General features: G+C 61.3%; 376 protein-coding genes, 5 tRNA genes, 1 pseudogene and 1 riboswitch (1 of these 383 running past the window's edge). Of the genes and pseudogenes, 158 read left to right on the top strand and 224 right to left on the bottom strand.

The window, feature by feature from the left end:
- The first annotated feature begins 318 nt into the window (after window positions 1–318).
- Window positions 319–807, top strand: a complete 489-nt coding sequence (locus JF539_RS04980; RefSeq protein WP_207139227.1) for a hypothetical protein — start codon at window positions 319–321, stop codon at window positions 805–807.
- Window positions 808–900: 93 nt separating this feature from the next.
- A complete protein-coding gene (locus tag JF539_RS04975) occupies window positions 901–1,653 on the top strand; it encodes an SDR family NAD(P)-dependent oxidoreductase (RefSeq protein WP_207139226.1) in 753 nt (250 codons plus the stop codon).
- Between the two features lie 139 nt (window positions 1,654–1,792).
- Here the strand turns inward: JF539_RS04975 and JF539_RS04970 are convergent, their stop codons facing one another.
- Window positions 1,793–2,218: a secondary thiamine-phosphate synthase enzyme YjbQ gene (locus JF539_RS04970; RefSeq protein ID WP_207139225.1), complete on the bottom strand. Its 426-nt coding sequence runs from the start codon at window positions 2,216–2,218 to the stop codon at window positions 1,793–1,795.
- A 128-nt stretch (window positions 2,219–2,346) separates the two neighbouring features.
- Here JF539_RS04970 and JF539_RS04965 point away from each other — a divergent pair, with 128 nt between their 5' ends.
- Window positions 2,347–3,651: a glycosyltransferase gene (locus tag JF539_RS04965; RefSeq protein ID WP_207139224.1), complete on the top strand. Its 1,305-nt coding sequence runs from the start codon at window positions 2,347–2,349 to the stop codon at window positions 3,649–3,651.
- A gap of 18 nt (window positions 3,652–3,669) precedes the next feature.
- Here the strand turns inward: JF539_RS04965 and JF539_RS04960 are convergent, their stop codons facing one another.
- The gene (locus JF539_RS04960) at window positions 3,670–4,551 is read right to left on the bottom strand and encodes a LysR family transcriptional regulator (RefSeq protein WP_207139223.1); all 882 of its coding nucleotides are present in this window, start codon (window positions 4,549–4,551) and stop codon (window positions 3,670–3,672) included.
- A 114-nt stretch (window positions 4,552–4,665) separates the two neighbouring features.
- On the opposite strand from JF539_RS04960, the gene JF539_RS04955 reads away from it, so the two are divergent.
- Together JF539_RS04955 and JF539_RS04950 are read left to right on the top strand one after the other, a co-directional pair.
- Window positions 4,666–5,037 (top strand): VOC family protein, encoded by a 372-nt coding sequence (locus JF539_RS04955; RefSeq protein ID WP_207139222.1) that lies wholly within the window; start codon window positions 4,666–4,668, stop codon window positions 5,035–5,037.
- A gap of 187 nt (window positions 5,038–5,224) precedes the next feature.
- Complete coding sequence (locus tag JF539_RS04950) at window positions 5,225–6,871, top strand: FMN-binding glutamate synthase family protein (RefSeq protein WP_207139221.1); 1,647 nt, start codon at window positions 5,225–5,227, stop codon at window positions 6,869–6,871.
- A gap of 60 nt (window positions 6,872–6,931) precedes the next feature.
- Here the strand turns inward: JF539_RS04950 and JF539_RS04945 are convergent, their stop codons facing one another.
- The 9 genes from JF539_RS04945 to JF539_RS04905 all read right to left on the bottom strand — a co-directional run bounded on the left by JF539_RS04945 (window position 6,932) and on the right by JF539_RS04905 (window position 18,107).
- Window positions 6,932–8,803: a flotillin family protein gene (locus tag JF539_RS04945; protein WP_209017000.1), complete on the bottom strand. Its 1,872-nt coding sequence runs from the start codon at window positions 8,801–8,803 to the stop codon at window positions 6,932–6,934.
- A gap of 52 nt (window positions 8,804–8,855) precedes the next feature.
- Window positions 8,856–9,614 (bottom strand): YqiJ family protein, encoded by a 759-nt coding sequence (locus JF539_RS04940; protein WP_207139220.1) that lies wholly within the window; start codon window positions 9,612–9,614, stop codon window positions 8,856–8,858.
- A 2-nt stretch (window positions 9,615–9,616) separates the two neighbouring features.
- Entirely contained in the window at window positions 9,617–10,300 is a 684-nt protein-coding gene (locus JF539_RS04935; RefSeq protein ID WP_207139219.1) for a PspA/IM30 family protein, read from the bottom strand.
- 78 nt (window positions 10,301–10,378) lie between these two features.
- Window positions 10,379–10,903, bottom strand: a complete 525-nt coding sequence (locus JF539_RS04930; protein WP_207139218.1) for a hypothetical protein — start codon at window positions 10,901–10,903, stop codon at window positions 10,379–10,381.
- 427 nt (window positions 10,904–11,330) lie between these two features.
- Window positions 11,331–12,185, bottom strand: a complete 855-nt coding sequence (locus JF539_RS04925) for a helix-turn-helix domain-containing protein (protein ID WP_207139217.1) — start codon at window positions 12,183–12,185, stop codon at window positions 11,331–11,333.
- A gap of 45 nt (window positions 12,186–12,230) precedes the next feature.
- Complete coding sequence (locus JF539_RS04920; protein ID WP_207139216.1) at window positions 12,231–13,751, bottom strand: pyruvate kinase; 1,521 nt, start codon at window positions 13,749–13,751, stop codon at window positions 12,231–12,233.
- Between the two features lie 166 nt (window positions 13,752–13,917).
- A complete protein-coding gene (locus JF539_RS04915) occupies window positions 13,918–15,801 on the bottom strand; it encodes an ABC transporter ATP-binding protein (protein ID WP_207139215.1) in 1,884 nt (627 codons plus the stop codon).
- A gap of 56 nt (window positions 15,802–15,857) precedes the next feature.
- Window positions 15,858–16,484, bottom strand: coding sequence for a helix-turn-helix transcriptional regulator (locus JF539_RS04910; RefSeq protein WP_207139214.1), 627 nt, complete (start codon window positions 16,482–16,484; stop codon window positions 15,858–15,860).
- Window positions 16,485–16,577: 93 nt separating this feature from the next.
- On the bottom strand, window positions 16,578–18,107 hold the full coding sequence (locus tag JF539_RS04905; RefSeq protein ID WP_207139213.1) for a hypothetical protein: 1,530 nt from the start codon (window positions 18,105–18,107) through the stop codon (window positions 16,578–16,580).
- A gap of 523 nt (window positions 18,108–18,630) precedes the next feature.
- On the opposite strand from JF539_RS04905, the gene JF539_RS04900 reads away from it, so the two are divergent.
- Both JF539_RS04900 and JF539_RS04895 read left to right on the top strand, forming a co-directional pair.
- Window positions 18,631–20,628 (top strand): putative bifunctional diguanylate cyclase/phosphodiesterase, encoded by a 1,998-nt coding sequence (locus JF539_RS04900; protein WP_207139212.1) that lies wholly within the window; start codon window positions 18,631–18,633, stop codon window positions 20,626–20,628.
- A gap of 33 nt (window positions 20,629–20,661) precedes the next feature.
- Entirely contained in the window at window positions 20,662–20,952 is a 291-nt protein-coding gene (locus JF539_RS04895) for a DUF2293 domain-containing protein (RefSeq protein ID WP_236042345.1), read from the top strand.
- Window positions 20,953–20,959: 7 nt separating this feature from the next.
- Here JF539_RS04895 and JF539_RS04890 read toward each other — a convergent pair whose 3' ends face one another.
- Complete coding sequence (locus tag JF539_RS04890; RefSeq protein WP_207139210.1) at window positions 20,960–21,352, bottom strand: RidA family protein; 393 nt, start codon at window positions 21,350–21,352, stop codon at window positions 20,960–20,962.
- Between the two features lie 43 nt (window positions 21,353–21,395).
- Window positions 21,396–22,010, bottom strand: coding sequence for an MOSC domain-containing protein (locus tag JF539_RS04885; protein WP_207139209.1), 615 nt, complete (start codon window positions 22,008–22,010; stop codon window positions 21,396–21,398).
- A gap of 261 nt (window positions 22,011–22,271) precedes the next feature.
- Between JF539_RS04885 and JF539_RS04880 the strand changes: the two genes are divergently transcribed.
- Window positions 22,272–22,961 (top strand): type IV pili methyl-accepting chemotaxis transducer N-terminal domain-containing protein, encoded by a 690-nt coding sequence (locus JF539_RS04880; protein ID WP_207139208.1) that lies wholly within the window; start codon window positions 22,272–22,274, stop codon window positions 22,959–22,961.
- A 57-nt stretch (window positions 22,962–23,018) separates the two neighbouring features.
- Here the strand turns inward: JF539_RS04880 and JF539_RS04875 are convergent, their stop codons facing one another.
- The 6 genes from JF539_RS04875 to JF539_RS04850 form a co-directional block, all read right to left on the bottom strand.
- On the bottom strand, window positions 23,019–23,912 hold the full coding sequence (locus JF539_RS04875; RefSeq protein ID WP_207139207.1) for a hypothetical protein: 894 nt from the start codon (window positions 23,910–23,912) through the stop codon (window positions 23,019–23,021).
- A gap of 212 nt (window positions 23,913–24,124) precedes the next feature.
- Window positions 24,125–25,666 (bottom strand): peroxidase family protein, encoded by a 1,542-nt coding sequence (locus JF539_RS04870; RefSeq protein WP_207139206.1) that lies wholly within the window; start codon window positions 25,664–25,666, stop codon window positions 24,125–24,127.
- A 611-nt stretch (window positions 25,667–26,277) separates the two neighbouring features.
- Window positions 26,278–28,338 (bottom strand): FUSC family protein, encoded by a 2,061-nt coding sequence (locus JF539_RS04865; protein WP_207139205.1) that lies wholly within the window; start codon window positions 28,336–28,338, stop codon window positions 26,278–26,280.
- A 526-nt stretch (window positions 28,339–28,864) separates the two neighbouring features.
- On the bottom strand, window positions 28,865–30,514 hold the full coding sequence (gene ettA / locus JF539_RS04860; protein WP_207139204.1) for an energy-dependent translational throttle protein EttA: 1,650 nt from the start codon (window positions 30,512–30,514) through the stop codon (window positions 28,865–28,867).
- Window positions 30,515–30,715: 201 nt separating this feature from the next.
- Entirely contained in the window at window positions 30,716–31,684 is a 969-nt protein-coding gene (locus JF539_RS04855; protein WP_207139203.1) for a hypothetical protein, read from the bottom strand.
- Between the two features lie 324 nt (window positions 31,685–32,008).
- Window positions 32,009–32,884, bottom strand: a complete 876-nt coding sequence (locus tag JF539_RS04850; RefSeq protein ID WP_236042344.1) for an acyl-CoA desaturase — start codon at window positions 32,882–32,884, stop codon at window positions 32,009–32,011.
- 355 nt (window positions 32,885–33,239) lie between these two features.
- Here JF539_RS04850 and JF539_RS04845 point away from each other — a divergent pair, with 355 nt between their 5' ends.
- Together JF539_RS04845 and JF539_RS04840 are read left to right on the top strand one after the other, a co-directional pair.
- Entirely contained in the window at window positions 33,240–33,605 is a 366-nt protein-coding gene (locus JF539_RS04845) for a metalloregulator ArsR/SmtB family transcription factor (RefSeq protein ID WP_236042343.1), read from the top strand.
- A gap of 100 nt (window positions 33,606–33,705) precedes the next feature.
- Window positions 33,706–34,656 (top strand): 2-hydroxyacid dehydrogenase, encoded by a 951-nt coding sequence (locus tag JF539_RS04840; protein WP_207139201.1) that lies wholly within the window; start codon window positions 33,706–33,708, stop codon window positions 34,654–34,656.
- A gap of 6 nt (window positions 34,657–34,662) precedes the next feature.
- Here JF539_RS04840 and mnmD read toward each other — a convergent pair whose 3' ends face one another.
- Window positions 34,663–35,388 carry a tRNA (5-methylaminomethyl-2-thiouridine)(34)-methyltransferase MnmD gene (mnmD, locus tag JF539_RS04835; protein ID WP_207139200.1) on the bottom strand — a complete coding sequence of 242 codons (726 nt, stop codon included), beginning with the start codon at window positions 35,386–35,388 and terminating at the stop codon, window positions 34,663–34,665.
- 115 nt (window positions 35,389–35,503) lie between these two features.
- On the opposite strand from mnmD, the gene JF539_RS04830 reads away from it, so the two are divergent.
- Window positions 35,504–36,664: an NAD(P)/FAD-dependent oxidoreductase gene (locus tag JF539_RS04830; protein ID WP_207139199.1), complete on the top strand. Its 1,161-nt coding sequence runs from the start codon at window positions 35,504–35,506 to the stop codon at window positions 36,662–36,664.
- Window positions 36,665–36,823: 159 nt separating this feature from the next.
- Here JF539_RS04830 and JF539_RS04825 read toward each other — a convergent pair whose 3' ends face one another.
- Window positions 36,824–37,012: a hypothetical protein gene (locus tag JF539_RS04825; RefSeq protein ID WP_207139198.1), complete on the bottom strand. Its 189-nt coding sequence runs from the start codon at window positions 37,010–37,012 to the stop codon at window positions 36,824–36,826.
- Between the two features lie 256 nt (window positions 37,013–37,268).
- Here JF539_RS04825 and JF539_RS04820 point away from each other — a divergent pair, with 256 nt between their 5' ends.
- Window positions 37,269–37,745, top strand: a complete 477-nt coding sequence (locus JF539_RS04820) for a YbaK/EbsC family protein (protein WP_207139197.1) — start codon at window positions 37,269–37,271, stop codon at window positions 37,743–37,745.
- A gap of 99 nt (window positions 37,746–37,844) precedes the next feature.
- Here the strand turns inward: JF539_RS04820 and JF539_RS04815 are convergent, their stop codons facing one another.
- Window positions 37,845–38,321: a hypothetical protein gene (locus tag JF539_RS04815; protein WP_207139196.1), complete on the bottom strand. Its 477-nt coding sequence runs from the start codon at window positions 38,319–38,321 to the stop codon at window positions 37,845–37,847.
- A 149-nt stretch (window positions 38,322–38,470) separates the two neighbouring features.
- Window positions 38,471–39,484: a GDP-mannose 4,6-dehydratase gene (locus JF539_RS04810; protein WP_207139195.1), complete on the bottom strand. Its 1,014-nt coding sequence runs from the start codon at window positions 39,482–39,484 to the stop codon at window positions 38,471–38,473.
- A 276-nt stretch (window positions 39,485–39,760) separates the two neighbouring features.
- Between JF539_RS04810 and galE the strand changes: the two genes are divergently transcribed.
- Window positions 39,761–40,750: a UDP-glucose 4-epimerase GalE gene (gene galE, locus JF539_RS04805; RefSeq protein ID WP_207139194.1), complete on the top strand. Its 990-nt coding sequence runs from the start codon at window positions 39,761–39,763 to the stop codon at window positions 40,748–40,750.
- A gap of 36 nt (window positions 40,751–40,786) precedes the next feature.
- Here galE and JF539_RS04800 read toward each other — a convergent pair whose 3' ends face one another.
- From JF539_RS04800 to JF539_RS04785, 4 genes are read right to left on the bottom strand one after another with little or no spacing between them, the layout of a single operon-like run.
- Entirely contained in the window at window positions 40,787–41,707 is a 921-nt protein-coding gene (locus tag JF539_RS04800) for an ABC transporter permease (RefSeq protein WP_207139193.1), read from the bottom strand.
- A complete protein-coding gene (locus JF539_RS04795) occupies window positions 41,704–42,765 on the bottom strand; it encodes an ABC transporter permease (protein WP_207139192.1) in 1,062 nt (353 codons plus the stop codon). The genes JF539_RS04800 and JF539_RS04795 overlap by 4 nt, the downstream gene beginning before the upstream one ends.
- The gene (locus JF539_RS04790) at window positions 42,758–44,311 is read right to left on the bottom strand and encodes an ABC transporter ATP-binding protein (protein ID WP_207139191.1); all 1,554 of its coding nucleotides are present in this window, start codon (window positions 44,309–44,311) and stop codon (window positions 42,758–42,760) included. The genes JF539_RS04795 and JF539_RS04790 overlap by 8 nt, the downstream gene beginning before the upstream one ends.
- Entirely contained in the window at window positions 44,308–45,402 is a 1,095-nt protein-coding gene (locus JF539_RS04785) for a BMP family ABC transporter substrate-binding protein (RefSeq protein ID WP_207139190.1), read from the bottom strand. The genes JF539_RS04790 and JF539_RS04785 overlap by 4 nt, the downstream gene beginning before the upstream one ends.
- A gap of 165 nt (window positions 45,403–45,567) precedes the next feature.
- Between JF539_RS04785 and JF539_RS04780 the strand changes: the two genes are divergently transcribed.
- The gene (locus JF539_RS04780; RefSeq protein ID WP_207139189.1) at window positions 45,568–46,548 is read left to right on the top strand and encodes a LysR family transcriptional regulator; all 981 of its coding nucleotides are present in this window, start codon (window positions 45,568–45,570) and stop codon (window positions 46,546–46,548) included.
- A gap of 11 nt (window positions 46,549–46,559) precedes the next feature.
- On the top strand, window positions 46,560–47,600 hold the full coding sequence (locus JF539_RS04775; protein ID WP_207139188.1) for an isopenicillin N synthase family dioxygenase: 1,041 nt from the start codon (window positions 46,560–46,562) through the stop codon (window positions 47,598–47,600).
- Between the two features lie 140 nt (window positions 47,601–47,740).
- Here the strand turns inward: JF539_RS04775 and cysN are convergent, their stop codons facing one another.
- The 3 genes from cysN to cysQ form a co-directional block, all read right to left on the bottom strand.
- On the bottom strand, window positions 47,741–49,675 hold the full coding sequence (cysN, locus tag JF539_RS04770; protein WP_207139187.1) for a sulfate adenylyltransferase subunit CysN: 1,935 nt from the start codon (window positions 49,673–49,675) through the stop codon (window positions 47,741–47,743).
- 1 nt (window position 49,676) lies between these two features.
- Window positions 49,677–50,606 (bottom strand): sulfate adenylyltransferase subunit CysD, encoded by a 930-nt coding sequence (gene cysD, locus JF539_RS04765; protein WP_419247661.1) that lies wholly within the window; start codon window positions 50,604–50,606, stop codon window positions 49,677–49,679.
- 74 nt (window positions 50,607–50,680) lie between these two features.
- The gene (cysQ, locus tag JF539_RS04760) at window positions 50,681–51,502 is read right to left on the bottom strand and encodes a 3'(2'),5'-bisphosphate nucleotidase CysQ (protein ID WP_207139186.1); all 822 of its coding nucleotides are present in this window, start codon (window positions 51,500–51,502) and stop codon (window positions 50,681–50,683) included.
- Window positions 51,503–51,826: 324 nt separating this feature from the next.
- Here cysQ and JF539_RS04755 point away from each other — a divergent pair, with 324 nt between their 5' ends.
- From JF539_RS04755 to JF539_RS04720, 8 genes are all read left to right on the top strand, one after another.
- Window positions 51,827–52,429 carry a PilZ domain-containing protein gene (locus JF539_RS04755; protein ID WP_328809197.1) on the top strand — a complete coding sequence of 201 codons (603 nt, stop codon included), beginning with the start codon at window positions 51,827–51,829 and terminating at the stop codon, window positions 52,427–52,429.
- A 130-nt stretch (window positions 52,430–52,559) separates the two neighbouring features.
- Entirely contained in the window at window positions 52,560–53,054 is a 495-nt protein-coding gene (locus JF539_RS04750; RefSeq protein ID WP_207139184.1) for a PilZ domain-containing protein, read from the top strand.
- A 474-nt stretch (window positions 53,055–53,528) separates the two neighbouring features.
- A complete protein-coding gene (locus JF539_RS04745; protein WP_207139183.1) occupies window positions 53,529–54,944 on the top strand; it encodes a YfcC family protein in 1,416 nt (471 codons plus the stop codon).
- Window positions 54,945–55,011: 67 nt separating this feature from the next.
- The gene (locus tag JF539_RS04740) at window positions 55,012–56,364 is read left to right on the top strand and encodes an amino acid permease (protein ID WP_207139182.1); all 1,353 of its coding nucleotides are present in this window, start codon (window positions 55,012–55,014) and stop codon (window positions 56,362–56,364) included.
- Window positions 56,365–56,375: 11 nt separating this feature from the next.
- A complete protein-coding gene (arcA, locus tag JF539_RS04735; RefSeq protein WP_207139181.1) occupies window positions 56,376–57,608 on the top strand; it encodes an arginine deiminase in 1,233 nt (410 codons plus the stop codon).
- Between the two features lie 58 nt (window positions 57,609–57,666).
- A complete protein-coding gene (locus JF539_RS04730) occupies window positions 57,667–58,668 on the top strand; it encodes an ornithine carbamoyltransferase (RefSeq protein ID WP_207139180.1) in 1,002 nt (333 codons plus the stop codon).
- Window positions 58,669–58,672: 4 nt separating this feature from the next.
- On the top strand, window positions 58,673–59,605 hold the full coding sequence (gene arcC / locus JF539_RS04725; protein ID WP_207139179.1) for a carbamate kinase: 933 nt from the start codon (window positions 58,673–58,675) through the stop codon (window positions 59,603–59,605).
- Between the two features lie 445 nt (window positions 59,606–60,050).
- Window positions 60,051–61,532 (top strand): methyl-accepting chemotaxis protein, encoded by a 1,482-nt coding sequence (locus tag JF539_RS04720; protein WP_207139178.1) that lies wholly within the window; start codon window positions 60,051–60,053, stop codon window positions 61,530–61,532.
- Between the two features lie 105 nt (window positions 61,533–61,637).
- On the opposite strand, the gene JF539_RS04715 is transcribed toward JF539_RS04720, so the two are convergent.
- The 3 genes from JF539_RS04715 to JF539_RS04705 form a co-directional block, all read right to left on the bottom strand.
- Entirely contained in the window at window positions 61,638–63,173 is a 1,536-nt protein-coding gene (locus JF539_RS04715) for an acetyl-CoA hydrolase/transferase family protein (RefSeq protein ID WP_207139177.1), read from the bottom strand.
- An 851-nt stretch (window positions 63,174–64,024) separates the two neighbouring features.
- Window positions 64,025–64,525: a PEGA domain-containing protein gene (locus tag JF539_RS04710; RefSeq protein ID WP_236042341.1), complete on the bottom strand. Its 501-nt coding sequence runs from the start codon at window positions 64,523–64,525 to the stop codon at window positions 64,025–64,027.
- A 148-nt stretch (window positions 64,526–64,673) separates the two neighbouring features.
- Window positions 64,674–64,748 (bottom strand) — tRNA-Gln (locus tag JF539_RS04705).
- Between the two features lie 336 nt (window positions 64,749–65,084).
- On the opposite strand from JF539_RS04705, the gene JF539_RS04700 reads away from it, so the two are divergent.
- Window positions 65,085–65,161: transfer RNA gene (locus JF539_RS04700), tRNA-Pro, on the top strand.
- Window positions 65,162–65,353: 192 nt separating this feature from the next.
- Here the strand turns inward: JF539_RS04700 and JF539_RS04695 are convergent.
- From JF539_RS04695 to JF539_RS04680, 4 genes are read right to left on the bottom strand one after another with little or no spacing between them, the layout of a single operon-like run.
- Complete coding sequence (locus tag JF539_RS04695; protein ID WP_236042340.1) at window positions 65,354–66,400, bottom strand: LacI family DNA-binding transcriptional regulator; 1,047 nt, start codon at window positions 66,398–66,400, stop codon at window positions 65,354–65,356.
- A gap of 44 nt (window positions 66,401–66,444) precedes the next feature.
- Window positions 66,445–67,935: a tripartite tricarboxylate transporter permease gene (locus tag JF539_RS04690; protein WP_207139176.1), complete on the bottom strand. Its 1,491-nt coding sequence runs from the start codon at window positions 67,933–67,935 to the stop codon at window positions 66,445–66,447.
- Between the two features lie 8 nt (window positions 67,936–67,943).
- A complete protein-coding gene (locus tag JF539_RS04685; RefSeq protein ID WP_207139175.1) occupies window positions 67,944–68,363 on the bottom strand; it encodes a tripartite tricarboxylate transporter TctB family protein in 420 nt (139 codons plus the stop codon).
- Window positions 68,364–68,421: 58 nt separating this feature from the next.
- On the bottom strand, window positions 68,422–69,471 hold the full coding sequence (locus JF539_RS04680; protein WP_207139174.1) for a hypothetical protein: 1,050 nt from the start codon (window positions 69,469–69,471) through the stop codon (window positions 68,422–68,424).
- Between the two features lie 228 nt (window positions 69,472–69,699).
- On the opposite strand from JF539_RS04680, the gene araD (JF539_RS04675) reads away from it, so the two are divergent.
- The 10 genes from araD (JF539_RS04675) to JF539_RS04630 all read left to right on the top strand — a co-directional run bounded on the left by araD (JF539_RS04675) (window position 69,700) and on the right by JF539_RS04630 (window position 80,175).
- Window positions 69,700–71,436, top strand: coding sequence for an L-arabinonate dehydratase (gene araD / locus JF539_RS04675; protein ID WP_419247675.1), 1,737 nt, complete (start codon window positions 69,700–69,702; stop codon window positions 71,434–71,436).
- Window positions 71,437–71,493: 57 nt separating this feature from the next.
- A complete protein-coding gene (locus JF539_RS04670) occupies window positions 71,494–72,393 on the top strand; it encodes a dihydrodipicolinate synthase family protein (protein ID WP_207139172.1) in 900 nt (299 codons plus the stop codon).
- Window positions 72,394–72,408: 15 nt separating this feature from the next.
- Complete coding sequence (locus JF539_RS04665) at window positions 72,409–73,923, top strand: aldehyde dehydrogenase (NADP(+)) (RefSeq protein ID WP_207139171.1); 1,515 nt, start codon at window positions 72,409–72,411, stop codon at window positions 73,921–73,923.
- A 12-nt stretch (window positions 73,924–73,935) separates the two neighbouring features.
- On the top strand, window positions 73,936–74,646 hold the full coding sequence (locus JF539_RS04660; RefSeq protein WP_207139170.1) for a ribonuclease activity regulator RraA: 711 nt from the start codon (window positions 73,936–73,938) through the stop codon (window positions 74,644–74,646).
- Window positions 74,647–75,250: 604 nt separating this feature from the next.
- On the top strand, window positions 75,251–76,012 hold the full coding sequence (locus tag JF539_RS04655) for an MliC family protein (protein WP_207139169.1): 762 nt from the start codon (window positions 75,251–75,253) through the stop codon (window positions 76,010–76,012).
- 60 nt (window positions 76,013–76,072) lie between these two features.
- On the top strand, window positions 76,073–76,669 hold the full coding sequence (locus JF539_RS04650) for an SAM-dependent methyltransferase (protein WP_207139168.1): 597 nt from the start codon (window positions 76,073–76,075) through the stop codon (window positions 76,667–76,669).
- Window positions 76,670–76,923: 254 nt separating this feature from the next.
- Window positions 76,924–77,922, top strand: a complete 999-nt coding sequence (locus JF539_RS04645; protein ID WP_207139167.1) for a DUF3089 domain-containing protein — start codon at window positions 76,924–76,926, stop codon at window positions 77,920–77,922.
- Between the two features lie 96 nt (window positions 77,923–78,018).
- Window positions 78,019–78,675: a ParA family protein gene (locus JF539_RS04640; RefSeq protein ID WP_207139166.1), complete on the top strand. Its 657-nt coding sequence runs from the start codon at window positions 78,019–78,021 to the stop codon at window positions 78,673–78,675.
- A complete protein-coding gene (locus tag JF539_RS04635) occupies window positions 78,672–79,370 on the top strand; it encodes a YcjF family protein (protein WP_207139165.1) in 699 nt (232 codons plus the stop codon). The genes JF539_RS04640 and JF539_RS04635 overlap by 4 nt, the downstream gene beginning before the upstream one ends.
- 214 nt (window positions 79,371–79,584) lie before the next feature.
- Window positions 79,585–80,175 (top strand): YcjF family protein, encoded by a 591-nt coding sequence (locus tag JF539_RS04630; RefSeq protein ID WP_207139164.1) that lies wholly within the window; start codon window positions 79,585–79,587, stop codon window positions 80,173–80,175.
- A 108-nt stretch (window positions 80,176–80,283) separates the two neighbouring features.
- Here the strand turns inward: JF539_RS04630 and JF539_RS04625 are convergent, their stop codons facing one another.
- The 9 genes from JF539_RS04625 to JF539_RS04585 form a co-directional block, all read right to left on the bottom strand.
- On the bottom strand, window positions 80,284–80,490 hold the full coding sequence (locus JF539_RS04625; RefSeq protein ID WP_207139163.1) for a hypothetical protein: 207 nt from the start codon (window positions 80,488–80,490) through the stop codon (window positions 80,284–80,286).
- Complete coding sequence (locus JF539_RS04620; RefSeq protein WP_207139162.1) at window positions 80,487–81,881, bottom strand: ABC transporter substrate-binding protein; 1,395 nt, start codon at window positions 81,879–81,881, stop codon at window positions 80,487–80,489. Before JF539_RS04620 ends, JF539_RS04625 begins: the two co-directional genes overlap by 4 nt.
- Before the next feature lie 4 nt (window positions 81,882–81,885).
- Entirely contained in the window at window positions 81,886–82,752 is an 867-nt protein-coding gene (locus JF539_RS04615) for a prohibitin family protein (RefSeq protein ID WP_207139161.1), read from the bottom strand.
- 129 nt (window positions 82,753–82,881) lie between these two features.
- Window positions 82,882–103,368 (bottom strand): non-ribosomal peptide synthetase, encoded by a 20,487-nt coding sequence (locus JF539_RS04610; protein ID WP_207139160.1) that lies wholly within the window; start codon window positions 103,366–103,368, stop codon window positions 82,882–82,884.
- A complete protein-coding gene (locus JF539_RS04605; protein ID WP_207139159.1) occupies window positions 103,365–104,699 on the bottom strand; it encodes a flavin-containing monooxygenase in 1,335 nt (444 codons plus the stop codon). Before JF539_RS04605 ends, JF539_RS04610 begins: the two co-directional genes overlap by 4 nt.
- Window positions 104,696–125,446, bottom strand: a complete 20,751-nt coding sequence (locus tag JF539_RS04600) for an SDR family NAD(P)-dependent oxidoreductase (protein ID WP_207139158.1) — start codon at window positions 125,444–125,446, stop codon at window positions 104,696–104,698. Before JF539_RS04600 ends, JF539_RS04605 begins: the two co-directional genes overlap by 4 nt.
- A 13-nt stretch (window positions 125,447–125,459) precedes the next feature.
- Window positions 125,460–127,796 (bottom strand): ACP S-malonyltransferase, encoded by a 2,337-nt coding sequence (fabD, locus tag JF539_RS04595; protein WP_207139157.1) that lies wholly within the window; start codon window positions 127,794–127,796, stop codon window positions 125,460–125,462.
- Window positions 127,793–129,442, bottom strand: a complete 1,650-nt coding sequence (locus JF539_RS04590; protein WP_207139156.1) for a cyclic peptide export ABC transporter — start codon at window positions 129,440–129,442, stop codon at window positions 127,793–127,795. Before JF539_RS04590 ends, fabD begins: the two co-directional genes overlap by 4 nt.
- A 3-nt stretch (window positions 129,443–129,445) precedes the next feature.
- Window positions 129,446–131,080 carry a cyclic peptide export ABC transporter gene (locus JF539_RS04585; protein ID WP_207139155.1) on the bottom strand — a complete coding sequence of 545 codons (1,635 nt, stop codon included), beginning with the start codon at window positions 131,078–131,080 and terminating at the stop codon, window positions 129,446–129,448.
- A gap of 433 nt (window positions 131,081–131,513) precedes the next feature.
- On the opposite strand from JF539_RS04585, the gene JF539_RS04580 reads away from it, so the two are divergent.
- Window positions 131,514–131,762, top strand: coding sequence for an acyl carrier protein (locus tag JF539_RS04580; protein ID WP_207139154.1), 249 nt, complete (start codon window positions 131,514–131,516; stop codon window positions 131,760–131,762).
- A 21-nt stretch (window positions 131,763–131,783) separates the two neighbouring features.
- On the top strand, window positions 131,784–133,766 hold the full coding sequence (gene asnB, locus JF539_RS04575) for an asparagine synthase (glutamine-hydrolyzing) (RefSeq protein WP_207139153.1): 1,983 nt from the start codon (window positions 131,784–131,786) through the stop codon (window positions 133,764–133,766).
- Here asnB and JF539_RS04570 read toward each other — a convergent pair.
- Genes JF539_RS04570 through JF539_RS04550 form a run of 5 tightly spaced genes read right to left on the bottom strand, consistent with a single transcriptional unit; the run spans window position 133,744 to window position 138,576 of the window.
- Window positions 133,744–134,514 (bottom strand): enoyl-CoA hydratase/isomerase, encoded by a 771-nt coding sequence (locus JF539_RS04570; RefSeq protein WP_207139152.1) that lies wholly within the window; start codon window positions 134,512–134,514, stop codon window positions 133,744–133,746. The two genes, asnB and JF539_RS04570, sit on opposite strands and share 23 nt — an antisense overlap.
- A complete protein-coding gene (locus JF539_RS04565) occupies window positions 134,511–135,737 on the bottom strand; it encodes a beta-ketoacyl synthase N-terminal-like domain-containing protein (RefSeq protein ID WP_207139151.1) in 1,227 nt (408 codons plus the stop codon). The genes JF539_RS04570 and JF539_RS04565 overlap by 4 nt, the downstream gene beginning before the upstream one ends.
- 4 nt (window positions 135,738–135,741) lie before the next feature.
- A complete protein-coding gene (locus JF539_RS04560; protein ID WP_207139150.1) occupies window positions 135,742–135,987 on the bottom strand; it encodes an acyl carrier protein in 246 nt (81 codons plus the stop codon).
- Window positions 135,988–136,033: 46 nt separating this feature from the next.
- Entirely contained in the window at window positions 136,034–137,290 is a 1,257-nt protein-coding gene (locus tag JF539_RS04555; protein ID WP_207139149.1) for a hydroxymethylglutaryl-CoA synthase family protein, read from the bottom strand.
- On the bottom strand, window positions 137,287–138,576 hold the full coding sequence (locus tag JF539_RS04550; RefSeq protein WP_207139148.1) for a cytochrome P450: 1,290 nt from the start codon (window positions 138,574–138,576) through the stop codon (window positions 137,287–137,289). Before JF539_RS04550 ends, JF539_RS04555 begins: the two co-directional genes overlap by 4 nt.
- 120 nt (window positions 138,577–138,696) lie before the next feature.
- Here JF539_RS04550 and JF539_RS04545 point away from each other — a divergent pair, with 120 nt between their 5' ends.
- Window positions 138,697–139,518 (top strand): metallophosphoesterase family protein, encoded by an 822-nt coding sequence (locus tag JF539_RS04545; protein WP_207139147.1) that lies wholly within the window; start codon window positions 138,697–138,699, stop codon window positions 139,516–139,518.
- A 32-nt stretch (window positions 139,519–139,550) separates the two neighbouring features.
- On the opposite strand, the gene JF539_RS04540 is transcribed toward JF539_RS04545, so the two are convergent.
- Entirely contained in the window at window positions 139,551–140,360 is an 810-nt protein-coding gene (locus JF539_RS04540) for a 4'-phosphopantetheinyl transferase family protein (RefSeq protein WP_207139146.1), read from the bottom strand.
- Here JF539_RS04540 and JF539_RS04535 point away from each other — a divergent pair.
- The gene (locus tag JF539_RS04535; RefSeq protein WP_207139145.1) at window positions 140,359–141,327 is read left to right on the top strand and encodes an acyltransferase domain-containing protein; all 969 of its coding nucleotides are present in this window, start codon (window positions 140,359–140,361) and stop codon (window positions 141,325–141,327) included. The genes JF539_RS04540 and JF539_RS04535 overlap by 2 nt on opposite strands.
- A gap of 174 nt (window positions 141,328–141,501) precedes the next feature.
- Here the strand turns inward: JF539_RS04535 and JF539_RS04530 are convergent, their stop codons facing one another.
- The 13 genes from JF539_RS04530 to JF539_RS04475 all read right to left on the bottom strand — a co-directional run bounded on the left by JF539_RS04530 (window position 141,502) and on the right by JF539_RS04475 (window position 155,108).
- Window positions 141,502–142,737 (bottom strand): cytochrome P450, encoded by a 1,236-nt coding sequence (locus JF539_RS04530; protein WP_207139144.1) that lies wholly within the window; start codon window positions 142,735–142,737, stop codon window positions 141,502–141,504.
- Window positions 142,734–144,014, bottom strand: a complete 1,281-nt coding sequence (locus tag JF539_RS04525; RefSeq protein WP_207139143.1) for a cytochrome P450 — start codon at window positions 144,012–144,014, stop codon at window positions 142,734–142,736. The genes JF539_RS04530 and JF539_RS04525 overlap by 4 nt, the downstream gene beginning before the upstream one ends.
- Before the next feature lie 28 nt (window positions 144,015–144,042).
- Window positions 144,043–145,344: a cytochrome P450 gene (locus JF539_RS04520; RefSeq protein ID WP_207139142.1), complete on the bottom strand. Its 1,302-nt coding sequence runs from the start codon at window positions 145,342–145,344 to the stop codon at window positions 144,043–144,045.
- A 222-nt stretch (window positions 145,345–145,566) separates the two neighbouring features.
- Window positions 145,567–146,379 carry an FkbM family methyltransferase gene (locus JF539_RS04515; protein ID WP_207139141.1) on the bottom strand — a complete coding sequence of 271 codons (813 nt, stop codon included), beginning with the start codon at window positions 146,377–146,379 and terminating at the stop codon, window positions 145,567–145,569.
- Between the two features lie 420 nt (window positions 146,380–146,799).
- The gene (locus JF539_RS04510) at window positions 146,800–148,227 is read right to left on the bottom strand and encodes a gamma-aminobutyraldehyde dehydrogenase (RefSeq protein WP_207139140.1); all 1,428 of its coding nucleotides are present in this window, start codon (window positions 148,225–148,227) and stop codon (window positions 146,800–146,802) included.
- A 21-nt stretch (window positions 148,228–148,248) separates the two neighbouring features.
- Window positions 148,249–149,064, bottom strand: a complete 816-nt coding sequence (locus tag JF539_RS04505) for an ABC transporter permease (protein ID WP_207139139.1) — start codon at window positions 149,062–149,064, stop codon at window positions 148,249–148,251.
- Window positions 149,054–149,995, bottom strand: a complete 942-nt coding sequence (locus JF539_RS04500; protein WP_207140841.1) for an ABC transporter permease — start codon at window positions 149,993–149,995, stop codon at window positions 149,054–149,056. The genes JF539_RS04505 and JF539_RS04500 overlap by 11 nt, the downstream gene beginning before the upstream one ends.
- Before the next feature lie 11 nt (window positions 149,996–150,006).
- Window positions 150,007–150,996 carry an ABC transporter ATP-binding protein gene (locus tag JF539_RS04495; protein ID WP_207139138.1) on the bottom strand — a complete coding sequence of 330 codons (990 nt, stop codon included), beginning with the start codon at window positions 150,994–150,996 and terminating at the stop codon, window positions 150,007–150,009.
- 76 nt (window positions 150,997–151,072) lie between these two features.
- The gene (locus tag JF539_RS04490) at window positions 151,073–152,230 is read right to left on the bottom strand and encodes an ABC transporter substrate-binding protein (protein WP_207139137.1); all 1,158 of its coding nucleotides are present in this window, start codon (window positions 152,228–152,230) and stop codon (window positions 151,073–151,075) included.
- Window positions 152,231–152,245: 15 nt separating this feature from the next.
- On the bottom strand, window positions 152,246–152,380 hold the full coding sequence (locus JF539_RS27835) for a hypothetical protein (RefSeq protein WP_268957519.1): 135 nt from the start codon (window positions 152,378–152,380) through the stop codon (window positions 152,246–152,248).
- Between the two features lie 61 nt (window positions 152,381–152,441).
- Window positions 152,442–153,350 (bottom strand): LysR family transcriptional regulator, encoded by a 909-nt coding sequence (locus JF539_RS04485; protein ID WP_207139136.1) that lies wholly within the window; start codon window positions 153,348–153,350, stop codon window positions 152,442–152,444.
- Window positions 153,351–153,493: 143 nt separating this feature from the next.
- On the bottom strand, window positions 153,494–153,961 hold the full coding sequence (locus JF539_RS04480) for a GyrI-like domain-containing protein (RefSeq protein ID WP_207139135.1): 468 nt from the start codon (window positions 153,959–153,961) through the stop codon (window positions 153,494–153,496).
- Between the two features lie 142 nt (window positions 153,962–154,103).
- Entirely contained in the window at window positions 154,104–155,108 is a 1,005-nt protein-coding gene (locus JF539_RS04475) for a LacI family DNA-binding transcriptional regulator (RefSeq protein ID WP_419247660.1), read from the bottom strand.
- A 121-nt stretch (window positions 155,109–155,229) separates the two neighbouring features.
- On the opposite strand from JF539_RS04475, the gene JF539_RS04470 reads away from it, so the two are divergent.
- The 4 genes from JF539_RS04470 to JF539_RS04455 all read left to right on the top strand — a co-directional run bounded on the left by JF539_RS04470 (window position 155,230) and on the right by JF539_RS04455 (window position 158,790).
- Window positions 155,230–155,799 (top strand): gluconokinase, encoded by a 570-nt coding sequence (locus JF539_RS04470; RefSeq protein WP_236042339.1) that lies wholly within the window; start codon window positions 155,230–155,232, stop codon window positions 155,797–155,799.
- A 32-nt stretch (window positions 155,800–155,831) separates the two neighbouring features.
- Window positions 155,832–156,854 carry a TRAP transporter substrate-binding protein gene (locus JF539_RS04465; RefSeq protein ID WP_207139133.1) on the top strand — a complete coding sequence of 341 codons (1,023 nt, stop codon included), beginning with the start codon at window positions 155,832–155,834 and terminating at the stop codon, window positions 156,852–156,854.
- 68 nt (window positions 156,855–156,922) lie between these two features.
- Window positions 156,923–157,474 (top strand): TRAP transporter small permease subunit, encoded by a 552-nt coding sequence (locus tag JF539_RS04460; RefSeq protein ID WP_209016998.1) that lies wholly within the window; start codon window positions 156,923–156,925, stop codon window positions 157,472–157,474.
- A gap of 53 nt (window positions 157,475–157,527) precedes the next feature.
- Window positions 157,528–158,790, top strand: coding sequence for a TRAP transporter large permease (locus JF539_RS04455; RefSeq protein ID WP_207140839.1), 1,263 nt, complete (start codon window positions 157,528–157,530; stop codon window positions 158,788–158,790).
- A gap of 27 nt (window positions 158,791–158,817) precedes the next feature.
- On the opposite strand, the gene JF539_RS04450 is transcribed toward JF539_RS04455, so the two are convergent.
- The 8 genes from JF539_RS04450 to hmgA form a co-directional block, all read right to left on the bottom strand.
- Window positions 158,818–161,967 (bottom strand): efflux RND transporter permease subunit, encoded by a 3,150-nt coding sequence (locus JF539_RS04450; protein ID WP_207139131.1) that lies wholly within the window; start codon window positions 161,965–161,967, stop codon window positions 158,818–158,820.
- Window positions 161,968–161,989: 22 nt separating this feature from the next.
- A complete protein-coding gene (locus JF539_RS04445) occupies window positions 161,990–163,171 on the bottom strand; it encodes an efflux RND transporter periplasmic adaptor subunit (RefSeq protein WP_207139130.1) in 1,182 nt (393 codons plus the stop codon).
- 461 nt (window positions 163,172–163,632) lie between these two features.
- Entirely contained in the window at window positions 163,633–163,824 is a 192-nt protein-coding gene (locus JF539_RS04440) for a DUF2783 domain-containing protein (RefSeq protein ID WP_207139129.1), read from the bottom strand.
- Entirely contained in the window at window positions 163,821–165,440 is a 1,620-nt protein-coding gene (locus JF539_RS04435; RefSeq protein ID WP_207139128.1) for an FAD-dependent oxidoreductase, read from the bottom strand. The genes JF539_RS04440 and JF539_RS04435 overlap by 4 nt, the downstream gene beginning before the upstream one ends.
- A gap of 23 nt (window positions 165,441–165,463) precedes the next feature.
- A complete protein-coding gene (locus JF539_RS04430; RefSeq protein WP_207139127.1) occupies window positions 165,464–165,988 on the bottom strand; it encodes a DinB family protein in 525 nt (174 codons plus the stop codon).
- A gap of 3 nt (window positions 165,989–165,991) precedes the next feature.
- Window positions 165,992–166,942: an MBL fold metallo-hydrolase gene (locus tag JF539_RS04425; protein ID WP_207139126.1), complete on the bottom strand. Its 951-nt coding sequence runs from the start codon at window positions 166,940–166,942 to the stop codon at window positions 165,992–165,994.
- A 154-nt stretch (window positions 166,943–167,096) separates the two neighbouring features.
- Complete coding sequence (locus JF539_RS04420; protein WP_207139125.1) at window positions 167,097–168,104, bottom strand: fumarylacetoacetate hydrolase family protein; 1,008 nt, start codon at window positions 168,102–168,104, stop codon at window positions 167,097–167,099.
- A 337-nt stretch (window positions 168,105–168,441) separates the two neighbouring features.
- Complete coding sequence (hmgA, locus tag JF539_RS04415) at window positions 168,442–169,815, bottom strand: homogentisate 1,2-dioxygenase (protein ID WP_207139124.1); 1,374 nt, start codon at window positions 169,813–169,815, stop codon at window positions 168,442–168,444.
- Between the two features lie 248 nt (window positions 169,816–170,063).
- On the opposite strand from hmgA, the gene JF539_RS04410 reads away from it, so the two are divergent.
- Window positions 170,064–170,378 carry a hypothetical protein gene (locus JF539_RS04410; protein ID WP_207139123.1) on the top strand — a complete coding sequence of 105 codons (315 nt, stop codon included), beginning with the start codon at window positions 170,064–170,066 and terminating at the stop codon, window positions 170,376–170,378.
- Between the two features lie 38 nt (window positions 170,379–170,416).
- Here the strand turns inward: JF539_RS04410 and JF539_RS04405 are convergent, their stop codons facing one another.
- On the bottom strand, window positions 170,417–171,892 hold the full coding sequence (locus JF539_RS04405; RefSeq protein WP_207139122.1) for an ATP-binding protein: 1,476 nt from the start codon (window positions 171,890–171,892) through the stop codon (window positions 170,417–170,419).
- Window positions 171,893–172,130: 238 nt separating this feature from the next.
- On the opposite strand from JF539_RS04405, the gene JF539_RS04400 reads away from it, so the two are divergent.
- Window positions 172,131–172,787, top strand: a complete 657-nt coding sequence (locus JF539_RS04400) for a cupin domain-containing protein (protein ID WP_207139121.1) — start codon at window positions 172,131–172,133, stop codon at window positions 172,785–172,787.
- 47 nt (window positions 172,788–172,834) lie between these two features.
- Here JF539_RS04400 and JF539_RS04395 read toward each other — a convergent pair whose 3' ends face one another.
- Both JF539_RS04395 and JF539_RS04390 read right to left on the bottom strand, forming a co-directional pair.
- Window positions 172,835–173,419: a nitroreductase family protein gene (locus JF539_RS04395; protein ID WP_209016997.1), complete on the bottom strand. Its 585-nt coding sequence runs from the start codon at window positions 173,417–173,419 to the stop codon at window positions 172,835–172,837.
- A 100-nt stretch (window positions 173,420–173,519) separates the two neighbouring features.
- Entirely contained in the window at window positions 173,520–174,431 is a 912-nt protein-coding gene (locus tag JF539_RS04390) for a DMT family transporter (protein ID WP_207139120.1), read from the bottom strand.
- A 77-nt stretch (window positions 174,432–174,508) separates the two neighbouring features.
- On the opposite strand from JF539_RS04390, the gene JF539_RS04385 reads away from it, so the two are divergent.
- Entirely contained in the window at window positions 174,509–175,450 is a 942-nt protein-coding gene (locus tag JF539_RS04385) for a LysR family transcriptional regulator (protein WP_207139119.1), read from the top strand.
- 111 nt (window positions 175,451–175,561) lie between these two features.
- Here the strand turns inward: JF539_RS04385 and JF539_RS04380 are convergent, their stop codons facing one another.
- Both JF539_RS04380 and JF539_RS04375 read right to left on the bottom strand, forming a co-directional pair.
- Window positions 175,562–177,583, bottom strand: coding sequence for a tetratricopeptide repeat protein (locus tag JF539_RS04380; RefSeq protein ID WP_207139118.1), 2,022 nt, complete (start codon window positions 177,581–177,583; stop codon window positions 175,562–175,564).
- A gap of 161 nt (window positions 177,584–177,744) precedes the next feature.
- Window positions 177,745–178,629 carry a VWA domain-containing protein gene (locus JF539_RS04375; protein WP_207139117.1) on the bottom strand — a complete coding sequence of 295 codons (885 nt, stop codon included), beginning with the start codon at window positions 178,627–178,629 and terminating at the stop codon, window positions 177,745–177,747.
- A gap of 1,022 nt (window positions 178,630–179,651) precedes the next feature.
- Here JF539_RS04375 and trhA point away from each other — a divergent pair.
- Window positions 179,652–180,308: a PAQR family membrane homeostasis protein TrhA gene (gene trhA / locus JF539_RS04370; protein ID WP_207139116.1), complete on the top strand. Its 657-nt coding sequence runs from the start codon at window positions 179,652–179,654 to the stop codon at window positions 180,306–180,308.
- Between the two features lie 9 nt (window positions 180,309–180,317).
- Here trhA and JF539_RS04365 read toward each other — a convergent pair whose 3' ends face one another.
- Complete coding sequence (locus JF539_RS04365) at window positions 180,318–181,001, bottom strand: L,D-transpeptidase (RefSeq protein ID WP_207139115.1); 684 nt, start codon at window positions 180,999–181,001, stop codon at window positions 180,318–180,320.
- Window positions 181,002–181,216: 215 nt separating this feature from the next.
- On the opposite strand from JF539_RS04365, the gene JF539_RS04360 reads away from it, so the two are divergent.
- Together JF539_RS04360 and JF539_RS04355 are read left to right on the top strand one after the other, a co-directional pair.
- Entirely contained in the window at window positions 181,217–182,284 is a 1,068-nt protein-coding gene (locus JF539_RS04360; RefSeq protein WP_207139114.1) for a dipeptidase, read from the top strand.
- 392 nt (window positions 182,285–182,676) lie between these two features.
- Window positions 182,677–183,453, top strand: coding sequence for a GntR family transcriptional regulator (locus tag JF539_RS04355; RefSeq protein ID WP_207139113.1), 777 nt, complete (start codon window positions 182,677–182,679; stop codon window positions 183,451–183,453).
- Window positions 183,454–183,456: 3 nt separating this feature from the next.
- Here the strand turns inward: JF539_RS04355 and JF539_RS04350 are convergent, their stop codons facing one another.
- The 5 genes from JF539_RS04350 to JF539_RS27585 form a co-directional block, all read right to left on the bottom strand.
- Window positions 183,457–185,082: an ABC transporter ATP-binding protein gene (locus tag JF539_RS04350; RefSeq protein ID WP_207139112.1), complete on the bottom strand. Its 1,626-nt coding sequence runs from the start codon at window positions 185,080–185,082 to the stop codon at window positions 183,457–183,459.
- An 8-nt stretch (window positions 185,083–185,090) separates the two neighbouring features.
- On the bottom strand, window positions 185,091–186,209 hold the full coding sequence (locus tag JF539_RS04345) for an ABC transporter permease subunit (protein ID WP_207140837.1): 1,119 nt from the start codon (window positions 186,207–186,209) through the stop codon (window positions 185,091–185,093).
- Between the two features lie 17 nt (window positions 186,210–186,226).
- Window positions 186,227–187,150: an oligopeptide ABC transporter permease OppB gene (gene oppB, locus JF539_RS04340; RefSeq protein WP_207139111.1), complete on the bottom strand. Its 924-nt coding sequence runs from the start codon at window positions 187,148–187,150 to the stop codon at window positions 186,227–186,229.
- 89 nt (window positions 187,151–187,239) lie between these two features.
- Window positions 187,240–188,826, bottom strand: coding sequence for a peptide ABC transporter substrate-binding protein (locus JF539_RS04335; RefSeq protein ID WP_207139110.1), 1,587 nt, complete (start codon window positions 188,824–188,826; stop codon window positions 187,240–187,242).
- A 220-nt stretch (window positions 188,827–189,046) separates the two neighbouring features.
- The gene (locus tag JF539_RS27585; protein WP_207139109.1) at window positions 189,047–189,547 is read right to left on the bottom strand and encodes a BA14K family protein; all 501 of its coding nucleotides are present in this window, start codon (window positions 189,545–189,547) and stop codon (window positions 189,047–189,049) included.
- Between the two features lie 206 nt (window positions 189,548–189,753).
- Here JF539_RS27585 and JF539_RS04325 point away from each other — a divergent pair, with 206 nt between their 5' ends.
- Window positions 189,754–191,562, top strand: a complete 1,809-nt coding sequence (locus tag JF539_RS04325; RefSeq protein ID WP_207139108.1) for an ATP-binding cassette domain-containing protein — start codon at window positions 189,754–189,756, stop codon at window positions 191,560–191,562.
- Between the two features lie 405 nt (window positions 191,563–191,967).
- Window positions 191,968–192,630 carry an FAD-binding oxidoreductase gene (locus JF539_RS04320; RefSeq protein ID WP_207139107.1) on the top strand — a complete coding sequence of 221 codons (663 nt, stop codon included), beginning with the start codon at window positions 191,968–191,970 and terminating at the stop codon, window positions 192,628–192,630.
- A gap of 230 nt (window positions 192,631–192,860) precedes the next feature.
- On the opposite strand, the gene JF539_RS04315 is transcribed toward JF539_RS04320, so the two are convergent.
- The 4 genes from JF539_RS04315 to JF539_RS04300 form a co-directional block, all read right to left on the bottom strand.
- The gene (locus JF539_RS04315) at window positions 192,861–193,427 is read right to left on the bottom strand and encodes a GNAT family N-acetyltransferase (RefSeq protein WP_207139106.1); all 567 of its coding nucleotides are present in this window, start codon (window positions 193,425–193,427) and stop codon (window positions 192,861–192,863) included.
- Window positions 193,424–193,981: a helix-turn-helix domain-containing protein gene (locus JF539_RS04310; RefSeq protein ID WP_207139105.1), complete on the bottom strand. Its 558-nt coding sequence runs from the start codon at window positions 193,979–193,981 to the stop codon at window positions 193,424–193,426. The genes JF539_RS04315 and JF539_RS04310 overlap by 4 nt, the downstream gene beginning before the upstream one ends.
- 75 nt (window positions 193,982–194,056) lie before the next feature.
- On the bottom strand, window positions 194,057–195,319 hold the full coding sequence (gene fabF, locus JF539_RS04305) for a beta-ketoacyl-ACP synthase II (RefSeq protein WP_207139104.1): 1,263 nt from the start codon (window positions 195,317–195,319) through the stop codon (window positions 194,057–194,059).
- Window positions 195,320–195,511: 192 nt separating this feature from the next.
- Window positions 195,512–195,931, bottom strand: a complete 420-nt coding sequence (locus tag JF539_RS04300) for a MarR family winged helix-turn-helix transcriptional regulator (RefSeq protein ID WP_207139103.1) — start codon at window positions 195,929–195,931, stop codon at window positions 195,512–195,514.
- A gap of 124 nt (window positions 195,932–196,055) precedes the next feature.
- Between JF539_RS04300 and JF539_RS04295 the strand changes: the two genes are divergently transcribed.
- Together JF539_RS04295 and JF539_RS04290 are read left to right on the top strand one after the other, a co-directional pair.
- Window positions 196,056–196,619 carry an HdeD family acid-resistance protein gene (locus tag JF539_RS04295; RefSeq protein ID WP_209016996.1) on the top strand — a complete coding sequence of 188 codons (564 nt, stop codon included), beginning with the start codon at window positions 196,056–196,058 and terminating at the stop codon, window positions 196,617–196,619.
- A gap of 254 nt (window positions 196,620–196,873) precedes the next feature.
- Window positions 196,874–197,992, top strand: coding sequence for a TauD/TfdA family dioxygenase (locus tag JF539_RS04290; protein ID WP_207139102.1), 1,119 nt, complete (start codon window positions 196,874–196,876; stop codon window positions 197,990–197,992).
- 292 nt (window positions 197,993–198,284) lie between these two features.
- On the opposite strand, the gene JF539_RS04285 is transcribed toward JF539_RS04290, so the two are convergent.
- From JF539_RS04285 to JF539_RS04245, 9 genes are all read right to left on the bottom strand, one after another.
- Entirely contained in the window at window positions 198,285–198,563 is a 279-nt protein-coding gene (locus tag JF539_RS04285; protein ID WP_207139101.1) for a GIY-YIG nuclease family protein, read from the bottom strand.
- Window positions 198,564–198,784: 221 nt separating this feature from the next.
- On the bottom strand, window positions 198,785–199,486 hold the full coding sequence (locus tag JF539_RS04280) for a pseudouridine synthase (RefSeq protein ID WP_207139100.1): 702 nt from the start codon (window positions 199,484–199,486) through the stop codon (window positions 198,785–198,787).
- A gap of 290 nt (window positions 199,487–199,776) precedes the next feature.
- On the bottom strand, window positions 199,777–200,820 hold the full coding sequence (locus JF539_RS04275) for a class I SAM-dependent methyltransferase (RefSeq protein WP_207139099.1): 1,044 nt from the start codon (window positions 200,818–200,820) through the stop codon (window positions 199,777–199,779).
- 57 nt (window positions 200,821–200,877) lie between these two features.
- The gene (locus tag JF539_RS04270) at window positions 200,878–201,456 is read right to left on the bottom strand and encodes a GDYXXLXY domain-containing protein (RefSeq protein ID WP_207139098.1); all 579 of its coding nucleotides are present in this window, start codon (window positions 201,454–201,456) and stop codon (window positions 200,878–200,880) included.
- Window positions 201,453–202,823 (bottom strand): DUF2157 domain-containing protein, encoded by a 1,371-nt coding sequence (locus JF539_RS04265; protein ID WP_207139097.1) that lies wholly within the window; start codon window positions 202,821–202,823, stop codon window positions 201,453–201,455. The genes JF539_RS04270 and JF539_RS04265 overlap by 4 nt, the downstream gene beginning before the upstream one ends.
- A gap of 485 nt (window positions 202,824–203,308) precedes the next feature.
- The gene (locus tag JF539_RS04260; protein ID WP_207139096.1) at window positions 203,309–205,921 is read right to left on the bottom strand and encodes a DUF3141 domain-containing protein; all 2,613 of its coding nucleotides are present in this window, start codon (window positions 205,919–205,921) and stop codon (window positions 203,309–203,311) included.
- Between the two features lie 9 nt (window positions 205,922–205,930).
- Window positions 205,931–206,695, bottom strand: a complete 765-nt coding sequence (fabI, locus tag JF539_RS04255) for an enoyl-ACP reductase FabI (RefSeq protein WP_207139095.1) — start codon at window positions 206,693–206,695, stop codon at window positions 205,931–205,933.
- A 254-nt stretch (window positions 206,696–206,949) separates the two neighbouring features.
- The gene (locus JF539_RS04250) at window positions 206,950–208,116 is read right to left on the bottom strand and encodes an MFS transporter (protein WP_207139094.1); all 1,167 of its coding nucleotides are present in this window, start codon (window positions 208,114–208,116) and stop codon (window positions 206,950–206,952) included.
- A 132-nt stretch (window positions 208,117–208,248) separates the two neighbouring features.
- A complete protein-coding gene (locus JF539_RS04245; protein ID WP_207139093.1) occupies window positions 208,249–208,932 on the bottom strand; it encodes a class I SAM-dependent methyltransferase in 684 nt (227 codons plus the stop codon).
- Between the two features lie 175 nt (window positions 208,933–209,107).
- Here JF539_RS04245 and JF539_RS04240 point away from each other — a divergent pair, with 175 nt between their 5' ends.
- A complete protein-coding gene (locus JF539_RS04240; RefSeq protein ID WP_207139092.1) occupies window positions 209,108–210,025 on the top strand; it encodes a LysR family transcriptional regulator in 918 nt (305 codons plus the stop codon).
- An 8-nt stretch (window positions 210,026–210,033) separates the two neighbouring features.
- Here the strand turns inward: JF539_RS04240 and JF539_RS04235 are convergent, their stop codons facing one another.
- Entirely contained in the window at window positions 210,034–210,933 is a 900-nt protein-coding gene (locus JF539_RS04235; RefSeq protein WP_209016995.1) for an alpha/beta hydrolase, read from the bottom strand.
- 380 nt (window positions 210,934–211,313) lie between these two features.
- Here JF539_RS04235 and JF539_RS04230 point away from each other — a divergent pair, with 380 nt between their 5' ends.
- The 4 genes from JF539_RS04230 to JF539_RS04215 all read left to right on the top strand — a co-directional run bounded on the left by JF539_RS04230 (window position 211,314) and on the right by JF539_RS04215 (window position 215,192).
- On the top strand, window positions 211,314–212,018 hold the full coding sequence (locus JF539_RS04230) for a ParA family protein (RefSeq protein WP_207139091.1): 705 nt from the start codon (window positions 211,314–211,316) through the stop codon (window positions 212,016–212,018).
- Window positions 212,019–212,155: 137 nt separating this feature from the next.
- The gene (locus JF539_RS04225; protein ID WP_207139090.1) at window positions 212,156–213,112 is read left to right on the top strand and encodes an HlyD family secretion protein; all 957 of its coding nucleotides are present in this window, start codon (window positions 212,156–212,158) and stop codon (window positions 213,110–213,112) included.
- A complete protein-coding gene (locus tag JF539_RS04220) occupies window positions 213,109–214,047 on the top strand; it encodes an ABC transporter ATP-binding protein (RefSeq protein WP_207139089.1) in 939 nt (312 codons plus the stop codon). The genes JF539_RS04225 and JF539_RS04220 overlap by 4 nt, the downstream gene beginning before the upstream one ends.
- Window positions 214,044–215,192: an ABC transporter permease gene (locus tag JF539_RS04215; protein WP_207139087.1), complete on the top strand. Its 1,149-nt coding sequence runs from the start codon at window positions 214,044–214,046 to the stop codon at window positions 215,190–215,192. The genes JF539_RS04220 and JF539_RS04215 overlap by 4 nt, the downstream gene beginning before the upstream one ends.
- An 11-nt stretch (window positions 215,193–215,203) precedes the next feature.
- On the opposite strand, the gene JF539_RS04210 is transcribed toward JF539_RS04215, so the two are convergent.
- From JF539_RS04210 to phnD, 5 genes are all read right to left on the bottom strand, one after another.
- Window positions 215,204–216,124 carry a DMT family transporter gene (locus tag JF539_RS04210; protein ID WP_207139086.1) on the bottom strand — a complete coding sequence of 307 codons (921 nt, stop codon included), beginning with the start codon at window positions 216,122–216,124 and terminating at the stop codon, window positions 215,204–215,206.
- 297 nt (window positions 216,125–216,421) lie between these two features.
- The gene (gene phnE / locus JF539_RS04205; RefSeq protein ID WP_207139085.1) at window positions 216,422–217,219 is read right to left on the bottom strand and encodes a phosphonate ABC transporter, permease protein PhnE; all 798 of its coding nucleotides are present in this window, start codon (window positions 217,217–217,219) and stop codon (window positions 216,422–216,424) included.
- On the bottom strand, window positions 217,219–218,013 hold the full coding sequence (gene phnE / locus JF539_RS04200; RefSeq protein ID WP_207139084.1) for a phosphonate ABC transporter, permease protein PhnE: 795 nt from the start codon (window positions 218,011–218,013) through the stop codon (window positions 217,219–217,221). Before phnE (JF539_RS04200) ends, phnE (JF539_RS04205) begins: the two co-directional genes overlap by 1 nt.
- The gene (gene phnC / locus JF539_RS04195; RefSeq protein ID WP_207139083.1) at window positions 218,010–218,783 is read right to left on the bottom strand and encodes a phosphonate ABC transporter ATP-binding protein; all 774 of its coding nucleotides are present in this window, start codon (window positions 218,781–218,783) and stop codon (window positions 218,010–218,012) included. The genes phnE (JF539_RS04200) and phnC overlap by 4 nt, the downstream gene beginning before the upstream one ends.
- Before the next feature lie 137 nt (window positions 218,784–218,920).
- Complete coding sequence (gene phnD / locus JF539_RS04190) at window positions 218,921–219,889, bottom strand: phosphate/phosphite/phosphonate ABC transporter substrate-binding protein (protein WP_236042402.1); 969 nt, start codon at window positions 219,887–219,889, stop codon at window positions 218,921–218,923.
- 263 nt (window positions 219,890–220,152) lie between these two features.
- Here phnD and JF539_RS04185 point away from each other — a divergent pair, with 263 nt between their 5' ends.
- Window positions 220,153–220,878 (top strand): response regulator, encoded by a 726-nt coding sequence (locus tag JF539_RS04185; protein ID WP_207139081.1) that lies wholly within the window; start codon window positions 220,153–220,155, stop codon window positions 220,876–220,878.
- 2 nt (window positions 220,879–220,880) lie between these two features.
- A complete protein-coding gene (locus JF539_RS04180; protein WP_207139080.1) occupies window positions 220,881–223,382 on the top strand; it encodes an ATP-binding protein in 2,502 nt (833 codons plus the stop codon).
- A gap of 62 nt (window positions 223,383–223,444) precedes the next feature.
- Here the strand turns inward: JF539_RS04180 and JF539_RS04175 are convergent, their stop codons facing one another.
- Window positions 223,445–223,777, bottom strand: coding sequence for a hypothetical protein (locus tag JF539_RS04175; RefSeq protein WP_207139079.1), 333 nt, complete (start codon window positions 223,775–223,777; stop codon window positions 223,445–223,447).
- Between the two features lie 341 nt (window positions 223,778–224,118).
- Between JF539_RS04175 and minC the strand changes: the two genes are divergently transcribed.
- Genes minC through minE form a run of 3 tightly spaced genes read left to right on the top strand, consistent with a single transcriptional unit; the run spans window position 224,119 to window position 226,018 of the window.
- On the top strand, window positions 224,119–224,883 hold the full coding sequence (gene minC, locus JF539_RS04170; RefSeq protein ID WP_207139077.1) for a septum site-determining protein MinC: 765 nt from the start codon (window positions 224,119–224,121) through the stop codon (window positions 224,881–224,883).
- 53 nt (window positions 224,884–224,936) lie between these two features.
- Window positions 224,937–225,758 carry a septum site-determining protein MinD gene (gene minD / locus JF539_RS04165; protein ID WP_207139076.1) on the top strand — a complete coding sequence of 274 codons (822 nt, stop codon included), beginning with the start codon at window positions 224,937–224,939 and terminating at the stop codon, window positions 225,756–225,758.
- Window positions 225,755–226,018 (top strand): cell division topological specificity factor MinE, encoded by a 264-nt coding sequence (gene minE, locus JF539_RS04160; RefSeq protein ID WP_207139075.1) that lies wholly within the window; start codon window positions 225,755–225,757, stop codon window positions 226,016–226,018. The genes minD and minE overlap by 4 nt, the downstream gene beginning before the upstream one ends.
- Before the next feature lie 51 nt (window positions 226,019–226,069).
- On the opposite strand, the gene JF539_RS04155 is transcribed toward minE, so the two are convergent.
- Entirely contained in the window at window positions 226,070–227,461 is a 1,392-nt protein-coding gene (locus JF539_RS04155) for a diguanylate cyclase domain-containing protein (protein WP_207139074.1), read from the bottom strand.
- Window positions 227,462–227,806: 345 nt separating this feature from the next.
- Window positions 227,807–228,523, bottom strand: a complete 717-nt coding sequence (locus JF539_RS04150) for an MgtC/SapB family protein (protein ID WP_207139073.1) — start codon at window positions 228,521–228,523, stop codon at window positions 227,807–227,809.
- A 276-nt stretch (window positions 228,524–228,799) separates the two neighbouring features.
- On the opposite strand from JF539_RS04150, the gene JF539_RS27965 reads away from it, so the two are divergent.
- Window positions 228,800–232,393 carry a P-loop NTPase fold protein gene (locus JF539_RS27965; RefSeq protein WP_207139072.1) on the top strand — a complete coding sequence of 1,198 codons (3,594 nt, stop codon included), beginning with the start codon at window positions 228,800–228,802 and terminating at the stop codon, window positions 232,391–232,393.
- A gap of 232 nt (window positions 232,394–232,625) precedes the next feature.
- Here the strand turns inward: JF539_RS27965 and JF539_RS04140 are convergent, their stop codons facing one another.
- Window positions 232,626–234,227: a peptide chain release factor 3 gene (locus JF539_RS04140; protein WP_207139071.1), complete on the bottom strand. Its 1,602-nt coding sequence runs from the start codon at window positions 234,225–234,227 to the stop codon at window positions 232,626–232,628.
- 178 nt (window positions 234,228–234,405) lie between these two features.
- On the opposite strand from JF539_RS04140, the gene JF539_RS04135 reads away from it, so the two are divergent.
- Window positions 234,406–234,960 (top strand): DUF2585 domain-containing protein, encoded by a 555-nt coding sequence (locus JF539_RS04135; RefSeq protein ID WP_207139070.1) that lies wholly within the window; start codon window positions 234,406–234,408, stop codon window positions 234,958–234,960.
- A gap of 91 nt (window positions 234,961–235,051) precedes the next feature.
- On the opposite strand, the gene JF539_RS04130 is transcribed toward JF539_RS04135, so the two are convergent.
- A complete protein-coding gene (locus JF539_RS04130) occupies window positions 235,052–236,089 on the bottom strand; it encodes a LacI family DNA-binding transcriptional regulator (protein ID WP_207139069.1) in 1,038 nt (345 codons plus the stop codon).
- Window positions 236,090–236,292: 203 nt separating this feature from the next.
- On the opposite strand from JF539_RS04130, the gene JF539_RS04125 reads away from it, so the two are divergent.
- The 5 genes from JF539_RS04125 to JF539_RS04105 all read left to right on the top strand — a co-directional run bounded on the left by JF539_RS04125 (window position 236,293) and on the right by JF539_RS04105 (window position 242,487).
- A complete protein-coding gene (locus JF539_RS04125) occupies window positions 236,293–237,816 on the top strand; it encodes a sugar ABC transporter ATP-binding protein (RefSeq protein WP_207139068.1) in 1,524 nt (507 codons plus the stop codon).
- A gap of 2 nt (window positions 237,817–237,818) precedes the next feature.
- Window positions 237,819–238,841 (top strand): ABC transporter permease, encoded by a 1,023-nt coding sequence (locus JF539_RS04120; protein WP_207140835.1) that lies wholly within the window; start codon window positions 237,819–237,821, stop codon window positions 238,839–238,841.
- A gap of 104 nt (window positions 238,842–238,945) precedes the next feature.
- Entirely contained in the window at window positions 238,946–239,896 is a 951-nt protein-coding gene (locus tag JF539_RS04115; RefSeq protein ID WP_209017160.1) for a substrate-binding domain-containing protein, read from the top strand.
- A 117-nt stretch (window positions 239,897–240,013) separates the two neighbouring features.
- Window positions 240,014–241,069: a sugar phosphate isomerase/epimerase family protein gene (locus JF539_RS04110; protein ID WP_207139066.1), complete on the top strand. Its 1,056-nt coding sequence runs from the start codon at window positions 240,014–240,016 to the stop codon at window positions 241,067–241,069.
- Window positions 241,070–241,326: 257 nt separating this feature from the next.
- Window positions 241,327–242,487 (top strand): Gfo/Idh/MocA family protein, encoded by a 1,161-nt coding sequence (locus JF539_RS04105; protein WP_207139065.1) that lies wholly within the window; start codon window positions 241,327–241,329, stop codon window positions 242,485–242,487.
- 617 nt (window positions 242,488–243,104) lie between these two features.
- Here JF539_RS04105 and JF539_RS04100 read toward each other — a convergent pair.
- The 7 genes from JF539_RS04100 to chvE form a co-directional block, all read right to left on the bottom strand.
- Complete coding sequence (locus JF539_RS04100) at window positions 243,105–244,613, bottom strand: aldehyde dehydrogenase (NADP(+)) (RefSeq protein WP_207139064.1); 1,509 nt, start codon at window positions 244,611–244,613, stop codon at window positions 243,105–243,107.
- A gap of 27 nt (window positions 244,614–244,640) precedes the next feature.
- Window positions 244,641–245,576 carry a Gfo/Idh/MocA family protein gene (locus JF539_RS04095; RefSeq protein WP_207139063.1) on the bottom strand — a complete coding sequence of 312 codons (936 nt, stop codon included), beginning with the start codon at window positions 245,574–245,576 and terminating at the stop codon, window positions 244,641–244,643.
- A complete protein-coding gene (gene araD / locus JF539_RS04090; RefSeq protein WP_207139062.1) occupies window positions 245,576–247,318 on the bottom strand; it encodes an L-arabinonate dehydratase in 1,743 nt (580 codons plus the stop codon). The genes JF539_RS04095 and araD (JF539_RS04090) overlap by 1 nt, the downstream gene beginning before the upstream one ends.
- 4 nt (window positions 247,319–247,322) lie before the next feature.
- On the bottom strand, window positions 247,323–248,318 hold the full coding sequence (araD1, locus tag JF539_RS04085; RefSeq protein ID WP_207139061.1) for an AraD1 family protein: 996 nt from the start codon (window positions 248,316–248,318) through the stop codon (window positions 247,323–247,325).
- A 4-nt stretch (window positions 248,319–248,322) separates the two neighbouring features.
- Window positions 248,323–249,582 carry a multiple monosaccharide ABC transporter permease gene (mmsB, locus tag JF539_RS04080; RefSeq protein WP_209016993.1) on the bottom strand — a complete coding sequence of 420 codons (1,260 nt, stop codon included), beginning with the start codon at window positions 249,580–249,582 and terminating at the stop codon, window positions 248,323–248,325.
- Between the two features lie 13 nt (window positions 249,583–249,595).
- Window positions 249,596–251,110 (bottom strand): multiple monosaccharide ABC transporter ATP-binding protein, encoded by a 1,515-nt coding sequence (mmsA, locus tag JF539_RS04075; RefSeq protein WP_207139060.1) that lies wholly within the window; start codon window positions 251,108–251,110, stop codon window positions 249,596–249,598.
- Between the two features lie 103 nt (window positions 251,111–251,213).
- Complete coding sequence (gene chvE, locus JF539_RS04070) at window positions 251,214–252,293, bottom strand: multiple monosaccharide ABC transporter substrate-binding protein (protein WP_209016992.1); 1,080 nt, start codon at window positions 252,291–252,293, stop codon at window positions 251,214–251,216.
- Window positions 252,294–252,455: 162 nt separating this feature from the next.
- Between chvE and JF539_RS04065 the strand changes: the two genes are divergently transcribed.
- From JF539_RS04065 to JF539_RS04045, 5 genes are all read left to right on the top strand, one after another.
- Window positions 252,456–253,412, top strand: coding sequence for a LysR substrate-binding domain-containing protein (locus tag JF539_RS04065; RefSeq protein WP_207139058.1), 957 nt, complete (start codon window positions 252,456–252,458; stop codon window positions 253,410–253,412).
- A 361-nt stretch (window positions 253,413–253,773) separates the two neighbouring features.
- Window positions 253,774–254,742, top strand: a complete 969-nt coding sequence (locus JF539_RS04060) for a beta-ketoacyl-ACP synthase III (protein ID WP_209016991.1) — start codon at window positions 253,774–253,776, stop codon at window positions 254,740–254,742.
- A 265-nt stretch (window positions 254,743–255,007) separates the two neighbouring features.
- The gene (locus JF539_RS04055; RefSeq protein WP_268957517.1) at window positions 255,008–256,234 is read left to right on the top strand and encodes an FAD-dependent oxidoreductase; all 1,227 of its coding nucleotides are present in this window, start codon (window positions 255,008–255,010) and stop codon (window positions 256,232–256,234) included.
- The gene (locus tag JF539_RS04050) at window positions 256,221–256,583 is read left to right on the top strand and encodes a DUF3817 domain-containing protein (RefSeq protein ID WP_207139056.1); all 363 of its coding nucleotides are present in this window, start codon (window positions 256,221–256,223) and stop codon (window positions 256,581–256,583) included. The genes JF539_RS04055 and JF539_RS04050 overlap by 14 nt, the downstream gene beginning before the upstream one ends.
- 2 nt (window positions 256,584–256,585) lie before the next feature.
- On the top strand, window positions 256,586–256,942 hold the full coding sequence (locus JF539_RS04045) for a YbaN family protein (RefSeq protein ID WP_207139055.1): 357 nt from the start codon (window positions 256,586–256,588) through the stop codon (window positions 256,940–256,942).
- 219 nt (window positions 256,943–257,161) lie between these two features.
- Here JF539_RS04045 and JF539_RS04040 read toward each other — a convergent pair.
- From JF539_RS04040 to JF539_RS03990, 11 genes are all read right to left on the bottom strand, one after another.
- Window positions 257,162–257,237, bottom strand: a tRNA-Phe gene (locus JF539_RS04040).
- Between the two features lie 376 nt (window positions 257,238–257,613).
- The gene (locus JF539_RS04035) at window positions 257,614–260,559 is read right to left on the bottom strand and encodes a FecR domain-containing protein (RefSeq protein WP_207139054.1); all 2,946 of its coding nucleotides are present in this window, start codon (window positions 260,557–260,559) and stop codon (window positions 257,614–257,616) included.
- Window positions 260,560–260,675: 116 nt separating this feature from the next.
- Window positions 260,676–262,025, bottom strand: a complete 1,350-nt coding sequence (locus tag JF539_RS04030) for a tetratricopeptide repeat protein (RefSeq protein ID WP_207139053.1) — start codon at window positions 262,023–262,025, stop codon at window positions 260,676–260,678.
- Window positions 262,026–262,535: 510 nt separating this feature from the next.
- On the bottom strand, window positions 262,536–264,143 hold the full coding sequence (locus tag JF539_RS04025; protein WP_207139052.1) for a bifunctional metallophosphatase/5'-nucleotidase: 1,608 nt from the start codon (window positions 264,141–264,143) through the stop codon (window positions 262,536–262,538).
- Between the two features lie 271 nt (window positions 264,144–264,414).
- Complete coding sequence (gene yacG / locus JF539_RS04020) at window positions 264,415–264,615, bottom strand: DNA gyrase inhibitor YacG (RefSeq protein WP_207139051.1); 201 nt, start codon at window positions 264,613–264,615, stop codon at window positions 264,415–264,417.
- Window positions 264,616–264,670: 55 nt separating this feature from the next.
- A complete protein-coding gene (locus JF539_RS04015; RefSeq protein ID WP_207139050.1) occupies window positions 264,671–265,297 on the bottom strand; it encodes a Maf-like protein in 627 nt (208 codons plus the stop codon).
- Between the two features lie 41 nt (window positions 265,298–265,338).
- Entirely contained in the window at window positions 265,339–265,557 is a 219-nt protein-coding gene (gene infA / locus JF539_RS04010; RefSeq protein WP_006939340.1) for a translation initiation factor IF-1, read from the bottom strand.
- Between the two features lie 124 nt (window positions 265,558–265,681).
- Window positions 265,682–266,134 (bottom strand): low molecular weight phosphatase family protein, encoded by a 453-nt coding sequence (locus tag JF539_RS04005; protein ID WP_207140832.1) that lies wholly within the window; start codon window positions 266,132–266,134, stop codon window positions 265,682–265,684.
- 5 nt (window positions 266,135–266,139) lie between these two features.
- Window positions 266,140–266,643: a UPF0262 family protein gene (locus JF539_RS04000; RefSeq protein ID WP_207139049.1), complete on the bottom strand. Its 504-nt coding sequence runs from the start codon at window positions 266,641–266,643 to the stop codon at window positions 266,140–266,142.
- 21 nt (window positions 266,644–266,664) lie between these two features.
- Window positions 266,665–267,975, bottom strand: a complete 1,311-nt coding sequence (hisD, locus tag JF539_RS03995) for a histidinol dehydrogenase (RefSeq protein WP_209016989.1) — start codon at window positions 267,973–267,975, stop codon at window positions 266,665–266,667.
- 49 nt (window positions 267,976–268,024) lie between these two features.
- Window positions 268,025–268,462, bottom strand: a complete 438-nt coding sequence (locus JF539_RS03990; RefSeq protein ID WP_207139048.1) for a DUF2948 family protein — start codon at window positions 268,460–268,462, stop codon at window positions 268,025–268,027.
- Window positions 268,463–268,710: 248 nt separating this feature from the next.
- On the opposite strand from JF539_RS03990, the gene JF539_RS03985 reads away from it, so the two are divergent.
- Window positions 268,711–269,184: a DUF3124 domain-containing protein gene (locus JF539_RS03985; protein WP_236042399.1), complete on the top strand. Its 474-nt coding sequence runs from the start codon at window positions 268,711–268,713 to the stop codon at window positions 269,182–269,184.
- Between the two features lie 378 nt (window positions 269,185–269,562).
- On the opposite strand, the gene murA is transcribed toward JF539_RS03985, so the two are convergent.
- A complete protein-coding gene (gene murA, locus JF539_RS03980; protein ID WP_207139047.1) occupies window positions 269,563–270,852 on the bottom strand; it encodes a UDP-N-acetylglucosamine 1-carboxyvinyltransferase in 1,290 nt (429 codons plus the stop codon).
- Between the two features lie 168 nt (window positions 270,853–271,020).
- The gene (locus tag JF539_RS03975; RefSeq protein WP_207139046.1) at window positions 271,021–271,200 is read right to left on the bottom strand and encodes a hypothetical protein; all 180 of its coding nucleotides are present in this window, start codon (window positions 271,198–271,200) and stop codon (window positions 271,021–271,023) included.
- A 464-nt stretch (window positions 271,201–271,664) separates the two neighbouring features.
- On the opposite strand from JF539_RS03975, the gene JF539_RS03970 reads away from it, so the two are divergent.
- Window positions 271,665–271,739: transfer RNA gene (locus JF539_RS03970), tRNA-Thr, on the top strand.
- Between the two features lie 192 nt (window positions 271,740–271,931).
- Here JF539_RS03970 and JF539_RS03965 read toward each other — a convergent pair.
- The gene (locus JF539_RS03965) at window positions 271,932–272,180 is read right to left on the bottom strand and encodes a hypothetical protein (protein WP_207139045.1); all 249 of its coding nucleotides are present in this window, start codon (window positions 272,178–272,180) and stop codon (window positions 271,932–271,934) included.
- Between the two features lie 347 nt (window positions 272,181–272,527).
- Here JF539_RS03965 and JF539_RS03960 point away from each other — a divergent pair, with 347 nt between their 5' ends.
- From JF539_RS03960 to JF539_RS03950, 3 genes are read left to right on the top strand one after another with little or no spacing between them, the layout of a single operon-like run.
- On the top strand, window positions 272,528–273,217 hold the full coding sequence (locus JF539_RS03960; RefSeq protein ID WP_207139044.1) for a hypothetical protein: 690 nt from the start codon (window positions 272,528–272,530) through the stop codon (window positions 273,215–273,217).
- A gap of 53 nt (window positions 273,218–273,270) precedes the next feature.
- Entirely contained in the window at window positions 273,271–274,272 is a 1,002-nt protein-coding gene (locus JF539_RS27960; RefSeq protein ID WP_207139043.1) for an ImmA/IrrE family metallo-endopeptidase, read from the top strand.
- On the top strand, window positions 274,262–274,891 hold the full coding sequence (locus JF539_RS03950) for a hypothetical protein (RefSeq protein ID WP_207139042.1): 630 nt from the start codon (window positions 274,262–274,264) through the stop codon (window positions 274,889–274,891). Before JF539_RS27960 ends, JF539_RS03950 begins: the two co-directional genes overlap by 11 nt.
- Before the next feature lie 2 nt (window positions 274,892–274,893).
- Here the strand turns inward: JF539_RS03950 and JF539_RS03945 are convergent, their stop codons facing one another.
- From JF539_RS03945 to dctP, 7 genes are all read right to left on the bottom strand, one after another.
- Window positions 274,894–275,478, bottom strand: coding sequence for a hypothetical protein (locus JF539_RS03945; RefSeq protein ID WP_207139041.1), 585 nt, complete (start codon window positions 275,476–275,478; stop codon window positions 274,894–274,896).
- Complete coding sequence (locus JF539_RS03940) at window positions 275,471–276,340, bottom strand: bis-aminopropyl spermidine synthase family protein (RefSeq protein ID WP_207139040.1); 870 nt, start codon at window positions 276,338–276,340, stop codon at window positions 275,471–275,473. The genes JF539_RS03945 and JF539_RS03940 overlap by 8 nt, the downstream gene beginning before the upstream one ends.
- Before the next feature lie 59 nt (window positions 276,341–276,399).
- Window positions 276,400–276,972, bottom strand: a complete 573-nt coding sequence (locus JF539_RS03935; protein WP_207139039.1) for an ATP-binding protein — start codon at window positions 276,970–276,972, stop codon at window positions 276,400–276,402.
- Between the two features lie 591 nt (window positions 276,973–277,563).
- Window positions 277,564–278,463: an isocitrate lyase/PEP mutase family protein gene (locus JF539_RS03930; RefSeq protein ID WP_209016987.1), complete on the bottom strand. Its 900-nt coding sequence runs from the start codon at window positions 278,461–278,463 to the stop codon at window positions 277,564–277,566.
- Entirely contained in the window at window positions 278,442–279,716 is a 1,275-nt protein-coding gene (locus JF539_RS03925) for a TRAP transporter large permease (RefSeq protein ID WP_207139038.1), read from the bottom strand. The genes JF539_RS03930 and JF539_RS03925 overlap by 22 nt, the downstream gene beginning before the upstream one ends.
- Before the next feature lie 42 nt (window positions 279,717–279,758).
- The gene (locus JF539_RS03920) at window positions 279,759–280,274 is read right to left on the bottom strand and encodes a TRAP transporter small permease subunit (protein ID WP_207139037.1); all 516 of its coding nucleotides are present in this window, start codon (window positions 280,272–280,274) and stop codon (window positions 279,759–279,761) included.
- Between the two features lie 15 nt (window positions 280,275–280,289).
- Window positions 280,290–281,282 (bottom strand): TRAP transporter substrate-binding protein DctP, encoded by a 993-nt coding sequence (gene dctP / locus JF539_RS03915; protein ID WP_207139036.1) that lies wholly within the window; start codon window positions 281,280–281,282, stop codon window positions 280,290–280,292.
- A 262-nt stretch (window positions 281,283–281,544) separates the two neighbouring features.
- Between dctP and JF539_RS03910 the strand changes: the two genes are divergently transcribed.
- A complete protein-coding gene (locus JF539_RS03910) occupies window positions 281,545–282,222 on the top strand; it encodes a GntR family transcriptional regulator (protein WP_207139035.1) in 678 nt (225 codons plus the stop codon).
- A gap of 188 nt (window positions 282,223–282,410) precedes the next feature.
- Here the strand turns inward: JF539_RS03910 and JF539_RS03905 are convergent, their stop codons facing one another.
- The 19 genes from JF539_RS03905 to JF539_RS03815 all read right to left on the bottom strand — a co-directional run bounded on the left by JF539_RS03905 (window position 282,411) and on the right by JF539_RS03815 (window position 302,317).
- Window positions 282,411–283,172: a hydroxypyruvate isomerase family protein gene (locus JF539_RS03905; RefSeq protein ID WP_207139034.1), complete on the bottom strand. Its 762-nt coding sequence runs from the start codon at window positions 283,170–283,172 to the stop codon at window positions 282,411–282,413.
- Window positions 283,169–283,819 (bottom strand): 3-oxo-tetronate 4-phosphate decarboxylase, encoded by a 651-nt coding sequence (gene otnC / locus JF539_RS03900; RefSeq protein ID WP_207139033.1) that lies wholly within the window; start codon window positions 283,817–283,819, stop codon window positions 283,169–283,171. Before otnC ends, JF539_RS03905 begins: the two co-directional genes overlap by 4 nt.
- Window positions 283,816–285,057: a 3-oxo-tetronate kinase gene (gene otnK, locus JF539_RS03895; protein WP_207139032.1), complete on the bottom strand. Its 1,242-nt coding sequence runs from the start codon at window positions 285,055–285,057 to the stop codon at window positions 283,816–283,818. Before otnK ends, otnC begins: the two co-directional genes overlap by 4 nt.
- A gap of 81 nt (window positions 285,058–285,138) precedes the next feature.
- The gene (locus tag JF539_RS03890; protein ID WP_207139031.1) at window positions 285,139–285,900 is read right to left on the bottom strand and encodes an SDR family NAD(P)-dependent oxidoreductase; all 762 of its coding nucleotides are present in this window, start codon (window positions 285,898–285,900) and stop codon (window positions 285,139–285,141) included.
- Window positions 285,897–287,228 carry a histidinol dehydrogenase gene (hisD, locus tag JF539_RS03885; RefSeq protein ID WP_207139030.1) on the bottom strand — a complete coding sequence of 444 codons (1,332 nt, stop codon included), beginning with the start codon at window positions 287,226–287,228 and terminating at the stop codon, window positions 285,897–285,899. Before hisD (JF539_RS03885) ends, JF539_RS03890 begins: the two co-directional genes overlap by 4 nt.
- A 60-nt stretch (window positions 287,229–287,288) precedes the next feature.
- Window positions 287,289–288,230 carry a 3-hydroxyacyl-CoA dehydrogenase gene (locus tag JF539_RS03880; protein WP_207139029.1) on the bottom strand — a complete coding sequence of 314 codons (942 nt, stop codon included), beginning with the start codon at window positions 288,228–288,230 and terminating at the stop codon, window positions 287,289–287,291.
- The gene (locus tag JF539_RS03875; protein WP_207139028.1) at window positions 288,230–289,120 is read right to left on the bottom strand and encodes an N-acyl homoserine lactonase family protein; all 891 of its coding nucleotides are present in this window, start codon (window positions 289,118–289,120) and stop codon (window positions 288,230–288,232) included. Before JF539_RS03875 ends, JF539_RS03880 begins: the two co-directional genes overlap by 1 nt.
- A gap of 35 nt (window positions 289,121–289,155) precedes the next feature.
- Window positions 289,156–289,704 carry a hypothetical protein gene (locus JF539_RS03870; RefSeq protein WP_207139027.1) on the bottom strand — a complete coding sequence of 183 codons (549 nt, stop codon included), beginning with the start codon at window positions 289,702–289,704 and terminating at the stop codon, window positions 289,156–289,158.
- Window positions 289,691–290,815 carry a LacI family DNA-binding transcriptional regulator gene (locus JF539_RS03865; RefSeq protein WP_268957539.1) on the bottom strand — a complete coding sequence of 375 codons (1,125 nt, stop codon included), beginning with the start codon at window positions 290,813–290,815 and terminating at the stop codon, window positions 289,691–289,693. The genes JF539_RS03870 and JF539_RS03865 overlap by 14 nt, the downstream gene beginning before the upstream one ends.
- 106 nt (window positions 290,816–290,921) lie before the next feature.
- Window positions 290,922–292,139, bottom strand: a complete 1,218-nt coding sequence (locus JF539_RS03860; RefSeq protein WP_207139026.1) for a sugar ABC transporter substrate-binding protein — start codon at window positions 292,137–292,139, stop codon at window positions 290,922–290,924.
- A 44-nt stretch (window positions 292,140–292,183) separates the two neighbouring features.
- The gene (locus JF539_RS03855; RefSeq protein WP_207139025.1) at window positions 292,184–293,209 is read right to left on the bottom strand and encodes an ABC transporter permease; all 1,026 of its coding nucleotides are present in this window, start codon (window positions 293,207–293,209) and stop codon (window positions 292,184–292,186) included.
- A complete protein-coding gene (locus JF539_RS03850; RefSeq protein WP_207139024.1) occupies window positions 293,206–294,204 on the bottom strand; it encodes an ABC transporter permease in 999 nt (332 codons plus the stop codon). Before JF539_RS03850 ends, JF539_RS03855 begins: the two co-directional genes overlap by 4 nt.
- Window positions 294,201–295,766: a sugar ABC transporter ATP-binding protein gene (locus JF539_RS03845; RefSeq protein WP_207139023.1), complete on the bottom strand. Its 1,566-nt coding sequence runs from the start codon at window positions 295,764–295,766 to the stop codon at window positions 294,201–294,203. The genes JF539_RS03850 and JF539_RS03845 overlap by 4 nt, the downstream gene beginning before the upstream one ends.
- Before the next feature lie 694 nt (window positions 295,767–296,460).
- Entirely contained in the window at window positions 296,461–297,681 is a 1,221-nt protein-coding gene (gene nqrF / locus JF539_RS03840) for an NADH:ubiquinone reductase (Na(+)-transporting) subunit F (protein ID WP_207139022.1), read from the bottom strand.
- A 12-nt stretch (window positions 297,682–297,693) separates the two neighbouring features.
- Window positions 297,694–298,302 (bottom strand): NADH:ubiquinone reductase (Na(+)-transporting) subunit E, encoded by a 609-nt coding sequence (nqrE, locus tag JF539_RS03835; protein ID WP_207139021.1) that lies wholly within the window; start codon window positions 298,300–298,302, stop codon window positions 297,694–297,696.
- Entirely contained in the window at window positions 298,302–298,955 is a 654-nt protein-coding gene (locus JF539_RS03830) for an NADH:ubiquinone reductase (Na(+)-transporting) subunit D (RefSeq protein WP_207139020.1), read from the bottom strand. Before JF539_RS03830 ends, nqrE begins: the two co-directional genes overlap by 1 nt.
- Window positions 298,955–299,779, bottom strand: a complete 825-nt coding sequence (locus JF539_RS03825; protein WP_207139019.1) for a Na(+)-translocating NADH-quinone reductase subunit C — start codon at window positions 299,777–299,779, stop codon at window positions 298,955–298,957. Before JF539_RS03825 ends, JF539_RS03830 begins: the two co-directional genes overlap by 1 nt.
- Entirely contained in the window at window positions 299,772–300,971 is a 1,200-nt protein-coding gene (locus JF539_RS03820; RefSeq protein ID WP_207139018.1) for an NADH:ubiquinone reductase (Na(+)-transporting) subunit B, read from the bottom strand. Before JF539_RS03820 ends, JF539_RS03825 begins: the two co-directional genes overlap by 8 nt.
- A 2-nt stretch (window positions 300,972–300,973) precedes the next feature.
- Complete coding sequence (locus tag JF539_RS03815; RefSeq protein ID WP_207139017.1) at window positions 300,974–302,317, bottom strand: Na(+)-translocating NADH-quinone reductase subunit A; 1,344 nt, start codon at window positions 302,315–302,317, stop codon at window positions 300,974–300,976.
- A 171-nt stretch (window positions 302,318–302,488) separates the two neighbouring features.
- Between JF539_RS03815 and JF539_RS03810 the strand changes: the two genes are divergently transcribed.
- Together JF539_RS03810 and nqrM are read left to right on the top strand one after the other, a co-directional pair.
- Window positions 302,489–303,523, top strand: coding sequence for an FAD:protein FMN transferase (locus JF539_RS03810; protein ID WP_236042336.1), 1,035 nt, complete (start codon window positions 302,489–302,491; stop codon window positions 303,521–303,523).
- Window positions 303,524–303,543: 20 nt separating this feature from the next.
- Complete coding sequence (gene nqrM / locus JF539_RS03805) at window positions 303,544–303,792, top strand: (Na+)-NQR maturation NqrM (protein ID WP_207139016.1); 249 nt, start codon at window positions 303,544–303,546, stop codon at window positions 303,790–303,792.
- A 13-nt stretch (window positions 303,793–303,805) separates the two neighbouring features.
- Here the strand turns inward: nqrM and JF539_RS03800 are convergent, their stop codons facing one another.
- Window positions 303,806–303,991 carry a hypothetical protein gene (locus tag JF539_RS03800; RefSeq protein WP_207139015.1) on the bottom strand — a complete coding sequence of 62 codons (186 nt, stop codon included), beginning with the start codon at window positions 303,989–303,991 and terminating at the stop codon, window positions 303,806–303,808.
- A gap of 179 nt (window positions 303,992–304,170) precedes the next feature.
- Between JF539_RS03800 and JF539_RS03795 the strand changes: the two genes are divergently transcribed.
- Entirely contained in the window at window positions 304,171–304,692 is a 522-nt protein-coding gene (locus JF539_RS03795) for a CBS domain-containing protein (protein WP_207139014.1), read from the top strand.
- A gap of 502 nt (window positions 304,693–305,194) precedes the next feature.
- Here the strand turns inward: JF539_RS03795 and JF539_RS03790 are convergent.
- A complete protein-coding gene (locus JF539_RS03790; protein WP_207139013.1) occupies window positions 305,195–306,568 on the bottom strand; it encodes a peptidoglycan-binding protein in 1,374 nt (457 codons plus the stop codon).
- 131 nt (window positions 306,569–306,699) lie between these two features.
- Complete coding sequence (locus tag JF539_RS03785; RefSeq protein WP_207139012.1) at window positions 306,700–307,716, bottom strand: LacI family DNA-binding transcriptional regulator; 1,017 nt, start codon at window positions 307,714–307,716, stop codon at window positions 306,700–306,702.
- Window positions 307,717–307,954: 238 nt separating this feature from the next.
- Here JF539_RS03785 and JF539_RS03780 point away from each other — a divergent pair, with 238 nt between their 5' ends.
- The 9 genes from JF539_RS03780 (at window position 307,955) to JF539_RS03740 (ending at window position 316,376) form a co-directional block, all read left to right on the top strand.
- Complete coding sequence (locus JF539_RS03780; protein WP_207139011.1) at window positions 307,955–309,280, top strand: ABC transporter substrate-binding protein; 1,326 nt, start codon at window positions 307,955–307,957, stop codon at window positions 309,278–309,280.
- Window positions 309,281–309,367: 87 nt separating this feature from the next.
- A complete protein-coding gene (locus JF539_RS03775; RefSeq protein ID WP_207139010.1) occupies window positions 309,368–310,315 on the top strand; it encodes a carbohydrate ABC transporter permease in 948 nt (315 codons plus the stop codon).
- Window positions 310,312–311,247: a carbohydrate ABC transporter permease gene (locus JF539_RS03770; protein ID WP_207139009.1), complete on the top strand. Its 936-nt coding sequence runs from the start codon at window positions 310,312–310,314 to the stop codon at window positions 311,245–311,247. Before JF539_RS03775 ends, JF539_RS03770 begins: the two co-directional genes overlap by 4 nt.
- The gene (locus tag JF539_RS03765; protein WP_207139008.1) at window positions 311,244–311,432 is read left to right on the top strand and encodes a hypothetical protein; all 189 of its coding nucleotides are present in this window, start codon (window positions 311,244–311,246) and stop codon (window positions 311,430–311,432) included. Before JF539_RS03770 ends, JF539_RS03765 begins: the two co-directional genes overlap by 4 nt.
- Before the next feature lie 3 nt (window positions 311,433–311,435).
- Window positions 311,436–312,533 (top strand): ABC transporter ATP-binding protein, encoded by a 1,098-nt coding sequence (locus tag JF539_RS03760; protein WP_207139007.1) that lies wholly within the window; start codon window positions 311,436–311,438, stop codon window positions 312,531–312,533.
- Window positions 312,526–313,521 (top strand): ABC transporter ATP-binding protein, encoded by a 996-nt coding sequence (locus JF539_RS03755; protein WP_207139006.1) that lies wholly within the window; start codon window positions 312,526–312,528, stop codon window positions 313,519–313,521. Before JF539_RS03760 ends, JF539_RS03755 begins: the two co-directional genes overlap by 8 nt.
- Before the next feature lie 11 nt (window positions 313,522–313,532).
- Window positions 313,533–315,155 (top strand): dihydroxyacetone kinase subunit DhaK, encoded by a 1,623-nt coding sequence (locus tag JF539_RS03750; RefSeq protein ID WP_207139005.1) that lies wholly within the window; start codon window positions 313,533–313,535, stop codon window positions 315,153–315,155.
- Window positions 315,156–315,333: 178 nt separating this feature from the next.
- Complete coding sequence (locus JF539_RS03745; RefSeq protein WP_207139004.1) at window positions 315,334–315,711, top strand: peptidoglycan-binding domain-containing protein; 378 nt, start codon at window positions 315,334–315,336, stop codon at window positions 315,709–315,711.
- Complete coding sequence (locus JF539_RS03740) at window positions 315,708–316,376, top strand: hypothetical protein (RefSeq protein ID WP_207139003.1); 669 nt, start codon at window positions 315,708–315,710, stop codon at window positions 316,374–316,376. The genes JF539_RS03745 and JF539_RS03740 overlap by 4 nt, the downstream gene beginning before the upstream one ends.
- Before the next feature lie 53 nt (window positions 316,377–316,429).
- Here JF539_RS03740 and JF539_RS03735 read toward each other — a convergent pair whose 3' ends face one another.
- Window positions 316,430–317,317: a hydrogen peroxide-inducible genes activator gene (locus JF539_RS03735; protein ID WP_207139002.1), complete on the bottom strand. Its 888-nt coding sequence runs from the start codon at window positions 317,315–317,317 to the stop codon at window positions 316,430–316,432.
- 204 nt (window positions 317,318–317,521) lie between these two features.
- Between JF539_RS03735 and katG the strand changes: the two genes are divergently transcribed.
- The 8 genes from katG to JF539_RS03695 all read left to right on the top strand — a co-directional run bounded on the left by katG (window position 317,522) and on the right by JF539_RS03695 (window position 326,033).
- Window positions 317,522–319,690, top strand: coding sequence for a catalase/peroxidase HPI (gene katG, locus JF539_RS03730; protein WP_209017156.1), 2,169 nt, complete (start codon window positions 317,522–317,524; stop codon window positions 319,688–319,690).
- A 211-nt stretch (window positions 319,691–319,901) separates the two neighbouring features.
- Window positions 319,902–320,840 carry an ABC transporter permease gene (locus JF539_RS03725; protein WP_207139000.1) on the top strand — a complete coding sequence of 313 codons (939 nt, stop codon included), beginning with the start codon at window positions 319,902–319,904 and terminating at the stop codon, window positions 320,838–320,840.
- Window positions 320,840–321,703, top strand: coding sequence for an ABC transporter permease (locus JF539_RS03720; protein WP_207138999.1), 864 nt, complete (start codon window positions 320,840–320,842; stop codon window positions 321,701–321,703). Before JF539_RS03725 ends, JF539_RS03720 begins: the two co-directional genes overlap by 1 nt.
- 4 nt (window positions 321,704–321,707) lie before the next feature.
- Window positions 321,708–323,249 carry an ABC transporter substrate-binding protein gene (locus JF539_RS03715; protein ID WP_207138998.1) on the top strand — a complete coding sequence of 514 codons (1,542 nt, stop codon included), beginning with the start codon at window positions 321,708–321,710 and terminating at the stop codon, window positions 323,247–323,249.
- Between the two features lie 60 nt (window positions 323,250–323,309).
- Window positions 323,310–323,921 carry a hypothetical protein gene (locus JF539_RS03710; protein ID WP_207138997.1) on the top strand — a complete coding sequence of 204 codons (612 nt, stop codon included), beginning with the start codon at window positions 323,310–323,312 and terminating at the stop codon, window positions 323,919–323,921.
- The gene (locus JF539_RS03705) at window positions 323,918–324,541 is read left to right on the top strand and encodes a hypothetical protein (RefSeq protein ID WP_207138996.1); all 624 of its coding nucleotides are present in this window, start codon (window positions 323,918–323,920) and stop codon (window positions 324,539–324,541) included. The genes JF539_RS03710 and JF539_RS03705 overlap by 4 nt, the downstream gene beginning before the upstream one ends.
- Window positions 324,542–324,916: 375 nt before the next feature.
- Complete coding sequence (locus JF539_RS03700; RefSeq protein WP_236042335.1) at window positions 324,917–325,411, top strand: PadR family transcriptional regulator; 495 nt, start codon at window positions 324,917–324,919, stop codon at window positions 325,409–325,411.
- Between the two features lie 19 nt (window positions 325,412–325,430).
- Complete coding sequence (locus tag JF539_RS03695; RefSeq protein WP_207138994.1) at window positions 325,431–326,033, top strand: O-methyltransferase; 603 nt, start codon at window positions 325,431–325,433, stop codon at window positions 326,031–326,033.
- A 25-nt stretch (window positions 326,034–326,058) separates the two neighbouring features.
- Here the strand turns inward: JF539_RS03695 and JF539_RS03690 are convergent, their stop codons facing one another.
- Both JF539_RS03690 and JF539_RS03685 read right to left on the bottom strand, forming a co-directional pair.
- Window positions 326,059–326,757 carry a gamma-glutamyl-gamma-aminobutyrate hydrolase family protein gene (locus JF539_RS03690; protein ID WP_207138993.1) on the bottom strand — a complete coding sequence of 233 codons (699 nt, stop codon included), beginning with the start codon at window positions 326,755–326,757 and terminating at the stop codon, window positions 326,059–326,061.
- Window positions 326,754–327,728: an amidoligase family protein gene (locus JF539_RS03685; RefSeq protein WP_236042334.1), complete on the bottom strand. Its 975-nt coding sequence runs from the start codon at window positions 327,726–327,728 to the stop codon at window positions 326,754–326,756. Before JF539_RS03685 ends, JF539_RS03690 begins: the two co-directional genes overlap by 4 nt.
- Window positions 327,729–327,906: 178 nt before the next feature.
- On the opposite strand from JF539_RS03685, the gene JF539_RS03680 reads away from it, so the two are divergent.
- Window positions 327,907–328,641, top strand: a complete 735-nt coding sequence (locus JF539_RS03680) for a Crp/Fnr family transcriptional regulator (protein ID WP_236042333.1) — start codon at window positions 327,907–327,909, stop codon at window positions 328,639–328,641.
- 22 nt (window positions 328,642–328,663) lie between these two features.
- Here JF539_RS03680 and JF539_RS03675 read toward each other — a convergent pair whose 3' ends face one another.
- Window positions 328,664–329,032, bottom strand: a complete 369-nt coding sequence (locus JF539_RS03675; RefSeq protein WP_207138990.1) for a response regulator — start codon at window positions 329,030–329,032, stop codon at window positions 328,664–328,666.
- Between the two features lie 170 nt (window positions 329,033–329,202).
- Between JF539_RS03675 and JF539_RS03670 the strand changes: the two genes are divergently transcribed.
- Window positions 329,203–329,505, top strand: coding sequence for a hypothetical protein (locus tag JF539_RS03670; RefSeq protein WP_207138989.1), 303 nt, complete (start codon window positions 329,203–329,205; stop codon window positions 329,503–329,505).
- Window positions 329,506–329,636: 131 nt separating this feature from the next.
- On the opposite strand, the gene JF539_RS03665 is transcribed toward JF539_RS03670, so the two are convergent.
- The 3 genes from JF539_RS03665 to JF539_RS03655 all read right to left on the bottom strand — a co-directional run bounded on the left by JF539_RS03665 (window position 329,637) and on the right by JF539_RS03655 (window position 331,559).
- Complete coding sequence (locus JF539_RS03665; RefSeq protein WP_207138988.1) at window positions 329,637–330,710, bottom strand: AI-2E family transporter; 1,074 nt, start codon at window positions 330,708–330,710, stop codon at window positions 329,637–329,639.
- Window positions 330,711–330,786: 76 nt separating this feature from the next.
- Window positions 330,787–331,215, bottom strand: coding sequence for a hypothetical protein (locus JF539_RS03660; RefSeq protein WP_207138987.1), 429 nt, complete (start codon window positions 331,213–331,215; stop codon window positions 330,787–330,789).
- Window positions 331,212–331,559 carry a DUF883 family protein gene (locus JF539_RS03655; RefSeq protein WP_207138986.1) on the bottom strand — a complete coding sequence of 116 codons (348 nt, stop codon included), beginning with the start codon at window positions 331,557–331,559 and terminating at the stop codon, window positions 331,212–331,214. Before JF539_RS03655 ends, JF539_RS03660 begins: the two co-directional genes overlap by 4 nt.
- A 529-nt stretch (window positions 331,560–332,088) precedes the next feature.
- On the opposite strand from JF539_RS03655, the gene JF539_RS03650 reads away from it, so the two are divergent.
- Entirely contained in the window at window positions 332,089–332,595 is a 507-nt protein-coding gene (locus JF539_RS03650) for a Dps family protein (RefSeq protein ID WP_207138985.1), read from the top strand.
- A 112-nt stretch (window positions 332,596–332,707) separates the two neighbouring features.
- Complete coding sequence (locus JF539_RS03645) at window positions 332,708–332,935, top strand: hypothetical protein (RefSeq protein ID WP_207138984.1); 228 nt, start codon at window positions 332,708–332,710, stop codon at window positions 332,933–332,935.
- Window positions 332,936–333,033: 98 nt separating this feature from the next.
- Here JF539_RS03645 and JF539_RS03640 read toward each other — a convergent pair whose 3' ends face one another.
- Complete coding sequence (locus tag JF539_RS03640; protein WP_207138983.1) at window positions 333,034–334,854, bottom strand: sensor histidine kinase; 1,821 nt, start codon at window positions 334,852–334,854, stop codon at window positions 333,034–333,036.
- Window positions 334,855–335,024: 170 nt separating this feature from the next.
- Here JF539_RS03640 and JF539_RS03635 point away from each other — a divergent pair, with 170 nt between their 5' ends.
- Complete coding sequence (locus tag JF539_RS03635) at window positions 335,025–335,222, top strand: CsbD family protein (protein ID WP_207138982.1); 198 nt, start codon at window positions 335,025–335,027, stop codon at window positions 335,220–335,222.
- A 167-nt stretch (window positions 335,223–335,389) separates the two neighbouring features.
- Here the strand turns inward: JF539_RS03635 and JF539_RS03630 are convergent, their stop codons facing one another.
- Window positions 335,390–336,187, bottom strand: a complete 798-nt coding sequence (locus JF539_RS03630) for a response regulator (RefSeq protein WP_207140826.1) — start codon at window positions 336,185–336,187, stop codon at window positions 335,390–335,392.
- A 201-nt stretch (window positions 336,188–336,388) separates the two neighbouring features.
- Between JF539_RS03630 and JF539_RS03625 the strand changes: the two genes are divergently transcribed.
- The 4 genes from JF539_RS03625 to JF539_RS03610 all read left to right on the top strand — a co-directional run bounded on the left by JF539_RS03625 (window position 336,389) and on the right by JF539_RS03610 (window position 339,542).
- Complete coding sequence (locus JF539_RS03625; protein ID WP_207138981.1) at window positions 336,389–336,622, top strand: NepR family anti-sigma factor; 234 nt, start codon at window positions 336,389–336,391, stop codon at window positions 336,620–336,622.
- Window positions 336,619–337,173 carry a sigma-70 family RNA polymerase sigma factor gene (locus JF539_RS03620; RefSeq protein WP_207138980.1) on the top strand — a complete coding sequence of 185 codons (555 nt, stop codon included), beginning with the start codon at window positions 336,619–336,621 and terminating at the stop codon, window positions 337,171–337,173. The genes JF539_RS03625 and JF539_RS03620 overlap by 4 nt, the downstream gene beginning before the upstream one ends.
- Before the next feature lie 110 nt (window positions 337,174–337,283).
- The gene (locus tag JF539_RS03615) at window positions 337,284–338,168 is read left to right on the top strand and encodes a formate/nitrite transporter family protein (protein WP_207138979.1); all 885 of its coding nucleotides are present in this window, start codon (window positions 337,284–337,286) and stop codon (window positions 338,166–338,168) included.
- A gap of 69 nt (window positions 338,169–338,237) precedes the next feature.
- Window positions 338,238–339,542, top strand: coding sequence for a DUF2254 domain-containing protein (locus JF539_RS03610; RefSeq protein WP_207138978.1), 1,305 nt, complete (start codon window positions 338,238–338,240; stop codon window positions 339,540–339,542).
- A 32-nt stretch (window positions 339,543–339,574) separates the two neighbouring features.
- Here JF539_RS03610 and JF539_RS03605 read toward each other — a convergent pair whose 3' ends face one another.
- Window positions 339,575–339,745 carry a DUF1328 domain-containing protein gene (locus tag JF539_RS03605; RefSeq protein ID WP_207138977.1) on the bottom strand — a complete coding sequence of 57 codons (171 nt, stop codon included), beginning with the start codon at window positions 339,743–339,745 and terminating at the stop codon, window positions 339,575–339,577.
- 188 nt (window positions 339,746–339,933) lie between these two features.
- Between JF539_RS03605 and JF539_RS03600 the strand changes: the two genes are divergently transcribed.
- Both JF539_RS03600 and JF539_RS03595 read left to right on the top strand, forming a co-directional pair.
- Complete coding sequence (locus tag JF539_RS03600; protein WP_207138976.1) at window positions 339,934–340,119, top strand: PLD nuclease N-terminal domain-containing protein; 186 nt, start codon at window positions 339,934–339,936, stop codon at window positions 340,117–340,119.
- A 133-nt stretch (window positions 340,120–340,252) separates the two neighbouring features.
- Window positions 340,253–341,185 carry a PRC-barrel domain-containing protein gene (locus JF539_RS03595; protein WP_207138975.1) on the top strand — a complete coding sequence of 311 codons (933 nt, stop codon included), beginning with the start codon at window positions 340,253–340,255 and terminating at the stop codon, window positions 341,183–341,185.
- A 20-nt stretch (window positions 341,186–341,205) separates the two neighbouring features.
- On the opposite strand, the gene JF539_RS03590 is transcribed toward JF539_RS03595, so the two are convergent.
- Together JF539_RS03590 and JF539_RS03585 are read right to left on the bottom strand one after the other, a co-directional pair.
- A complete protein-coding gene (locus JF539_RS03590) occupies window positions 341,206–341,715 on the bottom strand; it encodes an exopolysaccharide biosynthesis protein (protein WP_207138974.1) in 510 nt (169 codons plus the stop codon).
- A gap of 495 nt (window positions 341,716–342,210) precedes the next feature.
- Window positions 342,211–342,699 (bottom strand): DUF992 domain-containing protein, encoded by a 489-nt coding sequence (locus tag JF539_RS03585; RefSeq protein ID WP_207138973.1) that lies wholly within the window; start codon window positions 342,697–342,699, stop codon window positions 342,211–342,213.
- Between the two features lie 171 nt (window positions 342,700–342,870).
- On the opposite strand from JF539_RS03585, the gene JF539_RS03580 reads away from it, so the two are divergent.
- A complete protein-coding gene (locus JF539_RS03580; RefSeq protein WP_207138972.1) occupies window positions 342,871–343,848 on the top strand; it encodes a YihY/virulence factor BrkB family protein in 978 nt (325 codons plus the stop codon).
- A 20-nt stretch (window positions 343,849–343,868) separates the two neighbouring features.
- Here the strand turns inward: JF539_RS03580 and JF539_RS03575 are convergent, their stop codons facing one another.
- From JF539_RS03575 to JF539_RS03555, 5 genes are read right to left on the bottom strand one after another with little or no spacing between them, the layout of a single operon-like run.
- Entirely contained in the window at window positions 343,869–344,933 is a 1,065-nt protein-coding gene (locus JF539_RS03575; RefSeq protein WP_207138971.1) for a 4-oxalomesaconate tautomerase, read from the bottom strand.
- Entirely contained in the window at window positions 344,926–345,597 is a 672-nt protein-coding gene (locus JF539_RS03570) for a 4-carboxy-4-hydroxy-2-oxoadipate aldolase/oxaloacetate decarboxylase (protein WP_207138970.1), read from the bottom strand. Before JF539_RS03570 ends, JF539_RS03575 begins: the two co-directional genes overlap by 8 nt.
- A gap of 1 nt (window position 345,598) precedes the next feature.
- On the bottom strand, window positions 345,599–346,567 hold the full coding sequence (locus JF539_RS03565) for a VOC family protein (protein ID WP_207138969.1): 969 nt from the start codon (window positions 346,565–346,567) through the stop codon (window positions 345,599–345,601).
- A 10-nt stretch (window positions 346,568–346,577) separates the two neighbouring features.
- The gene (locus JF539_RS03560) at window positions 346,578–347,024 is read right to left on the bottom strand and encodes a DoxX family protein (RefSeq protein ID WP_328809195.1); all 447 of its coding nucleotides are present in this window, start codon (window positions 347,022–347,024) and stop codon (window positions 346,578–346,580) included.
- A gap of 18 nt (window positions 347,025–347,042) precedes the next feature.
- Window positions 347,043–347,777, bottom strand: a complete 735-nt coding sequence (locus tag JF539_RS03555; RefSeq protein WP_207138968.1) for a PIG-L deacetylase family protein — start codon at window positions 347,775–347,777, stop codon at window positions 347,043–347,045.
- 155 nt (window positions 347,778–347,932) lie between these two features.
- Between JF539_RS03555 and JF539_RS03550 the strand changes: the two genes are divergently transcribed.
- The 7 genes from JF539_RS03550 to JF539_RS03520 all read left to right on the top strand — a co-directional run bounded on the left by JF539_RS03550 (window position 347,933) and on the right by JF539_RS03520 (window position 354,607).
- Window positions 347,933–349,186 carry a LysR family transcriptional regulator gene (locus JF539_RS03550; RefSeq protein WP_236042332.1) on the top strand — a complete coding sequence of 418 codons (1,254 nt, stop codon included), beginning with the start codon at window positions 347,933–347,935 and terminating at the stop codon, window positions 349,184–349,186.
- Window positions 349,187–349,291: 105 nt separating this feature from the next.
- A complete protein-coding gene (locus tag JF539_RS03545; protein ID WP_207138966.1) occupies window positions 349,292–350,323 on the top strand; it encodes a TRAP transporter substrate-binding protein in 1,032 nt (343 codons plus the stop codon).
- An 89-nt stretch (window positions 350,324–350,412) separates the two neighbouring features.
- A complete protein-coding gene (locus tag JF539_RS03540) occupies window positions 350,413–350,910 on the top strand; it encodes a TRAP transporter small permease (protein ID WP_207138965.1) in 498 nt (165 codons plus the stop codon).
- Entirely contained in the window at window positions 350,903–352,297 is a 1,395-nt protein-coding gene (locus JF539_RS03535; RefSeq protein ID WP_207138964.1) for a TRAP transporter large permease, read from the top strand. Before JF539_RS03540 ends, JF539_RS03535 begins: the two co-directional genes overlap by 8 nt.
- Before the next feature lie 118 nt (window positions 352,298–352,415).
- Window positions 352,416–353,360 (top strand): UDP-glucuronic acid decarboxylase family protein, encoded by a 945-nt coding sequence (locus JF539_RS03530; RefSeq protein WP_207138963.1) that lies wholly within the window; start codon window positions 352,416–352,418, stop codon window positions 353,358–353,360.
- A gap of 18 nt (window positions 353,361–353,378) precedes the next feature.
- Window positions 353,379–353,591, top strand: a complete 213-nt coding sequence (locus JF539_RS03525) for a hypothetical protein (RefSeq protein ID WP_207138962.1) — start codon at window positions 353,379–353,381, stop codon at window positions 353,589–353,591.
- 32 nt (window positions 353,592–353,623) lie between these two features.
- Window positions 353,624–354,607: a glycosyltransferase gene (locus tag JF539_RS03520; RefSeq protein WP_207138961.1), complete on the top strand. Its 984-nt coding sequence runs from the start codon at window positions 353,624–353,626 to the stop codon at window positions 354,605–354,607.
- Between the two features lie 13 nt (window positions 354,608–354,620).
- Here the strand turns inward: JF539_RS03520 and JF539_RS03515 are convergent, their stop codons facing one another.
- The 6 genes from JF539_RS03515 to JF539_RS03490 form a co-directional block, all read right to left on the bottom strand.
- Window positions 354,621–355,481 carry a metal ABC transporter permease gene (locus JF539_RS03515; protein ID WP_207138960.1) on the bottom strand — a complete coding sequence of 287 codons (861 nt, stop codon included), beginning with the start codon at window positions 355,479–355,481 and terminating at the stop codon, window positions 354,621–354,623.
- Window positions 355,481–356,398: a metal ABC transporter permease gene (locus tag JF539_RS03510; RefSeq protein WP_207138959.1), complete on the bottom strand. Its 918-nt coding sequence runs from the start codon at window positions 356,396–356,398 to the stop codon at window positions 355,481–355,483. The genes JF539_RS03515 and JF539_RS03510 overlap by 1 nt, the downstream gene beginning before the upstream one ends.
- Window positions 356,398–357,297 carry a manganese/iron ABC transporter ATP-binding protein gene (locus JF539_RS03505; RefSeq protein WP_419247659.1) on the bottom strand — a complete coding sequence of 300 codons (900 nt, stop codon included), beginning with the start codon at window positions 357,295–357,297 and terminating at the stop codon, window positions 356,398–356,400. The genes JF539_RS03510 and JF539_RS03505 overlap by 1 nt, the downstream gene beginning before the upstream one ends.
- Before the next feature lie 107 nt (window positions 357,298–357,404).
- Window positions 357,405–358,304 carry a metal ABC transporter substrate-binding protein gene (locus tag JF539_RS03500; protein WP_207138958.1) on the bottom strand — a complete coding sequence of 300 codons (900 nt, stop codon included), beginning with the start codon at window positions 358,302–358,304 and terminating at the stop codon, window positions 357,405–357,407.
- A gap of 880 nt (window positions 358,305–359,184) precedes the next feature.
- Window positions 359,185–360,099: a response regulator transcription factor gene (locus tag JF539_RS03495; protein WP_207138957.1), complete on the bottom strand. Its 915-nt coding sequence runs from the start codon at window positions 360,097–360,099 to the stop codon at window positions 359,185–359,187.
- Window positions 360,089–363,478, bottom strand: a complete 3,390-nt coding sequence (locus tag JF539_RS03490; protein WP_207138956.1) for an ATP-binding protein — start codon at window positions 363,476–363,478, stop codon at window positions 360,089–360,091. Before JF539_RS03490 ends, JF539_RS03495 begins: the two co-directional genes overlap by 11 nt.
- Window positions 363,479–363,833: 355 nt before the next feature.
- On the opposite strand from JF539_RS03490, the gene urtA reads away from it, so the two are divergent.
- The 8 genes from urtA to JF539_RS03450 all read left to right on the top strand — a co-directional run bounded on the left by urtA (window position 363,834) and on the right by JF539_RS03450 (window position 373,996).
- Window positions 363,834–365,120 (top strand): urea ABC transporter substrate-binding protein, encoded by a 1,287-nt coding sequence (urtA, locus tag JF539_RS03485; RefSeq protein ID WP_207138955.1) that lies wholly within the window; start codon window positions 363,834–363,836, stop codon window positions 365,118–365,120.
- A 253-nt stretch (window positions 365,121–365,373) separates the two neighbouring features.
- Window positions 365,374–366,993: an urea ABC transporter permease subunit UrtB gene (gene urtB, locus JF539_RS03480; protein WP_207138954.1), complete on the top strand. Its 1,620-nt coding sequence runs from the start codon at window positions 365,374–365,376 to the stop codon at window positions 366,991–366,993.
- Entirely contained in the window at window positions 366,990–368,192 is a 1,203-nt protein-coding gene (gene urtC, locus JF539_RS03475) for an urea ABC transporter permease subunit UrtC (protein WP_207138953.1), read from the top strand. The genes urtB and urtC overlap by 4 nt, the downstream gene beginning before the upstream one ends.
- A gap of 4 nt (window positions 368,193–368,196) precedes the next feature.
- On the top strand, window positions 368,197–368,943 hold the full coding sequence (gene urtD, locus JF539_RS03470) for an urea ABC transporter ATP-binding protein UrtD (RefSeq protein WP_207138952.1): 747 nt from the start codon (window positions 368,197–368,199) through the stop codon (window positions 368,941–368,943).
- Between the two features lie 154 nt (window positions 368,944–369,097).
- A complete protein-coding gene (gene urtE, locus JF539_RS03465) occupies window positions 369,098–369,793 on the top strand; it encodes an urea ABC transporter ATP-binding subunit UrtE (protein ID WP_207138951.1) in 696 nt (231 codons plus the stop codon).
- A 193-nt stretch (window positions 369,794–369,986) separates the two neighbouring features.
- A complete protein-coding gene (locus JF539_RS03460) occupies window positions 369,987–371,276 on the top strand; it encodes an ArgE/DapE family deacylase (protein ID WP_207138950.1) in 1,290 nt (429 codons plus the stop codon).
- Window positions 371,277–371,414: 138 nt separating this feature from the next.
- On the top strand, window positions 371,415–372,722 hold the full coding sequence (locus JF539_RS03455) for a UDP-glucose dehydrogenase family protein (protein WP_207138949.1): 1,308 nt from the start codon (window positions 371,415–371,417) through the stop codon (window positions 372,720–372,722).
- 584 nt (window positions 372,723–373,306) lie between these two features.
- Window positions 373,307–373,996: a sugar transferase gene (locus JF539_RS03450; protein WP_328809194.1), complete on the top strand. Its 690-nt coding sequence runs from the start codon at window positions 373,307–373,309 to the stop codon at window positions 373,994–373,996.
- A 200-nt stretch (window positions 373,997–374,196) separates the two neighbouring features.
- Here JF539_RS03450 and aroQ read toward each other — a convergent pair whose 3' ends face one another.
- Entirely contained in the window at window positions 374,197–374,640 is a 444-nt protein-coding gene (gene aroQ, locus JF539_RS03445; RefSeq protein WP_207138948.1) for a type II 3-dehydroquinate dehydratase, read from the bottom strand.
- Between the two features lie 342 nt (window positions 374,641–374,982).
- Here aroQ and JF539_RS03440 point away from each other — a divergent pair, with 342 nt between their 5' ends.
- The gene (locus JF539_RS03440) at window positions 374,983–375,198 is read left to right on the top strand and encodes a hypothetical protein (protein ID WP_207138947.1); all 216 of its coding nucleotides are present in this window, start codon (window positions 374,983–374,985) and stop codon (window positions 375,196–375,198) included.
- 173 nt (window positions 375,199–375,371) lie between these two features.
- Here JF539_RS03440 and JF539_RS03435 read toward each other — a convergent pair whose 3' ends face one another.
- On the bottom strand, window positions 375,372–375,902 hold the full coding sequence (locus JF539_RS03435) for a response regulator (protein ID WP_207138946.1): 531 nt from the start codon (window positions 375,900–375,902) through the stop codon (window positions 375,372–375,374).
- 276 nt (window positions 375,903–376,178) lie between these two features.
- On the opposite strand from JF539_RS03435, the gene JF539_RS03430 reads away from it, so the two are divergent.
- The gene (locus tag JF539_RS03430) at window positions 376,179–376,364 is read left to right on the top strand and encodes a hypothetical protein (protein WP_207138945.1); all 186 of its coding nucleotides are present in this window, start codon (window positions 376,179–376,181) and stop codon (window positions 376,362–376,364) included.
- Here the strand turns inward: JF539_RS03430 and ccoS are convergent.
- The 10 genes from ccoS to JF539_RS03380 all read right to left on the bottom strand — a co-directional run bounded on the left by ccoS (window position 376,361) and on the right by JF539_RS03380 (window position 386,705).
- Window positions 376,361–376,519 (bottom strand): cbb3-type cytochrome oxidase assembly protein CcoS, encoded by a 159-nt coding sequence (gene ccoS / locus JF539_RS03425; protein ID WP_207138944.1) that lies wholly within the window; start codon window positions 376,517–376,519, stop codon window positions 376,361–376,363. The genes JF539_RS03430 and ccoS overlap by 4 nt on opposite strands.
- Before the next feature lie 4 nt (window positions 376,520–376,523).
- Window positions 376,524–378,773 carry a cation-translocating P-type ATPase gene (locus JF539_RS03420; protein ID WP_207138943.1) on the bottom strand — a complete coding sequence of 750 codons (2,250 nt, stop codon included), beginning with the start codon at window positions 378,771–378,773 and terminating at the stop codon, window positions 376,524–376,526.
- A 10-nt stretch (window positions 378,774–378,783) separates the two neighbouring features.
- On the bottom strand, window positions 378,784–379,296 hold the full coding sequence (locus JF539_RS03415) for a FixH family protein (protein WP_207138942.1): 513 nt from the start codon (window positions 379,294–379,296) through the stop codon (window positions 378,784–378,786).
- A gap of 10 nt (window positions 379,297–379,306) precedes the next feature.
- Complete coding sequence (gene ccoG / locus JF539_RS03410) at window positions 379,307–380,770, bottom strand: cytochrome c oxidase accessory protein CcoG (RefSeq protein ID WP_207138941.1); 1,464 nt, start codon at window positions 380,768–380,770, stop codon at window positions 379,307–379,309.
- 163 nt (window positions 380,771–380,933) lie between these two features.
- Window positions 380,934–381,812, bottom strand: a complete 879-nt coding sequence (gene ccoP / locus JF539_RS03405) for a cytochrome-c oxidase, cbb3-type subunit III (protein ID WP_207138940.1) — start codon at window positions 381,810–381,812, stop codon at window positions 380,934–380,936.
- A 3-nt stretch (window positions 381,813–381,815) separates the two neighbouring features.
- A complete protein-coding gene (locus tag JF539_RS03400; protein WP_207138939.1) occupies window positions 381,816–381,971 on the bottom strand; it encodes a cbb3-type cytochrome c oxidase subunit 3 in 156 nt (51 codons plus the stop codon).
- 5 nt (window positions 381,972–381,976) lie between these two features.
- Entirely contained in the window at window positions 381,977–382,711 is a 735-nt protein-coding gene (gene ccoO, locus JF539_RS03395; protein ID WP_207138938.1) for a cytochrome-c oxidase, cbb3-type subunit II, read from the bottom strand.
- 14 nt (window positions 382,712–382,725) lie between these two features.
- Window positions 382,726–384,381: a cytochrome-c oxidase, cbb3-type subunit I gene (gene ccoN / locus JF539_RS03390; protein ID WP_207138937.1), complete on the bottom strand. Its 1,656-nt coding sequence runs from the start codon at window positions 384,379–384,381 to the stop codon at window positions 382,726–382,728.
- Window positions 384,382–384,754: 373 nt separating this feature from the next.
- Window positions 384,755–385,786: an AbrB family transcriptional regulator gene (locus JF539_RS03385; RefSeq protein ID WP_209016985.1), complete on the bottom strand. Its 1,032-nt coding sequence runs from the start codon at window positions 385,784–385,786 to the stop codon at window positions 384,755–384,757.
- A 181-nt stretch (window positions 385,787–385,967) separates the two neighbouring features.
- A complete protein-coding gene (locus JF539_RS03380; RefSeq protein WP_209016984.1) occupies window positions 385,968–386,705 on the bottom strand; it encodes a glutathione S-transferase family protein in 738 nt (245 codons plus the stop codon).
- 78 nt (window positions 386,706–386,783) lie between these two features.
- Here JF539_RS03380 and hemN point away from each other — a divergent pair, with 78 nt between their 5' ends.
- On the top strand, window positions 386,784–388,142 hold the full coding sequence (hemN, locus tag JF539_RS03375) for an oxygen-independent coproporphyrinogen III oxidase (RefSeq protein ID WP_207138934.1): 1,359 nt from the start codon (window positions 386,784–386,786) through the stop codon (window positions 388,140–388,142).
- A 67-nt stretch (window positions 388,143–388,209) separates the two neighbouring features.
- On the opposite strand, the gene JF539_RS03370 is transcribed toward hemN, so the two are convergent.
- The 5 genes from JF539_RS03370 to JF539_RS03350 all read right to left on the bottom strand — a co-directional run bounded on the left by JF539_RS03370 (window position 388,210) and on the right by JF539_RS03350 (window position 392,926).
- Window positions 388,210–388,926, bottom strand: coding sequence for a helix-turn-helix domain-containing protein (locus JF539_RS03370; protein WP_207138933.1), 717 nt, complete (start codon window positions 388,924–388,926; stop codon window positions 388,210–388,212).
- A 327-nt stretch (window positions 388,927–389,253) separates the two neighbouring features.
- Window positions 389,254–389,613, bottom strand: a complete 360-nt coding sequence (locus JF539_RS03365; protein WP_207138932.1) for a response regulator — start codon at window positions 389,611–389,613, stop codon at window positions 389,254–389,256.
- Between the two features lie 254 nt (window positions 389,614–389,867).
- Window positions 389,868–390,479, bottom strand: coding sequence for a response regulator transcription factor (locus JF539_RS03360; RefSeq protein WP_207138931.1), 612 nt, complete (start codon window positions 390,477–390,479; stop codon window positions 389,868–389,870).
- 6 nt (window positions 390,480–390,485) lie between these two features.
- Complete coding sequence (locus JF539_RS03355; protein ID WP_207138930.1) at window positions 390,486–391,682, bottom strand: two-component system sensor histidine kinase NtrB; 1,197 nt, start codon at window positions 391,680–391,682, stop codon at window positions 390,486–390,488.
- A gap of 71 nt (window positions 391,683–391,753) precedes the next feature.
- Window positions 391,754–392,926 (bottom strand): pyridoxal phosphate-dependent aminotransferase, encoded by a 1,173-nt coding sequence (locus tag JF539_RS03350; RefSeq protein ID WP_207138929.1) that lies wholly within the window; start codon window positions 392,924–392,926, stop codon window positions 391,754–391,756.
- 285 nt (window positions 392,927–393,211) lie between these two features.
- On the opposite strand from JF539_RS03350, the gene JF539_RS03345 reads away from it, so the two are divergent.
- A complete protein-coding gene (locus JF539_RS03345) occupies window positions 393,212–396,733 on the top strand; it encodes a PAS domain-containing hybrid sensor histidine kinase/response regulator (protein WP_207138928.1) in 3,522 nt (1,173 codons plus the stop codon).
- A 57-nt stretch (window positions 396,734–396,790) separates the two neighbouring features.
- On the opposite strand, the gene JF539_RS03340 is transcribed toward JF539_RS03345, so the two are convergent.
- Together JF539_RS03340 and JF539_RS03335 are read right to left on the bottom strand one after the other, a co-directional pair.
- Window positions 396,791–399,283 carry a putative bifunctional diguanylate cyclase/phosphodiesterase gene (locus JF539_RS03340; RefSeq protein WP_207138927.1) on the bottom strand — a complete coding sequence of 831 codons (2,493 nt, stop codon included), beginning with the start codon at window positions 399,281–399,283 and terminating at the stop codon, window positions 396,791–396,793.
- 268 nt (window positions 399,284–399,551) lie between these two features.
- Window positions 399,552–400,235 (bottom strand): response regulator, encoded by a 684-nt coding sequence (locus JF539_RS03335; RefSeq protein WP_207138926.1) that lies wholly within the window; start codon window positions 400,233–400,235, stop codon window positions 399,552–399,554.
- A gap of 676 nt (window positions 400,236–400,911) precedes the next feature.
- Between JF539_RS03335 and JF539_RS03330 the strand changes: the two genes are divergently transcribed.
- Complete coding sequence (locus JF539_RS03330) at window positions 400,912–401,781, top strand: acyl-CoA thioesterase (RefSeq protein ID WP_207138925.1); 870 nt, start codon at window positions 400,912–400,914, stop codon at window positions 401,779–401,781.
- Window positions 401,782–401,914: 133 nt separating this feature from the next.
- On the opposite strand, the gene JF539_RS03325 is transcribed toward JF539_RS03330, so the two are convergent.
- The 3 genes from JF539_RS03325 to JF539_RS03315 form a co-directional block, all read right to left on the bottom strand.
- Window positions 401,915–402,475: a hypothetical protein gene (locus JF539_RS03325; protein WP_207138924.1), complete on the bottom strand. Its 561-nt coding sequence runs from the start codon at window positions 402,473–402,475 to the stop codon at window positions 401,915–401,917.
- A gap of 140 nt (window positions 402,476–402,615) precedes the next feature.
- Complete coding sequence (locus JF539_RS03320; RefSeq protein ID WP_207140822.1) at window positions 402,616–404,259, bottom strand: cisplatin damage response ATP-dependent DNA ligase; 1,644 nt, start codon at window positions 404,257–404,259, stop codon at window positions 402,616–402,618.
- A 95-nt stretch (window positions 404,260–404,354) separates the two neighbouring features.
- A complete protein-coding gene (locus JF539_RS03315; RefSeq protein ID WP_268957515.1) occupies window positions 404,355–406,478 on the bottom strand; it encodes a methyl-accepting chemotaxis protein in 2,124 nt (707 codons plus the stop codon).
- A 302-nt stretch (window positions 406,479–406,780) separates the two neighbouring features.
- Between JF539_RS03315 and JF539_RS03310 the strand changes: the two genes are divergently transcribed.
- Window positions 406,781–408,844, top strand: coding sequence for a DEAD/DEAH box helicase (locus JF539_RS03310; RefSeq protein ID WP_207138922.1), 2,064 nt, complete (start codon window positions 406,781–406,783; stop codon window positions 408,842–408,844).
- A gap of 238 nt (window positions 408,845–409,082) precedes the next feature.
- On the opposite strand, the gene JF539_RS03305 is transcribed toward JF539_RS03310, so the two are convergent.
- Complete coding sequence (locus JF539_RS03305; RefSeq protein ID WP_207138921.1) at window positions 409,083–409,502, bottom strand: hypothetical protein; 420 nt, start codon at window positions 409,500–409,502, stop codon at window positions 409,083–409,085.
- Between the two features lie 228 nt (window positions 409,503–409,730).
- Here JF539_RS03305 and JF539_RS03300 point away from each other — a divergent pair, with 228 nt between their 5' ends.
- Window positions 409,731–411,269 (top strand): diguanylate cyclase, encoded by a 1,539-nt coding sequence (locus JF539_RS03300; RefSeq protein WP_328809193.1) that lies wholly within the window; start codon window positions 409,731–409,733, stop codon window positions 411,267–411,269.
- 232 nt (window positions 411,270–411,501) lie between these two features.
- Here JF539_RS03300 and JF539_RS03295 read toward each other — a convergent pair whose 3' ends face one another.
- The 3 genes from JF539_RS03295 to JF539_RS03285 form a co-directional block, all read right to left on the bottom strand.
- Window positions 411,502–412,188 (bottom strand): OmpW/AlkL family protein, encoded by a 687-nt coding sequence (locus JF539_RS03295; RefSeq protein WP_207138919.1) that lies wholly within the window; start codon window positions 412,186–412,188, stop codon window positions 411,502–411,504.
- 344 nt (window positions 412,189–412,532) lie between these two features.
- Window positions 412,533–412,976, bottom strand: coding sequence for a nuclear transport factor 2 family protein (locus JF539_RS03290; protein WP_207138918.1), 444 nt, complete (start codon window positions 412,974–412,976; stop codon window positions 412,533–412,535).
- Window positions 412,966–414,033 (bottom strand): ligase-associated DNA damage response exonuclease, encoded by a 1,068-nt coding sequence (locus JF539_RS03285; RefSeq protein WP_207138917.1) that lies wholly within the window; start codon window positions 414,031–414,033, stop codon window positions 412,966–412,968. Before JF539_RS03285 ends, JF539_RS03290 begins: the two co-directional genes overlap by 11 nt.
- Before the next feature lie 285 nt (window positions 414,034–414,318).
- Between JF539_RS03285 and JF539_RS03280 the strand changes: the two genes are divergently transcribed.
- Both JF539_RS03280 and pdeM read left to right on the top strand, forming a co-directional pair.
- Window positions 414,319–416,823 carry a ligase-associated DNA damage response DEXH box helicase gene (locus JF539_RS03280; protein ID WP_207138916.1) on the top strand — a complete coding sequence of 835 codons (2,505 nt, stop codon included), beginning with the start codon at window positions 414,319–414,321 and terminating at the stop codon, window positions 416,821–416,823.
- Window positions 416,820–417,557: a ligase-associated DNA damage response endonuclease PdeM gene (gene pdeM / locus JF539_RS03275; RefSeq protein ID WP_207138915.1), complete on the top strand. Its 738-nt coding sequence runs from the start codon at window positions 416,820–416,822 to the stop codon at window positions 417,555–417,557. Before JF539_RS03280 ends, pdeM begins: the two co-directional genes overlap by 4 nt.
- Here the strand turns inward: pdeM and JF539_RS03270 are convergent.
- The 5 genes and pseudogenes from JF539_RS03270 to JF539_RS03250 form a co-directional block, all read right to left on the bottom strand.
- Window positions 417,461–417,769 (bottom strand): annotated as a pseudogene (locus JF539_RS03270) (endonuclease domain-containing protein); the annotation flags it as partial. The gene pdeM and the pseudogene JF539_RS03270 overlap by 97 nt on opposite strands.
- Window positions 417,770–417,887: 118 nt before the next feature.
- Window positions 417,888–418,988, bottom strand: coding sequence for an AI-2E family transporter (locus JF539_RS03265; protein WP_207138913.1), 1,101 nt, complete (start codon window positions 418,986–418,988; stop codon window positions 417,888–417,890).
- Window positions 418,989–419,130: 142 nt separating this feature from the next.
- A complete protein-coding gene (locus JF539_RS03260; protein WP_207138912.1) occupies window positions 419,131–419,916 on the bottom strand; it encodes a TIGR02186 family protein in 786 nt (261 codons plus the stop codon).
- Complete coding sequence (locus tag JF539_RS03255) at window positions 419,913–420,842, bottom strand: sulfite exporter TauE/SafE family protein (RefSeq protein WP_207138911.1); 930 nt, start codon at window positions 420,840–420,842, stop codon at window positions 419,913–419,915. Before JF539_RS03255 ends, JF539_RS03260 begins: the two co-directional genes overlap by 4 nt.
- A 184-nt stretch (window positions 420,843–421,026) precedes the next feature.
- On the bottom strand, window positions 421,027–425,130 hold the full coding sequence (locus JF539_RS03250; protein WP_207138910.1) for a peptidoglycan-binding protein: 4,104 nt from the start codon (window positions 425,128–425,130) through the stop codon (window positions 421,027–421,029).
- A 424-nt stretch (window positions 425,131–425,554) separates the two neighbouring features.
- Here JF539_RS03250 and JF539_RS03245 point away from each other — a divergent pair, with 424 nt between their 5' ends.
- The 8 genes from JF539_RS03245 to JF539_RS03210 all read left to right on the top strand — a co-directional run bounded on the left by JF539_RS03245 (window position 425,555) and on the right by JF539_RS03210 (window position 435,175).
- Window positions 425,555–426,016 (top strand): MerR family transcriptional regulator, encoded by a 462-nt coding sequence (locus JF539_RS03245; protein WP_207138909.1) that lies wholly within the window; start codon window positions 425,555–425,557, stop codon window positions 426,014–426,016.
- Between the two features lie 315 nt (window positions 426,017–426,331).
- Entirely contained in the window at window positions 426,332–428,128 is a 1,797-nt protein-coding gene (locus JF539_RS03240; RefSeq protein ID WP_207138908.1) for an acyl-CoA dehydrogenase C-terminal domain-containing protein, read from the top strand.
- Between the two features lie 132 nt (window positions 428,129–428,260).
- Window positions 428,261–428,899, top strand: coding sequence for a glutathione S-transferase family protein (locus JF539_RS03235; protein ID WP_207138907.1), 639 nt, complete (start codon window positions 428,261–428,263; stop codon window positions 428,897–428,899).
- Window positions 428,900–428,926: 27 nt separating this feature from the next.
- Window positions 428,927–430,135, top strand: a complete 1,209-nt coding sequence (locus JF539_RS03230) for an acetyl-CoA C-acetyltransferase (protein ID WP_207138906.1) — start codon at window positions 428,927–428,929, stop codon at window positions 430,133–430,135.
- Window positions 430,136–430,138: 3 nt separating this feature from the next.
- Complete coding sequence (locus JF539_RS03225) at window positions 430,139–430,522, top strand: cupin domain-containing protein (RefSeq protein ID WP_207138905.1); 384 nt, start codon at window positions 430,139–430,141, stop codon at window positions 430,520–430,522.
- 19 nt (window positions 430,523–430,541) lie between these two features.
- On the top strand, window positions 430,542–432,752 hold the full coding sequence (locus tag JF539_RS03220; protein WP_207138904.1) for a 3-hydroxyacyl-CoA dehydrogenase NAD-binding domain-containing protein: 2,211 nt from the start codon (window positions 430,542–430,544) through the stop codon (window positions 432,750–432,752).
- Window positions 432,753–433,192: 440 nt separating this feature from the next.
- A complete protein-coding gene (locus tag JF539_RS03215) occupies window positions 433,193–434,260 on the top strand; it encodes an AraC family transcriptional regulator (protein WP_207138903.1) in 1,068 nt (355 codons plus the stop codon).
- Between the two features lie 636 nt (window positions 434,261–434,896).
- Complete coding sequence (locus JF539_RS03210; protein ID WP_207138902.1) at window positions 434,897–435,175, top strand: DUF6460 domain-containing protein; 279 nt, start codon at window positions 434,897–434,899, stop codon at window positions 435,173–435,175.
- Here the strand turns inward: JF539_RS03210 and JF539_RS03205 are convergent.
- A complete protein-coding gene (locus JF539_RS03205; RefSeq protein ID WP_207138901.1) occupies window positions 435,138–436,100 on the bottom strand; it encodes a histone deacetylase in 963 nt (320 codons plus the stop codon). The two genes, JF539_RS03210 and JF539_RS03205, sit on opposite strands and share 38 nt — an antisense overlap.
- A gap of 70 nt (window positions 436,101–436,170) precedes the next feature.
- On the bottom strand, window positions 436,171–436,902 hold the full coding sequence (locus tag JF539_RS03200; RefSeq protein ID WP_207138900.1) for a hypothetical protein: 732 nt from the start codon (window positions 436,900–436,902) through the stop codon (window positions 436,171–436,173).
- An 88-nt stretch (window positions 436,903–436,990) separates the two neighbouring features.
- Here JF539_RS03200 and JF539_RS03195 point away from each other — a divergent pair, with 88 nt between their 5' ends.
- Window positions 436,991–437,332, top strand: coding sequence for a winged helix-turn-helix transcriptional regulator (locus JF539_RS03195; RefSeq protein ID WP_207138899.1), 342 nt, complete (start codon window positions 436,991–436,993; stop codon window positions 437,330–437,332).
- A gap of 49 nt (window positions 437,333–437,381) precedes the next feature.
- On the top strand, window positions 437,382–438,731 hold the full coding sequence (locus JF539_RS03190; RefSeq protein ID WP_207138898.1) for an MATE family efflux transporter: 1,350 nt from the start codon (window positions 437,382–437,384) through the stop codon (window positions 438,729–438,731).
- 41 nt (window positions 438,732–438,772) lie between these two features.
- On the opposite strand, the gene JF539_RS03185 is transcribed toward JF539_RS03190, so the two are convergent.
- Window positions 438,773–439,867 carry a quinone-dependent dihydroorotate dehydrogenase gene (locus JF539_RS03185; protein ID WP_207138897.1) on the bottom strand — a complete coding sequence of 365 codons (1,095 nt, stop codon included), beginning with the start codon at window positions 439,865–439,867 and terminating at the stop codon, window positions 438,773–438,775.
- Window positions 439,864–440,208 (bottom strand): DUF952 domain-containing protein, encoded by a 345-nt coding sequence (locus tag JF539_RS03180; protein ID WP_207138896.1) that lies wholly within the window; start codon window positions 440,206–440,208, stop codon window positions 439,864–439,866. The genes JF539_RS03185 and JF539_RS03180 overlap by 4 nt, the downstream gene beginning before the upstream one ends.
- 227 nt (window positions 440,209–440,435) lie before the next feature.
- On the opposite strand from JF539_RS03180, the gene JF539_RS03175 reads away from it, so the two are divergent.
- The 3 genes from JF539_RS03175 (at window position 440,436) to JF539_RS03165 (ending at window position 444,452) form a co-directional block, all read left to right on the top strand.
- On the top strand, window positions 440,436–441,338 hold the full coding sequence (locus JF539_RS03175; protein ID WP_207138895.1) for a thermonuclease family protein: 903 nt from the start codon (window positions 440,436–440,438) through the stop codon (window positions 441,336–441,338).
- A 178-nt stretch (window positions 441,339–441,516) separates the two neighbouring features.
- A complete protein-coding gene (locus JF539_RS03170; protein ID WP_328809192.1) occupies window positions 441,517–443,541 on the top strand; it encodes a methyl-accepting chemotaxis protein in 2,025 nt (674 codons plus the stop codon).
- A 107-nt stretch (window positions 443,542–443,648) separates the two neighbouring features.
- Entirely contained in the window at window positions 443,649–444,452 is an 804-nt protein-coding gene (locus tag JF539_RS03165; RefSeq protein ID WP_207138893.1) for a pyrroline-5-carboxylate reductase family protein, read from the top strand.
- A 68-nt stretch (window positions 444,453–444,520) separates the two neighbouring features.
- Here the strand turns inward: JF539_RS03165 and JF539_RS03160 are convergent, their stop codons facing one another.
- Window positions 444,521–446,179 (bottom strand): lysine--tRNA ligase, encoded by a 1,659-nt coding sequence (locus JF539_RS03160; RefSeq protein ID WP_207138892.1) that lies wholly within the window; start codon window positions 446,177–446,179, stop codon window positions 444,521–444,523.
- 286 nt (window positions 446,180–446,465) lie between these two features.
- Between JF539_RS03160 and JF539_RS03155 the strand changes: the two genes are divergently transcribed.
- Window positions 446,466–446,879, top strand: a complete 414-nt coding sequence (locus tag JF539_RS03155) for a tellurite resistance TerB family protein (RefSeq protein WP_207140821.1) — start codon at window positions 446,466–446,468, stop codon at window positions 446,877–446,879.
- A gap of 30 nt (window positions 446,880–446,909) precedes the next feature.
- Here the strand turns inward: JF539_RS03155 and apaG are convergent, their stop codons facing one another.
- On the bottom strand, window positions 446,910–447,311 hold the full coding sequence (gene apaG / locus JF539_RS03150) for a Co2+/Mg2+ efflux protein ApaG (protein WP_207138891.1): 402 nt from the start codon (window positions 447,309–447,311) through the stop codon (window positions 446,910–446,912).
- A 142-nt stretch (window positions 447,312–447,453) separates the two neighbouring features.
- Between apaG and JF539_RS03145 the strand changes: the two genes are divergently transcribed.
- Window positions 447,454–448,062, top strand: coding sequence for a CDP-alcohol phosphatidyltransferase family protein (locus JF539_RS03145; protein WP_207138890.1), 609 nt, complete (start codon window positions 447,454–447,456; stop codon window positions 448,060–448,062).
- Here JF539_RS03145 and JF539_RS03140 read toward each other — a convergent pair.
- Window positions 448,059–448,823 (bottom strand): Stf0 family sulfotransferase, encoded by a 765-nt coding sequence (locus JF539_RS03140; RefSeq protein ID WP_328809191.1) that lies wholly within the window; start codon window positions 448,821–448,823, stop codon window positions 448,059–448,061. The two genes, JF539_RS03145 and JF539_RS03140, sit on opposite strands and share 4 nt — an antisense overlap.
- 73 nt (window positions 448,824–448,896) lie before the next feature.
- Window positions 448,897–450,096, bottom strand: coding sequence for an O-succinylhomoserine sulfhydrylase (locus JF539_RS03135; protein ID WP_207138889.1), 1,200 nt, complete (start codon window positions 450,094–450,096; stop codon window positions 448,897–448,899).
- A 46-nt stretch (window positions 450,097–450,142) separates the two neighbouring features.
- Window positions 450,143–450,222, bottom strand: a riboswitch (SAM riboswitch).
- Window positions 450,223–450,362: 140 nt separating this feature from the next.
- On the opposite strand from JF539_RS03135, the gene JF539_RS03130 reads away from it, so the two are divergent.
- Together JF539_RS03130 and JF539_RS03125 are read left to right on the top strand one after the other, a co-directional pair.
- Window positions 450,363–451,499, top strand: a complete 1,137-nt coding sequence (locus JF539_RS03130) for a 2'-deoxycytidine 5'-triphosphate deaminase (RefSeq protein ID WP_207138888.1) — start codon at window positions 450,363–450,365, stop codon at window positions 451,497–451,499.
- Window positions 451,500–451,505: 6 nt separating this feature from the next.
- Complete coding sequence (locus JF539_RS03125) at window positions 451,506–452,054, top strand: YigZ family protein (RefSeq protein ID WP_207138887.1); 549 nt, start codon at window positions 451,506–451,508, stop codon at window positions 452,052–452,054.
- A gap of 27 nt (window positions 452,055–452,081) precedes the next feature.
- Here the strand turns inward: JF539_RS03125 and JF539_RS03120 are convergent, their stop codons facing one another.
- Window positions 452,082–452,294, bottom strand: a complete 213-nt coding sequence (locus tag JF539_RS03120) for a DUF1127 domain-containing protein (RefSeq protein WP_207138886.1) — start codon at window positions 452,292–452,294, stop codon at window positions 452,082–452,084.
- Window positions 452,295–452,450: 156 nt separating this feature from the next.
- On the opposite strand from JF539_RS03120, the gene JF539_RS03115 reads away from it, so the two are divergent.
- Window positions 452,451–452,915 (top strand): Lrp/AsnC family transcriptional regulator, encoded by a 465-nt coding sequence (locus JF539_RS03115; protein WP_207138885.1) that lies wholly within the window; start codon window positions 452,451–452,453, stop codon window positions 452,913–452,915.
- 332 nt (window positions 452,916–453,247) lie between these two features.
- On the opposite strand, the gene JF539_RS03110 is transcribed toward JF539_RS03115, so the two are convergent.
- Window positions 453,248–454,054 (bottom strand): ion transporter, encoded by an 807-nt coding sequence (locus JF539_RS03110; RefSeq protein ID WP_207138884.1) that lies wholly within the window; start codon window positions 454,052–454,054, stop codon window positions 453,248–453,250.
- Window positions 454,055–454,228: 174 nt separating this feature from the next.
- Between JF539_RS03110 and JF539_RS03105 the strand changes: the two genes are divergently transcribed.
- A tRNA-Gly gene (locus tag JF539_RS03105) sits at window positions 454,229–454,302 on the top strand.
- Between the two features lie 502 nt (window positions 454,303–454,804).
- On the opposite strand, the gene JF539_RS03100 is transcribed toward JF539_RS03105, so the two are convergent.
- Together JF539_RS03100 and JF539_RS03095 are read right to left on the bottom strand one after the other, a co-directional pair.
- Window positions 454,805–455,326 (bottom strand): hypothetical protein, encoded by a 522-nt coding sequence (locus JF539_RS03100; RefSeq protein ID WP_207138883.1) that lies wholly within the window; start codon window positions 455,324–455,326, stop codon window positions 454,805–454,807.
- A 164-nt stretch (window positions 455,327–455,490) separates the two neighbouring features.
- Window positions 455,491–456,855: an MBL fold metallo-hydrolase gene (locus JF539_RS03095; protein ID WP_207138882.1), complete on the bottom strand. Its 1,365-nt coding sequence runs from the start codon at window positions 456,853–456,855 to the stop codon at window positions 455,491–455,493.
- A gap of 400 nt (window positions 456,856–457,255) precedes the next feature.
- Here JF539_RS03095 and JF539_RS03090 point away from each other — a divergent pair, with 400 nt between their 5' ends.
- From JF539_RS03090 to JF539_RS03080, 3 genes are all read left to right on the top strand, one after another.
- Complete coding sequence (locus JF539_RS03090) at window positions 457,256–457,651, top strand: hypothetical protein (protein ID WP_207138881.1); 396 nt, start codon at window positions 457,256–457,258, stop codon at window positions 457,649–457,651.
- A 38-nt stretch (window positions 457,652–457,689) separates the two neighbouring features.
- Entirely contained in the window at window positions 457,690–459,504 is a 1,815-nt protein-coding gene (locus JF539_RS03085; RefSeq protein WP_328809190.1) for a PHA/PHB synthase family protein, read from the top strand.
- Between the two features lie 331 nt (window positions 459,505–459,835).
- On the top strand, window positions 459,836–461,373 hold the 5' portion of the coding sequence (locus tag JF539_RS03080; protein WP_207138880.1) for a cation-translocating P-type ATPase. It continues 1,243 nt past the right edge of the window; the window shows 1,538 of its 2,781 coding nt (coding positions 1–1,538); it begins with the start codon at window positions 459,836–459,838; the stop codon falls past the right edge of the window.

The following is a 461,373-nucleotide window of genomic DNA, read 5'->3' as shown; positions in this document are numbered from 1 at the left end:
GCCCGCGCCGTCCCCGTCCGACGGCGCGGGCCGCCCCCGCGCCGAACGACTGCTCGATTCAATGAAGAGCATTCGGCGCAGACTTCTATTTTCAACACAAGCGACATATGGCAAGCCACAAAAATTTTGCACCGCGGATGAAATCATAAAAAAATGCGCCGCGTTTTCAGGAAAACCGGCGCAAGTCTGGGGAGGAACGACCCTCATCGTTCACCAGAAGATGTGGGTCCACTCGTCAATAATTACAAGTCAACCGTGCGCGAGCCTTGCGTGAGGCGCCTGTCTCGGAACCGTTATACCGCTTGACGCGATCAGAGTATGGCGTTCAACTTCGATGGTCTTTCAGTCGAACGTCTTACGGTGACCATGCGGTTTCTGTTCCTTGTTGTCTGCCTTTTCGGTTTTGGCCCGAGCCTCGCGCAAGCCGCGGATCACTGTATCGACGTGCAGTCCAAGCAGGGCTGGCAGAGATTGTCCCTGCCCAACGGCAAGATCCGGAAGGTCAGCTATCGCGGCGGCTGGAGCGTGATCGCCGGAACGTTCAAGCCTGTGGGACCGCGCGGTTATTCCGGTCAGGACGCCGCAAAGCTCGGTCCCCTCTATGGATACAAATTCGATCAGTCCTACGCTTTCGGAGAGCTGCTGGTCCGCGACCAGGCCGGCCGTATCGTTCCCTTCGCGGAATTCGCGGCTCTCGCGGTGAACACCCCCAATCCCGCCGGGGTCTACGCCTTCAGAATCAACGACAAGAACATCGCCCTTTGGGACAACGCCGGCGCCATCCAGGTGTGCATTTCCATGCGCTGACGCAAGGGACTGATGCAACAAGGCGTTTTGCTTTGCCTTTTTGCCGGGAATCCTGCCAGATGGTTTGAATAATCGAAGTTCCAGGGAGGAATCATGGCCAACAAAGTTGCTCTGGTCACCGGGGCGGCCCGGGGAATCGGACTTGCGACCGTCAATCTGATGCTTGCCCGTGGGTGGCAGGTCGCGATGCTGGACCGCGACGCCCCCGAACTGGACAAGGCCGCCCGCGGTCTGGACGACGCCATGCCTTTCTTCTGTGACGTGTCGTCGGAGGAGCAGGTGGCGGAGACAATACCCGCCATTCTCGGACGCTTCGGCAGGCTCGACGCGGTGGTCAACAATGCGGGCGTCGCGGAGTTCGGCCCGATCGAGCAGACGGATTTCGCCATGTGGCGCCGGGTGATGGACACCAATCTTGACGGTGTCTTCCTTGTCACCCAAGCCGCGATTCCGGCGTTGAAGGACACTCGCGGGTCCATCGTGAACATCGCTTCCATCTCGGGGCTACGTGCCTCGACGCTCCGGGTGGCCTACGGCACCTCGAAGGCGGCCGTCATCCAGCTGACCCGGCAGCAGGCCGCGGAACTCGGCGAATACGGCATACGCGCCAACTGCGTCTGTCCGGGTCCGGTCCGCACCAAGCTCGCCATGGCGGTTCACACGCAGGAAATCATCGACGCCTACCACGATGCCATTCCGCTCAACCGCTACGGCTCGGAAATCGAGATCGCGGAAGTGATCGCATTCCTGTGCTCGGATCAGGCCAGCTATGTCACCGGCCAGATCATCGCCTCCGACGGCGGTTTCGAAAGCACCGGGGTCGGCCTGCCCGCCTTGAGAAGCTAGAGCCCTCTCCGGCAACGGCCGAACCGGTTTCAAAAAGTGTGATGCAGCGTCACACTTTTCGAAAATCTCTCTGATGCTCAGATACTTAAACTGCCGACTTCTCTGTCGGGGGCTTTTTTTCGTTGAACGGTCATGAGGTTCACCGGTCGCTCAGGAAATGCGCCGCCACCTGTCTTTGGTGCGGTCTGACGCGATGTTCGACGAGATAGATCCCCTGCCAGGTGCCAAGCGCCATACGTCCGCCGGAGACCGGTATGGAGAGGGAGACAGGCAAAAGCGCGGACTTGATGTGCGCGGGCATGTCGTCGGGCCCCTCCAGCGTGTGGGTCAGATAGCGCATGGACGCATGATCGGCCGGTGGCACCAGGCGTTCAAAAAAGGCTTTCAGATCCACCTGTACATCCGGATCGGCGTTTTCCTGAACAAGCAGGGAACAGGAGGTGTGGCGGACGAAGAGCGTCAGAAGTCCGTTGCCACAGCTCTCCCCGGATAGCCAGCCGGCGATGGAGCGGGTGAATTCGTAGAGGCCCTGGCCTTCGGTTCGAAGCGTGAAAGTCGTTTGCATGAGGTTCCTTGAAACATGAGCCCTGCGTTAGCCGCGACTGTAGAGCGATCTTCCGGACGGTTGCAATCAGGCGCGCGGACAGCCATTTGAGGCGGTGCGCCAACCCTCCTTTCGAATCGGCTATTGTCATGTCCGCACCCAAGCCAAAAATAATGATCGCCTCGCTCGGCACGCGTGGCGACGTCCAGCCCTATGCCGCCCTTGCCCGGGAGCTGACCGATCTCGGCGCAGAAGTCGTGCTAAGCACCGGCGAAGGGTTCGAGGACATGATCGAAAGGGCCGGCGCCAGGGCCAGGCCGGTTCCAGTCAACTACCAGACGCTGCTGCAAATGCCTGAAGTCAGGCAGGCACTGTTTTCCTTTCGCGGCAAGATCGCGGCGGCGCGTCACAGTCTCCGGCTGCAGAAGGAAACCGCGCGGGTGCTTTGGGAGACCGGCCTGGAGGAAAAACCCGATCTCATTCTGTTCAATCTGAAGGCTGCGGTGATGACGCTCGTTGGCAGACGTCTCAATGTCCCTGCCCTGCCAACGGTCTTGCAACCAGTAACAACCCCAACCGGAGACTTTCCGGTTCCGCTGTTCGCTCTGCCGGATTTCGGTTCCTATCTGAACCGTAAGAGCTACGGTGCGGCCCGCAAGCTGATCAAGGTGGGGCTCGCTCCGCTGATGAGCGCCGTCAAGTCCCACGCTCCGGCGGAGTTCGCCATGGCGGGCGACCTGATAGACGGTCACACGCCGGAGGGCGGCCGGACGCTCGGTCTTCAGGCCTTTTCCCGTGCTCTCGTGCCTGAGCCCGAGGACTGGCCGGCAGACGACTGGATCTGCGGTTACTGGTTCACCCGTCCCGAGCCGGACTACCGTCCACCCGCGGACCTGTCGGCCTTTCTCGAAGCCGGACCGGCTCCGATCTATATCGGCTTCGGCTCCATGCCGAGTGAGGCCCCCAAAGACCTGAAACAAACAATCCTTGTGGCGCTTAAGGAGACCGGACAGCGCGCGGTTCTCGCCACAGGCTGGGGCGGCCTAGAGAGCGACGACTTGTATGGAGCACTCTCCGGCAATGTCTTCCTTCTCGACAAAGCGCCTCACAGCTGGCTTTTCCCAAAGTGCCGCGCTGTCGTTCATCACGGCGGCGCGGGCACCACACACGAGGGGCTGCGCTGGGGCAAACCGACCCTTGTCTGCCCCTTTTTCGCCGATCAGCCGTTCTGGGGAGAGCGGATCAACAGGGTTGGAGCCGGCCCAGCTCCAATTCCGCGAAAGCGCCTGACGGCGGACAGTCTGGCCGAAGCACTGAAAGACCTTGAAGACAAGACGTTTCAAGACGGGGCCCGGTGCGCGGCGGAAATCATGGCCGGGGAACCCGGCGTCTCGGGAACGGCGGAACGCCTCCTGGCCCTTGCCGGACCAATCGGCAAATCTTCCGTTTCCTGACGCCAGGCTTTCCCTTTTTCAAACGGGCGACACCAACCGCTCATCTTTTTTCAACACGTCTCCCAGATGGCGCATTACCTGTCGAACCCTTTCGACATGCCGCAAATCCGGATGTGTCAGCAGCCAAAGCTGATTTGGAGGCAGAAGGGCCGGACGAAAAGCCAGCTCCAGCCCCTCCGCCGCGACATCCCCGGGCAGGAGCGCCAGTCCCTGCCCATGACGGGCAAAGGCGGCCATGGCCATGAGATCGTCGCATCTGGAAACAATTCGCTCTCTGAACATCTTGTCGAGATACGCAAAGCCCTGCCGCCGCGCGAGCCCTCCCGTCGCCCCGATAAGAAGATGCCGATCGAGTTCTTCCAGGCTTTCCGGAACACCGTGGAGACGGAAGTAATCCTCGCTTCCGTAAATGCCCCAGGGAATGTCGGCGATCTTTCGTCCGATCAGATGCTCGGGCGGCTCCGGCGTCACCCTGAGCGCGATCTCGGAGGCCCGGCTCGACATGTTGACTTCTTCATTCGAAGACAGAAGTTCCACGGTGATCCTGGGAAATGCGTTTCGGAGACCGGACAGAAGTTGCGGCAGGAAATGGCAGGAAAAACTCGCAGGCGCGGTGAGCCTGACCCTTCCTTTCAGCGCGATGTCCGAGCCTGTAATTTTCCGATCGATGTCCTCGACCGAAACCGCCACCGTCCGGACGAGATCGACAATGTCCGATCCCGCCTCGGTCAACCTGTAACGGCCCCTGACCTTTTCGAAGAGCCGGGATCCCAGATCGGTCTCGAACGCCTTGATGTGCCGGAATGCCGTTGCGTGCGAAATCCCGAGCCGGTCTGCCGCTGCCGTCAGGCTGCCTGTCTCGGCGACGGCATGAAAGGTTCGAAGATAGTTCCAGTCCACGCATACTCTCCAAATTTGCAAATTAGAGAAGCAAAAATGCGCATTCCAATCAAATTTGCAAAAACCTAAATCTCTCCTACCGGAAACGGTCCTTTTAAACAATGGAGCAGCAACATGATTGGATATACCTCTGTCGGCACCAACGACCTCAAAAAGTCTTCGGATTTTTACGACAGCCTCTTTTCGGTCCTTCAGGCAAAGCGGATCATGGAATTCGACGATTTCGTCGTCTGGGGAACACGGCCGGGCGCTCCGGCCTTTTCAGTTCATGTCCCCTTTGACGGCCTGCCGGCATCCGTCGGCAACGGGGTCATGATCGCTCTTGCCGCCGAAAGCCGTGACGAGGTCGACAAGGTCTATGACAAGGCCCTCTCTCTTGGTGCGCGAGATGAGGGAAAACCGGGACAAAGAGCCGACAACGGCTTTTACGCCGCCTATTTCCGGGATCCGGACGGCAACAAACTCAACGTTCATCATCTGGGATGATCTCAGAGCTTCAGGACTGGGACCCACTTCGAGCCCGCGTTGGCTTGAGGTGAGTCCCATCTCAGGTTCTCTACTGTTTCCCTTGCAAAGCTGAAACCGCCCACAGTCAACACTACGGTCACCCTTTCTTTTTATCGTGCGGCCTGACACAACTACCGGCGACGCCCACGAGAGGAGAGCTCTGGCCGTGTTTCTCAACCGCTATACCGTTTTTTTCCTTTGCATTGCCCTGGCCCTGATCAGTTTTGTCCTGATCTTTTCCTTCAACTGGCATTTCATCTGGCCGTTTCTGATTTTTGCGGCATTGAGCGTGACCGGTGTCTTCGACCTCAACCAGACAAGCCATTCCATCCTGCGCAACTATCCGGTTATCGGCCATTTCCGGTTCATTTTTGAAGCGATCCGGCCGGAAATGCGTCAGTATTTCTTCGAGAGCAACCAGGATGGACGGCCGTTTTCCCGTGAGCGCCGCTCGATGGCCTACGACCGTGCCAAGAACATCGAAGACGTGCTGGCCTTCGGAACGGAGCTGGATGTTTACGGTCCCACTTACGGCTGGGTGAACCATTCGATGCGCCCGAAGCCGGAAAGCGACGAGGAACTGCGCGTCACGATCGGCGGTCCCGAGTGCAAACACCCCTATTCCGCTTCGCTCTACAACATTTCTGCCATGAGTTTCGGCTCGCTCTCCGCCAACGCCATCCTGGCGCTGAACACGGGTGCGAAGATGGGGCATTTCTATCACGACACCGGCGAAGGCAGCATCTCGCGCTATCACCGGCAGGGCGGCGGCGATCTGGTCTGGGAACTCGGCAGTGGCTATTTCGGCTGCCGGACCGACGACGGCAGGTTCGACCCGGAAAAATTCAAGTCCCAGGCCAGCGACCCTCAGGTCAAGATGATCGAGATCAAGCTCAGTCAGGGTGCGAAACCCGGCCATGGCGGCGTTCTGCCCGGAGCGAAAGTGACGGAGGAAATCGCCGAGGCGCGCGGCATACCGGTTGGCAAGGAGTGTGTCTCGCCCGCTTCGCACAAGGCGTTTTCAACACCCGTTGAATTGCTGGAATTCATTCAGTCCCTTCGGGACCTCTCCGACGGAAAGCCGGTCGGTTTCAAGCTCTGCGTCGGCCACCGCTGGGAATTCATGGCCATCGTCAAGGCGATGCTCGAGACCGGGATCAAGCCGGACTTCATCGTCGTCGACGGCGCGGAAGGCGGTACGGGTGCGGCTCCGGTGGAATTCGCCAACCGTCTCGGCACGCCGCTGCGCCAGGGCCTTTCCTTCGTGCACAACTGCCTGGTCGGCACCTCGATCCGCGAGGACATCAAGCTTGGCGCGAGCGGCAAGCTGATCAGCGCCTTCGACATTGCCAGCACGATGGCGATCGGCGCGGACTGGATGAACGCCGCGCGCGGCTTCATGTTCGCCGTCGGCTGTATCCAGTCCCAGAGCTGCCACACCAACCGCTGCCCGACCGGCGTCGCAACCCAGGATCCGCAACGGCAAAAGGCGCTGATCGTTCCCGACAAGGCCCAGCGGGTCGCCAACTTTCACCGAAACACCTTAAGGGCCCTGGAAGCCTTCACCGCCGCGGCCGGCCTCAGCCACCCGAGCGAATTCAAGCCGGAGCATTTCTTCATCCGCGAAGGTCTGCGCGAGACCCAACCGGCAAGTGCCGCCCTCACCTGGCTGAAGAAAGGCGCACTGCTCGATGAGATCCACGACATTCCAGGTTATTCGACCTACTGGAACATGGCCGTCGCGGAGAGTTTCGAGCCCGCAAGATCCGTCGAAACCGCCCGGGCGCTGAGGCATCATCGCCCGCATCACTAACAAGGAAGCCCGGCGGCTGGCCGGGCTTAGATTTTTCATTTAACTCAAACGCTTAGCGGTCTATGTTACCGGATCTTCAGTCGCGGGTTTCGGAGCTTCGTTGTTCATCGCCTTGACCACATGTCCGGCTGAGCCACTTTGCGTTGAACTTTCCGGTTCCCCTTTTTTATCGATGACATCGCCTTGATCATCCGGGCTGCCGTTCGGCGCAACGTTCAGATTTGCGGTCAGCCCTGACAGGTTGGAGCCATCCAGACCGACTTCCTTCATCATGGCGTCGAGGAGCGGTGCCTGCGATCGATACTTCAACGCGGACGACACCATCTGGTCGGCGAGGTTTCCGCCCCCACCATTACCGCCGGTTCCATTGACCGCTGCTGTCGCGCCGCCGGTCATGCCGTCGACCTGAATGATCTTGATGCCGTCGATCTGTTCAAGAGGCTTGACGCTTTCGGCAATGATCTGCGGCAACTGCTCGAGAAGCTTGACGCGAACCTGCATCGCGATCTGGTCCGCGGACAACAGGTTGGCCGCCTCATTGATGGCACGTTGACCGGCTGCTTCGACCTCGTAGACCGCCTTTTGCGCTTCCGCACGGAGTTTCTCGGCTTCCGCGTCACCTTGCGCCTCGATGCGCGACTTGGCGGCCTCCGCCTCGGCGGCAATCCTGACCGCCTCCGCCTGGTCGGCCGCGGCCTGCTTTTGTGCCTCGGCGCTGACGGTGATCGCAACGGCGTCCATTTCGGCGGCCTTGCGCGCCTCGATCAGCTCGATCTGCTTGTCGCGTTCCGCGATCTCGGTTTCTCGCGCGGTCGACACCTGTTCGGCGGCGCGTGCGGCGATCGCCCGCGCCTCGTCGGCCAGTGCTTCGGCTTCCGATTTCTCGCGTGACTTGGCTGCAACCGCAATATCGCGATCCTGCTCCGCAAGTTCGATCAGCTTGAGCTTTTCGACGTTGGCGGCCTCAACACTGCGTTCCTTTGCGATCTCGCGCTCGCGGACCTGCTGATCCATGGAGATCTGACGCTCCGTCACGGCCTGGTCGGATTCAATCCCGGCATGGCGGACCTTCTGATGGGCGATGATCTTCGCTTCTTCCGCCTCACGCTCGCGCTCCGCCTGCTGCTTGGCGATCAACGAGGCCTGTTCGGCCCGGCGCACCTCGACTTCACGCTGCTGCTCCAGTTGCGCGAACTGGTTATCCCGGTCGATCTGCAGACGCTCCTGTTGCGCCTCCAGATTCTTGCGCTGGACCTGGACCTCGGTTTCCTGCTCGATGTCGTTGCGCTTTTTCCGGCGCTCTTCGATCGCCTGGGTGAGCTTGGTCAGGCCTTCGGCGTCAAAGGCGTTTTCCGGGTTGAAATACTCCCTGTTTGTCTGGTCGAGACCGGTCAGAGAGACCGATTCCAGTTCCAAACCGTTCTTGAGAATGTCCTCGGAGACGGCAGCCTGCACCTTCTGGACGAAGTTCACCCGCTGCTCGTGAAGCTCTTCCATCGCCATTTCCGCGGCAACCGCGCGCAGGGCATCAACGAACTTGCCTTCGACGAGTTCGCGCAGCGCTTCCGGTTTCATCGTGCGCTGGCCGAGGGTCTGGGCGGCATTGGCAATGGATTCGATCGTGGGCTGAACACGCACGTAGAACTCCGCCAGCACGTCGACGCGCATGCGATCCTTGGTGATCAACGCCTGTTCGTTCGACCGGCGAACTTCGAGGCGCAGCGTGTTCATATTGACGGGAATGATGTCGTGCAGAACCGGAAGCACGAGTGTACCGCCGTTCATGACGACGCGCTGCCCGCCGAAACCGGTCCGGACGAACGACACTTCCTTGGACGACCGGCGATAAAGGCGAGAGAGGATCAGGCCAATGGCAAGCAGGGCGACAAAGCCCACACCGACAAGGATTAGGATACCTATCATCTGTTCCATAACATTGATCTCCCACAGTCACTTACAAGAAATTTCAGTTTTCCGGCGGCCATCAATCGTGGCTGCCGGACAAAGTTTCATTGGTATTTCTGATCGCGTTGAAATGCGCGCCGGCCTGACGGACGATAATGACCTCGGTGCCCTGCTCCAGAACTTCATCTTCGATATCAGGCTCCACGAACACGTAATGACTTTGTCCCCTGGCATCTTTCAGCCGGGCCTGCGCTGGAAGCCCCTTCCTGGCGTGTCCCTGTACGATCAGGGCCGGCTTGCCGACAAATGTCGCGCGCGACACGGCGTCGCTTTCCTCTTTGGGCATGACTTTCGACAGGCCGAGTGCGGTCACTCTCGTGAGGGGCAAGGCTCCAGCGAAGGCGGCGGCCGACGCGACGACGCCCGGCAGCAGCCATCCGCTGACGGATTGAACAAGGCTCTGCAGGACATAGCCCGCCAATCCAAACCCGGTGAAAAAGATTACCAGGATAATCAGCGCCGGCACACGTCCGAAGCACAGCCAGGCAAGCATCTGGCTGAAGACGCCCTGCCCGGCCGCGGATGCACCGGTGGTTGTCGATGCGACCTCCAGATCGCCCTGAAGCGCCCCTGCCGAAACGTCCCCGTCGAATTCCGGGCCATCGAGATCCGGCACGTCCATGTCAGGCAGATCGAAATCGGGAAGCAGGCTGTCGATCATGCTCGACAGCCCCAGTCCCATGAGCGTCCCCACGCCCTCGGCAAGCGCTATCGCGATCATGAGCCCGAGAGCGACTGCGAAAGGAGTGTTCTGTTGCGCCAGAATGAAGTCAAACATGTTCAACCGTCTTTCGCGGCAGCCTTAAGGGTGGCCAGCCGTTCGGAAATCCTGTTTTTTCTGGCCAGATCCTCAAGCTCAGCCATCTTCGACGCTGAAGCCTTGTCCGTTGCAAGCCCGCCCGGAAGGCCTGTCGCGGTCTTCATGACACGTTCAAAGGCTTCTTCTGCCTTGCGGGCTTTTCCTTCGACCGTGTCCTTCGGGGCGGCGACGCCTGCTGCTGCACTGTCCGTCGCAGACTGCTGCCGGGCTTTCCGGTAAGTCTCGAGTTCCGCCTCCATTTCGCGCTTTCGCGCCTGGAGCGCACCAATATAGCCTTCCAGCTCCTTCTCTTCCCTGCTGGCATCGGCGACGGCGCTCTCCAGCACGGGGATCTGAACCTCCAGATCGAGCTGGCGCGCGATTGCGGCTTCCGCGAGATCGTCCCGGCCTTCCTTGACGGCCAGGGCAATCTGTCCCTGCAGCTCTTCATGGCGCGACGTGGTCTCGCCAAGGCGTCTGTTTGCAAGGTGCTTGTTGGCCAGGACCGATGCAAGTTCATCGCGGACCTGATCGACTGCCCGGTCGATTTCCCGAACAGCTTCCGACATCACCGTATCGGGGGACGTGTTCTCGATGGTGTCGACCAGCTGGTTTACACCACCGGAAACCAGACGTTTGACACGTGTTACAAGACCCTCTGCCATTTTCGTTCCTTTCCGATTAAGTGACGTTGCCGTCTGTTCGACGACCCTGGAGTACCACGCACCAGATAGGGGAATACGTTACTCCCGATGTCTTCCCGATGACCGGGACTGCAGCTTTTGCTCCAGCAAGCGTGCGATCTCGAGTATGGGTGCAAGCCGCTTGTCCATGAGCTCCGGATCGTAGGTTCTGCTTGGTTTCGTCAGACCAAGATCGAAAACCTCTTCCACCAGCGAAAACAGCTCCGCCGACAAATCCGCCTCAAACCGAACCAGGTCCTTCGCTTCCTTGCCAGTTCCCGGTGCGGAAGCGACAAGCTCCGAAAGCATTTCAGGCAAGCGCTCATAGAGCTTCATCACAAAGTCCGAACGGATACCGGTCTCTCTCTGCAATTGCCGAAGCCCCTTCTCCGCGGGGCGCGCCATCGCACGCAGCAGCTCCTCGCACGCGGCGACATCCTGGGTGCCTTCCTCTCGCTCTCTCGCGCTACGGAGGATTTCCCGCAATTTGTCGCTCGGGGTCCGCGCGCCTTGCACCTCATAACTTGCCAGGAACGCGACATCATCATCGCTCAACCGAACGCTGATCGGAATACTTTTCGGCATCGGCAAACCGCCTGCTGTCATCCATCATCTATGTTTACATATGTATACGTTTGTTTTCATTTGTCAAGAAATTTCGACCTCTAGAGCCTTTCACGGTTAGATTGAAGCATTCTGCCGGAGCAGATTTGGTTCAAGGCCAAGGGCTTTGACGAAGGCTGTGCTGGCTGCACGGTCGAGGCAAAGCCCGACGGCATTGGGCCAAATCGGCCCGGCCCTTCGGGTTCGCGTCCGGCGGCCGCCTGCTTTGTCGCGCCGCTTGCCCATAGCCCGCTATGGGCTTCACGTCCCTCCGCGCAGCTCGACTCGCCGGACGACAAACAGAATGCTTCAATCTAGCCGTGAAAGGCTCTAGGTGCAGGAAGGCGAAGAACCACACGCCTAAAGGGATCCTGGGTGTAGCCTGCTTAGACCGAAAAGCGTGGGATGCTCAGACGTCCGGAATGCTCTGTGCGAGCCCGAAAGCAAAGTCGCCCGCCTCATGCGAACGGATGACGGCATGGCGGACCAGGTCGTCGAAATGGCTAGAAAAAAGCTGAACGTGGCGTGTGTTGGAAAAGGCCAGATACCGCTGACCGAGATAAAGAGCCGCCCATTTCTGGCCGAAGACCGTGAAGGGCGCGGAAAACCGGTCGTTCGCCCCGAAAAGATGCAGCCGAAGGCCCGGATAGAGGTCATTGAGGGTCCGGCTCATCACCTCAAGCTGTTCCCGGCGCGCCTGAGGCGTCAATCCCGACCACATGCCCTCGCCGCGCGCGAAGCCTTCCAGGGCCTCCTTGGAAAGCGCAATTTCCATGTCGGACTCCGCCCTGCCGAGAAGCTCCCGTTGATCCCGGGTTCCGGTAATGGCCTGATCCGCGGTTCTGAGGGTTTCGCCGGCATATTCGTATTCCAGCACCATGTCGGTCTTCAGGACATCCGGCAGATTGGCCGGAACGTGCCGGATTTTGACGCCGACCGCGTCGCGGTACCAGGCAAGCAGGTGCTCGTCCACCGGATGGCGCTCGGTCTCCGCCACCTGAACCGCCTGGTCGAGGATTTCAGCCGCCGCGCCCCGGTGGGTCGAAAGCCCCAGAAGCCAGTCGGAGGAAACGCTCAAGGAGGTGGCGATCGCCGCCAGAGCCTGTCCGTTCGGCAATCGAGGCGCATCCTCGGACAGAAGCTGGGAGACGGTCGAGCGGTCCAGCCCCGCCGCCCGCGCGAGATCGCTCCGGTTCATGTCCCGGTCGCGCAAGGCTTCCGACAGGCGTTCGCGAAACAGCTCTGCGCGATCTCTCTTGTCCATCGGTGAGTATTGTCACCCGGATTTCGGAAAATCAACCGGCCCGCTTCACCAGGAATGCAGCGCCCGCAAGGTCGGCGTTTTCTTGGCCATGTGACCTTCCATGCGGCTTACCAGCCGGTCCAGCAATTCCACCGCCTCGACCACGGCCGGCCCCTTGTTCAGCATGACGCATTCGGCCCGCGCGGCCATGGCCGCGTCTGTCATGTCTCCCCGGGAGGGACTGCCGAACTTCACCAGGCTTTCCAGAACCTGGGTCGCCCAGATCACCGGTGTGCTCGCCGCCTCGCAGATCCACAGAATCTCCTCCTGCATTTCCGCAAGCCGCTCAAAGCCAATTTCCGAGGCGAGGTCGCCGCGCGCGATCATCACGGCCAGCGACCGCCGCCCGCTGGCGCGCGCGATCAGGGCGGGCAGGTTCCTGACCGCTTCCGGCCGTTCGATCTTGGCGACGATACCGAGCGGATGGTCTCCGGCGCCGATGCACTGAAGCGCCTCCTCCAGCAAATCGATATCCTCCGGCTGGCTGACGAAGGAATAGCCCACCATATCGGCGCAGGCGATCACGGTCTTCAGATCCTGCTGGTCCTTGGCCGTCAGCGGCGAAACCCCCAGGGCGGTATCGGGCAGGTTGATGCCTTTATGCGGCTTGATCTTCGCACCGCCGCTCTTCGGCTGCTTCACAAGGATGACCGCCTCGCCTTCCGAAACGCTCTCGACCACCCCTTCCAGCTTGCTGTCGTCATAGAGCACGCGGTCGCCGACCCTGAGGCGTTCGACCATCTGCGGCAAAGACACGCTAGCGGTCACGGCAATTTCAGGATGGACGTCGAGCCTTGAGTCCAGAACCAGCCTGAACCGGTCACCTTCCTGAAGCCTGGGCGACTTGTCGGCGCTCAAGACGGTCTCCGTGCGGATTTTCGGTCCGGCAATATCCATCAGAACCCGCACATCCCGGCCTTCCTTTTTCGCCGCCGCCCTGACGTTGGCGGCCATCGCCATCCAGACGTCCGGATCGTCGTGCGCGCAATTGATGCGGGCCACATTCATGCCCTTGCGCACGAGTTTCCTGACGAACTTGGGCTCCTCGGCCGCCTCGCTCGGGAACGTCACCATGATGCGGCCGCGGCGATTCTCCGGCTTCGGTCCCAAAAGAACCGCGGTTGCCTCCTCAAGCCGGCGCTCACCGGAGAAAAAGCTTTCGTTGGAAGTGAAGTCAGCTCCCGGCTTCCGGCCCATCATGGCCGCCAGGGCGGCAAGAACCGCGTCGAGGGTCGGCAGAACCCGGCTTTCCAGCCGGCCCATGGACGACAACCCATGCCGCATCAGCCGCCTTTGCAGGGCCCTGATGTCGTGCCGCCTCAGGCTGACGTAATGCGCCAGATTGACGATCTCCGGCAAGGGCCGATCCAGGCCGTAGCCCTTGAGCAGAAGATCCGCGTCGCGCTCGATGTCCGACTTCAGCGCCAGCAGGTCCTGGAGCATCCTCTCCAGTTCCGTTGCCGCCTCCGGCGTCGGCCAACCGTCCGTGGCGCCGCCGGTTTTGCCGTCATCGTTCAGAAGCTCCATCTTGCGTCTCCGGGAAGATTATTGCTCAAACGCGCCGGCCGAAAATTGCCGACGACAAGGATCCGACATTTAAGATCGGAACGATTTTAGATTTATGACGCGTGTCGAATGGTCGCTCGGGCCACCGGACGATGCGCTGCAATCGACAGCGGCTGGCAGAAAGGAGCTATTCCGCAGCACTCAGCGCCAGAAAACCACCGGACTGACGCTCCCAGAGTTTCGCGTAAAGGCCTCCGCGGGACAAAAGGTCGCGGTGGCTGCCCTCCTCGACGATCCTGCCCCGGTCCATCACGACAAGCCGGTCCATGGCGGCGATCGTCGACAGGCGGTGAGCCACGGCAAGCGTCGTGCGGTCCTCCATCATGCGGGCAAGATTCTCCTGAATGGCAAGCTCCGCTTCGCTGTCGAGCGCCGACGTCGCCTCGTCCAGTATCAGGATCGGTGCGTTTTTCAGAAGAACCCGCGCGATCGTGATGCGCTGGCGCTGACCGCCGGACAGTTTCACGCCCCGGTCGCCCACATGGGCGTCGAGACCCGTCCGCCCCTTGCTGTCCACGAGTTCGCCGATAAAGCCCAGCGCTTCCGCCGCCTTCGCGGCGTCCCGGATTTCGTCGTCGGTCGCATCCGGCTTGCCATAGCGGATATTGTCGCGGATGGAGCGATTGAGGAGGGAGATGTCCTGGGTGACCACGCCGATTCCGGTGCGCAGCGAGGCCTGGGTCACCTCGCGAATGTCCTGTCCGTCGATGGAAATGGAACCACCGGACACGTCCCGTAGCCGCATCAGCAAGGAGATGACAGTCGATTTTCCTGCACCCGAAAGTCCGACCAGACCGACCCGTTCTCCCGGACGGATCGTGAGGTTGAACTCCTCAAGAACCGCCTTTCTGTCGCCGCCGTAGGAAAACCTCACGTCCTGAAAGCGTATACGGCCGCTCGTCACCTGAAGTCCGGTGGCGTCTTCCCGGTCGGTGATCTCCGGCCGGCTGGTCATGATCGGCATTGCGTCCTTGATGGTGCCGAGCGTGCTGGTGATCGCCTGGCCAACGCCGATGAAACTGGAGGACGCAGCGGAGAGCGAACGCGTCACCGTAAGGCCGGCGACGAAATCGCCAATGGTGACCCATCCCTGGGCCATGCCCCAGAAGCCGATGGCGACAACCGCCAGGATCAGAAGCACGTTGAGGAAATAGACGCTGCTGTCGGTCAGAATGTAGGACCGGTTTTCGGAGTGCCGCGTGTCGATCGTTTCGCCGATGACCTTTCGGATGGCACCCGCCTCGGAATCCTCGGCGGCGAACAGTTTCACCATGGCGATGTTGGAATAGACATCGGTCATGGCGCCGTTCGCCCGGGAGTTGGCTGCCGCCACCTTGGCCGCCCTGCGCATGTAGGTGGGGATGGCGAGCCAGGCGACGAGGATATTCGCGCAGATCCAGAAAAACACCGGGATGGCGAGCGGCCAGGCCATGGCCATCAACAGGACGAAGGAACCGCCGAACTGGATGACCAGATAGGGGATGGTTTCGATCGCCAGCATCATCTGGCGGTGAACCGACATGGCGACCTGTGCGATCCGGGAGGCCACCTGACCTGCGAAGGTATCCTCGAAGAAAGCAAGGTCCTGCCCTTCCACCGCCTTATGCGCCTGCCAGCGCATGGCCGCGGGCAGGAGAATACGCACCGTTTGAAAGGCAAACGTCTGGCGCAGAAGAAAGACCAGGGGATCCAGGACGACGAAGAGGAAAAAGAAACTGGCGAGCACCCAGCCGTTGCCGCCGAGAAACGTTGCAACGCTCTGGTCCGTCACTCCGTCGACAACGTACGCGATCGCCCAGATCGCCGCCAGCCCAAGGCCGGACGACGCCATCGCCAGAACCGAGACGATGACAAGCTGCCAGCGAAACATCCCGGCGAAATGCCAGACAAGACGAAGCGGCCCCCTGTCCGGCAAGGGCGTGACGGGAAGCTCAAGCGGCTTGAAATGCGATTCGAACGGGTGGAAGTAGCGGTCGATCAAGCGCGACAGAACCCGCCTGGAGACAATCACCGGCTTCCCTCCTGGACTTCGCCTTTCCTCATGCTACCGGCCTCATGTCACCAGCCTCATGTCAGCGGTTCGATCCTGTAGACGCAGCGGCGGTCGCCGCTTAACTGATGTTCCGTCCGTTCGACCGTCACCTTCGGTCCCAGGACCTCCTTGAAAAGGTCGAGTTCGGACCGGCAGAAACCCTGACACGCAGTGGCCGCGGCACATATCGAGCAATGGTTTTCTATCAGAAGAAGGGAAGCCCCGTCCTCGACGACCTCGGCCATGTATCCTTCCAGATTGCGCATTTCCGCAAGGACTTCCACCTTTTCCAAAAGGCCGGTGGTGCCGCTCATCGCGTCCAGATAGAGTTTGCGGGACTGGGCCTCCCTGTGCGCAATCAGCCTGTTCACGCCCTCTTCGCCATAAAGATCGTTCAATCCGCCCAGCAATCCGACGATGAGGTTGGAGTGGTTGTCTGGAAACCGTCCGTGACCGGTCGCCGTCAGCGTCCAGACCCGCTTGGGCCGTCCGACCGAGCCCTTTAGGTCCTCGAACTCCACCAGGTCTTCCTGCAGCAATCCGTCCAGATGCTGACGGACGGCCACTGGTGTCACCTTCAGGCCCTCGGCAAGATCCGTCGCCGTCTGGGGACCGGAGGACTTGAGAGCGTTTAACAGCCGGGTTCGGGTTCGATCTGCCATGCGGACCTATATAGCGCATTTTCGAGATAAAAAAATCATCTCCTTTTCTTATTCTGCGGAGACGCAAGCGCTCGCAGCGTCTTGAAGGAGACGTCAGCGGGCTTCCATATAGCGTTTACTCGCCCATCCGGCGAACATGTCGTCAGACCGAAAGACCTTGCACCATCCCCTGTCACATTCGGTGATGTAAAAATCGGACTGTCCCGGAGAAAGCGACCCAACCTTCTTGCATTTGGACGCTCCACATGAGCGGATCCAGAGCACGTCGTTTGCCTCGACGCGAACTATGCGCTGCCAATTGCGTATGTCGCGTTTCGGCGCCGGTGCAGAAACCGCCCGTTCGCCAGGCCTGCACAGGCCGGCCTCCGCGCAGTCGCGTAAGCCGAGAGCCGATAGCATCCGGGGAAGGTCAGGCGACGTCATGACCCTTGCGCGGCTCTCTTGCGAAAGATGCGGGAGTTCCCGGAGGGCGGTTTCCAGAGGAAAGACGGCGAATGAAGGCAGCTTGCCCATGAGAAGCCCCAAGACCTCGGCGTCGTTGCTGCCTGTCATGTCGAAGGTTTCCGGGGCAAAAGGCCCTGAGAGCAGGCAGAAATCGTTACCGGGATAATTCTCAGCTCCGGACCAGGAACCGCCGCAGCCGGACATTTGCGGTCCTTCACCCCAATTGACAACACCGATACGGCAACCGGCTCTCACTATATCCCAATAAGCTGCGTATACCTCGTAGTGGAAGCCGCTGTAGCCATCGTGCGCGGAATGAGCGTGGAAAGTTGTGACGCCGTCTGCCAAGTCGTCATGGGAGTAATTTTCGTAAAGGTAGGCCGTCTCGTCCCCGGCGGACCTGCTGACAGAGAACATGTTGTGACATGCTCGCGCGGCAGCCGTTGAATCGACCAGAACCGGTTTTTCATAGCCCAAGAGGTCGATCTGCCAGCGCAGCGCCTTTCCGACCGTGTCGACAAAGAAAAATTCCTGCCCTTTATGCTCGAGCATGTTCTGCATTAGGTCGGATTGCACGAATACGCCGTCCGTTAAACCCAGCGGCGTATTGGCCAAGGCCATGAAACGGTAAATCGCCTCGTTTGCGAGGTCGAAGGCCTTTGAGAGCTGTTCACCGGAATAGCCGGCTCCGTCTGGAGCATCGACCGAGGGACGATGCAGGCCGAGCGTTGCGTTGACATGCAGCTTGCGATTCAAGCCTTTACCCAGATCGCCATCCGTGTTCCCCATCAGGAAGATGATCGAACAGGCTGACAGGCAACTGTCACCGTCGTCGACAACCGTTCCGATCCAGTTCTCAAGCAGGAATGCGGCAATCCGCGTTGCTTCCGTCAGCGAGCCGCCCGGAGAATTCAGGCAGACCGAAAACGGCGAGATGGCCAACGGATCGTCCAACTGATCTCGATCGACGCGGTCAAGCGCCGTTTGCAGATATTCGATTATGCGTTCGCCGTCACCGCGGCCAATCTGGCCATCGATGCGATGAGCGCAATACTCAGAGCGATCCGATTGAATGTCCGCGGCTTGAACCGGGCTCACCGCCATGACTCGTGCGAAGACGAGCAAAATGCAAAACAGGATTCCCGCTGGAATTGTGAAAGGTCTTCCGGTCAATTTCATCCGCCTTGTTAAAAAGTGAGAAATCAATTTGGCCCTGGTTCTGAATGACTATGAGGCATAGACTGCCATCTGGCGCGCTTTACCTCCCTCACCTTTCTTCGGTCCGCAGGTCCCTCAACTTCGTCAATCCGAACTCAAGCACAAACATAATCGTCAGAGGCGAAGGCAAATTTCCGCAGCACGATTTCATGAACCTTCTTGAAGTCACTTTGCATTCCCGCCTAACAAGCAACATGATCTACCGGAAAGTCCTTGAAATAGTCTGACCGCGCCGGCTGTCTCTGAGAATTGACGAATTCCCAACGCACAATCCAGGCGCAAGACCGCAACAAGCCTGAAACCACTCGCAATATTGACGTTAGCGCTTTTGAAATTACACTGTGATTAAATACACAGATTAAGGAAAATACCGCGTCATGAAGGGTGTAAAGCCGCGTATTTTCAGCAGAATATTTAGAGTGAAGACAGTCCTGGTTTTATTCTTTTTTAGACTTCCGTTTGGGAAAGAATTTCGGAGGTGAAGATGGAAAACATCCGCGCATTTATCAGATGGATGATGATCGACCCCCGACATCCCGACATCGCCCAGGCTCAATACAACGAACTGAAAACACAGATTCCCTCACTTTATGCCCTGTTGATGGTCAATTCCGTCGCGGTCGCCTACACACACTTCGATTCCGCGCCCTTTTATCTGACCGTCGGCATGCTCGTTCCGATGCTTCTGGTGACCGGCAGCCGTCTTTATGCCTGGATTGCGGCCCGCAACATCGTCCTGGGACCGGAACAGGCCATCCGGAAGATGCGTCAGACCGTCGTGCTCGGCAGCCTTGTTTCGGTGATCTTCATCGTCTGGTCGCTCAGTCTCGACCAGTTTGGCGGCCCGGCGGAGCGCGGACATGTGGCCCTGTTTATCGGCATCACCGTGATTGGCTGCATCTTCTGCCTCATGCACCTGCCGCAGGCCGCGCTGGCGGTCATGTTCATCGTCACCGTGCCGTATCTGATTTATTACGGGCAACAGGGGCAGGACGTTTACGTGGCGATCTCGCTCAACATCTTTCTCGTTTGCCTGGTCATCCTTCAGGTCCTGCTCAACGGTTACCGGGGCTTTTGCAAGCTTGTCAGGTCGCAGGCCGCCCTGGCCGCAAAACAGGAGGAAACCCAGCGGCTCAATGCGGAAAACGAACGCCTTGCCCAGACCGACGCGCTGACCGACCTGCCCAACCGGCGCTATTTCTTCAACAAGCTCGAGGCCCTCGTCGAAGATATCGAGGGAAAGGGTCTGGAATTTGCGGTCGGCATCGTGGATCTCGATCGCTTCAAGCCGATCAACGACACCTACGGCCATCAATCGGGAGACCTGCTGCTCACGGAAATAGGCCAGCGCCTGAAGTCACTCGATCTTGCGGATGTCGATGTCTGCCGGCTGGGTGGCGACGAGTTCGGTTTTTTCTATCTGGGAGACCTCAGCCGGGCGGCCGGGATCGGACAGACGATCTGCGACCGGATCAGCGAGCCCTACAGGATCGGCGACCTGGAAATGACCGTGGGCGCGTCCTGCGGCATGGCCTTTTTTCCGGAAGCGGGCACCACCGCCCACAGCCTTTTCGACCGGTCCGACTACGCGCTTTACAACGCGAAAGCGGAGAGGCGCGGCCAAACGACGGTTTATTCCGCCAGCCACGAAGCCCGCATTCGCTCGGAGCGCGCAATCGAAAACGCCCTGCAGAAGGCGGATCTGGACGACGAGTTCCAGATCCATTTCCAGCCGCTCGTTTCCCTGCCCGATCGCACCGTCATCGGTTTCGAGGCTCTCGCCCGCTGGCATAGTCCGGAGCTGAACAACGTCTCGCCGGACAAGTTCATTCCCATCGCGGAACGCAGCGGCCAGATCCATCGGCTGACCATCGCCCTCTTCAAGAAGGCGATACGGCAAATCCAGTCGCTTCCGGGGCGGCTGCTGCTGTCGTTTAACCTGTCGGCGCACGACATAACCTCCCAGGCCACGGTGGAAACACTGCTCGACATCATCAAGCGGGAGAAGATCGACCCGACGCTCATCACCTTCGAAATCACCGAAACGTCGGTCATCGGCAGCTACGAGGCTGCCGAGAAATGCCTTCATACCCTGCGCTCCGCCGGTGTCGATCTTGCTTTGGACGATTTCGGCACCGGCTATTCCAGCCTGGGGTACCTTCACCGGCTGCCGATCGACTGTGTGAAGGTCGACCGAAATTTCATCAAGGGGTTCCAGGATCCGATGGCGATCGGCGTCATCACCTCGATTCTCAACCTGTGCCGGTCCATGCAGATGCGCTGTGTCGTGGAAGGCGTGGAAGACGAGAGCCAGCTCGCGCTTCTGGAAGATTTGAACTGCGAGCTTATTCAGGGGTTCTTCTTCTCGCCGGCTCTCTCCTTCGACGAAGTCGCGCAAAGCGTGCGTACCGGGAGGCAAGTCGCCGGGCTGCCGCTCGCCGGCGCGGCACAGTCACCGGCGCTGCAGACCGGGGCGCACTAGACTTTGACAGGTGGCACGAAACGGCAGAAGGAAATGCGCAAGGCCTTGCGCGCGCTGCTGCCGCGCGTGCCGATGCACGATGCGGAAGCCGTCTTGTCCGTCGCTCTTGCCGGCCATCTGCGGCACCTGCCCCCTTCGATTGCCTTGTGGCAGGCCGTCACGAGCCACGTCCGGCACGACCTGACCGACTATGACCGGCTTCTGGACGAAGGATACGACCGCGACGCGGCGCGTTACTTCGTTGTTGAAGAGATGAACGACGTGCTGCGCGGCTGGGGCTGCAACCGGGCCGTCGAGATGGAAGACGGCCCGGAGAACGGATAGCAACCGGTCAGGGCCGCCGCGCGATGAGATCGATTTCGACCAGCGCGCCGACCGCCAGCCCGGAGACGCCGACACAGGTTCTGCCGGGCAGCTTGTCCGCCGGAAAAAACGTCCGGTAGGTTTCGTTCATCGCCTGGTAGTCCCGGTCGAACTCCGTCAGATAGACCCGGACGAAGGTCACATTCTCCAGCCCGAGGTCCAGGCCCGCCAGCACCAGCCTGAGATTTTCCATGACCCGGACCGTCTGGGCCTCGATCCCGACCGGCAGGGGCGCTTCCGGCGCCTGCGGGTCTGTCGGCATCTGACCGGTTACGAAGATCCAGCCATCCGCTTCGACCGCGTGAGAAAACGGCGCGACGGGCTGCGGCGCCCGGTCGACCATGTGATGGATTGGCAGCATGCATGCTCCTGAGTCAGCTGGTTTTCAGTCGGAACCCGCCTTCTCAGGCCCTGGGATAAATCCACTGTTCCGGGACATGGGCCGTCATGGCCTCGCCTGCCCCGATCGTTCCGGGAACTTCGACGAATCCCACCAGGCCGCGCAGGCGCCGGGCTTTTTGCGGAAAGGCGAGGTCCAGTCCCTCCCGCTCCGGAAAATGGGCGGCGATACCGGCCCCGGCGATCCGGCAGGGTGCGTTGTCGCCGTCGACCCGGATGACGGCGCCGCCTTCGAAAACGAGCCGCGTGCGCGGCGGGATCAGTGACAGGCGGGGAATGCCGGAGACGACGATATTGGCGCCGATCCACTCCGGCTCAAGGGACGGAATTTCCATGCGGGCGGCGATTTCCCGGAGTTCCTCCGCCGACAGAATGGATATCTGGCGCTCGTTGCACATGTCCGTGCCGCGCGGATAATACGGCTCGCGGCCGCCGGATTTGCGGGTAAAGCCGCCATGACGGTCTCCGGGGATACCTTCGAAGGTCACTTCCAGCGCCTTTATGGCCTCGGTCGCGAAATCGTCTGCCGCCACGGTCCTGTAAACACCGTCCACCGTTCCGCTTGTCCTGAAAGCCGGCGAGACCTTCAGGTCTTCGGGCAACAAGTCGAGCTGGTCCATCCTTGACATCTCCAATCCGTTGATCGCATCGGCAGGGACCGGCGCATCGTCATTTAAACCTAAGTCAAGCGCGGCCGGTAAACCAACAAATGTAATTGATCTTGCCATAAGTGACTGGGATATATTCGCTTTATTTTGAAACCTGCTGGAGAAGCCAAAGTTTATGCAATTTGCTCAAGCTTTACGCTTCTTTTTCAGGTCAACCTCTTCATTATTTTTCCGTGAGCAATTGATTCTCCGACGTAATTGACGATATCGCAGATGGAACTGAGCGAAGACATTTACGGGAAGCTGATCAACATTGCTGGACGCCAGCGGATGCTGTCGCAGCGCATCGGCTTCCTGTTTCTGACACTGTCCAGCCAGGCGGAAAAGCGCACGCCGGTCAACGGCCCGATCTGGAAAATGCTTGAAAAAGCACTGGAAGACTTCGAGCACGGCTACCGGATCCTCCTGAACGGAGACGACGCAGCCGGTCTGCCGCAACTTTCCTCTGCCCGAATTGCAACCGTCCTGGATGCCGGAACCATTGGATCTGGCCGTTGGCGGATCGACCGGTTCCTTACGGAAGCCCATGCGCTGATGGAAGCACTTTCCGGCGACACGGCCCCCGAACGTGCCGCGTTCGATGCCTTCTCTCAATTCGTGCTCGTCGAGCTGCTGCAGACGCTGCAGGCCATCGTCAATGCGCTGGAGGAAGACTTCGCCGAAGAGATGCAGCGGCGCAGGGACAAGCGTCACGAAGATTCGGAACGTGTCCTGAAAGCATTGCAAGAGATCCAGAAGGCCTCGAAATTTTCGCGCATGATCGCGCTGAACGCCAAGATATCGGCCGATCGCGCCGGTCCTTACGGCAAGGAATTCGGTGCCCTCACCGAAGAGTTGAAGAATATCTCGAGCGCGATCACTGACAGCTCCGAGGACATAATGCGACACCTTGAAAGCATCTGACCCGCAACGGCCCGTACCTGGAGCGCGGACCGTTCCGGTTTTTTCACTCTGATCCCGTTACTGCAGCGGAACCGAGCACACCATTTGTGTGTGCTGCGCGTTTATCCAGCAATTCGCCGGCAGGGGACCGCTCGGAATCGGATAATAGTAATAGGTCGGCTGGCTGGCGGCGGCACCCGCAATCGCGGCTCCCGCCGCGACCCCGGCCGCATAGGCTGCTCCGGGATGATAATACGGACCGTACGGATGATAGGGGGGCGGGTACGGCGGATAGTAGGGGTGGCGAGGACGGTGCCACGCCTGGCAGCGCGGATCCTGCGGCGCGTGATAGCAATAAGGTCCGTAAGGCTCGAAACCGGCCGGATGGTGCGGTGGCGGTGGTGGCGGATAGCCTCCTCCATGATGTGGAGGCGAATAACCGCCGCCATGCGGCGGGTGTCCTCCATGATGTGGCGCTCCCCTGTGCGGCGGGACCGCCCGGCGGGGCCGAGGCCGGGGACCGTGGTCGACAAACAGCGCGACGCCGGAGGCGCTTTCGGGCAGTTCACCGCGCAACACCTTGACGTCATAAACCATGCTGGCCCCTTCGGTCTTCGCGGCCGTCAGCTCCACCAGCGCCGGAGCCTTTCCGGTCTCGCTCAGGACGCTGACCACCGCGTTGGGCGGGTCGCCCTTGAAGCCTTCGTCCAGGTCCCAGTATGCGGCGAACTCCGCATTCGGGATCTGGCCGCCGATCCGGTAGGGGCGGTCGCTGAAGAAGAGGACACCCGAGTTGGCGTCCGTCAGGGTGAGCCGGTTTCCGTCAAAGGTCATGCCCCCGGCCTGTTGCACGAAATCGTATTCCGGCGGCGGCGTGGGGTCAGCCTTGACCGGCTGCGTCTCCTCGGCGGTGGCGAACGTTCCCGCCAGGCCGGCCAAAACTCCGGCGACCGCCAAATTCCAAAACCTCATGACGAACTCCTTCCTGCGAGCCAAGTGCGTTTCCCGGGTGCGGATCATCAAAACCTACACAGCGATCTATTGCAAATTGTAACAGGATGGCGCTCGACATCTGCAATTGCAGCCGAAGGGGCTTCCCGGGACCGGCCGCCTCCAAGACAAAACCGGGCGGCCTGAGGCCGCCCGGTTTCTTTCGGGTCACGTCACGCCGACAGACCGGAAACTCAGCTTCCCTTGGCCTGACGCGCTTCCCATTCTTCCTGGGACGGTCCGCAGAAGAGACTGTCCCTGTCCTTCACGTGATCGCGGTGCTCCTCGACGAACTGCATGATGTTGCCAAACGAGCACTTCGGTCCGAAGCCCGCCCACGGCTCGAAGCCCGGCGTATTGAGGACACTTTCAGGGTCGAGCTTCAAAAGGCGGGTAAGCACCCCGGCGACGACGGTGCCGCCTACCCCCGTCAGGCGGCCCTTGCCGCGTTCCTCGGCTTCCTGAAGCGAATAGAACCACAAGGGTGTCTTGGTGATATGCCGGTCCCTGAGGACCTTCGGCGCGGCGAGCTCGGGAATGCGCCAGAGACGCGCCAGCTGCTGGCCGGAGGCAATCCGCAACGAAGTGCGGTCGCGCAGGATGTTGCGCAGGCCGAGCTTGCGCGCCTGGCTCACCGTGATCGGGAAACCGTCCCAGTCCTCGCCGCCGCCGACGATGTTTTCCGGCAGTTCGAACAGGCTGGCAGCCATTTTGGTGCCGACCGGCAGCGCCTTTTGCGCACGCGTGCCGGCCACGTCGAACATCTGCGCCATTTCAAGATCCCACTGGGGACCGCGCGGCGAGAAGCCGAGCATGTCGAACAGCGCGATCGGGTCCTCGCCCTTGCGCAACCGGTAGCTGGGCTGCACGGTCGCGTGACCGAAGCGGTAACATGCAACGGAAAACTCCGCCGGCATGATCGGCGCATGCTTGCGGAACGGGTCTTCCGCCAGAACCTTTTCAATCACTTCCGGATCGACAAAGGCCGGCAGGAACTCGTTCAGGACGATCCACTGGTAATGGAGGCGGACAAAGCGGCGCACCTGTTCGAAGCCCATCAGGTTCGGAGGGATGACCTTGGTCCAGACATCCGAACGGATGCCCATCTGCGCGCAGCCGCTGATATGCTTTTCCTCGTCCTTTCCCTTGGCGTAGAGGCTCATCAGGATGTTGTGGAGCATGATGAAGGCGCCCTGAACCTGGCTGACGATGATGTTTTCGTCATTGCGCGGGTCGCCGATCAAGGCGCGGCCGTGAGAATTGCGCGGCAGATCGTAAGGACTTCCCTCCCGCCCCATCAGCATGAAGCCTTCGGTCTCCTCGTGCTGGGAATAAAGATGCGGGGACGCTTCGGGGCCATCGCCGTAGACGCAATCCAGATCGAGGCTTGGCGTGCGCACGTTGCGAATGTTGCGCGGGTCGATCTTGGTGCCGATCGTGCTTTGCGCGTCGAGGGTGATGTCGTGATCGATGAACTGACCGAGAAAGGTCATGCCCGCATCGGCCTTGCCGGATTCCACGTCTTCCACGCGCATGGAATCGACCAGGGCTTCGAAGGAATCGACGATATGCTTTTTCGTCAGGTTCCCGGTAATCTCGTTGGCGCCCTCCGCACGCAGGTAGCCAAAAATCTGCGGCAGGACCTTTCCTTCGGCATGAGTGTTGAGAGCATTGTCCTCCAGACACTCCTTCACAAGCCTGTCGTATCTCGACAGGCCATGAGCCAGCTTAGCCATTTTCCTCTCCTTCATAAAAGAAACACTTCATAAAATTACCCTGCGTCACTCACTGAAATAGACGCACTCAACGGGCACGTAATCATAATATTCTTACGTAAGGAGAGCAATCGCAAAAGAAGAATACACGCACAATCAAAACCCCTGGTTGACGTTTTCAAATCTTAAAATACAGACCTTTGCTTTCAAACAATAAATTCTCTTTGAGTGAACGTCGCAAAGCCAAACAAAAACGGCAGATCATCGGACCCGCCTCGATGTCGTTCGGTATTTTAATTTTACCGTGTTTGCTGCTTGTACTTGATCCGGTTCGGATCGGTCGCATCTGCCTCAAGGTGGCAAGCCTTGTCCTTTTCATCGTCCTTTGAGGAAATCCTGCGAAAAGCGCCCTCCCCCTGCCCGATGCGCTGAATGCCGGTGTGCCCCTGAGATCTCCTGGAAAAAACTTGAGCCGATCTGTCAATCGGTTCTCCCGCGGCGGTCAGACTGCGATGCTGCGGCGGGACCGTTCCGCAGGCCAACGAAGCTCATTGAAGCGTTGAAAACCGCCGTTCATCTCTTGGCCGCGCCAAAAATTTGAGCGGCGCACATCAGTTTTCAAAAAGGAAATGTCAGGCCGGCGCGGACAGAAGCTTCTCGGCCCGCAATCCGTCCAGGCACCTGAGAATCTTGCGGGCGTGATAGAGCATGGCGACCCAGGCGGTCATCACAGCGAGATCGCCGGATCCGCCTTCCGGCATCGCCGCCATCCAGTCGTCTTCGAGACCTGGAACGGTCTGTTTTTCGCGCCCCTCCAGGACCGCATCGAACTCGTCTTCCAGGCGCTTGTTCATGCGGCCGATCAGCGCTTCGATGTCCGGGGCGTTCGAAACTCCCGCCGTCGCCCGAAGAACGTCGGCGCGGGCTTCACGGTAGAGCACGACGTATTGGGCCAGCACGATCACCTGGACGTTCAAATCGCTAGACGCGCGGGTGAAGGACGACCAGGGCGCCTGCTCGATCCTGTAGGATCTGGCCGTGGCGATCAGTGTGCTCGCCGCCGTTCTGAGGCGGGCAAGATCCTGGAGATCCTTTTCCGGCTCTCCCCCTTCCCCTTTCAGGCAGTCCCGGCAGGCCGAAAGATAATCGGAGGCCAGGGCAACATAGCCGGCACCGGTCCGGTTCGGGAAGAGAAGCCATGCCGCAGCGAGGCCGACACCCGCGCCGATCATCGTGTCGTAGAGGCGCGACCAGAGTTCACCGATCGGCAGGCCTTCGAGGGTCTGCAGGCCCATCACCACCAGGAAGCTGATGATGCCGGAGGCGATGGCGTAGTTGCGGTCGATGAAAACGATCACGGCCGGAATGGCGATGACGACTAAAACAAGCCGGACGGCCGGAAAATCCGCCAGTGCCGGATCGACGAGCATCGCCAGCACGACACCGCCCGCCGTGCCGCCAATCCGCTGTGCGGTTCTAAGCAGAGTGGCCCCGAGGCTGTTCGACAGGACAATGATGACGGTGAGTGTCACCCAGTAGGCGTGGTTGAGATCGAACGCGAAACCGAGGGCAAAGCCAATTGCCGCGGCCACGCCGGCCTGAAGCGACAAGCGCCAGGAAAGCTGCCGCCACCAGGTGTTCGGAGCGCGTTTTTCATCCGGCTCGAGGCCTTGATGAACCGGCGTGTCCCTTGCAGCCAGGATCCAGAGCCGCTCGAACGCCTGGGCCATGCGCAGCTCCTGGAACCGGTCCTCTGTCGTTATGTTCCTGCCGGTCTCTACCCAGCTTACCGAAGGGACAGCCCCTCCCTCCCCCGTCCGCAAACGGTTCGCAAGGGCCTCCAGCGAAGCCCGGAAGCCGGGATCCCGCGCAAGCCTTTCGCGGCCGTCTTCGGACAGCTGTCCGCGGGCATCCCGCACCACTTCAAGGGCGAGCTCCACCATGGTCGCCGCTTCCGGAGACATGCCCTTGAGATCGAGGTCGGGCTGGAGCAGGTCTGCACAGACCTGAAGTTCCGTGCGCAGCTGTGCGAGATCCCTGATGGTGACAGGCGCGGGAGATGCCGTGTCCGCGACGTCTTCGGCGGCCTGCCGCAGATACCCGGCCATCGCCCGCCGGTTGGCGGCTTCCACCCTCAGGTAGGTCCCGCGTGTGGACGGCCGCCAGGGGCCGGTCCGCACGACCAGCGCGACCAGGGCTCCCAGAATGGCCATGACCGGCAGCCAGATGCCGGGCGACCCGCCGAGCGTGCTCAGGATCACGAACAGCCAGCAGACCGCCATGATCCGACCCGCGCGCTGCCAGAAGGCCCCAAGCCCCTGAAGCGCAAATCCGGTCATGATCGTGCCGATCCAGAGACCCTGCAGAACGCTGGACGCGTTCTTTCCCGAAAGCGCAGCGGCAACGGCCCCGAGCGCAAAGAGGCCCGTTACCAGACCTCCAAGCTTCAGGATACCGAGGATCTCCGCCCGCCGGGTTGAGACCGGCGTGAACATCAGGCAGTGCCCGCCGGCGGCCGCTGCCAGAACGGCCAGCTTGAAGGCGGACTGGCCCGGGACGAGACCCGCCGCGACGTTTGCCAGGAAGACCGCGCCAAGCACGGTCAGCATCAGGTGCACGCCGCGCATGAGCCGAAGTCCGCCCGGGTCCGTGCGCAGGAGTTTCGTCTTTATGGTCGCGGCGGCCTGAAGCATTGGTTTAGGTTTAACCCGTGGTGCCAAGGTACGGAGACTGAATCATTTTTTCGAATTGCACACCACGGTCCACACGATGATTTGAGACGCCGGCGATTACACGCCATGCGCGGTGTGAAATTGGTAAAGACGCACCGAAAGAACCTTGGCGGAGCGGCCTAAGAAAAGGCGGCCCGAAGGACCGCCTGAGGTTTCTGGCAAACCTCTTACCGTCATTCCGGCCAGCGTGCCGCGAAGCGGCATCGCGTGAGCCGGAATCCAGCAATCAGCGCGAGCGTCAGCGAGCACCAAACCTCATATCTTTTTGTATTCATTTAGCTATTGAGCGCCTTAGGCGCAAAATACACCTGGATTCCGGATCGGCGCACAGCTCCGCTGCACTTGTCCGGAATGACACCGTGAGGTTTGTCAGCCGTGTGAGGCAGCCCGAGGGACCGCCTCTTTCGATGCTCGGTGTAGCTTATACCATCCGCAACCAACAGGAACGTGCCATCAGATGGGTTTCTGTTAGCTACGGTTGGTATTATTACCGCGTCAGCGGCTTGTACTTGATCCGGCGCGGGTCGGCGGCGTGGGCGCCGAGGCGGCGGACCTTGTCCTTTTCGTAGTCCTCGAAGTTGCCCTCGAACCATTCCACGTGGCTGTCGCCCTCGAAGGCGAGCATGTGGGTGGCAAGGCGGTCGAGGAACATACGATCGTGCGAGATGACCACGGCGCAGCCGGCGTAGTTTTCCAGAGCGTCCTCGAGAGCCGCCAGGGTTTCCGTGTCGAGGTCGTTGGTCGGCTCATCGAGCAGCAGCACGTTGGCGCCCTGCTTCAGGACCTTGGCGAGGTGCACGCGGTTGCGCTGACCGCCGGAGAGGTCGCCGACCTTGGCCTGCTGGGCCGGGCCCTTGAAGTTGAAGGACGAGCAATAGGCGCGGGAGTTGATTTCCTTGTCATCGAGGTAGATCACCTCGGCGCCGCCGGAAATCTCTTCCCATACCGTGTTGTTCGGGTTGAGCGCGTCGCGGGACTGGTCGACATAGCCCAGATGCACGCTTTCGCCGATGGTCACGGAACCGCTGTCCGGCTTTTCCTGGCCGGTGAGCATCTTGAAGAGCGTCGACTTGCCGGCGCCGTTCGGGCCGATGACGCCGACGATGCCGCCGCGCGGCAGCTTGAAGGTGAGGTTGTCGATCAGCAGACGGTCCTCGAAGCCCTTGGAAACGCCTTCCACGTCGATGACGTTGGCGCCGAGGCGCTCACCCACCGGAATGAGGATCTGCTCGATGGACGGCATGCGTTCTTCCTGCATGGCCACGAGGTCCTGATAGGCCCGGATACGGGCCTTCGACTTGGTCTGACGGCCTTTCGGGCTCATGCCCATCCACTCGCGCTCGCGGGCGATCGCCTTGGAGCGGGCCATGTTCTCGCGGCCTTCCTGCTCCATGCGCTTGGTCTTCTTCTCCAGATAGACCGAGTAGTTGCCTTCGTAGGGGATGCCCTGGCCGCGGTCGAGCTCCAGGATCCAGCCGGTGACGTTGTCGAGGAAGTAGCGGTCGTGGGTGATGATCAGCACGGAACCCTTGAACTCTCGCAGGTGACGTTCCAGCCAGTGGACGGTTTCCGCGTCCAGATGGTTGGTCGGTTCGTCGAGAAGCAGGAGGTCGGGCTCGGACAGGAGCAACTGGCAGAGCGCCACGCGGCGGCGTTCCCCGCCGGAGAGATTGTCGACAGCGGCGTCGGACGGCGGGCAGCGCAGGGCTTCCATCGCCATTTCCACCTGGCTTTCCAGGTTCCACAGGTCCTGGGCGTCGATCTCGTCCTGAAGAGCTGCGGCTTCCTCGGCGGTCTCGTCCGAGTAGTTCATCATCAGCTCGTTGTAGCGGTCGATCTTCGCCTGCTTGTGGGCGACACCTTCCATGACGTTTTCCATCACGGTCTTGGTCTCGTCCAGCTTCGGCTCCTGCGGCAGGTAACCGACCTTCGCGCCCTCGGCCGCCCAGGCCTCGCCGGTGTATTCCTTGTCGAGGCCGGCCATGATCTTCAAGAGCGTCGACTTACCGGCCCCGTTCGGCCCCAGGATGCCGATCTTGGCGTCCGGGTAGAAGGAGAGGTTGACGTTGTCGAGGACTTTCTTGTCGTTATAGGCCTTGGAGAGACCATGCATGTGATAGATGAACTGGCGCGCCATGGGGCTCCGCTTCTCCACTTGAAAAACTGACGGGATCTTTTGGAATTCTGCCGGGTCTTTTAGGGGAAATGGACGCTTGGGGCAATGGGGGAATATGGGCGAGAAGCGCTCCGTCGAAAGAGCACTCCAGAATTCCAGGCCCGCCTGGATCTCGATATGAATGCCTGCGGGATGTCGGCCTGCGATGATTGAGGCTTGGCTCTAGTCTTCTTCAAAAAGTGCATCGAATTGCGGTTCGACAGTTTTTTTACAGATCCGTTCGGCTTCCCTTATTCTCTCGCGATCCTGTTTGATAGCTGCAAGTGTCGTTTCATCGAACGGGCTGATCCTGACTTTTTTACCACCAGAAATACCGGTCCCATATCCCACCAAATGCGCCCCGGTGGCATCGAACACTTTTTTCTCAAGTTCTGAGAATTCGCCTTGATGGTAGCAGTGGAAATTTCCGGCTGCGCAAACGCACTTGGTCACCACTCCCGAATTCACGCCCAGGAGGTTCTTGCTGTGAACGATCGGCACATCGTTTTCAAGACCCAATACACGCGTCCCCGGTGCATATGAGGCGATGACGACAGCAGCAATTCCAGGATCGTTGTGCAAAGTCCAGTCAACGGCTTCGTGTGTATCCAGCCAGATCACCTTACCCTTTGCAAATGCCTCAAGGTCCACTTCCACCGATTGGTCTTTTGAATGACTCGCGTAGATGCCTAAATAAATAGCTTCGCTGATGGGCTCCTCGAAACTGTCAAGAAAATACTTCAGCTGGCTCTCGCTAAATTTCTCGAATACTTCCTGTATCGTAAACTTGAAATCGACTACGTGCCATCTGTTTAGATGAAAAACTTCCAGTGAGTGTTCACCGGGCGAAAATTCATGCACGAAATCGGCAAAGTCGCTTCCCTCGAATACCGTCTCACCGTCGATTACAACCTTGGTGTCGGCGTGCCCCTGACTGATTTGAATCTGCTTCTTTTCTCTTTTTTCGAATTTCAGAGTTCCAGTCCAGTTGGCCGCAAAATTCGCAGGATCTATCCTTGGAAACCAATCGTCCTGAGAATATTTGATCCCGATCTCGGCGACTTTTCTGCTGACAGACGTTGCATCCTTGTCTCTACGGTCGAAATAGACGGCTTCGAACCTGGTCGACTCCACACTGTCGAGCGAAGTCACGTAAATTACTCCGGCGAGTATCAAAAAGAAAATCGAAATAACAAAAACAAAAACTCTCTTCATCCTGCTCCAGCCCGATCATTTCATATTTAGACGCAAGCCATTGAAAATCTGCAAACGCCGCGCAATAATTGCACTATAAATTGACACACTTAATAATTGCTTAGACTGATGCGTTAATTTCAAGATGTCTGCCTGACGAAACGAACTTGCGGAGAAGCGTTCCTCTCCCGTCGGCATCCAGCCGCCACGAGACGTGGCGACACAAAGAATGCATGGACATGCCGGCAATACGGGCTCACCAACAAGATCCCGAGCGTGGTATCATTCTGCGGCTGAACCGCGCCAACGAACAGGCAACGATCGCAACCACCCCGGGGCGCCATCCAATGATTGGATCCCCTGAACGCTTACAGTCAATCCAGTGCGCGCCTCAAGCGTCTCAGGTGTATTCACGTCCCAGGCGAGCCCAAGCCGCTCCAGTCCCATCACCAGCCACCAGCCCGGGTCGGTCTGGCCAGACAGGAATCCCAGCCTGGCGGATTTCGGAAAGGCGTGGTGGTTTTCATGAAAGGCCTCGCCGAAGGTGATTACGCCGAATTTCGGAAGATTGTAGCCTTGAACGCTGGCGCCTTCGACGTAAAGTAGATTGTCTTTCGGCTGATGGGCGTAATAGCCAACCAACCAGTGACCGATCAGCGACACGGAAACCCGGCAACAGATCCCCCAGACCACGAAAGGCAGGCCGCCGAGCAGATAGAGCGGAACGGCCACAACAAGTTGCTGCACCATCCATGTCTTTTCGACAAGCCGGTAAAAGCGGTCGTTCGCCACGTTGTCCTCGATCCTGAAGATCGGCTCCCTATCCAGGACAATGCCGCAGCAGAGTTGCCAGTAAGCATCCTTCCAGAATCCGGAGCGATGGGAAAAGAACTCGTGACAATCGGACTGGCGTTGTCCCCAATCGCGAAAATCGTGTAGCCGGATCATTCCGAAAGGCCCTGCCATGCCGACAAGCACGCCGAGCCAGACGAGAAACCTCTCGACCCAGGGAACCGTCCTGAAGGAACGGTGTATCAGCAGTCGGTGCATACCGACCGAGTGCCCACCGCAAATCGTGATTGCCGTGAGAACGAGGAATAAGGCAAAGGCCTGCCACGAGAAGGTCAGCGGCCCGGCGATAAGTGCCGTGGCGGTCATGCCCACGATCCAGATGGCCTTGGCCGGCTTCAAAGAAACTCTTCCATCAACCGGGCTTGCGCCGTTTTCCGAGTGCACACGTTCCGTGGAGATGCTTTTCGAACTGCTGCAAACTTGTTCTGACATCATATTTTCCCCTCATCGCCTTCGACCGGGCGTGTTGCGTCGACCTCCGGAATGACTTCCAGAAGCAGCGTCGGCGTGTTGACAAATGATCCGCCAATACCGGCGGGCTCTTGCCTTCAGAAGGGACGTCCACTATTTAGGCAATAAGCTAATTACCATTCATTATATAATTAGGCAATTACCTAATTACAATTTTGGTAAATCGAGAGTCCTGTGATGCGAGATCAGAATGAACGACCAGACAGAAAACTTCGCCGAGGTTGAAACGGGAGGCATGCAAAAGATCTTCGAGGCCCTCGCCTCGGCCGCTCGCAGGAAGATCCTTGCCTATCTCGCACACGGTTCGCTGACAGCCGGCGAAATCGCCGAGCGCTTCGACATGTCAAAGCCTTCCATTTCCCAGCACCTCGGGGTGCTGGAAAGCGCAGGTCTCGTGCGCAAGGCCAAGAAGGGTCAGTATGTTCACTACTCACTCGTTCAGGAGAGCCTGGCCAACACTCTGAACAGATATGTTCAGGAAGTCTGCCCCGTGTCGCGTCCTTTGAAAAAGGAAAGCGCCGCCCGCCAGAAGGCAATGAGCGGAGAAAAAGATTAAGCCGACGGGAGCCAATCGGATCTTTTCAGGTCTTCCCGTTGCATCTAAGGTTTCGGAAGCTATCCAGTTTCAAACCTCCCCTTCCCAGCGGACCCGCTCCATGACCGTCGACATCCTCATGCCCCGCCCGATGCTGCTTTCCGTGCAGGAGAAGCTCGACGCGGCTTTTACCGTGCACCGGCTTTACGACGCCGACGATCCGGAGGCGATGCTGGCGGAAATCGGCGATAAAATCCGGGGCGTGGCACTGTCCTGGTCGAAGATCGATACGGCATTCCTTGAAAAAGTCCCCAACGCGGAAATCATCGCCAGCTTCGGGGTCGGCTACGATCACGTCGACACGGACGACTGCCTGGCCGCCGATGTCATGGTGACCCATACGCCGGACGTTCTGACCGACGAGGTCGCCGACACCGCAATCGGTCTGATGATCATGGCGATCCGCGAACTGGGCCAAGCCGAGCAATGGCTCAGGGACGGCAACTGGACCGGCAAAGGCCCCTACCCGCTGACGCCGGCCACGCTGCGCGGGCGCACGCTCGGGATTTTCGGGCTGGGCCGGATCGGCAAGGCGATCGCCAAACGGGCCGAGGCCTTCGGACTGGAGGTCCATTATCACGGCCGCAGCAGGCAGGACGGCATCGAGTATCCCTATCACGCCAGCCTGACGGATCTGGCGGCCGCCTGCGACACGCTGATGGTCGTCGCTCCCGGCGGCGCGGAGACGAAGCACGCGGTCAACCGGGAGGTCCTGGACGCGCTCGGGCCGCAGGGCTTTCTGATCAATATCGGCCGGGGCTCGGTGGTCGACGAGACAGCGCTGATCGCGGCGCTCGAGGCGGGCGCCATCATGGGCGCGGGTCTGGATGTGTTCGAATACGAACCGGAGGTTCCCGAAAAGCTTCTGCAGCTTCCCCGGGTCACCGTCCTGCCCCATGTCGGCTCGGCTTCCCAGGCGACCCGCGACGCCATGGGCCAGCTTGTGGTCGACAATCTGAAAAGCTGGTTCGAGACCGGCAAGGCGGTCACGCCGGTGCCGGAGATGGGCTGAACCTGTCTAGGGTACGGACTGTGCATTCTTCCGTCCGACCACCATCTCCCGCTTGCCCGCGAAGCCGCCGGTCTTCTCGATGTCAAAACCCGCCGCCTGAAGATTGCGGCGGACCCAGCCGGCGGCGGTGTAGGTCGCCAGCGTTCCTTCCGGAGCGGTCAGGCTTGCCGCGGCTTTCAGAAGGTCCGGATCCCAGAGTTCGGGGTTTTTCGCCGGGCTGAAGCCGTCCAGATACCAGGCATCGACCGGCGGGACCGGCGGCGCAGCGGCGTCTTTCGACGTCAGACCGCCGATGAGCACACGGGCATCGCCGATCCCGAGAACCAGGTCCGCTCCAGACACCTTCAGGCGGTTCCAGCCTGGCTCCGGCCGCCAATTGGAGATCAATTCCACTGCCAGATCCGCCAGCTCCGGAAACGCAGCCAGCGCCTTTTCAAGCTGCGAGACCGTCAGAGGGTAAAGCTCGAAGGAAAGGAAAGTCAGCTCAGGCGGCTCCTGCAAAGCCTTAAGGGCCTTGAGCGTGGTCAGGAAATTGAGCCCGGTACCGAAACCGAATTCGGCGATCGTGAAGACCTCGCCCCCCTTGAAGCGATCCGGCAGTCCGTTGCCGGCCAGAAAGACGTGGCGCGTTTCGGCCAGACCGCCGGCCTTGGAGAAATAGGTGTCGCCAAACCGGCCGGCGCGGGGCACGCCGCCGTCCAGCCACTCCAGATCCGGTGGGTCGATGGTCATGATCGCAGGTTTTCTTTTTCCAGGTTCAATTGAACGCACGGGACCTTTTGCCAAATGCGCTCAAGTCTCATAAGAGAGCCGGCAACAGCATTCAATCCGAAGGAAGTCTTTCCGCATGGCGTCCTCTTCCGCCGCTCCTTACGACCTTGCCATCGCCGGCGCCGGCATTTTCGGGCTTTCGGTCGCCCATCGGGCGATCCGGGAGGGTCTTAACGTGGTCGTTCTGGAAGCGGACCGTATCGGCGCCGGGTCGAGTGGCGGGCTTCTCGGAGCGCTGATGCCGCACATGCCGGCGCGCTGGAACCCGAAGAAGGAATTCCAGTTTCAGGCGCTTCTCTCCCTGGAGCGGCATATCCGGGAGCTTGAAGAGGAAACCGGCCTGACATGCGGCTACCGGCGCTGCGGCCGCATTCTGCCGCTGACAACCACCGACAAGCTGGAGCATCACCTGGAACGGGCGGAGGAAAGCCGGGACCGCTGGCATGGGCAGGAAACCGGCTTCTCCTATGCCGTGGAGCCAAAGGGAAGCCGGTCCGACTGGCTGAACGCCGAGGCGGCGCCCTTCGGTATTGTCTATGAGACGCTGGCCGCCCGCGCTTCTCCGCGCGACTACCTGAAAGCCCTCGCAACTTACGTGCGCACACATGGCAAGCTCATCGAGGGCGCCAGGGTCACCGGCTTCGATGAGGCAACCGGGACGGTGTGTCTGGACGGCGACGCAAACGGCATCCGGGCCCGGCGGCTGGTGCTCTCCGGCGGGTTCGCCGCTTTCGAGCTGATCGAGAAGCTGACCGGGGAACGCGTCGGACGCGGCGAAAAGGGCCAGGCGCTGATCCTCGATGGCAAGGGACTTGAAGACCGACCGGCGATCTATTGCGACGGGCTTTATGTGGTGCCGCATGCAAACGGCACCGTCGCCATCGGCAGCACCTCGGACCGGACCTTCGAAAACGCCAGCCCCTCGCCGGGGCGTACGGCGGAGCTGCTGGCGCGGGCGACCGCCTTCTGTCCGTCGCTTTCCGGGCGGACGCTTTTGGCCGAGTGGGCCGGCATCCGGCCGCGCTGTCACAAGCGGGACCCTCTTGTCGGCAGGCTGCCGGGTTTCGAGACTGTTTATGCCGCCACAGGCGGTTTCAAGATTTCCTTCGGGATCGCCCACCTGATCGCGGAGGGCCTATTGGCGGACATAACGGGCCGCGTGCCGAATCACCCCTTGCCGGAAACCTTTTTGCCGGATCATCATTTTGGCGAAAACAGGCTTAAAGCGGACGGTTAGCGACCGCTCAAGCCAAAACGCTTCATTTATCCGGCGGCCTGCCGGGGCCGGAATTTGACAGCTGAATTGGAAGGCTGAGCTACGAGGAGGAACCGTATTCGCGCCGGACCGGCCGTGCGGTCTCCCAAGGTCCCGCCATGCTCGAAGCAGGCCGGACGATCAAAGAGCAGCGACGATTGCGTAAAGAACGTAGAGACTTAGGGAAATCGATCCCCAGAACATCAGGTTCTTCACCAGGAGAAACGCCAAACCCGTACCCGCCTCATCCTGGCCGGAATACGCGTCGTGCTTATGCGCCCGCCCCTTGGGGTTGCAAACGTTCGATGCGGCTGTCATGGCTCTTGCCATTGCGGTCATCCTCAAGACGTCGTTCGGCGGGCAACTGGAAACACAAACCCGCCACGCACAAGAATAGCGTATAAGTGCTAAGGAGTTAAAACCCGCTTAAGAAAAGCATGAACGAATTGTTAATTTTCGTCAGGAAGAAAGCAAAGATATGCACAGGTAGGTCTTGAATATACACAGCCAAGGCAGTGACCGTATTTTTTAGCATAACACCTGTAAACGAATTCCCTTCCCGCTCCGCAAAAGGAAACTGCCTGTCATGAGCCTAGAAAGTGTTCGAGACCACCTTGCCGCTGCTGCGCCCGACATTGAAATCCTCGTAACCGCCGACAGCAGCGCCACCGTAGAGCTTGCCGCGAAGGCCCATGGCGTCACCCCGGGACAAATCGCCAAGACCCTCTCCTTTCAGATCAAGGACAAGATCTTCCTCGTCGTCGCGCGCGGAGACGCCCGTCTCGACAACAAGAAGGCGAAGGCCGCCTTCGGCGGCAGGGTCAAGATGCTGGGGCGGGAGGAAGTCGAAAGGCTGACGGGGCACCCTGTCGGCGGTGTTTGCCCCTTCGGCCTCGCCCAGCCGCTTCCCGTCTACTGCGATGTCTCGTTGAAGGACTACGACATCGTCATTCCCGCTGCCGGGGCCACCAATGCGGCGGTCGAAATTTCACCGTCGCGCATGGTGGAGATCACGAATGCCGAATGGGTCGACGTCTGCCAGCCGCCGCAAACCGGCGACTGAAGCCTAGCCGGGAGCGGAGAGCCACTCCCCTCAGCGTTTTCAGTGCCTACCCGGATGATGCTCTTGGCTCCCTGGCCCGGAAAGTCCTTCGAACAGTCCTCACAAGCTCGACATCTCCCTTGCCGCCAACGTGCTCTTGCGCCGCCTGTGTCCGGCTGTCAGACGCCGTCCGTCGCGGATATTCAGTCCAAGAAGGGTGAGGTTCACCGCACCGGCGACTAGCTCAACCGCCTGAAGCACGTAGAAGCTTGTGTCGAAGTCGCCGGCCTGTGCCTTGGCAGCCAGATAAAGCGCCGCCGGAATCAGGACCAGGACACCGTTGGCCGCGAGGAACGGCATGCGCTTGCGTTTCGCGCCGACAACGCCGCCCCCCTTGCCTCTCGCCAGTTTGAACCCCGTCCCCCCGGCCGCGGCAAGCGCCGGAATGAGTATAAGAAAACCGTAGGGTATCAGGGTCTTGACCCAGACGACCGCGACGGGTCCGAGGAAAAGCTCCGACACCGCGGTCGCAACCCAGAACGATGTGATCAGGCCCGTCGCCAATGCGGCGGAAACCTTGTGAACGATACTTAGCATGATAAGCCTCCAGAAACATTGCCTGCTATATAATTATATAGCTTGCTATGTTTTTCAAGGTCCGAATTTGCGGTTCTTGTTCGCTTCAGGCCGCGGACATCGGGCCTTGACCAATTGGCGTTAAAGTTTGGCGTCAGCTAACACCGGGATCAGACACCGTAATACTCCCGGTACCACTCCACGAACCGGGTGACGCCATCGGTCACAGAGGTCTTCGGACGGTAGCCGGTCAGCGACTGCAGCAGCGACGCATTCGCCCAGGTCGCCGGGACGTCGCCGGGCTGGATCGGCATCAGGTTGCGTTCCGCTTTCTCTCCGGTGGCCGTCTCGATGGCCTCGATGAAATCGGTCAGCCTGACGCTCGTCGAATTGCCGATGTTGACCACACGCCAGGGGGCGACCGGGGACAGGCTGTCGCCCTCGGGCACCCCTTCCCCTTCGGCGGGGCGCTGCGGCACAGCGTCCATCAGGAGGCGGATACCTTCGACCAGGTCCTCCACATAGGTGAAGTCCCGTTTCATGTCGCCGTAATTGTAAACGTCGATCGGGCGGTCCTCGAGTATCGCCTTGGTAAACTTGAACAGCGCCATGTCAGGCCGGCCCCACGGACCGTATACGGTAAAGAAGCGGAACATGGTGACAGGCAGGCCGAACAAATGCGCGTAGGAATGCGCCATCGATTCGGTCGCCTTCTTGGTGGCGGCGTAAAACGACATCTGGTGGTCGGCCTTGTCCGTCTCCGTGTAGGGCATTTCGGTATTGGCACCATAGGCGGAGGAGGTCGACGCCAGCAGCATGTGCTCGGGCGGAAAGGCACGGGCGGCTTCCAGAAGCTCGAAGGTGCCGCACAGATTGCTTTCCAGATAGGAGCGCGGCTCCTCGATGGAATAGCGCACCCCGGCCTGGGCGGCGAGGTGAATGACGAAATCCGGCGTTTCAAGGCGGAACAGCGACATCAGCACATCGGGCGCCTCGATCCGCTCGTTGACCGCCTGAAAGTTTTCGTGCTGCAGCAGCATCTGCTGGCGCCGTTCCTTGAGCCGGACATCGTAATAATCGGTCATGGCATCCAGGCCGATGACCCGAAAGCCGTCCTTCAAAAGCCGCGTGCACAGGAAATAGCCGATGAACCCTGCCGAGCCCGTGACCAGAACGGTTTTCATGTCCAAACAAAGCCTTTCGAAGAAAAAAACGAATGCCGGACCGTCTTAAAAGGGTTCCGATAAGGGAGCAACGGGAAAGTCCGGCACCTGCCGAAACGACACGTGGTCCGGGCCCCGGGAATCGCGTATCAATGTGCCGTTTTGATCCGGGGATACGGAATGGCGCAGCTCGGAAGACATCTTTCTTGGCGTGTCACCCCGGGTCTCTCTTCGCTCGCCCGGGGTGACACTTTGGGGTTGTCTCGACAACCAGCCAGAACCTGAGAGGTCTGAAACTTGACGGTATTGATCACAGGCGGCGCCGGATACATCGGCAGCCATACCGTCCTGGACTTTCTGGACGCCGGAGAGGTTCCGGTCGTGATCGACAACCTGAGCACCGGCTTCGACTGGCTGGTTCCGGAAAATGTTTCCCTTTACATCGAGGACATCGCCAACCGGGACAACGTCGCCGAAATTCTGCGCAAGCACGAGATCGATACGATCATCCATTTCGCCGGTTCGATCATCCTGCCGGAATCCATCGAGAACCCGCTCAAATATTACCGCAACAACACGGTCAATTCCCTCGGGCTGATGGAAGAAGCCGTGGCCAACGGGGTCAAGCATTTCGTGTTTTCCTCAACGGCCGCCGTCTATGGCCTGCCGGACAGCGTGCCGGTTCCCGAAACGGCCCCGCTCAGGCCTCAGGCCCCCTACGGCACGTCCAAGCTGATGACGGAACAGATGCTGTCCGACGTCGCCCGCGCCCACGACCTGACCTTCACCGCGCTGCGCTATTTCAACGTGGCCGGCGCGGATCCGCGCGGACGGGCCGGTCAGGCGACCCTGAACGCCACGAACCTGATCAAGGTCGCCTGCGAGACCGCCGTCGGAAAACGCGAGGCGATCACCGTTTTCGGCGAGGATTACGACACGCCCGACGGCACCGCGATCCGCGATTTCATCCATGTGACGGACCTGGCAACGGCCCACCGTCTGGCGGTCGAGCGCCTGCGCCGGGGCGGCGGGTCTCTGATCGCCAACTGCGGTTATGGCCGGGGCTTTTCCGTGCTCGATGTCATCCGGTCGGTGAAATCGGCTTCAGGAAAGGACTTCCAGGTGCATATGGGACCACGTCGTCCGGGTGACTGCCCGGAAGTCGTCGCCGACAATCGCCTCGCCCTGGCGGAACTGAACTGGAAGCCCGAACTTGACGATCTCGACCAGATCGTCGGCGACGCCTATCGCTGGGAAGACAGCCTCAGCCGCAGAAACCGGATCTGATTTTCCAAAGCGCTGGACCAGCTAAAAGGCGGCGCCTCAGTGCTTGTCCTGCCGCAGATAGGCCTTGCCCAGAGCCGCCGGGCCGGCATTTTCCCCGCGACGGCGGGCACAGGCGATGCAGAACACCAGCAAGGTCAGTGCGTAGGGCAGCATGGCCCCGAGATAAATCGGAAAGTCCAGACCGAGGGTCTGGAGCCGGAGCATGGCGGCCTCGGCGCCCCCGAAAAGACCGGCCCCCAGAAGAACGCCCCAGGGGCGCCAGCCGGCAAAGATGACGATGGCGACGGCGACCCAACCCCGACCCGCCACCATGCCCTCGACCCAGACATGGGCAGCGGCGACGCTCAGATACGCGCCGGCAAGCCCCGCCAGTACACCGCTGGCAAGAACAGCTCCAAGCTGTGTCAGCTGGATATCGATGCCAACGACATCCGCCGCCGCCGGATCCTCTCCGACCGCCCGCAGACGCAGGCCGGAGTGTGTTCGAAACAGCCAGCCCCAGACGGCCAGAAGCAGCAGCACGGTCAAGGGCAGCAGGATGTTCTGCTGACCGACCAGCCTCGGCAGATCCGCGCCCCAGACCGTATCCGACAGGCGCGGCAGGCCGTCGAACGGCTTCTGCACATAGGGCCGCCCTACGACGCCGGTTATTCCGAGCCCGAGCGCGACCGTGGCCAGACCCGCAAGCGTATGATCCGCCCGAAACACCACGGTGGCGACGCCGAAGACCAGCGACAATGCAGCACCCGCCAGCGCTCCGCATGCTACAGCCAGCAGCGGATCGTATCCGGCCAGCGCCATCAGGGCGCCGGTCATGGCGCCAACCGCCATCAGACCTTCCGTGCAAAGGTTCAGCACACCGGCCCTTTCGGAAATTACAAGGCCGAGGCTCGCAAGCAAAAGAGGCACGGTGTAGCCCGGAAACACCGTCAGCCAGGCGAGAACCAGATCCGTCATCCGGATTTCCTTTCCGTCAGCCGGTAGTCCGCGAAGAGCTGCGCCGCCAGCACCGAGAGCAGCACCAGGCCCTGCACCAGCAGGACAACCGCCTCCGAGATGCCGTAAAATACCTTGAGAACACCACCGGCGGTGGTGATCCCGCCAAGGACGAAAGCGACCGCCAGGACCGCCAGGGGATTGGCCCGCGCCAGAAACGCAATCACGATGCCGCTGAAAAGATAACCCGCACCGATGGACTGGCTCAGGCGGTACTCGGTTCCCGCCGCGATGACCGCTCCGGCCAGTCCGCACAGGGCTCCCGACCCCAGTACGAACAGGGATACGGCCGCGATCACCGGCAAGCCTGTTGCCCGGGCGGCGCGGGGGTTCGCTCCGATCGCCTTGGCCAGCAGGCCGAAACGGCTGACACCGGTCAGCCAGGTACAGACCACGACGGCGGCCAGCGCGATCCAGATACCGGAATGAACCTGCTCCCAACCCAGGAGAACGAGCCTTTCGGCGGGATCGAAACTGGGCGATGTGGCGAAACCGGTCACGGTATCCCGCCACGCACCGAACAGCATGTGCTGCACCCAGAAGAAGGCGATCGACCCCAGAAGCAGCGTGGAGATCACCTCGCTGACGGACCAGAAAAGCTTCAAGGCAAGCCCGATCCCGATCCAGGCCGCCCCCGCCGCCATCGCCGCAAGCATCATCAGCAGGAGCCGGAGCGGCTCCGGACCGACGTCATGGATGGAAATCCAGGTCGCCGCCATGGCGCCGCACCAGAGTTGTCCTTCAATGCCGATATTCCAGAAGCGGACCCGCATGGCCAGCGACATCCCCAGACCAACGAGGATCAGCGGCACGGTTGCCGTGACGGTCTGCCCCAGACCTTGCGAGGTCAGGAAGGTCTGGACCACAAATTCCTGATAGAGGTTCTCCAGGGAAATTCCCATGGACACCAGAAGTATGGCCGAAAGCCCCAGGCCGAAGCACAGGCCGCCCGCATAACACGACGCGCCAAGCCACCCGGGCACCGCCTGGCGGCGTATCAAGAGGGTCCCGTCAAGCATGGCCGACCATCAGCTCTCCGAGACGCGCCGGGTTGAGATCCGCGCCGGAGAGCGGCGGGCTCAACCGGCCCCTGTTGAGGACCGCCGCCGAACCGCACATGCGCAGGATCTCATCGAGATCCTCGCTGATCAGCAGACAGGCCGCGCCCTGTCTGGCCGAAGCAACCAGCAGGTTCAGGACGGCTCGTGCGGACCGCAGATCGAGACCGCGCACGGGCGAATGCGCGACCACGACCCGTGTTCCCGCAGCCAGCTCACGGGCCAGAAGCACCTTTTGCGCGTTGCCGCCGGACAGGACGGACGCCCGGGTCTCCGGGCCGCCGCCCAGAACATTGAATTCCTTCAGGCTGTTTTCGGCGTTTCGTTTCATGCTCCGGCGCGACAGGCCCCACCAGGGGCCGAACCGTCCACTCTCCAGTCCGGTCAGGGCGAGGTTTTCCGACAGGGTCATGTCGCGAACCAGTGCGCTGTCGAAACGATCCGCCGGGACCACGCGCAAGCCCGCCTTGCGCCGCTTCGCCGGTGAAGCGGCGGTCAGATCCTCATCCGCCAGAAAAATCTTTCCGTCGAGCGGACGCAGCAAACCGTTCAGGCAGGCGACCAGTTCCGACTGGCCGTTCCCTCCAACGCCGGCGATCCCGAGGATCTCTCCCGCGCGCAGCGACAGGTTCAGCCCGTCCAGCGTGACGGCGCCATGACGAACCCGCAGGTTTTCCAGCCTCAGCAGTTCACCGCCAAGCGTGCCGGGCTGGACCGGCTCTTGTTCCTTGACCTCGCCGAAGGCCTTCCGGGTGACTTGCGCCAGCGACGTCTGCGCCATCGGCGCTGCGTCGAGAACCGTCCTGCCCTGGGCCATGACGGTGATCCGGTCGCAATGATCGGCCACTTCCTGCAGCTTGTGGGTGATGAGAACCACCGCATGCCCGGCCTGAGCCAGGCGCCGCGCCATTGACAAGAGGGCCTCTGCCTCCTGCTGCGTCAGCACTGCGGTCGGCTCGTCCAGGATCATGATCCCGGCTCCCAGCAGCAGAACCTTGATGATCTCCGCTCTTTGCTGTTCGGCAACGGAGATGCGCTCGACACGGGCCTCCGGGTCCAGTGCAAAGCCAAGTTCTGCCGACTTCCGCTTGACCAGTTGCGCGGCTTTTCCGATGCCGATCCGGCGACCGATGCCACCGAGGGCCAGAGCCACATTCTCCGCGACGGTGAACCGCCCGACCAGGCGGAAGTGCTGATGCACCATGCCGATCCCGGCCGCGACGGCATCCACTGGACTGCGCAAGGGAACATCGCGGCCATCGACGATCACCTCGCCATGATCGGGCGCATACACCCCGGTCGCGACGTTCATGATCGTCGATTTGCCTGCCCCGTTCTCGCCGACCAGAGCATGAACCTCTCCCCAGTCCAGCCGAAAGCTCGCGCCGGACAGAGCCGTCTTGCCGTCAAACGCCTTGTCGATATCCCGCAAAAGCAGGGCAGGCGCCTGTCCGGCCTTCTTTTGAGGGCCGGACGGCGTTTGCGACCGCGTCGCGCCTTGCGTCATTGGCTTGCAGGCATGGTTCCGGTGATACCTTCGACAAAGAAATCCATGGACCACAGGTCCTCATCGGGCAAAACTTCGCCTGCGGCCACCTTTGTCTCACCCGTGCTCGACTTCAAGGGGCCTGCGAAAAGTTTCAGGTCGCCGGAAATGATGGCCGCTTTCGCTTTCTCCACATCTGCCTTGACCTCGTCGGAGACGTTCGGTCCGAACGGCGCCAATCCGACAACTCCGGAGCCGATACCCTCGAACCAGCCCCATTCGGACGGTTCCCAGGAGCCGTCGATCACCGACTTGATGCGGGGGACAAGGTATTTGTCCCAGTGAAATACCACGGAGGTCACAATTCCTTCGGGAGCGGCGGCGGACATGTCGATCTGATAGCCGATCGCCCTGGCCCCGCGATCCTCGGCGGCTTTCAGCGCGGATGCCGCCGAAAGGTCCGTCGCGATGACGTCGGCCCCCTGATCGAGAAGTGCCTCGGAGACCTGGCCTTCCTTCACCGGATCCCACCAGCTGTTTGTATAGATCGCGAAGGTTTCCACGTCCGGCTTGACCGATTGCGCGCCCGTCGCGAACCCGTTGATGTCCCAGTTGACCACACCGACGGGAAATCCGGCCAGGATGCCGATCTTGCCTTCCTTGGAGCTTTCCGCGGCCGCGATACCCGCGAGATACCAGGCCTCGTAGGTTCTGGCGTAGAAGCTTTCCATATTGTCGCTGTTGTGAACGCCGGAGGCATTGAAGAACGCCACGTCCGGATAGGCTTCAGCCGCCTCGCTCATCGCTTCGGAATAGCCATAGGTGGTGCCGACAATGATGTTGTAGCCGCGCTTCACGTAGAGGTCGATGGCCGCGCGCAGGCGGGTGGCTTCTTCCGGGATGTTTTCGGCCACGGCCACGTCCAGCCCCAGTTCCGCTTCAAGCGCTTCGCGTCCGTAATCGATGGCCTCGTTCCAGCCGCCGTCCCTCGCGGTGGCCGCATAAATGAAGGCGATTTTCGGTTCTCCCTTGAGCTCGAAAGCGTCCGCCGCCTGGACGGTGAACACCGCGCTCGCGGACAAGGTGGCAGCCAGCAAAAAACGTTTCGTCATCGAAAATCCCCATAGGTAGACGGCCCTTCCCACGACGCCGGACTGCGGGAGGAAACCTTGGTTTATGTCCTTGTGAATTGAAATAGATCACCGTACTATCGTCCAATCAAGGTGCATTTTTTTGCATTTAATGCAGCCTATCGTCTATTATTATGGACACTTGATATGGACTTCCAGTCACTTGAAGCTTTTGTAAAAATTGCAGAATCTCGGTCTTTGTCGGCCGCGGCAAGGCTTTATGACTTACCCAAGTCGACGATCAGCCTGCGATTGAGGCAACTTGAGGAGCAGATTGGCGCGGAATTGTTCACACGCCAGGGCAAGTCCCTGGAACTGACGGACGCCGGCCGGGTCCTTCTTGAGCGCGCGCGCCACATTCTCGCGCTTTGCGACGATGCGCGCACGGCGGTCAGTTCGGTGCAGGAAGACGCGGCAGGCGTGATCAAGATCGGTGCAACGGGCGAGTTCGGCACCGCGCTCAACGCGCAGATGCTCAGCGCTTTCCGGCAAACCTATCCCAAGATACAGCTCGACCTGGTCTTCTTCTCTCCGTCGATGTTTCTCGACCTGTCGCGCCAGCGCACGTTCGACGCCGTTCTTTCCTTCAATGAAGACGGACGCGCGGACCGCCACGCCGAGGTGCTCACCACGGTCACGCATGGTCTCTATGCAAGCCCGCATTACCTTGACGCGTTCGGCACGCCGGCCGATACGGCAGCGCTTTCCGCTCATCGGGGCGTTCTTTACAGGACACCGGACGGGATTCAGTCCTGGAAGCTGAAACGCAAGAACCGCTCCGTGGAAGTGCTTCCCCCCGGCGATATCGTCGCCAACGATTACTGGACGCTGAAATACTTCGCTGTCGCGCGCGCCGGCATCGCGCTGCTGCCCCAGTTTTTCACAGAGCTCGAATGCCAGCACAACCATCTGGTTCCCGTCCTGCCCGAATGGCGAACGGAGCCCCGGCCGATCTGCATCCGGGTTCCCGACCAGCGCTATGTCGCCCCAAAGACAAGGGCATTCATCGATTTCTGCAAAACCTATTTCCAGCCCGGCTTCGCCTTCGCCGGGCCCCGCTATTACGTGGAGGCCCTGCAGGTTCCCGCCGGTATTTCCTCCAAACTCTCCCAAGACGTGACAGACTAAAGGAGTCTCCTGTGGCTACACTCATCACCGGCAACGGAATTCGCCAGCTCAAGGACGGCGGTCTCGACGCCGCACCCGTTCCCTTCGACAGCCTGCCTGTAATCGATCTCGCACCGATCTTCGGTCAGGACCTGGAAGCCAAAGCAAGGCTCGCGGAAGATCTGCGCCGGGCCTGCACCGAAGTCGGTTTCTTCTACATCAAGAACCACAACGTGCCGCAGGCCGTGATCGACGGCGCTTTTGAAACCGCCAAACGCTTCTTCGCCGAGAGCCAGGAAGACAAGATGGCGATCCATGTCGCCAAATCCAAAAACAACCGCGGCTACGCGGCCCTTCTGGAGGAAAACACCGATCCGACGGCCCGCGGCGATCTCCATGAAAGTTTCGACATTGCCCTTGAAGTGCCCACCGACGATCCGGATGTGCTTGCGGGCAAGGTCCTCTACGGTCCGAACCAGTGGCCTGAAAACGATGCGGCTTTCCGGAACAGCGTGGAAGCCTATTACTCGGAAATGATCAAGCTCAGCCACCACCTGCTTCATGCCTTCGCGCTGGCACTGGAGCTGGAAGAAGGTCATTTCGACGCCCTGGTCGACAAACCGCTGGCGACCATGCGCCTGCTCTACTACCCGCCGCAATTCGGCGAGATCGACGACCGGCAGATCGGCATCGGCGCGCACTCCGACTATGAGTGCTTCACCATCTTGTGCCAGGACCAGATCAATGCGCTCCAGGCCCTGAACACAAACGGCGACTGGATCTCGGCGCCTCCTTTGCCCGGTCACTTCGTGGTGAATGTCGGGGACCAGATGGCCCGCTGGACCAACGATCTGTTCACCTCCACAATTCACCGTGCGATCAACCGGTCGGGACAGGAGCGCTATTCGATCCCGTTCTTCTTCGGACCGAACTACGATACGCTGATCGAACCGCTTGAAAGCTGCGTGGACGAGACCCACCCGCCGAAATACGACCCCATCACCTCCGGCGCCTACATCAACGGACGCTTCGCCGAAACGCTGGCGCACTACGATCCCACCAAGGGCGATTGACCGGGCGTATGCACGCCCATCACAGGGCATGTGCAAGTAGAAACCGACCGCTAAACAAAAACGGCACGCTGACGATCAGCGTGCCGTTTTTTCCGTTGGGAGTCCGCGAAACACGGGTTCTTGAAAACCCCTTTGCGTTACTAGGACCCTTCGCCGTTCGTTCCGCCGCCATTGAGAATGCCGCGCTCGCGCAGGTAGGCGATGACCTCCTCCGCGACGTCCTGCGGGTCCTTGCCGACGTTCTTCACGTGAATTTCCGGGGTCTCCGGCGCTTCATAAGGACTGTCGATGCCGGTGAAGTTCTTGATCTCGCCACGGTCCGCCTTGGCGTAGAGCCCTTTCGGGTCGCGCTTGCGGCATTCCTCGATGGGCGTGTCGACGAACACCTCGATGAACTCGCCATCCTCCATAAGATCCCTCGCCATGCGGCGCTCGGACTTGAACGGGGAAATGAAGGACACCAACGTGATCATGCCCGCATCGGTGAAGAGCTTGGCAACCTCGCCCACCCGGCGGATGTTCTCCACCCGGTCGGCGTCGGTGAAGCCGAGATCCTTGTTGAGACCATGGCGGACATTGTCGCCGTCGAGCGTATAGGTGTGCTTGCCTTCGATATGGAGTTTCTTCTCCACGATCGAGGCGATGGTTGACTTGCCCGAGCCGGACAGCCCGGTGAACCAGAGCACGGCCGGCTTCTGATTGAGTTTCTCCGAGCGCGCCTGCTTGTCCACATCGAGCGCCTGCCAGTGAATGTTGCTTGCCCGGCGGAGCGCGAACCAGATCATTCCCGCGCCGACCGTCGCGTTGGACAGCCGGTCGATCAGGATGAACGACCCGGTCGTCCGGTTTTCCTCATAGGGATCGAACGGCACCGAGGTGGACAAGGCAAAGTTACAGAACGCGATCTCATTCAGCTCCAGCGTCTTGCCGGCCACGTGTTCGAATGTGTTGACATTGATCTTGTGCTTGATTTCGGAAACCGTCGCCGTGACCGTGCGCGTCCCGATCTTCAGGAGATAGGGCCGGCCCGGCAGGAGCGGCTCGTCGGACATCCAGATGACGTGGGCCGCGAACTGGTCCGCAACTTCGGGTCGGTGCGCCGTCGACGACAGCAGATCGCCGCGCGAGATGTCGATCTCGTCTTCAAGACTGATGGTGACCGCTTCGCCGGCCGCCGCGGCGGACACTTCCCCGCCTGCCCCGACAATGCTCTTCACCTTGGAGATCTTCGCCGGTCCCGCGACCACCAGGTCGTCGCCGACCGCGACCCGGCCGCTGGCGATGGTGCCGGAATAGCCCCGGAAATCGAGATTGGGCCGGTTCACCCACTGAACCGGGAAACGGAACGGCGCCTCAAGCGCGTGCTCGCCGACCTCGATGCCTTCCAGGTGCTCCAGGAGCGTCGGCCCGGAATACCAGGCCATGTGCTCGCTCTTGATGGTAACGTTGTCGCCGTATCGGGCCGACATCGGGATCGCCTGCAGGGTTTCGAAATCGAATCCGTTGGCGAAAGTCTCGAATTCCTTGCGGATCTCGTTGAAGCGCTCTTCTGAAAAGCCGACCAGGTCGATCTTGTTGACCGCGAGCACGACGTGGCGGATGCCGAGAAGCGAGGCAATGAAGGCATGGCGGCGGGTCTGCACCATCAGGCCGTTGCGCGCATCCACAAGCAGAACCGCGAGGTCGGCGGTCGAGGCGCCGGTCGCCATGTTGCGGGTGTACTGCTCGTGTCCAGGCGTGTCGGCGACGATGAACTTGCGTTTTTCCGTGGCGAAGAAGCGATACGCCACGTCGATGGTGATGCCCTGCTCGCGCTCGGCCTCAAGACCGTCGACCAGAAGCGCCAGGTCGATCTCCTCGCCGACGGTGCCGTGCTTCTTGGAGTCGCGTTCCAGAGCGGCGAGTTGATCCTCGAAGATCAGCTTGGTGTCGTAAAGGAGACGCCCGATCAGGGTCGACTTGCCGTCGTCGACGGAGCCGCAGGTGAGAAAACGGAGCTGGTCCTTGGATTCCTGCGCGAGGATATAGTCGTTGACCGCAGCTTCGGCGGCGTTCTGGATGTCTGTGTTTGCCATCTTAGAAATACCCTTCCCGCTTTTTCTTTTCCATCGACGCGCTTTCATCCTTGTCGATCAGACGGCCCTGGCGCTCGGACGTGCGGGCAATCAGCATTTCGCGGACGATCGCGGGCAACGTGTCGGCGTCCGATTCAATCGCACCGGTCAGCGGATAACAGCCAAGCGTCCGGAAGCGGACCATTTTTTCCACGACCGTTTCACCCGGAAGCAGCTTCATGCGCTCGTCGTCGACCATGATCAGCATGCCGTCGCGCTCCACCACCGGGCGCTGGGCGGCGAAATAAAGCGGCACCATCGGGATGTTTTCCGTCAGGATGTACTGCCAGATATCGAGCTCGGTCCAGTTGGACAGCGGGAAGGCCCGGATGCTCTCCCCCTTGGAAATGCGGGCATTGTAGAGGCTCCAGAGTTCCGGACGCTGGTTCTTGGGGTCCCAACCGTGGTTGGTGTTGCGGAAGGAGAACACCCGTTCCTTTGCGCGGGACTTTTCCTCGTCCCGGCGCGCGCCGCCGAAAGCCGCGTCGAAGCCGTATTTGTTCAAGGCCTGCTTGAGAGCCTCGGTCTTCATAATGTGCGTATGCACCGAAGAGCCATGCTCGAACGGGCTGATGTTCTTCTCAATCCCTTCCGGGTTGGTGTGGACGATGAGGTCCATGCCGAGGCGTTTGGCCGTTTCGTCTCGGAAGGTGATCATGTCCCGGAATTTCCAGGTGGTATCCACATGAAGCAGCGGAAACGGCGGCTTTGAAGGATAAAAAGCCTTCATGGCCAGGTGCAGCATGACGCCCGAATCCTTGCCGATGGAATAAAGCATCACCGGATTGGAGAACTCGGCCGCCACTTCGCGGATAATATGGATGCTTTCCGCCTCGAGACGCTTCAGATTGCTGAGGCGCTCGGGCGTCATGCCGTGAGATTGCATGTTCATTATCGCTTTCCCGTTGGACCGGCAAACCGGCCTTTCCATTCGTTAAACTGAGTTCGGTTCCCTTCGGCGGCGCCTCACGCGGCCGACGCGAGGTCTGGCAGCAGCGCCTTGCTGCTGACGGCGATGAAATGCGGGTTGCGCAAGTCGTCCTTGCCGGCGTTGTCCGCGACCCGGTAGACGAAATCTTCTCCGGTCTCGGCAAAAACGACGCTGCCGCCGGCCGCGCGCACCACGGCATCGCCCGCCGCGATATCCCATTGCATGGTCGGCGCCAGGCGCGGATAAAGATCCGCCTTGCCAGCCGCAACCCAGCAGAGCTTGAGCGAAGACCCCACGGAAAGCGTCTCTGCCACATTCAGCCTGCCGATGAGCTCCGCGGTTTCCGCGGACATGTGGGACCGGCTGGCGAGAACGCTAAGGCCGGTTTCCGGCGCCGCTCTGACCGCGATAGCCTCGATGTCGGTCACGGCCCCGTTGTCGATCCGTCCCTTGAAGGCCGATGCCGACGCACCGACCCAGTAAATTTCGCCGAGCGCCGGAGCTGCCACAACGCCGAAGACGGGCGCTCCTTCCTCGACAAGAGCGATATTGACCGTGAATTCGCCGTTCTTCTTCAGGAACTCCTTCGTGCCGTCGAGCGGATCGACCAGGAAATAGCTGCTGCCGACACGCGGAAGCTGACCGGCTTCAACCGCCTCTTCCGCGACCACGGGCACATCGGGGAACCGTTCGGCCAATCCCTTCAGGATAATCTTTTCCGCTGCGGCATCCGCCACCGTGACAGGTGAGCCGTCCGCCTTGTTCTCAACCTCAAACGGTTCCGCGTAGATCTTCAGGATCTCCTCTCCGGCCCGGATGGAAAGCTGGATCAAATAGGATATCTGTTCTTCGGTCATCAGCGCCTCAACTCACGCGTTAATCTTCCGACCTACCTCCTCTCAACTTGGGAACGAGGAGAAAATCGATCTAGTTTTCAAATAATTTAGAGCACCCAACGTCTATCCGACGGAAGGATGCTCCGAGTACAGCACATTGTCAGCCCGTTTTATTCTGCGACCTATAAAAAAAGACTAATTGTGTCAATTCAAGGAATAGCATTCCACGATTAGTGCCAAAAAGAAAATTTCGCCAAGCCATCGCGAGATCACCCGGGGTTTTGTTTCGTTTTTCGGAGAAACAAGTTCGAATTTTAGAAAAACTCACCTAAACTTCTGCTTGTCATGGTGAGGATTCACGGATTGGCAAGGCATTTGTGTCCAAATACAAGAAAAACAATCATATGTCGCCCCAGAGACAGACACAGATGTGAGTCAAGGATGCCGGAACTTAGTTCAGCGCCGCCGACAATACCAGCGAATGGAGACGATGACCGCGAACTGGTCCCACGCGCACGGCGGGCGCGCGTGTTCAAGAAAGGCAAGATGGTCTTTCAGAACGGTTTGAGGTCCCTTCCCTGCACCGTCCGGAACATTTCCGACGGCGGAGCGATGCTCCAGTTCGATCAGGCTTATCTGCTTCCCAAGGAATTCGAGCTGCATATCGATCTGGAAGATTACGAGGTCACCTGCGAAAGACGCTGGGAAGAAGGGCTGCGATGCGGCGTGCAGTTCATCAGCGAGAAACGTCCGGTTCACCAGCAGCGCGCCCAGGTACTCAAAAGCTCGGACGAGGCACTCAAAAACGACATTGACGAGCGCCACGACAGCCCGGACAACTTCTTCACCAGGAAGCACTATTACGCCCAACAGGAAACCGCGCCCGAACCGGCACAGAATGTCCGGCCGGCCGGTGGCGGAAAGCCGGGTTTCGGAAAAAGACGGTAGCTGCGCTTCGTGCCGGGCAGGATCTCCCGCTCCTTCACGAATTGACAATGTCTTTGTTGCTAGTCTCGTGAGACGGGACGGCCGGTGGCGGCCGGACGCCCCTCAACGACGTGACCTGGACTGACCGACTATGGAAACACGCGCCTCTCAAGGACCGGCAGACGAGGACGGCGATTACAAGGAACGCGCCCCAAGGCCCCGCTCCCTGAAAAGGGGAAAGCTGGTCTTTCAGCGCGGCCTGCGGTCCGTTCCCTGCATCGTGCGCAACCTTTCCGAAAACGGCGCCAAGCTGGAATTCGAGCAAGCCTTTCTTTTGCCTCCGGAATTCGTTTTGCAGATCGACCTCGAAGATTTCGAGGTCACCTGTGAAAAACGCTGGGCGGACGGCCTGCGCTGCGGGGTCGAGTTCATCAGCGCAAAACGCCGGGTGGGCAAGTTGCGCTCCCAGGTGCTGCGGGCCTCCGAACAAGCAGTGGCCGAAGCGCACGACGACCGGCAGGTCTCACCGGACGATTTCTTCGCCCGCAAACGCAACAGCGAAAAACAAGTGCCGGCCCCGTCCGAGCCCGTTCGGGTTTCCAGACCGTCAGGTGCCGGCAAATCCGGATTCGGCATGAGACGCTAACCGTCCGGGAGAGAGCCAAAGGTCTTCCACCGGACTGCGGCTGCCTCTGTCCGGAGGCACCAGAAGTCTTGGCCAATGGCACTTGGCATTAAATTTCGATGCGCTTGCAGAATTCCAGCAGCTTCAGAGCCCAAAGCCAGAACTCGCAAAAGTTTTACTCTCACAATACACAATCTTATTATTTCTATAAATATAGACCTTAAGTCAAACACATAAAACCGCCGCAAAACAACTAAATTGCAGATAAAATTCCTGTCATCCAATTTAATTACTTGAATCTCCCTTCGCAAAAATTTACCGCACCGCAGCAATCAAGCGTCTTCACAGCGTCACACGCTTCATTTTTACTTTTCACATTCCAAAATTTGCGCGACGCATTCTAAAAACTACGTATACTACCGGAGTTGTTATCAATTTCCCTGTGCAGCAGGCTTAGAGCCTCTCACGGATTTCACACCGTCAACGGGTCTGAAAATGTCCAAGTTCCAATTCCCGACAGCTTTCACGATTCTCTTCGCACTGATCGTCCTGGTGGCGGCGGCCACCTGGATCGTTCCGGCCGGTCAATACGACCGGGTGGAAAACGAGGCTTTGGGACGCGCCGTGCCGGTGCCAGGCACCTACCACACGGTTGAAGGGGATCCGCAGGGTGTTGTCGACGTCTTCATGGCCCCCATCAGAGGCCTCTACGATCCGGATACAAACCAGGCCAACGCGATCGATGTGGCGGTCTTTGTGCTCGTCATCGGCGGTTTTTTGATGGTCGTCACCCGCACCGGAGCGATTGATGCGGGAATCGGCAAGGTGATGGTAGCCCTGAAGGGACAGGAACGATGGATGATTCCGATCCTGATGGCCTTCTTTGCCGCCGGCGGCACGATCTACGGCATGGCGGAAGAGTCCCTCGCCTTCTATGCGCTAATCATACCGGTGATGATGCGCGCGGGATACGACACGGTCACGGGCGTGGCCATCATCATGCTGGGCGCGGGGATCGGCACGCTCGGCTCCACGATCAACCCCTTTGCGACCGTGATTGCCGCCAACGCCGCGGGCATTCCCTTCACCGACGGCATTTTCGCGCGCGTCATCATTCTCGTGCTCGGCTGGCTCGCCTGTGTCATCTGGGTGATGCGCTATGCCGAAAAGGTCAAGGCGGATCCGTCCAAATCGCTCGTCTACGATATGAAAGCCGACAACGAGGCGCATTTCTTCAAGGGAACAGCGGCTCGGACAGACGATGAAGACAAGGGTACGGAGTTCACGCTGACGCACAAGATCGTGCTGACAATCTTCGTGCTGAGCTTCGCACTTCTGATTTACGGCGTTTCGGTGCTCGGCTGGTGGATGGGCGAGATGTCGGCCCTGTTCCTGGCCGCGGCCATTCTTGTGGGGGTCGTCGCCCGCATGGGGGAACATGAATTCGTCGACACCTTCATAGACGGTGCGCGCGATCTTCTCGGGGTCGCGCTGATCATCGGCGTCGCCCGCGGCATTGTCGTCGTCATGGACGCCGGCAAGATCACCGACACCATCCTTTACTGGTCTGAACAGGCGGTGAGCGGTCTGGGCACAACCGCCTTTATCAACGTCATGTTCTGGCTCGAGGTCGCCCTGTCCTTCTTCGTGCCGTCGTCATCGGGCCTTGCGGTTCTGACCATGCCGATCATGGCGCCGCTCGCCGATTTCTCTTCGGTCAGCCGCGACGCGGTGGTCACCGCCTACCAATCGGCCAACGGGCTGGTGAACCTGATCAACCCGACCTTCGCCGTCGTCATGGGCGGGCTGGCCATCGGACGCGTCTCCTACGACAGGTGGCTGCGGTTCACATGGCCACTTCTTGTCATTCTGGCGGTCCTGATCACGGTGGTGCTCAGCGTGTCCGTCTGACCGTTGCGACCGTTCGACGGCTGCCATGCAGCCGTCCTTGTTTCAACACTCGAGCGACTGATCGAACATGGCGGACGTTTCCACTCCCGAAACCGCGAAAGATCTGGGGCTGATTGCGTGCACCGCTCTCGTGGTCGGAAACATGATCGGCTCGGGCGTTTTCCTGCTGCCTGCCTCGCTCGCCGGATTCGGCGCCATCTCGCTCTACGGATGGACCCTGACATCTCTCGGCGCCATAACGCTCGCCCTTGTCTTCGGGCGGCTCGCCCGGCTGACGGCGAAACCCGGCGGCCCCTATACCTACACACGCGAAGGATTCGGAGACTTCGCGGGATTTCTGATTGCCTGGGGGTACTGGATCGCGCTCTGGTCGGGCAATGCGGCCGTTGCTGTCGCATTCGTCGGATATCTGGCCTTCCTGTTCCCCGCCATCGGCGAAAACAGCCTGTACGGGCTGGGCACGGCCCTGACCGCGATCTGGGTCCTGACCATGGTCAACATCCGCGGTGTGAAGGAGGCCGGGTTCGTTCAGGTGCTTACCACCGTCTTGAAGGTACTGCCGCTGCTCGCCATCGGTCTGTTCGGCTGGTTCTGGTTGCAGCCGGAGCATTTCACGCCGATGAACGTTTCCGGAAAATCGGACATTGCGGCAATCTCGGCAACCGCCGCACTGACTTTGTGGGCGTATCTCGGTCTGGAGTCGGCCACCGTGCCGGCCGGCAACGTGTACCGGCCCGAAGTCACCATTCCCAGGGCGACCATTATCGGCGTGGTCTTTGCCGCAGCCATCTATATTTCGGTAACGGCCGTCGCCATCGGGGTCCTTCCGGGAGCAAGGCTCGCGGCCTCAGCCGCTCCCCTCGCCGACGTCGCCTCCAGCATGTGGGGCGTCACGGGCGGAGTTCTGGTGGCAGCCGGCGCCGTTGTCTCCACGTTCGGAACGCTCAACGGCTTTACCCTGCTGTCGGGCCAAGTGCCCTATGGCGCCGCGCTCGACCGGGTCTTTCCGGATATCTTCGCCAAGGTGACCGCTTCCGGCACACCGGCCAACGCTCTGGTCATTTCGAACCTTTTGGCCAGCATCCTGATCGTCATGAACTTTTCCAAGGGGCTCGTCGAAGCCTTCACCTTCATCATCCTTCTGGCCACCATGGCGAGTCTCGTGCCCTACGCCTTTTGCGCAGCGGCGGAAATCGTCATCCGACTCAAGCGCGGCGAAACACTGAAAGACCGATCGCTGATCGGCATCGGCGGTCTCGGACTGCTCGGTTTCGTCTACTCCCTGTGGGCTGTCTACGGCTCGGGGGAAGACGTGGTCTTCTTTGGCTTCCTTTTGCTGCTGGCGGGCATACCGGTCTACGTACTGATCCGGTTGCGGCAGGCGGGACAGCCGACCGACGGCTCTCTACAAATCGACTAATGGAGGAAAGCATGGCGACGTTGGGTGTGCATTCGGAGATCGGAAAGCTTCGAAAGGTAATGGTGGCACGGCCGTCGGTGGCGCATGAGCGACTGACCCCGGGCAATTGCCACGACCTGTTGTTTGACGATGTGCTTTGGGTCCATCAGGCCCGGGTCGATCATGACGACTTCCGCCTGAAGATGAAGGCGCATGACGTTGAGGTTGTCGACCTTCAGGATCTCCTGGCGGAAATGCTCGATCAGGTGCCGGAAGGGCGCAAATTCGTGCTCGATCGCCGGATCACCGCCAATCTGGTCGGACCTGGCTTCGCCCGGTTCATGCGCCCGTGGCTGGACGAACTGGACGGCGCCAAGCTGGCCAGACTGCTGATGGGCGGCATCACGATCCATGATCTGCCGCAGGAGATGGTGACCCCGCTGGTGCGCTCGATAGTCGACCCTACGGAATTCCTGCTCAACCCGATCCCGAATTCGCTGTTCCAACGCGATCCCTCCTGCTGGATCTACGGCGGCGTGACGGTCAATCCGATGTTCTGGCCGGCCCGCAAGCCGGAGACCCTCTATCAGCGGGCGGTTTACAAGTTCCATCCGATGTTCACTCAGGAAGAGTTCGACATCTGGTGGGGTGACAGCGACGAGGATTTCGCAAGCGCCAGCATGGAAGGCGGCGACGTAATGCCGATCGGCAAGGGCGTCGTGCTGATCGGCATGGGTGAACGCACCACCCGGCAAGCCGTCCAGCAGGTCGCCGAGCGCCTGTTTGCGAAGGAGGCGGCCGAGCGCGTTATTGCCTGCGCGATGCCGAAAAGCCGTGCCGCAATGCACCTTGACACGGTGTTCTCCTGTCTCGACCACGACAAGGTCACAGCCTTCCGGGAAGTGGTCGACGAGATCACCTGTTTCAGCATTCGGCCCGGGGACGGCGTCCAGATCATCGATGTGCGCAAGGAAGACGCGCATCTCTTCGACGTCTACAAGGACGCCCTCGGCCTCAAGGACCTCACGGTCATCGGAACCGGCGGCAATGATTTCCAGGCGGAACGGGAACAGTGGGACGACGGCAACAACGTGGTCGCGCTCGCGCCCGGCGTCGTCGTCGGCTACGACCGCAATACCCATACCAACACGCTTCTGCGCAAGGCCGGCATCGAGGTGATCACCATCCACGGCTCCGAACTCGGACGCGGACGCGGCGGCGGTCACTGCATGACCTGCCCGATCCTGCGCGATCCGGCTTACTGAGCGTGACACCTTCGCGGCACCACCGCGGAACGATCAATGAAAACATGGGAGACGTGACATGGCATTTAACCTTCGCGGCCGCAGCTACCTGAAAATCGCCGACTTCAGCCAGCGCGAAATGCTCTATCTTCTGGACCTCGCCCGGGACCTGAAGCGGGCAAAATACGCCCGTTCCGAACAAAAGGCTCTGGCGGACAAGAACATCTGCCTGATCTTCGAGAAGACGTCGACGCGCACCCGCTGCGCCTTCGAAGTCGCGGCCCACGACCAGGGCGCGCATATCACCTATCTGGACCCGTCCGGCTCACAGATCGGTCACAAGGAATCCATGAAGGACACCGCCCGGGTTCTGGGGCGCATGTTCGACGCCATCGAGTTTCGCGGCGCCGGCCAGAAAATGGTCGAGGAACTCGCCCAATACGCGGGCGTGCCGGTCTATAACGGCCTGACGGACGACTGGCACCCGACCCAGATGCTCGCCGACATGCTGACCATGGTGGAGAATTGCGACAAGCCGCGCAGCCAGATTTCCTATGCGTTCTGCGGCGACGCCCGCAACAACATGGGCAACTCGCTTCTGATGCTCGGGGCCATCATGGGTATGGACGTGCGGATGGTCGCGCCGAAGGCAAACCAGAACCACGATGACGTCATCGAAGCTGCGAAAGCCCGTGCGGCGGAGACCGGCGCGCGCATTACCATCACCGACGATGTCTCCCAAGGCGTCAAGGGCGTCGACTTCGTGCACACCGATGTCTGGGTCTCCATGGGTGAACCGGCCGATGTCTGGGAAAGCCGCATCAAGCTGCTCACGCCCTATCAGGTCAACATGGACCTGATGAAAAAGACCGAAAACCCCCGGGTGAAGTTCATGCATTGCCTGCCGGCCTTCCACAACACGGAAACCAAGGTCGGCAAGGACATCCACGACAAGTTCGGCATTTCCGAAATGGAGGTGACCGAAGAGGTTTTCGAAAGCCCGATGAACATCGCCTTCGAGCAGGCGGAAAACCGCATGCACACGATCAAGGCGATCCTGGTCGCAACGCTTGGAGCATGATGCCATGAGAGTCGTTGTCGCGCTCGGTGGCAACGCTCTTCTCCGCCGGGGAGAAGAGATGACCGCCGAAAACCAGAGGGCCAACGCCCGCATCGCCGCCAAGGCCCTCGCTCCGATCGCGGCGGAACACGAGATCGTGGTCACCCACGGCAACGGTCCCCAGGTCGGCCTTCTGGCGTTGCAGGAAGCGGCTTACGAGGAGGTGGAAGAATATCCGCTCGACGTTCTGGGAGCCGAGACCGAAGGCATGATCGGCTACATGATCGAACAGGAGCTGGGCAACCTTCTGCCGTTCGAAAAGCCGCTTGCGACCATCCTGACCATGGTCGAGGTCGACCCCGACGACCCGGCCTTTCAGGACCCGACCAAATTCATTGGCCCGGTCTACTCAAAAGAAGAGGCGGAAAAGAACGCCGCTGAAAAAGGCTGGTCGATCAAGGCCGACGGCGACAAGTGGCGCCGGGTTGTCCCCTCGCCCCAGCCGAAACGCATCTTCCAGCTTCGCCCGATCAAGTGGATGCTGGACAAGGGCGTGGTGGTGATCGCCGCCGGCGGCGGCGGCATTCCAACCATGTACGGCGCGGACAGCAAGCTGACGGGGGTCGAATGCGTCATCGACAAGGACCGATGCTCGGCGCTTCTTGCCAAGGACATCGAGGCGGATGCCTTCGTCGTCGCCACCGATGCCGACGCGGTCTATCTCGACTGGGGCAAGCCCGGCCAGAAAGCGATCCGCCTGGCAGGTCCGGACGCCATGGACCAGTTCGACTTTCCCGCGGGCTCCATGGGCCCCAAGGTGGAAGCCGCCCAGGACTTCGTCCGCGCCACCGGCAAGAAGGCGGTGATCTGCACTCTTGCCGACGTGCCTGCCGCCCTTGCGGGGGAAAAGGGAACCACCATTTCCGCGGACGCCGGAGAGGCAGTCTACGACAGTTGAACGGCCCCGCCCGGGGACGGCCCGTCTTGCCTGACGCGCGTGCCGGACGGGCCGGACAACGGCTTGTCTGCCGGCCTCTGCTCAGGACGAGGTGCGGGGCGCTCCGGCGCGTCAGAGGCTCATGACCGGCGGCTGCGGCCGCCCCTCGTCGCCGCCTGCTTCCACCTCCACTCCCCCAGAAGAATTCGTAAGTAATTTCCCGAATCAACCTATCCGCACTTTTCCGGATAAAACTCAACCAAAGATTTATTTTTGCAATGCAAAATAAGCAATTATTTATTTCGCTAAACTTTTAGTATTATTGACCCCCTATTCGTTTACCTAAATTTTTTTTAATATTTTTTGCTTGCTCTGACGCAGGTGAAACTCAACTTAGATAGAATTTTATTTACTTTTTCGACTTAACTTAAGCTTCAACTCGTGTTTTTTGAGCTGGAGACAGTCAATGCAGTTTTTAACCGGATCCTCCTGGAAAGCGATCGTAGAGGCCTTCAGCCGGTCCCAGGCCATGATCGAATTCACTCCGGACGGAACGATCCTGACAGCAAACCAGAACTTCCTGGATGCGCTCGGCTATTCGCTTGAGGAAATCCGGGGGCGGCACCACAGCATGTTCGTCGGATCCGACTACGCTCAAAGCGCTGAATACAAGACCTTCTGGCGCGACCTCGCGAACGGCGCATTCAATGCGGCCGAGTTCCAGCGCTTCGGCAAGGGAGGCAAGGAAATCTGGATCCAGGCCTCCTACAATCCGGTGTTGAATGCGTCGGGCAAGGTCATCAAGGTCGTCAAGATCGCCTCCGATATCACCGCGCGGAAATTTGAAGTGGCGGACATGGAAGGCCAGATCAAGGCGATCAACCGGGCGCAGGCAGTGATCCATTTCGAACTGGACGGCACGATACTGGATGCGAACGAGAACTTCCTCGGCGCGATGGGTTACGGTCTCGACGAAATCAAGGGCAAACACCACAGGATGTTCGTCGACAGTAACTTCTCGGAAGGTGCCGAATATCAGCAATTCTGGAAGGACCTGGCGGCCGGCGAATTCAAGACGGGGGAGTTCAAGCGCGTTGCGAAAGGCGGCCGGGAGATCTGGATCCAGGCCTCCTACAACCCGATCTTCGACGCGGCAGGCCGGCCGTTCAAGGTCGTGAAATTCGCAACCGACGTCACGCAACAGGTTCAGGAACGTCACCGCAAGGCGGATATCCAGAAGAAGATCGACGCGGACCTGTCCGAGATCGCAAGCTCGGTCGCCTCGACGACGGATCGGGCGGCGGAGTCCGCAAGCGCGTCCGAAAAGACATCTTCCAGCGTTCAGACCGTCGCGGCTGCCGCGGAGGAACTGTCCGCCTCCATTCAGGAGATCAGCCGGCAGGTGCAAACGGCCATGGAAGTCTCGCGGAACGCCATCGGCGAGGCGGAACGGTCCAGCCAGATCATGTCCGGCCTTTCGGAAGACGCCAAGACGATCGGCTCGGTGATCGAACTGATCGACGGCATCGCAAACCAGACCAATCTTCTGGCGCTGAACGCGACCATCGAGGCCGCACGCGCCGGCGAGGCCGGCAAGGGCTTTGCGGTGGTTGCATCCGAGGTCAAGAGCCTCGCGTCGCAGACCAGCAAGGCGACGGAGGAAATCTCCTCTCAGGTCGGCTCGGTCCAGTCGACCACGGAAAGCGCCGTTGAGGCCATTCAAACCATCATGAAGGTGATCAACGACATCGCGGACATTGCGACCGGAATATCCTCCGCAGTGGAGGAACAAACCGCCGTCACCCAGGAAATTTCCTCGAACATGCAGTACGCGTCTCAGGGCGTGGAGCAGATCACGACCAATATCCAGTCGATCTCCGCCACGACCTCGCAAATCAATGCCGCGACGCAAAGCGTCCGAGAAGCCTCGCAGGCGATCTCGGCGTAACATCACGCAAAGCGTCATGGGCCGAGACGCCTCTTAGACGGTCAAAACAGCGGTCTCCCGGGGAGCCGCCGGCGCTGCGTCCGGGATGCCTCGCCGGGGCCCGGCTCAACAGCCTGCGTGAGCATCGCCTGGCTGCATCGAGCCGGTCTCGACGTAACGCTGATGCCAGGAGAGCGCCTCGCCCAGGATGTTCGGCGCATGCCGGCCGAAGGAGGTCTCGCTGGCGCGGCGGTAATAGTCCTGCAACATCGGTCGGTAGACCGGATGGGCGCAGTTGGCGATGATGACCTCCGCCCGCTGCTTCGGGCTGAGACCCCTGAGGTCGGCGAGCCCCTGCTCGGTGACAATCACCTGCACATCCTGACTTGTGTGGTCCACATGGGCGGCCTGGGGCACGATGGCGGAGATCTTGCCACCCTTGGCGATCGACGGCGTCATGAAGATCGAAACAAAGGCGTTGCGCGCGAAATCGCCGGACCCGCCAATACCGTTCTGGATGCGCGACCCCATGACATGGGTGGAGTTGACATTGCCGTAGATGTCCGCCTCGATCAGGCCGTTCATGGCGATACAGCCGAGCCGGCGGACCAGTTCGGGATGGTTGGAGATTTCCTGCGGCCGCAGGATCAGCTTTCCGGTGAAGCGGGCCGCATCCCGGTTGAAGCGCTCCGCCGCGTTGGGGCTCAGGGAAAAAGCCGTCGCCGACGCCATGCGCAGCTTGCCTTCTTCCAGAAGGTCGAGCATGCCGTCCTGGATCACTTCCGTATAGGCGGTCATGTTGCCGAAGGGCGCGTCCATCAGGCCGGCCAGCACCGCGTTGGTGACATTGCCGACACCGGATTGCAGCGGCAGAAGCTCCTGAGGCAGCCGGCCGACCTTCACCTCATGGGCCAGGAACTCCAGCAGATGTCCAGCGATCGCATTGGCCACGTCATCGGGTTCGGCAAAGGGCAGATTGCGGTCCGGCGCGTCCGTTTCGACGATGGCAACAATCTTGTCCGGATCGACGCTGAAATGGGTCCTACCGATACGGTCGTCCGGACGCACCAGCGGGATCGGCTTGCGGTTGGGCGGCAGCGCGGTGCCGTAATAGATGTCGTGCATGCCGTCGAGCGCCTCGCTCTGCCAGCCGTTCACTTCCAGGATGATCTGGCTGGCCTGGTCGAGCCAGGTCTTGTTGTTGCCGATGGAGGAAGACGGGATCAGCGTCTTGTCGGGCGTGATGCCGGAAACCTCGACGATCGCCGTATCGAGGGGGCCGAGAAAGCCCTGCCAGGCCATCGGCGCGACCTGGCTCAGATGCATGTCGAAATAGTGCATTTCCCCGGCATTGATCCGCTCGCGCGCGACCGGGTCGGAATTGTAAGGCAGTCGGAACTCGATGCCGTTCACCTTGGCGAGCGCGCCGTCGAGTTCCGGCCCCGTCGAGGCGCCGGTCCAGACCTTCACCTTGAACGGGTTGCCGGCCGCATGTTCTTCCTCGATCCGCCGCGCCAGGGCCATCGGTACCGATTTCGGATAGCCGGACCCGGTGAAGCCGCTCATGCCCACAGTCGTGGAGGGCCGAATGAGGGACGCGGCGTCATCGGCGCTCATGATCTTGTCGCGCAACGACGCATTCTGGATTCGACTGCCGGTCATGGAGGTCCTGCCCTTGAAATTATTGTAGAAAACGGCGCTCGAACCGGCGCCAATTCAGGAACATAAGCCTCCAGGACAGGCCAAAACAGGTAAGAAGCCGGTGGAAAAACGCATGGCAGATGTCAGCGTTTCGCATGCCAGAGGACGGGGAGACGGTCAAACGACCTTCAGAAAGGGCGCTGAAATGCATTGCGCCGCTTGCCGGTTTTAAAGTTTTTTCGGCCTCGCATTCCGCAGCCCGCCTACCCCCATGATCGGGCTTTTCAAATCCGGCTCCGTCACCGCCTTGGCGGCCCGGTGCGTGGCTCGTGCGGGAACCCTTCTGGAGAACCGGGCTCAGGCAATATCGGCCTTGCCCGGTGCTCGCGCACAGGCGGCAGGCTGTTTTCCAGCTTTTCCGGTGGAACCGGTTGCCCTACCGGTTCTGCCGTTCTTTTCCAGGACTCCCGCAAACACCAAAAAGAAACAAGCTCAGAAGCGTTTTGCCTCCACCTGCGCGCCCCATCGACCAAACTCGATGCCCGCCTTCCAAGCCAGGTGTCCAGATTGTTGCCCCCCTCGGATTGTCATTCCGGACAAGTAAGGCGTCAGCCGAACGCAGATCCGGAACCCAGACATATGCCGCGCCGAAGGCGCTCAATACTGTAAATTTAACAGATAGATACAAGAATTGGTGCTCGTGACCGCTCGCGCTGATTGCTGGATTCCGGCTCACGCGATGCCGCTTCACGCCAAGCTGGCCGGAATGACGGCATGAGGTTTATCAGCAGTCTGGATGCCCGGCTCCCGCGCCGGGCATTTTCCTTTCGGTACGATGTCGAAGACGCGGGAAAGGTTGCCGGAAAGAACGCTCAGACGCCGCCCCTGCTCCGCATCGCGGCCTCTTCCTGCGCGCGCCGCTTGGCTGCGATCTCGTCGCGAACCTCCGAAAGATCGCCTTTCGGTGTGTCCGGGTCTTTCGGGTTCAGCGGAACGAGCTCCACCAGAACGGGATTCGGCTTGTGATCGAGCGTTGCGCCCGATGCCGCATCGATGCCCACGCCGATCACGCCACCGACCAGGACATTTCCCGCGATTCCGGCCACACCACCCGGCGCGACCGCCGTCGTCACACGCACCGTCTGCGTGTTGTAGCCTTCCTTTGAAACGATCACCGAAAACTCGGTCTTTCGCAACACTTCCAGCGAACATGGTGACGTGGTGCAGGTCAGACCGATATTGGTTGCGATCTGAGCGCCTTCGGGCGACGCGTAGATCTTGACGGTTTCGGTTGTCCCGCGCGTTACGCTGGCACATGCGGAAAGACCCGCGCTAGCGGCAAGCACCGCTACGGTCAAAAGAAATTTTTTCAAGAACAGGCCCCCCAGCCACTGGCATTTCGAGGGATCTCATAGGCGAAAAACGACGGTACAGGCAACGGCTTTCTGTATCAGCCGCAATCGCACACCGCTCTGCCCATTCGCAGCGCGCGAAACATCGTCTTTGGATCTTGAGAAAAACTGGCTGGGGTGGAAGGATTCGAACCTTCGCATGGCGGTACCAAAAACCGCTGCCTTACCGCTTGGCTACACCCCAAGGCCGTGGGAGAGCTGTATAGCGATGCCCGTGACGAAACGCAAGCCTTGGCAGGCGCGAAGAATTCATCGCACAGGCGGGTTTTCCCCAGGCGGTTATCACGCTCTTAAAAAAACGGCCTGCCCCACTTTGCCTCCCTGTGCCCAGGCGTCTCCTCCGCGCGCGAAACCACCGGGCCGGCCGCTATCTTGCTCAGAACATTGAGGCTTTCAAAAATTTTCCGATTGCCGCCGGAAGCCCCTTGCGGGACGGGGTCAGCTTTGCTAAATGAGCCTCCACGCAGCGCGGCCTTGCCCCGCTGTTCCCGTTGGGTTTACTCTTAAATCCAAATTCTGTCGGAGTGTAGCGCAGCCTGGTAGCGCACCTCGTTCGGGACGAGGGGGTCGGAGGTTCGAATCCTCTCACTCCGACCATTTTCTTCTCTTGCATAGCATTGGCTACAAAGCTGTTTTCGATCGACCGAGATCAACGCCAAATTGACAGTTGTCAAACGGGTGAACGTTTCGGCGTGTTTTCCGGAACGGGTCTTTTTTCACCCGGCTTCCGTTTTCCGCCATGCCTCGACCGATCGACAGCCTCAGTTCAGACGGCAATACCCGCATAAATCAGCAGGATTTGCGTCGGACGATTTCAAAGCCGATGTCAGTGAACGGTTGCAGGGGCGTCTGTCCCGAGAAGCGCTTCAGCATGGCCTTGGCCGCCTCCCGGCCAAGCGCCTCGCGATCCACACGCACCGTGGTGATCGCGGGATCGGTGTGCGCGGCAAAATCCTGATCGCCAAATCCGATCACCGCAACATCTTCCGGAACGCTCAAGCCGCGGGCGCGGGCTTCGACCATGATGCCGAGCGCCAGGATGTCGGAGCTGCAAAAGATGACGCCATTTTTGAACCCCTGCTGATCAATCAGTTCGGCCAAGCCAGCGCGCCCGTTTGCAAGGCTGGCCTGGGCCTCGAAGTTGACCTCGGCCACATCAGTGCCGGAGCGCCTGGCGAACCGCTCGGCAAAGGCGGTTTTGCGCCTCAGGGCGCGTTCATCGCCCGCAGACACGCTACCGGCACGCTCATAACCTGAGTCGATGACGAAATCGGCAACCGCCCTGCCGGCTTCGGAATGGGAGAAGCCGACACATTGATCGATCGGTGTCTCGGTCACATCCCATACTTCGACAATCGGAATGGATGCTCCCAGCAGGGCCCGCCTGGCCGCGCCCGTGTGTCGTATGCCGGTCAGCAGCATTGCATCAGGGCGCCGGGACAGGTGAGCGGCGATCAGCTTTTCCTCGTCCTCAAGGTCGAACCCGGTCTCCGACAGAAGTACCTCGTAGCCGTTTTCACGCATCACCGCGTTGAACGGGCTGATCATCGAGGTGTAGGTGATGTTGGTGATCGACGGCACCAGAACCGAGACCAGCATGCTTTTCTGGGACGCCAGAGCGCCGGCAATGGCATTTGGCACAAATCCGGTCGCATCGATCGCATCCCGGATCTTCTTCAGCGTTTCCTGCGAGACCTTGGAAGGGTCTGAAAGGGCGCGAGACACGGTCACCTGCGAGACGCCGGCCATTCGGCCGACCGTTGCCATTGTCACCCCTCGGGACACCTTCTTGCGGGGCCCCGAAGTCATTTCGGCAGTCGTTTCGATCTTTGTCATTGGCGGAATATTCCATTGCCCTCTGCAGGAGTGCAAGGGTCATGTCATGTGTCCGTAGCCTCGCCGTGCTTCTTCGACAGGATGATCGAACCTGCGATCGAAGCGGCAATTAGAACCCACAGCACCACTGCGATCCAGCTCTTGGTGAAGAAGATGGTCACATCGCCGAAGGATTCCAGACTCTTGACGAAATAGACCTCCGCTGACGGCCCCAGAATGAAGCCGATGATGAAGGGGGCCACCTCGAGCCTTAGCTTGGTTGCCAGCCAGCCGAAAAGGCCGAAGATCAGCAAGGTCCAGACGTCGAACATGATGCCGTAATTGATTGTATAGGCCCCGATCACGCACATCATCAAAATGACAGGGAAGAGGATGTGTTTCGGGATCGTCACCACCAGGGCGAAATAGCGGATCGCCACATACATCATCGCGAACATCGCCAGGTTCGCGACCAGCATCGCGAAGATCATGGCGTTCCATGTGTCCGGATTGTTGCCGATGAACAGCGGCCCGACCTGAATTCCCTGCAGCGTGAAAGCACCGATCAGGAGCGCTGTCGTTGAATCGCCCGGGATCCCGAGCGACAATAGCGGTACCAGCGCGCCGCCTGTCAGACCGTTGTTGCCAGCTTCCGAGGCCATGATCCCTGCCGGTTCGCCCTCGCCGAAACGCTCCGGATTACGCGAAAAGGTCTTGGCGTTCGAATAGGCCAGAATGGAGGCGGCCGACCCGCCGACACCGGGCAGGATGCCGACAAAGGTGCCGATGCCGGATGAGCGTAGCAGATTGATCAGCTGGCCCTTGAAGATTCCAATTGAGAACGTCGATTTCTTACCGACCTTGATATCCTTGATGCCATGGCCTTTCGGCATGCCGATTTCCGCTTGTTCCAGGATCGCGGCCAAACCAAACAGCCCGATCAGCACCGGCAATAGCGAGAAGCCTCCTTCAAGCCAATACTCCGTTCCCTCAGGGACCAAACGCAGCTCCCCGTTACCACCCTTGGAGATGTCATAGGTGCCGATCAGGGAAACGAAAATGCCCAGGATGCCGGAAAAAATGCCGATCAGCATATCCGAGGAAAGAGCTGCCATGACGGTCAGGGCGAAAAAGATGATCAGGAACTTCTCGACATAGGAGAACTTGATGGCGAAGTCCGCCAGGGTCGGGGCGAAGAGAAAGAGGATCAACAGGCTGATCAGGCCGCCGACGAGGGACGCGCAAATACCGATCCGCAGTGCCTTTTCGCCTTCCCCCTTCTTTGACATGGGATAGCCGTCGAAGGTGGTCGTGATCGAACTGGGGGTGCCGGGAATACCAAGGAGAATGGCCGGCACCAGGCCACCGGAGATACCACCGACGTAAAGCCCCAGAAGGAGCGCCAGGCCATTTTCCAGTCCCAGAGAGTAGGTAATCGGCAGACAGATGGCGACCGCCATGGTCGCCGTCATCCCTGGAATCGCGCCAAAGATAATGCCGACCAGGGTTCCACCGACAATGAGCGACAGGAACAGGGGCGTAACAAGCTCAAACATCTGGAAACCTAGGGAAGCGTCAGGAACAACGGATAGGTGAAGAGCCACCAGACAAAGGTCGGTCCGGTCAGCGAAATGGCCGCGATCGGCAACAGGCTTTTCAGGTCACGGTCATGGGAAAGCAGACTGCCGGTGGCGAAAACAAAGGGCACCGAGCAGATTAGAAAGCCCAGCCCCGTGTTCGGCCAGAAATCTCCGATCGGAACCATCAGCGAAAAATAGACAAGGGTCAGACCCAACGTACCGAGGAAGCGCATCTTGTCCATGCGAGCGAGAACGCCTCGCCAGTAGGCGGCGCTACCGGCTATCCTGCGGCGGTCCCGGATCAGGATTGCAAGCCCGAGCAGAGCAAGGACACCTGAGACAATTGTTGGAAACAGCAGATGTGACGTATCGAAATCGATCGTCACCCTTGTGAACGTGCCCAAATACCCCTCCCCTGGCGTATGGCAAAACGGCCCGGCTGGGATACCGGGCCGCAGGTACTCACTTGCTGCCGGAGATTTCGGCAATCACATTGCGATAGGTGTCGCGTTTGGCTTCAAGATGTGCCTTGGCTTCCTTTGATGGAAGGAAGTTGGGAATGAAGAAAGAGCCTTTCTGGCGCTTCTGGATGTCGCCCTTCTCAAAGATCTCGGCCAGAGCGGTATCGATCTGATCGATGATGGCCGGATCCATGTCCGGATTGAACAGGAAGAAAAACTCCTTGTCGAAGGTGAAATCCTGTTCCCCGTCAAGCGTTACGCTGGTTGCCGGAGATGCGAACTTCAGGAGCTGATCGCGGGTCGTGTTGCCCATGCCCTCGGCCGGCGCCTGCTGAAGCGTCGCGTCCCGCGCTGTAATCCAGACAAACTTCATACCCTTGGCATCGCCGTCTCCCAGCTGGGTGAATTGCTCATTGGCCTGGATAGAACCGTTGATGACATCGGCAAGGTTGTCCCACATGGCCTGGTTCTTGTCGGACTGGGATCCGGTGTTGACCGCGACAATGTTTTCTTCCGAGCCCGGTGCGCGTACACGCGCGGCGTTTTTCATGGCCGAGAAACCGATCTCCGATACGCCGCCTGGCTGGATTGCCACACGAACACGCTCTCCGGCCTCGGCTGCCTTGAGAATGTCTTCCATCGACTCATGGGGAGAATTCGCCGGAACCAGATAAGCGTTCCCCGGATTGATGGCAACTGTCGGCCCTATCGCATAATTGGCAAAAGGATCCTCATAGCCACGACGGCCATAGAGATGACCAAGATACGACTGGTCGTGGAAAATCATGAGTGTCGTTCCGCGGCTGTCCCGCTTCAGCGCCTTGAATGCCTCAGAAGCCCCTACAGCATCCACCTTGATGTTGATACCGAGATGATCAGCCAAGGCTTCGGCCACGATTGCCGAGTTCTGGTAGGTGTCGCCACCCGTTGATGTCGAGCCAATAACGAGGCGCACGTTACGCGGCAATTCCTGGGCTGCAGACATCATAGGCTGCGCAATAAATGCAGCAAGACTTGCTGCTGCAAGAATAGTCCTGCGTGTCAGTTTCATTATGTCCTCCCAATGGCCGAGTCGCTCGGCCGAATAGTTACATCCTCCGGGCGCGAACCTCCCGCCCAAGCGCATCATGTATGCGCATACATTCTGTTCCTACAGCACCTGTCAAGTGAGTCAAGCCCAAAATTTGTTATCTAAATGGAACGAATAATCCTATTGACGAATATTTATGAATGCGCATACATCACAAGCATCGAATTTCGCGGGAGGACCTGAATGGCCATGAATGCACGTTTGAAACCTGAGCAGCTGAGGAGCGCACGCTGGTTCGCGCCCGATGACTTGCGCAGTTTCGGCCATCGCTCCCGCATGATGCAGCTCGGTTATTCGGAAGAGGAATTCGTCGGCAGACCGATCGTCGGTATCATGAACACCTGGTCGGAACTCAACGCTTGCCACGGCCATTTTCCGGAAAGGGTCAAGGACGTCAAACGCGGCGTTTCCCAAGCAGGCGGGTTTGCGGTCGAGATGCCTTCTCTCTCTGTAGACGAGAGCTTCACCAAGCCGACATCCATGCTCTACCGCAACATGCTGGCCATGGAAGTGGAGGAAATGATCCGCTCCCACCCGCTCGATGGTGTCGTGCTGATGGGCGGCTGCGACAAGACAACCCCGGGCCTTGTCATGGGCGCCCTGACCGCAGGCGTTCCGATGATCTACCTGCCGGCGGGGCCAATGCTGCGCGGACACTACGCCGGCAAGATCCTCGGATCAGGTTCAGATGCCTGGAAATACTGGGATGAACGCCGCGCCGGCCAGATCACCGACGAGGAATGGATCGGAATCCAGGGGGGCATTGCCCGTTCGGTCGGCACCTGCATGACCATGGGTACCGCATCGACCATGACCGCCATCACCGACGCCCTCGGCCTGACCCTTCCCGGTGCCTCCTCCATTCCGGCAGCAGATTCCGGCCATCAGCGCATGTCGTCAGACTGCGGACGGCGGATCGTCGACATGGTCTGGGAAGACTTGACGCCAGAGAAGATCGTCACGGAAGCGGCTGTCCGCAATGCCGCGACTGTCGCCATGGCCACTGGCTGCTCCACCAACGCCGTGGTCCACCTGATCGCCATCGCCCGCCGTGCGGGTGTGGATCTCACCCTCGATGACATGGACGCGCTGGGCCGCACCACGCCGCTGATTGCCAATATCCGCCCAGCAGGAAAAGACTATCTGATGGAGGATTTCTTTTACGCCGGCGGCCTGCGCGCGCTTATGAAACAACTGGAAGAGCGGCTGGACACAACCTGCGTCACGGTCACCGGCAAATCGATGTCCGCCGGATTGGATGGCGCAAAAGTCTACAATGAAGACGTCATTCGGCCCCTGTCCAACCCGGTTTATCATGAAGGCTCGCTCGCGGTTCTGCGCGGCAACCTTTGCCCCGACGGCGCGGTCATCAAACCTGCAGCCTGCGATCCGAAGTATCATAGCCATGAAGGACCGGCACTGGTCTTCGACAGCTACCCAGACATGAAAGCGGCTATTGACGATGAGGACCTCGACGTCACGCCGGACCATGTTCTGGTGTTGCGAAATGCCGGCCCGCAAGGCGGCCCGGGCTTTCCCGAATGGGGCATGCTTCCGATCCCCAAAGCACTCATCAGACAGGGGCATCGTGACATGCTCCGCATTTCCGATGCGCGAATGTCCGGCACCTCATACGGCGCTTGCGTCCTGCATGTTGCCCCTGAGTCCCATATTGGCGGCCCCCTTGCCTTGCTCGAAACCGGAGACACCATCCGGCTGGACTTGCCCAACCGGCGCCTGGACATGCTGGTCGACGAAGCCGAGCTGGAGAAACGGCGGGCAGCATGGCGGCCTCCGAAACCCAAATTTCAGCGCGGCTACGGCTGGATGTTTGCCCGTCATGTGACCCAGGCCGACAAGGGCTGCGACTTTGATTACCTGGAGGCCGGATTTGGTCCGGCGGCCGGTGAACCGGACATCTACTGAGATTGATAGCGATAAAGACCAACAGCGACTTTCAGACAAACCGAGCGACTTCTTTCAATGACACATGATCTCGACACGGCCCTGACAGGCATTTCAGGCATTCTGGTAACGCCCTATGGCGAAGATGGCGACATCGCCCCTTCCAAACTGGAACCCATCGTTACCCGGGTTCTGGATGCCGGTATCCACATACCGGTGGTCAACGGCAACACTGGCGAATTCTATGCGCTGACCACCGAGGAAGCCTGCACCATGGTGCGGGAAGTGAGCACTATGGTTGATGGCCGTGCACCGGTTCTGGCTGGAGTCGGACGCGGTCTGCGCGATGCCTGCACACTTGCCAAGGCATCGGCAGATGCAGGTGCAACGGCACTGATGATCCATCAGCCACCCGACCCATTCGTCGCACCGCGTGGAACCGTGGACTACATCAAGGCCATTTCGGATGCTTCCGGCGGCTTGCCGATGATGCTTTATCTCCGCAACGACGCCATCGGCACCGGGGCAATTGCCGATCTGTGTGCCCTACCCGGTGTCAAGGGCGTCAAATGGGCGACCCCGAACCCGCAGAAACTGGCGGCTGCGAAAGCTGCCTGCGATCCTTCCATCGTCTGGGTGGGCGGTCTCGCAGAAGTTTGGGCTCCGGCCTTCTATGCCGTCGGCGCGCGCGGGTTCACTTCCGGACTGATCAACGTCTGGCCGGAACGCTCGCTCGCCATTCATGCTGCCCTGGAAGCCTCCAACTACCACAAGGCAAACGCCTTAATCGCCGAAATGCGCGCTTTTGAAGACATACGCGCAGAGGAAATGAACGGCACAAACGTCACTGGCGTAAAAGCCGCCCTGCAGTTGCTTGGCAATGACTGTGGCCCGACCCGGCCGCCGTCTGCCTGGCCGCTCACACCGGATCAGCAGCAGAAACTTGAAGGTTTCCTGACCTCCAACAACCTCATCTGACAGGCGTTTCAAACCATGACTTTTGCACCACACGGCAAACACCTGATCGCCGGTCAATGGGTTGCGACCAGCGCGCAGTTCAAATCGGAACCTGCCCATGGCTCCCCCCATGCCTTTTGCGTCGGCACACCGGACCTTGTCGATGAAGCCTGCAAGCAGGCCGAGGAGGCTTTCTGGAGCTTTGGCGCTTCCAGCCGTGAAGACCGTGCCCGGTTCCTCGACACCATTGCCGAGGAAATCGAAAAGCGCGCCGAAGCCATCACCGAAATAGGAACCCGGGAAACCGGGCTGCCGGAGGCTCGACTGAACGGTGAGCGCAGCCGCACGACCGGCCAGTTGAAATTGTTTGCGGCCCATATTCGAAGCGGCGCCCATCTCGATATCCGCAAAGACGAGGCTTTGCCGGATCGCCAGCCGCTGCCGCGTCCGGAATTGCGCATGATGCAGAGACCGATTGGACCAGTCGCTGTTTTCGGCGCGTCCAATTTCCCGCTGGCCTTTTCGACCGCCGGTGGTGACACTGCTGCCGCGCTCGCCGCCGGATGTCCGGTTGTCGTCAAGGGGCATTCCGCCCATCCCGGCACCGGCGAGATCATCGCGGAGGCCGTCCACGCGGCACTCAAGTCTTGTGGTATACATCCGGGCGTCTTCAGCCTGATCCAGGGCGGCAAGCGCGATGTCGGCCAGGCTCTCGTCCAGCACCCGCTGATCAAGGCCGTCGGCTTCACCGGATCGCTGGTGGGTGGCCGTGCTCTCTTCGACCTCTGCGCCGCTCGCCCAGAGCCCATTCCGTTCTTCGGCGAACTCGGCTCCGTAAACCCGATGTTCGTCCTGCCTGAAGCGCTCGCCGCACGCGGCGCCGAGATCGGCACCGGCTGGGCAGGATCGCTCATCATGGGCGCGGGCCAATTCTGCACCAATCCGGGAATTACCGTCGTTACCAAGGGCGCTCAAGGCGATGCACTTGTCACTGCGGCCAAGGCGGCACTTGAAGCGGCTGCCCCCCAGACCATGCTGACCGAAGGCATCGCAAGCGCCTATCGTGAAGGCAAGGCCCGTTTTGACGGCTGCGCAGGTGTTTCGGCACTTCTGACGACGGACAGCAAAGAGCGCTCCGCCCTGCCGAACCTTTACGAGACCGAGCTCGACACGTTCCTTGGAAATCATTCCCTTGGCGAAGAGGTTTTCGGTCCGCTTGGCCTTGTTGTGCGTGTCAGCGGACTTGAGGACATGCTGCACCTTGCCAAAACACTGGAAGGCCAGCTGACTGCAACGCTTCATATGGATTCAGGGGATCGCGATGCCGCGAAATTCCTGTTGCCTGTACTTGAGCGCAAGGCCGGGCGGGTGCTCGCCAACGGCTTTCCTACAGGAGTTGAGGTGTGCGACGCCATGGTTCACGGCGGCCCCTACCCCGCTTCGACCAATTTCGGCGCGACATCAGTCGGAACCCTTTCGATCCGGCGGTTCCTGCGCCCGGTTTGCTACCAGAACATTCCCGAGGGCGTCCTGCCCGCAGATTTCGCCTGAGGAGGAGGCACCATGAACGAGGAAACCCGGCAAAAGCTCATGGGCGTTTCCGTCGCCACCCTGGCGACGGCGCTTTACAAACGCGGCCTGCGGAACCAGGTGATCCAGGGCGTTCACCCGGTTGCCCGGAAAGGCAAGAACATGGTCGGACCAGCCTTCACGCTTCGCTATATGCCGGCACGCGAAGACCGGAACCAGCTGAGTGAATTTCGCAATCCGGAGCACCCGCAGCGGGTTGCAATCGAAACATGTCCGGAAGGTCACGTGCTCGTCATGGACAGCCGCAAGAGCGCAACCGCAGCATCGGCGGGGGATATTCTAATCACGCGCCTCATGATGCGTGGCGGCGGCGGTGTAGTTACCGACGGAGGGTTTAGAGACGCGGCAACAATCGGCGACCTTGATATTCCCGCCTATCACACGAGGCCCTCCAGCCCAACCAACCTGACGACCAATGAGGCAATCGAGCTAAATTGTCCAATCGGTTGCGGCGATGCGCCTGTATTCCCAGGCGACATTATCGTCGGAGACGACGACTGTGTCATTGTCATCCCGGCACATATCGCTGATGAAGTTGCTGACGAGGCTATCGAAATGACTGCCTATGAGGACTTTGTCGTGGAAAGAGTGAAACAGGGAGAAAGCATCATCGGGCTTTACCCTTGCACCAAGGACGCCCACCAGAAAAACTTCCAGGAATGGCGCCGGAAAAACGATCGCTGATCCGGCAACTCCATCCTGTAATGCAAAACCGCGTCTGCACCTGTTTCCTTGACCAGGAAAACAGGTGCGACAGACTGAAGTCCTTCCTCCACTTTGGACACCTCTTGCCACGGCATCGACACCTCCCGAAGAACGGCAAGAGTTACCCATGTGTCCGGAGCGTTTCGTCCCCTGCGTCTTAGGTGAGGCCTCTTTTCTCCGCATCAATTACAAGCGTCTTTTGCACGGTCTCCTGGCGACCCGGAAGTTAACGGTTTTCGGACGACTGACTGGTCTGGCGGTTCAGGCGAGCTCCAGGGTCTGGCCAGGTTTCATCGAACAGGGCTCTCCCCCAAACAGGGTAACCGGTTCAACCACCCGGATCTCACGGTGCCATCAGAACCATCCCTCCGACAGCGGCAGAGGAGCAGCAGCAAGTCGGACTGGATCAAACGGTCGTGGCCGCTTAACTTGAACGGAAAGCCGCCGGCGATCCCGGCGCGGTTCGATTTTCCGGCGGCGACGGCTTCCGGTGGGAATGCATCATCTGCAGGTCGCCGGGTGTGGCACTCGCAGGAACTTATGTGGAGTGCACGCATTGATCCGAGAGCACACGAAGAAACTCATGAATATCGCCGTCCTTGCAGCAACGCTTTGCGGACCGGCCTTGCCGGCCGTAGCACAATCCGCCGACGGCGCCCAATGGCAACAATCGGGATACGATGACGAAAATGGCGGGAGGTCATATACATTGACCTATGGAATTCCCGAGACCGACGCCTGGGCGCTGAACGCGTTTTGTGAGGCGCGCGCCAAGGGACCGGGCATTCCGCTGATGCTGGCGCTGAACTTCGGCGCGCGCAACAATGGTGACGTTGTCGAGGTCATCTTCTCGACAGGCGCCTATCAGACGGTCTTTTCCGGTACCGTCTCGATCCAGAGCGATGAATATGCAGGCGTGGAGGTGATGATCGGCGTGGAGGACCCGTTCTGGAACGCACTTGGCCAGGGCGATGCGCTCCTGTACGGGCTGCCCGGCGAGGAAATGCGTTCCGTTCCACTGCGCGGCGCAAACGCACCGGTCCGCAGCTTTCTCGACCATTGCCAACAGACTTTTGCAGCAACCGATGCCGCCACACCACCCGCTCCGGAAGGCCCGTTCACCTACAACTGCGACGACGGCTCCCACTTCTATCTGACCTTCGACAATTCGCAGTCCACGTCCGTGGCGACCATCTCCCTGGGAAGCAATTCGGCGACCCTGGTTCAAGCCCCCAGCGCAAGCGGGACGCTTTACAAGTTCGGCGCCCTGGAGATGCACACGAAAGGAGACGAGGCGATGATTGTCACGCCGCAGGACACCGTTCGCTGCATGCGTCAGCGGTAACCTTTTCAGCCGGGCCTGCGCTAACCGCCGGAGCCCCAGGACCTTCGAGGAACAACTTGGATGTGGGATGAACGCTATGCAACGGATGCCTATGTCTTCGGAACGGCGCCAAGTGCGTTTTTGGAGCGGAATGCCGACTTGCTGAAACCGGGCGAGAAGGCGCTCGCCGTCGCCGATGGCGAGGGGCGCAATTCGGTTTTCATGGCGCAAAGAGGTCTGCGGGTCACGGCGATGGACAATTCCGCCAGGGGGCTTGAGAAGGCGCGCCGCCTCGCTGAGGACAAGGCCGTCGAGGTGGACTTCCGGCTGGCCGACGTAACCACCTGGGAGTGGACGGCGTCGGCCTACGATGTCGTCGCCGCGATCTTCATTCAGTTCGCTCCGCCGGACCTACGCTCCGCCATCTTCGACGGAATTGAACAAACACTGAAACCCGGCGGGCTGTTGCTCCTGCATGGCTACACGCCAAAGCAGCTGGACTATAAAACCGGCGGGCCGTCGGCGGAGGCAAACCTCTATACAAAGGACTTGCTGACGGACCGTTTCGCCGACTGGGACATCCTTCGCCTCGAAGAGTACGAGGAGGAGCTCAGCGAAGGCGCCGGCCATTCGGGGCGCTCCGCCCTGATCGACCTGATCGCGCGACGTCCCGCTTGAGGAACTGAGAGGAGTGCGAGCTCTTCCGGGGATGCGGAGATCGCCCCCGACCGGGCCTTAGAACAGCGCCTTTTCCCTGTCCGTTCCGTTTCTGCCGTTGAAAGCTGCGGCAGCCCGTCCGGTGTCCCTTGATAGGCGGTGTTCACCCATGCTCAATATCGGGTAATGAGACCTGACCGATTGTCGGCGGGCGAGACCCTTGGAGTCGTTTGATGCTGACCTGCGCCCGAAAATGTTCTCCACGTCCAAAAGCAATGCGGATTGCAGTCTTCCTCGCCGCCCTTCTTTCCGTTTTCCTCCAGGAAGCACCGGCGGCGGACGGCAAGTCGAAGCTGCCGCCCTTCAACAAGGCGGATGTGCCGCCCGCTCCCGACTACGCGCAGGCGGCAAGCTGGCTTGACAAGCCGGACGATCCGGACCGCTTCGGCGTCGACATCTTCTGGGTCTATCCGACGGTTCTCTACGATACATCCGCCTGGCTGATGAATATCGAGCGCAAGGACCTGATTGAGGGAGCGGCCATGAGCGTCGCGTCGGAAGCGCATGCTTTTTCCGGTCAGGCCAACCTTTACGCTCCCCTCTACCGGCAGATGAACCTCGCCGGTTTCAATCTTCCGGAGGCCGAGCGCGATGCGATTGTCGCCTATGGCGAGGAGGACGTCCGCAGGGCCTTTGCCTACTACCTGGAGAATCACAACAACGGCCGGCCCGTCATTCTGGCCGCGCACAGCCAGGGATCGTACGTTCTGACCCAGCTCCTGGTGCATCACTGGGGCAAGATCGGCGTGGAGGACCGGGTGATCGCCGGCTATGTCGTCGGCTGGTCGCTGACGGAACAGGACCTGAAGGACAATCCGGCTATCGAGATCTGTGACCTCCCCCACCAGACCGGCTGTTTCGTCAGCTACAATTCCGTCGCCCCCGGGAAACAGAGCCTGTCTCCGCTCATCCAGCCGGGCGCCATCGTCGTCAATCCGCTGACCTGGACCCGCGATACGGCGCTCGCGCCCGCCAGTCTCAACCTCGGTTCGACCTTCTTCAACGAAGACGGCAGCTCCGAAACCCTGCCTGGTTTCGCCTCCGCCCAGATCGCCGACGGCGGACTGGCCGTCGTTGCGAAGGATCCGAAGCGGCTGGAGAGCCGTTTCTTTGCCAAAGGCGTCTATCACAGTTTCGACTACCCGCTGTTTTTCGAAAACATCTCGGCAAACGTGGCGCAGCGCACTCAAGCCTTTCTTACAGGCGGGAAATAGCTCCTGCCAGCGGTTGCTCGTCTTGTCTTCCATGGCTTTCCAGTCAGAATTTGTTAAAATTTACATGATCTGGCGGGGAATCAGCGGGGTGCAGCCATGAGTGGATCTGTCGTGACCATTGCCTCCTTGAAGGGGGGGAGCGGCAAGTCGACACTGGCCAGCAGTCTCGCCATTCACTGGAAATCGAAGGGTTTCAATCCTCTGCTCGTCGACGCCGATCCGCAGCGCTCGATCATGCGGCTGGCCGAGCGGGAACTGGCTCTTGGCGGCGTGGATGTTCTGGAGCAGGCCGACAAATCCGTGTGGACCGCGATCCAGCAGCAAAGTCCCATGCACTCCGTCACGATAGTCGACACGCCCGGCTTCGACAGCGATATCACGGTGGCCGCGCTCGCCGTCGCGGATCTGGTCCTGATCCCGGTCAAGGCATCGCCGCTCGATGTCGACCGGATGATGGACACGGTCAAGACCCTCATGAGCGGGGTCAAGGGCTGGGCCCCGACCTTCCGCTGTGTCCTGACGCAAACGATCCGGGGCAGCGTGATTTCCCGCCACATCCGGGCGGAACTCGAGGAAGGCGGCTTCCCGCTGCTTGCCAGCGAAATGCCGAACCGGGTCGCCTATGCGGAAGCCGGTTTGTTCGGCGCGACACCTACCCTGACCATGCCGGACGGCCCGGCAGCGCGGGACATTGCGGCCATCGCCGACGAGGCGGAAGCGCTGCTTGCGACCAAGAAGGCCTTGAGCGCATGAGCAAGAGACTGCCCCGGACGTCCCAGAAGACCCTGGACGACCTTCGCAAGGCAGCGAGTGCCGCGCTCGACGCCGAGAAAAAGACGCTCCGAACCGTTCCGCCTGAAAGCTTCGACAGTTCTTCGAAAAACTCTTCAGCGATGCCCCCTGAGGATGGCGGAGTGACGCCCATGACCGAAGAGACCCGGAACAGGACGGCTGAAAAAGCGGACGAAACGCAATCGCCCTCCTCCATGGCACCCGACCCTCAAGTGGCCCGCCGGACGGCAGGACCCAACCTTCCGACCAGGGCCGCCTTCCGAAAGGCCAGCGGACGGCTGATCGTGGAACGGCATGCCAATTTCGCGGCCGTCGCGGGACTGGTCCCCATGCCCCTGGTCGATCTGGCGGCGATCGCGGTCGTCGTGGAGCGGATGCTGCGCAAGCTCTCCCGGCTCTACGGCGAGCCGCTCGACCGCCACCGCAGCAAACAGCTGGCGGCGGCCATGCTGGTCGGCATGGCGGCGCCCGGCATCGCCAGTTTCACAACCTCGGCGGTGTTGAACATGGCGCCGGGACCGCAATTGCTCGGCATGGTGATCACGTCCGTCTCCGCCGCGGTGCTCGTGCGGACCGTCGGCGAGGTCTACCTGTCGCATCTTGCCGGGGAAAGCGGCGGCGGTGAGTTTTACGGCGCCACGCCTCAGCAACCGTAAACACAACACATGGCTGCAAGAGTAGAGCCGGATCCGATTGCTCGATAAATCTTAAACGCCACAAAATAGAGGCGTTTATACACAGTTACCCTTTTCATTTACCATCAGAAATAGTACCGTGTGGCTTGAGCGAAATGCCGTTCAGGAATGTAGGCCACCTTCACGCCGGCCGGACAGGCAGTCGACCAGTCCGCACGGACCCCAGGAGATTTCTATGGCGAGCAGAACGACCGCGAGCAAAGCGGAAGACCCCATTGAAGCGGATACCGATGCGGCCGGTACCGAAACCGACGTGGAATTCGATGTCACCCGTGAGCTGACGGGCGACAACCTCATCAAGGACTATGTAATCGCATCCGTCGCCGCGAGCATCGTTCCGGTGGCCTTCTTCGATATCGCGGCCGTTGTCGCGATCCAGCTCCGGATGATCCAGAAGCTGTCGAACCTTTACGGCAAACCCTTCTCCGAGCGCCTCGGCCGCAAGGTAATCTATGCCCTGGCGGGTGGTGTTCTCGGCTATGGCGCCGGCTATGTCGTCGCCGCCAGCGCGACCAAGATGATCCCGGGTATCGGCTGGATGGTCGGCATGGTTTCCCTTCCCGTGGTGGCGGGCGGATCGACTTACGCGGTCGGCCGGTCGATCATGAAGCACTACGAGGAAGGTGGCACCTTGATGGACTTCAACGCGAGCAAGATGCGCGAGTTCTACAAGGAGCAGTTCGAGAAGGGCAAGGATCTTGCCCGCAAGGCCAAGGACAAGGTCAAGGGCGAAGCCAAGGAAGTCGCCGAAGAGGCTGCTTCCTGAGCCTTGCCGCTACGGATTTGAAAAGTTACGCCGCCTCGCCCCCCGGTCGAGGCGGCGTTTTCTTTTCTCCGGCGTCTGCAGAGCGCCTTTGGGTTTACTTCCGGAACTTTAACCGGCCTGCCGTTTTTTCCGGCTCCCGGGACGGCGGGTGCGCTCGGCCGCGAGCAGAACGATGACGCCGACGAGCGGACTGAACACGAAGGCAATCAGGAAATTACCGACAAAGCCGAAGCGGGTGTCTCTGCCCAGGACGCCGATGATCCAGGAAGCCAGTACCCACAACAGAAAGACCCAGGGGTTCACGAGTATGGTCATTGGCCTATTGTCTCCATTACCGAGGGAAGCGCGCCTGTCGTGGGCTTTTTGGCTTCGGTGTCTTTCGAACTGTCTCCATCCGGTGCCGGATCGGTGTTTATAGGAACAGAGAACGTGGCAACCGTATGAAATTCCTCGCCGTTATGACGGACGACAAAGATCTGGGTGTCGGTGATCGCGCCCTTCCGATCGAAGACGAGCGGGCCCGTCACGCCTTCAAACGGTTTCTTGTAGCGCGCGACCTTCAATGTATCCGAAACACGGCTTGAATCCAACGAACCGGCCCGGTCGACCGCGTCGCGGATGAGATTAACCGCATCGTAGCCCAGAGCGGAGTTCAGGTCCGGCAGGTGGCCGAACTTGTCCTGATAGGACTTGATGAATTCCTGCCCCCGATCGGAAATGTTGTCCCGGTCATAGAGCGAGACGCCGATCGTGTCTTTCATGGCGGGCTTGCCGACCTTGGCCTCGATGGCCGCCGAAAACAATGTCTCCATCCCCAGAACCGGCACATCCAACCCCAGGTATCTCGCTCTTTCGATGAACTCGGCGGTCTGTTCGATGGACGAGGACACGATGAAAAAGGCGTCGAAATCGTTTCGCGTAAACAGTTCGTTGTCCAGAACGAACATGAGCAGATCGTCGACCGACCTTCTGGCTCCGGACAAATATCCGCGGTAAATGATCGTCGCTCCCGCGTTGGTGACCGCTTCGGAGAAAAAATTCGCGCTTTCCTTGCCGTAGTCGCTCTTGTCGGAGAGGACGATGACCCGTTTCAGATTTTGGGAGAGAGCATAAGACGCGATCACATAGGCATTGGTGGCGTTGTCCGGCTGCATCGCGAAAACCGTTTCGAAGCCGTGGTTGGTCAGCGACGTCGCCGTGGCATGCGTTGCCAGATAAAGGATCTTGTTGCGCGCGTATATAGAACTGGCGGTTACGGCACTGTCGGACCATTCATGACCGATCACCCCGAGCAGACGATGTGTCCGCGCCACCTTGTCGGAGAGCCTCATCGTCTTCCGGACCGTGGTTTCCAGAGCGCTCGACGGTGAGACGCCGGCTTCCTCCGTCCGCTCCAGAATCAGCTTTTGACCAAGAATCCGGTTCTCGCTCGCATTGATCGCTTCGATGGCCATACGCACGCCGTTGACAAAGCTTTGTTCCTCCTTGTCTTCCGAGTAGACCGCGACCAGCCGGTAGCTTTCGATATCCTGATTCAAGAGCTTGGCAATCGTGGCTTCGAAGGGCGGCCGTCCGCTCGCCCAGTAATAGCCGAGGCCGGTCAGGCAGGAGACAGCGACGAGCAGGAGCAGCAGCAGGCCCAGGGTTCTAAGCCCGGCCTTGCTTTTGGTTTTCCGTCCACCGTCCCCGACGCTCTCCTTCGCCATGGCCCTATCTGTCGCCACCCAATATCAGCGGCATGCCGTCCTTGCCGGCGCCGATCACCACCGTCTTCGAGTTGGACGAGGAGGCGAGATCCTTTGTCGCCTGAACGCCCTGCCAGCGGAGCAGGTCCTCCGTGAGGCTCTTCTTGATGATGTCCTGGTACTTGCGGATTCCCTCGGCCTCGATGGCCTTTCGCTCCGCTTCCTTCTGTTCGATTTCGATCCGGTAGGTGTAGGCTTTCTGCTGTTCCGACAGGGTGAGCTTGTTCTCGATGGCCAGACGGACGGCTTCCGGCAGTTCCACGTTTCGAACGAGGACGTCGTCGACGATCACATAGCGGTCCTCGACGCTGGTCAGGCTGCTGATGACAATGGATTCGAGGAAGCCCCGCTTGCTGGTATAGACCTGCTCGGGCGTGTATTGACCGACGGCCCGGCGCAGGACCGCCTCGGTCTCGGGAAAAACGATCTTTTCCAGATACTCGGGGCCGACGGTGACATGAAGCAGCGGCAGCAGACGCAAATCAGGCTGATACCGGACAGCGATCTGGAGATCGACCGGCAAGCCGTCCTTGGTCAGCATCGTGTAATTTCGTTCCTTGGTCTGGAGCCGGACGTTGTAGATATACATGTGGTTCCACGGCCAGATCAGATGCAAACCCTCGCCGTAGATCTGGTTCATTTCCGTGCCCGATACCCAGCGGTAAAGCACGCCCGCCTCACCGGATTGAACCGTGATGACAATGCGGTTCCAAAGCAGGGCCAAAGCAACCCCGAAGGCCACCAGAACAATGAGAAAGTAAAGCTGCAGGCGCCGGCGGCGGTCGCTTCTCAGCTCCTCTTCGTAGTCGTCGAATTCGTCTTCATAAGCCATTCGGCCGACTCACCCCATCACAACCTCGGCGGATCTGGACTATACGGTCAGCTCGGTCCGCATTCCAGTTCGGAATACCATCCCTCACCGGCCACGTTCCCCTGGTGAACGCCCTTGCCGGCCCGCCCTTCACCGCGAACCGCCGGACAATTTCTGGCACATCGCGGGCAGCCATTCATTCAGAGCGGGCGTCTTGAGCACAGAAAAATGATCCGCGGCAACGCGATGAAGTGTCAAGGGTTTCGCGGAAAGCGCTTCCCAGCCGTCGGAATGGTTGTCGCCCTCCGCCCCGGCGGTTGCCCGGATCAATACCATCGGGACGTCGCAGCGTTGCGGCTCGTAACCGAGGAATAGTCTGTGGTTGGCGTCGAAGACCTCATAGAGACGCCTGAACTCGTCTTCCCGCCCGCCTGGCAACACTGTCTCGAACTGCGGGGTGCCGCGCGCGATTTCATAGAGATCCCGGTCGTCCGAGATTTCGGCCTCAATACCGAACAGATCCCTGAGAAAGGCCTGTTTGCAGCCGATAACCGGATCGGCACCTGCTGGCTCAAGCCCGGCAAGGTCCTGCGGCAGATAGCTGTCGATCAGCACCAGACCAGAGACCTCCGCGCCCGCCCGTTCCAGTTGGCGAGCCATCTCGAAGGCGAGAACGCCTCCGAACGACCAACCGCAGAGCCGATACGGTCCCGTCGGCTGCCTGTCGCGGATCTGTCGGCAATATCGCGCGGCCAGGTCCTCGAGGCTGCCGGCCTGCGGCTCTTCGCCGGGCTCGAGCCCCTCCGCCCGCACGCCGTAGACGGGCGCCTCAATCGTCAAATCCTCAACCATCTGCCGGTAACAGCTCAGGGTTCCCCCTACCGGATGGATCAGGAACAGAGGTTTTTCGCTCTCGCTTCCCGGCTCCGGCTGGCGGAGCGGGACAAGGAGAGACAGATCCGCTCGTGGCTCCTGTTTCCCGGTTTCCCCGGGCGGCGTACCGGAGAGACCTCGCCGACGCAGCAAACGGGCCTGCTCGACGATTGTGCCGGCGGCGGCAAGATCGGAAACCGACAGGTCAACTCCAAGCATTTTCTCAATCCGGCTCAGCAGCCTGACGGAGAGCAGACTGTGGCCTCCGGCCGCCTCGAATTCCACGTCGGTCCCAGGGAAGGTCTCGCCTGAAGGTATCCCGAGCACGTCTTTCCAGATTTCCAGAAGCTGTTCTTCCAGACGGTCCTGGGGCAACTGGACAGTCCCGCTTTCCCGGCTGCCGACTTCCTGCCCGCGTGACAGGGATAGTCTGTCGATCTTGCCGCCGGCGGTTTTCGGCAGGCTGCCGAGGCAAACCCAGACGGTGGGAAGCATATGCGCCGGAAGGGTTTCCGAGAGGCGTTTTCGCAGCTCCAGCTTCCGGACGGTCTTTTCGTCCTCGCCGAGATAAGCGGCCAGCACAGATTCGCCGGCCTTGTTTCTTTCCAGAAGAACCGCGACCTCGGCGACACCGCACGCGGCAATCGCGGCCTCCACTTCACCGAGCTCGATCCGGTGACCGCGAAGCTTGACCTGACCGTCGACACGGCCATGGAATTCGACGATACCGCCGCTGTTGGCCCGGAAGCAGGCGAGATCGCCGGTGCTGTAGAGACGGATCGTTCGTCCGCCGATGCGATGAAGACGGAACTTCTCTTTCGTCAGGTCCGCACGATTGCGATAGCCTTCCGCGAGCCGGTCTCCACCGATGTGGAGCTCGCCGACCACAGTGTCGGGCACCGGATTGCCGTCCCGGTCGAGGATGTAGATTTCCGTTCCGGGCAAAGGCCTTCCGATGGGAATGCTGCGCTCCCGCGCGGACGGCTTCACGGTGTGTACCAACGCGGTGATGGTCGCTTCCGTCGGACCATAGGCATTGAGCAACTGCCGGTCCGCCAGTCCGCTTCGTCCCCAGAGGTCCACGACCTCGGATGTCAGGGCCTCTCCTCCGACGATGGTCAGCCGGAGAGCCAGGCCCGAGAGGTCCGTCTTCTGGCTTTCCCAGGCGCGCAGCAGTTCATGCAGATAGACCGGCGGCAGATCGGCAACGGTAACTCTCCGCTCTTCCAGCATCGAACGGAAGGCTTCCGGCGTCTGAAGACCTTCGGGCCGTAGCTCCAGCCGTCCGCCGACCGTCAGAATCGGGAGAATCTGTTCGATCGCGGTATCGACCGAGGCCGGCGCGAATTGCAGCACGATATCCTTCGCCGAAAGACCGTATTCCCCGGCGATGATCTCGCAATGGCCGGACAAGGCGCCGTGGGAAACCACCACCCCTTTCGGCCTGCCGGTCGAGCCCGAGGTGTAGATCATGTAGGCGGGATCTTCGGCATGGATTGTCGTCGTCGGGAAGCGGGTGAAGCGATCCCGCAAGCCTCTGCCCTCCCGGCTCAGGTCCACAACGTGGGGCGGAACGTCTTGAACGGCCTGAAGGCGCTTCAAGTTCCGTTCGCCGGTCAGAACGGCGGCGGCTCCGGTGTCCTTCAGGATAAAGGCAAGGCGCTCGTCCGGAAATTCCGGATCAAGCGGCACCCAGACGGCGCCGATGCCGACAACGCCGATCAGCGCGGCAATGGCGTCCGGTTCGCGGCCCAGAAGCACGGCGACCCGGTCGCCACGCCCGACGCCGCGCTTTTGTAGCGTCTGCGCGATCCTGGCGCTTCGCGCGACGAGCTGCCGGTAAGTCGATCTCCGGCCTTCGGCGGAAACGGCGATCGCGGAAGGCGACCGCTTCGCCTGCTCGAGGATCCGTTCGTGAACGGGTATTCCGGAAACTTCCGCACGCCGTGACCTGCTCCAGTGATGCAAGGCACGGTCTTCTTCCGCCCTGGTCAGCATGGGCAAGGTGGAAACCGTTGCATCCCCCCGGTTCACCAGCGCTTCCAGCAGCCGCCGGTAATGCTGCAGCAGGCGCTCCATGGTTGGACGGTCAAAGGAATTGCCATCGTAATTGGCCAGTAGAAGCGCGCCTTCCGGCTCGTTGCGGACTTCGATTCCGAGCCTTGTGTCACCGACCTGACGGATTTCGGGAAGCAGGCGCACATCGCCGGTCGCGAAGCTTTCCTGCGCAGCGAGCGCCTGTCCGAAACTCTGATAAGCGAATGTTACCCGATAAGGCGTGTCTCCGGTTGCCGTTCCGCCAAGATCCCGGGCGATGGCGGCAAAGGGGTAGTCGCTGTGCGCGAGCCCTTCGCGAAGCTCCGCGTGCACTTTCTCCGCGAGGCTCGCCGCACCGAGATCCGCCGCCACATTCAGCCGCAGCGCGATCACATTGGCGCAAAAGCCGAGGGTTTCCGCGAAGCGTCGCGAAGGACGTCGCACGGTCGGAACGCCGATCACCAGATCCCGATCGCCCGAATACCGGTAAAGGAGCAGGGCGAAAGCCGTCAGATAGAGGGATGCCGCGCCGATCTGCCGACGTCTCGCGGTTTCCGCGAGCGCCTCGCTCAACTCTTTCGGCAAGCGCAGGTCCAGGCTTTCCCCGGCTACACTCCCCTCTCCCTTAAAGCCACCGGCAACCGGCAGTCTCGGGTCCGGCAACGGACCGGACAGCCTGTCCAACCAGTAACGCTTCTGGGCCTGCCCCTCGTCGGAGCGCAAGAAGGCGCTTTCCCAGGTCACGAATTCCGAATAGTCGGCACCACCGACCCGCCCGCTTTCCGCCAAGGGCGCGGCGCCGGTAAAATGCGCGTAAGCTTTCCAGAAATCCCTGGTCATCACCTCGGAAGAAACACCGTCGGTGACTAGGTGATGCGTGACGAGGAGAACCACGCTTTCACTGCCGTCCAGTTTGCCACCGGAAATGACCTCGGCCCGGAAAACGCCCTCGTTCAGATCCAACGGACTGACTGCGCGTTGCCGTAAAAACGCTTCCGTTTCCAATTCCTTGGGGAGGGAAACGGATCGAAATTCGACCCGCTCCGGTCGTGTTGTCAGAACAGGATCGTCATTCTCCAGTTCAATCCGCGTGGCAAGGACAGGATAAGCGCTGACAAGCCGGTCGAGTGCCTTGTCCAGTGCCGTCGCGTCCACGGACTTGCAGACAAAGGCAAGCGGAACGTTATAGTCGCCGCTTTCCGGATAAAGCGACTGGTGCACCCAAAGGCCCTTCTGCGCCTCGCCGAGCGGCAGGCGGTAGGGGCCGGTTGCCGTCCCGGTTACCTCAGTCGGCATTTCGGCCGGACCGAGGTTTTCCAGGAAGGCGGCCAGACGACCGGGGGTCGGGTGCGCTTCCACATCCCCAGGGGTCAGCACCGCGCCATAGGCCCCTTCGACGGCATAGGAAAGCCGCATGAGAGCCATGGAATCGACCCCCATGTCTCCAAAGCCGGCGTCCGCGCCTATGGTCTCCACCGGGCGCCCCAATTCCGCTGCCAGCGTCTCGCGGATCAGGCGAAGTGCCGGTTGATGCGAGACTGTCGGGAGTTCGGTTTCCGTAAGATCTTTCCCGGCAGACGCGGCCCCTTTTGGCGTCAGCCAATGTCTTTCCCTCTTGAAGGGATATCCGGGCAGCACCAGCATGGGACCTCGCCGGCCAACGGAACCGCGCTCGACTGAGTCAACTGCCGTCTCATCTTCCTGAAAGCCGGGATCTTCGAGTTTCCGGAGAAGCTCCTCCTGGCTCGCGGCCACGAAAACCACCGCGCAATCGAGGGTTTCCCGGCCAAAGCGAAGGGTTCGTGAGAGCGCGTCCAGCGAAACCTCGCCCGACGTGCGCAGATAGCCGGCCAGATGATTGCGCACCAAGCCCAATTGCTCTTCTGTTCGGGCCGACAGCGGGAAAAGCAACGGCTTGCCGGTCTCTGACGTGGCGCCGGGCCTGCTTACCCACGGGGCTTCTTCCAGAATGAGATGCACGTTCGAGCCGCCCGCTCCGAAGGAACTGATGGCCGCCCGCCGCGACAGCTGAGATCTATTCTTCAGAGACGCCGGCCAGGGCGCCAGCTCGGTTTGCGGGGAAAACGGCGTTCCCTCGAACATGCGCGGCGCCTCGCCCGTGACGAAGGACGGGAACAGTTCGCCGCGCTCGAATTGCAGCAGGACCTTTGTCAATTGCGCCAGGCCGGACGCGGCTTCCGCGTGGCCGAGATTTGTCTTCACCGACCCTAGGGAAATGCCGCCTCCCGAAAGCGCCGGCTTTGAAAAGACGGTCGAAAGCGCGCGCAGTTCCACGGCGTCGCCCACCTGAGCCCCGGTCGCGGCCGCCTCGACATAGCCGACGGTCACGGGATCGATGCCCGCGCGCTGGAAGGAGTCCTCGAGCAGATGAACCTGCGCATCCACATTCGGCACGGCGTAACCTGCGGAATGGCCGGCGTGGTTAGCAAGGCTTCCCTTGATCACGGCAAGGATCCGGTCATCATCGGCCAGGGCATCGCTCAAGGGCTTCAGCAGAACGGCTCCGACGCCCTCTGCAGGCAAGTAGCCGTCACCGCCGGCAAAGGCGCGGCTTCGCGACGAACTGCCGACCAGCCCGACCCGGCTCAGCCCCTCGAGTTTTGCAGGATGAATGGTCAGATTGACGCCGCCCGCGACCGCAAGCCGGCACTCCCCGGACATCAGGCTCTGGCACGCCTGATGGACCGCCTGAAGGCCGGAGGAGCACATGCTGTCGACGGCGACGCTCGGGCCTTGCAGATCGAAGATGAAGGACGTGCGGTTGGCGATGCCCGAATAGGACGACAGGCTCAAAAGCGCCTGCGCGTCGGGATCGTGGGCAAGGCCCGGGTATTGGTGATACATGGAGCCGACGAAGACCCCGACGCGCTTGCCATAATGCTCCGCCAGGTAGTCCCGCGTGTGTCCCGCCCGCTCGAACAGGTGCCACGCGGTTTCCAGGAACAGCCGTTCCTGAGGGTCGGCAAGGTCGGCCAGCCGGGAGGAATAGCCAAAGAAATCCGCGTCGAACCGGTCGACCCCGGAGAGGAACGCGCCCCATTTGCAGTAGCTGGCTCCGGGCTCGCCCTTGCGCTCCGAATAGCGCGGCAAAAGCTCAAGCCGGTCGGCCGGGATCTCGGTAACGCAGTCGCGGCCCTCGCGGAGCAGGTTTCCAAAGGCCTCTATGGTGTCCGCACCGGGATATCGTCCGGCGACGGCGATGATCGCGATGTCCCGCGCACCGGCAGCCGTTTCCTGATTGGAGCGGACCGCAGGTAACGGCTCGCTGACCGGAGGCCTTGCCGTCCCGGCTTCGGGCGATTGCCCTTCTCCCTGCCGTTGCACGAGCTCGTCCGCCAGCCGGTTGATCGTCTGGAATTCGAACAGGATCGTCTGCGGCAGCGAGCCGAATTCCGCTTCCAGCGCCTCGACGATTTCCAGCGCCGTCACCGAATCCACCCCGAACCGGTCGATCGTGTCGTTAAGCCCCAGCCGGTCTTCCGGGATGCCCAGGCACCTGGAGAAAAAAGACTTGATCGCCGCGACCACCTTGTCCCGGTCGCCGGATGCGACGGCGGGCTCAGAGCGTTTGACCGCGACGGGCTCCGCATCCGCGCGGACAGGTGCGGCACGTGCCCGTTCATCACCGGGGGTCATCAGGCTCCGGAGACGGTCATGGTCGCCGTCCAGCACCAGAACCTGATCTTCCTCCGTCGCGGTGAGCACCGCCTTCAAGGCGGCAAGCGCGGGTCCCGTCTCCAGGGGTCTCACACCGCTGACCTTTTCCATGGCCGCGATGGTGTGCTCGTCCATATGCATGCCGCCATCGCGCCAATAGGGCCAGTCGATGGATACGGTCCGGCCCTGCCGCGATCCGCCTTCAACCTGCGCATTTCGCCAGGCGGCGAAACTGTCCTGAAACGCGTTGGCGGTTGCATAGTCGGACTGGCCGGGATTGCCGAGCGCACCGGAAGCGGACGCGAACACCGCCAGGAAATCGATCGGCCTGCCGCCGATGACCTCGTCCAGGACCCGCAGGCCCGTGACCTTCGGTGCCAGAACCTCCCGGAAGGTCTCTTCAGACTTGCGGGTCAGAAGGCTGTCGCGGGTCAATCCCGCGCCGTGGAACACGCCGTTCAGACGGCCGTCCGTTTCATCGATCTCGCTCAGGAGCCGGGCAACGCTTGCGGGATCGGTCACATCCACCGGCCGGTATCGAACACAGGCTCCAGAAGCTTCCAGGCCCTTCAGCCGCCTCTCGATGTCCGGCTTCAGGGCGGAGGAACGTCCCGTAAGCCAGAGCGAGGGCCGGCAGCCGCTTGCGGCGATCGCCTCGGCAAGGTGAAGTCCAATACCACCGGCGCCGCCGGTCAGCAGATAGACACCGCCTTCCGTCCAGGGGCTGATGTCTCTTTCGCCGCGCAAACCCAGCTCGCGCCAGTCTCTTACGAAACGGTGCCCCTGCCGGTACCGGATTTCGGTTCGCTGCGCCGCTTCGGCGATATCCTGCGCGAGGCGGATGGCCAGACCGCCGACGGCGCCGTCGACGGCGACCAGTTGACAGTTCAAGCCCCGGACTTCCATTGCCGCGCTGCGCAAGAGCCCCGACAGGCCTTCGAGAAGCCTGTCATCGCCCGAAAACGGCACCACGACCTGAACATGTTTGTCGCAACCCTTTCGGGCCAGATCCTTCAGGACGGAGAACAGGCGAAGCGCATGAAAGCCGTAGCGTTCGTCAACCGGGCCGTCGGGCGCTTCCAGAACCGTCACCTCCGCACCGGATTTCTTCAGCTCCAGGGCCAGGGCGGGATAGACGGACGCGATCCCGCAGAGAACATGCAGGCGATCCCGGGCGTGTGTTTCCCCGCTGTTTCCGGCCGACTTTTCCCGCCAGACCGGCGAAAACAGCAGCGGCGGGTCTACGTCCGGCGCACGGTCAGGGCGTTTCTCGGTGGTCTGGACAGCAATCTCGGGCAGCCAGCAATAGTCTTCAGCAAACGGATAGGTCGGCAGGCTGACCGGCCTGGGCTTCGGTCCCTGCCGCATCGCCTCCCAGTCGACCCTGGCACCCTTTGTCCAGCCAGCGGCGATTTCATGAAGACCGGTCGAGGACGATAACACGCTTTGCGAGGCGGACGCCCGGCCCCGGAAGACACCTTCCGTTTCGCCCGCTCCGGCCAGGGCTCGGTCCAGTTTCACCGCAAGATCGGTCTTGTCATCCGCGACGATCGCCAGCCGGTCCTCGAAAGCCTCCCGCCCCTCCTGGAGGGTAAAGGCCACGGATGGCATCTCCTTGTCCTCAAGCGTGTCCAGGCGCGCCCGGAAAGTCTGAAGCAGCGCCTTCAACCGCTCCGGATCGCGCGCCGAGAACGGATAGACCGCCGGGCCGCCAGGCAGCGCCGGGCGTTCCTCTTCCAGATATTCGGCCACGACGAAATGTGCATTCGAGCCGCCGGCGCCGAAGGAGGACAGACCAGCCATGCGCGGCAGGATCTGGCCGTGCTCTTCGATCCGTTGCCAGGGCGCCAGCGCGCGCTGCACCCGGAAGGGCGAGGCCTTGAAGTCGATATTGGGATTGAGCCGCTCCGCGTGCAGCGAGGGAACCAGCTCTCCATGCTTGAGCTGCAGCAACAGCTTGGTCAGGCCGGCCATGCCTGCGGCACTTTCGGCATGGCCGATGTTCGACTTGACCGAGCCGATGGCGCAGGTCCGCCCGGTTTCGTTTCGCGATCCGAAAACCTTGGTGAGCGCGGCGATCTCGATAGGGTCGCCAAGGCTGGTGCCCGTTCCGTGCGCCTCGACATAGCCGATGGCCTCGGGCGACACGCCGGCCTTCACCAGAGCCTTTTCGATCACCGCCGTCTGCGCCGCCGGATTGGGAACCGTATAACCGTTGGTCTTGCCGCCGTGATTGAGCGCGGAGCCCAGGATCACGCCATGAATCCGGTCGCCGTCGGCCTCGGCCCGGCTCAGCGGCTTGAGCAGGACCGCGCCGACGCCCTCCGCCGGAACGTAGCCGTCGCCCCCCTCGCCGAAGCTTTCGCAGCGTCCCCTGCTGGACAGGAACCGGCCCTGGGAGAGGGTGATAAATTTGCTCGGATGGGGCGTCAGATTGACGCCGCCGGCCAATGCGACGGCGCAGCTTCCGGAGCGCAGGCTGTCGCACGCCAGATGGATCGCCGTCAGGGACGAGGAACACATGCTGTCGAGGGCCAGGCTCGGCCCATGGAAATTCAGGAAATAGGACACGCGATTGGCAATCGAGGCCGCGCTGCCGGAAAGCGTTGCCGGTTTGCCGGCGGCCGTCAGTTCGGGACCGTAAAGCTGATATTCCTCCCACATGACCCCGACGAAGACCCCGGCGTCGCCGCCCGGTGCCACGGTGTCCCGCGTGTAGCCGGCATCTTCCAGCGTTTCCCAGGCGCATTCCAGGAACAGGCGTTCCTGGGGGTCCAGATATTCCGCCTCGCGCGGCGAAATGTTGAAGAACATCGGGTCGAAACGGTCATGACCGTCGATGAAACCGCCCCATTTGCAAGTGGTCTTGCCGGGCTGGCGCACCGGGTCGAAGTACCGGGAATAGTCCCAGCGGCCGGCCGGCACTTCCGTGACGCAATCGCGCCCGTCCGCGAGGTTTTGCCAGAACTCCTCAAGCGTGCGCGCGCCGGGGTAGCGCCCCGCCAGCCCGATAATGGCGATCGGGTCATTCGTCTCCACAGGCCCGCGCTTCACGGCGACTAGTGTAGCCAGCGGCATCGTGGGGCCGGATGTCGGAGCTGCTGTCCCGGTGACCTCGGCAAGACGCGGCCCGTGGTTTTCCCGGAAATAACCGATCAGCGCGGCGAGCGTCTGGTATTCGAAGAACAGAGTCTTCGGCAGGTTCCCGAAATCGCGCTCCAGTATGTCGGTGAGCTGCAGGATCAGCACGCTGTCGATGCCGTAGTCCTCGAGCGGCGCGGTGAGCGAGATGGCCGAAGCCTCCACCTCGGTTTCCCGTGCGATCAGATCGATGAAATACCGCTCCACCGCGGACCGATCCGTGCCGTCGGAACCGCTTTGACCGGTGGAGGCTCTCTGCCTTCCCCCGGCCGGATCCGGAACCAGACGCAGGGAAAAGCCTTCGATCCGCGCTGTCAGGCCACCGTCTTCGTCGGCAAGATCGATATCGAGCTTGCGGATGCCCTCACCCGAGGGCCGGACGCGCAGGTGCGCCCACACAATCCGCGCCGTCGGGCGCAACACCTGGAAACGGTCGACGCCGAAGGGAAGCGCCAGCACGGCGCTATCTTCGCCAGCAAAGGCGATCAGGGCCGCATGAAACGCGGCGTCGACGAGGCTCGGATGCAGGAGGAAACTTTCTCCGTCCCCTTCGGCCGCCGCCGGAACTTCCAGGCGTGCCAGGACGTCCGTGCCGCCCGAGCGCAATTCCCTGATGGCGCGGAAGGACGGGCCGTAGTCGATCCCGAGCGCGGAATAGCAGGCATAGAGCCAATCCGGATCGTGCTCCTTGCCGCATGTCGCTCGCAGGCTGTCGATGTCGAGCCCTGGAAGCCGCCCGACCCTTGTCCCGGCCTCGATCTGGCCGCGCATGTACTCGGTGTCCCGACCATCCACGAACGTCAGACGGAAGCGGGATTTGCCATCACCGCCATCCGTGAAGCGCACGCCGAGCGCGATCTCATCACCTTCCGGTTCCACGGGCCTTCGCCAGCTGACATCGGACAGGATCAGGGGGAGCGGAACCGCGACCTCTTCTTCCAGCGCCGCCTTGCAGACGATCTCAAGGCTCATAGCGCCGGGCAGAATGCACTTGCCCCGCACCTGATGGTCTTTCAGATAGAAGGCATCGGCCTTCAAGAGGGTCTTGAAGCCGTTTGGAACCGCTTGGGAATTTGCACCTTGCGGAACGGTTTTTCCGGCCCTGTAGACATCGCGGGCGAAAGGATAGGTCGGCAGTCGCAAGCGGCGGTGAGGCCCGGGATTGAGGCCTTGCCAGTCGACCTTTCCGCCCAGGACCCAGTGTCGCGCGATTTCATCAGGGGATGCAGCCGGTGACAAGGTTTCCGGTTGCTGTGCCTCTTCGCCGGCGCTTCCGAGGAAGAAGCCTTTTGCGGTGCCATCGTCGAGGAAGGTCGTCAGGCGCGCGCTGAGCTCGCCGATGCTCGAGGCGACAACGGCCAGGCGCTCCGCCATTTCGGATCGGCCGATCTGCAGCGTGAAGGCGAGATCGCCCAAATCTCCGTCGTCAAAGCGGCCGGATTGCAGAGCCTTGACCAGATTGCCGGCACTGTCCTTCAAACGCGATGTGTCGCGTGCGGACAGCACCACGATCACCGGGCCGTCCCGCTCCGGTCGAAAGGTCTCGCGACGTTCCGGAGAACGATATTCGTCCAGGATGGCATGGGCGTTGACCCCGCCGAAGCCGAAGCTGCTGACACCCGCGCGCAGCGGCAGCGGGGCACCGTTTTGGTCGCGGACCGGCTGCCAGTCCCTTGCCTCGCGCACGATCTGAAACGGGCTGCCGCTCAGGTCGATATAAGGGTTGATCTCATCGCAATGCAGGCTCGGAGCGAGCTTCTTGTGCTCGAACTGCTTGAGCACCTTGATGACACCGGCAACCCCGGCGGCGAGTTCCAGATGGCCGATATTGGTCTTGACCGAACCAAGACCGCAGCCGGTCTCCTCAAACCGGTCCCCGGTCTTCGGCAAAGAGCGGAAGGCCGATTTCAGCGCATTGATCTCGACCGGATCGCCGAGCGCGGTTCCGGTTCCATGGGCCTCGACATAGCCGACCGTGCGCGGGTCGATGTCCGCATTGGCATAGGCCGTCTTCAGCAGGTCGGCCTGGGCCTGGGTGTTCGGCGCCGTCAGGGAATTGGCGTGGCCGCCGTGATTGATGGCCGTGCCCCGCACCACCGCCTGGATAGGGTCGCCGTCGCGTTCCGCGTCTGAAAGCCTCCGGACAAAGAGCATGCCGGCGCCCTCGCCACGCACGTAGCCATTGGCTTGCGCGGAAAACGTCTTGCAGCGGCCGTCGGCCGAAAGCATGCCCGCCTTGGCGAAATTGATATGCGCTTCCGGCGTGATGATCGTGTTGACGCCGCCGACCAGCGCCATGTCGCAGTCCCCGGCCCTGATCGCCTGCACCGCCCGGTGCAGGGCGACCAGCGAACTGGAACAGGCGGTTTCGACAGGCTCGCTCGGTCCGTGCAGATCGAGAAGGTAGCTGATCCGGTTCGGCCCGACGGAGGGAACCGCGCCGGTGGCGACATAGCCTTCGCCGCCGCTGTCCTCGCCGATCATTTCCCGGTAGCCGCTCGACGAGGTTCCGGCAAAGACACCGACCTTCTTGCCCGCGAGGCTTTGCGGCGAATGGCCCGCGTCCTCGATGGCCTTCCAGGCATGGGTCAGCATCAGGCGCTGCTGCGGGTCCATCAGCCGGGCTTCGCGCGGCGAAATGCCGAAGAACAGCGGGTCGAAGTCGAAAACGCCGTCGATGAAACCACCCCAATGGATATTGGTCTTGTTGGGCTCCTGCCTCGGGTCGCCGTCAAGCTCCTGCCAGGACCAGCGGTCTTCGGGAATGCGGCTGATGCAATCGCGACCGGTGACCAGATTGGACCAGAAGGCGTCGGCATCCTCCGCCATCGGAAAGCGGCAGCTCAGGCCGACGAGCGCAATCGGGTCGTCGTCCAGCGAGGCCGAGTGAGCGCGCGGAGCGGCCGGAACCGGCTGCTCTGGAGCGACGGAGAGCGTCTCGCCGTCGGTTGGAGGCGAGCGGTCCTGAGAGGAAAACCCCAACTGTTCGTCACTCAGGTCGCCCGAAACATGCTCCGCAAGGCGGGCCAGCGTCGCGAATTCGAAGAAATCCGCGGGCGTCAGCGCGAGGCCAAGCTCCGAATTGATCCGCGAGGCGAAGGCCGTCATGCTGACGGAGTCGAAGCCGAAATCGCCGAGTTCGGTGTCCGCGTCCAGGGTGGTTGGATCGACTTCCAGCGTTCGCGCAGCGACACCTGTAACCACGGCAAGCGTCCGTTCCAGCCGCTCCGCCTCACTCACTTGCACGACCGGAGGCCTGTCTTCTTTCGAAGCACGGGCAGGTGCCGGCACCCGGCGAACCGTGAAATCCTCAAAACGGACGACCACGTTCCCCAGATCATCGGTCAGATCGATGGCCGTGCCTCTGTCACCGGTGCGCACGACGGCCCACATTTGGGCAGCCGTTGCGCCGTAAACGGCAACCCTGCGCGCGGAATAGGGCAACGCCGGTTCGGCCGCTTCGCCTGAAGGCAGACCGAAGACCGCCTGCAGAGCGCCGTCGAGGATCGAGGGATGGAGCTTCAGCCCGGTGTCCGCCTCCACCGGAAGCTCCAGCCGGGCCAGAGCCAGCCCCTGCCCCCGCCACAGACCCGTTATCGCCCGTTGCGCCGGGCCGTAGCCAAGTCCCAGGTCCTCAAAACCGCGATAGAGCGTCGCGGCGTCAATCCCGGTCTTCGTAGCGCTCCTCACAGCCTCAAGGTCGATTTTCGGTGCCTGGCTATCCTTTAGGCGCCGCGCGACGCCTTCGGCGTGCCGGATGGTCCCTCCCCCTTCTGTCGTCTCGATGGCGTAGCGAAGGTCTTCGCCCGCTCCCTTTTTCAGCGAGATCTGAAGCTGCCGGGGCCCTGTTTCGACGGACACCGCGCCGGTCCAGGTGTGGCCGGCGAGCTCGAAGGCACCCGATCCGAAATCCGTGCCTTCCAGCGCCCGGCGCAAGAGTTCGAAGGACATCACCCCCGGCAGCACCTTGACGCCATTGACCTTATGATCGCGCAGGTAGCTCTCCGACCCGTCGACCTGAACGGTCAGGACCGCATCGCTTCCGCTTGCCTTTTCGGTTGATGCCGGCGGTACCGCTCCAACCCAGTAATGCGTTTTGGCAAAGGGATAGCCAGGCAGCGGGATGCGCTTGCCTGTACGTCCTTTGCGTACGGAAGTCCAGTCGACGCTCAGGCCACCGGTCCAGAGCGCCAGCAGGTCGTCCGCTCGGCCCCGCTCCACAAGTCCGGCTGCCGCCTCGCGCAAGGGACCGTCGCTTTCCAGCACCGAAATCGCCTTGCGGCCGGACTTGACGGTGCCCGACTGGATGCCGGGACCGTTGGCACCTGTGTGGTAGGCCTTGAGCCGGTCCGAGAGTTCCGCGATGGAGCGCGCCGGAAACGCCAGACGGTGTTCCATCGGCGCACGGGCGGTCTGAAGCGTGAAGGCGATATCCGCGAGATCCGCGTCAAGATCGGGCCTCGACAGGTAGCTTTCCAGCCGCGCTGCCATTTCCTTGAGCTGGGCTTCCGACTTCGCGGAGAGCACGATCAGTTCGAGATCGTCATGGGGCGGAGATTGCGCGACCGAAGGGTCCGGCGAAAGATATTCCTGCAGAACCACATGCGCGTTGGTTCCGCCGAAGCCGAAGCTGCTGACCCCGGCGCGGCGCGGCAGAAGAGTGCCTTGCGCGTCGGTTGCGCGGTTCCATGTCTCCGCCTTTTGCGCGACGTGGAACGGACTGCCCTTCAGTTTCAGGTAGGGGTTGAGATCCTCGCTGAAGAGCGAGCGGGCGATCTCGCCATGTCGTATCTGGAGCAGAACCTTGATCAGCCCGGCAATGCCGGCGGCGAGTTCCAGATGGCCGATGTTCGACTTTACAGAGCCGATGGCACAGCTTTGCGCGGGCGCCGGTCCGAGGGTCGATTGGGCCTCGCGATCAAGATCGGCAAAGGCGGCGGTCAGCGCCTCGATCTCTATCGGATCTCCTAGCGGCGTTCCCGTCCCATGCGCCTCGATATAGCCGACCGTGCGTGGATCGATACCCGAGCGCTCATAGGCAGTGCGGATCAGATCGGCCTGGGCCTTCGGGTTGGGTGCTGTCAGCGAGGCGGCATGGCCGCCGTGGTTCTCGGCGCTCCCCCGGATCACCGCCAGAATGGTGTCGCCATCCCGCTCCGCGTCGGCCAATAGCTTCAGGAAGACAAGACCGACACCTTCGCCGCGCGCGTAGCCGTCCGCCTTTGACGAGAACGGCTTGCAGCGTCCTTCCGGCGACAGCATGCCGGCCTTGGAAAAGCCGACAAAGGCCTCGGGCAACAGCAACGCGTTGATGCCGCCGGCAATCGCCGCCGTGCAGTGCCCGGAACGGATTGCCTCGACCGCCCGGTGAACCGCGATAAGTGCACTGGAGCAGGCCGTCTCGACGGCGACGCTCGGGCCATGGAAGTCGTAGAAATAGCTGATCCGGTTGGGCCCGAGCGACGGTGCCAGGCCGGTCATCGAATAGCCCTCGACCTTGACACCCGCCTCGGCGATCAGCCGGCTGTAACCCGTATCCGCCGTGCCGATGAAGACACCGGTCTTCGAGCCCGCAAGCGCCGACGGCGCGTAGCCGGCATCCTCCATCACCCGCCAGGCTTCGGTGAGGAGCAACCGCTGCTGCGGGTCCATCATCCTCGCCTCTGGAGCGGACACTCCGAAGAAAGGGGCATCGAAGGCTTCGATGTCCTCGATGAAACCGCCCCATTTGACATTGCCCTTGCCGGGTTCCGACAGGGGATCGCCCCAGTAATCCCGCCAGTCCCAGCGCTCCGGCGGTACTTCCGAAATGGTGTTCCGGCCTTCTTTCAGAACATCCCAGAACGCCTCAACGTCCGGCGCGCCGGGAAACTGTCCGCTCATGCCAACGATGGCGACGAGGTCGTTTCGAGGCCCCGAAGCCTCAGTCACGCCTTGCGGCTCCGCGAACGCTTGGCTCTTCGGCGGTTCGGCCAGAGGAAACGTATATTGCGGCGGGCCTGCTTCGAGCGAAGCTTCTTCGGTTTCCGGCTCGCCGCCCAGAGCCGCGATCATCGCGGCATTTTCCGCCTCGCTAAGGTATCCGGCCAGACCCTCGAGCGTCGGATATTCGAAAAACAGCGTGGGCGTCAGTTCCAGTCCGAAGAGATCGTTCAGGCGGTTGGCGAATTGGGTGAAGCCGATGGAATCGAACCCGTATTCCGTGAGTTCCACATCCGGATCGAGATCGTCGCCGGAGACCTTGAGCTGAGCGCTCGCCGCCTCGACCAGGCTTGCCAAAACACGGCGCTGCAGGTTGGCGGATCGCGCGGTATCCGGCTGTACAGTGGTGGATAGCTGGGGACTGCCGGGGGCTTCTGTCCGCTCAAAAACGCCACCGACGAAGCGGCGGATGCGGTCTGCGTTGCCGCTTGTAATCAGAACCCGCGCAGCGTCTCCGGCAAGGGCTGTGTAAAGAGCATTGATGCCCGTGCGGGTGTCCATCGGCACAAGGCCGGTCGTCCGGCGCATCAGGTCTTCCTGCGCGCCGTCGAGCGCCATGCCGCCGTCTTTCCAGAACGGCCAGGCGATGGAGACGGTCCGGCCGTGACACAGACCGCCGCGCCGCCGGGCCTCGCGGGCTTCGGCAAAGCCGTCGAGGAAACTGTTGGCAGCCGCGTAATCGGCCTGGCCCGTGTTGCCGGTCACGCCGGAAATCGAGGAATAGAACACGAAAAAATCGAGCGGTGCGTCACCGATAGCCTTGTCCAGGGCGACCGCTCCGGAAACCTTGGGCGCGAGCACGGCGGCAAGCTGCTCCGATGTCTTGCGGACGAAGGCTTCGTCCCGTGTCACCCCGGCGGCATGGATGACGCCGTCCAGCTTGCCGTGCTCCCGGCGGATCTCCTCAACCAGCCGGACAACGGCGTCTTTGTCCGACAGGTCGGCGGTCTGATGATGCAGATCGGGTGTCGCCGCGATCCAATCTGAACCGGGCGCATCCGGCGCGGTCCGGCTCGCCAGAACGACGGTGGCGCCGGGCGTCGTCCCAAGGATTTCGCCCGCGAGCAGCCGTCCAAGGGCACCCGTGCCCCCGGTGATGAGATAGACACCGCCGGACTTCCAGGGCTTTGAGGCCTGGACCGGTTGGGACATTGAAGGGTCCCAGACCTCCATCAGGAGATCGTTTCCGTCCGGTTTCAGACAGGCCCCGGAGGGCGCGGCGTCCGCCTTGCGCAAGTGATCCGCCAAATCCGCAGCACCGGTCCCCGAGGCAAAGGAAAGAACCTGACCGCCGATTTTCGGATGCTCGCGGGAAATGCTCCGGAACATGGCGCAGAGCCCCGCAAGAGGAGTCCTTCCCGGTTCGCCCTCAAGTACCAACTGGATCGAAACCGGCCCGGACGAGAGTTCGGCTTGAGCGAGTTCCATGACCTGACCGGCGAGGCTCAGATACCGCCGGTCGAGCGGCGCGTTGCTGTCATCCTCAAGCACGCGGATATCGTGCTCCGGAAGGACTTGCCGCAGATCATCCGCTGCCACCGTTCCGTCAGTCAGACAGACGATCTTGCGGCCTGGCTTTTCAGGAGTACCAGCACTCTTCAGAGGCCTCCATTCGGGTTGGAACCGCAGGATATCCGCTTCGCCGGCCTGCTCAAACGCCCGCGTTGTGAAGCCCCGCAGCGTGACCCGGATGCTGCCGTCGCCGGCGATCAGATCGATATCCATCCTGCGCATGCCGGGACCGGCCGCCTCGCCAGCCCGGACATGGGCCCACAGGCATTGCTCACATGGCCCCAGAATTTCGACAGCCTCGATGGAAAACGGCAGGGCTGCGGTTTGCGGTGCCCTGCCTTCCGCATCGAGGGCCAGACCGATGGCGGACTGCAAGGCCCCGTCGAGCAGGCTCGGGTGCAGGCTGAAGCCTTGGAGCGTGGCCTCCAGGAAGTGCGGCAGATCCAGCCGGGCCAGAACCTCCGGGCCTCCGGCGCCGGACTTTACAGCAAGGTCCGAAATAACCCGATGTCCCGGACCGTAGACCAGCCCCATACCGTCGAAGACCGAATAGATCGCGGGGCTTGCGAAATGACGCGCGGGAGCTTCTTGCAGAGCCGCCAGATCGACGCTTCCGCGGTTCCGGTCACCCTGTTCAGCGATCCGCATTTGCGCGTGTAACAAGCGCTCGCCATTGTCCCTGAGCGTAAAGATTTCGGCGCGCGCACCGCCGTCATCTAGACGGCTTAGGTCGCAGGCGACTTCGACAGGCCGCTCGACCTTCAGCGGGGCCATCCAGACGACCTGGCGGATCAAGGGGTTCGCGATACCCTCCTGTTCCGCCGCCGCGCGGACCAGTTCCAGATAGGCGACGCCGGGCAGAACCGGCGCTCCGGCGACCTTGTGGTCAGCCAGAAAGACTTCATCCCCGGTGAGGGGCAGACGGTATGTCCCGGGGTGCTCCTGCCGAGGCGACAGCGAGCCAGCCTGAGGAGCGGAAGCGGTCTCCGTTTCGGGCAACCAGTAGCGCTTCCGCTGGAACGCGTAGCCCGGCAAAGCAATGCGCCGGGGTTGGTCGTCTCCATAGAGTGCAGCCCAATCAACATCTCCGCCGGAGGTCCAGTGGTTTGCCAGATCCGCCGCTTCCCGGCCGGTCGGGTCGAGTGGATCAGACCTTTCCTTGCGTCCGGGCGGAACGGCCCCCGTCATTGCCGCGCTGCCGTCACCGGCAAGAAAGGCGTCCATGCGTCCGATCAGGTCTTCACGATCCGCCGTGACGAAGGCAGCGCGGAAGCGCATGGCGTCCCGGCCGGTCTGGAGCGTGCAGGCCATTTCGGCGAGATCGGCGGTTTCCACAGCCTGCCTTAGCTGCGCCACGGCTTCGCTCAAGGCCTTTTCGTTTTTCGCGGAGACCGGAACCACGACGGGGGAACGCACCACCGATGAGGGTTTCCTCTCCGCAGAACTGTATTCCTCGATCACCAGATGCACGTTGGCGCCGCCCGCGCCGAACGAACTCAAGCCCGCCCGCAGCGGCTGGTCTCTGCCGTCGATCTGCCGCCGTTTCCAGGGGGCGGACTGCTGCAGCAGATAGAAGGGGCTTGCCGAAAGCTCCAGAAGCGGATTGGGCTCTTCGCAGTGAAGCGTCCGGTAAAGCGTCCCGCTTTTCATGGCGAGCAGGACCTTGATCAGACCGGCGACACCGGCGGCCGTTTCCGCATGACCGATATTGGATTTCACCGAACCGAGGCCGATGGCGGGTTCTTCCGGCGGATTAAGCTTCCAGTCCCGATAAAGCTCCTGAAACGCCAGTTTCAGGCCTTCGATCTCGATCGGATCGCCGAGCGGCGTTCCGGTGCCGTGGCACTCGATCAACCCGATCGAGCGCGGATCCACACCGGCCTGCCGGTGCGCCTCGACGATCAGGCGAGCCTGAGCCTTGGGGTTCGGCGCCGTCAGCGAGGTCGCGCCGCCGCCGTGATGCTCCACCGAGCCCTTGATGACCCCCAGGATCGGATCGCCGTCGCGCTCGGCGAGATCGAGCCGCTTGAGGAGCACGGCGCCCACACCGTCGGCGCGGGCATAGCCGTTGGCCTCCTTCGAGAAGGTCTTGCAGCGCCCGTCCGGTGTGATCATGCCAACCTTGGAGAACATGATGTGCTGCGTGGGCGACAGCATCAGGTTCGAGCCGCCGGCGATCGCCATCTCGCAGCCTTCGTGGCGGATGCTCATCACGCCGCGATGGATCGCCACCAGCGAACTGGAACAGGCCGTGTCCACCACCTCGCTCGGTCCGTGAATATCAAGGAGGAAGGACAAACGGTTCGGGCAGAAAGCGTGCCCGAGACCGGTCAGCTGCTGGGCATCCATGATCCCGGCGCGATTGACCATGTCGGTGTAGTCGAGCAGGTTGATACCTAAAAAGAGACCGATTTTCCTGCCGGCCAGGGATCCCGGCGCGTAGCCGCCTTTTTCGATCAGGTGCCAGACGCATTCCATAAACAGCCGGTGCTGCGGGTCCATCAGTTCCGCTTCGCGCGGCGAAATGTTGAAAAAGCCCGCATCGAACCGGTCGGCGCCCGGTACGAAACCGCCATATTTGACGTCCGTGAAGGCACCTTTCTTTGGATCGCCAAAGACCTTGCGCCAATCCCAGCGCTCCGGCGGGATCTCCTCGATGCAATCGTCACCCCCGGCCAGATGCGCCTCGAACGCCTCCAGATCCGGACTTTGCGGGAACATGCCCTCCATCGACACGATGGCGATGGGGGCAGCCTCGTCCCGTTTGTCCTGATGTTGAGGCTTTCCCGCTCCTTGAGGCTGAGCAGGCGGGCTCTTCCGAGCTGCCGATTTAGCCGCTGTCTCGGCCTTGAATGTGGGTCTGGCGGAGGCAGCCCGATGGCGGCGCATCCAGCTTTCTTCCCGGCTCACCTCTTCGGGCTGAACGGGATCGTCCCTGACCGGTACGATCTCATCCGGGGCCATCGGCTCAGGGTCCGGCCGCACCTCCGCCTGAGTGTCTTTCGCGGCATAATGCGCCTCGATCGGCGAGCCGTAGCGCTCCAGAAGAATCGTACTCAGATCGTCGAGGTGTTTCGCCTCGAAAAAGGTCGTCGGTGCGACCGAGATTCCATAGTGCCGCGAGATCTGCACCATGATCTCGGTAATCGCGATGGAATCGACCCCCAGATTGGCGAGGTTTTCCTGCGGATCCAGTTGGTCCTCCGGCATGCGAAGCGCGGCGGCTGCGATCCGCCAGACGTCCCTCGCAAGACGGTCCCCGATGCCGAATTCCGGCTCGCTTTCCGGTATGGGCGTCTCCATCTCGCCGTCCCCGGCCCTCACGCCCGCGCGCGCGCTTGCCCGCTCGACCAGTTCCCGGTCGAGAAGTTGCGCCATGCGGGCGCGCAAGCTGTCGCCGGGGCCCGAGGTCATTCGGCAGCCTCCTCCACGCCGGACTCACTCCCCTCGGCCAGCATGTCCCGGTAGCGGCGCATATGGCCAAGAAGCTTCCAGAGATCGGCTTCCCACTGGTGCCGGTAGCTGTCGATGAAATAGGTTTCGCCAAGATCCGGATGGTCGGCCTTCTTGGCGGCAAGGAAATTCCGCAGCCCGGCGGTGTTGCCGAAGAGCGCCCTGGCATAATTCAGGACGTACAGCCCCTGGGTCTTCAGACCGTCGCCGAGCCCGCCGGCCGCATTGATGAAGCCCATGAATAGGATGTTGTCGTGGTTGCGCGGCGTGGAATGCAGGAAGAGGTCGGGAATGTCGCCTTTCCATTCCAGGAGCGAGCTGTCGAGAAACGGGAAGTCGCGGCTGTAGCCGGTCGCATAGAGGATCGTGTCGATTTCCTCGGAACTGCCGTCGACAAAGCAGACGGTCGAGCCATCGAAGCCCTCGATATCGCCCTTCGGCGTCACGTCGCCATGGCCGATATGGTAGAGCAGCAGGGAGTTCATCACCGGATGCGCGCCGTCGAGGGGATAGTCCGGAGCCGGCAGGCCGTAATCCGTTCCGTCATAACCGGCGAGCTTGAAGACCTCCTCGATATAGGCGAGCGTTTCCTCCTTGGTGGCGAACTTGTTGCCGAGTTCCATCATCCATTGTGGGGTCGGTTTGCCGTAGATGAATTTCGGCTGATAGTAGTAGCCCCGCCTAGTGCTGTGGAAGACCGCTTCGGCCGTGCGAATTGCATCGACGGCGATATCGCAGCCGGAATTGCCCCCGCCCACCACGAGCACGCGCTTGCCCTTGAGCCGGTCGGCCGACTTATAGTCGCAGGCATGCATGATCTCGCCGGAAAACCAGCCTGGCAGCGCCTCGGCAGGGTAGCGCGGCACCCGTTGTAGGCCGTTGCAGACGACGACCAGCGGATAGACTTCGCTGTGCCCGGCGCAGGTCTCAAGCCGCCAGCCGTCGCCTTCAGGCGTCAGGCTTTCGACCGCCGCGTTGAAATGCGCGCGCTCGTAGACCCCAAAGGCCTTCGCATAGGAGCGGATATAGGCGAGCATCTGGCGGTGGTTTGGATAGGGCGGGTAGTCCTCCGGCATTGGAAAGTCGGCGACCTGGGTGTTGAATTTCGGCGATATCAGATGCAGTGACTCGTAGGTCCGCCCGCAAGGCGCCTCCGCATTCCAGACGCCGCCGAAATCGGCTTCCGCTTCATAGAGGTCAACCTCGATGCCGCCCTCGATCAGCTCGCGGGCAACCCCGATGCCCGTCGGACCGCCGCCGATGATCGCAACCTTGTTCGGCAAGCCGTTCATGAGCGGATATCCTCCTCCATCCGGATTTCCCGGCTCCGTTCCAGCACCGTCAGCCGGACACCTTGAAGGCGCAGGCATTCGAAACCAGCCGTATCGTAAAGCTCGACCGTAACGCCCGCAGGACCATTCGTATCCGATCCACCGAATATTTTTACATGGACCTCTTCACCCAGGGGCGCGAAACCGGTCACAGCCTCAATGCTCAACGGGAATGGCAGGGCATTCGCCAGCCCCGCGTCCTCGACGCACCCGACCGCGCGAAACGCCAGTAGGCGCCAGACCGCATCGAGTGCGAACGGGTCAAACAGAAGGCCCTGGCGTTCTGCGCCCGATCCCCTCGGGAAGATCAGTCTTGCCGTCAGCACGTCGCCAGCCTGTCTGACCTCGCCAACGCGCGCCATTTCGGGCGTCGGCGGGCCGGAGTGGATCGAACAGCGCTCCGCAAAGGCGCGGAACGTCTCGGTTACATCCGAACCTTCAAGAGCGCTTCCGGCCGCGATGGACTTTCGGGCCTTGCCGTCATCCGTCCCCGCGGCTCCCGAGCCCAGATGCCAGGGCCGTCCCTCCTCGCCATCCGCTTCCACACGGTAGAGCAGGCCTTCGGCATCCGACATCACTGTAAGCGTCAGATCACGCGGCCTGCCGTTGATCGTGACCGGCCGTCCCCAGAGCAGGTGAGTCAGGCCGGAAACGGGCTGGCCGGAGAGCCGCTCCAGCGCGCTGCGCGCCATTTCAGGCAGGAACAGGCCGGTCATCAGGCGCTGGCCATTCACATGGGTCGTCAGGAAAGGCTCATCTCCCTCGATGCGGATTGTTACCCGGCCGATTTCGCCCTCGACCGGCGCGCGGCCGAACAAGGGGGCCGGACCGGACACGACAGGTGCGCTCCCGACCGGTTCCAACTCCGAAGCCGGCTCCACCCAGTAGCGGGTTCGCGCGAATGGGTAGCCTGGGACATGCAGCCGACGGCCCGGCGCGCGCGGCCAGTCGATGTCCCCGCCCCTGGCCCAAAACTCCGCCAGCTTGTCGAGTTGATGTCTTTCGCCGGAGGAAAGCCATGTCTCAGCCAGAGCCTTTGCGTCATCGTCCGCAACAGTCGCGGTATCGCCCGCCGAGAAATGGATGCCATCAAGCGCCCTGTCCCCGGCAACGGACGCAAGCTTGCGCAGGAGATCGTCGCGGTTTTCGAATGTGAAGGCCAGACGCTCACGGAAAACGGTCCGGCCGGTCTGAAGGGTCAGGGCAAGCGCGTCGAGATCCAGATCCGGACGGCCGGACACGTAGCGCTCCAGGACCCCGGCATAGTCGATCAGACGCTCCCGGGTCCGGGCCGAAAGCACGAAGACCGGCGGCACGACCTTCCCCTGGCTTTCCGCTGCCGGATCATGCTCTTCCAGGACAAGATGCGCATTGGTGCCGCTGAAGCCGAAGGAACTGACCGCGGCCCGCCTTGGAACCGGGCCCGATGGCTTCTCCCACTCCGTCAGAGCGCGGCTTACCTCGAACGGCGTGCGCTCGAACGGTATGTGACTGTTGAGGGTATCCAGATTGATCGAGGGCGGGATCTGCCGGTTTTCCAGAGCCAGCATGGCTTTCAGGGCTCCGGCGATGCCGGCGGATGCCAGAAGATGACCGACATTGCTTTTCAGCGACCCGATGGCGCAGCGGACGTCGCTCGCCGCACCTTCGAAAGCGTCGGTCAGGCCTTCCACCTCGATCGGATCGCCGAGGGGCGTACCGGTGCCGTGGCATTCCACGAGACCGATGGTCGCCGGGTCGATGTCGAAACGCTCGTAGACCGACTTCAGAAGCGCCGTCTGGGCCTTCGGGTTCGGCGCGGTGATGCCGTTGGTTTTTCCGTCCTGATTGACACCCCAGCCCCGGATCACGGCATGGATCGGATCGCCGTCGCGTTCCGCGTGCGACAGGCGTTTCAGGACCACGGCGCCGACGCCTTCGCCGGGCACGAAGCCGTTCGCCCGCTCGTCGAAGGAGAAACAGCGGCCGTCCGCCGACAACATGCTGACCTTGGCCGTGTCGATGAACATCTCGGGGCCGATCATCACGCAGGCTCCGCCCGCGAGCGCCATGTCGCAGGTACCGGAGACGAGCGCCTCGCAGGCCTGGGCCATCGCCACGAGCGAACTGGAGCAGGCCGTGTCGATGGACAGGCACGGTCCGCGCAGATCGAGCAGATAGGATATCCGCGCCGCCAGGATGGAGCCGGAACTGCCGAGAAGACTGTAGCTGTTGCGCTCCTTGATCAGATCGCCGTAACCGCTCGGACCGGAGGAAACGTAAACCCCGCATGACTTGCCCGACAGACTGGACGGATCGATGGCCGCGTCCTCGATGGCGTGCCAGGCGGTTTCCAGAAACAGGCGCTGCTGCGGGTCCATGAGTTCGGCTTCGCGCGGTGTGATGTTGAAGAAACCCGCGTCGAAGGCCTCGATATCGTCCAGCGCGCCCATCCACTTGCAATAGGTCTTGCCGGGCGCCTGAGGGTCCGGATCGTAGTAGCGCTCGATGTCCCAGCGGGATGGCGGCACTTCATCGATGCAATCGCGCCCTGTGGCGATGTTGTGCCAGAATCCTGCAAGGTCGCCGGCCTTGGGAAACCTGCCTGACGCGCCGACAATGGCAACGGCCTCCTGCCGCGTCTCGGTTTCGGGAGCCGCGACAAGAGGGGCCGCGATTGGTTGCGCGGGTGCCGGTTCGACCGGCGCTGCGGCGGGTTCAGCCGGGACTTCCGGAAGCTGAGCGGGCTCGGTTGGAGGGACCCCGGTGGCCGGAACGAGCCCGGCGATATGCCCGATCAGTGCGCCCACCGTCGGGTGGGCATAGACCGCCGTTGCCGGCAGCTCGATGCCGTAGCGCCTGTTGAGGTTGCGGATCCAGGTGACGGCCAGAATAGAGTCGAGCCCGAGATCCAGGAAACCGGCGCTGTCGGTAATCTCCGCCGGATCGAGCATCAGGTCCTCGGCGAGCGAGGCCACGATTTCCGTGCGTAATCCGTTGTCGGGGGAAATATCGGCCGGCACGGGTTGTGAAGGTTTCGCCAACTCAGGTTCCGGAGACTCCGGAATACCCGGTTCCTGCCGAGTGTCCTGCCTGGCCCCGACCAGTTCCGCCACACGATCCGTCAACGCCTTGACGGTCGGATGGGCGTAGACGGCGGTTGCCGGCAAATCGATCTCGAAGCGCTTGTTGAGACCGCGTATCCAGGTGACCGCCAGGATCGAGTCCAGCCCGAGGTCGAGGAAACTGTCGCCGTCGCGGATATCCGCGACATCGATCATCAGATCGTCCGCCAGAGAGCGGACGAGATCGTCCCGCAATTCGGCAGCGCTGGTGGAGGGTTGCTCTTCGGCTTCGGGGACGGCGACCGGTTGGATGGTCTCGCCGAATTTCTCCGCGATCCGCGCGCGGACGGTCTCGTTGCCGATGAAGGTCTTGTCATGCATCGCCAGTTCCCGCTCCAGCACGGTTTCAAGGCGCCCCCGCAACAGCGTGGCGGTCTCGTCCTTCCTGGCAACGAGCGTTTCGAGCGGCATCCGGGCGAGCTTGTGCGCCGCGTCGAGCGCGCTTTTCAAGACCTCGCGGGCGGGACGGACGGTCACGCACGGCGACCTTTCGCCGAGTTCCCTGCCCCGGTACTGACAGGCGGTGAACAGGACCTCGCGGCCGAGATCGTCGCCGAGCCGGTAGGGGAAGATCAGCGTGGCGCCTGCACCCGGCGTGAAACCGTACCAGAGATAGTTGCTGTGATAGAGGCCCTCGGCGGCGAAGATCGCGTGGTCGCAATACATGCCGAGCGACCAGCCGGCGCCGATGCCGTGGCCCTGCATGGCCGCAATCACCGGCAGCTCGCATTCCAGCGGCAGCGAATAGATCCGCCGGTCGGTGAACCGGCTACCGCCCTGTTGCAGGTCCGTCAGGCCGTCCCTCGTTCCGCCACAGGCGAAATAACTGTCGTGCCCGGTCAGGACAACGACCCTGGCTTCGGAGAGTTCGGCGATCCGAGCGAAAGCCTCCTCGAAGCCGTCCATGAAGGCGGGGGTGAACATGTTGCGGCCCTGCCGCTCGTTCATCGTGAGCAGAACGACGCCGTCGTCGAAAAGCTCCAGGGACATGACGTCAGTCTTGAGCGGCACCGTACTGCACGACTGCGGCGCAGTTTCTGCACCGTCCGGGAATTCGTAAGGTTCCGGGAGCTCGGGCAGATCGGCCAGAAGCGACGGCAGGTCGCGGCGCATGTGGCTCTTCAGCAGGCAAAGCGCATCCTTCGGCCCCTGCGCGATGTTCCGGGCCAGGGCGAAGGCCCATTCGTTCCCTAGTCCCGACGGCGCGAGGAGGCCGCACGTGTCCGGACGTCGGTCGCGCAGATGTTGCGCGATTTTACTTTCCGGTTCGGGCACATTCGCGAAGGCAGCAAGGCTCTCCGAGACCAGGAAATCGCACAACAGCACCATTGCGGCAGCCTGCCCGCTCGCCGTGCCCTGAACCGACGCGATAACCGGGACGGCGCATTTCACGACGCATTCCGGGTCGAAACCGGCGACCGGATCAGGCCCGGCCATCCAGGCCGTGTCGCCGGTCAGAACGATCACGCGGACCGTTTCGTCCGAACCCGCCAGGTCCAGTTCCTGCACAAGCCTGTTTGTCAGAGCCTCTCCCCAGGGTCCGGTGAGGTCCAGGACCCGGACACCATCCGCGTCATCCTTCCGACGAACGTCTCCGGCGTCCTCTCGCCGGACCGGAGTAGATGAAAGCGGCGGCAGGACAATTTTTTCCGAACGCTGGACTTCACTAGGGCCAACGGAAGCGGCCATGGCAGCAGGCGGTGCAAGCCGAAAGCGTTGACCGGTTTCTGGAGCCAAAACCTTTGCCGTCTCGTTTGCTTCGGGGGATTGAACGACAATCGGAGCTTTTCTTTGAGTTTTGGTTCTTTCCTCGCTCACCCAATAGCTCTTTCCCGCGAATGGATAAGCCGGCAGCGGAACGCGGCGGCGCGATTTCCGGAACAGGTCGGCCGCATCCAGACGGCCGCCCGACAGGAATGTCCGGCCAAGAGCCGTCAGATCCGCGATCCTCTTCTCCCCATCCTCATCGGCCAGTCGAAGCTTGGATTTCGCTGGTTCACCTTCATGCCCGGTCACCACGCCGACCTCAACAGTCGACGCCGGATGACCTGCGAGCCAGCCTCTCAGGGCCTCAACGGCGGAGCCGGGACTGTCCGCGACAAGGGCAAGGCGATGGTCGAAGACGCGCCGGCCTGCGAGCAGCGTGAAGGCAACGTCTTCGCCAAGAAGGTCCGGATGAGCCTCGAGATGGGTTGAAAGTTTTTCCGCCTGCGACTTCAACTGGTCCGGCGTGCGCGCCGACAGGACGAAGAGCTGGCTTCGTGCCGGTTCCCTCTCGGTCTTCGTTACCGGGGCCTCCTCGATGACCACATGGGCATTGGTGCCGCTGAAGCCGAAGGAGCTGATCGCCGCGCGGCGTTTGCGTTCCTCGCGGGTGGGCCAGGGCACCGGAACGCTGTTGACGCGGAAAGGCCCGCTGGAAAAATCGATGGCCGGATTGCCGCCCGCGAAATGCAGCGTCGGCGGGATGGTCGACTCACGCAGGCTCAGGAGAACCTTAATCAGCCCCGCGATCCCTGCTGCGGTGGTGGCGTGGCCGATGTTGGATTTCACCGATCCGAGGCGGATCTTGCGCCCCGCGACCCCGTCATAGGCCCGGACGAGCGCCGCATGTTCGATGGGATCACCGAGAAAGGTGCCGGTGCCATGAGCCTCGACATAATCGATGGTCGCGGGATCGATGTGATGATCCTCGCAAACCTGCCGGATCAGGCGTTCCTGCGAGGACGCGCTCGGCGCCGTAATGCCGTTGGTCGTGCCGTCCTGATTGGTGCCGGACGCGACGATAACGCCGAGGATCGTGTCGCCGTCGTCCAGGGCATCGTTGAGAGGACGGAGAAGGACAGCGCCCACAGCCTCGCCCGGCACGATACCGTCGGCGCCGGCACCAAAGGCCGCGCAACGTCCTGAGGGCGACAGCATGTTGGCTGCGTTCGCATAACGGAAGAAGCGCGGCGAGCACTGAACGAACACGCCGCCGGCCAGCGCCATGTCGCATTCGCCGTTGCGGATGCTCTGGCAAGCCGTATGGAGCGCAACGAGAGAACTCGAGCAGGCCGTATCGATGGCGACCGCCGGCCCTTTGAGATCCAGCCAGTAGGAGATCCGCGCCGGGATCAGCGACGTGGTGTTGCCCCAGAAGGCCTGTCCGGGCGGCTGTTCGGTAAAGAGATCCTGATAATCGCCATGGGCACAGCCCACGAAGACGCCGCAGCGGCGGCCGGTCGTGTCCTCGCCCGCATGCCCCGCATTTTCCAGCGTTTTCCAGGCCTCCTCCAGGAAAAGCCGCTGCTGCGGGTCCATGTAGGTGGCCTCGACCCCGGATATTCCGAAGAAGACCGGGTCGAACCGGTCGATCCCGTCCAGGAAACTGCCGTGCTTGCCATAGCTGCCGGGCTCGGCATCGCGGTAGAATGGTGACAGATCGAACCGGCTGACCGGCTCGACGAGATCGTCGCCCGCCTCCAGATGCCGCCAAAGTGCATCAATGGTCTCGGATTTGGCGAACCGGCCGCTGGCGCCGACAATGGCGATCGGGACATTCCCGTCGGTCCGGGATTCGGAAATCTGCCGCGCCGGTTCCGCACCTAAAGATGGCGAGTTCGTAGCAACGGCGGCTTGCGCGGAAGCAGGTGCCGGCACTTTTGCCGCAAGCTCCGGATGCTTCGTCAGAAGATGCCTTTCCAGCCGTGCCACATTGGCGAAATCGTAGAGTTCGGTCTGGTCGAAGTCGATGCTCAGGGCCTTGCGCAGCCGGTGCACGAATTCGGTCCCCAGGATGGAATCGAGACCGTAGTCCGCGAAACTGCTCTCCTGGCCGATCCGCTCGGGCGCCATATTGAGCGTTTCGCTTAGGGCCGCCAGGATCCGGTCGCACACCGAAACGCCATTGGCCCGCGGCTTGTCCGCAGGCGAAACAGCAAGCGACTCTTGCGCCTCAGCCCCGGTCGCGGAGGCAATGACGATCTGCTGGCCAAGCGCCTGTTCCGGTTCCGTAGACCCCGCCCGCCACTCAAAGCCTGTCGCTTCCAGCGCCTTGCGCCAGTTTGCCTGGGTCAGCGACGGGGTGCCGGGAATGCGCCACTCGGGATCGGTGAACCGCCACCAGCCATCAAGCAGACCGAAGGTCACATGGGTGAAGAAGGTCGCCCGGCTGGTCTCGTTCAAAAGCAGGACCCCGTCCGGTGCCAGGGTCTTGCGCACACGGGCGAGCGTTGCGTGGATATCGGCGGTTGCGTGGAGCACATTGGCCGCAATCACCAGATCGTAGGCGCCCGTCTCGATCTTCTGGCCTTCGAGCGGCTTTTCGATGTCGAGCAGCGCGGTTTCAAGGCCCGTTATGCGGGCTTTATAGCTCCGTTCCGCATGGATCAGAAAGGCCCGGGAGATGTCGGTATAAAGGTATTGCCCGATCCTGCTGGCAAAGGGCGCAAGCGCCTCGAAAACCGGCTCGCTGGTGCCGCCGGTCCCGGCACCTATTTCAAGGATGCGCAGCTTGCGCTCCGGCTTGTCCCAGGCGCGTGCGACCCGCGCGGCCGCCTCGGCCAGGGTCCGGCTGAAGCGCGCGGCAACCCGGTTTTCCTTGTAAACCGCCTCGACCAGCGTCTGGCGTCCGTCAGGGAAGAGGGCGTCAGTCGCCCGGCGACGGCCGGTCAGGATTTCCGGCAGAGCCTGCAAGGCGGCTTCGGCGAGCGCTCTCTGCGCGGTGGCTTCACCCGACGTTTTGTCAGCCTCCCAGGACGCCCAGGCCTCGGTTGAGGAGAGAGTTTCTTCGAGGGGCGTGTCCTCAAGGAGCGCAGCCGCCGCCTCGAACCAGGCCCGGTAGGCCGGGACGATTTCGGCTTCGGGAACCTCGTGCAGGACCGCGCGGAGAACCTGGGCCACCGCCGTCTCCAGCCTTTCCTGGTCCGCCAACAGGGTGGCATCGCCGTTCCAGCCTGCAAGAACTTGCTGCAAGGACAGATGTTCCGTCTGCTTTTGAACCGTGGTGGGTTCGATGCCCGCCAGCCTTTCGGCCGGGATCCAGTAGCGCGTTCTCTCGAACGGATAGGTCGGCAGGCTGACGATGCGGCCCTGAGCATCCTTGCGCAGTTCCGCCCAGTCGATGTCGACGCCTTCGACCCAGAGCCGCATCAGGGTTTCGAGACGTCGCGTTTCCCAGGCTCTTGCGGCGACCTCGCGGATCACCTCGTCATCGGCGAGAGACGCGAGCGCGCCCCGTTTGCCGTGGGACTGGCTGACGGCAACCGGCACTCCCGGTTCCGCCCCCTCCAACCAGGTTTCCAAAGCCACAACAAGGTCGCCTGCGTCCGATGCCAGGACAGCGAGCCGGCACTCCATCGCCTCACGGCCGACCTGCAGCGTATAGGCGATGTCCGAAAGCTCCGAAGCCCCTTCCCCTCCCGCGGTCCTGGTGGCATTGCCGCTCAGGATTGCCGCCAGACCGTTTACCGAACCGCCCGCGTCCAGGTCGGACGGGCTCAACCGGTAGCCGAAAGCGGCTTCGCACCAGTTTCGCAAGGCGGGGATATGGGACGCTTCCAGACCGAGTGTGTCCAAGGTCTCGTCCGGATCGATATCCTGCGGATCGACGTCCAGCAGGCCGCCAAGCCCGGCACGCAATGTTCCAACGATGTCAGATGGTTCAGATCGGCCCGGCTCCCCATTTCGTCCGGATGTCCGTAGCCAGGTCAGCAACCGGCCGGCCTGCTCCCTCAGGCGCTCGTCGCTTCGTGCCGACAGAAGAACGATTTCCCTGTCTTCGCAGGGCTGAGGACCCGCCTGCGCCTGTTGCGGCTCGCACCATTCCTCCAGGATCACATGGGCATTGGCGCCACCCGCTCCGAAGGAGCTGACACCGGCAAGACGTGGACCGCCAGCTTCCCAGCGTCCCGCTTCCCGCTGCAGCCGGAAGGGCGTTGTCGAAAGGTCTATGTTTGGATTGGTCCGCTCCGCGTGCAGGCTCGGCACCAGCGTGCGGTTCTTCATCTGCAGGACCGCCTTGGTCAGTCCGGCAATCCCGGCGGCGGCCTCCAGATGGCCGATGGCCGATTTCACCGAGCCGAGGGAGCAGAAAGCTCTGGCCTCAGTGTCGGTTCCAAAGGCCCGGGTCAGGCCGTCGACCTCGATCGGGTCGCCGAGATCCGTGCCCGTGCCGTGGGCTTCGATGAGGCCGATGGAGCGCGCGTTCAGCCCCGCTTTTTGAAGAGCGCTCCGCACGACGTCCCGCTGGGCGTCCGGATTGGGCACCGTGTAGCCGTTCGTGCGGCCGCCGTGATTGACCGCGCTCGCGCGGATCAGCGCGTGGATGCGGTCGCCATCGGCGCGCGCCCGGGAAAGCGGTTTCAGCAGGACACAGCCAACGCCCTCGCCCGGCACGAAACCGTCGGCGCCCTCGCCGAAGCTGCGGCACTGTCCGGAAGGGCTGAGCATATGGGCGGCACTCAGTTCCACATAGGACGACGGATGCAGGTAGAGATTGACACCGCCGGCAATCGCCATGGCGCAGCCGCCGGCACGCAGATGCTCGCAGGCCTCGTGGATCGCCGTCAGCGAGGAGGAACACATCGTGTCGACCGGCAGGCTGGGACCGGCAAGGTCGAAGAGATGGGACACCCGGTTGGCGATGCTGGAAAAGGATGTCGTCGGCCGGACCGTCGCGCCGCCCTCGGTCGCGAACGGTCCGTGCAGCGCGTAGCCCGTCTTGGTGACGCCGGCGAAGACACCAACACGCGCGCCGCCATGCCCGCACCCGGCCACCTGTTTCAGCCGGTGTCTCGTGTAGCCCGCGTCCTCCAGCGCCTGCCAGGCACTCATCAGGAACAGGCGCTCCTGCGGGTCCATGGCGGCAGCGTCGCGGGGCGACAGCTTGAAAAACAGGGGATCGAAATCCGCGAAACCATCGAGGAACGCCCCCCACTTGGAGTAGCTTTTCCCTTCGGCCGCCGCCTTGTCCGGATCCGGTTCGTAGAACCCGTCCATCGACCAGCGGTCCTTCGGGATCTCTCCCACGGCGTCATGTCCGGCCAGCAGGTTCTCCCAGAAAGTGTCGAGATCCGGTGCGTCCGGGTAGGTGCCGCTCATGCCGATGATAGCAATTGGTTCGTCCGGTGCATGAGACGGCGCGGCGTCGGCGGGTTGAATGCTCACCGGAACCGGTTCCCTTGCCGGTGCCGGTGCGGTTTCCACCTCGCCGGTCCAGAGCCGGCAGGAGGCCGGCTGCGCTTCGACAAGATAGTCCGCCACCGCCGCGAGCGTCCGGAAGCGGAAGAACAATGTCTTCGGCAGGTCCTTGAAGATATCGCCAAGCTCATTGTTGAGCTTCGTGATCATCAGGGAGTCGATACCGTAGTCTTCCAAGGGCGTCTGCGGGTCGATGGCGTCCGCCGGGTTGCCGCTCACGCGTGCGAAAAGCCCTCCGAGCTTCGACCGGACTTTCGCGGGAAGATCCGCCATGGCGGGCGCTTCCCGGATGTCCTGGCCTCGGGGGCTTTCCATTTCCGCAATGCGCTGCCGCATGCCGAAAAAGGCGCGGATCCGTTCTTCGTCGCCGCCGACTACGGCAACTTGCGCCGAGGCTCCGGCGAGACACGCTTGCAATGCCTGCAGGCCGGCACCGGTTTCGAGCGGCCGCTGGCCCATCCTGCGGAAGAGCATCTCTCTTGTCGGCCCGTCGACGGTCATGCCGCCATCCCGCCAGAGCGGCCAGTTGACCGACTTGATCGCCCCGCCCGAAGCGCTTGCCAGAGCGTCCAGAAAGCCGTTCGCCGCCGCATAATCCGCCTGCCCCGGATTACCGAACGGACCCGCGAGCGATGAAAACAGCACGAAGGCGTCGAGTCCCAGCCCGGCACAGGCATCGCGCAGGGCGAGCGCGCCGTCGACCTTGGGCGCCAGGACGGCCTCAAGATCGTCTTCAGACTTCGTGGTGACAAAACCGTCGCGCAGAACACCAGCCGTGTGGACCACGCCGTTCAGGCAGCCATGGACCTCGATGATATGACCGACAAGGTCTTGAACCGCACTTTTGTCCGAGAGATCGACCTGCCGGTAGGCGGTCACGGCGCCCGTCTCGCGCAGCTTGTCCAGGAACGCGGCGCGCTCCTCATCCATCGGCTTGGAACCGCTCAGAACCAGGACGGAATCTTTCGCCGTCCGGGCGATGTGCTCGGCCAGAAGCCGGCCAAGGCCACCCATGCCGCCGGCGATCAGATAAACGCCGCCGTCCCGCCAGCGCCCCTCCTGACCGGTTACAGCGAGTTCCTTCCAGGTGCGGACGTGGCGCTGTCCGTCGACATGACGTATGTGGCTTTCGTGGATCGCTCCGGCATCTTCCCGCAGCCACCGGGCAATTTCCGCCGGAGACATGTCCTCCGGAACCTCGACGACCTGGATCCTGATGCGCGGATCTTCCTGCGACGCAGTCTGGAGCATGCCGCCGAGACCGCTGTAGAGCGCGCCGTCGCCCGAGGCCGGAACGGCAAGCTGGATCAGAACCGGCTCATGGCTCGAGGACGCCATTTCCCGGCGCAAAAGGCCAAGAACCTGCCATGCGGCATCCTTGTATTTTGCGGCGATGCACTCGCCGGTCGGCACCAGATCGACCCGGCCGGTGCCCTGTTCCGAGGCGATCCGGACGCCGCAACCGACGACCAACCGGCGGCCGGCAAAAGACGGTCCAACCGCCTGAGAAACCTGCCAGTCGGCGGCAAAGAGCATCGTGTCACGCTCTTCGTTTCCAGTCGCCATCGTGGGCAGCCAGAAGCGGGTTGAGGCGAAGGAACGCGGCGCCAGGGGCTGCCGGACAGATCCATTCGGCTTGTCGTAGCTTTCCAGAATGAGATGCGCGTTCGCGCCGCCGAAGCCGAAACTGCTTACGCCTGCCCGTCTCGGCTGACCCGAGCTGCCCACCGGCCAGGGTTCACGTGTCGTCACGACCCGGAACGGACCGTCCGACCAATCGATGTGCGGATTGATCGGGTTACAGTGGAGCGTTGGCGGCAGCTTGTTCCGGCGCATGGCCATCAGGACCTTGACGACCCCGGCAATCCCGGCGGCGGCTTCCAGATGACCGATATTGGACTTGACGGTGCCAAGGCCAATGCCGGATCCCGGCAGGGACGTTGTGCTGGCGAGTTCCGCATAGGCCCGATTCAGACCGTTGACTTCCACCGGATCGCCGAGTTCCGTGCCGGTGCCATGGGCTTCGATGTAGCTCACGGTCCCCGGATCGATCCCGTGCATGGCGTCCACTATCAGGCGTGCCTGTGCCTTGACGTTCGGGGCGGTCAGGGCGCCCGACCTGCCACCGTGATTTTCCGCTCCGCCCGCGATGACCCCAAGGATGCGGTCGCCGTCGCGTTCCGCATCGCCCAGCCGCTTCAGGAGAAGCGTCGCCACACCTTCGCCCCGCGCGTAGCCGTCGGCGGCCCTGCCGAAGCTGTGGCAATGGCCCGTCGGCGACAGCATGCCCGCCTGATGCGGGCCCTCGAAACCTTCCAGCGACAGACAAAGATTGACGCCACCGGCAATGGCTGCAGAGCACTGACCGGACAGCAGCGCGTCACGGGCGCGCAGGATCGCGATCAGGGAACTGGAACACGCGGTGTCGATGGCCTGGCTCGGACCGCTCAGATTGAACTGATGGGACAGCCGGTTGGCGGCCATGGCCAGGGAATTTCCGGTCGCGACATAGCCGTCCATGCCCAGGCCTTCCGACCGCCAAAGCTCCGCGTAATCGAGAGATGTGATGCCGATGAAGACGCCGGTTGCGCGCGGCAGCTCCTCCGGTGTGTAGCCGGCATCCTCCAAGGTCCGCCAAGCGGTTTCCAGCATCAGCCGCTGCTGCGGGTCCATGCGTTCCGCCTCGAGCGGAGAAACCTTGAAGAAGCCCGCGTCGAACCGGTCGATATCGTCCAGAAACCCGCCGTGTTTTGCAAACTGCGCCCTGTCGAGACGCTCCGCATAAGACGGAGAATACCGGGCTATCGGCATGTCGGACGTCAGGTCGTGCCCGGCCAGGAGATGATCGAAGAAGGTTTCGACGTCCGGGCTTTGCGGGAACCGGCCGGCCATGCCGATTATGGCGATCCGGGTATCGGTCAGACCCGAGCCCTCAGCGGATTTCGTCGCTGCGGGAGCCGTGTCCGGCGTCGAGACGACCATTTCTTCGGGCCGTTGGGCCGCCATCGCACGGAAAGGAGCCGGTTTCGCGGTTTCCTCGGGGACCTTCACACTGTAGCGGCTGATCAGGTGGTCGGCGAGCGCCTCGATGTGCTCGCATTCGAAGAAAACCGCCGGGGACAGATCGATGCCGAAAGCCTCGCTGATGTCGTTGGCGTAGCGGGTCAGCGAAATGGAATCGAAGCCGAGATCGTGGAATGCTTCTCGAGGGCTCAGATCGGCGGCTGCGAATTTCAGGATCGCGGCGGCTTTCCCGCGCAGATCCTCCTGAAGCTGCCGCGCCGCCGGAACGGCCTCAGCGGCGCTAGCCGCTTCCGTCTGCCTCTCGTCCGTGACACCGACCATCGCTCCAAGAAGCTTTACGCCGGACAGGGTTCCGAGAATGCGGCCATTGGCGTCGAGGAACTGGACATTGAAACATCCGGGCGAGCCCGGCCGGCACAGCACATGCGCAAGTTCCCCGGCGGCACAGTCCGCACTTTCCATTTCGCCGAGGGAAATTCCGGCAGCGTCCGGGTTGGCGAGGAAAAGCGCCTCCAAGGCCGCGCCAAGGGCGGGTGCCGGGAAGAACACGTTTTTCTTGAAGAAGTCCTGCTGCGGCTGGTCTTCGCGCAGACTGCACAGGAGGCCGAAATCGGGCAAACGCCACAGATGCCCGATGCTTTCCAGATAAGGCCCGAAGGACAGGCGCCGGTCTTTCAGGTCCGAATAGACGGCCTTGGCATCGAGGGTTTCGACGGCCGTCCGGCGCAGCGCCTCAAGATCAATTGTTTGGTCTGCGGAACCATCCGCATTGCCGACGTCGGCCCGGACCCAGCCGATGGGGTCACCGTTTTCCATCAGGCAATCGATCCGCACGGAACCGCCACTCGCCCCGGCGCCCGGTTCCACCGAAATCTCAAGTTCCCTGACCTCGCCCCAGACAGGACTGGCCTCGAAACGAAGACCCGTGACACTCGGATGCTCGGCCACGCCGGCAATCCTGGTGGCAGCGGCCACGACATCGGCCGCCACAGTCGGCAAGACGGTTTCGCGGCCGCCGTCCAGATAAGTGTAGTCGCGCAGCTCCTTGAGGTGGATCGCGGTACGATACCGCAAACCTGTCACATCCGAGCAGTTCCGGCCGATGAAGGGATGGAGCTTGAACCGGGATCCGAGCGGATTGACCACCGACGGGGCATCCGGCTCCTGACGGTACCAGCAGCGGATCTTTTCAAACGGATAGGCCGGCAGCGAAATTCGCCTGACATTGCGGCCCCGGTTGAGCTGATCCCAGTCGATGGAGGCCCCATGGCACCAGGCGGAAGCAACCTGCTCCAGACGGCGCGCGGCGCAGTCGGCGGCCACGGCGTCCTTGTCCTCCGGCGGGTCGGCCTCCAGGATTGAGGGCACATGGACCATGCCCGAGGAGAGTGCCCCGGTCGAGATGTATGTCTCAATGGCCGCGAGCGCCTCGTCCTTGTCGTGAGCAATCAGAGCCAGCCGGGACGTCAACTCGTTCCGGCCTTCCTGAAGCGTGAAGGCGGCATCGGCCAGGTTTTCTTGGGGATCTTGACGCAGGAAACCGGCAAAGCGTTCCAGCACCGCCTTCAACCGGTCCGGCGTCAGCGCCGAGAACACCAGAAGCTCCGCCTCTCGCGGCGCGGCGGACCGTGCGGGCGCGCGGTATTCCTCGATGACGATATGGGAGTTTATGCCCCCTGCACCGATAGAGGTTACACCCGCTCTGCGCGGCAACTCGGCGCCCGTTTGATCCGTCAGCCGTTGCCAGGGAGAGAGATCGCGCTGGACGTAGAAGGGCGAGGTTTCGAAGGGAATATCCGGGTTGAGCGTTTCGGCGTGAAGCGAGGGCGCGAGCTGGCCGTGCTTCAGCTGAGCCAGCACCTTGACGATGCCCGCGAGACCCGAGGCACCCAGAAGATGCGCGACATTGCTCTTCACCGTGCCGATGGGAACGCTCTGAACCGCGTCCGTATGCTTGCGGAACACCTGGGTCAGCGCCTTGACCTCGATCGGATCGCCAAGCGCGGTCCCCGAGCCGTGGCCCTCGATATAGCCGATGGTCTCCGCACCGATGCCCGCATCCTCCAGCGCCTTCTCGATGGCCACCGCCTGCTGGTTGGGATTGGGCACGGTGAACCCGTTGCGGACCCCGGCGTTGCTGATGCCAGAGCCCTTGATCACGCCGTAGACGTGATCGCCGTCGCGCTCCGCCTCCACCAAAGACTTCAGCACCAGGGCGCCGACGCCTTCGCCGAGGATCGTGCCTTCCGCGCCCAGCCCGTAGCCGCGAATGACGTCCGCCGACTTGGTGGTGAAATGCTCCTGGGAGGTTGCGATCAGCTTTTGCGGATGTAAGAGCAGGCTGACCCCGCCGGCGAGCGCCATCTTGCAGCGGCCCGCCCGGAGCATATGCACCGCCTCGTGGATACAGGTCGAGGCGGCGGAACACATGGTGTCGAGAAAGTAGGACGGCCCGGTGAAGCCGTAGTAGTAGGACACCATGTTCGGCACGGTGCCGGTATAGCTGCCGCTTGCCAGGGAGCCGCGCATCAGCATGTTCTGGAAGCCGTAGAGATCGTATTCGTTGGTCATCGACCCGACAATCACAGCGACGTCGCCACCGAAACGCCGCGCCATGGTCTCACGGGAATAGCCGGCATCCTCGAAGGCCTCGACGCTCGCCTGCAAGAACAGCCGGACCTCCGGCGACATCAGTTCGGCTTCGGCCTGGGAAATGCGGAAATAGCGCGGATCGAACTTGTCGATATCCGGCAGGAACGCGCCGGTCCGGACAACCGTCTTGCCGAGCACGTCGCGCTCGCCGTGGTGGAGCGCGCCGTTGTCCCAGCGCTCTTTCGGCACCGGTTCGAAACCGTCGATTCCCTCCGACAGCATTTTCCAGAAGGCGTCCTGGGTATCGGCGTTGGAGACACGTAGCGACAGACCGACAATGGCGATGTCGTGCCGGTCGTCTCTGCCGTCTTCCGAAGACCTCCGCCCCCGCTCCTCAGGAACAGGCGGGGAAACCCTGACCTCGGAGATCTCCGCCTCGGCCGCGACCGCCTTTTGCTCCTCGGCCGCAGGTCCGGTGTCCTCCTGAAGATCCTCCGCGAACACCGATCGGAGCGCGCCGCCGTGGCCCTCCACCAGATGCTTCGCGACGCCCAACAGATCGACAAATTCGAAGAACAGGGTCTTCGACAGCGGCCCGAGCGCCTCTTCCAGCCGGTTGGTGGCCTCGACGATCGCGATGGAATCGAGACCGTATTCCTCTAGCTTGCGGTTGGCCCGGATGCGGCTCGCGTCCATTTCCAGGACATCCGCCAGAGTGCCGCGAACGAAATCGACCGTCTTGCGTTCGAGCGTCGCATCGTCCAGTCCCGATGCCTCAGCGGACGCGGTGACTTGCGGCTCCGGCCCTTCCGATTCCGGTTCAACGAGGCCCTGGCCATAGTCCGCGAGCACCTCGTCGATCCGCTCCAGATCGCCGTAAAGCACCGTGTTGCGCGACGTGCCACTTGTCGAAAGGATCGTTTCCAGAGCCGCCAGTCCGGCGTCGCGCGGCAGCGGTGTCAGCCCGAGGCGGCGCCTCATCCCCTCAAGCGTTGCCTTGTCAACGGACATGCCGCCATCTGCCCAGAGCGGCCAGGCAATGGCAACAGTCCGGCCGTTGCGCTCGCCGGCGGCCACGTCCTGCGCCCTCGTTTCGGCGAAGGCATCCAGAAAGGCGTTGGCGGCGGCATAAACGGCCTGCCCCGCGTTGCCGAAAACGGACGCGATGGAAGAGCAGAGCACGAAGAAATCAAGCGGCAGATGGCGGGTCGCCTCGTCCAGATTGACGGTTCCCGCCAGTTTGGGGGCGAACACGACGGCTGCGCTCGCCGGGCCCTGGGTCAGTATATAGCCGTCATCCAGTATCCCGGCCGCATGAATGATGCCTTTGAGCGGACGCTGTTCGCCTTCGATCCGCGCCACAAGTTTTTCGACATCGGACGGGTCCGCAACATCGCAGGCGCGGTAGACCACGGCGGCTCCCGCTGCCTGAAGTCCAGACAGCCATGCCAGGGCTTCCTTGCCCGGCTCCGGGCTTCGGCCGGTCAGAACCAGCCTGCGGGCGCCCTTGGAGATCAGCCATTCCGCGAAGATACGGCCAAGACCGCCCAAGCCGCCGGTGACCCAATAGGCTCCGGCCGGGTCGATGCCGACATCTGCCGCCTCGCCCCTACACATCTCGGACAACGGCAGCCATGCATGGCGCTGGCCGCCCGAGTCGTAGCGCAGTTCGACAAGCGTATCCCCTGCCCGCGTTTCGGCCAAGGCGATGGATTTCAGACGGTCTTTGGAGATTTCGCCTGAAATGAAAACCACCCGTCCGGAAACCTTGGGGCTCTCGATCGCGGCGGTTTTGAGGAGACCGGCAAGCGGGGTGATCACGGGGGCCGGAACACCGTCAGCCGCAAGAACGAGGACCGTAACCGGCTCTGCCGGGCGCGAGCGCATGATCTCCCGAACGGCGCCGGAGGCAGCGGCGAAGACGATCTCCGCGGCCTCGGCGTGCCCAAGTCCGGCGACATCGGGAAGCATCTCAACGCTCCAGCCGGTTTGTCGGGCCAGATCCTCCGCCGTCCGCTCGTCCGTCCCTGCAAGCAGGACCCGGGTCTGGTGCTTTTTATCGTCCGCACGCAGCTGAAGCGGCATGGGCCGCCAGCCGCCGTCGGTGACGATCAGCGGCATTTGTGCGCCGGATGCCTTTTCCGCCGGAGTTTCCCGCTTCAGGACCCGAAGCGTCAGGTCCCTGAAGGCGATCCTGCGTTCCCCGGTCTTGTCGAGAAGATCGATGTCGAGCTTGCGCACCGGCGCATCCGGAGCCTGACCGGGTTTCAACCGCACATGGGCCCACATGACCGGTTCGCAAGGACCGGAAACTTCAATGCTTCCGCAGGCGAAGGGGACCGCCGCTCCCTTGGGCGCTGCGCTGCCAGTCGCGATCCAGGCCTGAATGGCGGCATCCAGTATGACCGGATGGAGCGGCATGGTCTCGAGAGACGACTGCAAGCGGCGCGGTAGCCGGATCTGCGCCAGAACCTCGCCCTCACCCCGGCTTACTTTCGTCAGCGCTCTGAAGGCGGGTCCATGGTCCACACCGCTCGCACGCAGCCAGTCGTAGCAGGTTCCGGGCTCGACAGGCTCGGAAATCCGGCTTTTCAGGGCCTCGAGATCGACGGTTTCCGGCGTAAAGACCACGAGCGGACGAAGGGTGCCTGTCGCGTTGGGAACATCCGCAAGCGGTGTGGTCTTGCCGTTGGCGGCATCCAGCGTCCGGATCGAGAAGCCGATCTCGCCGGTTTCCGGCCGTTCCAGCCGCGTTTCGACCGTGATCGCGCGCCGATCTTCCACCAGCACCGGCTTTGTCCAGACTGCGTTCTCGATAACCAGGCCCGCATCCGGCAGACCGCCGGCCAGGTCCGTTGCCGCCCGCACCATTTCAAGGCAGGCGACACCCGGCAGCACCTGCCGTCCATCGACATGGTGATCGGCCAGAATGAATTCGTCGCCCGTCAGCCGGGTCTCGAAGCTGCTCCTGTCGAAGCCGGAGGTGTTCCGGTGCAGGAGCGGGTGCGGGACCGGCTTCTGATCCTTCGCGCCAGGGGAGAGATCCATCCAGTGCCGCCGCCGTTCGAACGGATAGGCCGGCAGATGGATCCGTCGCCCGCCATTTGCCCCGGCGAGTGTCCAGTCGACATCATCTCCGCTGGTCCATCTCTGGGCCAAGGCGACGATCTCCGACGCCTCTTCCGATGCCGTGTCGACGGATGCCCCGGTCCGAATACCGTTTTCGCTGGTTTCCTCGATCAAATAGCCGCGCAGTGCTGTGGCGAGCTCGACCGGGTTGCGTGCGAGGAAGACCTGGCGGGCCTCCATCGGCTCGCGCGCTGTCTGGAACGTGCAGGCAATATCGGCAAGGGACATGTCTTGCCAGTCCGCCTTTTCGACGAACCGCAGTAGTTCGGCGGTGTATTGGGTGAGACGGCCGTGGTTTTGAGCCGAAAGCGGAATTACAAGGATCGGGGCTTCGGTTTCAGGAATTTCCTGCGAGCGGAACGGTGCTTCCTCCAGAAGCACGTGACCGTTGCTCCCGCCAAAGCCGAACGAACTGACGCAGGCACGCCTCGGCGCCCCCTCTTGCCTTGGCCAGGCGGTCAGCTCCTTCTGGATCCGGAACGGCGAACCGGAAAGATCGATCAGCCGGTTCTGGTCCTTGAACCCGACATTCGCGGGCAGGCGCCCGTGGTTCAGCGATGCCAGCACCTTTACGATCCCGGCGACACCGGCGGCTCCTTCCAGGTGACCGATGTTCGTCTTCACCGAACCGATCCCGCAGCTTTCCGGGACAAAACTAACGCCGTTTTCTTCGGCCAGGGCCGAGAAAGCCTGCTTGAGACCGGAGATTTCGATCGGATCGCCAAGCGGCGTTCCCGGACCGTGAGCCTCGATGTAAGAGACTTTGTCCGGGCTGACACCGACCTCGCGGTGGACCTGCTTGATTAGCTCCGCCTGGGCTGCCGGGTTGGTGACGGTCAGCGAATTCGTCCTGCCGCCATGGTTGATACCTATGCCTTTAATAACCGCGTGGATCGGATCGTTGTCCTCCAGCGCCTTTTTCAAGGGCTTGAGCAAAAGAACCGCACCACCCTCGCCCCGGACATAACCGTCCGCCGCCTCATCAAACGCCTTGCTGCGGCCTTCCCTGGAGAGCATCCCTGCCTTGGAAAAGGCGACGAAATGGTTCGGCGACCAGATGAGATTGACACCGCCGGCCAGCGCCAGCTCGCAGGTGCCGTCCTGGATCGCCCGCACCGCCTCGAAGAGCGACGTCATCGAGGCGGCGCAGGCGGTGTCGTTGGTGATGCTGGGGCCCTGAAAATCGAAGAAATGGGACACCCGGTTGGCAATGATCGAAAACGCTATTCCCGTCGGCGTATAGGCGTCGACAGTGGAAAGATGCTTTTCCAGAAGCTCCGCGTAGTCCCAGTGGCAGACGCCCATGTAGACACCGGTCCGGCTGCCGGCCAGATCCGAGGCCCGATAGCCGGCGTCCTCGATCGCATGCCAGGCCATCTCCAGCGCGAAGCGCTGCTGGGGGTCCATCCAGGCGGCTTCGCGCGGTGAAATCCCGAAGAATTCCGCGTCGAAGCAATCCGCATGCTCGATGAAACCACCCCAGACGCTGCTGGTCTTGTTGCCCTTTGACGGATCCCCCTTCAGGTCGTCGGCGCTCCAGCGCTCGGCGGGCACCTTGGAAATAAGAGAGCGTTCGGCGGCGAGATGGTCCCAGAACCCGTTCAGGCTATCGGCTCCAGGCAGACGTAATCCGACCCCGATGATGGCAACCGGCTCGCGGGGGACCTGGTTTTCCATGGCCAACCTCCCCCTATCCCACCAGAACCGACAGACGGCGGTTCAGGAGATCCACCGTCTGCTCAAGCATGTGCAGGCCGATGGTGTCGGCATGACGGTTTCGCCAGGAGGCCAGATCCGTTCCGGCGACCCATTGGTTGAAGGCGCCCTGCGCCGGGCCGCAATGGACCTGGAAGTCGACCTTGCGGGCCATGTCGCCTTTCAGTGCCCAATCGGTGGTGTCCCGGTAGTAGCGCTTGAATACGAGCGCCATCTTGTGCTTGGGCATTTTTTCGGCGCGCTCGATCTCCGCAGCCGGATAAGAGCGCGCGACTTCTTCGAAGACGTCTTCGAAACTCCGGCCGAAATAGCGATCCTCGATCTGACCGCGAAGCCTGGGGTCGATGGCCTCCAGGCTCTCGCTCTGACGGTAGAGCGCGACCAGCTTTTCCGCACGCGCCGGAAAGAAGACGCCTTTCTTCAGAACCTGGATCTTCGAGCCGAGCTCGAACATCTCGCCCGAGGGGGCATAGGCGGTGTCGTAGACGTTGATTCCCTCAAGCATGTCCTTGACGGCGTCGCTGGTTCCCGCCTCGACCGTGCACTGGTTGATCGACCCGGTCACGATGAAGTCCGCGCCCAGCACCAGAACCGCGGCGACGGCCTCCGGGGTGCCGATACCACCAGCCGCACCGACAAAAAGCTTGCCGAAATCCTTGAACCTCTGTTCCGCCTCGTCCCTCAGTTTCAGGATCGGCGGGATCAGGGCAAACGGCATGCCCTGGTCCGTATGACCGCCGGAATCGGATTCAACGCAGATGGCGTCAGCCATTGGAACCTTGCGCAGAAGATCGACTTCCTCTGCCGTGATCAGTCCTTCCTTCAGCAGTTTTTCGACGAGCGGTTCCGGCGCGGCGCTGAGAAACTGCGCAGCGACATCGGGGCGGGAGACCTTTGCGATAATCTTGTTGCCAGCAAGGACCTTTCCGTTTTCCGCCCGCAGCCCCTTCGCCCGGTAGCGGACCAGGGCCTGGGTCACTTCCATGAAGGCCGAGGCCTCGACAATCCCGACACCTTCCTCAAGAAGAAGATCCGTCAGGTCGTCCTCCAGATAAGGCCGGTTGAGATGGGCGATGAAATTGACGCCGAAAGGGGCGTCGGCTGGCACTTGCGCGCGGATTTCCCGAATGGCGGTTCCGATCGCGGAGGTCGGAAGACCGGCGGCGCCGAAAAATCCGAGCAGACCGGCCTTGCCCATTCGGACCACCATCGCGGCGGAAGCGATCCCCTGGTACATGGCGCCGCTGACATAAGGGTATCGTACGCCGAACGCATCGCAAAAGGCGCGGGAGCCGATGTTTTCCATGGTGACTTGGCCAAAGGAGAAATTGGCGCCGTTCAGTTTCTTCGGTGGTTCGGTTCCCGTTTCAACCGCCGGATTTTCGGAGTGAACCTCTTCCGAAGCTTTCGCCGCAGCCTCTTCGGCGGCAAGGTCTCCGGCATCGAGCGGACCCGCTTCAAGCTCCGTCCGTTTGAACATCGGTCTCACGACCGGCGGCCCGTCCGGACCGATTTCCACGGTGTCGGCGAAGGCGACCCCTTTCGCGAGCAGATAGCGCAGGCTCTCGCTCCAGCGCACGGGTGCCGTAATCTGCTCGATCATGCGCGTCTTGATGTCCGCGTCCCTGTGCGGACGGGCTGTGACATTGGAGATCACAGAAACCTTTTGCGTGCCGAATTCGAAAGTCTCGAAGAACCCTGCAAATTGAGCGCGGGCGCCTTCCATGAAGGGCGTGTGAAAGGCACCGCTGACGGGCAGAACCTTGTAGTGAGAAGCCCCCGCCTTCAGGAACAGCTCCTCCGCGTCGACGATGGCCTCCCGCCTGCCGGACAGGACAATCTGCCTGGGCGTGTTGAAGTTCGCGGCGAACACATCCCCGACGCCCTCGTTGCGCAGAATGTCCTCGATGGCTCCGGCCTCGAGGCCAAGGACAGCGGCCATGCCGCCTCCCCGGGCTTGCGACATCAGCGCGCCGCGCTTCGCCACCAGTTTCAGACCGGATGCGAAATCAAGAACACCGGATGCGTAAAGCGCCACATATTCCGAGACGCTATGCCCCAGAAGGTAGCCGGGCGTCTCTTCCTCGTCTTCCATCTGCTTCAGCCAGGCAAGGCTGTTCACGACATAGAGCGCCGGCTGGGTATATTCGGTCTGGCTCAGCTTCTCGATCGGACCGTCCTGGCAAAGCGTGGAAATACGGTAACCGAGGATATCGTCCGCCTGCTCGACCCGATCCTTGAACCGGATGAACGTGTCATGACCCATTCCGAGACGCTGTGCGCCCTGACCGGGGAACATAAAGACCTTCATTGCTCCTCCAACTCGGCCTTCGTCCTGACCCACTCTATGGTCCCCAGGTCCAGTTTGACCACCCGGTCGGCGACATTCCAGTATTTTTCGTCGTGGGTCGTCGCAATGACCGTTTTGCCCTCTTCCCGAAGCCTGGGAATAATCTCGTTGTAGAAGCTGTCGCGGAAGTGAACGTCCTGCTCGGCCGACCACTCATCGAAGACATAGGCCGGGCGGTCCTCGACAATCGCCGCGATCAGCGCGAGCCGCTTTCTCTGACCGGTTGACAGGTGAAGCTGGTTGAAGCGGCCGTTCTCAAAGGTGACCTTCTCGGCGAGCCCCATTTCCGCGATCAGCCGGTTGACCCGACTCGGATCGATATCCTCCAGGCCGTACAGCCGGTCGAACAGGTGAAAATCGACGAATACGGAGGAAAACAGTTCCCGGTATCCCGCAATCGCCTTGCCGGAGACCGTTGCCTCGTCGACCCCGATCCAGCCCGACTGCACCGGATAAAGTCCGGTCATCATGCGCAAGGCCGTCGATTTACCACTGCCGTTGCCGCCGACCAGGAAAATCACCTCGCCCCGGGAAACGGTCAGGTTGAGCGGGCCGACGACATAGGCCTCCGGGTCCTTTGGATCGTAGCTGAAGCGGATGCCGTTGAAGTCAATTGTCGAAAAATCGATGAATGAGCGGGCGAAGTGGCGCGCCTCGTCGGGCGATATGCTCGCCCCCTCGGAAAGCTCCCGGTCGACGGTCAGGATCGACTGCAGCCCGACCTCCGCCCGCATGAACATTGGGGACTGGGTCACCGTCTTGCCGAGCGTTCCCATGCAGAAGAGAAGCACCGGCACCAGCTGAAAGATCGTCGTCTTGTGACCGGCGACCAGATTCGGGAAAACGAACACAACGACGCCCAGCATCGTGAACATCGCGATGCTTCCCAGCATGATCAGCGAAACCCAGTGCTCAACCGAGCGCACCAGCAGGCGTTCAAGGATATTCGATCTCTTCCGGTAGGCCGCCGCGACCGCATCGCTGCGCCGGGTGTTCAGACGCAATTCCTTGCTGCCGTTGATGATATCGAGAATGGCGTCGAGCATTTCCGCCTGCATGCGCTCCACCAGCCGCAGAATGTTGCGGTAGCGGTTGTCGATGACCTTGTAGCCGAGGACGCCTGCCCCGATGGTCGCCAGAAGAACGAAGAACGCGGCGGGCGACAGATAAAGCAGATAGAAGGTCGCGACCAGGAGCAGGATGACTTGCTGAATGGCATCGACGATCAGGGGAAAGGTGACCGAAAGGTGGTTGGTCTCCTTGGCCACCAGATTGTAGAGCTGGCCCCGGTCCAGCCGATCGACCACAAGAAGTTCCGATTTGCGCAACTTGTCGGCGATCTCGAGCCTGATCCGGTTCAGGAGTTCCTCGATGATTGCCATGGCCCGGGTGAGCGCGAACTGGTTGGCGAGGTAATAGAGGCCGAACGCCCCCAGAAAGGCGAGCCAACCGGGCAAACTGGGCCGGCCCGCATTGGCGACGGTTTCGGCAACATTGGTGATGACCACGATCAGGGCCGCGTTGGCGCAGCCGGCGATCAACGTCAGGACCCACATCCAGCGGAGCTGGCGCGGGTCCGCGCGTTTTATGAAGTCGAACAGCGCCATGCCCTATCCTTCTCCCTCGAGAAGGATCGTGCCGAGATCCAGCGAGAGACGGCGGTCGCAGCAGGACCAGTAGCGGTCGTCATGTGTCACCGCCAGGACGGTCTTGCCCCGGGCTTTGAAGTCGGGAAGCATCTCCGTGTAGTAGACTTCGCGGAAATGGGCATCCTGATCCGCCGCCCATTCGTCGAAGATATAGACCTCCCGGTCTTCGAGCAGGCTCACGATCATCGCCAGCCGCTTGCGCTGCCCCGTCGACAGCTCCCGGGTCGTGAACCGTCCGTTCTCGAAGCCCACCTTGTCGCTCAGCTCCATGCGCGCGATGAGCCTTTCGACATCCTCCCGGTCCGCGTCGGCGATACCGTAAAGCCTGTCGAAAAGATGGAAATCGGTGAAGATGCAGGAGAAGATCTCGCGGTATTCCTGCCGGTTGTCGTCGCCGATCTCTATCCCGTCGCACAGGATCCGCCCCTCTGCGGGCTTGTAAAGTCCGCAGAGGAGTTTCAGGGCGGTGGACTTGCCCGAGCCGTTGCCGCCGGTCAGGAAGATCGTCTCTCCCCGCTGCAGCGAAAGATCCAGAGGCCCGGCCTGAAAGGTGATATTGCCGTCGGCGTCGATATACTTGAATGCAACGCCGTCCAGTTCGATGGTGGAAAAATCCCGGAAGGGCGAGCGCTCCCGCGGTGAAGGTCCGACCGGACGAGGCGCTCCCCGATCGAGACGCCGCTCCAGGTCGTAGACATGCCCCAGTCCCGCTTCCGCCCGCCCGACGAGGCGGACGACGGAAATGATCGCGGCAATCGGGCCGAGCGAGAACACCGCTGCCGCGGTGATCTTGTAGATCGTGTCGGTGTAGCCGGAGAAGAATATCGGAAGCACGAAGACCACGACACCGACAAGCATGAAGATGAAGGCGTTCGAGAACTGCAGGAGGGTAACCCATCTCCCGCCCAGCCGGATCACGACCTCCTTGAGGCGGCCGGTCACAGCCGAAAAATGCGCGAACAGCGCGTCGTTCTTGTCCGCGTTCAGCCGGATTTCCTGAAAGCCGAGCGTGAAATGCATCAGGCTGTCGAGCATCTCCGCCTCCCGGTGGTGCACCTCTCCTAGCGACACCGTCAGGGCCTTTTGCCGCGACAGGAAAAAACGCACTCCGAGCGCGGTGAAGGTCGCGATCACAAGGAAGGACACAAAGGACAGAGCGGCGATGTAGAAAAACAGGAACAGCACCAAAAGCGCGCTTTGGGCCGCCCCGATCAGCAACGGCAGGGTCTGGGACAGGTGATCCGTTTCCTGGGCGACGGTCACATAGACATCGCCCTTCCCGAGCCGTTCCAGCGTCCTGAGATCGGCCTTCCGGATCTTGTTGACGATCCTGCGGCGTGTCGCCTCCAGCCGCGACTGGACGAAGCGGTTCGCCTGATGCAGAGCGGAGCGGTTGGAAAGAAGGAAGAAAAGCAAGGCCAGAACATAGGCCACGAGAAGCCTCGGCTCCACGGTCATTCCGACCAGAGACCGTTCCGCGGCATCGTTGACGAGGCCGACAAGGCCCGCATTGCCGAATCCGGACAGAGTGGCCAGAACGAGGATCATCCGGCGGCTGGCGGGCGGGCCGTCCCTGAGCAGGCGGAGGATATTCATGCCAGACCTGCCATTACCGGTTTTCGTCCCCCAAATCCGGTTTTTCCGGGTCTATCAGCTACTTCCTTGCCAGACGGACACCGCATGAAGCGTCGTCAGATCAACGGATGATCCACCTGCGTAATGCTATGCTGTGGACATGGCGCACGCAAGCGGGTTCAAAGGCGGTTTCATCATAAATCGAAAGAACTCCGGGGAAAAATCGACGCCTTTCCATGAAGCGAAATTCTCAAGCGTTCCAAGCACCTATGATAAAACTGCCAAGATCGGATTTTCCAAAGAATTTTCTTGAAAGCGCCCTATTTCCCGCCCCCGGGGACTGTCCCTCCGGGAGCCTATTGGCTAACCTGAAAGCTGCGCGAACTGATCGAGGACCCAATGAAGAAGGGCCCCAGTTCACACCCGGTGGCCCCATTCAGAGCGTTCGACCCTTATGAGCAAAATTCGAGACTTTGTCGAAGAACAGTTTCTGATCGAGTTCGACGAAAGCTTCCCGGAGAGCTCCGATCTCTTCAAGGAGGGCGTGATGGATTCCTTCGGCTACATTCAGCTGATCCGCTTTCTGGAACAGGAGTTCGGTATCAAGTTCACCGAGGAGGAGATGACCGGCGGCGTCATGGTGAGCCTGAGCCAAATCGAGCAAACGGTGGCGCGGAAAGTCGCGGACCGGACCGAAAGCTGATCCTGGACAGGAGGAAAGCCAATGTGCGGCATAGCCGGTATCCTCAATCCAGCTTCACCTTCCGACGCTCTTGGCGGCAACATCCGGGCCATGCTCGCCCAAATCGGTCATCGCGGCCCCGACGGTGCCGGCTATGTGGTCGATGACGGCTTCGCCATGGGTACCGTCCGCCTGGCAATCCTCGATCCGAAAGCCGGTGCCCAGCCGTTCGGCGACCCGAGCGGCCGTTACTGGCTCTGCTACAACGGCGAGATCTACAATTACCTTGAATTGCACCGTGAACTGGAAGCGCTTGGCTGCCGGTTCTCAACCAATTGCGACACCGAGGTCGTTCTGAATGCCTGGATAACCTGGGGTCCGGATTGCCTGCGCCGTTTCAACGGCGGCTTCGCCTTCGCCCTCTACGACAGCCAGACGGGCGACGTTTTCCTCGCCCGCGACCGTTTCGGCAAGCGGCCGATGTTTTATGCGCGCCACGGCGGCGGCCTGCTGTTCGCCTCGGAAATGAAGGCCTTTCTGGCGCTTCCGGGTTTCGCGTTCGAGCAGGACCCAGAGCAACTCACCTCGATCCTCGGACAATGGACCCCGCTGCCGCATCAGTCCGGTTTTCGCGGCATCGAAAGCCTGCCCATGGGCCAGTGGCTTTCCTTCCGAAGCGGCGCCTTGAAAACGGAAACCTATGCAAGTCTCCGGTTCGACGAGGGGCCCGAAGTCTTGACGGAGGACGACGCTCTCACCCTGATACGGGAGCGCCTGACCCGCAGCGTCGAACTGCGCCTGCGCAGCGATGTCGAAGTGGGCGTCTACCTGAGCGGCGGCGTGGACTCCGCGATTGTGGCGGCACTCGCCAAGGATTTCTCCACCAAACCGCTCTCCACCTTTTCCGTCGAGTTCGAAGACGCGGAATTCGATGAGTCCTCGGACCAGCAACTGGTTTCAAGCCATCTTGGAACAAGGCACTGCGCCCAGCGCATCACCCATGCCGATATCGCGGACACAACACCCGCCGCGGTCTATCACGCCGAAGTTCCCGCGTTCCGGAGCGCCTTCGTGCCGATGTATATCCTGTCCAGGCGGACGAAGGACGAAGGCATCAAGGTTATCCTGAGCGGCGAAGGCGCGGACGAAGCCTTCCTCGGTTACGACCTTTTCAAGGAAACCCTGTTGCGCGCCGAATGGGACCGGCTGCCGGACGACGTGCGCCGCTCGCGGCTGGAACAGCTTTATCCGCATCTCAGCCATTACGGGCCGAAGGATATCGCGGCGGTCACCGGGCTCTACCATCAGTTCTCGCAAGAAAAGATGCCGGGGCTCTTTTCCCATGAACTCAGATTTCAAAACGGTCAGTTCTCCGCCCGCCTTCTGAAAGACGCCGGATCGCCGTTCGCGGCGATAACCGATTTCGTCGCCGCGCAGGACGATTACGCCGGGCTGTCGCCGGTCGAAAAGGCCCAGTGGCTGGAATACAAGACCCTGCTTCCGGGCTATCTGCTGTCGACGCAGGGCGAGCGCATGAGCCTTGCGCACGGGGTCGAGAACCGCTGTCCCTTCCTGGACCCGGATGTCTTTGCGCTCGCCACATCGGTCAATCTGAAATTCGACGACGGCTTCACCGAAAAGCGCCTCTTGCGCGAGGCTTTTCGGTCCCGCTTGCCGGAGCGGATCGTCGACAAGCGCAAGTTCCCCTACCGCGCACCGGATGCCGCCGCCTTCGCCGCCCAGCGCCCCGGTTACCTGGACCTGGTCCTCAGCGAGACCGAACTTGCGAAACTGCCATACCTGAACGCCAAATTCGCCCAGCGCCTCGCAACCAAGGTGCTGACCAAACCGGCCGGCGAGGTCAGCACGAAGGAAAACCAGACCTTCCTCTATCTCCTGTCGATGTCGCTGCTCGAGCGCGCCTTCGTCCGGCGCGAGGGATTGCCGCAAGCCAACCTGCCGCCGCTGCAAAAGGTCATCGACCTTACCGAGACTAAGAAATCTATTCTTCCCACGGGAACTTGAGATCGGTCACGTAACGCCGAATTCCGGCCAGAACAACAGGGTCGGAAAACACCGCGCGATTGGCTTCAAGCGCAGCGGAGCGATCCTGGACCGGATCGCCGGAGCAGCCCGCCAGATAGGCCTTGTAGCGTGCAATCGCGGGGCGTCCAAGGTGCCGCAACCGCGCCAGATGCTGGCGCAGAGCGGCCTCCGCGTCGTCAGCCGTCACATCGACAAGTCCGGAAGCCAGGGCATCCGCGGCGGTCACCGGCTTCGTCATCAAAGTCATGTAGTGGGCGCGCTGTTTGCCGATCCGCGCGATCAGGAACGGCAGAACGCAGGCCGGGAACAGGCCGAACAGCAATTCGGACAGTGAAAAGCTTGCGGTCTTGCCGGCGATCACGATATCCGACGCCGCGACGAAACCGACGCCACCGGCGTTGACGCGGCCCTTGACCAGCGCCACCGTAACGAAGGGGCCCTGCGCCAGTTTCAGCCAGAGATCGTAAAGCGGCGCCGGGTCGCCGGCCGAACCGTTCTCGGTCACGGCCTCGAAATCGCCGCCCGCGCAAAACACCTCCTCGCCACCTTCGATAACGACCACCGTGACCGGCTTGCCGTCCTGCCCCTCCGCACCCGCGCAAACCTCCAGGACGTGCCCGAGTTCCCGGATCATCGGCGCATTGATCGCGTTGCCGACATCCGGACGATCGAACGCGATCCGGCAGAGGCTATCCTTGAAACTCACCTTGAGGGTTTCGTAACTCATCGAGCTCTTGCCCCCGTGCCTGGAGCGCCGATCACCAGCGCGGTATCGATCCCGCCAAATCCGAAGGAAAATTTCAGCGCGTGCCGGATTTCATGGCCCACAGCTTCGCCGCCCACCCAATCGAAACTCGGGTCCAGCGGGTTCTCCAGGTTCCGGGTCGGGTGCAGACGGCCTTCCCGTATCTGCAAGAGCACGGCAGCCACCTCGATGGCGCCAGCCGCACTCAGCCCGTGACCGAGGATCGACTTGGTCGCGTTGATCCGCGCGTGCTGCAGGTCCAAGGTCCGGTAGGTCTCGCATTCCGCGTCATCGCCAGCCGGCGTGCCCGTGGCGTGGCCGTTGACATAATCGATATCGGCAAGCCCCAGCCCGGCATCGGACAGAGCCATTTTCGCCGCCCGGACCTGACCGGCCGAGCTGGGTTCGGGACCGCGCGATCCGTCGGCGACATGGCCGGCGCCGAGTAACTCGCCGTAGATCTTGTGCTTCGAGGTCAAGCCTTGCCGGCACAGAACCACGGCCGCGCAGGCCTCGCCATAGATGAAGCCGTCCCGATCGGCGTCCATCGGCCGGCAGGCCTTTCCGGGTTTATCCGCGAACCGTGCCGAGCCCATCGCGCCGAGAGAGCGCATCGCATGAAGATCGTAGGCGGAGAGATCCTGCAGGGCCCCCATCGCGATGCAGACATCCACCCGGCCGGACCGGATGGCCTCCATCGCCTGGATAACGGCAACAGACCCACTCGCCGAAGCTCCTCCGATCGTCATGGAAAAGCCGCGGATCGGATAGCTGGAGGTACACAGACCGCAGATATCCGTATCGAGGAACATGTGACCATGGCGCGGCGGCAAATAGGAAAGCCTGCCCGCGTAATCCCTCGCCGCGAGGGCCTGCTCCCGGGACATCAGATTGCTTCCCCCGACGACCAGCCCGATCCGCTCCGGATCGACAGCGTCGAGGTCCGCTTCCAGCCAGGCTTCCTTCAGGACCGTCAGGGCGACGCGGCCGCTCAAGGTCGCCGACCGGGCCAGGCGCGTGGGCAGGACTTCGGGGAGCTCGGGCATTTCCACGCCGAGGAACGACGCTTCACCCTCTGCCGGCTCCCGGCCCTCGCGTTTCAGCTCTGAAAAGAGATCAGGGGCTTCGAACAGTCCCGCCCGGAAAGCGGCCTTGCCATGCCCCAGGCCGCAGGCAACGCCGATCCCGGTGACAACGGCCGCCACATTCCTACCCCGCGCTTTTCGCCAGCAAAAGCTCGGCCAGCCCGCCGATATTCCTGGCGCCGTGCAACTGCACCATCGGGATCTTCAGGCCCAGCTTTTCCATCGCCGCAAGAATGACTTCGCTGCGCTCGATGGAATCGACCCCGAGCTCCGCCATGGAATCCTGCGCCGTGATCGGCTGCCCGGCCAGTTCCGGCACGGTTTCGCGGATTTCTGCGATGATGATCTCTGCGATTTGATTGCTGTCCAACGCAGCCTCCCTGAAGCCCGCCTAAGAACCGTTTTTCGACTCGCGGTCAGATCCAAATATAGTTGCGGTGGTAACCCACGACCGTATCGAGAACAAGCCGGTCGCCATGTCCCGTTTCCGGCCAGGCACCCGGAACGACCTGATGGTTGAGTTCCGCGTCCTTCGTTCCGAAACGCACGGTTTCCCTACCCGACAGCAGGTGTTCGTATTCGGCGATGGAGAGGCGATAGCGCTTGTCCAGTTCCGCCGAAATTCCCATCGATCCAAGACGTTTCCTGCTTTCGGGGGAAATCACACCGCTGAAGAATTCCGAACAGCACCCCGAGCCGTAGGAGAACAGGCCGATGCGGACCGGTTGGTCCAGGTCAACTGTATCGATGGTCCCGGCCAGCGCCACAAAGACGGAACCGCCTGCCGTATTGCCAACCCTTTGTCCATAAGCGAGGCTCGGCCCGAGCCGGTTGTCGAAATCGGCGGCGATCTCCGCCGGCGGGGTCTTGTAGAGCTTGCGCATCAGGTGCCGATGCGCGCCCTTGACCATGCCGCCGAAGGGCGTGTGAAAACAAAGCTGGGCGAAGCTTTCCTTGAAATCCACCCCTTCCACGCGACTGGTGTAGTCGTCAAAGGCCCCGGCGCAGCAATCGAGATAGGCCATCAGCGACAGATCGGCATCTCCGGCCTCCGTATCGGGCCCGGGACGGCAGGTGTCCATGACCTCGAAGGCGTGGTTGCCATAGGCACCAGCATCGATCTGGAACACATGCGGCGTGTCGGAAACCAGCATGGCTACGGCGCCCGCGCCTGAGCTCGGCTCGGAATAGGCCCATTCCTGGATTGCGTTGGCATCGGCGAGCGCGAACCTGGAAATATCGGTCGTGACCACCAGCGCCTTCGCTCCGGGCGAGGTCTGCGAGAGAACGAAATTGACCGCCATCTGCAGTCCGGCGGCCCCGGAGTAACAGGCCTGCTTGATCTCGAACAGCCGGCAGTTCGGCGAAAGGTTCAGGTACTTGTGCAGGTAGGTGCTGATCGACTTGCCGAAATCGATGCCGGACTCCGTGCAGGTCACCACCATCTCGATCCGGCCGCGCTCTTCCGCCGTCAATCCGTCGACGACGGGCCGGGCGGCATTCACCGCGAAGGTAACCGGGTCCTCGTACGGCAGGGCGACCGTTTTTTCCCGCATCAGCAGGTTCTCGAAACGGGGCATGTCGAGGCCGCGGTGATCGCACAGCTCGCGCACATCCAGAGAGGCCATGCCGCCAAAGACATTCATGACTTCGATACCGACCGTGGAACTCATGCGGCGGTCCTGACACGCAGCGGCAGATGACCGAGGCCGCGGGCGTTCATGCGGTCAAGCCGCCACTCGGGCTCGCCGGCCAGTTCAATATGCGGGAATCTTTCAAGCACGGAGGCAAAGGCAATCTGAGCCTCCAGACGCGCGAGCGGCGCGCCAATGCAGAAATGCGCACCGCCGCCAAAGGTGAACTGCGCATTGGCCGGACGCGCGAGGTCCAGGTCGTCCGCCCGCTCGAAGCGCGCGGGATCGCGGTTGATGGCGCCGATCAGGCCGATCACCGGCGCGCCTTTCGGGATGACTGTTCCCTCAACCTCGAAATCCTCCCGCGCCACCCGCAGGATCATGTTGCCGCCCGGCTCCATGCGCAGAAACTCCTCAATAGCGGTCCGTATCAGCCCGCTGTCGTTTCTCAGGCGCGCCAGCTCCTCGGGATGGCGCAACAACAGAAGCATGCCGTTGCCGATCAGCGTGACCGTGGTCTCGTGTCCGGCGACAAGCATGGACACCAGGTTGGTCAGCGTTTCTTCCTCGTTGAGTGTGCCGTCCCTGTTCGCCTGAATGGCAAGGCCCATGAGATTGTCTTCCTGCCTGCCCTCCCGGGACTGGATCTGCTCGCGCAGGAAGTCCTTGAACTCGGACAAGGCATCCAGGGCCTCCTGCTTCTGGTCCGGCGTCATCAGGATGTCGCCGATGCGGATCAGCGACGCGCTCCAGCGGCCGATTGTTTCATCCAGGCTTTCGGGGATATCGAAGAGTTCGCACAAAACGCGCAACGGCAAGGGACCGGCGAAGGCTTCGATGAAATCGACCTCCCCTTCCTCTGGCATGGCATCCAGCAGCCTTGCGGCCTGTTGCTCGATCAGCGGCGCCATGGAGGTCATCGCCTGGGCGCGGAAGGCCGGTTCGTAGACCTTGCGCATGCGCTTGTGCTCTTCGCCGTCGCTGTTGATCATCTGCGGCTGGAATTCGCTGAAGAGCTTGAAACCGACCGGATCATACTGGCGGTAATCGTCCGAATTCCAGCCTCCGGCCCAGTTTCTCGTATCCCGTCCCATCTCCGAAGACTTCGACACACGTGCAAAGGCCTTGTGGCCGAGAATGAAATAGATGCCGTTGCGCTCATCGAAATGCACAGGTCCCAGCGCCTGAAGGCGGCGCAATTCGGGATAAGGATTTTCAAGAAAGTCCCGATCGGACAGGATCGACCACCAGTCAATCGCGTTTTCATCTTCGGGTTTGTCCCCGGTCACCGGAGCGGTCCCCTCGGTTTGGCAGTCATCGGCCATACATGCTCTTCATCGGGGTGGATCGGGATCGATTTATGTGTGCTTTATGCGAAGTGTTTCCTATGTGTAGGTCAGCGTCAAGGAAGGAGGATGTGAACCCACAAATGAAGACGGAATGGAATGAAACTTAAAGCCATCAGCGATCTCCATCTGGCCAGCCAGGCAAATCGGGACGCCCTTCTGGAAATGCCCGACTACGGCCCGGACTGGCTGATCGTTGCCGGCGACGTCGGCGAACGGTTCGCCCATGTGCGGTTCGCGTTCGAGGTTTTCACACGCAAATTCGCCAAGGTTTTCTGGGTTCCGGGAAATCACGACCTGTGGGCGATCCCGGAGGAAAGGGATCAACCCGCGCTGATCGGCGAGGGCCGGTATCGCGCGCTTGTGAACGTCGCGCGCGATTATGGCGTTCTCACACCCGAAGACCCTTACGAAATCTGGCCCGGCGCAGGTGGCGCACATGCTGTCGCGCCGCTCTTTCTCCTTTACGACTACAGCTTCCGCCCCGACCACGTCGACCGCGAAACGGTCGTTTCATGGGCCCGCGAAAAAGGGTCGGTCTGCGCCGACGAGATGTTCCTCAATCCGTCCCCCTTCGAAAGCCGGGAGGACTGGTGCGCCAGACGCTGCGAGGAGACCGAACGGCGTCTTTTGGAACTCCCGGAGGACATGCCGACGATTCTCGTCAATCACTATCCGCTGCGCCGGGATCTGATCCATATCCCGCGTGTGCCGCGGTTCACGCCCTGGTGCGGTACGCGTAAGACCGAGGACTGGCACAGGCGATTCAATGCCCGTGTCGTCGTCTCGGGCCACCTGCACACGCGCCGGACGGACTGGCGGGACGGCACCCGGTTCGAAGAGGTTTCGCTTGGCTATCCGCCCCAGTGGGATCAAAGCCTCGGCATCGCGCCCTACTTGCGCGACATCCTGCCAGCGTAGGGTACGGACCGGAAGATTGCGGCTTTCAGGCGTCAGGAGCCGGCAAGATCCAGCAGATACCCGAGCGGCGCCTGCCGCGTGTCGACGCTCAAGCGCTCCTTCGCCGGATGGCGCACCGCCAGAGCCATCAGATGTTTCGGTCCGAGGCGATATCTCTCGAAATGCCAGTTGGCCGGATCGTCGGCCATATGGTCCCGGAAGGTGATCCGCGTTTCCTCAAGATCGAATGCAAAGGCGTCAAGCGGTTGCGACAGGCCCTTGCCGATGGCCTTCACATAGGCTTCCTTGAGGGTCCAGTAGCTCAGAAAAACGTCGAGTTTTTCAACCTCCGAAGTCGCCACGACCGCACGGTATTCACTGTCGGCGAACATCCGCTTCGCCAGGGCGTCCGCCTCGGCGGTTCGCTGCAGCCACTCCACGTCGACCCCGATGTCATGATCCTGCGTCAAGGCGACGGCGGCGCAGCCTTTTGTGTGGGAAATATTGACCCTGAACCTCGGCTCCCCCGACGGGCAGATCAGTTCCGGCTTGCCGTGGTCCTCGACCGAAAACCGGAAGCTTTCGGGGGGGGGCCCGAGACAATAGCTGAGAAGGCCCCTGCAGGCGGCATGGGCGGCCGTGTAGATCTCCCTGTCGCGCTCGAAATGAAAGCGCGCTGACCTGACGCGCTCCTCCTCGGACAGGAGCGAACCAAGCCGCGGCCAATCCTCCTCCCCGATCAGTTCCATCGGCAACCACCAGAGCGCGACGCGATCCCGGTCGACGAGTGTCTTGCCGCCGGTCGCGGGCCCGTGCGACAAGAAGCCGTCATCCGCTGGACTATCCTGCAAGGTCTTTTGCATGCTCTCGAATTCCCCGTCCCTGCCCACCGCCTTCTTTTTCGCCGGGCAAGGGTCTCAGTACTATCACATGGCGGCGGATCTCATGCACGCCGAGCCGGTTTTCCGGCAATGGATGGAGATCGGTGACCGGATCGTGCGGTCCGCGCAAGGCTTTTCTCCGCTGGAGACTATCTATTCCGCGCAGCGGAGCAAGACCGAGCCGTTCGACCATCTCGAACACTCCCATCCCGCCCTCTTCATGACCCAGTTCGCCGCGGCCAAACTGCTCCAGGACAGGGGCGTCCGGCCTGATCTCCTGATCGGGGTAAGCCTCGGCGAGTTTGTTGCCATGAGCGTCGCCGGCATGCTGCCTTTCGAGACCGCGCTCAGGGCCATCGCCCGGCAACCCTCCGTCTTTCGCAAGTCCACTCCTCCCGGCGCGCTGATCGCGATGCTCGGCCCCGAAACTCTCCTGCAAGACTCCCACGTGCTCAGGGACACGGCCGTCATCGCCGGCGTCAATGCCGAAAGCCACTGCGTGATCGCCTGCCTGGAGACCGATTCGGAGCGCGTGACATCCGAGCTGCGCCGTCTGGATGTCGCCTTTCAGAAACTGCCGGTGCCTTTCGCCTTTCATTCGCACTTCGTCGAAACGGCAAGGGACGATTACCTGGCGACCGTCGCCGGCCTTGCCTTCGAAACACCGTTCTGGCCGGTCTGGTCCGCCTGCCTCGCCGCGCCGCTGGACACCGTCGACGGCGGCCTGCTCTGGCGGATTGTGCGCGAACCGATGCGGCTGCGCTCCACCCTCGCCGCGATCGAGGCGAAGGGTGGAGCCCATTATATCGACCTCAGCCCGACCGGCACCCTCGCCGCCGTCCTGCGGCAGAAGCTGACGGCCCCCTCGCCCTCGAAAGTGAGCCCGCTGATGTCGCCGTTTGGTGGGGATCTGAAGCGGCTGGAGAAGCTTGTCGAGGCAGGTGTTTGAGTGGGAGAGATTCTTGGGAAAGTCTCTCCATCCTGCTGCCGTCATCCCGGCCAAGCGAAGCGCGAGCCGGGACCGGGGAGCCATACACCCATATGGTGATTTCGCATTTCAGTTCATAAGCCCCGGTTCTCCGCTTCGCTGCGTCCAGGATGACGGCCGGAGTCTTTTCCTTTTCTACCTCGTAAACCTGACCGGCAGGCTCTGCAGCCCCCGCTGATTGGTGCGGTCCGTCCACCAGACCGGATCGCCGGTGAGTTCGATCCTCGAAAAACGCTCCAGCAGAACTGAAAGCGCGACCTCGACCTCGAGGCGGGCCAGGGCGGCCCCAATGCAGACGTGCGGGCCACCGCCGAAAATGTACTGGGCATTGGGCCTGCGAGCGATGTCGAAGCTCTCCGCTTCACTGAAACGCTCCGGATCGCGATTGATCGCGCAGATCAGCCCGAGCGCCAGCGAGCCCTTGGGGATCGACGTGCCGCAACAGTCGAAATCCTCGATGGCCACGCGCAGGATGAAGTTGATCGCGGGCTCGTAGCGCAGGATCTCCTCGATCGCCGTACGCATGAGCGCCGGCTCCGAACGCAGCTTTTGCATCGCGTCCGGATGGTTGACCAAGGTCAGGAGACCATTACCGAGAACGTTGACCGTCGTCTCGTTGCCGGACACGAGGCCCTTCAGATTGTTCAGGGTCTCATCCTCGTCCATGATGCCGTTGTCCAGGGCCTCGATCGCCAGCCCGATCAGCCGGTTATCAGGATTGCCCCGGCAGGCTTCCAGATGGCCGCGCAGGAAATCCTTGTAGGCGCGCAAGGCCTCAAGCGCTTCCCGCTTCTGCTCCTGGGACATCATGATATCGCCGATCTTGACCAGGGCCGCGTTCCACTCGGCAAGCTTCGGATCCATGTCCGGCGATATCTGGAAGAGATTGCGCACGACCCGAAGCGGCAGGTGGTTGGCGAAGGCCGTCATGAATTCGACCGGCGTGCCATCAGGAAGGTCTTCCGCCAGTTTGCGGGCTTCAGCCTCGATCATCGGACGCAGCGGCGGAATGTCGGCCGGGCGGAACGCCTTTTCATAGACGTCGCGCATGCGGCGATGGTCCGGCTGGTCGGAATTCACCATCTGGCGCTGGAACTCGCTGAAAAGCTCATAGCTTAATGGATCGCGCTGCTTGCTTTCCGGCCGACTCCAGCCGTTGGTCCAAAGGCGTGTGTCCCGGCCCATCTGCGGCGCCCGGACCATGGAACTGAACGCCTCATGTCCGAGGACGAAATAGATGTCCGACGCGGGATCGTAATGAACCTGCCCCTTTTCCCGGATACGCTTCAGATGCGGGTGCGGGTCGGTCAGATAGTCCGGATCGGTGAGAAGGGTCCACCAGTCGAGTTCGGGGGAGGCAATCTCGTTCATCGCGCGTTTCCTAACTTGACCGGCAAGGTATGAAGGCCGTGCTGATCGCTCCTGTGCGTCCACCAGACCGGATCTCCGGCAAGATCTATCCGCTCGAACCGGTCCATGAGCGTTTCGAAGAGGGCCATAGCCGTCATCCGGACGAGCGCCTTGCCGATGCAGATATGGGCTCCCGCCCCGAACACGATATGCGGATTGGCCTTTCTGGCAATTTCGAAGCGGTCCGGTTGCTCGAAGGTTCGCGGGTCTCTGCCGGTTGCCGCCACCAGACCGATTGCCAGCGATCCCGCGGGAATCAGAACCTCGCCACAGCGATAGTCCTCTATCGCCACTCGTAGAATGAAACTCCCGCCCGGCTCGTAACGGAGCATTTCCTCAATGGCCGGACGCAGCAGCTCCCTGTGTTGCCTGAGCTTTTCGAACTGATCCGGATGGCGCAATAGCGCGAGCAAACCGTTGCCGACGAGTGTGGCGATGGCGATCCCGCCGGATATCAGCGTCACAAGATTGTTGAGACCTTCGTCTTCGTCCATGACACCGTCGGCGAGAGCCGTCATTGTCAGTCCGACAAAACCGTCTCCCGGATCGTCGATCCCAGTGGCGATCCGCTCTCGCAGGTAGCACCTGAATTCGGTGAGCGCCGTCAGGGCATCCCGCTTCTGGTCCGCCGACATCATGATGTTGCCGACGAGGCTCAGCGCGGCCACCCATCGCGTCAGGTCCTCGTCCAGCTCCACCGGAATCTGGAACGCCTTGCGCGACACATTGCGGGCAAGCGGGTTCGCCACCGCCTCCATGAAGTCAAGGGGCGTGTCACCCGGTACGGCCTCAGCAAGCGCCCGGCATTCCTCCTCGATCATGGGCCGAAAAACCTGAAGATCGGTTTGCCGGAACGCCTTTTCGTAGACATCCCGCATGCGGCGGTGATCCGGCGGATTCGCGTTGGTCATCTGCGGCTGGAACGTGGAAAAGAGCTCGTAGCTCAGGGGATCGTTCCGGCTGTTTTCAGGACTGCTCCAGCCGTTGGACCAAAGCCGCGTGTCCCGTCCCATTTCAGGCGCGGTCGCCATCCGGCGAAACTCGGGATGTCCCAGGACAAAATAGACGCCGGATACCGGGTCTTTTTGAATGGGGGCGATCTCCCGGATACGGTTCAATTCCGCATAGGGACTGGCCAGAAACTTCGGATCGGTGAACATGGTCCACCAATCGATCTTTGAAGAGGATGCGGAAGAATGGAGCACAGGTTCGCTGTCCTTCCGTTTTGATTCTGGCATCTGAACGAGCCGGGCTTCCGGGTTTTCGTCAGGCCGGTGTCAGCTTTAACGGCAACGTCGACAGTCCCCGCTGATCGCTGCGGTCCGTCCACCATTCGGCTTCGCCAGCCAGTTCGATGCCGCTGAACCGATCCATGAGCGCGTTGAAGGCGACTTCCGTGGTCATGCGGGCCAGCGCCTTGCCGATACAGATATGCGGGCCGCCTCCGAAGGCGGAATGGTGGTTGGGCTTGCGGGTGATGTCAAAGGTATCGGGATCGTCGAAGCGCGCCGGGTCCCGGTTGATCGCGCCGACAAGACCGATGGCCAGGGAGCCCGCCGGGATCGTGACATCGCCGCACTGGAAATCCTCGACACCGGCGCGCGGGATGATGGCGCTGCCGGATTCAAAACGCAGCATTTCCTCGATCGCGCGCGGCATCAGGCTGCGGTCCGCCCGCAGCTTTTCGAACTGGTCCGGATGCTTCAGGAGCGTCAGCAGCCCGTTGCCTAAAAGGGTCAGCGACGTCTTGCTGCCGGCGATCAGCATGACCACGTTGTTGAGGGTTTCCTCCTCGTCCATGGTGCCGTCCTGGGCCGCCGCCAGCGCCATGCCGATAAAGCCGTCGCCCGGGTTCGCCCTGAGGCGTTCCAGATGTTCCTTGACGAACTGCTTGAATTCCAGGTTCGACTGCTTGGCGTTGCGCTTCTGCTCGGGTGTCATGACGATGTTGCCGAGCCAGCTCAGATCCGTGATCCACTTGCCGATGGGCGCTTCCATCTCCTCGGGAATGTCGAAGAGTTTCAGCGAGATCCGGTTGGGAAGCGGATTGCCGAAGGCGTCCATGTAGTTGAACGGAGTTCCTACCGGCAGGGTTTCCACCAGCTTGCGGCACTCGTCCTCGATCATCGGTAGGTAGCGCATCATGTCGCGCGGACGGAACGCCTTGTCGAATACCCCGCGCATTCGACGGTGGTCCGGCGGATTGGCGTTGATCATCTGCGGCTGGAAGTCGACGAACAGTTCGTAGGTCTCGGGATCGTTCGCCTTGTTTTCTTCGCTGCTCCAGCCATTGGCCCAGTAGGTCGTGTCCCGGCCCATGGACGCGGTCTTGGCCATGAGCCCGAATTCCTTGTGTCCAAGGACGAAATAGATGCCGGATCCCGGATCGAAATGCACCGGAGCGAGTTCCCTGATCCGCTTTAGCTCCGGATAGGGATTCTTGAGGAATTCCGGATCCATGAGCGTCGTCCACCAATCGATATCGAAGGTGGGCGGCACGGCTGCCGCCTCTCGCGGCGGAGCAACGGTTTCAGTGGACGGGGCGTTTTCCATCTGGGCGTCAGACATTTCTGCTCTCCCGGAGCCGGCTCGACAACAAGCGACTTCAACTTCAAATTGCCAACACGCCCGTGACTTCACCCAGGCGCCTGGATATCGATATTGCCCACCGGACCAGAACCGCGCAAGACCGTGCCACCATGTCGATCCGCCGATCCCCGATTGTTTTTCCGGCCCGATCCTCAGGCGACAAGGACGGCGACGCAGGCCATCGCGACCCGGGCCGGGTTATCAGGGACGGTGCGCGTAGATATGGAAGACGGGCGCGCCGCCCTGGGCCATCGGATGGTCTTCGGTCACCGTTTCGAAGCCGCGCTCCTCAAGCTCCGCACGGATCATTTCAAGCTCCTCCCTGCCCCGGTGCACCTCGACAAGCAGTTGGCGGATCTTCGGCCAGAGGGCGTCGCCGATGCCGTCGAGGACCGGACGCTCCTGCCCTTCGGTATCGATCTTCAGAAGGTCGATCGCGTCGATCCCGTAACGGGCGACCACATTGTCGAGGCTGTCGACATCCACGGTCACGGTTTCGCTTTGAAACAGCCGGTCGACGAAGGCGTCGTCATCGAGCCGGTCGTGGGCGCCCGTGCTGTCGATGATGGCACGAATATCCTCGCTGGCGCCCTCGCCAAACAGCAGGTTGCGCAGCCCGTCAGCCAGCTGCTGCCCCACGGCGGAATCGCCGGTGGAGAGCGCGGAAAGGGCCGGATAGTGGTCGAATTCCGCCTGCCCCGCCCCGGCACCCAGCGCCAGGCGGCAGGCCTCGACGGCCCCGCCCATTGCTTTGGTGTTGTTTTCAAGGGCCTCATAGGCGGCGGGCATCGGCTCGAACGCATAGATGCGCGCCTCGGGGCAAAGATCGCGCAGCCGGAGGCAGAAAAGGCCGATATTGGCGCCGACATCCAGGTAGGTGCCGTCCGGAGGAAGGTCCAAGCCGCGTTCCGTCAGGTCGTCGGAGACGATCTCGTGCCAGCCGAAACCGACTTCATAGGCATTCACGCAATGAATCTCGCGCCCGTCCGGAAGCGTTGTCGTCGCCACGCTCATGACCTAATTCTCCCTGTCTTTAAACCGGCCTTCTACGGATAACCGATTCCGCGCCGGAGTTTTCAAAAAATCCAGCGCAAGGCGAGACAGCCGTCCTGGTCGACGGCTTGTGCCCAAGACAAAACGGGCGCCGAAGCGCCCGCCAGATTGTTGACAAACCCTCGGATCGTCATTCCGGACAAGTGCAGCAAAGCTGCGCGCAGATCCGGAACCCAGACATATTCCGCGCCGAAGGCGCTCAATACTCTAATTTTAACAGACAGATATGAGACTGGTGCTCGCTGCCGCTCGCGCTGATTGCTGGATTCCGGCTCACGCGATGCCGCTTCGCGGCACGCTGACCGGAATGACAGCATGAGGTTTGTCAGCAGGCTCACCGGCGCCGAAGCGCGCGCTTCCTGGAAAGCTCGTCTGTTCCGGTCAGCCGTGGGCGATCATCACGTGGCGGACCGCCGTGTAGTCCTCCAGCGCATAGTGGGACATGTCCTTGCCGTAGCCGGACTGCTTCAGGCCGCCGTGGGGCATTTCGTTGACCAGCATGAAATGCGTGTTCACCCAAGTGCAGCCGTATCGCAGGCGCGCGGAGGCCTGCATGGCCCGGGAGACGTCCTTCGTCCAAACGGAAGATGCCAGGCCGTAGTCGCTGTCATTTGCCCAGGAAACCGCTTCGTCCACGTCCGAGAAGCGGGTGACCGACACCACGGGACCAAAAACTTCCCTGCGTACGATCTCGTCGGATTGCAGGGCGCCGGCGATGACCGTCGGCTGATAATAGAAGCCGTTGCCGCCATGCACCTTGCCGCCGGCGGTCGCCTCCATGTGCGGCTGTTCCAGGGCCCGTTCCACGAAGCTTGAAACACGGTCGCGCTGACGCGTGGAAATGAGCGGGCCGATTTCGTTTTCCGTGTCGTCCTCAAGACCGTATTTGATCGTCGAGACGGCGGAAGAGAGATCGGCCACCAGTTTGTCGTAGATTTTCGCCCCCGCATAGATGCGGCAGGCCGCCGTACAATCCTGGCCCGCATTGTAGTAGCCGAAGGCCTTCAGCCCCTCGACCACCGCATCGACATCCGCGTCGTCGAAGACGATGACCGGGGCCTTGCCGCCCAGCTCAAGATGGGTGCGTTTGACCGTCTTGGAGGCTGCCTGCAGGATTTTCTTGCCGGTGGCCACGTCCCCGGTGATGGAGATCATGTTGACCTTCGGATGACTGATCAGGGCGTTGCCGACGCTCTCGCCTCTGCCCAGGATCACGTTGACGACACCCTCCGGCAGTTCCTCGGCGAGGATCTTTGCCAGCTTCAGCGCGGTCAGGGGCGTCTGCTCGGACGGTTTGAAGATGACCGTGTTGCCCCCGCCGATCGCAGGAGCCAGTTTCCAGGCCATCATCATCAGCGGATAGTTCCAGGGGGCGATGGACGCGACGATACCGATGGGATCGCGGCGGATCATGGACGTGTGGCCTTCCATGTATTCGCCCGCCGCCGAGGCCGGAACGCAGCGCACGGCGCCGGCGAAGAAGCGGTAACAGTCGACAATCGCCGGGATTTCGTCGTTCCGGGCCGCATTGATCGGCTTGCCGCAGTTCAGCGCTTCCAGGGCCGCGAACCCGTCGGCTTCCGCCTCGATCCGGTCGGCGATCTTCAAAAGGTAGCCGGCCCGCTCCGCCGGTGTGGTCCGCGACCAGGTCTCGAACGCCTTTTCGGCTGCCGCAACGGCCCGCTCCACCTGATCGAACGAGGCTTCCGGGATCGAAATGACGGTTTCCCCGGTGCGCGGATTGAAGATGGCTTCTTCCGTTTCCGTTCCCGCCTCGAAGGCGCCGCCGATCAGCATTTGCGTGTCCATGATTACCCTCCGTTGTCGGTGTTATTTTCCATGACCGGCGGTCTTGTCGCCGTCACGGGTGAGATAGTAGGCGCCGAGGATCGGCAGGAACGTCACCAGGACCACAACCACGGCAACCACATTGGTCACCGGGCGCTGCCGGGGCCGGACCAGTTCTTCCAGCATCCAGATCGGCAGGGTCGCCTCCTGGCCGGCGGTGAAGGTGGTGACGATGACTTCGTCGAAGGACAGCGCGAAGGCGAGCATTCCGCCGGCCAGCAACGCCGTTCCAATATTGGGCAGGATGACGTGGCGAAGGGTCTGGAACCCGTTGGCTCCAAGATCCATGGAGGCTTCGATCAGCGAGCTCGAGGTCCGCCGGAAACGCGCCACCGCGTTGTTGTAGACGACCACCACGCAGAAGGTGGCATGGCCCAGAATGATGGTCCACATGGAATAGGGGATATCCGCCAGGTGAAAGGCGGAGCGCAGGGCGATGCCGGTGATGATGCCCGGCAGGGCAATCGGCAGGATCACCATAAGCGACACCACCTCTCGGCCGAAAAAGCGGGACTTTGCAACGGCCGCCGCACACAGGCTCCCCAGCAGGATGGCAATCAGCGTCGAAACCGCCGCCACTTGCAGAGACAGATACAGCGCTTCCCAGACGTCGGGCCGGTTCCAGGTCACAGCGAACCACTTCAGTGTCAGTCCGGGCGGCGGCCATCGGTAGCTCTTTTCCTCCGTGGTGAAGGCATAGACAAAGATGAGCAAAATCGGCAGGTGCAGAAAGGCGAGCCCGCCGGCTGCCGCGATCTTGAGTCCCATAGGCGCTTTTGAGCTGCGATCAGAGGGCATCGAAGGCTCCCAGACGCTTGGCGCCCCACAGGTAAAAGCCCATGATCACGATGGGCACGACCGTGAAGGCGGCGGCGAGCGGAATGTTGCCGGCCGTGCCCTGATGGGCATAGACCGCCTGGCCAATGAACAGCCGGGAGGAGCCGACAATCTGCGGAATGATGTAGTCGCCGAGTGTCAGCGAGAAGGTGAAGATCGATCCGGCGACGACGCCGGGCAGCGCCAGGGGCAAAAGCACGTGGCGCAGCGTCTGGACCGGCTCCGCCCCCTGGTCGGCGGAGGCCTCCAGCAGGCTGACGGGGACCCGTTCCATGGCCGCCTGCATCGGCAGGATCATGAAAGGCAGCCAGACGTAGAGAAAAACCAGGAACGTGCCGATATAGCTGACGGAGAGCGAGTTGCCGCCGATCACGGGGATCGAAAGGATCGCTTCGAGCAGCGGCATCAGACCGATTTTCGACAGCCCCCAGGTGAGGATGCCTTCCTTGGCCAGGATAAGCTTCCAGGCATAGACCTTGACCAGATAGCTGGACCAGAGCGGCAGCATGATGCCGAGATAGAACAGGGCCTTCCAGCGGCCGCGCGCATAGCGGGCCGCATAATAGGCGACCGGGAAACCCACGACGACGGCTGCCAGGGTCACGCTGGCCGCCATGGCGACCGTGCGCAGGATAATATCCAGATTGACCGGCTGTAGGAGCTCGCCATACGTCTTGAGCGTGAACCTGTATTGAATCAGGCCGGTAAACTCGTCGATGGAAAAGAAACTCTGGATCAGGAGCGCGAACAGCGACCCGAGATAGACCACCCCGAGCCAAAGGACGGGCGGGCCCAGAAGCACCGCGAGAAGCACCGACGGGCGGCGCCACAACAGGTCCGAGAACCGGGCCAGAAATCCCGGTTTCGGCGCGAGAATGGCCGGGTTCTCCATAACGCTCAAGCTCATGAGCCGCGTTCCATGAGGTGAAGCGCCTCGCGGTCCCAACCAATGGAGACGGTCTCACCGGTTTCCGGAACAGCGACTCCGGCGGGAACAAGGGCGGAAAGCTGCATCTGCCGGAAATTCAACGACACTCTGGTGACGGCCCCGATGTAACTCGCCCCGGCGACGGTCGCGGCATGTTTTTCCTCCGCACCGATGCGGATCGCTTCCGGCCTCAGGCTGGCGGCCGCATGGTGCCCGGTCAGTTCCAGCACCATGTCGGCCGGCAGAACGTTGGAAGACCCAACGAAATCCGCAACGAAAGGCGTATCCGGCCGCTGGTAGATGTCCTGCGGCGTTCCCACCTGCTGGATCTTTCCGTGGTCGAAAACCGCGACACGGTCGGCCATGGAGAGCGCCTCGCCCTGGTCGTGGGTCACGAAGATGAAGGTGATGCCGAGGCTTTTCTGCAGGCTCTTCAGCTCTTCCTGCATCTGTTCGCGCAGCTTCAGGTCAAGCGCGCCGAGCGGCTCGTCGAGAAGCAGTACCTTGGGCTCGTTGACCAGGGCCCGCGCCAGCGCCACGCGCTGGCGCTGACCGCCGGACAGCGCTGCGGGCGCCCTGTCGCCATAGCCTGGAAGACGCACCAGCTCCAACGCCTCTTCCGCCTTCGCGTAACGCGCTTTCCTGCCCATGCCGGCGATCATCAGGCCGTAGGCGACGTTGTCACGGACGCTCATGTGCGGAAAAAGCGCATAGTCCTGAAAAACCGTATTCACGTTGCGCCGGTAGGGCGGCACGCCTTCGGCGGTCTCGCCGAAGATCTCGATATGCCCGGACGTCGGCTGTTCGAAGCCCGCGATCAGGCGCAGGCTGGTCGTCTTGCCGGAACCGGACGGGCCAAGCATGGCGAAGAATTCACCAGCCCTGACCTCCAGATCGACGGCATGGACGGCGCGCACCTCGCCGTAATGGCGGGATACGTTCTTGAAAAGGACGGCAGATTGCATGATCGTTCCTGTCTGCACCTGCCGGCGACGGGCCGGCAGGTGCACAACCGTTTTCCAGTTGAAAGTCCGGCCCGGCTCAGCGGCCGCCGATCACGCCGATATAGTCGGAGACCCAGCGGTAGTAAGGCACGCAGGCCTCCTGGCTCTCGCATTTGGAAACCGGCGTCGTCCAGAACTTGATCTTCTCGAAATCGTCCATGCCGTTGACGGTGCAGCCTTCGGCGGTCTGCATGCCGCGGCCGTCGGTGCAGGCGGCCGGCACGGAGGGATTGGCTCCGAACCAAACGGAAAGGTCGCTCTGCAGGTTGGAGGACAGCGTGTGCTCCATCCACATATAGGCGCAGTTGGGATGCTCGGCCTCGGCATGCATCATGGTGGTGTCGGCCCAGCCGGTCGCGCCTTCTTTCGGAATGACCGAGGCGATCGGCAGATTGTCCGCCTTCAGAAGGTTGACCTGGAACGGCCAGGACCCGGAGGCGACCATGCCTTCGTTCTTGAAATCGTCGATCTGGATGAAGGCATCGTGCCAGTAACGGGAGACCAGGTCTCTTTGCTGGCGCAACAGGTCGAGCGCCGCGTCATACTGGTCCTGGTTGAGCTCATAGGGGCTCTTGATACCCAGTTCCGGTTTGTGGAACATCAGGTAGTTGGCGGCGTCCGCGATGTGGATCGGGCCGTCATAAGCCTGGACGCGTCCCTTGTTGGACTTGCCGTCCGACAGGGTCGTTTCCTCGAAGACCACGTTCCAGCTGTCTGGCGCTTCGGAGAACGCCTCCGTGCTGTACATCAGGACGTTCGGGCCCCACATGTAGGGCACGCCGTAATGAACGTTGTCAACGGTGTGCCAGGGGGCATCCTTCAGACGATCGTCCACGGTCGACCAGCTCGGAACGAGGTCGACATTGACCGGCTGGACCCGCTTGCCGGCGATCAGGCGCAGCGAGGCATCGCCGGAGGCGGTCACGAGGTCGAAACCACCTTCGTTCATGAGCGCGACCATTTCGTCCGAAGTGTTGGCCGTCTTGACGCTCACCTTGCAGCTCGTCTTTTCTTCAAAGGCCGTGACCCAGTCGAATTGCTTGTCGGTTTCGCCACGTTCGATGTAGCCCGGCCAGGCAACAATGACGACCTCGCCTTCGCCCTCACCCAGTTCGGTGAGCATTTCGGCATGGGCAGCGGAAACCTGCCCCGCCAGCAGCGAGACAAGCGAACAACAACTCAGAAATCTTTTCATGAGCAGACCTTCCCCTCAGAATAGAATGCGGTTTTTGGAGGTGATTTTTCCAGCTTTTTTCTTGTGCGGGAAAGCTTGCGCCGTTCCTGCTGCATTCGCAAATTCAAAATAAAGAAACGTTCTATCGGTTTTTCCGATATCAAATTTCATCGCACTGCCACTCCCGGAGAAGCGTCGCGGAGAAGGAAATCCCGGCCTGAAAACCGCCGCCCTACCGGTTGCGCAGCATGCGCTGCGCCTTTGCGAGTTCGATGAAATTGGCCGTTGTCGGCTTGGGGACGGACCCCCGGCGCCAGACAATCCCGACCTGAACGACGGGCAGAGTGCCGCCGATATCCCTGGATTCGATCCGGTCCCCTTCCAGGGACCAGGGGCGGTAGACAAGGTCGGGAAGAATGGCAACGCCGGCGCCGGTGGCAACCAGGGAACGCACCGCTTCCACGGAGCGCGTCCGGAAGGCGACAGGCGGCCTCGACCCCAGAACACCGAGAAGCTTGCCCGTCGCCTCCTCGATCTCGTCCACGGTCAGCATGATCAAGGGTTCGCCCTTGAGGTCGGCGAGCGCGACGCTGTCGGGCGTTTCCAGCCGGTGACCGATCGGCAACCAGAGCCGATACGGGGAGACTTCAAGGATTTCCGACTGTAAGGCCATCGTGTCGCGAAGATTGGACACCACCATCACCGCGACATCGAGTTCACCCCCGATCAGAAGGTGTTCCAGATACTCGCCGCTGTCCTCGATGGCCGAGACCTCCACACCCGGATAGGCGCGCCGGTATCTGGCCAGGATATCGGACAGAACATAGCCCGCGACCAGCGAGGTCACGCCGAGATGAAGCCGGCCCGGAGCCGCATCGGGTGGCTCCGCGAAGGCGCGCCGTGCGTTGGAAACACTTGCCAGGATCGAAGTGGCGTGCCGCAGGAACTGATGTCCCTTGTGGGTGATCGTCAGCCCGCGCGAATGACGCTCGAACAAGGGGACACCGAGGTCGCTCTCAAGTTCCTTGATGGCCTCTGTGACCGAGGACTGGGAAATATTGAAGGATTGGGCAGCCTTCGAAATCGAACTCCGCTCCGCCGCTGCGACGAAATACTGGAGTTGCCTGATCGTGAAGGACATTTGTAGCCGGCCGGAGAGGATTGAGAGTCCGGCCAACCTCAATTCCAAGCGGCTGGAATGTCAACCTCAAATGAAGGTGGTGGGCCCGGCGTGTTTCCACGGCGCCGGAGAAGCCTGGCCAGGCCACGTCTTTCGGCCGGCCGTTATTTGAGGACCGAATAGACCTCCGTCAAAAGCTCTTCTTCCGGGACCCGGGTGGGGTCGTTCAGGTAGACTTCCCAGGTCGGCGCCGAAATCTCGCGCCCGATTTCCACAATGTGGGCCATCATGAGACCGTAGTCGTCGCGCAACGTGCTGTAGGGACCCTTGTGGACGAAATGCAGCACTTCGCCGGCCGGAGTGACATCGGCTTCGACGCCCGCCCTCGCCTTTGCCATATCCTCGCGGCTGACCGTAAAGCCCGCGCGGAAGGTGATTTGGGCGGGATCATAGGTGTCATAGACCGACAGCGCGCCGCCGGCAGGCGCAATCCCCTCCGCCTGCATGAAGTCCCAAACCTGCTGCAGGGCCTTCCCCATTGCAGACGCGATTTCTCCCGGCGCCGTGGAACTGGTTGCGGCGACAAAAAGATAAGGCGTTTCGGAAACATCGATCAGTTTGAAATCGGGCATGGCGCGTCGGTCCGGTGCTGGTGAAGGGCAAGAAAAAAGCGGTGCGGTTAGGGGCCTGCCCCGGTCAAAAGACCTGTGGTTTTGGAAAAAGCGTATCACACATGAATGCAAGCGCGTGTGAACGGCCCCTGGCGGTCGCAGCCTATCCGTTCCGCGCGGTACTCCGGCGCGGCATGACCTCGTAGCCGAGGTCGACGATCGGCCGGTCAGGTTCGACGCCGGCAAGCGCTTCCGTCAGCATACGCAGAGCCTCTCGGCCCATATCGAGACGGAACGTACGAACGCTGGAAATCGGCGGATTGGCGACCGCCATCATCTCCAGGTCGTTAAAGCCGCAAATTCCGATGTCCTCCGGGACACGCAGGCCGCGCCGCTGACATTCGAACAAGGCCCCGAGGGCCAGGTCGTCATTGTTGCAAAGGACCGCGTCCGTGTCCGGCGCCTTGGAGAGCAAGTCCGCAACCAATTCGCAGCCGAGCGTCACTGTTGAAGGCCTTGGGGTGGTGACGATCCGGCCGGGCTCGAACACGCCCGCCTTTTCCGCCGCCTTCCGGAAACCGGCAAGGCGCCGCTGGCTGCGCGGGTCGAGCCGGGCCGCGATGTAACCTGGCTTCCGGTAGCCGGCCGACACCAGATGGCGGGTGGCCGCCGCCGAGCCTTCGACATGAGAAAAACCGATCATCAAGTCATATGGATCCGGCCCGCATTCCATGATCTGGACAATGCGGCAATCCGCGGACCTCAATAGTCTTGATGTCTCGTTCGACTGATCGAGCCCGGAAAGAATGAGACCCGCGGGACGCTGGCTCAGGAACGTGCGGACGAGGTTTTCCTCTTCCAGCGGCGAATAGCGGGAATTGCCTAGCTGGATCTGCCAGATCGACCCCTCCGCCACCTCATAGATACCGCGCATCACGTCCGAAAACACGTTGTTGGTGACCGACGGCACGATCACTCCGATGACATTGGTCTTGCCGGTCGCCAGCGCACTCGCCGCCGGATCCGGCACATAACCGAGCCTGTCGACCACCGCGCGGATCTTTGCCCGAGTTTTTTCCGAGACCTTGTCAGGATCGCGCAAAGCGCGTGAGACGGTCATAGCGCTAACACCCGCCTCCCGGGCAACATCGGCAATTGTTACTCTCAAATTATCCTTCCAGGACAAAAGGTTAAACAATTTCAATCTCGGACGAAAATGATAGGCCAGAAAAAATGATTTGACAAAATGTTAGCGCTACCATTTTTTATGGTTCAACAAGATGAAAGAAATGGGGACGGAAATGCAGGGTGAGCCGACATCGGCCGCAAGCGATGCCGCAATCGTCGTGATGGGAGTGTGCGGTGCCGGCAAAAGCCTGCTGGCCGACCGGCTTTCACAACGGCTCGGCATCGGCATGGTCGAAGCGGACGACTTTCACAGCCCCGAAAACAAACGCAAGATGGCCGCTGGCGAAGCGCTTTCCGACGCCGACCGCATGCCCTGGCTGGACGCGGTCACTCTGGCTGCCAAATTGATGATCTATTGCGAAGGCGGCGCGGTGATCGCCTGTTCCAGCCTGAAGCGCACTTATCGCGACAGGCTGCGCGCCGCCTTGCCCTCTTGCCGTTTCATCCACCTGACCGGTCCGCGCGCGTTAATCGCCGAGCGGCTCGCGGGACGGCAGGGACATTTTGTCGGAGAACCGCTGCTGGACAGCCAACTGGCGACACTGGAACCGCTTGAAGCCGGAGAAGCCGGCATAACCCTTGAGATTTCAAGGCCGATCGACCGGCTGGTCGACAGCGCCCTGGAAGAACTGGGGCGCATTGCGCCGCCCCAAGCAACCATCGCCTCGTGACGGGAGGCGATTTCCATATCCGGGAGGAACCCATGCTGAAACACCTGACCAGAACCGCCCTCGCCGCCGCAGCGGCGGGCGCGCTCGCGACCACCGCAATGGCAGCGGACTTCTCGTTCCGCTTCCAGTCTTCCGACCCAGCCGGAAACCCGAATTTCGAACTGCAGCAGGGCTGGGCCGAAAAGGTCAAGGAAAAGACCGGCGGCCGAGTCGAAATCGAGCTGCTGCCGGTGGAATCGATTGTTGCACACAATGAAACCCAGGATGCGATTTCCGCCGGAATTCTCGACGGCCATGTCACGGATACATCCTATTTCGCCGGCAAGGATCCGGCCTTCGGCCTGATCGCCAACCCGGTTGGCGCCTGGTCGTCACCGGACGAAATGTTCGCCTTCATGGCCAAAGGCGGTGGCAAGGAACTGATGAACGAGCTGGTCGAGCCCTACGGGCTGCATTTCATCGGCGCCACGACGCCGGGCCTCGAGGCGTTCGTTTCCAAGGTGCCGCTCAACGGCGTGGACGACCTGAAAGGCCTGAAGATGCGCGCCCCGGAAGGTCTTGTGCAGCAGGTCTTCGCCGCGGCTGGCGCCGCTCCGGTCAACCTACCCGGGTCCGAAGTCTTTACCAGTCTGGACAAGGGTGTCATCGACGCCGCCGACTACACCGTGTTTTCGACCAATCATGCGCAGGGAATGCATGGCGTCGCGCCCTACCCGGTCTATCCGGGTTTCCATTCCATGCCGCTGGTTGAAATCTCGATAAACAAGGACAAGTGGGACGCCCTTCCGGCCGAACTGCAATCCGCACTTGAGGAAAGCGTCGTGGAATTCGCCAAGTCCCAGGTCGCCGCCCTGGCGGAGCGTGACCTCCAGGCCGTCGAGGAAGCCAAGGCGGGCGGCAAGGTGACCGTTATCGACTGGCCTCAGGAGGAGCGCGCCAAGTTCCGCACCATCGCGACCGGAGAATGGGCCAAGGTTGCCGAGCGCTCCGAAAACGCCCAGAAGGTTTACGATGTCCTGACCGGCTACCTCAAAGAAAACGGCATGATGCAGTAAGCCCCTGCACCGGTCACAGTCGGACGGGCGCCTTCGGGCGCCCGTTTTCAAAGTTAAGGGAGGAAAACGTGGCGGAACCGAAGGAAGCGCCCAAGCAGGACCAGGACGCCGGTGCCATAGCGGAAGCCGGGCGGCTTGGCAGGTGGATCGACAAGACCGGCCTGCTCTTTGCCGGCGGCATAGTCGTTTCGATGCTGATTCTGCTGAACGAGGTGCTGCTGCGTTATCTTTTCAACGCTCCGACAATCTGGGCGCACGAAACGACCATATTCCTGTGCGGCGCCGCCTTCCTCTACGGCGGGCTCTACTGCACGGCGCGGGACCGGCATATCCGTGTGGTCCTGATATACGACGCCCTGCCGGCAAGGCTCCGGCGCGGGCTCGATATCGTCATCTCACTGATCTGCGCACTGGCCAGCGGCATTTTCGCCTGGGCCGCCTGGCTCATGGTGCAGAAGGCCGCCTTCCGCCCGGACGGCAGCTTCCGGCTTGAACGTTCCGGCAGTGCCTGGGACCCGGTCTATCCCGGCCTGATCAAGGTCTTCCTGCTGGCCGTGATGGCCGTGATGGCGGTCCAGTTTCTCCTTCTCGCCTTCAATTACGCCAGGGGGCGCAAGTGATCGAGTTCTTCGGTTCCTTCCAGTCGCTCGGCATCGAGTTCGGCACGCTGCTCATGTTCGCGATGCTTCTGGGCCTCCTGGTCTCCGGCATCCCGCTGGCCTTTGTCACCCTGCTGGTCGCTCTCATTTTCGCGCTCGGCTGGTTCGGTCCCATGGTCGTTCCTCTGATCACGAGCCGGGTCTATTCCTTTGTTTCGTCTTTCGTCTTCGTTTCGGTGCCGATGTTCGTGCTGATGGCGGCGATCCTGGACCGCTCCGGAATTGCCCGGGACCTGTTCGACGCCATGAAGCTGGTCGGCGGCCGCCTGCGCGGCGGGGTCGCCATCCAGACGATTGTGGTGGCGGTGATCCTGGCGGCCATGAGCGGCATCATCGGGGGGGAAGTCGTCCTGCTCGGACTGGTCGCCCTTCCACAGATGCTGCGGCTCGGTTACGACAAGCATCTGGCTATCGGCGTTGTCTGCGCCGGGGGAGCGCTCGGCACCATGGTGCCGCCATCGATCGTCCTGATCATCTACGGCCTGACGGCGAATGTCTCGGTCGGCGACCTGTTCACCGCGGCCTTCGTTCCAGGGCTGATGCTGGCCGGTTTCTACGTCGCGTATGTGCTGATCCGGGCCTATCTCAACCCGGAGGCCGCACCGGTTCCGGACGGCGAGAGTGTGCCTCTTCCGGAAAAACTCCGCCTGCTCAAGGGCCTGGTCCTGCCTCTTGCCGTGGTAGCCGGCGTGCTCGGTTCGATTTACGGCGGTATCGCCAGTGTGACCGAAGCCTCCGCGGTTGGCGTGGCGGGTGTGCTTCTGTCGACGGTCGTGCGTGGCGAGTTCTCGCTCGACCTTCTGAAAGGCGCGGCCCTTCAGACGCTTCAGACCGTCGGCATGATCGTCTGGATCGGCATCGGCGCCAGCGCCCTGGTTGGCGTCTTCAACCTGATGGGCGGCATCAAGTTCGTTTCCGCGCTGATTTCCGGCATTTCGAACGACCCGACCATCGTCCTCCTGTTCATGATGCTGATCCTGTTCGTGCTCGGGATGTTCCTCGACTGGGTCGGCATCGCCTTGCTGACCATGCCGATCTTCGTTCCGATCATCAAGGATCTCGGATATGATCCGGTCTGGTTCGGGGTATTGTTTTGCATGAACATGCAGGTGTCGTTCCTGTCGCCGCCCTTCGGCCCGGCCGCCTTCTACCTCAAGAGCGTCGCGCCACCGGACATTTCCCTGGCAACGATCTTCCGCTCCCTGCTGCCGTTCATCGCTTTGCAGGTGCTGGCGGTTGCGATCCTGATCGTCGCCCCGTGGATTACCGGTCGATAGGAAACACGCCTCTCTAGGTTACGGACCTTATTCTCCCGGAACCTGCGCTTCCCCGTTCCCGAGAGACTCCGCTTCTTCCATCTCCCGGTGGAGACGCTGTTCCTCCTGAACGGCGGGGGTGATGAAGCGGCCGAGAAGCAGGTAGGCGACCGGGGTGAGGAACAGGGTGGAGACGGTTGCAAGGCCGAGACCGCCGACGATGACGAAGCCGAGCGCGATGCGCGCCTCGGCGCCGGCGCCCGAAGCCATGATCAGCGGCACGCCGCCGACAATGGTACAGATCATTGTCATCATCACCGGGCGCAGGCGGATCGTGGCGGCGTTTTCGATCGCCTCGCGCACGCCCTGCCCCCGGTCGCGGAGCTGGTTGGCGAATTCCACGATCAGGATCCCGTTCTTGGCCATGATGCCGACCAGAAGCACCAGTCCGATCTGGGAATAGACGTTCAGCGTCGTGCCGGTCAGGAGCATGGCGAAGACGGCGCAGGCGAGCCCGAGAGGCACGGTTGCCATGATGATGATCGCACTGATGAAGCTTTCGAACTGGGCGGCCAGCACCAGCAGGATAATGACGATGGCGAAGCCGAAGACGGCGGCCATGCTTTCCGACTGTTCGCCGAGGGTCGCCGTTTCGGCGAGCGGTATGATGCGCGCGCCCGGCGGCAGCAGCGGTTCTGCGATCTTCAGCACTTCCTCGTAGGCGTTGCCGAGTGCGAAGTCGGGCGCGAGCGCCGAGGTAATGGCAACGGAACGCAGTTGCTGTTCGCGGGTCAGCGCGGGGGGAACAGCGATTTCCTCAAGTGTTGCAATGGTCGAAACAGGCACGAACCGGCCGTCGCCGGTCTTCATGAAGATGTTCTCCATGTCCGTCGGGTCGTTGATCGGGTTCGTCGTGGAAACGAATTTCACGTCGTAGGCCTGGTCCTCGATGAACACCTGGCCGATCTTGCGCCCGTCCAGCATGGCCTGGACGGCGTTGCCGAGACCGGCGATGTCGATACCGAGATCGGACGCCCGTTCGCGGTCGACGGTCACCTTCAACTGCGGCTGGGTGGCCTGATTGGACAGGCGCGCCTGGCGGAAACGGAGATCCTTTTCCATTTCCGCGATGATCTTTTCGGCCGTCTCCCCCAGGAGCGCGTAACTGACGCTGCCGGAAACGGCGAATTGAAGGCCCGATCCCGCGCCCCGGATGCCGAGGCTGTTGGGCTGGAAGGCAAAGGTGCGCACGCCCGGCACGTCGCGCACGAGCCCGGAGATTTCCGAAACGATGTCCTGCTGGGAGCGGGCCCGTTGGTCCCAGGGCGCCAGACGCATCACCATGAACCCCTTGTTCTTGGTACCGCCCCGGCCGGCGACGGAAAAGGTGCTGACCATTTCGCCGCTGTCCAGGTAAGGCTGGAGCAATTGCTCGATCTTGCGCATTTCCTGGGACAGGTAATCCAGGCTGACGCCTTCGGGGGCCGAGATGCTCATGAAGGCGATGGATCTGTCTTCCGAAGGTGTCAGTTCCGACTTGATTGTCCCGAACAAGATGCCCGCCGTTCCGGCAAAGACGACAGATACTGCCAGCACCACGATTGGCGCATTCAGGCAGGCGGTCAGGCACTTGCTGTAAAACCCGCCCAAAAGACGGCCGAGCGAACCGACCGGGCCACTGTGGCCGCCGGATTTTTCACTCGCCTTTGCATCGGAACCGCCTTTCAGGAGCCGTGAGGCCAGCATCGGACACAACGACAGGGCAACGATTGACGACAGGAAGACGGCGATGGCAAGCACGAAGCCGAATTCTCGGAACAGGCCGCCGGTCTGCCCGGGCAGGAAGGACAGGGGCACGAAGACGGCGATCAGCGTGGCGGTGGTCGCCAGAACCGCGAAGAACACCTCCTCGGTTCCAAGCACGGCGGCCGCGCGCGGGCCGATGCCCTCGTTGCGCCGCCGGACGATGTTTTCAAGAACGACGATGGCGTCGTCCACGACGAGACCGGTCGCCAGAACCAGGGCGAGCAGGGTCAGGATATTGATCGAGAACCCAGCGAGGTAGATCGCCGCCAGGGTCCCGATCAGGGCGACGGGCAGGGAAACGCCCGGAATAAGCGTCGCGCGCCAGTCCCACAGGAAGATGTAGATGATCAGGAGAACGACGCTGACGGAAATGATCAGGGCGATTTCGACTTCGTGAATGGCCCCGTTGATGAAGGTCGCATCGTCGCTGGTGACCTCCAGCGTCGTGCCTTCGGGCAGGTTCTCCTGAAGCCTGTCGACGGCTTCGCGCACACCCTGGGAAATCTCCAGCGTATTCGACTGGGCCGAGCGGATGATGCCCATGCCGATGCCCGACTTACCGTTGGCGCGGAGCTGGGTCTGGCCGAGATCGGGACCGAGCGTCACGGTTACGAAGTCCCTCAACCGGGCGCGCCGGTTGATGATGATGTTCTCGAAGGCTTCCGGCGTGTTGATGGTCGCGGATGCCCGTACCGTCAGATCCTGGTTCTGGCTGGTCAGGGAACCGGCCGGCGTGTCGAACGCCATCGATGACAGCGCATTGGCGACATCGGCGAGCGTCAGGTTGAGGCTCGCCATCTTGGCCTGGTCGATGTCGATCCGGAAGATCTTGTCCCGGTCGCCATAGACCTGAACGTCCGCGACGCCCGGGACGGCGGCGAGCGTGTCCTCGATTTCCTCCTGTACGAGAACGGTCATATCCTCGACCGACAGGCGATCGGACGTCACACCGAGACGCAAGACCGGCTGGGCGTTTGAGTCCGCTTTCACGATTCGGGACGCATCCGCGTCTTCCGGCATGTCGTTGGCGATGCGGCCGAGCGCGTCGCGCATATCGGAAGCGGCGACGTCCAGATCGACATCGTCGGCAAATTCCACTGTAACGCGGCTGCGGCCGAAGGAGGACGTGGAAGAGATCGACTTCACTCCGGAGACCCGCGCAACCGCGCCCTCGATGATCCCGGTCACTTCCCTGTCGATGGTTTCCGCGGCAGCGGAATCGTAGTCGGTCCTGACCGAAATGACCGGCCGGTCGACATCGGGCAATTCCCGGATCTCTATGCCGAACATCGCAGCGAGCCCCGCCACCACAATCAGCATGTTGATCACGAAGGCAAAGACCGGCCGGCGGACAAACAGGCTGGTGAAACCAAAGTTCTTCAGGCTTTTCATGCTTGCCGCCTCCGTTTCAGGGTCAGGACCCGCTCGCGGTCTTCGTGTCGTCGGGCGGTGCCGAAGAGGCCGGCGCCTGCTTGCGTTCTGCGATCGTCAGTTCCGCCCCGTCGCGCACGAGATGAATGCCTTCGGTGACCACTTCGTCCTCGGTCGTCAGCGGAGCGTGGACAAGAACACTGTCCGTGTTGCGCTGGATAATGTCGATCGGCACGCGTGCGCCCTTCCCGTCCCGCACCGCCCAGACAAAGGCTCCGTCCGAGCCCCATTGCACGGCAAGCGGATCGACCGCCGGAAACGTGTCGCCGGGAAAGGTCATGGACACCTGGAAGGACATGCCCGCGCGCAGCGTGTCGTTCTCGTTCGGGAAGCGGGCCCGGACCTGGAGTGTCCGGCTGTCGGTGTCAATGCGGTTGTCGACAGCGCTGATCTCGCCCTTGAAGGTTTCGCCCGGCCTGGCGACCGAGGTCGCGGTCAAAGGAGCACCGACCCTCATGGTTGCTGCGAAGCGTTCCGGCACCCAGAAATCGACCAGGATCTCGCTGCGATCGTCGATCCGTGCGATCACCGACTGAGACGTGACATAGTTGCCCGCCGTGATCGGCAGGATGCCGACAATGCCGCTGATCGGCGTCTCGATGGACCGCCTTGCAAGCGCCAGTTCGGCCGCCTTCAGTTCCAGACGGGCGTTCTGCACTTCCAGCTCGGCGTCGGTTTCCTGCACCGCCGTCGCGGTATTGGTCTTGCGCAGCACCCTGATACGCTCAAGCCGCGCTTCGGCGTCCTTCAGCGCGTTGCCAGCGCGGGAAACGGCAATCTCCTCCGCATCGGAGTCCAGCCTTGCAATCACCTCGCCGCGTTCCACAGTGGCGCCGGAACGGACCAGAATTTCGGTCAGGCGGCCGCTGCTGAACGGCATCACGGCAACGGTCTGTAATGCGGTGCTGGTGCCGATGGCCGACAGGCGGTCGTTGATCTTGACCTCGACCACGGGCGTCGCCACGACCGCGCCTTGCGGCGTCCCGCGGGAGCGCCCGCCCGCGCCTGACTTTTCCTGCACGGCCTCGGCGACCTCGAAAGGCACCCAGTCCCGGATCCCCCAAGCGGTCAGGTAATCGCCCGCTCCAGGATAAAACCGTGCCCAGAGCCCGGCCGCGACGGCCAGTAGAATCACCGTGACAATAAGCTGTTTCAGAACGGACAACGGACACTCCAGTCAGCGCGGGGAACCAATGCCGCAGATGGTTGTCTTTAGGGCTTTTTCACAAGCTTTCAATTCTCTACGGCAAAGGCCCAGGGGCCTCAAACGATTTAGTGTACCAAATTGTCGTGATATTTCGGTTTGTGAACCGGCTTCATCGGATTGGTCCACCGATAACGCCGGATGTACGTGCCGATCGAAGTGCAATCGAGTTTCCAGGAGCCCTGTCGGCGGAAGCGAGCCTGACTATCGCGGCGCGTCACGTTCCATTAATCGTCCCTGCGAAGGCAGGGACCCGGCACATTTCTGAATTCGCTTTGTTTTCCGTTCGCTTGTTACACGGCGTACAGGATCCCGGCGTGACGCCAGACCGTCAAACCGGGACAACGATCGGGCATCATGACCAAATTTCTTCAAGGTGAGACCATGGGCGTTCTGACGCTTTGGAGCACCCCACACCAGGCTCACTTCCTCCTGGCGGTCTCCAGAAGCATCTGCAAGCTTTCCCTGTCGCCGATGTGGTTGGCCATCAGGAGGATCAGCCGGGCGTTGTAGGCGTCGCTTTCCGCCTTGCTGAGGCCTTCGTGAGCGGCGAGCAGGTCGGCATAGAAATCGTCCGGCCGGGTAAGGTTTGTCTTGTCGAGGATTGCCGTCATTGTACCGTCCCTTCCCTGGCGAGCAATTTGACCAGCGCGGCATCGATCTCCTGCCAGTCCAGATCGGTCCAGCGGGCGGCGACGTGCTGATCCGGGCGCATGAGGTAGATGGCCTGTTCGGCATCGCCGAGATACCGGTCCTTCAACTGCGCGCTGATCTCCCCGCTCGAGACGGTCAGGCCGGACAGGCAAACGCCCTGACGTTCCATCCGCTCCGGCACCTCGCAACCGAACCCGGCAACGCAGATGTCGCCGCCAAGCTTGTCGAGCAGCCAGCCGTTTCCGACCGGCGCATCCACCGCCGGGCTGCCCGGACGCGTACGCGCCGGCAAGCCTGCCGCGTCGGGCCCGTTCAGGGGGGACCCGTCATAGGTGGACGGAACCGACAGGCGACCGGAATTCACCAGCGGCCGGGCAAAGGCATGATGTTCGGACAGGTCCAGAACCGCGTCCCGAAAGATCCGGCTCATTTCGGATTTCGGCGTGATGAAGTCGGTCGACCGGCTGCTGTTCAGGATATTCTCATCGGTCGCAAGTTCCCGCTCGACGCCGTAGCTGTCCAGAAGCGCCTCGTCCGCCTTTCCGTCGAGAACCAGCTTCAGTTTCCAGGCGAGATTGTCCGTATCCTGAAAACCCGAATTCGCACCGCGCGCGCCGAAGGGCGAGACCTGGTGCGCGCTGTCGCCGGCAAAGATCACCCGCCCGTGACGGAACTGCTCCATCCGGCGGCACTGGAAGGTGTAGATCGAGACCCATTCCAGATCGAAGTCGATTTCCTCGCCCAGCATCTGCTTCAACCGCGGGATGACGTTTTCCGGTTTCTTTTCCTCTTCCTTGTCGATGTCCCAGCCAAGCTGAAGGTCGATCCGCCAGACGCCGTCCGGCTGCTTGTGCAGGAGCGCGGACTGGTCCCTGTTGAAGGGCGGATCGAACCAGAACCAGCGCTCGGTGGGAAAATCCGCCTTCATGATCACGTCGGCGATCAGGAAATTATCCTCAAAGACGCGGCCGACGAAATCGAGTTCCAGCATCTTGCGGACGGGCGAGCCGGCACCGTCGCAGGCGATCAGCCAGTCGGCCTGAAGATTGTAGGCGCCTTCCGGGGTCTCGACGGTGACCAGCGTGTGGTCGCCCTCGCGCACGAGGTTCTCCACCCGGTTCCGGCCCCGAATCTCGACCGGCTTGCCTTCGGCCTGCAGGGCGCGGACACGCTCCACCAGGTAAAGCTCGCAATAATACTGCTGCAGATTGATGAAGGCCGGACGCTTGTGGCCCTCTTCCGGCAACAGATCGAACTCATAGATCTTCCGCTCGCCGAAAAAAACCTTGCCGGTGTTCCAGACGACGCCCTTGTCGACCATCTCGTCGCCGCAGCCGAGCCGATCGAAGATTTCAAGCGAGCGTTTGGAAAAGCAGATCGCCCGGGAACCGACGCTGACCTTGTCGTTGTCGTCGAGAACAACGACCGGCACATCGCCCTGGGCGAGGTCGATCGCAAGCGCGAGACCGACAGGCCCGGCGCCGACGATGACGACCGGGTGGCGGACCGGCGTGGGCGCGTCCTGGTCCGGCGAGTACCGGTAAGGATATAGCGGCACTTCAAAGAGTTTGGTCACAGGTTTTCCTCCCGGTTCCCGTGTCACATGTATTTTTCAGCCGCCGGATGGCGGTCGAACTCGAGAAAGAACTCGTCCAGTTGCGGTGGCGCGACGCCGGTTCCCGACAGCATCGCGTGCACCTGTCCGCGGTGATGGATCTGGTGCTGAAAGAGATGCAGGAGCGTGTTGCCGACGGTCTCCTGAAACACTCCGGCCTCCCCCCGGTCCTGTGCGATCCGACGCTCGATATCGGCTTCGCCGAGGCCGTCGCAAAAGCGGATGAGCTTGTCGTCTTCCCGTTTCTGCGCGGTTCTCAGCTCTTCAGCCGTTTCCAACGGCGGTGTCCGGTACACCGAACGCCCACTGCCTTCCTCGCACAGGGCGTCGACGTAGTAGCGGTCGACGGCCCAGATGTGATTGAGCGTCGCCAGGATCGACGGAAAGAAGCCGGCGCGCTCGGCCTCGAATTCCTCCTGGCTCAGCTTGCAGCAAGCCTCGTGGAGCAACTCGTTGGCGTAGGCGTTGTTGCGCGCCATCAGCCTCAAGTGATCCAGAACCGCGCTCATGGCTCAGCCCTGCAGATCCGCCCACATCTTCGCGTCCCGTTCGGCGGTCCAGATGCGTGGCGTGTCGATGTCGAGCGCTTCGTCATAGGCCCGGGCGACGTTAAACGGCAGGCAGTGTTCGTAGATCGCGTAGTCGGAGAATTTCGGATCGCATTCCGCCCGGCAGGCATCCCAGGCTTCTTTCAGGGACCCGCCGCGCAGCGCGACGCGGGCGACCGGCTTGTAGGTCGAGCGGACGAAATCCTTCGTGGAGTCCAGTGCGGCGTTGACCGTGTCCGCCCCGACAAGCGCGTCGCCGCGCCCCGGCGCGATAGCGTCGAGATTGAAGTTGCGGATGCGCTCCAGCGTGCCCGGCCAGTCGTGGAAATGACCATCGCCGCAATAGCAGGCCGAGTGATATTCGACGATATCGCCGGTGAACATGACGTTTTCGTCCGGCACATAGGCAACGATATCGCCGGCGGTGTGCGCCCGGCCCAGGAACATCAGATCGACCCGGCGCTTGCCGAGATAGACAGTCATGCGGTCATTGAAGGTCACCGTCGGCCAGGTCAGGCCGGGAATGCTTTCGTGGCCCTGGAACAGACGCGGGAAGCGGGCAAACTCGGAATCCCAGTCTTCCTGGCCACGCTCGACGACCATGGAGCGAGCCTTCTCGCTCATGATGACGGCCTGGGCGCCATAGGCGGACGCGCCGAGCACACGAACGGCATGGTAGTGGGTCAAAACCAGATGGGTGATCGGCTTGTCGGTGACGGAGCGCACCTTCTCGATCACCTTGTTGGCCAGACGCGGCGTCGCCTGGGCTTCGATGATCATGACGCTGTCGTCACCGATGATGACGCCGGAATTCGGATCGCCCTCGGCGGTGAACGCCCACAGATCGCGGCCGATCTCGGTGAAGGAAATCTCTTTTTCGGCCATATCGCCGGCGGATGCGAATTGCTTGCTCATATGCTCTCCAGGCCAATTTGTTGGCGTTGTTGAATTTTCTAATGGCTTCACAAAGCAGAGAGGGCGGCGTCATTCCGGACGCACGGCGCGCAACTCCGCTGCAGTTGTCCGGAATGGCACGGTGGACGTGTAACGACCATGTAAACGCTGCCTCTCAAGCCTTTTCCACCCTCTGCTCGATCGCGCCGAAGATCGAATGGCCATCATCGTCCAGCATTTCGATCCTGACCGTATCACCGAACCTCAGGAACGGGGTCTTGGCCTCGCCTTGAAGCAGGGTCTCGACCACGCGCTGTTCGGCGATGCAGGAGTAGCCGGCGCCGCCCTCTCTCAAAGGCTTGCCCGGACCGTCGTTCAATTTGTTGGAGACGGTCCCGGAGCCGACGATCGTGCCGGCGGAGAGGGTCCGCGTTCTGGCGGCATGGGCAATCAACCGGCCGAAATCGAAGGTCATGTCGATGCCGGCATTGGCCCGGCCGAAGGGGGCACCGTTGAGGTCGACATGAAGCGGCAGGTGCAGCTTGCCGTCCCGCCACGCCTCGCCAAGCGCGTCCGGCGTGACGGCGACGGGTGAAAACGCCGAGGACGGTTTGGACTGGAAGAAACCGAAGCCCTTGGCGAGTTCGCCGGGGATGAGCCCCCGGAGCGACACGTCGTTGACGAGAAGGACAAGGCGGATCTTGTCCAGCGCGTCCTCAGGCGAAATCCCGGCCGGTACATCGCCGGTGACGACGGCAATCTCGCCCTCCATGTCGATGCCCCAGGCTTCGTCCGCCATCGTTATCGGATCTCGGGGGCCGATGAACGTGTCGGACCCGCCCTGATACATCAGCGGGTCGGTCCAGAAACTCTCCGGCATCTTGGCGCCGCGTGCCTTGCGCACCAGCTCGACGTGATTGACGTAGGCCGAGCCGTCCGCCCACTGATAGGCGCGCGGCAGCGGCGACAGGGCGTCATGCTCGTGAAACCGCAGCGTCGGCACGGCCTCATGCGAAAGGCTTTCGGCGAGAAGCTCCAGTTTGGGCGCAAGGTGCTCCCAATCGTCCAGCACGGCTTGAAGTGTGGGCGCGATGTGGGTCGCGTCCGTGCAGTAAGTCAGCCGGTCATTGACCACCACCAGCCTGCCGTCCCGGCTGCCGTCCTTGAGCGATGCCAGTTTCATGGTCTGCGGTTCCCTGGAATAGCATGAGAGGGCTGTAATTTTTCGGCAGCAAGAAAGCCGAATTTCATGATTGGATTGCGGTCAGGAAACCTCCGAGCCGTGCTGCTTGCTCCGGTCTCCCCCCTTGAGGGGGAGATGTCGGCGCACGCCGACAGAGGGGGGGACACCCCTTCCGCGAAACCGACCAATTTTATAGTGCTCCGAGAGGCTGTTTCCCCCCTCTGTCCCCAAAAGGGACATCTCCCCCTCAAGGGGGGAGAAGGGAGCAAGTGTCTTTCGAGGAACTTCAAAGTCGACTTCCTTCGCAATGAGACGGACTTTATCGTTAAAGCTGAACTCATTTCTTGTCCCAGGTGCCTTCCGGCGTGCCGTCGAATTTCTTTTCCAGGGTCTCCCAGCAGTCGATGTAATCGTCCTGAAGCGGGGCATCCTTGGCGGCGAATTCCGTGAGGTGCTGCGGGAAGCGGGTCTCGAACATGAAGGACATGGTGTTCTCGAGCTTTTCCGCCTTGAGGTCGGCATTTGATGCGCCCTCGAAGGCATTGTTGTCCGGCCCATGCGGCAGCATCATGTTGTGCAGGCTCATGCCGCCAGGAACGAAGCCCTGGGGCTTGGCGTCGTACTGGCCGTAGATGTTGCCCATGAGCTCCGACATGATGTTCTTGTGGTACCAGGGCGGCCGGAACGTGTTTTCGGCCACCATCCAGCGTTCGCGGAAGAGGACGAAGTCGATATTGGCCGTGCCCGGCACGCCGGACGGCGCCGTCAGAACCGTGAAGATCGACGGGTCCGGATGGTCGAACAGGATCGCGCCGACAGGGCAATAGGTCCGCAGATCGTATTTTACCGGCGCGTAGTTGCCGTGCCAGGCAACCACGTCGAGCGGCGAATGACCGATGTCGGTTTCGTGGAACTGACCGCACCATTTCACGGTCAGTGTGGACGGCACCTCGCGATCCTCGAAATGGGCGACCGGGGTCTTGAAGTCGCGCCGGTTGGCCATGCAGTTGGCGCCGATGGGCCCCCTGCCCGGCAGTTCGAATTTCTGGCCGTAGTTCTCGCAGACGAAGCCGCGCGCCGGACCGCTGACCAGCTCGACCCGGTAGACAAGGCCGCGCGGCAGGATGGCGATTTCCTTGGGCTCCAGCTCAATCACGCCAAGCTCGGTCCAGAACCGCAGGACCCCTTCCTGCGGCACCACCAGAAGCTCGCTGTCGGCGGAGAAGAAATATTCGTCCTCCATCGAGCGTGTCACCAGATAGATGTGGCTGGCCATGCCGACCTGGGTGTTCACGTCCCCGGCGGTCGTCATGGTGCGCATGCCGGACAGCCAGGTCAGGTCGTCGCCGGAATGGGGGACCGGATCCCAGCGGTACTGGCCGAGCGAGATCACGTCCTCGCAGACATTCGGCGCACTCTTCCAGAAAGGCAGATCGATCTTGCGGAACCGGCTGGTGTGCTTGACCGACGGACGGATACGGTAACACCAGGTGCGCTCGTTCTGATGGCTCGGCGCCGTGAAGGCGGTTCCGGATAGCTGCTCGCCGTACAAGCCGTAGGCGCATTTCTGGGGGCTGTTCATGCCTTGCGGCAGAGAGCCCGGCAGGGCTTCCGTCTCGAAGTCGTTGCCGAAACCCGGCATGTAGTCCAGGTCCGGAACGTTCCTGCCGGATTTTGCGAAATTCTGGGTGCTGTCCGTTCTCTGATCCATGACGTCCTCCCGGTCCAGAGATGAAATTAGTTACAGATGTAACTTTTTCCATTCAAGGCGTCAAGGCGAACTCCGGAACACGGACTTCTTTCGCGGACACCACAGACGTAGCGCTTTGTAAAACAACGTTTTTCAAAAAGCCGCCCGGCCTTTACGGAGCACTTCCGGCCTTTCCTCCGGATTCAACTTGCCCCCTGAGGCATATGCTGATATCAAATAGAACATAACATGAACATTTGAGGTGAACGATGCGTCTGGCCGACCCTTGCCTTGAGCCGTCTTCCGTTGCGATGCCCGCTGTTTCCTCGCTGTCGGATGTGGCTGTCACGGATGTCTCGCCTGAGGAAGTCCGGAGCATGATGCTTTATCTGCGCAAGGCGCGCGACCGCGCGATTCTCATCCGGGAAAGATCGCCGGCCGGCAGCTATCTGGAGAGCGTCTTGAGCCGGACGATCGACGGCATCGCCCTGGAGCTGTCGCATCTGGAGTATCTGTTGGCGCTGAAGCCGGCGAGCGAGGCGGCGTCCACCAAAACGGCGCGCCGGATGCGTCCGACGATCTAACAAAACTCTAGGAAAGCCTGGAGCCTTGGACGTTTATCTCAGGCTGCCGCCTCGTCGCCCGGCGCCGTCTGCCAGCCGAGATCGGTCAGGGTGACGATGCGGTTGCCGCGCAGGTCGGTGGCGCACACAAGGAATCCCCGTTCTTCCATGTGGCTGAGAAGCCAGCGGGCCCGGCCCGGGGAGCGGGTACCGTAGGCGGTCGCGATTTCAAGATTGCCGGGGCACGGCGCCTTGGCGAGCGCCGCCTTGGCCAGAAGCAGATAGACCCCGCGCATGTCGTCGGGCAGTTCGGCGGCGATCAGCTCGGCCTGAGCCCAGGCGCCGTCATCCAGTTCACCCTTTTCGACACCGGCGCGCGCGACAGAGAGCTTTTCCCGGAAGGTCTGAAGATCCGGTGCGCCACCCGGCAGTTTCTCGATCCGGCAGCGGACCTGGAAATCCTGGTAAAGCGTCGCGATCGGCTGAAAGGCGGCCTCCTCGTCCTCCAGAATACCCGCGATGATCTCCCCGATCTTCTCTTCGCGTTCGCCGAACTCGAGCAGGCTTTCGGCCTGAGGCACGTCCCTTGCCCCCGCCTCGCCGGCATGGCTCAGCCGGTCCAGAACCTCGCCCGTGGATACGACCGGCTCAACGAAACGCTGGCGCACCGGCTGCACCTCGTCGGCGCCCGGAGTGAAGATCAGGTCCTTGGCTTCCGCCTTGGGCTGCTCGGGCAGCGGCATCAGCTTCGGGCTTCCGCCACGACCCATGGTTTCCACCGGGCCGATCTTGACCGGCACAGGGCGCCGGGACAGCGCCGGGCCGAGGGCAATGAAATGGCCCCGGTCCAGGTTGCGGAAAGCCTCCGCCTGACGGCGTTCCATGCCGAGCAGATCCGCGGCGCGGGCCATGTCGATATCGAGAAAGGTCCGGCCCATGAGGAAATTGGAGGCCTCGGCGGCCACGTTCTTGGCGAGCTTCGCCAGACGCTGGGTGGCGATAATTCCGGCAAGACCGCGCTTGCGCCCCCGGCACATCAGGTTGGTCATCGCCCCGAGCGACCGGCGGCGGGCTTCTTCCGTGACCTCGCCGGCAGCGGCGGGGGCAAAAAGCTGCGCTTCGTCGACAACCACCAGCATCGGGTACCAGAGGTCCCGGTCCGCGTCGAACAATCCGTCCAGGAACGTTGCGGCCGCCTTCATCTGCCGGTCCGCGTCGAGGCCTTCGAGGTTCAGGATGACAGAGACCCGGTGCTGGCGCACGCGGCCGGCAATCATCTGAAGGTCTTTTTCGGTTCCCACGGCGTCCACCACCACGTGGCCGAACTTGTCGGCCAGCGACACGAAATCGCCCTCGGGGTCGATGATCGCCTGCTGAACCCAGTTCGCGGACTGCTCCAGCAGTCTCCTCAGAAGGTGTGACTTTCCGGAGCCGGAATTGCCCTGCACCAAAAGACGCGTCGCCAGAAGCTCTTCCAGATCGAGCCCGGCGGAACCTCCGCCTTTCATTTCCCCGATATCGATTTGAATCGTCATGCGACACAGTCAAGCGCGAACACCGACACGCTTCGCCCACCCCATTCTCGAGATTTCATGCAGTGCGGTAGTGAGCACGATTCCGGGCCTTATGCAAAGCCGGTTGGGAGGGAAGCCCGAGTTTTCCCGGAATTCCACCGTTAATATCGAATGTCCTTGACGGCGGCCCCTCTCCTCCCGCGCGAAAAATCGACTATATTCGATACAAACTAGAAGAACATCGAGAGGGAGTGACTTGATGAAAATCCATGCCGATCTGACAAAACGGGCTGTCGTCGACAGCGCGAGCCTCGACTGGGTGCCATCGCCGATGGGAGGTGTCGAGCGGCGGATGCTTGAGCGGGACGGCGAGGAGGTCGCCCGCGCCACCAGTGTCGTGCGATTTGCGCCGGGATCCTCCTTTTCCGCGCATCGTCATGATCTTGGTGAGGAATTCCTCGTTCTGGACGGTGTCTTTTCCGACGAGAGCGGCGACTTTCCAAAGGGGTCCTACGTCCGCAATCCGCCAGGCTCCTGCCACGTGCCGTCGAGCGAACCGGGGGCGGTGATCCTCGTCAAACTGCGCCAGATGCAAAACGACGACGATGCCTACGTGCGGGTCGATTCTCTGGATCCGGCCGGCTGGCAGGCCGGGCGGCCGGGAGAGCATATCCTGCCGCTTTTCGTCCGCCCGGACGAGGAAGTGGTCATGCTACACTGGAACAAGGGCGCGCGCTTCGACGTACAGTTCTTTCCTGGCGGCGCGGAGTATTTCGTGATCGAAGGCAGCTTCGAGGACGAGAACGGCCGCTATGATCAGGGCACATGGCTCAGGTTGCCAGCCGGAAGCCGCCAGACGATCCGCGCCTCGCAGGATGCGCGCGTATGGCGCAAGACCGGGCATCTGTCGCGCTAAGGCCGGGGGACGCAGAGCATGCCCCCGGCATCAGCCGCCAGCAATCGTCATGACCAGGTCCCGGCAAATGCGATTTCGCCGAGCGATTTGCGGTGGCTGGGAATTTCCCGCTCACGTAGGTCTTCAGACAATTGAGAACCATCGCCAAGCCGGCCGATCGCAATTGCGATTTCCGGCTTGAACCGTTCCGGCACGCCGAGTTGTTCCGAAATCTCCTCCATCAGAATGCCGGCCATGGCATGCGCGTGATAGCCAAGCGCGGTGGCCTGCAGCGCCGCATGGGCCCATGCCGACCCGGCATCGAAGGAATGGGTACCGCTCGGCCGGTTGGGCTTGCCGTCCCTGCCGTCGACTTCCGTGTCCGAAAACAGGTAGACAAGCGCGGAGGCATGCTGCGCCCAATCGCGGTTGAACGGGTTGAGCAGATCCACGAGCTTTTGCCAGTCGCGGTCGGAGCGCCGCGCATGGACGAAGCGCCAGGGCTGGATGTTGAATGCCGAGGGCGCCCAGCGCGCGGCCTCCAGAACGGTCATGAGATCCGCTTCCGGCATTTGCGAACCGTCAAAGGCGCGCGGCGACCAGCGGTCGACAAACAAAGTTTCGATTGGATGATCGGGTTTCCGGTCCGTCATGAGCAGTGTCTCCTTGAGCGTGTCGGGATAGAAGTCTTCCGGTCGCCCAGGAGATAGGCCTCTTTAATCTTAATATCAAGATACTTTTTAAAAAGATAGTTTAGTCCGGCTTCGCACTGCCTCCCGGCCGGGTCGCGATCCCGGGCGCCACAAGGATTGCCGACAGCACGAGACAGGCGGAAACAAGCTCTCGAAATCCGACAGTCTCACCGAATGCATACCAGCCGAGAGCGAACATGACCGGCAACTCGACACTTCCCGCAGCGGCGGAACGCACCGGGCCGACAGCCTGACAGGCAAAGGTATAGAGCAGTTGCGGTCCGAGGGCGGTGACCAGTCCCATCAGGACGATCAGCGTCCACTCCCGCGTCGAGGCCGGCAGAATGGCGCCCTCGCCTTCGATGATGGCCAGAGGCAGCAATCCGAGCACGGATCCCGTCAGCGCGCAGGCTGCTCGCTCCAGACTTGTAAGGTTGCCCGACAAGCCGCTCAAAACCACGATCGCGAACCCCATGGCGACCGGCATCGGAACGGCCCACAGCAGAACCTTGAAAACCTCGGGCGACAGAGACGACGGATCGAGCAACAACGCCGCTGCAGCCAGAACCAGACCGGCGGCCAGGAGAGAGCGCCCCGTGAACCGCTGGCGCAACAGGAGCCAGGCAAACAGGACTGCGAATACCGGATAGGTCATGTAGACAACGCCGGCGGCCGCGACCGAAGCCGCTTTGATGGCATCCAGGTATCCGATCAGACTGAGACCAAGAACGATTCCGGCGCCCGTCAGAAGCAGCGCACTGTTCAGCTTGTGTCTGTTGAGAGGCAGGAACGGAGCGAGAAACAGAGCCGAGAACCCGAACCGGTACAGCGCGATTTTCGATGCCCCCAGCCCTTCACCCTGAAGCTCCCGGACAAACAGGGGCATCAGGCCGAAACAGATAGCGGAGGCGACGATCATGAGCGTCGCGCTTGTCTCTCCCGGTGCGGGCCGTGGGATTGCAGCGTGGGTCATACCCCTCGCTAGCGCGCAATCGGACACAAATAAAATTCTTAGTTTTCATTTCTTTCATGAACTGATTTCATGACCATATGATACCGAAGCTCGCTATTCATCACCTGACCCTGCTTTCGGCGCTTGCCGATACCGGCAGCATGACGGCCTCCGCATCGCGCCTGGGCATAACCCAGTCCGCCGCTTCACACAGATTGAGGGAAGCCGAGCGCCGGATCGGTCTCCCCCTCGTCAAGCGCGCCGAGACCGGGCTGCACCTGACCTCCGGCGGCGAACGGCTGAAGCGCCTGGGTGAAAGCTTTCTGGCGGAGCTTTTTCGCCTGGAGCAGGAACTGGAAGCCTCCGCCAGAGATGCAGTGCGGCTTGTGCGTCTCGGACAGTCAACCTACAGCCGTTACCACTGGTTTCCGGCTTTTCTCGATTTTCTGGAAGCTCGATGTCCGGACCTCGCTGTCGACCTTTCGGGACGGGCGACGGCTCATCCGCTCACCTCCCTGCTTGACGGCTCGGTGGATGTGTCCCTGATCTTCGGACGGGAACCCAATCCGGGCAGGTTCCGTTCGGTCAAACTCAGCGCCGACCCGGTCGTGGCGGTCATGTCCAGACACCATCCCCTCGCCTCGGAACCGGTGGTCAACAGCCTCAACATGGGCGATGCGCGTTTTTTCATCTATCCGTTAACCGCCGAGCCCGGTTTGGACTGGACCACGCTGCTCGGGGATCCCGTCCAGCCGTTCCGGCGCCTGTCCTCCATGCCGACACCAGAAGCCGTAATCGACCTCGTCAGGGCCAATTACGGCGTCGCGCTCTTCAGCAAATGGGCCATCGAGCCGGAACTTGCCGACGGAACGCTTGTCGCAAGGCCGATCAGCGAGGAAGGCCTTTACCTGGACTGGTGGTGCGTGACGCGCACCTCAGATCCGCAGAGCAGTCCGGCGGCCCGGCTGGCCGCCGCCTTGCTGGACTGGAGCGCGCAGAGCGACCGGTCGCTTTCGACCCTCGCCTTCGACACCCGATGACCGCCGCCCCCTTAGCGGGACAAGCGATGCGCTCGGTGCCACACCGTTCTCGCGCGCGCGTCAAAACTCGACCAGTCCGCGAGCGAGAAAGTCAGACGCGGAAAGGGATCGTCAATCGGTCAGGTCCAACCCGGCCTCTTTGGCCAATGCACTAATCTGGCTTTCAAGCGGGCTGTTGTCCTTATCGGAATACAGCGGACGCAAGGCCGCGCGAGCCTTGTCGTCCTGGCCGGCTTTCAACGAGACCTCCACAAGGTGCAGAACGATTTCAGGCGATTTGCCCTGAGCCGCAGCGACCGCCTCATCAAGCTTCTCCAGTGCGGCGTCCAAATCGCCCCGCTTGTAGGCAATCCAGCCCAGCGTATCCAGGATCGCAGCGTTACCCGGCTTGAGTTCAAGGGCTTTGGACGCCAGGCGCTCGCCTTCGTCCAGAGCATCGCCCCCCCCTCGCCGGCTGACCAGAAACCAGCCTAACTGGTTCAAGGCCACGTAGCTGTCCGGAGCGCGGTCCACGAAATCCCGCAACGAGGCTTCCGCCGCATCGAGATCACCGAGCTGTTCGGCCAGCAAGCCGGCCCGCAGAAGCGTCTGCGGTTCGGGAGAAATTTCCGACGCAATCCGATACGCGTTTAACGCGGTCGCGAGATCGCCACTGCGCAATGCCAGATCCGCGCGCATCAGGTGAGCCGCCAGGAATTGGCCGGATCGGGCAAGCGCCGCTTCCAGGGCGTTCAACGCGACTGCAACATCGCCGTTTTCGGAGACTATCGCATCCGCCAGGAAAAACTTGATAAGCGCAGACGTGGGGTATTTTTCCGACAACGCGGTCAACATTACCGCGTTTCGCCCCCTGGTCGAAGTCATTTCCAGGAAAACGGGCACGGCCAGTTCGCGTGCGGCTTCCGCAGGCAGGTCCCTCACAAGATCGTCCTGCGTCAGGCCATCGACCCGAAATCGCTTGATTGCACCCTGTCCCGCCACAAATGCGGCTCTTGTCTCGGCGGGATCCGGCGAACCGTTTGAAATCAGCTCAAGCGCCCTGAATATTGCCTCGGCATCCGCAACCTCTTCGCCGGCAACCGCAGGAGCGGCCGCGGTGCCGCCGGCAAGCGCCATGGCGCGCAAGCCTGCGCTGGCGACCGGATCTTGCGGCGCAAGGTCCAGTGCTGCCTCAAAGGCGGAGCGGGCCTCCGACCACAGTCCGAGCGCCAGTTTCAGCCTGCCCAGGGCTGCCTGGACCTGAGGGCTGTCCTGGTCCTGAACCAGGGAGATATCTTTTTGTGCTTGCGCCAGAGCCCCCTCGCGCAATGCGATTTCGACCGAAAAAAGGGCGGCGTTTTCAACCTGCTCGCGGTAGAGCTCAAGCGTTTGGCGGGCGTTGACGAGGTCTCCGGCCTGGACCAGCGCAGACACCAGGCCCGTTGCCGCGTCTGATCTGTCCGGCTCGGTCTCCAGGCAGGCCGTATAGCGTTCCGCCGCAGCCCGGGGGTCTCCGTCCTCGAGTTCCAGCGCTGCCAGAGCAAGGAGCGTGGAGCAGGTCTCCGGGCTGAGAGCAACCGCATGCGAGAGCGCCCTGCGCCCCGTCTCGCGCCGCCCGCCGTCGATAAGCACGGCCGCCAGATTTGACCAGTATGTTGCGCCTTCCGGGCCTGCGTCGGCAGCTGCGGTGAAATAAGGAAGCGCGGCTTTGGCTCCTTCCAGGCGATAAGCGATCGTGCCTCTCAGGTTCTGCGCATAGGCATTGTCCGGGTCTTGCGCGAGCAGCATGTCGATAACCGAGGCCGCTTCCGCGAATTTGCCCTCCCCCCGCAGGATCAACGCCCGGGCAATTCTTTTCTCGCCGCCGGAAAGTTCGCCATCGCCGGAAGCGGCAAGCGCCGCTTCCGCGCCGACAAGATCGCCATCGATCGCGCGCTTGATGGCCACGAGTGCCGCAGCCAACGGCCCCTCATCCGCGCTCAGACCATCCAGCACGCCGATTTCCGCCTGATCGCGAAGCAACCTGCTGGCGGTCGGCACGTCGACGGCTGGTTTTCCACCCCTGTTTCCATTGCCGTCGTCGGGTTTCCAGTTCTGGACCGAAGGCAGGAAGGTCGCAGCGCCGGCTGGATTTGTCAGGCACAAGGCCGACATAACAAGAAGAACTGGTTTTATTTTCCGGCCTAACGAGAAGCTCCCGAACATCTTTAAAATCCCGAATCCAATTTTTAAAAAACAAAGCCCGGGGAAAATCCCCGAGCTTACTATTATACGAGATCGCGCCACATTCCCAAGAGATGTGCGAAGCGATCAGATCAGGCCTTTTTGCGACGAAGGCGCATTGCTCCCAGGCCACCCACGGCGGCAAAGAGAAGCAGGCCGGAGGCCGGGAGCGGAACGGCCGTGGTCGAAGTTCCGTACAGTGTCAACGACGCGCTTGCGGTCGAACCGTCCGTGAAGCTTGCAAGTGCCGTCCAGGTGTTGGCACCGGCATTCAGGCTGAACCCGGGAACGGTGAAGTTTCCGAGAGCGTCGACAATCGCCGCAAAGGAGTTGCCATCCGGATCGGTGATCTGCACGCCGGACACACCGACGAGCACACCGCCGCCTGAACCGCTGAAGATATCGACGATGTCTTGCGGGTTGGACGAGAAATTAACGAACGTTCCACCGCCGGCAATCGCCACTGCCTCCATGGTCGAGGTGCTGGCACCTGGAAACGAGACCGTGTTGACAGTATAGCCGTCCGCAGCGGCGGCAGCGGCCGCATTTTCGGCCGCTGTCTGCGATGACCCGCCATCAGAGATGACCAGGATCTGCTTGGACGTGCCCGAACGGCCGTTTGCGTCAAGTTCTCCGTCAGCAGCGGCGATGCCGGCCGCGATATTCGTGCCGCCGGAAGCATTAATGTTGCTGATCGCAGTCGTAACGCTGCCCAGCCCTGTCGGAAGTTCAGTCAGGCCCTGCGTCACAGAAGCGGACGAGTCGAAATCCACGATGCTGACCGCGGACCCTGAAGGCAAGCTGTTCACGAGGGCCGTTGCGGCATCCTGTTGAACCTGTCGCCGCGACGGATTGCCGGAAATCGGCACCGTGCTTCCCATGGAACCCGAAGAATCCATGACAATAACCAGGTCGAGGCCGCCGCCGATCGTTCCCGATGCGTTGGCCTGTCCGGCCGGAGATACGGTGGTCCCCACCGGATACGAACTTCCGTTCGCAGGGCTCAGCCAGCCCACGGAGCCTGCGGCATTCGCAGCGGAAGCCCACATAACGGCTCCAGCGGCGACAACCCCGGCCCTTGCTAATTTCGATATACCAATCATTGGGTCAATTCCCCCTTCACAACACATATTACCAAACGGCAATATAATAGTTTATCCACATTTTTACGCAACCATCAAACGATATATTAATTGTATTTTAATCGGTTAATAGGTTTGAGGCTTTCTTTCTCTACGTTCGTATGTGTCAAATATCTACAACTGCCGCATATAGACAATCTCTAAGGCAACCAAAAATTGTGCATTTAGAAGTTACTTTTGCTACGAAATATAACTATCTGACTCTTCGTCACTTTTTCGAATAATTTGAAATTTGGAACGCATTCTACGGTCCGGGAAACGGGACCCGGCCGTCTTTTTGAGTGACACCACGAACACGCCTGGATGATGCTTTCCGTTTGCCAGATTCAAACCGCCGCATGGTGAACGGATCGCTGGGCCGCCGCTGGAAGCGCGCTCGTTGGAACGCTCAAATACCGCTGAGGACCGTTCTTTACGCGAAGCTTCTGCCGCGCGCCGATGCCAAGGCTGCTGAAAATCGCCTCGCCGTTGGTTTTTTGACCGTTTTCCCCGTTTGAATGGCCACCAATCCGGCAAGCCGTCACTCTCGAGCCGGAAACCGGCGTATAATACCATCCGCAACTAACAGAAACCCATCTGATGGCACGTTCCGATTTTCCGGCAAGGTGCGTTGGCGGGACGGCCTGGTTGGCCGTTCAAGCAGCGCAACGCCGTCCGGCGAGCCGGAACGAGCCACCGGAGGTCGAGTTTGGCGCCTGTTTGGCGCCGTCGCGCGCCTTGGACGATAACCCGTATCGCCCTGCGGCACGCTGCCAACCAAACAGGTTCCAAACTCGGTCAGATGCGTTCCTGTTAGTTACGAATGGTATAAATGCCTTGAGACCTGAAAGAACCGGCAAACCTGCGAGGCGAACAGAATGGCGACGATCAGACCGCAAACGCTCGCGGAATTTATCGCCGATGGCGCGATTCACGTTGTCGGGATCTGCCTCGGCCTGACGGCCTCGGTTATCCTGGCGGTTGCGCTCTGGAACGCGGAAGATCCGGCACGCCAACTCCTGGTCACGATCTACGCCGCCTGCCTGATGACCATGCTGATCTGCTCCGCGCTCTACAACATGCTTGCCAGGGACCACAAGACCGGCATCCTGCGGCGGCTGGACCATGCCGCGATCTTCCTCATGATCGCGGGAACCTACACGCCGCTGGCCGGCATCATCATAGGTGGCTGGACAGGCGGCATCCTGCTGGCCGTGGTCTGGACCGGCGCCCTCACCGGTGCGATCGTCAAGCTTGCCCACCTGCAAGGGCTCGAACGGCTGACTGTACCGATCTATCTGGGGCTTGGCTGGCTCGTGGTCTTCGCCGTCAATCCGCTGATCGAAAACACGTCCAGTTTCGGCTTTTTCATGATCCTTGCCGGCGGCCTTCTCTACACGGTCGGCACCGTGTTTTATGCATGGAAGCGCCTGCCGTTCCAAAACGCCATCTGGCATGCCTTCGTTCTGGCCGCGGCCGTCTGCCACTTCGGCGCCGTCTTTCACGACGTGGCGCTCGCCAGGGGCCTGTCGTAGGTCGAGGCCCTAAGACTGCGTCCCCCCGTTCGGATCCTTTTCGAGGACGATCACCTTGGTCCGCAACGGCACGCGGTTGAACAGGTCGATCACGTCCTGCTGCCACATGCGGATACAGCCGGACGAAACGTTCTTGCCGATGGACGTAGGCTGATTGGTGCCGTGAATGCGGAACAGCGTGTCCGTCGAGCCTTGCCACAAATCCATAGCCCGCGCCCCGAGCGGGTTCTTCAAGCCGGGCGGGTAGCCTTTTTCCCAGTAGCGGGCAAGGGAGGGTTTGCGCGCGATCATTTCCTGCGGGGGGCGCCAGATCGGGTGCTCGCGCTTCACACGGATCAGCGCTTCGCCTGACCAGGCGAAGCCCGCGCGGCCCACACCGATTCCGTAGCGCAGCGCCTTCTTGTTGCCGAGCGTCCAATAGAGGAAGTTGTTGTAGGGATCGACGATGATCGTACCGGGGCGCTCACGGGTCTTGTATTCAACCACCTGGCGCCAATATTGCCGGTCGAAGTTTTGATAGTTGATCGCCGGCCATGTGAAATCGCCGTCCGGCAGCGCCGCATAGGCCGCGGCGTAGTCGAACTCCGCGTCCGGCAGCTCCGCCTGGTCGGGCAGACCGACAACAGTCTGGCACCCCGCCAGAGCCGCAGTGGTCACGACCAATCCACCGGAAAGCAGAGCCCGGCGGCTCATCAAACTTCGATCCTCAAGGGACCCCTTCTTCAGAAACGAATTTCGGCGCGTCATGAAGCCTCCAGAATGTGCGGCCTTTTCTTGAGGCAGCTTTGCGTCCGTTGCAAGTCACATTCGGCGGACAGGCCTTACATTCTTTGCGCGAAGCATTAAATTGTGACCGGCGTGCCTCGCTGAATCCCGCCTCTCCTTCCGATTCCCCCCAAGGATCTTCCGTGCAAAATTCGACCGCCAAATCTCCCTATCCCGTTTTCGACGGCCACAACGACACCCTTCTGAGGCTGGAAATCGAAGCGATCAAAGGCCGAGAGCGCAGCTTTTTCGACCGCTCCCGGATCGGCCATCTCGACATGGTCCGTGCCCGGGAAGCGGGATTTGCCGGCGGACTGTTCGCCATGTTCGTCCCCTCCGATCCGGAGCAGGATTTCTCCAGGCCGTTCAATCCGAAGGATCCGGCCAATTTCGCCCCTGTCGAACAGCCCCTGGCACTCTCCTTCACCAACCGCCTTCTGGAGCGCGCCGAGCGGATCGTTGACGAGTCGGAAGGCAGTGTCGTGGTGTGCCGATCGCCGGAGGAGATCTCCGCGGCCATCGATGCCGACCGCCTGGCGGTCAGCCTCCATATCGAGGGCGCGGAAGCCATCGACACGGAATTCTATGCCCTGGAGGACTATTACAAGCGCGGTCTTCGGTCACTAGGCCTTGTGTGGAGCCGAGAAAACGCCTTCGGCTACGGTGTGCCCATGGAACTTCCCGCATCGCCTGATATCGGACCGGGTCTGTCCGGGGCAGGCCGAGATCTGGTCAGGGCCTGCAACCAGCTCGGTGTTCTCGTGGATGTTTCACATCTGAACGAGAAAGGCTTCTGGGACGTGGCCCGCATCACCGACCGGCCGATTGTCGCCAGTCACTCGAATGCCCATTCGATCAGTCCCAGCCGCCGCAACCTGACCGACAAGCAGCTCGATGCGATCAAGGAAAGCGGCGGTCTGGTCGGCCTCAATTTCCATGTGCCGTTTCTCAGGCCGGACGGGGCTTTTACCCGCGACACGCCGCTCAGCCTGATTGCCGATCACGCGGCCTACCTGGTTGACCGGGTCGGCGAAGACTGTGTTGCCCTGGGATCGGACTTCGACGGCTGCACACCACCGAAGGATCTTGGCGATGTGACAGGCCTGTCCCGTCTCATGGAGGCTCTGCACGACCGCGGCTTCAATGAAACGGTGCTTGAAAAGATCGCCTTCAGAAACTGGATCGCCGCTTTGGAGAAGTCGGCGCGTTAGAGAACGGCCGGTCCCGGTTTGAGGCCGTATTCTTTCCCGCACGGAATGAACGACCTCTCATATTTGTTACTAAAGATTTCGGTTTTGCGATTGCAATTCACAATCGCGCGAAGAAAAATATGTCCGTAGTTTTCTGCAGCCGCCAATCGGCGCTTCCGGAGAATAAAAAACCGCGCTCACCAAATCGCAGACTGCTGTTTGGTAGATGACGCGGCCGGTAGCTCAGACCCCGCCTGGCAGGTTGCGTGCAAAGACAGTGTCCCATCGGCCCCTCTTCCGAACCATCGGATAATCGGGCGAGTTAACTTGAATGGCTCCAAAACGGGACCGGGTCCCGCAGCGGGCGGGATAAGTGCGACCGATACGAACCTATCCGGTTGGGGGAGAACGACGTGAAATTACAACTTGCCGCGGAGAACAGCGGGCAGAAGGCCTATTGCCGGGACGGAAAACGCGGCCGCAAGTCGGACTCAGTCTACCAGGATCTCAAGCGGAAAATTGTCACAGGAGAGCTAACCTCCAACTGCCCGATCACCGAACAGGCCCTCGCCCAGGAATACGGCTGCTCCCAGAGCACCATCAGGGAAGCCCTGATGCAATTGCAGCTGAACGGGCTGGTTGTCCGGAGAGGCTATCAGGGAACCTTTGTAACCGACCCAAGCGTTCTGGAAGCCAAGCTGCTTTTAAAGCTCCGTATCGACATTGAAACCGCGGGGATCCCCGGCGCGGTCAGATCCATGACACGGGATTGTTTGGAAGAGCTGCGCGATCTCGACCGTCAGATGGACGACTGCCAGGCACGTCAGGATTTTTTCGGTTGCTCGGAGCTTGACCGGGAATTTCACCTGAAGCTCTTCAGAAGCTCCGGCCTGTCCGTTCTGGAGCCCATCCTGGTCAAAACGTCGTTGGTCCTTCACCGGATCATGATCCCGAAAGCGCAACTCGATTCCATCTGGAACCTTCCAGGTGTGCCACCGCATTCCAGCATTCTGGACGCGCTGCAACAGCGCGATGTTCAGGCTGCGGCGGAGACGCTGAAAAACCATATCCTCATGATCGCGGCCCAATCGGCACCCGACATTTACGGCGACGTAGCCGGAGAGCATCACGGAAATTTCCAGACCGGTCCCGCACGGATCCTGGACAGCGGCAGCTTCCGGTCTCAATAAAAATCAGGCTGTTTCCATCATCTGCCGTTTCGTCAGCATGGCCGCCCCGATCAGTTCCTTCGTGTAGTCGCAGCGCGGCGCTTCGAAAATCTCGTCGGCTGTGCCGGCCTCGATCACCTTGCCTCTCTGCATGACCATCACCGTGTCGGACAGGGCCCGGACGACGGCAAGATCGTGGCTGATGAACAGGTAGGTCAGCTCATTGGCTTTCTGAAGCTCTTTCAGAAGCTCGACCACCTGTTTCTGGATGGTCCTGTCGAGCGCGGAGGTGGGCTCGTCGAGAACGACCAGTTCCGGCTTCAGAACCATGGTGCGCGCGATCGCGATCCGCTGGCGCTGCCCCCCTGAAAACTCGTGCGGATACCGATTGCGCAGAGCCGGATCGAGCGAGACTTCCTCCAGCGCCTGGCAGGCGCGCAGGTCGCGTTCCCTGGCGCTCAATGCGGGTTCGTGGACCTGAAGTCCTTCGGAGACAATCTGGCCGACCGTCAGCCTGGGGCTCAGTGAGCCGAACGGGTCCTGAAAGACAAGCTGCATGTCCTTGCGCAAGCCGCGCATGGCGGCCCGGCTCAGGCCGGAAATCGGCTGCCCCTGAAAGACCACGCGTCCGGTGCAGGGAAGCAGGTTCAAGAGCGCACGCCCCAGGGTCGATTTCCCCGAACCGCTTTCGCCGACAATCCCCAATGTCTGGCCCTTGCGCAGCGAGAAGCTGACATCGTCAACCGCGCGCAGGATGAGGCCGGGTGCAAGCAAACCGGAAGAGAGCTCGAACTCCACCGCGACCTTCTGTGCCTCCAGCAGAACCGGCGCCGTGTCGGGGACCTGGAGCTTGTGGCCTGAGGGTTCAGCGTCCAGCAGCATTTTCGTGTATGAATGCGCAGGCTGCGAAAAGATCCTGGCCGTCTCGCCGTTCTCCACGACCCTTCCCATCTTCATCACATAAACCCGGTCGGCAATCCGGCGGACGATGCCGAGATCGTGGGTAATGAAGATCACCGCCATGCCGAGGCGCTTCTGAAGATCGGCGAGCAGGTCCAGGATCTGGGCCTGCGTGGTCACATCCAGCGCCGTGGTCGGCTCGTCGGCAACCAGAACATCCGGGTCGTTGGCAAGTGCCATGGCAATCATGACGCGCTGGCGCTGACCGCCGGACAGCTCGTAGGGAAAGGCCCTGATCTTGCGCTCGGGCTCCGGGATGTTCACCAGCTTCAGAAGCTCCAGCGCCTTTTTGCGCGCAGCCTTCCACGACAGGCCGCCGTGAACCACCATCGGTTCGGCAAGCTGCCTTCCGACAGTGTAAAGCGGATCGAGCGAGGTCATGGGTTCCTGGAAAATCATGGTGATCTTCCGGCCGCGCACGCGGTTCAGCTCCTTGAGCGGAAGACCGAGAATGTTGCGGCCTTGATAGACGACCTCACCCGCGGTTTGCCCATTGGAGGCCAGAAGGCCCATGGCCGCCATCACGGTCTGGCTCTTGCCGGACCCGCTTTCGCCCACGATCGCGACCGTCTCTCCCCTGTTCACATGGATATCGACGCCGCGCACGGCGTTGACGGTACCGGTCGCGGTTTGAAAATCGACCTTCAGATCCTTGATGGAGAGGACGGTTTTTCCGGTTTGATCCGTCATGCTGCCCCCTATCTGTCCTTCGGGTCGAGCGCGTCGCGCAACCCGTCGCCGATGAAGTTCAAGGCAAACAGCGTCGAAGTCAGGAAGATCGACGGGAAGATCAGCATCCAGGCCGCGCCCTGCAGGTTGCGCGCGCCCTCGGAAATCAAGACGCCCCAGCTCGTCATCGGCTCCTGTATACCCAGCCCCAGAAACGACAGGAAGCTTTCCAGCAAGATGACCTTGGGCACCAGAAGGGTCATGTAGACAACCACGGGTCCAAGCGTGTTCGGAATGATGTGGCGGCGGACGATGCCGCTGTCGGACACCCCCATGGCTTCCGCCGCCTGCACGTATTCCTGGCGTTTGATGGACAGGGTCTGGCCACGCACAATCCGGGCCATGTCCAGCCATTCCACAGCTCCGACGGCGATGAACATCAGGACAAAGTTCCGGCCGAAGAAGACCACCAGCATGATGACGAAGAAAATGAAGGGCAGCGAATAGAGCACATCGACAACCCGCATCATCATCTGATCCGTCCGGCCGCCCAGATAGCCGGAGGTCGCGCCGTAAAGGACACCGATGGAGATCGCGACGATTGTCGCCAGCAGTCCGATGGTAAGCGACACCCGTCCGGCGATGAAGGTCCTTGCCATCATATCCCGGCCATTGGAATCGGTGCCGAAATAAAAATGCATGTGGTCAATATCGGCCTTCATGACCGCGGATTTGCCGTCTGCGGAGATGTCGGACAGCTGCGCGTTCCTGAAGAGGTTGCTCCGGTCGACGTATCGAACCGCGCGCGGGTCGATTTCCCGTCTGGAGGAAACCGACGCAACAACGCTGTCGCCGTCACGCCGGTAACTCTCGACACTCAACCGCGCCCGTTTGAGGGCGGCGAGAAATCCCGGCTCCACCTGCTCCGCGCGCGGATAGGCCTGAAGACTTGCCCGGACCTTCACATAGTCCCGGTACACGGTGTCGAAATCGTGGGGGGACAGCATCGGACCGAACACGGAAAGCAGCGCGATCGCCACAAGGACAAACAGGGAGGTAACGGCGGCGCGGTTGGCCATCAGCCGGTCCCGCGCATCGTCCCAGAGCGACCGCCCTTTCGCGGGCACTTCGGGGGCTGTAACAGTCATGGTCATTGGGTATGGCCTCAGTCGTAGCGCACGCGCGGATCGAGCAGCGCATAAAGCAGATCCACGATGAGGTTGAAGAGGATGACGAAACAGGCGACCACCACGACGGTTCCCATCACCAGGGTATAGTCGCGGTTGAGCGCCCCTTGCACGAAATAGCGGCCGATGCCGGGGATGCCGAAAATGGTCTCGATCACCACCGAGCCGGTCAGAAGAGCGGCCGCGGCCGGCCCGAGATAGGAGACCACGGGCAGAATGGCGCCCCGAAGCGCATGCACCACGATGACCATGTAACCGGTCAGGCCATAGGCCCTTGCCGTGCGCACGTGGTTGGAGCGCAGCGCCTCGATCATCGAGCCGCGGGTCAACCGGGCGACAACCGCGATTTGCGGCAGGGCCAGGGTGACAATGGGTAGGATCTTGTTGACGAAGGCTCCGCCGCCCCAGCCTCCGACCGGCAGCCAGCCGAGCCATACGCCGAGCATCAGCGTCAGAACCGGCGCGACCACGAAATTCGGCACGGTGACGCCGAGGGTCGCGGCCGCCATTACGGTATAGTCCACGGGCTGGTTCTGCCTCAGGGCCGCGACCACCCCGAGCATCCCCCCCACGACAAGGGCGAGGCAGAGAGCGGAAAGGCCGAGCTGAATTGAAATCGGCAGGCTCTGGGCGAACAGTTCATTGATGGTGAAGTCGCGGAAATAGAAGCTCGGGCCGAAATCCAGCCGCGCGATGCTCTGCAGATAAATCAGGTACTGGTTCCAGAGCGGCTCGTCCAGGTGATAGATCTTGTTCAGGTTCTCCATCACCTTGGCCTCAAGCGGACGTTCCAGGTCGAACGGGCCGCCGGGCGCGATGCGGATCAGGAAGAACGAGAGTGTGACGATCAGAAAAAGGGTCGGGACTGCCCCGAGCAATCGAGCGAGCACATAGCGGTGCATAGGCTTTGCCCCTGTCGTTCAAACGGCGGTCTCGTGCCGCGCTTGCGGACACCGGCGAGGCACAGGCCTTGCCGGTGTCCGGGTTTCGATTATCCGGAGATGCCGATCCAGCGGGTCGGATGAATGTTGAGGAGATTGTCCTCAAATCCCGAGACCTTGTCGGAGACCAGATTCAGGGAACCGTAGTACATCAGCGGAATGAACGGCAGGTCGCGCATGAACACCTCTTCGGCGTTTTTCAGGATCGCCGCGCGCTTTTCCAGGTCGACGGTCGCCGCCGCCTCGTCCATAAGCGCGTCGTATTCCGGATTGTCGTAGCGGGCATAGTTGAAGCCGTCGTTGTCGCTTTCCACCATGAAGAGGAAATTCTGCGGATCTGAATAGTCGCCGATCCAGCCGGCACGGGCGACGTCGAAGTCCTGACGGTCGCGCAGCATGGCATAATGGGTCTTTGTGTCGGTGTTGATCATCGAGACTTCCACACCGAGCGGCGCCCACATGTCGGCGATCGCAACCGCCGTGTTCTTGTGGTTTTCCGAGGTGTTGTAGTTGATGGTCAGCTTGACCGGATTGTCCTCTCCGTAGCCGGCGGCCTCCAGGAGCTCGGCCGCCTTTTCCTCGCGGTCGATCTGGGACATGTCCTTGTAGTCGGCATAGGCCGGCTCGCCGTAGTTGCCGATGCCCGGCGGCACGAAGGAATAGCCGGCGACCATGGTCGACCCCCAGATTTCGTCCGCCAGGAACTCCCGGTCGATGGCCATGGAGAGCGCCTGGCGCACCTCCGGTTTGGACAGCGCCTCGTCCTCGTGGTTCAGGGCGTAGTAATAGGTGCCGAGGTAGGGCGCCACGCGGAACTGATCTCCCAATTCCTCCCGCATGAAGGCGACCTGTTCGGTCGGCGCGTCGTTGTTGGTGTGCAGTTCTCCCGCCTGGAACCGGCGCAGAGCCGCGCCCCGGTCCTCGGTCGGATAATAAAAGACGGTGTCGACCTTCACATTGGCCGCGTCATGAAAGTTCTCGTTCTTGACCGCCTTGACGTGGGCGTTCGGTATGAACTCGGCGAGTGTGAAGGCGCCGTTGCTGACGATGTTTTCCGGCTTCACGAAGTCGGTGCCATGGGCCTCGACGGTCGCCGGATGCACCGGCAGGCCGGTCTGATGTCCAAGCAGATCGATGAAATAGGGCGTCGGCGATTCAAGCGCTATTTCCAGCGTCGCGTCGTCGACCGCCTTGACGCCCAGCTCGCCAGGCTCAAGCTCTCCCTTGTTGATCTTTTCCGCATTCTTGATCGGATAGAGAACGGTCGCGTATTTCGCGCCCGTTTCCGGATTCATGATGCGCTTCAGGGAGTATTCGAAATCACCGGCGACCACCGGATCGCCGTTGGACCATTTGGCGTCGTCGCGCAGCGTGAAAGTGTAGACCAGGCCATCGTCGGAAACAGTCCACTCCTCCGCCACGCCCGGGATGATCTTGCCGTTGACGTCATAGGCAACCAGCCCCTCGTACAGATCCCGCAGGATATGCGACTCATAGACCGTGGAGGTCTTGTGCTGGTCCAGGGTTTCCGGATCCGCCGTGTTGCCGCGGTGATAAACCACTTCCGCGACCGCCGCTAAAGATGTTGCGGCCATCAGAGCCGCCGCAAGCGCCGTAACATGCATGGACTTGAACATATCGCTCTCCCCTCTGGGTTTTTCATTGAAATTCAGGAACGATGTGCCAAAAGATTCCACGCTCTTTACGAGCAATCAAGCATCTCCTAACGGAATGTTCCAACCCCAAGCACAATTAGGCGATGTTTTTGCGATAACTTCGATAATTCAGAAAATTTTTACCGCAAAAATCCGAGGTTCGGGACATTTTCATACGCCCTTGCGAAACAAAATTATACATCTACCGGCAGAAACGGTATTTTCCGCTGTAGGCCAGATAGGTGCCCGTATTCGGGTTGAAAGACTTGTATTTCCGCGAACAATAGCGCACCCATGCCGGGGTGAAAGGGGCCAGTCCGGTCTTCGTGTACGGCACACGCTGCGGTTGTCCGTAGTATCGGCGAGCGGGCGCCCTGTAGCGCGGTGGCGCCACATACACGCGCGACCGGTAAGGATAGGCGCGCATGTCGTAGGGGTGGTAGTAATAGGGTGCCCCATAGGGCCGGTAGGGAGGTCCGTAATAGCCGGCACGGCCCCAGTAGAACGATCCCCTGTATCCCCTGCTGCCAACGCCGACAGCGAAGCCCGGCCCGCCGATATAGATGCCGTCCGCGCGGGCTTTTTCCGCACCCGAGACAAGGACGAGTCCCCCGGCGGCGCACAGGAGCGCTGCCGCGATGCCGGATCTGAAGACCCTGACGGCGCGCCGGATGTTTGAGGACCGCAAAAGCCAGTTTGCCATAATACACACTCCCGCAGGCCACATAGGCCGTGCCCGGTATCAGCCCCCTGTCCACTTGCAGGCAGGATAGCGCAGTTTTCGGGAAAAATCCTGCTGCGCCTGTTCAAATATGCCTTGGCCCTACCGCTTCCTCGCTTGCGCGGGTCCGGCAAGGCCAGTAAACCGGGCGCCGATCATCAATTTCCGACCGGATTTCCAACGCCCTCATGGCCCCGCCTCTCCTGACACTTCGTGACGTTCACCTGACCTTCGGCGGCACGCCGCTTCTGACCGGCGCGGAGCTTTCCGTCGGAGAAGGCGAACGGCTCTGCCTTGTGGGGCGCAACGGCTCCGGCAAGTCGACGCTTTTGAAGATCGCGGCCGGCTTCGTTGAGATGGATTCCGGCGAGCGGTTCTTCCAACCGGGCCGCACCCTGCGCTACCTGCCGCAGGACCCGGATCTCAGCGCCTATGCCTCGACGCTCGATTACGTCAACGAGGGGCTGACGGAGGGCGACGATCCCTATCGGGGCGCCTATCTGCTGGAAGTGCTCGGTCTCAAGGGAACGGAAGACCCGAAGGCGCTCTCCGGTGGCGAGGCGCGGCGCGCGGCCCTCGCCCGCACGCTGGCGCCCGAACCGGACGTGCTTCTTCTCGACGAGCCGACCAACCATCTGGACCTGCCGGCGATCGAGTGGCTTGAAGACGAGTTGAAAGGCCTGAAATCCGCGCTGGTGCTGATTTCCCACGACCGGCGCTTCCTGGAAAACCTGTCGCGTTCCACGGTCTGGATCGACCGGGGTATCTCGAGGCGACTGGACAAGGGCTTCGCCCATTTCGAGGCCTGGCGGGACGAGGTCTTCGAACAGGAGGAGATCGACCAGCAGAAACTTGCCCAGAAGATCAAGCGCGAAGAGCACTGGATGACCTACGGGGTCACCGCGCGGCGCAAGCGCAACATGCGCCGGGTGCGCGAGCTCGCCGATCTACGAAAGCAGAAACGCGAACACCGGGGCCCGCAGGGCACCGCCAAGCTCAGCGCCACGGAGGCCGAGGTCTCCGGCAAGCTGGTGATCGAGGCCAGGACCATTTCCAAGACCTATGGCGAGCGGACCATCGTCAAGGACTTCTCCAGCCGCATCCAGCGCGGCGACCGGGTCGGCTTCGTCGGACCGAACGGCGCTGGCAAGACGACGCTCCTCAAGATGCTGACCGGAGAGCTTCAACCCGACACCGGCTCCACCCGGCTCGGCACCAATCTGGAGATGGTCACCCTCGACCAGAAGCGCGAGAACCTCGACCTCACCGACACGCTTGCCTCGGTTTTGACCGGCGGGCGCGGCGACATGGTGGTCATCGGCGACGAGACCAAGCATGTGATGTCCTACATGAAGGACTTTCTGTTCTCGCCCGAACAGGCCCGGACGCCTGTCGGGGTGCTTTCCGGCGGCGAGCGCGCCCGCGCGATGCTGGCAAGGGCGCTCGCCAACAAGTCCAACCTGATGGTGCTCGACGAGCCGACCAACGACCTGGATCTCGAGACCCTTGACCTCCTGCAGGAGCTGCTCGCCGACTATCCGGGCACCGCTCTTATCGTCTCCCACGACCGCGACTTCCTCGACCGCGTCGCCACCTCCGTGATCGTGTCGGAAGGCGATGGCGTCTGGCGCGAATACGCTGGCGGCTATAGCGACATGCTTGCCCAGCGCGGCGAAGGCGTGACCGCACGCAAGGTGGAAAAGGCAGCTCCGGCAAAGAAGGAAAAACCTTCAGGCCCAGCAGTTTCATCGGAAAAACCGCAAAAGAAATCGAAGCTCTCCTTCACCCAGCAGCACCTTCTTAAGACACTGCCTGAGGAAATCGAGAAGCTTGAGGCAAAGCTTGAGGCCCTTCAGGCGGAGATGAACGACCCGCAGCTCTACGTCAAGAACCCTGACAAATTTGCCAAGATATCCGCGCAGATCACTGAATTGACTGAAAAAAAGGATTCCGCGGAAGAACAGTGGCTGGAGTTAGAGATGCTGAACGAGGGGTGAGGAGCGATTTGCCTCCGGCAAATGAAACGCCAACGATTTGGCGTTTCAAGCGACGAACGCCCGGCGCCCTGGCGAAGGGCCGGGACGACCTCGCCACATCCTCCACAGTCGTCCCATAGCTCGACCATGGGATCCGTGCCGATACGTCGCCGCCCCAAGCGATGCGCTCTCCCTCGTTGCTCCGACACGGCATGGATTGCCGGATCAAGTCCGGCAATGACCGTCGGGTAATCGGTCGTACCTTCCCATGCAAACGGATAGGGTTCCGGGCTAATGGCCGAACGGCAATTGTGGCTGACTCTGCACGGCGTGACTCGAAGCTTTCCCTGCGCCCTCCCGGAACCATACCCCGCCCGCCGCGTTTTCTCCTCAGCCACGGTCAAAATTCCCGAAAGGAGAAAACCGATGCACAAGACGCAGATCCTGGAAATCGAGAGGGTAACCCACGACGTGAAGCGGTTCGTGATCGCCGAGCCCGACGGGTACGATTACACGGTCGGCGACGCCACCGAGATCGCGCTCGACAAGGACGGCTGGCGCGAGGAAACGCGGCCCTTCACCATGACGTCGCTGCCGGAAGAGCGCGCGCTGGAGTTCACCATCAAGGCCTATCCGGACCATGACGGCGTGACGGAGAAGCTGCATGCCCTGAGGGAGGGTGATCCAATCCTGATCGCCGATCCGTTCAAGACCTTCCGCTACGAGGAGCCTGGCGTCTTCATCGCCGGTGGCGCGGGCATTACGCCGTTTCTGGCGATCTTTCGCAAGCTGGAGGAAAAGGACAAGCTGAAGGGCAACCAGCTGATCTTCGCCAACAAGACGGAAGCCGACATCATCTGCCGCAAGGAACTGGAGACGATGGACGGGCTGAAAGTCGATCACGTCCTGTCGGATGAAGATGTCACAGGAACCCGTCACGGCGAGGTCGATGTGGACCTGATCCAGGACCTCGTGCCTGATCTCGACAGGCGGTTTTATCTCTGCGGTCCGCCGCCGATGATGGACGCGGTGCGCAAGGCTCTGAAAACGCTCGGGGTCGAGCCGGACTCCGTCGATCTCAGCGAATAACTTGAAGTCTTTCGTTATGAAACTGGTGTCACACCGGGCTCGCGGCAGCGAGACCCGGGGCCTACTCTCTGACCCGCAAGCCACAGCGTTACCGCGTCATGCCGCACATTATCAACAGCGCTCTGCAAGCGAGTAGGTCCCGGGTCTCGCGTTGCTCGCCCGGGATGACGGTTTTCGGAGGGAGCACCGCAAGCGCCCTTCGCGGAATGCTCGAAAAACCTCCAGCCTTCTTACCGCAGATCCTTGTAAAACACCGTCGTCGCATCGAGCGTGCCGTGGCTGTCGTAGGCATAGTCCGGGATGACGCCTGCCTTCTTGTAGCCGCAGGTGGGGTAAAGCTTTTCGGCGCGGTCGCCGGTGACGGTGTCGAGCACCAGAAGCCAGCGGTCCAGCGACAGGGCGAGACCGTCGATGGCGGTCATGAGTTTGCGTGCCAGGCCCTTGCGGCGGTGATCCGGATGCACCATCAGCTTGGCGACCTCCGCCCGGTGCGGGCCGTTGTCCTGGGTGGCGAGCATCAACATCACCACACCGGCGATATTGTCCCCGTCTTTTGCCACCATCACGAAAGCACTTCCGTCCTCGACACCCGCGAGCTTGTCCTTCCAGAAGGCCTCCGCCTTTTCCTCAGACAGCGGCAGGATGAAGCCTATCCCCGCGCCATCCTCCACGCAGGACTTCAGCAGCCGGGAGAGATCCGGCACGGCGGCGCGGGCTTCGGCTGCGGACAGCAGGAAGACCGGCGGTTCGGGAACGAAGGCGTCGGCCGGACGGCCTGAACGGTCGGTCTCTGTCATGGGGTAATCACCGTCAGAAGATAGCGGGCCGGGTCGGGACCGGGCGCATGGTAGCTGTTGGGAGAATTCAGACGGAACCTCAGGCAGTCGCCCGGCAACAAAGCGTGCTGACTGTCACCGAGGGTCATCATCAGCGCGCCTTCCAGAAGGACCAGATGATGTTCCAGGTCCGGCAGGGGCGGCAGGGAATAGGTGATCGTCTGTCCGGCCGGCAATTCGCCCTCGATGACGCTGCCGCGAAACCCCGCGGCCGACGGCGAAACGCTTCTACGGCGAAAGCCCGTTTCCGGATCCAGCCAGACCGACTGGTCGTCGCGCTTCACCCGCGCGTTCAGCAGCGGCGCTCCGAAGCCGAAGAGATCGGCCATTGAAAGCCCGAAGGCCCGGGCCAGTTGTCCGAGCACGACGGCCGTCGGGCTGGTGTCTCCGCGCTCGATCCGCGAGAGGGTCGCCCGGCTGACACCGGCTTTTTCCGCCAGGAGTTCAAGCGGCCACTCCCTGCTCTTGCGCAGATCGGCGATCCGTCTGCCAATGTCTTTGTCGAGTTCCGTCATGAAGATTCCCATATTTGAGAACTATCTCATATATGGGAATTTCCTTCTTGCCAACCGGTCTTGTCGGATCGCGGTTCAAACCTTCGACAGCACCGCGCTGGCGTTGACGCCGCCGAAGCCGAAGCCGTTGGTCAGGACGTGGGAGACTTCCCTGGCCACCGCCTTGCCCGGCACCATCTCGAAATGGGCGATGGCATCGTCCGGATTGTCGAGATTGCGCGACGGCGGCAGCAGGCCGGTTTCCAGCGCCTTGACACAGGCCACCGCCTCGACGGCGCCGGCGGCCCCCAGAAGATGGCCGAACAAGGACTTGGACGACGATACGGCCAGATCCTTGCCACGGCCCTCGAAAAGCGTGTTCAGGGCCGCGATTTCCGCGCTGTCGCCGACCGGGGTCGAGGTGGAGTGGGCGTTGACATAGCCGATATCCGCCGGCGTCAGACCGGCGCCGGCGAGGGCCTGACGCATGGCGCGCAAACCGCCTTCCCCGTCCGGCGGAGACGCGGTGACATGATGGGCGTCGGCAGCTGTGGCGTAGCTGGAGAGTTCCGCAAGGATGGTCGCGCCACGCGCCCTGGCGTGCTCGTAGTCTTCGAGGATCAGGATCCCGGCGCCCTCCCCCATGATAAAGCCGTCCCGGTCCTTGTCGAACGGGCGCGAGGCATGGGAGGGGTCGTCGTTGCGCCTCGAGGACATGGCCTTGGCCGCGCAAAAGCCGGCGTAAGACACCCGGTCGATACAGGCTTCCGCGCCCCCCGCCACCATGACGTCGGCCTCGCCGCAGCGGATCAGGCGCGCCGCGTCGCCGAGCGCCTGCAGGCTGGCCGCGCAGGCGGTCACCGGTGCGCCGATCGGCCCCTTGAGGCCGTGGCGGATGGAGACCTGGCCCGCCGCCAGATTGGCGAGGAAGGACGGTACCAGGAACGGCGACGCCCTTCGCGGGCCCTTCTCGTCCACCAGCCGCGTGCCCGCGGTCATTTCCGGAAAGCCGCCGACACCCGTCGCGATGATCGTGCCGGTGCGCTGCTTTTCCGCTTCGGTCTTCGGCTCGATGCCGGCCTGATTGATCGCTTCCTGGGCCGCCGCGATGGCGAAATGAATGAACCGGCCGGTTCGGCGCTGCTCCTTGACGTCCAGAAACGCATCAATGTCGAACCCGTGCGGGTCCTCGGATCTGTCCACAACCTCGCCTGCGATCCGGCAGGCCAGATCGCCGGTCTCGAAACGGGTAATGCCGCGAATGCCGTTCGCCCCCTCTTTGACCCGGTTCCAGAACGGTTCCACACCGGTTCCCAAAGGCGAAACGACACCCAATCCCGTTATCACCACTCGCCGCATTTCCTACCTCTTGATTGTTCGCCCGACCCCTTGATCGCACGGCGTCGCTTTTTCAGATCCTCCTTGCGTCGAAATGGGCGGTGTCCGCTCCAAGACGCTGGAGTTGCTTGCTAATTTCCCGGAACCGCACAGAAGGCCGACAGTCCCGCAAGGTCTCAAGCCCTTCAAAAAGCACTTGAAGAGCCGCTCGTATCAGAGCTTCGAAAGCTTCTTCAACATATTGACAAGACTAAAGAATTCCTCCTTCCCCAGATGGGTCTGCACACCGTCTTGCGCCTCGCGCCACAATGGCAAGGCCTCTTTCAGCAATTTCTCTCCCCTTTCCGTCACACGGTAGCACTTGCCCCTCCCTTCCGGAGACGGCGACGACACGGCCAGACCGTCACGTTCCAGAAGCTTGATGTTGCGGACCAGCGTGGTCCGGTCCATTGAGAGCCGCTCCGCCAGATCGCCGGTCGTCTTCTCCGGCGCGCACCGGATCACCAGAAGAACGGAGAACTGGCCCGCCGTCATGCCAACCGTACGGGCCAGCCGGTCGTAATGCCGGCTCACCGCGCGCGCCGCCTTGCGGACATTGTCCAGAACGCAAAGGGAAAAATCGTCTTCATCCATGCCTTAAAGTGTGTATATACACAGCCGATGTCAACAGCTTTCCCCTGATGAAATTGTCATCAGCATTTTGCGTTTGTCTGCGAAGCGGATAACGTGAATTCAGCCATATCGTCAGGAGGTTGAGATGACAGATGCGGTTCAGACAATCGAAGACATGAAAAAGAAGATCCAGGATAACTGGGGCTGGTTTCTTTTGCTGGGCATCGCCCTGGTGATCGGCGGCCTTATCCTGATTGCGGCGCCGCTGGCGACGTCCGTCGCGGTGACAATTCTCATTGCCGCAGTGCTGTTCGTTGGCGGTCTGGTGCAGATCTACAATGCGTTCAAGACGCAAGGCACGGCCCACTTCATCTGGAACCTCCTCACCGGTGTCATCGCCGTGATCGGCGGTCTCGTGATCTATTTCAACCCGTTGGCCGGCACCTTCGCGCTGACCCTTGTGATCGCGGCCATCTTCGCGGCGCAAGGCATCAGCCAGATCCTGCTCGCCTTCAAGCTGAAGCCGCACGAAGGCTGGCTTTGGGTCCTGATCGCCGGCATCGTATCGCTCGCCGCCGGAATCATGATCTGGCTGGACCTGCCCTCCTCCGCTGCCTGGGCGCTCGGCCTGATCGCCGGGATTTCCGTTCTGGTCAACGGCTGGAGCTATATAGCGATCGCTCTCGCCGCCCGCGCGTCCAAGGGCTGACCTTAAGGTCTTTTTACTGTTGATCCCCGGTAAACCTGTTTGCCGGGAAAGTTTTCGACTTATCTTTTGTTTTATGTTCTACTGAGACAGATGTCTTCTCACAGGTCTTTGCTGGATGTTTGCAATTCTCGGGCGCAATCCCGGCAATCCGCATAACAAGGCCTACTGGTGGTGGCCGCCCCCCGCCAGCCGTTGATACACGCGCCCGTTTCCGGTGCGCACCTGATCCCCAAACACATCGACGGATTTTCAAGATGACGACAGTCTTCCTGCGCGGCGGCAGCCGCATGCTTCATGTCGCCTGGCCCAATGGGACCAGCGCGGACTTCCCCTTTCTCTGGCTCAGGGACAATTGCCCGAGCGGGTTTCATCCTCAGACCAACGAGCGGCAATTCGACCTGACCGGCGTTTCCCCTGACATCGCTATTACAAGCGCCGATGTCGACGGCGGCGATATCGAGCTCATCTGGAACGAGGACGGCCATGTCAGCCGCTACGATGCCGGCTGGCTGTTCGATCACCGACCCGGGGTCGGACTGGCCGATCCGGCCGCGATCGCGCCCATTCTGTGGCGGGGCGACTATCCGGCCACTGACCTTCCCCGCGGCTCGGCCCGCTCGCTGATGACGGACGACGACGCCCTGCTCGACTTTCTGACCGCGGCCAAGAAAACCGGTCTGGCGCTTGTCGACGGCATGGCGGACGACAAGGATGCCGGCATGGCGATCGCCCGCCGGATCGGCTTTCTGCGCGAGACGAATTTCGGTACAACCTTCGAGGTGATGTCGAAGCCCAATCCCAACAACCTGGCGTATACCTCCCACGCCCTGCCGCTTCATACGGATCTGGCGAACCAGGAACTTCCGCCCGGGTTCCAGTTCCTGCATTGCCTGGCCAACGACGCGGAAGGCGGCGGCTCCACGTTCTGCGACGGTTTCGCCATCGCGACGGATCTCAGGGACGAGGATCCAGATGCCTTCGAGCTGTTGTCGACAACGCCGGTCCCTTTCCGGTTTCACGACGCGGATTACGACATCCGCCGCCATCATACGGTGATCGACCTGGATCTTTTCGGGAACCTGCAGGAGCTGCATTTTAACGCCCATCTTGCGGGGATCTTCGACCTGCCGGCGGACCGCATGGAGGCCTACTACCGCGCCTACCGGAGGATCATGGAAATGACCCGCTCGGACGACTACGTTATCTCGACGAGGCTGACGGGCGGGGAAATGGTGATCTTCGACAATCGCCGGATCCTTCACGGCCGCTCGGCCTTCAACCCGAACACCGGCTTCCGCCACCTGCGCGGCTGCTACGTGGACCGCGGCGAATTCGACAGCCGCATTCGCGTGCTGAGCCGGGGGAAAAGATAACAAGACCCGGGCATTCGAAATCGGCTCGAAAACTCCCCTAAAACACCAGTGTCACCCCGGGCGAGCATCGCGAGACCCGGGGCTCACTCATTCGCAGAGCCTCTCTTTTCGTTCCGATGCAGTCGGTCAATCTCAGCGGCAGACCTAGCCATAATGCGAGTAGGCCCCGGCTCTGCGCTACGCTTGGCCGGGGTGACACCGAAGGAGTAGGTGATCCCGAGGTCTTGACGCTTCTGAAATCCATGGCATGCGAGCGCAATATCGTCTCTTGAGCGTTTCGCGAGACCCGGGGTTACGGCGTCAAAAGGTCGTGCCAGTCCGGATTGCCCTTTTCGATCAGCTGTATCTTCCAGGCTCGGTGCCATTTCTTGAGGCGCTTTTCCGTGGCGATTGCCGCTTCAATCTCTTCGAACGGCTCTGCATAGACAAGCCTGTGCACATGGTTTTGACGGGTAAACCGGCTGGCAATACCGTTGCGGTGTTCTTCAACCCGTCTGGCAAGATTGTTCGTCACCCCGACGTAAAGAGTGCCGTGCATTCGGCTTGCCAGAATATAGACGTAATAGGTCAAAGACACACCTCAACGTTGAGCTTCAGCCTAATTAACCTCAACCTCCGTGTCACCCCGGGCGAGCATCGCGAGACCCGGGGCCCACTCATTCGCAGAGCCTCTCTTTTTCATTCCGATGCAGTCGGTCAATCTCAGCGGCAGACCTAGCCATAATGCGAGTAGGCCCCGGCTCTGCGCTACGCTTGGCCGGGGTGACACCGGGGGAGATGGTGCGCACCCATTCACCCCTGAAAAATCAGGGCCTTCTCGTCTTCAGAAAGGGCCTTCCAGGCGCCTTCGTCAAGACCGTCCAGGCCGAGCGCGCCGATGCGGATGCGTTTCAGCTCGGTGACGTGGTTGCCGGTGGCAGCGAACATGCGGCGGGCCTGGTGATAGCGGCCCTCGTGCAGGATCAGACGAGCGCGGGTTTCGTCGAGCACCTCCAGTTCGGCCGGTTTCAAAGGCTTTTCCTCGCTCTCCAGCATCATTTCGCCGGAGGCGAACAATGCAGCTTCGTCGCCCCTGAGCGGTCGGTCGAGTGTCGCCTCGTAAACCTTCGGCACCTCGGATTTCGGCGAGATCACCTTGTGCAGGAAGGTTCCGTCGTCTGTGAACAGAAGCGCGCCGGACGTCTCCTTGTCGAGGCGCCCGACCGTGGAAAGCGCCGGCTTGCGCATCCGGAACCGGTCCGGCAGGAGATCGTAGACCAGCCGCCCCTGGTCCTTGGTGGAGCAGGTGTAGCCGGTGGGTTTGTTCAGCAATAGAACGACGCCCTGGGCCGGATCGAGCGGCTCGTCGTCGAACAGGATTTCCTCATGGGCGGTCTTCGCGTCGGCTTTCAGCCGGTTGCCCTGCCGGTCGGTCACCCAGCCGTGGCGGATCGCCTGCTGCATTTCCTTGCGGCTGCCATAACCGAGATTGGCGAGAAGCTTCACCAGCCGCATGTCAGCACCCTCCTGACGACAGACGACCAAAGCGTTTGGGGTCAATTCCGCCGCGCCCCTGCGCCTTGCACCCTTCTCCCCCCTTGCGGGGGAGATGTCCGCCGAAACGGACAGAGGGGGGGCTTGGGCGGTTCCGCCAATCGCAAACTTTGGTTTCCTGGACAGGCCGGAGCCCCCCCTCTGTCTCCTGCCGGAGACATCTCCCCCTCAAGGGGGGAGACGGGCGTTCGCCAGAACGCCTTGAAAAAAGAACATCAGCAGGCAACAGATTTCCGGCAACTGACAACAACTTACCGCCCTCCCTTGCCCTTCACGGCCCGGATGACCTTGTAGCCGCCCTCGTCGGCAAGCTGGTCCACCTTCGCGAAGACCTGGGTGAGCGTCTGCTCGTACGGCAGGTGCCGGTTCGCAACCATGTAGAATTCGCCGCCAGGCCTGAGACCGCCTGCAGCCGCGCGGATGAAGCCCTGGCCGACGTCCGCACGGTCCGCCTTGCCGGCCTGGTGGAAGGGCGGGTTACTGACGATGAAGTCGTAAGGGCCTTCGATCCCCTTCGTGACATCGGACCAGATACCGTTCAGCGTCTTCTTGCCCCTGAAGGCCTCTAGGTTGCGTTCGGCAAGGTCGAGCGCCCGCTTCTCCGCTTCGTAGAGATCGAGTGCGGCAACCTTGGGCGCCTTTTCCAGAACGGCCCGGCTCAAATATCCGAAACCCGCGCCGAGATCCGCGCCGCGTCCCTTGAGACTGTCCGGCAGCAGACCGGCGAGCAGTCTCGACGCCGGGTCGATCCGGTCCCAGGCGAAAATACCGGGCCTGCTCAGATAGGCGCCGTCAAGAATTGGACGAACCGCATCGAGCGCGAGCCATTCGGCGAGGAGCTCCTTGTTCACACTCTCCGGACGCAGCGTTTCCCAGACCACCCGGCACTTGTGCTTGGAGAGCTTCTGCGCGCCGCCCAGGAGATCCGCGAGATCGCTTTCCAGGGTTTTCGCCCCTTCCGCGTTCGGCGCGCAGGCAATCACGACTCCACCCGGCCGGGCCTTCGCCACGCCTCGTGCAAGTTGCGCCCGCGCTTCCTGGCGCTGGCGTCCGGGAAGCATCAGCACCGCGTCGAACCCCTCCGCCGCCGTCTCCGGCTCCACCTTGAGGCCAGCCTTCTGCAGGGCGTCCCGGTCCGGCGCGAAGCTTTGCTCACACAGGAGGTCATGCGCCTTGAACGCGTTCAGCTCCCGTCCGGCGCGGGCGCGCAGGAACAGGATCCGCGCATCGTCGGAAATCTCGACCGCTTCCGTCTCAAGAGGTAGAAAAAGGGTTTCGAGCGCGGAATCGGACATGGAGGACCTGTTTGTTAAAGTTTCACACCGCGCTCATAGCGCCGCTTCGGCCGCGCGTCAAAACAGGCCATCGGACCTGAACTCCTGTCCGTCGACCAGGAGTGCCAGGGGCAGAGACCGGCCGTCCTCCGAAATCGCGACAGTCAGCTTAAGACGCCTGGTGTCCAGTCGTTCGATCACCTTGCCCAGGCCTTCCGGGAGAAAGAATGCGTCGATGCCGTAGTCGATCCGCAGATGATCGCCGGCCTCATAGCGAACGATCCCGGCAATGGCGGTCTCGCCGGCTTTGGCTCGATCCTTCGAGACGACAATCGGCCGCGCCGGCCCGTTGCCGTCCGTGGAGAGCCCGACATAGACCCTGTCTCCCCTGCCGACCGTGCTGCTGCCCGGCACCTCGATGCCGATTTCGCCGATCGCGAGGTTGATCACCACATAGTCGCCGCGCAAAAGATCCCTCGGGTCAACCGGCACGAGTTCCAGCGCCACGACCTCGCCTGTCGTTTGGACCTGAAGCCGCTCAACGAGCGGAAAAGCGACCAGGGCAAGCTGGATCAGGGCAATCAAGCCCCAGATCAGCCAGGGCGCCCGCGGCGCGGATGTCGATGGGGAGACGGACGTTTCCGGAGACCGTGTCATGAATGGCTCTCCGTCGGTGCGGGCAATTCTTCGGTCGCTGGCTCGGGCGGTGTCTGACGTTTCCGCAATGCCCGGGCCAGCCAGAGCGCCATCGCCAGGAGCACCGCACCGGCGACCAGAAAGAACAGCGACTGGCCAAGCAGCGAGCCGATGGTGACCTGCAGCAACCAGAGAGCCACGGCGGTCAGGCCGACATAGGCGTAAAGCATCCAGGACCGATTGTTGTACCAGGTCCCAAGCGCGCACAGACCTACGAGCGCCGCGAGGCTCAGGCTTGCCAGAATGAGGATATTCCCCGTCGCGACGGGGATGACAATGGAGGCAAGCGCCAGCCCGACCGCCGCGAAGAGCGCCCGCGCCTTCGCCGTCTTGTAGGACAGGACAAAACCGACGACCGTCAGAAGCACGGCGATCACCAGCGGTAAAAACGCCTGGATCAGCAGCAGGCCCGAGGCGGAAAGATCGTCCGAGATTTCCGGGACCACGATCAGCGCCAGGACAAGCATGACACACAGGATTAGCATTCCCGCATCCTGCATGGACCGGGACATGAGCCACCTGCCGTGGCCGCGAGAGGGCCTCTCGCTCGACCATTTGACGACGAGGTCCGCGAGCGTATCGAGCTGGACCAGCACGGCGGCCAGCCCACCGAAACCGGCCAGCCCCATTGCCAGAACCATTTCATCCGGCAAGCCCATCTCGGCCCTGTCGAAGAACCACCGGCCATATGTCACCCACAAGACGCAGATCCCAGCCCATCTGGAAACGCGCGCGGGGAAAAAGACGGGATGCAAAAAGACCGCAGCAAGCAGAACGAGGCCGGTCAGGTTCTCGAAAACGCCCGGCGCGGCATCGGTCGAGCGGCCGACCTGCCAGGTCATGACCGCGACGGCGGCCGCGATCAGGGACGTTTTCGACCCCGTCAGCCAGGCGGCGGCCAATGCGCCGATCGAGACCAGAAATGCGCCACTCGCCCAGTCGGCGGGCAAATGAAAGATCTGGCCGACCAGGGCCAATCCGCCCACGAACACCAGGGTGGCGAACCCGGTCATGAGGTCGGCAACTCCCTTCCGTCCTCTTGCCGAAGCGTAGGCCGCGAGAGCGTTGCTCAAAACGATCAGAAAGGCAATTCCGGCAAGTTTCAGGAATTTCGGAATGACATCCCAGTTCGCGGCGATAAAGGCGAACAGCGCCAAGGCGACGCACACCATGCCGATGCCAGCAAGCGCCATGGGAAGACGGGACCGGCCATCTTCCTGGTCCTGTTCCTTCAGGATGGCCGCAGCTCCTTCGGAGCTGACCCATCCTTTCACGACCCAGGCTTCCAGGTCGTCTTTCAGGCGTCTTTTATAGGCCCAGTCGAACATGTCCCATCGCCAATGACAGACAGATCCCGTTTCTTTCAAGAGCCGCCGAGCGACGGCGACCTCTGACGGGACGGCTGATTTCCGTCGCCGATATGGGCATCCCTGTCAATGCGAAATCGGTATTTTCACCCTCGTGGCAGCCGCAACCGCAAGCGAAGGGCGCGTTGCCGGCTGGCGAACCGGCTCATGAACGGGATCCGGGTCTGCGATCTTTTCGCACGATCTTTTTCGCAATTGACTTGAAACGTTCCGAAAGCCTGCGCTTTTCAGCCAGAAACGACCACAAGGGACTTGCTGCGTCGGCAGTTCATGCTATGGTTGCAGACGGAAACAGCCTCAGTAAAAATACCGATAAGTATTTAATACGCTACGTTAATTCGCATTAGCCAGCCAAGTACAGCCATTTTCGGAATCAGAGCCAAACTCCACATACAATCCAGGGGGGCTCTGAGGGGCGTCCGAGAGGCCCGGACGCCCCTACTTATTCAGTCAGCCGACGTTTCCGGTGTCTTCCTGGTGCTGCGCGGTTTACGCGCCGCGGCCGGTTTCTTCGTGGTTGTTTTGCGGGCAGCCGGTTTGCGCGGAGAAGCCTTCTTCGGCTCAGCTGCGGCCGAAGCGGCGCGGACCGGTGTTTTTTCAGCTTTCGCCGGAGCGGTCCTGGCTTCCACCGGCTTCGTTGTCGCGTCTGCCGTGGCCATGCCGTCCGCCAGGGGGTCTTCCGTGATGTCTTCGGACACCGGCGGCAAACCGAGAACCTGATGGAATTTCTGCAGGGTTTCCAGCGTGTGCGGCGCCATTTCGTCGATGGCGCCCGGGACATAGCGGACCACCTTGGTCGCCAGTTCGCGCTCTTCCCTGGTCTTCAGGAGGTACGGCAGGGTCTCGATGGCCCTTTCCGGCGCGAATTCCACGATCAGGGTCTGTTCTTCCAGAATGAAGCTGCGCTCGTCCGGCTTCAGGGACTTGAACGGTTCGTCCTGCGTGAGGACGCGCGCGGAGCGTTCCAGACGGTCGCGGCGGACGCTGCCCCGGCTGCCGGCGAGCAGGATCAGCATGCGGATGACCGCCTCGCAGAAGCCGCCTTCCTCGATATGCATGAGCGCGGCCTGTACCGGAGGCAGCGTCCGCAGTTCCTCGACCCGCTTCAGGGTCCGGCGCGGCTGATGGGTCCGGCCAAACCATCGCATCAGCGGCGTTCCCCAGATGGAGAAGAAGAGGTTCTCGTACATGGTGTCGCGCACGTCCCGGTAAAGATCCATGGACTGCTCGATCAGGGCGGCGTTGATGTGTTCCAGCTCCGAGAACGGGTTGTCGCCGGCAGCGGGCGCGCGTTCCTGCCGGGTGCGCTCGGCCCATCCGGGCAACATGTTCAAAAACGGATTCAGGCTGGACAGCATGGCGCGCTGGGTTCTCAACGGATGGGTCTTGCGGCGCAGGTCCGCCGTCATTTCCGTTACACCGGCCTGGACAAATGGACGCACGAAGACGTCGTAGAATTCCGCCTGCTGTTCCGACGCGCGGGCCACGGCGGCGAACGCCACCTCGTCGTCCCGACCGTCATCGATCTTCTTCAGGTCTTCCATCTTTCTTTCATGGAAGCTGACCGTGAACGAACGGTCCAGAAGATCGCCTTCATAGTCGTCGATGGTCATCTCGTAGAGACCCGGCGCGAGCGCCTCGATGGTCTTCAGGGTCGATGTGACCTCGGTGTGTTCCTTCTTCGCGATCTTGGAAGAAACGAAGATGCCCAGGTGACCGACCTGATCGTGGACCATGTAAATGATCCGCTGCCCGCGAATGGCGATCTCGCGTTCGTCCGCATAGGTGTCGGCGATCCAGTTGAGCGCCTGCTGCGGCGGCGTGATATTGTCGCCCCAGCTTGCGAAAACGATGATCGGCGCCCGAATGTTCTTGATGTCGATGTTGCGGCCCGGCTCCAGCTGGGCCTCGTTCTTCGCCAGCTTGTTGCCGACGAAAAGCTGCTCGACGATCCACTTCATTTCCGCTTCGTTCAGCAGAAAGTAACCGCCCCACCAGCGTTCGAACTCCAGGAACCGCTCCGGTTCCGTATCGACCTTGGCGTAAAGATCGTAGTACTTGCCGAAATAGTTGCGCGCCGGATTGAGCAGCTCGAAGTTCTGAACGATATCGGCACCGTCGAAAACACCGTGTCCCAGGTCGGAATAATACATTGCATTGCAGGTTCCGCCCAGGATGCCGCCATTGTAGCGCATCGGGTTTTCGCCGACGCGGCCCGACCAGGGGCACACGGGGGCACCGTTGAGCACGATCGGCCCGGTCAGGTCCGGATTTGTGGCCGCAAGAAGAAGCGTGGCCCAGCCGCCCTGGCAGTTTCCGGTTACGATCGGATGCGGCGCATCCGGATGCAGTTCCATCACCTTGCGCACGAAAGCCGCCTCGGCATGGGTGACATCGGCCAGCGTCTGGCCTTTTTCCGGCATGCGCTTGAAGGCGACAAAGTAGACCGGATGGCCGTCCGCGAGGGCTACACCGACCTGGCTGTCCGGCTTGAACCCGCCGATGCCGGCACCGTGTCCAGCTCGCGGGTCGATGATGATGTAGGGACGCTTCCAGGACTGGACCTCTTTGTAGTTGTCGTCGTCCGGCGTCAGGATTTTCAGGAGCATGTAGCAGCTCGGCCGCGGCAGGTCGGCGCCGTCCATGACCACTTCGTAGTCGTAGATCAGAACCGGCGGGCAGCCGGCCTCCTCGTGCTCCAGGAAAATATCGCCGCGTCGGCGCAGCGTATCCATGGTGAGCACCATGCGCTGTCCGGCGTCCTTGACGTATTCCTGCCAGGAGTCGAACAGGGTGCCGACCGATTCCGCCTGCTGCATTTGCTCCAGGGTGTCGCCGAGCGCCGTCGTGCTCTTCTGCCAGCGGTCCTTGTGAACATGGGTCATCTTGGTCAGATGCTCGCTCAGACCGCGGCCCATCAGCTCGGTGAGATTGGACAGTTCGGTGGCCTGCGCCTGCATCGAAGTGAAACGCTGGGATGGCGTCCAGGCGGTGGCGTCCGTGAGTTTGTTCAGAAACTCGTTCTGGCCTTTTTCGAAAGCGTCAAAAATGTCCTTCATCAGGACCTCCTATCCAATGATGCTGTAGCCGCCGTCTATCGGGTGCACACCGCCGGTTACGTTGAAGGCTTCGGAACTCGCCAGGAAAGCGGCATAGGCGCCAACGTCCTCGATCGTGGCAAGTTGATGCGTGGGCGCACGCTCCGACGCATCGTTGAGCAAGGCGTCGAATTCCGCAATTCCGGAGGCGGCGCGTGTTTTAAGAGGACCGGGCGACAACGCATGGACCGAAATCCCCTTCTCCCCCAATTCGGCGGCCGCGTAACGGGTCGCAGCCTCCAGGGCGGCCTTGACCGGCCCCATGACACCGTAGTTATCGATCACCTTCTGCGCTCCCATGAAGGAGACCGTCATGCAGGTGCCGCCGTGGGGCATCAGGGGCTCGGCCTTGTTGATCAGGCGAAGAAACGAGTGGACCGAGATATCCATGGCAAGGCTGAAACCATCGGCGGAGCAATCGACGACCCGGCCATGCAGGTCTTCTTTCTTGGAAAAGGCGATCGAATGCAGCAGCGTGTCGAGCTTGCCCCATTTTGCCGCGATATCCTCGAACAAGGCATCGATCTGAGCCGGATCGCGCACGTCCAGCGGAGCGATAATGTCCGCCCCAAGTTTTTCGGCGAGCGGGCGCACATGGGGTTCGGCTTTTTCGTTCAGGTAGGTGATCGCGAGATTCGCTCCCTGCTGCCTGAACGCCTTGGCACAGCCGTATGCGATCGACTGGTCGTTCGCCACGCCCACCACAAGGGCATTGTGACCCGTTAAATCAAACATGGACATGCAGCTCCTACGAGACAAGATCTGCGGTTTTCAACCCATATGGCCGGCGCAGCACGACTGACTGTTTCGACCTTCGCCGAGAAACACGATGCACTGCAACATGAACCCGATGACGGAACAATGAATTTGTTAAAAAATAGCTGTCGATCCGGGCGGAAATCCAAAGTCGTTTCTCGCCGCGACAGCTGCGGCACCGCACAAACCACAAATTTTCGATTGCACTCGAGAGGCCTTATACCTCAAGCTGCTCAACGTACCCTTACGGTTGCTATCCCCAACAGAATCGCCACCAAACCAAGGCAAACGAGCACGCTCCGCGCATCGTCCCCTGCGGCAAATAGCGCCACAACAAGTCCCGACAACGGCTGCGAAAGATTGTTCAGACAGATAATCACACCGGTCGTCTTACCGAACTCCTCGCCCGGAATGATCTCCTTCCGCAGGGTTCTCAGGTAGATATTGAACATCTTGTCGAAGCCCGCGATCAAGAGGAAACCCGACGCGTAGATCAGCGGATGTGCCGCGATCCCGGTCAAAAGCGCGCCCAGAGCAATCAGCGCGTATGCCGTCCGCCCCAGGACGGTCAGCGTCAGATGCACATGTGCGGTCAGGGTCAGAACACCAAGCGTCGCCAGCGCACCGCCCACCTGCAGCCAGGCATAGACCTGTTCGCTCTGCGCGAAGTGACCGGTCATCATGGCGGCGGCTGTTGCCAGCGTGGCGCCGATTATGAGATTGACGCCGCAAGCCTGAAGAATCGCGCGCGAAAGACCCGGCAACGTCCAGACGAGCCGTAGCGCATGGACAAGATCCGCAACCGGATGACGCGGTTTTGAACCCGGCCCGGCCTCCGTCAGTCTGGAGCGGCCCGGCCAAAGGTTGAAGGCCGCGTCCGACAGCAGGAACAGAACCGTCGCCACGACGACTACGGCCTGCCAGGGCCAGACGGCCATCAGATAGGCCGCCACCAGAGGGCCCAGAACCACGCCCATTTGCGATGCAAGCTGGCTGTAGCTGACCACCTTTTCAAACCGCTGGTCCGCGAAAGCCCGGACGAGCACCATCTCCAGTGCCAGCAGCCCCTGTGTCGTCAGGACGCCGGCGACGGCCGACAGCGCGATCAGCCACCAGACCCCTCCGAACGCAATCTGACCGGCGATGCCGGTGAGACACGCCACCGCTCTGAAAACCCGGCTCAGGCGCAAGAGCAGGACCGGAGACATCCGATCGCACAGGATACCGGCAACCGGAAAGGTCAGGTAGCGCGGCAGGGTTTCGAAGAAGAAGGCAAGCCCGGACCAGGCGACGTCGCCCGTGATCCGGAAAACGACCAGCGGCACCAGAAACAGGAGTATCTGGTCGGCGAGTACCGTCAGAAACAGGGACGCGAAAAAGGCGCGGTCGCGGACGAGCATTGCGTGCTTTCGGGGAAGGAACAGAGCCACTCAGCCCTATCACCTCCCCCGCGGTGTCAGCAACCCAGGGAAAAGAAGCGTTTCAATCGATTGAGGCTAACCGCCCCAAGGGCGTGCGTCTTTCAGGGGAACTCATCGCCCGCCGGGTTTCCTCGCGACGACGAACCGGCTGAAGGGGGCGGGATAGGTGCCGGTTTCGACGATCTCGAACCCGGCATGCTCGATCATCTCCTCAAGCGCGCGGAACGACAGCATCCGCACAAAGGGTGCCTTGCCGAGAAGCTGCAGGATCTTGACCAGGGGCGCGAACAGCCACGCCCGTTTCTTCAGGCAGGCGGATTTGGAAATGAACAGACCGCCAGGCTTCAAAAGGCCGTTGACGCGCGCCAGAAGATTGTCCGGGTCTTCGACCAGATGAAGGAAATTGAAGGCCAGGATGGCATCGTAGCCGCCCGCTCCCTCACCTGCCGATGCGATTTGCTCGTCGTGGATGTCGGCAACCGCGAAGCGCAGTCCTTCGGGAGCCGTTCCCTTGTTCTTTTCGTCGGCAAGCTTTTCCTCGGCAATCCGGATCATTCCCGGAGCGAAATCCGTGGCCAGATAGGCAGATACGTTGCCCGCAAGAAGCAGCGCCGTCGTACCCGTGCCGCAGCCGAGTTCCAGAACGGCATCGTCCGGTCCCAGGTGCTCGAGCGTCAGGGCAAGGGTCTTTTCATAAGCCTCCTGGTTCCGGACCGGTGCGGCCGCGTATTTGCGGGCAATCCTGTCCCAGAAGGTCTGTGACGGCGTCGCGCCGTTCGTCCAGGTGGTTGTCATGATGCTCTTTCCGCTTCCCGCAGCGGGACCCCGGGTGGGCTCACCGCCCCCGAAGTCCCCCAATCCGTTCGTTTGCAACCGCGCCGCCGGCGCCGTTCCGTCTTTCTGGCCTTCATAACCCCAACAAAAAAGAATATAAATTGCCAAAATACGCCTATGCAATATACAAATTTGCATGAACTGGAATTCGATCACCTTCGACTGGAACCAGGCCCGGGCCTTTCTGGTCACGGCGGAAGAAGGCTCCCTGTCGGCGGCCGCGCGCGCGCTCGGCCTGACTCAGCCGACGCTCAGCCGACAGGTCGCCGCCCTGGAAGCAGCCCTGGGCGTGACCCTGTTCGAGCGGGTCTCAAAAAGTCTGGTCCTGACGAGGGCCGGCGTTGAGCTCGCCGAGCATGTCCGTGCCATGGGGGAAGCCGCAAGCCGGATCTCGCTTGCCGCTTCCGGTCAATCTCAGCAGGTCGAGGGGCTTGTCACGATCTCGGCGACCGATCTGATGGCGGCCTACGTCCTGCCTGACATCCTGAACTCACTTCGCGAAAAAGCGCCGGGGATCGAGATCAAGGTCCTGTGCACCAACAGCCTGAGCGACCTCAGGCGGCGCGAGGCCGATATCGCGATCCGCCATGTGGAACCGGACCATCCGGACCTTTTTGCCCGCAAGCTGCGCGAAGCGCCCGCCCGGATATTCGGCGCAAGCGCCTATCTGCGGACGTTCGACAGACCGCTCACCGCCAAGGACGCGCCGGATCTGGATTTCATCGGCTTCGACAACAACGAGGAGCTGATCGGTTACCTGCGCGCTTTCGGGCTGGATGTGAGCGAGGCCAACATCCGGTTGAGTTCACCAAGCGGCATCGTCGCCTGGGAGTATGTCCGCCGGGGGTTCGGCCTCAGCATCATGGCCGACGAGATCGCCGCCCGCAGCCCGGACATCGAACCGGCCTTCTCGGATGTCGAGCCGATCCGCTTCCCGATCTGGCTGGTCACCCATCGGGAGCTGCACACCAGCCGGCGTATCCGGACGGTCTTCGATCATCTCGCGGAGGGGCTGCTTTCCAGCGAGCCCGGGAAAATTCCAGGCCGGGACTGACTTTCAGGTCACCCGAGCATCCAGTTGAGCACCAGCCGCCAGTCGGTCATGCGGATCGGCGTGCCGTGGGTGCCGGTATCGAAGAGGGTGAACTTGATCGGATAGCCGGGGGCGGCCGATTTGATCTGCTTGAAGAAATTCGCCTGGGTTTCCCAGTTGTAGACCCGGTCCAGCGTTCCCTGCCCCATGTAGATCGGCACATTGCGCGACAGGGCGCCGGAGGAGAGGAAGCCCGGATCCTTGGGCGATCCGAGCAGAAGAATGCCGCTCAGGAGGCGGGAATAGTTGGCGTTCTTCAGAAGGTTCCAGCAAATGATCCCCCCCATGGAGCCGCAGGCGACCACAACCTTGGCGCCGGGGGAAAGCTGCTTCTGATACTGGATCAGAGCGGCCACGTCCGCCGTGCCCCTTCCATCGAAATCCTTGATGTCGACGGTGAGATAGGCGCCGCCGTTGCGCACCATCAGGTTCTGCACCCGGTTGAAGTTGCCGCCGAAGGAGACATCGTTCATGCCCTGGAACCGGTTGCCGCCCTGGCCGTGAATATAGATGACGATCGCCTTGGCCCCGCCTTTCCACTTGCCTGTTCCCATGTATTCGACCGTGCGGCCGTTGGCCTTGAGGTCGCCGCCGCCTCGGCTGCGCTTCGGCCGGTAGGACACGTAATTCCCGTAGACCCGGCGTTCGTCGACTTCGTCCCGGTCGCGAAGATCCCTTTGCTTGGAGTATTCCACGACGAGGAAATCGCCGTCATAGAGCGTCTCCGTCACCTTCTTGTAGCGGAACAGGCGATCCTTGTAGGGTTTCAACGCTTCGGCCTGAGCCGGTCCGGCCGCCGCTCCGAAAGCGACAGCGATCCCCAGGAGAATGACCCGGACCGGGTGGAAAGCAGAATTCCGGTGAAGCATGATGCGCCCTTTATAGAAGCAAATCCGGCACCACCCTACGCGGCGGTCCGAGCCCTTGCAATCGGGCAGCCGTTCAAAAGTTCATCTTCGCCCGGCGGTTCGGCAAGCAGTACTGAGTGCACATGCCTTAAACGAGAAGTTTTACCCGACGCTCAACTTGACGATAGGTAATTCTAGACAACTATTCACCACCGTCATTGGCAATTATACGCAGCCAGAAGAAGCGTAACACTCCCCGCTCCTGTGCAATTCTGAATATCGGTCTCCCGATTTGCGAAATTTAAGATTTTGGTAACCATAAACTCCAACACTGACGGCAAGATGGGCGCGCGAAAGGGCCCAGTCTTAAAGACAATGCACGGCAGTTCAGGAGAACCCACATGCCAGTCATTTCCTTCGCGAACGCCAAAGGTGGCGCCGGCAAAACCACCGCCGCCCTGCTGCTGGCGACAGAAGTCGCCGCAAGAGGCAAACGCGTGACCATCTTCGACGCGGACCCGCAGAAATGGATATCGAAATGGCATGAACTGCCGCGGCACTGCCCGGGCATCTCCGTGGTCAGCGAAATCTCTCCGGCCTCCATCACCGAGCAGATCACCTTCGCCTCTGAACAATCCGACTTCGTGATCGTCGACCTGGAAGGAACGGAAAACCTGATCGTTGCCAATGCGCTGTCGGTCTCCGACCTTGTGGTCGTGCCGATCCAGGGCTCTTCAATGGACGCGCGCGGCGGCGCGAAGATCCTGACCCTGATCCGGAAACTGGAAAAGATCGTCCGCCAGGACATCCGCCACTGCGTGGTTCTGACCCGGACGAACGCCGCGGTGACGACACGCGCCATGAAAGCCGTGCAGGACTTCCTCGCGGCACAGAACATCGACGTCCTGATGACCCCGATCGTCGAACGTGCCGCGTTCCGCGATCTGTTCGAATTCGGCGGCGGCCTGTCGGATCTCGATCCGGCGATTGTCTCCGGTGTCGGCAAGGCGAAGGAAAACGCTTCGCTTTACGCCGCCGAAATCCTGGAGCGAGCAATCGCCGTGCCGAAGAAGAAGTGGTACAACATCTTCAAGCGGGCAAGCTGAGACAGCGGCCTTCAACCAGGTTGACCGGGCTGATCCCGGCACGGATTCTTCATTCGATATAGTCCTCCCGTCCAGGGCGCGCTAGGCTATGCTTGGCTGGTTGAGCCTGCGCGATTCTTTTCCCGTTGGAGGACCCGATGCTTGCGACCTTGTTCCGGACTGCGCGGATCGGAGCGGCCAGCCTGATGCTGGCTTCGTGTTTCGATGAGACCGGCGGCGTGGCTCTCGGATCGCTCGAACGCGACCGGGTCGCCCTGTCCGCCACGGCGGCGGAGGTCCTGATCGACCTGCCCGTGCCGCAGGGCACCTTCGTCGAAAAAGGTACCGTCCTGGCGCGGCTCGACCCGGCCGAGCAACAGGCCGTGGTCAACCAGGCCCGCGCGGAAGTGCAGAAAGCCCAGGCCAATCTGTTGAAACTCGAAAACGGCGCGCGCGAGGAAGAAATCGCCACGGCCCGGGCGAACGTCGCCGGCGCGAAGGCCGAACTTGCGGAAGCCGAAGCCACATTCACGCGTTACAGCGACCTGACGGGACGCGGCACGACAAGCCAGGCCCAGCTTGACAGCGCAAGAGCCGCCCGCGATGCGAAGGACGCCTCCCTGAAAAGCGCCGAACAGCAGTTGAAGGAGCTGGTCACCGGCACCAGACCGGAAGATCTGGAGATCGCAAAAGCCGAACTGGCCGCGGCGAAAGCCAGTCTGGAGAGCCAGGAGAAAATTCTCTCCGATCTGACGATTACCGCGTCGCGCGACGGCGTGCTCGACAACCTGCCCTGGAACCTCGGCGAGCGGGTATCGGTCGGCAGCCCCGTCGCCATCATGCTGGCCGGCGATGCGCCCTATGCCCGCGTCTATGTGCCCGAGCCCTACAGGGTCAGGGTCAAGGAAGGCGACAGGCTCGAGGTCAGGATCGACGGACTGGCCGATCCGATCGAGGGGACGGTGCGCTGGATCAGTTCCGAGCCCTCCTTCACGCCCTATTACGCACTCAACCAGACCGACCGGTCCCGGCTCATGTATGTGGCCGAGGTCCAGCTTCCCGACAGCGCCTCCGACCTGCCCAACGGGGTGCCGGCGCAGGTGCTTCTGCCGTGAGCGGCGAAGCGCCGGAAGTCGTCGTTAAAGCCAGCGGACTGGTGAAACGGTTCAAGGATTTCGCGGCCGTCGACGGTCTGGACCTGACCATCGAACGCGGCACGATCTACGGCTTCCTGGGCCCCAACGGCAGCGGCAAGACCACAGCGATACGCATGCTGACCGGCCTTCTGACTCCCACGGAAGGACAAGCGGAGGTTCTCGGTCTCCAGGTGCCCAGGGACGCCGAAACCTTGAAATACAGGATCGGCTACATGACCCAGACCTTCTCGCTTTATGGCGACCTGACGGTTCTGGAAAACCTGAACTTCATGGCGAAAATCTATGGCCTGCCCGGCAAGACGCGCAGCCGGCGCGTTTCGGAAGTGCTCGAACGCTACGACCTGACCGCCTTGAAACACCGTTTCGCGGGCAAGATGAGCGGTGGTCAGCGGCAACGCCTGGCGCTCGCCACAGCGGTCCTTCACGAACCGCAGCTCCTGTTTCTGGACGAGCCGACCTCCGCGGTCGACCCGGAATCGCGCCGTAATTTCTGGGAACAGCTGTTCGACCTTGTCGACGGCGGCACGTCCATCGTGGTCACCACCCATTTCATGGACGAGGCGGAACGCTGCCACAAGATCGCGATCATGGAAGCGGGTAAGAAGCGCGCCGACGGCGCACCCAAGGACCTGATGGCGGCGATGGGGGCAAATGTGGCGGAAATCGAGGGGCTGAACCTGCGCGACATCCGCCGCCGGCTCCTGGACAGGAAGGAGATTGTCTCCGCAGCCCAGCTCGGCGCCCGATTGCGCGTGCTCGTCAAGGAGGAAATCGCCGATCCCGTGGGGTTCCTCAAGGCCGCCCCGGAAACCGAAGGCGCGGCGCTCATCGAGCAGGTCCGTCCCAATCTGGAAGACGTCTTCGTCACGGCGACAGGAGACGGCCGGCAATGATCCCGGGGATAAACCGCACCTCCGCCATCTTCTTCAAGGAAATGGCCCAATTGCGACGGGACCGCATGACCTTCGGCATGGCGATCATGATCCCGCTGATCCAGCTGATCCTGTTCGGCTACGCCATCAACACCAATGTCCGCGACATCCCCGTCGCGGTGGTCGACCAGAGCCAGACGGGGATCAGCCGGGTTCTTATTCAGATGGTCGAGGCGACGCGGGTCGTCAAAGTCACGGAACGGTACGCCACCGTTCCGGAAGCCGAGGCGGCCATCAAGTCGGCGCGGGTCCGCGCCGCCTTCGTTCTGCCGGGCGATCTGGCAAGCCGCGTCGCCCGCTCCCCTGCCCTTGGGCTCGGGACGCCCGCGTCCACGGACGAGGAGACCAGCCGGCCCGTGGCGCAATGGATCGTCGACGGTTCGGATACCATGATCGCGGGGTCCATCAAGGCCTTGCGCAACATGCCGCTTGACGAGTTGTTCCGCCAGGCCCCGAACCGGTCCACGCCAACCTTCGAGGTCGCCCTGTTCTTCAATCCGGAGCAGCGCACCGCGATCAATATCGTGCCCGGTCTTGTCGGCATCATCCTGTCCATGACCATGATCATGTTCACCTCCTCGGCGATCGTGCGCGAACGCGAGCGGGGCAACATGGAAATGCTGATCAACACGCCGGTCAGGCCGATCGAGCTGATGATCGGCAAGATCATCCCCTATATCTTCATCGGACTGGTCCAGACCGCCATCATTCTCGGGCTTGGACATCTCCTGTTCAAAGTCCCCTTCGGCGACAAGCTTCTCGATCTGTTTTTCGGCACGCTGCTCTTCATCGGCGCGAGCCTGTCCCTCGGCCTGGTGCTGTCGACCATCGCCCAGAGCCAGCTTCAGGCGACGCAGATGACGATTTTCGTCCTGCTGCCGTCCATTCTGCTGTCCGGCTTCATGTTTCCCTACGAGGGTATGCCGGTGATCGCGCAATATGTCGCGGAGGCGTTTCCGGCGACCCATTTCATGCGCATGATCCGCGGTTTCGTTCTGCGGGACGCAGGACTTGCCGACCTCTACCGGGACGTCTTGTGGATGTGCGGTTTCTTCGTTCTCGGCCTGATCGCCGCGGCCTTCCGCTTCAAAAAACGGCTGGACTGACCGGGGCTCGGTTATTTCGGCTGCGGGCCGGTATCGACACGCGGATTGGCGGTCTTGAGCACGGGGGTCATGTCCGAGACATTCTTCTGGCTTTCGCGCCAGACGACGAAGAGACCCGACAGGATGATGATGGCGGAACCGATTGCCACGTAGAGATCCGGCGTCTCGTTGAAAAACATCGCTCCGAAAAACGTCGCCCAAAGGATCTGGCTGTATTGCATCGGCGCGATGAGAGCCGCCGGAGCCGAACGATAGGCAACGATCGTGCTATACTGCGCCATCACGGAGAGAAACCCGACAACCGCCATCAGGCCGAGATCTGAGAGCGCCACGGGGACATAGGCCACCGGAAGCGTCATCGACATCACCAGCATCGACAAAAGAAGCGGATAGAGGATCAGGACCGCGGGACGCTCCTTGCCGCCGAGCTTGCGCACCAGGATGGAGGCAAGGGCGCTGGAGCAGGACGCGACCAGGGCGGAGACGTGACCAAGTGTCAGGGCCGAAACGCCGGGGCGCAACACGATCAGCACGCCGACCAGGCCGACGAAGACCGCGGCCCAGCGTTGCATCCTCACGGTCTCCCCGAGAAGCGGCACCGAGAGGGCCGTCACCAGGAGCGGCGTCGCGAACAGCAATGCGTAGACCTCGGCCAGGGGCAGGACGGTAAAAGCATAAAATGCGCAGGACATGGAACTGATCGTCAGCGCCGAACGCAGCAGAACCAGCCACGGATGGCGGGGACGGAAATTGTCGATCGCCTTGTCGGCCAGCATCATCGTCGACATCGGCACGAAGGCGAACAGCATCGAAAAGAAGATGATCTGGAAGACGGAATAGGTACCGCCGAGCGCCTTGATGATGGCATCGTGAGAGGAAAAGAAGGCAAAGGCGAACAGGGCGGCGGCAAATCCCTTGAGTGTTGCGGACATCGGCGCTGCCTTCGTGTGATCTAGTGGTCGTCGTCCCCGCAACCGCACGGGCGGGAACGTGAAAGAACCGGACAGGCCGGAGAGACCTGTTTTCCGGGCAACGGCGGCGGATCGAAATCTGTCGCCGTGGCCGCACCGATCATCGCTGAACAGATCAAAAGTGCAAGATGACGCCGCGCTGTCAGACCGATTTCCCGAGTTTATATTGCACGGGCCCTCGAAAAAGCGACGGCGGGATCCGATCCCGCCGTCTGCCGCCTGCAATGACCCGGCAACTGCTGCCGTCTACCCGTTCGGCTAAAGTATCCTGCGTCTCAAGTAGGACGAGACGACTTCTCCAACAACGACAAGCGCGATAATCGCGAGCAGAACCATCGACACTTCCTGCCAGTTGAAGGTGTCGATCGCTCCCTGAAGTATGACACCGATGCCTCCCGCTCCGACGAGGCCAAGCACGGTGGACTCCCGCAGATTGATGTCCCAGCGCAGGATGCTGACGGCAAAGAACGTCGGCATCACCTGGGGCACAATGGCATAGAGTACGACCTTGAAGTGGGACGCGCCGCAGGCTTGCAGCGCCTCCACCGGCTTCGGATCGATCTCCTCGATCGCCTCGCCCAGCAGTTTGCCGAGGAAACCGATCGAACGGAACATGATCGCCACGATTCCGGCCACGATCCCGGGACCGAAGATCGCGACAAACAGAAGCGCCCAGATGATGGTGTTCACCGAACGGGACGACACCAGGATGAACCTGCCAATCCAGAGCGTGACGGCGTTGGGCGTCGTGTTCTGGGCCGCGATATAGGCGACCGGAAGGGCAAGAACCACGGCAAGCGCCGTTGCGATGGTCGCAAGGTTCACCGTATCCCAGAGCGCTTCCAGAATCGCTCCGAGGTGCGTCGGATCGGGAGGCACCATGCGCCTGAAGAGATCCCCCATCTGGGCAGGTGCGTCCCACACCCAGGCCCAGATGATGTCGACGCTTCCAAGAGCCCAGGATACGACCAGCGCGGCCAGGGCGAACCAGGCGTAGCGCGTGAACCGCTGCTGCGGCGTATACCGCGACCACTCTTGCAGACAAGCCTGTTCCATTACGCGATCCGCTTTCTGATGGCGCCGCTGACGGCTTCCGAGATCAGGATGACGCCGACGATCACCATGGTGATGGCAAGCGCGAAGTCGTAGTCATAGCGTCCGAAGGCATTGGCCAGCGTCGCCCCGATACCGCCCGCCCCGACGATGCCGACCACGGCGGAGGCCCTGAGGTTGCTGTCGAGCTGGTAGATGCTGAGCCCGATCTGACGCTGCATGATCTGTGGGAAGACCGCGTAGAACAGCGTCGGCAGAAAGGATGCTCCGGCGGCCTTCATGGCTTCCACCGGGCCCGGATCGATCTCCTCTATCCGCTCGGCGAGAAGCTTGGCGACAAAGCCGATGGAATAGACGACAAGCGTCAGGATGCCCGCGAACGGACCGAAGCCCACGGCCTTGACGAAGATGATCGCGACGATGACCGGATGGAAGCTGCGCGCAACCACGATAATGGCCCGTCCCAGGTAGTAGACCGGCAACGCCGCGATGTTCCTGGCCGCCATGAAGGCGATGGGAACCGAGAGGAGAACCCCGCCGACGGTCGCGAGAATTGCGATCTTCAGACTTTCCATGAAGCCGTCGATAAGGAGTCCGCTGCGCTCGAAGCTCGGCGGAAACGCACCTCCGAAGATCCGTCCGGCCCGCGTCAGGCCCTGCGAGACGCGAGCCCAGTCGATGGGCAGTGTCGACAGGGTGACGACGATGTAGACCAGCACGGCCGCATAAAGGCCGTAGCGCAGAACCGGATTGGCGATGAACGGCGGTTTGCGCCAGTGGTCGGTTGCCGTCGTCATGCCGCCTCACCTTCGACCTGCCGATCCGCGTGGGGAATCCCGGAATAGATTTCATGCATGGCATCGTCGGTCAGCGCGGCGGGCAGATCATCGAAAATGATCCGGCCGTACCGCATGCCGACGATCCTGTCGCTGAACTGCCGGGCTTCGTTGACGTTGTGGATGTTGATGATGACCGGCAGCTTCAGTTCCCTCGCGAGGTCACGCAAGAGGGTCATGATCTGCTCCGAGGTCTTGGGGTCGAGCGAGGCCGTCGGTTCGTCGGCGAGCAGGATCTCGGGCTGCTGCATGAGCGCCCGGATGACCCCGACACGCTGACGCTCTCCGCCGGAGAGTTCATCGGCCCGCTTGTCGGCGTAATGGGCAATGCCGACGCGCTCCATGAGCTCGAAGGCCCGCTGGATGTCCTGCTTCGGATACCGCCGCGTCAGCGCAGCCCAGGTGGAAATGTAGCCAAGCCGCCCGCTCTGGACGTTTTCCATCACCGTCAGGCGGTCCACGAGGTTGAAGCTCTGGAACACCATGCCGATGCGGCGCCGGCCGATGCGCAGGTCGCGTTTGCCGAGTGCCGTGAAATCCGTTCCGTTGAGGGTAATTGTCCCAGAAGTCGGTTCCACAAGCCTGTTGATGCAGCGGAGCAGCGTGCTCTTGCCCGCCCCCGAGGACCCGATGACGGAGACCACCTCTTCGCCCGGAACTTCGAGCTCCAGGTCCTTCAGCACCGGATCCCCGGCCCCGTATCTTTTCACAAGGCCCTTGATTGTAAGCATGACTTTTTCCGTTTGAAGCAAATGGCGGATCGTACCGAACCGGACAGGCGTGCGGGCCCGCTGGTCGCAGCGGCGCTCGTGCACCTGAAAGGGCCCGCCGTATCCGCGATGGACGGTGGGCCCTGAAGCCGGCCAGATTACTTGGCGAGGCCCTGGGGCGTGTATTCCACACCGTTGTGCGCCTGGATCTGCCGGATCACCGCCCACTGATCCTTGTAGGTGATCGGAACGAAGCGGCTGACACCTGCAAATTCCTCACCGAGCTTGTTGCCCGTGAAGTCGAAGCTGAAGAAAGCGTCCTTGATCTTTTCGACCAATTCGGGGTCGAGATCGTGTGCATAGTTGAAGGACGTGGTTGGAAACGGCTCGCTTTCCCAGACGAGGCGGACATCCTCCGGATCGTAAAGGCCGCGATCTGCCATGCGCTCCACGACTTCCGAAGCGACCGGCGCCGCATCGTAGTCGCCCGCGACGACACCGAGCATGGACTGATCGTGCGAGCCGGAATAGATCACTTCATAGTCCTTTTCCGGAACGACGCCGAGGTCCGGGAAAAGAGCGCGAGGCGCCTGATTGCCCGAATTCGAGGTCGGCGAGGTGTGCGCGACGCGCTTTCCCGCAAGGTCGGCAGGCGTCTTGATATCGGAATCGGCCTGGGTAAAGAGCTGCAGGCGGTATCCGAACTTGCCGCTGTCGCTGCCCATGATCGCGAACGGAACCGCGCCGGCAAGGTTCACGGCGAATGGTGTCGGACCGGTCGAAAAGCCCGCGATGTGCAGGCGGCCGGAGCGCATTGCCTCGACTTCGGCGGAGTTTGACTGGACGGCGAAAAACTGGACGTCCTTTCCGGTCACTTCTTCAAGATGGTCGATGAAGGGTTGCCAGATGTCGGCATAGACGGCCGGATCCTCGACCGGCGTATAGGCAAAGACCAGAGTGTCCGGGTTGCTGAGCTTGGCCGGATCGGACGGAGCGTCGGCGACGAGATCGCCGTTGGCGTCGCAATAAACGGTGTCGAGAGCGCCGCGGTTCGGGCAGTCGGCCGCCTGGGCGGCGGAAAGCGCAAAACCGGTGACGAAAGCCACGGAACCAAGCCGGGCCAGCAAATTTCTCATATTTTCCTCCCAATTTCAGATCCGTCCGGCACAGCAACGCTCTGCTGCGTCTCCTCGAAGGACCAAGCGCAGCCTAGCGGCGGCGCCCCGGCGAACACGAGCGCGGAAGTGTTAACAGAACAGGCCCGGCACGGCTTTTTTGTTAACAGTGTTACAGACACCGGTGAACGGCTGAAACAATTGCAACGAGTTTTCCGCCTCCCTGCCAATGGTCTTCATGATAGACACTTAAGAAAAACGAAAACGAGCAAGAGATGGATGGGAACGCCAGCAGACCGGTGATTGCAATCATCGACGACGATCCGGACGTGCGCGAGACATTAACTGCACTGATGGAGACGAGCGGTTTTGCGCCGGTCGCCTTCAAGGACAGCGCCGGTTTCAAGGCTTCCGGCGATCCGGGCGACTTCGACCTTGCACTGATCGATCTGCGCCTCAGGGGCGAATCCGGCCTGTCGCTGGCCATCCACATTCGCGAGTTTCATGAACTGCCCATTGTCATGCTGACGGGCGTCGGTGACGAGATCGACAAGATCATCGGACTGGAAACCGGTGCCGACGACTATCTGATGAAACCGTTCAATCCGCGCGAACTCGTTGCCCGGATCCGCGCGGTGCTGCGGCGCTACGGCCATGGGACAGGGTCCGGCCCCCGAAGTACCAGGGATCAGGAAATCGTCTTCGGCGACAAGCGGGTCAATCTGAAGCGGAGGGAACTCCTGGACCGGAACGGCGGCGAGATTCCGCTGACAAACGCGGAATACGTCCTGCTGGAGTATTTCGCCAGGAATCCGGACCGCATCATCCCGCGAACAGAACTGATGCGGGAAATAGGCAGCGACATGCAGCGCTACGTCGACCGGACAATCGATGTTCTGATCCTGCGGCTGAGGCGCAAGATCGAGGATGTCCCGTCCAAACCTGTTCATCTGCAGACGCGCAGGGCGCAGGGCTATATCTTCGTTCTTCAGGCGGCCTGAAGATGGGGGCGCCGCGTCTCCGCACTCCGGGCATCCGCACGCTGCTCCTGTCGGCGCTCGGCCTACTCCTGACGGTCATCCTTGTGATCGGTGCCATCGCCCTTTTCACGCTGAACAGCGCGGAAAACCGGCTTGCCACCTTTCACGACCAGACCTTGAGCGAAGTCTCGGACGCGCTCGAACTCTCGCGCAGCGCGTCAAAACTGGCGACGTCCGCCCCCTTCCTGATGACACTGAGTCCGAGTTTCCAGCTTGAGAGCGAGGCCGAAGACGTTCTTGATACCCTTCGCCAAATCGAAACGCTCGGCGATGGCGACCCCGAACTGACAATGCCTCTTGCCCGGATCCGGGCCGCGATCGCGGATCTGGTCCGGGTCATGGCGCCACAAGCCGGGAATGCGGCGACGCTGGCTTTGATCGAACAGGATCTCGACCGGCTGCAACGGCGTTTCCGGAAACTGGCGCAAACTCCAGGGCAAGCTCCAGGCGATCGCCAGGGATGGTCATCGCTGCAGCAGCTCGCAATGGCCGCCACCGGCGCCTTGCGCAGCCAGGATCTCATCAAGGTCGGCGAACGGCAGAGCCAGTATCGCCAGATCCGCACCGAACTGGACGAGAACCTGCCCGATTATCTGAGCGCCGCTCTGGGAGAAGTCGAGCAGGTGGTGCGCAAGAGGGGCGATCTCTTTTCGATACGCTTTTCCGAACTGGCCGCAAGGCTGGATGCGGAAAATGCGCTGTTCCGGATCCGCACGGAAGTCGCCCAGGTCAATGCCTATGCCTTGCGCAAGGTCACGGATGCGCGGCTCCGGCTTCAGGTATCGCGCGACCGGACCAGCACGAGCCTCACCTTCGCGAAGGCGGTGATCCTCGCGCTGACCGCACTCAGTCTGATCGTGGCGCTCTTGGCAGCCTTGTTCGTCTCGCGCTACGTCGTTGGAAATCTGCACCGGATCACCGATGTCATGCGGCGTCTCGCCTTGGGGGACCTCAAGGCGAAATTGCCCAGGAAATCCGGAACGTCGGATGAAATCGGGCAACTGTCCGAAGCCTTCCGGAAATTCCGCTCCAACGCACTGCGTCTTGAACGAAAGACGCGGGAGGTCTGGCGGCGGAACGAGTTGTTCATTACGGTTTTTGAGAATATCAGCGACGGCGTCGCGGTCCTGTCGCCGAGCGGCAGCATTCTTGCGGAAAATGCCCGTGTCCGGGAGTTGCTTCGCCTGAAACCGGCTGGAGACGACTCGCGCTTCACGCTCCCCGAACTGCTTCAAAAATCTCTCTTCGAACGCCGGTCGAGCGAAAACGAGCGGGCCGGTTTCGCGGAATATGCCGATCCGTCAGGACGCATCATTGAAGTGCGCCAGTCTCCCCTTCCCGACGGTGGTTCGGTTTGGCTATTTGCCGAAACGACGGAACGCAAGCGCATCGACGAACGGCTTGAGGAAATCCGGCGCGTCGAAAGCCTTGGCAAGGTCACGGGCGAGGTTGCGCACGACTTTGGCAATATCCTCTCCACCATCTCCGGCAATCTGCACATGCTGGAAGGCGAACTTTCGCCGAAGGCCTCGGTACTGCAGGCCCGCATCAACGACGCGGTCGAAATCGGCGTTTCCATGATAGAGCGGTTGCTCGCCTTCGCCCGCAAGCAGCATCTGGCCCCCCAGGAAACAGACATAGCCGCTATCGCGGTCGGCATGGAAGACCTGCTTTCCATGGCCCTGCCGGAAAGCGTTTCCTTGACCATCAGCTGCGCCGAAGGTCCACTGCTGGCGCGGATCGACCCGGGCCAGCTCGAAAGCGCCATCTTGAACCTGTGCGTCAATGCCGGACAAGCTATCGCGGGTGCGGGTCAAATCGAAATCGCGGTAAACCGGCAGGCAGAGGGCACCATCGAGCTCTCGGTCTCGGACGACGGTTGCGGAATGGACGCCGACACGCTTCGGCAGGCGGCGGAGCCTTTCTTCACGGCGCGTCCGGACGGCGAAGGCACCGGCCTCGGACTGTCCATGGTTCACGGGTTCGTACACCAGTCCGGCGGAACGATCCGGATCACCTCGATCCCCGGCCGGGGAACCTGCGTGACGCTGGCGTTCCCGGAGCAGGAGAGCATGGCAGCCAAGGCCCCTTCCCCCGCTTTCACCGGCAACGCCCTAGTGGTGGACGACGACAGCCGGTCGGCTCAAGCGCTGGCTGGACACTTGACGCGATTGGGCTTTGAGGTGGATGAGGCGCATTCGTTCGATGCGGCAAAAACCCGTCTCCGTTCGGGCAAGCCTCTTGCCGCCCTCGTGACGGATCTTCAATTGGACGACGGAAACTCAGGCTGGGCTTTGGTGCGCGAAGCGTTCGAATGCCATCCGCGCTGCAGGACGATCGCAGTCTCGGGACGCCTGCCGAACAAGCCCCCGCCAGACCTTGCTTCAAAACCGGGTTTCACGATGCTGCCCAAGCCTGTCAGTCCGGACGCCCTAGCCGAACAACTCACATCCGCCTCCGCCTGAAAGCAGCGGATAGAGGCCGGCTTTAGGCTTCTGTCGGCGGGACCAGTTTCATGCGGGAACGCTTAGACGAAAACCCTTGCAATGGCGGCCACGGCCAAGGCGGTCGCGGCTCTTTTGGGGCCCGCGAAGTCTGACGCTGGCTGACCCGGCACCATGAGGTTGATCCGGTTCAGGTCTGTCGCGTCCAGCTGGTCCAGATCGGCGGACTTCGCCGCCTCTTCCGCACTGATACGGATCTCGTCAAGCATCCGGACCAGGCTTTGCCAGATATGTATGGGAGGCGCTTCATTCGTATCGCACCAGCGAACAATTTCAGCTTCCGACACTTTCAAGGCCGCTGCGGCCTCGTCGGGAGAAAGCCCGATATATCCCATTACATCGCTGAAGTTACTCATTAAATTCCCCCAGACGCTAAATCTTCCGTAACGCCCTTGAGGATATTCTGCACTGCAATATGGCAAATTTAAAGAGCTTCACTCAATTTTAGTTAACTCGTACACCGGCAAAGCAATTCGGCTGGTGCGGCATGGACCGATTCTGTGAAGCTTTCTCGGCATTTCTTGCAGGGGTGGAGTGGCCGATTCCGACACCTCAAGAGGCGGATTGGTCAATTATCTGAAATATCAAAAGAAATTTGATATCGGTGGAAAACGCCTGGCGGCCCGATTGTCTGGTTCGGTTAATGATAGGTTTATCCAAACAAATCAACCTGATCCAACGTCACCGGACCTCTTTGATGAAGTTCAAGGGAAAATCCTTCATTGCGATCGTTTTATCGCCAGAGCAGCCCTTCGAGGCCTGGTTTCAGGAATTAGACCGTATCACGGCCCGCTCGCCGGGTTTTTTCATCGACCGGCCGATCATTCTGGACGTACGCGGCAGCAAGATCCCGATAGAAGACCTTGAAGACCTCCTTGCCGGCCTGTCGGAGCGCTCCATCCGGGTGATGGGGATCGACGGGGTTGCCGGCACCCGGCTGAAACCGGGCATGCCGCCGAGCTTTTCCGGCGGGCGTCTGACCGCGGACGTGGAAGTGCCCACTCCCGCCTCCGCCGAAGCGCAGTCGGAAGCAGCCGAGAGTGACGCGCAGGCGGACAAGCCCAAGGCGCAGGCCCCTGCAGCGGCCTGCGAACCGGTCAGGGAGAGCGACGGCGGCGAGGCCTCTTTCGAAGGGGCTTCCATCGTGATTTCAGAGCCCGTGCGCTCCGGCCAGAGCATCATGTTTCCGGAAGGCGACGTGACGGTGATCGGTTCGGTCAGTTCGGGCGCGGAGATCATTGCCGGGGGATCCATTCATGTCTACGGCGCCTTGCGCGGCCGGGCGCTGGCGGGCGTGGCCGGAAAGGACACGGCGCGCATCTTCTGCAGCAAGCTGGATGCGGAACTTGTCTCCATCAACGGGCTCTACAAGGTCGCGGACGATTTCGACGGAAGTTTGCGCAACGCGCCGGCGCAAATCCGGTTCGAAAACGAAACACTGGTCTTTGAACAACTGAATTAACGACGGTCGCGGTCCTGTGACTGGCCGCTCCGATAACAAACGGGACGAACACCATGAGCAACGCCACGGTCGTTGTAGTTACGTCGGGCAAGGGTGGCGTGGGCAAGACCACGTCCGCCGCCGCCATTGCCTCGGCGCTGGCGAAGGAAGGTTACCAGGTTTGCGCCATCGACTTCGATGTCGGCCTGCGCAACCTGGATCTCATCATGGGAGCCGAGCGGCGGGTCGTGTTCGACCTGGTAAACGTCGTGCGCGGCGAGGCCTCGATCAAGCAGGCGCTCGTGCGCGACAAGAAGCTCAACAATCTTTACCTGCTGCCGGCATCCCAGACCCGGGACAAGGATGCGTTGACCGATGAAGGCGTCGCTAGCGTGATTGAAGAATTGCGCATGTATTTTGACTGGGTGATCTGTGACAGCCCGGCCGGAATCGAACGCGGCGCGACCCTCGCCATGCGCTACGCGGACGAAGCCATCATCGTCTCCAATCCGGAGGTCTCCTCGGTGCGCGACTGCGACCGGATCATCGGCCTTCTGGACGCCAAGACAAAGGTTGCCGAGGAAGGCGGGCGGATGCCGAAGCATCTGCTGATCACCCGCTACGACACGGAGCGCGCGAAGACCGGGGACATGCTGGCGACGGACGATGTGGTCGACATTCTCTCCGTTCCGCTGATCGGCGTCGTTCCGGAAAGCAAGGACGTCTTGAAGGCCTCCAACGTTGGCCTGCCGGTCACCTTGTCGGATGAAACCTCGACGGCGGCACGCGCCTATACGGAAGCGACCCGGCGGCTGCTTGGCGAAAACATTCCCGTTACCATTCCCGAGGAGAAAAGAGGACTGCTTGGCAAGTTCTTCAAGGGGAGGGCCGCATGAATATCCTGAGCCTCTTTGGCAGAAGAGGCGAAAGCGCCTCCGTTGCCAAGAACCGGCTGCAAATTCTTCTGGCGCATGAGCGGGCGGACGACGGTTCCGACGCGGTTCTGATTTCCAGTCTGCGGGAGGATATCCTTGCCGTGGTCGCAAAGCGGGTCAACATCGATCCGGATTCGGTTCGCCTTGAAATGGACCGGTCCGGCGAAGTCACCACGCTTGGCATCGATATCGAATTGCCGCCCACGGCACGGGCGTCCTGACCCCTTCCGCGATTTCAAGTTGACGGGCGCCGGAACCTTCCGGCGTCCGGGTCAGCCTGCCTGCCGCTTCTTTTCGCCCGCCAAATCCCCGCTGTAATTCATCATGTTGGCGGAAAAGACCACATATTGCCCCCCGCCCCGGCGCTTGGCCGAATAGAGCGCCATATCCGCCTGTCTCAACAGCGCATCCGGATTGTTTGAGAACGCAACGCCGACACTTGCTCCAAAAACACAACAGGCGCCATTGATCTCCACCGGTTCGCTGAACTGGCCGATGATCGTCCGGGCAACCGTCAAGGTTCGGTCCCGCTCGGATTTCCCGAGAAAGACGATGAACTCGTCGCCGCCAAGGCGGAACACTTTTTCATTGGACCCTTTCAGCGACCGCAGGGAATCCGCGACATGCTGCAGCACGAGATCACCGGTTTCGTGGCCGTAGCTGTCGTTTATATCCTTGAAGTTGTCCAGATCGATATAAAGCAGCGCATGAAGGCCGCGATAGCCCTGCTCCCCCCTGAGTCTCGAGAGGGTTTCGTCGAGAAAGCGGCGGTTGCCCAGCCCTGTCAGCGGATCCTGGCGCGCCTGTTGCGCCAGCATTTCCTTGGCTTCAACCGCGTCCCGACGCGCGGCTTCCAGTTCCTTCACCATCGCCGTCGCGCGGCGGAAAAACTGGCGCGCCGAGCGATACATGGCGAGATAGACCAGGAATAGGGCCAGAACGGAAAACGGCAGAACGCTGGTCCCTAGCAGCTCCGGAGTCCAGATGAAGTACCCCAGCACGACACCGCCATGGCTAACAACCGGAGTACCGGCCCGCCAGTAGGAGGGAGCCCTTTCAGACAGATGAAGGTCCTCAAGCCGGTATCTTCGCGCCAGGCTATCGAGCAGCGAGGCATCCATCCTCTGAGCGAAAACCAGGACATGGTCCGTGCTCAAATCGCGCCCGTCGTCGTAGGACGTCACCAGAACCGCACTCGCGAGATAGAGATTCGCGAGGTCGCCGATCAGGCCGGTCGCAGGAACAGGGGCGGTGTCCCTGGGTCCGCTTCGGGCTTCCTGGATCAGGGTGTTCAGCGAGCCGCCGTAAAGCTCCGACAAATCGGCAACCCCAACCTTGCCGGCGATCACCTGAAACTTGGGCTTGTCCGAACCATCGAGAACATGAATGCCCTCGATATGCAGATCTTCCTGGAAGTAGTCGACGAAATTCTCGTTGGCCCAATTCATGTCGAGCTGGCTCACAAGATTGTCGACCGTTTCATTCCAGTAGCCGTAGTCCAGGGTTATGTCCGCCAGATGTACGGCGCGGTCCTCCAGGACACCCTTGAACACCTTTACCGAAGACTTTATCGACTGCCGATCGAGAATCTGACTGACAATCGTGGCAAATGCCAGCAGGCTCACCGCCCCGATCAGAACGATGGTCCAAAACGGCCTGGACAAACGCCGAATTTCTTCCGCCTCGCGGACGCGGCCTGTTTTCCGCACCTCGGTTAACCTGGCTACGCCATCAGGTCTGGAACGAGTATCCAAGTTTTCACCCTTGGTACTTTTTGCAATAAATCTATTTCTACCACTTAATATAGCATTACGCGACTCAACTTCCGATGACTTTGACCGGATATACCTAATCAATACTCAACTTATTTTCTTTTCAAAAATTTTCGGCAGCAAAAACGGCATGAAATTCAATTTTTAACAGTCTAAAATAAAGATTATCCCGCACTGGCATCGTCAAAAAAGACATTGTTGAAAGTAGATATCTCGATTCCACTATCAACTCCGGGGCTATTCGCTGGTGCTCATTTCCAGACGAGCCCGGCTGATTCCGTCAACCTGCTTCAACTCGACCATTGCCCTGTTGAGCTCCTCCCGGTCCACCGACTGGCTCACGAGCGTGGCGACGATTTCCAGCATCCCGTGACCGACAACCTCGGTTTCAATGTCCGCCACCGGATAACGGGCCTTGTTCAGGATCGTGTAAAGCGCTTCGCGCGCCTCCGAGGCCCTTGCGCTGTCAGCCAGAACGTAAACCTCGTAAATGGCTTCGCTCTCGGCGTCGCGGATCGGCGCCCGGTCGATGGCTTTGACCAGAGGCCGCAGCAAGGTGTTGCCGGCGATGACCATGACCGTGAGCAGCACGGCTTCCGCCACATAGTCCGCCCCCGCGCAGGCCCCGACCGCCGCGGAGGCCCAGAGGGTTGCGGCGGTGTTGAGGCCACGGACATCGCCGCCCTCTTTCATGATGACGCCCGCGCCCAGAAACCCGACACCGGAGACCACGTAGGAAATCACCCGCGCCGCGCCATCCGCCCCGGCGACAAGGACCGCCAGATCGACAAAGGCCGCCGCTCCGAGCGCCACAAGCACATTGGTTCGAAGCCCCGCGCTGCGCTGCCGGTACTGCCGCTCCGCCCCGATAAGCGTGCCAAGAACGAAGGCCGTCAGCAGGCTGACAACACTGTCCGCGAAGGAGGCTGGATTGAAGTTCTGGACAAACAGCATGAGGCGGGATCGTTCTTGATGAGGGCTATCGCCGGGGCCGGGGACCGGCTGTGCGAGCCGGCACCGGGATCTTTGAGTATCGCGCCCTTGAGAAGGCAATCGAAACAGTGAAGACAACTTCGATCCGGCAGGCTTCCGGAAGTTTATGACACGGTGATGTCAGTGAAACGACAGAATTGCCGGAAACCATTTCCTCAGCCTGAGGCCATCCAGTCGGAACCGGAATTGCCGATCCCGATCTTCCCGCATAAGCTGCCTGAAGGGGAGGACCGGCACGTGGCGACAGCACCTGGAGACTTCGACAGGGACCGGCTCGAGGCCTGGCTTCGCAGGCAGCCGGCGGAGATATCGGCGGCGATCGCCGCGAGAGTGGCTCTTAGAGCTGTCGCTGTCCTGATGGAAGCAAGCGCTGAGAATCTCCCCAAAAGATCGGATGCTTTATTGGCGGGGCTCAGGCTCTCGGCAATCTCCTGGCTTTGGGCTTCCGGGTCCAGATACGACGAAAACCTGCTTGCAGCCGCGGAGTTTGCGCGGGACCACGTGGCCTCCCTGGCGCAAAATCACAAGCTCACACCGGGAGAAAACAGCGCCTTGCAGGCGGCCAACCAGGCAAAGGACACCATCGCTTCCACATCCGGAATAGACGCGGCAAACCTTGCAACCGAAGCCGCCGTGATGGCCTTTGCGGCGGAAAATGACAGCGGCAAGAGCAGTTTCGCCAGCGCTGCGGCGCTGTCAGACGACCGCGATCAGGTTGATCGCGGCCTTGACGCTTCGGGTTTGGTTGTGCAGCCGCTTTGGCCGGAACACCAAATTTCCGGCGCATTTTCCGGAAGTTGGGACAGTCTGAAATCTGCCCTTCATGCACGCAACGAGGATTGGGACGACTGGATCGACTGGTATGAGGACCGGATTTATGGCCGCTCGCCGCTCGAGGAAACTCTTGAGATCGCACGCCTGACGCTGCCCGAAGCGATATGGAAACAAGGCCCGGTCTTTGCCAACTCCGAAATCCGGCACCTGCACGATCTTTTTCAAAAGGACGGCCCGGAATCCGTCCAGGCCCGGATGGAAGAGCTTCGTGGACAGTTTCCGGAGGCCGAAGAACCGGCTTCGACCACGCCGTCAATGAGCAAAGGCGCGTCCGCGCCCACTTCATCCACTCCAAACCGCACAGCACAAACCGTACAAAGCGCCTTCGACGCGGTGTCCGAAGCCGCGGAAAAGGCCGGCTCCTTTGTGCCGCCATCCCCTGCCCTGCCCAAGGTCTGGCTGCTGCAATACAACGAAGGCGACCGGGTCTCCACCTGGGTAGAAGAAGCCGTTCCCGGGTCTGTCGTTCGCTGGAAAACCGGCAAATCCCTGCCGAAGGACCTTCAGGCGGGCGATCCGGTGATCTACTGGCGCACGACGGACGCGGGCGGGGTCGTCGGCACCGGGCATATTCAGTCGCGGGAAACGGAGATGGAGGGTGGCATCCGGCGGCTGCCGACGGAAGTCCACGAGTTCTTCGAGGACGACCCGATTCCCCGCCGGGAAGCCATCGAGGCGGCCGGGATCGAGCGGAAGAACTGGCGCGGCGCGATCCTCGATCTGCCGAGCGACCAGGCGATCCGACTGAACGACCTTATTCGCTCGAGGGGTCGGCTGCCGGTTCTGCCCGACACCGCGCCGCCACCTGAACCGAACCGGGGAGACACCGGCCAGGGCGCGTCGCAATCGGGACAGGGGACCGGAACAGGCCACGACGAGGTCGACTCAGAGACCCGGTTCTCGCCCGACGACGCGGAGACCGAGCGCGACGATCTCGGCCGGGGCATTCTGGCCATCGCGCTCGCCCGCCGGCTCCATCTGATCTGGTGCCGGCTCAACGACGCCATGTGGCGGGAGCCGGACAAAAACGATGGTCCGGCAGCGGATCCACCCCACGACGCAACCGGCTGGACAGGGGTTCACGAAGACGAAATCACGGCGACCGGACAACAGGACGACGTTTTCTTCGACCGGTCGAGGCAGAGCACGCGAGCCGGGTTCGTGCTCCATCTCGATGCGCCCTGGGGCGGCGGCAAGACGACCTTCGCCAATTTCCTGGCCCGCGTGCTCAACCCGACCGGTTACCGGCACGGCAAAACCTCGTTTTTGACGAAACGCTACGGCGACGCGGATATCTCGACCGTTTTCCTGAGCGATCCGCTGCCCAGAGACGGGACGGGCGGAACCGGCGACGGTCGCGACTGGCCGGAGGACGCCCGCCGTCCCTGGATCGTGGTGCCCTTCAACGCCTGGCAAGCCCAGCATGTGAAGCCGCCCTGGTGGGTGTTTTACCAGACCATCCGCAAACGCTGCTTCGATTCCGTCATTTACGAAGGCTGGGCACCTGTGGAGGTGGGCAGCGGCCCGGCCGGCAAGCCGGGATGGGTTGAGCGACAGCTTCTGAAGCTGCGTCTGTGGGGACCGGAGATCTGGTGGCGGCTGTGGAACCCGAAGGTCAAGACGCTGTTCCTGACGGCCCTTGCCAGCGGTGCCCTGTTCCTGGCGCTCACCTGGGCCGGGGTGATCGACGTGCTCGGAACGGACGACAAGGCGAAGGCCGGGTTCGCGGTCTCCAACGGCTTTGGGTTCCTGCTCGGAGGACTGACCGGGATCAGCTTCCTTTGGGGCGTCGGCACGCTCTTCACCGAATCCATCCGCCCCGGCACCGATACGCTCGCCGAACGCATGTCGCTCGGCGCGGGCGACCCGTTCGAGCGGTTCCGCCGTCATTTCTACAGGACCATGGAACGGCTGAAGCGTCCGGTTCTGGTGATCGTCGACGATCTCGACCGGTGCAGCCCGGCGTTCATCGTTGATCTGGTGCGCGGCATGCAGACGCTCTTGCGCAGTCCGCGCGTGGTCTTCGTCGTACTCGGCGACCGCGACTGGATCGAGCGGGCCTTCGAGGTCCATCACAAGGACATGAACAAGGTCAGTGTCGGACCGGAGCAGACCTTCGGCGCGCGCTTTGTCGAAAAGGCGATCCAGATGTCCTTCATCCTGCCGGGCCTCGTCCCGGAGCGGCAGAAGGACTATGTCCGCCATCTGCTTCTGGGCGCGAAGGCCGACCGGCACAAGGACGCCGCGACGGATCTTTCAAGCGGCGCGACGCAGAACCTGAGGGTCTTCTTCCAGCGCGCTGTGAAGGAAAACCCGGCGCCGGTTCTCGACAGCGAGGCGCTGAAGGAACGGGTGCGGGAAAAGGCGGAAAGCGCGATGGCAACCTCCCCTGCCCCGGAAACGGCGAAGGAGGATGTGGCCCGGGTGATCTCCAATCCGGAGGCCTTCGATGCCTGGTTCAAGGACGAATACACGATCCACGCGGCTTCGGACGAGGACGTCGAAACGGAGATTTCCCACCGGCTGGAACCGCTCGCCGAGCACCTGCCGGCCAATCCCCGGCAGATCAAACGGATCATCAACGCGGTCACCATGTACAATGCGGTCGCCTTCCGCGAGCGCGGCTGGAAGCCCGACGACGCCCGCTGGCTGCAACTCGCCCGCTGGGTTGTCGTCATGACGGAATGGCCCAGGACCTGGCGCCTGCTCGCCTCCTATCCCGCCCTGACGGATCTGCTTTACGCCGCCGACCCGGGATCGGCCTTCCAGGAGATGAAGCAGGACACGGTGCGCCGGCCGGAATTGCCGGAAACGGAGAGCGCCGCACTTGAGGACGTCGAGCGCATCAAGAGCGACATCAAGCTGATGGCACTCCTTTCCGGCGAAGACGCCAGGGCCGGCGAAAAGCTCGACCGCAACGCGATCGCTGATCTCGTAGCCCTGACGCCACTGCACAGCCGCGAAGTGCTATCGGAGAGCGCTGCGGTGGGAGGGTGAGGTTGGGTGTTCCAGCACCGTCATTCCGGACAAGTGCAGCAAAGCTGCGCGCAGATCCGGAACCCAGAAGTCAGCGCGAGCGAAAGCGAGCACCAAAACTCCATCCATTCGTTCTGGTTCGATCAATGAGCGCCTGCGGCGCAGAATATGTCGGGATTCCGGATCGGCGCGCAGCTTTGCTGCACTTGTCCGGAATGACCGTTGGGGGAAAGTGCCGGTGTGCTCCCCGCCCTCACGCCTCGTAGACGATCTCCCGCGTCTCGCGGAATTTCACGTCCGGAAATTTCTCGGTGATATGGCCGATTTCCCAGGCGTTCTTGAACAGGAACACCGGCTTGTCGTCGCGGTCGTTGGCGATAGACATGCGGTGGCCTTCAATCATTTTCTGAAGGGTCTGCTGATCGGTCTCGATCCAGCGGGCCGTCGAATAGGGCACCGTCTCGAAGCCGATTTCCGTGCCGTATTCGGCCTTCAGGCGGTCGACCACCACGTCGAGCTGGAGCGCGCCGACCACGCCGACGATCCAGTTGGAGCCGAGATCCGGCTTGAAGATCTGGACCAGGCCTTCTTCGGCGAGGTCCTGCAGGCCCTGGCGCATCTGCTTCACCCGCATCGTGTCGCCGAGCCGTACGCGGCGCAGGATTTCCGGAGCGAAGGCCGGCAGGCCGGTGACGTGGATGTTCTCGCCCTCCGTCAGCGTGTCGCCGACGCGGAGCTGGCCGTGGTTGGGCACACCGATGACGTCGCCCGGATAGGCGAGATCGGCGATCTCGCGTTCCTCTGCGAAGAAGAAGATCGGCGCGGAGACGGCGATCTGCTTGCCGGCGCGCACGTGTTTCAACTTCATGCCACGCTTGAAGGTGCCCGAGCAAAGGCGCACGAAGGCGATGCGGTCGCGGTGTTTCGGGTCCATGTTGGCCTGGACCTTGAAGACGAAGCCGGAGACCTTGTCTTCTTCCGGCATGATGATGCGCCCGCCGGTCGCCGGCTGGGAGTGCGGCGGCGGAGCGAAATCGGCGATGAAGTCGAGCAGTTCCTCAATGCCGTAGTCGCGCAGTGCCGAGCCGAAGAACACCGGGGTCAGGTGGCCTTCCAAGAAACTTTCCTTGTCGAATTCGGCGTAACCTTCCGCACCGAGTTCAACGTTTTCCGTCAGTTCGTCCATAATCCGGTCGAAGACCGTGCCGGTCAGGACCTCGTCGTCGAGACCGGAGACGTCCTTCGTTTCGGCGTAAGGTCCGCCGCGTTCGCCGTCTGAGGTGTGGAACTGCTTCTTCTTCCAGTCATAGACGCCGAAGAAGTCCGAGCCCATGCCGACGGGCCAGGTCTGCGGCGAGACGTCGAGCGCCAGCGCCTCCTGGACCTCGTCGAGGATTTCCAGGGCGTGACGCCCTTCCCGGTCGATCTTGTTGACGAAGGTGATGATCGGGATGTCGCGCAGGCGGCAGACCTCGAAGAGCTTACGGGTCTGGGTTTCGATACCCTTGGCGGCGTCGATCACCATGACGGCGGCGTCAACGGCGGTCAGCGTGCGGTAGGTGTCTTCGGAAAAGTCCTCGTGGCCCGGCGTGTCGAGCAGATTGTAGATGATGCCCTTGCGCTCGAAGGTCATCACCGAGGACGACACGGAGATGCCGCGTTCCTGTTCGATCTTCATCCAGTCGGAGCGGGCGCGGCGGCGCTCGCCGCGCGCACGCACCTGGCCGGCGGCCCGGATCGCGCCGCCCGACAGGAGCAGCTTTTCCGTCAGCGTGGTCTTACCGGCGTCCGGGTGGGAAATGATCGCGAAGGTGCGCCGTGTCTGATAGGGCGCCGTGCCGTTCAGGCTCGTCATGGGTGTCTCCTCGCCCGCCGCACCGTTCGGGCTGCGCGAACTCACGGGATAACCGGGGCGCAGTCACACGTCTTGCGGGCGGACGGATTGATGTTTCGTTGGCGCAAGGTCATAGAGAGAATCCCGCCGAATTTCCAGAAGAGATTCGCACAAGTCCCGTCTTCGGGAGGAGAAGCGCTTGAGCCGCAGCAAATGCCTGATCGTCGGCGTCCTCATGACCGCCGCCACCGCGGTCATTCTTCTTGCCATGGGCCGGATCCCGATCTGTGACTGCGGCTATGTTCTTTTCTGGACGCCGGCAAGCGACGTCGCCGGCTCCTCGCAGCACATCGCGGACTGGTACACGCCTTCCCACATCATCCACGGCTTCCTGTTCTATTGGGCCCTGTGGCTTCTCTTCGGAAAATACACGGTCTGCGAACGGGCACTCGGCGCGATCTTCATCGAAGCCTCCTGGGAGGTCCTGGAGAATTCGCCCTGGATCATCGACCGCTACCGGGAGGCGACGATTGCCGTCGGCTATACCGGCGACAGCGTGCTGAACTCGGTCTTCGACATCATCTGGATGCTCCTGGGTTTTGTCTTCGCCTGGCGCATGCCGGTCTGGGTCACGATCCTCGTTGGCATCGCCTTCGAACTTCTGGCGCTCTGGGTCATCCGGGACAATCTCACGCTGAACGTGCTGATGCTTGTTTACCCGGTCGAGGCGATCAAGCTCTGGCAGGGCGGTTGAGGGGCCGACCTGCCTGCGACGTCATTCCGGACAAGTGCAGCCCGCCTGCGCGCCGATCCGGAATGACCATTTCCGGAGATTGAGAGCTGCCCTACCCCACCCGCTTCCGCGATATCCCCGCGCAGCTTTCGCGCACCACGAGGTCGCCGTGCAGCAGGTGACGCTGGGGCGGCAGGGAACGGTTCGCGAGCTTGTCGAGCAGGATGGTCATCGCCTTTTCGCCGATGTGGTGGCGGGGCTGGCGAATGGTGGTGAGGCCGGGCGAAATATTGCTGGCGAAGGGAATATCGTCGAACCCGAGCACGGAAAAATCTTCCGGAACCCGGTAGCCGCGCAGCTGAAGGGCGGAAATCACGCCGATGGCAGTGTTGTCGTTGAAGCAGAAGAAGGCCGTCGGCAGGTCGTCCTTGATGAAGAGCCGTTCCACCGCCGCCCGGCCGCTCTCGCTGGATCCGTCGCCGTCCACCCGCCAGTCGCGCAGGTTTTCCGGCGATTCCCGCAAGCCCTGGCGATAACCGGAATGACGGAGATCGGAGCGGATATCGGCCGGACCGCCGGAGATGTAGGTGATCCGCCGGTGGCCGAGCGAGATCAGGTATTCGGTCGCCACTTTCGCCGAGGCAACGTCGTCGACGCCGACATAGCTGATGTCCGGATTGGAGACCGGCTTCTCCGTGGCGACGATGGGCGGCAGGGCCGCCAGTTGGGTCGGCGGCTGGCCGGCGACCGGGATATGCCCCGTCAGAAGCAACAGTCCGTCGGCCATGCCCGTCGACAGGAAACGCAGGTAGTTCTGTTCGAGCCCGGGCGTTCCCTCGGTGTTGCCGATCAGGACGCCGTAGCCCCGGTCCGCGGCGGCCTTTTCCAGTCCCGTCAGGATGCCCGCGAAATTCGGGTCGGCGATGGAGGACGCCAGGACCAGCACCATCTGCGAACGTTGCATGCGCAGGTTCTGCGCCATGGCGTTCGCGGTATAGCCTGTGCGGGCAATCGCGGCGGTCACCTTCTTGCGGGTGCTCTCGGCGACCTTTTCCGGCGAGCGCAGCGCGCGACTGACGGTCGCGATGGACACGCCCGCAAGCTTTGCCACATCCTCGATCGTCGCCGGGCGCTCCACCGGACCGGTCATTTTTCAGCCTCGACCTTGCTGCACCGCGTGCATTCGATAAGTCCCTGAATCTCAAGCTTCATGACGCTGTATAAGCGCTTAAGCGCTTTGTGAAAAGGTTTACACAACCAAATGTAAAGGTTTACACGCCCAATGAAAACGATTACATGAATAGTATGGCGCCAACTCGGGAGAACACGGCAGCGCCTGGGAGGAAAATAATAATGTCACTGGAAACGTCCGCTTCGGCGGCGGTCATCGAAGCTGTCAACATCAGCAAGTCGTTCGGCCCGGTTCCGGTTCTCTTCAGTGTCAGCATGGATATCCGCCCCGGCGAGGTTCATGCGCTGATCGGCGAGAACGGTGCCGGCAAATCGACCCTGATGAAGATCCTGTCCGGGTTCCATGACCCGACCTCGGGACAGATCCGGCTCGACGGCAAGAGCGTCTCCCTGCCCCCGAACGGCGCCTCGGAAAAGCTCGGCATCGTTCTCATTCACCAGGAACTCAATCTCGCCGAACAGATGACCGTGGAAGAAAACGTCTTCCTCGGCCGCGAGCTGAAATCGCACGGACTGCTCGACCGCAAGGCCATGCGCGCCATCGTCCAGAGGCACCTCGACGAGATCGGCCTCGGCATTTCGCCGACCGACCGGATCTCCGACCTTACCATCGCCCAGAAGCAGATGGTCGAGATCGTCAAGGCCGTCAGCCGCAACGCGCGCATTCTCATCATGGACGAGCCCACCGCCGTCCTGACCGAAGAGGAGACGGAGGTCTTCTTCCGTCAGGTCGAGAAGCTGAAACAAGGCGGCGTGGGCATCATTTTCGTCTCCCACAAGCTCAACGAGGTGAAGGCCATTGCCGACCGGGTAACCATCCTGCGCGACGGCCAGTGGATCGACACCCGCCCGTCGAAGGACCTGACCCCGGACCTGATGGCACAGATGATGGTCGGCCGGGAGCTCTCCGACCTCTACCCGCCGATGGACGAAGCGGATGTCGATGCGGAAGTCGTTCTGGATGTCCGGAATCTCGTGGCCCCATCGGTCCGGGACGTCAGCTTTACGCTGCGACGCGGAGAAATTCTCGGTTTCTCAGGCCTGATCGGCTCCGGCCGGACGGCCGTCTTCGAGGCGATCTGCGGCCTCGCCCCCATCGAAGGCGGGAGCGTCCGCCTTTTCGGCAGGGAGGTCCGCCACATGAACGTCGCCGACGCCCGCGATGCCGGCCTTGCCTATCTGACCAAGGACCGCAAGGAAAAGGGCTTGCTCCTGGACAAGAAGATGCGGCCGAACCTGACGCTGTTCGCCCTGCCGAAATTCGTGAAGAATTTCGCGATCGACACGAAGGCGGAAGAAACCGCCCTGAAACGCGCGATCCGCCGCTTCGATGTCCGTGCCCTGGACGAGGAGATCACCGTCGGCAAGCTGTCCGGCGGCAACCAGCAGAAGCTCCTGCTCGCCAAGATCATGGAGTGCGACCCGAAGATCGTCATCATCGACGAGCCCACGCGCGGCATCGACGTCGGCACCAAGCAGCAGATCTATCATTTCATCGCAGCCCTTGCCGCAGACGGGGTCTCCGTTGTGGTCATCTCGTCCGAAATGCCGGAGATCATCGGCATCTGCCACCGGGTGGCGGTCATGCGCGAAGGCCGCATCACCGGGATCCTCAGCGGTGACCGTATCAACGAAAACGAAATCATGCGCTACGCCGCCGGGCTGAAACGGGAGGAACTCCATTGACCATGATGACCGCGTCCGACAACACGGCCACCAGCAAGCCCCGCCGCCCCACCGTCGACCTCAAGACCCTCGGTCCAGCGGTCGCCCTCCTGATCCTGTGCATCATCGGGTTCCTCTTGAACCCGGCCTTCATCAGCGAAGGTAATCTGACCAACCTGCTGACCCGCTCCGCCTTCATCGGCATCATCGCGGTCGGTGCGACGTTCGTCATCACCGCAGGCGGCATCGATCTTTCGGTCGGTTCCATGGCCGCCGCCATTGCCGGCGTCATGATCATCGTCATGGACGGTGCCGTCGAGACACTGGGAACCGGCGTTCCGACCGTGCTGCTCGGCTGCGGCGTGGCGGTCATCCTCGGCATCGGTGCCGGCTGGATCAACGGGGCGCTGACCACAAAGGGCAAGATCGAGGCCTTCATCGTCACGCTCGGCACCATGGGCATCTACCGCTCCCTGGTCACCTATTTCGCCGACGGCGGTACGCTTTCGCTCGATTTCGACGTGCGCGGCACCTACCGGCCGGTCTATTACGACTCCTTCCTGGGCCTGCCCTTCCCTGTCTGGGTGTTCATCGCGGTTGCCATCTGCGGCTGGCTGCTGCTCAACCGGACGGCCTTCGGGCGCTACTGTACGGCCATCGGGTCCAACGAGGCAGTCGCACGCTACTCCGCCATCAACGTCGACCGGGTGAAGACGCTGACCTATGTCATTCAGGGCCTCTGCGTCGCCTTCGCCACGATCATCTACGTGCCGCGCCTCGGCTCGGCCTCCGCCTCGACGGGCGTCCTCTGGGAGCTGGAGGCCATTGCGGCCGTGATCATCGGCGGCACCGTGCTCAAGGGCGGCTACGGGCGGATCGGCGGCACGATCCTGGGCGCGCTGATCCTGACGACCATCGGCAACATCCTGAACTTCACCGATCTGATCTCGAATTACCTGAACGGAACCATGCAGGGACTGATCATCATCGTCGCGGTGTTCCTGCAGCGCAGCGACTGGAAGCTGGCAGGACGCGGAAAATCCTGACGCTGGCGATCTGAGACAAAGGACCGTCCCCTTTTCAAGACCGGCGCGCACCGGACGGAAAAAGTGCGCCCAATCGGCAGGCATTGGAGGAGGAAACAATGCACATGAAGAAGATGCTGGGAGTGATGGCGGTTACCGGTTTGATGGCTTTTGCCGGCTCCGCGTCCGCACAGGAAAAAATCAAGATCGGCGTCAGCTACCCGACCCCGACACACGCCTGGGCCGCCGGCATGAACTGGCATGCGGAACAGGCGGAACAGCGGCTCGAAGCCCTTTACCCGGATGTCGACCTGATCCTGGTCAACTCGCCGGATCCCGAAGCCCAGGCAAGCGCACTGGAAGACCTCGTCTCCGTGCACCAGATCGATGGCCTTGTCGTTCTGCCCTTCGAATCCGAGCCGCTCACAGACCCGGTGCTGAACGTCAAGAACTCCGGCGCCTGGATAACGGTCGTTGACCGCGGCCTCAGCCAGCCGGGCATCGAGGATCTTTACGTCGCCGGCAACAATCCGGAACTCGGCCGGGTGTCGGCGCAATACATGAAGACGCGTCTCAAGGACGGCGACAACATCGTCGTCCTGCGCGGCATTCCGACCGTTATCGACAACGAGCGGTTCGATGCCTTCATGGCGGAAATCGAGGGATCGGGCATCAACGTGCTCGACCACAAGCATGCCAACTGGAACCGCGACGACGGCTTCGAGGTGATGCAGGACTTCCTGTCCCGCTTCCCCGATATCGACGCAGTCTGGGCGCAGGATGACGACATCGCCATCGGCGTGGTCGCCGCCCTGAAGCAGGCCGGCCGCGACGGCGACGGCATGTTCGTGGTCGGCGGTGCTGGCATGAAGGAGATCATCAAGGGCATCATGGACGGCGACGAACTGATGCCCGTCGACGTTCTCTACCCGCCCGCGATGATCGCAACGGCCATGGATCTGACGGTCAGTGCCTTCAAGTCCAACGGTCCGGTCGCCGGCCGCTACATTCTCGGCGCGACCCTGATCAACAAGGACAACGCGGAGAGCTACTACTTCCCGGAATCTCCGTTCTAAGTCCTTGACCTGAGCCGGGGCCTTTTGCGATGGGGTCCCGGCTCCCTTTGCCTTCCCTCGAGCTGAGTTGGATACCGCTGCGCCCCACTGCAGCCGCGATCCCATCCGGAGACAATCATGAAAACCATCAAGGGGCCCGCCCTGTTTCTCGCCCAGTTCGCCGCGGACGAAGCACCATTCAATTCCTGGGCATCGATCACGAAATGGGCCGCCGACTGCGGCTATGCCGGTGTGCAGGTCCCAAGCTGGGACGCGCGGCTGATCGACCTGCAGAAGGCTGCCAGTTCGAAAGCCTATTGCGAGGAATTCGCCGGCATCGCCCGGGAGAACGGTGTGGAGGTCACCGAACTTTCGACCCATCTTCAGGGCCAGCTTGTGGCGGTCCATCCGGCCTATGACACCGCATTCGACGGGTTCGCCGTGCCGGAGGTGCGCGGCAATCCAGCCGCCCGCCAGGCCTGGGCGGTCGATCAGGTCAAACTGGCGCTGGCCGCCAGCCGCAATCTCGGCATCTCCGCCCATGCGACCTTTTCCGGCGCGCTCGCCTGGCCCTATGTCTACCCGTGGCCGCAGCGCCCGGCCGGCCTGATCGAAACGGCCTTTGACGAGCTTGCGCGCCGCTGGCGGCCCATCCTCGACTATGCCGACGAGATGGGCGTCGATGTCTGCTATGAAATCCATCCCGGCGAGGATCTCCACGACGGCATCACCTTCGAAATGTTCCTGGGGCGCCTCGGCGGCCACAGCCGCTGCAAGATGCTCTACGATCCGTCACATTACGTACTGCAATGCCTCGACTACCTGGACAATATCGACATCTACCGCGACCGGATCGGCATGTTCCATGTCAAGGACGCCGAGTTCAATCCGACCGGACGCCAGGGCGTCTACGGCGGCTACCAGTCCTGGGTCGACCGGGCCGGACGGTTCCGGTCACTCGGCGACGGCCAGGTCGATTTCGGCGCGGTCTTTTCGAAGATGGCGGCAAACGATTTCGACGGCTGGGCGGTCGTCGAGTGGGAATGCTGCCTGAAGCACCCGGAAGACGGAGCCCGCGAGGGCGCGGCCTTCGTGAGGGACCACATCATCCGGGTCACCGAAAAGGCCTTTGACGATTTTGCCGATGGCGGTACTGATGATGCAGCCAACCGGGCCATGCTCGGACTCGGTTAGATCAGAAGTTTCAAGAAGTTGCCTCGAAACGCGGCAGTCGCGATTCAGGTACCTCACCCTCTGCTTCATGCTGAGGAGGCGCACAGCGCCGACTTCAAGGATGGGCCAATCGCGCAGGAACCAATTGCGCAGGAACCAGGCGCCCATCCTTCGAGACGGACCTTCGGCTCTGCTCGGGATGAGGTACAGGATCGGCGAAGACGACGGCACGGGGCCGGAAGTGATCCGGCACCAGAAAATCAATCAGGAGGACCGACATGGCCATTGAAGGAAAAGAAACTCCGGAAGCACGCCCCATTCGTCTCGGAATGGTCGGCGGCGGCAAGGACGCCTTTATCGGCGCGGTCCACCGGATCGCCTCGCGCATCGACGGACGCTACGATCTCGTGGCCGGCGCGCTTTCGTCAACACCGGAAAAGGCGCAGGAGTCCGGCCGGGCGCTCGGCCTCAAGGAGGACCGCATCTATTCTTCCTTCGAGGAGATGGCCAAACGCGAGGCGCGGCTGAAGGACGGCATCGAGGCGGTCGCCATCGTCACGCCGAACCATGTGCACTACCCGGCCGCCAAGGCATTTTTGAAACGCGGCATCCACGTCATCTGCGACAAGCCGCTGACGTCGACGCTGGCGGATGCGAAGAAACTCGCCAGGGCGGCGGAGGAGTCCAGCGCCCTCTTCTTCCTGACCCACAATTACACCGGCTATCCGATGGTCCGTCAGGCCCGCGAGATGGTCCGGGAGGGCGATCTCGGCACGATCCGGGTGGTTCAGGTGGAATATCCGCAGGACTGGCTGACGGTGGAGCAGCACAACAAGCAGGCCGAATGGCGCACCGATCCCGCCCGCTCCGGGGTTGGCGGTTCCACCGGCGACATCGGCACCCATGCCTACAACCTGGCCTCGTTCATCCTCGGCGAAACGGCGGAGTGCCTGGCCGCCGATCTGCAATCCTTCGTTCCCGGCCGTCCGGTCGACGACAACGCCCACGTGATGCTGCGCTACGCCAGCGGTGCGCGCGGCATGCTGTGGTGTTCGCAGGTCGCGCCCGGCAACGAGAACAATCTCAAGATCCGGATCTATGGCGACAAGGGCGGCCTCGAATGGCACCAGGAGGACCCGAACTACCTGCACTACACCCCATTCGGCGAGCCGAAACGTCTGATCACGCGCGGTGGAGCCGGCATGTCCGCCAGTATCGGACCGGCCACGCGTGTTCCCCCCGGCCACCCGGAAGGCTATCTGGAAGGCTTCGCCAACCTCTACAAGGATGCCGCCGATGCCATCCGGGCCCATCAAGCCGGACAGGAGACGGTTAGCCTGGTCCCGGGCATCGGTGACGGTCTCGCCGGGGTCCGCTTCGTAGACGCGTGTGTGCGCTCTTCGGCTAAGAACGCGGCCTGGGTCAAGCTGGAGGGGTAAGGACCGCTTCTCCCCTCGGGCTAAGCGAACCGGTTTCTCAACGCTTGTGCAGTTCCGGCCTAGAGGGCAGGAAAATGATTTTTGACACTGCCAAACTCCCCCTCCCATGGAAAAGGCTGTGGTGAGGGGGCCAAGCGCATGAGATATTACGACAGATCTGTCGCCTAACCCGGCGCGAGCGCCGACCTCTCCCGTCGGGAGAGGTTAATTGGAGCTTGTGGCCGCCGTTCCGGATTGATGCGTATGGACGCGCATGGGCGAGAACAATTCGATTGAGATCTCTGCGGCCCCGTTCGATACGATGCGGATTGATCAACTGGTTGGCGGCGCCCCCCCCCCCAAAGTGGAATTGGGCGACGTGAGATATTTCCGCCTCTTCCTTCACGGACTGGCCTACGTTGAAGTTGCGGCAACGGACTTCCGGATCGAGACAGTGGATGTCGAAGCTGTCTGGAGCGGAAGGCAAAACTGAAACGCCGCAGCAGGCTCCTTTTCTGCCACCATACTCAGTCATTTGTCATCCCGGCCGCAGCGAAGCGGAGAGCCGGGATGACAAGCAATTCATGACCTCAACAGGGCTCCGGCCACCGCAAGCCCTGTGCGGGACGGTTTCTACCTCACCACTCCGGAACCAGACCCACCGGGATGTTCTGGAAGCAGACCGGGCGCAGGAAGCGGCGGATGGCCAGCGTGCCGACGGAGGTCGCGCCGAAATTGGTGGAGGCCGGGTAAGGGCCGCCGTGGACCATGGCGTCGGCGACTTCCACACCGGTCGGAAAGCCGTTGGCAAGAACCCGGCCCGCCTTGCGTTCCAGGATCGGCATCAGCATGGCTGCGAGAGCCGTGTCGGCCTCGTCCATGTGCAGGGTGCAGGTGAGCTGGCCTTCCAGACCCTTGGCGATTTCGATCAGCTGAACCTCGTCCTTGACGCGCACGACGATGGCGAGCGGGCCGAAGACTTCCTCGCCCAGCTCCTCGTCGGCGAGCCAGGCATCGCCGGTGGTCTCGAAGAGATAGGGCTTGGCGTTACGGGTTTCGCAGGCGGTGCCGATCAGCTCGCGCACGCCGCTATGGGCGGCAACGCGCTTGACCCCGCTTCGATAGGCAGACGCGATACCGTCGGTGAGCATGGTCTGCTCGCCAATCTCAGCAAGAGCGTCTACAGCCGTCTTGACGAAGGCATCGCCCTCGGCTCCTTCCAGGACCAGGGCAACGGCCGGGTTGGTGCAGAACTGGCCCGCGCCCATGGTCAGCGACCCGGCCCAGCCCTTGGCCATGGCCTCGCCCCGGGCGGAAATCGCCTCAGGCAGGCAGAACATCGGGTTGACGGAACCAAGCTCTCCGAAGAAGGGGATCGGCACGGGACGCTTTGCGCAGAGATCGTAGAGCGCCCGGCCGCCGCGCAGGGAGCCGGTGAAGCCAACAGCCGTGATCAGCGGGTGTTGGACCAGCGCCTGACCGACCTCGAAGCCTTCTCCCTGGATGAAGGAGAAGACGCCCGGATGGGGACCGCAGGACTTGACCGCTGCCGCAATCGCCTCGGCAACGATCTCGCCGGTACCCGGATGGGCCGGATGGCCGCGCACCACGACCGGGCAGCCGGCCGCCAGGGCTGAAGCGGTGTCGCCGCCGGCGGTGGAAAAGGCGAGCGGGAAGTTGGACGCTCCGAAGACGGCCACCGGGCCGATGGGACGCTGGACCAGCTTCAGGTCCGGGCGCGGCAGCGGCTGGCGGTCCGGCAGGGCCTCGTCGTGTTGCTTGTCGAGATAGTCGCCCTTCAGGATATGAGACGCGAACAGACGGAGCTGGCCGGTGGTGCGGCCGCGCTCGCCCTGAAGGCGCGCCTGCGGCAGGCCGGTTTCGGAAGTACCGATCTCGGTGATCGCGTCGGCGCGCGCCTCGATCTCGTCGGCAATGGTGTTCAGGAACTTCGCGCGGTCTTCCCTTGAGGAATAACCGAAGGTCCAGAAGGCTTCCTCGGCCGCCTTGCAGGCCTCATCCACCTGAGCCGCGGTCCCGTTGGAAAAGTTGAAAGACGCGCCCTGAGCCGGCTGCGAGGCGAAGGTCGCGTCGCTCGCAACCCAGTCTCCGGCAACCAGATTTTTTCCGTGCGGTGTAAAAGTCATGACAAACCTTCCGGTTTTGGAACGATATTAAAAGTGGAACGGATCGGTGACCGCCCGGCGTCCCAGGGAGAAGGCGTCGCAGACATGGATCATGGGAGAAAGATCCATGTCGCTCTCGCCTGCCTTCAGGAGAGACGCCATGCGGGCATAGAGGTTGGCGTATTCGTGGTTCGCTCCCTGTTTAACAAGCTCACCGTCGATCTCAAGCTTTTCTCCGCCAAGCGAAAGCTTCGCTGTGCCGCCGTCGGTCTCAATGTCGATGTCCCAGGTCTGGGGACCTTCCTGTCGCCAGTCAAAGACCGCGCTCATGTCGGCTCCTGTAGGATCGGCAAAAGTCAGGGCCGCGGCGATTGGCGTATCCCGGTTTTCCGGGAATTCCAGCGTGGCCGCCGTGACATGGACCGGATAGGGAAGGATTTCCGTCAGGATCGACAGGGCGTTGATACCGGGATCGAAGACGCCCATGCCACCCGGCGCCCAGATCCAGTCCTGTCCCGGATGCCAGCGGCGGACGTCTTCCTTCCAGGTGATTTGAAGACGTTCGATCCTGCGCGAGGACACCCAGGCCTTCAGGTCCGGAACGCAGTCGGCATAGCGGGAGTGCCAGGTCGCGAAGAGGGTGACACCATTTTCCTTCGCCAGCGCTTCCAGCGCATAACATTCCGCAAGGCTTTGGCCCGGTGGCTTTTCCAGCATGACATTCCTTCCTGCCTTCAAGGCCTTGGCGGCATAGTCGAAACGGGGCTGCGGCGGGATGGCAAGCGAAACCGTCGTTATGTCCGGCCGGGTCTCCAGAAGCGCGTCGATGTCGGTGAAATGCTCCACGCCCTCGACGGTGCCGTGGCGGCTGACCGTCGCTTCAAGCGACCAATCGGGATTGGCGCCAATCGCCGGCAAATGCTGGTCGCGGGCAATCTTGCCGATACCGACCAGCGCCAGTTTTTCACCCAGGTTTTCCGGCATCAGTGAGAATCCTTCGGTACAGCCGATCCCCGGCAACCTTTCAGGAAGTCGAAGTCCGCCCCCGTATCCGCCCCTTGGACATGGTCGTGGAAAAGACGCGCGTAGCCGCTCGCCGGTACATCATGCGAGGGCTTCCAGGCTTCAAGCCTCTCAGCGAGTTCCGCGTCCGAGATCTCCAGGTGGAGCCTGCGGTTGGCGACGTCGAGTTCAATCACGTCGCCGGTTCTGACAACCGCCAGAGGACCGCCGGCGGCGGCTTCCGGCGAGGTGTGCAGGACGACGGTTCCATAGGCGGTTCCAGACATGCGCGCATCGGAAATGCGCACCATGTCGGTGATGCCTTTCTTCAGCACTTTTGGTGGAAGGCCCATGTTGCCGACCTCCGACATGCCCGGATAGCCTTTCGGCCCGCAGTTCTTCAGGACCATGACGCAGGTCTCGTCGATGTCGAGAGAGTCGTCCTCGATCCGGGCCTTGTAGTCGTCGATATCCTCGAAGACCACCGCCTTGCCCCGGTGCTGCATCAGATGGGGCGACGCGGCAGAGGGTTTCAGGACGGCGCCGTTGGGCGCCAGATTGCCTTTGAGGACGGCAATGCCGCCGTGGTCGGTCAGAGCCCTTTCCACCGGTACGATGACGTCCTCGTTCCAGTTCCTTGCGTCCTTGACCTGATCCCAGATGGGTTCGCCCGCAACGGTCAGGGCGTCCTTGTGGAGCATGCCCGCCTCGCCCAGGCGCTTGATCACCACCGGCAGGCCGCCGGCATAGAAGAACTCCTCCATCAGGTATTCGCCCGACGGCATGAGATTGACGATGGTCGGCACGTCGCGGCCGAGACGATCCCAGTCGTCCAGCGTCAGGTCGATGCCGACGCGGCCGGCAATCGCCAGCAGGTGAATGACCGCGTTTGTGGAGCCGCCGATGGCGCCGTTGGTGCGGATGGCGTTCTCGAAGGCCTGCCTGGTGAGAATATGCGACGGCTTCAGGTCGTCCTTCACCATCTGCACGATGCGACTGCCCGAAAGATGCGCCATGACCCGGCGGCGGCTGTCGACCGCCGGGATCGCGGCATTGCCGGAGAGCGCCATTCCGAGTGCCTCGGCCATGGAGGCCATCGTGGAGGCGGTGCCCATGGTGTTGCAGGTGCCCGGAGACCGGCTCATGGCGATTTCGGCGTCCAGGAATTCCTCCTGGGTCATCTTGCCCGCCTTGATGGCCTCAGAGAATTTCCACAGATGCGTGCCGGAGCCGACGCGCTCACCCTGGAACCAGCCGTTCAACATCGGACCGCCTGTCACCACGATGGCCGGAATGTCCACCGACGCGGCACCCATCAGGAGAGACGGCGTGGTCTTGTCGCAGCCGACCAGCAGCACGACCCCGTCGAGCGGCGTCGCACGGATCGCCTCCTCGACATTCATGGCGGCCATGTTGCGGTACATCATAGCGGTCGGCCGGAGCGTGCTTTCGCCGGTCGAGAAGACGGGAAACTCCACCGGGAAACCGCCGGCCTCGAAGACCCCATGCTTGACCCGTTCGGCCAGGTCGCGCAGGTGGCCGTTGCAGGGGGTGAGTTCCGACCAGGTGTTGCAGATGCCGATCACCGGACGGCCGTCGAAGAGGTGGTCCGGCAGCCCCTGGTTCTTCATCCAGCTGCGGTGATAAATGTGATCGCGGCTGGTTCCGCCGAACCATTCCGTCGAGCGCAGCTTGCGCGGCCATTGGGCGGGCTTGAAGGTCATTGTCTTACAGCACTTTCACGGACGCGGCGGAGGTTTCCGCCGGTTGGAAGACAAGGCGGTTCTTGAGCGCGACGCCGAAGCCCGGCGCCGAAATCTCGATCTCATCGCCTTCCCGGCAGGAAATCCCGTCGGCAAAGGAGAGCGTCGCGGTTCCGAACATGTGGACGTGGAGATCGCCCGGCTGACGGAAGAGGCCGTATTTGAAATGGTGGTGTTCCAGGTTCGACAGCGTATGGGACATGTTGGCCTCGCCCGACAGGAACGGCTTTTCCCAAAGCACGTCGCCGTCGCGCAGGATCCGGCTGGTGCCCTCAACGCTCTCCGGCAGATCTCCGACCAGGAGCTCGGGACCGAAAGACGCGGGCCTGAGTTTCGAATGTGCCAGGAACAGATAGTTCTGGCGCTCCATGACATGGTCGGAAAATTCGTTGGCGAGCGCGAAGCCGACCCGGAACGGCGTTCCGTCTTCTCCGATCACATAGATGCCGGCCACTTCCGGCTCCTCGCCGCCGTCCTCGCAGAAGCCGGGGCTCACTAGGTCACCGCCGGGTGCCACGGCGGCGTTGCCATTGCCCTTGTAGAACCATTCCGGCTGGACGCCGATTTTACCCTGAGCCGGGCGTCCGCCTTCCAGACCCATCTGGAACATCTTCATGGAATCGGTCACGGGCTGGTCGCCGTCCTTCGCTTTGGCGTGCATGGCGTTGCGGGTCGCGGCCGAGCCCAGATGGGTCAGGCCGGTGCCGGTCAGATGCATGTGGGCTGCGTCCGGATGCAGGATCGGCAGAAGCAGCCGCTTTTCCTCCGCAAGCTTTTCCAGGTCGACGGCAGGCCCCAGATCGTGCGCGCGGATACATTCCGTCAGGCTCCGTCCGCTGGCGATCGCCTCGCGCACCAGATCGTAGGTACTGGCGACGCCCTTCAGGATCGAGGCTTCGCTGCCGCTGCGGACCACGACGGAGATGGAACCCTCGTCGTTTCGGATCTGAGAGATCAGCATCTTGTTACCCCTGCTTGTTCTTGTTGTAGACGTCGAAGATGACGGCGGCGAGCAGGACCAGACCCTTGATCATCTGCTGGTAGTCGATGCCGATGCCCATGATCGACATGCCGTTGTTCAGAACGCCCATCAGGAAGGCGCCGACAACCGCGCCGATGATCGTGCCGACACCGCCGGACATGGACGCCCCGCCGATGAAGACGGCGGCGATCACGTCAAGCTCCAGGGCAAAGCCGGCCTTCGGCGTCGCCGTATTGAGGCGCGCGGCGAAGACCAGTCCGGCGGCCGCCGCCAGGACCCCCATGTTGGTGAAGGCCAGGAAGGTCAGGCGTTCGGTCTTGATGCCGGACAGCTTGGCCGCCTTCTGGTTGCCCCCGAGCGCATAGACGCGCCGGCCGATGGTCGTGGTTTCGGTGATGAAGGCGTAGATCACGGTCAGGACGCCCATGGTGATCAGGACGTTCGGCAGACCACGGAAGAGCGACAGCTTGTACATGACGAAGATCAGCGCCGCCGCGACAATGACATTGCGCGCGATAAAGAAGCTTTTCGGCTCGTCCTCGATACCATAGGCCTTGTTCTGGGCCCGCTGGCGCAGGCCGATCCAGACCACGAGCGCCGCGGCCGCGATCCCTGTTCCGAGCGCCAGAACATTGACCTGCCGGGCACCGAAGGCCTCAGCCAGCCCCTGCCCCAGTCCGGCCGGGAAGATATCGGGCACGAAACCGGTCGCGATCATCTGGAATTCGCGCGGGAACGGGCCGACCGACTGGCCTTCGAGCAGCCAGAGAGACAGTCCGCGAAAGACCAGCATGCCGGCCAGCGTCACGATGAAGGAGGGTATCTTCCAATAGGCGACCCAATAGCCCTGGGCCGCGCCGATAACCCCGCCGACCGCCAGGCAGGTAACGATGGTAACGATGACCGGCAGGTCGAAGTTGACGATCATCACCGCGGCGAGCGCGCCGACGAAGCCCATCACCGATCCGACCGACAGGTCGATGTTGCCGGAAACGATGACGATGAGCATGCCCAGCGCCATGATGATGATGTAGGAGTTCTGCAGGAGCAGGTTGGTGACGTTGACGGCCCTGAGCAGGGTGCCGTCGGTGACGATCTGGAAGAAGACCATCACCGCGATCAGGGCGAACAGAAGGCCGTACTGTCTCAGGTGCGAGGAGAGATACTCGCCAACGCCCTTGGTCTTCACCGCCGGTGCCGGGGATGTCTCGCCCGCAGATGCATCGCTTTGTGCCAGTTCCATCGGTAATGCTCTTTCACTCGTTGACAATGAGCGACATGATGCGCTCCTGGCTCGCTTCGCCGGCGCTGAGTTCGCCAACGAGAGCCCCCTCGTTCATGACGTAGATCCGGTCGCACATGCCGAGCAGTTCCGGCATTTCCGACGAGATCATGACCACGCCTTTGCCCTGGGCGGCGAGGTCGTTGATGATCGTGTAGATTTCATATTTGGCGCCGACGTCGATGCCGCGCGTCGGCTCGTCCAGGATCAGGACCTCCGGCGCCGTGAACAGCCATTTCGCCAGCACCACCTTTTGCTGGTTGCCGCCGGACAGGTTGACCGTTTTCTGAAATACCGACGGGGTCCGGATGGCGAGCGCCTCGCGGTATTTCTCCGCCACCCTGGTCTCTTCGTTCTTCTTCAGGATGGACCCGGCCGAAACCCCGTCCAGGTTGGCAAGCGTCGTGTTGAAGCGAATGGTCTCGTCCAGGATCAGACCGAGCGCCTTGCGGTCCTCGGTGACATAGGAAATACCTGCATCGATCGCCCGGTCCACCGTGCTGACGTCGATCTCCTTGCCGTGAAGCTTCGCCGTTCCGGAAATGTTGCGCCCGTAGGAGCGGCCGAAGATCGACATCGCCAGTTCCGTCCGGCCCGAGCCCATGAGACCGGCGATGCCGATGACCTCGCCCGCGCGGACCTTGAAGGAGGCGTTCCGGATCACCTGGCGCTCGGTATGTTCCGGATGCCAGACATTCCAGCTGTCGATTTCAAACAGCGTCTCGCCCGGGCTGCGCGTGTGCTCCGGAAAACGGTGCGTCATGTCCCGGCCGACCATGTCGCGGACGATGTCGTCCTCGCTTAGCCCCGCCTTGGCGTCGAGCTTCGAGACGGTCATGCCGTCGCGAATGACCGTCACGCTGTCCGCCACGTAGCGGACCTCGTTCAGCTTGTGGGTGATGATGATGCTGGTGACGCCGTGTTCCTTCAGCTCCAGCATCAGGTCGAGCAGTTTCTTGCTGTCGTTTTCCTGCAGGGCCGCGGTCGGCTCGTCCAGGATGAGCAGTTTGACGTCCTTCGACAAGGCCTTGGCGATCTCGACGAGCTGCTGCTTGCCGACGCCGATGTTGTCGACCTTGGTGGTCGGCGGTTCGATGAGCCCGACCTTGGCGAGGAGCTCCTCTGTGCGCTTGTTGGTCTTGCGCCAGTCGATCACGCCATTCCTGGCGCATTCGTTGCCGAGGAAGATGTTTTCGGCAATGGAAAGCTGAGGCACCAGGGCCAATTCCTGGTGAATGATGATGATCCCCTGCCGCTCGCTGTCGTTGATGCCGGAAAAGCGCGCCGGCTCGCCTTCGAAAACGATCTCGCCATCATACTGTCCGTGCGGATAGACCCCGGACAGGACCTTCATCAGCGTGGACTTGCCGGCGCCGTTTTCGCCGACCACGGCATGGATTTCGCCCTTGCGGACTTCCAGGTTGACCCTGTCGAGCGCTTTCACGCCCGGAAAGGTCTTGCTGATATTCTGCATGGAAAGGAGTGCCATCGACCCCGTTCTCCGAATTCCGAGGAAAGGCCCGCCCGATAGCCTCTAGGCGCTACGGGCGGGAGTGTCTGATGGGGCTACGTACTCAATTAATTTCGAGTACTTATTTCACCTGATCTTCGGTGTAGTAACCACTGCCGACCAGGATCTCTTCCCAGTTGCCGGCGTCGACCGCGACGGGCTCCAGGAGATAGGAAGGAACGACCTTGACGCCGTTATCGTAGGTCTTGGTGTCGTTGATTTCCGGCTCTCCGCCTTCCAGCAGGGCATCGACCATGCCGACGGTCACACGTGCCAGTTCACGGGTGTCCTTGAAGACAGTGGAATACTGCTCGCCCGCCAGGATCGACTTGACGGACGGAACTTCCGCGTCCTGACCGGTCACGATCGGCATTTTCTGGTCGCCGGAGCCGTAGCCGACGCCCTTCAGCGAGGACAGGATGCCGATGGACAGACCGTCATAGGGGCTGAGCGCGCCATGCAAGGTCTTGTCGGTGTAATGGGCGGAGAGAAGGTTATCCATGCGCGCCTGGGCGACCGCGCCATCCCAGCGCAGGGTTCCGACGGTGTCCATGCCCGTCTGGCCGGACTGGATGACAACGGTGCCGTCGTCGATCAGCGGCTGCAGCACGGACATGGCGCCGTCATAGAAGAAATAGGCGTTGTTGTCGTCCGGAGATCCACCGAAAAGCTCGACGTTGTAGGGCCCGTCGCCGAAACGCTCCTTCAGGCCGTTCACCAGGGACGTCGCCTGCTGCACGCCGACCTTGAAGTTGTCGAAGGTGGCGTAATAGTCGACGTTGCCGCTGTCACGGATCAGGCGGTCATAAGCGATCACCTTGATGCCGGAAGCCGCCGCGTTTTCCAGGGCGTTCGACAGGGTCGTGCCGTCGATGGCCGCGATCACCAAAACGTTGACACCCTTGGTGATCATGTTCTCGATCTGGGCGAGCTGGTTCGGAATGTCGTCTTCAGCGTACTGCAGGTCCGTGGTGTAACCGGCTTCGGTGAACTGCTCGACCATCGAATTGCCGTCGGAGATCCAGCGGGCCGAGGATTTGGTCGGCATGGCGATGCCGATGGAGCCCTTGTCCTGCGCAATTGCGACGCCGCTCAAGGCCACGCCGGACATAAGAGTTGCTGCCGCCGCGGCTGCGACGAGCGCCTTCGTAACAAGTTTCATCATTTCCTCCCAGACCGGATCCCAACCGGTCGACAATATGGATAGGGCACGCACTTGGCGGCTCCGGGGCTAGAAATGCTGTGAAATCTACATGACCGTCAAATTATTATTCATTATCATTTCATACCAGTAATAGTATGTCAGCGAGAAGCGAATGCTCCCATGAGCCTGGATCTTTTGAGACGGGGACTGAAAATGTCCCATCTGCGCCTTTTGGCGGAACTTGTGCGCCACACGCGGCTCACCGACGCGGCGGCGGCGCTCGGGATGACCCAGCCGGCCGCCTCCCGGCTGATGTCGGAAATCGAGCGCATTGCCGAGGCGCAGCTTTATATGCGCAGCGGCCGGGGCATCGAACTGACCGCTGTCGGCCGGAAGCTGGCGGAACGCTGTGTCCGGATCCTGCAGGAATTCGCCGATGCCGGCGAGGATATCGAACAGCACAAATCCGGACAGCGCGGCCATGTCGCCATCGGCTCGGTGACCGGCCCGACCATCGAGTACATCCTGCCCGCCCTGCGTCACATCCGGCTGAGCTATCCGGACATTTCCATTTCGGTGGAGGTCAGCCCCAGCCGGGTTCTCGCGCCGATGCTGGAAGACGGCAGGCTGGACTTTTCGCTGAGCCGTATTCCTCCCGAAGCCGATGCCGCGATGTTCGAGGAGCGCCCCCTGTTGCGCGAACCGGCCTGCATCATCGCCCGCCCCGGCCACCCGCTGACCCGAAGCGGTCCTCCTGTTCCAGCGGAGGCCCTGCTCGGCTTCGACTGGGTCCTGCCACCGGCCGGCTCTCCCATCCGCGCAACCGCGGAAGAAAAGCTCCGGGAAAAAGGCCTCACCCTTCCCGCCCGGATCCTGACCACTTCGTCCTTCCTGTTCACGCTGGCGACCATTCAGCACACCAATGCCATCGGCCCGCTCGCCCGCTCTGTCGCGGAAAACTTCGCCAGGGGGCCGGACGGTGCTCCCGGCACCGTGGTCTGCCTGGAGAGCGACCTCACCCTCTCGGTCGAGCCCTATTCCTTCCTGACGCGCAAGGGTCAGGTCCTCACCCCGGTGGCGCAAATCGTGGCCCGGGAGGTCCTGAGGGCGGTAAAGGGCCGGGACGATCTTGTTTAGCTTTCATCCGAACAATTCAGGCTTGAGACGGAAAAAGCAGGCTTCGCGCCTTCATCTCCACAACACGCGGGTCGCGCCGATTGGCACTATGCTGCACTGCGTTCACCTGATAGTCTTGACGAACTTTGATCGGCCGATCGAATACGCATTGGCGAAGGGATGTCTCAAAATTCGAAAAATCTTTCAGACAGCGTCATTTTCGATACATAATCACAACCGCATATACGGCTCCGGAAATTGAATTTCCGGAACGTCCCGAATTCGACCAGCCGCTCCAGGATCAAGTCAAATACAGCCGGCCGATACCGGTCTTTCTAACGAAAAAAAGCAGAAAACAGCGAGGCGGGAAACCGGTTTTCACATGACAGGAATAGGCAGTCGTCTGATCGGTGTCGGCTCTTATCTGCCGGAGCGGATATTAACGAACGAAGAACTGACCCGGATGGTCGACACTTCCGACGAATGGATCCGGTCGCGAACCGGCATAACGTCGCGCCGGATGGCCGCGGACGATCAGACGACCTCGGATCTGGCGGCAAACGCCGCCAGGGATGCGCTCGCGCGGGCCGGTATTCCGTCAAGCAGCGTCGACCTGATCATCGTCGCGACCGTGACGCCCGACCGGACCTTTCCCTCCACCGCAGTCTACGTCCAGGAGAAGATTTCGGCGGGCACCACAATGGCCTTCGACGTCTCAGCGGCCTGCGCCGGCTTCATTCACGCCCTGGAAATCGCCGACAGCTTCCTGCAGACCGGACGGGCGAAAACCGCCCTCGTGATCGGCGCCGACAAGCTCTCCTGCTTCCTGGACTGGAACGACCGGGCAACCTGCGTCCTGTTCGGCGACGGCGCAGGCGCCTTCGTCCTTCAGGCCGATCCCGAGGCCGAAACTTCGGCGGTTCTGGCCTCGCATCTGTCGGCGGACGGCACCAAATCTCCGCTTCTCTACGCCGATGGCGGCCCGTCCTCGACCGGCACCGTCGGCCTTGTGCGCATGGTCGGAAACGAGCTTTTCCGCGCCGCCGTCAATGCCATGTCGGACGCCCTGGACATCTCGCTCAAACGCGCCGCGCTCACGCCGGACGACCTCGACTGGTTCGTTCCCCACCAGGCCAACATCCGCATCATGCACGGCATCGCCGAGCGGCTGAACATCCCGGACGAAAAGGTCGTCAAGACGATCCAGGACCACGGCAACACATCCTCGGCCTCGATCCCGCTTGCCATCTCCACCGCCATCGACGACGGGCGCATCCAGGACGGCAACCTCTGCGCGGTGACGGCCGCCGGCGGCGGGCTCGCCTGGGGAGCGGCAATCCTGCGGTTTTAACCTGCCGTCGGGCGGCCGCGCTTCAACGCGGCACCTCGGACCACAAATCCGAACCTGCCTCGGTTTCCCGTAACACCAGGGATCCGTGCGACGAAATGCGCGCAGCAAACGGCGATCCGCCCAGGCGTCGGCGGTGGCTGCGCGACCGGTTCGATGATAGGCTTCCGCCCTCAGCATTTGCGAAGACGTCAGATAGCCAGCATTCAGTCGGATTGCCCAGCCAGAGACCGTCTCAAAAGCGACCTTTTGGAACAGGCTGGTTGAATTGGCGACGAACGGACCGACACGGGATTGCATAATCACCGGGGGTGGGCCTGCCGGGATGATGGCGGGTCTCTTGCTGGCGCGCGCGGGCGTGACTGTCACCGTCCTTGAAAAACACCCCGACTTCCTTCGCGACTTCCGGGGAGACACCATTCATCCCGCGACCTTGCAGCTGATGGCCGAGTTGGGCTGGCTCAGTGAATTCCTTGAGCTCCCCCACCAGAAGGCGGCCGACTTGCATGCGGAAATCGACGGCCGCCAGGTGACCATTGCCGACTTCCGCCGCTTGCCGCTGGACTGCCGCTACATCGCTTTCATGCCGCAGTGGGACTTTCTGGACTTTCTCGCCGCAAAAGGACGGGAAATGCCCGGTTTCCAGCTCATGATGGATCATCGCGTGACCGGTCTCCTGAAGGAAGGCGGCCGTGTTACAGGCGTAAGCTGGGAAAACGGCGGCACCGCAACCGGAGACATCCGGGCCTCTCTGGTGATCGGAGCCGACGGGCGCCATTCGGTCGTGCGCTCACAGGCCGGACTGAAAATCATCGACTTCGGCTCGGCGGTCGATGTGCTCTGGCTCAAGCTGACGCGCCAGCCTGACGATCCCGCTCCCGCCATGAGCCATGCCGGCCCGCAGCAAGGCCTTGTTCTGATCGACCGCGGCCACTTCTGGCAATGTGGCTACGTCATCAAAAAGGGCCGCTTCGAGGAGTTGAAGACCGAGGGCCTGCCCGAGTTCCGGAGAGCCCTTGCCGATTTGGCGCCTTTGCCCGAAAGCCGTTTCGAGGAAATACAGGCCTGGGACCAGGTTCACCTGCTCTCGATCCGCATGGACCGTCTGGAGCGCTGGTGGTCTCCGGGGCTGTTATGCATCGGCGACGCTGCCCATGCCATGTCGCCCGTGGGCGGTTTCGGGGTGAACCTTGCCATACAGGATGCGGTGGCGGCCGCGAATATCCTTGCCCGGCCGCTGCGCGAGGGACGTTTGACCGGCGCCGACCTGGCCCGTGTCCAGGCGCGCCGGATGTTCCCGACCCGGGCCACGCAGGGGCTTCAGCGCATGATGCGCCGGAAGCGGAACAGCCGGGGCGAAGCGTCGCGCCGCCCGCCGGGGTTCGTCAGGATGATCGGCCGTTTTCCGATCCTTGCGCGCCTGATGGGCCGGTTGATCGGCATGGGCTTCCGCCCCGAACACATTGCGAAGGACAGCCTCCATGCGCCGCGCTAAAAGCGAGACCAATCCGCATCGATCTCACCGCTTGTTCGCCACCTTCCGCCTGATTGCCGTCGTGGAAGGCATCACGACGATCCTTCTGTTTCTGGCCGCGATGCCGGTGAAATACATGCTTGGCAATCCCTCCTGGGTTCACGTCATGGGGCCGATCCACGGCTACGCGTTTCTGGCCTACGTGGCCCTCATGATCGCAGCGCTTTGGGGCCGGAACTGGAGTTCATCCGACTGGCTGCGAACCTTCCTGGCGTCTCTCGTTCCCTTCGGAACCTTTCTCAACGATCCGTTTTTGACGCGCCGCATGGCAGAGGATGCTAGGACCGGCACGCTTGAGGGGCCTCGATAGACATGCGCATGCTGTTCCTTCTGCTCGGCCTGTTCTTCACCGGACTCGGATTTGTCGGGGCGTTTCTGCCGGTTCTCCCCACCGTCCCGTTCCTGATCATCTCGGCCGCCTGTTTCGCCCGCTCGTCGGAGCGGTTGGAAAGCTGGCTTCTGTCGCATCCGCGTTTTGGCTCGTTGCTCGTGGAATGGCGGGAACGAGGCGCGATCCCCCTGCGCGCCAAATGGCTGGCGCTTGGCGGCTGCCTGATGGGTTTTGCGTTGTTTTTTCTGCTGCGCGATCCCTCTTGGATGCTGTCGCTGATCGTCGCGTCCCTGATGAGTGTTGGGCTTGTCTATGTCTTCACGCGGCCGACCGCCTGACACCGGATGGCGCCGGGAAAAAACTCCGCTCAACGTGCCGATGCCTCGGTGGAGATTGTTCTTTCAACGAAAGATCACGGTCTGCTTTCGCCGGGTAGGCCGCGGCCGACGGCTTCCAGACGGACAGAACAACGTAGTCCGTCCCGCGCCGCACATCGAGGCGAGCGCAACAGGCCGGAACATCTCAGCTATTTGATTTTGTTGGTCATGGGAGAGAAGTGGTGCCCAGAGGCGGAATCGAACCACCGACACGCGGATTTTCAATCCGCTGCTCTACCAACTGAGCTATCTGGGCGTGCTCTGCGAGTGGTTGGGGACAGGCCCCGTTCGCCGAAAGCCCGGTCCTTATAGAGGCTCGTCCTGCCCTTGTCCAGCACCCCGGCAAAGTTTTTTGCAAACTTGTGACGCCGCTCGCGCAGACAGGCCCCGAAAAGACCTGACCCGAGAAATAAAACGCTTTTTCAATGCTTTACAGATTGGTCTCGCAATTCCCCATCGGCAGATCAAAGCGCCCTTGAGTGCGATCGCCGTGTGGGAGGGCCCGGTTCAGCGGCGTGGTTGGAGAAGAGGCAACCGGTGCCTATCGGCTTGGTCACCCGCACGCCGCCGCGCGCGATATCCGGCGTTGCCGGCTGGACCGCAGCATATGGGCGAACGTACGGCCTCCCCTGTTACTGGATCCCGCCGGCGACAATTCCCGAGGCGGACCAGTGCGCCGCCGGGTCGGCGGCGTTGAAATTGCCGATCACCCCGTCATGACCGGTCAGCGGCCCGCCGACGATCGAGGTGTTGAGGGTTCCAACGGCATCTCCCGAAAGCGCGCCGGTAAAGTGATTCCCTCCGGCAATTGCCCGTTCGCTCAAGGTGGCGGAGAAGGAGCGGTTGTCGAAATCGGAAATGGCCGCCGTGCCGGTCCGGCTGGCGAAATCGACCGTCATCGAAAAGCCACCCGCCGCAAGGTACTGCGCGCCGTTGCTGACGACGTTGCCGACCGCCTGCCCCGCATAGCTGGCGCTCCCGGAGGCCGGGAGATCGCCGGACCCGCTGATGGCACCGGCGACCCATGTGCCGAGATGGAATGTGTCGGTCCGCTCTGCGGCACCGCCCAGCACGCCGCCAGTATCCTCATAACGCATCGACGTGCCCCAGTAGCCCCACTCCAGGAAGGCGCAGACGCATTGCGTCGCGACCGGCGCCAGGATTACGTCGTCCGCCCCGGGGACCAGTGTGCCGGGCACGAAGTAGGTGTTCGGGCTTGTCCCCGGCAGGAGATCGAGCTTCTCGTTCACGGTGCTTGTGAGGTAGGTCTGCGCAGCGTCGGCGGAATCCCAGGCCGCATAGATATCGTCGTCGATGAAAGTCGCACGGTCAGGGCTAGAGCCGCTGCCGGTTGCGCCGAACCCGACGGTGTAGGAATAGACCTCCGGATCGTCTTCCGCGAGGTCGCGTACGGTCAGCGCACCGCCCAGGGTTTCCTCCGCGCTGTTGAAGGTGACCGACACGTCGTCCGGGGTGTCGCTCGTGAAATGGACCGGGCCGACGGAAGCCGCCGGGGCCGCGGCAACCGGGAGGACCGATGTTTCCAAGACCGTGGCGCCGCCGGCCGCCAGGCTGTCCAGGACGCCGGGGTCGTGATAATTCACCGTGCTTTCCAGGACGCCCGAGGCGTAACCCGTCAGCGTGCGGTCGCTGCGGGCCAGGGCGCTGACGTCTTGCCCCGCGTCTTCGTCGAGCAGGGCAACGTGCAGCGTTGCCGAGACCGTCTCTTCGCTCGCGAAAGCATCCGGACGCTCCACGTAGTCGTCGGTATAGGGGACGCCGGACGCTCCGCCGGTCAGGCTGCTGCCGAAGACGAAGCTCTGCGCATTGGCTCCGAAAAACGCACTCCCGTCAGATCCTTTGACGCCTTGCAATCCGCCGCTATAGAGCCCGGCGGATTGCAAGGCATCGATCCGGTGGCTGCCGCGCCGGGCCGTTGCAAGGCCTCCTTCTTCAACCGCCCCCAAATCCACCGCGCCAACCGCCAGAGAAATCAGGGACTTCTGGGATGTTCCCGCGCCCTTCAGGTGAAAGGAGGACGCCAGATAATGCGCGCCGTCCAATGTCTCAGGGTCTGTTTCCTTGATGAGGAAACCCGTGTTTTTCGTCTCCGACAGGAAATCCGCGCCAAGCGTGCCGGCAACCAGCGGGTTCACGAACAGAGCACCGGTCTCCATAGGGGTGAAACCGCCCCCGGTCTCATCGGTTCCGAGGCTGAAAAGCGTTGTCGGATCGGCATGGAGAGAATAGCTCCTGACCCGAAGCGGATCGGCGGCATTGCCGAAAGTGCTGAAATCCGTTTCCGTGCCGGATATACCGAAAATCATGTCTTCGATCTGGAAGGAGGGCGAACCGGCCGGGGTCACGTCAGGCACATGCGCGAAGGCGTGAAAGTCCTCATTGAAATAGACGGCTCCCCTGGCCTGTCCGACAGCAGTCCCTTCCACCTCCACGGCGGCCTCGGGAACTGCCGGAACTCTTGCCTCGTTGAACTCCTGAATCGCGATTCCCTTGTTCGTGAGAGTTTGCGCGTAAAATCCGCCGCCTTTGCCGGGGTAGAGGAATTGCGCCACGGTGTGTCCGCCAATCGTGGCCCTGGCGACGCCGGTCGCGGTTCCGGTGGTTTCCCGGTCGCCGGTTTCAGCAATGTCCCTATAGATGAAGGTGGCCGTTTCGCTGAGGCCGGCGCTGCCCCCGATCAGGCCTTGCGCCCCCGGCGAGGAGACCATGCCGCCGCCCAGGGACGTGAAGGTGGCGCCCGCGGAAAGAACACGGATATCGACCGACCTGCCTGTCTTTGTGGCACCGCTGGCCAGTGAGGAGATCCCGGCGTGTTTCCTGTTGACCTTTTGAACCTGCACAAGGGTGGTTTCCGCGTTCCCGGAGGATGTCGACAGGACGGCCTGCGGTTTGCGGCGTGGCGCCGTGTAGACACGGCCCAGGTCCGAATTCACCTGCGTCATGCCGGAATTCCGCACCTGTGTCCCCGTCGGCGGTACGGTGGCGCCGCCGCGTTGTCCGGATTTGCTCATCAGGGAGGACTGGACGCCCTCCAGGTCCTCGGCGGAAGTGCGCCGGACACCGCCCCCGACCCCTCCGACCTGCAGCGAGTAGCCGGGCCTATAGATGCGGCGCGATGTGCCGTCCGCGCCCTTGAAGGACAGTTCCTTGCCGAACACGAGAGAAAAAACCGGTGCGCCGCGCGTCAGGTCGAGATTGGCGATGCCGCCGCGGATGCCGATGGTCCCCACCGGCGTCCTGACACTGACACCGCCCTTTTTCTTGCTGAGCTTGCCGCCGACGAAACGGGCGACGCCCTTGCCGAAGGAGGCGATCAGCTTGCCGCTGCCGTCGTCCGGATTGTAGACGAACTCGTCGATCATCAGATCCGAATTGGGTCCCACCGTGAAGGTGGACCCGTCCACGAACAGGACCTGAACGAGACCGGTGCCGGACGTGTCGATCCGTTCGTTGAAAAGCACGGTGTCGCCGATGAACTTTGCCTCGCGCACGGCTCCGGGTGCCGCGCCGAAGGCTGCCGTGTTGACCGCGGCGGCCGAGCCGACCTTCTTTGCCACCGCCAACTCCGGTCCGCATAGGACGCAAAGCGCCGCAAGGAGCAACGGCACGGCGCATTTCAGGGCTGCTGGAGCGGACGTTTTCGAAGGTCTCACCGTCATCGCCGCCCTCTCCCTCAAAAGGCCTTCGTAAGCGAAATCATCGCCGAGGTGTTGGAATAGGTGCTGAGGTCGTAGTTCGAATACTGCCTCCGGAATTCTCCGGTGAACCCGACCGAAAAATCGTATCTCAACGGCACGGTCAGGGCCCCGCGCACCCAGCCTTCGTGATCGAATTCGCTTTCGCTCGCATCGATGAGCGGGTCGGGTTCCGCGTATTGCCGGTTGAGATACCCTGCTTCCAGATCGACGGACCACGGTCGGGGCAATTGCGCGACCGGCGAGCCGAAGCGGTAGGTCACCCCGACGCCGCCGCCCAGTTCGAAGCTCTGGTCGGAATTGACCCTGGTTTCCTCGAAATCCGCCAGCAGAAGAACGCGGGCCCGCCATGCCTTGCTCACCTGCCGCGACACCGTGGAGGCAAACCTGAGGAAAGACCCGGTACGGTCCGACACGGTCGGATAGTCCTGCGTGTCGTGATACCAGCGGTAGCGCCATTCGAACTTCGCATCGATCCGCGTCTGGATATCCGGCTGCATGACCAGCCGCGCTCCCGCGCCCAGGGCACCGTTGTAATTTTCGTGGTTCAGGCGCACCCCGGAGAAGATCCCGTAAACCCCGAGTTGCGTGTCGTCCAGGCCGTAACGAGCCAGATTGAAGGAAGGCCCGAGCGTCAACTCCGCAAGCCCGGTGTCGAGCCGCACCAGATCCGCGTAACGTGCGGCGAAAAATAAAAGATCCGCCTCGATCAGATCTCCCTGCGTGCCGAGATCGTAAGCCCCGTGAACCCGTCCCGCGGCGAAACCGTTGACGTCCGATTGGCCGGTGGCCGTCTCGTCCAGAATGAAATCGCGGCCGTTCAGGTTGACCTGGCGCCCGCCCGGCGCCGCGTTGGCGTTGGTCTGATACCTGGCGCCGACCGCAAGCAGCGCGTGGAACTGCGCCGGTTGCTGCCTGGTATCGATCGCGGCAAGATACGTCTCCACCTTTGCAGCCACGTCCGGCGGGACATCAGGCGTTTCCAGGCTCGATTGAAAATAGTAGCGCGCGGTTTCGAGCGACCCGAGACGATAATAGAGAACCCCGAGCTCAAGTTTGACCCGCGGCAGCTCCGGCGCGAAGATCAGCATGCGTTCGAAGGTGGAAATCGCCGCTTCATAATCTCCGGCAAGGACCGAAACCGTGGCATATTCGAACGCGGCATCGAGATCCGCCGGCCGTTCGAGCATGATTTCCAGAAGCGCCGCCTGCCGCGCCAGCAGGGCTTCGCGGCCGGTTGGCGTCTCCGCCCCGACCGCGCCGGCCGGGGCCGCCGCTTCAGACGCTTCCGCGACCCACGCTTGAGGCAGCCCCGTACCGAGACTCAACGCCGCGCAAAAGGCCACAACCGGGAGGGTTGATGTTTCAGACCGTAAATAACTCCCACCGCGCCGGACCATGAACAGCTGCCTGCCGACAAGTTTTTCTGAATTATGAGCGCTTCATCGTACGAAAAATCAGTGGATAAGTCTATCTTTGCTGACGCAGCGTTAATTTAGTTTTTCTTCCCGAAATGAAAACCGCACCTGCAACGGGCACCTCATACCGCTGACAAACCTCATGAAGTCACTCCGGTCCGCGCACCGCGAAGCGGTGTCGCGCGAGCCGAAATCCAGCTGACAGGCGCGAGCGACAGCGAGCACCCTTTCTCATATCCATCTGCTGTAATTTGATTATTGAACATCTTCGGCGCAGACGATTTCCGGTTTCCGGATCTGCGCGCCGCTCCGCTGCACTTGTGCGGAATGACTATTTGAGGGGGGTGTCAGCAGTCTGACGCGCCTGCAACTGGCGCGTCTTACTCAAGTGCGGTCCCCGAACCAATGGATCGGGCTTGTTTATTTTACGGTAATCCGGTCATCCGTGTAGGGCGTGTAACCGTCTTTCGCCGTCAGGTACTCGATGACGACATCGGCAAGGTCCGGACCGAAATCGTAGACGTTGCTGGCGTTGGTCTTGAAAACCTCATAGCCATCGCCTCCGCGGCGCATGTAATCGTTCGAGACAGCCATGTAGGACTTTGCCGGATCGATAGGCACAAACGCCTCGCCCTCCATGACCATGACATCGGAAACCCGCTCACCAGCAGGCTTGGAGACGTCGAAGGCGTATTTCATGCCGGCAACCTGCGGGAAACGGCCGGCGCCATCCTCGACCTGGCTGACCCCGTTCTCGAGGGCGGCGACGACATCGGCGCCCTTGAGTTCGAAAGTGGACAGCGTGTTCTGGAACGGCAGGACTGTGAGCACTTCGCCCGCAGTGACCTCGCCGGCGTCGATGGACGCGCGCAAACCTCCGCCGTTCTGGATCGCAATCTGGACGCCCTGGTCCTTGACCCGGTCGAGCATCGCGTCTGCGACGAGGGTGCCCATCTGGCACGCGCCGGCGCGGCAGGAGTTCCGGTCCCCGTCAATGGCCGAGGTCGTGGAACCGATCACCTTGGTCTTCAATTCCTCGATCGGGGCCGCCAGTTCTGCGATGCGCTCCAGAAAGTCCTCGTCCGGCTCGATCGAGGCATCGAGCAGGATAGGCTCGCCTTCCGCCTTGATCACATTGCCATCGTCATCCCAGGTGACGTCGATTTCACCCAGAAACTTGCCATAGGCATAAGCCTGTACGATGGGAACATCGACGCCGTCCGGGTTCTTCACGATAACCGGATACGGTCCCTCCGCACCGTCCTGGCTATTGGACAGCAGGGTGTGGGAATGACCGCCGACAATGATGTCGATTCCCGGCACCGCCGCCGCGATCTCCTTGTCGCGCGGCAATCCCATATGGGTAAGCGCGACGATCTTGTTGACGCCGGCTGCCTGGAGCCCCTCGACCGCCCCTTTGAGATAGTCTTCCGCCTTTATGAAACGAACTCCCTCTCCCGGAGAAGACGTATCAACCGTGTCTTCCGCAAGCGCGGAGATGATGCCGATCTTCTCGCCACCCTTTTCCAGGACCAGCACGCCGGGAACCTTGCCTTTCAGGTCCGGCTCACCGTTTACGTCGATATTTCCGGAGATCACCGGGAACTCCGCCTTCCCGATAAAATTGGCAAGGCCGGATGGCCCGTCGTCGAATTCGTGATTTCCGACCGCCATGGCGTCGAAACCCATCTCATTCATGAAGCCGACCGCGGCATTGCCCTTGTAGGTGGTGTAAAACAGGGAGCCTTGAAACTGATCGCCCGCATCAAGCGTGAGAACATTCTTGCCTTCCGACTGCAGAGCGGACCGCCGCTCGTCGAGGGCGGTCCAGATCCGGGCAATACCGCCGAAGCATTTGCCTTCTTCCTCGCTTTTCGCATCGCAGGTCGAATTGTATTTGCTGATCGGCTCGAGGCGGGAATGCAGGTCGTTCAGATGCAGGATCGTCAGGGAATAATCGGCGTGGGCAGCCGTCGACAAAGCCGTCGTCAGAAACAGCACCGCAGTGATCGCAACACGTCCATTCATTGGTCTCTTGCCCTTTGTATCAAGTCGCGCGGCCGGCGCGCATGGTCAGACAGTCCCCGGATAAAAATCGACGGGATACCCGATCTTGATGGAGTTCCGGGGTGGCGGCAAGAGTATTACCTTGCGGGACATGCATGAAATTTAGCCGATTAAACAATTCGGCCGAAGCTTGCGAAAAATCAACGGCGGGCACTGCCCGGGGCGACGTTCCGGTTTGGACGGTGAAACGGCCCCGGTTCAGCACCGGAGGCAGACTGGCCCTTGCAGCAGCCTACTCTTCGGGAAAGTTGCTTTCGTCGATATCGTCGGTCTCGACCACCGGGATGGTATAGCCTTCGGAAAACCAGCGGTTCAGGTCGACCTTGGCGCAGCGGTCCGAGCAGAAGGGGTAATCCTCCTGGGTCGACAGTTTCGAGCAGATCGGACACGGACGCATGCGCCGTTCCGGTTTGCGCTTATCGGGTTCGGCCATCGTTCGTCTCCGCTTCGCCGCCAGGTATCTGGTTTCAGGTGCAGAAGGTCAGCTATCAGGCGGCGGCCGTCGTCCAGCCACCATGCACCGGATAGCCGGCGGCGCTCAGAAGGTTCGCCGTTTCCACCAGCGGCAGGCCGACCACGGCCGGATAGGAGCCCACCAGCTTGACGACGAAACTGCCCGCAAGTCCCTGAATGGCATAGCCGCCTGCCTTGCCGCGCCACTCGCCGGAAGCAAGATAACTGTCGATGTCGGCGCGCGACAGGCGCTTGAACCGGACCCGCGTTTCCACCAGCTTCGAACGCAGCTTTCCGTTGGCCTCGGCAACGGCGACCCCGGTGAAGACCCGGTGCCCCCGCCCTGACAGCAGGGACAGGCACATGAGGGCCTGATCGGACAGTTCGGCCTTGGGTAGAATACGCCGTCCCACGGCGACCACCGTGTCGGCGGCAAGAACGACGCTGTCACGCATGTCTTCGGAGGCATCCGCCGCCTGCCGGACGGTTTCAGCCTTGGCGCGGGCAAGCCGCGACGCGAGGCTGCGGGGCGTTTCGTGCTTTTTCGGCGCCTCGTCGATATCGGCGGGCAGAAGGTGGTCGGGTTCCAGACCGATCTGCTGCAGCAGCGCGAGGCGGCGCGGCGAGGCAGAGGCCAAAATCAGCGATGGGGCATTCGTCATGAAAGCGCGAACCTGAAAGCCGGCGTCACCTGGAAGTCCGCTTACTTGAAGCGGTAGGTAATCCGCCCCTTGGTGAGATCGTAGGGGGTCATTTCCACAAGGACCTTGTCGCCCGCCAGTACGCGGATCCGGTTCTTGCGCATGCGCCCGGCAGTGTGGGCGATGATTTCGTGATCGTTTTCAAGTTTGACGCGGAACGTCGCGTTCGGCAACAGTTCTGTTACGACGCCCGGAAACTCCAGAGCTTCTTCTTTGGCCATATTATATCCTGAATGGAGCGGGCCCTGCCCGCAGGTGCGGGGGAACCTAACGGATTAGCGGCGGAAAGTGAACCTTTCTTTCCGCAGTAAACCAAAGTTCTTTTGATCGCCACGCCGAAGGGCTTCAACCGCTCGGCGGCGGCGTCCAGTCCAGGCGTTTCTTGATCCGGGTCATCAGCTGGTCCCGCACGGTGCGGTATTCGCTCAGGATCTGCTCCCGGCTTCCGGTGGCGAGCGTCGGGTCGAGCGTCGGCCAGTATTCGACGTCGACAGCCTCCGTGCGGGTCATGTCCAGCGCCTTGTGGTGAGCTTCGGGAGCCAGCGTCACCACCAGGTCAAAGCCGGACTCGTCCAGATCCTCGATCGTCTTGGGATGATGGCTGCCCATGTCGACGCCGATTTCAGCCATCACCGCGTCCACGAAGGGGTCCACCTTGCCGGCCCGCACGCCGGCGGAACGGACATAGATCCGGTTCGGGAACAGCTTCCCGGTCAGGGCCTCAGCCATGGGAGAGCGCACGGAATTCATTCCGCAGACAAAAAGAACCGCAGACGGACGCAGGTCCGGCCCGCCCATCGCCATCAGCCCTTCCAGTGAAGCGCGTAGACCAGGGTGAACAGCCGCCGCGCGGTCTGAACGTCCACCGTTATCTTGCCGTCCAGGCGCTCCATCAGGATGGTCGAACCCTCGTTGTGCACGCCGCGGCGGCCCATGTCGATGGCCTCGATCTGGCTAGGCGTCGCATGGCGGATCGCCTCATAGTAGCTCTGGCAGATCAGGTCGTAGTCCTTGACGATCTTGCGCAAGGGCGACAGCGACAGAACATGGGTGACGACCTCACGGTCGTCGTCCGTCTTGATCCTGAAAACCAGTTTCTTTTCCACGACGGACAGGGTGAGAACGAAATTCGCCGGGGGATGGCCGACCGGCTGGAAACAGTTTTCCTCGATCAGGTCGTAGATGGCGACCGCCCGGTCATGCTCCACCTCCGGGCTCGCCCGGGCGATGGAGGCCTCGTCCAGGATCACGTCCACCAGCTTGCCGCCGGGTGCTTGCGGATTGGCGTCCGGTTGCGGGTCGCTCATTTGGAGAAAGCCTCTTTACGCTTAAAGGTTCAGCCTGATGGAAACAGAGCGCGCGTGTGCCGACAACCCCTCCGATTCGCCGAGTTCGATCGCCGCCGGGCCGAGGACCCGGAGATTTTCGGCGTTGCACTTCAGGATCGAGGTGCGCTTGACGAACTCCAGGACCGACAGGCCGGAGGAAAACCGGGCCGAACGCGCGGTCGGCAGAACGTGGTTGGAGCCGCCGACATAATCGCCGATGGCCTCGGGTGTGTAATGGCCGAGGAACACCGCCCCCGCGTTGCGCACCTTCTTCAGAAGCGCTTCCGGGTCGTCGACCGCCAGTTCCAGGTGCTCGGGCGCGATGCGGTTGGCCAGCGGCATGGCGGCCTCTAGGTCGTCCACCAGAATGAGCGCGCCGAAATCCTGCCAGCTTGCCCGGGCGACCTCTTCGCGCGGCAAGGTTTTCAGTTGGGCCTCTACGGCCTTTTCCACCTGGTCCGCAAGGTCCGCGCTGTCGGTGATCAGGATCGACTGGGCCGCCGTGTCGTGTTCGGCCTGGGCCAGAAGGTCGGCCGCCAGCCAGTCCGGATTGTTGGCCCCGTCGGCCACGATCAGCACTTCGGAAGGGCCGGCGATCATGTCGATGCCGACCGTGCCGAAGACCCGCCGCTTGGCCGCCGCCACGAAGGCGTTGCCCGGACCGACGATCTTGGCCACCGGCGCGATGGTTTCCGTGCCATACGCAAGGGCCGCCACCGCCTGAGCGCCGCCGATCCGGTAGATCTCGGTAACGCCGGACACCTTCGCCGCCGCCAGCACCAGCGGATTGAGCACGCCGTCCGGGCTCGGCACCACCATGACGATGCGCTCCACGCCGGCGACCCTGGCGGGAACTGCATTCATCAGAACCGAGCTCGGATAGCTCGCCAGTCCGCCGGGCACATAGATGCCGACGGCCTCGACCGGGGTCCAGAGCGAGCCGAGTTCGACGCCGATCGGATCGGTGTAGCGGTCGTCACCGGGCATCTGGCGCGCGTGATGGGCGTGAATGCGGTCGTGGGCGAGCTGCAGCGCCGCCAGCGTTTCAGACGGGACCTCCTCCAGCGCGGCATCAATCTCCTCTGCGCTGACGGTCAGCTCCGCCATGCCGAGCGCGTCGAGCCGGTCGAACTTCGAGGTATACTCCAGGACCGCGTTGTCGCCGCGCCGGCGCACGTCTTCAAGAATGTCCCGCACGATCTGGTCGACGTCCTCGGAGACCTCCCGCTTGCCGGCAAGCAACTCCTTGAACCGCGTTTCGAAATCGGGATCGGTATTGACCAGGCGTAGAACCACTGCGTGTGTCCTCATGTTCGGTGCCGGTTGTTCGGTGCCAGACACCGGAAATCAAATTCTTGTCTCAGCTCAGATCGTGCTGCGGCATGTTCGGGGTCGACCAGGCGGCCCCCAGATCGGAAAGCTGCGCCTCGATGCATTCCACGTCGAGAAGAAGGCTCGCGCCCCCTGCGAAGGCAAGCTGGATCCTGCCCGACGGCTCTTCTCCCGCCTCGAAGGTCACGGCCAGAAGTTCGAGCACGGCGCCCTTGGCGTCCTGGCGGATACCCTGCGCCTTCATGCCGGTCACCTGCGAAAACGCCAGCGCGGACCTGCGGCGCTCGTGCTGCTTCGACCGCTTGTCGGCTTCCTTGTCCCAGACGAAGCGGTTCACGATGAAGACCGCCTTTTTCTCCTTGGGCAGATAGCGGATATCGGCAACGGTCAGGACCGCGTCCTGAAGATGCGCGGAGAGCACCTGAAGATCTTCCTCATCGAGAGCGGCGAGTTTAAGCTGATCCATCGTGGCCTGTTTCCGATCCGGTTTCCTTTTTCGGGCGAGGCCATGCCGGTCATGGCCGCCCGCTTTCCAAGATTGTTACACAGGGTCATCGACCTAACGGGGAAAGTCGGATTTGGCAATGGCGAATACGGGCGGTCTCCGGGACGGCGGACCAAAACCCGGCGTACAGGAACCTTGCGCCGAGAGCCTGGACAGTGTTCCTTGCAGATCACAGGCACAAGGCGCGGAAGGAAAGTAGAGTGACGACCATGCTTCAAAAGATGTTGCGCCGCGGAGTTTTCCTCCTGTGCCTGGGCACCGCGCCAGCGCTCGCCCAGGATTTCACCGAAAGAGTTCTGGGCGAAACCGTCTACGTCCCCGCCTATTCGCGCATCTTTACCTACCCCAATCGCTTCGACCTGCTGGCAACCACGCTCGCGGTCCACAACGTCGATCCGAAGACGGAAATCATGCTGACAAAAGTCGATTATCACAACGAGGACGGCGAGCTGTTGCGCGCACTTCTGAGCGATCCGGTCACGCTCGCTCCGCTGCAGTCGAAAACCGTGCTCATCCCGATCAACGACACGACCGGCGGCGTGGGCGCGAATTTCCTGCTGGTCTGGACGTCCAAGACCCCTGCCCTCAGCCCGATCGCCGAGGCCATCATGACCAGCGGCGGCGCCGGTCCGGGCCCGTCGTTTTCCTCGCGCGGGCGGGTGATTGAAAGGACGTTGCCTTAGTGATGGTAGCGTAAGGCAAGAAGGCCGAGCAGAATGCTTCGTGCGCCCGCGTAACCATCGGCATCCCCTAATTGAGCCACTGCACTCAGAAAACGCAAGTCTCCCTCACGATTGACCCGAGCCTCGTGCCTTGCACCCGTCTCCCCCCTTGCGGGGGAGATGTCCGTGAAACGGACAGAGGGGGGCCGCGGCGCTACAAGGACATAAAAAGTTGAAGGGAAACGAGAGGTTGATCCCCCCTCTGTCAGCTAAAGCCGGCATCTCCCCCGCAAGGGGTGAGACCAGTGCAAGATGCCCCGCTTGAGAAAACCGGGAGCTATATACTTGGCCGGACAGGGGGGACGTATGCCCTCCGGCAATCCCTTGCTCTCGAGGTTCCTACCCCGAAATCCGCTCGATCCGCGCGCCGCAGCGGGTGAGCTTGTCTTCTAGGCGTTCGAAGCCTCGGTCGAGGTGATAGACGCGGCTGACCGTGGTTTCGCCTTCCGCCGCAAGCCCCGCGATCACCAGCGAGACGGAGGCCCGCAGGTCGGTCGCCATCACCGGCGCGCCGCGCAGGGTGGACACCCCTTCGATGGTCGCGGTGTTGCCGTCCACATGGATCTGCGCACCGAGGCGGGCCAGTTCCTGAACGTGCATGAAGCGGTTTTCGAAAATCGTCTCGGTGATGTGGCTGGTGCCGCCGGCCCGGGTCATCAGCGCCATGAACTGGGCCTGAAGGTCGGTCGGGAAACCCGGAAAAGGCTCGGTCTCCACGTCGACCGGCTGAATGCCGTTGCCGTTCCGGTAAACCTTGATCCCGTCCGCGGTCTGGGTGATTTCCGCGCCGGCCTGGCGCAGCGTGTCGAGCGCGGTTTCCAGGAGTTCTGAGCGCGCGCCCTGCAGCAGCACATCGCCACCGGTCATGGCGACCGCCATGGCATAGGTGCCGGTTTCGATCCGGTCGGGCACGACGGCATGATGCGCACCGTGCAGGCGGGGAACACCCTGGATCCGAATGGTCGAGGTGCCCTCGCCCTCGATTTTCGCGCCCATGGCCTTGAGGCAACGGGCAAGGTCGACAACTTCCGGCTCGCGCGCGGCGTTGACGATCTCCGTTTCGCCATGAGCGAGCGTTGCCGCCATCATGACGGTGTGGGTCGCGCCGACGGAGACTTTCGGGAACTCGACCCGGGCACCCTTCAGGCCTCCCGGCGCCCTGACGACCACATAGCCGCCGTCGATCTCGATATCCGCGCCGAGCGCGGCCAGTCCGTCGATGAAGAAGTCGACCGGCCGCGTGCCGATGGCGCAGCCGCCCGGGAGCGAGACCTTGGCCTCATGCATGCGCGCGACCAGCGGGCCGATGACCCAGAAGCTGGCGCGCATCTTGGAGACGAGCTCGTAAGGCGCGGTCGTGTCGACGATCTCGCGGGCGGTCAGGTTCAGCGTCTGGCCGGCCAGGTCGTCCTGGCCGCTGCGCTTGCCGTTGACCGAATAATCGACGCCGTGATTGGACAGGATCTGCATCAACTGCGCCACGTCGCGCAGGCGCGGCACGTTGGAGAGCGTCAGGGTCTCGTCGGTCAGCAGCGAGGCGATCATCAGGGGAAGGGCCGCGTTCTTGGCGCCGGAAATGGGAATGACCCCGTTGAGTTCGGCGCCGCCGACGACTTTGATGCTGTCCATATTCTTCCCCGAACCCGGCGCCGCTCACCCCGCGGCGCCTCCCGAATTGAAACGCGGATTAAAAGAGCGATCTACACGCAACTCTTACCCCTTGCAAGGCAGCGCTAGGCCGTCGTTCCGGCGATTTTGAGGCAGAGCGGCCCTTGCCCCGTCCCGCCGCCTGTGGCGTCAGTCGTCCTTGCGGGCTTTCGCGGCCGTTTTCCGGCGGCGCAAATTCGCCCTCAGCGCTTCCGCCAGCCGGTCCTCGCGCGACGCCGCCCCGCCCTTGGCGGGCGTCTCCCCGGCTGCCGCCGCCGGCTTTCCTGCGGCAGTCTCAAGAGACTGGTCGGTCTGGTCTTTTTCGCTCATCTGCCCGGTCCGGCGTTTATTGAAGACTTCTTCTTTAGCAATCGCGGCCGGTTCTGGAAAGGCGCCGACGGCCGCCGCCGGGGAGAAACCACTTCCGACAGTAACCCGGCCAACCGAAGCGCGACAGCGCATGTTCCAGGGCTGCCGGGCCGGTCCGGAAGCCTCCCGTTCCGAAACCGGTGGATTGGCGATATCCACAAGCTGGGCCAAGCGCGGGCAGAGCGGAAATCGCGTTTGTTTCCAGCAAGCCCGCCGTCTTTGCACGGTTCCTCAATTCGGCGCGGCAACGGCCTGCAAAAAAACCAAAACACCGCTTGCGTCCCCGGGGCTCTTATGGCAAAAGCCCCCTCATTCCGGTCGGCACCGCCGTTCGGCACCCAAAACTGCGTCCCAAACCAACGGTTTCGACCCTAGTTTGCCCGACGCAGGGGCAAGTCCGACCCAGGACAAATCGCCCGCCAGATGCTGCCGTAGCTCAGGGGTAGAGCACTCCCTTGGTAAGGGAGAGGTCGAGAGTTCAAATCTCTCCGGCAGCACCATAACTCTCAAGGGTTTACGGCTAAGATTCTGTAGCAAGGCGTTCACAAAAACAAGCCTTGTTCACAGTGACGTTCACACCTCTCCCCCAAGCGAGTGCACATAGCTGCGCTATGGCAAAGCTCTACCCCTGAGCTACGGCAGCAAGTTGGAGAGTTTGTCGGGAAGACAATGGACGCTGTGCGAGTGTTAAATTAATTTTCCAGCGCGGCCATCCTGTCGATATCCGCCTGATACTCGTCACGAATACGCTTTTCGATTGCTTCTTTGTGCTCAGGAGACAGCTCACGAGAGCCTCTTGGGCGGCCTACAGGACGGTTCATCCCTAAGATATACCGCAAGTGGGTGACTGCGGCTGCGTTGCCCTTCATCGCCTGCTTGACGAGGCCGCTCGTCGTGCATTCAAGGATACGAAAAACCGGCAGCAGGCCAAATGTTCGCACCTGGAATCTAAACAAATTTGGCGATGCAGCCCGCGGGCCTTTTTATTATTTTAGGTCAGCTACTTACGAATCCCCTCGCGGCTACCCAAAGCCAAATTTCGTATAATTACAGCAGCGACAAGACATCAAAAGTTAACAGAATATTCACCTTTACATAACAGCTATTCAACAAGGGTACCCCGACCTTTTCACCAGCCTTATGGGACCAAAAGTTGATTGGGCGACAATGAAGTGCGACGACCTTCAAGGAAAGCCTAACCGCGAGACACTGAAACCGCATTGGTCGGAGCACAGAATTGCATCATCACGCCACTGATATCTCCACAGGCTTGATATGTTGGTCCCGAATGCAAGCCGAGGCGGGCCAGCCGCTGGAAGAGATTATTGCTCGCAAGGAAAAGGAAAGACAGGCAGGTAGTGGCTTGTTTTTTTGGGGCGTCGGGAACGCTCCTGCATTAATCTCTAAAAAGCTTGCGCGTGATCAAGTTCCCGTTCAGGTCATCTTCTCCGTTATGAAATCGAAGCCAAAACGGGAAGACACTTCGCCTTCCGAGATTGTGCGCTGGCAAAATTATGTAGACTTCAACGGCTCAATTCGCCCAATACCCAGTCATACAGTCGTCACGAGCAAAGGGCGGAGTGCCTCAGGGCCTAAGCGTTCGCATTATGCTTTAATGTGTTTTTCGGAGACTCCGTTAAAATTGAGACGCGATGGGGCCTTTTTTGACCCCCATCACTTCCGAAATGCTGGAGGGAAAGGCGGTCCTGTAGGCGCTTCACAAGTAACGGCACTACTGAAACAAAACAGCGAAGCCTTACCAACGTCCTCAGCATATCGGATTGGCCTGTCTGCTTGGCTTACAGGTAGTTATTGGGTCAAGTTAGTTGATCCGATAAACATCGATGATATCAAGCTCGAGATGGCGGGAACAACCCACCTTGCGCCAAGTTGCAAATTATCGCCAGCGCCCATTTCTAGTCGTATCGACTACAAAGGAGCGATACAACGCGATATGTTTGATGAGTCTATGATTTAGTTTGGGCTAATTGAACCTAAAAGGCGATTGGCTGAATTATTAGAAAGACGCCAGTGGTCGACAAGTCTCATAGATTATTCAAGGCCCTACGCGAGGCGGGCATTAGTGCGGAAGCAATACGCTCAGCATGGCCGTCGTGGTGGAGTGAAGATGCTGAAAGCTCCAGGTCTGGGAAGACTGAGCTTCGGTTCGCACTGTCGCGGAGTCTTGGCCTCGACCCCCAAGCCCTTCTTGTGGGAGAGAGGGTCGAATTCATTTGGGATGACGACGCGCGTTTCAAGCACCTCAAAACGGAGACAGCTGCTGAGAGAGCCGCACTAACTTCATTTGGCATCGCCTTTGCCAGAATGTTGCTGCGGGCGTTCCCAGAAACACCAACGCAAAGTGGCTATTCGGCACTTCAATTGAGATCAGCTATCCTGCAGAGCAACAAGTTTGTAGATCTGCGGGCCTTAGTGGCCACCAGCTGGGCACTCGGCATCCCTGTAGCCCACCTCCGGATCTTTCCGCTGCGGCATAAACTGATGCACGCGATGGTCGTTACCGTTGAGGACCGGATGGTAATCCTACTCGGTAAAGACGCTGAATACCCTGCACCTATTGCCTTCACGCTTGCCCATGAATTGGGACACATCATGCTAGGCCACCTGAAGGAAGTCCCCGCGCTAGTTGACCTTGAACAAGATCCTAATCGTGAGGAAAAAGACGCTGAAGAGAAAGAAGCTGATGAATTTGCTTTAGAGTTATTAACTGGATCAACGCACCCTGAAATCGAAGCTTCGACACTTAATTACAGTGCACAGTCATTGGCAGAGGCAGCTCTCAAATCGGGAGAAGCACACCAGATTGAGCCCGGCACCCTTGCCCTTTGCTTGGCCTATCAGACAAATACATGGCCAAAAGCAATTGCAGCTCTAAAATTCATGTATACGGACCGAAAACCCGTATGGAAAGAAATAAATCTTATCCTAGAAAGCGAGATCGAATGGTCACTACTACCGCATGAGACCCAGCTTTACATAAGAAAAGCCACAGGCCTACTTAATGAAAGATAGAGTTCTTCTTGATAATGATATTGTTATCAAATCTTTATGCTACAAAATAGCAGAAGAAATGATCGCAGCGACGACTGTCGGCGACAGCCCTCCAGAGATGCTTAGTGTTGGCAAGTATGTAGCTCTGTCGCGCACAATGAGCCTAGGCTGCGTAGATAGGCAAAGCGATGCAGATCATGTCTTCAACAAGGTTACATTCGTAGACCCATCTGACAAAGAAGTGGAAATTGCAGCAACACTGGAATCTAAAGCGGTGGAGCAAAACTTAGAGCTCGACACCGGAGAGAGTCAGTTACTTGCCATCTTAATTTGTCGATCAAAAAGATATTTGGCCACAGGAGATAAGCGCGCAATTATTGCGGTATCATCAATTGACCCTGACAGTTACCAGAACAAGATTTTATGTTTTGAACAAATAATACTAGGCATATTATCGAAAATTGAATTTGCGTACATTCAAAATAATATTCGAAATAAATTGGGTATAGACAAAGCAATAACTATTTGCTTCGGAAAATATACACCCAACTCAGAAGAAGATGTAAAAAAAGCCCTCGCCAGCTACATTGAAGACCTGCGTTCCAAAACGCGGGACGTACTGATTGCGGAGCCGCAGTAAATTTATTTGCCTCGATCCTTAAGGAAAACGGCATAGGGCTTTCTCAATTTCGCCACAAGACCAACGCGTATATTCCTCGGCTCATATACATTGCTAAGCTCGGGGTGCTCCAATACCTCTAAACACGCTTTGTCCACCCGCCCTTGCACATAACGCGCACCAAGCTTTCCTGAACTACGCCCAACTGGGACCCTCGTTTGATCCAAGGGCAGGACGAAGGTTTCTCGCCGCAACTCTTCAATCAACAGCGCATATTTTGATCCTAGGACATTTATCGTTTCAGGTATCAATTCCCAGTCAATGCCATTCATCGAGCACTCTGTCGCGCGAGATGGAGCCGCTCGGTGGTTCGACTCAATTTCCTCCATGACTAGATGAATTGTATCTCCACGCTTTTCATATTCGTCAGCAAATGGCTGGACCATCGTGGTCGGGTGGCAGGTATTACCTCCATACCCCCACATACCGTATCCGGTATCCTCGATTTCCTTGCTTTTCCTAGCGATTATGTCGTCCAACTCCTCTTGAGCGTGGACACCCACTTTCATAAACAGAATTCCCGCTCCGGGCTTAATGATATTACTCATCAGTATCCTCCAGAAGTTCGAACTCATACTCGTCATCATGTGCGACACCGTAGCTAAGGCGCCTAGCTTCTTTCACATAGCGAACATGTGGGGTTTTGGATTTACCGTAGAAATTAAGCAGCCTCTCGCGGTCAGTTATCGCCTGGCTTGGGGAAACAACACGTCCATTTCCCGGGAGCGATGAAATGTATAGGTTACACGACCTTAATTCTGGCGCGTCATCCAAATGATATTCGTGAAGCTTTCTTTGCATCCTTGAAACGTAAAACCCCTTGTCCAGTGCAAATCTCTGAGCGCTGGCGAGCACTTTCTTGGGCCAGTCCAGCTCATCATCATCTGCAATGACGATCATCCCTTCTCCGGAGTAACTAGTCGCTTCTAGACCTCGTTCGACAAAAACATTCACACTCTCGCCGTTATTGGACGCCCCCCAAGGGGGATTAGTATAAAAGCAATCAAAATCCGATGAATACTCAAATGCATCCAGAACATTGTATAGCCGGGCATCAAGATTATTAATCTTCTCTTTATCCGCAAACCTGCGAACTGCATTGACCGTACGCTCGTCGAAGTCAAATACAACGATTTCTTTTGGCCCAAAGTGCAATACGTTCCTCACCTGAAGGTACGCGACACAGACACTGATTGCATCACCATCCCCGATGAAGGCTAGTTTTTTACCATCTGACCAGTTTGCGACAATTTCACTTTGCATGACCATGTCACCCGACTTCATATGAATCTGGTCAAAAATGCGTATCGGGCGTGGTCTATTCTCTACAACATCTGAAACTGCGTTTAGAGCCATCCGAAGATCGACTGGCCCCCTCGGACCCGGACGCGGCGGTAAGCTTTGTGTCATAGTATTTCTTCTTCCGAACATTCTATCTGTCAATATTCGCCAAGTGGAAACTCCCTTAATCATAAGCGAGCTTCCAACTCTCCAAGAATTTCCTCGCGATCACGACTAGAATCAAAAATGTAAACTGGTCTTCCAATAGACATTGCATAAGTTGCTGCAACAGACGCTTGCAACTGCGAATGAAACCGAGCCTCTTCGGCAGTAATTTGTGGTCGGCCTTCAGGGTTTGATGCGATCCGAGATAGCGTCACTTCAGGGCTAGCAAGAAACACCCAGATCTCGTCAGGCGCGAGCTGGGCAAACCTATCCAGTGAGAATGGGGTAATCCTGTATCCGTACCGTTCTTTTGTTACCGGGTGGCTGTCGATTATGACAGGCTTGCTGGATCGATATTTGTGTACATATTGCAGCAGAAGATCATCGACAGCATCAACGTCTTCCGCTTTTACTATCATACTCGAAAGATTTCTCAACTCAGACTGTGACTTTAGGTTTTCGCGGGACGAAATGTACTTAGTCAGCCTTGCCCCATATTCCCAGTATTCAATATCCGGCCTCCGTTTGCGAAGCTCAGCAATAGTAGAACTTTTCCCTGCAGCTGGGGCGCCTGTCAAATAAACAACTTTTGGCATCAACTTACCTCAAATTACAACCATTCTCCTAGTAGGCCGGATTGTCAAGCGCGTCTCTTGGGTGACTTAGACGCGACTTATGTGCTCCTGACTTGTTTCTCTTTAGTTGGTGCTAGCCGGCACTCACCGCCAGGCAATAAAGTTCGGTAGGTTTAGCTCGCGGAGAGGCGCGCCGTAGACAAGGCGCATGACCACAAAGGTGGCACACAGAACTGGACGAGCGTCAAAAATAATGCAATAAAATCAACACATAATAAGCGAAACCGCCGAGCTCAAATCTCTCCGGCAGCACCATCAAGTTTCAGATAAAAGACAAGAAACCCAAACGGTACAATTCGGCAAAACTGCAACAAACTGCAGAACAATGCAGGATTGCACGTTGGTGCTGTTACGTTTTGACACGTCGTTCTTAGGTCAGTTCCCGCTGGGATGCCGCCTGGCAAAGTCATCGCGTCCCCCAGGCTTCTCCCTCGACGCATGTCCGGTCTCCCTCGATCCGTCACGGAGCCTGTCGGCTGCCCACTGCAACAAAAACGCCGGCAGAAAAGCGCTGCCGGCGTTCTTTAACGAAGATCGACGGATGCCGGTGTCTCAGTCGCGGGCGCCGGAGTAGCGTTGCTCTTGCCGGTAATACTCGTCGAAACCGACCCGCTTGCGCAGTTCGGCGAACTCGAGCAGCGCATCGTTGGGGTGAGCGCCGCCTTTCATCGTTTCCAGGGCCCCGATCATGGCTTTCATCGCGGCGGACATGAGCGTCAGCGGGAAAATGGCGATCTTGAACCCAAGGTCTTCGAGCTGGTCCCCCGGCAGGATCGGCGTCAGGCCGCCTTCCACCAGATTGGCCATGCTGGGGCCGTCGACCTCGGAGCAGATCGTGCGCATTTCGTCTTCCGACTGCGGCTCCTCGACGAACAGGATGTCCGCGCCGGCCTCGCGGAAGGCCTGCGCGCGGGCGATGGCTTCCGAGACGCCATGCTCGCGCCGGGCATCGGTTCGCGCCAGAATCAGGATGTCGCCCTTGCCGCTTGCGCGCATTTCATCGCGCGCATCGCAGGCCGCGCGGATCCGGTCGACAGCCTCCTCCCGGCCGACCACCATCTTGCCCCTGGTGTGGCCGCAGCGTTTCGGCGCAACCTGGTCCTCGATCATGACCGAAGCGGCCCCCGCCTGGGCAAAGCCCGCGACCGTGCGTTTCACGTTGAGCGCATTGCCGAAGCCGGTATCGCCGTCGGCCATCACCGGCATCGAGACGGCCGCGGCAATGTTGCGGGCCGAATCCACCATTTCAGCGTAGGAGATCAGCCCCGTGTCCGGCATGCCGATGCGCGAGGCCGATACGGCGAAGCCCGATATAAACGCGAGCGGAAAGCCCGCCTGCTCGATCAGGCGTGCCGACAAGGCATCTCCGGCCGACGGCGTCAGCAGCAGGCGGTCGCCTTCGAGAAGCGCGCGCAGGCGATTGGCGGGTGTCAAAGGTGAAACGGTAGCCAAAGGACGATCTCCTTAAAGAATGTGATTGCGGCAACGGTAACGAGCATCAGGATCAGGAAAGGCATCACACCGCGGGCGACCTCCTGCATGCGGGCATCCCCGACGGCCTGAATGACGTAAAGATTTAGTCCGACCGGTGGGGTGATCAGCGCGCATTCGACCATGATCACGAAGAAGATGCCGAACCAGATCGGGTCGATGCCAAGGCCCGTGACCGCGCCGATCAGCACCGGGACCATGATCAGCATCATCGACATGGCTTCCATGAACAGCCCCATGACCAGAAGCACCGCCGCGATCGCCAGGATCAACAGACTGGGCGAATGGATGTTGTCGGAGATCAGCATGGAGATCTCCTGCGGTATCCGCCAAAGGGCGATAGCCTTGCCGAAGACCTTGGCGCCGGCGACGATCAGCAGGATCGCAACGGTCGTCTTCATGCTGTCCAGCACCGCTCCTTTAAGCGCGGTCCAGGTCAGGGTTCGCAGAACGGCACCGGTGACGAAAAGCGCGCCGAGAAAGCCGACCGCGGCGGCTTCCGTCGGGGTGTACCAGCCCATGTAGATTCCGACGATCACGAAGCCCGACAGAAACACGGTCGGCAGCGCCCGCAGTCCGGTGCTGAAACGCTCCTCCCAGCTCGCGGCCTCGGAAGACTGGCAACTCGGGTTGAGGATGGCGTAGATCATAGACCAGACGATGAAGAGCGCCATCATCAGCAGCCCCGGACCGATGCCCGCGAGGAAGAGGGACAGGACGGATTCCTCGGTGATCACCCCATAGACGATCATGATCATGGAGGGCGGGATGAGGATGCCCAGGGTGCCTCCGGCGGCCAGCAACCCGAAGACAAAGGGGCGCGGATAACCGCGCTTGCTCATCTCGGGGATTGCGACCGTGCCGATCGTGGCGGCGGTTGCAACGGACGAGCCGGAAATCGCCGCGAAGATGCCGCAGGAGATCACGGTCGCCACCGCAAGTCCGCCCGGCCAATGTCCCACCCAGGCTTGCACGGCGGCATAGAGGTCCTTCCCCACACCTGCCCGCAGCATGATATTGGACATCAAGAGGAACATCGGCACGGCGACCAGGACAAAGCTGTCCATTGCCGAAAGCGTGCCCTTGGGCGCGATCAGCGGTGAAAACCCTCCGACGATCAACAGGCCGATCCCCAACCCGCCCAGGGCAAAGGCAACAGGCACGCCCGCGAGCAGCAGCACGAACAGCGCCGCGAGTATGAGAATAATTTCCATTGTCGGTTTCCTGCGCCATATGGCGCTTCTGGTGGGAGCCGGTCAGCCGGCCATGTGGTCGGCGGCGCTTCGCTCGGCGGCCCGGTCTCCGCGCAAGGTCCGGACGATCTCGACCAAACCCTGCACACAGACAAGGGCGAACCCTGCCGGGACGCTCGCCTGCATGATCCAGGCCGGTGGATCCAGCATCGTCCCCGTCGTTCGCCCATGTTCCAGGCTGCTGACGGGATCCTTGATCCCGTAGCGGACAAGCAACGCGGACACGCCGACAACGAAGACGAGCGACACGAGGCGTGCGACAAGCTTGCCCCCAGGGCCCAAAAGGTCGGTCAGAATGGTCACCCGGATCTGCGCATCCTTGCGCATCAGCGAAGCCCCCGCCATGAAGACCGCCCAGACCATCAGGATGCGCGACATTTCCTCGGCCCATATCGTGGGCGCGTTGAAGAAATACCGGGCGATCACTTCGTAGCCGAGCATCAGCCCGACTACGAAGAGAGCCCAGGCCGCGATCCAGGCGATGCCATCCGAAAGCCTGTCGAGCCATCTAAAGGTCATTGCCCGGATCTCCCGTCAAAGGCCGTTGGCCGCATCGAGAACCTGCTTGCCCAGAGGTCCGGCCTCTTCCAGCCAGGTATCGATGACCGGAGCCGAAGCCTCTTTCCAGGCAGCGATTTCCTCGTCGGTCGGCTGGTAGATCGTCATGCCGTTTTCCTCGGCGTCGGAATAAGCCTTCGCCTCGATCTCGGCGACACGGTCACGAACATCGATCTCCGCAACCCGCGCGGCTTCGGAAATCCAGCCACGCTGTTCGTCCGTCAGGCCCTGCCAGAAGTCCTCGTTGATCACGACGAGGAACTCGATGTCGGCGTGGTTGGTCTTGGTGATGGTATCCATCACTTCCCAGAGCTTGCGCGACTGGACGCCGGACACGCCGGTCATGCCTAGATCCACCGTGCCGCGCTGGTAAGCCAGGAACTGTTCGGAACCGGAAATCATGGTCGGCACACCACCGACGACCGAAACCCAGGTGCCCAGGGACTTGCCGAACACGCGCGCCTTCTTGTCGGCCATGTCGGCCGGTTTGGCGATCGGCTCACCCTTGGAAATCAGGATGACGGTACCGTAGGCCTGCCACCACAGGACGCGTGCTCCGGTTTCCAGAATGGCGTCGTCAAGCGGCTGACGCACAGGGCTTCCGGGAGCAACCGCCTTGCGGATCTTCTCTTCCGAGTTCAGGACGAAGGGCATGTAGAAGATGTCCACCGCCGGGATATCGCCAACGTAGCGGGTGAGCGAGGCAACACCCATTTCCAGTGCGCCGGAACCGACAGCCTCGGGCACCTCACTGTCCTTGAAGAGCTGCGCGGAATCGTAGATCTGAACCTCTATGTCGCCACCGGACTTCTTTTCCACTTCGTCCTTGAACAAAAGCAGGTTCTGACCGAGGTGCGACTTCAGCGGCGTCTGCAGAGAGATGCGCAGCGTCAGGTCGGCTGCCTGACTGGCCAGCGTGCTGCCTGCGAACATTGCCGCTCCGGCAAGCAGCGAAACGATGGTTCTCATATTGGGGTCCTCCCTTCCAAATTGCCCTGTCCCGAACCGGCGCCTCCCGCACCGGAACGGACATTTTTCACAGGCCAGAAACCAAGCCCATGAGCAGTTGGTAACAAGAAAGTGGATCCAATCCAATTCTTTTTTTGGAAATTTTCCTTATTTTTTCTCCTTACATGGATAATATGGATCCAATTTTAACCCATCTGGCAAACCGCGCGGACATATTGAATACTGGCGAACCAACGGGATCGAACAAACCAGACTCGGCATCATGGCAAACGACAAATCAGAAAATGACACTGCGACCGAAGTGGCCTATCGCGCGATCCGGGACCGCATCCTGAGCGGCGAGCACGCCGTCGGCTCGCATTTGTCTTCGGCCACCCTTTCCAAGTCCCTGGCTCTCTCGCGAACCCCCGTTCGAGAGGCCCTGCGCCGCCTGGCCGCAGAAGGACTCGTGGAACTGATCGCGAACCGGGGAGCCCATGTCATCGGCTGGACGAAAAAGGATGCCGAGGAGATTTTCGAACTTCGTCTGCTGCTGGAATGCCATGCCTGCGCCGAAGCCGCGCGCCGGATAGACAGTGAGACGATTGCCGAATTGGCTGATCTGGCCCGACAGATGGCCGAGTGCGCCCGCCCCGGACCCAACCAGGACTTCAAAAGCCTCACGCAGCTCAACAGCCAGTTCCATTCCGCAATCATCGCGGCCTCGGGCAACAAGCGGCTGTCGGTCCTGCTCACGAGTGTTGTGGAGTTCTCGATTCAGGCGCGCACGTTCGAGGCCTACTCGCAGGAGGATCTCGCGCGTTCGATGGAACATCATCACGAGATGCTGCAAGCCTTCCGCGAAGGTGACGGCGATTGGGCCAGATCGGTCATGTACGGCCACCTCCGTGCCGCCTACCACGTCTTCCAGCGCGCCAGGGAAAAGGAGCCGACGTCCTGAACCGACACTTATCGGCCGAGGCTCCAGCAACAACGTTGGCCATTCAGTTATCGGGCCAGTGACGTTCTCGCTACCGGTCGGAAAACAGGATTGGCGACTGGACACCGGCCTCTCTAAACGGCCGATAGAAATTCATTCAAACCACCTATTCCCAGCAACTATATTTCCCCGCCAAATTTCCGAGGAAATTAAATCCCCCGATATCGCTCTCTCCAAACCAAACCCGCATCGGTGTCGCCGGATGGTACGTATTCGCAGCCGAAGCAGGAGCGGTAGCCCGCGGCGTGGAAGGCTGGCAGAAGACGGGAATAGTCCGGCTCCCCGTTTCCGGGCTCGGAGCGGTCGGGCCAAGAGGCGATCTGGATGTGGCCGACGGCTGCCCTCACCCGTTCAAAGGCTGTCAGAATGTCGCCGCTCTCCTCGCGCACATGAAAGCAGTCGAACATGATCTTCAGGTTGGGCCTGCCGACATCCGCCAGGATTTCCGACGCCTGGTCGACGTCTTTCAGAAAATAGCCCGGCATTTTCGCAAGGCAGATCGGTTCTATGAGAACCGTCCGGTCCGTCTGGCCGCAACAGAAGTCCAGGACCTTCCGGTATTGCTCGGCTGCTTCAGGACCCTCCGCATGCCCTGCAAGCACGTGGATCGCGCCGGCATCGACGCTTTCCGCAACCTCGAGGGCCTTGAGAAAATCGTCACCGGCCCGCTGCGCTTCTCCCGGCACCGCCGCACAGCCGGCGGTCGCTCCCATGCGGACGTTGAGCCCGCAGACAGGCAGCCCGGTGTCTTCGAGAACCGTTTTGAGGTCGGCGGGCGTTTCCGACTGCGCCTCGTCGTGAAATTCCACCGCGTCGAAACCGGCGGCCGCGGCGGCGCGAATGCGATCGAGAAACGGACGATCCTTCCAGAGAAAGCCCGTATTTGCGGAAAAACGAAAGCGTTCGGTCATGATTGCCACTCGATATCGTAGGTTTGAACCAGGCTTTGTATCTGAGGTCCCGTCAGAACGCGTGGCTGCAGTCCACGGGTCATCAGGGCCAGCTTCGCGGTTTCCTCCAGTTCCTCGGCCGCATAGACGGCCGCCTCAAGGTCCTTGCCGGCCACGACGGGGCCGTGGTTTGCCAGAAGAACGGCGGAGCGTTTTCCGGCAAGTCCGCGCACCGCGTCGCCCATGGCCGGATCCCCCGGCAGGAAGACCGGCAGCAGCTTGACCTTGCCGAGACGCATGATCGAATAGGGCGTCAGCGGTGGAAGGACGTTGTCCGGGTCCGTTTCCGGCAGCATCGACACGGCGACCGAGTGACAGGAATGGAGATGCACCACCGCTCCGGTTTCGGACCGCGTCTCGTAAAACGCGCTGTGAAGAGGCATTTCCTTGGTCGGCCTGGCACCAGACAGGAAGCGGCCGTCGCCGGCAAGATGGCTGAGCCGCGATGGATCCAGCGTCCCGAAGGAGGATCCCGTCGGCGTCACCAGAAGGGAGCCGTCGTCGAGGCGCGCGGAGATGTTGCCGGAGGCCCCGGCGGTCAGCCCGCGATCGAACATGGACTTTGCCAGACGGCAGATGCGTTCGCGAAGATCGGCTTCCCGGCTCATCCGCCCTCCAGAACGCGCGCGGCCTTGAGGAAGAAGTCGTCGGCACCGAAATTCCCCGATTTCAGGGCCAGTGCGAGCGGCTGGCCTTCCACGGTGACGGCTGGAACACCCGGATCGATCATGGGCCCGATGCGCAGCGCATCCGCCTCAAGGGCATTCACGACGGCGCCGGAGGTTTCTCCCCCCGCCGATATCAGACGTGTCACGCCGCGTCTGACCGCCTCCACGGCGAGCGACGCGAAGAAGTCCTCGATTGCGGATGCACTCGCCGCAAGGCCGAAGCGGTCCTGCACCGCGCGAACCTCCGCCGGGTCCGCGGAGGAGTAGACCAGAGGCAGGCCTTCGCAGGAGAGTGCCCAGTCAAGCGTCTCCACGACAGTTACGGAACTACTGACCAGATCCTCTATCCTGATCCTGCGTTGCGGCTGTCGGGCGCGGGCGTGTTCGGCAACCTGCCGCCGGGTGGCCATCGAGCAGGACCCTGACAGGGCGAGCGCCGGCCCCTGCACGCCCGACCAGTGTGCCGGGTTGCACCTGTCCGCGCCATGGGCGGAGGGAAGTGCGAGCGCAATTCCGGAACCGCCGGTCAAAAGCGGAAAGTCGCGGGCGGCGTTGCCCAATGCGACGAGATCGCTGTTTGAGATCGCATCGCACACCACGATTTGACGGCCTTCCCGCGCCTCGCTCAAGAGGCCCTCACGAACCCGGCCCGCGGCGATTTCCGAATGCGGCAGATGCCCGACGGGGGACCGGACCTGCAGGCCGAGAAAGCGGCGCAGATCGGGGTCGGTCATGGGTGTCAGCGGGTGATTTTCCATGCCTGACTCCGACAGGAGCCGGTCGCCGACAAAGAGATGGCCCTGATAGACGGTGCGCCCCGTTGCCGGAAACGCCGGACACACGATCACCGGAGCCTCCGTTCCCAGTTCCTCGATAAAGGCCTCGATGACCGGACCGATGTTGCCTTCAGGGGTGCTGTCGAAGGTCGAGCAATATTTGAACAGGAATTGTGTACAACCCTGCTCACGAAGCCACCTGAGGGCCGCCAGCGACTGGGCAACCGCTTCTTCCACAGGAAGAGACCGCGATTTCAGGGCAACGATGCCCGCTTCTACATCCGGAGCCGCCCCGCCTGCCGGAACGCCCACATATTGCACGGTTCGAAGCCCGCCTTCGGCCAGCGTCAGGCCGAGATCGGAGGAGCCCGTGAAATCGTCTCCAACAGCGCCAAGCTTCATGACCCGCCTCCCAGGTGTTTCGTCCGGTCAAGGCCGGGTTCGCCGAAGATATCAGACGGCATCCTCATGTTGACACCGGGGTCAAAGCGCCGTCCAGCCGCCATCCAGCTTCAGGGCGCTGCCCGTCATCAGGGCTGCCGCGTCCGAGGCCAGGTAGACCGCCGCGGCGGCGACTTCCTCCACCTGTCCCAACCGTCCTAGCGGGATCTTGGCCAGAACTTCGTCGCGGAATTTCGGATCTTCGAAAAAGGGTTTTGTCATCGGCGTTTCGACAAAGGTCGGGCAGATGGTGTTGACCCGGATACCGGCCGGGGCAAGTTCCACCGCGAGCGCCTTCGTGAACCCTTCAAGCGCCCATTTCGAGGCACAGTAGATGGTCCGGTTCGCCGCCCCGACATGGCCCATCTGCGAGGACATGTTGATGACCGATCCCCGCCGGCCCTCTGCCAGCATCCGCGCCGTTACCGCCTTGGCGGCAAAGACGGCCGCCCTGAGGTTCAGGTTCAGGACGGCGTCATAGTCGTCCTCGGAGACCTCGGCGAGCGGCTTCGGGCGGTTGGTCCCGGCGTTGTTGACCAGAATGTCGAAAGCCGGGAGGGCCGCGACGGTCGCCGCAAAAGCCCCGGTATCCGTCACGTCGACCGCCAGCGTCTCCGCCTGGAGGTCTTGTGCGCGAAGGGCCGAGACCGTCTCGTCGATCTGCTCCGCCGAGCGTGCGCAGAGTGTTACCTCCGCGCCCGCCGCGGCCATCGCCTCCGCGACGGCCCGGCCGATACCCCGGCTGGCGCCGACGACGAGCGCCCGGCGCCCGTCGAGGCGGAATGTCGGACCGGCAGCCGTCATTCGGCAGCCTTGCGGTAGGGAGCGCCTTCGCCGTAGGGCACGTTGATCCCGCCGTAGCGGCGGACCCGGACGTTGCACTGTTCGGCGTGACCGACAAACCCTTCCAGCATGCACAGGCGTGAGCCGTATTCACCGATCATGGTGGCCGCCTCGTCGGTCAGAATGCGCTGATAGCTGTGTGTCTTCAGGTATTTTCCGACCCAGAGCCCACCGGTGTAACGGCCCGCCTTCTTGGTCGGCAGGGTATGGTTGGTGCCGATGACCTTGTCGCCATTGGCGACGTTGGTCCGCGGCCCGAGGAAAAGCGCTCCGTAGGAATGCATGTTGTCCAGGAACCACTCGTCCCGGTCCGTCATGACCTGAACGTGCTCGGAGGCAATGTCGTTGGCGGCCTGCAGCATTTCGTCGTAGGTATCGCAGACGATCACCTCGCCGTAGTCCTGCCAGCTGACCCGGGCCGTGTCGGCGGTCGGCAGAATGCCCAGCAGCCGCTCGACTTCCGCCATGGTGTCGCGCGCGAGCTTTTCCGAGTTCGTCAGGAGCACGCAGGGGCTGTTGTAGCCGTGCTCGGCCTGGCCCAGCAGGTCGGTGGCGCACAGTTCGGCATCGGCCGCCGTTTCGTCCGCGATGACCAGCGTCTCCGTCGGCCCCGCGAACAGATCGATGCCCACGCGACCGAACAACTGGCGCTTTGCTTCGGCAACGAAAGCATTGCCCGGACCGATCAGCATGTCGACCGGGTCAATCGTCTCGGTACCGATCGCCATGGCACCGATCGCCTGGATGCCGCCAAACACGTAGATTTCATGAGCACCGCCCATCTGCATTGCCGCAATCACACCCGGATTGGGTTCGCCCTTGAACGGGGGCGTTGCCGCGAGAATGCGCGGCACGCCCGCGACCGAGGCGGTGGCAACGGACATGTGGGCCGAGGCGACCATCGGAAACTTGCCGCCGGGTACGTAGCAGCCGACGGATTGCACGGGGATATTCTTGTGGCCAAGCACCACCCCGGGCAGCGTCTCGACCTCGATGTCCAGCATGGAGTCCCGCTGTGCCTGGGCGAAATTCCGCACCTGGTCGTGGGCGAACCGGATATCGGCCATTTCCTGGTCGGAAACTTTCGAGACGATCGATTCAATGTCGCTTTCCGACAGGCGGAAGGACGGCGGGGAATATTTGTCGAACTTCTCGGAAAGCTCCCTCACGGCAGTGTCACCGCGCTCCTCGATATCCTTGAGCGTGCTTTCGACGACGGAACGCGTCTTGGCGTCGTCATCAGCGCGGTCCGCTTCGGGCTTTCCTCGCTTGAGATAGGTTATGGACATCATCTTTTTCCTTGTTTCGGGTCTTTACTGGTCCGGGTCGTCAATGCGGCTTTCCGGGCCTCAAGGCCCCAGACCCTGGGATTTCTTGAATGCGGCAAGACGCGTCAGCGCGGCGTCCCGCCAGGCGCGGCGGTCCGCAAGATCGCCTTCCGGCAAGGTCTGCCGGCGTTCCTCTCCCGCCTTGCGGATTGTTTCTTCGGGCCACGGCCTGGCCACGCGTTTGGCCGCCATGTCGTGGTACATGCCGCCCAGCCGGGCGGCGTAGTCGGTGATGCCGCCAGGGGCGTTGAGGTCGATGGTCTCGAAAGGGCCCATGAAGGACCAGCGCAACCCCAGCCCGTGAGCCACGGTCGCGTCGATATCCTCAAGGCTCGCGTAGCCCTCGTCGTAGAGTGCCCAGGCCTCGTTCAGGAGCGCGCCCTGAAGCCTGTTGAGAATGAAGCCGTCGATCTCGCGGGTCAGGGTGACCGGAACCTGTCCGACCTCTGTCATGATCCGCCGTGTTTCGGTCATGGCCTCGTCGTCGGTCCAGGGCGCCGGCACAAGTTCGACCACCGGCACAAGATGCGGCGGGTTCACCGGATGCGCGATCAGAAACCGGTTCCTGTTGCGGCAGTCTTCGGTAAAGCGCGACGCCGGAATGCCGGACGACGAAGACCCGACGATGGCGTCGCTTCGCATGACCGCATCGATCGCACGGCACGCTTCGGACTTCACCTTGACCGTCTCGAAAACGGATTCCTGGATGTATCCCGCGCCGTCGAGCGCGTCCTCAAGGGTTTCGCAGACCGAAAGGCGCTGCAGAACCTCTTCGCCGCCGGAGACAAGGCCCGCCTGAACAAGTTCCTCCACGGAGGCCGCCGCCCAGGGCAGCACCCGGTCCCGGACGGTTGCATCCGGATCGAAGATCCTGACGTCATGCCCGGCGCGCGCAAAGACGAGAGCCCAGCCGGAGCCGACAAGTCCGGCGCCGACAATGGCAACGACCGATTTGTCCGCCATCAGGCCGTCACCTTCGATGTTTCACCGTCCGCAAGACAGATTTCGGTGATCCGCAGCCCTTCTTTCGAGATCCGTGACGGGAATGTGTCACGCAACCGCTCCTCGTGGACCGGAATGATGCGGTGGCTGTCGTAACCGACCTGTTTCATCATCTCCTCGGTCGCCAGAACGAGGTTGGCCTGGCTTCCGGTGGCAAGGCCGACCGGTGTGTAGATCTCATCCGCATCCACGGCAGCGCCCGGACCCTTGATGTTCTCAAACACATAAATCAGGTCGCCGGCAAGGACCCAGGTGTCCTCGGACTGGGGCTTGCCATCGTTGCGGACGGTGACCCACATCGAGCCCCAGGTGTGGCTGTCTTCCGCCGGATGGAGGTCGATGCCCGGCAGGACGTCGGTGAGTGCGCCATTGACCGTTTCCAGCCGCCGGTCGCGCGCCAGGTCCACACCGCGAACGATGTCGCCCGGGTCGACGGCCACCATCATCCAGCGCATGCGGTCAGGCAGGGACATGGCCCAGACCCATTTGGAGATCTCGCGCTCCTGGATGTAAAATTTGGCGTTCGGAAAATCCTCGACATTGCCGAAGTGATCGAAATGGGCGTGGGTGATAAAGCAGGTATCGACATCCTCAGGCGACAGACCGAGTTCGGCCATTACCGTCTTGGGGTTGCGCCAGTTTTCCACGCCGAAACGGTCGCCGAGCGTCTTGCCGTAGTCCTTGTCGTTGTATCCGACATCGACCATGGCCACATGGTCCTTGCCCTTGATCACGACGTAGCAATAAGGAAGCTTCACGTAGCCCTGATTGTGCGCGCCGTAGAGAACGCCGCTCTTGTGGTAGTTGGGGACGTATGAATATTCGCAAACCCAGATCGAATAGTCAGCCATAGGTCTTATTTCCTCCGTTTGTCGTTCAGCCCCGCTTAGCGTCCGCAGGAGCAGCAGGCATGTGTCAGATCCACCATTTCCAGTCCGGCCTTCTCGGACGTGACGGCGCGCAGGTGGGCGTATGCGCGCCGCACATGGCGCGCGATGTCGTCGAACAGGTCATCGTTGTCCCGGCTCGGCCGGATCAGTGAGAACGTTCCCAGAGCCCGGCCACAAAAAACATGTGCCGCCGAGATCTGCTCCAGATGTGCGGTCAGCGCAGCCGGCGCGGAAAGCGCGGCAAGTCTTTCACCGCTGCTTTCCCAGCGGGCCCGGCAGGAGGAAAGCTCCGACAGGTCCGCCACTTCGGTCGAACGGGTCAGCTGGGCCAGGATCATGAGACCGGCAAGCTGTCCGATCACGCGTCGCAGATCCTCGAACACCGGCCGGCACGCCTCCGCGTAGGCGGCCGCCTCCGACGAACCCACCAGGCGGGCGACTTCTTCCGGATCCGGCGCCGGTTTGGGCACGGGGCCGTCTTCGAACAGCGCGCAGTCGGGCCGGTGCACGGTGCTGAGACGGGCAAAGAGATCAGCGCTCTGCATGGGTATCCTCCTTGGCGTGTGAACGCGGCATCGTCGTGCTCCGCTGGACCAGTTCGCCCGGCGGAATTCTGTTAATTCGGGGTTCCAGGTGGCGCTCGCGGGCCAGTTCCACGGACAGTTGGACGGTGGCCTTCATCATTTCCTGCAGTGGCTGGGCGATCGTCGTAAGCTTGTGCGAAGGCCAGCCCGCCATCGTGATGTCGTCAAAGCCGACAACCGAGAGATCCTCCGGAACACGCAGCCCGAGACCTTCCTGAACGCCTTCGATGAAGCCGATGGCAACGATATCGTTGGCGCAGAACACGCCGTCAGCGGGACCGGGAACATCGGCCATCCTCAATCCGGCGGAATACCCGGCCTCGTAAGTGAAATAACCCGCCTCGATGACCCGGGGCTCCTCAAGACCGCGTTCCACGGCACGCCGGCAAAACCCGTTCTGCCGTTCGACATTGGTGGACGCGCCGGGAAAGGCGGAAATGTAAACCAGGTCTCTGTGACCGCTGTCGATCAGGAAGTCGGCCACGCGCCGCCCTCCTTCCTCATTGTCGCAGCTGACGCCGAAACCCAGCCCGTCCGCTGAAAGACGATTGAAGAATATGCACGGAGCCCCTGCTTTCTCGCATTTTTCCTGCGCATGGGAGGACAAGGTAACGGCAAGCACGATCACCAGATCCGGTTGATAGGACAACAACAGGTCTACGGCTTCGTCGGTCTTGTCCGGTTCGTTTGCCGCCGCCAGCATGACGTTCATACCAGCGCCCTGCAGTTTTGCGGTCAGGCGTGTCATGACCTCCGGGTAGAACGGATTGGTCAGGTCCGAAACGACCATTCCGACGATCTGGGATTTCTTGGTGATAAGGCTTTGTGCAAACGGGTTCGGCCGGTAGCCGAGTTCGGTCGCCCGTTTCAAGACGGCTTCTCGTGTTTTTTCAGCGACAATGGCTTCCGGATAAAAGGCGCGCGAGACCGTCGATACCGACATGCCCAAATCCTTCGCCAGATCCTTCACGGTTATGCGTCCCGTCCTCGGTTCTTTTTGTTTCGTTGCCACTTGAAACCGTCCCCTCAAAGTTTTCTTCTCGCTGCCCGCAACCCGGACCCTGGAACACATCCACATGTTGCGACGCCGGTCAATTCAGCAGGTAGATCTGTCTCTCTCTCCGACCCGGCAGGCATGAAGGGAAACCGGCGGGCGAACCCGCCGGTCGGCCTCGGTCCTAGGGCTGGACCGTCGGCTCGATCTTTGTGAGTTCGTAGAGCGTTTCCGATGCCTCGCAGCGCGAACAGTTGATGCCCGGTTCGTTGGCAGCCTCGACTACTTCCGCAGGAAGCGGCTGGATCGTGGCACCGGCGACCGGCGTTCCGTTCAAGGCCGATTCCACATTCACCTCAGGCAGAAGAACCGGGTTCAGGACTTCGCTGACGAAAGAGGACGGAACACGGTCCGCGGGAAAGACGTTACATCCGTTCTCGTAGACATCGCCTTCGCAGACCTGAACGCTTGCGGCGGGAACCCAGGGCAGCGGGTACTCGATGTTCATGGGTTCCAGCTCGCGCTTGCCCGTGAGAATTTCCATCATCAGCTTGAAGGCGTAACCCGACTGGGCAGGGGGCGAGCCGGCGGACACGCCCGACAGGCCTTTTTCCTGCATGTCCGGGTTGGCGAGCGCCAGACGGAAGCCGGCGGAATTCTCGCCGGTCATCGGAACCAGCCGGTCACCGGCGTCAAGCAGCGCCTGCACGGCACCGTATTCGCCGGCCTGGGCCCAGATGCCGTCTACGTCCGGATGCGCGGCAAGAGCCTTTGCCGTTTCCTGCTGCGTGGTCCGGTCGTCCCAGTAGGAGTAATATTCGGACACGACCTCGATGCCCGGGTACTGGTTGAAGATGTGCATGGCGCCGTCGGTGTGGCGCTTGTCGACCGAGTTGCCCGGCACGCCGCGCGACAGGAAGATCTTGCCCTTGCCGTCGAGTTCGTTCACCAGCGCCTGTGCGGTGTTTTCCCCGAAACCGGCCGTCAGGTAGCTGACGTTGTAGGCGCAGTTTTCCGTGACGGTGGCGTCGTACATGAAGAACAGAACGCCTTCCTCGCAGCCCCGGCGGATCGTCCGGTTCAGCGCCGTGGAGGAGATCGGGAAGCTGACGATGCCATCCGCGCCTTCGTCGATCATGCTTTCATAGGCGGAAATCTGAGCCTGCGGGTCCGTGCCCGAAATGACTTCGATCAGCTCGACCGTTTCGTTGTAGGGCGGGGTCGCGGCCAGGGCCTTGACGATATTGGCCGCTTCCGACTGCCAGGCGTTGCCGGAATAGCTGAGGCTCAGGTAGATCTTGAACTTCTCCTTGTCCTGGGCGGCCGCCGGCTGGATGCCCGCGAGTGCGGTCGAGCCAAGCGCCAGCGCCAGGGCTATGGATTTGACTGTGTTCAATTTCATGGTCATTCCTCCTCTTATGGGTAGTTTGTTCAAGGTTCGCGCAGTCATTTCCAGAGCGAACCCAGCTTCTGAAAAAGCTCCTCCCTCAGAAGCAGCAGGGCAGTCAGAACGATGGCTCCCTCGATGATCGTGCGGAGACCGAATTCCAGACCGATTGCGGAAATGATGGTGCCGAGCGTGGTCAGCAGCAGCGCGCCGCCGACCGTGCCGAGAAAGGTGCCGCGCCCGCCCAGGATCGACGAGCCGCCGATGACGACCGCCGCGATGGAGGGCAACAGGTAGTCGTCGCCCATACGCAGCGTCGCACCGTTCGAATAACCGACCAGCATGATGCCGACGAGCCCGGCACAGGTTGCGCTTAAGACGTAGGGCAGCACCTGCGCGGTGAAGACCGGCACCCCGGCGATACGGGCCGCCTCGACATTGGTGCCGATGGCATAGAGGTAGCGGCCGAAGATCGAACGGCTCTGGATAAGCCAGCCGAGGATCACGAACCCGATGGTGAACAGGATCGGTGCCGGCAGACCGAAGACGGATCCCTTCATCAGCGCGATCGCCATTTCAGGCGCCGCACCGCGGGGCGTGCCCTTGGTATAGCCGAGCAGTGCCGAGGAGACGATGATCGACATGGCAAGCGACATGATGAAAGGCGGAACACGCAGGATCACGATCCCCAGCGCCGTCAGGAACCCGACGCCGGCGCACACCAGCAGCACGATGGGCAGCAGATACCAAGCGCCCGGATCGCTCGAGCCGATCCAGTTGGTCGCGAGGATGCCGCCGAGTGTGATCATCGCCGGCAGGGACAGGTCGAGCCCGCCCGACAGAATCACGAGCCCCTGGCCGAAAGACAGGACGACCAGAAAGGAACCGAGGATCAGCACCGTTTCCACCTGCGACCAGGAGCCGAGCGACGGGCTGACGAAACGGGCACCGAGCAACAACACGACGCAGAGCACCGCGACAGCGATGGCGCTGATCGTTTCCCGGCTGATCTTTGCGCTGCGGCGCGTGTCCCCGGACTGGACGAATGTTGTTTCGGCGAGCGGATTGTTGTTGGCCATTGTCATTTTTCCTCTCCGATCCGGGAGATTGCGGTGCTGAAGACGACGGCCAGGATCAGAACTGCGCCCTGGAAGATGCCTGTGTAGAAGGATGAAACACCGGTCGAGAACAGGACCTTTTGCAGGAGCGTCAGCGTCGCGGCGCCGATCACCGAGGCAAACAGCCCCCCGCGTCCGCCGGCCAGGGACGTCCCTCCGAGGGCAACGGCCGCGAAGGTCAGCAAAAGAAGCGGTGTTCCGGAATTGGGGTTGCCGGTGGCCGTCTGGGCACTCAGCATGAACCCCGCAAGCCCGTAGAGCAGCCCGGCACCGACGAAGGCCCCGAAGCGAACGCGCCTGACGTTGACCCCCGACAGCGACGCCGCCTGCTCGTCCGCACCGACCGCATAGATTGCAACGCCGAAATCCGTGCGCCGAAGCATCAGCCAGAGCGCGACGACCGACAGGACCACGAGCCCCGACACCGGAACCAGGCCCCAGAGACGGTCCGTCATCTCGTAGACGATCCATTCCGCGACAAAGCCGCCCGGCGCGTTCAGGATGACCAGCGCGATCCCCTGGCAGATGATCATCGTGGCCAGGGTGGCCGCGATCGACTGAAGCCTGAGATAGGCAACGAGAAACCCGTTGACCGCACCAACCGACGCCCCGATCGCCAGGCAGAGGAGCACGGAGAGCGCGGCGCCCCCCGGCCCTTCGATGGGCACGACCGCGAGCGTCACGTTGCAGATCGAAATCACACCTGCGAGCGACAGGTCGAAGCCTCGGCTCAGCACGACGAACGTCTGACCGGCCGCGGCGAGCGCAAGCGGCGCCGTGTTGTTCATGAGCGCGGCGATCGCGTAGGGCTCCAGGGCGCGCGGCTGGAGGTAGCCGTAGATGGCGTAGAGCGCGACGTAGAGGATGACGATCAGTCCCGCCCCCTGGGTGAGCTGCCTCAACAGGCTGCCCATGACCGGCGCGGGCGACGTGGACGCCTCGTTCGGGAGAACCTCGCTCATCGGGTAGCCTCCTGTCCGGTGGCATCGTGGTGACCGATCATGGCCGCGACGAGCCGCTGTTCGTTGATGTCCTCGCCCGAAAAGCTTTCGAAGACCCTGCCCCCGTAGAGAACGAGGCAGCGGTCGGCGAGCTGAACGATTTCGGGAAGTTCGGAGGAATAGAAAAGGACCGACCCGCCCTCATCGGCGAATGCGCTGATCGCCGCGTAGATGGATTCCTTGGTGCCGACATCGACGCCACGCGTCGGGTCGAAGAGCAGCAGCGTCTTGGCCCCGGAGGCAAGCGTGCGGGCCATCAGGGCCTTCTGCTGATTGCCGCCCGAGAGCTCTCCGATGGGAAAGGTCAGATAGCGCGGGTTCATCTCGACCGCGTTCGCCGCGTCCTGAGCCGCGGAGACTTCGCGCCCCTGGCCGACCATTCCCGCGCGGGAGATGCGTGGCAGGAACGGCAGTACGACATTGGTGGCGGCGGAAAGACCGGCGAGAATGCCCTCGGTCTTGCGTTCCTCCGGCAGATAGCTGACGCCACTGCCGAAGCGCAGCGCCTGGCGGGGCGACCGGTAGGACGCAGGCCGGCCGTCGATGCGGATTTCCCCGGCTTCCGGCTTCTGCACCCCCGCCAGACAACGAAACAGCTCACGCTGCCCCTGCCCTTCCAGGGCCGCCACACCCAGAACCTCACCGGCATTCAGGTCGAAGGAAACGCCATTCAGTTCAGAGCCGGCGATGTCCGTCACGGCCACCCGGGCTTCGCGGGGTCCGGATGTGGAACGGGCGGCGGGGCGCGCGGGATCGACCCTGTGGCCGACCATCATTTCGAAGATGTCGCCGTCGCTCGCATCGTCCAGGTCGACGGTCGCGATGGAGCGGCCGTTCCGCAGCACCGTGGCGACCGAGCAGATGGCGCGCACCTCGGCAAGGCGATGGGAGATGTAAAGGATTGCCACGCCGCGCGCCTTGGCGTTCTCCACCTGCGCGAACAGCCAGTCCGTCTCCGCGAGAGACGCGCTGGGTTCGTCGAGGATCAGCACACGGCCCGCGTTCTCGGCCGCCCGCGCGATCTCGATCCTTTGACGATCCGACAGCGGCAGGCGCGCCACCTCGGCCGCGGGGTCGATCCGCTCGAGGTCATGACGGAGGAGAATCTCGCGCCCCTTCGCCAGAACGTCGGCCCGCGAGATGAGCCCCGAACGGGAGGAGGCCAGCCTGGGCAGCAGAAGGTTCTGCGCGACCGAAAGGTTCGGCACCAGGCTCAGTTCCTGAAAGGCCGTCGCAACTTCGACCGCCCGGGCATCGGTAATGGAATGGGGGGTGTAGGCGGCTCCATGCAGATACATCCGCCCTGCGTCCGGCGTGACCGCCCCGGTCAGGATGCGAACGAGCGTCGACTTGCCGGCGCCGTTTTCCCCGAGCAGGGCATGGACCTCGCCGGCCTGTAGCGCGATGTCGGCATGCTCCAGCGCGACTGTGGCGCCGTAGGACTTGCACACTCCCTCGGCGCGCAGCTCAAGTGCCGCGCCCGGCACGGCTTCCCCGCCAGCGACCGCAACCGCTCCTGTCATCAGCTTCCTCCCGATGTTCCTCCCGCAACAGAAAACGTTCTCTGCAAACGTTCTCTGCAAACGTTCCCAATTCTCAACAGATACTGTCAGAACTGTCAAGCCTCTTGATTATTTACGGAGATCTTAAGCGTGCCCACCCAACACAAGAACGCAATAACATATTGATAAATAATGTTTTTTATTTACATAGATTGCCCACCCGCATTCTCGCAAGTCAAGCGAACGCACCCCTGAGAACGGGTATATGTGGCCGGACCAGCCGGCGTTTCCAGGTTTTCCCCTGTCACGCATGAGACAAGCCGCGACGAGGCCCTGAGGCACCACAAGAAGCGCGGTTCGAACGAGCAGCCGGTGGTCGAGCGGACAGAATTTTCGCGGGATTTCAGAAAATCAAGGCCGGGATCGGCCATGCCGTCAGGGCCTCGTCACAGGATAAGGCCGGGTCTGCTGGCGAAACGTTGCGGGGCTCCGCCGTCCAAAGGGGGAGAGTCGGCGTTTCTGTCCGCGCTTACGCCCTTTGCGAGGCGGTATGTTCGCCGTGGCGCTTGCCACCACCAGAGCTAACCAACAAGATCGGCGGAAAAGGGAAACCGGCCCCTTGGGGGCGGGAAAGCAACCCGTGTCAGGCGATGAGCCGCCTGACCGAACGAGCTGCTTTCCGGCATCCCGTCGTTCAGAGATGCCGCACGATGTTCTAGCCGCCGAAGTCGTCCAGCATGATGTCTTCGCGGTCGACGCCGAGGTCGAGCAGCATGTTGATCACCGAGGAGTTCATGATGGGCGGTCCGCACATGTAGAATTCGCAGTCTTCCGGCGCGGGATGGTCCTTGAGGTATTCCTCGTAGAGGACGTTGTGAATGAATCCGGTGTAGCCGGTCCATTCGTCTTCCGGCAGCGCGTCGGACAGGGCGACATGCCATTCGAAATTCGGGTTTTCCGCGGCAAGCTGGTCGAAATCCTCGACGAAGAACATTTCCCGCTTGGACCGCGCGCCGTACCAGAAGCTGATCTTGCGCTTCGATTTCAATCGCTTGAGCTGGTCGAAGATGTGGCTGCGCATGGGCGCCATGCCGGCGCCACCGCCGATGAACACCATCTCCTTGTCGGTGTCACGCGCGAAGAACTCGCCGAAGGGTCCGGAGATCGTGACCTTGTCGCCCGGCTTCAGGTTGAAGATGTAGCTCGACATCTTGCCGGGAGGAATGCCTTCCGTGCCGGGAGGCGGCGAGGCCACGCGGACGTTGAGCATGATCATGCCCTTTTCTTCCGGATAGTTCGCCATGGAATACGCGCGTTCGACGGGTTCGTTGACGGTCGACTCGTACTGCCAGAGATTGAACCTGTCCCAGTCGCCGCGATACTCCTCCTCGACATCGAAGTCGGTGTATTTGAGCTTGTGCGCGGGCGCCTCGATCTGAATGTAGCCGCCGGCGCGGAAGTTCACGTCCTCGCCCTCGGGCAGCTCAAGCACCAGCGCCTTGATGAAGGTGGCCACATTCTCGTTGGAGCGGACCGTGCATTCCCATTTCTTGACGCCGAAGACCTCTTCGGGAACCTCGATCTCCATGTCCTGCTTGACCCTCACCTGACAGGACAGACGATCGCCGCAGGCGGCTTCGCGCTTGGTGATGTGGCTTTCTTCCGTCGGCAGGATCGAGCCGCCGCCGGAGAAAATCTTGACCCGGCACTGGGCGCAGGTGCCCCCGCCACCGCAAGCCGAGGGCACGAAAAGTTTCTGCTCGGCCAAAGTCTGCAAGAGCTTGCCGCCCGCCGGCACCGCAATGGTCTTCTCGCCATTGATGGTGATGTTGACGTTGCCCACCGAGACGAGCTTGGAACGGGCCGCAAGAATGATCGCGACAAGACCGAGCACGATCAGAGTAAAGAGAAGTATGCCTAGTCCAAATGTGGCCACAGGGCTCTCCCGTTACAGTTTGACGCCGCTGAAGGACATGAAGGCCAAAGCCATCAGACCGGCGGTGATAAAGGTGATGCCCAGACCCTGCAGGCCTTCCGGGATGTCGGAGTATTTCAGCTTCTCGCGGACACCGGCCATCGCGGTGATCGCCAGAGCCCAGCCGAAGCCGGAGGACACGCCGTAGGTAAGCGCTTCCGGGAAATCGTAGTCCCGCTCCACCATGAACAGGGAGCCGCCGAGAATCGCGCAGTTCACGGTGATCAGCGGCAGAAACACGCCGAGGGCGTTGTAGAGCGGCGGGAAATACTTATCGAGCACCATCTCCAGGATCTGCACCAGCGCCGCGATGACGCCGATATAGGAGATCAGGCCCAGGAAAGTCAGGTCCACATCGCCGAAACCGGCCCAGGACAGGGCGCCCGGCGCCAGCAGGTAGGTCAGGATCAGGTTGTTCGCCGGTACCGTGATAGCCTGCACGATCATCACGGAAATGCCGAGGCCGATGGCGGTGGAGATCTTCTTGGAAACAGCGATGAACGTGCACATGCCCAGGAAGAAGGACAGCGCGAGGTTCTCGACGAAGACCGCCTTGACGGCAAGGGAAAGCAGCTGTTCCATCAGTGTGCCTCCACCGTCTGGATCTTGTATTCGCGCTCCTCGACCTGCTCGGGCTTCCAGGTCCGGAACGCCCAGATGAGCAGACCGATGACGAAGAAGGCGGACGGAGGCAGCAGCAGCAGACCGTTCGGAACGTACCAGCCGCCGTTGTTGACGGTCGGCAGGATCGTTATGCCGAAGAGGCTGCCGGAGCCGAACAACTCACGGATGACGCCGACCATCATCAGGATCAGCCCGTAGCCGAGACCGTTGCCGATGCCGTCGATGAACGAGGCGATCGGCGGGTTCTTCATGGCGAAGGCTTCCGCACGGCCCATGACGATGCAGTTGGTGATGATCAGCCCGACGAAAACCGACAGGGTTTTCGAGATCTCGTAGGCGTAGGCCTTGAGGATCTGGTCCACGATGATCACCAGCGACGCGATGATCACCATCTGCACGATGATCCGGATCGCTCCCGGGATCTGGTTGCGCAGGATGGAGATAAACATGGAGGAGAACGCGGTCACCAGCGTCACCGCGAGCGCCATCACGAAGGCCACCTTGAGGGACGACGTCACGGCCAGGGCCGAACAGATACCCAGGACCTGCAGCGTAATCGGGTTGTTGTCGACCAGCGGATCGACAAGCAGTTCTCTTTTGGTCTGCGCCATCAGATTTCTCCCGCCTTGAGGTTTTCAAGGAAGGGTGCGTAACCTTCCTCGCCCATCCAGAAACGTACCAGGTTGTCGACACCGCGCGAGGTCAGGGTGGCCCCCGCCAGTGCGTCGACGTGATAGTCCTCGCCTTGGGGCGGCGCGGTCTTGGCGACGGTGATCAGCAGATCGCCGCTGTCATCGGCCAGCTTCTTGCCCCTCCAGAGCGCTTTCCAGCGCGGATTGTCGACCTCGGCGCCGAGACCGGGGGTTTCCGCGTGGCTGTAGAACTGCAGCCCGTAGATGTCGTTGCCGTCTTCCTCCAGGGCGATAAAGCCGTAGAGCGTCGACCAGAGGCCGTAGCCGTGGATCGGCAGGATCACCTTGTCCAGGCTGCCGTCCTCGTTGCGCAGAAGATAGACGGTGACATATTTCGATTTCCGCCCGATCGAGGCCGGATCGTCCTGCAAGGCGACCGATGTCGCCGGATCTTCGGCCGCGGCGCGATCGTCGAAGGTCGTCGGGTCGAAGGCGTCCGTGAATTCACCCGTGTCGAGTTCCAGAACATGGGGCTCGAACACCGAGAAGGCCTCTGTGACGTTCTCGGACGGATCGTACCGGCCCGCGACCTGCAGAATGTTGATCTGCTTGTCACGGAGCTTGTTGACCTCCTGGATCGGCCGAAGCGACACCGCGGTCGCCGACACGATCATCGAGGCCACCAGGCACAGTGCCACGGCGACGAACACGGTTTTGGGCACGGAGTCCGGCGGCAGTTCGAGAAAACGCCGAACAAAGCCCTTGTCGCGATTGTTTTCTTTCTGACCGCTGTCTTCAGGCATTGCGTTTGGCCCTGCGTTTGATGTTTGCCTGCACCACGAAATAATCGATCAGCGGTGCGAAAACGTTACCGAACAGAATCGCGAGCATCATTCCTTCCGGGAAGGCCGGATTGATGACACGGATCATCACAACCATGAAACCGATCAGGGCGCCATAGAAGTAGCGGCCCAGATTGGTGTGCGAGGCCGAAACCGGCTCCGTGACCATGAACACCAGGCCGAAGGCGTAGCCGCCAACCACGAGATGCCAGTACCAGGGCATGGCGAACATCGGGTTGGTGTCCGAGCCGATGACGTTCAGAAGCGTCGAAAACCCGATCATGCCGGCCAGGCAGCCGACCACCAGCCGCCAGTTGGCGATCTTGGTGAACAGAAGAAAAGCCAGGCCGATCAGGCAGGCAAGGGTCGATGTCTCCCCGATGCTCCCCTGGATCGTGCCGATGAAGGCGTCCATCCAGCTCATGCCGTCCGCCGCCAGCTGCGCGTAGCCGTCGGACGCGGAGACGGACAGCGCCGTGGCGCCGGAAAATCCGTCCACCGGGGTCCAGATCGTGTCGCCGGACATCTGGGCGGGATAGGCGAAATAGAGGAACGCACGGCCGGTCAGGGCCGGATTGAGAAAGTTCTTACCGGTGCCGCCAAAAACCTCCTTGCCGATGACCACCCCGAAGGAAATCCCCAGCGCCACCTGCCAGAGAGGCGCGGAAGCCGGCAAGATCAGCGCGTAGAGCATAGAGGTGACGAGGAAGCCCTCGTTGACCTCGTGACCGCGCACCGTCGCAAAGATCACCTCCCAGATACCGCCCACCACGAGCGTGGTGATGTAGATCGGCAGGAAGTAGAGCAGTCCGTGCATGAAATTGGCGAAGGGATTGGCCGGATCGAAACCGATGCCCAGCGCCTCGATCAGCCAGGCGCGCCAGCCGGAGGCGCCGTGAACCGCGATTGCGGAGTTCACCTGGAAGCCGACATTGTAGAGCCCGACAAGAATGCAGGGGATCGTGGCGATGACCACATAGGTCATGATCCGCTTCATATCGATGTAGGAGCGCGCATGGGGCGCCGCCGTGGTCACCGTCCTGGGCGTGTAGAGGAAACTCTCCACCATCTCGTAGACGGGGAACAGCTTCTCGTATTTGCCGCCCTTCGCGAAGTGAGGCTCGATACGGTCGAAGAAGTTACGAAGGCCCAAGTCTAGCCCTCCTTCTCAATTTTGGTGAGGCAGTCGCGAAGCGCCATGCCGTATTCGTATTTGGCGGGACATGCGAAACCGACCAGCCCCAGATCTTCCTCGTCCAGTTCCAGCGCGCCCAGCGCCTGGGCCTGGTCCGTATCCATGACCAGCAACGCGCGCAGCAATTGCGTCGGCAGGAAATCCTGCGGCATCAGCTCCTCGAAGGTGCCGAGCGGCACCATGGCGCGCCGGCCGCCGTTGAGGTTCGAGGTCAAGGCGTAGAGCTTTTTGGAGAGTGCGGAGCCGAGAACCGGCTGGATCGCGAATTTGGAGGGCATCGGCCGAATCCACCCCAACGGGATCTGCTTGTGGTCCTCTTCGATCAATGTGATCTGGCGGGCGTAGCGGCCGAGATAGGCGCTCGCGCCTTCTCCCAGCCGGCCGCTCAGTATCGAACCGGAAATCAGGCGGACAGGTTCGTCGCCCGCGATCTCGTTCCGGCTGAGTTCCTCCATCGAGGCGCCTGCGACCGTGCGGATCAGCCGTGGCTTCGCGCAACGCGGACCGGAGAGCGCGATCACCCTGCGCGGGTCGTAATGGCCGCTGCGCAGCAGCCGCCCGATGGCGACAACGTCCTGGTATCCGATGGTCCAGACCGTCTTCGCGGCTCCCGGAGCCTCCAGAAAATGGATATGCGTGCCGGACAGTCCGGCCGGATGCGGACCGGAGAAGCTGGCAAGTTCGATGCCGGCGACGTCCTGCCCCGGTATCGCCGCGCCTGTTTCAAGGCAGAGATATGTCTTTCCCTCGCTAAGGGAGGCGACCGCTTCGAGGCCCTTGGCGAAGTCGTTGGCGCTTTCGGCGAGAATCACCGCGGGGTCCGGCGAAAGCGGTTCCGTGTCCATGGCATTGACGAAGATTGCCGCCGGACGCGTGGCCGGATCGGGAACCTTGGAATAGGGGCGCGTGCGAAAGGATGTCCACAAGCCGGAGGCGCACAGGCGTTCGGTCAGGCCTTCAGCCGTTGCGGCGTCACCTACATCAGAGAAATCCACGGGAGCGGCGGCGGTATTGTCGACTTCGATCTCGACGCCGATCAGGACGCGGCGCGCACCGCGATTGATCGCCTTCACCCGGCCTGCCACCGGAGAGACGACCATCACGTCCGGCGTGTCCTTGTGGTAAAACAGCGGAGCGCCGACACCGACGACATCGCCCTCCTGGACAACGAGCCGGGGCTTCAGTCCGACATAATCCGCGGCAAGCACCGCGGCCGTCCCGGTTTCGACGCCCTCGCCGATCTCTTGCACCGGTGCCCCCAGCACTGGCAGATCAAGACCTTTTTTGAGCTTAAAGCTTTGCACGCATCCGGCCTCCAGATTTCAACAAAGTGCCGTATCCTATGTTTTTACGCCGTTAAAAAGTGCCAAATTGCCAATTCGCTACATTTTTTTGTTGAATCAGGCTCCAGAACCAATGAAAAGCGCATTGAATGTGCGGCGCAAGTCGCAGGTGATCGATCGGAGGCTGGTATCTTGCCAACTAACATTAGTTTCTCCCGGCGGAGTTTCATCCTGATGTCGCTCTCTCTGGCTGCCTGTAAAGGTGGCGCGGAGGTTATCGAGCTTTCAGGTTCGACGATGGGAACGCGTTATTCCGTCACGGCTCTAGACCATGATGGGTCCGTCGACAAGGCCGCGCTGCGCCAAGCGATCGAAAATAGCCTCGCGAAAGTCAATGCCCAGATGTCCAACTGGGACCCTTCCTCGGAAGTGTCGCGTTTCAATGCCCTTGCCTCGACCGAGGCGATGACCGTCTCCGAGGACCTCGCCAAGGTGATCAGCGCCGCCAAGGACATCCACCAGGCGAGCGAAGGCCAATTCGACATCACGCTCGGCCCTGTCATCGAAGCCTGGGGCTTTGGCGCGAAAGACACGCATGGACATGCACAGCCGGCAGCCGACAAGCTGGCAGCCGCCGTCAATGCCGCCGGCCAGACGGATGGCCTGCGCGTCACCGGCAATCGAATCAGCAAGAGCCGTCCCGATACGCAGATCTATCTGCCGTCCATCGGCAAGGGATATGGCATCGACCAGATGGCCCAGGCGGTCAGGGGATTCGGCCTGAAGGATTTCATGGTCGAAATCGGCGGCGACCTTTATGCCTCCGGCCGCAACGCCGACGGGCTCGACTGGCAGATCGGCATCGAATCGCCGGATGCCCACACCCGCCAGGCCTACCGGATCGCCAGCCTTTCCAATCTCGGCATGGCCACATCGGGCGACTATCGCAACTATTTCGAAAAAGACGGCCAGCGCTATTCGCACATTCTCGACGCGCGCACCGGACGCCCGATCACCCACCGCACGGCTTCCGTGACGGTGCTGGCGGAAAGCGCCATGCTCGCAGACGCCTGGGCGACTGCGCTTCTGGTGCATGGCACCGAGCGCGGACTGGAGATCGCAAATCGCCGTGATCTCGCTGTTCTGTTCATTGATCGGTCAGCCGATGCAGGCGATAAGGGTTTCGTGACGGCGGCCAGCAACCGCTTCTCCGCTCTGCAGGCCTAACCCAGGACCGGATACGACCCGTGCTGACATTTGTTCTTGCCTTCGCGCTCCTCCTGACCGTCATTGTCGGCATGGCGATCGGCGTGATTTTCTCCGGCAAGACAATCAAGGGAAGCTGCGGCGGGCTGAACGCCCTTTCCGGCGCGGATCACTGCCTGGTCTGCAACAAGGAAATCGATCCCGACAGCCCGTTGCGCGAGCGCCTCGCCTGCCCGCGCGCGCGCAAGATGCTCGCGGAAATGGAAGCCCAGGAGAGCCGCGCAAGCTGAAGCGGCTTTCGCGTCAGTTGATCGTCGAGACCGGAATAAAGGCGACAAGGGCAAGGCACGCGCCTGCGACAAGTCCGAACAGCCACAGTTTCCAACGCGGCCCCTCCTTCACCCAGACACGGCGGTACTGATAGCCTGCAAGGCAGGCCAGTACGAACAACACCGTCGCGGTCAATGGCGTGAGAATAAAATCTGCCAACTTAGAGAGTTCCTTTGGCCGGCGTGTTTCGGTTAAGCTGCTCCTTACGTTGGAGCACCTTGCCCTGGACAAAATGCAAGCCGCTTCAACGCCAGAGAATCGATCAACTTGAGGACGGTCACTCGGTCCCTTTTGACCGTCCGTTGATCTTGGGATGGAGATTCAAAGGAGCCACGTTCATGCCAAGCTCTTATCAGGCGCCAAGCCAGAAAGACAAGAAGCAGGTTAGCACGCACAGCCAGACGCCTGAAACGAACATCAAGAAAGAGGCCGCAACGGTCCGCAAGGTGCTCGATCAGAAGGGATCGGACGTGTTCGCCCTTCGACCGCAAAACACCCTGCACGAAGCGGTCGAATTGCTGCGGGACAAGAGAATCGGAGCCCTGATCGTCAAGGATGCCGAAGGAAACCTTCAGGGGATTCTTTCGGAGCGCGACATCGTGCGCAAATTGGCGGATACGCCCGGCCAGACGCTCGCGCAACGCGTGGAGGACGTGATGACCGTGAATGTGGAGGTCTGCGCCCCTGACGACCCGCTGATCTCGGTTCTTCGCAGGATGACCGAAGGCCGCTTCCGCCACATGCCCGTGGTCGAGGACGGCAGCCTTGCGGGGATGGTGACCATCGGCGATGTCGTGAACTACCGACTGACCGAGCTCGAATACGAAGCGCTGCAGCTCAAGCAATTGATTGTCGGCTAGGGAACGGATCCTGGCCTGCCCTTAAAACTGGAGCCGTCTCTTCGTCGCGCTGGAAACGGCGCGATGGTTCCTGCGCTCGAACCCTGGTTCATAGGCCTTGCGGTCGCAGTTTACTCAGTAGACCTGCCCCGGGTCCGTCGGAGCGCCGCAGAACCGGAAGTCGGGGGGATTGCGGGTCGCCAATCGGCCACCGGCATGTGCGGGCGTCAAGTTCCGGCAAGATGAGAAAACGAGCCATGGGTATGACCTCGGTGCTGCCGCTTTTTCCCGACGAGGCGCTCGATCCCGGCGCCGTCGAGCGGTTTGCCAACGAGCCCAGCCAGAGAGCCCAGCCAGAGAGCCCAGCCAGAGAGCCCAGCCAGACCGCCTCCAGCTGCCGGCCTTCATCGGCGGGGAGCGCTTTCCTTCGTAAAAGAGCGGCAGGGCGAACAGCGTAGCCGCATCCTCGTTTCCGCGGACCTTTATGTCCGCACCCTAAAGCCTTAAAGCTGAACTCTATGCGCTATAGCGGTTTTACCAACCTGATCGCCCGCTGCGTCTTCGGACCGAACTTGCCGTCGATGGGGCCGCTGTAGGTACCTTTGACCTTTAACAACCGTTGCAACGACCGGCGGAATTCGCTGCTCCAGACATCAGCCTCGGTCGTCATCTGTCGTTCAGCGGTGGTGTTGCCATCCTTCAATGCCAATAACATCATCTTGGCGGCGGCATCAGGATCGCGGCCAACGCCGTGGCCGCTGTCGTAGGCAGCGGCGAGATCGTAATAGGCCGCGGTGAAATCCGCTTCCGCAGCCCGCCCGAACCATTCATAAGCCTGAACCGGGTCCTTCTCTGTTCCGACGCCATCCCGATAGCGGCCGGCCAGTGTGTACATCACCTCACCGTTCCCGCTCTCCGCCACCTTTTTGAACCAGTCTGTCGCCGCTTCCCTGTCCACGGGAACACCCCGGCCCTCATCGAGCGCCTGCGCGGCGATAAACATGCCCTGGATATTTCCTGCTTTGGCGGCAGCAATCGTGGCGTCGATATTTTCGGCTTCGGCGGCGGCTTCGTGCCATTTGGCGGCCGTTTCTTCGTTCTGCACCACGCCAAACCCGTTGTCGTAGAATGAGCCGAGCACCTCCATAGCCTTGGCGTCGCCCGCCAGGGCAGCCCGGCGGACCCAGTTCGCCGCTTCCCAGGCGTTCAGCGGTTTACCGTAGCCATAGCGCGCCATACGTCCAAGCAGCATCATGGCCTGGGTGTTTCTCCTCTCCGCAGCCCTTCTGTACCATGTCCTGGCTAATCGCAAACCCCGTGCCGCGTAAATACCCCTCCAATGTGCGTTGCCCAGATTGATCATTGCTATTGTGAAATCTTTCTCCGCCGCACGACGAAACAATTCCACGGCTTTCCAGGGATCGCGCGGCACGCCGAGGCCATTCATCTTGAGACAGCCAAGGTTGTTCATCGCACCGAGCGAGCCGAGGTCGACTGCCTTCTTGTACCAAGTTGCGGCAGCGTCGAAGTCGCCAGCGACATGGAGAGAACGCCCAAGCTGAGCAAGCAGACGGCTGCTTTCGGGAAATTTCCGCACAGCCTCCCGACAGGCCTTAATCGCCTCTTGCGCCCGAATCTGTTCTGGCCGCACCCCGACCGTCACAGCCTGCGGATCCAAGGGAGCGGCCGCCAGCCGGTCGCAGTCCTGAACCGGCACATCGTCGCCTGCTCCGGCACTCGGCTTTTCGGCTTCCGACGCAATGGTCACGGCCTGCTCCACAGAGGTCTCAACCCTGCCCTGAGGTTCCTCTGCTGCGGCGGGTAGATGCGGCGACACAGACAGGACCGCACCGACCAGCACCGCCATGTAAACCCTGGCAAAATGAATTTTCGTCACGGCCCCTGCTCCCCTGCCCGTCATGTCCTGGTCGTGCCCCGGCCGTTTGACCGGCGCGTCCGCATTTCTCGCTAATAGCGTGTATAACACACCATCGCCTACCTCCAGCCACCCAGCGGCAGGACGAAATCTCAAAGATTGGCCGCCAGCAGGATCTCGATGCGGATCTTTTCCTGGGAGAGGAGCGTGCTGCGCCGGTCGGTCATGGCTTTCAGCTTGCGGATGGCGCTGCGGGCGAGGTGGCCGGCGTCCTGGGAGATGACCGCGTCGAGGTCGCCCGAGCGGAGCGCCTCTTCCGTGTAGGGGGTGCGCTCGTGGGCGACGGTGACGATGTCTCCCGGCAGACCGAGCTCGCGCAGGACGGTCAAGGGCCCGCGCGCCTCGGAGGCAAGGATATAGGCCGCCGCGATCTTCTGCCGGCTCGCCGTCGCGCGGATGACCGCCTCCGCCCGGTCCATCGAGCCATAGGTTTCGAGCGACGGTAGAGCACGTAGCCTTGGAAACTGGCTGTTGATGACCTGATCGAAGCCGAAGCGCCGCTCCAGACTGTCGCGGGATTTCATGGTCTCGGAGACGATCAGCACGTTGCCCTCGACGCCGCCCAGAAAGCGTCCGAGCAGGGTCCCCGCCGTGGCGCCCGCGGCCCGGTTGTCGATGCCGACCCAGTCGTTGTCGGTGAGCGTCTGGTTGGAGACGAAGGGCAGCGCCCGCACGCCCCTCTCGTTCAGGCGGACAATGGCGTCGCGCACCTGCGGGCTTTCCGGCGCCATGATCGCCACCCCGTCGACCGTCTCGGTCGTGAGCGTGCCGAGATAGGCGGCGATGCCGTGCGGATCGTTCTCGTCGAGCTGCACGATATCCGCCGACATCATGTCGTCGACCAGGATGGTTTCAGCCTCGCGCACGTGGCGCATGATTTCCTGCAGGAACAGATCGCCGGAGCGCGGCAGGACGAAGACGTAACGGTAGCTCTTCTTCTTGGCGAGATTGGCCGCCGACAGATTGCGGACGAAGCCCAGTTCCCGGATCGCCTCGTTGACCCTGTCGATGGTTTTCTGCTTGACCCCCTCCCGGCCGTTCAGCACCCGGTCGACCGTCGCCCGGCTGACGCCGGCGACTTTCGCCAGGTCTTTCGTGGTCGGCCGCATCAAGGGCGCCTCGGATGGAGATGGGTCTGATTTTGTCATTAATTCAGTATGTTATGCTTTTTCCGGCCGCGCCTGACTTTGCCCGGCGCCACCGCTCCCTTCCTAGTCCATAGCACAAAATGAGACACGTGCGTCATTTTTTACTTGTTTTGAGACACGTGTCTCAATTAGTCTAACCCCAACGGAGACGCCGTGCCTGGAGGGGTTTGGCCGATCTGTTCTAGGGAGGATTGACCAAATGCATTCAAGACACCTTTTGACGGCGGGCGCCTGCGCCCTGCTGATGTCCGGCCTTGCATCGCAGGCCAAGGCGGAAGACCTGACGCTCTGCTGGGCGTCCTGGGATCCGGCCAACGCTCTTGTGGAGCTGAGCAAGGATTTCGAGGCCCAGTCCGGCCACAACATGAGCTTCGAATTCGTGCCCTGGCCGAATTTCGCCGACCGCATGCTCAACGAGCTCAATTCCGGCGGCAAGCTGTGCGACCTGATGATCGGCGACAGCCAGTGGATCGGCGGCTCGGCCGAAAACGGTCACTACGTCAAGCTGAACGACTTCTTCGACGCCGAAGGCATCAAGATGGACGATTTCATCGACGCCACCGTGACCGGTTACTCCGAATGGCCGAAGAATTCGCCCAATTACTGGGCCCTGCCCGCCTTCGGCGACGTGGTCGGCTGGACCTACCGCAAGGACTGGTTCGAGCGTCCGGAACTGCGGGCCGAGTTCAAGGAAAAATACGGCCGCGACCTCGGCGTTCCGGAGACCTTCGCGGAGCTGAAGGACATCGCCGAGTTCTTCCAGGAACGCGAGATCGACGGCAAGACCGTCTACGGCGCCTCCATCTACACCGAGCGCGGCTCGGAAGGCATCACCATGGGCGCGATGGACGTGCTCTACAGCTTCGGTTTCCTCTATGAGAACCCGGACCAGCCCTACGACATGGAAGGTTTCGTCAATTCCGAAGGCGCCGTCGCCGGCCTGGAGTACTACAAGGAACTCTACGACTGCTGCACGCCCCCGGGCTCGTCCAACGGCTATATGAGCGAGGGCATCGACGCCTTCAAATCCGGCCAGGTCGCGTTGCAGATGAACTTCGCCTTCACCTGGCCGGGCTTCGAGAGCGACGCCAATGTCGGTCACGGCAAGACCGGCTACTTCGTCAACCCGAAAGGCCCGAACGGCGACCAGTTCGCCCAGCTCGGTGGCCAGGGCATTTCCGTGGTCTCCTACTCCGACAAGAAGGACGCGGCCCTTGAGTACATCAAGTGGTTCGCCCAGCCGGAGGTCCAGGCCAAGTGGTGGGAAATGGGCGGTTTCTCCTGCCTGAAGGCGGTTACGCTGTCGCCCGAGTTCCCGGAAAGCCAGCCCTATGCCCAGACCTTCCTGGACTCCATGGCCGTGGTGAAGGACTTCTGGGCCGAGCCGAGCTACGCAACCCTGCTTCAGGACACCCAGCGCCGCTTCCATGACTATGTGGTCGCCGGCAACGGCACCGCGCAGGAAGCGCTCGACGGCCTGGTCCGCGACTGGACCGAGACCTTCGAAGACGACGGCAAACTCTAAGAACCGCCGCCCTCCTCCGGGCATGGCCGTCCACTGGCGGCTGTGTCCGGAGCCCAAGACAGACACCCTCCTTTCGGACCGATTACGATGACGGATGAAACGACTGTCCGGGATTCCGCGACCGCGCGGGCTCCGCATGCCCGCGGCTTCAGGGGCCTCAGCGACCGCATGGTGGGCTGGACCTTCATCGCCCCGAGCATCATTCTGCTTCTGGCGATCAACATCTTTCCGCTGATCTGGACCATCCGCCTCAGCCTGACCAACTACCGCGCCAACCGCACGGCGGCGGAAGTGAAAAGCGTGGGCCTGCGCAATTACGAGCGCATCCTGACCGATCCGGACATCTGGAACGCCATGCAGGCGACCGCGCATTTCGTCTTCTGGACGCTGTTCCTTCAAGTGCTGATCGGTTTCACGCTCGCCTATCTGATCAACAAGAAATTCAGGGGCAACGACCTCTGGACCACAATCATCGTGCTGCCGATGATGCTGAGCCCGGCCGTGGTCGGCAATTTCTGGACCTTCCTCTACCAGCCTCAGATCGGCCTGTTCAATTATTTCGTCGGCTTTCTCACCGGCGCCGATCCGTCATCCTTTTCCATGATCGGCGACACCGCGCTGGCGCCCTGGGCGATCGTCATCGTCGACACCTGGATGTGGACGCCCTTCGTCATGCTGATCTGCCTCGCCGGCCTTCGCTCGATTCCGGAGAGCATCTACGAGGCGGCCGAATGCGACCGCGCCAGCAAGTGGCGCCAGTTCTGGACCATCACCATTCCGATGGCCCTGCCCTTCCTGATGCTCGCCGTGCTCTTCCGCGGCATCGAGAACTTCAAGATGTTCGATCTGGTGGTCCAGCTCACCGGCGGCGGCCCTGGCAGCATCACCGAACTGACCTCCATCAACCTGAAGCGCGAGGCCTTCGAGAAGTGGCGCACAGGCTATGCCAGCGCCTATGCGGTCATTCTCTTCGTCACGGTCTTCGGTCTCGCCTCGATCTACGTCAAGGCGCTCAACAAGGTGAAGGAACGATGAGCTTTTCTGTCACCCACCCCTCGCTGCGGCAGAAATGGATCGCCGGAACGCTCGTGATCCTCTACGCCCTGCTGACGATCCTGCCGCTTCTGTGGATCATCGCGACCGGGTTCAAGTCGCCGTCCGACGCCATCGCCTATCCGCCCAAGGTGGTTTTCGATCCGACCCTGGAAGGCTATGTGAATCTCTTCACCACACGGACCCGGATGACGCCGGAGGCCCTGGAAGAAGCCGGACCGCCACAGACCTGGTACGACCAGATCGTCCGCCAGTACGACATGGTCATTTCCGGTCCGAGCCGCTATGGCGAGCGCTTCCTGAACTCGGTGATCATCGGCTTCGGCTCGACCTTTCTCTCGGTCTTTCTTGGCACGCTCGCGGCCTATGGCTTCTCGCGCTTCAAGGTTCCGCTCAAGGACGACCTGATGTTCTTCATCCTGTCGACCCGGATGATGCCGCCGATCGCCGTCGCCATTCCGATCTTCCTGATGTTCCGCCAACTCGGCCTCTCCGACACCCACCTCGGCATGATCCTGCTCTATACGGCGGTCAACCTGTCGCTGTCGGTCTGGCTGCTGAAGGGCTTCATCGACGAGATCCCGGTCGAATACGAGGAAGCGGCGCTGATCGACGGCTATACGCGGTTCCAGGCCTTCTACAAGGTGGTGCTGCCGCAAGCCGCCACCGGCATCGCCTCCACGGCGATCTTCTGCCTGATCTTTTCCTGGAACGAATACGCCTTCGCCGTGCTCCTGACCTCCGGCACGGCGCAGACGGCGCCCCCCTTCATTCCGACCATCATCGGCGTCGGCAAGGACTGGCCGGCGGTCGCCGCCGGAACGACCCTGTTCCTGGTGCCGGTCATGGTCTTCACCATTCTCCTGCGCAAGCATCTCTTGCGCGGCATCACCTTCGGAGCGGTCCGAAAATGAAAACGATCCTTTACGATCTGTCGCGGCTGCGCCGCGGTCCCTGGGAGATGGTCGCCACGATCCTCATCGCGCTTGGTGTCTTCATGCTCATGCAGCCCTTCGCGCTCTGGCTCTACACCTATTCCTTCATTGTCACGCTCGTGGGCACGGTGATGTTCATCGTCGTCAGCCATTTTCCGGAGTAACGGATGGCCCAGATCAGAATTGAACATCTCAGGAAGGACTTCGGCAGTTTCACCGCGGTCAAGTCCTCGAGTTTCACCATCGAGGACGGCGAGTTCTTCATGCTGCTCGGACCGTCTGGCTGCGGCAAGACGACGACCTTGCGGATGATGGCCGGGCTGGAACTGCCGACCAGCGGCCACATCTTCATCGATGACGAGGAGGTCAGCCAGAAGCCGGCCAGCCAGCGCGACATCGCCTTCGTCTTCCAGATGTTCGCTCTCTATCCGCATATGAACGTGCGCAAGAACATCAGCTATCCGCTCTACAACCAGGGCATGCCGCGCGCCCAGATCAAGGAGAAAATCGCGGAAGTGGCGAAAATCCTGCGCATCGAGGACATCCTCGACCGGCCGGTCGGCGGGCTGTCCGGCGGCGACCGCCAGCGCGTCGCGCTCGGCCGCGCCATCGTTCGCGACCCGAAGGCCTTCTTCATGGACGAGCCGCTCGGCGCGCTCGACGCGGAGTTTCGCGAACACATGGCCGAAGAGTTGCGGGCGCTCCATGACCGGATGGAGGCAACCACCGTCTATGTCACCCACGACCAGCTCGAGGCCATGCAGATGGGCGACAAGATCGTGGTCATGAACCATGGCGTGGTGGAGCAGTTCGGTGTGCCCCAGGACATCTACGACTGGCCCGCGACCAAATTCGTCGCCGATTTCATCGGGTCCCCGCCGATGAATTTTCTTGATTTCGAGGGCACCGTGGCCAACGGCGCCACCAGCGTGCAATTGAGCGGCGTCGACTTCCAGATCCCGGAAATGCTGACTGGTCTGCAAGGCGATCTCAGTCTGGGTGTGCGGCCCGAGCATGTGAAGCTGACCGACACGTCCGCCTACCGGGGCGAGGTTCTGGCCGCCGAATATCTCGGCACCACCCAGATCGTCACCCTCCGCACAGATCACGGGATCATCAAGGCACGCCTGTCATCTTCGACAAATGTCCGCGAAGGCGAAACGGTCGGGGTCGATCTCGACGCCCGCAAGCTGACCGTCTTCGACGCCCAGACGGGCCATGCCCTGATGTCGAGCGCCAACAAGGAGGTCCTCACTCATGGCTGAAGTCAGACTGACCGGCCTGTCGAAAAGCTTCGGCGAGACCACGGCGCTCGACGATGTCTCCATGACCGTTCCCGACGGCGCCTTCGTGGTGTTGCTCGGGCCAACCGGCGCGGGCAAGACGACGACGCTCCGGATGGTGTCCGGCCTCGATACGCCCGACAGCGGCACGGTCCATATCGGCGGCAAGCCCATGACAGGTCTGACGCCGGCCCAGCGCAACGTGGCCATGGTCTTCCAGCAATATTCGCTCTATCCGCATATGAATGTGCGCGAAAACCTGGAGTTCCCGCTGAAATCGCCGCTCCTGCGTACACCGCAAGCGGAGATCGACCGGAAGGTGAAACAGGTCGCGGAGATCCTGCAGATCTCCCACAAGCTGGACAACAAGGCGACGGCGCTCTCCGGCGGCGAGATGCAGCGCGTGTCCATCGGCCGCGCGCTGGTGCGCGATCCGGCCGTCTATCTCATGGACGAACCGCTTTCGTCCCTCGACGCCAAGCTGAGAGCGGATCTCCGGGTGGAGCTCAAGAACATCCAGGCCCATTCCGGCGCGACCCTGCTTTACGTCACCCACGACCAGATCGAGGCGATGACCATGGCGACCCATGTGGGCGTTCTCGACCAGGGACGCCTCGTCCAGTTCGGCACGCCTCGCCAGATTTACGAGGATCCGGTCAGCATCTATGCCGCCAGCCGTCTCGGCCAGCCGCGCATCAACGTGCTGCCCGCCGACCTCTTCGGCCCAGCCCCAGAAGGTGCCGTTTCCATCGGTCTCCGGCCGGAGAACATCGCCCAGGGCGAAGGCCAGGAAAGCTTCGTCAACCGGGTCGAACATCTGGGCGACCAGACCCGTCTGCACCTCGTTTTCAAGCACCACGATCTGGTGACCGTGACGGACGCACACACGGACCTGCAGCGTGGCGATCTCGTGAAGATCCAGCCGCACAAACCGCTTTATTTCGACGCCTCCGGCGCAAGACTGAGTTGAGGGAGGATGACATGTCACATTTCATGAACCGCAAGGAAGACCTCGTCACCGAAGCGATCGACGGGGCCATCATCGCCGCCGGCGGCACGCTTGCCCGTCTCGACGGTTATCCTCATATCCGCGTCGTCACGCGCGCCGACTGGACCAAGTCGAAGGTGGCGCTGATCTCCGGCGGCGGCTCGGGCCACGAACCGGCCCATGCGGGGTTTGTCGGCGAAGGCATGCTGACGGCGGCTGTTTGCGGCGATGTCTTCGCCTCGCCTTCCGTGGACGCGGTTCTCGCCGCCATTCTCGCCGTCACCGGCCCCGCGGGCTGCCTTTTGATCGTCAAGAACTACACCGGCGACCGGCTCAATTTCGGCCTGGCGGCGGAACGCGCCCGGGCGTTTGGCCACAAGGTCAAGATGGTCGTGGTCGACGACGACGTCGCCCTGCCCGATGTACCCCAGGCGCGCGGTGTGGCCGGCACCCTGTTCGTCCACAAGATCGCAGGCGCGCTCGCCGAAAGCGGCGCGGATCTGGACACCATCGCGGATGCGGCGGAGGGCGTGATTTCAAGAAGCTACAGCATCGGCATGTCGCTCGACACCTGCACCGTCCCCGGTTCGCCGAAGGAACACAGGATTCCGGCCGGAAAGGCGGAGCTGGGTCTCGGTATTCACGGCGAGGCCGGTTTCGAGCAGGTTCCCTTCGTCGATGCCGCCCAGGCCATGGACCTTGTGGTGGACAAGCTGAGGGCCTCGATCTCCGACAAGCCCCACGTGGCGCTGCTCAACAATCTCGGGGCCGCCTCGGTGCTTGAAATGAGCCTTCTCTCCTACGAACTCACAAGGTCGAAAATCGGCGGCAACATCAAGTGGCTGATCGGTCCGGCCTCCATGATGACGTCCCTCGACATGCACGGTTTCTCCGTCTCGCTCCTGGAAGTGGAGGGCAACGAGGCGGAGCTTCTGGCCGCCGAAACGCCCGTTGCCGGCTGGCCCGGCTGTTTTGCCCTGACCGAGACGAAGATCCTCCCCCTGCCGGACGGGCTGGCGCCGATCAAGGCGATGCCGTCGCCGCATCAGCCGACGCGGGATTTCCTGACGTCCTGTTGCGAGGTGCTGATCGCGGCGGAAGCCGACCTCAACGCGCTTGACGCCAAATCCGGCGACGGCGACACCGGCTCGACGCTCGCCAATGCGTCACGCGCCCTGATCCAGGCCATGGACAAGCTGCCGCTGGCCGACACGACCCAGCTTTACCGGGCCATCGGCCAGGAACTCAGCCAGACCATGGGCGGCTCTTCCGGCGTGCTTCTGGCGATCTTCTTCGCCGCTGCGGGCGACGCGTCCTCCTCCGGCCTGCCGATGCGCGACAGCCTGGTCGCCGGCCTTGAGCGCATGCAGCAGATCGGCGGCGCGAAGCTCGGCGACCGGACCATGGTAGACGCGCTATTGCCTGCCCTGAATTCGCTTGAAGACGGGATCGCCTCAGCCGCCGAAGCCGCCCGCAGGGGCGCGGACCACACGGCGACGCTCTCCAAGGCCCATGCCGGCCGCGCCTCCTATCTCAACGCGGAGCAGCTTATCGGCCACAACGACCCGGGCGCGGAGGCCGTGGCAAGGCTGTTTGAGCACCTGGCGACGCTGTGACCGAAGCAGCTTATCGATCCGGTTTCCGGAACAGGGTTCGCTTCCGGTTACCCTTTGGCGGATGAACCTGCCGGGGGCGTTGGGAGCGCCCCCGCATCGCATAGGGGAGATGTGTGCCGCGCATCACAGCGATGTCCCCCGACCTGCCCCATGGTGCCTCCAAAGCGAGGTGAGGCACATGCTCAATTCAAGGCTCTTCTCCCAATCCCTGCAGTTGCGGCAGGCATCCGTCAACAAGTCCGTCCTCAAGAACGGCGACAAGGGCAACGGGGTTTCCCTGTATCAGGCGGCCCTCATCCGCTGCGGCCATCCCATGCCGCTGACGACCCGCAACCAGAGCACCTATCCCGACGGAATCTTCGGCAAGGAAACCGAGGACAGAACAAGGCAGTTCCAGCGGGAAAACGGGCTCTACGCGGACGGTGTCGTCGGCAAGAACACACTGGGGGTTTTGGACACGATCGTTGCCAAGGCAGAGTCCGGACTGCATGACGACAATCCGTTTCAGCGACATCCGAGAACCTATCAGTCGAAAGAGTCGGGAGGTGTCAAGTGAAGCTCCTGAAGGACCATCACAGAGCCGAGTTCATCCGTGAGATCGGGAACGTCGACTTTGACAAAAGAGTGAGGCCTCTCAACGCCCGCGAACTGGAAGATGCAAGGAAGGTTTTCGGCAAAAGCATCGACTATGCCCGTGTGCTTGTGTCGGACCAGTTGGGCGTCGGCGACCGGGCGTGGTGCGAGCTTGCCTACTATGAGCCTGAGGTGCAGACCTTCGGCGACCGGGTGAAGGTTCCCTTCAACATTCTCAACGCCGGCAAACGCAACAAGAAAACCGGGGAGCTCTGGGATCAGTATCCCCGCCAGTTGCTGCATGAGTTGACCCATGTCTGGCAGTCCCAGCACGCGTTCGATCCCCATGCCTATTTCAAGAACAGCATGAAAAACCAATCGTTTGCCGTGATACTTGGCTTCCAGGAAGGCAATGTCGACCTGTTTTCCGCATATGAGTTCGTCCCCGGCAAGAAGCTTAGCGAATACAACGCGGAGCAAGTCGCGCGCGGCGTCGGAACCCACCGGGACACAACGCTGATCAATCACATCAGGAGTGTTCAGCGAAACTTCAGCGATGCTCAGAACGAGAAAAGCCTTACCGTGATCAGCGTTGTGAAGGATGCGAGCAAGGCGGTCGAGCACGGCTTCATCGACAACGGCCGATAGACGTCCGAAGCTACCCCAGAAACTTCTTGAGCACCTCTTCCTGGGTCCGTCCCCTAAAGCACTTTCCGGCGTATCATTTCCGCAATCTCGGTCAATTGCGGCGCAAGCGGGTTGCTCTTGCGCCAGACCATGCCGACCGTGCGTTTCGGACGCGGAGCCGGCAGGCGCACGACGGCGACTTCCGCCGAGCGCGTCTCCGTCTCCACGGCCATTTCCGGGATCAGCGTCACACCGATGCCGGCCCCGACCATCTGAACCAGGGTGGATAGAGAACTCCCTTCCATCAGATCGCGCGGGGCGAGGGTCGCCGGGCTGCAGAAGGACAAGGCCTGATCGCGGAAGCAATGGCCCTCTTCCAGCAGAAGCAGGCGCATCTCGCGCAGACCGTCCGCGTTGGGAACCGGCTTGCCGGCGTCCTCCCGTGCGCGCACCAGCATGAACTCTTCCTCGCACAACGGCTCTTCGTGCAAGGCGGGTTCGGAAACCGGCAGCGCAACGATGGCCATGTCCATCCGGCCTTCGTTGAGATCCCGGAGCAGTGTCTGGGTCACCGTTTCCCTCAGGCGGATGTCGAGATCCGGATTGCGTGCGCCAAGTTCCTTGATCAGGCGTGGCAGAAGGTAGGGGGCGATTGTCGGAATAACACCGATCCTCAACCGCCCTGTCAGGGACCCGCGCGAGGCACGTGCAAGATCGCCCAGTTCGTCCACGGACCTGAGGATGCCGCGGGCGCGTTCGGCCAGCGCCTCGCCCAGCCCGCTAAGGCGAATCTGGCGCGCCCCACGCTCGATCAGCGGCGCGCCCAGCAGCTCCTCCAGTTCCTTGATCTGAACTGAAAGAGCGGGTTGCGAAATGCCGCAAGCCTCCGCCGCGCGGCCGAAGTGGCCGTGGCGGGAAAGCGCTTCAAAATAGCGCAGGTGCTTCATCGTCAAGCCAATCATGGACTTACCTCATTCATAAGCATTTCTTATCGCTACGATTAGAACTTTAAAATTCATCTAATTCTAAACAGTGCTATAAACAAGCCCAGAGCGTGACGCGAATTGCGGTTCGGCGGACAGGTGTCGTCTCGCCGCTGGAACCGACAGCGCTCTTGCCTGGTATGGACGCCCAACATTTTAGAGAGGAGAGTCGGCATGGATGGAATGGATATGAGAACCGGTGGCAAATGCCCGGTTATGCACGGCGGCAACACCGCGATGGGCACGACAGTCATGGATTGGTGGCCCAATGCCCTCAATCTCGACATCCTGCACCAGCACGATGCCAAGACGAACCCGATGGGCAAGGCCTTCAACTACCGTGAAGAGCTCAAGAAACTCGACGTGGAAGCCCTGAAAGCCGACCTTCGCGCACTGATGACCGAAAGCCAGGACTGGTGGCCGGCCGACTGGGGCAGCTATGTCGGCATGTTCGCCCGCGTTGCCTGGCACGCAGCCGGCTCCTACCGTCTGGCCGACGGCCGTGGCGGCGGCGGCACCGGCAACCAGCGCTTCGCACCGCTGAACTCCTGGCCGGACAACGTCAACACCGACAAGGGCCGCCGCCTGCTGTGGCCGATCAAGAAGAAATACGGCAACGCGGTTTCCTGGGCCGACCTGATCATCCTGTCCGGCACCATCGCCTATGAGGTTTCCGGCCTGAAGACCTTCGGCTTCGCCTTCGGCCGCGAAGACATCTGGCATCCGGAAAAAGACATCTACTGGGGTGCGGAGAAGGAATGGCTCGCACCGTCCGACAACCGGTATGAGGATGTCGGCAAGCCGGACACGATGGAAAACCCGCTGGCCGCGGTTCAGATGGGCCTGATCTACGTGAACCCGGAAGGCGTCAACGGCAAGCCGGACCCGATGAAGACCGCCGCCCAGGTGCGCGAGACCTTCGCCCGCATGGCCATGAACGACGAGGAAACCGCGGCGCTCACCGCCGGCGGCCACACCATCGGCAAATGTCACGGCAACGGCGACCCCGCGAACCTGAGCCCGGATCCGGAAGATGCCGGCCCGGAATACCAGGGCATCGGCTGGATGAACACCAAGGGCCGCGGCATCGGCCGTGACACCGTGGTGAGCGGCATCGAGGGAGCCTGGACCGCCGACCCGACCAAGTGGGACATGGGCTATTTCGACATGCTCTTCGACCACGAGTGGGAACTGAAGAAGAGCCCGGCAGGTGCCTGGCAGTGGCAGCCGGTCGACATCAAGGAAGAAGACATGCCGGTTGACGTGGAAGACCCGTCGATCCGCTGCATGCCGATCATGACCGATGCCGACATGGCGATGAAGGTCGACCCGACCTACAACGCGATCTGCCAGAAGTTCCGCAAGGACCCGGCCTATTTCGACGACGCGTTCGCCCGCGCCTGGTTCAAGCTGACCCACCGCGACATGGGACCGAAGGCTCGCTACTACGGTCCGGACGTTCCGGCGGAAGACCTGATCTGGCAGGACCCGATCCCGGCAGGCAGCACCTCTTACGACGTGGATGCGCTGAAGGCGAAGATCGCGGCCTCCGGCCTGCCGGTGTCCGAACTGATCGCCACCGCCTGGGACAGCGCGCGCACCTATCGCGGCTCCGACATGCGCGGCGGTGCCAACGGGGCCCGCATCCGCCTTGCCCCGCAGAAGGACTGGGAAGGCAACGAGCCTGCCCGTCTGACCAGAGTGCTCGACGTTCTCCAGCCGCTCGCGGCGGAAGCCGGTGCCTCCATTGCCGACACGATCGTGCTTGCGGGCGCCGTCGGCATCGAGCAGGCCGCCAAGGCAGCCGGGTTCGACGTCTCGGTCCCGTTCGCGCCGGGCCGTGGCGATGCCACCGACGACATGACCGACGCGGAATCCTTCGAGCCGATGGAACCGGTTGCCGACGGTTTCCGTAACTGGCTCAAGAAGGACTATGTGGTCAGCCCCGAGGAACTGATGCTCGACCACGCGCAGCTCCTGGGCCTGACGGCTCCGGAAATGACCGTGCTCGTTGGCGGCATGCGTGCGCTCGGCACCAACCACGGCGGTTCCAGCCACGGTGTCTTCACCGACCGCGTCGGCGCTTTGACGAACGACTTCTTCGTCAACCTGACCGACATGGCCTACCAGTGGGTGCCGATCCCCGGCGGTCACTACGAGATCCGCGACCGCAAGACGGGCGACATCAAGTGGACCGCATCGCGCGTCGACCTGGTGTTCGGTTCCAACTCGATCCTGCGCTCCTACGCGGAAGTCTATGCCCAGGACGACAACGCGGAGAAATTCATCGAGGATTTCGTCGCGGCGTGGACCAAGGTCATGAACGCCGATCGTTTCGATCTCGACGCCTGATCTCCCGGCAATCTGAAAACAAAGGCCATCCCCGCGTCATGCGGGGGTGGCCATTTTTTTGCCTCCTGCCTCTCTCCCCCATCTGCTCTGCGTCGATTTATTTCTGAGTAAATTTTTCAAGTTTTTTACACTCCTCCTCTCGACAGAGCCCCTCGAAATATGATTGTTTCTCTCCACTTTAAATCTCAACCAGCCGGGCAGCGCAAAAGTCATGCTTCGACAGCTGAGCCATCGGCTTGTCCAATCGCTAATACTGCTCCTGCTGGTCTCCATCGCGGGCTTCGCCCTCTTGCGGCTTTTGCCGGGGGACTTCGCGGAAGTGCTGCTGTTGTCCCAGATGGACGGCACCTTGCCCGATCAATCCGCGGTCCAGAAATTCGCGGCGGAAAACGGCTTTAACGATCCGCTGCCTGTTCAATATCTGCGCTGGCTCGGCGATACGCTGACCGGCGATCTCGGCCGGTCGTTCGTCACCGGCGAGGAAGTCTCCGCCGATATTCTGCTGCGGATCGAACGCTCCCTTACCCTGGCCCTTCTGTCCATCGGGCTGGCACTCGTCCTGGCAGTCCCGCTCGGATGCTTCTGCGCTTATCACGCCGGCGGGATCTGCGACCGGCTGCTGGCCGCGGCAAGCGTGGTCGGCCTGTCGATCCCGAATTTCTGGTATGCCCTGCTGCTGGCGCTTTTCTTTTCGCTGTTCCTGGGCTGGCTGCCGAGTTCAGGCCATGGCACGCTTGCCCACGCTGTCATGCCGACGCTGGTGATTGCCACCACCATGACCGGTGTGATCGCCCGCTTCGTTCGCGCCCGGCTGCTCGACGAGTTCCATCACCCCTATATCCGCACCGCACGGGCGAAGGGACTCAGCCAGACACGCGTACTGTTGGGCCATGCGCTGCCGAACATCCTGCCGCCGGTGCTGACCCTGACCGGCCTGCAATTCGCCCGCGCCTTCGACGGCATGATCATCATCGAGACGATCTTCGCCTGGCCGGGCATCGGCAGCCTTCTGGTGGACTCCCTGCTCAACCGGGACTATCCGCTGATCCAGACCTGCTTTCTGGTGATCGCCTGCGGCTATATCGTCATCAACCTTCTGGTCGACTACCTGGTCGCTCTGGTCGACCCGCGCGTCCAGGAGGCGATCTGATGCGCAAGCACCTGGACAGCGGCCCGTTCAGTGGAGTGTCCAAATCCGGCCTGCTCGCGATTCTCGTGCTTGCCGTGGTGGCCGCTCCAGTCCTTGCGCCCCACCCGCCGGATCAGATCGACATCCTCAACCGCCTCATCCCACCGTCCTGGAGCCACCCGCTCGGGACGGACCAGATGGGCCGCGACGTCTTCTCCCGGCTGCTCTACGCCGGACGGCTGACGGCGGGCTCCGCCCTTCTGGTCGTCCTGGCGGCGGCCTCCTTCGGCACTCTTCTCGGCACCGTTTCCGGCTATCTCGGCGGCTGGCCGGACCGGCTGCTGATGCGTTTCTGCGAGGGTCTTTCGGTGCTGCCGGCGCTCGCGATCGCCATGATCATCGCCGGCGTCATGGGTCTCGGACTTGCCGCGGTCATCGTTTCGCTCGCCGCCGTGCACTGGACGGAATATGCGCGCCTCGTCCGCAACATGATCCTGGTGGAGCGGGCCAAGCTCTACGTTCAGGCCGCCGAAGCGCTCGGGTCGCCGCGAAGCCGGATCATCCGCAGGCACCTCCTGCCGAACATCTTCGGCCCGCTCCTGACCATGAGCGCCTATTCGCTCTCCTGGGTGATCCTGGCCTTCGCAGGCCTGAGTTTTCTCGGGCTCGGCGTCGAGCCGGGCACTGCGGAATGGGGCCGTATGATCGCGGACGCGCGCGGCCACATGCGCAGCCACCCCTATCTCGTCATGGCGCCCGGGTTCACGATCATGGGCTTTGTCATGGCCATCAACCTGCTGGGCGACGGGATCGGCGACCGCTTCCGCTCCCGCCAAACCAGCCTTCTAACCCTCCCCAAATCGACCCTAAAGCCAAGGAGATGACTCCGTGATTACCCGCCGCACTCTGGCCCGTCTTGCCTTCGCACTCGCCGCCACCACAACATTCGCCCTGCCGCAGGCTCCGGCCCTGGCGGAGGACGGCAAGACACTGACCGTCGCCACCATGTGGGAAGCCCTGCCGCTTTCCATGAAGCCGCGCCGCAGCCGGTTCTTCAACGAAAGCGAAATCCTGGACACGCTGATCAAGCTGGATTTCGACATGAATCTGGTTCCGGGTCTCGCCACCTCCTGGGAACGCGTGTCGCCGACAGTCTGGCGCTTTGAGCTGCGCGACGGTGTCACCTTCCATGACGGCAGCGCGTTCAACGCGGAAGCGGCGAAATTCTCTCTGGAACGGGTGATCGCGCTCCTGCCCTATGCGGCCGATCTCCTGAACGTCAAGGACATCCGCGCCGTCTCCGACACAGTGCTGGAAATCGAGACCGCCGAACCCTTCTCGGCCCTGCCGAACCAGCTCACAGACGCCATCACCGTGATCTACGCGGCCTCGTCCTTCGACGAAAACGGTGAGTTCGTCAAACCGGTCGGCACCGGCCCCTGGGTGTTCGAGGATTACAAGAAGCAGGACCGCACCACGGTTGTACGCAACGAAAACTACTGGGGCGAAGCGCCGAAGCTGGACGAGATCGTCTACCGTTACATCCCCGATCACAACGCCCGTGCCCTGGCTCTTGAGACCGGCGAAGTCGATTTCGTCGTTCATCTGCTGCCGTCCGACGTGGCGCGCATGAAGGCGGACGAGAACTTCAAGGTCTATATGGAACCGAGCGCCGGGCTCTATTACGGCGCCTTCAACGCGGGCGACAAAAGCGTTCTGCACGATCCGAAGGTTCGACAGGCAGTGAACCTGATGGTTGACCGCGAGATCCTGGTCAAGGGCGCGCTCGACGGGATCGGCAAACCGGCCTGGACGTTCTTCCCGGACGATTTCCCCTGGGCGGCGAAGGAAATTTCCAGCTACAGCTTCGACACGGAGCGCGCGGGCGACCTGTTGAAGGAAGCCGGTTACGAAAAGAACGGCACCACCTGGGAAAAGGACGGCAAGCCGCTCACCTTGCGCATCCTGAGTTATTCGAGCCGCGCGGAAATGGCGCCGATCACCGAGACCATGGCCGCGCTCCTGGAGCAGCAGGGCATCAAGACGAAGGTCGAGCTTTTCACCTGGGCCGGCATGCTCGATCTGGTGAAACAGGGCGATTATGACGTTTCCGTCGTCTTCTGGACCCCGGAAATGACCGGTCACCCGGACCTTCACCTGAAGTCCCAGTTCCACTCCAAGGCCGGTCTCAATTACCAGAACTGGTCCAATCTGGAGTTCGACGCCCTTGTCGACAAGGGCCGCACGCTGGACGCCGGGCCGGAAGCGATGGAAACCTATGCCAAGGCACAGGAAATCCTGCAGCAGGACGCCCCGATCATTCCGCTGGTGCACAAGATCTATGTGGCCGCTTCCAGCAAGGACGTCAGCGGCTACCAGGTTCATCCGTCCGGTTTCTTCTACAACTTCAAGAACGCGACGAAGAACTGACCCCAGACAGGCCAACCGCCCGGACGGTCCGTCCGTCCGGGTCTTATCCCGGAGTATTCCATGGCTTCGTGCCTGTTTTTGAAACCCATCAAGGGGGCCGGCAACGATCTCCCCGATGTCGGCGATCATGTCCCCGATATCGACACGATCGAGCATTACGCGCTCGAGACGGTGGATCTGACGCCCTACCGCGCGCTCTGCCTGCCCGCGCATCTCGACCAGCGCTTCTTCGGCACCCTGACGGCCAAGATCGAGCGATTTCTGGACGGGGGTGGCACGCTGGTCTTCAACGGCCATGTCGCCTGGCCGATGTTGCCGGAGTTTCACACCTTCCAGCCGCTCGACCGCTTCAATCTTGATGCACTTCAGATATATCGACTTAAAGAGCACCCGGTCTTCGAAGGGGTCGCGACCGAGGAACTGACCTACCGGCGCGGCGTCGCCGGCTTTTACGCGCGCGGCTGCAACCCTCCACCCGAAGGCGCCATCCTTCTTCACGGTGTCGGCCCCGACCGCCTGCCCTGCGACTGGGTCTACGAGCGGCCGGGCGGCGGCCGCATCTTCATGCATGCAGGCAACGATTTGTGGATGTATGTCGGTTCACAAGACACGACGGCGCGCATCGCACCGCAGCTTTGCGCCTGGGCCGCCGGATCGGGAGAGTTTCAATGACCAGGCTCGCCGTCCTCGACGCAGGCACCTATTATCACCACCGCACCATCTACGAAGACCGATACAGGGACCATTTCGACCGGATCATCTACACGCGGGAACTCGCCGACGCGGACTTGAGCGACATCGATGTCCTGCTCGTTTCCTGCCGCACCGATCCTTCGATCATGAAGCCCAGAAAAGACCAGATCGCGGCCTTTCTGGCGAGTGGCAAAACGGTCGTCGCCATGGGCTCGACCGGCCACCCGGAATGGCTGCCCGGAGTTTACTGGACCGATACGCCGACGAATTTCTGGTGGTGGCTGGAAGGCGACGAGATCGGCCTCAAGGTGGCCGCGCCGGACCATCCGCTGCTGCGCCGGCTCTCGCTCGCCGACTTCACCTGGCATTACCACGGTTATTTCAAAGTGCCGGAGGGAGCTGTTTCCCTGGTGGATGTCGGTGATTTCGGATCGATCTTCTACGAGGATACTGTTTCGACCCCCGGCCGCATGCTGATCACTTCGCTCGATCCGATGTATCACCACGGCAGCCACTTCATGCCTGCCACGACACGTTTCCTCGACGGTTTCCTGCCCTTTCTCAAGGAAGTGCACGCCCCTTTGCGGCAAGGTGCGTGAGCGAGCCCGCTTACAAACCTCGTGCCGTCATTCCGGCCAGCGTGCCGCGAAACGGCATCGCGTGAGCCGGAATCCAGCGATCAGCGCGAGCGGCAGCGAGCACCAATCTCATATCTATCCATTGAGATTGGAGCATTGAGCGCCTTCGGCGCGGAATATGTCTGGGTTCCGGATCTGCGCGCGGCTAACGCCTTACTTGTCCGGAATGACAATCCGAGGGCTGGTCGACAAACTGAACCGACCACTAAATTTTTTGATATATCTTGAATTCAGATATATCTGAATTATATCGAGAGCATGAGAAACGAACATCATATGGAGAGGGGCCATCCTAAAGGGCCCGGAAGAGGCCGGGGACGCCATGGCGGACGCGGCATGGGACACATGAAACGTCACGGCCGCGGAGGCCGGCGCAACCGTCTGTTCGACTACGGCGAATTGCGGCTCCTGATGCTGGCCATGATCGCGGAGAAGCCGCGCCACGGCTACGACATCATCAAGGCGCTGGACGAGCGTTTCGAGGGCAATTACACGCCAAGCCCCGGCGTCGTCTATCCGACACTCGCCTGGCTTGAGGACATGGGCTATGCCGTCATCGAGCCGGACGAGAACAACAGAAAGCTCTCGAGCATCACCCCGGAGGGCGAAGCCTTTCTGACCGCCAATCAGGCATCGGTGGAAGACCTGCTCAGCCGCAAGGCGCCCGCCGTAAAGGCCTCCGATGTCCCCGAGGACATTCTGCTGGCAATGAAATCCCTGAAATCGGCCTTGTACGACCGGCTGGAAGAAGGTGACGCCGGCGAAGCGCAGATCAAGGAAATCGCGGCAATCATCGACGAGGCCGCCCGGAAGCTGGCGGAACAAGCGTAAACCAACCTTGAGACATTTCATGGACAAACAAGTGGTCGAGGTCCTGGCGGCCTATGAAGCCCGGATCGCCGCCGAGCGGTCCGGCATCGGTCAGACCGATCCGGACGGCAGAGACATGCGCATGCGGGCCATCGGTCCCGACGCGGGGCGGTTCCTGAACATTCTGGTCAGGAGCCTTGAAGCCCCGGTTGTTCTGGAGATCGGCACATCGTTCGGCCATTCCACGATCTGGCTCGCCGAAGCGGCACAGGCCGCTAATGGCCGGCTGATCACCATGGAACAGCTCGACTACAAAAGCACCTACGCGCGGGACATGGCCGTCAAGGCGGGGCTTGGCGATGCGGTAGACTTTCAGGTCGGCGATGCGCTCGACCTGATCGCCAGGCTGCCTTTCAAGCTCGACTTCGTCTTTCTGGATCTCTGGAAGGACCTGTATGTTCCCTGCCTCGACCTCTTCTACGAAAAGCTCAACCCCGGCGCGCTCATCGTTGCGGACAACATGATCCGGCCGGGCGGGGACAACATTCGCGCCTACGCCAGGGCGCTGCGCGAAAAGCCGGGCATCGAAACCGTTCTCCTACCGGTCGGAACAGGTTTCGAAGTCAGCCGTTTCATCGGTTAGCCCACTCTTGTCCGGGCAGGCATCGTCAGGCGAAGAGGGCGAAATGTTGCGTTTCAGGCGCCCGATTACGGGCGCGGTCGACGAGCCAGCGGAACAGATTGAGCTGATCCCTGGCAAAGGGCATCAGCTCCGGATGCCACTGAACGCCGATCACCTGGGAACGCGAGCGCATTTCGATGGCCTGCACGATCCCGTATTCGTCGGTCGCGCTGATCCGCAAGCCTTCTCCCAGTTCCTTGACCGCCTGGTGGTGCAAGGCATTCACACGGCAATCGCAGCACGTCAGAACAGACCCAAGCCATGATCCGTCGTCCACGTCGATCTTTCTGCGTGGCAGGACGGTCCGGTAACTCGGGACGTCTTCCGAAACCTCCCGGACATCCGCGTGCAGCGTGCCGCCGAGGCTTACGTTGATCATCTGGGCGCCCCGGCAGATCCCGAGAACCGGGAGACCGCGCGCGACGGCGGACCGGATGAGAGGTTTTTCCAGGGCGTCCCTTTCGGGATCCAGCCGGACGTCCGGCATGAGTTCTCCGCCGTAAAGCGTCGCGCTGATGTCGTCTCCACCTCCCGCAATCAGGCCATCAAGGCTATCCAGATCGTAAGAGGTGTCGGCGGTGATGCGCAAAGCCTTCGCTCCGGCCCGCCAAAGGGCGAAACGGATGGCTAGGAACGACCGCCAGCCGCCACGTGCCGAGGTCGAAACGCCTATCAGGGGTTTCATGACGGCAGCACTCGTTTAATCAGTTTGCGGATCGCCGTCGCAGGGTTTTGCCGATCCGCAGCCTCACTCCGCTCCCTGAGCAATTCGCCGAGCCGTTCCTCGTCTTGCATCAACGCTTCAACGGTCAGCCAGCGCTCCCATTCCTTGCCGATCGACCAGTCCGGGTCGCCGAGACGGGCGTCCGGCAAGCGATAGTGAAGGGCCGGACGCACCGCCGGTTGCGGGTGGCCGAGCGCCGATGCCACCTTGTCCTCGTCAATCGACGCGAGCAGAGGCAGCAGGTCCAGTTCCCTGTTTTTGGACGGGTTGGCCTGACAGTAGTCGGCAATGAAAGTCTCAAGGTCCGGTTCGTAGGCAGGATCGAGCACCTTCGCCTCATAGTCCTTCGGAAAATGGCCGATAAACGGTAGCAGCGTACGGGTCCGGTCCGGCGCAATTGCCGCCCGCAGGTCGGGCGACAGCAGCAAGTACGCCTGAAGCAACCGCCGGAGCGTCCTTACGTCCCGCTCCTGCCATTCGATATTCAGATGAACACCGCAGGCAAGATGAGGCTGCTGCGTTCCCACGGCGCCGGCGTCCGCGAGACGCTCAAGCAAGGCATCCAGATCCGGAATGCGGTCAACGGAAATTGGTTCGGTCACAATCTCGGTCGGAACGACCGGGGACCCGACATCGCCCGCCAACCGACGCACCTTGCGCTCGAAATCCGAGGCCCCGTCCGGGCTGTGAACGTATTTGCTGTCGAGCTCGATCCGAAGCTTTCCGAAATCGGTGCCGTTGACCTCGAAGCGGTGCGGGTCCAATTGCTCCAGCGTGCCGCCCTGATCATGCGCAACGATCCGGGCTGCTTCGCGTGCGGTCAGGCCGCCAAATTCGATTTCCACGCCAACCCTTCGGTCACTCGCTCCCGGACCGGGTTCTACGGCTTGCGGTTCATGGGGACAGGATTTTTTTGCTTCAGGGGCATTCATGGTCGATCACCTCTTTGGTTAGGAGGTGAACGCATGAACGGCCTTTCCGTTCCGGCCTTTTTGGAGCCAGGCAGTTCAAAGGCAGGGAACGAAACCCGCTTTCCCGCGTTTTCCCGCATGCGGACACGCATCTGAAGCGCTCCACTGAACCGAAGGCCGACTGTCAATGCCGGAAAAAATGGCTGCCAGAACCAAATGCGCGAATTGCCCTCTTCGGAAAATGGAGACCTTCCGCTCCCTGAACGAGCGGGAACTGAATTTCGTCTCCGGTTTCAAGACCGGTGAGCTGATCGTCGAGGCCGGCTCAACCATCGTTCTGGAGGACAACAACAGTCCGCATCTCTATACGGTTCTGGACGGTTGGGCCTTCCGCCACAAATCGCTTCCCGACGGCCGCAGGCAGGTTCTGAACTTCGCTCTCCCGGGCGATCTGGTCGGATTGCAGCTGGCCGTCATGAACGAGATGCAGCACACGGTGACGGCCCTCACCGATACGACGCTGTGTGTCTTCCAAAGGGACAAGATCTGGTCGGTCTTCAAGGACTACCCGAGCCTCTCCTTCTCCATGACCTGGATCGCCGCGCGCGAGGAACAGATGATCGACGGTCACCTTGTCAGCCTTGGCCGGCGTTCGGCGAGCGAACGCCTGGCCTACCTCATCTTGCATCTTCACGACCGGGCCGAAGCCGTCGGCTATGCGGGCAACCTGGCCTTCAGGGCGCCGTTTACCCAGGCCCATTTGTCCGATGCTCTGGGCATCACGCCGGTTCACATGAGCCGAACCGTCAAAAAATTACAGGACAAAAACCTGATTGCCTGGAAAAAGGACAGCATCCAGATTCTGGACAGGACCGCCCTGGAGGCGCTGGCGTCCTATGAGCGAAATGTAAAGACACTCCGGCCCCTCATCTGACGGGCGCGCCGATGTCCATTCCCTAGATGAACTTCTCGATCTGATCCTTTGTGTAAGGTTTCGGCAGGACCGCATGTGACTGAAAAATCGATGGCAGGCCGCCGATCTCGCTATACCCGGTCGCAAAGACGAAGCGGGTTCCCTTCTCAAGGAGCATTTCGGCGTATCTCAGACTGGTGTCGTCGCCGATCTTAACGTCAAGTATGACGAAGTTGTAGATCTGGTCCGCCAGGGTTTCGAGCCCTTCGGACAGGCTCGTCAGGATCTCGACCGGCGAAAATCCGAGCTCTTCCAGCATGGACTGCGTATCGACCGCGATAATCGGATTGTCTTCCACGATGAGCGCCGGTCCGAGCTTCCGATGCGCAAAGGTGTCGGATGCAGAGGCCATAATTTGAAACTCACCGGACCATTGAAACCGGGGTTATCAATACATGAAATTTCCGGAAGGGCATTAACATAAGTTATCTCGGCCCATGATTTTCAATACGGCTGGAAAATCATCCTCTTAATCAGGCAACCTTTTATTAACTCGCGCGTTTACAAGGCGGAGGTAATGAGATGATTACTCTACGCAAACGACTTGTAACCGCCGGTCTTCCGGCAATTATCGCCGCCGTCGCGCTCGCCGGATCGCTGAGCGCCGCGGAACTTCTTGCAAGCGACTCCGCAAACGCGGAAGCTGAAAGTGCTTTCGCCGTTGGACACGCTCAAGCCGCCAGCACGGCATCCGCGAAAGGCGACCTGAAGGTCGATCTGGCGGACGTGCATGGCAGACCCACCCGCTGCGTCTCGGGCTTCCGCCAGACGACGTGTACCGGCTGGCCCGTCACCGGCCCCATGCTGGCCTACAAAAGCAAATAGCCTGCTGAGGCTCGCTCTCCCCACCGCGACACGCTCTTCCAAAACCGCCCCACCCGGGGCGGTTTTGGTTTTTGTCCGTCGATGACAGTATCGTATCGCAGGTGTAGCCGGCGGCTGTCGGCGCGGAAGGGTCAGGCGCGCTCCGAAAGGATTTCGTAAAGCGATACAACGACCAGGAGCAGAGGGACGGCGACAAAGCCGCCGACCGGGCCCCAGAGCCAGATCCAGAAGGCGATGGTGAGAAACACCAGAAAGGGGTTGATGGTCATTGTGCGGCCCAGAACGGTCGGGGTCACAAACTGCGCCTCGATCAGGTTCAGCGTCAGATAGACAACGGCCGGTGTGATGATCGCCAGCGGTGTGTCGCCGATCGCCAGGCCGACCCCGGTCATGAGAAAGACCATGATCGCCGGCCCGACATAGACGACATAATTCAACATCCCCGCGAGCATGCCCCACAACAGCGGGGACGGAACCCCCAGCGCCCACATGACGAGCGCGACGGCAATGCCCAGGCAAAGATTGATCAGGGTGATCGAAAAAAGATAGGTCGACAGACGCTCTTCAATAGTCCGGAAAGCCGTTGAAAGGGACTGGCCGCTTCCCTGGTCGGGTGACAGGTTAAGGGAGGAGCGGCGAAGGTAGGGCCGGGTCAAAATGTAAAAGTAGAGGCTCGCCAGAAAGAGAACCACCTGCGCCATGAAAGCCGGAGCGAAATAGAAGACGCTTTCCACGGCGGAATTGTCGTCGACGCTGACCTGCATGCCACCGCTGTCGCCCATCACGCCACGCAATTCCTTTTGCAGATCGCTGACGGAAGAGAAAAATCCCTGCCAGCTCACCAACTGGTTCTGGAGTTGCGACCAGATGATTGGCAGCTTGTCCAGCCAGTCCGAAAGCGGCACGACAAACGCGGCTCCCGCGGTAAAGATCAGCAGAACGAAAAGCAGCACCATGACGACAGCGGACACCCAGGAGGGCACGCCCATGCGTGAAAGCCGGTCCGCTGCGGGACCAAAGATCGAACCGACGACAATCGACAGGCATACCGGTGCAAAAATGACCTGACCGATCTCCAGCGCCGCCAGAACAGCAATCGCACACAGGACGAGCGTGGCGATCCGTAACGCCGGATCGCCTAACAAAGCAGGTGCATTTTCCCGGGTGTTCTCGCTTCCGGAAACGGGAAGGTCCAACGGCTTCATGATACGTCGCTCCAAAAAACCTGGGGGAAGGAAAATCTGGCCGTCCCCGGACCACTGTCAGAAAGCAAGTTTCGGATCAGCTCTCTTCCGCACCCTCACGGCCCTGCGCCGCCAGCAAAGCGGCCCCGCCGAGCGCGGCAACCAGAAGAAGGCTCCTGGATTTGGTGATCTGCGGCAGCAGGGACAGAGCCGCGGCCGCCGTGAGACGCCGTGCCGCCTGTCGGCGGATGTTCCGCTTCCGGTCGCGATGCTTCAGGAAGGACAGCACCGCCAAAACCATCACTCCGGCAAGGACCATGGCGGCGGCGATGGTCAAGGCGGCTCCCGCGGGACCATAGATCGGCGCCAGATAGGCGCCCGCCGCGACCATTCCCGCCACGTAGGCGCTTACGAAACACAGTCCCGCAAGCGCCGTGAGAACGGCATTGCGCTTCGCGCGCCTGTATATGCCGCTCACGTCGCGGGTTGCCGCGGACAGCGCCAATGGGAGCGCCCTGCCCATCATTTGCGGCGCACCAGAGCCGCAATCAGGAAACCGACACCGGCGGCGATGCCGAGAGACTGCAGCGGGCGGCGGCGCACTTCCTTGACGAAGGCCCGCTCGTAGGCCTGCAGCTCGGTCATCAGATCGTCCAGCGCGTCCTGAGACTTCTCGCTCAGATCCTGTCCGGCCGCCATTGCCCGCGATTTGTATTCGCCGGTCTTGTCTGAACCGTATTGTTTCAAGGACCCGGCCAGGGATGCGATGTCGCCCCGAATGCGCTCGATGTTTTCCTCAATATCGCGGGCACTGACGGTGTCGTTTGCCGGCTTGGCCGCAGAAGCGGTTGCGGTTTTGGCAGTAGCCATTTTGACGCTCCAGTTTTCTAGGTTCAAGCCGACATGCAAGCGATGCGGCTTCGGGAATTTCGGGTTCAGAGCCGGATGTTCGGCCCAGGCCGCGGCGATATCATTCGCGCGGCATGACCAGAAAACTTGCCAGAGGCGAAATGGTTCCGTGATTTCACGTATCCAGTTGTTTCGCCGCTCCCCCTCCCCACCCGACGGCAATGGAACAAGTATTTGTCAAATAATGATTTTCGGCGATGTCGCATGCCTTTTCGGATGAGTAAAAAATTAAATTTCCTGTGTCTGCCCGGAACCAAACAGCGCCTCGGGATTTTACTCCTCGACCCGGCGCTTTTCGCTGGGGCGTCGCGACATCGTTTCCTCGAGCCTCGGGCTCGCGTGAATTCGCGATGAAGACATTGCCGCTGCCGGCCAATCGTTCCCAAGCGTGTTGACGCCGTTCGAGCTGCAATCCGAAACCAGCCATTCCGTGCGCAGGTCCCGCTCAAGAGGACATGCCGCGCAACTGTCGACTTTGAAAGGAGTTCACATGTCCAGCGTTTTGAAAATTGAAACCCCGCAGGTTGATGACATCAAGACCGGCATTCCGGGCGATGTCCGCGAGCAGCTGGCAAAGCACCTGTCGGTGATCCTTGCCGAGACCTACATGCTGACGATCAAGTCGCATCTTTATCACTGGAACGTGGTCGGACCGATGTTCAAGTCGATCCACGACCTGACCGAGCAGCACTACGAAAACCTGTTCGCCGCTACCGACGATCTTGCCGAACGCATACGCGCCCTTGGCCACCGCGCACCGGTGAACGTCGAGGAAAACAAGCTCAACTTGAGCATCAGCCTGCCGAAAGGCATGCCGGATGCGGAAGCCATGATCAAGGATCTGGTCCAAAGCCATGAAATGATCGCCGCGGAAATGCGCGACATGGCCACCTACGCCGGTGACAACGGAGACATGGTGACCGAGGACCTGCTTACGGCCCGCATCACCTTTCACGAGAAAGCGGCCTGGATGCTGCGGGCCCTGATCACGCAGTAAGACCTGCGTCCACCGGTCCGACCGAGTGAAAGCCAGGCCCGCGTGCCGACAGCGAAACGTCGGGGCGCGGGCCTGCGTCAAGGACAATGAAACCCACTACCGATGTGACGAGATGACAAGCATACCACAACGTTTTGCGGGGTTCCGGTCCGCAGCGAGCGTTCTGGACGATGCCACGCTCACTGACGGTCAAAAGCGCGCCGCGCTGCTTAGCTGGCGCGCAGCTTTGCAGCGCGGCGTTCCCGACGCAGGCAACGGCCGGGCAAAGCAGGCCAGGATGCTGCATGAAATCGAAGACGCTCTGCAAGAACTGGCCGGGCGCCGTCAGGCTTCAAGCTAGGATCACGACCCAAGAGAAGCGTTCGACACGTTTTCAGCCTGTGACCGCGGGTGGTTCAATCCAGGTCTATGCCGCATTTTCGTAAGCGCAGCGCCTTCTCAGGCTACCCCTTCCACGCTTCCGCCTGCCTTCTTCGGCGAAAACTCGATCTCGCAGCGCACGCCGCCCGGGTCGAAATCGATGTGAACGTCGCCGTTCAACGCCGGACCGACCAGGCGCTCCAGGAGCATCCGCCCGAAGCCGTTGCGTTTCGGCGGCACGACTTCGGGACCTCCGGTCTCTTTCCAGACCAGGCGGATTTTGCCGTCTTTCTCATCCCAGGACACGGAAAGCTTGCCGTCGAGGACCGACAGCGCGCCGTATTTGGCGGCGTTTGTCGTCAGCTCGTGCAGCGCCAGTCCAAGGTTCTGGGCATCGTCGGCGGTGATCGACCTCGATTCCCCCTGAATTTCAATTTGAGGGCTTCCCGGGTCGATGGATTGCGCAAGATGCGCCCGGACGAGCTCCTTGAGATCAGCCCCGTACCAGGATTGCGAGACGAGCAGATCGTGGCTGGCCGCCATGGCCTGCAGCCGTGCGGAAAAACTTTCCACGAAATCGTCCGTATTGTCCGATCGCGCGGCGGTCTGACGGGCCATCGCCTGGATGACCGCAAGCAGGTTCTTCGAACGGTGGGTCAGTTCGCGCATCACCAGATGCATCTGGCGCTCGTTTTCACGTTTGTAGGTCATGTCGACGCCGGTGCCGATTATCCCCGTGATCCGACCCTCGCTGTCCCGGGCGGGATCCAGTCGCACGTTGTAGCTCTTCAGCTTTCCCCCCACATCCACGTCGACTTCGAGGACCGTGCTTTCGCCTGTTTCCAGAAGCTGCTTCTTTGCGGGAATGAGCTTGAGCTGGTCTTCTTCGGAAAACAGTTCGGCGTCGGTCTTTCCGACGAAATCCTCCACGCTCAGGTTCTCCGGAGGATTGGCGACATGGACGTATTTCAGGTTTCTGTCCTGCTCGAACACGGTGATCAGTGACCCGTCAAGTGCCTTTTCAAACCGGTTGTTCGCTTCCGCGAGCTGGCTTGCCATGGAGGCAAGACGGATCTCGTAGAGGTTTTTCTCCGTCATATCGATCGCGGTGCACAGCAAGCCGTCGATCCTGCCGTCGGCGTCTCTGGTCGCATGAACGACGAGATCGAGAAAGACCGTGCCGGTCTCTGGATCGTCGAAAGCAACGTAGGTGGACGCGGCCTCTCCGGTTTCCAGCACCCGCTGCTTCAGCGGAATGAGTTCGCCGGCAACGTCTTCCGGCAGAACCTGCGTATCGTTCCTGCCGACCAGATCGTGTGAGTCGAAACCGAAGCGGGGATTGTGGATCCAGGTGTAACGCAGATCCCTGTCCTGGGAATAAACGGTGATGTTGGAACCCGTGAGCGCTTTTTCGAAGCGTTCGTTGATCCGGTTCAGCTCGCCCTGGCTCTCGTCCACCACCGTGTTCAGCTCGCGGTTTTCCATGGCAAGCATGTTGTTCGCCCGTTCCAGATCCTGAAGCGAGGGAATGGTCAGAAGCTTTGGCAGCAGCCGCCAGACGACGGTCGCAGTGGCAATCGAGATGACCGCAGTTACGAGCTTGATCAGGCCTTGCGCGCCATAAGCCGGCCACCAGAGGGTCGCCAGAGCCGTCAGGTGGGTCAGGGCGCAGGCGACAATGAAGGCAACAAAGAGATAGCCGATCCTTCGGGTGTGCCCCTGAATGTCAGGCCTGCGTTTCAGGAAAATCAGGATCGTGATCGGTATGGAGATATAGGCCAGTGCGATCAACCCGTCGGACACCGCATGCAGCGCCACAAGATCCGGCCGCCACAGCAGGCAGTAGCCATGCGGCATGAAGGACGCCGCGCCGAAGAGATAAGTCAATAAGTCAGACATGATACTCCGGCTCCATCTTCCGGACCGTTCTGAGGAGGTGGGCCGGGCGCGTCTCGACCTTGTCGAAGCCGCCGGCCTTTAAAAACAAATGCGTTTTTCCTTGCTTCGCAGGAACCATCGGGGCCTGAAACCGTTTTCCACGTGTCAACAAATCAAGGAGTGTTTGACCGATGAATTGGGACCAAATCGAAGGCAGCTGGAAGCAGATCAAAGGCAAGGCTCTGGCCCAGTGGGGCAAGCTGACCGATGACGAACTCGACCGGATCGAAGGTCGCAAGACCGAACTGACCGGCCTGATCCAGGAGAAATACGGCAAGACCCGCGAAGAGGCGGAAAAGGAAGTCGACGCCTGGCTTTCAAAGCAGTAAAGGCCGGGGCGGGGTTCTCCCCGCCTCCCCTTTCGCCGGAACGCCTTTCCGCCGGGCAAGATTGGCGTTGCGTCTGCATTTGAAACAGCCACTCCGTGCTGCGCCGATGACGCAGTCTCGCTCATCCGAAAGATCACATCCCGGCCCCCGCAAAAGAACGCGGCCGCCTAAGCGGCAACCGCATCCGTACCCTTGAAGAAAAGGGCCTGGCTGATCCCCGCTTTCACCGTGTTGGGATTGAACGGCTTGGTGATCAGGAATGTCGGCTCCGGGCGCTCACCGGTGAGCAGTCTTTCCGGAAAGGATGTGATGAAAATAACCGGTACGGACATTTCGGCGAGAATTTCCTTCACCGCGTCAATGCCGGAGGACCCGTCCGCCAGCTGAATGTCGGCGAGCACCAGTCCCGGCGTTTCGGATTTCGCGGCGGCGATGGCGTCGCTCGCGGTGCGGGCAACCGAGGTGACGCCATGGCCGAGAGATTCGACGATCTGCATGAGGTCCATCGAGATCAGGGGTTCGTCCTCGATAATCAGGACTTCGGTCTTGGTCTGGCGGTCGATCTCGTTAATCGCATCCTGGATGAGCTGAGTGACCTCATCCTCGGTCTTGTCGATGATCCGGGCGGTCTCGGGAATGGAAAATCCTTCCATGGTCGACAGAAGAAGCGTCTGGCGGCTCTCCGGAGCCATCGTCGCAAGACGCTGCTGCGCCGTCTGCTCGAACATCGAAGCCGTACCGTCATTGGTCACGGGGGGGACAACCGTGGCATTCCAGAGAACGTGGAAAAGGCGATAGAGTCCGATTTTCGTGCCGCCCGAGGTGTCGATGATCGACTGGTCTGCAACAAGCGCCTGAAGACAGGCCCGTACGTAGGCATCGCCACTGTTCTGGCTTCCCGACAAGGCCCTCGCGTACCGGCGGAGGTAAGGCAGAAGCGGCGCAATTTCCTGGGAAAGGCTTATGGACATGCAGGTATTCCTCAATTTTCCGCCGCGTTGCAAGCGGCCTCCGGTTAAGGTGACATGCCCGGATGTACGGGAAATCATGTACCCTTTGGCTGGAAAATGCGTCTGGGAAAAAAAAGTTCCCTCGCATGGAACTTTTTTTTTTGTGCCGCGTTTAGAACACAAACCGACACCGACAGAACCATTCAGGAATGAGCGATGGCAAGCAAATCTCTACCGAACGGGTCAGCTCCCGATTTCGGTATCATCAAGCCCGCGACCGGAGCCAAGTCCAAAGAGGATTGGATCGGTAACCAGCTCAAGAAAGTCTATGACGAGGCCCTTTCGGAGGACATTCCGGACGACATGCTCGCGTTGCTTTCAGCGCTCGACGAGAGTGCGGCGGAAAGCGATGCGGACTCGGACGGTTCCGCCGAGGAGGCCTCCGAATGAACACTGTTCAATTCAAAAAGGATCTGGTTGCCTCGATCCCGAGACTGCGGGCCTTCGCCAGGTCCATCAGCGGCAACCGGGACCGGGCGGACGACCTGGTTCAGGAGACCCTCGCAAAGGCTATCGCGAACAAGGACAAGTTCACGGAAGGCACCAACCTGACGGCCTGGCTGATCACGATCCTGAGAAACCAGTACTATTCCGCCGGTCGCAAGCTTAAGCGGGAAGTCGCAGACCCGGACGGGGAACTGGCGGCAACGCTTGAATCCAAACCTCAGCAGGCCGGACACCTGGAACTCAAGGACTTCTTGAGCGCCCTGCAGGCGCTGCCCGACGACCAGCGTGAAGCCCTGATTCTGATCGGTGCCAGCGGCTTCTCCTATGAGGAAGCGGCGAACATTCTGGACGTCAAGGTGGGAACGGTCAAAAGCCGCGTCTCGCGTGCCCGCCTGCGCCTGGAAGAGTTGATGGACGGACGCGAGGAATTCGAGCGTTCCGAGGCCGCAGCCGCCGCTTCGGCGGACCTTATCCAAAACGCGCTGTCCGTCTGACTTTCTGAAAGACGTACGACCCCTTTTTGCCGGTCTTCGGCCGGCATTCCCCAAGGCATGCCAAACGCAGGTCGCGCAGGCGGTTGCGCGGCCTTTTTCGAGAGAGGCGCATGAGCAGTTCACAACAGCGCCCAAAAGGCGAGATGGCGGAAAACGAGAGCCATCTGACCACCGAAAGACTGAACAGGAACGGCACCCGGCTCAGCGACAGCGATCTGGAGGACGTCGGCGACCGCCTGCGGCTGCGCGCGGCCGTCGTCTATGAAATCATCCGCCAGGAAGGCGAAGAGGAATTGGCCCGTGCGCCCTCCAGCCTCTGGTGGTCGGGAATTGCCGCGGGTCTGTCGATCGGATTTTCGGTTCTGGGCGAAGCGCTGCTCAGAACCCATCTACCGGACACCGGCTGGCGGCATCTCGTGGAAAATGCCGGATACGGCTTCGGTTTTCTCATCGTCATTCTGGCACGACAGCAGCTTTTCACGGAAAATACCCTGACCGCCGTCCTGCCCGCCCTCAGCACACACGATCGCCGTACCTACCTTCGCGTGGCCAGACTGTGGCTGATCGTTCTGGTGGCGAACCTGGTCGGAACGTTCCTCTTCGGCTCCGCCCTTGCGTCCGGCCTGTTCTTTTCCGAAGACCTGACCACTGCAATCGGAGAGCTTTCCAGCCACCTGATGGAGCTGCCACCGTCGCAGATGTTCCTGCGCGGGGTCGTCGCGGGCTGGATCGTCGCGACGCTGGTCTGGCTGCTGCCGAGTGCGGAAAACGCCAAAATCGCCATTGTCATGATCATGGCCTGGCTGATCGCCGCCCTCGATCTGACGCATGTGGTCGCGGGCTCGGTCGAGGCGGTTTTCGCTTTCTGGGCCGGGAAAGCGACGGTGCTGGATGTGCTGGCGGGTTTCCTTTTGCCCACCCTTGCCGGAAACATCGTCGGAGGCTCCGCCCTTTTCGCCCTGCTCGCCCATGCGCAGGTCAGCGAGGAAATCTGAGCAGACGGATCGCACGGCCGCGTTTCCTCTCCACAACCGAAGACAAGACGACGGGAAGGACTGCCGGGAATGGATCTGACTTACAGGGAAAGCGCCAGGGAACAGGCGCTTGCCAAGCTGGTGAAGGGCTTTCTGTTCATTCCGATCTGCATCGCCCTTCTGGGTGCGGTCGGTGCTGTCCTCTCCCTTTACGTGGATAGCAGCGGGCTCCTCTCCGGTGTCTTCGATGCGCTCGGTTACGAGACCATCAGCAACGACGGGGCCCGCTCCGTCCTGTCGACCATCGCCGGTGCCATGATGTCGGTGATCAGTCTCGTCTACTCGCTGACCCTGGTTGTCTTCACCCTGGCAGCCGGCAATATTTCCGCGCGTCTCCTCGAGACCTTCGCCAGCAACCGCACCACACAGTTCGCCATCGGCATCCTCGGCGCAACGTTCCTTTATTCTCTGTTCGTACTTTTTGTGGTCGACGAGAACCGGGACGTGCGATTTTCGGTGGTGATGTGCATCGCGTTGGCGGCGACGAGCTTCTTCTGGCTGGTCTATTTCGTGAACGACGTCGCCGGCCGGATCAGGGTGGACACGGAAATCGGGCGGATCCAGGGTGCGCTGAGGAGGTCTATCGATGCTTTGCTTGAGGCCGAACCGCGCGAAAAGCCGAACGACCGGCAGGAAATTCCGGATCTTCCCGCCACACCGGTGCGGGCTCACCAGAGCGGATACGTCACTTCGATCGACACCCAGCGACTGATTTCCCATGCAAAGGACGTCAACGGCTTTGTCGAGGTGCTTGTCCCGCCCGGTACATTCGTCATTCAGGGCATGCCGATCGCGGAAGTCCGCACACGGCAGGAGCAACCCGATTCAGAGCACGTGCACCTCGCCTTCCGCGTCGGCAAGGCACGCGCACCGGAGGGCGACATCCAGTTTTCGGTCCATCTGATGGTCGAGATCGCGTTGCGGGCATTGTCCCCGGGTATCAACGATTCCTACACCGCCATCAGTGCCATCGATCACCTGTCAGCCTCGTTCGCACGGATCCTGCAGCGCGGGGTACCAAGTTCGCTGTTGAACGACAGCGACGGGGAACCGCGCGTGTGGCTGAACCTCCTGGAGGTCCGGGAAATCCTCGACACGGCCCTCAACCCATTGCGCCAATCGGCAAAAAGCAATGTGCTGGTGTTGGATCATCTCATCCAGGCCCTTGAGAAAACGGTTCAGGTCTGCCGGCCGGAGCACCTTCCTCTGGTGAAACGCCACCTTCTCGACATTGCCTGCGATGCGAGACAGGTTCTCGCAAGCAAACCGGACCGGGCACAGATCGCCGCCAGGCTGAATTCGGCGCGTAAAGCAACTTCAAGAAAAGCCAAATAAAAAAGGGCGCCAGAGGCGCCCGTTTTTTCATCCTATATGCTCCGTCCCCTGATGGCGTGTGCCACCGCGGAAATCAGGAACAGCGCGATCGCCACGAAGAAGATCAGCTTGGCAATCGAAACAGCGGTGCCGGCGATCCCACCGAACCCTAGAACGGCCGCGACGAGAGCCACAACCAAGAATAACAAAGCCCAAGAAAGCATGTCCGCCTCCGTTATTGAAGTTACAATGCTGTAACTCCGGAAGGTGGAAATGGTTCCACGATTTTTTTAAAAGTAAGATTTTATCTTCTTTCGCGGACATTCGGGTAGCGCACCATTTTTCACATCGATCATGGAACCTTTTCGGCTTCTTCTTCTTTTCCTTACAGGTTCAATAAAGGAGGCCCGTCATGGAATATGGAATTCTCGGTCTGATCGTTCTCATCCTGGACATTTACGCCGTCATCCAGATCGCAGGCAGTCCGGCTTCGACCGGAGTCAAAATTCTCTGGATCCTCGGCATCGTGATCTTTCCGATCGTCGGCTTCCTCGTCTGGCTGCTTGCCGGCCCTCGCGGATCGGCTCGAACGATTTAAAGCACGCCCTCAAATAATCAAAAATTAAAATACGCGCTTCAGGCGCGTATTTTTTTGGAACTCATTCAGTCTTCAATCGTTTCCATGATGTCAACTCGCCAAATGAAGACAAACTGCGAAAGGAAACCCAATAATGCTTCGCACTCTTCTTACCAGCACCGCTCTCGTCGCAACCGTCGTCACCGGTGCGATCGCGGCGGAAAACGTCACCGTAAAGGCCGATGCTGTCGACACCAGGTCCTCCGGCTTCTACGAATTTGAAGTCCAGACACTTGCTCCGGACGCCACCACCGGCTTTCTGGCCTCCAACATGATCGGCAAGTCCGTCATGACGGACAATACCGACGAGGCCGAGGCCATCGGCGACATCAATGATGTTGTCATCGACCGCGAGGGTGAAGTGCGCGCCGTAATCGTCGGCGTCGGCGGTTTTCTCGGCCTCGGTGAAAAGGACGTCGCCGTCGATTTCTCGCGTTTGACCCTTGTTTCTGAGGCCGACAACGCGTTCACGATCACCACGAACGCGACGCGGGAAGAGCTGGAAAACGCCGCGGCTTACAAGCGCCCTGACTACATTCAGGACACCTGGACCACGTCTTCCGCACGCAAGGCGATGGACACAATCGCCGACACCACGAAAGACATGAAGGAAACCGTCCGCACGGAAGCCGTCGATCCCCTGAAAGAACAGATCAACTCGGCAGCGAACGAACGCCAGGATGACTGGACGGCCGAGAAGACCCGGGTCGACGCCAGGACGGTATCCACGGACGAACTGATCGGCGCGGCCATCCACACCAGCCAGTCGGACAGCATCGGTGAGATCGACCAGGTGCTGATCGGTGACGACGGCAGCGTCACCGCGGTGATCATCGACGTCGGTGGTTTCCTCGGCTTCGGCGAAAAGCCGGTCGCCGTTTCCTACGACAGCCTCAAGATGTTCGAAAACGAAGACGGCAACCTGTTGATCACGGCGCCCTTTACCAACGAGCAGCTGGAACAGGCTGCCGAATACGACGCCGAGAAGTATAAGACGGACGCCGAGGCCATGACCTTGAAAAGCTGATTTTCAGCAAAGTCCTCACTTCAGAACGGGCCGCCCAGCGGCCCGTTTTTTTGGCGCCTGAGAAGCGCGGTGAAAGACCGAAGCTGCTCTCCTAAAGGACATAGAAGAAGACGGAGCCAAAGGCCGCCGCCAGTCACCATCAGGCCGAGCAGCATGACCACACCGTCGCGGGTCAGCAGGCCGAGGGCGAGCAACATGATCGCGCCACCGGGCAAGGCAACCGCAAAGGGGATGAGCGTCGCAGGGTAGACCGTGACAGCCAAAAGGATGCAAAGGGCGGCGACGACTCGCGACATGGGTTCTCCAACCAGCGCCGTCAGTCGCTGCCCGAGAAATCCGTCAATCCATTCCGCCCAGGGTTCAAGCCTGTCGATGATCGTTGTGACCTTGTCCTGGGGAATTTCGCGTTTCTTCAGGGTATCAGGCAGCCAGATCGACTTCGACCCCATGACGATCTGTCCGGCGACCAGCGCGATCAGCGAGGTCAGGACAATCGGAGCCCCGGGAATTGCACCGACAGGAGACACCATGTGACCAAGGCCGGCAGAAACAGAAGCGCTCCGGCCGCCCTGCCCTGCTCCCTGCCGCACGCAGAAAGGAGCCCACGTCCGACGATCCGTTTTAAACTTCCGTCTCCCAGGCGTCGAGCACGCCCGATATTCTCATGTTTCCCTTGAGGGACATTTGCTGACCGCCCTTTCCTTGAATTGCCGGCAAAAGAAAAGGGCCGGCAAAGCCGACCCTTAGAGCGATGACAAACCTCACGAACTCATTCCGGCCCGCGCGCCGCGAAGCGGTGTCGCGTGAGCCGGAATCCAGCTGACAAGCGCGAGCGGCAGCGAGCACCTGACCTCAGATCTATCTGATATAATGTGAGTTTTGAGCGCCTTTGGCGCAGAAGATTTCTGGTTTCCGGATCTGCGCGCAGCTCCACTGCACTTGTCCGGAATGACCGGCTGAGGGTTTGGCATCAGCCTGAGGGCCGGCGAAGCCGGCCCCTCCTGGCAACGCTTTCTTTGGTTACATCAGTTCGCCGATTTCAGCGACAGGCGGCTGACACCAAGCGTCAGGTTGGTGCCCGTCTGGCTCTCCACGCTGACCGGGTTCAGGGCGACCGACTTGTCGAAGCCGCCGATGAGGGCATTCGCTTTCACACCGGCGCCGAGGCTCGCTCCGGCGGTGATACCGCCGTATTCGCCTTCAAGCGCACCCGGTTCCATGTCGGCGCTCGGAGCAAGAACGCCCCAGACAAGGGTCGCGTTTTCTGTCGTACCGATGTCGAGGCCATATTCGCTCACCGCCCCGATGTATCGGACAGGCGTTCCGCCACCGGCGGGGTCGAACATGCAGTTCAGCGTGGCCTTCGAACCGACAATGAAATTCGTTTCGCCTTCGACGGCACAGGTCAGTGTACCGATCTTCACTCCGGCCTGGTTGTCCGCCGCAACCGCCGGCGCGGCGAACATCATCGCACCCGCGGACACCGTCAAGGCGAGTTTCGTAAGGCGTTTCATCGATATCTCCTGATTTTTTTCAAACATTGACCGGCGCTGAACCGGCCGGTTACGAAAGAGCCGAACTTCTCGCCCGGCTGTTCGCGCTGACTTGAAAACGGGTGGGCCGGGAAAGAGTTCCCGCGAAAATTTTCTCTCGGAACAAAGCAAGGGCAAAGACGTTTGCCAAACATGGAGACAAGCATTACGCCTCAACAGGCGCGCAGAGGCGCGCTTGCCAAAACCGCCACCGCCATCCCCCTGCGGGGATGGATCGATGTGCTCGGGCGGACCTGGCGGCAGAGTGAAAAGGACAACGTCTTTCTGATCTCGGCCGGGGTCGCCTTCTACTTTCTGCTCGCTTTGGCGCCTACGCTCACGGCCTTCTCCGCCGTGGGCACGCTTCTTATCTCGCCGGACGCCATCCGTACCCTTCTGAACGAAGTCGGCACGATCTTACCGGACAGCGCCAAGCTGCTTTTGAATGCGCAGCTCGAGGCGGTACTTGACGCCAACCAGCACCGGACCACCCTGACCCTGAAAGCGGCCGGCAGTCTGGCGCTTGCGTATTGGGCCGCCGCCGCTGGTGTCCGCGCCATGATGACAGCGGTCACGGTCGCCTATCGCGAAACAGAGCAACGCCCGCTTCTGACGTTCCATCTGACATCGCTGATGCTCACGCTTGCCGCTCTTTTGATCGGCCTGTGCGCCATACTGGCCTTCGTGGCCGTTCCTCTGGCCATTTCGATTTTCCCGGTCTCCGACCTGAACGAGACGCTTGTCCGCCTGCTCCGCTGGCCTGTGATCATTGTCGCGATCGTGATCGGTCTTTCCGTCACCTATCGCTTCGCTCCCTCCAGACGCCGGGCCAAGACGAAATGGGTGACCACCGGGGCAATCGTTTCTGCTCTGCTTTGGCTTGCCGGTTCTGTCCTGTTCACCACTTATGTGGAGCAGGTCGCCAACTATGAGGCTGTCCACGGCACTCTGTCTTCGATTGTCGTTTTGTTGTTGTGGTTCTGGTTTTCTGCCGCTGTGACCCTGATCGGTGCCGAGCTGAACGCGGAAGTCGAGCACCAGACGAGCGTGGACACGACCGCCGGACGCGACCGGCCGATGGGGCAACGCGGTGCTTATGTCGCCGATCATGTCGCGGAGCCGACGTTGTAAGCGCTTTCAGATCTCGGCTGTCATACCGGAAACACGTGGCCGCTCATGAGCTTGCGGGCGGTGCGAACGCTCCCCGCCGACATGACCGAGCCATCGGGTTTGAGATTGAGCAGAACTTCCGCGGCGCCGCTCGGATGCTCGATCCGATAAAGACTGCCTTCCGGCGGAACGGCGGCTCCGTGCGCCGGGCTGCCCTCCAGGAGCGACGCGGTCGCCACGCTTACCGCGGCAAAGACGCCGATGGAGGCATGGCAGCGATGGGGAATGAAGCTTCTCGTCGACACCACGCCACCGTTTTCGGGAGCGGAAACCAGCGTCATCTTGGGCACGCTTTTTTCGGTCACGTCCCCGAGGTTCATCAAGGGCCCCGCCTGAAGGCGGATGCTTTCCAGCCGGGCTTTCAGCTCGGTGTCCGCGTCCAGGTCTTCACGGCTTTCGGAGCCCGAGATCCCAAGATCCTCCGCCCGCATGATGACGCAGGGCATGCCGTTGTCAATCAGCGTACAGTCGATGCCGTCGATCCGGTCGACCGGGTTTCCCGTTGGCAGCAGATCGCCGCACATGGAGCCTGCAAGGCTCTCGAACATGAGCTTGACGGGCGCATGTGTCCCCGGAACGCCGTCTATCGCGGCGCTTCCCCGGTACGAGACGCGTTGTTCCGGTGTCTGCACCGTGGCGACAGCCACCTCTCCGGTGTTGACCATGTGAATGCGGACGACCGTTTCGCCGTCCTCCGCCGGACACAGGCCCATTTCCAGGGCGGCCGGCCCGACACCGGCCAGAATGTTGCCGCAGCCCTGCGCACCGGAAACGAGCGGCTTGTCGACAAACACCTGGAGAAACAGATAATCGACATCCGCGTCCGGACGTGTGGACGGCGACAGGACGGCGACTTTCGAGGTCAAAGGGTCCGCCCCCCCGATACCGTCTATCTGGCGCGGGTCGGGCGCGCCCATGACGCGTAGAAGCAGCGCGTCACGCTCCATTTCGCTGCCTGGAAGATCTTCCGCCTGGAAATAGGCTCCCTTGGACGTTCCTCCGCGCATCCAGATGCAAGGAATGCCGTCCAGCCCGGGATCAGACATACTTCAGGCCTTTCTCCTTCAGCCGTGGGCGCATGTCGTAGATATCCAGCCCGAGTTCTCCGGCAGCAAGGCGCTGGCGTTTTGCCTCTTCCGCCGCAAGCCGCTTTTCCGCGCCCGTCAGAACCGCCTCCGCGTTAGCCCTTGGAACGACACAGACCCCATCGTCGTCCGCGACGACAATATCTCCCGGACTGACCGATGCACCGGCGCAGACTATCGGAATATTGACGGAACCCAGGGTTTCCTTGACCGTCCCCTGCGCCGAAATGGCCGCGGACCAGACCGGGAACCCCATGTCCTTCAGATCCCGCACGTCGCGGACCCCGGCATCGATGACCAGTCCCTTGCAGCCACGTGCCATCGCGGACGTCGCCAGGAGGTCGCCGAAATAGCCCATGTCGCACGGAGCCGTCGGCGCGAGCACCAGAATGTCTCCCGCCTGAAGCTGTTCGATGGCCACATGGATCATCCAGTTGTCTCCCGGCGGCGCGGAAATGGTCACCGCGGACCCGGCGATTTGGGCGCCCGGCCAGATGGGCCGGATTTTCGAAGCCAGCAGGCCGCTGCGGCCCTGGGCTTCGTGGACGGTTGCCACACCGGCTGCGCCAAGCTTTTCGATGACCGATGGGTCCGCGCGTTCGATTTTCTCAACCACAACAGCCATGTCACTTTTCTCCGACGGGCGGCGTGCCGTGGGTATGGAAACTCTCGATTGTCTTGAGGCCCCAGGCCTGCCCCTTCTTGCGGTCCGTCTCCGTCCAGCAGACCGGTTCCCAGTCGGGCGCCAGGATCAGGCGCGCACCGGAATTCGCCAGTTCGACCCGGTTGCCGGCAGGCTCCCAGACATAGAGGAAGAAGGTGCCCTGAACCGCGTGCTTGTGGGGACCGGTTTCGATGAAAACGCCGTTTTCCAGGAAGATGTCGGCCGCCCGCAGAATGTCCTCACGCTGGTCGGTCGCATAGGTCACATGATGGAGACGACCGTTGCCACCGCCATGTTCTTCGGTGCAGGCGAGATCGTAGGTCTTGTTGTTGACCGTGAACCAGCAGCCGCCGAGACGGCCGTTGTCGAGCTGGATATATTCGGTGATCCGTGACCCAAGGCAGGTAACCATGAAGTCACGGAACTCGGTCACGTTTTTCGACAGAAGGTTCAGATGATCGAGCCGACGCGGGCAGGCACCGCTTGCGTGGAACCTGCTGGCATTGTTCTTCAAGGCCGGCGTGTCAGCCTCGCCCGGCTGATATTTGGCCGTTTCCCAATAGATTTCGAAGACGTGACCGAAGGGATCCTCGAAGCGAAAGGCTCGGCCGTGGCCCAGGTCGCCCTCGACCCAGCCGATGACCTTGTACTTGCTGGCCTCGATCGCGGTGACGCGCCGTTCCAGCGCCTCGGGCGAAGCGGCCCGGTAGGCGACATGGCCGATGCCGGTCGTGTCGCTTCTGGTCAGTTTCAAGGAATGGAACTCATAATCGTCCCACGCCCTGAGATAGGCCGACGTTTCGTCCTGTCCGGACAGGGTCAGGCCATAGACCCGCGTGAAGAAATCGAGACTCTCGTCGAACTTGTTTGTCAGAACCTCGACATGCGCCAGATGAGCCAGGTCAAATGACGGGTTGGTCGGTTGATTCATTGTTTCCTCCTCATTTGTTTTTTGCCCCCGGCCGCAAGGAATCCAGCGCGAGTTTGCCGGGTCCGTAGGCTGCGAGGACCAACAGGCCGAAAGCGTAGATCACTGCGGACTCTCCGCCATTCAGGAAGGGGAAGAACCCTTTCGGCGCGTAGGCGATGAAATAGGCGCAGGCCGCCAGACCGCTGAGAACAAAAGCGCTCAGGCGCGCGAACAATCCGACCGCCAGCAATGTCCCAAAGACCAGCTCGAGGATCCCTGCAACGCCGGACAGCTGAAACCATGTGACCGCGTTCATCGGGTGTTCGGGGAAGTTCAGATGCTTGATCGTCCCATGCTCGAGCAGCAACAGGCCGAACATGATGCGCGCGGCAGCCAGGATCCATTCCCTGACGGGGTTAAGGAAGTTGAGGTCTAGCATCGATGGTCTCCACTGGATTTTCTCGACAAACGCCGGCATGCCGCCTTTACCAGAGCCTCAAAGCTCATCGACGCACCGCGGATAGATGGCCTGGAAGCCCTCGGCGTATTTCGCGGCCCGGCCGCCGGCCTGACCGCCGGAATTGCGCCGGAAATGGTTCGCGCGGTTTTCCGCGACATTGGTGTAATAGGCCCACAAGTGGTGCTGGCCTTCCATGCATTCGATGGCCGCCCGCTTGTTTTCCCAGACATCGGTGATGTCGAGGAAGACATTCGGGACCCAGCCCATTTGTTCGGTCTGATGGGGCTCGAAGAGATAGAGCTGTGGCGCGCCCAGGACTTTTTCGCCCGGGTTATGTCCCCAGGCCTGAGCGATCATGCGGACCTCCATCGCGATCTGCGTCGCGTACATGTGGTCCGTGTTATAGGGATCGTATTTGGAGTGCGACATCATGAAAGCAGGCTGCACGGACCGGACGATATCGACGAGCCGGTCTTTCGCGTCCCGGTCGAGCTCAAGCGGATAGTCACCCAGATCCATGAACTTGATGTCGTGAACGTTCAGCGCCGACGCCGCGTTTTCCGCTTCCTTGCGGCGCGCCGCCTTGACCTTGTCCAGCGTCATCTCCGGTTCTTTCCAGAGCTTGGCGCTTTCGCCGCGTTCGCCGTAGGACAGGCAAACGACAGTGACCTCGTACCCCAGTTTCTGGTGCAACGCGATCGCGCCGCCGCAGCGCCAGACGAAGTCGGCGGCATGAGCACTGATCACGAGTGCTGTTTTTTTGTCGGTCATATTGGTCTCCCCAGACTTTCGCCAAGGGTGAAGAAATACGGCCCTCGGTATGATCCTGTTGCGCGTACCTTCCGCGAAGGCGATCTGGAACGCCATTTGAATTGGCTGCACAGTTTATAAGAAAATGCTATTCCTCCAATCTCGACGGAGTGAAAATGGCAAGAGAACGTGAGATTTTGAACCTTCGCCACATTAGAGTTTTCCTAGAGGTGGCAAAAGGTGGCGGCATTACCGCGGCGGCGAACGCCGTCAACCTGTCGCAACCCGCCATTACCCAGGCGATCGCCAAGCTGGAAGGTGTTTTCCAGCAGCAGCTCTTTATCCGCGGCACCTCGGGCATGTTTCTGACCGAGGCGGGCACGCTGTTTCAGGTGCGGGCGCAGCGGGCGCTGTCCCTGATCCGGGAGGGCTGTACGCTGGCTCTCAAGAAACAGGCCCGAGGCAACACCGCCGGTGGTGTGCCGTTCGATCAGCTGATCACCAGCACGCAATTGCGCGCCTTGCTCGCGGTCGAGCACTCCGGCAATTTCACGCTCGCGGCCCGGCATATCGGCGTTTCCCAGCCGTCGCTCCACCGGGTCTCTCGAGACCTTGAAGCGGTTTCCGGGCTGAAGCTGTTCGTCAAGAGCCAGCAGGGCATAGACCTGACTGAAGCGGCCCGCGTGCTGGCGCAATATTCGAAGCTGGCGTATTCGGAGCTCAAACACGCCTTTGAAGAAATCGATGCGACCCGAGGCGTCGATTCCGCTCACATCACGGTGGGCACGCTGCCGCTGGCGCGCAGCTTCGTATTGCCGACGGCCATCAACGAGCTTACCGCCAACCGCCCCTTCGTTCAGATCTCCGTCGTCGACGGGCCCTACGACGACGTTCTTCATGGACTGCGCCACGGCGAGATCGATTTTATCATCGGCGCGTTGCGCGACCCAGTTCCCATCGACGATGTCGAGCAGGAAGCGCTGTTCACCGACCAACTCGGCATTTTCGCACGCACAGGACACCCGCTCGCGGAAAAGGCAACCATCACGCTCGACGATCTCCTGCTCTATCCCTGGACCGTTCCGCGCCCCGGCACGCCGACCCGGAAACACTTCGACGCCCTGTTCAAAAACGCCGGAAAGGAACCGCCGGAAAGGCTGGTCGATACCGGCTCCCACGTTCTCATGAAGGGGATCCTGAAAGGCAGCGACCGGCTGGCCCTGATTTCGGCTCACCAGATGCATGAGGAAGCCGCACGCGGTCAGGTCGCACGCGTGCCTTTCGACCTGCCAGGCACCGGCCGGCCCATCGGGATTACCACGCGCCGCGACTGGCGGGCGACACCGACCCAGAAACAATTTATGGGTTTACTACGGAAGGCTGCCAGCAACCTTACCCAAGGCACATCCATCTATATCAAAAATCAATAGCTCCGACACCATTCCAATTAGAACTTGCCAGCCTCTCTGCATAGGGTTCGCCCACCACCGGACAGTGACGTCCGGCAAGGAGGATATCTATCAGGGAGGATAGACATGACCCGTAAAATCCTTAAATGCACAGCCGCCGCACTGGCTCTTTTCGGTGCCTCCACCGTTGCTCAGGCGCAGGACGTCACGCTCATCCTGCACCATTTCATGAGCCCGAAATCGCCGCCGCACACGAAGTTTCTCGAGCCATGGGCCGAAAAGGTCGAGGCGGAATCCGACGGCCGCATCAAGGTCGAGCTGTTTCCATCCATGTCCATGGGCGGCAAGCCGGGCGAGCTTTACAGGCAGGTGCGCGACGGTTCGGCAGACATCGTCCTGACCATCACCGGCTACACACCAGGCGTTTTTCCGCGTAGCGAAGTGTTCGAACTGCCGACGGTGCACCAGAACTCCGCGCTGGCGACAACCCAGGCCATCGCGAACAACTTCGAGCTTGTCGCAGACGACTATTCCGACGTCCATCCGCTGCTGGTCTTCGCCAACGCAGGCAATGCCATTCACACCGTTGACGGCTGTGTTTCCGGCCCCGACGACCTGAAGGACAAAAAGCTGCGCACGCCGAGCCGCACCGGCGCCTGGCTGATCGAGGAATGGAAAGCCGAGCCTGTAGGCATGCCGGTTCCGGCCCTGCCTGAGGCATTGTCCAAGGGCGTTGTCGATGGAGCGTTGCTGCCGTTCGAGATCATGCCGCCCTACAAGATCCACGAACTGACCAACTGCTCGGTTACGGCGGAAAACGACGGCCGCTTCGGCGCATCGGTGTTTCTGTTCGCAATGAACAAGGACCGCTACGACGAGCTTCCCGACGATCTAAAGGCAGTCATCGACGCGAATGCGGGCGTGGCCATCGCCCCGCAAGTCGGCCAGCTCTTCAACGACATCGAAGCTCCCGGCAAGAAGTTGCAAGCAGGCACGGGCTCTCCCGTGAACGCCCTGGACGGCGACGCCACCGCGGCCATCAATCAAGCCGGCGAAAAGGTCGTTGCCCGCTGGATCGAGGAAGCCAACGGCAAGGGCCTCGACGGAAAGGCTCTCGTGGATGCCGCGCGCGCGGCCATCACCGAAAACAGTCAATAGCCGGAGGGCGGCCGGATTACGGCCGCTCCACGGCGTTCCGGGGCCGGCCATCCGGCCCCGCAAAATCCGGAAACTGCAGGAAACGCGTCATGGGTTCCGCTGTCAGAAAAGCGGCCGCAGGTTGGGCATTGCTCGGCGGTGTTTTTGTCTTTCTCATCATGGTCGTTACATCGCTCAACGTCGGAGCGTTCGCGCTCGACCGGGTAACCGGACCAATGGGCGTGCCGTTGTCCGGCCTGCCCGGATATGAGGACTTCGTCCGGTTACTGGTCTCCTGCGCCGCCTTGATGTTCTTTCCCTTCTGCCAGAGCCGGCGTGCGCATGTCACCGTGGAACTCTTCGTGTCGGCGCTGCCGAAGTTCGTCCAGGTCCTTCTGGACCGGGTCTGGCTCGCGGCCATGCTGGCGCTGTCGCTTTTCCTGGCGTACTGGATGACGCTCGGCATGCTGGAAACCCGGTCCGACAACGCCCTGTCGCCGGTCCTCGGCTGGGCCGAATGGCCGTTCTACCTTCCCGGTATTCTTTCCCTTCTTCTCTGGGCCGCCGTGATTGCCGGCCAGCTTGTTTCCGGAGAAAGCGATGCTTGACCGTGAAACCATCGGCATTGTCGGCTTCGGTGTCCTGTTCCTTCTGCTGATCCTGCGCGTGCCCGTGGGGCTCGCCATGGTCCTCGTCGGCATCGGCGGCAACTATGCCCTTTCCCTGGCGGTTCCCTTTTTGCGGTTCGAACCGTATCTCAAGCAGTTCAAGACCCTGCTGTGGGGCACGGTCGCCAACTACGAACTGTCCGTCGTTCCGCTCTTCATCCTGATGGGCTATCTGGCGAGCCACTCAAACCTGAGCCGGGACCTGTTTCAGGGGCTGAACGCGCTGATGGGACGCTTCAAGGGCGGTGTTGCCATGGCCGCCATCGGCGCCTGCGCCGGCTTCGGCGCGGTTTGCGGGTCGTCGCTCGCCACGGCCTCCACCATGGGCAAGGTTGCCCTGCCGGAACTCAAGCGCTTGAACTATTCACCGCGCCTGGCCACCGGCACGCTGGCGGCCGGCGGAACGCTCGGCATTCTGATCCCGCCCTCTGTCGCCCTGGTGCTCTACGCGATCATCGTCGAGGCCTCGATCCTGCAGATGTTCCAGGCGGCGATCGTGCCCGGTATCATCGCCGTGATCTTCTTTATCCTGACGATCGCCGTGCTCGTCCGGGTCTTCCCCGACATGGCGCCCGCCGGTGACGTCATGACGCGGGAAGAACGGCGGACCGCCTATGTCAGACTGATCCCGGTGGTTCTGATTTTCGGGGCGATCATCCTCGGCCTCGGTCTTGGCCTTTTCACGCCGACACCGGCGGCCGCGGTCGGTGCCACGCTCATTCTTCTTTACGGCCTTGCCCTGCGTTTCGCCAAATCCGATAGCGGCCTGACCGTCAGCGGCATCAAGACCTCCATCCTGGACACGGCGTCGACGAGCGGCATGATCTACTTCATCCTGTTCGGGGCCGAGGTTCTGAAAGGCTTCTTTTCCCGTGCCGGACTACCGGCCACGATGGCCGCCTTCGCCACCGAAAGCGGCATCGATCCCTGGCTGATGCTCGTCCTGATCCTGCTGCTCCTGATCGTGCTCGGCTGTTTCATGGATTCGCTCGCCATGATCCTCGTGGTCGTCCCCTTCTTCTGGCCGTCCCTGGTGGATGTGAACGGCGGCGACTATGCCACTGCCGCGACCGCCGCTTACGGGCTCAGCACCGAAGACCTGAAGATCTGGTTCGGCATCGTCGCGCTCGTCGTGGTGGAACTGGGGCTGATCACGCCCCCCGTTGGCCTCAACGTCTTCATCATCAGCGCACTGTCGAAAGGCGTCGCCATGGGCGAAGTCTTCCTGGGCGTGATCCCGTTCTTCGCCATCGAGATCGTCAGGATCGCCCTCCTCCTGCTGGTACCGGGCCTGTGCCTGTGGCTCCCCTGGTATCTGGCCGGATAGCCGCGCAAAGACGACCCGTTTGCGAAAATACGCGCCGATCACTTGTATTTCTGACCTTCCAGGGGAATAAAGCGGCCCGACGCTCCCATCGGCCGCGCCCTACTGGAGGAATGAACAAATGAAGATCTCGAACAGAAAAAGGGTCCTGGTGACCGGCGGAGCCGGATTTCTGGGGTCCCACCTGTGCGAGCGGCTGCTCGACGAAGGCGCCGATGTCATGTGCATGGACAATCTCTACAGCGGCACGAAGGACAATATCGCGCATCTTCTCGCCAACCCGCGCTTCGAGTTTCAACGCCACGACATCACTTTCCCCGTCTACCTGGAAGTCGACGAGATCTACAATCTCGCCTGTCCGGCCTCGCCGATCCACTATCAGCGCGACCCCGTGCAGACGACCAAGACCAGCGTGCACGGCGCGATCAACATGCTGGGGCTTGCGAAACGCACCAAGGCGAGGATCTTCCAGGCTTCGACGAGCGAGGTCTACGGCGATCCGGAGGTGCACCCGCAGACCGAAGACTATTGGGGCCGGGTCAACCCGATCGGCGTGCGCTCCTGCTACGACGAAGGCAAGCGCTGCGCGGAAACCCTGTTCTTCGACTACCACCGCCAGCACGGCCTCGACATCAAGGTGGCCCGTATCTTCAACACCTACGGGCCACGCATGCACCCCAACGACGGCCGTGTGGTCAGCAATTTCATCGTCCAGGCGCTGAAGGGCGAGAACATCACGATCTATGGCGACGGCACCCAGACCCGCAGTTTCTGCTATGTGGACGACCTGATAGAGGGTTTCATGCGCTTCATGAAGAGCGGCGACGACCTGGCCGGTCCGGTCAACCTCGGCAATCCGGGCGAGTTCACCATCCGGGAGCTTGCCGAAACCGTCCTCGAAATGGTCGGCGGACCGTCGCAAATCGTCTACCGCTCCCTGCCCCATGACGATCCGAAACAGCGCCGTCCGGACATCTCGCTGGCCAGACAGCACCTTGACTGGGAGCCGAAAATCCCGCTCAAAGAAGGCTTGGACAAAACAATCGCCTATTTCAAGACCCTGTAAGACCGAGGGAAATTAGTTATGTCTCATCTGACCGGTTTTTCAGGCTTTTCAGCCAGGAGCGTGACGCGGCGCGATGCGGGGTATCGTCAAAGACGCGCGACGAAATCAACGGATGTAAAACCGGAATCGATTGAACATCCAAAGTTGACTGTTTCTAGTGCGGTAGAGCATCGTGCGTTCGCTCGAACGCACGATGCTCTGGCCGAAAGGCCTGAAAAGCCGGCCAGATGAGTCATAATCAATTTCCCTTGGTATAAGCGCCCATGATCCCCTCAACCGCACGCGTCGTCATCGTCACGCCCGTCTATGAAGACTTCGAGGCCAGCAGCCGCCTGTTCAAGGAGCTCAAGTCCGAGCTGGGCGACGAGGTCTTCATCGTCGCCGTGGACGACGGGTCGGTGAAACAGCCGCTCGACACGACCGGGCTGGATCTTGCGGAGGCGCAAGGCGTTGTCCTGAAACTGCGCCGCAACGTCGGCCATCAGAAGGCCATTGCCATCGGCGTCGGCTACGTGGCGACCCATTTGCATGACGGCCAGTCGGTCGTGGTGATGGATTCCGACGGGGAGGACCTGCCTTCCTCGATCCCGACGCTCATGCAGCCCCTGGCGTCAGAGCAGGTGGATGTGGTCGTCGCCCACCGCAAGAGCCGCGTGGAGACCCTGCGCTTCAAGGCATTTTACGCCATCTACAAGCGGCTCTTCCGGGTGATCACCGGCCGTTCGATCAGCTTCGGCAACTTCATGGCGATGAAGAGCAGCGGCGTGAAAAGGCTCTCCGCCATGCCGGAGCTTTCCATCCACGTCGCCTCGGCGGTGCTGGCGTCGAAACTCCGACTGGCAACCTGTCCGCTCGACCGGGGACCGCGCTACGCCGGTCAGTCGAAGATGAATTTCGTCGGCCTCGCCCTGCACGGTTTCAAGGGCATGATGGTTTTCGCCGAAGACGTTCTGGTGCGCGTCGGCATTGCTTCGGCCATTGTGGCCGTTCTTTCGGTCATCAGCGGCAGCACGGCCGTCTTCCTGAAGGCCATCGGCTATTCGACGCCGGGCTGGGCCTCGGTGGTTCTCGGCATCATGGTCCTCATGTTCATGCAGACCGGCGTTCTCGCGCTCATGACCCTGATGCTGACCGGTGTGGTGCGCAGCGGAACGGTGACCTCCGAACTGGGCTATCAGGACTTTATCGACGAGATCCTCGTCAGCGCCGCCACGGACGCTCCCGTGGCCGCAGCGGCCGTATCCTGATTTCCCGCGGACCTCACTCCGCGGTCGACCGGCGTTCCACCTGACGCAAAGAGGTCTGACGGGTCAGCATCAGGCGCCGGACGAAGGCCAGAACGAAGATCCCCGTCAGGATCAGGATGATCGTTGGCGCCGGAGCGCTGTCGAGAAAGAAGCTGGCATAGGTGCCAGCGAGCATTGCCGTCATGCAGACGGCGACCGCGGTCCAAAGCATGGCGCCGAAGGTACGCACCAGAAGGAACGCGATGGCTCCGGGCGCGATCAGCAGGCCTATGGCCAGGATCAGCCCCGCCGCCGACAGCGTCGCGACAATGGTCAGGGAAAGGGCGGCCAGAAGCCCGTAATGCAGCAGGTTGACCGGCAGGCCGGAGGCCTTGGCCTGGGCGGGGTCGAAGCTGTGCAGGACAAGGTCTTTCCATTTCAACGCCAGACCACCGGCCACAACGACTGCGATGATCCCCGCCGTCAGAAGGTCGCCCGTGCCGACCCCGAGCATGTTGCCGAAGAGGATATGATCCAGATGCGCGTTGGTCGAAATCGACACATAGAGCACGATGCCGAACCCGAACATGCCGGAAAAGACCACGCCCATCACCGTATCCTGTTTCACCCGGCTGTTGCCGGAAAGATATCCGGTGGCGAGCGAGCACACCATTCCGGCCGCGAAAGCACCGATCAGCAGCGGAATTCCCAATATGTAGGCCAGCACGATCCCCGGCAGGATCGCGTGGCTGACGGCATCTCCCATCAGCGCCCAGCCTTTCATCACCAGAAAGCAGGACAGGAGCGCGGTCGGCACGGAAACGATGACGCAGATCAGGAAGGCGTTCTGCATGAATGGAAACCGGAACGGCATCAGCAACGTGTCGAGATCCATCACAGCCGCTCCTCCTGCGTCACGTCTCCTGCCAGCAGCTCGGTCGGAAGATCGCTGTCTTCCGGCCGCCCGCGCAACGCTTTGGCTGCCTTGCGCCGGGCCGCGAGAAGACCGTGCTTGGGCGCCAGCAAAAACACGGCGAGAAAAATCAGGGTCTGCAGGGTCACGATGACGCCGCCGGTTGCACCGTCCAGAAAATAGCTGGTGTAAGCCCCGACGAAGCTCGTCAAGGAGCCGATGGCGACGGAGACCAGCAGCAGGCGCGGAAACCGGTCGCACAGGAGATAGGCGGTCGCCCCCGGTGTGACCACCATGGCGATCACCAGAAAGGCACCGACCGTCTGCATGGCCGCGACCACCGAGGCGGAGAGCAGAACGAAAAACACCGCTTTCAGGAGACCCGGCCGCAGGCCGATGCTACGCGCGTGGTTTTCGTCGAAGAAGGTCACCATCAGGTCCTTCCAGATGACCAGAAGCACCGCCAGCGACACGAAACCGATGACGGCCAGTTGCAGCGTATCTTCCGGCGTGATCGCCAGGATATTGCCCATCGTAATGGTCTGGATCGACACGGACATCGGGTTCACCGAGACGATGAACAGGCCAAGTCCGAAGAAGCTGGTGAAGATCAGGCCGATGATGACATCCACCTTCAGACCGGAGCGTTCGGACAGAAACAGCATGGCACCCGCCGCCAGTCCGCCGGCAATGAACGCCCCCAGGGAAAACGGCAGGCCGAGGATGTAGGCGCCCGCCACGCCCGGCACCACCGAATGGGACAGCGCGTCGCCGATCAGTGACCAGCCTTTCAGCATCAGATAGGCGGACAGAAAGGCACAGACACCACCGACCAGCGCGGAGACCCACATGGCGTTGGTCATGTAGTTGTAACCGAAGGGTTCCAGCAGCGTCGCCATCACTTGCGGCCCTCGGTGGTCTGGGTCTCGTCGCCATATTGGACGAACGGGCGCTCGTCGTCGGTCAGGATGGTGACCTTTCGCGGATCGCCGTCGGTGTGAAGAGTCTGATCGGAAATGGTGAAATGGCGGAGCACGCCGCCGAAGGCAAGTTCGAGGTTCTTCCGCGTGAACGTCGTCTCGGTCGGGCCGTAGTCGAGCACCGTCCCCTTGACCAGAACCGTGCGGTCGCAAAACTCCGGAACGGAGCCGAGATTGTGGGTGGAGACCAGCATCACCCGGCCTTCGTCGCGAAGTTCCTTCAAGAGAACGATGATCTGCTCTTCGGTCTTGACGTCGACACCGGTGAAAGGCTCGTCGAGCAGGATCACCTGCCCGTCCTGAGCGAGAGCCCTGGCCAGAAAGACCCGTTTTCGCTGCCCGCCCGACAGTTCTCCGATCTGGCGTTTGCGGAACTCCTGCATGTTGACCCGCCCGAGCGCCCGTTCAACCGCCTCGTGATCGGTCTTTTTCGGACGCCGCAGAAAGCCCATGTGCCCATAACGGCCCATCATCACCACGTCTTCCACCAGAACGGGAAAGGACCAGTCGACCTCTTCCGACTGGGGCACATAGGCAACCAGGTTCTTGCGCAGAGCCTCGCCAACAGGCAGGCCGAGGATGCGAATGCTGCCCTGGGCGGCTGGCACAAACCCCATGATGGCCTTGAACAGCGTCGACTTGCCGGCGCCGTTGACCCCGACGAGAGCAGCCACCGTCCCTCGCGGGATCTCGAAGGACGCCTTCCAGAGCGCCGTGTGACCGTTGCGGTAGGTCACCGTGACGTTTTCGGCGGAAATTCCGCCGCCTGCCGCTTGAGCGGTCGCATCCATTTCCGGGTCCTTGACGATTTGCAGCATGGGGCCAGACCAATATTAAAAAGGAGATCACTGCGGTTCACAATGTCGACCCGGCGGAAGTTAAACCGTCGGGCCGGGTTTTGGGTTCCGGTTTTTCTTCAAACTTGTCAGTTCGCCGCGGACGTCAAGCCTTCCGCAACGGTCCCGGAGGTCACTTTCAAAAGATCCAGATACGTCGGAACCTTTCCGTCGGCCTCGCTCAGGGAATCCACATAGAGCTCACCGCCGTATTTCGCACCCGTTTCGCGGGCGACCTGTTTCGCGGGAGAAGTGTTGACCGTGCTTTCACAGAAAACGACCGGAATTTCATTCTCCCGAACGCCGTCGATGACGGCGCGCACCTGCTGCGGCGTTCCCACCTGATCGGCGTTCATCGGCCACAGGTAAAGTTCCTTCATGCCGAAATCGCGCGCGAGATAGCTGAATGCGCCCTCACAGGTGACCAGCCAGCGCTGCTTTTCGGGGATCTCGGCGATGGCTTTGCGCAGCGGTTCAATGGTCGCCTTCAGTTCGTCCTTGTAGGCTTCGGCGTTCTTTTCGTAGACCTCGGCGTTGTCGGGATCCTGCCCGGAAAAAGCCTTCACGATGTTGTCGATGTAGATCAACGCGTTATCCAGGCCCATCCAGGCATGCGGGTTGGGCTTGCCTTCATAAGAGCCGGACCTGATCGAGATCGGATCGATCCCGTCGGTCAGCGTGGCGGAAGGAATATCGCCCAGGTTGGACAGGAACTGTTCGAACCATAGCTCCAGGTTCATGCCGTTCCACAGGATCAGATCCGCGTCGGAGGCCCGCACGATGTCCTGCGGCGTCGGCTCGTAGCCGTGAATTTCCGCGCCAGGCTTGGTGACCGAAACCACCTCGGCCGCGTCGCCGGCAACGTTTTGAGCCATATCCGCAAGCACGGTGAAGGTGGTCACCACCTTCATCTTGTCCTTCGCCCAGGCCGCGGAGCCCATCCCCGTCATCAGCGCGACAAGAGACGCGCTCACAATCAATTTCTTCATCTACAGCCCTTTTCTGCGTCAGCACGATCAGCTTCCTGCAATTGATATTGCAAATCATTCGCAACTGTCAAGTTTGTTGCGAATGAGTTGCAAAAAATAAATTTATCCAAAAAACCCGTTAGCTGATCCCCGGGATTGCTGCTCGTTTGAGGTGTTCACCGAGCTCGATCCAAAGGTTTCCAGTCTAATCTAATGAACGAATGACGAACTTTTGAGACCGTAGGGCGAGTCCCGCAATTTCAGTGTTTGGACAGGAAACGAACCACATCCCTTTGTCGTCCCGGTTTGCCGCGAAGCGTCAAAACCGGGATCCAGTATTCCGTGAGGCCCGATATTGGCCAGAACGAAGAAGTCAGATGCTTACTGGATCCCGGTCTTGGCTGGCGCCAAACCGGGACGACAAGCGGAAATACGGAAGTCTGCGGGGGGCCTCCCACCACAAGGACTTTCCGACGCCCTCGGGACCAAAATCTGTCGCGTATCGAAGAGATTTGTCCAAAGTCGCTCACCTCGGCGTCGCAAAGTCTTGAAAGGGATCAGCCTTCCCGCGACTTTGCTTCTAGATCGGAGCGACTTTGGACAAACCAGTGCCAAACCCTAATGCCCCACAGACCCAAGGGTACGGACTCATAAAATTTAGTTTTCAGGTCGACCGGGAAATGGCTGTATCCTAGACGTAAAATCGCAGGAAACCCGGGAGGTTTTCAAGATTTTGCAACGCGGGAGACAGCCATTTTCCGATCGATCCGAAGGACGTCAATCCGGCTTTGGAGAGCGTCGTCAAAGCCTTTGCACCATGCGCCCGCATGGTTCTGCAGGCTTTTCCTCGCTCTCCTTTGCCGGATTGACGCCTGAACGTACAATTTTCTGGGTCCGTACCCTAAAGCGCGAAGATCACTTCCGCTCCCCGGACAGCGGCGGAGGCGCGGTTTTCGACGCCCAGCTTGACGAAGATCTGTTCCAGGTGCTTGTTGACCGTGCGCGGCGACAGGCCGAGGATTTCTCCGATATCCTTGTTGGCCTTGCCCTTGGCGATCCAGATCAGGACTTCGGCTTCGCGCTGGGTGAGTTCAAACCGGGCCTGCAGGGCGCTGACCTGGCCGGCCTCGTCTTCCGCCGTGACACGGAATAGGTTTTCATCCGGGCCGACGCGTCCAAGGGGATGAAGCTGCACGGCGAGATTTTCCGACAGGCCGAGCATGAAGCTCTTGCGCCATTCCTCCGTCCGCACCGTCTTGTCCACCCACTCGCCGAGGGCCTGCCCCAGCCGGAACAGGCAGGTGTCCGCGTCGCCGGTCTTGGCCAGCAGACTGTGGATCTGAGGCGTGGACCACAACACGCTTCCCTCGGCGCTGACGGCCACCAGATGACGTCCCGCGGCATCGAGCGCGACATGGGCGCTTTGCACCGACCGGGCATTTTTCAGGTGGACCTTGATCCGGGCCTTGAGTTCATCGACGTCGATCGGCTTGGTGAGGAAATCGACACCGCCCGAATCGAGCGCCTTCACGATGTGCTCGGTTTCCGAGAGGCCGGTCATGAAGATGACCGGAACATGCTTGAGTGCGGGGTTGTCCTTGATCTTCCGGCAGGTCTCGAAGCCGTCGAGCCCCGGCATGACCGCATCCATCAGGATCGTGTCCGGGGTTACCTTTTCGCAGATGGCGAGCGCCGCGTCACCGCTGGTTGCCACCAGCACCGCGACCCCGGTCTTTTTCAGCGCTTCCGTCACAAAGCCCAAGGTTTCGGGACTGTCGTCCACCACCAGAACCGTATCGCGGCTTTCATCCCTCATGTGTTTCCAATCCGTTCAACACGTCCCGGTAAGCGGCAAAGTCGAACCGGTCGAGATGGCTGTGCAGCGCTTCGGTCAGGGGCCGGTTTTCCGGCGTTTGCGCAAGTTCCGCCAATTTCGCTTCAATCCCCTCCACATAGCCGATATCCGCCAGCGATATCAGATCCGCGACATGGGTCGCGCCCGGCGAGCGCAGCGGTCCCGCCGGTTTCTCACCTGAGGCATCCTCCTGTGGCTTTTCCGTCCAGACCAGTCCGATATGCTTCTGCAAAAGATCGAGCAGCCGGCCGATTTCAAACGGCTTTGCGAGCGTCGCATTGTGGTGAGCCGGGCCGTCCGGACGCAAGGCCTGATCGCCAATATTAGCCGAAAGCATGACAATGGGCGCGGCATCCTCCCGGGCCCGCAAGGTTTCCGCCAGTTCCCATCCATTCATTCCGGGCATCAGAATATCGATCAGGTAGAGATCCGGCCGCAAGGGGCAGATGGCATTCAGGCATGTTGCCCCGTCCTCCGCTTCCAGCACCGTGAACCCCAGCGGATTGAGTATGTCGCTGACAAGATTGCGGTGGTCCGGATTGTCATCGATCACCGCCACCGTACGGCGCTGGCCCTCGTACCCCCGCACCTGCCGCTCCAGCCGGACCGTATCCACCGGCCGGTCGACCGCGGCGAGCATAAGACGGACCTCGAAGGACGCGCCCTCACCCGGCTCGCTTGAAAGGGCGATGGCCCCGCCCATGGTTTCGGTCAGAAGCTTGGTGATCGTCAGACCGAGCCCGAGACCCGGGGTCCGCGCGCCATGCGCCCGCTTTCCGCGCCCGAAGGGTTCGAAGATTTTGGTCTGCTCCTGCAGATCGATCCCCGGCCCGCTGTCGGCGACAACGAAGCTCGCCACCTGGGAGCGGTACCCGACCGTCAGGGTGACCCGGCCTTCGTCGGTGAACTTGATGGCATTGGACAGGAGATTGACGAGGATCTGACGCAGGCGTTTTTCGTCCGTGCGAACAAACGCCGGCAGGTTGGCGGCCCGGCTGTACTCGAACCCCAGCCCCTTGGCGGAAGCCTGCATGCGGAACATGTCGACGATCTGGTCGAGGAATTCGTGAATGTTGATCTCGTTGGAGTAGATCTGCAGGCGGCCGGCCTCGATGCGCGAGATATCGAGGAGACCGTCGATCAGGCCGGAGAGGTGTTCCGCGCTGCGCCGGATCGTGCTGACCGCCGGTTTGCGCGCCGGAGGCAGGGTTTCGTCCCGTTCCAGCACCTGGGCGTAGCCCATGACCGCATTGAGCGGCGTTCTGAGTTCGTGGCTGAGGCCCACCACGTATCGGCTTTTGGCGAGGTTCGCCGCTTCGGCATTTTCCTTCGCCTTCTGAAGGGCTGCGTCGGTGACCCTGTGGGCGTCGATCTCCTTCTGCAACAGGGCATTCTGGCGCACGGATTCTTCCTCCGCCACCCGCCGCGTGTCGTGGGCGAGCACCAGGAACCAGCAGGCGATGCCTGCAACGATGGCGAACACGAAGAAGATCAGGGCCACGGTCTGGGCAATGATGCCCGTCGGATCCCCCAGACGGCTTGCGGCCTGGGAATAGATGATCCACAGCACCAGCCCGATCCCGGTGATCGACAGAGCGGAGGACAGGAGGTATCGGCCGAGCCTGGTGCGGAAATAGACAAGAACGCTTTCCGGCAGGAAGAACCCCGCCACCGTGCCGACCTGATGCGCGACCCTTGCCTTCGGCTTGCAGGAATCGTGACAGCGGGCGTCGAGCGAACAGCAGAGAGAACAGATCGGCGCCTGGTAGGCGGGACAATAGGCCATGTCCTCCGGCTCGAACGGGTTCTCGCAAATGGAACACGCGATCTGATCCCGCGCCTGCCAGCTCTGACGCGGCTTGCGCGCCAGATAGAACCGTCCCCCGGTGGCGATGGCGATCAGAGGTGCCGCGGCAAAGGCGATGGCCATCGCCAGGAAGGTGGCCAGGGCCCCGGCCACCTCGCCGAAGAGCCCGAAATGGGCGGCAAGCGCGAGTGTGGCGGCCAAGAGCATGGCGCCGGTTCCCACCGGATTGACGTCGTAAAGATGCGCGCGCTTGAACTCGATGCCCGGCGGCGACAGGCCAAGCGGCTTGTTGATGAAAAGATCCGCCGATATCGCCGACAGCCAGGCCATGGAGACAATGGAAAAAACGCCGAGCGTTTCCTCAAGAAGCCGATAGATGCCCAGTTCCATCAGCAGCAGGGCAATGCCCACGTTGAAGACCAGCCAGACCACCCGGCCGGGATGGGAATGGGTCAGGCGGGAAAAGAAGTTCGACCAGGCGAGCGATCCGGCATAGGCGTTCATCACGTTGATCTTGAGCTGCGCGACCACGACGAAGGCGGCCATCAGGAGCAGCACGACGGTTTCGTTCGGGATCATGTAGCCGAAGGCGACCGTGTACATGCGCGACGGCTCGTCCGCATGCTCGACCGGCACGCCGTGAGAAAGCGCCAGAACCGCCAGAAAGGATCCGGCGATCATTTTCGGCGCCCCAAGGACCACCCACCCCGGCCCCGCCAGAAACAGCGCCAGCCGGTGACGCTTTCGCGCGAAATCCTGCGCAGGCAGGAAGCGCAGAAAGTCGACCTGCTCGCCGATCTGCGCCATCAGGGCCAGGATCACCGCCGAGGCGGCGCCGAAGCTGATCAGGTTGACGCTGGACCAGCCTCCCGGGCCTTCCCGGGCCGTCTGGGAAACCGGGTCGATCCCCGAAAAGGTGAGCCATTTCCCGACCTCCCCCCAGTCCGTGAAGGCGATGAAGACGAAAGGGAGAATGTTCAGGACGATCCAGAAGGGCTGCGTGGCGATCTGGAACCGGCTGATCCAGGTGATGCCATGGGTCACCAGCGGAATGACCGCAACGGCACTGACGATGTAACCCAGCCAGAGGGGCACGCCGAAGGCAAATTCCAGCGCGCTCGACATGATCGAGGCTTCGATCGCGAACAGGATGAAGGTGAAGCTGGCGTAGATCAGCGACGTGACCGTCGAGCCGATATACCCGAAGCCGGCGCCGCGCGTCAGGAGGTCGATGTCGACGCCATAGCGCATGGCGTAGCGGCTGATCGGCAGGCCGACAACCAGAAGCACCAGACTGCCGACGAGAATGGCGAGAAACGCATTCGCGGTGCCGTGAGAGAGCGTGATCGCCCCGCCGATGGCTTCCAGCGCCAGAAAGGAGATCGCGCCAATGGCCGTCTGCGAGATGGCGCGCGAAGAGAAACGCCGGGCGCTTTTCGCGGTGAACCTCAGCGCGTAGTCCTCAAGGGTCTGGTTGTTGACCCATTTGTTGTATTGGCGACGGACCGGCAGGATGCGCTGGCGGGCGGTCATGCAATTGCCTTCCGCACGGCTTCAAACACAGTCGCCTGCTCTCCAAAGGTCTTCCGCAAAACAGCAGAAAATCCGCAGCCCTTCGTCCAATTCTTGGTCATACGCCTAATTATCCGGCAGTCTTCTAAGCCCATCGCCGGATTTTCCGCCCCGATTTCTGGTTTGAATGCACCAAACAGCATTTTTCGTGCCGGATAAAGCGCACAGTGTGCCAATGGCCTTTGAAGTGAATTACGTCAATTGACGTATGTTGCGGTGCGTCGCTTCCGGCGCACGATCCCTCCCCGACGGCGGCGCTGCATTCAAGCCGCCTGACACCGGCCGGGAAACCGGTGACGGAAAAAGGGGAACTCAGATGAAAAAGACATTCACGAAACTCGCTCTCGCAGGCCTGATGACGACCACCATTGCCGGTGGCGCCTTCGCTCAGGAAGACACCATCAAGGTCGGCATCCTGCATTCGCTCTCCGGCACGATGGCGATCTCCGAAACGACCCTGAAAGACGCCATGCTGATGCTCATCGAGGAGCAGAACAAGAAGGGTGGCCTTCTGGGCAAGAAACTCGAGGCTGTCGTCGTCGACCCGGCATCCGACTGGCCGCTGTTCGCTGAAAAGGCCCGTGAGCTGATCGAAGTCAACGGCGTGGACGCCGTCTTCGGCTGCTGGACCTCCGTGTCGCGCAAATCCGTTCTGCCGGTCTTCGAAGAGCTGAACTCCCTGCTCTTCTATCCGGTCCAGTACGAAGGCGAAGAGTCCCAGCGCAACGTGTTCTACACCGGCGCCGCCCCGAACCAGCAGGCCATTCCGGCCGTTGATTACCTGATGAACGAGGAAGGCGTCGAGCGCTGGGTTCTGGCCGGTACCGACTATGTCTATCCGCGTACCACCAACAAGATCCTGGAAGCCTACCTGAAGTCCAAGGGTGTCGCCGAAGAAGACATCATGATCAACTATACGCCGTTCGGTCATTCCGACTGGCAGACGATCGTGTCCGACATCAAGACCTTCGGCTCCGCCGGCAAGAAGACCGCCGTGGTCTCCACCATCAACGGCGACGCCAACGTGCCTTTCTACAAGGAACTGGGCAACGCCGGCATCAAGGCGGAAGACATCCCGGTCGTCGCCTTCTCCGTGGGTGAAGAAGAACTTGCCGGTCTCGACACCGCGCCGCTCGTCGGCCACCTGGCCGCCTGGAACTACTTCCAGTCCGCCGACACCGACGCCAACGCCGAGTTCATCGACGCCTGGCACGCCTATATCGGCGACGACAACCGCGTGACCAACGACCCGATGGAAGCCCACTACATCGGCTTCAACATGTGGGTCGAAGCTGTCGAAAAGGCCGGCACGACAGATCCGGACGCGGTCATCGACGCCATCGTCGGCGTTTCCGTTCCGAACCTGACCGGCGGCTACTCCGCGATGATGCCGAACCACCACATCACCAAACCGGTGCTGATCGGCGAAATCCAGGACGACGGCCAGTTCGAAACCGTTTGGGAAACCTCCGGTCTCGTCGTCGGCGATGCATGGTCCGATTACCTGGAAGGCTCCATGGACCTGATCTCCGACTGGCGCGCTCCGCTGTCCTGCGGCAACTTCAACACCAAGACCGGCAAGTGCGGCGGCTCGGGCTCCTGATCAACGACAATGCAACCGGGATGGGCTCTCGCAGCCCGTCCCACTTTGCATTCCACCTGTTGTTCCAGGGCGTGCCGCGCTGATTGCGAATGACACGTGAGATGCTTAGCCCCCAACATCCTGAGGAAAACCGGCAGGTTCGTCGCGATGGATGGGCGGCACAAAAAAGTTCAAGCGGCTTATCCCTAGAGATGCCGCTGAGCGGCTCCTCGGGATGAGGAGGCTGACTTTCATCCGCAACGCCGGTGGACCCATGTCGTTTTCGAGATCTCTCCTGTTGTTTCTATTCCTGGCGATGGGTCTTACAGCGCCCGCCCTCGCCCAGAGCGATCCGGAAGCCCTGCGTCCGCTGATCAACGAACTCGCCAAGGGTAAGTACGACGACACGCAAAAGCAGATCGGCGCTCTGGTCGCCACGGGCGATCCGGCGGTCGCGCCGGCGCTTGAGGCCCTTGGGGACGGCGACCTCTATTTCCGCAAATCGGACGGCATGGTGTTCATCGCCAGCAAGGCCGGCAAGGGATACGCGCTGACCGATCCACTGACGCTGGAATCCGCCGGGGAAGCCGGGCGGAGGGACGTCAAGAAGATCAAGGTCAACAACAAGCTGCGCAGGGTTCTCCGCTCCGCGCTCGGATCGCTGACGCTGATGGCGCCGGACCCGGCTGTCCGCAAACAGGCCGCCGAGGCGGTTTTCAAGTCCCGCGATCCCGACAGTATCGAAGCCCTCGATGCGGCCCTGGCCGCCGAAACCGACGACAGCGTGCGCACGGTCATGGAACAGGCTCGCGCGGCGGCGGTGCTCAACTCCGATCTGGGCGACGAAGACAAGCTGGCGGCGGTCGAGGTCCTCGCCTCGATGGGCACCCGGCAAGCCATGTCGCTGCTTCTGTCGGTCCAGTCGTCTCTCGAGGGTCCCGTCCGCGACGCCACGGCGGCGGCGGTCACGAAAATCGAGAAGTCCATCGCCGCGTGGGATGCGGCGCAGAACATCTGGTACGGCCTGTCGCTCGGCTCCGTGCTGCTGCTGGCGGCCATCGGTCTCGCCATCACTTTCGGCGTGATGGGGGTCATCAACATGGCCCATGGCGAGATGGTCATGATCGGTGCCTATGTCACCTTCGTGGTGCAGGAAATGATCCGCACCTCCATGCCGGGCCTGTTCGATTATTCGCTCTTCATCGCCCTGCCGCTCGCCTTCCTCGTGTCGGGCGCGATCGGCGTCGCGATCGAGCGTGGCGTGATCCGCTGGCTCTACGGGCGTCCCCTGGAAACGCTGCTGGCCACCTGGGGGATCTCGCTGATCCTGCAACAGGCGGTCCGCTCGCTCTTCGGTCCGACCAACCGGGAGGTCGGCAACCCGGACTGGATGTCCGGCGCCTTCGAGGTCGGCCAGATGACCATCACCTATAACCGCATGTGGATCATCGTCTTCGCCATGCTGGTCTTCGCCGGGCTGATGCTGGTCCTGAAGAAAACGCCGTTCGGTCTTTACACCAGGGCCGTCACCCAGAACCGGCGCATGGCCGCTTCCATGGGCATCCGCACGCCCTGGGTCGACGCGCTGACCTTTGGCCTCGGCTCCGGAATTGCCGGGATCGCCGGCGTGGCGCTCTCCCAGATCGACAACGTCTCGCCCAACCTCGGCCAGGGCTACATCATCGACAGTTTCATGGTCGTGGTCTTCGGCGGGGTCGGCAACCTTTGGGGCACGCTGGTCGGCGCCATGACACTCGGGGTCGTCAACAAGTTCCTTGAGCCCTACGCGGGTGCGGTTCTGGGCAAGATCCTCGTGCTCGTCTTCATCATTCTCTTTATTCAAAAGCGTCCGAGGGGCCTCTTCGCCCTCAAGGGCCGGGCAGTCGAAGCATGATGACCTCTTTCCTCTTCCGCGCCATGGATGCCCGCGCCGGGATCTTCCTTGCGATCATGGCGGCTGCCATCGTTCTGGTGCCCGCCGGCAACCTGCTCGTCCCCGAGGGCTCGCCCTTCCACGTGCCTACCTATGCGGTCACGCTGATGGGCAAATACCTGACCTACGCGCTGCTCGCCCTGGCGGTGGATCTGGTCTGGGGCTTTTGCGGCATTCTCTCGCTCGGCCACGCGGCCTTCTTCGCGCTCGGCGGCTACGCCATGGGCATGTATCTGATGCGCCAGATCGGCACGCGCGGCGTCTATGGCGATCCGATCCTTCCCGACTTCATGGTGTTCCTGAACTGGCCGGAACTGCCCTGGTACTGGTACGGCTTCGACATGTTCTGGTTCGCCGCGCTCATGGTGGTGCTGGTTCCCGGTGTGCTTGCCTTCGTTTTCGGCTGGTTCGCCTTCCGCTCGCGGGTGACCGGCGTTTACCTGTCGATCATCACCCAGGCCCTGACCTACGCGCTGCTGCTCGCCTTCTTCCGCAACGATATGGGCTTCGGCGGCAACAACGGCCTGACGGATTTCAAGGACATTCTCGGTTTCGACATCCAGGCCGACAGCACCCGTGCCGGGCTGTTCGCCGCATCGGGGATCGCGCTGGTCTTCTGCTACGTCATCTGCCGGGCCGTTACCCGTTCCAAACTCGGCAAGGTTCTGGTCGCGGTCCGCGACGCGGAAAGCCGGACGCGGTTCCTCGGCTACCGGGTAGAGCACTACAAGCTTTTCGTCTGGACGCTGTCGGCCATGATGGCCGGTGTGGCGGGCGCACTCTACGTGCCTCAGGTCGGCATCATCAATCCGGGCGAATTCGCCCCCGCCAACTCCATCGAAGTGGTGATCTGGGTGGCTGTCGGCGGACGCGGCACGCTGGTCGGCGCCGTGCTCGGCGCGGTTCTGGTCAATTTCGCCAAGACCTGGTTCACCGCCGCCCTGCCCGATATCTGGCTGTTCGCGCTTGGCGGTCTGTTCGTGGTCGTGACGCTGTTCCTGCCCAAGGGTATTGTCGGCACCTTCAGCCAGGGCTGGACGGCTCTCAGACAGCGCAAGGCCTCCGCGGATTACGAGGCAGGCTCCGACGAACCGCCCTCCTCCCCGCCCCACGCCCCATCCGCAACGGCACGCGATGCCGAACCCCAGCCAGCGGAGTAGAACCATGACCAGAGCCACCAGCCTCCTCTACCTCGACGGCGTGTCGGTCTCCTTCGACGGTTTCAAGGCGCTCAATGAACTTTCCCTGACGATCGCCCCCGGCGAGATGCGCGCCATCATCGGCCCGAACGGCGCCGGCAAGACGACCATGATGGATGTCATCACCGGCAAGACACGGCCGGACAGCGGCGACGTGTTTTTCAACGGCGCGGTCGACCTGACCGGCGAGGACGAGGCTTCCATCGCGGAACTGGGCATCGGCCGCAAGTTCCAGAAACCGACCGTCTTCGAAAGCCACACGGTCTGGGACAACCTGGAACTTGCGCTGAAAGCTCCCAGGGGGCCCTTCGCGACCCTTTTCCACACGATTACCGGCGCGGAGAAGACGCGCATCGAAGACCTTCTGGATCTGATCCGCCTCAACGACAAACGCGACGAGTTGGCTGCCAACCTCAGCCACGGCCAGAAACAATGGCTGGAAATCGGCATGCTTCTTGCTCAGGACCCGAAACTGCTTCTGGTCGATGAACCCGCCGCAGGCATGACCGACGCAGAAACCGCGGAAACGGCGGAACTACTGAAGGATATAGCCAATGATCACTCAGTCGTCGTGGTCGAGCACGACATGGTCTTTGTTCGCTCCCTTGGCGTTAAAGTCACAGTCCTCCACGAAGGATCGGTCCTCGCAGAAGGATCGCTCGATCACGTCTCCGCCGACGAGCGGGTCGTAGAAGTCTATCTGGGGCGGTGATGGGATTGGCCCTCGTCTCTCCGCCGCCCAGGCCGGGACAGAGCCAGGTTCTGTGCCGTTTTGAGCTTAAGACCGACCCAGATCGGCACATAAAGAAAACGGGTCCCGGCTCACGGCCGGGGCGGCGTCAGGCAAGCTTTCCAGGGTTAAGAAAATGCTGAACGTCGAAAACATCGATCTTTACTATGGCGCGGCCCAGGCCCTGAAGAGCGTTTCGCTGAATGCGGAGGTCGGCAAGGTCACCTGCCTGATGGGCCGCAACGGTGTCGGCAAGACCTCCACCTTGCGCGCGGTCGCCGGACAGCACGGAATCGCCAAGGGCAGGATCGTCTGGGAAGGCGAGGATATTTCCGGCCTGCCGGCCCATGCGCGCGCCCGCAAAGGCATCGCCATCGTTCCCCAGGGGCGCGAAATCTTTCCCCTGCTCACCGTGAAGGAAAACCTGGAAACCGGTTACGCCCCTATCCAGCGCAAGGACCGGCACATCCCGGATACGATCTTCGAACTGTTTCCGGTGCTCAAGGACATGCTCAACCGGCGCGGCGGCGACCTGTCCGGCGGACAGCAGCAGCAGCTCGCCATCGGCCGCGCGCTGATCACAAGGCCCCGCCTTCTTGTGCTGGACGAACCGACGGAAGGCATCCAGCCGTCCATTATCAAGGACATCGGCCGGGCGATTTCCTGGCTGCGCGACCAGGGCACCATGGCGATCGTCCTTGTCGAACAGTACTTCGAATTCGCCAGGGACCTTGCCGACGATTACGCCGTCATGGACCGGGGCGAGATCGTTCTCTCCGGCAGTGGTGCGGACCTTTCGGAAACGGAAGTCCGGCGTTATCTGACGGTCTGATTTTTTGAATGTGGCCCTCCCGCTGCGGCTCGGAGGCGGTGACGGCTGGAGAAGGGAATGGAGGGTGGTCTAAAGCCATCTTTCCTGAGAGGTTCATTTTGCAGGCCCTGAGACAACGCGACGTTTGACGATCCCGCATCGCCTGATAGGCTGCAGCCGACCCGCCTCCCAATCCCTCAGGAAACTGATCGCCATGTCCTCCCCGCTTGCCAGCGACACCATCGATGCCATCAAAACCGCTGTCGAAACCCGGTTCGAAAGCCAGATTTCCTTTTTGAGGGAGGTTGTTCGCGCGCCCTCGCTGCGCGGCGAAGAGGCCGGTGTCCAGACGCTGGTGGCGGAGGCATTGGCGGCCCGCGGCTACGAGGTCGAGACCTACAAGGTCGACCGTGAGGCGCTGAAGACACACCCGGCCTATTCACCGGCCACAATCAACTACGCCGACACGTTCAACGTCAGTGGCGTGAAGACGCCGGAGCGACAGTCGGGCCGGTCGCTGATCCTCAATGCCCATGTGGACGTGGTCCCGACCGCCGATCCCGCCGCCTGGACGCATCCGCCCTTTTCCGCGACCCGCGTCGGTGACTGGCTTTACGGGCGCGGCGCCGGCGACATGAAGGCGGGGCTCGTAGCCAATCTCTTCGCGCTGGACGCCATCGAGGCGGCCGGGTTCGCCCTTCAGGCACCGCTGGAATTCCAGTCCGTCATCGACGAGGAGACGACGGGCAACGGCGCGGCCGCCGCCATTGCACGGGGCACGCGGGCCGACGCGGTTCTGATCCCGGAGCCCACTGATGAAGACATCATTTTCGCCAATGCCGGGGTCATCAAGTTCCGCATCGAGGTCCAGGGCGTTCCGGCCCATCCGCGTGAACCGGCCTCCGGCCTTAGCGCCATCGACGCGGCGATCCTGGTCATCGGCGCCCTGAAAGAACTCGAGGCGCGCTGGAACAGCGAGAAAACCAATCACTCCGGGTTTGAAACCCTCACCAATCCGGCAAGCCTGAACATCGGCACCCTGCAGGGGGGCGAATGGCCGTCCTCGATACCGTTTTCCTGTTTTCTGGAAGGGCGGATCGGCTTTTTCCCGGGAGACGCCGCCTCGGACAGGATGGCTGCCGTCGAAGAGGCGCTGGCGGAACTGGTCAAGCGGGAGCCGCGGCTTGAAAAAGCCAATCCCCGGCTTGAGTGGAACGGGACATGTCAGGCCGGATACCGGCTGGACCACGGCTCGGACGCCGAGAACACGCTCGCCTCGGCTCACCGGCTGGTCAACGGGCAGGATCTCGGCCGGTCCGTCATGACCTGTTATCTGGATGCGGCCCTTTTCATGAACCATTGCGGCATCCCGTCCCTGACCTACGGGCCGGTTTCGAAAAACATTCACGGCATCGACGAATGCGTGAATCTGCCTTCGCTGAAAAGGGTCACGCAGACCATCGCCCTCTTTACGGCTCAATGGTGCGGCATTTCAGCGAAATAGGTCGGAATGCAGATTGATTGCCGGTGTAAAAACCGATAATTACGCGGTCGATTTCCTTGTTCGGTCAGGGTGGAAGGCATCTCTCCGCACCGGCCTCGGCAAGCGGCTAAAATAGTTTAAGGACGTTTAGGACTCGCCATGCGCGTTGCAATGATTGGGACCGGTTATGTCGGTCTGGTATCCGGAACCTGTTTTGCCGATTTCGGTCACGTGGTGACCTGTATCGATAAAGACAGCACGAAAATCGACGCCCTCAACAACGGCCAGATCCCGATTTACGAACCCGGACTTCAAGACCTTGTCGCGAAAAACGTGGCCGAGGAGCGGCTGTTTTTCACCACCGACGCGACTGAGGCGATCAAGAAGGCGGACGCCGTTTTCATCGCGGTCGGTACGCCGACGCGCCGCGGCGACGGCCACGCCGACCTCTCCTACGTCTATGCGGCAGCGGAGGAAATCGCCAACCTGATCGACGGGTTCACTGTCGTCGTCACCAAGTCGACTGTGCCGGTGGGAACAGGCGACGAAGTCGAGAACATCATTCGCAAGACCAACCCTGCGGCAAACTTCGCCGTGGTCTCCAATCCGGAATTCCTGCGCGAAGGCGCCGCGATCAGCGACTTCAAGCGGCCGGACCGGGTTGTGGTCGGCACGGAAAGCGATGAAGCGGTCGAAGTGATGCAGGAGCTTTACCGCCCGCTTTATCTCAACGAAACGCCGATTATCGTCACCAAGCGCCGGACCTCGGAGTTGATCAAATACGCCGCCAATGCCTTTCTGGCGGTCAAGATCACCTATATCAACGAGATCGCCGATCTGTGCGAGAAGGTCGGCGCCAATGTTCAGGAAGTGTCCCGGGGGATCGGCCTCGACAACCGGATCGGGTCCAAGTTCCTGCATGCGGGACCGGGGTACGGCGGTTCCTGTTTTCCGAAAGACACGCTTGCCCTTTCCAAAATCGCAGCCAACGCGAATTCGGGTCTGAAAATCGTCGATTCCGTGATTGAGGTGAACAGCGACCGCAAGAAAAGAATGGCCGACAAGGTTATCGATTTCCTCGGCGGCGACGTCAAAGGCAAGACCATCGCCCTGCTCGGCCTCGCTTTCAAGCCGAATACGGACGACATGCGCGAAGCGCCAAGTATCGACATTGTCGAGAAACTGCAGGCCGCCGGCGCGAAAATCCGTGCCTACGACCCGGCGAGCATGGACGAAGCCGGAAAGATCATGTCGGATGTTCTGTTTTGCGACGGCCCCTATCATGCGATCGAGAACGCAGATGTCGTCGTGATCGTGACCGAGTGGGACCAGTTCCGGGCACTGGATCTGGACCGTGTGAAGCAATTGTTGAACGCACCCAAGGTCGTGGACCTGAGAAACATCTACAAGATGGATTATATGAACGCCAAGGGATTTGAATATACGAGCGTTGGACGGAGTTATTGAATACTGTTTAAGCCCGGCGACGTAACCGAACGTTCCGGTCAGTGGTTTGCAAGTGCCGACCGGGTACGGGGCGCCGCACCGTCGGGTTCTTGAAAGATCTGAAACAAGGTGCCCGGCGGATCTCGTTTCGATAGTTTCCTATTGGATTCAAGTCACTTCCGGGCGGCCAACATCTGAACGCCCGCCTCCGACAAGTGCCATCGCACTGACGGGACACCACTACAACCTTGAATGCACGCAGGGAGATTTAGTCTTTTTTGCCAGTGTACTTTACTTCACCCGGCTTATGTTTCTCTTCGCCTGATTTGGAGTATTTCTGCAATCGCATCGCGTCCATTTGTTACGAAAATTTCATGCTTATTTCAGGGTGAGCGTATTGTCGCACACAACCTGACCAGGCAAAGAATCCCTTAACAAAAAGGTCGTTTTTTTGTTAACCAACTATTAACTACAGCGTAGCGTGCGAACTCAAAATTGATTAAAATACGAATTGTGTTCCCCGACAGACAATGCGAAGCGGGTGAGATATAAAAGTGGCAAACGAAACAGTCACATATAACGCTGAGCCGACTCAGCGAGCTTCTGTGAAGGTTGCCGGTGGCGTTCCGACGACGCGCAGGCGGGTCGTACTGACAGCCCTGTTTTCGAAACGGGAGCGCGCGTCAAACCCTGCCCGGAAACTGTCGAAACGCCTGTTCGATTTTTCCGGTGCGGCGACAGGATTGCTCGTTCTTCTTCCTCTTCTGGCAGCGATTGCGATCGCCGTGAAGGCGACGAGCCGTGGGCCGGTGTTTTTCCGGCAAAAGAGATACGGCCTGGACGGATCGCCTTTCACCGTCTTGAAGTTCCGCACCATGTTCGTGCACCTTTGCGACGAGACGGGCGTCGACCAGACCGTCGAGAACGATCCCAGGATCACTCTGATCGGCAACTTTCTGCGCAAGAGCAATTTCGATGAGCTTCCGCAACTCCTCAATGTGTTGAAGGGGGAGATGTCTCTCGTCGGCCCGCGGCCACACGTGCCCGGCATGCTGGCGGCCGGAGTGCCTTACGAGGACTTCGATGAGCGCTATATGGATCGTCACAAGGTCCGGCCGGGTATTACCGGTCTGGCGCAGGTCCGGGGCTATCGCGGAGAGACCAAGGAAAGATTCGCAGCCCGAATGCGTCTTGAATACGACCTTGAATATGTCGACAGGCAGACCCTCGGGCTCGACATCAAGATCATACTCGATACCATCACCCGGGAATTTCTCAAAGGAAACGGCTATTAGCCACGTAGCTCCGAAGCTCGTCCCGAGCCGCGGCACGCTCGCAACGAACTTCAGAGCAAGACAACCGGAAAGATCCGTTTCCCGTCTCGTTTCCGCAACTGAGGTCCGTTGCCGTGATCGCGGCAACGACAAACGAGTTTGCATCCCCCGCCACTTGGCAAGTGCCTCAGAACTGAAGAACAGCCTGACAAAGTCCGCTTTCAGGCCTCTTTGAGCAGGGTCGCGAGGCGCTGCAGGGCAAGAGTATATCCCTGGGTGCCGCATCCGGCGATGACGCCATCCGCCCGTGCCGACACATATGAATGATGCCGGAAGTGTTCCCGCCGGTGGATGTTCGAGATATGCACCTCGATCACCGGAAAATCGCACGTGTTCAAAGCGTCCAGAATAGCCACCGAAGTGTGTGAATAGGCCGCCGGATTGATGACGATGCCGTCCGCCTTCTCCCTGGCTTCCTGAATCCAGTCGATCAATTCGTGCTCCGCATTGCTTTGTCGGAACTCGACCGCCAGCCCCGCCTCGCCGGCAAAAGCCTCGCAAGACAGCCGGACATCCTCCAGGGTTTCGTTGCCGTAAATTTCCGGCTGCCGTTTCCCCAGAAGATTAAGATTGGGTCCATTGAGAATATAGACCTGCTTCGACATTTGTTGCCCCTTACAGCCTGTTTCAATCGCCCGCCGGGAGAACGATTCCCGTGGCACGCTGCTCTTATACCAAGGGAAACGGATTATCGCTCATCCGCGCAGTTTTTCAGACCTTTCGGTCAGAAGCGCTCCCCAGGGCGATACCGGGTATCTTCAAACGCGCAGCGCGGACCGATAGGCCTGAAAGGCAATACTCCCTTTCCCTTGGTATTACGCCAAATACCTGTGGACGGAAACCGGTGGCGAAAAAGCGTGCAGGCCGCTCTCTTGCACTCGTTAAATTTACCCATTATTAACTATGAAATTTAATTCTGACGGAAAGCATCAAGTCGACGGGATTCCATGATCAAGCTGCGCGAACGGCTGGACACTTTTGAAGCGCTGATGGCGGCAATCGACGGCTACCAGCACCTGCCGATAGATGTTCTGTCACAGTTTCTTCTGGACCACTATACGGTCGACCTGGATGTTCTGGCCCAGTTCGCCGACACGCTGGAAGCCGGCCATACGCCGCACGGCGCGCGTTCCGCATCAGGAAACAGCACTGCCGCCGCCTGATCCCTGCAGCGTTTCTGTCATCCACCCCAAGGAAGCAACGGTCGCCAACGAACGGCGGTCCATGACGGATCCGAGAGCAAACCGCATTCGACAGAAGCGTATTTCGTTCTCTGAAATGCTTGATTTCAGTGCAGGCAACGATGCAGGAGTTTTCCGGTCGAACGCGGCAATCGCTAGCCGATCGGCGTTGTGCTTCCGCCCGCCTCGATAGCCTGACTGGTCGGTTGCCCCGGCCCGCCTTGCCAGATTTTCTGACGATTGCGGATCTCGCGTGGCGCGGGACCGAAATAGGTCGCCGTCTTGATGAAGTCGCGCGGGTGCAGGATCACGCTCGATACGCGCTGGTAAAGCGATTTGGCGGAAATCGGCTTGGAGAGAAGCTCATGAACGCCCAGACGGCGGGCTTCCACGATCCGGCTGCGTTCGGTATGCGCCGTGACCATGATGATCGGGATATAGGCAAACGGGTTGTTCGGGCTGCGGATCATGCGCACCATGTCGGCGCCGTCCAGAATGGGCATGACCCAGTCGAGGATCAGGATATCCGGGTTCGCACGGTCCATGGCCTCGAGACCGGACGCGCCGTCTTCCGCTTCGACAATACGGCGCGCGCCAAACCCCTGCAGCATCGTTCTGAGGATGGTGCGCATATAGGCACTGTCTTCAACCAGCAAAAAAGTCAGAGATGCAAGATCGAGACTCACGCAAAACTCCTTGTTTCACGCAGTCTTGTCATGAAAGTCTGAATATTGAGTTAGCCGGATTCCGGCCACATCAACCGGGCTTTTCAGGTTATTCAGCGCCATTTTCTGCCGCTGCGTCAGTCAAGTTTCCCCGACGTCTTGCAAAAATTCGCCGGGTTTCACGCCTTGGTAATGTTGCGGCGAATTAATCTTTTGCGCGGCAGCGAATTAACGTGACTTTCAACCCTGTTCCCTCATTTTCCCCTCAACAGAACACGAAGAAATCACGAGACAAACTTGCCAGCAACGACCGGAACCATGTCCCAGGACCCTGATACATTCGCACAAGACGAGCCGCTCTCCATCGAGCGTGAGCCGTCGGTGCCGGGCCGCGGCGGCAGATTGCAGGACAATCTGCTGCTTCTGTCCGGTCTCGGACTCGTTCTTGTGGCCACGGGAATGGTTCTGGGAAACGTGCTCTAGGCGTCCCTGTCAGGCAGGTCGTCGTCGTCCAGTATGCGCCACTTGGCGCCCTCGAGATCATCGTACTGACCGCTTTTCAAGGACCAGAGAAAGGCGATCAGGCCGAGCGCCCCCAGAAAAAGAGCGATCGGAATCAGGAAGACGAGCACGTCCATAGGTTCAACCTCGCGCCGGCTGACGCTGCCCGCGCCGCGGCTCATCAATCGGGGACGACGGCCTGCTCTCTCCCCAGCGCAGTTTCAGCGCATTCGCCGTGACTGCCAGAGACGAGGCCGACATGGCCACCGCGGCCATCAGCGGCGTAACGAAACCGGCAACGGCAACCGGCACCGCTATGACATTGTAGAGCGCAGAAATCCAGAGATTCTGTTCAATCGCCGCCCTGGCCTTTTTCGACAGGCGCAAGGCATCCGCAACAGGCTGAAGTTTGTCTCCGAGGAATACGGCGTCAGCCGCAGCCTGGCTGAGATGAACGGCGGAAACGGGCGACAGCGAGACATGTGCTCCCGCAAGCGCCGGCGCGTCGTTCAGGCCGTCGCCGACCATCAGCACCTTGCGGCCTTCCTTCTGCAAGGCTTCCAGGCGGGCGATTTTCTGAGCGGGCTTCATTCCGGCCTGCCACTCCTCAATCCCGAGTGTCCCGGCACACAGTGCCACGGAAGGTACCGTGTCGCCTGAGAGAATCTCCAGCCGGTAACCTTCGTCCTTGAGGCTCTCGACAACCCGCCGCGCATCCGGTCTGAGGGACTGGCGGAACGGCAGCAGCCGCACCGGCTGCTCTCCCAGGCGGATCGCCAGCAGGGAAGCTCCGGGATTATCCTGCAGCACGCGCTCGATCTGTTCGCTGGAGGCTCCGCAGAACAAGGCACTGCCGAGCTTCAAAACGACGCCTTCCACCGTGGTCTCCAGTCCGGAACCGGAGACTTCCGAAACATCCGGCAGGGGCTTGAGCGCGCCGGTGGCCTTGACGAGCGCGGCGGACAGAGGATGGCGGCTGGCAAGCGCCAGGCGGCCGGCGAGCGCGATTGTCTCGTCCTCCGGATCGATTGCCGTGCAAAGCTCGGGTTCGGCAAGGGTCAGCGTTCCGGTCTTGTCAAACAGGATCGTGTCGACATCGGAAAGCCGCTCGATCGCATCACCGGAATTGAGCAGCACCCCGCAGCGGAACAACTGGCCGGAAGCGACGACCTGAACGGCCGGCACCGCGAGGCCGAGCGCGCAGGGGCAGGTGATGATCAGGACGGAAATCGAAATGACAAGTGCCGGTTGCCAGCCAAGTCCGGCCATGAGCCAGCCCAGGAAAGTCAGTGCCGCCGCGCCGTGCACGAGCGGGGCATAAAGCCTCGCGGCGCGGTCGGCGATGCGGACATATTTGGATTTTGCCTGGGACGCGGTTTCCAGGAGCCTGTTGACCTCGTCGAGCAGTGTCGCGCCCGAGGCGGCTTCGACGCGCACCTGCAACGCCCCGGCGCCGTTCAGCGTTCCCGCGTAGACCCTTTGACCGGGTTTCACCGGCACCAGAACGCTTTCACCGGTCACCAGGCTCTGGTCGATTTCCGATATCCCGGTTTCAACGACACCGTCGACGGGCACGCGCTCGCCCCCCGAGACCAGAACGAGATCGCCGGTCGCGACCTTGGACAGCGGCACTTCGCGCACCGTGCCGTCAGGACCAATCCTGGCGGCGACTTCCGCCTTCAGGGCGGCGATGTTTTCCGCGAAGGACCGGGTGCGGCCGCGCATGTTGTGATCGAGATAACGGCCGACCAGCAGAAAGAAAAGCAGCATCACGGCCGATTCGAAATAGGCATGATGCTGGTGTTGCATGGTCTGAATGACCGACAGGGCGACGGCCAGAACCACACCGATCACAATCGGGACATCCATGTTCAGGCGACCGGCGGCCAACGCGTTGACCGCGCTCCGGATGAAGGGCCTGCCCGCATAGGCAACAGTCGGCAGAGCGATCAGCGCCGAAATCCAGTGGAAGAAATCCCGGGTTTCCGGGGTGATATCGGTCGCATTCCCCGACCAGACGGAAACGGAAAGCAGCATGATGTTCATGCCCGCGAACCCGGCCACGGCCAGAGAACGCAGAAGTTCCTTGCCCGTCTTGTCCTGCCGTTCCTTCTGGCTCGCGGGATCGAAGGGATGCGCCGTATAGCCGAGCCTTGCGAGCTCCGCGACGATTTCATCCGCCCCGGTCAGATCTTCAGCCCAGTCGACCGCAAGACGCTGGCTGGTCAGATTGACCCGGGCGGTCCTGATCCCGGGAAGGCGCTTCAGACCGCGTTCGATCTCTCCCATGCAGGCGGCGCAGGTAATGCCGTCGACGGCAAGATCCATATGGACGCCGCCGTCCTTGCCGGGCGTGACAAATGCCTGCCAGTCGCGCTGATGAACCGTCACCTTGTCAGCCTCAGTTCTTCAGGAAAATCCGGTTTTCCGATCTGAATTTGCGTTCTCCGCCTTTTTCGATCTCGACAATGAGCGTCCAGTTTCCTTCCGGAACGTTTTCAAGGTTGGCAATGTAGCGGCCACCGCCATCGGCGTTCAGAACGGCTGCGACATCCGCCGTCTCATGGACGGGATTACGCAACAGTGCGTTGATGCTCAAGCCGTAGAGCGGCACGCCCTTGTCATCCATCGCCGTAACGACCAGGCGGCCACCGGCCTCGCCGCTGCGGACAAACTCGCTGGTCACCTTCCAGTTCAGCTCGGCCTGAGCCTTGGCGGCGGCGATTTCCTCGTTATAGACCTGCCCGGCTTCATAGGAGCTTTCCACCACGACGCCCGGGAAAGTCCCGAGCGCCAGGTAGATGAACACCGCATTCGCCGCAAAGATGACGCCGAAAAATCCAAGCAACCAGATCAGAACGGTCCTTCCGGTGATTGCCTTGGGGTCTTTCACTTTCGATTGAACCATTTCCATCCTGGCTTCCTCAAGGCTTGTCTGGTGCTTTGAACGTGTCGTTCGCGGTCACGACTTCCCCCATCACGCTTTCGGTGATGCGGAAGGTTACCGGCGTACTGTGCGCCATTTCCACACCGGGGGGGGACGTCACGGTGATGCGGACCTCACGGGTCTGATCCGGGCCGACCTCGATGATCGGGCGGCCGGCAAATGTCGTATCGACGCCGATGGCCACAACCTTGGTGTCCGGCGGCATGCCTTCGACATGCAGCATGAAGCTGCGGGCGTGACGGCGCTTGTTGGCGAGACGTACCGTGTAACCGTTGCGGACAGTACCGTCTGACTGCTGCACGAAAACCGGGTTGCGGTCGTGAAGAACGCTGATATCCGCGAAATCCCGATTGAGCAGCACATACAGCATGATGGCGCCGACGAGCGCAATGACCGCCGCATAGATGACGGTGCGCACGCGGACGATCTCATAGACCGGCTCCTTGCCGTCGATACGGCGCTGGATGTTTTCGTCCGTATCGTAGCCGATGAGCCCGGTCGGCTTGCCGACCTTTTTCATGATGTTGTCACAGGCGTCGATACACAAGCCGCACTGGATACAGTCGAGCTGCAGTCCCTTGCGGATATCGACACCGGTCGGGCAGACCTGGAAGCACTGATGACAATCGATGCAGTCGCCCGCCGGCAACCCTTGCGCCGCCAGCCTGGTGTTCTGCTTCAGCGACCCGCGCGGCTCGCCCCGATCCCAACGGTAGGTGACGTTGAGCGCCTTTTCGTCGGTCAGGGCGGCCTGGATCCGCGGCCAGGGGCACATGTAGATGCAGACCTGTTCGCGCATGAAGCCGGCAAGCAGATAGGTTGTTGCCGTCAGGATGGCGATCCAGACATAGGCGACCATTGGCGCCTGAAAGGTCAAAAGCTGCCAGACCAGCGTCGGGGCGTCGTTGAAATAGAGCACCCAGGCACCACCGGTCCACCACGCGATCATGAGCCAGAAGAAATGCTTGGTGGCCCGCTTGCCGACCTTGCCGAAGGTCCAGGGCTCCTTGTCGAGCGCGATGCGCTCGCGCCGATCGCCCTCGACCTTGCGTTCGACCCACAAGAACAGATCCGTCCAGACCGTCTGCGGGCAGAGATATCCGCACCAGATCCGGCCGGCGACGGCGTTCATCAGGAACAGCATCACCGCGGCGATGATCAGGAGGCCGGTCAGATAGTAGACCTCCTGGGGCCAGATCTCGATGAAGAAGAAGTAGGCACGCTTGCGTTCCATGTCGACCAGAACGGCCTGGCCGGGTGCGTCCGGTCCCCGGTCATAACGTAGAAAGGGTAGAAAATAATAGATGCCCAGAGTGATGAAGAGCAGCGCCCACTTGATCCTGCGGAACAAGCCATGCGTCGCCATCGGATAGATCTTCTTGGCAGACGCGAACCACTCGTCGGAGTGCGCGTCGTCACGCGTCTCGGTGTCCGTAGACATACCGTCCGTCCTTTTTCACGTGATCCTGCCCCAATAGGATCGAAGGAAACATTTTGCTGCCGTCTTCGACAGCACTCTCCCAAATTAATCCGGCGCAAAGCGAAGCACCTTGCGCCGGATCAAACCTCATGCAACGTCCGGCCCAAAGGCCGTATCCTCGACCTTACTGGCCACCCCCGAAAGAGTGAACATAGACGGTCAGCGACTTGATGGTTGCCGGATCCAGGCGGTCCACCCAGGCCGGCATCACACCGTTGCGCGGACCGTGGATCTGCGCCTTGATGTCGTCGAGCGACTTACCGTAGAGATAGTTCGCGGACATCAGGCTCGGTGCGCCGACTTCCTGGATGCCTTCCAGATTGTCGCCGTGACAGGCCGCGCAGTTGTCCACGTAGATTGTCTCTCCGGCTGCAAGGTCAACACCTTCTTCGGCCTCCACACCCGCGCGGGAAGCGACGAAATTGGCAACCTGGCTGATTTCCTCCCGCGTCAGGAGTTCATCGCGCCCGAATGCCGGCATTTCACCAATCCGTGCGTCGTCGTTGCCCGAGCGGATTCCGTAGAGCAGCGTGGTGTGGATGTCGTCCAGGGTACCGCCCCAGAGCCAGGTGTCGTCCTGGAGGTTCGGATAGCCTTCCGCACCGGTACCGCCCGAGCCGTGGCACGGGGCGCAGTTGTCGCCGAAGGCCGCCTGGCCGTTGGCCAGAGCGAATTGCAGCAGTTCCGGATCCTGGGCAATGTCCTCAAGGGACGCCGCCACGATCTTGTCGGCAAACTCAGACCGTCCCGCGACGCCCTCGTCAAAAGCCTGAAGGGCTTCCGTGCGCTGGCTGGCACCCAAAACGCCCTTGGTATAGCTGGAGACCAGCGGCCAGGACGGGTAAAGCACCCAGTAGACGACGGCCCATGCGATACAGGCGTAGAACAGATACAGCCACCATTTCGGCAGAGGATTGTTCAGTTCCTTCAGACCGTCCCATTCGTGTCCGGTCGTCTCGACCCCAGAGATGTGGTCGATTTCCTTTTCATGTATGTCTGCCATCAATCAATCCTCCCGAAACGGGATCTGTGCTGCATCGTCGAACTTCTTGCGGTTCCTCGGCCACAGAACGTAGGCCACAACGATCGCAAAGAGGATCATGAAGTAGAGCAAGCCCCAGGTCTGCGCGAAGCTTGCGACTGCGGAATATGTCTCATTCATCGCCCTTACCTCGCGTTTGCCTTGTTGTCGTAGATGGAGAAGTCGACCATGGTGCCGAGCACCTGAAGATAGGCGACCAGTGCATCCATTTCGGTGACTTCGCCGGGATTGCCGTCGAAATCGCGGATCGTGGCAGTCGGCCAGCGTTCCTCGAATTCATAGGCTGCATCCGTATCCGGCATGGCCTGCCCCAGAAGGTCCGTCGCAGCACTTTCGATCTGTTCGTCGGTGTAAGGCACGCCGATGATCGTGTTGACGGAAAGCTCGGCCTGAATGTCCCGGCCGTTCAGCTTGTTTTCAGCCAGGAACGGATATCCGGGCATGATCGAGGCCGGAACAACTGACCGAGGATCGATCAGGTGCTCCACGTGCCAGTCGTCGGAATATTTGTTGCCGACGCGGGCAAGGTCGGGACCGGTCCGTTTCGATCCCCACTGGAACGGATGATCGAACATCGACTCCGCCGCCAGCGAGTAGTGGCCGTAGCGCTCCAGTTCGTCGCGCATCGGGCGGACCATCTGCGAGTGACAGGTGTAGCAACCCTCGCGGATGTAGATGTTGCGCCCGGCCAGTTCCAGCGGCGTGTACGGCCGCATGCCTTCGGTCTTCTCGATCGTGCTCTTCAGATAGAAGAGCGGAGCGATCTCGACCAGGCCGCCGATGGCGACCATGACAAGGATACCGACCAGAAGAATGAAGGAGTTTTTCTCGAAAACTTCGTGTTTTTTCCAAGCAGACATGTCGTCCCTCTCCCTTATTCGGCCGGAGCCAGGGAGCCGGCCGCGGTGGTGTCGGCTTCTTCAGCCTCGCCGTGACGGACGGTCATCCAGAGATTGTAGGCCATGATCAGGGCGCCGGCCAGGAAGAGCGCACCGCCGAGAGCACGGATGATGTAGAAGGGATGCATCGCCTCCACGGTTTCCACGAAGGAGTATTCGAGGAACCCGAGCTGATCGTAAGCGCGCCACATCAGGCCCTGCATGATACCGGACACCCACATCGAGGTGATGTAGAGAACGATACCGATCGTCGACAGCCAGAAGTGCCAATCGACAAGTTTCAGGGAATACAGCCGCTTCTTGTTCCACAGCCAGGGGATCAGGCAGTAGAGGGCGCCGAAGGAGATGTAGCCGACCCAGCCGAGCGCACCGGAGTGGACGTGACCGATGGTCCAGTCGGTATAGTGCGACAGCGAGTTGACGGCACGCAGGCTCATCAGCGGGCCTTCGAAGGTCGACATGCCGTAGAAGGCCACGGAGACCACCATCATGCGCAGCACCGGATCGGTCCTGAGCTTGTCCCAGGCACCCGAAAGCGTCATCAGGCCGTTGATCATACCGCCCCAGGACGGCATCCACAGGATGATGGAGAAGGTCGCACCCAGCGTCGAGGCCCATTGCGGCAGCGCCGTGTAATGGAGATGGTGCGGTCCTGCCCAGATGTAGATGAAGATCAGAGCCCAGAAGTGCACGATCGACAGGCGGTAGGAATACACCGGGCGCTCAGCTCGTTTCGGGATGAAGTAGTACATGATGGCAAGGAAGCCGGCGGTCAGGAAGAAGCCCACCGCATTGTGGCCGTACCACCACTGCACCATCGCATCCTGCACACCGGACCAGACGATGTAGGACTTGGTCGAATAGATCGAGACCGGGATCGTCAGGTTGTTGGTGATGTGGAGCATCGCGATCGTGACGATGAACGCCAGATAGAACCAGTTGGCCACATAAATATGCGGCTCCTTGCGCTTCCAGAGCGTGCCCATGAAGAGGAGCAGATAGAACACCCAGACGATGGTCAGCCACAGGTCGGCATACCATTCCGGCTCGGCGTATTCCTTGCTCTGCGTCGCGCCAAGCAGGTAGCCCGTTCCCGCTATCACGATAAAGGCGTTGTAGCCGAGGATCACGAACCAGGGCAGGATCTTGCCCGGCATCCGCACGCGGCTTGTCCGCTGGACCACATACATGGAGGTTGCAAGCAGAACGTTGCCGCCGAAGGCGAAAATCACCGCGGATGTGTGCAGAGGACGCAAGCGCCCGAAGTTGGTCCAGGGCAAATCGAAGTTCAGCGCCGGGAAGGCCAGCTGCAAGGCGATAATCAGGCCCACGGTGAACCCGGCCACGCCCCAGAACATCGCCGCAACCGCGCCGAATTTGACCGGCCCGATATTGTAGTTCGGTTTGCCGTCGATTTCCTGCGGGATCACTTGCCCGCCGTCGTCGAAGTAGTTTTTGAAGATCAGAAATACGCCGACAGCGGCGAACAACGCGCCAATGCCAGCGTGAAATGCCATGACCTGATCAAAGGTCTTGCCCGCTACGATGATGCAGGCAAATGCCAGCAACACGAGGAAGAGAGCAAAACCGCCTTCCTCGAGCGAGACCAAGTTGGTCTTTTTTTGTGCCATTTCAGCGCCCCAGTCCTTAGATTCCATGCAAGGTGCCAATAATGGCAAGACCATGCACACGTCTCCCTCGAGACGCGTTGATTCATATCAAGTGGGTGTCTAGCGCAACGGGATGCGCATGAGGTAATGCACAATGTCGCATGGCGCGCGCTTAGTGTCGCAGGCCGGAAAGCCTGGAAAACCGCGCGGTCTCATCCCGCCAGCGCCGCGGCGCTCCTCCGATGACGCTCAAGGTCGACGCGCTTTTTTCGAAGCGACCGACATTTTTGTCACTCAACCGTTGCGACCTCCTGTCCGGGACATGCGGATGGCTGGCTCGACGCCTTTCGCACAGGCCCCTCAGCAGAGCCGCGACTCGCAATTCCGACGCGTGTTATCTGCGTCCGAGCACCAATCCGGTGACGAAAGGCAAAAGCAGCACCATCGCCGTGAATCGGACAATCTGATGGGCCGCGACGAACGCGGGATCGAGGTCCAGCATGAAAGCCAAGAGCGTCATCACCTCCAGGCCGCCAGGCGCATAGGCCAGAAGGGCCTGGCCGAAGGGGATGCCGGCGAGCGTGGAGACCAGAAGCGCACCGGCGATCGACATCAGGAACGCGGCCGAGAAAGCGGCAAGCGACGCGCCGAGCACCGCAACGAACTGGCGAAAGGTCATCGCCGCGAAACGGCAGCCGATCATCGCCCCCATCATGACGAAACACGGCAGCACCACGAATTGCGGCAAGACGAGCGTCAGGGCTCCCGAAGCATTGAGACCCGCGCTCATGAAAAACGCACCGGTCATCCATCCCCCGGGGATTTTCAGGCGCACGGCGGCGAAGCTGGCCGCCAGGCAAAGCGGCAGCCCGAAGGCTATTTCCCGAAGGGTCGAATGCGCCAGCACGATGCCCCCCTCCCCGACTTCTCCGTTGGTTGTGACCACGGCGAACGGCAGGATCGCAACCAGAACAAACAAGCGCAGGGACTGGCTGGAGGCGATGCGCGGCAGATCCGCTCCTCGCTCCGAAGCCAGGGCGATCACGTAGGACAAGGCTCCGGGAATCGCACCGAAGTAGGCCGTTTCCCTGGACCAGCGCGCACCGTAGTGAAGGACCAGATAACCGGCCAGCGTCACCAGAACGACGACGACCACAAGCATCGCCATGGAAAAGGGCCATTCCGCGATTCGTTCAACCACGTCGGGGCGCACGCCCGCACCCATCGAGATTCCGATCAAAAAGAAGAGCGCATCGCGCACGGGATCGGGCATCGAGGTCCTGATGCCTGCCAGGGTGGCCAAGGCCACGAACACCATTGCCCCGGAAAGCCAGGCGGCGGGAAGGCCGAGGAGATAGAAAACCACCCCTCCGAAAGCGCCGGTGAGCACGGTGACGATCAGTTGTGGCAGCGGTCTTTCAAACAAGGCGGGTTTCATTCGGGTGTGGCCCGAGCCTTTCGGCAACGGGCAGAAGAAGGGCGGCGTCGGGCTCTCTATAACGCGGGCACCTGGCTTTTGCATGCTTGATTGCAGCAATCAACACTGCCGGACCGGTATGCCAACCGCACTTCCTGAGAACTTGTTTGACGGCCCATGGAGGGTGGCATCAGGCCGTCGCACCCGGCAGGGTGACTGGCTTCGGCTCCGTGAACGCCCGCCCCTCGATGCCTTCCATGGCGCAGGCCCTGCGCACCGCGGGCCTTTCTTCCAGGGTTTCCAGCAACTGTTTCAACCGCGGGACGCCGGAGAGCCCCCACTTGCCTTGCTCGGGATAAATCTGCGCCCAACGCGCGCAGGCGGCGAGATAAAGATCCGCGCAGGAAAGTTCCGCCCCGAGCAGAAACGGCCCCTCCGTTGCCGCGATTTCTCTGTCGAGCAATGACAGACTGCCTGCGATGCGCCCGACCAGCATTTCACTGAACAGCTTCTGCGCTTCGCCTGCAGGCAGATACTTGTGTGGCTTGAAGGCAATGCGCAGGTCGGAATGAAGGGTGTTGGAAATGAAAAACAGCCACTTCAGGAACCGCCCCCTGTCCGGGGCAGTCCGCGCCGGGGCCAGCCTGTCGCATGTGTCCGCAAGGTAAAGAAGGATCGCTCCCGTTTCGAACATCGGCGCGTCCTGCCCCGGAACTTCCAGGACCGGGATCAACCCTTGCGGATTGAGCCTCAGATAGGCTTCGGAATTCTGCGCGCGGGCACGGCGGTCCACCGGCACATCCTCGTAGGCAAGCTCCAGTTCTTCGAGCAGCAGCCGGACAACAATATTCGCGCTGTCGGGCGAACCGTGCAGGCGATAGGTCCGATCAGGGGTGCAGGAGCCGCTCGCTGCGAGTTTATCTGTCACTGAAAGTCTCCATTCGATGCGCAGCCAGACTTGAGCAAGATCAAGGCACCGCCCGGAGATAACCGGAAAAATGCCCGCATGATGAACGATCCGATTTCCTACGCCCTGCGCAATGTCCCGCGCTACACCAGTTACCCGACCGCACCCCATTTCCACAACGGTGTGACGGCGGAAGTTTATGCGGGCTGGCTGGAGCAGCTGACAGCCGACGACAGTCTGTCGCTCTATCTGCACGTGCCCTATTGCCGTGAGATCTGCCACTACTGCGGCTGTCACACGAAAGCGTCAAGACAGGACGCCCCCCTGACCGCCTATGGCAAGACGCTCGGGCAGGAAATCGGCCTCGTCAGCACTCACGTGCCGAACGCAGGACCGGTACGGCACATCCACTGGGGCGGCGGCACCCCGAGCCTGCTGCCGCGCCAGAGTCTGATCGAACTGACCGGGCTGATGCGGGTCCTGTTCGACCTGGCGCCGGATCTGGAACATGCCATCGAACTCGACCCCCGGCTGGTGACGGCGGAACTGGCCGAGACCCTTGCGATCATCGGCGTCAACCGGGCGAGCCTCGGCGTTCAGGACTTCGATCTCGACGTCCAGAAAGCCATTGGGCGCGTCCAGTCTTACGACGTCGTCGCAGACGCCACTGCACATCTGCGCGCGGCGGGCATCGACGCGCTCAATTTCGATCTGATGTACGGCCTGCCGGGACAGACTGCGGAAACGATTCTCGACACGGTTGAAAAAACCCTGTCGCTGTCTCCCGGACGCATCGCGCTCTTTGGCTACGCGCATGTACCGTGGATGCGCAAGCACCAGCGGCTGATCGACGAGGCGGCGCTGCCCACGGCCGAAACGCGGCTGGAGCTTGCGGATGTGGCAAGGACCGCGTTGCTGAAAGCCGGTTACATCGCCATCGGGCTCGATCATTTCGCACGCGAAGACGACAGCATGGCGATCGCTTTGCGTGACGGGTCCCTGAAACGGAATTTCCAGGGGTACACGACCGATCAGGGTGACCAGCTTATCGGTTTCGGCGTCTCGTCGATCGGTAAGCTGTCCAGCGGCTATATCCAGAACATATCCGACGTCGGCAACTGGCGGCGCAGTGTCGAGGCCGGCGAAATGCCCGTTGCCAAGGGGCTGGCTCTTTCCGACGACGACCTGCTGCGCGGCCGGATCATCGAAGAACTGATGACCAACTATGTCTGTGACCTGACGCCTATCTGTGACGCTTTCGGTTTTTCGACCAGCGCCCTGGCCGACGCCTTCAGCGCGCTGGAGGATCTTGCGGCTGACGGCCTGGTACGGCTGGAACTCAATGACAATGCCCGGGTCCAGGTCACCGAGGCAGGCCGCCCTTACGTGCGCCTGGCCGCCGCCGCCTTCGACGCCTATCTCGCCGACAGCAAGGCCAAGCACTCGGCGGCGGTTTGAGCTTCATGCAAGAAGGCCGCGGAAATGCTCCGCGGCCTCTTCTAAATCGTGCGACGATGAACGAACGTCAGTGCATTCCGGTCATCTGGCACAAGGTGCAAACCTTGTTGAGATGGATCTTGTCAGCCTTGTCGACGCGGATGACGCCACGGCGCTTCAAATCCGACACCACGCGGCTTACCGTTTCAATGGTCAGGCCCAGATAGTCTGCAATCTCCTGGCGCGTCATGTGGAGCTGCAAATCGTAGCTGTCCTCGTCGGCATCCTCGTCCGGGCCGATACAACCGGCGCCTCCACGGTCCGGAACCAGATGCATCAGGAAACTGGCCACCCGCTCGACAGCGGACTTTCGGCCGAGCAGAACCGCATGTTCGTGCAGGACGCGCATCTGGTTGGTCAGGCATTTGGTCAGGACACGCTGAAGCTCCTCGGACCGCTCGACCTGCCTCAGGTCGATCTCGCGGACTTCGGATGCCGTCAGCGTTTCGGCCGTGCAATCGTTTTCCGCGCCATCCGAAAGGCCGAAGATGTCACCCGGGCGCAGGACTTCAACCACCTGACGGCGCCCGTCCGGCAGAAGCTTGTAGAGCATGACCGAGCCCTTCACCAGTTCGTAAAGGCGCCTGGCGGGATCTCCTTCGTAGTAGACAACCGCATGAGCCTCATGGTGGGCCACTTTGCCGCCAAACTCCGACAAAGACGCCTCTACGGCTGCGCGAACAGGCGCACCGCCGCGCCGCGCGCTTCTTTCCTGAGCCGTTACCGCTGCATCCAGATATGCCATTCTTCCCTCCTTCGTGCAGATTTGCACGGTGATCAAAAGCAAATCAGCGGCTCAGCCCCTTCCGGTACCGGCTGGAGTTGCCATGCTCCAGGGCCTTTTTTGCTTCTGCCGCTGGCGTTCAACGCCCCGTCCGACGTTTCACGCTTTTGCAAGGGTCACTCTAGAGAACAGGACTAACAGCTGAAATTCGGTCTTCTGCGTAAGAGTTTCTACGAATGGGGTGAAACGACGCAGGGAACGTCGCATACTTCGGGCCGAACTTTGTGAAAAAACGGCCTGAGGGACGTTGTCAATGTGACCTGGTCGCGAGATCGAGATTTTGCGACCTCACGCGTCCCGCGCGCAGTGTTCCATGGCTTTGGTCAGCGTTTCGATCGAAAGCGGTTTTCGCAGCACCCTCAAATGAGGCAATCCAGTTGTTTGACGCTTGATGCTGGTATGGGATTTTCCTGAAATCGCCACGATCTTGAGGCGGCTGAAAAACCTTTTCATTTCAAGCACGATGTCCGCTCCGCTGACACCAGGCAACCCCAGGTCAACGATCAGCCAGTCCGCTTCGGATACATCCGCCTGGGCCAGAAAGCTCTCGCCGTCCGGATATATCCTGGGTTGATGTTCCAGATCGCCGAGGATTGTCGCCAACGCATCGGCGACTGCGAGATCGTCTTCGACAATGTGTACGACCACCTGATCTCCCTTCCGGCCAGATGCAGACAAAAAACTCCCCGAATGTAAGCGAAAGTACGGCGCTTTGCTCTTTCGCACTACTACTTACGAATGGCTGTCGAAGTTACGGACAGTCAAAACCGGCGTAAATTTTCTTTTCAAGAGACAGGTATGCGGCCGGCACCGAAATGTCCGGACAGCACAAGGCACGCCCGGACGACTTGCTGGAGACCGGATGATACTTGCCCGATCCGGGTGCAACACGTCTCACGCCGTCATCCGGCTGCGGGACGGCCGAGCACGATCCGGACAAGATCCGCAGCGTTGCGGGCGCCGAGCTTTTCCATAATGCGCGCCCGGTGCACCTCGACCGTTCTCGGACTTATACCGAGCGTCCGGCCTGCTTCCTTGTTTGACGCACCGTCGGTGATTTCCTTCAAGACCTCATGTTCCCGGCGCGTAAGCAAGTCAGACCCTTCGAACACCGATGAGCCGTTTCCGGATTTGCGCGATTTCATGGCCGCGATGCTTTCCCGCACACGCTGCAAGACGGTTTCCGCGGAAAACGGTTTTTCGATGAAATCGAAAGCGCCGTTGCGGATCGCTTCCACCGCCATGGGAATATCCCCCTGACCGGAGATGATGAAGATCGGCGCGGGATAGTTCTCAGCGTTCAGGGCCTTGAGGATTTCTATCCCCGACCGGCCCGGCATGTGAACGTCCAGTATGACGCAGGCCGGAAAGGTCTTTGTCGCGGAATTGATGAAGGCGTCTCCGTCCGAGAAGGTTTCAACGACATAGCCCTCCATGGAGAACAGCACCGACAGCGCGTCGAGCACCGCAGGGTCGTCATCGACAATGTAAATGGCCTCCGCGTCAGCTTTCATCTTCGTTCAGTCCTTACCTTCATCTTCAGCCAGTACAGTTTCCGCCAATGTGTTAGGGTCATCTTCGGGAGCGTCGATTGGCAGTGTTAGCAAGAATGAGGCTCCACCGCCTTGCGAAGTTGGCTCAAGTCTCAAGTCACCCCCATGATTTTGTGCAATCGACCGGGAGATGGCCAAACCGAGCCCGACACCTTTGTGTTTTGCGCCGGAAAACGCGCGGAACAGTCTTTCCCTGACCGCATCCGGTACCCCCGGACCATTGTCGCGGACACGGAATTCCAGCCAGCCGCCGTTCCGGCAGACGGACAGGATCACCTGCTTGTCGGCCTGAGCGGCAACCGCCTCGCGGGCGTTGCGCAATAGATTTATGAGGATCTGCCGAATCTGAACTGGATCGGCCTGAAGCACCGGCAAGTCGTGCGCGAGATCGGCCGTGAGGAAGGACCGCGTCTCTCCGCTGCCCAACTCGGCCATTTCGAGGCAGGTCTTCACCAGGTCGCCAACGTCGATCGATTCGCGTTGCGGTGCCTTTTTTTCGACCAGGTGGCGCATCCGCTGGATGATTTCGCCGGCCCTCTCGGCTTCCTTAACGGCCTTGCCGATCACATCGAGGATCACAGGGTCCAGCGACTTGTCCGCATTGGCCTTTCTGGAGACCGATTGCATATAGAGAAGGACGGCGGTCAGCGGCTGGTTGAGTTCGTGCGCGATCGCGGCGCCCATTTCATCGAGGGCGCTGATGCGCGTCATGTGCAGGAGTTGCGCCTGGGTCTTGGCCAGCCGGTCCTCGATCTGCTTGCGCGATCTCAGATCCCGCAGGATGCCGATAAACTGGCGTCCGCACGGCGTCGCGGCTTCTCCGACCGAAAGCTCGATCGGAAACACGGTGCCGTCCTTGTGGCGCGCCTGCACCTCCCGGCCGATGCCGATGATCTTTCTCTCGCCGGTATCGAGGTAATTTCGCAGGTATCCGGGATGCTCCCTGGCGTAGCCTTCAGGCATGATCCGGCTGACGTCGCGGCCCAGGAGGTCCGCCGCCTCGTAGCCGAACAGGCGTTCGCAGGCCTTGTTGAAGGCCAGAACCTGCCCGCGGTCGTTGATCACGACGATACCGTCCGCGGCCGTGTCGAAGACACTGGCAAGGCGGGCTTCCGTCTCTTTCGCCAGTTCGTCGTCGTGGTCAAGAACGCCGTCCCGGATCATCCCGCCCCTCGAAAAATGAAAACCTTTTTAAGATTAAGGGTTTTCACTTAGGGCAGCAACCCGTCGAAAGCCTAAATCGAACTTAGCCAACTGCCAATTCGACGCACCGCTTCTTCAAGGTGGTCCTTGCGGCGGGCGTAGCAGAGGCGCAAATAGGATTGACCTCCGGGACCGAACGCGGTGCCGGGTGCAAGACCTACGCCGGTTTCGCGCACCAGATCCAGCGCGAACTGCCTTGTGTCGGTCACACCGTCAATCTTGAAAAAGAGATAGAAGGCGCCTTCGGGAGGCAAAATCCTCACGCGGTTCAGTCGCTTAAGGCCGTCCGTAACGGTGTCCCGGCCGATCCGCGCTCTGGAGATCTGCTGCTGCACAAAGTCTCCGCCATCCCGCAAGGCCGCGACCGCGGCCCATTGGGAAAAGGACGGAACGCCCGAGGTGGAATACTGGATCAGATTTTCAAAAACCTGTCCAAGCTTTGCCGGCGCGGAAATCCAGCCGATTCGCCAGCCCGTCATGGCCCAGTTCTTGGACATCGAATTCACGAAAACAATCTGGTCGTCCTCGGCCGCGACATCATAGAACGACGGCGCTCGTCTTGCCTCGGCATAGTAAAAAAGAGCGTAAATCTCGTCCGCGATAATCCAGAGCCCATGCTTGCGGGCAAGAGAGAGAATATCCTTCAGCAGGTCTTCCGATGCCACCCAGCCGGTGGGGTTGCACGGGGAGTTCAGGAAGAGAGCCGTCGTCCGAGGTGTGATCGCGGCCTCGATGTCTTCCACGTGCAAACGCCAGCCGGTGTCCTCTTCGCGCATCGGGACGCTCACCGCCCGGGCGCCGTGAATTTCGACGGCAGCGGAGATATTCGGCCAGGCCGGCGTCGGCACGATGACTTCCTTGCCCGCGCTGCTGACCGCCTGAACGGCCAATTGGATGGACTGCATGCCCGAACCGGTCACGAAGAACCGCTCCGGCGAGAAGGCCCTGCCGTACAGATCCTCATGATAGCCGGCCAGCGCTTCGCGCAATTGCGGAATGCCGCGCTGGTAGGTGTAGAAGGTCTCTCCGCGGCCGAGGCTGTCCCTGGCGGCCTGGCAAATGAAGTCGGGCGTCGGCAGATCGCCTTCGCCGGCCCAAAGCGGAATCAGGTCGTCCCGGCCCCATCCGGCGTTGAACACTTCGACAATTCCGCTCTCCGGAGCGTTCCTGGCTTCCGGACTGAGCCGGTCGATCAAGTTTGACACTTGGCAGTTCCCTGAAAAAAACGATCCTTCACCATAACCGCTCCGCCTCCCGAAGTGGCATGAAAGGATTTGAAGGTGACTTCACCAGGACTGATCGATGCGCCGGAGCGCCGCTTCCGCACCACAAATGAGCCTTGCAGCGCCTCGTCCGCAAGGTGAATGGACTTCTTTCGCCAGCTGTGGTCGGATTTGCCTTGATGGAAGAATAAGCTCCACGTCACATTCCGCACGCCCCGGCGAGGCCGCGGAGAATAAACACCGATCGGGAGGACGGTAAGCCAATCGATGCAGCACGGATGGCTCGTGATACTGGCGGCAGTCGCCTACATTCTGTTTCTGTTTGCCATTGCCAGCTATGGCGACCGCATGCCGCGCCGTTACACGTCGCGGACCGGCGGGCGTCCGTTCATCTATGCGCTGTCGCTTTCGGTCTATTGCACATCCTGGACGTTCTACGGCTCTGTCGGCAACGCCAGCCGCACCGGTATCGAGTTCCTGACGATCTATGTCGGTCCCTTCCTGGTTTTCGCGCTCGGCTATCCGGTTCTGCGTAGAATCATCCAGATTTCCAAGACCGAGAGCATCACCTCGATCGCCGATTTCATCGGTGCACGCTACGGCAAGAGCCAGTCCGTTGCGGCTCTTGCGACCCTGATCGCGGTGATCGGTGTCATTCCCTATATCGCGTTGCAGCTCAAGGCCGTATCGCTGTCCGTCACGACGATGGCCGGTCCCCTGCTCTCGCCCGGGGCGACGTTCGTGCCGGTCTTCGAAGACATCACGCTGATGATCGCGCTCGGCATGGCGATCTTCAGCTGGGCTTTCGGGACCCGGCACATCGACGCCACAGAGCACCAGGAAGGCCTGATGCTGGCGATCGCGGCGGAGGCCGTCGTCAAGCTGATCGCGTTTCTGGCCGTCGGCATCTGGGTCACCTATTTCCTCTTCGACGGGCCCTTCGACCTGGTACGGGCCATCTCGGAGGCGCCGGAAGTCGCCGAGGTTTTCGAGAAGCCGCTGAACACCAGCAACTGGCTGGTCATGTCCGTGCTTTCGGCTTTCGCGGTGATTTTGCTGCCACGCCAGTTCCACGTCACCGTCACGGAAAACAACTCGGACGCGGAGCTGCGCCGCTCCATCTGGATGTTTCCCGTCTACCTGATCCTGATCAACCTGTTCGTGATCCCTATCGCCGCCGCCGGCCTCTTGCGTTTCGGGCAGGATATCAATCCGGACACCTTCCTGCTGGCGTTGCCGATCGATGCCGGTCAACACGCCCTGGCCCTGTTCGCCTTTATCGGCGGCCTCTCGGCGGCGACCGCCATGGTGATCGTGGCAACCGTCGCACTCGCGATCATGATCTCCAACGACATCGTGGTCCCGCTTCTCCTGCGCCGTCACAGCGAGGCGGAGATCGTCAACGCGGGCGGCCGCGACATGAGCCGACAGCTGCTCACGATCCGCAGGCTGGCGATTTTCGCGATCCTGCTGCTTGCCTATGCCTACTACAAGGCGGCCGGCGACACGGCCGCGCTGGTCTCCATCGGACTGTTGTCCTTTGCCGCCATCGCGCAGTTCGCTCCGGCCTTCATCGGCGCGCTGGTCTGGCGCCGGGCAACCTCGCTGGGTGCGATCGCCGGTCTCAGCGGCGGCTTCCTGCTTTGGGCCTATACGCTGCTCCTGCCGACGTTCGCCCGCTCCGGCCTCATCTCCGACGGGTTTCTCGAAACCGGTCCGTTCGGCCTCGGCGTTCTGAAACCCCAGGCCCTTCTCGGGCTGGACCTCGACCCGTTCATTCACGGCACGCTCTGGAGCCTCTTTGTCAACATCCTGTTTTTCGTAGGGGGCTCCTTCCTCCGCAAACCCCTGCCTGCGGAAACCCTTCAGGCCAATGTCTTCGTACCGGCCGAGCTTGCGCCCACTCCCAGCCTCCGCTACTGGCGGACATCGGTCACCGCCGGGGATCTGCAGACCACCGTCGCCCGCTATCTCGGCGAAGAGAGGACCGAACGGTCCTTTCAGGGGTTCGCCCGGGAACGGGGGATTCAGCTCGACCCCAAGATGCTCGCCGACGCCAATCTGTTGCGGTTTTCCGAACAGCTTCTGGCGAGCGCCATCGGCGCGGCGTCCTCGCGGCTGGTGCTGACCCTGATGCTGAAACGGCACGATCCGTCGACCAAGGGCGCGGTGAAACTGCTCGACGACGCGTCGACCGCGATTCAGTACAACCGGGATCTTCTGCAGACCGCCCTGAACCAGGTACGTCAGGGGATCGGCGTCTTCGACCGGGACCTACGGCTAATCTGCTGGAACCGTCAGTTCCGGGATCTGCTTGGACTGCCGGCCGAATACGGACAGGTCGGCACGACGCTCGACACGATCGTGCGCTTCAACGCAAAGCGCGGCGAATACGGCCCCGGACCGGTCGAAGCGATCGTGGAGGACCGGATCGAGAAACTCGTGATCGCCCAGGAAACCTTCCAGGAAAAGCTGGAATCGAGCGGTACGGTCTTCGAAGTGCGCGTCAGTCCCATGCCCGACGGCGGCATCGTTACCACCTATACGGACATCACGGAGCGCGTGATGGCCGAGGAAGCTCTTGCCAGGGCCAATGAAACGCTCGAACGGCGGGTCCGGGAACGCACGGAAGAGCTCACCCACGTCAACCAGCGGCTCGTCGAAGCGACCCGGGCCGCCGAAGAGGCCAATATCGGCAAGACAAGGTTTCTGGCCGCGGCGGGCCACGATATCCTGCAGCCCTTGAATGCCGCCCGTCTCTATGCCTCCGTTCTGGTGGACAAATTGAAGGAAGGCGAAGACGGCGGCCTTGTGCGGAATGTCGAATCCGCGCTGGAATCGGTGGAAGACATTCTGGGCGCCGTTCTCGACATTTCCCGGCTCGACACCGGCGCCCTGAAGCCGGAGCCCACGGTGTTCCGCCTTGACGAGCTGCTGCGGGGGCTCACCCTGGATTTTCAGCCGATCGCCGAAGAAAAGGGACTGGATCTCAGGATTGTGCCGACCTCGCTCTCCGTGCGCACCGACCGCCGGCTGCTGCGGCGGCTTCTGCAGAACCTGATTTCAAACGCGTTGAAATACACCCAGAAGGGCCGCGTGCTGGTCGGTTGCCGACGAAGCGGGAACCGGGTGCTTGTGGAAATCCACGATACGGGCATGGGCATTCCCAAGAGCAAGCAGAAGGCGATCTTCCAGGAATTCCACCGGCTGGACGACGGCATGCGCGTCGCCAAGGGTCTCGGTCTCGGCCTGTCCATCGTGGAACGGATCAGCCATGTGCTGAACCATCCGGTCGAACTGAAGTCCGAGCGCGGCAAGGGCTCCTGCTTTTCCGTGGAACTGCCCCGCTCCGCCGCCATGCCGGACCTGCTTCCCGTTCAGCAGGCCCCTGCCATCGCCGGTCAGCTTGACGGGCTGTGCGTGGTAGCGATCGACAACGAGCCGGACATCCTGAGCGGCATGCGGCATTTGCTGTCCAACTGGAACTGCACTGTCGTCACGGCTTCCGACGAAGTCGAGGCGGCCGCCTCCCTGAACACGGCCGGGCTCTCGCCGGACGTTATTCTTGCCGACTACCACCTGAACAACGGCACCGGAATCGATTCGATCCTGAAGCTCAGATGGAAATTCGGCGCCCATATCCCGGCTATCCTGATCACCGCGGACAGGAGCCGGGCGGTGCGCGCGGAGGCAAGCGACAAGGACATCGTGTTCCTGAACAAGCCACTCAAGCCGGCGGCCCTGCGCGCCCAACTGGCCCGCTGCCAGGCTGGTCAGGCGGCGGAGTGACACCCGCGCCGCCGCTGTTTTCACACCGGCCGCAACCTGTCTGGCCGCATTTGGGTATCAGGACACGTTTTTCAGCGCAGACGCATTCCGGGGTGCTTCATCCGCCTTCGCGTCGTGCCAGCCTTCCGTGCGGACATGCATGATCTCGGCAGGATTGGGGTTGGGCTTTCCGAAGAAATAACCCTGCATGGTGTCGCAGCCGAGCGTGCGCAGCGCATCGGCCTGGAACTTGCGTTCCACACCTTCCGCGGTGACTTCGAGTCCGAGGTTGTGCGCCAGCGAGATGACGGCGGAAATGATCGCCAGTCCGTCGCTGCGCTCGCCGATTTCATCGACGAAGGACTTGTCGATCTTGATCTTGTCGAACTTGTAGTGCCTCAGATAGGACAGGGACGAGTAGCCGGTGCCGAAATCGTCCAGGGCGATGCAAATGCCGAGATCGCGCATCTTCTGAAGTTTTTCCGACGCGGAGCCGAAATCGCGCAGAACGACGCCTTCCGTGATCTCCAGAACGAGACGTTCGGGCGGGAAACCGGTCTCTTCGAGAACGGATTGCAATTGCGGCACCAGGTTGGGATCCAGGAATTGCACGGGCGAGAGGTTGACCGCCACGCTTTCCAGTTCCGGACATTGCGCCGCCGCCGCACAGGCGCGCTGCAGAACCCACTTGCCGAGCGGCAGAATGAGGCCCGCCTGTTCGGCAACCGGGATAAAGGTATCGGGCGGCACTTCGCCACGCTCGGGATGCACCCAGCGGACCAGGACCTCGCTCGAAACGACCTTGCCCGACCGGGCATCGACAATGGGCTGAAACTCGACGCTGAATTTGCCGTTTTCGTAGGCTTCCCGCAGATCGGATTCCAGCTCGCGCCGCTCCCGGACTTCCCGTTCCATGTCGGTTTCGAAGGCAAGGGCTCTGCCGCGGCCGCTCTCCTTGGCCTTGTAGAGCGCGATATCGGCCTTGCGCATCAGATCGTCGACCGTATCGCCGGACGTGCACAACCGGATAAAGCCAACCGTCGCTCCGATCGCGAAGTCCCGGTTGCCGACCCTGAAGGGCCTGCGCGTGATGCTGACCAGTTCCTCGGCATATGCCTCGGCCGCCGCATCGCTGTCGAACAGTCCCAGGGCTGCGAATTCGTCACCGCCGAAACGGGCGAGGAGCGCCCTGCCTTCGCTGATGGTCGTGAACCGGCCGGCGACCTGTTTGAGCAGATCGTCGCCTGCCGGGTGTCCGCAGGTGTCGTTGACGACCTTGAAATTATCCAGATCGACCAGGAACAGGGTGAGTGACTTGGTTTCAAGCGTCTTCTGTTCCGCCAGCAGCCGCTCTGCCTGACTAAGGAACCAGCTCCGGTTGCCGATACCGGTGAGACTGTCATGTTCGGCCAGGTGCGAAACCAGCGCGTTGGCTCTTCTAGCTTCCGTGATATCCGACGCAACACCTCGATACCCGCCAAAGGACCCGTGATCGTCATAAAAGGGGCGGGCCGCAAGCGACCACCAGCGTGCTTCGCCGCGAACGTCGACCCCGATGACGATCTCGCGGAAGGACTTTCTCAGACCGACCGCCTTTTCCAGCCGGGGAATGGCTCCCCGGGCATCGTCGCTTTCCAGCGTGTGGGCGAGGTCGACCATCCGCAAGGCCTGCAATTCGCGGCGCGTGCGGCCGCTCGCGTGCAGAAACCTGTCGGAAACATTGCGGAAATTGCCAAAGCTGTCGGTTTCCCAGATCCAGTCACTGGCCTTTTCCTCAAACTCGTTCAGGAGCAGCGCAATGAGTTCTCCACGCTGTTCCAGTTCGGCTTCCGCGAGGAAATGGGAGGCGAAAAGCCAGCCGGCCGCAGTGCTGCTGCCGACGATGACGACGACATAGCTGGTCAGGAGAAGCAGAAGAGGCCATGTGTGCGCATCGCCTCCCAGGGTCAATGAAACCACGGAGGCGACGAACAGGATCGCAACCCAGCGGAACGCCGCCTGGGGAACGGTGGCAAGGGCGAAACCGCCGCCACAAATCATTCCCGTCGTCACACAAGACGCAACCAGGATGCCATTCGGATCGCCGATCGCGAAGGCGACGATCGGGACACAGGCCCACAGGCTGCTGAGAATGGTTGCATGGAGGACGACCTTGCGCAGCCCCCTGCGAGAGGCCGTTTCGATCGGATTGCGGTTCGCCCTGATCCACTTGACCGACGTATGAACCATCAAGGCGACAACGATCGCCAGCCAGACCGCGAGATAGGAAACGGGAAGAAAACTCGAAAAGACCGGCGTGACAACCGCCGCGTTGACCAGGTTCGCCAGGATGGTGAAAGGCGTAAGCCGGGCAATGCTGGATATCTGGGCGGCGCGGACCTTGCGCGCCAGCAACTCCTCTACGGCCGGACAGCCGAAGGCCAGAAGAAAGGCCCGGTGCGCTTCGGTATCTTTCGCCGCCTTCCGGCCCAGACCCGACTTCAAGACCGCCGGGTTGACGCAACGTCCCGGAGACAGGAATGCCAGACAGATTGTCTGGAAAATCAATTTCCACTCGGCGCTCAGGCGCATCTCGTCTCCGCGAATTTCCTTGAGTCATGCGCGGTGCAGCCACGCCTGTTACCGGACTAAGCGTAATCCCTGAAGTTCCGGTAAAAAAGACTCGTTCATTCGCGTTTGGGCCAGGTTTTATCGGTAAAAATCAGGATCAGTTCGGTTCTAGGTTAACAAAACCATACCTCACGGGCGTGTTGCCCGCGCTCACAGTCACCCGGTCCATCCGAATTCGAAAACTGTTCGCAAAGCCGGTCCTGCCGCCGGAGGTTTGCGTTCCGAAATCCTACTGGGCTTCGGCGGCTTCCTCGGCATTCGTTCCAAGCTGCCACTGGCCGGCCTCGATTTTGGATGCCGCGATGACAGCCTGGGTTCGGCTTTCGACGCCAAGCTTCTGCAGAATGGCGGAAACATGCGCTTTCACGGTCGCTTCCGACACCGACAGCTCATAGGCGATCTGCTTGTTCAACAGGCCTTCGGACAGCATCATCAAGACGCGCACCTGCTGTGGCGTCAGCGTCGCGAGCCTCTGAACGAGGTCGCCAATGCCGTCGTCCGCGGAAATGTCGACATCCGGCGGGGTCCACATGTTTCCGGTCATGACTTCTGAAATGGCCTGCCGGATAACGTCAATGCCGTGCGACTTCGGGATGAAACCGGACGCGCCGAATTCGACCGCGCGGCGAATGGCCTGAGGATCTTCGTTCGCGGAGACGACCACCACCGGCACGCCTGAAAACTGCGCCCGCAGATACATCAGCCCCGAAAACCCGCGCATTCCGGGCATCGTCAGATCCAGGAGGATCAGGTCGACCTCGCCGTCCTGCTCCAGTTTCGCGGTGACGTCTTCCAAAGAGCCGGCTTCCTCGATCGCGGCTTCAGGATACTGCGTTTCAAGCGTCTGGCGCAGAGCGCCCCGAAACAAGGGATGATCGTCTGCAATGATGAACCGAAACGAAGTCGCCGACACGTTTTATTCCCTCCCTCAACGCCTTGTTTCCGCGAAACGGACAGGATCGGCAGCGCGCTGCACGCTCGCATGGCTCGAATACCTTGTCTCGCGCCGCGGATTTTTCAGTATGTTTGCATTATAGACACGGTTCAAGTCAAACCATGCTTTCGAACGCCTCGAACTTCAACGTAGGGTACAGGCCGCCGGAACCGGTTTCAGCCGGCGGCCTATCGCGGGACGCTTTGGGACGGTGTCCACCGTGCGCGGAGCCCATCACCGGCTTCAAATTCCGGCGGAGGCTCCATCGTCAATAATGTTTGGTATAACGCCGGCCGTGTGCTTGGACGAAACAAGTTGGCGCCCATGCGCGGGAAAGACCGGCAAATAATCGCGGCGCGGCACTGAAGGTTCAAATGAACATTTGAACTGGTTTCACGACTGGATGCAAAAGATGGACTTCGTCGTAATTTATAAATAAAAATGACAACCTTTCTCATCAACCACCAGATCAACTACAGGTTTAACCAACATGTTACGCAGTTGAATCTGCGTTTTCAGACACAACCAGACAATTAAATTCTCTTTTTTGCCAATCTGTACATTTCTTATTGATAATTGACTGAAAGAACGTATCAAGTGACTTCACCCACAAAGATCGTTCCGATCAAAAATCACTGAGCACACGAAGCCTGAAATGACATCGCAAGCAACCTTGTCTTCATTCGTCAATCGCTGGGAATGCGACGAAAACGATCATTTGAACGTTCAATTCTACTACGGGCGTTTTGAGGAAGCCGACCGGCAGTTCCGCCTGATGTCGGGCCTGAACGAAACGGTTGTCGGGGCCCGGCGCGTTCGCCATGTCCGCTATCACAACGAACTCCGCCTCGGCGATCTGATCACGGTGCGTTCAAGCGTTGCGTTCGACGGCCCCCACATGTTGACGGTCGTGCATGAAATGCGGGACGGCGACACCGGAGAGCTTGTGGCGACCGCGCTGGACGGCTACGAGCCGAATGCCAGTTCCGCGAAAACACTGCGTCAACGGTTCAAGGACTTTCAGGCTCCCATGAGCGAGGAGGCCGCTCCCCAGGGTATCCCGACCGGACCGGGCAATCTGAAGGTCTCCCTGCCGGGCCTGCTCTCGAAGGGTGCGGAAATCTGCCATCGGGGCACGGTCCTGCCGCGCGATACCGGTGTCGACGGCAAGGCGGACGACCAGTTCGCGCTATCGTGCTGCACCAACGGGGTCGCCCATGTCTGGCAACGCACGCCCATGACCAAGACCTATCTGAACGAAAACGGCTTGGGGCGGGTTGTCGTCGAGATGAAACTGACCTGGGCAACACCGCTGAAGACCGGTGATGCGGTCGCGGTGGTCACAGGGTTTACCGGCGTGTCTTCCAAGAGCTTCGCCTTCCGCCATCACCTTTTCGAAACCCGGACAAACCGGCTGGCGGCCACGCTCGACGTCGTTGCCCTTGCGATGGATCTCGAGGCCCGATCCGCGGTCGAACTGCCACAGGAAGCCCGCCGCGATATCGGCAAGATGCTGATCGACTGACGGCTTCCCGAAAAACGTCATCGGCGGTGACGCGTGACGCCGGATCCAGCGGGCTGTTGAAACATGTTCGTGCCGCCAATCGCGGCTGGTGCGAATTCAACAGCCGGCCGGAAGAAGCTAGCCCCGCCCGCAATCAGCGATTTTCTTCCACCTCGAAGTCCTTTTTCAGATCCCGTACCATCCCGAAAAACCGACGCATCGCGCTTTCGGTGAAGGAAAGGACCTTTTCAAGCTCTTCTTCCGCTTCCTCATCGAGGCGAGAGCCGTTGTCCGCGGACGGCGCGCCCGGCGCCGGCTTCTCAACGTCAGGCCGGTCCAGCGCGGAACCGGGCGGCAACGGCCTGGCATCCGCCTTGCCGGTTTCTTCCAGTTCTTCCAGGCGGGCAGTCAAACGGTCGACCTCGGCGGCCAGATCGTTGATTTCCGCCAGATAGGCGTCTTCCGCCATGGGGACCGGGCCGCAGCGCCAGTCGGCGTTCCGCTTCCTGCAGACCGACACTGTGCCGTTTTGCCGGTCAACCCTGAGAATACCGTCTTCGACCGCCACCAGCGAATACCTGTCCGGGTTTCCCTGTGTTGCCTTTGCAACCTCTTCCGGCTCGATCTTGTCCTGCGCTGAGGCAGAGGCCGCAAACAGCAAGCCGGCGGCGCCGAGACCAAGAACGATTGCGGTCAGTGTCTTCCGATGTGTCATGTAGGCTCTCCGGTTGCCGGCGTTATCCGCCCGTCTATTCTGACGGGATGCTTGCCACGATTCCATGGCCAAAGCACGACGGGCCGCGCGTTTTATCTGCCTTGTCCGGCGCGGAGCTTTTGTCTCACGCCCTGGCGCTTTCAGGGCAACAACTTTTCCAGTGTCTCAAGACGGTCGGCCTCCGCCACCGGCTTGTCCCATCTCAAACGGGATATGCGCGGAAACCGCATGGCGATCCCGGATTTATGCCGGGTCGAGCGGTTAAGCCCCTCGAAGGCGACTTCGAGGACAAGACCGTTTCCCGGCTCGTGGCTGACCTCCCGGACAGGACCGAACCGGTTGACGGTGTTGTTGCGCACGAACCTGTCGATCTGGCGCAGTTCGTCGTCCGTGAAACCGAAATAAGCCTTGCCGACCGGCACGAGCCGGTCTCCGCCCTCCCCTTCGGCCCAGACACCGAAGGTGTAGTCTGAGTAAAAGGACGACCGCTTGCCGTGGCCGCGCTGCGCATACATCAGGACCGCGTCGACCAGATACGGCTCCTGCTTCCACTTGTACCACAATCCCTTCGGGCGGCCGGTGACATAGGAGGAATCCCATTTCTTGAGCATCACACCTTCGACGGCGGCGGCGTTTTCCGGACCGAGATAGCGTCCGGGCTCCGACCGCGCAGCGGCGACCTGCGCCCAGGTTCCCGCGTCCACCATGGGTGAAAGGTGGATCCGTTCGTCCTTCAGGTCCTCGATAAATGTTTCCAGGCGCAGACGCCGCTCCCGGAACGGCGTCCCCCGCAGATCCTCGCCCTTCACCCTCAGAAGATCGTAGACCCGGATCGCCGCCGGATAGTCCCGGATCAGCTTAGGCCCCGCAGTCTTACGGTTCAGGCGCTTCTGGAGATCCGAAAACGGCCGCACCCTGCCGTCCTTCACGATCAGCAGTTCTCCGTCGATACAGGCATCGAACCGCAACGACTCGACAACATCCGGAAAGGCTCTGGAGATATCTTCGCCTGTGCGACTGTAGAGCCTTCGGACAGTTTCGCCCTGTTTCGAGGTTCCCGCAGCGGCCTGAATGCGTATGCCGTCCCACTTCCACTCAATGGCGAAGTCCTTCGACTCGAGCCGCTCCCGGTCTTTGTCCGCATCCAGCGGGTGCGCCAGCATGACCGGCCGGAATGGTGCCGGGTCGTCCGTTTCCGGAGGACCTGCCCTGCCTTCCGCCCAGGCAAAGAGCTTTTCATATGGCGGGTTTATGCCGTGCCAGACGCCTTCGACCTCATCGGCATCCAGATCGCCGAGCCTGGCGAGCGCCGTCTTGGCGAGCCTGGCGGACACGCCAACGCGGAGTCCGCCGGTCACAAGCTTGAGCAAGGCCCAGCGGCCCGTTTCATCCAGGCAGTCCAGCCAGAGGGTCAGCAACCGGGGAACGTCGGTCTTGCCGGCTGTTTCGAGCCGCCGGACCACATCCGCCAGGGACGGCTCCTCGTTCGGGGACCTGGCCTGAGAGGTCCCGGATCCCGGCCACATCAGGGCAATGGTCTCCGACAGGTCGCCGACGAAATCGTAGGACAGGGAGAAGAGCTGGGGATCGCACCGTTCTCCGATCAGCGATTTGAGAAGCGCCGGCTTCGCATGCTTGAAGCTGAGACCGCCGGTCAGAGCCGCCAGCGCATAGCCTCGGTCCGGGTCCGGCGTGTCTTTGAAATACCGGGTCAGCAAGGCTTCCTTGGCCAGACGCCTGGGCTCCAGGGAAAGGCGGTCAAGAAGTTCTGAAAAGGCACGCATACCGACAGGAAGACCGGAAAAGACTGAGAGGATCAAGTTCCCCGTTCAGATGTGCCTTGCACCGGCGGCGTCAAGAGGCCGCCGGCATGGGGCGGTCAAGCGTTTCCGGCCTGCAACATCGTTTCGCCGCCGCTTTCCAGCTTGAGCGTCGCCTTCCGGCGTTCCTCGACGTCGCGGTCCATTTCTCTCAGGAAACCCTCGACTTCGCTCGCCAGCCGGTTGGCGACGTCCTTCACCTCGCCGGCAATCCGGTCGACGGTCTCGGCTTCTCCGGCGGTCGCATCTATGGCCTCCTCGACGGAAGCCGCACTGTCTTCCGCATTGCCGGTCTCGGTGGCGGCCATGGTGATGCTCTGCGAGATTTCCTCGGTCGCAACGCTCTGCTCCCCGACAGCGGACGTGATCGCCGCGGTGACTTCGTTGATCAGGTCGATGGAGCCCGAGATCCGGCGGATCGAAGTGACCGCATCTTCCGTCAGACCCTGAACCGAGGTGATCTGCGAGGAAATCTCTTCCGTGGCTTTCGCGGTCTGCGTCGACAATTCCTTGACTTCCGCTGCCACGACCGCGAACCCCTTGCCCGCTTCGCCTGCCCGCGCCGCCTCGATCGTGGCGTTCAGAGCCAGCAGATTGGTCTGTTCGGCGATGGCGCGGATCATCTCGACCACCGTGTCGATTTTCGCGACCGCGTCCGCAAGGCTCGACACGCTCTCATCCGTCTGCTTGGCGATGCCCGTCGCTTCGTCGATGACACCGCTCGCGCGGTCGGACTGGTTCATGATCTCGCGAATTGCGGACGACATCTCTTCCGCGGCCGCCGCAACCGTCTGGACGTTGCTCGCCGATGAACTCGACGCGGCCTTCGCATTTCCCGACGCCTCGGCCGCTTCGCGGGAAATCGCCCTGACCCTGGCGGCCGTCTCGCTCATTTCACCCGTCTTGTGATGACAGTTCCCGGTCACCTCTCCAAGAAGCGACCTGAACCTGGCCACGAGGCCTTCGACATTGTCCTGCCGTGCCCGCTCGCGCTTGCGTTCCTCGACCGCGCTCAATTCCAGGGTCTGCCGCGCACGCGCGTTTTCCTGGAAGATGTGGCCGGCCCGGGCAAGGTCGCCAACCGCATCCCCGCGATCGGAAAACGGGATCTCGAATTCCGTCTCGCCACGCGAGACACGCACCAGGGCCTGGGTCAATCCGGAAAGAAGACCGTCGATCGCACGCATCTGCCAGGCGCAGACACCGAGCGTCAGAACCACAACCGCCGCCATCTGGATCCAGATCGCCGACAGGTTCGCATCCGCCTCCTCGGCAAGCTGTATCGCTCGTTCCTGAGCGGATTTGAGATACTCCAGCGACGCCGCCCGGATCAGGTTCAACCGGTCTGTCGCCTTGCCGAACCAGACGGACCCGTCTATGCCGGCGCCGTCCCTGGCGTCCGGCAGCGCACGTAGCACCTTGCGCCATTCCATGACCTGATCGACGGAATCGCCTTTGACGGTCGCGGCAAAGATCGCTTTCTGCTCTTCAGTCGCCAGCTGGTTGAAATTTCCCAGATACGCGTTTTCCACCGCAAGCCGGTCGAAATAGGCAAGAAATTTCGCCAGGGGAACCTCACCGGTCTTGCCGACAATGGTAAACAGCTGCCCGCCGATGGCACGCTCAAGGCCACCGGCCTCGATCGCCTCCGTCAGAAGAATGAACGGGATCATGTTTTCGGCGAATTCATGGTCCTGCTCCCCGTGCGTCGCGACCTGAACGATGCCGATCAGATCGCGAATTTTGCCGGAGTAGAACGCAAGGTTGGTCTTGCCTTCGACCGTTTTGTCGTCGATGCCCGCGCGATGTTTCGAAACGGCCTCAAGGTCCTTTTCGACCCGTTGCACCATCTGAACGAACTTGGCATTGCCGATCCGAAATCCGGCGGCCTCCTCGCGGAAGGCGGCAAGCGCCGCATCCGTCTGCTCTCTTTGAGCGTCGAGCAGAGCGCGCGGTTTTTCCGCATACCCCGAGGCCATCATAACCGCGGTCCGGCCACGTTCCTTTTGAAGTTCAGTCAGAACAGCTTCGGACTTTTCCGCGATTTTCGTGATCGGAAACACTTGAGCGGCTTCGGAACTGGCCCGATATGCATCACGCAGGGTAATTACCCCGAATACGAGAAACCCAAACAGAGGTATGATCACGAGGAAAGCTATTTGCGCACGTATCGACTTCAACATCTCAAAACCTCAGCCACGAGAATTTTGAATCCTTTTACAACCAACTATATTAACAAACTCGATAAGAACTATTCTTTCTGCTGATGAATAAATACTATTGTATTTTTTACGTAGGTTGTATTTTCGTCCATTTGTACCTGCGCAATTTTTGCAATTAAGCTACAAAAGCCACCCAAACCAGAGATGGACGGAGACTGTTTTTCCCTGTATAAGCCGCGCGATCCAGGGGATGCTGCAATCGCGCCCCGTCCGGTAGACTGCTGATTGGCACGCAGATGACCCGGAGCAGTTGAAAGATTTCTATGACCGACATGACTTTGCTCGCCCCGGCCCTTTCGGCCGCGCTGGCGAAACGAGGCTATGAGAGCCTCACGCCCGTACAAGAATCCATCCTGAACGACGCCCCCGTCGATGCCGACCTGCTGGTTTCCGCGCAGACGGGATCCGGCAAGACAGTCGCCTTCGGGCTCGCGCTCGCTTCGACCCTGTTGCAGGGCAAGGAGCATCTGGGAAAGGCCGGAGCACCGGTCGCTCTCGCGATCGCGCCGACCCGCGAACTTGCGCTTCAGGTCAAGGAAGAACTGACCTGGCTCTATCAAGAGGCCGGCGCCGTGACGGCCTCCTGTGTTGGCGGCATGGATCCGCGCACGGAGCGACGCACCCTGGAGCGCGGCGCCCATATCGTGGTCGGAACGCCGGGCCGTCTGCGCGATCATATCGAACGCGGCGCGCTGGATCTCTCCGAATTGCGCGCGGTGGTTCTCGACGAAGCCGACGAAATGCTTGACATGGGTTTCCGGGAGGACCTGGAGTTCATTCTCGACGCCGCCCCTCAGGAACGCCGGACCCTCATGTTTTCCGCGACCGTTCCAAAGCCGATCGCCGAACTAGCCAAGAGGTTCCAGAAGGACGCCGTCCGCCTGTCAACGATCAATGCGCGCGAACAGCATGGCGATATCGACTATGTCGCCCATCCGGTCGCCCCGAACGAGCGGGAAAACGCGATCATCAACGTGCTGCGCCTGCATGAGGCTGAAAAGGCCATCATCTTCTGTTCGACCCGCGAGGCCGTCAGCCGCCTGACGTCCCGGCTCGCGAACCGGGGCTTTTCCATCGTGTCTCTGTCCGGAGAGCTCAGCCAGGAGCAGCGCTCCAGCGCCCTTGCCGCCATGAAGGACGGCAGAGCCCGTGTATGCGTCGCGACAGATGTCGCCGCGCGCGGCATCGACCTGCCGAACCTGGACCTGGTGATCCACGCCGATCTGCCCACCGGCAAGGCAGCCCTCCTGCACCGGTCGGGCCGTACAGGCCGGGCCGGCCGCAAGGGGACCTGTGTCCTGATGGTTCCCTTCCCCCGCCGCCGGCAGGCGGAGCGCGTCTTGCACTTCGCCGGGATCAAGGCGACCTGGAAAGGCGCCCCGACCGCGGACGAGATCCGCGCCAACGACAAGGAGCGGCTGCTTGCCGATCCCGTGTTTAACGCCGAACTGGAGGAAGAAGACCGGGCCATTGCGCAGGAACTGCTGGCGCTCCACAGCCCGGAGCAGCTTGCCGCGGCCTTCGTGAAGCTGCGCCAAGCGCGCCTGCCGGCACCTGAGGAGATTTCCGACCTCAACGAGACGGCCATGCAGGGCCGGGATGCCGGATCGCGCGGCGGCCGCAGCGCGGAAATCACCGCCAAGTTCGAAGACAGTTACTGGTTCTCCCTGTCCCTGGGGCACAAGCAGCGGGCCGAACCGCGCTGGATCCTGCCAATGATCTGCCGCGCCGGCCATGTCACAAAAAAGGAAGTCGGCGCAATCAAGATCTTTCAGAACGAACTCTACTTCGAGATCGCCGGAAGTCACGCGCAACGCTTTGCCGACGTCATCAAGCGGGAAGGCTCCGGAGAGGACAACGTGACCATCACGCTTCTGGATGCGCGTGGCGGTCAGGTCCCGACTGCCCCTAAGGAAAGCTACGGCCGTCCGAGCCGCGGCAAAGCTCCCCAGCGCAGGCCCCGGGCGAACGCGCCCGACTATGAAGAGCTCGGCGCCGAGGACAGTTTGAAACCGGCCCGTCAGTCACGGGGCAGGACGCGCGCGGCCGATGCACCGCGCGGACGCAAGCAACGCCGGTTCGGCGACGACGAGGCGGCTCCGCATCATCCGGCTTACGAGCCCCTGGACATGAAAGCGCTGGCGCGCGATCTGGACGGTGCGGAAGAAAAACCCCGGCGCAAAGAGCGCGATGACAAAGCTGGCGAGGGCCGCGAACGGACTGCAAAACCCCGCTCCGCGCCGAAAACCGCCAAGGCCAAGAAGAAAGCCCCTAAAAAGAACAAACCCTCCCGCGCCGAGCGGAAGGCCGCCAAGGCGAAGACGTAAAGAGAGCCGCCGACGCGAGGTCAGGCGCAAACGCACGGCACCGCCAGGCCCCACTCTCCAAGTGGAAGAGGGGCATGGCGAAGCATGCAAAAACCTGCAGGACAACGGGTGTTCCGCCTTTCACCCGGCGTGGACACCGACGCATCCGAAGGTCCTCCGGCCTTTTGCCGGACGGCTTCACGATCCGGGTCGTCCGGCAATCGCCAATACGGTCCGGTATCCCCGGTGTCCGAACCGCTTAAAAGCACCCGGAGTGATCGCCGATCCACTCCGGCACAACGGCGATGTTGGTTGGCCTGCCCCCACTGCCACAGATGAAGACATAGACCCTGAAGGGTTGACCGGATCGAACCATGGCCTCCAGCTCGGGCACCTTGTAACTTTGCTGGTAAAGCGCCGGCAGCCGCGCGCGGGTTGCCCTGTCGAAGAAAACGGGATCGCTTTCGTCTCCTTGCTGGCGGACACCGAAGCGGTGAAAATTCGCCCTGTCCTGCTGCAAAACCGCTCCAAGGGTCGTCAAACGCACGCCTCTGGAATTGTACATGTCTTCGGGGCCGATCATGGCCCAGTAGCCGCCAAGCTCCCCATATCCCTGTGCGGCCAGTTGGCTGGCGGGCAAACCCGCCAGAACAAGTGCCGTTGCGAACAATTTCCGCATTCAATGCCCTTTCCAAAAAATCGAGCGAAACAAATTCGAACCGAAGCGGGACTTAAGACCCGGACGAATTCCAGCAAAAATTATCGACCACGCCGCCTGTCGTAATACCAACCGCGCCCAATGAATGGGCCTTAGCATAAAGTATAGCACCGAATATTGCCAAAATTTCATCAGCATGATGTCTTGAAAATATTTGAGCGATATTCTTTATTGAATATTAGAAAAAATATGATTTCATGTCCTAAATTTAATAATCCAAGCGCTATGAAACTTCTGCGACTACTGTCATATTTCACGATAAAACTTTGGTTTGCAACCGCTCTTTTTCCGGCTTTCGCCACGGCACAAACGAGTCTTCCTTACGAACAGGTTTTCACCAACCACAGCGCGATCATGCTTCTGATAGACCCGGATAGCGGATCCATCCTGGACGCCAACCAGGCGGCGGCGGATTTTTACGGCATCGACCGCGAGAAGCTGCGGACCATGCCCATTCAGGACATCAACCAGTTCACCCCGGATCAGGTGAAAGCCGAGCGGCAGCTTGCAAAACAGGAAAACAGGAACTTCTTCATCTTCCGTCACAAGCTGTCCGACGGCTCCATTCGCACGGTGGAAGTCCACTCGACACCCGTGGACTACAACGGTCGGCTGGCCTTGCTCTCCATCGTTCACGATATCTCGGAGGATCGCGAACGCCAGGAGGAATTGCGGCACTACAGGTTCCGCCTTGAGGAGTTGGTCGATCAAAAAACCGCCGAGCTATCGGCGGCCTACAAGGCCGGAAACTATTGGATGCTGGGTCTGATCGGAACGCTCGGCGCCTTTCTCGCCCTTTTGTCCTATCTGCTTCTGGAACGCTATCTGGCGCACAAGCGCCTGCTCCAGGCCGAACAGCGGCAAAGAGAGATCCTCTTCGGCACCAATGTCGGGACATGGGAGTGGAACGTTCAGACCGGTGAAGCGGTTTTCAACCAAAAATGGGCGGAAATGCTCGGCTTTTCGCTGGGAGAGCTCGAGCCGACCAGTGTCGAAACCTGGCATGACCGCGCCCACCCCGACGATCTGAAGCAGTCACGGGAAAAACTGGAAGAGGTTTTTTCCGGTGAGACAGACCACTACGACTGCGAAGTCCGGATGCGGCACAAAAACGGAAAATGGGTCTGGGTGCTGGACCGGGGCAGGGTCGTGGAATGGACCAAGGACGGCAAACCCTTGCGCATGTCCGGGACCCATTCCGACATCACCCGCCTGAAGACATCGGAGGAAAAGGTCCGCCAACTTGCGATGACGGATTATCTGACCGGGCTCTCCAACCGCGCCCATTTCAGTCAGTGTCTGGAACAAAACGTGGAAATCGCGAGGCTGGAAGGCCGGAAGTTCGCCCTGATTGTCATGGATCTGGACAGATTCAAACCCGTGAACGACAGTTTCGGTCACCCGGTCGGTGACGACCTGCTGCGCGTCGTGGCCGCGACTATTCGAAAATGCACGCGCCACGACGACATCGTGAGCCGGCTTGGCGGAGATGAATTCGCGATCATCATCACGGACTATACCGACGAGAAAGATGCCCTTGTTTGCGCCGAGCGAATATCGGACGAAATCTCGAAACCGCTGGAAGTCATGGGCAACGAGGTCAAGATCGGCGTGAGCATCGGAATTGCCTGTTATCCCGACGATGCGGACACTGCTGAAGCCCTGATAAAGAACGCCGATTTGGCGATGTACCGAGCCAAGAAGAGTTCCACGAAGGTGGCAAGCTAGAGCAAGCCGCCCGCAATGGGACTGACGTGCCGCGTTTCCACCACCAGACCCTGAGATTGCACTTTCATTCGTCGTCCCGGTCTGTGCTCACGCCAAACCGGAACCACAATCGCGCAGGCGAGTTTTGCCTTTTCCCGGGCCGTTTTCGCAAAACGCCACGGGAGGCGATACCGGAGCCCCGTCCTGCTCCGACTTCTTCATTCCCAGTGCTTTCGCCTATCCGGGCGCCGCTTCAAAAGCGATATGTCAGGCCTGCGCCGACCAGCCAGGGATTGAGCTCGGCCGTACCGTGCAGTTTGTTGCCTGCGACGGTGACGTCGAAATCCGGCTCGAGAAACAGCTTTTTCACATCGAGGTTGACGCCCCAGTGATCGTCCAGCATGTAATCGAAACCGGCCTGCACCGCAGCGCCGAATGCATTCTCGATGTGCAGGTCGTCCGCCGAGTCGGCGGATTGATTGTAGAAGATCGTGTAATTCACACCGGCGCCCACATAAGGCTTGAAATTACCGAAATTGGTGAAGTGGTACTGCAGCGTCAACGTGGGTGGAAGCAGCCAGGTCTTGCCGACTTTCCCAAGTCCGCTCAGCGTGCCTTCTCCGTTTACATTCGCAAAGGTCGTACCCAGAATAAGTTCGGCTGCGATGTTTTCGGTGAAGTAGTAACTGATATCCAGTTCGGGAACGACCGTGTCGGAATAGGACAAGTCCGAGCCAGGAACCGCATCGACGGAGCCGCTGTCCTGGGTGATCACTCCCAGAGCGCGGACGCGAACCTGCCAAGGGCTCTTTTTCGCGATAGGCTGCACTGCCGGAGCGGGCTCTCCGGTGCCTAGATCCGCTGCCATGGCCTGATAGCCCGGCACCAGCGCAAGCGTTGCGGCCAGGACGCCTAACACTCTGATTTTATTTCGGTTCATCGCGCTCTCCACGAGTCGTTTTACATTCTGTTGCAAAACTGTCGGTAGGACTCGTGTCGGGGACCAACATTGACTCAAATCAATCAAGCGGCGACTTGGTGAAACTGCCTAAACGTCAGCCTTTTGTAGTGTAACAAATTAACCACAGAGCGAGAAACAACGGGAAACAAAGACCGACAATGACTATGCCGTCCGAAGGGAGCAAGGCACCTCTCGGCACCGGCGCTCTGTCTGCCGGGGCGTTGGACCCCAGGTGTGAGGGCCCCGTCTGACGCACGCAGTCAGTATCGACCGCTGTGATGCGGGCCCAAAATTCCGGCCTTTGAGGTCTTGCCCCGCCGCCGTTACTCGTTGATCACGCCGCCGATCACCCAGTCCGATCCGTCCTGGATCAGCTGGTAATGGCAGGTGAATTCGAAGACGGCCTCTCCGTCCGCGGTCTCCTGGCTCCAGTCGAGGGTCACCAGCGCTGCCGACCCGCTGACATGGCTTGAGACGACCTGAAAATCGGAGTGGCTCACACCTTCCTTTTCCAGAGCCTTCAACAGCGCCTCGATGTTCTCGATCAGCTCTTCTTCGTCGTTGAAGACGTGGCCCTTGTCGTGCTGCCAGATGATGGCCGGCATGGCGAAACAATCGCAGATCCGGTCGACGTCGTAATCGTTGAAACCGGCCTGGTAATCGTCGAACAGCGCCGCAATCGCCTCTTCCGCGTCGCCGTTGGGACCGGAACCGGCCCCATTGGTCTGGCCATTGCCAGCATTCGCAAATTCACCGTTATCCGACATGACCATCTCCTCCAAGGACCCGACCCGGGCTCCCGTCAGCCCCAGCGCCATCCGGCATGTCAGCGTCCTCTCCGTCATCGTACCCGATCATATTGAGCGGACGGGCGTTTCGTCCATTTAAATTGCACCAGTGCACAAGCGCCTCCTCGGCGCCGTGGGTGACCCAGATCTGTCCGGCTCCGGTTTCTTCGATTGTCCGGCACAGATCGTCCCAGTCGGCGTGGTCGGACAGGATCAGGGGCAGTTCGGCGCCGCGCTGGCGGGCCCTTGCCCGAACCCGCATCCAGCCCGAAGCCATGGCCGTGACCGGATCGCCGAAACGGCGCGCCCAGCGGTCGGTGAGCTGACCCGGCGGGCAGAGAACGATTTCGCCCTGAAGCTCCTTGCCCCTCTTTTCCACCGGCTCGACGGGGCCGAGATCCACGCCCTGGCTCTTGTAGTAGGCCGTCAGCTTTACCAGCGCGCCGTGCAGGTAAATCGTCTTTTCGTAGCCCGCGGCGCGCAATTCCGCGATCACCCGTTGCGCCTTGCCGAGCGCATAGGCGCCCACCAGGTGGGTCTGGCCGGGGAACAGGTCGAGGGAAGACAGAAGCTTTTCGATCTCCTGCCGGGCCGGCGGATGACGGAAAACCGGCAGGCCGAAGGTCGCTTCGGTCACGAAGGTGTCGCAAGGCACCGGTTCGAACGGTGCGCAGGTCGGATCCTTCTGGCGCTTGTAGTCTCCCGAAACCACCGTCCGCGAGGCCTCCGTCCTCAGGAGCACCTGGGCGGAGCCGAGCACATGTCCCGCCGGATGAAGCGAGACCTCCACCGCACCGATCTTGAGCGTCTCGCCACAAGCGATCGCTTGCGACGTTCCACAGAAATCCTCGCCATACCGGATCGACATGATGTCGAGCGTCTGGCGCGTGGCAAGGACCGCGCCGTGACCGGAGCGGGCATGGTCGGCGTGACCATGGGTAATCACCGCCTTTTCGACCGGCCGGACGGGATCGATGTGAAAGCCCCCCTCGGGACAGAAAAGGCCTTCCGGCGTCAATGTAAGCAAATCGGACATCGGCGGTTAGATAAGTGTGTTCGATGAAATTACCATGGCCGCGGGGAGCTGTGCCTCCGCGACAACATCCGCCTGCTGACAGCAGGCGTGTTTGAGGTCACGGGCGAAGCGGCCGAAGACAGGGAATACAAAGGCGCCAAACGCACCGGTATCGGAATATGCCATGAACGCCTTCGCGTTTCGAACCCCTGCCTCGTTGACCACAGGGTCCATGAACGCGAGTTGAACGCCTCATGATGCCGCTCACGTCTTTTGCGACGGTGCGAAACGCCCTAGAAAGATCCCATGGACGCCGCCTTGCTCCCTTCCCGTTTCCAGACCTGGTTTGCCTCGAGAGGCTGGACCGCGCGGCCTCATCAGCTGCAGTTGATCGATCATCTGAGCCAGGGCCATTCCACGCTCCTGATCGCGCCCACCGGGGCGGGCAAGACGCTGGCGGGCTTTCTGCCCAGCCTCGTGGAGCTGGACGCGCGCGGAAAGCGAAAACCCGGCCAGGCCGGGAACGGCATCCACACGCTCTATATCTCTCCCCTGAAGGCGCTTGCCGTCGATATCGCCCGCAATCTCGAGGCCCCGGTTGCCGAAATGGGCCTGCCGGTTCGGCTCGAAACCCGTACCGGCGACACGCCCTCCCACAAGCGCCAGCGGCAGAAGCTCAACCCGCCGGATATTCTCCTGACGACGCCCGAACAAATCGCGCTGCTTCTGAGCGACCCGGCTTCGGAGCGGCTTTTTTCCTCCCTAAAGACCGTCATCCTGGACGAGTTGCACGCGCTGGTGACCTCCAAGCGCGGCGACCTGCTGGCGCTCGGGCTCGCAAGGCTCCGCCGTCTGGCGCCGGGGCTGCGCACGGTCGGCCTGTCGGCGACCGTCGCCGAACCGGACGATCTGAGAGCCTATCTGGTCGATCAGCCGGATCTGGGCCAGCGGGCGCTTTCCCATCTGGTGGAAGTCTCCGGCGGTGCGCGGCCGGACATTCATATCCTTGACTCCGAGGAGCGGGTTCCCTGGTCCGGGCATTCGTCGCGCTATGCGATTTCCGACATTTACAGCCTGATCAAGGCGCATAACGTCTCGCTGCTCTTCGTCAATACGCGCAGCCAGGCGGAGATGGTGTTCCAGGAACTCTGGCGCATAAACGACGACACGCTGCCGATCGCGCTTCATCACGGCTCGCTCGATGTCGGCCAGCGACGCAAGGTGGAAGCGGCGATGGCCGCCGGGTCGCTGCGCGCCGTTGTCGCCACCTCCTCGCTCGACATGGGGATCGACTGGGGTGACATCGACCTCGTCGTCAATATCGGCGCGCCCAAGGGGGCGAGCCGCCTTGCCCAGCGGATCGGCCGGGCGAACCACCGCATGGACGAGCCTTCCAAGGCCGTTCTCGTGCCCTCCAACCGGTTCGAGGTGCTCGAGTGCCAGGCCGCCCTTGCGGCCTCAAGGCGCGGCGACCAGGACACGCCGCCCCTGCGCAAGGGCGCGCTCGACGTGCTCGCCCAGCATATTCTGGGCCTCGCCTGTGCCGCACCGCTGGATCTTGCCGCCACCTACGACGAAATCCGCTCGACGGAGACCTACCGCCACCTGAACTGGGAAACCTTCGAAAAGGCGGTCGATTTCGTCGCCACCGGCGGCTACGCGCTGAAGAGCTACGAGCAATACGCCAAGCTCCGGAAGGGCAAGGACGGGCTCTGGCGCATTGCCCATCCGAAGATCGCGCAGCAATACCGGCTGAATGTCGGCACCATCGTCGAGGCGCCGATGCTGAAGGTGCGCCTTGTGCGATCCAAGGCGGACGGGCGGCGCACTCCGGTCGGGCGCGGCGGACGGGTGCTCGGCGAAATGGAGGAGTATTTCCTGGAGCAGCTGACGCCCGGAGACACGTTCCTGTTCGGCGGCGAAGTGGTGCGTTTCGAGGCCATGCGGGAAAACGAGGCCTATGTGTCGCGCACCCACTCCGACAATCCGATGATCCCGTCCTACATGGGCGGCAAGTTCCCGCTCTCCACCTATCTGGCCGAAGGCGTGCGCGCCATGCTGGCAACGCCCGGCTCGTGGCGCGAACTGCCGGATCAGGTCCGGGACTGGCTTGAAATCCAGAAGGAAAAATCACTGCTGCCGTCGAAGGACGGTCTTCTGGTGGAGACATTCCCGCGCGCGGACAAGCACTACATGGTCTGCTATCCGTTCGAGGGCCGGCTGGCGCATCAAACACTCGGCATGCTTCTGACCAAGCGGCTGGAACGGCTTGGAGCGCGGCCGATGGGGTTCGTCGCCAACGACTACGCGCTCTCCGTCTGGGGTCTCGGCGACCTGTCGCAGCTCTTCTCCTCCGGCCGCATTCCGCTCGACGCGCTCTTCGAGGAGGACATTCTCGGCGACGACCTCGACGCCTGGCTCGCGGAGTCCAGCCTCATGAAACGTACATTTCGTAATGTTTCCGTAATTGCCGGGCTGATCGAGCGCCGTCATCCGGGACAGGAGAAGACCGGCCGGCAAGTAACCGTTTCCTCTGACCTCATCTACGATGTGTTACGCGCCCATGAACCAGACCATCTATTACTCAAAGCCACATGGAACGACGCCGCGGAAGGACTTCTGGATATCTCGCGCCTCGGCGAACTTCTTGCCCGAATTCGCGGACGAATCACCCATAGTGGTCTTCCGCATGTCTCTCCCCTCGCGGTGCCCATTCTCCTCGAAATAGGACGCGAGCCGGTTTACGGGGAAGCGATGGACGCCCTTCTGGAGGCTGCGGCAGGAGACCTGGTTTCGGAGGCTATGGAATGAGTGCACTCACGTCACATTTGCGCAAATATGTCGCCGCGCCGGTGTGTCATGACATTCAGATCAACGGCCAGCTTGTCGGCCTGCACGACAGCGGCGTGCTGTGGTGGCCGGAGGAATCCACGCTTGTCGTCGCCGATCTACACCTGGAAAAGGGGTCAAGCTATGCAAGGCGCGGCGTCATGCTGCCGCCATATGACACCGGGGCGACGCTCGAAAAACTCGCCGGCGTCATGGATGCCTTCGATCCGGCCTGTGTGATCTGCCTCGGCGACAGTTTCCACGACGCGGACGGCTCCGACCGCCTGCCCGCCCCCTACCGGGCCATGCTGACCACACTGCAGCTCGGCCGGGAATGGATCTGGGTCACGGGCAACCACGATCCGGTGGCCCCGGTGCGCCTGTGCGGCGAAACCGTCGACGAAGTGCGCTTCGGCGCGCTCACCTTCCGCCACGAGCCGGTCGAAACGGTTGGCACGAGCGAAACGGCCGGCGAGGTCTGCGGTCATCTGCATCCGGCGGCCAGGGTCCGCCGGCTCGGCCGCTCCATCCGCCGCCCCTGCTTCGCCACCGACGGCACCCGCCTCGTCCTGCCCGCCTTCGGCGCGCTCACCGGCGGGCTCAACGTCACCGACGAAGCCTACGGCATGATCTTCCGCCGCCGCCAGTTCTCCGTCTTCCTGCTCGGCAACGACCGCCTGTTCCCGTTCACGGCCAGCCGGCTGGTGGGGGATTGAGGCGGAGGTCCAATCGGCCACTTCCGCATGTCCAAATGCGCTGAAATATCTTCCAGGACCGTTTCTGTTTCTGCCAGGACATCGGAGTTCCAATAACGGACGATCCGATACCCGCATGACCTCAACACACTCGTTCGAGCTTCATCGGCGGCCTGGTTTTGGGCATGCTGGCTGCCATCCAGTTCAACGATGAGCTTTGCGTCCACACAGACAAAATCGGCAAATGCGGCGCTGTCCCCTCTCCCATTGGGAGAGGGTTAGGGTGAGGGGGCAAAGCCATCCGGAAACGGGAAAGTCCGTTCTTGCTCACTTTCGCGGCCTAACAGGACTTCACTCCTCCTCCCCCGCCTTCACCCAGGCGGTCACCAATTCGTAGAACACCGCCAGAACGACCGGTCCGAGGAACAGGCCGATCAGGCCGTAGGCGATGGTGCCGCCGAGGACGCCGATCAGGATGACCAGCATGGGCACGTCGAGGCCGCGCGACATCAGGATGGGACGGAGCACGTTATCGACCAGCATCACCGGCACCATGAGAACGGTGAAGAGGAGCGCCGGCGCGAACTCCCAGGAAGTCCAGGCCCAGATGATGGTCGGCACGATGACCAGCGCCGGGCCGATCTGGACGATACAAAGGATCAGGGCGGCGAAGGTGAGAACGCCGGCGAAGGGCACCGCGAAGACGATCAGGAGGATGCCGGTCAGGAGCCCCTGGATGATCGCGACGCCGATCACGCCGCGCGAAACATTGCGGATCGTGGCCCCGGCCAGGTCGACGAATTCCGCCCCGCGCGGGGCGATGATGCGGTCGGCGAAGCGTTTGGCGCCCTTTGCGAGCGCGGGGCCGGGCACGAACAGGCAACCGGCGATGACGATGGAGACGATGAAGAACAGGACGCTGCCGCTCAGGCTCGCCAGGAGGCTCAAGACCTTGCCGCCGGCCGGCACCAGTTTCGGGCCGAGCTTGGCGATCAAAGCCTCCAGGTTCCGGCCGGCCTCCTGCCAGAAAGCGGCGATTTTCGACCCTATCACCGGCAGATCGGCTATCCACACGGGCAGGACAGGCGGCTCGAACGCACCGTCGGCCAGCGTCAGATACCAGTCGTGCAGCGTTTCGACGAGACTGGCGATCAGGACGGCGACCGGGCCGATGACGATGGCGAGGCACAGAAGAGTGATCAGGACGGCGGACAGGACCTTGCGGCCGCCGAGTTTGCCGGCAAGCCAGGCGTAGGCCGGACAAAGCGCGGCGGTGAGGACCACCGCCCACAGCAGAAAAACGAAGAACGGCGCGATCAGCTGCAGCGAGAAGAAGGCGAACAGCCCGAGAACCCCGAGCCGGATGGCGATGTCGATCACCCTGGCATCGAGCGTCGGGTCCGGTTTGCCCGGCCCGTTACCGGAAGGCCGGTTTGAAATCTCGTCCGCCATGCTGTCCCCGCCATCGGCTGTTTGAGTGCCGGAGCCGAGCATACCTCAGCGTCAACAGACTTCCACTCTAATGAAGGGGCCCAAATATCCGCGCAGGCACTTTCCCCAAGTCTGTGCATGAAAAACGCGAAGGAAGCCGCAGTCAGTCCTTCTTGAAGATCACGCCGGCGAGCCAGCCCGTGAAAATGGCCAGGCTGACTGCGAGCAGACCGTAAAACAGCGGGAAATCCTGGGCCAGTTCGAAGGTGATCTGCTCAAAGCCGATCTTGGCCACGGCGAGGGATTGCTGCGTTTGCGACAGCAGCTCTCCCTGATGGAACAGAGAGCTTTTAACCTTGTAGGTTCCGACCGGAATATTCGCGGGAAGCGGGATGGTGGTGCGGAACATGGTTTCGGTGAGAAACTCGATGGAGGAGGTCTTTTCCGAATAAAGACCCATTTCCTGGCGCAGCCGGACGAAGGCCTTGCGGAAATCGTCCCGGTCGGCCAGCGCGACGTTGGAGCTGCCCGAAACAGCAAGGTTGATGTGGTTGAGGCCGATGCCGAGTTCGTCGAGCAGGCTGCGGTCCGCCAGATCGCCAATGGGACCGGTGCTGGCCACCGCATAGAAGGAAGGCACGTCCTGGAAGCGTTCGGCCTCCCGATTGACCCAGACCCCGAGAAAGCGCCCCTTGCGGCGGGTGGTGATGTCCTGCGGTGGCCCCTCCACGACAATCACGAGATCGTATCCGCCGGGTGCGTTGGGCTGACGCTGAATATCGCTTGCCTGACCGAATATGGCGATGTCCGTTCCGGTGAAATTCGACTGGATCGACACCATGTCGGATGAAAGTGCGGTGACGAGTGTCCGGTTGCGTTCCTGGGCCCCCGCCGCGCCGGCGGCGGCGGAAGTCAACAAGAGACACAAGATCAGGACCAGGCGCGTCATGCCCCTGCCCCCTTGCGGATGGCGATCGAGTAAAGATCGTCCGGCACCAACAGCAGATCGACCGCGAAACGCATGCCGACGCCCAGCACCAGAAGCGCCAGCAGGAGCCGGAGCTGATCGCCGCGCAGGTTCTGACCCATTCGCGCCCCGAACTGCGCGCCGATCACGCCGCCAACCATCAGGGTTATCGCCAGAACGATGTCGACCGTTTTCGTTCCCATGGCATGGAAGATGGTGGCGGCGGCCATGGTGAACAGGATCTGGAACAGTGAGGTGCCGATGACGATGCCGGTCGGAACGCGCAGGAGGTAAATCAACGCCGGAACCATCATGAAGCCGCCGCCGATACCGAGGATCGTGCCGAGAAAGCCGATAATGGCGCCCAGCCCGACAACGGGAATGACGCTCACGTAAAGCTTTGAGCGGCGGAACCGCATCTTCAGCGGCAGACCATGAATCCAGTTGTGTTGCCCCGGCTTGCGGGCCTTCGGCGCCGTACCAAGTTTGCGCCGCCTGATCGCGCGAACCGATTCAAACAGCATCAGGCCGCCAATTGCGCCCAGAAACGTCACGTAGGATAGCGAAATGACCACGTCGAGCTGACCGACCGATTCCAGCACCTGGAACAGGATCACACCGATCAGGGATCCCAGGACGCCGCCCGCGAGCAGGACCGTCGCCAATTTCAGGTCGATGGCTTTCCGCCGCCAGTAGCTCACCACCGCGGATGCGGAAGAGGCGACGACCTGCGTGGTGACCGTCGCCACGGAAACGGCCGGGGGAATGCCGGAAAAGATCAGGAGCGGCGTGAGCAGGAAACCGCCGCCGATGCCGAACAGGCCCGACAAGAAGCCCACGGCGCCACCCATGCCGAATATCACGAAGATATTCACCGGAATCTCGGCTATGGGCAGGTAGAGTTGCACTGGGTTACGCCGGAACAGACTGCAGGAAATAGCTTCAGGACCGATGATCCTTGCCAATGCCCCATCCTGAGAACCAATGGCAACGATCTTCGGCAACAGACTACACGGAAATCGTTAAAGACCCGTACCGGCCGGTCTGTCAACCAACCGGTCCGTCCGTTTCCGTCGCGAAGGCGACTGTGGGTCAGATCGCCTGGCTTTTCAGCTCGTCGATCAGCTTTCCGTCCACTTCGCCGGTTTCAGGCACCCCGAGGCTGCGCTGGAAGGCCCGGATGGCGCTGCGGGTGCGCGGACCCATGCGCCCATCCGGCGTCCCCGTGTCGAAACCGAGATAGTTCAGCTTGTCCTGTGCCTCGCGGATCATGGCGGTATTGTCGAGTGCCTGGGCGTCCACGGACACCCGCTCGGCCGGGAGCGAGGACGATCCTTCCGTCCAGCCCGGATCCATCATCACCTTGTTGGCCGCGGCCGCGGGGGTCTTCAGCTTGAAGTTCTCAACCGCCAGACGGGCCTTCGCCAGCGCGTCCTGGTCCATCATGTTGGCCACGTCGTCCCGGCGCTTGGCCGCTTCCGGGTCGCCCTGGTCCGCGGCGATCGCGAACCACTTGTAGCTGGCGACCAGATCCCGGTCGACGCCGATCCCGCCCGCGTACAGAATTCCGAGATTGAACAGGCTGTCCTTCACCCCGTAGTTGGCCGCAAGCTCGAACCATTTCGCGGCCGCCTTGTAATCCGGCTGACCGCCGCCGCCTTCGGCATAAAGCACCGCCAGATTGTGCATGGCCTTGGCATTGCCGGCTTCCGCCGCCTTGGTGTACCAGGCTTTCGCCTTCTCAAGGTCCTGGCGGACGCCACGGCCCTTTTCGTAGAGGCTCGCCAGCCGGTACTGCGCCGGGGCAAGGCCCTGGTCCGCCGCCTTCTGATACCAGGCCGCCGCTTTCTGCATATCGGCCGGCACACCGCTGCCTTCGGTGTACTTCACGCCGACCAGGAATTCCGCGGCCGGATTGCCGCTCGCCGCCGCGCTGCGCAGCGCCATCGGTCCGACGCCTTCTGGCGGCAGGCTCGCAATCAGGTTCGCGGGGGCGCTGGCGGGGGTTGTTTCCGTTTCCTTGGCCGCGGTGAAACCGGACGGATTGTCGGCCGGCTTGTCGCTGAAGCTGCCGGCAACCCCTGACGGCGGTGCGAAGGCGAGCTCTTTTTCAGAACCCAGCGTGCCGGAAGCCGAAGCAGCCTTGACGTCGCCGCCGCCCTGCAGCGGGGTTGTCCCGGAGGCCGTTGCCGAAGCGGCCGCCTTCGGCGAAGCTTCGCCGCCGGGCTTCTGCGTCGCATCGTTTCCAGTAACTTTCGAAACCGTTTCGGCGTTGGTCCGCGCGCCGTCCGGTTCCCGTCCGGTTGCCACGTCTTTCGGAGCGGCGGCCGGGTCCGCCTCCACCGGCGCGGCTTTGGCAACATCGGCTGCCTTGTCTCCGGCAACGGTTTCGGCCGTCACCGTGCTGTCTTTCGGCACGGACGCGAGCTGTTCACCCTCTTGCGGTGAATTGGTCGCGACCCTGTAGACGGTCAATGTTCCCATCAAAAGGAGAACTGCGGCGGCCGTGTAAAGGATCGCCCGGCGCCGACCGGTCGTGCCCTGGGGCATTTCCGGCGCAGGCCGGTCTCCCGGGAACAGTCTTGCCTCATCGCCGTCGTGCGGCGTTTCCGCGACATGATCGGCGTCCAGTTCAAGATCGCCGGCGTTTTCCGTCTCGGCCTCGTCGACGTCGCCCCCCTTGTCGCGCTTCAGGACATTCCGCAACCAGCCAATCCGGGCCTTGCCGCGTTCCTCGTCCGCGGCATCCGCATTGGGGCCGGTCTTTTGCGTTTTTTCCAGTTTGGCGGCTTCGGCGGATGCGGCCTGCGCAGCGCGGCGCGCAGCCGCTATGAAATCGGCCTTGCGGTCGCGCGCTTTTTCTTCGGGAGCACGTGGTTCCGTCTTCTCAGCCGGGGTATGGGCGCTTGCAAAGGCCGACGCTTTCTCGGCCGCCTGGATGGGCATGTAACTCATCGCCGGAGCGGCGGATGTTTCGGGAATGTCGGCGCGCTCGAGTTTATCCAGACGCTCGGTCAGGGATCCGAGAACGGATTTCACGCTGTCGAAGGTATTGCGCGTGCGTTCGTCGCTTCCCTCCGCCGCATCGAGAAGACGCTTGAGGTCGCCCTGCAGTTCAGCGATGGCGTCGTCGTAGTGCCCACCGGTCGCGGGAGCGTTCGCGATGGCCTCTTCCGCGGCCTGTTTCGCAATCCCGGCGACATCGAAGCGCGTTTGTTCCAGACCCTTTTCGATGCGCTCCAGAACCGGAGCCAACCGGTCGCTATCCGCCGGTCCGGAAGAGGAAGTTTCAATCTGCTCCGCAAGCGCTGCAACCTTGGCGCCGAGCTGTTCGAACCGGCTGTCGTCGGTGACTTCCGCCCCCCTGGAGACGACCTGCGCCAGATCCGAAATGCGTTGTTCGAGCGCCTCCGTCGATGCCGGTGCCGCGACGCTGGCGCGCATCGAACCGATTTCTTCGCGAAGCTTGTCCAGATCGCCCGTGGTGACCGTGTCGCTTGGCTGTTCCAGGCGCTCCGTCAGATCGTTCAGCCGCTCCTGCAACTGGGTCAGGAACTTGCTGTCCGGGCCGCCAACGGAGCGCATCGCAGCCGCATCGAGGACCGGCACGGGGCGGGACGCCTTCTTTTCGATCGCGTCGATCTTGCCGGCAATCGTTTCCAGGCGGCTCTCAAGGGCTTCGAAAGCGCCGGCGTCGGCGGACGGCAACGGAGCGGACTGTTCCATGCGCTCCAGGCGGTCGACAATATCGTCAAGACGGCGGTCGACCTGGAAAAGGTGCTCGTTTTCGGCGGGTGCTGCGCGCTCGTCGGCCATCATGCCGACGATGTCCTCGAGCCTGCCCTGCAGACGGGACAGGGTTTCCGGCTCCGGCATACGCTCTTCCATCGCCGACAGGCGGCTGTCCAGGCCCCGCTGCTCGCGGGCGAGAACTTCAAGATCGTCAAGCCGGCCGGAAACGAATTTCATGCGGTCGTCGATGCCTTCGACAAGACCCTTGATATCGATCTGCTCGACGAAACCGCGCACTTCGCGCAGTTCCGCCCGCAACGGTTCGATGTCGGCATGGCTTTTCCGCTGCAGCAGTTCTTCCACGCGTTCGGCGATGCCGACGACACGGTCTTCCAGCACCAGCATGTGCTCGGAGCGGGGCAGCGCGGCAAACGCGTCCTCGATCTCGTTCAGCCGCGCGGTCACCCCCCGCAAGATCCTCGGGTCGACCGAGGCGCGGGATAATTCGTCCAGCCGCTGAAGGATATGAGAGTACCCGTGTTCGAGGGTCTGCAGCGCTCCTTCCACGTTGGTGCGTCCGACCATCGCCTTGAGATCGGTCACCTCTTTACGGATTTCCTTGGCAAGAAGGTCGTTTTTCTTGTCGGCGCGCAGCCGCTCGACCATGTCCGCGAGGCGCCGCAATTCCGCGTTCTGACGCCCGACGGTTTCGCTGGTGCCGCGCGAAATGCCGCCAAGCGCCTCGCGCAGCGAACCGAGCTCTTCGCGAACCTGGTTCAGCGCTTTTTCCTGCGGCGCCCTCAACGCGTCGATGCGGCGGCCGAGATCCTTGTAGATATGCATGGACGCGTCGCGATGGGTGCGGTCGCGGCGGCGATACGCGGCTTCGGCGGCTTCAACATCCGCGTAGTGGCCCTCACCGGCATCCGGGTAGTAGGCGCTTTCGCCGTAAGACGGCTCGTCGGGAAAATCGTCGAGAGCGTAACGCCCAGGCAGCCTGCGGGACCGTTGCACGGAGTGATGAAAATCCTCCTCGCCTTCGGAGGCCGCAAGCCCCTGAACCTGCTCGTCCAGACGGTCGAGCGCGCCCATGACATCGTCCATCCCCATTTCCCGGGCCCGGTCGCGCCCGGGAGCGCGACGGCCGGGGGTGCCGGAAACCTCGCCGCGATGCGGAAAAGACTGCGGGACGCGGGCCTTGCGCGGTGCGCGCGAAGCGTGATCGCCGCGCTCCGACAGCAACCTGTCCAGCTCGTCGGCGACAGCAGACAGATCCTCGTCATGCTCATTGCCGTGCTGTGGGCCATGCTGCGGCCCATAACCGCTGCCCAGCGCCGTTGCCGTTGCCGTCAGACGCTCAATGCGGCTGTGCGCCGCTTCCTTGCGCGGCGCCTCGAAACGGTCTTCGGTTTCGTAAACATCGCGACCGCGGCGCCCCGTGTCGTGTTTTTTCCAAGCCGGCATGTCTTGACCCTGGACTGACGGCCGTTCTGGCCGCTGATGTAGCAGGCTGAGCCATACTCGAACCAAAAGCACGAATTGGCGCAGCGTTTCGCTTGACTTTGTCGACTTACGGTAAACAGGGCGTTAATCCGGTTCGCTAATTGCGAAACCATTTGTTTTCGAACGGATTTCGCCTGTGCTTTGAAATCGGGCCGAACGAATCGATTCAGCACCTGGCTGCGACTTTTCCGCCATCGTCGTCACACGACTGGACCTTAACGCAAACGTAAGCTAAATAGAGGCCAAGAAACCGGCCCGCAAACCTGTGCGCGTAAACACATGAGCGCCAGCAGAACCGAAGAAAAATCGTCAGGGCCGGGTTCCAAAGAACCGAAAACATCCGACAACGAGCCGGGTAACGGCTTGAAGAAGAGAACGAACTGCCATGAGCGAAGCCCTATCGATCCTGAACGAAGACGATCTTGTGGATGTTGTGTCCGCAGGCGACGACAGCACCAAGAAAACCCAGTTTTCAATCGGCGACCTTGCCAAGGAATTTGACTGCACCTTGAGAACCCTCCGGTTCTACGAGGACAAGGGCCTGCTCAATCCGAAACGCGACGGGTTGAACCGGGTCTACAACCGCCGCGACCGCGCCCGCCTCAAACTGGTACTGATGGGCAAGCGGGTCGGCTTTTCCCTGTCCGAAATCCGCGACATGCTCGATCTCTACGACCTGCGCGACGGCCAGGTGACCCAGTTGCGCGTCGCCCTGTCCAGATTCAGCGAACAGATCTCGGTCCTGGAAGAGCAGCGCAAGGATATCGAACAGGCCATCGAGGAACTGTCGCGCACCGTTCAGATCGTGTCCGGCATGCTGAAACAGAAGGAAGCCGAGGAAGGCTGAGCCCTTTCGGTTTCCAACGTCACGAGCCGCCGGCCCTCGCCGGCGGCTTTTCTTTTGGCCGCAGTTCACCGCCAGGGCAGAATTCAGACGCCTCGGGCGCTCTCCCGCGACCGGCCGAAATCGGGCCGCGACAGCATGAAACCGCGCTCCATCCCTTCAAAACCATTCTCAAACACGCATTTCAGCCCTAATTTTTTGTCATCGCTTCCGTTGGGACACCACTTGCCGGACAAAAACAAGCCGCGTATAAGGAGCGCAAGATGACGTTTACGGAAACGTAAGCTCCGCCAAAAAGGCAGATCTGGGAGGATTTCCATGCCGAGCTATTCCGCGCCTGTCGATGACGTGCTTTTTCTGCTCAAGGACGTGTTTGGTTACGAACGCTACAGCAATCTGCCGGGCTTTTCCGATGCGCCGCTGGACCTGGTCGAGGCCATCCTGCGCGAGGGCGGCAAGTTCACCGAAGAAGTGTTGCAGCCGCTCAACCAGACCGGCGACCGGGAAGGCTGTCAGCGGAACGACGACGGCACCGTGACCACGCCGAAAGGCTTCGAAGAGGCCTACAAGGCCTTTTGCGAGAGCGGCTGGGGAACCCTTTCGGCCGATCCGGACTACGGCGGCCAGGGCCTGCCCCACACGCTGGCGACCATCTTCAACGAATTCGCCTCCTCCGCCAACATGGCCTTCGCCATGTATCCGGGTCTGACAGCGGGGGCGATCGCCGCCCTGACGATCCATGGGACCGATGAGCAGAAGCAGAAATACCTGCCGAACATGATCTCCGGCACATGGACCGGCACCATGAACCTGACCGAGCCTCATTGCGGAACGGATCTCGGGCTCATCCGCACGAAGGCCGTTCCGCAACCGGACGGCTCCCACAAGATTACCGGCACGAAAATCTTCATCTCCGCCGGCGAACACGGAATGTCGGACAACATTATCCACCTGGTGCTTGCCCGTATCGATGGCGCTCCGGAGGGGACCAAGGGCATTTCGCTCTTCGTCGTGCCTCGCAACGAGATCGCGGAGGACGGGTCTGTCGGAAGCAACAACGGCGTTTCCTGTGGCTCCATCGAGCACAAGATGGGCATTCACGGCAACGCCACCTGCGTGATGAACTACGACAGTGCCACCGGGTGGCTGGTCGGCGAGGAGAACAAGGGCCTACGCGCCATGTTCACCATGATGAACGAAGCCCGCCTCGGCGTGGCCGTGCAGGGCCTGTCCCAATCGGAAGTCGCCTACCAGAACGCCGCGGCCTATACCAAAGACCGCCTGCAGGGCCGCGCGCTCACCGGACCAAAGAGCCCGGAGCAGCCGGCCGATCCCATCATCGTGCACCCGGACGTGCGCCGCACGCTGATGTCGATCCGCTCGTTCAACGAGGCGGCCCGCGCCCTGGTGATCTGGACCGCGCTCCACGGCGACGTTTCCCACCGCTCCGACGACGAGAAATCCAGACAGTTCTCCGACGACATGATGGGTCTGATGACACCGGTTCTGAAAGGCGTCCTGACCGATACGGGCTTCGCGAACGCGGTCAACGCCCAGCAGCTCTATGGCGGTCATGGCTATATCGGCGAATGGGGCATGGAGCAATTCGTCCGCGATGCGCGCATCGCCATGATCTACGAAGGCGCCAACGGCATTCAGGCGCTCGACCTCGTCGGCCGCAAGCTTCCGGCGAACGGCGGCCGCGCCGTGATGAGTTTCTTCAACGAGGTCAACACGTTCCTCAAGGAAAACAAGGACGACGAAGCGCTCGGCGCGTTCACGGGACCTTTGAAAAAAGGCATGGACGACCTTCAGGCGGCCACCATGTGGTTCATGAACAATGCCATGAAGAACCCCGACAACGCCGGTGCCGGCTCCGTCGACTACATGCATCTCTTCGGTCTGGTCGCGCTCGGCTACATGTGGACCAGAATGGCAAAGACGATCCAGGAGAGGCTTGCGGAGGGGACCGGCGACAACACCGGGTGGCTGGAAAACAAACTTTCCTTCGGCAGGTTCTTCATGCAGCGTACCCTGCCTGAAACCGCGGCACATCTTGCGCGGATCTCTTCCGGGTCCGATGTCATGATGTCGCTCGGCGCAGAGGCCTTCTGAGCACCGGTTGCCCGGCTTTGCCCCGGCACGACGGAATTTTCGTTCTGCCGGGACAGTAAATGGAACTCCGCAAACCGCGAATGGCAGATAAAGTGCCCCGTCCGATTTTACCTGCCACGGAGATTTCAAGTTATGGCTGAATATGTCCTTCACTGCATGGCCCAGTCCGGCCACGCCTACAAAGCAGCCCTGATGCTGGAGCTGTGCGGTGCCGACTGGGAGCCGAAATGGGTCGATTTCTTCAACGGGGAAACCCGGACCGAGGAATACCGGAGCACGCTCAACGAAATGGGCGAGGTTCCCGTGCTCGATCACCAGGGCAAGCTCTTGACCCAGTCCGCGGTCATCATGGACTATCTGTTTGAGAAATTCGGCAAATTCGGCTGGGACAACGACGAGGAACGGCGCGAGATCCTGCGCTGGACCATCTTCGACAACCAGAAGGTTTCCGGACTTGCCGGCCCGCTGCGTTTCATGCGCACGCTGATCAAGACCGGCGAGACCGAAGTGACCGCATTTCTGGACGGCCGGGTGAAATCCGCGCTCGCCATCCTGGACAAGCATTTCGCGCAAAACGAATTCGCCATCGGCGGCAAACCGACCACGGCCGACTTCTCCCTGTGCGGCTATCTCTACGTGCGGGACGAGACCGGCATCGACTTCGCCCCCTACCCGAATGTCATCGCCTGGCTGGACCGGATCAAGTCCCTGCCCGGCTGGAAACACCCTTACGACCTCATGCCCGGCCATCCGCTACCGGAGAAAAAATGAGGGTTACCTTATCTTGAGGAGGATCTGATGCCCGAAGCCTATATTTACGACCACGTACGCACACCGCGTGGCCGCGGCAAGAAGGACGGCGCCTTGCACGAAGTGCCGTCCGTGCGTCTTGCAGCGACCGCCCTGGAAGCCATCCGCGACCGCAACGGCCTCGACACGGCGAAAGTCGACGACGTCGTTCTGGGATGCGTGGACCCGGTTGGCGAAGCGGGCGGCGACATCGGCCGCGCGGCGGTGTTCGCGGCAGGTTACGACACTTCGGTTCCGGGCATGCAGATCAACCGCTTTTGCGCTTCCGGCCTCGACGCGGTCAACATGGCGTCCGGACAGGTCATGTCCGGACAGCACAAACTGGTGATCGCGGGTGGCGTGGAAAGCATGAGCCGCGTCGGGCTCGGTGCGTCCGGCGGAGCCTGGCCGATCGAGCCCCAGGTCGCCATCCCCTCCTATTTCATGCCCCAGGGCGTTTCCGCCGATCTGATCGCGACGAAGTATGGTTTCACCCGGGACGATTGCGACGCCTATGCGGTGGAAAGCCAGAAACGGGCGGGCCGCTCGTGGGACGAGGGCCGGTTCTCAAAATCTGTGGTGCCGGTAAAGGATGTCAACGGCATCACCATCCTCGACCGCGACGAGCATATGCGGCCCGAGACCGACATGCAGTCGCTGGCCTCGCTCAACCCGTCGTTCGAACTCATGGGCGCGATGGGCGGTTTCGACGCGGTCGGTATCCAGGCCCATCCGGAAATCGAAGCGATCAAGCACGTGCACCACGCCGGCAACTCCTCCGGCATCGTCGACGGGGCGGCGGCCGTCCTGATCGGATCGAGCACCGCCGGCCGGTCCTGTGGGCTGAAGCCCCGGGCGCGGATCAAGGCCTTCGCCAACATCGGCTCGGATCCGGCGCTGATGCTGACCGGTCCGGTGGATGTGACCGACAAGCTTCTGAAGAACGCCAAAATGGAGATGAAGGATATCGATCTGATCGAGATCAACGAAGCCTTCGCCTCCGTGGTCCTCAGATACCAGCAGGCCTTCGAGCTCGATCCGGAAACCGTCAACGTCAATGGCGGCGCGATCGCCATGGGTCACCCGCTCGGCGCGACCGGCGCCATGATCCTCGGCACGGTGCTGGACGAACTGGAGCGCCGCGACCTCAACACCGCCCTGGTGACGCTGTGCATCGGCGCCGGCATGGGCACCGCCACGATCATCGAACGGGTGTAAGCCATGATCAGCAACATCGACAGGGAATTCGCCCAGATCGCCGACTACTGGTCGCCGCGGGTGGTGGCCGATGTCAATGACCAGAGCGTCAAGCTTGCCAAGGTGAAAGGCGAATTCGTCTGGCACGACCACAAGGACGAAGATGAACTGTTCTTCGTCATAAAAGGCAGTCTCACCATCCGCTACCGCGACAGGGACGACGTTGTCCTGAAGGCCGGCGACATGCACGTCGTTCCCAAGGGCATCGAGCACAACCCGCTCGCCGAAGAGGAATGCTGGCTCATGCTGTTCGAGCCCGCCGAAACCAAACACACCGGCGACGTTGTCGATCAGGTCACCAAGTCGGGCGCCGAGCAGCGCGCCCACCTGACGACATCCGGCGCCTGACCCGAGGAGGACCACTCACATGAGCTTCAAGAATTTCACGATTGAAACCGATGAGGACGGTTTCGCCCTGGTGACATGGGACATGCCCGGCAAATCGATGAACGTCATCGACATGACAGTCATGGAGGAGCTTGACGCGATCGTTGACCAGATCGCGGCAGACGATGCAATCAAGGGCGCGGTGATCACCTCAGGCAAAGCCGCCTTTTCCGGTGGCGCCGACCTGACCATGCTGGAAGGGCTCCTGAAGGACTTCCATGTCAAACGCGGCAACGATCCGGAAGCCGCCGCGAAGGTGCTTTTCGACGGCTCGCGCAAGCTGTCGCAGATCTACCGGAAGCTGGAAACCTGCGGCAAGCCCTTTGTCGCCACGGTTGCCGGAACCTGCATGGGCGGTGGCACCGAGCTTGCGCTTGCCTGTCATGCCCGGGTGGTCGGCGAGGACCTGAAGATGGGACTTCCGGAAGTCAAGGTCGGCTTGTTTCCCGGCGCCGGCGGCACCCAGCGCGTCATGCGCATGACCGACGGCCAGCAGGGTCTGCAGTTTCTGCTGCAAGGCCGTACCCTTCGCGCGTCGCAGGCCAAACAGATGAAACTGGTGGACGAGGTTGCGGCGCCCAGGAAACTGGTCGCGGCGGCCAAGAAACTGCTCAAGGCCGGTCTCGACCCGGTCAAGGAGTGGGACAAGAAGGGCTACAAGCTGCCAAACGGCAAGGTCTACTCTCCGGCCGGCTTCCAGTTCTGGCCCGCGGCGAATGCGATCTACCGCCGCGAGACCCACGACAATTATCCGGGTGCCCGCTACCTGCTGCAGTCCGTGGTCGAGGGCCTGCAAATGCCGATGGATCTGGCTCTTCAGATCGAGAGCCGCTACTTCGCCAAGGTCCTGCAGACACCAGAAGCGGCCAACATGATCCGCTCGCTGTTCGTTTCCATGCAGGAACTCAACAAGCTGGCGCGCCGCCCGGCGGATCAGAGGCCGAACAAGATCAAGAAAATCGGCATTCTCGGCGCCGGCTTCATGGGCGCCGGCATTGCCTATGTGACGGCCCAGGCCGGGATCGACGTCGTTCTGATCGACCGGGACCAGGAAGCCGCCGACAAGGGCAAGGCCCATTCCGACGAGCTGATTTCGAAAGCGATCAAGCGCGGCCGCGCGACCCAGGAGCAGAAGGAGAAGCTGCTTTCCCGGATTACGGCGACCGTGGACTATGACGCACTGGCTGACTGCGATCTGGTGATCGAGGCGGTGTTCGAGGACCGCGATATCAAGAAAACGGTGACGGAAAAGGCCGAGGCGGCCATGAAGTCCCGGGCGGTTTATGCGTCGAACACATCCACCCTGCCGATCACCTCGCTCGCCCAGGCGTCCAAACGGCCCAAGAACTTCATCGGCATCCACTTCTTCTCACCGGTCGACAAGATGATGCTGGTGGAAGTGATCCTCGGCAAGAAGACCTCGGACCGTGCCCTGGCGATGGCCCTCGACTACATCAAGGCCATCAAGAAAACGCCCATCGTGGTCAACGACAGCCGGGGCTTCTACACGTCCCGCGTGGTGATGACCTACATCCGCGAAGGTCTGATGATGCTGGCCGACGGCGTACCGCCGGCGATGATCGAGAACGCCGGCAAGATGGCCGGCATGCCGGTCGGGCCGCTGTCGCTTGGAGACGAGGTCGCTCTTGATCTTGCCTGGAAAATCGTTTCCGCCACCCGCAAGGATCTCGGTGTGAAATATGTCGAAGGCCCGCTGGACAACATCCTTGAAGAGATGGTCGTCAAACGGGAGCGCTTCGGCCGCAAGAACGGCAAGGGCTTTTACGACTACAAGGGCAAGGAGAAGACCTTGTGGCCGGGAATTGCGGAGGTTACCGGCAAGCCGAAACCGGCATCGAGCTTCAACATAGAGGAGTTGAAAAAGCGCCTCCTTGTCATGCAGGCGCTCGAGACCGCGCGCATCTTCGAGGAACAATGCCTGACCGATGTACGCGAAGCCGATGTCGGGTCGATTCTCGGCTTCGGCTTCGCCCCCTACACCGGAGGCACGCTGAGCTATATCGACATGATGGGAACGCCGGCCTTTGTCGAGGTCTGCAAGAAGTACGCCCGCAAGTGGGGTCCCCGTTTCAAACCGAACAAGCTCTTGCGCGATATGGCCAGGGAAAACCGCACCTTCTACGGGATGTTTCCCCCGAAGACGGCCGAAAAAGACAGGGACGCCGCTTAGCAGCCCACTGAAGAAATCTGGTCCCCATCAGAATCGCCCCGGGCAGCGGAACGCTGCCCGGGGTGTCAATCATGACCTCGACCCACAGTTTGTCAGAGCTGCGGACCAACAGTGCGAGGCAATCAATCCCGAAGCAGAACGTCCGGTGAAAGACGTCGCGTGAAGCGGAACACGGTGAGGCGACTACTGTTTTGAGACCACACTGCAGTTGCGAACAAACTGGCGGCTTCCGATTCCAGTCATCGGGATGTAGCGCGGACAGCGCACAGCCGTAATGACAACTAAACTCCAAGATCTCAATCCGATTTTAAATACAATAATTGTTATTTTTACCGATATTATAATGTCAATTTGGTTAGCAATTGACGACAAAACTTGATCTAAAAGGCATTTCATGCACAGTTTGCTTAAAAACCGTGCACGATCGGCTGGAGAATGAGATGGCGCTTAAGGGGGAATGGGCGCGTGCGGATGCAATTAGCGTCTTGCGTGACTTTTGTTCAAAGGAAGATCTGGATTGGCCGCAAATCGCGCGGCGCCACAATTTCGATCTTTCCGTTCTTGACGATCCCAAAGGCATCGTTCCGATCACCGTGCTGGACGGCGTGTTCGAAACCGTGGCGGAGGAGTTGGGTGACGACGCCCGCATGTTCGATTTGTTCCACCGTATCGAAACCGGGCGCTTTTCGATCTTCGACTATCTGTTTGCCTGCGCGCCTTCGTTACGAGAGGGGTGCAAGGCCTGGGAAAAGTTTCTCCCGATCCGTACCAACGCCTACAGCATGATCTTCCGGGAAACGGAGACCGGAGGCTGCATCGAATGGGTCGTTCCTGAGGGGAGCGGCAAATGGCAGCAAAACATGTTCGCGCGGATCGCATGGGCGTCTCGGCAGATCGAACTGGCGCTCGACGTGCAGGCGCCGCCGATCCTGATCGAGATGGCTTGCCGTGCGCCCCACGGCACCTCGGATTTCCTGAGAAAATACCAGGGCCGTATAAGATTTAACGCGCCGCACTACAGTATTTCCTTTCCGAAAGCCCTTTTGGCCCGTCCCCTTCAGCGCAATGACAGCCATCTCTACGAAATTATTTACAAGGCTGCGCTTGAAGAACTGAAAAGCTTCGGCCAGATGGAATCGCCCCTGTCCCGCGTCGCAAATGAAGTCGCCTCGAATCTTTCGAATGGTGCATGTACCCTGCCGAAGATCTCCGCAAGACTGGGAATGTCCCAACGGGCCGTCCAGCGTCTCCTGGAAAAAGAAGGCACGAGCTTCCGTAAACTCAGCGAGGCGATCCGCCGCTCTGCGGCCGAGCGCTACCTGCGCAGCACGGACCTGCCGATGAAGGAAATCGCCTATCTGCTTGGCTTCTCCGAACTGAGTACGTTTTCCAGAGCCGTGAAGATCTGGTTTGGCGTCTCGCCCCGGAAGGTGCGGGACGGACCTTCGAGACACATGCCGGTCAAAGGGGGCATCCAAGGAACTTTGAAAACGCCCAAATCCATGTGACCCGGCCCCACGCGCAGGCCGTCCCGCCCGGCACGCCTTGCCGGCGAACAGGGTCGAACCATCAGACGAGGTTCAGACAGACGCAGATGGTTCAAATCCCGACAAAGAATACCGGCACGGTTGCGGTTTCGGGCAAAACCGAAACCGTGCCGTAGGTCAATGGTTGCCTGACGGATATTCGACATCCGGCACGAGCAACTTCTTATGCCCTGCTGCCGGAACGGAAATGGTTGTGGGATCGTCCGGGCACAGTGACTTCTAACCGAACTGGAGCGTGGCGGTTCCTGCGCCTCGGCCATACCTGGCGCGGACCCTTTTTGGTCATTCACCCAGATCGGAGGAAGGACGTCGCACAAGCTGGATGGGATTTTCGCTTGCAATCCAATGCGCCTTCCCGAGGTCTTTATAGGGCAACCGGGGCGCGCTGTCTTTGGCCTGAAACCAATGGGATTATACCATTTACGACACCGCGTGTAATTAGCTGCTTGATCTCGAAAGTTGACGGTGCAGTCTTTTTTCCTGAATGAAAGGATGCGCTACGGGATCAATTTTACAGGGCGGCAGATCATTGCAATCGGCAGAGAACATTCCTAATTTCCGGATCAGGTTAGTCCGCAAGTCAGTCTGGAGAAACACATGCCCGATACCGGCCTAAGCCGTTTTCTGGGGGGCTCGCCCGGTCAGGTCGCGCTGCGTCTTGTGTTTTTGTCCTTCGTCGTCGGCATCATTCTGGCGGCCCTGGATCTGGATCCGCTCGATCTCGTTCACATGGCGGTCGACTTCTTCGAAAGGCTCTGGAACATGGGCTTCGAGGCGATCGGACGGCTTGGCCGCTATCTTGTTCTCGGCGCCGTCGTCGTGGTGCCGATCTGGTTCCTCACGCGCCTTCTCGCGATGGGGCGTCCGAAGCAGTAGAAACCGGCGGACTGCTTCGTCGCGAAACATCCCGCGCAACCCGGTGCAGCGTCACGTGACGGTCGGCCAGTTCGCCGATGTCCGTCGAATAACCGCCGCCCAGGACGCCCGCCAGGGGGATGTCAGCTTCCCGGACCGCGCCGATGACATACCGGTCGCGCTGGCGCAGCCCGGTGCGCGTGAGCGCCAGGCGACCCAAACGATCGCCCTCGAAAGGATCGACACCGGCATTGAAAAACACGATGTCCCAGGGCTCCATCGCCAACAGCCCGGGAAGCACCTCTTCAAGCTTGCGCAGATAATCCGCGTCCCCGGTCCCGTCGGGCAAACCGATGTCGAGATGCGAGGGAACCTTGCGGACCGGATAGTTCTTTTCCGAATGCATCGAGAAGGTGAAGATGTCCGGATCGCCGGAGAAAATGTCGGCGGTTCCATCTCCCTGATGCACATCGAGGTCGATCACAAGCGCCTTGCGGATCGCTCCGTCCGCCTGCATCACCTTGAGCGCCACCGCGACGTCGTTGAAAACACAGAACCCCGCGCCATGCGCCCGGCGTGCGTGATGACTGCCACCGGCAGTGTTGCAGGCCAGACCATAGTCCAGTGCCAGATATCCCGTCAGCACCGTGCCACCGGTGGCGCAGCGGGCGCGCAGCGCGATGTCCGGACGCATTGGGAAGCCGATCTCCCGGGCGATACCGTCCGGCACCTTGCCGTGAAACACCTGATCCACGTAAACCGGATCATGCGCCAGCGCGACCCATTCAAACGGCGCGGCCCGCGGACGGAAAAAGGTTCCGGCGCCGTCCAGCAACCCCTCTTCCACGATCAACTCCGCCACGGCACGGAATTTGTCCATCGGGAAACGGTGGTTCGCGGGCAAGTCGGCGCAGTAGGCCGGATGATGAACGATCGGCATTGTCATTGCGCGAGAATATATCGCCCGATCGCTTTTCTGACAGTCTACCCGCGAACCGGTTTTAAAAACGTGGCGTTCACGCCGTTTGCAGCCTGGCCGCCTGGCGCAGTCTGAAGACCGAAATGATGTGCGCGGCCAGAAAAACAGGTACGAACAATGCCGGGAAGAGCACCAGAGGATAGCGATTTATGATGTTCGGATCGGATTGCGCCATGATGTGCGCGAAGCCCTCCGACGTCATGATCCCGGTCAGGACAGCGACAACGAAATCCGCAACACCGATCAGATTGGCGCGCCACACAGTGGCCTCCGCATCGTCCCGGCCGCTTTCGAGCGCCCGATAGGCCTGCCAGCCGGCGACACCCGCCCAGACGTCGCCGAGGCCCGCAGGCAGTGCGAACTGCCAGGGGATCTCTCCCAGTGCCCACCCGAGCAGGAAGACGGCGCCCATGACCCTCGGGACCTGGAACAGCATCAGGACCCTTTGGTCGGCGGCATCCGTGATCGTCCGTCCCAGTCGGGGAATTCGCGCCAAAACGACCAGCAGAGCGGCTCCGCCCAGCAGGAAAAACAGAATATAGGGAGTGCTCGTCACCGTCTGAGGGGGCATCAGCAGGTTCAGTTCTCCCATTCTGGCAGCCAGCGCATGCCAAAGCCCGAACAGCAGCCCCATTCCGGCCATCACCCAGGCCGTGGTTTTCCAGGGAAGCTCCGCCCTGCGCGCCGACAGCGCAATGGTGGTTAGCGCAAGCGCGGGCAGCATCGTGGTGAAGACCCGCACGTAAAATTCCAGGAAAGTCGCAAACATCAAAAACTCCATTCACTTCCATTTATGAAGTTACTATTATTTTTGTAGCGACTTCACAAATTGCAAGAGCCGACATACATTTCGGCTCATGAAAAGCATTTCGCGCGCCAACTGCCCGATCCGGCGGACCACCGACATCCTGAGCGATCAGTGGTCTTTTCTGATCGTTCGGGAGTTTTTTCTGGAGGGCAGAAAACGCCGGTTTCAGGATCTGCAAACCGAACTGGGCCTGTCCCCCAACACGCTTTCGAACCGGCTCAAACGGCTGGAACACTCCGGCATCCTGGAGAGAAGGCAATATTCGGATCATCCGCCGAGGGCGGAATACCACCTGACCGCGAAGGGGGAAAAACTCGGACCTGTCATGCAAGCGCTCTATGACTGGGGCATGCAGTATCCGGATACCGGGCAGGCAAGCGAAAACGATTGACGGGCGCGGGCAAGACGGACAAAAGGACCGACATCAACAAGAGTTCCCGATGTCCGACAGCTCCTCCTCAACAGATCCCGTGAAACTCGGCTTCACGGTGACGAACCGTTCGGTTCTCGCCATAGCCGTTCCGATGACCCTCGGCTTTCTGTCAACGCCTCTGCTCGGACTGATCGACATGGCGGTGATCGGGCGTCTCGGCGACGCCGCCCTGCTTGGCGGCATTGCGCTTGGCAGTATTGTCTTCGACGTGCTCTTCAACACCTTCAGTTTTCTGCGCTCGGGAACCACGGGCCTGACCGCTCAGGCCCTCGGCGCGCGCAACGATGAAGAAATCAAGGCGACGCTTCTTCGCGCTCTTGTTCTGGCGCTGCTTGGCGGACTGGCGGTCATCCTTCTGCAGACCCCGGCCCGAGAAGCCGGAATGTGGTTCCTCGGCGGCAGCGCCGACGTGCAGAACGCAATGGCGCGTTACTTCGACGTCCGGGTCTACAGTGCCCCATTCGTCCTCGCGAACTATGCCATTCTCGGCTGGTTCCTGGGGCTCGGGCGCGCCGGCACCGGGCTGGCTCTCCAGCTCTTCATGAACGGTCTGAACATTGCCCTCAGCATCTGGTTCGTGATCGGCCTTGAGTGGAGCGTCGAAGGGGTCGCACTTGCAACCGCCCTGAGCGAAGCCTCCGCCGCCGGTCTCGGCGCCTTGCTAATCCTCGCCAACGTCAAGGGTAAATCCTGGCCGGCGCTTGCCATCATCCTGGACCGGCGCCTCCTCCTGCGAACGATGGCGGTGAACCGGGACATCATGATCCGGTCTTTCTCGCTGCTTGTCGCCTATGCGTTTTTCATGGCGAAGTCCGCCACCCAGGGAGACGCCATTCTGGCGGCAAACGCGGTGCTGGAGAAGTTCATCGTCGTCGCCGGCTATTTTCTCGATGGTCTTGCGACAGCCGCGGAACAGCTTGTCGGGCGCGCTGTTGGCGCAAGAAACAGGCCGGCGTTCGACAAGACGCTACGCCTCACGGCGATCTGGAGTTTTGCCCTTGCCGGATGCCTTGCTTTGGTTTTCCTCGTCTCCGGCACAGGCCTGATCGCCTTGATGACCACCGCGCCGGACGTGCGCGCCCAGGCGGAAGTCTATCTGGTCTGGGCGGTTCTGGCGCCTCTGCTTGGCGTACTGGCCTTTCAGATGGACGGCGTCTTCATCGGCGCCACATGGTCGAGCACCATGCGCAACATGATGCTGCTGTCTCTGGCCGCCTATATCGCCGCCTATTATCTGTTCTTTCCGGTCCTGGGCAATCACGGGCTCTGGCTGTCCCTGGAGATCTTCCTCGGCCTGCGCGGCGTGACGCTCCTGGCGATGTACCGGAAACGCGCCGCGGAAACGTTCGCGGCTTAGGGCATCGTTCGCCAGGTCTGAATCATTTGAACCACGATGCTCTATGCGGTTTCGGAAGCCCATGCCTCGACGTTGGTATCGCGCGCTTCCCGCAAGGACGTCAGGCCATCTGCGTTGAGCTTCGCGGCCAGACCCGTCAGGATTTCACCGATCAGGGCCGGTCCCCTGAAGACAAGCGCCGAATAGAGCTGCAGGAGATCGGCGCCCGCGGTAATCTTTTCCCAGGCGGTTTCCGCGCTGTCGATGCCGCCGACACCGATGATCGGCAGGTCCGGCCCCGCCAGCTTTCTCGCCCTGGCAAGCACGATGGTGGATTTGCGGAACAACGGACGCCCGGAGAGCCCCCCGGCCTCGTCAGCGGGGCCGGTGCCGCTCAGGCCTTCCCGGCCGATTGTCGTATTGGAGACGATCAGGCCGTCGACGTTCTTGGCGAGAACTTCCTCCACGATGTCCTGAAGGCCTTCATCGCTGACGTCCGGCGCGATCTTGAGCAGGACAGGAACGCGCCGGCCGAGCTTTTGCGTGCACTCGTCCCGCGCGGAGATCACCCCGGTCAACAGCTCCGCGAGTGCGGAGCGGGCCTGCAGATCGCGCAGGCCCGGTGTGTTCGGCGAGGACACATTGACGGTGAAGTAGGACGCGATGTCGGCGAATTCGTAGATACCGGAGACATAGTCGGCAGTCCGGTCTTCGGCGTCCTTGTTGGCCCCGACATTTATGCCGACGATCCCCGTCAGGCGCGGACGCGCGTCGAGCCGCTTGCGCAATGCCGCATGGCCTTCGTTGTTGAAACCGAACCGGTTGATGACACCCCGGTCGTCGGGCAGGCGAAAAACCCGGGGACGCGGGTTGCCCGGTTGCGGGCGCGGCGTCACCGAACCGGCTTCGGTAAAGCCGAAGCCAAGTTTGAGCAGCGCATCCGGAACTTCCCCGTTCTTGTCGAACCCGGCCGCCATGCCGAGCGGATTGGGAAAGGTCAGATCCCATAATTTCACCGCAAGGCGCGGGTCGACTTCCGGCCCCGGCCCCGGAACAAGGCCTGATTTCAGAGCCAGCACCGTCGCGCGATGAGCGGTCTCGGCGTCGAGGCACCAAAGGCCTTTCAGGGCCAGATTCTCAATCCAGGCCGGCGTCACGGTGCAAGCTCCGGAAACACGTGACTTCCGTCCGCGCCAAGGGGAAGATCCTTCACCCAGATCGCCGACGCCGGATCAAGATCGGCGTAAAGATGCGGAAACAGGGCTCCGCCGCGGGAGGGCTCCCATTTGAGGCAGTCCCCGAAGCCTTCCGCTTCCAGGGCCACGAGCAGAAGATCCGCCTGCCCCGCGAAGTGTTTCGCCGCCGTTTCCCGCACCTGGTCCGCCGTCGAAAAATGAATGTAACCGTCGGCCAGGTCGACCGGGGCACCCTTGAACACTCCGGCTTCAGTTGCCTCCCGCCAGAGAGACAGTGGAACGATCTTGAATATCAATGTCATGCGCCAGCCGGTTCCGTCTTTGATTTCCGCCGAATTTGACCGGGAACCTACCCAAAGCGATTTCAGCGGACAAGCGTTTACAGGCGCCGTACCAAGCGGACTGGGGATCTTTTTGAGGACATTTTGTTTGGTTGCGGGAAAACCGGAAAAAATCCTAAATTGACTCCCATTGTGCTGCGCAGGTACCAAAGCCCCGGAACCGCCCTGGGAACCGCGAGTGTCTTGGAATGAAGCTTCGGCCGATCATAGTGCCCGTCATTCTGCTGACCGCCGCCGGCGGCCTGCTCGCATGGCTTTTGCTTGCCGAACCGCCGCAAATTCCCGAAGACGGGAAACCGGCCTCTGCCGTGGAGGCATCCGCCCCGGCAACGGGCGCCGTGTCGGCTGAGGATCTCAGAACCGAAGAGATCGCCGGTGCCGAGCACCCTGTTCCGGCCGCACCCCTGCCCCAGGAAATCCGCGACGTTTCTCCGGACGGCGTAACTTCGCCCCGGGTGACCGGCAATCTGAAGCGCATAGAACCTTCAAAACGGTATCTGGAGCTCAAGGACCCGCCGGTCGAGCCTGTGCCGGATGGGCCTCTTGAGCTGACACGGGTCCAGGTTCTGGACAATGGCCACCTGAGGTCCGGCAAGCTGACGGTGACCCTGGCTTACATTGAACCGCTGGACCCGGAAGCCACCTGCGTTACCCGGACAGGGGAGACCTGGCCCTGCGGCGCAAGGGCCAGAACCTTCTTGAGAGGGCTGGTCCGCCAGTTCAAAATCACCTGTCACAAGATGGAAGAAACAGGTCCGCAGCAAATTCTGGCAACCTGCAAGCGCGGGCTTGTCGACCTGAGCGCACGTCTGATCCGCTACGGCTGGGCTGCGCCCTCGACGGACGCCCCTTCCAACTTCCAGGACCTTGCGCTCAAGGCCCGGGAGAAAAAGATCGGCCAGTGGAAGACCGAATGGCTGAGCGAGTTGCCCGGTCGCGATTGGGAATCGAGTGCCACCGCGGCCCTGCCGGGTCTTGAAGGCCTGACGCAGGAAGTCGTCGAGTGGAGCCTGTCGGCCAGCGAGGACCAACCAGGCGAACCCGTTCTTTCGCCCGACGCCGGCTTCCCCCTGCTCTCCACGCCGCAATGACATCGAGGGTCCAGTGAGGCCGGCTCATCCGGTCCGCCGTCAGGCCTTTGGATGCGCCGCACCCACGCGGAAAGTTACCCAGCGTAAGTAAACGTCATTTATACCGATATAAAAACACTCAATAGTACTTTCACGTAAAAATCTCAATTTTTCCGGTTATAGAATTTTTACTCAATTAATGAACTATAGTATTACTATGCACTCTTCCCACGGGATGAACAAGAAAATGAATTCCGCCTCCCTCAAAAAAGCAAACCCTTCACTGGACATCGAAAAATATTTGAACTTCATGTCCACAACCGGCTCGAGCCTCGACTCGGCCAGTCGCGCATGGGGCGTGGTCCGGCCGGCGCTGCCCGCCTTGCTCGAACGCTTTTATGAAGACCTCGTGAAAACCGAAGAACTGCGCGAGAAACTGGGAGCTCACGAGAAGAACACCAACCCGCTGAAAAGCGCTCAGACCAAACACTGGGAATATCTTTTCACACACGATCCCGACCTTGAATTTGTCGGTCAGGCGGCGCGCATCGGTCAGGCCCATGTCCGCATCGGCTTGAGGGCCGAATGGCTGATGTCTTCCTTCGGCCGGATGTTGAACGAGATCATCCCGGTTGTCGTCAAAAAGAACCGTTTCTCGCAAAGCGCCCAGATTGAAATGCTGCAAACGGTTGTGACCCGGTTTTTCCTCGACATGATCCTGTCGCAACGGGCCTTCGAAACCGAAGAGCGTCGCATGCTGGACGCCAAGGAGAAAGAGACCACAGGCCTGATGGGCCTGAGAACAACAGCGAACACCGTTTGCGAGTTGAACGAGATTGTCATGTCCATGGCGCTCCTGGCGCGCAACACACAGGAAGCGAACGAGAAGGGGCAATCCATCTCGGCGGCGGCCGACGAGCTTGTGGCCTCCATCGAGCAAATTTCCGAAAACAGCGAAGGCGCGGCCCAGGAAGCGACCGAGACCAACAATGCGGCGAAGGACGGCCTTACCAAGATGACCGCCGTGTCGAAGGCAATCGGCGAAATCGCCACGACCTCCCGGCAAACGTCGCAAAGCCTCGCCGAACTGAACGAAGCCGCCTCGCAGATCGGTGAATTCCTGACGGTCATTCAATCCATCGCCGACCAGACCAACCTGCTCGCGCTGAACGCCACCATCGAGGCGGCGCGCGCCGGCGAGGCCGGCAAGGGGTTTGCCGTCGTCGCATCGGAGGTCAAGACGCTTGCCTCCCAGACCGGCAAGGCCACGGAAGACATCGCCCAGCGGATCGAAGCCCTGACCACCGGCATGGAAACGATCCAGACCGCGATACAAAGTTCCGAAAACGCGGTGAAATACGGCGAGGATGCCATCGGGTCCGCGAACGAGATCATGCACTCGATCGACAGCATGGTCGGCAACGTCTCCGAGCGTGTCACCCAAATCACCGCCATTTTGCACCAGCAGAAGGGGGCGAGCCACGAAATCGCTCAGAATGTCAATAACGTGGCAGAAACCAACTCCAACACGACCCAGCAGCTCAATGCGATGCAGAAGGTCATGCAAAGCAGCAACAATCAGTTCAGTGAAACGGCCAAGACCTTCTTCAACGCGGATTCGAACAGATCGTTGTGCGAAATGGCCCGCGTCGACCATGTGATGTTCAAGAAACGCGTCGTCGACACGGTCACCGGACACGACGATTGGCATTCCGCGTCTATGCCGGATCATCACAACTGCCGTCTCGGAAAATGGTACGACTCGATCAAGAACGAAAAGATCCGGGCTCACCCGCTCTTCACAAGTCTGGTGAAACCGCATCAGGCCGTTCACGACTCCGGGCACCGGGCCCTTCGGGCGGTGGAAGCAGGTAATATGAGCGAAGCCTTCGCGGCCCTGGTCGACCTCGACCAGGCAAGCAAGGACGTTCTGCAGGGGCTCGGCGATCTTTCGGAAGCCATGGAAGGCGAGTTGAAAAACGCCGAAGCGCGCGGCACGCTCCGCAAGAAAGCAACCGGGACCGCGACCGTTCAGGTGGACGACCGCACTCTCTCCGCCGAGGTCGAGAATGTGTCCAAAGACGGTATCGCCTTGAAGGGGATTTCGCACATCAAGGAAGGCAAGACGCTCAAAGTCACCTTTGAAGGCTCGGACCGCCTGGGCCACGTGATCTGGTGCGACGGTCAGAAACTCGGCGTCCGGTTCTTCGACGAGACGGACTAATTCGAGCTCGATATCTGTTCTGGCCCAGGCAGGCATTGCCACAGCGATATGACACTGGCCCTGAAGCGAGTTAGGTTCCTCCCCGATCATTGTTCAGGGGAAGCTTCATGACACTCGAATGCAAGATTGGAATCATCGGCGGCAGCGGACAGCTTGGCAGTGCGATAGCCGAAGGCTGGCTCTCCGGTGGCAGCGTGCGTCCGGAAAATCTCTGGATTTCGAACAGGTCGGGAAGGTCCTCCAGGTTTCTTTCCTGGCCAAATGTGACTTTCACGACTTCGAACCAGGAACTGACGGACGCCTGTGACGTCATCCTCTTGTCCGTGCCTCCGGCGTTGACGGATACGATCGCGATCGCAGCCCCCGAAAAGCTCGTCATTTCTGTCATGGCCGGCGTCAGTCTGGAGGCTCTTTCGCAGCTGACCGGAACGAAACGCGCCGTCCGTGCCATGTCGAGCCCTGCCGCCGCCCTTGGGCTTGCCTATTCGCCGTGGTTTGCAGCCCCGGGTCTTTCGGATGACGATCGCTTATTTGTGAGTACGTTGCTTTCAGCCTGTGGCTCCTCCGACGAAGTGCCTGAGGAAAACCAGATCGACGTGTTCACGGCCATTACCGGCCCCGCTCCCGGATTTGTGGCTTATTTCGCCGACTGCATGGTGAAATATGCGCTTGCGAACGGTGTCGAGCCGGACGTTGCCGTGCGTGCCGTCAAGCAGCTTTTCCTCGCAAGCGGCGAAATCATGTCTCGGGACACAGTGACACCGGACACTCGCGTCAAGGAGACGGTCGACTACGCTGGCACGACGGCTGCCGGTCTCGTTAAGTTAAAGGAACTCGGCGTCGAAGGTCTCATTGCCGAGGGACTGGGCGCGAGCACGGCGCGCGCTCGAACAATCGCTCAAAAAGTCTGAGTTGACCGCGAATGCGAAAAAGGCGGAGCTTTTGCCCCGCCTTTTGAAAACAGGCGCTTGGCGTCCCATCAAGCCGTCAGTTCACCCGCCAGCGCCTTGCGGATCATCTCGCGGGTTTCGGCAATACCGTAAAGTGCCACGAAGGAACCGAAACGCGGTCCCTTTTCCTGCCCCAGCAGCAACTGGTAGAGCGCGGAGAACCAGGCGACCGAGACGCCCGGGCCGCCGTCGGGGCCCTTCTTGTTCGGATCCTGGTAGCGTTCGATGGCGCGGGCGACATCGAGAACCGCGTCCTGGATCGCCGCACCATCGCTGTCGGAGGGCAGCTCCGCCAGTTTCGCGTCGAGCTGTTCGAGCGCTGTCCGTTCGACCTCGTCCGGCGTCCTGAAGGACTTGGTCGGCTTGACGAAATCGTCGAAGTAGCGGATCGCGTAGCCGACAAGGGCATCCAGTTCCGGATGGGTCCCGGCGGTCACGCCCGGCGCATAGCGGGAAATGAAGGCCCACAGAACCTCCTTGTTTTCCGCGTTGGATGCCGACACGAGGTTCAACAGCATGGCGAAAGGCACCGGCATGTCGATTTTGGGAATGTTGCCGGAGTGAATATGCCATGCCGGATTCTGCAGTTTCTGCTCCACCGGCATCTGATCGTACTTCTGGACGAAGGTGTAGTATTCGTCCACCGCCTTCGGAATGACGTCGAAATAGAGCTTCTTCGCGGTTTTCGGCTTCTGGAAATTGTAAAGCGCCAGGCTCTCGGGCGAAGCGTAGGTCAGCCATTCGTCGATGGTCAGGCCATTACCCTTCGACTTGGAGATCTTCTCGCCCTTTTCGTCGAGGAACAGTTCGTAGACGTAATGCTCCGGCGCCTTGCCGCCCAGGATGTTGCAGATCTTGTCGTAGATCGGCGCGTTGGTCATGTGATCCTTGCCAAACATCTCGAAGTCCACGTCGAGGGCAGCCCAGCGCATGCCGAAATCCGGCTTCCATTGCAGCTTCACATTACCACCGGTAACGGACAAGGTGATTTCCTCGCCGGTCTCGTCGTCGAAGGTGATCGTACCGTCCTTCGGATTGACGTCCTTCATCGGCACGTAAAGCACGCGACCGGAGGTTGGCGAGATCGGCAGGAACGGCGAGTAGGTCGCCCGGCGTTCCTCGCCCAGTGTCGGAAGCATCACGTCCATGATCTTCCGGTATTTCCCGGTGGCGTTGATCAGCGCCTCGTCGAACTTGCCGGACTTGTAGTATTCGGTCGCGCTGGCGAATTCGTAGTCGAAGCCGAACGTGTCCAGGAACCGGCGCAGCATGGCGTTGTTGTGCGCGGCAAAGCTCTCGTAATCGCCTCCGAAAGGGTTCGGCACTGCGCTGAGCGGCATTTGCAGATAGGGTTCGAGCGCAGCCCGGTCCGGGACGTTTTCCGGGATCTTGCGCATGCCGTCCATATCATCGGAAAAGCACAGAAGCCGGGTCGGGATCTTGTCTTCGGTCAGAAGACGGAAGGCGGTCCGGACCATGGTGGTGCGCAGCACCTCGCCGAAGGTGCCGATATGAGGCAGGCCGGACGGACCATAGCCCGTTTCGAAAAGAACCGGTTTTTGAGGATCCCGTTTTTCCACCCGTTTGACCAGTTTGCGTGCTTCCTCAAACGGCCAGGCTTTGGATTTCTGGGCCGCTTCGACAAAGTCTTGCGAAAGGTCGAGCGTGGGCAGGGAATGGTCGGTCATTTTCGAGTGTCGTTCTTCTGTTTTGGATGAAATTCACGCAACCGCAGGGCGTCCGGCCGGCGGCTGCGGCGGGACACTAGATCAAGCCGCCGTCGTGTGCAATCAAATGAAAGGGGAGCACGGCGAAGACCCCGGAACGAGACTGACTTCCAAGGGCCTTGACGGCTTCGGAAACGGCGGGCGGGAACCGGGACTTGGATATCGCGGTCCGATGACTTGAAGCTTGGCCGACAACCCATTACACCGTGCGTTCGAACCGGCACCACTGGAGAACGAAATAGTGTCTATGAATGAGCCGATCACCATTCAGGAAGCCCTCATCTACGTCATGGTCATCGTTTCCGCTTCGGACAACGAGATGACCGACAAGGAACTGGCCACCATCGGCGACATGATCAAGATGCTGCCGGTCTTCAACGGTTACGACAGCAACCGGGTCATTCCCGCGGCCCAGCGCTGCGGCGACATCCTCCAGGAGGAAAACGGCCTGCAGCTGGTGCTGGAACTGGTGGGCGACGTTCTCCCGCCGAAACTCTACGATACCGCCTATGCGCTCGCCGTCGAAGTCGCCTCCGCCGACCTGCACGTGGAAAAGGAGGAACTCCGGCTTCTTCAGTTGCTGCGCGACCGCTTCAGCCTCGACAAGCTGACCGTCGCCGCCATCGAGCGCGGTGCGATCGCCCGGCACCGGACGGTCTGACCGTCCTCTCCGGCGGATCGCAGGCGCTCGTCAGTTGAGGCTGTGGATCGCGTCGGGCAGGTCCAGCGAGAAGGCGGGGATTGCGACCTCGATAAGCGCGCCGGCCTCGTCTTCCATCGAGTAGGATCCGGCCATGATCCCGGAATCGGTGGTCAGCCTGCAATGGGAGGAGTACTCGAACGTTTCTCCGGGCTCGATCACCGGCTGCTCTCCGACGACCCCCTCACCGCGCACCTCCTCCATGCGGCCCAGGCCGTCCGTGATTTGCCAATGGCGCGTCTTGAGCTGAACCGGCCCGGTTCCGCCGTTGTGGATTTCCACCATGTAGGCCCAGATGAACTCGCCGTTTTCCGGACTGGATTCGTCGTCCATGTAAAACGGCTCAACAGAGACCTCGATCCCGTCTGTGGTGGCGCTGTAACTGCCGGACACGATTGTTCCTTTTGGATATCAAACCCGCATTCTGGAGGGGCTTATAGGGCGAATGACGCAAGCGTGAAAGTGTCTTGCTTGAGATTCGGGAGAGGATTTTGCATGAACGGCGCTGAATTCATTTAAAAAGCAAGTCCCGTTCATGTTCGATGCCCGCCTGCGCCCCCTGATCGACCCGCCGCTGAACCGTCTCGGCCGGATGCTGGCGCGGACCGGGGTCGGCGCGAACGCCGTGACCGTAACCGGTTTCGTCCTGGGGATGGCCGCGGCTGTGGCCATCGCGCTCGACGCACCGCTTCTCGGGTTTCTCCTGATCGCGCTCAACCGGCTGGCCGACGGTCTCGACGGGGCGGTGGCGCGGGCGACCCGGAAGACCGACCTCGGCGGCTATCTCGACATCAGCCTGGATTTCTTCTTTTACGGCGCGATCCCTCTCGCCTTCGCCTTTCAGAACCCTTCCGCGAACGCCCTTGCCGCGGCTGCGCTGCTGGCAAGCTTCTACGCCAACGGCTCGGCCTTCCTGGCATTTGCCATCATGGCGGAAAAGAACAAGCTCAGGACCGACGCCCAGGGAGCGAAATCCCTCTATTATCTGAGCGGTCTCGCGGAGGGCGCGGAGACAATCGCGGTCTTTCTCCTGATGGCGCTGCTGCCGGGCTGGTTCCCAATACTGGCCTGGGCTTTCGCGGGCATCTGCTTCGTTTCCGCCGGCTCCAGGGTGCTGATGGGGATCGGAGCTTTGCGGGATTAACGCCCCTCTTCCGCCCTGTAACGCTCCATCCAGTCGCGATTGACCGCGTCGGAGAGCCTTGCGACGGGCGGCGCGATCCCTTTCGCGGCATCCAGGTCAAGCTTCAGGCGCTTGAAAAGTCTCAAGAGCTGCGCCTCGGGATCTCTTGAAAGAGCGTCGTAGGTGATCCGAAGCGGTTCCAGGCCCTGCGATCGGAACCAGGCCTCCCAGTCCCGGTCATAGGCGGTCATCTCTTCCATGTGCCGCCCGATCAGGCCAGCATCGTAGACCGGTTCCCGGTGCTCCGAGAGCCGTTCGATTTCCGTTCCGTCCGGCGCCTTGTGCCAAAGGCCCGATTGCTCCGCCTTCACGAAGGAGACGGCCTGCGCAAGCTTGTCCTCGCGGGTGAGATGGATGAACAGCGTCCGCCCGAACGCCGCTTCGATCCGCCGGACATCGTCGCGCAGGCCTGGATGAAGCTTTTTCAGCTGCGCGCAGAAGTACGGAAAACTCCTGCGCTGCATCCGCAGTCCGAACAGCGGCGTGCCTCCCCGTCCCTTGTTCAGCGCCGCCTCGAACACCGCTTCAAGCAAATCCGCTTCGCTCGACGTCTCGTCGTTCTCCAAGCCGTAATAGTCCAGCCATTCGCTCAACGAGGGCTCGTGGAACAGAGATCCGGGTTTCCCGGCAACGCCGGTCGCCGCAAGCAGCTTGCACAGCAGCGTGCTGCCGCTGCGCGGCGACGTGCAGATCATATAGGCGGCGTAGTCCGGCTCAGACACGGTAGCTTTCCCTTTCGGTATCACCGCGCGACAGGTATCTCACCTATCGAAAAAAGGCAGCGAAAACCCCGCTTTAAACCGCTCCGAGCGCCTTTTCGACGTCTTCCAGAAGATCGAGCGGGTCTTCCAGGCCGATAGACAAACGCAGCAGGCCGTCGTTGATGTCGAGTTCCGCCCGGGCTTCTTCGCCGATGGACTGGTGGGTCGTGGTCGCCGGATGGGTGATCAGGCTCTTGGCGTCACCCAGATTGTTGGAGATCTTCACGATTTCCAGCGCGTTGGTGAAGCGGAAGGCCGCTTCCTTGCCGCCTTCGACCTCGAAGGCGAGCATGGTCGACCCGCCGCGCATCTGGCGTCTGGCGACTTCCGCCTGCGGGTGGTCGTCGCGTCCGGGATAGATCAGCCGCTTCACCTTGGACTGTCCGGCTAGGAAATCGGCGATCTTTCCAGCGGTTTCCGTCTGCCGGGCAATGCGGATCGGCAGGGTTTCCAGCCCTTTCAGGAGCACCCAGGCGCTGAACGGGCTCATGTGCGGGCCGGTATGCTTGACAAACGGCATCACCTCGTCGGTGATCCATTCCTCATCCGACAGGATGACACCGCCGAGACAGCGCCCCTGACCGTCGATATGCTTGGTGGCGGAATAAACCACCACGTCCGCTCCAAGGGAGAGCGGCGACTGAAACATCGGCGTGGCGAAGACATTGTCGACGATCAACCGCGCGCCTGCCGATTTCGCGATATCCGCCACGGCGGCGATGTCGATGATTTCCAGCGTCGGGTTGGTCGGGCTTTCCAGGAAAAGAGCCTTTGTGTTCGGGCGGACGGCGGCTTTCCACTGCTCGATATCGGTGCCGTCGACCAGCGTGCTTTCCACTCCGAAGCGGGGCAGAAGAGTTTCGCAGATGTAGCGGCACGAGCCGAACAGGGCCTTGGCGGCGATCACATGGTCCCCCGCCTTCACCGATGCCATCAGCGCCAGATTGACCGCGGCCATGCCGCTCGCGGTGCCCCGCGCGGCCTCCGCGCCTTCCAGCGCCTTGATGCGGTCCTCGAACATGGAAACGGTGGGATTGGCATAGCGGGAATAGACATAGCCCGGATCGTCGCCGTTAAAGCGGGCTTCCGCCGCCTGCGCGTTGTCGTAGACGAACCCTTGCGTGAGGTAGATCGTCTCCGAGGTTTCCCCAAACGGCGAACGGGTCGTTCCCCCGTGCACCAGGGCGGTCGCCGGACGCCAGTTCTTTTCTCCGGTCCTGTCGGTCTCAGTCATGTCGTAAATTCCGTTCCAAACGCAAAAAACCCCAGCCTCAAGACCGGGGTTTCCACCTCCGGCCTTTTTAGCGACTTGTTTAACGTGGCTGCAAGCCGGCCGGCCCAAATCACCACGATGAGAGCCTCTCGTACGGGAAAATACCGGGACGGTCAATCTCTTTGCGACAAACTCCGTGGCAAACCCCGTTCCCCGCCAGAAACCCTGTTGGCCTGAGCGGCCGCATCCGTTAAGGACGAAAGGGACTAAAACGGCAGGAACACGCGATGAACGCAGTAGCGGAACAGGGTTTGAACGGAAGCGCCACACTTGCGGAAAACGGCATCTTGCCGGAGCGCATCATTCACGCCATGTTTTCCTCCGGCGAGATTGCCGCCGACGAACCGCCGGTTGCCGGCCAGATACAGCCCGCGAGCCTCGACCTGCGTCTGGGCAAGGTTGCCTACCGGGTGCGCGCCAGTTTCCTGCCCGGCCCCGAGATCAAGGTCGCGGACCGGCTCGAACAGCTCAAGCTGCACACATTCGACCTGGCCGACGGCGCGGTTCTGGAAACCGGATGCGTCTATATCGTTCCGCTTCAGGAAAGCCTGTCGCTTGCCGAAGACATATCCGCGACTGCGAACCCGAAGAGTTCCACCGGGCGCCTCGATGTGTTCACCCGCGTAATCACCGACAACGGCCTCGCCTTCGATACGGTTCCCTCCGGTTACACCGGTCCGCTTTACGCGGAAATTTCTCCCCTGACCTTCCCGATCCTGGTTCGCACCGGCTCGCGGCTCAGCCAGATCCGGTTCCGGCGCGGCCAGTCGCTGATCCCGGATCATGTCCTGGAGGAGATTCACGAGTTCCACACGCTGATGAGCGGCGGCAACGAGCGGATCGGCGGCGGCGTGCAGCTGTCCATCGACCTGGAAGGCAGCGGTCCCGGCAGCCTGATCGGCTATCGCGCCAAGCATCATTCCGGCCTGATCGACGTGGACAAGGTCGGGGCACAGGACCCGCTGGACTTCTGGGAGCCCATCCACCGCCGGCAGGCGCCGGAGCTGATCCTCGATCCGGATGCCTTTTACATTCTGGTCAGCCAGGAGGCGGTCCACGTGCCGCCGGACTATGCCGCCGAGATGGTGCCCTTCGATCCGCTGGTGGGTGAATTCCGCGTGCATTACGCCGGCTTCTTCGACCCCGGCTTCGGCCATTCGGGTGCGGGCGGCGTCGGCTCGCGGGCAGTCCTCGAGGTCCGCTCCCATGACGTGCCTTTCATCGTCGAGCACGGCCAGACCATCGGCCGCCTCGTCTATGAGCACATGGCGGAACGACCGGGCAGCCTCTACGGCGAGGGCATCGGCTCCAACTACCAGGGCCAGTCGCTGAAACTCTCCAAGCATTTCCGGACCCCTGCCTGACGGACCATGGGCTTGAAGACGATCACCCGGGAATTCGAAGGCTTTCTGGAGGACCGGAAGTCCCGCTTTCTGGCGCATCTGGTACCCTTCGACAGGTTCGAGCAACGCCTGGAAGAGCTGCGCAAGGAGCACAGGAAAGCCGCCCATATCGTTACCGCCCACCGGCGCCTGCTTGACGACGACCGGATCGAGGAGAGCGGCAAGGACGACGGCGAACCGGCCGGCACTTCCGGCATGCCCACCTTGCGCGTGCTTCAGGGAGCGGAGCTGATCAACTGCGCCGTTCTGATCGTCCGCTACTTCGGTGGCACGAAACTCGGCGGCGGCGGCCTCGCCCGCGCCTATTCGGGTGCTGCCCAGGACGCGATCAACGCCGCGGACCTGGTACCGTTCCAGAAGGTCCTGACCAGGACGGTCAAGGCAGGTTTCTCGGCTGGCTCGGAGCTGGAAAAACGGATCGAGACGCTCGGGTTAACGGTGGTCTCGAGGGACTTCACGGAAGACGGAGTGTCGCTGACAGTCGAGGGGCCGGAAGACGCCCTGGCGGACCTTTAGGGTACGGCCATCCGTCGTCCCCTCTCCTCACCAAAACCGCTCCGCCGAAGGCAAGTCGCTGCGCTTCAGGCCCATATCGTCCAGAAGATAGTCCGGAAGAACTGAAAGTCTGCGCGCATCGCGAAGCCGGCGCTCACGCCTTTCAAGGTATTTCAGGACCTTGGAAAAGATCCCCTCGCCCGGCGGCCACGGAGCCGGAAGGACATGCGAATGGGAAAACTCGGCAGTGCGTTCGATCATCGTCTTGCTCCTTTGTCTTGACGGCAAGACCCAGGCTACGCAAGCTCAACGCGTGAATTGCGTTCATTGGATTGTCTGTTGCGGATTTTTCGCAAATTTCAGGCTTCAGATGATAATTTCTCTCATCAACCTCATTCTTGCACCGGAGCCAGCAGTATGGATGCCATCGACAGTTTCGACCGCAAGCTCCTGGACCTCCTGCGGCACGACGCGCGCCAGACAGGGCGGCAGCTCGCCGAGGCCGTCGGTCTTTCGCCGGCGGCCTGCCTGAGACGGGTTCAGCGGTTGCGCGAAATCGGGGCGATCGAACGGGAAGTCGCGATCATCTCACCCCAGGTGGCCGGTCAGACGGTCAAGCTGCTGGTCATGCTCGTGATTCCGCCCGGAAAACCGGACCGGATCGACCGTCTCCGGCGCAAGTTCGCCGCCCTTGCGCAAGTGACCACGATCTATCACGTCACCGGCAAGGCCGATCTTGTCCTGACGGTGGAATGTGCGTCCATGGAAGCCTATGCCAACTTCACCGAGGTCCATTTCTACTCTGAGGATATTGCCAGCTTCGAAACGATTGTCGTGCTGAGAAGCTACGATGCGCACCCGGAACCTGCGCCCAAAGCCTAGAGCTCTTCCCGGTCATATTGAATCATTTGACTGAGACAAAATTAGTCTCTGGCGAGGCGGATTGCGCGCAGCGGTACTGCCCACCTCAAGCGCTCTCCAACGAAGCCAGAGTCTAATTTTGTCCAGCCATAAGAAATTGATTTTTCACAGTTTACCCGATCCGGGTGGCTTTTGACGACCCATCGGCAGCGTTGCGCCGCTTGCACGATGCACCGCATCGCACTTCGCGACGCGACTTGCCGAGCGAGCCGTCAAAAGCCATCAAATGGTTCAAGATGACCGGGAATGGCTCTAGGTTCGAACCCTGGCGCAACGGCCTTTTTCGAGAAGGGTCAGCCCTGTTCCTTCCCCATCCCGGCCCGCAGTTCCCGGACTTCGTCGCGCAACGCCCTCATCTCCTGCAGGATCAGTCCCGTATCGTCGTGGATCGCCTGGCGGTTGGCGTCGGCCTCCGCCTCGTGCTCTTCCTGCATGGCGGAGACGATGATCCCGATGAAGAGGTTCAGGACCGTGAAAGCGGTACACAGGATGAAAGGCACGAAGAACAGCCAGGAATAGGGGTAGACCTCCATCACCGGCCGGACGATGCCCATGGACCAGCTTTCCAGGGTCATGATCTGGAAGAGCGTGTAGAGCGAGGCGCTGAGATCGCCGAACCACTCGGGAAACGATGCGCCGAACAGCTTGGTCGCCATGACACCGAAGACGTAGAACACCAGCGCCATCAGGACGACGATGGAGCCCATGCCCGGCAGCGCCGCGATCAGCCCGCCGATGACCCGGCGCAGTGACGGGACGACGGAAATCAGGCGCAGCGCCCGCAGGATACGCAGGGACCGCAGCACCGAAAGGGAGCCGGACGAGGGCAGCAGCGCGATGGCGACGATGGTAAAATCGAAGACGTTCCACGCATCCCGGAAGAACCTTGGACCATGGGCGTAAAGGCGCAACGCCAGCTCTACGACGAAAATCCCGAGAATGACCCGATCGATGAGATGAAGAAGGTCTCCGGCACGCGCCATGACGACAGGGCTGGTTTCCAGTCCCAGCGTAACGGCGTTCACCACGATGACGGCGATGATGCCGAATTCCCAGTTGCGCGAGGTCACCAGCGCCCTGGTCCGTTCCCTTGTTGTCATGTCCCACATCCACCTTCGATCGATCGCACAGTTCCACCGGCGCGAAGATGGCGATTTCAATGCCGCAGTGCAAGATCGCAGGCTGTGGGAAAGGGGGAAAGAAACGCCGGGGAGAAAGACGGCGGATCAGCTTGACAGTTGCCGCGGCAGAGCGCAGAAAGCGTCATCTGCGACGCGGGTGTAGCTCAATGGTAGAGCAGAAGCTTCCCAAGCTTAAGACGAGGGTTCGATTCCCTTCACCCGCTCCAGTTCTTCGATTGTCCGCCCCGAAGACCCGGCTGCCCGCTTTTATCCGTCCAGCAACACGCGGATCAGTTCCGCCTGCCGTTTCACGCGGGTCTTTTCGAAAATCCTCATGAGATGCGTTGGGGCGGTATTGATGGAAATACCGCATCGTTTGGCCGCCGCAGCCCGGCCGTCGCCTTTCAGCATTTCAACGGCAAGGGCCGCTTCCGCCGGAGTGAAGCCGAACCGATTCCTTCCGGGCCGTAAGGGCGACGTCAGACTGAACAATTTCGAGACCCTTTAGGCACTTCCCCTGATCATTGCCGGGATTGGCGCCGCCGCGCTGGTCCCCTCTTTCCTGGCAGCCCTTGTCCTGCTGCGCTGGCTGAAAGGCTCGCCGCGTCCGCCAGAGGCATGACTCCAAGCGGCGACGCCGAAGCGGCTCATTGGCATCTTTCAAAAAAATGCAGACACCATGATCAAATTGTGGGCTTTCCAAGAAGCAATGCGTGAAGAGGCGTTTCGTCAGGCATCCTGCAGATCACGTTTGAAAACTATCCTAACAACGTTAGCCAACGTGAAAGCGGCCCAGCAAATATAAAGACCGGCTATTATCGGAAAGAGTGCCCCGACAAGTATGCTTCCCCCTTCGATGTTTAACTTCCCATGCAATGAAGCGCTCCACCAAAAGACCGGAAAAAAGAAGATCACAACAAACGTCAGCGACGTAAAAGTTTGCACGCGGGTTGCGGTGCATTCAGCAAAGCCGCGCTTTGATAAAAACAGATCGTAGACAAGAAGTCCGGGTGTAAGAAAGGCCAAACCTGCGATAGAGCAAAAATAGTAGATAGCTCCACTTTGGCTATAGTGTAGAGTATCGTTATACCGGCGCTCGAAGAAAACCAGGTTCTCTGCGAAAAACTCAAACAGCAACCAGCCAGTTATGTCTGGATTTCGCCAAGCCATGAAATAGCAAGCCGCAGAGAGAAGAAGGATTGAAAATACAAAGATGAGGACAACATCCTCTTGGTATTTCTTCTTACCCATAACGGCCACCATTCAACTCTGTTGAATTAAGAAAACTGATTTTGGACCTGAGACCGGCCTCCCTAGAAACTTACCAAGCACGGCTGAGCAAGCAATTCAACAATCAGGGCTCACACTTCAGATCCGGAACTCTCTGGAGTGTACAAATATGTGGTCATGTCTGCTCACTCCAGAAAAACCTCGTCCCGGTAATCCGGCACCGAACACGCCCAGCCCAGCTCGTGCTCGATCCGGTAGCGCAGGGCGTCGGAGGCATCCGGTTCGCCGTGGGTGATGAAGGTCTGCTTCGGCGGCGCCTCCAGATTGCCCAGCCAGCGCAGGATCTCGTCCGCGTCGGCATGGGCGGACAGCATGTTCAGGTTGCCGACCTCAGCGCGGATGGGCACCTGCGAACCGTGGATCTTCACGCTCTCGGCTCCCGCGACCATGGCCGCGCCCCTGGTTCCTCCTGCCTGGAATCCCGCGAACAGGATGGTGTTGCGGTGGTCCGGCGCATAGTGTTTCAGGTGGTGCAGGATGCGGCCGCCGGTCGCCATGCCGCTCGCCGAGATGATCACCTTGGGCATGACGTTCCGGTCGAGGTCTTTCGATTCCTCCACATCAGCCACATAACGCGCCGTGTTGCCGGACCAGTCGCACGCCTCCCGGCTCAGTCTGTGATCTCCGACATGTTTGCCGAACACATTGGAGGCCCTGACCGCCATGGGACTGTCGAGGAAGACCGGCAGATCGGGAATGCGGCCGGCGTCCTTCAGGCTTTGTATATGGAAGAGCAGCGACTGGGCGCGGCCAACGGCGAAGGCGGGAATGAGTACCGTCCCCCCGCGGCCGGCCGTCTCGTTGATCACCTCCGCCAGTTCGTCCTCTGGATCGCCCTTTTCGTGAAGCCGGTTGCCGTAGGTGGATTCCACCAGCAGGTAGTCCGCTTGCCGGATTTCCGCCGGATCGAGCATGGTCGCGTCGCCGTAGCGGCCGAGATCGCCCGAGAAAACGATCTTCGTGCTGCCCCAAACAAGCTCCACGCTCGCGGCACCGAGAATATGACCGGCGCAGCGAAACCGGACCTTCAGTTCACCGAGGATGTCCGTGTCCCTGTCGAACGGCACCGGAGAAAAGCGGTCGAGCGACGCTTCCGCATCCTTTTTCGTATAGAGCGGCAGCGCGGGGCTGTGTTTGGAAAAGCCGTGGCGGTTGGCGAACTCCGCGTCCTTTTCGTTCAGGAACCCGCTGTCGGGCAACAGGATCGCGCACAGGTCGCGTGTGCCTTGCGTGCAGATCACCGGTCCGGCAAAGCCGTCGCGCACCAGAAGGGGAAGATAGCCGGAATGATCCAGATGCGCGTGGGTCAGGATGACCGCGTCGATGGATTTCGGATCGACCGGCAACGGCGCCCAGTTCCTCAGGCGCAGTTGCTTGTAGCCCTGGAAGAGCCCGCAATCGACAAGGACGCGCAGGCCGTCCCGTTCCAGCAGGTATTTCGATCCCGTGACCGTTGAGACGCCGCCGAGAAACGTCAATTTCAGTTTCATGCACACCCTTCCATTCGCCGTTCTGCCTCGGGAATAGAGGCCGGCTTTCTTCCATTCGGTATTCGCTTCCTCCGCAAGGCGGTCTTCCTTCCCGGTTTTAACGCGTTTTCCCGAACTGAAGAAAAAACGCAGTCCGCCGTCGCTCCCGGAACCGATCCTGCCCACTTCCAGCCCGGTTAAAATTGACAATGATCAACGCTTCTGACGGGCCATGCCTTATTCTGCCACACTGTCCACCGGCGGATGCCGCTCAATCCGGCGAGGCCGGGGAAACGGCGGCAAAAGAAATTGTCTTGACCGTGCGGTTCGCCTTCAGGTCATGATGCATTCCTGTCAAAATTCCAAGATACGTATCCATGAAAGTTTTCGGAAACGCTTGAAGAGAACGGAGGCCGGCCCGATGGCGCTTAAAACTTCCAGTCAAGGCAAGAAACCCACCGAGGTCTGGGCCCCCTTTCCCTACCAGGATGGCAACCCTTTCGTCCACGCGGCCGATATCCAGACCCGATGCGCGAAAACAGTGCTGGAATGGCAGATAGAGATGGTGAATTTCCTGAAATTCCGGCTGGTCAAGGATGTCGCCTTTGTCGAGGCCCTGTCGAAACCGCAAAGACCCAGCGAGACCTTGTCCGGCATCTCGGACTACATGCTGGAAGCCATCGACGACTATTCCCGCGAAGCCGCGAAAGCAGCCACGTTCGGTTCGCGCATGACCGTGGATACGGCCAATCAGGTGAAAAAGAAGACCGAGGACCTCGTCGCAGAGCTCAAGTCGGCGGCAACCGCCGGCATTTGAAGCCGATGTGAAGTGAAGGGCGCTACAAGGAAACGAATGTGGTTCAGAACGTGCAGACGCAACCCGCTCCCGTAACGGTCCCGCCCGCAAGGCAGGATCCTGCGCCGATCCCGGCGAAAACCGGACGCCCCAGGGACGACATCTACAAGATCGAGGACAGGCTGCACCATGCGGCCCTGGCCTCCATGTCGTTGGGGATATCCCCGATCAGCCTTCTTCAGGCGTGGCAGGACTGGGCCATGCATCTGGCGATTTCTCCGGGCAAACAGCAGGAAATCCTCAAGGACTTCTTCCGCAATCAGGTCCGGCTCGCCACATTCGCCGCGGGCTGCATGCTGAAGGGCGGCGAGGAACAGCATTGCGTGGATCCTCTGCCCCAGGACCGCCGCTTCAGCGCCGACGCCTGGAAAAAACCTCCGTTCAACCTTTTTGCCCAGTCCTTCCTGCTTGCCGAACACTGGTGGCAGTCCGCGACGACCGGCGTCGCCGGCGTGACCCGGCAGCACGAACGGCTGGTGGAATTCTACACCCGCCAGATGCTGGACATGATCTCGCCCGGAAATTTCGCCTTTGCCAACCCGGAAGTGCTGGAGGCCACGGCCGAGGAAGGCGGCGCGAACCTGCTGCGCGGCTTCAGCTATCTGACGAACGACATCCTGAAGGAAGCCCATCTGGTCCGCGACAACGGCAACGGCTTTACGCCTGGGGACAACGTCGCCGTGACGCCGGGCAAGGTGGTCTACCGCAACGATCTTATCGAGTTGATCCAGTATGAGCCCACGACGGATGTGGTTCAGGCGGAGCCGATCCTGATCGTTCCGGCCTGGATCATGAAATATTACATCCTGGACCTGTCGCCGAAAAACTCGCTGGTGCGCTATCTGGTCAGCCAGGGCTTCACCGTTTTCTGCATTTCCTGGGTCAATCCGAACGAGAGCCATCGGGATGTCGGGCTCGAGGACTACCTGAAACTCGGCGTCATGGACGCGCTTGACGCCGTCGAGACGATCAGCGGGGCGGACAGTGCGCATGTTGCCGGCTATTGTCTCGGCGGTACCCTGCTCGCCATGGCCTCCGCCGCGATGGCGCGGGACGGCGACAAGCGGATCAGGACCCAGACCATGCTCGCCGCGCAGGTCGATTTCAACGAAGCCGGCGAACTCGGCCTGTTCATCGACGAGAGCCAGCTCTCCTTCATCGAAGACACCATGTGGAAGAACGGCTACCTGGACCAGAGGCAAATGGCCGGCGCCTTCCAGATGCTGCGCTCGCAGGATCTCGTCTGGTCGCGCATGGTGCGCGAATATCTGCTGGGTCTGCGGCGCGCGCCCAACGACCTCATGGCCTGGAACTCCGACGCCACCCGCATGCCCTACCGCATGCACTCCGAGTATCTGCGCCAGCTATATCTCAACAACGAATTGTCGCGCGGCCGGTTCAAGGTCGACGGACGGAACGTGCATCTCGAGGACATTTCCGTGCCCGTTTTCGCCGTGGGCACCGAGACCGACCACGTCGCTCCGTGGAAGTCGGTATTCAAGCTGGTCCATCTGTTCGACACGGATGTGGATTTCGTCCTGACCTCGGGCGGCCACAACGCGGGCATTGTCTCCGAGCCAGGCCATCCGCACCGCTCCTTCAAGACGCTGACTTACAAGCTCGGCGGTCCGCACCCCAGTTCGAGCGAGTGGACGGAACACGCCCCCAGGCACGAAGGTTCCTGGTGGCCGCAATGGGTGAAGTGGATGCAGAAGCACTCCAGCGGAACGGTGGCGGCCCGCGAAATCGGAAACACGGAGCTGGGCTATCCGCCCCTGTGCGACGCGCCGGGGACCTATGTGATGCAAACGTGAGGTGTCTGCCACGAGTTTCAGTGTCATCCCGGTCAAGCGCCAGCGCGGAACCGGGGGCCACTCGCCAATCAAAGCGGCAAAGGCTCTGAAACCTGCAGATATCGCTCTGGAAACGAGTGGACACCTGATCACCGCTTCGCTGTGTCCGGGGTGACCTGCGAGAGGTGTGTCACGTTTCCGGAGCCACATTTACCGCTCACACGCTCATGGCCGGGGTCAACACCGACGGTCGCCGATTGCGACCGGCATACGAAGTGATACGACTAGGCGAAGCGGTTTCAAAAGGTCGAAAATAGCCGCGCTCACACCAACTCTGGAGGGAGCGGAACGTTTGAAATCCCTGGCCCCGATCCCAAGCCCGGAGAAACCCTTCGCGTCTGAAGCCGGCGAGGTCGCCGAAGCGCTGGCGGTCGCACCCTCTTCCGGTCTTTCCGCCGGCGAGGTCTCCCGGCGGCGCAAGGTCCACGGTCCCAACCGTCTCCGCCAGCAAAAGCCGAGAAGCGCGCTGGCCATCCTGGGACACCAGTTCGCCAGCCTCATCGTCTGGCTCCTGGGGGGCGCCGTTGTCCTGTCGCTGGCCCTTGGAGACATCGCGGACGCCATTGCCATCACGGCGGTCCTTCTGCTCAACGGCGCAATCGGGTTCTTCACCGAACTGCGTGCCGCCCGCTCGATGGAAGCGCTTTTGCGGATCACCGAGGTGCGGGTCCGGGTCCGCCGGGACAGCCGCGTGCGCGAGGTCGACGCCCACCAGCTCGTTCCCGGGGACATCGTCGTCCTGGAAGCCGGGGACATCGTTTGCGCGGACCTGCGTCTGGTCACGGCCTCCAACCTCTGGTGCGACGAGTCCCTTCTGACGGGGGAGTCTGCGCCGGTGACGAAACAGTCCGACGCACTCGCCGCGGATCGCCCGCTCGCCGAGCGCGCCAATATGGCGTTCAGCGGCACGGCAGTCACGCAGGGCCTGGGCGAAGGCATCGTCGTTGCCACGGGAATGGCGACGGAACTCGGGCATATCAGCGCCTTGACGCAGGCGGCGGATTCCGAGGCCTCGCCTCTGGAAAAGCGGCTGGACAGGCTGGGACACAAGCTGGTCTGGCTGACCGCCGCGCTGGCGGTTCTGACCAGCGTCACCGGCATCTTGTGGGGGCATTCGATCCCGGTCATGCTGAAGACCGGCGTGGCGCTCGCGGTCGCGGCCATTCCGGAGGGCCTCCCGGTCGTGGCGACGCTCTGCCTGGCGCGCGGCATGTGGCGGATGGCGGCGCGCAACGCGCTGGTGACCCAGCTTTCCGCTGTGGAAACCCTCGGCGCGACCACCCTGATCCTGACCGACAAGACCGGCACCCTGACGGAAAACCGCATGACGGTCGTCGGCTACCTTCTGCCGGAGAAGGATGTCGAGGTTCTCTACGACGGCGACGAGATCCGTTTCGAGGCCAACGGCGAAGCGCTGGTCCCCGAGGGAACGGACAGTCTTGCCCGGGCACTGAAGACAGGCGTCCTTTGCAATTCCGCGGAGATCGGCGACGGCGGCGACGGCGAAAAAACCGGAGAGCCGATGGAAATCGCCCTTCTCTCGGTGGCGGCCAAGGCCGGCCTGTCCAAGGCGGACCTTCTGGACAAGCTGACCCCGCTCCGTCAGCACGCCTTCGATCCGGACCGCAAGATGATGGCGACGGTACACAGGGACGACGGGCACTGTCTCTATGCGGTGAAAGGCGCGCCGGAGGCGGTGCTCGAGACATCCCAAAAGCTGCTTGGCCGGGACGGCGCCCGGGAGATGACGGACGAGGACCGCGCGGCCCTGCAGGCCCGCAGCGAAAGCGCCGCCGGGTCCGGCCTTCGTCTTCTGGCGCTTGCCTACAA

Source organism: Roseibium aggregatum, assembly GCF_017309185.1.
GTDB classification, from domain to species: domain Bacteria; phylum Pseudomonadota; class Alphaproteobacteria; order Rhizobiales; family Stappiaceae; genus Roseibium; species Roseibium aggregatum_B.
This window is presented reverse-complemented; position numbering and strand designations above follow the sequence as displayed.

What these genes read in the sequence shown, in the direction of transcription:
- JF539_RS04980 (WP_207139227.1), top strand. Translation starts at nt 319, where the DNA reads ATGGCGTTCAACTTCGATGGTCTTTCAGTCGAACGTCTTACGGTGACC.
- JF539_RS04975 (WP_207139226.1), top strand. Translation starts at nt 901, where the DNA reads ATGGCCAACAAAGTTGCTCTGGTCACCGGGGCGGCCCGGGGAATCGGA.
- JF539_RS04970 (WP_207139225.1), bottom strand. Translation starts at nt 2,218, where the DNA reads ATGCAAACGACTTTCACGCTTCGAACCGAAGGCCAGGGCCTCTACGAA.
- JF539_RS04965 (WP_207139224.1), top strand. Translation starts at nt 2,347, where the DNA reads ATGTCCGCACCCAAGCCAAAAATAATGATCGCCTCGCTCGGCACGCGT.
- JF539_RS04955 (WP_207139222.1), top strand. Translation starts at nt 4,666, where the DNA reads ATGATTGGATATACCTCTGTCGGCACCAACGACCTCAAAAAGTCTTCG.
- JF539_RS04945 (WP_209017000.1), bottom strand. Translation starts at nt 8,803, where the DNA reads ATGGAACAGATGATAGGTATCCTAATCCTTGTCGGTGTGGGCTTTGTC.
- JF539_RS04940 (WP_207139220.1), bottom strand. Translation starts at nt 9,614, where the DNA reads ATGTTTGACTTCATTCTGGCGCAACAGAACACTCCTTTCGCAGTCGCT.
- JF539_RS04935 (WP_207139219.1), bottom strand. Translation starts at nt 10,300, where the DNA reads ATGGCAGAGGGTCTTGTAACACGTGTCAAACGTCTGGTTTCCGGTGGT.
- JF539_RS04930 (WP_207139218.1), bottom strand. Translation starts at nt 10,903, where the DNA reads ATGCCGAAAAGTATTCCGATCAGCGTTCGGTTGAGCGATGATGATGTC.
- JF539_RS04925 (WP_207139217.1), bottom strand. Translation starts at nt 12,185, where the DNA reads ATGGACAAGAGAGATCGCGCAGAGCTGTTTCGCGAACGCCTGTCGGAA.
- JF539_RS04920 (WP_207139216.1), bottom strand. Translation starts at nt 13,751, where the DNA reads ATGGAGCTTCTGAACGATGACGGCAAAACCGGCGGCGCCACGGACGGT.
- JF539_RS04910 (WP_207139214.1), bottom strand. Translation starts at nt 16,484, where the DNA reads ATGGCAGATCGAACCCGAACCCGGCTGTTAAACGCTCTCAAGTCCTCC.
- JF539_RS04905 (WP_207139213.1), bottom strand. Translation starts at nt 18,107, where the DNA reads ATGAAATTGACCGGAAGACCTTTCACAATTCCAGCGGGAATCCTGTTT.
- JF539_RS04900 (WP_207139212.1), top strand. Translation starts at nt 18,631, where the DNA reads ATGGAAAACATCCGCGCATTTATCAGATGGATGATGATCGACCCCCGA.
- JF539_RS04895 (WP_236042345.1), top strand. Translation starts at nt 20,662, where the DNA reads ATGCGCAAGGCCTTGCGCGCGCTGCTGCCGCGCGTGCCGATGCACGAT.
- JF539_RS04890 (WP_207139210.1), bottom strand. Translation starts at nt 21,352, where the DNA reads ATGCTGCCAATCCATCACATGGTCGACCGGGCGCCGCAGCCCGTCGCG.
- JF539_RS04885 (WP_207139209.1), bottom strand. Translation starts at nt 22,010, where the DNA reads ATGGACCAGCTCGACTTGTTGCCCGAAGACCTGAAGGTCTCGCCGGCT.
- JF539_RS04880 (WP_207139208.1), top strand. Translation starts at nt 22,272, where the DNA reads ATGGAACTGAGCGAAGACATTTACGGGAAGCTGATCAACATTGCTGGA.
- JF539_RS04875 (WP_207139207.1), bottom strand. Translation starts at nt 23,912, where the DNA reads ATGAGGTTTTGGAATTTGGCGGTCGCCGGAGTTTTGGCCGGCCTGGCG.
- JF539_RS04870 (WP_207139206.1), bottom strand. Translation starts at nt 25,666, where the DNA reads ATGGCTAAGCTGGCTCATGGCCTGTCGAGATACGACAGGCTTGTGAAG.
- JF539_RS04865 (WP_207139205.1), bottom strand. Translation starts at nt 28,338, where the DNA reads ATGCTTCAGGCCGCCGCGACCATAAAGACGAAACTCCTGCGCACGGAC.
- ettA (WP_207139204.1), bottom strand. Translation starts at nt 30,514, where the DNA reads ATGGCGCGCCAGTTCATCTATCACATGCATGGTCTCTCCAAGGCCTAT.
- JF539_RS04850 (WP_236042344.1), bottom strand. Translation starts at nt 32,884, where the DNA reads ATGACCGCCACGGCACTTATCGCCGGGCCGCTGACCTTCTCGTGGCAG.
- JF539_RS04845 (WP_236042343.1), top strand. Translation starts at nt 33,240, where the DNA reads ATGAACGACCAGACAGAAAACTTCGCCGAGGTTGAAACGGGAGGCATG.
- JF539_RS04840 (WP_207139201.1), top strand. Translation starts at nt 33,706, where the DNA reads ATGACCGTCGACATCCTCATGCCCCGCCCGATGCTGCTTTCCGTGCAG.
- mnmD (WP_207139200.1), bottom strand. Translation starts at nt 35,388, where the DNA reads ATGACCATCGACCCACCGGATCTGGAGTGGCTGGACGGCGGCGTGCCC.
- JF539_RS04830 (WP_207139199.1), top strand. Translation starts at nt 35,504, where the DNA reads ATGGCGTCCTCTTCCGCCGCTCCTTACGACCTTGCCATCGCCGGCGCC.
- JF539_RS04825 (WP_207139198.1), bottom strand. Translation starts at nt 37,012, where the DNA reads ATGGCAAGAGCCATGACAGCCGCATCGAACGTTTGCAACCCCAAGGGG.
- JF539_RS04820 (WP_207139197.1), top strand. Translation starts at nt 37,269, where the DNA reads ATGAGCCTAGAAAGTGTTCGAGACCACCTTGCCGCTGCTGCGCCCGAC.
- JF539_RS04815 (WP_207139196.1), bottom strand. Translation starts at nt 38,321, where the DNA reads ATGCTAAGTATCGTTCACAAGGTTTCCGCCGCATTGGCGACGGGCCTG.
- JF539_RS04810 (WP_207139195.1), bottom strand. Translation starts at nt 39,484, where the DNA reads ATGAAAACCGTTCTGGTCACGGGCTCGGCAGGGTTCATCGGCTATTTC.
- JF539_RS04800 (WP_207139193.1), bottom strand. Translation starts at nt 41,707, where the DNA reads ATGACGGATCTGGTTCTCGCCTGGCTGACGGTGTTTCCGGGCTACACC.
- JF539_RS04795 (WP_207139192.1), bottom strand. Translation starts at nt 42,765, where the DNA reads ATGCTTGACGGGACCCTCTTGATACGCCGCCAGGCGGTGCCCGGGTGG.
- JF539_RS04790 (WP_207139191.1), bottom strand. Translation starts at nt 44,311, where the DNA reads ATGACGCAAGGCGCGACGCGGTCGCAAACGCCGTCCGGCCCTCAAAAG.
- JF539_RS04785 (WP_207139190.1), bottom strand. Translation starts at nt 45,402, where the DNA reads ATGACGAAACGTTTTTTGCTGGCTGCCACCTTGTCCGCGAGCGCGGTG.
- JF539_RS04780 (WP_207139189.1), top strand. Translation starts at nt 45,568, where the DNA reads ATGGACTTCCAGTCACTTGAAGCTTTTGTAAAAATTGCAGAATCTCGG.
- cysN (WP_207139187.1), bottom strand. Translation starts at nt 49,675, where the DNA reads ATGGCAAACACAGACATCCAGAACGCCGCCGAAGCTGCGGTCAACGAC.
- cysD (WP_419247661.1), bottom strand. Translation starts at nt 50,606, where the DNA reads ATGAACATGCAATCTCACGGCATGACGCCCGAGCGCCTCAGCAATCTG.
- cysQ (WP_207139186.1), bottom strand. Translation starts at nt 51,502, where the DNA reads ATGACCGAAGAACAGATATCCTATTTGATCCAGCTTTCCATCCGGGCC.
- JF539_RS04755 (WP_328809197.1), top strand. Translation starts at nt 51,827, where the DNA reads ATGGTGAGGATTCACGGATTGGCAAGGCATTTGTGTCCAAATACAAGA.
- JF539_RS04750 (WP_207139184.1), top strand. Translation starts at nt 52,560, where the DNA reads ATGGAAACACGCGCCTCTCAAGGACCGGCAGACGAGGACGGCGATTAC.
- JF539_RS04745 (WP_207139183.1), top strand. Translation starts at nt 53,529, where the DNA reads ATGTCCAAGTTCCAATTCCCGACAGCTTTCACGATTCTCTTCGCACTG.
- JF539_RS04740 (WP_207139182.1), top strand. Translation starts at nt 55,012, where the DNA reads ATGGCGGACGTTTCCACTCCCGAAACCGCGAAAGATCTGGGGCTGATT.
- arcA (WP_207139181.1), top strand. Translation starts at nt 56,376, where the DNA reads ATGGCGACGTTGGGTGTGCATTCGGAGATCGGAAAGCTTCGAAAGGTA.
- JF539_RS04730 (WP_207139180.1), top strand. Translation starts at nt 57,667, where the DNA reads ATGGCATTTAACCTTCGCGGCCGCAGCTACCTGAAAATCGCCGACTTC.
- arcC (WP_207139179.1), top strand. Translation starts at nt 58,673, where the DNA reads ATGAGAGTCGTTGTCGCGCTCGGTGGCAACGCTCTTCTCCGCCGGGGA.
- JF539_RS04720 (WP_207139178.1), top strand. Translation starts at nt 60,051, where the DNA reads ATGCAGTTTTTAACCGGATCCTCCTGGAAAGCGATCGTAGAGGCCTTC.
- JF539_RS04715 (WP_207139177.1), bottom strand. Translation starts at nt 63,173, where the DNA reads ATGACCGGCAGTCGAATCCAGAATGCGTCGTTGCGCGACAAGATCATG.
- JF539_RS04695 (WP_236042340.1), bottom strand. Translation starts at nt 66,400, where the DNA reads ATGACAAAGATCGAAACGACTGCCGAAATGACTTCGGGGCCCCGCAAG.
- JF539_RS04690 (WP_207139176.1), bottom strand. Translation starts at nt 67,935, where the DNA reads ATGTTTGAGCTTGTTACGCCCCTGTTCCTGTCGCTCATTGTCGGTGGA.
- JF539_RS04680 (WP_207139174.1), bottom strand. Translation starts at nt 69,471, where the DNA reads ATGAAACTGACACGCAGGACTATTCTTGCAGCAGCAAGTCTTGCTGCA.
- araD (WP_419247675.1), top strand. Translation starts at nt 69,700, where the DNA reads ATGAATGCACGTTTGAAACCTGAGCAGCTGAGGAGCGCACGCTGGTTC.
- JF539_RS04670 (WP_207139172.1), top strand. Translation starts at nt 71,494, where the DNA reads ATGACACATGATCTCGACACGGCCCTGACAGGCATTTCAGGCATTCTG.
- JF539_RS04665 (WP_207139171.1), top strand. Translation starts at nt 72,409, where the DNA reads ATGACTTTTGCACCACACGGCAAACACCTGATCGCCGGTCAATGGGTT.
- JF539_RS04660 (WP_207139170.1), top strand. Translation starts at nt 73,936, where the DNA reads ATGAACGAGGAAACCCGGCAAAAGCTCATGGGCGTTTCCGTCGCCACC.
- JF539_RS04655 (WP_207139169.1), top strand. Translation starts at nt 75,251, where the DNA reads ATGAATATCGCCGTCCTTGCAGCAACGCTTTGCGGACCGGCCTTGCCG.
- JF539_RS04650 (WP_207139168.1), top strand. Translation starts at nt 76,073, where the DNA reads ATGTGGGATGAACGCTATGCAACGGATGCCTATGTCTTCGGAACGGCG.
- JF539_RS04645 (WP_207139167.1), top strand. Translation starts at nt 76,924, where the DNA reads ATGCGGATTGCAGTCTTCCTCGCCGCCCTTCTTTCCGTTTTCCTCCAG.
- JF539_RS04640 (WP_207139166.1), top strand. Translation starts at nt 78,019, where the DNA reads ATGAGTGGATCTGTCGTGACCATTGCCTCCTTGAAGGGGGGGAGCGGC.
- JF539_RS04635 (WP_207139165.1), top strand. Translation starts at nt 78,672, where the DNA reads ATGAGCAAGAGACTGCCCCGGACGTCCCAGAAGACCCTGGACGACCTT.
- JF539_RS04630 (WP_207139164.1), top strand. Translation starts at nt 79,585, where the DNA reads ATGGCGAGCAGAACGACCGCGAGCAAAGCGGAAGACCCCATTGAAGCG.
- JF539_RS04625 (WP_207139163.1), bottom strand. Translation starts at nt 80,490, where the DNA reads ATGACCATACTCGTGAACCCCTGGGTCTTTCTGTTGTGGGTACTGGCT.
- JF539_RS04620 (WP_207139162.1), bottom strand. Translation starts at nt 81,881, where the DNA reads ATGGCGAAGGAGAGCGTCGGGGACGGTGGACGGAAAACCAAAAGCAAG.
- JF539_RS04615 (WP_207139161.1), bottom strand. Translation starts at nt 82,752, where the DNA reads ATGGCTTATGAAGACGAATTCGACGACTACGAAGAGGAGCTGAGAAGC.
- JF539_RS04610 (WP_207139160.1), bottom strand. Translation starts at nt 103,368, where the DNA reads ATGACCTCGGGCCCCGGCGACAGCTTGCGCGCCCGCATGGCGCAACTT.
- JF539_RS04605 (WP_207139159.1), bottom strand. Translation starts at nt 104,699, where the DNA reads ATGAACGGCTTGCCGAACAAGGTTGCGATCATCGGCGGCGGTCCGACG.
- JF539_RS04600 (WP_207139158.1), bottom strand. Translation starts at nt 125,446, where the DNA reads ATGGAAAACCAGGTCCCCCGCGAGCCGGTTGCCATCATCGGGGTCGGA.
- fabD (WP_207139157.1), bottom strand. Translation starts at nt 127,796, where the DNA reads ATGAAGGTCTTTATGTTCCCCGGTCAGGGCGCACAGCGTCTCGGAATG.
- JF539_RS04590 (WP_207139156.1), bottom strand. Translation starts at nt 129,442, where the DNA reads ATGGCGCTGTTCGACTTCATAAAACGCGCGGACCCGCGCCAGCTCCGC.
- JF539_RS04585 (WP_207139155.1), bottom strand. Translation starts at nt 131,080, where the DNA reads ATGAATATCCTCCGCCTGCTCAGGGACGGCCCGCCCGCCAGCCGCCGG.
- JF539_RS04580 (WP_207139154.1), top strand. Translation starts at nt 131,514, where the DNA reads ATGAGCAAAATTCGAGACTTTGTCGAAGAACAGTTTCTGATCGAGTTC.
- asnB (WP_207139153.1), top strand. Translation starts at nt 131,784, where the DNA reads ATGTGCGGCATAGCCGGTATCCTCAATCCAGCTTCACCTTCCGACGCT.
- JF539_RS04570 (WP_207139152.1), bottom strand. Translation starts at nt 134,514, where the DNA reads ATGAGTTACGAAACCCTCAAGGTGAGTTTCAAGGATAGCCTCTGCCGG.
- JF539_RS04555 (WP_207139149.1), bottom strand. Translation starts at nt 137,290, where the DNA reads ATGAGTTCCACGGTCGGTATCGAAGTCATGAATGTCTTTGGCGGCATG.
- JF539_RS04550 (WP_207139148.1), bottom strand. Translation starts at nt 138,576, where the DNA reads ATGGCCGATGACTGCCAAACCGAGGGGACCGCTCCGGTGACCGGGGAC.
- JF539_RS04545 (WP_207139147.1), top strand. Translation starts at nt 138,697, where the DNA reads ATGAAACTTAAAGCCATCAGCGATCTCCATCTGGCCAGCCAGGCAAAT.
- JF539_RS04535 (WP_207139145.1), top strand. Translation starts at nt 140,359, where the DNA reads ATGCTCTCGAATTCCCCGTCCCTGCCCACCGCCTTCTTTTTCGCCGGG.
- JF539_RS04540 (WP_207139146.1), bottom strand. Translation starts at nt 140,360, where the DNA reads ATGCAAAAGACCTTGCAGGATAGTCCAGCGGATGACGGCTTCTTGTCG.
- JF539_RS04530 (WP_207139144.1), bottom strand. Translation starts at nt 142,737, where the DNA reads ATGAACGAGATTGCCTCCCCCGAACTCGACTGGTGGACCCTTCTCACC.
- JF539_RS04525 (WP_207139143.1), bottom strand. Translation starts at nt 144,014, where the DNA reads ATGCCAGAATCAAAACGGAAGGACAGCGAACCTGTGCTCCATTCTTCC.
- JF539_RS04520 (WP_207139142.1), bottom strand. Translation starts at nt 145,344, where the DNA reads ATGTCTGACGCCCAGATGGAAAACGCCCCGTCCACTGAAACCGTTGCT.
- JF539_RS04515 (WP_207139141.1), bottom strand. Translation starts at nt 146,379, where the DNA reads ATGAGCGTGGCGACGACAACGCTTCCGGACGGGCGCGAGATTCATTGC.
- JF539_RS04510 (WP_207139140.1), bottom strand. Translation starts at nt 148,227, where the DNA reads ATGGACACGCAAATGCTGATCGGCGGCGCCTTCGAGGCGGGAACGGAA.
- JF539_RS04505 (WP_207139139.1), bottom strand. Translation starts at nt 149,064, where the DNA reads ATGCCCTCTGATCGCAGCTCAAAAGCGCCTATGGGACTCAAGATCGCG.
- JF539_RS04500 (WP_207140841.1), bottom strand. Translation starts at nt 149,995, where the DNA reads ATGGAGAACCCGGCCATTCTCGCGCCGAAACCGGGATTTCTGGCCCGG.
- JF539_RS04495 (WP_207139138.1), bottom strand. Translation starts at nt 150,996, where the DNA reads ATGCAATCTGCCGTCCTTTTCAAGAACGTATCCCGCCATTACGGCGAG.
- JF539_RS04490 (WP_207139137.1), bottom strand. Translation starts at nt 152,230, where the DNA reads ATGAAAAGATTTCTGAGTTGTTGTTCGCTTGTCTCGCTGCTGGCGGGG.
- JF539_RS27835 (WP_268957519.1), bottom strand. Translation starts at nt 152,380, where the DNA reads ATGAAATTTGATATCGGAAAAACCGATAGAACGTTTCTTTATTTTGAA.
- JF539_RS04485 (WP_207139136.1), bottom strand. Translation starts at nt 153,350, where the DNA reads ATGTCCTTCACGATCAGGCAACTCCAGTATTTCGTCGCAGCGGCGGAG.
- JF539_RS04480 (WP_207139135.1), bottom strand. Translation starts at nt 153,961, where the DNA reads ATGCCCGATTTCAAACTGATCGATGTTTCCGAAACGCCTTATCTTTTT.
- JF539_RS04470 (WP_236042339.1), top strand. Translation starts at nt 155,230, where the DNA reads ATGGGGACGGAAATGCAGGGTGAGCCGACATCGGCCGCAAGCGATGCC.
- JF539_RS04465 (WP_207139133.1), top strand. Translation starts at nt 155,832, where the DNA reads ATGCTGAAACACCTGACCAGAACCGCCCTCGCCGCCGCAGCGGCGGGC.
- JF539_RS04455 (WP_207140839.1), top strand. Translation starts at nt 157,528, where the DNA reads ATGTTCGCGATGCTTCTGGGCCTCCTGGTCTCCGGCATCCCGCTGGCC.
- JF539_RS04450 (WP_207139131.1), bottom strand. Translation starts at nt 161,967, where the DNA reads ATGAAAAGCCTGAAGAACTTTGGTTTCACCAGCCTGTTTGTCCGCCGG.
- JF539_RS04440 (WP_207139129.1), bottom strand. Translation starts at nt 163,824, where the DNA reads ATGACGGCAATCCTCGACAAGACAAACCTTACCCGGCCGGACGATTTC.
- JF539_RS04430 (WP_207139127.1), bottom strand. Translation starts at nt 165,988, where the DNA reads ATGAGCGCGGTTCTGGATCACTTGAGGCTGATGGCGCGCAACAACGCC.
- JF539_RS04425 (WP_207139126.1), bottom strand. Translation starts at nt 166,942, where the DNA reads ATGAGCAAGCAATTCGCATCCGCCGGCGATATGGCCGAAAAAGAGATT.
- JF539_RS04420 (WP_207139125.1), bottom strand. Translation starts at nt 168,104, where the DNA reads ATGAAACTGGCATCGCTCAAGGACGGCAGCCGGGACGGCAGGCTGGTG.
- hmgA (WP_207139124.1), bottom strand. Translation starts at nt 169,815, where the DNA reads ATGGATCAGAGAACGGACAGCACCCAGAATTTCGCAAAATCCGGCAGG.
- JF539_RS04410 (WP_207139123.1), top strand. Translation starts at nt 170,064, where the DNA reads ATGCGTCTGGCCGACCCTTGCCTTGAGCCGTCTTCCGTTGCGATGCCC.
- JF539_RS04405 (WP_207139122.1), bottom strand. Translation starts at nt 171,892, where the DNA reads ATGACGATTCAAATCGATATCGGGGAAATGAAAGGCGGAGGTTCCGCC.
- JF539_RS04400 (WP_207139121.1), top strand. Translation starts at nt 172,131, where the DNA reads ATGAAAATCCATGCCGATCTGACAAAACGGGCTGTCGTCGACAGCGCG.
- JF539_RS04395 (WP_209016997.1), bottom strand. Translation starts at nt 173,419, where the DNA reads ATGACGGACCGGAAACCCGATCATCCAATCGAAACTTTGTTTGTCGAC.
- JF539_RS04390 (WP_207139120.1), bottom strand. Translation starts at nt 174,431, where the DNA reads ATGACCCACGCTGCAATCCCACGGCCCGCACCGGGAGAGACAAGCGCG.
- JF539_RS04385 (WP_207139119.1), top strand. Translation starts at nt 174,509, where the DNA reads ATGATACCGAAGCTCGCTATTCATCACCTGACCCTGCTTTCGGCGCTT.
- JF539_RS04380 (WP_207139118.1), bottom strand. Translation starts at nt 177,583, where the DNA reads ATGTCGGCCTTGTGCCTGACAAATCCAGCCGGCGCTGCGACCTTCCTG.
- trhA (WP_207139116.1), top strand. Translation starts at nt 179,652, where the DNA reads ATGGCGACGATCAGACCGCAAACGCTCGCGGAATTTATCGCCGATGGC.
- JF539_RS04365 (WP_207139115.1), bottom strand. Translation starts at nt 181,001, where the DNA reads ATGAGCCGCCGGGCTCTGCTTTCCGGTGGATTGGTCGTGACCACTGCG.
- JF539_RS04350 (WP_207139112.1), bottom strand. Translation starts at nt 185,082, where the DNA reads ATGACGGATCAAACCGGAAAAACCGTCCTCTCCATCAAGGATCTGAAG.
- JF539_RS04345 (WP_207140837.1), bottom strand. Translation starts at nt 186,209, where the DNA reads ATGACTGTTACAGCCCCCGAAGTGCCCGCGAAAGGGCGGTCGCTCTGG.
- oppB (WP_207139111.1), bottom strand. Translation starts at nt 187,150, where the DNA reads ATGCACCGCTATGTGCTCGCTCGATTGCTCGGGGCAGTCCCGACCCTT.
- JF539_RS04335 (WP_207139110.1), bottom strand. Translation starts at nt 188,826, where the DNA reads ATGTTCAAGTCCATGCATGTTACGGCGCTTGCGGCGGCTCTGATGGCC.
- JF539_RS27585 (WP_207139109.1), bottom strand. Translation starts at nt 189,547, where the DNA reads ATGGCAAACTGGCTTTTGCGGTCCTCAAACATCCGGCGCGCCGTCAGG.
- JF539_RS04325 (WP_207139108.1), top strand. Translation starts at nt 189,754, where the DNA reads ATGGCCCCGCCTCTCCTGACACTTCGTGACGTTCACCTGACCTTCGGC.
- JF539_RS04320 (WP_207139107.1), top strand. Translation starts at nt 191,968, where the DNA reads ATGCACAAGACGCAGATCCTGGAAATCGAGAGGGTAACCCACGACGTG.
- JF539_RS04315 (WP_207139106.1), bottom strand. Translation starts at nt 193,427, where the DNA reads ATGACAGAGACCGACCGTTCAGGCCGTCCGGCCGACGCCTTCGTTCCC.
- JF539_RS04310 (WP_207139105.1), bottom strand. Translation starts at nt 193,981, where the DNA reads ATGACGGAACTCGACAAAGACATTGGCAGACGGATCGCCGATCTGCGC.
- fabF (WP_207139104.1), bottom strand. Translation starts at nt 195,319, where the DNA reads ATGCGGCGAGTGGTGATAACGGGATTGGGTGTCGTTTCGCCTTTGGGA.
- JF539_RS04300 (WP_207139103.1), bottom strand. Translation starts at nt 195,931, where the DNA reads ATGGATGAAGACGATTTTTCCCTTTGCGTTCTGGACAATGTCCGCAAG.
- JF539_RS04295 (WP_209016996.1), top strand. Translation starts at nt 196,056, where the DNA reads ATGACAGATGCGGTTCAGACAATCGAAGACATGAAAAAGAAGATCCAG.
- JF539_RS04290 (WP_207139102.1), top strand. Translation starts at nt 196,874, where the DNA reads ATGACGACAGTCTTCCTGCGCGGCGGCAGCCGCATGCTTCATGTCGCC.
- JF539_RS04280 (WP_207139100.1), bottom strand. Translation starts at nt 199,486, where the DNA reads ATGCGGCTGGTGAAGCTTCTCGCCAATCTCGGTTATGGCAGCCGCAAG.
- JF539_RS04275 (WP_207139099.1), bottom strand. Translation starts at nt 200,820, where the DNA reads ATGTCCGATTCCGCGCTCGAAACCCTTTTTCTACCTCTTGAGACGGAA.
- JF539_RS04270 (WP_207139098.1), bottom strand. Translation starts at nt 201,456, where the DNA reads ATGACACGGTCTCCGGAAACGTCCGTCTCCCCATCGACATCCGCGCCG.
- JF539_RS04265 (WP_207139097.1), bottom strand. Translation starts at nt 202,823, where the DNA reads ATGTTCGACTGGGCCTATAAAAGACGCCTGAAAGACGACCTGGAAGCC.
- JF539_RS04260 (WP_207139096.1), bottom strand. Translation starts at nt 205,921, where the DNA reads ATGAAGGACATTTTTGACGCTTTCGAAAAAGGCCAGAACGAGTTTCTG.
- fabI (WP_207139095.1), bottom strand. Translation starts at nt 206,695, where the DNA reads ATGTTTGATTTAACGGGTCACAATGCCCTTGTGGTGGGCGTGGCGAAC.
- JF539_RS04250 (WP_207139094.1), bottom strand. Translation starts at nt 208,116, where the DNA reads ATGCTCGTCCGCGACCGCGCCTTTTTCGCGTCCCTGTTTCTGACGGTA.
- JF539_RS04245 (WP_207139093.1), bottom strand. Translation starts at nt 208,932, where the DNA reads ATGACAACCACCTGGACGAACGGCGCGACGCCGTCACAGACCTTCTGG.
- JF539_RS04240 (WP_207139092.1), top strand. Translation starts at nt 209,108, where the DNA reads ATGAACTGGAATTCGATCACCTTCGACTGGAACCAGGCCCGGGCCTTT.
- JF539_RS04235 (WP_209016995.1), bottom strand. Translation starts at nt 210,933, where the DNA reads ATGCTTCACCGGAATTCTGCTTTCCACCCGGTCCGGGTCATTCTCCTG.
- JF539_RS04230 (WP_207139091.1), top strand. Translation starts at nt 211,314, where the DNA reads ATGCCAGTCATTTCCTTCGCGAACGCCAAAGGTGGCGCCGGCAAAACC.
- JF539_RS04225 (WP_207139090.1), top strand. Translation starts at nt 212,156, where the DNA reads ATGCTTGCGACCTTGTTCCGGACTGCGCGGATCGGAGCGGCCAGCCTG.
- JF539_RS04215 (WP_207139087.1), top strand. Translation starts at nt 214,044, where the DNA reads ATGATCCCGGGGATAAACCGCACCTCCGCCATCTTCTTCAAGGAAATG.
- JF539_RS04210 (WP_207139086.1), bottom strand. Translation starts at nt 216,124, where the DNA reads ATGTCCGCAACACTCAAGGGATTTGCCGCCGCCCTGTTCGCCTTTGCC.
- phnE (WP_207139085.1), bottom strand. Translation starts at nt 217,219, where the DNA reads ATGGAACAGGCTTGTCTGCAAGAGTGGTCGCGGTATACGCCGCAGCAG.
- phnE (WP_207139084.1), bottom strand. Translation starts at nt 218,013, where the DNA reads ATGACGACGGCAACCGACCACTGGCGCAAACCGCCGTTCATCGCCAAT.
- phnC (WP_207139083.1), bottom strand. Translation starts at nt 218,783, where the DNA reads ATGCTTACAATCAAGGGCCTTGTGAAAAGATACGGGGCCGGGGATCCG.
- JF539_RS04185 (WP_207139081.1), top strand. Translation starts at nt 220,153, where the DNA reads ATGGATGGGAACGCCAGCAGACCGGTGATTGCAATCATCGACGACGAT.
- JF539_RS04180 (WP_207139080.1), top strand. Translation starts at nt 220,881, where the DNA reads ATGGGGGCGCCGCGTCTCCGCACTCCGGGCATCCGCACGCTGCTCCTG.
- JF539_RS04175 (WP_207139079.1), bottom strand. Translation starts at nt 223,777, where the DNA reads ATGAGTAACTTCAGCGATGTAATGGGATATATCGGGCTTTCTCCCGAC.
- minC (WP_207139077.1), top strand. Translation starts at nt 224,119, where the DNA reads ATGAAGTTCAAGGGAAAATCCTTCATTGCGATCGTTTTATCGCCAGAG.
- minD (WP_207139076.1), top strand. Translation starts at nt 224,937, where the DNA reads ATGAGCAACGCCACGGTCGTTGTAGTTACGTCGGGCAAGGGTGGCGTG.
- minE (WP_207139075.1), top strand. Translation starts at nt 225,755, where the DNA reads ATGAATATCCTGAGCCTCTTTGGCAGAAGAGGCGAAAGCGCCTCCGTT.
- JF539_RS04150 (WP_207139073.1), bottom strand. Translation starts at nt 228,523, where the DNA reads ATGCTGTTTGTCCAGAACTTCAATCCAGCCTCCTTCGCGGACAGTGTT.
- JF539_RS04140 (WP_207139071.1), bottom strand. Translation starts at nt 234,227, where the DNA reads ATGACGAGCCTGAACGGCACGGCGCCCTATCAGACACGGCGCACCTTC.
- JF539_RS04130 (WP_207139069.1), bottom strand. Translation starts at nt 236,089, where the DNA reads ATGACCGGTCCGGTGGAGCGCCCGGCGACGATCGAGGATGTGGCAAAG.
- JF539_RS04125 (WP_207139068.1), top strand. Translation starts at nt 236,293, where the DNA reads ATGTCACTGGAAACGTCCGCTTCGGCGGCGGTCATCGAAGCTGTCAAC.
- JF539_RS04120 (WP_207140835.1), top strand. Translation starts at nt 237,819, where the DNA reads ATGATGACCGCGTCCGACAACACGGCCACCAGCAAGCCCCGCCGCCCC.
- JF539_RS04115 (WP_209017160.1), top strand. Translation starts at nt 238,946, where the DNA reads ATGAAGAAGATGCTGGGAGTGATGGCGGTTACCGGTTTGATGGCTTTT.
- JF539_RS04110 (WP_207139066.1), top strand. Translation starts at nt 240,014, where the DNA reads ATGAAAACCATCAAGGGGCCCGCCCTGTTTCTCGCCCAGTTCGCCGCG.
- JF539_RS04105 (WP_207139065.1), top strand. Translation starts at nt 241,327, where the DNA reads ATGGCCATTGAAGGAAAAGAAACTCCGGAAGCACGCCCCATTCGTCTC.
- JF539_RS04100 (WP_207139064.1), bottom strand. Translation starts at nt 244,613, where the DNA reads ATGACTTTTACACCGCACGGAAAAAATCTGGTTGCCGGAGACTGGGTT.
- JF539_RS04095 (WP_207139063.1), bottom strand. Translation starts at nt 245,576, where the DNA reads ATGCCGGAAAACCTGGGTGAAAAACTGGCGCTGGTCGGTATCGGCAAG.
- araD (WP_207139062.1), bottom strand. Translation starts at nt 247,318, where the DNA reads ATGACCTTCAAGCCCGCCCAATGGCCGCGCAAGCTGCGCTCGACGGAA.
- araD1 (WP_207139061.1), bottom strand. Translation starts at nt 248,318, where the DNA reads ATGCTGATCTCTCAGATCCGAAACGACGAGGGTTCCATCTCCGTCGTG.
- mmsB (WP_209016993.1), bottom strand. Translation starts at nt 249,582, where the DNA reads ATGGAACTGGCACAAAGCGATGCATCTGCGGGCGAGACATCCCCGGCA.
- mmsA (WP_207139060.1), bottom strand. Translation starts at nt 251,110, where the DNA reads ATGGCACTCCTTTCCATGCAGAATATCAGCAAGACCTTTCCGGGCGTG.
- chvE (WP_209016992.1), bottom strand. Translation starts at nt 252,293, where the DNA reads ATGAAACTTGTTACGAAGGCGCTCGTCGCAGCCGCGGCGGCAGCAACT.
- JF539_RS04065 (WP_207139058.1), top strand. Translation starts at nt 252,456, where the DNA reads ATGAGCCTGGATCTTTTGAGACGGGGACTGAAAATGTCCCATCTGCGC.
- JF539_RS04060 (WP_209016991.1), top strand. Translation starts at nt 253,774, where the DNA reads ATGACAGGAATAGGCAGTCGTCTGATCGGTGTCGGCTCTTATCTGCCG.
- JF539_RS04050 (WP_207139056.1), top strand. Translation starts at nt 256,221, where the DNA reads ATGCGCCGCGCTAAAAGCGAGACCAATCCGCATCGATCTCACCGCTTG.
- JF539_RS04045 (WP_207139055.1), top strand. Translation starts at nt 256,586, where the DNA reads ATGCGCATGCTGTTCCTTCTGCTCGGCCTGTTCTTCACCGGACTCGGA.
- JF539_RS04025 (WP_207139052.1), bottom strand. Translation starts at nt 264,143, where the DNA reads ATGAATGGACGTGTTGCGATCACTGCGGTGCTGTTTCTGACGACGGCT.
- yacG (WP_207139051.1), bottom strand. Translation starts at nt 264,615, where the DNA reads ATGGCCGAACCCGATAAGCGCAAACCGGAACGGCGCATGCGTCCGTGT.
- JF539_RS04015 (WP_207139050.1), bottom strand. Translation starts at nt 265,297, where the DNA reads ATGACGAATGCCCCATCGCTGATTTTGGCCTCTGCCTCGCCGCGCCGC.
- infA (WP_006939340.1), bottom strand. Translation starts at nt 265,557, where the DNA reads ATGGCCAAAGAAGAAGCTCTGGAGTTTCCGGGCGTCGTAACAGAACTG.
- JF539_RS04005 (WP_207140832.1), bottom strand. Translation starts at nt 266,134, where the DNA reads ATGGGCGGGCCGGACCTGCGTCCGTCTGCGGTTCTTTTTGTCTGCGGA.
- JF539_RS04000 (WP_207139049.1), bottom strand. Translation starts at nt 266,643, where the DNA reads ATGAGCGACCCGCAACCGGACGCCAATCCGCAAGCACCCGGCGGCAAG.
- hisD (WP_209016989.1), bottom strand. Translation starts at nt 267,975, where the DNA reads ATGAGGACACACGCAGTGGTTCTACGCCTGGTCAATACCGATCCCGAT.
- JF539_RS03990 (WP_207139048.1), bottom strand. Translation starts at nt 268,462, where the DNA reads ATGGATCAGCTTAAACTCGCCGCTCTCGATGAGGAAGATCTTCAGGTG.
- JF539_RS03985 (WP_236042399.1), top strand. Translation starts at nt 268,711, where the DNA reads ATGCTTCAAAAGATGTTGCGCCGCGGAGTTTTCCTCCTGTGCCTGGGC.
- murA (WP_207139047.1), bottom strand. Translation starts at nt 270,852, where the DNA reads ATGGACAGCATCAAAGTCGTCGGCGGCGCCGAACTCAACGGGGTCATT.
- JF539_RS03975 (WP_207139046.1), bottom strand. Translation starts at nt 271,200, where the DNA reads ATGAGCGAAAAAGACCAGACCGACCAGTCTCTTGAGACTGCCGCAGGA.
- JF539_RS03960 (WP_207139044.1), top strand. Translation starts at nt 272,528, where the DNA reads ATGCAAGCCGAGGCGGGCCAGCCGCTGGAAGAGATTATTGCTCGCAAG.
- JF539_RS03950 (WP_207139042.1), top strand. Translation starts at nt 274,262, where the DNA reads ATGAAAGATAGAGTTCTTCTTGATAATGATATTGTTATCAAATCTTTA.
- JF539_RS03945 (WP_207139041.1), bottom strand. Translation starts at nt 275,478, where the DNA reads ATGAGTAATATCATTAAGCCCGGAGCGGGAATTCTGTTTATGAAAGTG.
- JF539_RS03940 (WP_207139040.1), bottom strand. Translation starts at nt 276,340, where the DNA reads ATGACACAAAGCTTACCGCCGCGTCCGGGTCCGAGGGGGCCAGTCGAT.
- JF539_RS03935 (WP_207139039.1), bottom strand. Translation starts at nt 276,972, where the DNA reads ATGCCAAAAGTTGTTTATTTGACAGGCGCCCCAGCTGCAGGGAAAAGT.
- JF539_RS03925 (WP_207139038.1), bottom strand. Translation starts at nt 279,716, where the DNA reads ATGGAAATTATTCTCATACTCGCGGCGCTGTTCGTGCTGCTGCTCGCG.
- JF539_RS03920 (WP_207139037.1), bottom strand. Translation starts at nt 280,274, where the DNA reads ATGACCTTTAGATGGCTCGACAGGCTTTCGGATGGCATCGCCTGGATC.
- dctP (WP_207139036.1), bottom strand. Translation starts at nt 281,282, where the DNA reads ATGAGAACCATCGTTTCGCTGCTTGCCGGAGCGGCAATGTTCGCAGGC.
- JF539_RS03910 (WP_207139035.1), top strand. Translation starts at nt 281,545, where the DNA reads ATGGCAAACGACAAATCAGAAAATGACACTGCGACCGAAGTGGCCTAT.
- JF539_RS03905 (WP_207139034.1), bottom strand. Translation starts at nt 283,172, where the DNA reads ATGACCGAACGCTTTCGTTTTTCCGCAAATACGGGCTTTCTCTGGAAG.
- otnC (WP_207139033.1), bottom strand. Translation starts at nt 283,819, where the DNA reads ATGAGCCGGGAAGCCGATCTTCGCGAACGCATCTGCCGTCTGGCAAAG.
- otnK (WP_207139032.1), bottom strand. Translation starts at nt 285,057, where the DNA reads ATGAAGCTTGGCGCTGTTGGAGACGATTTCACGGGCTCCTCCGATCTC.
- JF539_RS03890 (WP_207139031.1), bottom strand. Translation starts at nt 285,900, where the DNA reads ATGACGGCTGCCGGTCCGACATTCCGCCTCGACGGGCGCCGGGCGCTC.
- hisD (WP_207139030.1), bottom strand. Translation starts at nt 287,228, where the DNA reads ATGTCCATAACCTATCTCAAGCGAGGAAAGCCCGAAGCGGACCGCGCT.
- JF539_RS03880 (WP_207139029.1), bottom strand. Translation starts at nt 288,230, where the DNA reads ATGGCGGACAAATCGGTCGTTGCCATTGTCGGCGCCGGACTTGTCGGC.
- JF539_RS03875 (WP_207139028.1), bottom strand. Translation starts at nt 289,120, where the DNA reads ATGGCTGACTATTCGATCTGGGTTTGCGAATATTCATACGTCCCCAAC.
- JF539_RS03870 (WP_207139027.1), bottom strand. Translation starts at nt 289,704, where the DNA reads ATGCAGAGCGCTGATCTCTTTGCCCGTCTCAGCACCGTGCACCGGCCC.
- JF539_RS03865 (WP_268957539.1), bottom strand. Translation starts at nt 290,815, where the DNA reads ATGTGTTCCAGGGTCCGGGTTGCGGGCAGCGAGAAGAAAACTTTGAGG.
- JF539_RS03860 (WP_207139026.1), bottom strand. Translation starts at nt 292,139, where the DNA reads ATGAAATTGAACACAGTCAAATCCATAGCCCTGGCGCTGGCGCTTGGC.
- JF539_RS03855 (WP_207139025.1), bottom strand. Translation starts at nt 293,209, where the DNA reads ATGACAATGGCCAACAACAATCCGCTCGCCGAAACAACATTCGTCCAG.
- JF539_RS03850 (WP_207139024.1), bottom strand. Translation starts at nt 294,204, where the DNA reads ATGAGCGAGGTTCTCCCGAACGAGGCGTCCACGTCGCCCGCGCCGGTC.
- JF539_RS03845 (WP_207139023.1), bottom strand. Translation starts at nt 295,766, where the DNA reads ATGACAGGAGCGGTTGCGGTCGCTGGCGGGGAAGCCGTGCCGGGCGCG.
- nqrE (WP_207139021.1), bottom strand. Translation starts at nt 298,302, where the DNA reads ATGGAACAGCTGCTTTCCCTTGCCGTCAAGGCGGTCTTCGTCGAGAAC.
- JF539_RS03830 (WP_207139020.1), bottom strand. Translation starts at nt 298,955, where the DNA reads ATGGCGCAGACCAAAAGAGAACTGCTTGTCGATCCGCTGGTCGACAAC.
- JF539_RS03825 (WP_207139019.1), bottom strand. Translation starts at nt 299,779, where the DNA reads ATGCCTGAAGACAGCGGTCAGAAAGAAAACAATCGCGACAAGGGCTTT.
- JF539_RS03795 (WP_207139014.1), top strand. Translation starts at nt 304,171, where the DNA reads ATGCCAAGCTCTTATCAGGCGCCAAGCCAGAAAGACAAGAAGCAGGTT.
- JF539_RS03785 (WP_207139012.1), bottom strand. Translation starts at nt 307,716, where the DNA reads ATGCGGCCGACCACGAAAGACCTGGCGAAAGTCGCCGGCGTCAGCCGG.
- JF539_RS03780 (WP_207139011.1), top strand. Translation starts at nt 307,955, where the DNA reads ATGCATTCAAGACACCTTTTGACGGCGGGCGCCTGCGCCCTGCTGATG.
- JF539_RS03775 (WP_207139010.1), top strand. Translation starts at nt 309,368, where the DNA reads ATGACGGATGAAACGACTGTCCGGGATTCCGCGACCGCGCGGGCTCCG.
- JF539_RS03770 (WP_207139009.1), top strand. Translation starts at nt 310,312, where the DNA reads ATGAGCTTTTCTGTCACCCACCCCTCGCTGCGGCAGAAATGGATCGCC.
- JF539_RS03765 (WP_207139008.1), top strand. Translation starts at nt 311,244, where the DNA reads ATGAAAACGATCCTTTACGATCTGTCGCGGCTGCGCCGCGGTCCCTGG.
- JF539_RS03760 (WP_207139007.1), top strand. Translation starts at nt 311,436, where the DNA reads ATGGCCCAGATCAGAATTGAACATCTCAGGAAGGACTTCGGCAGTTTC.
- JF539_RS03755 (WP_207139006.1), top strand. Translation starts at nt 312,526, where the DNA reads ATGGCTGAAGTCAGACTGACCGGCCTGTCGAAAAGCTTCGGCGAGACC.
- JF539_RS03750 (WP_207139005.1), top strand. Translation starts at nt 313,533, where the DNA reads ATGTCACATTTCATGAACCGCAAGGAAGACCTCGTCACCGAAGCGATC.
- JF539_RS03745 (WP_207139004.1), top strand. Translation starts at nt 315,334, where the DNA reads ATGCTCAATTCAAGGCTCTTCTCCCAATCCCTGCAGTTGCGGCAGGCA.
- JF539_RS03735 (WP_207139002.1), bottom strand. Translation starts at nt 317,317, where the DNA reads ATGATTGGCTTGACGATGAAGCACCTGCGCTATTTTGAAGCGCTTTCC.
- katG (WP_209017156.1), top strand. Translation starts at nt 317,522, where the DNA reads ATGGATATGAGAACCGGTGGCAAATGCCCGGTTATGCACGGCGGCAAC.
- JF539_RS03725 (WP_207139000.1), top strand. Translation starts at nt 319,902, where the DNA reads ATGCTTCGACAGCTGAGCCATCGGCTTGTCCAATCGCTAATACTGCTC.
- JF539_RS03720 (WP_207138999.1), top strand. Translation starts at nt 320,840, where the DNA reads ATGCGCAAGCACCTGGACAGCGGCCCGTTCAGTGGAGTGTCCAAATCC.
- JF539_RS03710 (WP_207138997.1), top strand. Translation starts at nt 323,310, where the DNA reads ATGGCTTCGTGCCTGTTTTTGAAACCCATCAAGGGGGCCGGCAACGAT.
- JF539_RS03705 (WP_207138996.1), top strand. Translation starts at nt 323,918, where the DNA reads ATGACCAGGCTCGCCGTCCTCGACGCAGGCACCTATTATCACCACCGC.
- JF539_RS03700 (WP_236042335.1), top strand. Translation starts at nt 324,917, where the DNA reads ATGGGACACATGAAACGTCACGGCCGCGGAGGCCGGCGCAACCGTCTG.
- JF539_RS03695 (WP_207138994.1), top strand. Translation starts at nt 325,431, where the DNA reads ATGGACAAACAAGTGGTCGAGGTCCTGGCGGCCTATGAAGCCCGGATC.
- JF539_RS03690 (WP_207138993.1), bottom strand. Translation starts at nt 326,757, where the DNA reads ATGAAACCCCTGATAGGCGTTTCGACCTCGGCACGTGGCGGCTGGCGG.
- JF539_RS03685 (WP_236042334.1), bottom strand. Translation starts at nt 327,728, where the DNA reads ATGAATGCCCCTGAAGCAAAAAAATCCTGTCCCCATGAACCGCAAGCC.
- JF539_RS03680 (WP_236042333.1), top strand. Translation starts at nt 327,907, where the DNA reads ATGGCTGCCAGAACCAAATGCGCGAATTGCCCTCTTCGGAAAATGGAG.
- JF539_RS03675 (WP_207138990.1), bottom strand. Translation starts at nt 329,032, where the DNA reads ATGGCCTCTGCATCCGACACCTTTGCGCATCGGAAGCTCGGACCGGCG.
- JF539_RS03670 (WP_207138989.1), top strand. Translation starts at nt 329,203, where the DNA reads ATGATTACTCTACGCAAACGACTTGTAACCGCCGGTCTTCCGGCAATT.
- JF539_RS03665 (WP_207138988.1), bottom strand. Translation starts at nt 330,710, where the DNA reads ATGAAGCCGTTGGACCTTCCCGTTTCCGGAAGCGAGAACACCCGGGAA.
- JF539_RS03660 (WP_207138987.1), bottom strand. Translation starts at nt 331,215, where the DNA reads ATGATGGGCAGGGCGCTCCCATTGGCGCTGTCCGCGGCAACCCGCGAC.
- JF539_RS03655 (WP_207138986.1), bottom strand. Translation starts at nt 331,559, where the DNA reads ATGGCTACTGCCAAAACCGCAACCGCTTCTGCGGCCAAGCCGGCAAAC.
- JF539_RS03650 (WP_207138985.1), top strand. Translation starts at nt 332,089, where the DNA reads ATGTCCAGCGTTTTGAAAATTGAAACCCCGCAGGTTGATGACATCAAG.
- JF539_RS03645 (WP_207138984.1), top strand. Translation starts at nt 332,708, where the DNA reads ATGACAAGCATACCACAACGTTTTGCGGGGTTCCGGTCCGCAGCGAGC.
- JF539_RS03640 (WP_207138983.1), bottom strand. Translation starts at nt 334,854, where the DNA reads ATGTCTGACTTATTGACTTATCTCTTCGGCGCGGCGTCCTTCATGCCG.
- JF539_RS03635 (WP_207138982.1), top strand. Translation starts at nt 335,025, where the DNA reads ATGAATTGGGACCAAATCGAAGGCAGCTGGAAGCAGATCAAAGGCAAG.
- JF539_RS03625 (WP_207138981.1), top strand. Translation starts at nt 336,389, where the DNA reads ATGGCAAGCAAATCTCTACCGAACGGGTCAGCTCCCGATTTCGGTATC.
- JF539_RS03620 (WP_207138980.1), top strand. Translation starts at nt 336,619, where the DNA reads ATGAACACTGTTCAATTCAAAAAGGATCTGGTTGCCTCGATCCCGAGA.
- JF539_RS03615 (WP_207138979.1), top strand. Translation starts at nt 337,284, where the DNA reads ATGAGCAGTTCACAACAGCGCCCAAAAGGCGAGATGGCGGAAAACGAG.
- JF539_RS03610 (WP_207138978.1), top strand. Translation starts at nt 338,238, where the DNA reads ATGGATCTGACTTACAGGGAAAGCGCCAGGGAACAGGCGCTTGCCAAG.
- JF539_RS03605 (WP_207138977.1), bottom strand. Translation starts at nt 339,745, where the DNA reads ATGCTTTCTTGGGCTTTGTTATTCTTGGTTGTGGCTCTCGTCGCGGCC.
- JF539_RS03600 (WP_207138976.1), top strand. Translation starts at nt 339,934, where the DNA reads ATGGAATATGGAATTCTCGGTCTGATCGTTCTCATCCTGGACATTTAC.
- JF539_RS03595 (WP_207138975.1), top strand. Translation starts at nt 340,253, where the DNA reads ATGCTTCGCACTCTTCTTACCAGCACCGCTCTCGTCGCAACCGTCGTC.
- JF539_RS03590 (WP_207138974.1), bottom strand. Translation starts at nt 341,715, where the DNA reads ATGGTGTCTCCTGTCGGTGCAATTCCCGGGGCTCCGATTGTCCTGACC.
- JF539_RS03585 (WP_207138973.1), bottom strand. Translation starts at nt 342,699, where the DNA reads ATGAAACGCCTTACGAAACTCGCCTTGACGGTGTCCGCGGGTGCGATG.
- JF539_RS03580 (WP_207138972.1), top strand. Translation starts at nt 342,871, where the DNA reads ATGGAGACAAGCATTACGCCTCAACAGGCGCGCAGAGGCGCGCTTGCC.
- JF539_RS03575 (WP_207138971.1), bottom strand. Translation starts at nt 344,933, where the DNA reads ATGTCTGATCCCGGGCTGGACGGCATTCCTTGCATCTGGATGCGCGGA.
- JF539_RS03570 (WP_207138970.1), bottom strand. Translation starts at nt 345,597, where the DNA reads ATGGCTGTTGTGGTTGAGAAAATCGAACGCGCGGACCCATCGGTCATC.
- JF539_RS03565 (WP_207138969.1), bottom strand. Translation starts at nt 346,567, where the DNA reads ATGAATCAACCGACCAACCCGTCATTTGACCTGGCTCATCTGGCGCAT.
- JF539_RS03560 (WP_328809195.1), bottom strand. Translation starts at nt 347,024, where the DNA reads ATGCCGGCGTTTGTCGAGAAAATCCAGTGGAGACCATCGATGCTAGAC.
- JF539_RS03555 (WP_207138968.1), bottom strand. Translation starts at nt 347,777, where the DNA reads ATGACCGACAAAAAAACAGCACTCGTGATCAGTGCTCATGCCGCCGAC.
- JF539_RS03550 (WP_236042332.1), top strand. Translation starts at nt 347,933, where the DNA reads ATGGCAAGAGAACGTGAGATTTTGAACCTTCGCCACATTAGAGTTTTC.
- JF539_RS03545 (WP_207138966.1), top strand. Translation starts at nt 349,292, where the DNA reads ATGACCCGTAAAATCCTTAAATGCACAGCCGCCGCACTGGCTCTTTTC.
- JF539_RS03540 (WP_207138965.1), top strand. Translation starts at nt 350,413, where the DNA reads ATGGGTTCCGCTGTCAGAAAAGCGGCCGCAGGTTGGGCATTGCTCGGC.
- JF539_RS03535 (WP_207138964.1), top strand. Translation starts at nt 350,903, where the DNA reads ATGCTTGACCGTGAAACCATCGGCATTGTCGGCTTCGGTGTCCTGTTC.
- JF539_RS03530 (WP_207138963.1), top strand. Translation starts at nt 352,416, where the DNA reads ATGAAGATCTCGAACAGAAAAAGGGTCCTGGTGACCGGCGGAGCCGGA.
- JF539_RS03525 (WP_207138962.1), top strand. Translation starts at nt 353,379, where the DNA reads ATGTCTCATCTGACCGGTTTTTCAGGCTTTTCAGCCAGGAGCGTGACG.
- JF539_RS03520 (WP_207138961.1), top strand. Translation starts at nt 353,624, where the DNA reads ATGATCCCCTCAACCGCACGCGTCGTCATCGTCACGCCCGTCTATGAA.
- JF539_RS03515 (WP_207138960.1), bottom strand. Translation starts at nt 355,481, where the DNA reads ATGGATCTCGACACGTTGCTGATGCCGTTCCGGTTTCCATTCATGCAG.
- JF539_RS03510 (WP_207138959.1), bottom strand. Translation starts at nt 356,398, where the DNA reads ATGGCGACGCTGCTGGAACCCTTCGGTTACAACTACATGACCAACGCC.
- JF539_RS03505 (WP_419247659.1), bottom strand. Translation starts at nt 357,297, where the DNA reads ATGCTGCAAATCGTCAAGGACCCGGAAATGGATGCGACCGCTCAAGCG.
- JF539_RS03500 (WP_207138958.1), bottom strand. Translation starts at nt 358,304, where the DNA reads ATGAAGAAATTGATTGTGAGCGCGTCTCTTGTCGCGCTGATGACGGGG.
- JF539_RS03495 (WP_207138957.1), bottom strand. Translation starts at nt 360,099, where the DNA reads ATGAGGGATGAAAGCCGCGATACGGTTCTGGTGGTGGACGACAGTCCC.
- JF539_RS03490 (WP_207138956.1), bottom strand. Translation starts at nt 363,478, where the DNA reads ATGACCGCCCGCCAGCGCATCCTGCCGGTCCGTCGCCAATACAACAAA.
- urtA (WP_207138955.1), top strand. Translation starts at nt 363,834, where the DNA reads ATGAAAAAGACATTCACGAAACTCGCTCTCGCAGGCCTGATGACGACC.
- urtB (WP_207138954.1), top strand. Translation starts at nt 365,374, where the DNA reads ATGTCGTTTTCGAGATCTCTCCTGTTGTTTCTATTCCTGGCGATGGGT.
- urtC (WP_207138953.1), top strand. Translation starts at nt 366,990, where the DNA reads ATGATGACCTCTTTCCTCTTCCGCGCCATGGATGCCCGCGCCGGGATC.
- urtD (WP_207138952.1), top strand. Translation starts at nt 368,197, where the DNA reads ATGACCAGAGCCACCAGCCTCCTCTACCTCGACGGCGTGTCGGTCTCC.
- urtE (WP_207138951.1), top strand. Translation starts at nt 369,098, where the DNA reads ATGCTGAACGTCGAAAACATCGATCTTTACTATGGCGCGGCCCAGGCC.
- JF539_RS03460 (WP_207138950.1), top strand. Translation starts at nt 369,987, where the DNA reads ATGTCCTCCCCGCTTGCCAGCGACACCATCGATGCCATCAAAACCGCT.
- JF539_RS03455 (WP_207138949.1), top strand. Translation starts at nt 371,415, where the DNA reads ATGCGCGTTGCAATGATTGGGACCGGTTATGTCGGTCTGGTATCCGGA.
- aroQ (WP_207138948.1), bottom strand. Translation starts at nt 374,640, where the DNA reads ATGTCGAAGCAGGTCTATATTCTCAATGGACCCAATCTTAATCTTCTG.
- JF539_RS03440 (WP_207138947.1), top strand. Translation starts at nt 374,983, where the DNA reads ATGATCAAGCTGCGCGAACGGCTGGACACTTTTGAAGCGCTGATGGCG.
- ccoS (WP_207138944.1), bottom strand. Translation starts at nt 376,519, where the DNA reads ATGGACGTGCTCGTCTTCCTGATTCCGATCGCTCTTTTTCTGGGGGCG.
- JF539_RS03415 (WP_207138942.1), bottom strand. Translation starts at nt 379,296, where the DNA reads ATGGAAATGGTTCAATCGAAAGTGAAAGACCCCAAGGCAATCACCGGA.
- ccoG (WP_207138941.1), bottom strand. Translation starts at nt 380,770, where the DNA reads ATGTCTACGGACACCGAGACGCGTGACGACGCGCACTCCGACGAGTGG.
- ccoP (WP_207138940.1), bottom strand. Translation starts at nt 381,812, where the DNA reads ATGGCAGACATACATGAAAAGGAAATCGACCACATCTCTGGGGTCGAG.
- JF539_RS03400 (WP_207138939.1), bottom strand. Translation starts at nt 381,971, where the DNA reads ATGAATGAGACATATTCCGCAGTCGCAAGCTTCGCGCAGACCTGGGGC.
- ccoO (WP_207138938.1), bottom strand. Translation starts at nt 382,711, where the DNA reads ATGTCTGCTTGGAAAAAACACGAAGTTTTCGAGAAAAACTCCTTCATT.
- ccoN (WP_207138937.1), bottom strand. Translation starts at nt 384,381, where the DNA reads ATGGCACAAAAAAAGACCAACTTGGTCTCGCTCGAGGAAGGCGGTTTT.
- hemN (WP_207138934.1), top strand. Translation starts at nt 386,784, where the DNA reads ATGATGAACGATCCGATTTCCTACGCCCTGCGCAATGTCCCGCGCTAC.
- JF539_RS03370 (WP_207138933.1), bottom strand. Translation starts at nt 388,926, where the DNA reads ATGGCATATCTGGATGCAGCGGTAACGGCTCAGGAAAGAAGCGCGCGG.
- JF539_RS03360 (WP_207138931.1), bottom strand. Translation starts at nt 390,479, where the DNA reads ATGAAAGCTGACGCGGAGGCCATTTACATTGTCGATGACGACCCTGCG.
- JF539_RS03355 (WP_207138930.1), bottom strand. Translation starts at nt 391,682, where the DNA reads ATGATCCGGGACGGCGTTCTTGACCACGACGACGAACTGGCGAAAGAG.
- JF539_RS03345 (WP_207138928.1), top strand. Translation starts at nt 393,212, where the DNA reads ATGCAGCACGGATGGCTCGTGATACTGGCGGCAGTCGCCTACATTCTG.
- JF539_RS03340 (WP_207138927.1), bottom strand. Translation starts at nt 399,283, where the DNA reads ATGCGCCTGAGCGCCGAGTGGAAATTGATTTTCCAGACAATCTGTCTG.
- JF539_RS03330 (WP_207138925.1), top strand. Translation starts at nt 400,912, where the DNA reads ATGACATCGCAAGCAACCTTGTCTTCATTCGTCAATCGCTGGGAATGC.
- JF539_RS03325 (WP_207138924.1), bottom strand. Translation starts at nt 402,475, where the DNA reads ATGACACATCGGAAGACACTGACCGCAATCGTTCTTGGTCTCGGCGCC.
- JF539_RS03320 (WP_207140822.1), bottom strand. Translation starts at nt 404,259, where the DNA reads ATGCGTGCCTTTTCAGAACTTCTTGACCGCCTTTCCCTGGAGCCCAGG.
- JF539_RS03315 (WP_268957515.1), bottom strand. Translation starts at nt 406,478, where the DNA reads ATGTTGAAGTCGATACGTGCGCAAATAGCTTTCCTCGTGATCATACCT.
- JF539_RS03310 (WP_207138922.1), top strand. Translation starts at nt 406,781, where the DNA reads ATGACCGACATGACTTTGCTCGCCCCGGCCCTTTCGGCCGCGCTGGCG.
- JF539_RS03305 (WP_207138921.1), bottom strand. Translation starts at nt 409,502, where the DNA reads ATGCGGAAATTGTTCGCAACGGCACTTGTTCTGGCGGGTTTGCCCGCC.
- JF539_RS03300 (WP_328809193.1), top strand. Translation starts at nt 409,731, where the DNA reads ATGATTTCATGTCCTAAATTTAATAATCCAAGCGCTATGAAACTTCTG.
- JF539_RS03295 (WP_207138919.1), bottom strand. Translation starts at nt 412,188, where the DNA reads ATGAACCGAAATAAAATCAGAGTGTTAGGCGTCCTGGCCGCAACGCTT.
- JF539_RS03290 (WP_207138918.1), bottom strand. Translation starts at nt 412,976, where the DNA reads ATGTCGGATAACGGTGAATTTGCGAATGCTGGCAATGGCCAGACCAAT.
- JF539_RS03285 (WP_207138917.1), bottom strand. Translation starts at nt 414,033, where the DNA reads ATGTCCGATTTGCTTACATTGACGCCGGAAGGCCTTTTCTGTCCCGAG.
- JF539_RS03280 (WP_207138916.1), top strand. Translation starts at nt 414,319, where the DNA reads ATGGACGCCGCCTTGCTCCCTTCCCGTTTCCAGACCTGGTTTGCCTCG.
- pdeM (WP_207138915.1), top strand. Translation starts at nt 416,820, where the DNA reads ATGAGTGCACTCACGTCACATTTGCGCAAATATGTCGCCGCGCCGGTG.
- JF539_RS03265 (WP_207138913.1), bottom strand. Translation starts at nt 418,988, where the DNA reads ATGGCGGACGAGATTTCAAACCGGCCTTCCGGTAACGGGCCGGGCAAA.
- JF539_RS03260 (WP_207138912.1), bottom strand. Translation starts at nt 419,916, where the DNA reads ATGACGCGCCTGGTCCTGATCTTGTGTCTCTTGTTGACTTCCGCCGCC.
- JF539_RS03250 (WP_207138910.1), bottom strand. Translation starts at nt 425,130, where the DNA reads ATGCCGGCTTGGAAAAAACACGACACGGGGCGCCGCGGTCGCGATGTT.
- JF539_RS03245 (WP_207138909.1), top strand. Translation starts at nt 425,555, where the DNA reads ATGAGCGAAGCCCTATCGATCCTGAACGAAGACGATCTTGTGGATGTT.
- JF539_RS03240 (WP_207138908.1), top strand. Translation starts at nt 426,332, where the DNA reads ATGCCGAGCTATTCCGCGCCTGTCGATGACGTGCTTTTTCTGCTCAAG.
- JF539_RS03235 (WP_207138907.1), top strand. Translation starts at nt 428,261, where the DNA reads ATGGCTGAATATGTCCTTCACTGCATGGCCCAGTCCGGCCACGCCTAC.
- JF539_RS03230 (WP_207138906.1), top strand. Translation starts at nt 428,927, where the DNA reads ATGCCCGAAGCCTATATTTACGACCACGTACGCACACCGCGTGGCCGC.
- JF539_RS03225 (WP_207138905.1), top strand. Translation starts at nt 430,139, where the DNA reads ATGATCAGCAACATCGACAGGGAATTCGCCCAGATCGCCGACTACTGG.
- JF539_RS03220 (WP_207138904.1), top strand. Translation starts at nt 430,542, where the DNA reads ATGAGCTTCAAGAATTTCACGATTGAAACCGATGAGGACGGTTTCGCC.
- JF539_RS03215 (WP_207138903.1), top strand. Translation starts at nt 433,193, where the DNA reads ATGGCGCTTAAGGGGGAATGGGCGCGTGCGGATGCAATTAGCGTCTTG.
- JF539_RS03210 (WP_207138902.1), top strand. Translation starts at nt 434,897, where the DNA reads ATGCCCGATACCGGCCTAAGCCGTTTTCTGGGGGGCTCGCCCGGTCAG.
- JF539_RS03205 (WP_207138901.1), bottom strand. Translation starts at nt 436,100, where the DNA reads ATGACAATGCCGATCGTTCATCATCCGGCCTACTGCGCCGACTTGCCC.
- JF539_RS03200 (WP_207138900.1), bottom strand. Translation starts at nt 436,902, where the DNA reads ATGTTTGCGACTTTCCTGGAATTTTACGTGCGGGTCTTCACCACGATG.
- JF539_RS03195 (WP_207138899.1), top strand. Translation starts at nt 436,991, where the DNA reads ATGAAAAGCATTTCGCGCGCCAACTGCCCGATCCGGCGGACCACCGAC.
- JF539_RS03190 (WP_207138898.1), top strand. Translation starts at nt 437,382, where the DNA reads ATGTCCGACAGCTCCTCCTCAACAGATCCCGTGAAACTCGGCTTCACG.
- JF539_RS03180 (WP_207138896.1), bottom strand. Translation starts at nt 440,208, where the DNA reads ATGACATTGATATTCAAGATCGTTCCACTGTCTCTCTGGCGGGAGGCA.
- JF539_RS03175 (WP_207138895.1), top strand. Translation starts at nt 440,436, where the DNA reads ATGAAGCTTCGGCCGATCATAGTGCCCGTCATTCTGCTGACCGCCGCC.
- JF539_RS03170 (WP_328809192.1), top strand. Translation starts at nt 441,517, where the DNA reads ATGAACTATAGTATTACTATGCACTCTTCCCACGGGATGAACAAGAAA.
- JF539_RS03165 (WP_207138893.1), top strand. Translation starts at nt 443,649, where the DNA reads ATGACACTCGAATGCAAGATTGGAATCATCGGCGGCAGCGGACAGCTT.
- JF539_RS03160 (WP_207138892.1), bottom strand. Translation starts at nt 446,179, where the DNA reads ATGACCGACCATTCCCTGCCCACGCTCGACCTTTCGCAAGACTTTGTC.
- JF539_RS03155 (WP_207140821.1), top strand. Translation starts at nt 446,466, where the DNA reads ATGAATGAGCCGATCACCATTCAGGAAGCCCTCATCTACGTCATGGTC.
- JF539_RS03145 (WP_207138890.1), top strand. Translation starts at nt 447,454, where the DNA reads ATGTTCGATGCCCGCCTGCGCCCCCTGATCGACCCGCCGCTGAACCGT.
- JF539_RS03135 (WP_207138889.1), bottom strand. Translation starts at nt 450,096, where the DNA reads ATGACTGAGACCGACAGGACCGGAGAAAAGAACTGGCGTCCGGCGACC.
- JF539_RS03130 (WP_207138888.1), top strand. Translation starts at nt 450,363, where the DNA reads ATGAACGCAGTAGCGGAACAGGGTTTGAACGGAAGCGCCACACTTGCG.
- JF539_RS03125 (WP_207138887.1), top strand. Translation starts at nt 451,506, where the DNA reads ATGGGCTTGAAGACGATCACCCGGGAATTCGAAGGCTTTCTGGAGGAC.
- JF539_RS03120 (WP_207138886.1), bottom strand. Translation starts at nt 452,294, where the DNA reads ATGATCGAACGCACTGCCGAGTTTTCCCATTCGCATGTCCTTCCGGCT.
- JF539_RS03115 (WP_207138885.1), top strand. Translation starts at nt 452,451, where the DNA reads ATGGATGCCATCGACAGTTTCGACCGCAAGCTCCTGGACCTCCTGCGG.
- JF539_RS03110 (WP_207138884.1), bottom strand. Translation starts at nt 454,054, where the DNA reads ATGACAACAAGGGAACGGACCAGGGCGCTGGTGACCTCGCGCAACTGG.
- JF539_RS03100 (WP_207138883.1), bottom strand. Translation starts at nt 455,326, where the DNA reads ATGGGTAAGAAGAAATACCAAGAGGATGTTGTCCTCATCTTTGTATTT.
- JF539_RS03095 (WP_207138882.1), bottom strand. Translation starts at nt 456,855, where the DNA reads ATGAAACTGAAATTGACGTTTCTCGGCGGCGTCTCAACGGTCACGGGA.
- JF539_RS03090 (WP_207138881.1), top strand. Translation starts at nt 457,256, where the DNA reads ATGGCGCTTAAAACTTCCAGTCAAGGCAAGAAACCCACCGAGGTCTGG.